This window comes from Kluyvera sp. CRP (genome assembly GCF_019930565.1).
GTDB classification, from domain to species: Bacteria; Pseudomonadota; Gammaproteobacteria; order Enterobacterales; family Enterobacteriaceae; genus Kluyvera; species Kluyvera georgiana_A.
The window spans coordinates 4,362,845-4,824,217 of the sequence record NZ_CP082841.1 but is presented as its reverse complement, the minus strand read 5'-3'; the positions used below and the strand labels follow the sequence as shown (position 1 = coordinate 4,824,217).

Genomic DNA, 461,373 nt, shown 5'->3' with positions numbered 1-461,373 from the left:
GCAATGATCTCAATGGTTCCGGTGTCTTTTTTATCATCAGAAACCAGAGATTTCAGTTTATCGAACAAACCCATGATCTTCTCCTAAGCAGTAATTTGGGCCGCGTCTCGTGGATTAGCAGATTGTTTTTTCTTCAATGAACTTGTTAACCAACGCCAGTAATTCGTCTGTTGTTGGTTGCGCAAGTGCTTGCTCTGCTAATACCTTCGCATCTTCGAAGTTCGTGTTACGGATAATCTTCTTAATGCGCGGGATAGAAATGGCGCTCATAGAGAATTCGTCCAGACCCATCCCCAGCAACAGAAGTGTAGCACGTTCGTCGCCTGCAAGCTCACCACACATGCCAGTCCATTTGCCTTCAGCATGAGAAGCATCAATAACTTGCTTGATCAAGTTGAGGACAGACGGCGACATTGGCTGGTAAAGATGTGAAATCATATCATTACCACGGTCAACTGCCAGAGTATACTGCGTTAAATCATTGGTGCCGATACTAAAGAAATCAACTTCTTTGGCTAAATGACGCGCAATTGTCGCCGCCGCCGGTGTTTCCACCATCACGCCGATTTCGATTGACTCGTCAAATGCTTTACCTTCGTCACGCAGTTCCTGTTTGTAGATCTCGATCTCTTTCTTCAGTGCACGCACTTCTTCAACGGAGATGATCATCGGGAACATGATGCGCAGCTTACCGAAAGCGGAAGCACGCAGGATGGCGCGTACCTGGTCACGCAGGATCTCTTTACGATCCATCGCGATACGCACGGCACGCCAGCCCAGGAACGGGTTCTCTTCTTTCGGGAAGTTCATGTACGGCAGCTCTTTATCGCCGCCGATATCCATGGTACGAACAATCACCGCCTGAGAGCCACAGGCTTCAGCAACGGCTTTGTACGCAGCAAACTGTTCTTCTTCAGTTGGCAGCGCGTCGCGGTCCATGAACAGGAATTCGGTGCGGTACAGACCAACACCTTCAGCGCCGTTACGCTCAGCACCGTCGATATCACGCACGGTACCGATGTTGGCACAAACTTCAACCTGGTGGCCATCAAGGGTGATTGCCGGCAGATCTTTCAGTTTTGCCAGTTCGGCTTTCTCAGAAGCAACCTGCTCCTGAACGGCACGAAGCTTGTCAATTTCTTCGTTGGTTGGGTTGACGTAAACCACGTTGTTTACGGCATCCAGAATCAGATAGTCGCCATTTTTCACCTGAGTGGTGACGCTACCGGTACCCACGATCGCTGGCAGTTCCAGGGAACGCGCCATGATGGAAGTGTGGGAAGTACGGCCACCGACGTCAGTGATGAAACCCAGCACCTTTTTCAGGTTCAGCTGTGCGGTTTCTGACGGCGTCAGGTCAGCGGCAACCAGGATAACTTCGTCCTGAATCGCGCTCAGGTCAATAATCGCCAGACCCAGGATGTTGCGCAGCAGGCGCTTACCGATGTCACGTACGTCAGCCGCACGTTCTTTCAGGTATTCATCATCCAGTTCTTCCAGGGCAGTCGCCTGACCTTCGATAACTTCATGCGCAGCCGCGTCAGCCGTCATGTTCTTATCTTTAATCAGGGCTATGATTTCCTGCTCCAGCTCCTCATCTTCGAGCAGCATGATATGCCCTTCGAAGATGGCTTCTTTTTCTTCACCGAAAGTTTCGCCAGCTTTAGTTTTGATAGCTTCGAGCTGCGCGGACGCCTTAGCGCGACCGTTCAGAAAACGCTCAACTTCCTGCTCAACCTTATCGGCAGAAATTTTCTTCCGGTCGATGACAATTTCATCTTCTTTCAGCAGCAATGCTTTACCGAAAGCGATACCCGGGGATGCTAAAATGCCTGAAATCATAACCCTACCTTACTTGTGACTGATATTTAAAAGAACTCGTTGAACTTACTCGAGTTCAGCCATCAGTTTAACCAGATGCTCAACTGCTTTCTGCTCGTCTTCACCTTCTGCGGACAGGGTGACAACAGTACCCTGAGTCAGGCCCAGAGTTTGCAGTTTGAACAGGCTTTTCGCGCTAGCGCTTTTGCCGTTGGAAGTCACAGTGATCTCAGAAGTGAAGCCTTTCGCTTCTTTAACAAACTGAGCAGCAGGGCGGGTATGCAGACCGTTCGGAGCGGTAATGGTAACTTCTTGCTGGAACATTATATTTCCCCAACTTATAGGTTTAGTGTTGTGGAACTAAAGTCTAGCCTGGTGGCTACACTTTAGCCTGTATTACTCAATTCAAGCGACGTCCACAAAATCAGCACTACCATCGGCGACAAACCTTCCGACGCAGACGCTTCTGGCCTTTGACGTTTCGCTTATCATTAAACATTATGCCGCGAAAGCAGGATTTGAACCAAATCATAAAATCGATTCAGCACAGGAAAAGCTGTAATGAATAATTTCGCGGCTCAAAATAAATATGATGGTTAAATACCAGACCTACGGAGGTGAAGCAATGCCAGGGGGGGTAAAAGTTTGACGTGCACCACAAAAAAGCACCCAAAAGGGTGCTTTTTTACACAATTTTAACGCGCTGGCATTACTGTTGCAGTTCTTTCTCAGTGAAGAGATCTGCGAACAACGCCGTGCTCAAATAGCGTTCACCCGAAGACGGTAGGATAACCACAATATTCTTATTGGTAAAGGTTTCATCTTCCTGGAGTTTCAGCGCTGCGGCAACCGCTGCACCGGAAGAGATCCCGGCCAGAATACCTTCTTCTTCCATCAGGCGACGCGCGGTGGAGATGGCTTCTTCATTCGTAATCGCGACGACTTTATCGATCAGCTTCAGATCGAGGTTGCCCGGGATGAAACCAGCGCCGATCCCCTGGATCTTATGCGGGCCTGGCTTCAGCTCTTCACCGGCCAGCGCCTGAGCGATAACCGGGGAGTCGGTAGGTTCAACGGCGACGGAAATCAGATCCGTTTTGCCTTTTGTGCCTTTAATATAGCGAGACACGCCGGTCAGCGTACCGCCGGTGCCCACGCCTGCAATGAAAACGTCAACCTGTCCGTCGGTATCTTCCCAGATTTCCGGGCCGGTGGTTTTTTCGTGAATTTCCGGGTTAGCCGGGTTGCTGAACTGTTGCAGCAGCAGATATTTTTCCGGGTTACTGGCGACGATTTCTTCCGCTTTCTGAATCGCGCCTTTCATCCCTTTCGCGCCTTCAGTCAGCACCAGGTTCGCGCCCAGCGCTTTCAGCAGCTTACGGCGTTCGATACTCATGGTTTCCGGCATGGTCAGCGTCAGTTTGTAACCGCGAGCGGCAGCGACATAGGCCAGAGCGATACCGGTGTTACCGCTGGTCGGTTCAACCAGCTCGATACCCGGTTTCAGTACACCGCGTTTTTCGGCATCCCAAATCATATTGGCACCGATACGGCATTTGACGCTGAAGCTCGGGTTACGTGATTCAACCTTCGCCAGGATGCGCCCGTTACCGATGCGGTTCAGTCGTACCAGCGGCGTATGACCGATAGTCAGGGAGTTATCTTCAAAAATCTTACTCATGGCCTGTCCTTAACTGTATGAAATTTGGGGTACTGGACCAGCATACCTGCTTAAAGATTCTGCGGAAGTAAGGATTTCGCATATCTATATACTGAAGGGAAATAATGGCAAGCGGGATGGAATAAGACAAGGTATAAGCCCCATCCATGTGGATGAGGCATGATATGCGTTAGCCCTGAGTCGCGGAGATCGGCGCTGGCGAGGTGCGGCCATAGCGTCCTTTACCCAGCACCTGAATGCCGATAAGCGTAATCACCCAGGCAATGACGCCCATCACCAGGTAGGTTTTGGCGAAGCCGTAGCGATCGTAGAGCATTCCGGCAATGGGGTTGATGAGCGCAATACCTAAGTAGTTAAAGCAGCCGAGCACCATATAAACGGTACCGGTTAAGCGCTTATCGAAGTAGAGGGAGAGGTATTTAAAGATGGATACCAGCAGCAGCGCCATTTCCAGACCGTAGAAGGGTTTAATAATGGCAATCATCCACGCGTGGGTCGCCAGTGCGGAAACAATCAGCCGCAGTCCAATCACAAAACCCGCTAACAAGAGACCGTTGCGCGCGCCGACTTTATTAATCAGCCAGGGAATAGAAAACATAAGAATGAATTCGACGGCGGATTGAACTGAACCCATATAACCGAGCATCGCGTTACCCAGTTTATGGTCGGCAAAGAAGCTGACAAAATAACGCGGGAACTGCTGTTCGGCGCTCTGCATCATCCAGATAATTCCGCCGTAAAAGAGCATCAGGATCCAGAATCCGCTTTGGGTAAAGAGCATTTTAACGTCAGTTTTATTGACCGGCGCTTTTTGCCCGGCGTTCACCGCCTGCCAGTCGATACCTTCGCCCTGCGTTTTTAGCATGCCGAGCAGCATAAGCAGCACCACGCAGGCCAGCGATGTGACGCAGAAGTTGTAGCTCGGCGACAGGTTGAACAGCTGCCCGGCAAACAGCGACGCCACTGCCCAGCCCATCGAACCCCACATCCGCACGCGGCCAAACTCAAAAGACCAGGCGCGGCTGTAGCGGTCGGCGTAGGATTCAAACACCAGCACCCCCGCCAGATACGCGAAGGAAAGATACAGCGCGCCAACCAGCATACCGGCAATCAGATTAAAACCGAGCAGCGGTTGATAGACCCAGATGAAAAAGGGAGCCGCCAGCACCGAAGCGAGGGTCACGATGACCAGCAGGTGTTTGCCGAGGCCGAGCTTATCCATGATATAGCCGCAAACGGGCTTCATCGCCAGCGCAAACAGGGCGTTGATTGACAGGACAAAGCCAATCTTTTCACTGTTCAGGCCGACGTTATCGGCCAGCCAGATTGCCAGAAAGGACCAACTGGTGGACCATGCAAAATAGAAAACAAACAGACAGAGGCTTATTCTGATATAAGCCTGCTTATTTATCGTGCTGACCATATAATTCCACTCCATCGCGAAATGATGGCGCTACGTTAGCCCGAATAAACGTCGCTGACTTTTATCTGATTGCCACCCTTCGGCCAGCCTGTCGTTTTTATCCTCAGAAGCTGTGTTGGCCCTCACAGAATGAAAATGACGCTTTTTCAATCGCTGCCTGAGGACAATAAAACTCAATTTTCAGCCGTGATTTTTAAATTATTTCCCTTTAAAAATAAGGTGTTTGACAAGCTAATCGCCGGCAGTTTAATTTCGCTACTCTGACGATAGCTCAGGAAATGGCCATGCAAACTTTGCATCAATCCCGCGTATTCAATCGCCCCGGCGATCGTGTTTGCGTGCAATATTGGTTGCCAGGCATCGCTTACCCCGAGCACGATCACGATTATCACGAAATACTCTTTTTGCTCTCCGGGACGATGACCCATATCGTCAACGGCTACCCCTGGTTTATGCGCGCGGGCTCTTTTATGGCGCTGCGCGCCGACGATCGTCACGCTTTTACTGAAATGCGGGAAACCTGCGTCATTAACCTGTTGCATGTTCCGCTGGGAGAGTTGAACTGGTTTAAAAGTCGTACTGCGCTGCTGTTTGAGGAACCAGAGCCACAGTTATGGTATATGGCGGTCCCCGAGTGGCTGAAGGTCGTGGGGGAGATTAACGCATTTGCCTGCACCGAGATGGGAGAGAGCAACGAGAGTGAGATGCTGCGTAGCGCGCAGCAGGAAACTTTCCTGCTGCGGCTGCTGAGCCAGTTGCCGGGTTATCGCCAGAAAACGAATGCGCAACTCAGCGTGGAGGAACGGTTATGCCTTGCGCTCTCATGGATAGAGTGTCACTGGCAGTCCAGAGTAGAGTGGGCGACGCTGGCGGAACGTTATTCATTGACGCTACGCACCTTTCAGCGCCGTTTTAAACAGCGAACCGGGATGACGCCGCAGCAGTATTTAATCGCCCTACGGCTGCGTCACGCCCGATTTTTAATGCAGCAAGATGTTCTCTCGCTGCGGGATATTGCCGAGTACTGTCACTTCTACGATGCCAGTCACCTGAGCAACTGCCTGAAACAGCAGGCGCTTACTTCCACATCGCGTGTTTATCGCGATAGCAGTCGACCCACATTGCCGTCGCGCCGCAGATAGCTACCGGGATGATCACCAGGTTAAGCACCGGAATTAAGGTGAACAGGCTGGTCAGCGCGCCAAACTGCATGTTGGTGACCTTACGCGTGCGCAGCGCTTCACGCATGGTTTTAAACGGCACCTTATGGTTATCGAACGGGTAGTCACAGTACTGAATCGCCAGCATCCACGCGCTGAACAGGAACCACAGCACCGGTGCGACCGTCTGACCAATGCCCGGAATGAAATAGAGCAATAGCAGCACAACGGCGCGCGGCAGATACCACGCCAGCTTCTGCCATTCACGTTTCATGATGCGCGGCAGGTCTTTCATAATACCGACAATACCGGTATCCGGCGGAGTTGCGCCGGTTAAGCGCGCTTCCAGCTGCTCGGCCAGCAGGCCATTAAACGGTGCGGCTATCCAGTTGGCGATAGTAGAAAAGAAGTAGCCGAAGACCAGCAAAATCGAAATCACGATAACCGGCCAAAGCAGATAGCTCAGCCACTGCAGCCAGTCGGGAATACGCCCCATCAGCGAGGGGATCCAGCTCTCCAGCTTGCTGAACAGCCACCAGAAGGCGCCGCCCATCAGCACAATATTGACCAACAGCGGTAAGATGACGAATCGGCGAATGCCAGGCAAGCCGATCAGTTTCCAGCCCTGAGAGAAATAGTAAACGCCGCTACGTGCGGCAGGGGTGGACGATGAAACCATGGTCAGATGAAGCTCCTTTGTCTGACTACATTAAAAGACGACACTATATTAGCGAGTTGTTGGACAATGACCAGTTAAGAAATGTTCGAAAAACAAGCAAAAAGTACGATTTAATTCATCTTTATGCGGTGAATGTCATGTGTACACTTGCACTTGACGTGATGGGCAAATACTCTTAGTGAGTAAATGTTTGCCGTGGTGGCAAGGTGTTAGAACAACAGAGAATATAATGATGCAGGATTTGCGTCTGATATTAATCATTGTTGGCGCGATCGCCATACTCGCTTTACTGGTTCATGGTTTCTGGACGAGCCGTAAAGAACGTTCCTCGATGTTCCGCGATCGCCCAATCAAGCGTATGAAGTCTCGTGATGCCGACGATGAGTCGGAAGATGACTTTGATGACAATGTTGAAGGCGTGGGTGAAGTTCGTGTCCACAAGGTTAATCACGCCCCTGGGGTTGCCGGGGAGCATGAAGCACCTCGTCACGCGCCCCAACACCAGTACCAGCCGCCTTACGAGCGTCAGGCGCCTCAGCCTGCGCGCGTGCAGGAGCCGGTACAGCAGCCGCCCGTGCAACCGCCGCATCAGCCTGCTCAGCACGCGCCGGTTCCACCGCCGCAGCCTGTGCAGCCGCAACAGCCTGTGCGCCCTCCGGTTGTTGAACAGCCGCAGCACGCGCCAGTACAGCAACCGCAGCCGGTTGCTCAGCAGCCCGTTGCGCCACAGCCCGCTCAGCCAGTAGAAGCGCCAGTGCCGCAGCCGGTACAGCAGCCTGAGCCGGTCGCTCAGCCCGCGCCGGAACCTGCTCAGCCGGTCAAGCCAGAGCGTAAAGAGACGGTGATCGTGATGAACGTATCCGCTCACCAGGGCTCGCACATTAACGGTGAGTTGTTGCTCAACAGCATTCAACAGGCCGGATTTAAGTTTGGCGACATGAACATCTTCCACCGCCATCTTAGCCCGGATGGAAGCGGCCCGGCATTGTTTAGCCTGGCAAATATGCTCAAACCCGGTACCTTTGATCCGGACAACATGAGCGATATGCAGACCCCTGGCGTGACGATTTTCATGCAGGTGCCGGGCTACGGTGACGAGCTGCAAAACTTCAAGTTGATGCTCCAGTCGGCGCAGTACATTGCCGATGAAGTGGGCGGCGTGGTGCTCGACGATCAGCGTCGTATGATGACCCCGCAAAAGCTGCGCGAGTATCAGGATCGTATTCGCGAAGTGAAAGACGCCAACGCCTGATAAGGTTCGTGCGTTTTCAATCCTTCCTGAACCCCCGCCTGTCGGGGGTTTTTTATCATTGATGGTGTGATATGCAACCAATAGAACAACGACTGAATGAACTGCGAGCGACGCTTCGCCATCATGAATACCTGTATCACGTGCTGGATGCGCCGGAACTGCCCGACGTCGAGTACGATCGCCTGATGCGCGAGCTGCGCGAGCTGGAGGCGCAGCACCCTGAGTTAGTTACCGCTGACTCACCGACTCAGCGTGTCGGTGCAGGGCCGCTGGCGGCCTTTAGTCAGATTCGCCACGAAGTGCCGATGCTGTCACTGGATAACGTTTTTGACGAAGAGAGCTTCCTGGCGTTTAACAAGCGCGTTCAGGATCGCCTGAACAGCAGCGATAAGCTGACCTGGTGCTGTGAACTGAAGCTTGATGGCCTGGCGGTGAGCATTCTCTATGAAAATGGCGTGCTGGTCAGCGCGGCGACGCGCGGCGACGGCACCACCGGGGAGGATATTACCTCTAACGTTCGTACTATCCGCGCTATTCCGCTGAAGCTGCACGGTGACAACATCCCGGCGCGTCTGGAAGTGCGCGGTGAAGTATTCCTGCCCCAGGCCGGGTTTGAAAAGATTAACGAAGAGGCGCGCCGTACCGGCAGCAAAGTGTTCGCTAACCCGCGCAACGCCGCCGCCGGTTCGCTGCGCCAGTTGGATCCGCGCATCACAGCGAAGCGACCGCTTACTTTCTTCTGCTACGGTGTGGGCGTACTGGAAGGCGGCGTGCTGCCGGATACCCATCTGGGGCGTTTGCTGCAGTTTAAAGCGTGGGGACTGCCGGTGAGCGACCGCGTGACGCTGTGCGACTCGCCGGAGGAAGTACTCGCTTACTATCATAAGGTTGAAGAAGATCGTCCGACGTTAGGTTTTGATATTGATGGCGTGGTGATTAAGGTCAACTCGCTGGCGCTGCAGGAACAGCTTGGCTTTGTCGCCCGTGCTCCGCGCTGGGCGGTGGCGTTCAAATTCCCGGCCCAGGAGCAGATGACCTTCGTGCGCGACGTCGAATTCCAGGTGGGGCGCACCGGGGCGATTACGCCAGTGGCGCGTCTGGAGCCGGTTCAGGTGGCGGGAGTGTTGGTCAGCAACGCAACGCTGCACAACGCCGATGAAATTGAGCGTCTGGGGCTGCGCATTGGCGATAAAGTGGTAATTCGTCGCGCCGGTGATGTGATCCCGCAGGTCGTCAACGTGGTGCTTTCTGAACGTCCTGACGTGACGCAGGAGATTGTTTTCCCGACCCATTGCCCGGTATGTAACTCCGACGTTGAACGCGTTGAAGGGGAAGCCGTGGCCCGCTGTACCGGCGGTTTGATCTGCGGCGCGCAGCGGAAAGAGGCGCTCAAGCATTTCGTCTCCCGACGCGCGCTCGACGTTGACGGCATGGGCGATAAAATCATCGACCAGCTGGTGGAGAAAGAGTACGTCCACACCCCAGCGGACCTGTTCACGTTGACGGCTGGTAAGCTTACCGGGCTGGATCGCATGGGGCCGAAATCGGCACAGAATGTGGTTAACGCGCTGGAAAAAGCCAAACAAACGACCTTCGCCCGTTTCCTCTATGGCTTAGGTATTCGCGAAGTGGGTGAGGCGACGGCCGCCGGGCTGGCTGGCTACTTTGGCACGCTGGAGGCGCTCGAAGCCGCATCCATTGAAGAGCTACAGAAGGTGCCGGATGTCGGTGTCGTGGTCGCTAACCACGTGTTTAACTTTTTTGCCGAAGCCAGCAACCGCGAAGTTATTCAGCAACTGTTAAAAGAAGGCGTCAACTGGCCTGCTCCGGTGGTGATCAATGCCGAAGAGATAGACAGCCCGTTCGCCGGTAAAACGGTGGTGCTGACCGGCAGCCTGAGCCAGATGTCCCGTGATGATGCCAAAGCGCGGTTGGTTGAACGCGGGGCTAAAGTCGCGGGCAGCGTATCGAAGAAAACCGACCTGGTGATTGCCGGTGAAGCGGCGGGCTCTAAGCTTGCCAAAGCGCAGGAACTGGGCATTGCGGTGATTGATGAGGCCGAAATGCTGCGGCTGCTGGGAGTCTAAGGTGGATAAAGCGCAGCTGGTTGAGATTGCTAATACCGAGATGCCATTCGGTAAGTATAAAGGCCGACGTTTAATCGACGTTCCGGAAGAGTATCTGCTGTGGTTTGCCCGCAAAGATCAGTTTCCGGCGGGCCATCTTGGTGAACTGATGCAGCTGACGCTGTTGATTAAAACCGAGGGGTTGAGCCAATTGGTGCAACCCCTCAAGCGCTAACTTTACACGCGGGCCTGTTCTTTGGCCTGCAGTTTTTCCATCTGCGCTTTATAGCGGCGCGCGAGCACCGCGCAGGTCATCAGCTGAATCTGGTGGAAGATCATCAGCGGCAGCACCATCATTCCCAGCACCGACGTCGGGAAGAGAATATTGGCCATCGGGATACCGTTGGCCAGACTCTTTTTCGAACCGCAGAAGACAATCGTGATTTCATCCGCTTTATTGAAGCCCATCCGCCGAGCGACCACGGTGTTAATCAGGATCACCAGCGCCAGCAGCACGATACTCACAATCACAATAAACAGCAGTGAACCCACGCCCACTTTATGCCAGATACCGTTGACGACCGCTTCGCTGAAAGCGGAGTAGACCACCAGCAAAATGGAGGTCTGGTCGGTTTTGGCGATCCATTTCTTATGCTTTGTCACGAAGGCGGCGGTCCACGGGCGGGACAGGTGGCCGAGAACAAACGGCAGCAGCAGTTGCAGCATAATTTTGCCGACCTGCTCAAGGCTGCCGCCCGCGCCATGGACGTTCATCACCAGGCCAACCAACAGCGGCGAGAGGAAGATCCCCAGCAGGCTGGAAGCCGAAGCCGAACATACCGCAGCGGCGACGTTACCGCCCGCCAGCGAGGTAAAGGCGATTGCCGACTGCACGGTGGCAGGCAGAATGCACAGGTACAGGAAGCCCGCGTAGAGCTGTGGGTCGACGTTAACAGGCGCCCACCAGGCAAACAGCACGCCCAGCACCGGAAAGACCACAAAGGTGCTGCACATCACCCACAGATGCAGACGCCAGTGGCTGCCGCCGGCGATAATCGACTCACGCGACAATTTGGCGCCGTGCATAAAGAACAGCAGCGCGATGGCGGCGGTGGTCAGATTTTCGAAAAACGGCACAAAATCGCCGCGCGCCGGGAAGAAGGTGGCGAGCAGGACAACGGCGATAAGGGTTAGCGTAAACGGGTCTAAAACGCGAAAAAGTTTCATAAAGACTCCTGAAGATCGATGCAGACATTTTGCTTTTTTATTTTTGAGAAATAAAATTGATTTATTGCATCCATTGATGAAAAAAACAGATGAATTACTCGCTGCGTCAGTTAAAGGTGTTTGTTACGGTTGCCCGGGCCAAAAGCTTCAGCCGAGCCGGGGAGATCATTGGCCTCAGCCAGTCGGCGGTGAGTCATAGCGTTAAGGAGCTGGAACATCAGACCGGCGTGCGTTTGCTCGACCGCACCACGCGTGAGGTGGTGCTGACCGAGGCCGGGCAGCAGCTGGCGCAGCGGCTTGAACGCCAGCTGGATGAGTTGCACAGTACGCTGCGTGAAGCCGGGCGGATTGGCCAACAGCTCAGTGGGACAGTGCGCGTAGCGGCAAGCCAGACCATATCCGCACACCTCATTCCGCAGTGTATTGCCGAGAGCAATCTGCGCTATCCCGAGATTCGCTTTGTGCTGCACGACCGCCCTCAGCAGTGGGTACTGGAAAGTATTCGTCAGGGGGACGTGGATTTTGGCATCGTTATCGATCCTGGCGTGGTCGGGGATTTGCAGTGCGAAACGGTACTGTCGGAGCCTTTTTTTCTACTTTGTCGACGCGATCATTCATTTGCGGATTTGCCGTACGTTAGCTGGCAGGCGCTGCAAGCGGCAAAGCTGGTGCTTCAGGACTACGCGTCAGGCAGCCGAATGTTGATTGATGCCGCGCTGCGCCTGCACGATATTGAGGCGGATATCGTGCAGGAGATTGGTCACCCGGCGACGTTGTTCCCGATGGTGACGGCGGGCATTGGGATTAGCATTATTCCCGCGCTGGCATTGCCGCTTCCGGAAGGCAGCCCGCTGGTGGTGAAAAGGCTGGCGCCGGGCGTTGAGCGCCAGTTAATGCTGGTACGGCGGAAAAACCGTTCGCTCTCCACCGCCGCGCAGGCGTTGTGGGATGTGGTGCGCGAACAAAGCCAGCGCCTGACGGATGAACGCCAGCAGGATCCGCTGTATCAGACGTAGATGTCGATCTGGTGCTCGTCGCTGGGCTTGTTGACATTGGCGATAGCAGTCACAGAGGCTTCTTGTTTTTCCTGCGCTTTTTCCGCTTGTTGGTTCTGCAACTGGGCCAACTGAGCTTCGAGCATGGTAATTTGCTCCTGAATCATTTCGGCCTGCTTCTGTTTTTCCTCCGCGCTGCCGCTGCCATCAGCAATTTCTTTCAGCTGTTGGGTGAGTTTGACGATCTGCTGGGTAATGCGCGCCATTTGTGAGGCTGCGTCGTTACCGCTCGGCGCGGCGGTGCTGGTGGTGGTTTTCAGGGCTGGAATAGAGGTAGAGCTGATAACGGTCATGGTATACGCCTTATACGGGTAAATATAAGGAGTATCGGCAGAATATGGCTGAACTTGAATGGCTGAGGGCGGAGGTGCGAATCGTCCAGATTGCAGATAGCAAAAAAGCGCCTTTAGGGCGCTTTTTTACATTGGTGGGTCGTGCAGGATGACTCGCTTCGCTCGCCCTTCGGGCCGTCGCCGTAAACGGCTCCGTTGTCTCACTGCGTTCGACACGAACCTGCTGCAGGTTCGAATCTTCCAGATTGCAGATAGTAAAAAAGCGCCTTTAGGGCGCTTTTTTACATTGGTGGGTCGTGCAGGATTCGAACCTGCGACCAATTGATTAAAAGTCAACTGCTCTACCAACTGAGCTAACGACCCGAAGTGGTGGGTGATGACGGGATCGAACCGCCGACCCCCTCCTTGTAAGGGAGGTGCTCTCCCAGCTGAGCTAATCACCCACTTCGGTACTTCATTTTGTTGTAAGAAATCCAGCTGTCGAGAAAGTGGTGGGTGATGACGGGATCGAACCGCCGACCCCCTCCTTGTAAGGGAGGTGCTCTCCCAGCTGAGCTAATCACCCACTTCTCAATTTCTTACTCTACACGGCGGAGACTACATAAAGTAGTTGGTGGGTGATGACGGGATCGAACCGCCGACCCCCTCCTTGTAAGGGAGGTGCTCTCCCAGCTGAGCTAATCACCCCCGCTGTGTGGAGTCGCATTATAGGGAGAGTTGAAAATGAGTCAACGCCTTTTCTAAAGAATTTGTTCGTTCGTCGTAAAAATAAACAAAGCGATCGCAAAACGCGCTATGTTGTATGAATTATATGCAAAATCAGCAAAGCATGCGCTTGCGGTGGGAACAACCGAGTGGGAGTGCTAGAATATTGCCCACTTGTATTTCCGGGATTTGCCGGTTGTCGGCATCTTTATAAACGTAAGGCCATTTCATGAAAATCAAAACTCGCTTCGCGCCTAGCCCGACAGGCTATCTGCACGTCGGCGGCGCTCGTACTGCTCTTTATTCCTGGCTTTTTGCACGTAACCACGACGGTGAGTTTGTGCTGCGTATTGAAGACACCGATCTTGAGCGCTCAACGCCAGAAGCCATTGAAGCCATCATGGATGGAATGAACTGGCTGAATCTGGAGTGGGATGAAGGTCCGTACTATCAGACCAAGCGTTTCGATCGCTACAACGCGGTGATTGATGAAATGCTGGAAGCGGGCACTGCGTATAAATGTTACTGCTCCAAAGAACGTCTGGATGCGCTGCGCGAAGAGCAGATGGCTAACGGTGAAAAACCGCGTTACGACGGCCGTTGCCGCCATGGTCACGAACATCATGCTGCCGATGAGCCATGCGTGGTGCGTTTTGCTAACCCGCAAGAAGGTTCCGTTATTTTTGACGACCAGATCCGCGGCCCGATCGAATTCAGCAACCAGGAGCTGGACGATCTGATCATCCGCCGTACCGACGGTTCCCCGACCTACAACTTCTGTGTGGTGGTCGATGACTGGGATATGGAAATCACCCACGTAATCCGCGGTGAAGATCATATCAACAACACGCCGCGCCAGATCAACATCCTGAAAGCACTGAATGCGCCGGTACCGGTTTATGCGCACGTGTCGATGATCAACGGTGACGATGGCAAAAAACTGTCCAAGCGTCACGGCGCGGTCAGCGTGATGCAGTATCGTGATGACGGCTACCTGCCGGAAGCGCTGCTGAACTACCTGGTGCGTCTGGGCTGGTCCCACGGCGATCAGGAGATCTTCACTCGTGAAGAGATGATCGAGTTCTTCTCTCTGAATGCGGTCAGCAAATCTGCCAGCGCGTTCAATACTGATAAACTGCTGTGGCTGAACCATCACTACATCAATACGCTGGCGCCGGAATACGTGGCGACGCACCTGCAGTGGCACATCGAGCAGGAAAATATCGATACCCGTGTTGGGCCGCAGCTGTGCGAGCTGGTGAAACTGCTGGGCGAGCGCTGCAAAACCCTGAAAGAGATGGCGCAAAGCTGCCGCTACTTCTACGAAGACTTTGCTGAGTTCGACGCCGATGCGGCGAAGAAACACCTGCGTCCGGTTGCGCGTCAGCCGCTGGAAGTGGTGCGCGATAAAATTGCCGCCATCACTGAGTGGACTGCGGAAAACGTTCACCACGCGATTCAGGCAACCGCCGATGAGCTGGAAGTGGGCATGGGTAAAGTGGGTATGCCGCTGCGCGTTGCGGTGACCGGGGCTGGGCAGTCGCCTGCGCTGGACGTCACCGTGCACGCAATTGGCAAATCTCGTAGTATCGAGCGCATCAACAAGGCGCTGGGTTTTATCGCTGAGCGTGAAAGCCAGCAGTAAAACGGCGTTGAGCAAGAAAAAAGCGGGGAAACCCGCTTTTTTTACGTCTCGTCCTGGCTTAGCCCTAGCCGGGAAAGAAATCCGCAAATGCCTTCACGCGCCAGCAAATGGTGCAGACGCTGCTGTTCTTGCGGCGTCATGTTCTGCAGGACGTCGGTAATTTGTCGCCACACCACCTCAGATTCATTTGTCGTGTAGCTGCGAGGCGGTTCTCCAAGCTGGCTTTGCGTGGTATGGCTACGCAGCGCTGGGGTATTGGCGAGGTAGTCCAGCACTTCAGGAGTGATAAAAATCAGGCGCGCGCGGCCGCCTTTAATGCCCGGCATGGGTTCGGTGTGCCAGCCTTGCTCGCGAATCCAACGGTTAACGGTTTGTCGGGTTATCCCTAAGCGCTCGGCGAGCTCTTCGGTCGACATTTTGGCAGGAAGTGTTTTCATCTCTTGCGTTTAACCACGGATTCCTAAACGTTGCAATAAACCGCTAATTCCTTCCCGGAGTAGCAACGAGGTCAACTGTTTCTGTTCAGTTTCGGTCATCTCATCAACCAGCGTCAGCAGCAGCGTATGGAAGGGGTTATCGGAAATGTAGGGAGCAGGGGGCTCTGAAGCGCGCTGCGCGCTGTGGATAAACTCCACGACTTCATCGTTGACGTGGACGACCCTGGCTTTACCGCCTTGAACGCCGGGACGAGGAGACGTTTTCCAGCCTTCCTTACGCACCCATTTGTTAATGGTCTGGCGGCTATAGCCTGTCAGGTGGGCGATCTCCTCCGGCGTCATTCGTTCCTTGAGCATACTATTTCCTGAGTTGCTGTGTGGGAATTACAGGTTCATGTTATAGCATCGTTTTAGTGGAAAACGTGACATGCATAACTCCTGTTTGCGAGCAGGCGCGTAAACCGGCGCGTTTGTCTGCTTTTTCAGCGATTAGATGCCGTTAGCGAATTTTGCCGTTGACACTGTGCGAGGGAATTCATATTATGCCGCCCGTCAACTCGACAGCTTTACGTTGGGGCTATAGCTCAGCTGGGAGAGCGCTTGCATGGCATGCAAGAGGTCAGCGGTTCGATCCCGCTTAGCTCCACCAAATCCTGCTCCCATCAGGTTTTGGAACGTAAAGGCACTGTGGGGCTATAGCTCAGCTGGGAGAGCGCTTGCATGGCATGCAAGAGGTCAGCGGTTCGATCCCGCTTAGCTCCACCAAAATTTGAAACCCTCGCCTGAAGGCGGGGGTTTTTTTCATCCTTGTTGTGTACAAAAATACAGCGATTTACGTTCAAAAGTCCGGTGTAGATCAGGATTTTATCGCTTAAACTTGCGCCAACAAATTCGCGACCATAATATTCAAAGAGTCAAATTACGTACGATAAAGGATATCGGCTGATACGCATGACGGTGATAAGGACTAACCCACTCAGGAAATTCTGCCTGGCTCTTATATTGAGCCTGGTGGCTATTCCATTATCCAGATATATCTCTCCTACTGCTTTTTATGATGGGCATTCTGTATATCTGGCCTGGCTACCGCTTGGCGTAATGATTGCATTGATTATGCTTTTTGGCCGTCATGCTATCGCCCCATTAGCGATTGGTTTTACCGTCACTAACTATTGGCAATTGCATTTATCGCCCTTTTATTCATTAACGTTGCTATTCTGTCAGTTGGCCGCAGTATGCATCTCCTGCGTTATTTTACGCTATATGCATGGGCGTCGATGGCGACACGGAATTCCTATAAAAAACATTGGCTTAAATGTTTTCTGGTTAGGCTTTGCTACCCCAGTTATGGGCAAGGTTTTGATGTATATTACCGGTGAGATTATTGACATTCCGGAGTTAATGTACAGTTATTTTAATATAACATCCGTTATTTATTCTATTGTTGATATTCAGGGCCTGGTTTGTGCATCACTGATATTTACTCGTCTTTTTTATTACCCCTTCAGGATGTGCTTGAACCCACGTTATGCCAGGGCATTCTGGTATCGTAATATCGCTTGTTATACCAATCTTAGAAATAAGATATTTATTACCTGTTGGTTTATTAGCCTGATAGGTATGATGATATTTTTGTGTGCGCCATTTGGCGATTATTATTTTGCGGGTTATCTGGTTCCGGCAATATTTATCTTTTTCTCTTTTGGCATCAGCCAGTTGGCGTACCCGCTTGTCGTCATGACCTGGACGGTTTCCGCCTTCCTGCTGGTGATGTACAACAAAAATTTCCTTCATGGCATACAAACCCAGTATTCGCTGGCTTTTATTCTGTCGTCGCTGATCTCCTTTACGGTGTGCCTGCTTTACTTGCTCCAGGTCTACCATCGCAGCCAGCGACTGCAGGCCAAGTGGCAGGCGCAGGCCATGCAGGACCCGATAACTGGCTTACCGAACCTGCGTGCGCTGGAGGAGTATATGATGACGCCGCGCGCTGGCGCGATCAGCCTGTGTTGTCTGCACATTGGTAACCTCGACTTCCTCAGCCGTCACTATGGCATGATGATGCGTATGCATTGCAAACGCAGCGTCACGCATATCCTACAGCCGATGCTGTTCAGTGAAGAAAAGTTGTTCCAGCTGCCGGGTAATGAACTGCTGCTGGTGCTGAACGGTCCGGATACCGAGGCCCGTCTGAAGCATCTGATTAATTTTCTGAGCAATAAAGAGATCCACTGGAACAATGCGGTTCTGAACCTGGAATACGCGATCTCCTGGGCGCCGGTGAGCCCGCGGGATAAAAATATGCACCATATGCTGGGGCAACTGAGCTGGTTAGTGGAGCAGGCCGATGAAGGAAATCAAATCCTCAAGCTGGATAACGGTCACGTTGACGCTTTCGACCAAAGCAGCGAACAGGTTGTGCTGTTGAATCGGGTTAAAAACGCGCTGGACTGGGGCGGTTTTGTGCTTTACGCCCAGTCGATCAGAAAGCCTTCCGGCGAAGGTTACTACGAGATACTGAGCCGCCTCGTTGACGCTGACGGTATGGTTACGCCGGATAAATTTATCCCGGTTCTTGCGCAGTTCAACCTTAGCAAGCGCTTTGACATGCAGGTACTGGAGTATCTGTTCAGCTCGCTGGATGAGCTTCCCGATAAGAATTTCTCGGTGAATCTGATGCCGTACACCTTGATGCAAAAGGGGAGCGCCGCCGAGATTATCGCGCTGTTCCGCCGTTATCACGTCGATGTTAAACGCATTATTATCGAGATTACCGAAGAGCAGGCTTTTTCCAACTCTGACGTCAGCGTTGCCAATATCCAGCAGTTGCGTCAGTTTGGCTGCCTGATTGCGATTGATGACTTCGGTACCGGCTACGCGAACTATGAGCGCCTGAAGCGTCTGGAAGCCGACATTATAAAGATAGATGGCTGCTTTGTACGTGATGTTTTAAACAACCCGATGGATGCGATGATTATTCGCTCTATCTGCGAGATGGCGAAGCTGCGGAATTTGTCCGTGGTGGCAGAATATGTCGAGACGGAAGAACAGCAACAGCTGCTGGAACGCCTTGGCGTGCACTATATGCAGGGCTACCTGATCGATAAACCGCGTCCGCTCTGGCAGCTTGAGAACAAAAAAAAGGACCTGTAACAACGTTACAGGTCCTGATGTTAGCGACGGTGAATTACAGAACCAGCGCGGCGATAGACGCAGACAGCACGCTCACCAGCGTAGAACCGTAAACCAGCTTCAGACCGAAGCGAGAAACCACGTTGCCCTGTTCTTCGTTCAGACCTTTAATCGCACCGGCGATGATGCCGATGGAAGAGAAGTTGGCGAAGGAGACCAGGAACACGGAGATGATGCCGACCGCGCGCGGAGAGAGCTCAGCGGCGATTTTCTGCAGATCCATCATGGCGACGAATTCATTGGAAACCAGTTTGGTTGCCATGATGCTGCCCACCTGCAGGGATTCACTTGCCGGTACACCCATGATCCATGCAACCGGATAGAAGATGTAGCCCAGAATGCCCTGGAAGGAGATGCTGTAGCCAAACCAGCCGGTTACGGTGGCGAACAGGGCGTTCAGCGCGGCGATCAGGGCGATAAAGCCGATCAGCATCGCAGCAACGATAATTGCCACTTTGAAACCTGCCAGAATGTATTCACCCAGCATTTCGAAGAAGCTTTGACCTTCGTGCAGGTTAGACATCTGAATGTTTTCTTCGCTGGCATCAACGCGGTACGGGTTGATCAGCGACAGGACGATAAAGGTGCTGAACATGTTCAGTACCAGCGCCGCGACAACGTACTTCGGCTCCAGCATGGTCATGTAGGCGCCAACGATAGACATAGACACGGTAGACATTGCCGTCGCCGCCATGGTGTACATGCGGTTACGGGACATTTTACCAAGGATGTCTTTATAGGCGATGAAGTTTTCAGACTGACCCAGAATCAGGGAGCTGACGGCGTTGAAAGACTCCAGTTTGCCCATGCCGTTGATTTTCGACAGCACGGTACCAATCGCACGAATGATGATAGGCAGTACGCGGATGTGCTGCAGGATACCGATCAGCGCAGAGATAAACACGATAGGGCACAGTACTTTCAGGAAGAAGAAGGCCAGACCTTTATCGTTCATGCTACCGAAGACAAAGTTGGTCCCTTCGTTGGCGAAACCGAGAAGTTTTTCGAACATCTCGGAGAAGCCTTTCACAAAGCCCAGACCAATATCGGAGTTCAGGAAGAACCAGGCCAACAGCACTTCAATGACCAGTAGCTGGATAACATAACGAATGCGGATCTGTTTGCGGTTAGAACTGACCAGCAAGGCCAGGATCGCCACCACAACGAGCGCGAGAATAAAATGCAAGACGCGGTCCATATTTGCTCCAAACATGAGACGGGTTAAATTTTCGTGCACATTCTATGTAACATGGTTAAATAAAACGAGATCTGTCTCTCACTATATTCAGAACCTGTGAGCAAACTCAAAATTAGTGATCAAGCATGCATTTTTGTTATGTTGAGTAAATGTATGAAAAGTTTCCACGTTGTACTACTCTCTTCTTAAGCGTATACCAAACCTTCCCAACCTCCAGTCTGGCTATTGGTTCCGGCTATCAGAATAATCATTATCACCTTGCTTAAATGAACTTGATAATCATTCTCATTCTGTTAGCCTAAAACATAGCAAAGGCTATGTTTTTGAGGCAGAGAATGACAAACAGTCGCATTGAAACTAACAGCTGTCGTACCGCACGCCGTATGCGGCTGGCGCTGATGGGGCCGGCATTTATTGCCGCGATCGGCTATATCGATCCGGGCAACTTTGCGACCAACATTCAGGCGGGCGCCAGCTTTGGCTACCAGTTGCTGTGGGTGGTAGTGTGGGCCAACCTGATGGCGATGCTGATTCAGGTGCTTTCAGCAAAGCTGGGTATCGCCACGGGGAAAAACCTCGCGGAGCAGATTCGCGACCATTACCCACGACCGGTGGTCTGGTTCTACTGGGTGCAGGCGGAAATTATCGCCATGGCGACCGATCTTGCCGAGTTTATCGGTGCGGCGATCGGCTTTAAGCTGATTCTGGGCATTTCGCTATTGCAGGGCGCGGTGCTGACCGGGATTGCCACCTTTTTGATTCTGATGCTTCAGCGCCGTGGGCAAAAACCGCTGGAAAAAGTTATCGGCGGCCTGCTGCTGTTTGTGGCTGCAGCCTATATCGTTGAGCTGGTGTTCTCTCAGCCCGCGCTGGCGCCGCTGACCAAAGGCATGCTCTTGCCATCGTTGCCAAACGGCGAGGCGGTCTACCTGGCGGCGGGCGTGCTGGGGGCAACCATTATGCCGCACGTTATTTATCTTCACTCATCGCTGACCCAGCATCTGCACGGCGGCAGCGCTAAAGAGCGCTATCAGGCCACCCGCTGGGACGTCGCTATCGCCATGACCATCGCCGGCTTCGTGAACCTGGCGATGATGGCGACCGCCGCAGCGGCTTTCCATTTCCACGGACATACCGGGATTACCGATCTCGATCAGGCCTACCTGACGCTTGAACCGCTGCTCAGCCATGCGGCGGCGACTATTTTTGGCCTCAGCCTGATCGCGGCCGGTCTCTCCTCTACGGTGGTGGGTACGCTTGCCGGCCAGGTGGTGATGCAGGGCTTTATTCGCTTTCACATTCCGCTCTGGTTCCGCCGCGCGGTCACCATGCTGCCGTCGTTTATTGTCATTCTGATGGGGCTGGATCCGACGCGTATTCTGGTGATGAGCCAGGTGCTGTTGAGCTTTGGGATTGCGCTGGCGCTGGTTCCGCTGCTGATTTTCACCAGCGACCGCAAGCTGATGGGCGAACTGGTCAACACGCGGTGGATTAAACGCCTCGGCTGGGCGATCGTTGCGGTGGTGGTGGCGCTGAACGGCTGGCTGCTGCTGGGAACCCTGCTGAATTAATTGCCCGATTGCCGTGACCCGCGACAGGTCACGGTTTTTCTGGCGTTTTTTCGTTACGCTGTGTTTTGCGTTTAACCTCAGCGAACGTTCATGAACTCTTTTGATCTCTCTTTTCTCAAATACCTTCAGGATAACAGCCCGCTCGCGGTCGATAGCGCGGTGCTGCGCTTTGGCAAAACGCTTTCCACCCTGAAGCGAACGATGAAAGAGCTTAACGAACTGCTGCCGGATGAAGCGCATCTCCATCAGGATAATGCGTTTATTACGACCGGCATCACCTACAGTGATTACATCCAGTTTTTACAGCGCGTGCGTTTTAACCGCTATCTCACGACCGGTGAAGAGCGCGTTCAGGATCTGTTTGTTGCGCTCTGTCTGCACGATGTGGTCAATAAAAATGAGTACTATAAAAAGTTCTATGTCAGCGCCGGGACGGTGAAAAACGATAATCCGCTCATGCTCAACCGGGTGCAGGAAAGTGGGTTAACGCTGCTGAGCATACCGAGAAAAGGTTCGCAACTGGTGGGCGATGAATTCAGCCTGCGTCTGGCAGCCTGTATGTCGATTCTGAAAACCGTCGAGATCGGTACCGGTCATCAGCTGATTGCGCATCAGGCCAACGAGCCTATCAATCGTTCCATTGCCGAGCAGTTTCTCCATGAGTGTGCGCAGGAGATTACCCAGGCGGCGGCCTATTATGAAAAGGTCATCAGCCCGGTGATTCACCTTGGCTACAACGGGCGGAAATATCTGCTGGTCTATCTCAGCCTGGCGCTACAGCGCATTCGTCGCGGACGGCGAATCAACGACAGCTCGGCGGCAGCATTCCTGACCACCTATCCCTATCGCGTGTTGGCGGAGAAAGATGAAAATGCCTGCCTGGATATGCTCATCGCCTCACTCACCTTTACCTGGCGTCCCTTTACGCTGTACGACGTGCGGCTGATCGGGCACGTTAAACAGGCCTGCGAGGAGATGTCCCGCGGTCTGAATGCGACGATTCACAACCACCACGCCTGGTTTGCCGAAATTTACCATTTTATCTACGCGGCGATTGTGCAGAACAAACTGCGCCTGTGGTTTGATGATAAAAAGCTACACGATGTACAGCGCCGCTACCCCGACCTTTGGCAGCACGTCCAGCGTGCCCTGCGCGAAATAGAATCGTGTTGGCAGATGTCGTTTTCCGCGATTCATCTGGCGACCCTGGTGCTGATTATCAAAAAGCACGAACTGAAAAATCGGGTAGTGGGGGATGTGAAAAAACGCGTCATCATTGTGACCAACTCCTCAGAGAGTAAAGTGGGCTACTTCAAAGAGGTGCTGCTCTCGCGTTTTCACATTGAGGTGCTGGCCTGCGTCAACATCAACGAACTGGACCGGCTCCAGCAGCAGGATTTCGACCTGCTGATTGCCTTTACCAACAAAATTGCCAGTCACCTGCGTCATGCTCAACTCAGCTATGTGAAGGTGAATTTCTATCTGACGCAGGACGATTTTCAGCTGCTGCGCGAGCACGGGCTAAGCCCGGCGCGCAAAAAAATACCCGTTGACGCGTTCGTGCAACAGGTACAGGGGATGAGTCCGCAGGCGCTAAAAGCCTTCCTTGAGCAGCAGTACGGCGACGTCTTTATTTAGCCAGCGGCTGGCACACGCCACGACACCACACCGCTTGCAGTTCTTGCTGGTCGTCGAGCACCAGAATATCGGCATCTTTGCCCGGCGTCAGGCTACCTTTGCGATCCGCCACGCCCGCGAGGATGGCGGGGTTGAGGCAGGCTATCTGCGCCGCTGACACCCAGCCGTGCTCCAGCCGGCCAACCACGTTTTTGACGGAGTCGAGAAAACTCATTTCCAGCTTGCGGACTTCGGGCCAGTCTTCGGCGCTGATGGTGCGTGTGCAGCCGTGGCAATCGGTAATTTCCAGCGACTGCTGGCGGATACGAAATGTCTCCTGGCGCAGATAATGATGAAATTCGAAGCCTTCGGGAAAATCGACGTAACCAAGGCAATCGCTCATCATTACCAGCCGACGATCCTTTTTCAGCCGGTAGAGGATGTCGAAAACTTCCGGGCGCAGGGTAATTCCGCTTTGTTTTGCCACTTCGGCGTAGGTGTCTTCATAGTACATCAGTGCACCCACCACGCCAGGCTCGCGGTGGTGCAAGCCGCGCATGGCGCTGAAGGCGTGGGTAAAATGGCTCAGACCCGCAGTAATCGCCTCGCTGATTTCGTCAAACGTGGCATCCGTATGGCCCGCCGAAACGGTGACGCCGGATTGATGCAAATGGCGTATCAATGCCAGTGCGCCGGGAAGCTCCGGGGCCAGCGTCATCAGGCGAACATGGCCGCGCGCGGCGCGTTGATAGCGTTCGAACCCGGCGATGCTGGGGGGCTGAACGCTGTCCAGACGCTGCATCCCGATAAATTTCGGGTTGATATATGGGCCTTCCATATGGATGCCTACCGCTTCAGCGCCGTCGGCGGGCGTGGCTTGCGCGATCCATTCGGCGGCGGTAGCCAGGCTTTGACACAAGAAATCCTCTGGCTGGGTGGCTGAGGTGGCAAGCCAGGCCGTCACGCCTGCATACACTAAATCTTCACTCATGGCGCGTAGCGAGCCCCGTTCACCTTTCCAGGCAAATGATCCTCGCCCCCAGCCGTGTACGTGAATATCGACAAACCCCGGCATCAGCATCGCATCGTGATAGTCGATGACGCGCCCGCGGGGTGTCTCATCGATGCCAGTAATTTTATCGCCGCAGATGTGAAGGTAGCCGGAGCGTATTCCGTCCGGCGTCACAATTCGCTGACTGGCGAGAGAGAGCAGGGCATCACTCACCATGGGCCTCCTGTACGCGTGCGGCGGTTTCCAGCGCTATCTCTGAGCACAGCCCGATGTAGTGCGAAGGGTCAATCAGCGCGTCAATTTCCGCCTCGCTGAAGTTCTGCTGAATCACCGGATCCTGGCGCAGCACCTCCCCGTAGGGAATACCTTCATGAGTGCTGCGCATGGCCAACTGGTAAACGCGCTCATGCGCAGCATCTTTGCCGAGCTTCGCCACCAGATGCATCATGATTTTTTCGCTATTGATGAGGCCGTGGGTCAATTGCACGTTTTGCTGCATCCGCTCGGGGTTGATGACCAGCGTGCGGGTCAGTTCCTCGGCGCGCATAACGATCTCGGCGATGCACTCCATGCTCTCCTGAATATTGCCATCAAAGATAAAGTAGGCCGAGCTATCTGCTTCGAAGGGGCGTGGGCTGACGTACAGGCACGAGGTATGTACGGAATAAAGCTTTTGTGCGTTAGCGATAATGCCTTTCGCCAGTTTCGGGTTGACCTTTTGCGGCATGGTGCTGCTGCCGACGGTCCCTTTGGTAAAGGCTTCGGACACTTCGCCAAACTCTTCGCTTGAGGTCTGGTAAACCTCTTCGGCAATTTTGTGCAGGGTGGTGGCAAGCAGGCACAGGTTGCTGATGTACTCGGTGCGATACACGCGCGAGTTGCGCGATGGAATGGCCATCGCGTGCATGCCTAAGGCTTTCGCTACGCTCTCCTGTACGCGTCGTCCGGTTTCTCCGGTCGCGTGAAACGCGCCGACGGCGCCCCCCATCATCACGGTGAAGACCCGTTTTTCCGCTTCTTGCATACGCTGCTGGGCGTTGAGTAACTCATCAATCCAGACGGCGGCTTTGTATCCCCAGGTGATCGGCAATGCATGTTTGCCGTGGGTGCGTCCGGCCATGAGCGTGGCGTGATGCTCGCGCGCCATGTGGGCCAGATTGCGCAGAATGTCATCCACGAACCCCTGCAGCAGGACGTTGAACTGTTTTGCCAGATACAGCTGGGCCGTTTGCTGAATATTCTGCGTGGTGACGCCATAGTGCACATACTTGCCGCTTTCGCTGTCGCAGGCTTTAACCAGCACTTTGATCATCGGTACAAAGCCATGGCCAATTTCGCGTAACAGGCGTTCCATTTCAGCCAGGTCGATATTCTCAACCCGGCAGTTGGCGGCGATATTCGCCGCCGCGCTGGCCGGAATCATTCCGTGCTCGGCCTGCGCCAGCGCCAGCGCGGCTTCAACATCCAGCCATGACTGCACTCGAGCCTGCTGACCGAGCAGTGCCTTCATGCCGCGGTCGTCAATGGTTTTACTTTTTGAATCATACAGTGCGCGCATTGCCGCCTCCTGGTTGTTTATTTCGCGCCGACAATACGGTCATCAACCGCGTTGCGAACAAATTCTACGTGTGGGCCAAAGACCACGTGCACATGGTTGCTGGAGGGAATAAAGGTTCCCAACGAGCCGGATTCTTTGAGGATATCCATGTTGATTTTCTTCTGATCCTGCAAATCGATGCGCAGACGAGAAACACAGTTTTCGACGCGTTTGATGTTATCCCGGCCGCCGAGACCTTCAATCACCATGGCGGCGACTTTGTCGTACTCTTTATTGTTCAGTAAGGTGCTATCGGCAATTTCACTTTCACGGCCCGGCGTTTTGATATCGAATTTACCGATTGCAAAACGGAACACGAAATAAAACACGACGAAGTTCACAATACCGAGAAGAATTAAATTTACCCAATGCGTATTTTCGTACATCAAGCCAAAAATGCCGAAGTCGAAAATGGTACCGCGAATATAACCGATGGAGACTTCCAGCATCTGTAGTGGGATAGTGAGTAACCCGCACAGCACCGCATAAACGATAAACAGTTTTGGCGCTATAAACAGGAAGGAGAATTCCAGCGGCTCGGTAATATTCCCCAGCATGGCCGTGAGAACGACGGTGAGAATCATCCCTTTGGCAAATTTCTTGTTTTTGAAATAAGCCATATGATACATCGCCAGGCCGATGGCGGGCACGCGGAACAGGGTCGTCAACATCTGCGAGGAGGCCAGGTAGCTGGTCAACGTAGGCATATATTCTTGCCACGCAGGATGTGAAGGGCCCAGTTCAAAGAGGATCTTATTCATGGCAGGCAAAATGCCGACGTAGGTTTGCCCATCAATAAGGTAGGTACCGCCCGCGGCGGTGAAGCGTACGGTGGAGCTCAGGACGTGATGCAAGCCGAACGGTATCAGCAGACGGTTAAGCGTCATGTAGATACCGGCACCAATGTCCGGCGCCATCATAATGGTTGAGACGGCGCGCATTCCTGCGGTGAAAAGATCCCAGATAAAGGGGATGATCAGCCCAACCGGAATCGCAAAGGCAATTGCCAGAATCGCCACTGATTTCTTGCCGCTGAAGAATGCAAAGGCCAGAGGCAACTGTAGTCGATAGAAGCGGTCGGTGATTTTGGCCGCCAGCAGGCCTGCGATAATACCGCCTAAGGCCTCGATTTTTAGCGTCTGGACGCCGAGCACCATGCCCTGGCCCACCAGTGAAAGATCCTCTTTCGCCAGGGTTCCCGCGAGCTTCAGATGAACGTGCATGGCAATCAGCAACGTTAAATAGGCGACGACCGAGGCAAATACCGCAATGCCTTTTTCTTTTTTCGACATGCCGTAGGCAACGCCCATCGCAAATAATAATGGAATATTATTAAAAACGACGCTGCTGATTAAACCCAGAGACGATAAAACAGCTTTGAAAATATCATTTCCCAGAAATGGGAGTTTATCGATCATATAGCTCTGGCCAAGCGCCGAGCTGATTCCCATTACCATCCCGACGGGAGCTAATACCGCGATAGGTAACAGTAGTGAACGACCGAATGTCTGAATTTCATTTTTAAAATTAGCATTCATGATGTTAATCCTGACGTGAAATATCTTGAGGATAAGATACTGGCAGGATTTTTTTGCTCAAGGGCAAATGCTGATAAATAAGAAGCGCAGGATTTGACCATAAAAAAAGAGCCCGTAGGCTCTTTGATTGGTTATTCAGGCATAGCGTGCTGTGCCTGAATAACCGAAATTAGTGGCGACCATGTCCGTGGCCGTGTCCATGACCGCGCCCGCGTCCACGATGGTCATCACGGTCGCCCCAACCGTCGCGATAGCCACGTTCGTAGGCTTTATTACGTTTATCCCAACCGCGGTGCCAGCCGTTGTCGTGGCGATACCAGTGTTTATGCCAGTAATCGCGGTCGCGCCAGCGGCCGCCATCCCAGTAGTTACCGTAATTATCGCGATCGCCAATTTGTAATTTTATGGATGGCAGCAGGGTGATTTCACCAGCATTAGCGAACATCGGGGCCGATGCTAACAACACTGCCGCCAGAATCAGTGACCTGAACATACTTCTCTCCTATACGATCGTGGCCAGAAAGGCCTGTTAACGCAATATTACAATTCGGTAAACACTCGAATTATTGGGTTAACTCTTAAACCGCCAGGAGAGAGCACTTTTTGCTAAAAATGCTGTTATTTTATGCTGCGCAAAATGGCATCAATTTCGGCACACTCTGAGGCGCTGAAATGACGGTTTGCCAGCATACCCACCGCATCGTCCAGCTGTGAAATTTTGCTGGCGCCAATCAGAACCGAGGTGACCGCCTGTTGACGCAGTACCCACGCCAGTGCCATCTGCGAGAGTTTTTGTCCACGCTGTTCCGCCAGTACGTTCAGTTGGCGAACGGCCTCAAGCTTGCTATCGGTGAGCTGTTCTGGCTTGAGGAAGATGCTACCGCTCGCGGCGCGAGAATCGGCGGGAATGCCGTTCAGGTAACGGTCGGTAAGCTGCCCACCGGCCAGCGGCGAGAAGGCGATACAGCCGACCCCTTCCTGCTGTAGCACATTCAACAGGCCGCTTTCCACCCCACGTTCCAGCATGGAGTACTTCGGCTGATGAATAAGGCAGGGGGTGCCCAGATCGTTGAGTATGTCAATTGCCTGCTGTGCGAGTTCCGCCGGGTAGTTGGAAAGCCCAACGTACAGCGCTTTGCCCTGACGGACGACGTGATCCAGCGCGCGCATGGTCTCCAGTAACGGCGTTTCAGGGTCCGGGCGATGGTGGTAGAAGATATCCACATACTCAAGCCCCATGCGCTTCAGACTCTGGTCAAGGCTGGAAATCAGATACTTACGTGAACCCCAGTCGCCGTAGGGACCGTCCCACATGGTGTATCCAGCCTTAGTGGAAATAATCAGTTCGTCGCGGTAAGGGCGAAAATCTTCACGCAGAATGCGGCCAAAGTTACTCTCAGCAGAGCCGGGAGGCGGTCCATAGTTATTGGCGAGATCGAAATGGGTAATACCCAGATCGAATGCGTGGCGCAGCAGCTGGCGGCTGTTCTCTACGTGGGTTTCATCGCCAAAGTTATGCCACAGCCCCAGTGAAACCACGGGAAGCTTGAGGCCGCTGTTGCCGCAGCGCTGAAACTTCATGGTCTCGTAACGCGCGCGACTTGCCTGATAAACCATTGTGTCCTCCAGAATATCCGCTTGTGTATACGCTTACACTAGCGAATGTCCATCGACTCGTACACAGCTGAAATCTGTAAAATTTGCTTTCCAGACGACTTTCTTATCAATACTGGACACGCTTAACACTTCTTCAATACTCAAAGAAATAACCGGCTGAAGGAGTGGCACCATGGCTTCGTCCTATACCGTGGCAGATTACCTGCTTGACCGTCTGGCTGACTGCGGCGTCGAGAGTCTGTTTGGCGTACCTGGAGACTACAATCTCCAGTTTCTTGACCACGTCATTGCTCACCGCACGCTTCGTTGGGTGGGCTGCGCCAACGAACTGAATGCCGCCTATGCCGCCGATGGCTACGCGCGAATGCAGGGCTGTGGTGCACTGCTCACCACCTACGGCGTGGGTGAACTGAGCGCGCTGAACGGCGTGGCCGGTAGCTTCGCCGAGCACGTTCCGGTGCTGCATATTGTCGGAGCGCCCTGTACCGGCGCACAGCAGCGTCGCGAATGTTTGCACCACACGTTAGGCGACGGCGACTTCGATCATTTCCGCCAGATGAGTGCGCCAATTTCCGTCGCCCAGGGCGTGCTGACGGCGCGCAACGCCTGCCAGGAGATCGACCGCGTGCTGCAGGCGGTGATGCACCATCGTCGACCGGGCTATCTGCTGCTCCCCGCCGATGTTGCCGCGTTGCCGACGGCGAAACCTGTAAGCGCTCTCACCGCAGCGCCCCAGGTATCGGATACGGCCCAACTTAAGGATTTTGTTAAACATGCGCGCGGCCTGCTGGAGGGATGTCTGCATGTGTCGTTGCTGGCGGACGTGCTGGCTCATCGATTTGGTCTCCAGGCGACGCTCAATCAGTGGATGCGTGCGCATCCCATTCCGCACGCCACGCTGTTGATGGGGAAAGGGCTGTTTGATGAACAACAGCCAGGGTTTGTCGGCACGTACAGCGGCGGGGCGAGCCTGCCGCAAACGCGTGAAGCGATTGAGGATGCCGAGGCGATCATCTGCGTCGGCACCTGTTTTACCGACACCATCACCGCAGGCTTTACTCACCGGATTGCGCCGGAAAAATCAATCGAGGTACAGCCGTTTTCCGCTCGCGTAGGCGCCCGTTGGTTTAGCGGTATTGACATGCAGGCGGCGGTGGATGCGCTAATAACGCTGAGTGAAGAGTTAGCCCCATGGCACACCGATGTCCGGCGGATATCCTCGCCGACGGTGCTCGACACCGGGCATCTGACCCAGCGTCACTTCTGGCAAACGCTGCAGAAATACCTGCAACCGCACGATATTGTGCTGGGCGATCAGGGGACGGCTGCCTTTGGTATCGCGGCATTAACGCTGCCCACCGGCGCCAATTTGCTGGTTCAGCCGCTGTGGGGATCGATTGGCTACACGCTACCCGCCGCATTCGGCGCACAAACGGCGTGCCCGGACCGGCGCGTGGTGCTGGTGGTGGGGGACGGTGCGGCGCAGTTAACCATTCAGGAGCTCGGCTCCATGCTGCGGGACGGGCAACGGCCGCTGATCCTGCTACTCAATAATGAGGGCTATACGGTTGAGCGTGCGATTCATGGGCCAGAGCAGCGCTATAACGAGATCAGCCTGTGGAACTGGACCCAACTGCCACAGGCACTGAACCTCGACAGCCAGGCCGAATGCTGGAAGGTGAGCAACGTCGTGCAGTTGAATGACGCGCTGGCGCGTGCTGCGCGCCGCGACAGGCTAATGCTGCTGGAGGTGATGCTCCCCAAAATGGACATCCCTCCGCTGCTTAAAGCCGTTACCGACGCGCTGGAGGCGCGAAATAGCGGCCGTTAATCCTTACGCTTACGCGGCACCATCATCGTGGGTTTCCCCGCCAGCAACAGCCAGGCGGGGAGCATCACGATACACAGTAGCGGCAACAGCGTGGTATCCGGTACGACCACCGCAGCCATAAACAGGCTGAGCCAGGCATCGCGGGTGACCACCAGCACTAATCCCATAATGGCGCAGGAAACGGTAATCGCGGCCGGCACCGCTTCAACGTGCGCATGCAGCATCAAACCCAGCGCCACGGCGACAAAAACCGCCGGGAATATGCGCCCGCCGCGGAAGCCGCAGGCGGCAGCGACGACCAGCGCCGCCAGTTTACTCAGTGCGAAAAGCATGTAGTCGCCTGCGCCGAAATTTTGCCCGGCAGTCAGCCGCTGCATTTCATCGAGCCCTTTAAACAGCGTTAACGGACCGCCAATCGTGCCGATAATCCCCAGCACAAATCCCCCAACGCCGAGAATCAGTACCGGATGTTTTAAACGGTGAACTAATCCATGCAGATGCGGCAGGCACCAGACGCCAATCATACCGATAGCGATGGCGATGATAGCCACTATCGCGCCGCTGAAAATATCGACGAGGCGCATCGTTTGATAATGCTCGATGGGCAGCGAGAACTGAGGGTGAAAGAACAGGCCGGTGGTCAACGCGCCGGCGGCGGCGGCCAACAGAGGGGCAAACAGGCGATCCCACAACGGCGCGTCGTTACTGCTGGTTAACGTCTGGGAAAAAATGAGCGCGGCGGCAACCGGTGTTCCGAACAGTGCGCCAATCGTCCCGGCGGCGGCGAGAATCGTCCAGTCAAGCGAGCTGACTCGTGGGAAGAAGCGCGCGCCCAGCGCCACGGCCAGCGCAATGTTGACCGACATAATCGGGTGTTCTGGCCCCAGGCTCACACCGCCCGCGAGCCCGAGGATCAAGGCGATCGCCAGCCCAGGCAGATGGGCGACGGGAACCGCGGCGCCGATCAGCGGCTCGCTGGCGGGATCCGGGCCGGCATGGCCTGGGCTATAGCGAATCACCAACCCGACGACAAGACCGGTCATCGTCAGCATCAGGATAATCCACAGCGACGAATTCATATCAATGCCGAGCGCATTCGGTAGGTTACTCCACAGAAGATGCTGGAGCACCGCAGCGATCTTCATCACCACGATCAAAATCAGGCTGGAGGCGACGCCAATCAATACCGCGGGGATGGAGAGCAACAACATCGTTCGGGCTCGCGGGTGGAGCATGGTGATATCCTTTTTGCTGAATACTGAGTTTACTTTGCATTTTCCTGAGCCAACGTTCAGCGCAAATGGTGCTGAAACGATACGGCTCTACAGGTTATCCCGTTCTGTACCAGTTAAAAAATACGCAAAAAATGTGACCTGGATCGATAATCCTGGGGCGCTCACGTCATCGCCATTGTTGTTGACGCGCCTTGAATTTACAGTGTGGCAAAGATTTATTCTGACTTTAGCGGAGCCGTAACGGAATGACAAAGTTTGCTTTAGTGGGTGATGTTGGGGGCACCAATGCGCGTCTGGCATTGTGCGATATTGCCAGCGGTGAGATTTCGCAGGCGAAGACCTATTCTGGCCTGGATTACCCAAGCCTGGAAGACGTGGTTCGCGTCTACCTCGACGAGCATAACGCGTCGGTGGAAGACGGCTGTATTGCCATTGCTTGCCCGATTACCGGCGACTGGGTGGCGATGACCAACCACACCTGGCAGTTCTCCATTGCGGAAATGAAAAAGAACCTTGGGTTCGCGCACCTGGAAATCATCAACGATTTCACCGCGGTCTCGATGGCGATCCCGATGCTGAAAAAAGAGCATCTGATTCAGTTTGGCGGCACCGAGCCGGTTGAAGGCAAGCCGATCGCCGTTTACGGCGCGGGAACCGGTCTTGGCGTGGCGCATCTGGTTCACGTCGACAAGCGCTGGGTTAGTCTGCCGGGCGAAGGCGGCCACGTTGACTTTGCGCCAAACAGCGAAGAAGAGGGGATTATCCTCGAAGTGCTGCGTGAAGAGATTGGCCACGTTTCCGCCGAGCGCGTGCTCTCCGGTCCTGGCCTGGTGAACTTGTACCGGGCTATCGTCAAGTCGGACAACCGGGTGCCGGAAAACTACAAGCCGAAAGACATAACCGAACGCGCGCTGGCAGACACCTGCACTGACTGTCGTCGCGCGCTGTCGCTGTTCTGCGTGATCATGGGCCGTTTCGGCGGCGATTTGGCGTTGACGCTGGGCACTTTCGGCGGCGTGTACATTGCGGGTGGCATTGTGCCGCGCTTCCTCGAGTTCTTTAAAGCCTCCGGCTTCCGCGGCGGTTTCGAAGACAAAGGTCGTTTCAAAGACTACGTACACCCGATCCCGGTGTATCTGATTATTCACGACAATCCGGGCCTGCTGGGTTCTGGCGCGCATCTGCGTCAGACGTTGGGTCAGGTGCTGTAATACACAAAGCCCGGGGCGTTCCCCGGGCTCTTTCTGCCGCCGATGTCCCGTCAGTGGCTACAAATGCATGATCTGCCGAAACTCTTTTACCTTACTGCGGCTCACCGGCACCTGAAACTCAAGGTCGCGCAGGCGCAGAATGTAGGTGTTATTAAACCACGGCTCTATCTCGCGAATTTTATTCAGGTTCACACAGAACGAACGATGGCAGCGAAAAAAGTGGCTACTCGGTAGCTTGCTGCAAAACTCGGTGATGTTCATCGGCATCACGTACGATTCGCGGCGGGTGTAGACGAAGGTCATCTTCTCGTGCGCTTCAGCGTAGTAGATATCGCTGATCGGCGTCACGATGATGCGCTCATCTTTTACCAGGTTGATGGTGTCGTTTTCCCGCGGCGCGCTGGGGCTGCTGCTGACGATGCTCGATTGCTGCTGTTGCCAGGCCGCCTCCAGTTTTTGCAGCATACTGACGATGCGTGATTCCTGGTACGGCTTCAGAATGTAGTCGAACGCTTCCAGCTCAAAGGCTTCCACCGCATGCTCTTTCCACGCGGTGATAAACACGATAAACGGCTTGTGAGCAAACTGACTGATGTTCTGCGCCAGCAGCACGCCATCCAGCGACGGAATGTTAATGTCGAGGAAGATTGCGTCCACTTTGTTGTGCTGCAAAAATTTCAGCACGTCCAGACCGTCGTCAAAGGTGCCGACAATCTCCATCTGACTGTGCTGCTGAATCAGCCAGGTTAGCTCCTGTTGCGCCAGGAATTCATCTTCGACAATGATGACTTTCATGGGGACTCCGGGTTAAGGCAATAATGTGGCAGTCGCCGGAACGGCCGTGCGCTGGTTTGGAATGTAGAACGCGATTTCGGTTCCTGGATCGAGGCGGCGGATATGCAAGCCCTCGCCGTAGAGCAGTTTAACCCGATGATGAACGTTCAGCAGGCCAATCTTATTGCCGGGCATTTCATTGGCTTCCACCCGCGCGATGACCTGAGGATCGATCCCCGGCCCGGTATCGCGCACGCCAATGCGCACGCGGTTGCCTGACTCGGCAATGCTGATGGTCACCACGCCTTTACCCTTACTGCGCTGAATACCGTGCACGATGGCATTCTCGACCAGCGGTTGGATCAGCAGGCTTGGAATCACGCAGTTCACCTCATCGTCAATATCGTAGATAACGGTCAGCTTGTCGCCAAAGCGCGCCTGCTCAATGGCGATATAGTCCTTAATCTGATACAGCTCCCGACGGATATCTATCTGCTCATCGTCTTTTAATTCAATGTTATAGCGCAGGTAGCGCGACAGATTAAAAATGAGCTGCCGCGCAGTGTCCGGATTGAGGCGAATGGATGATGAAATGGCGTTCAGCGCGTTGAACAAGAAATGGGGATTGATTTTACTCTGGAGCGCGCGCAGCTCTGCCTTATTTGCCATCTCGCGCAGCTGTTCGGCGCGGGAAACTTCCAGCTGCGTGGAGATAATCTGCGACAGCCCAATGGCCATCTCCTGCAACGACGAGGTGATCTGGTGCGCGTGGCAGTAGTAGATTTTCAGCGTACCGGTAATCACGCCTTTCTCCGACAGCGGGATCACCAGCATCGAGTGAATTTCCGGCGTGCGATAGGCTTCATCGTTGTTTTTTATGATGATTTCTCCGTTGTTAATCGCCTGACGGGTGACCGGGCTAATGGAGTCATCGTTATTGTGGTAGTTATCTTCCCCGACGCCGACATAGGCCAGCACGCGTTCGGTATTGGTGATAGCGACGGCGTCGGCGCGAATATCCTGACGAATGATGTCGCAAATCTGCCGCAGAGTGTCGCTGTTAATCTGACGAAACAGCGGCAGCGTTTTATTGGCAATATCCAGCGCCAGCTTAGCCTGACGCGCGGCGCTGGCCTCCTTCTCGCCCTCTACGCTTTGCACCAGCAGGACAATAAAACCGATGCACACGCTGCCGGCAATCATCGGAATGCCGATCTTCGACACGATATCGACGCCGAGCGCGATGGTAGGTGCCCAAACGACCACCAGAATCATGGTCAGGGTTTCGCACAGCATGCCGCCGAGGATACCAATTTTCCAGTGCAGCTCTTTCGGTACCCGACGGTTAATCAACCCCGACAGGATCCCGGCGATAATACTGGTGATAAAACACGGCACGGCGGTAACGCCGCCTGCGTCAATCAGGTAACGGTGGATCCCGGCAATGACCCCGACGATGCCGCCAACCCACGGGCCAAACAGGATCCCGCCTGACATCACCGCGATAATACGAACGTTAACCAGCGAGCCTTCCACCGGCACGCCGGACCAGGTACTGAAGATGGCGAACATCGAGAAAATGACAGTAACGGCCAGCAGCTCTTTCGCCGTATGGGCCGTTTTGTGCAACAGTTCGCGGAACAGGCGGATGCGGATCAGAAAAAAGAGGCAAATCAGCATTAATGCGGCCCGGTCGTAGACCGCGAGCAGCATATCGAATATTTCGTGCATGGGGGCGTCGAATGTTTTCAGTAAAGTCTTATGATAAGTAACCCGGGGGCAGATGACCAGCAGTACGCGGAATAGGGAAAAACCTTAATTTTAAAAGGGGATTGTAGGACAAACGTATTGAACAGGAAGAGATGGCCGCTTCAGGGAGGACTTGAACCACCTGCAATGAAAAGCAATAGATAATTTATTGTTACCATTGTGTTTTATATCCATTGAATCCTTTATTTTAATGAATGATTCTTGTTTTCATTAGTTCCTCTTTTTACCGATACAACATTTTTTCGCTTACCCTCTCGACAGCGCTATTTTTTTCAGGTTATTTTCTGTTCATGCCACATCGGTGGCAGCGTCGCTCGAACGGTTCGGGCGCTAACGTAATCCTGAGGAACCTATGGCTGATTCCAGCTCTGAACGCCGTTTTACGCGTATCGATCGCTTACCCCCGTACGTTTTTAATATTACCGCTGAACTTAAGATGGCTGCGCGTCGGCGCGGCGAGGATATTATTGATTTCAGCATGGGGAACCCAGATGGCGCCACGCCTGCGCACATTGTTGAAAAGCTCTGCACCGTGGCCCAACGCCCGGACACCCATGGATACTCTACCTCACGCGGTATTCCTCGCCTGCGCCGTGCTATTTCGCGCTGGTATCAGGACCGTTATGACGTTGAGATTGACCCGGAAAGCGAAGCGATTGTCACCATTGGTTCGAAAGAGGGGCTGGCGCACCTGATGCTGGCTACGCTCGATCACGGTGACACCGTGCTGGTGCCGAACCCAAGCTACCCCATCCATATTTACGGCGCGGTGATTGCTGGCGCGCAGGTGCGCTCCGTACCGCTGGTAGAAGGCGTCGATTTCTTTAACGAGCTGGAGCGTGCCATTCGCGAAAGCTACCCGAAACCGAAGATGATGATCCTTGGCTTCCCGTCGAACCCGACCGCCCAGTGCGTGGAGCTGGAGTTCTTCGAAAAGGTGGTCGCGCTGGCTAAACGCTATGACGTGCTGGTGGTACATGACCTGGCTTATGCGGATATCGTGTATGACGGCTGGAAAGCGCCGTCGATCATGCAGGTGCCCGGCGCGCGTGACGTCGCGGTAGAGTTCTTCACGCTCTCTAAGAGCTACAACATGGCGGGCTGGCGTATCGGCTTTATGGTCGGTAACAAGACGCTGGTTAACGCACTGGCGCGGATTAAGAGCTACCACGATTACGGTACCTTCACCCCGCTGCAGGTGGCGGCAATTGCCGCGCTGGAAGGGGATCAGCAGTGCGTACGAGATATCGCTGCGCAGTATAAGCGTCGCCGCGATGTGCTGGTGAAGGGGCTGCATGAAGCTGGCTGGATGGTTGAAATGCCGAAAGCGTCAATGTACGTGTGGGCCAAAATTCCGGAACACTACGCCGCGATGGGCTCCTTAGAGTTCGCGAAAAAGCTGCTGCAGGACGCCAAAGTGTGCGTTTCGCCGGGCATCGGTTTTGGTGACTACGGCGACACCCACGTACGTTTCGCGTTGATTGAGAACCGAGATCGCATTCGTCAGGCTGTGCGCGGGATTAAAGCCATGTTCCGCGCAGACGGCCTGCTGCCGTCAGAGCAAAAATCGGCGGGATAATTTTCCCGTCGCAGAAATGCAAACAGGAGCCAGATGGCTCCTGTTTTTTTTGCATTTTTATCGACTAGATCATCAGGGCAAACGTGCCGGCAAAAACGATGACCATAAAGGAAATGCCCATAAAGAAATATTTCACGACTCATCTCTCCGCGTATCTTTTTTCTACGCACTTATGAACGGTGGTGGTACTGCGAGCTGGTAACAACCAACGAAAAAAACGGACCTCTTTCGTGGCTGGCATCACCTCAGAATTCTGTGCTGTTGTGCTCCAGATGGCGCTAATGTACGCCTAAAAATTGGGGGATACAAGAGGGGTTTTTTTATTAATTTTTAGTTACTTACAACTGTCGTGATTCGGCGACACTTTAATTTCATACGGTAATAAATTTCATTTTGGCGACGCTTCGTTTAGCTCTGAACAGGGCTATAAACCCTATTGATTTTACGCCTATTTTTCTGGCGTTATTCCGAAAATGCTTTTCTCACTGACTGCCCGGCAGTGGTCGCAGGGGATTGAGAGGGCAAGCGCATTTTTGTTTTTTACTTTTTGTGCTGACTGTGAATACTTCAGCCACACGGATTCAATTTTCAGGAGTTTGAGATGATGAGACATCGCGTTAAGCGGATGATGCTAATGACAACGGCCTGTATTTCGCTGTTGCTGGGGAGTGCGCCGCTGTATGCGCAGGCGAACGACGTTCAGCAAAAGCTGGCGGCGCTGGAGAAAAGCAGCGGGGGGCGGTTGGGAGTGGCGCTGATTGACACCGCCGATAACGCACAGACGCTCTACCGCGCCGACGAGCGCTTTGCCATGTGCAGCACCAGTAAGGTGATGGCAGTCGCGGCGGTGCTCAAGCAAAGTGAAACGCAAAAGAACGTGTTGAGTCAAAAGGTTGAGATTAAATCCTCGGACCTGATTAACTACAATCCCATCGCTGAAAAACACGTCAACGGCACGATGACGCTGGCGGAATTGAGCGCCGCGGCGTTGCAGTACAGCGATAATACGGCCATGAACAAGCTGATTGCCCATCTTGGGGGGCCGGATAAAGTGACGGCGTTTGCCCGTGCGATTGGGGATGACACCTTCCGGCTCGATCGTACTGAGCCGACGCTCAACACCGCGATCCCCGGCGACCCGCGCGATACCACCACGCCATTAGCGATGGCGCAGACGCTTCGCCATCTGACGTTGGGCAGTGCCTTAGGTGAAACTCAGCGTGCGCAACTGGTAACGTGGCTGAAAGGCAACACCACCGGTGCTGCCAGCATTCAGGCTGGGCTACCCACATCGTGGGTTGTCGGGGATAAAACCGGCAGCGGTGATTATGGTACGACGAATGACATCGCCGTCATCTGGCCGGAAGGGCGTGCGCCGCTTATTCTGGTCACTTACTTCACCCAACCGGAGCAGAAGGCAGAAAGTCGTCGTGACGTGCTCGCGGCTGCCGCGAAAATCGTCACCGACGGTTATTAATTCTAAAAAATGTGGAGCGCTCTGTCGCTCCACTTCCAATTTATGCTCCGGTGTTGACTATTATCTTCGATGTTTTGGCTGCGACCTCTGTATGATAATTAATACTCATCTTTAATGCTGGGTGCTCGTCTTTTCAGGAAGAAAAACTTCCTGTCAAAATGATATATATTCTCGTCATGTCCATGAATTATTGATTTTAAAATAATACCACTAATAATTAATTGTACCGTCGAGTTTTTTTGTAGTAATTATCTGATTTACATTCGCAGAATTCCTGGTCCTTCCCCGGAAGTTTTTTTTCCGCTTTTCTTTTCCTTTAGTTCCAAATGGTTATTTTTTCATCCACCTTTAGAGGGATGAGAATATTCTTCACCTTCATATTTATAAAAATTTTCACTCAGAAAAGCATATTGACAATATTTAACCCCAATGAAATTATTCGATCACGGATAAGGAGGGGACAATGATGTCGCTCAATAATGATTGTGGAAGAATCAACTGTATGAGTTGCCCTTCTAACTGTGAAGTTAAGCCCAATACTTCGCTGCGGGTTTCATTTTGCCAGAACTATTGTTTTTGTACCTGGCCGGAAGCGAGTGGCTATTTTTCTCTCGGGATCATGGAAGGGATTCTTAAGCAAAGCTATAACTATCTGTACCTTGGGTGTATTTTTGTTGATTTTTCTATCAGCTATCTGCGTTGTTTTACCGATAAACGCTGGATTGATTATTTACGTGAAACAAAATTAAAAATTGTTATCGTTTGCGATAAATACCTCAAACCATTGGCAAATTATTGGTTTAAGCACTCCAAAGACATTTTTCTCATCATATATCAACAGGATAAATTAAGCATAGCCTGTGAGAAATTAAAGAAACGTTTTATCTATCAACGCGATGCTTTCTTTCGCGGAGAGGTGCTGTCGACGCTGGAGTTTTCTGTGCTGAGCGGGCTGATCGCCGGCGAAGGCTGCAATCAGTTGGCCAGCGAACTCAATGTCGACATCCGAACGGTGTACGCCGCAAAGCGTCGAGCGGAAAAAAAAATGGGCGCAGATATTAATACGCTATTTCGGTTTTCGCACACTGTGTAAATGTGACTAAATAATCTATCTCTATATTTATAGCAATCACCTTGCGGTGAGGGAGGCCTGCACCCTAAATATTAAAAATGAATAAAAAGTATCCCCAGAAAACTCTACGTTGACGCCATGGTTAACGCGTTTTTCTATTATTGAGAAAAATAACGTCTTGAAAAAATATTAAAACAGGCACTAACAGCGACATAAAAGGAAGAAGACAAGGAGTTTATTATGATGCCGATACCTTTAAAACCCAGGAAGTTAGCATTGTGTATCACTGTCGCATTGCTGGCGACGAATATCAGCATGAGTGCCGTGTATGCCAACACGCTAAATGCGAATAACACCCTCTATTACTACTCATCCGGTAATCCAAACGGCAACAACAGCGACTATACCAACTACGATGAAGTGGTTATCACGACCAATGCGATAGCGTCAACCAGCGGGCTGAAAGGCTGGGCTATTTACATGAACGGCGAAAATTACAAGTTTAACGATCTCACCGTTAACACTTCTGGGATGTTATCTGATGGTATCCATACCAAAAACGGCGGCGGTAATATCGTCATTGAAAATTACAATGCGATAACCAGTGCCTACAGTTCCGATGGTATCAACCTGGGACGAGAACTGTCGGCAAACTATTCTCGGGTGACGGTGAATAATGAAACCAATATTAAAGCGGCGGGAATGGGCGTTCGTGCTAACGCCTCGGTAAACAATGCGAATGCGGTGGCAACCATCACCCTTAATGGGCCAACAACCATTGAAACCACCTCCGCAGGCTCTACTGTTGCGGGCTATACCGTTTATGCAGGACAGGATACGGAAGCCAACTCTACGGCGGTGAAGGGGAAGGCGGAAATTTTCCTGAACGGAGATAGTACGCTTAAAACGGTGGGTAAGAACGCCCATGCGGTCTATGCTCGCGCAGCGGGTACCATTTCTCTGGGAAATGTGGATATTTCGGCGACGGGAGCAACGGCTAATGGACTGTTTGCTTCCTCGACGACGGCCGATCAGCAGGCCGCTATTTACCTGGCCAAAAATGCCACCATTAATGTTGCAACCGGTTCGGCAATCTATGCGACTGGCGCTGAAGCGCGGGTGAAATCTTACGATCTCAACACCGCGACTGATGTGGCGGGCACCTATGTCGTTAATGGGGATATTGTCGCGGATAAGGGCGGGCAGATCCAACTGCATATGGCAGAGGATAGCGCGTTTACCGGTGTGACCAACTCTAACCAACTTCCCACCTCGGCAGCCGATGCCGGGACCATCGCGCTGACAATGGATGGCTCGCGTAGCCTCTGGACGATGACCGGCGATTCAGTGTTGTCATCACTGACGTTAAACAATGGCACAGTGGCATGGTCAGGCCCGTCGGCGGGAAATATCCTGACCGTGGCCGGGAACTACCACGGTAATAATGGTCTGCTGAAGCTCAATACGGTGCTCGGTGATGACAGTTCGGTTAGCGATAAACTGGTCGTTCAGGGCGATACCTCCGGAACCACACGCGTTGCCGTGGCTAATGCGGGCGGGAGTGGCGATAAGACGATTAATGGTATTGAAGTCATTCACGTCGACGGCGCTTCTGATGGCGATTTTGTGCAGGCCGGGCGCATTGTCGCAGGCAGCTATGAATACGCATTACGTCGCGGTGAAGGGACTGAATACAGTAACTGGTTCTTGATGAACGCACCGGCAACGCCAGAGCCCCCCGATCCTGAACAACCGGATCCTGAAAAACCGATACCCGAACCTCCCGCGCCTGAACAGCCGACGCTGCGTCCGGAAAGTGGTTCGTATATTGCTAACCTGGCCGCCGCTAACACGATGTTTACGACCCGGCTGCACGATCGTCTGGGCGATACGCAGTATATAGACATGCTGACGGGAGAAGTGAAAACAACCAGCCTGTGGATGCGTAATGTTGGGGGTCACACGCGTTTTAAAGATTCCAGCGGCCAATTGAGCACGCAAAGCAATCGCTACGTTTTGCAGTTGGGCGGCGATCTGGCGCAATGGAGTACCGACGGTCTGGATCGTTGGCATCTGGGTCTGATGGCGGGCTACGGTAACAATCAGAGCAACACGCGCTCTGATGTCAGTCGCTATCACTCTCGCGGTCAGGTGACGGGGTACAGCGTCGGGTTGTATGGAACCTGGTACGCCAATGATGAGAACAAAACCGGTACTTATCTGGACAGCTGGATCTTGTATAACTGGTTCAATAACAAGGTGTACGGCCAGGGATTAGCCAGCGAGAAATACGATTCCGATGGTATCACCGCCTCCGTTGAAGGTGGCTATAGCTTCCTGATGGGAGAGCGTAGCGACGGGCGTTCTACCTACTGGCTCCAGCCGAAAGCGCAACTCACGTGGATGGGGGTGAAGGCCGATACCCACACGGAAGCCAACGGTACGCGAGTAGAAGACAAAGGCGACGGTAATCTGCAAACGCGGTTGGGGATGAAGGCATTTATCAAAGGCCATAGCGCCGTGGATGAGGGGAAAGAGCGTGAATTCCAGCCTTTTGTTGAGGCTAACTGGATCTATAACACCCGGTCCTACGGTGTCGCCATGAATGGCGTCACGAACTATCAGGCTGGAACGCGCAATATCGGCGAGCTGAAAGCCGGCGTTGAAGGCCAGATAGGCAAAAATCTGCATATCTGGGGAAATGTCGCTCAGCAGATTGGGGATAAAGGCTATAGCGATACACAGGGTATGCTGGGGATCAAATACGCATTCTGATGCATTTAACTACCGCTGATGTGCTGTGGTATCGAGAACGCTATGAATATTTACGCTGAAGAGTTGCGCATCATTATGGACGTCATCATGGATATCATCTTTTACGCACGAGAGGAGAATCGAGGTGATGCGGCATTCCGTCGGTTGTTACATGAACTGGAGGCGCGAGAGTTTCCGGAATCCGTGAAAACGCTGTGTCAGCAGGCGGCAAACACCTGGTTTTTATCCAGCAGCATCACGGAGACGGCGGACAAAACGACACTACAGCAGTCGGCTACCGTATACCTGTTAGCGGCTTTTGGTCGAATCAATGCGCTGGCGACCATGGAAGAATACCTGGAGCAAAGGAATAAAGAGTTGTTCGGCCTGCGCTAAGTGGATAACTGTTTTCCCTGAAAGATTTGCCCCGTGAGAGACCACGGGGCTTTTTTTATGGCGAGTTAGCGCCCTTTCTTGTGTCTTACAACAAGTGAAACCATAGTTAGTTAACCACTCGTTTATCTATCTTGCGGGGATGTGGGCTATGGAGATGTATCTGCAAAGAATGAAAAAGGAGTGGCTGACGCTGCTCGACCAAACGGAACCTCACATCAGACAACAGGCTGCCGATATTGCCGTTGCCCATGCACAGGCGTTGAGCGTGGAGTTTTATCGCGTGGTCCTTGCCGATCCCCATGCTGAAGAGTTTCTCAGCAATGAGCAGGTTGAGAAACAACTTAAGACCGCACTAGAGAAATGGCTTATTGATATCCTCTCCTGCAATGTAGAGGACGTTGAGGGACTGATGGCTGCTCAGCATACCGTGGCGGAAGTTCACGCTCGCATCGGTATCCCTGTCGAGTTGGTTGAAATGGGATTCCGGGTATTAAAAAAATTACTCTATCCCGTCATTATTTATGGCCCGCAACCGTCGGCAGATAAATTACAAATTTATCACTTTGCTATCAATAGTATTGATTTGGCGATGGAGGTTATGTCGCGTGCCTTTTCCTTTAGCGAAAGCAGTATGGCTAAAGAGGATGAAAATTATCGGATTTTCTCGTTGCTGGAAAACGCCGAAGAGGAAAAAGAACGACAAATCTCTTCGTTGTTGTCGTGGGAGCTGGAGATTATTTACAAGGTCGTACTGGATGCCGATATCGGTAATACCCTGCCGCTGAGCCAGTCTGATTTTGGTCTGTGGTTTAATCACAAAGGTCGGCACTATTTCAGCGGCATTGCCGAAGTCGGGCATATTTCGCGCCTGCTACAGGATTTCGACGGTATCCTTTCCGCTATTAACGACACCACTAAACCACTCAACGCGAAGACACATCGCAACAAGTTTTTGCTGCAACTCAGAAGTACCGTTTCGCAGATTACGACGCTGCTACGCGAGTTGTTTGAGGAGGTATCCCGCCACGAAGTGGGGATGGATGTGCTGACAAGACTGCTCAATCGTCGTTTTCTGCCGACTATCTTTAAGCGAGAAATCGCCCATGCCAACCGCGTGGGGACCCCGTTATCGATCCTGGTGATTGATGTCGACAGGTTCAAACACATTAACGATACGTGGGGGCACAATACCGGCGATGAAATTTTGCGTCGTGTCTCGCAGGTATTTTATGACAACGTACGCAGCAGCGATTACGTTTTTCGCTATGGTGGCGATGAATTTATTATCGTGTTGACGGAATCCACCGCCCACGATACGTTGCGTACCGCTGAACGTATCCGCAGTCGCGTAGAGAAAACCAAAATGAAGGCGCCTGACGGTGAGGAAATTTTGTTATCGCTATCCATTGGCGCGGCGATGTTTAGCGGCCATCCGGATTATGAACGATTAATTCAGCTGGCGGACGAGGCGTTGTATATCGCAAAAAAACAGGGGCGCAACCGCGTTCAGATGTGGAAGCCTGGTTGATTTTTGCACTGTTTATTTAATCAATCACGTGCCGCTGGCATTCTCTCTTCACCTGCTGCCGTTATTCTGCATTCCGGTCATTATTAAGAAAGTCTCGGCCGCCTCGCCGTTCACATCCGGTGGGTTTCTCCAAAGCACGACGATGGCGAGATTTCGTCAGTCGGCATTGCGACACGATAGCGCATCAATCATCCATCCTGTTTGCCAGAAATCACGTAGCGTTCGCGTTTTATGATTTGAACAGGGATTCACTATGCGTAAACGCGCTTGCCTCACGCTCATCCTGCTGACGGGCCTTCTTTCTGGCTGTACGACGGCTTACACCATGACCACGCGAACGGGAAAAACTATCGACACGCAGGGAAAACCGGTCGCAGATGCTACCACCGGCATGACCACATACGCGGATACCTTCGGTTATCAGCGTGTGATAGCGACCAGCGAAATTGTACAAACCACGAAGGGCAATACGACGCTGGGGTGGTGATAACACATGACGATGATGGGTTGAAGAGCTGTGTGGCGATAGAATGCATGAGGACGGGCGCTATCGCCGCTCAGTATTCATGCATTTTTATTGCGTTAACGCAGCGTATGACCAAAATAAATCAATCGGATACCATCAAGAATAATATGTTTAAGATGAACGTTTTGATTTTCAGTGGTCAACTATTATTCTTTCGCTTTAAAAACAACGACGCTTCAGGAGGCTTATCCTCACCTATTTCGATATGTGTAGACAAGGACAGTGTGTTGTGAGGACTGGCTCGGGCATAAATGCGCCTTTGTTCACCTCGTTGCTGATATCTGCCGATATTGAAAAAATTATCTCTGCGATCCTAATCTGGAGCCGAGTAACCTCCTGCCGATAGTTAGCTTAACATAATCATCAATCAGACTCGATCAGGAAATTGATTGCGTTATTCAAAAGAGCACTCTCTAACGTGAAAATTCTTATTTTGGAACTGTCCAAATTAGGAATTTTTCTTGCTTGAAATGTTAATTCACCTATTTATACTGCTCTCGGTGTTGTTTTATTTTTATATTGATTTAAATCAATTATCTTCTTTTATTGCCTAAATAAACCAGACCTTTTTTATTACCTGGGATATCTCACTGGTAACAAGGTAAATATTAATGAAAAACTCTGCTTTTTCTGAGGTGTGAACGAAGAATTCGGAGGAAAATTCCTAAAATTCAGCATTTGACAGATCTAAGATCTGTAAAGTTGATCTTGACTCGAATATTATCCTGCTGTTTCATGCAAAAGTATTACACGCGTTATGGCGATTGAGTATAACAACGAGGGTTGGTTAGATGAGCGATAGTTTCCAAAGTGAGGTGCCTAAGGCACGTATTAACTTAAAGCTGGATCTGCATACTGGTGGCGCAACGAAAAAGACGGAATTACCTCTAAAACTGCTGGTGGCGGGGGATTTCAGCAACGGTCAGGAGGATGCATCGTTGTCTGAACGGGTTAAGGTTAATATTAATAAAAACAACTTTGATGCAGTCCTTTCCGAATATTCCCCAAAAATAAATCTTACCGTTAAAAATACGCTGGCAGATGATGGCAGTGAAGAAAACATCAGCCTTGCATTCCAGAGCATGAAAGATTTCACGCCAGAACAGGTTTCCCGTCAAATACCGCAACTGAAGGCCATGCTCTCGATGCGTAATTTGCTGCGCGATTTAAAAGCCAACTTATTAGATAACCAGGCTTTCCGAAAAGAGCTGGAAAAAATCCTACTGGACCCGGCGTTAAGCGCAGAGCTTCGCGCCGAACTGTCTGCCCTGGCCCCTAAACAACCCTAACCGTCACCCGGTAATCACGGATTAACCAAGGAATGCTCATGTCTGTAAAAAATGAAAACGCCGCGGCTGGCGACAGCGTTGTGCTGGAACGTCCTGCTGCGGGCGGGGTGTACGCGTCGCTGTTTGAAAAAATCAATCTTAGCCCGGTGTCTGAACTGAGCGCGCTGGATATCTGGCAGGATGCCCAGGCGATGTCGGATGCCACCGCGGATGAACGCCTGACCGCCGGTATGCAGGTGTTCCTGGAATGCCTGACCAAATCGGGTTCACGAGTCGAAAAACTCGATAAAAACCTTATCGATCACCACATCGCTGAACTTGATTACCAGATTAGTCGTCAGTTGGATGCGGTAATGCATCATGAAGAGTTTCAAAAAACGGAAAGCGTCTGGCGCGGTCTGAAGTCACTGGTCGATAAAACGGATTTCCGCCAGAACGTCAAAATCGAACTGCTGGATATGTCGAAAGACGACCTGCGTCAGGACTTCGAAGACAGCCCGGAAATCATTCAGAGCGGCCTGTATAAGCACACCTATATTGACGAATATGACACCCCGGGCGGAGAACCCATCGCCGCGCTGATTTCGGCGTACGAGTTTGACGCTTCGGCGCAGGATGTCGCCCTGCTGCGCAATATCTCGAAAGTGTCCGCTGCCGCCCACATGCCGTTTATCGGGTCCGCCGGGCCGAAATTCTTCCTCAAAGAGTCCATGGAAGAGGTGGCCGCCATTAAAGATATCGGCAATTATTTCGACCGTGCCGAGTATATCAAGTGGAAATCTTTCCGCGAAACGGACGACTCCCGCTATATCGGCCTGGTGATGCCGCGCGTGCTGGGGCGCCTGCCGTATGGTCCGGATACCGTGCCGGTTCGCAGCTTTAACTATGTGGAAGAAGTGAAGGGGCCGGATCACAATAAATATCTGTGGACCAACGCGTCGTTCGCTTTTGCCGCCAACATGGTGCGCAGCTTCATCAACAACGGCTGGTGCGTGCAAATTCGCGGCCCGCAGGCTGGCGGCGCGGTGCAGGACCTGCCTATTCATCTGTATGATCTGGGGACCGGTAATCAGGTTAAAATTCCTTCTGAAGTGATGATCCCGGAAACCCGCGAATTTGAGTTCGCCAACCTCGGATTTATTCCACTTAGCTACTACAAAAACCGCGATTACGCCTGCTTCTTCTCAGCAAACTCGGCCCAAAAACCGGCGCTGTACGATACCGCTGACGCTACCGCGAACAGCCGCATCAATGCCCGTCTGCCGTATATCTTCCTGCTGTCGCGCATCGCGCACTACCTGAAGCTCATTCAGCGCGAAAATATCGGTACCACCAAAGACCGTCGTCTGCTGGAGCTGGAGCTCAATACCTGGGTTCGCAGTTTGGTCACCGAAATGACCGATCCGGGCGACGAACTGCAAGCTTCTCACCCGCTGCGTGACGCCAAAGTGGTGGTGGAAGATATCGAGGACAACCCAGGCTTCTTCCGCGTGAAGCTGTATGCGATCCCGCACTTCCAGGTAGAAGGGATGGACGTGAATTTGTCGCTGGTTTCCCAGATGCCGAAGGCTAAATCGTAACCGAAGGCAGGAAGCTGATGAAAACGGAACAACCGTTATGGGGCAGGGGCGTTATGGTCTCTCCCCAGCACTTCCAGCAACAGGCCGCGTATGCGGCCTGGTCTGCCGAAGGTATTGCCCGGATGGGCCTGTCTCAGCCCTGGGGCGTGATTCATGTTGCTTTCGAAACGGATACGCTAAAGCTGGGGCGCCTGCAGGCCAGCCATTTACACGTGCGTTTCCAGGACGGCACGCTGATCGACACGGACAATGCTGACGCCTTACCGCCGACGTTGACGCTCGACCACGAATCACATGAGGTGATTGTGGTTCTGGCCCTGCCGCTGTTGCGGGCGAACGGCGGTAATTGCCTGAAACCGGAAGAGGTGGCCGAGCGGCCAGTCCGTTTTCGTCAGCGCTGGCACGATGTCCGCAACACGTTTGGTGACGATACCCGCCAGATTGCGGTCATGCAGCCGGAGCTGACCCTGCGTTTTGCCCATCAAAACAACAGTGATTACCTGACATGCGCGGTTGCCCGTTTGCGGCAAGACTCGCAGGGCGGTTGGGTGATGGATGAGACGTTTCTTCCGCCTCTGCTGACGCTGCAGGGCAGCCGTTGGCTGGTATTACAGCTTGAACAACTGATGACGCAGCTGCGTGCCAGACTCAGTCGCCTGATGGCCATGCGCCGGGAAAGTAACGAACGCATGGCCGATTTCGCCGTGGCGGACGTTTCGCTGTTTTGGCTGCTTAACGCCCTGAACAGCGCGGAGCCCGTGCTCGGGCAGTTTCAGCGCAACCTGCAAAATCCCCCGGAGCGGCTATATCCGGAGCTTGCCCGCCTTGCCGGTAGTCTGCTGACTTTTTCACTGGAGCATCAGGTTAGCGCCATTCCCGCCTGGCACCATGAGCAGCTAAATCAGGTGTTCCCGCCGCTGTTTGATCTCCTGAGCGACCTGCTGGAAGCCAGCCTGCCGTCGCGTGTGGTGGCGATTGAGCTTGAATATGATGCGCGGCTTCACTTCTGGCAGGCTCGCCTGCACGACCCCCGCCTGCGCGAAGAGGCGGATTACTACCTCTCTGTGCGATCGCCGATGCCGGTGGCGCAGTTGCAGGAGCAGTTCCCGCGTCAATGCAAAGTCGGCAGCCCCGATCACGTCAGGAGCATAGTGAACTCATCGCGTGTTGGCGTGCCGCTTACGCCGCTACGTCATGTGCCTGCGGCTATTCCGCTGCGTCTGGAAAATCAGTATTTCAGTCTTGATGTGACCCATCCTTTGGCGGCCGAAATGCTGCAGAGCGGTTGCTGCATGTTTTACGTTCCGGGGATGCTCGGCGAGCCTGAACTTGAACTCTTTGCGGTATTAAGAACATGAATGAGCATAAACACGGAAAAGCCGCGCCTATTGATATCGACGGCCTTCTGCAGGACACCTGGCTGCAGGTCATTAGTTTGCGCTATGGCCCGATTTTTCAGGAAGGCGAAGGACGCTTGCTGTGGGAGCGCTGTGTCGCCGACGTGGAGCGCGTCCAGCGTGAGCTTAAAGCCAGCGGGCTGGATGAGGCAAGCTGCCAGCACATCCTGACCGCGCAGTGCGCCCTGCTTGATGAAACGGTCAAAGGCCGAGGCGTCGACGATGATGCCTGCGTGCAGTGGTATGACATTCCCCTGCAGGGGCGTTTCCTCGGCACCATGGATGCCGGTGATACGCTGTGCGAGCGGATGCGCGAGGTTCTGCATGAGCCGGCCCCCGAGACGGCGGTGGTGACCTGTTTCCAGCGGGTGATGATGCTGGGTTTTCTCGGTCATTACCGTTCGTTGAACGATCCGGAGCGGCAAAAACTGGTTGAGGCGCTCAGCGAACGCGTTGCGCCATTTAGCTATCCGCAGACGCATCCCGTGCTGGCGGAGTGCCAAAACGGGTGGAATCTGGGCGGCTGGCTGGCGTCGTGGCCTGTGCGTATTGCGTTAAGCGCTGTTGTTGTCGCCGCGCTCTGGTGGGGGCTGGATCATTGGCTTAATCAAACGCTGTTAACCCTGCTGCCGGGAGCGGTGCAATGAGTCCTGCACAACGGCGCGGGCTGGTTCTATTGGCAGCGGTGCTATGCGCCGCGGTGTGCCTGTTTTTTTTGCCGGTTAACCGGTGGATTTCCGTTCTGCTTCTGCTGGTGATTTTCGGCCTGACGGCGACGTTTTGGGTGATGACTCGCCGCCGTCATCAGGATGAACTCATGCTGCGTCTTGAGAACCTGCCGGAAGCTGCATACCGCCAGCCTGTCGTCCTGGTTTGTGGCGATCTGCCGCTCTCCTGGTCGCAGCCCTCGCAGGTGTTGACCGTAACGCAGGGCTGCTGGATTCGGGTTGAAGAGTATCAGGAGCTTGAGCAGGTCGCGCGTGAGCTGCTAAGACAGCGTCCCGACTGGGGACGCCAGCTGTCGGTCATGGTCAGCGTCTGCCCGCAAAAACATGCAGACAGCGAAGCACTGACCAGCCGCCTGTTATCGCTGCGTTGGCAAATTAGCCAGTTGCGTAAGACATTCGGCCACGATGTGCCGCTGGTGCTCAATGCTCAGGTGGGTAGCGCCATGGTGGACGATATGCTCTGGCAGGCCGCTATTCCGGATGAAGGGGTGAGGATTTGGCGTGCTGCTGCTGCCCCAAGCTCCATTGCCGCGTGGGTCAGTACCGGCGGGGCAATCGCCATGCAGCAGCAGGTCTTGATGAACAGCCTGGTGAGCTGGTTTCGTCAGTCGGTCAAATCGGTATTTATCGATGAGAATCCGGATGTTCCGGCTATCGTGCCGACGGCGGTGCTGTGGGGGATTGGCCCGATTGTTGCGGGAAGCCTGGCATCTTCTCTCTGGACTGCCTGGCTTTCTCGCCACACCGCGATGCAGCAGGTTGGAGGCTGGCAGCCCGTAGGCACCGACAGCACCGTACTCTCTCCTTTTCCTGATTTTGTTCTGCCGCTATTGCCGGAAGGCAGAGGCTTAACGCCGCGTGCCCGTACCCGGCGCTGCGCGTTGGGCATCTTCACGCTGGCTACCCTCGCGGCGCTACTCTGCAGCGGCTGGAACAACGATCGGCTATTGCACCGCGTGAGCTTTGATATCGCCCACTATGACGCGATCGCCATGGATAACTTCGGCCCGAAAGCCGATGCCCTTGCCATTCTGCAACAGGATGCCGCGCAGCTTGACGATTGGGCGCGCAATGGCGTGCCGGTCAGACTGAGCCTTGGCCTGTATCAGGGGGAGCGCCTGCGGTTGCCGGTACTGGAGGCGATTCGCACGTATGTGCCGCCGCCCCCGCCGCCCAAACCGCAGCCGAAGCGAAAGCCAATCCCGAAAATTATCCGCCTCGACAGCATGTCGCTGTTCGATTCAGGCAAGTACGACCTTAAATCGGGCTCCACCAAACTGCTGGTCAATTCGCTGGTTGGCATTAAAGCCAAACCGGGCTGGCTGATTGTGGTGGCGGGGCATACCGATAACACCGGTAATCCGCAACTGAACCAAACGCTGTCTCAGAGACGTGCCGAAGCGGTGCGCGACTGGATGCGTGATACCGGCGACGTACCGGAAAGCTGTTTTGCGGTGCAGGGCTACGGTGAAAGCCGTCCGATCGCAACGAATGATACGCCGGAGGGCCGTGCGCTCAACCGCCGTGTCGAAATCAGTCTGGTACCGCAGGCGAACGCCTGTCTGATACCAGGCCAACCCTCAGCGTCATCGCAGGATGATGACGCTTCACAACACAATGGAGAGTAATCCATGGCAATTCCTGTTTATCTTTGGCTGAAAGACGACGGCGGCGCGGACATTAAAGGTTCTGTAGACGTTCAGGATCGTGAAGGCAGTATCGAAGTGGTGGCGCAGGAGCATAACCTGTACATCCCAACCGATAACAATACCGGCAAGCTAACCGGTACGCGTATCCACACCCCGTTCCTGTTCACCAAAGAAATCGACTCTTCCAGCCCGTATTTGTACAAGGCGGTCACCACCGGTCAGACCCTCAAGTCTGCGGAATTCAAGTGGTACAAAATTAACGACGCGGGTCAGGAAGTGGAGTACTTCAACACCAAACTTGAGAACGTGAAAGTGGTGAAAGTGAATCCTGTGATGCACGACATCAAGAATCCTTCTTTCGAGAAGCACAATCACCTCGAGCAGATTGAACTGCGTTACGAAAAAATCACCTGGACCTACAAAGACGGCAACATCATTCATTCCGATTCCTGGAACGAACGCGCCACCGCGTAAGACCGATGCGGACAGTTTCGCTGTCCGCAATTTTTTGCTGAGCGCCTGTCCTGACAGGCATTGAGCAAAGAATCACACAATCTACCTGCCTGACCTGATGCGCTTTGGGTGCCTTATTAAAAGGGAAAGCGAAGGGCGGTAGCGTGCCCGGGAATCATCAAGAGAGAGAAAAATGGAAAACTCAGCCGTCCTGTTACGTCGCCTCAATCCTTACTGCGCCCGCGCGCTGGAAGGGGCCGCTTCCTTGTGTCAGACCCGCGCGCATGCTGAAATCCTGCCGGAGCACTGGCTGCTGAAACTGCTGGAGCAGGGCGAAGGTGACATCACTGTGCTGGCTCGCCGCTACGAGTGGGACATGGACGACATGTGGCAGGCGCTGCTGGGCTGGCTGGACGCGCTGCCGCGCTCGGTGCGCCAACGTCCGCAGCTCTCCGACGCACTTAACGCGCTCTTAAAACAGGCGTGGATGGCCGCTTCTTTGCAGGGCGAGGAACAAATCCGCAGTCTGCATCTGCTGATGGCGTTAATTGAAAGCCCGAAACTTGTTCACTGCGATGATTTATGGCCGCTGCTGACGCTGGGTCAGAGCCAGCTTGAGCGCCTGCGCCCGCTGCTGGACGCCCAGTCTGAAGAACGACCGCAAGCACAGCTCGAAGCCGAACTGGCGCACCCCGCGGGCGACGTAGAATTTGTTGGTCGCCCGGTTGGGGTAAACCCTCCGGAGGGCGAGCTGAACCCGGCGCTGCAAAACGCGTTGGATAAATTCACGCTCGACGTCACCGCCAAAGCCAAAGAGGGCAAAATCGACCCCGTATTTGGGCGCGATACGGAGATCCGCCAGATGGTGGATATTCTCTCCCGTCGCCGCAAGAACAATCCGATTCTGGTTGGCGAACCGGGCGTCGGCAAAACTGCGCTGGTGGAAGGACTCGCGCTACGTATTGCCGAAGGCAACGTGCCGGAGTCCCTCAAACCTGTGATTTTGCGTACGCTCGACCTCGGCCTGCTGCAGGCGGGCGCGGGGGTGAAGGGCGAATTCGAACAGCGCCTGAAAAACGTGATTGATGCGGTGCAGCAGTCTCCGGTACCCATCTTGCTGTTTATCGATGAAGCGCACACCATTATTGGCGCTGGCAACCAGGCCGGCGGCGCGGATGCCGCTAACCTGCTGAAACCTGCGCTGGCGCGCGGCGAACTGCGCACTATCGCCGCCACAACCTGGAGCGAGTACAAGCAGTACTTCGAGCGCGACGCCGCTCTGGAGCGCCGCTTCCAGATGGTGAAAGTGGACGAGCCGGATGATGATACCGCCTGCCTGATGCTCCGCGGTTTGAAATCACGCTATGCCGAACACCACAATGTGCATATTACCGACGACGCGGTTCGCGCCGCCGTCACGCTCTCCCGCCGCTACCTGACTGGCCGCCAGTTGCCGGATAAAGCCGTTGACCTGCTCGATACTGCCGCGGCCCGCGTACGCATGAGCCTGGACACGGTGCCGGAGCAGCTAACCCGCATCCGGGCGCAAATCACCGCCCTTGAAATCGAGAAACAGGCGCTGCTGGAAGATATTGCCGTTGGCAATCAATACCATGGAGAACGCCTGCCGGTGATTGAGCGCGAAGAAAACACGCTTGTTGCGGCGCTTGAAGCCCTGGAAAGTCAGTACGACCTTGAGCTTCAACTGACTGAGCAACTGCTTGAAAGCCGCCGGGATATCTCGCGCCAGAGCGAAACGCATCGCCTTCAGCAAGCGCTCAACGATATGCAGCACAGTGACCCGCTGCTGTCGGTGGATGTGGACATCCGCACCGTCGCCAATGTGATTGCCGACTGGACCGGCGTGCCGCTCTCCTCGCTGATGAAGGATGAACAGAGCGAACTGCTGAGCCTGGAAAAGGAAATCGGCAAGCGCGTGGTCGGGCAGGATGTCGCGCTGACCGCTATCGCCCAGCGGCTGCGCGCCGCTAAGACCGGCCTGACTTCGGAGAACGGTCCGCAGGGCGTATTCCTGCTGGTTGGCCCAAGCGGCGTCGGTAAAACGGAAACCGCGCTGGCGCTGGCCGATGTGATGTACGGCGGCGAGAAGTCGCTAATTACCATCAATCTGTCTGAATACCAGGAGCCGCACACCGTATCCCAACTGAAAGGATCGCCTCCCGGCTATGTGGGTTACGGTCAGGGCGGCATCCTCACCGAAGCCGTACGTAAGCGCCCCTACAGCGTGGTGCTGCTCGACGAAGTGGAAAAAGCGCATCGCGATGTGATGAACCTGTTTTATCAGGTGTTTGACCGCGGCTTTATGCGCGACGGTGAAGGGCGTGAAATCGACTTCCGTAACACGGTGATTCTGATGACCTCGAACCTCGGCAGCGACCCGCTGATGCAACTGCTGGCGGAAAGCCCGGAAGCCAGCGAAGGCGAACTGCACGAATTGCTGCGGCCAATTCTGCGTGACCACTTCCAGCCTGCGCTGCTGGCCCGCTTCCAGACGATAATTTATCGCCCGCTGGCGGAAACGGCGATGCGTACCATTGTCGAGATGAAACTGGGGCAGGTAAGCCAGCGTCTGCACCGTCATTATGGGCTGACGACGCATATCGACAGCACGCTGTTTGATGCCTTGACCGCCGCCTGCCTGCTGCCGGATACCGGCGCGCGTAACGTTGACAGCCTGCTTAACCAGCAGATCCTGCCGGTGCTGAGCCAGCAGTTGCTGGCGCATATGGCCGCCAAACAAAAACCGCAGTCGCTGACCCTGAGCTGGAGTGAAGAAGAGGGGATTGCGCTGGAATTTGCACAGCCTGAAGGAGGCCGCGTATGAGCATGAGCCTGCCGATATTGTTCAGCCACAACCACCACCTGCTGGTGGTTAAAGGCTGTGAGTCCGCCCTCGACGTGCTGGCGTTTGAAGGTGACGAAGCCCTAAGCGCGCCGTTTCGCTACCGTATCGAGTTCACCAGCCCCGACCATGCCATCAGCAAAGAGACGATGCTGATGAAAGCCGCGTCGCTGACGCTGCAGGCCCCGGTCGACCAGGGTTTTGGCATTAAAATTCAGCAGCCGGTGCGGGTGATTCAGGGAGTGGTTACCGGTTTCGAACGTCTTCGCACCTCGAAGGATGAAACCCACTACGCCCTGACGTTGCAGCCGCGTCTGGCGCTGCTCGACCGCTCGCACCAGAATGCGATTTACCAGGATATGTCGGTCCCGCAAATCGTCGAGAAAATTCTCCGCGAGCGTCACAACATGCGCGGACAGGATTTCCTGTTTTCGCTAACCAAAGAGTACCCGCGCCGTGAGCAGGTGATGCAGTACGGCGAGGACGATCTGCACTTTATCACCCGCCTGCTGGGCGAGGTGGGCGTCTGGTTTCGTTTCACCACCGACACGCGCCTGAACATTGACGTGGTGGCGTTTTATGACGGTCAGCAGGGCTATGAGAAGGGGCTGACGCTGCCGTCGATTCCACCGTCAGGGCAGCATTCGCAGGGTGTGGACGCGGTGTGGGGGATGGAGTGCCATCACCAGGTCGTACAAAAGCAGGTCAGCACCCGCGATTATAATTACCGTCAGGCCACGGAAAACATGAACACGCGAGTGGATGCCACCCGCGGCGACGATACCACTTACGGCGACGCCTATCACTACGCGGACAACTATCTGACGCCGGGCAGCGCCTATGACCGCAACCCAGCGCCGGAGTCCGGGGCGTTTTATGCCCGCATCCGCCATGAGCGCTATCTGAACGGCCAGACTCAGGCTCAGGCGCTCACCAGTTGCCCGACGCTCTCGCCGGGACAGGTGCTGAAAGTGACCGGCGGCTATGAAGTGGCGGAGGTGTTTACAGCTGGAGTGGTGGTGACGTCGATGCACTGCCATGCCCGTCGCGATACAGACTTTGGTGTGTTGTTTAATGGCATCCCGGACAGCGCCGATTTCAGCTTCCGCCCGCAGCCCGGCGCCCGCCCGGTGATGGCCGGCACGCTCCCGGCTCGCGTCACCAGCACCACGGAAAACGACACCTACGGGCATATCGATAAAGACGGCCGCTACCGCGTCAACATGCTGTTTGACCGGGACAACTGGGAAACCGGCTTTGAGAGCCTGTGGGTACGCCAGTCGCGCCCGTACGCCGGCGACACCTACGGCTTGCACCTGCCGCTGCTGGCGGGCACCGAAGTGGCGATTGGTTTTGAGGACGGCAACCCGGACAGACCGTATATCTCCGGAGTCCTGCACGACTCGGCGCACGGCGACCACGTCACCATCCGCAACTATAAACGTAACGTGCTGCGCACCCCGGCGAACAACAAAATCCGCCTCGATGACGAGCGCGGGAAAGAGCATATCAAGGTCAGCACGGAGTACGGTGGGAAGAGTCAGCTCAATCTCGGGCACCTGGTTAACAGTGAGAAGCAGAAGCGGGGCGAGGGGTTCGAGCTTCGCACGGATAGCTGGGGGGCGATACGGGCGCAGAAGGGGATTTTTATCAGTGCTGACGGGCAGAGCGCGGCGCAGGGGCAGGTGCTGGAGATGGCTTCGGCTATCAGCCTCCTGAAAGGTGCGGTGAATCAGGTCGCCGGATGGGGAAGCGTGACACAGACGCACCACAATGTCTCCCCGACAGTTGATCCTCTCAGCAAACTTGCGAGTGGAGCCAGCGAACTCAAAGACCCAACGCTGCTGATGTCGGCACCAAACGGCGTTGCCAGCGTCACCCCGGAAGCCGCGTTATTGCACAGTGGAAAAGGGCTTTATCTCCAGAGTCTGGGGGAAGTCAATATCAGTGCAGGACAGCGATACTCGGTCAATGCGGAGCAGGCGATATCCTTTTTGTCTCGTCAGGAAGGGATACGTTTGGTGTCAGGGAAAGGGCCTCTGGATGTGGAGTCGCACGGCGACGTACTTTCCGTGACGGCGCTAAAGGATGTTACCGTGCAGTCAACACAGGGGCATCTGCAGTTAACGGCAAAAAATGGCATCACGCTTGCCTGCGGAGGCGCATATATCCAGCTCACGCCAGCGGGTGAGGTGAAGGTGCACGGACCAGGTCTGCTCAGCCTGAAGGGGCAGCATAAATGGGAGGGGCCAGCGAGCCAGGATTATCCGCTGCCTGAATTACCTTCGTCAGTGTGTAAAGAGTGTTTGAAAAAAGCGCAGGAACTCGCGCAGGGTTTTGTGCCAAGGGAGGCATAATTGATGGAGAACAGCACAACCGACTGGCTAAACAAGCTTCAGCAGACATACGCCGAAATTGAAATGAACCACCTGGATTTTATTATCGATCAGTGTGGCATCGATTTTTCAGTTATTCCGGTGCTGCAGGAGTTTTCTTCTCATCTAAAATGGCAGTCTCTCTACAAGGGGCTACCGGAGGACGCTTTATCAGAAGACGCTCCTCTTCTGGTACGAATGACGCTCAACGATCCACAACAAAACCAGTGGCTTAGTGAGTTAGCTCAGAAAGTCCAGAAAACAGCGCCATTGATGGTGATCTGTTCACAGTGGCCCTTTTCGGCGTTAGCGGAATGGTTAACGGACTGCGTTGATGCTACCCACGAAGGACGTGCCGGTTTATTTCGATACTTTGATGCCCGCATTTTCCCTTTTCTGTTCTCCGACATTCTGACGCAAGAGCAGCAGGTTCAACTGCAACGACCTGCGTTGTTCTGGAGTTGGCTCGATCTTGACGGGAAGCCCGCTCTGTTGATGGGCAACGGTTCACTGCCAGGGAAAAGTGAAAAATGCCAAAAAGTCACATTCAGCGATAGCCAGTTTGAGCGGCTGATGTGCCTCTGCGATGTAAAGCTATTACTGCGCTATCAAAACATCCCGGAAGCCTGGTTCGAGTCCCTCGAAGAACGGTTTTCCGCCTGTTTCAGGGCCATGGTCGCTGCGACGGACAAAAGAATCCTACTGGATAAAGAGCGCGAAGCATGGGTTATCAAAACACTGGAATCGCGCCAGTAGAGCGGTTCCTGTTATCGGCAAATGTGGAAGGCCAACCAAAGGGATAATCAGGATGAAGATAATAACCTGCAGCGTATTACTGGGTATTTTTTTACTGGCCGGGTGTAGCCAGCCAAAGGCGGAAGCCCGGGCGCAAAGCGGTGGGGCAGGGACGATAGAAGCCATTAACCATACCAAATGGGCGATTAACCATTTCAGCGTTAACGGGCAGTCGGGTATTGATGCGATTGGACCCTTTGATGGCGGTGGTGGTGGGTGTTGTTATGGTGTACCTGCAGTCTGGAGACCGGGCATGACAGTCAGAGTTGACTGGGAAAGCGGTGAAGCGTCTACAGAGGGATTCCCGGGATTTGCTGATTATGAGAAATATAAAGCTTGGGAAAAGAAAATGAGTGCGAATAACAGACTGCATAGCAAAACCGTGCCGCTACCCGATTATACCGGACAGGAGACCTGCGGTATCACGGTGCATTTTCTGCCCTGCGATGATGTGAAAGTAACAACCAGCTGTTTTACCTACGGTAGCCCGTCTTATCCGATTAAGCTTCCTCTGGAAATGAAGGAGCCGAAAGTCTGTCCGAAGTAATCAGCGATTTGGTGTGGTATCCGCCTGAATTGTGTGAACCGGTTATTTGACGCGACAGGCAGTCATCGGGATCACGATTTATCACAATGACGAAGATGATTTAATTATGCCAGCCAGCGGCACCGTTAAATCATTTTATCGGTAAATGTGGAAGGTCAACCAAAAGGAAAATCAGGATGAAGATAATAACCTGCAGCGTATTACTGGGTATTTTTTTACTGGCTGGGTGTAGCCAGCCAAAGGCGGAAGCCCGGGCGCTAAGCGGTGGAGCAGGGACGATAGAAGCCATTAACCATACCAAATGGGCGATTAACCATTTCAGCGTTAACGGGCAGTCGGGTATTGATGCGATTGGACCTTTTGATGGCGGTGGTGGTGGGTGTTGTTATGGTGTACCTGCAGTCTGGAAACCCGGAATGACAGTTCGTGTAGATTGGCAGACTGGTGTTGGAACTTCAGAAGGTTTTCCTGGATTCGCTGATCGTGAAAAGTATAAAGCTTGGGAAAGGCAAATTACGGCGCAGAATCGTGAGCATAGTAAAACAGTACCACTACCCGATTATACCGGACAGGAGACCTGCGGTATCACGGTGCATTTTCTGCCCTGTGATGATGTGAAAGTAACAACCAGCTGTTTTACCTACGGTAGCCCGTCTTATCCGATTAAGCTTCCTCTGGAAATGAAGGAGCCGAAAGTCTGTCCGAAGTAATCAGCGATTGGGGCTGGTATCCGCCTGAATTGTGTGAACCGGTTATTTGACGCGACAGGCAGTCATCGGGATCACGATTTATCACAATGACGAAGATGATTTAATCATGCCAGCCAGAGGCATCGTGAAATCATTTTATCGGTAAATGTGGAAGGTCAACCAAAAGGATAATCAGGATGAAGATAATAACCTGCAGCGTATTACTGGGTATTTTTTTACTGGCCGGGTGTAGCCAGCCAAAGGCGGAAGCTCGGGCGCAAAGCGGTGGAGCAGGGACAATAGAAGCCATTAACCATACCAAATGGGCGATTAACCATTTCAGCGTTAACGGGCAGTCGGGTATTGATGCGATTGGACCTTTTGACGGCGGTGGTGGTGGGTGTTGTTATGGTGTACCTGCAGTCTGGAAACCCGGAATGACGGTACGTATTGATTGGGAAACAGGAAAGGCTGGCACAGATGGTTTTCCCGGGTATGAGCATTGGGAAGAATACTTAAAATGGCAAAAAAAGATGGATGCTTTTAAACGGCAGCACACCAAAACAGTGCTTTTACCCGATTATACCGGACAGGAGACCTGCGGTATCACGGTACATTTTCTGCCCTGCGATGATGTGAAAGTAACAACCAGCTGTTTTACCTACGGTAGCCCGTCTTACCCGATTAAGCTTCCTCTGGAAATGAAGGAGCCGAAAGTATGTCCGAAGTAATCAGCGATTGGGTGTGGTATCCGCCTGAATTGTGTGAACCGGTTATTTGACGCGACAGGCAGTCATCGGGATCACGATTTATCACAATGACGAAGATGATTTAATCATGCCAGCCAGCGGCACCGTTAAATCATTTTATCGGTAAATGTGGAAGGTCAACCAAAAGGATAATCAGGATGAAGATAATAACCTGCAGTGTATTACTGGGTATTTTTTTATTGACCGGGTGTAGCCAGCCAAAGGCGGAAGCCCGGGCGCAAAGCGGTGGGACTGGAACAATTAAGGCGATTAACCACACCAAATGGGCGATTAACCATTTCAGTGTTAACGGGCAGTCGGGTATCGATATTATCGGGCCTTTTGACGGCGGTGGTGGTGGGTGTTGCTATGGTGTGCCAGCAGTCTGGAAACCTGGAATGACGGTGCGTATTGATTGGGAGAGTGGTGTCGGAAACTCAGATGATTTTCCTGGATATGCGGATCAAAAGAAATTTTTGGAATGGGCAAAAAAAATAAAGGCTCAGAATCGTCAACACAGTAAAACAGTGCCACTACCAGATTATACTGGACAGGAAACCTGCGGTATTACGGTGCATTTTCTGCCCTGTGATGACGTGAGGGTAACAACCAGTTGCTGGTCCCCCGAACATGCTAATTATCCGATTAAGCTTCCTCTGGAAATGAAGGAGCCGAAAGTATGTCCGAAGTAATCAGCGATCTGGTGTGGTACCCGCCTGAATTTCCAGTCCAAGGGCGTTTGCCGTCGCAGGCGGCAATGGTGGGGAATAACTGCGGGCAGCAGGAGAGTCTTGAACGTAGTTATCGCAATACGCTGTGTCTGGTTGAAAACAAAAGGGTAGAAATGCCATGCTGTAAGACTGTACATATTAGTCTTTTTTTTGACGGTACCGGCAATAACTTGAATAACGATCTTTATCTTTCTGACCCCAAACATCCTACCAATATCGCTCGTCTGTTTCGTGCCACTATTGGTAGCGGTTATGCTGGTGGTATTGGCGATTCATCTGCTCTTTTTGACAGCAATGACGCTATTTCAGGACGATATTTCAAATATTATATTCCGGGTGTTGGCACCCCTTTTCCTGAAATTAACGACCTTGATTATACTAGCTGGGGGTTGGCTACGGCGGCGAAGGGAGAAGAGAGGATTAACTGGGGACTCCTGCGCATTCTTGAGGCACTAAAGTTTACCTTGAGTCAGAGGTGGATGAACAATGCGGAAAGTCGTGAGGCACTGGATCAGATGGCGACTTCGTGGGCCTCATTGGGTTTAACCGGTAGCCATAATCGATACGAAACATTTCAGAATCTGCTGAAAGATTTGTCGGCAGACCTGCAAAAAGCCCTGACGCCTACCGAACCAGGAAAGCCGAAGCTGCTGGGGATCAAGCTCTATATTTACGGCTTTTCGCGTGGGGCAGCGGCGGCGCGGGCCTTTGTTAACTGGCTCTGCGAGCTGCTGCCAAAACCTGAAGAGGGAAAGGAGAAGCCTGAGCAGTGTCTGGCAGTGGGGGCAGTAAAAGTGCCGATAAGCGTTGAGTTTTTGGGGCTGTTGGATACCGTGGCGTCCGTGGGGGTGGCGCATGTCGCGCCGGTGGCAGAAGGACATATGTCCTGGGCCGATGGTACTCAGGCGTTGCCTGATGAGAAAACTTACGGTGGATTAATTAAGCATTGTGTGCATCTGGTTTCTTCTCATGAGCAGCGGCTCTGTTTTCCGTTGGATTCTATTCGTCGCGCTAACGGGAAATATCCGGCAAACAGTAAGGAGGTGGTTTATCCTGGGATGCATTCGGATATTGGCGGTGGGTATCCACCAGGTGATCAGGGTAAAGCAAATGATAATTTAGATCGTTTTCTTTTATCTCAAATTTCTTTGCATGAGATTTTTGCTGCAGCGTTTCAAGCTGGAGCTCCACTCAAAGTCCCAAAATATTCATTACCTGAGGATTTAAAAAAAGATAGCTGGCGACAAATATCTCCAGACATACAGCTTGAATTTGCCATATCACCAGATCTTGTCAACCGCTTCAACGCCTGGCGAGAATTAACACTAAACCTCCCCCCTTCCACAGAAAAAATAACTGACGAACAGGCAGCAGAATATAACCCGCCCAGGGCAACCGTTAGTCTCGAAAAAGCTTTTGAAAATCAGATAGCCTGGATTACCGCGTGGCGAGTCGATCGCTATGCCAAAGGCACAATGCTGGTTACGCCATTTTACCAGCGAGCGACGGATAAAGATGGGCTGCCAGGGGCGCTGGAAATTTCACGCACAAAACGGGATCTGGAGCAAGGCGCAGTTCAGGCTCGGCGCAAGGAAAAAATTGCCAACCAGCCAGCGGAAAAGATGGATGAGCTCGTACTGGAGCCCGGCGTCAAGGATTTTGACCCGGATATTGCAAAGACGCAGCTGCAGCAGGCTGCGAAAGAGTTTGGCGAAGACTATCGGCAGCAGCTTCGTAGCCCAACCAGTTTTGGTCAACTGGTGCTAGCGGCAATCCCCCGCAATAGTATTTTCATGCTTAATATCGATGACGGGCCACGAGAGTATGCGCTGATAAAATCGTCCGCCGAGACGAAAGTCGCGACACTGTTTCCGCCTCTCGGCGAAGCCTCGAATGCGGATACGCCAGCTGGATTGGTCAGAGCGCTGTTTGACGATCAGGTACATGACTCCCGCGCGTGGTTTATGCATTACGCGCTGGGAACGCGCGAGCCTTGGGGCAGCTATTTCCTCTACCGGATGATCTACTTCGGCAAAAATTGCAATAAATCACTCTCTCCATTGACCATTGCCGGGGATGTTGTCGGCGCTGCCACGCTGGTGGGAGGCGTAATCTTCAGCTTCAAACAGAAAGGGACGGCTGCAAAACTGGCTGGTCTCGCGGGTACCGCGGGGCTGTTGTCGCTGGAATCTCAGGCGGTGGATTACCTGACTGGCATGACTATTCCGATGCTGGATAACGCTGATTCGCTAAAAGCATTCACAACCGAGCCCGGTACCGTGACGGCGCAACAGACTGAAAGCATCAATGAGAAACGGCTGACGTTGGCGAAATCGGTTATTCAGTCCGGGTGGCTTGAGCAAGCTCAATCGCTGGTAACAACCTGAGCAGGAGGCATTGAATGAAACAGGTGATTCGTGAGGGCGATAGTCTTCGGGAATATGGCGGTAAGGTGCTGGGTGGGCACTATCTTTGCTTTGGTAAGGGCATTGCCTGTAAAGGCGATGCGGTGAAATGCAACAAACACGGTATGACGGTCATCAGCGAAGGCAGTTCGCTTTCTGAAGTCGATGGACAACCGGTGGCGCTGCACGGGCATCGGTGTGCCTGTGGATGCACGCTGGTAAGTTCGTTCCCTGATTGCGGGATCGCGCAGTGAGGCCGGCTCCAGCCTATCCGCCATACCGAACCCCTCGTATCCCCGATAGTAAACGCTGGTTGTCAGCGTGCGCGTTGCTGGTACTGCTTTGTGGAGGAGGGATGGCGCTCTTGCCCTCTGCGGAGCAGGGGGCCAGTAGAATAATGGGAGGGATCCTTGGGGCCATGGCCCTGACGGGCGGTTTGTGGCTTATACGTCAGCTTTATTTTCGTTTATCTGTTCACAATGCCCAGCTTTATGAACAGTTGATTGAGCAGCAGCAACAAATCTGGTGGAAACAGCATCAGCACGCGTTTGCTCTCAGTGAATGGGCGTTACTGGGGCCAGCGGGTGCCGATATTTCACAGTGGGTGCGTTTACTTAAGCGAGAACATCGGCTTCCGGAGGTGAAAAACGAGGCGAACGGAAAGGCGCTGCGTATTTCCCGGACGCTGGTTGACCCGGCAGATAAACGCGAGGCTCAACTGGCAAAAATGTTGGTATTGCAATGGCAAGCGCAAAGAGCAGATAACGTATTGCCCCCGATTGTTCGCTGTTACTGGCAGGGCTCCTTTTCGGCCTGGCGGGTATTTCGCTCACAAATGGGGGTGACATTTCCCGATGCCGTACTGCCGGATGAAGCTAATGTCTGGCGAGGTGAAGAGACTCTTTCGGCCCTCGCCAGCGCCTCCCGTACATTATCGTCTGATGAGGCCATTTTGGTTGCAGGCTGTCATTCGGCGTTAGCCTCATTTAACGCTGTATTGCCCGCTGGGGAATCTGCCGCGCTATGGTTGGTAAGCCAGAAAGGACCAGTCAGCCTAACACGTGGGGAGTTTTACGACAGCGCCGGAGATGAAGCATTAACGGCGGTCTGTGAACGGGCACAGCAGCAAAGCGAGCTTGAAGACCCCCCCGATTATTGCCTGTTGTTCTCCCAGCCGGAATTGCCAGCACTGGCGCAATGTGGCTGGAATGTGACCCACCATATACAGGATCTCAACTGGGGCAATCCCGGTGATATGGAGATGCTGACGGTGCTTACACTGGCCGCTATTTGCGCAAGCCATCATCAAGAACCCTGCGGCTGGATAGCCAAAGACTTACAACACACTCTCGCACTTGGGATCGTTAAACCATATGGTCAAGGATAATAAACCCGCTGAATTTTCTGTATTCCCTACAGCGTTGTTGTTTATTGCCACCGTGACGCTGCTTGTTTTATCTGGCGGTCTATTTTGGTGGTACTGGAGAGAGGATCTTACCTCTGACTGGAATGTTATTCGTCAGATTCTCATGGTCAGTTTCATTCTTTGGACATTAATTCTCAGCCTGCTCGTGCTAGGGCTCATTGCTTTTCGCCTGGCGATTCGCGATAAGGTGATGCGAGAATCCGCTCCTGCTGACATAAAAAAGAAAAAAACAACGGACCTGTCATTTTGCAGTGAAATAAGCGGATATTTGCGTCGCCGTTATGGCTGGCGCTGGCCTCGCAAAATCCGCCTCCTGCTCATCACCGGCGATGAAACCGCCATCGAAGAACTGGTTCCTGGTCTGCAGTCCCTGCAGTGGCTTGAAGGAAACCGTACGGTACTTATCTATGGCGGCAGTCTGCACACCGAGCCTGATACAGCAATGTTTACCGCGCTACGCAAGCTTCGCCGGGGCCGCCCGTTGGATGGCATCGTTCGTGTGATCCCGGCTTCCGCGAGTCTGACTCCGCAGATTAGCGACAGCGATCTACGCGGGCTTGAGAAAATCAGTGAGCTTTTGCGTTATTCCGCTCCGGTTTGGCTGTGGCAACTTTGCGACAGCAACTGCTCGCAGGCGCAACGCATTGAGCAGGCGGTGGGGGCCTGTTTCCCTCCACGGGCGGGCGACGACGAGATAACTCGCCAGCTTGAAGCTTTGCTAAAGCCACTGCGAGAGCAGGGCGTGGGGCAGATGGTGGAAAATAACCGCCACGATTTTCTGCTGCGTTTGGGCCAGCATTTGCAGGCGGGGGGGATTGGTCGTTGGGTTCAGCAATTACACCCGTGGCTGCATTACGCACAACAGCGCGTTGTGCTGCGCGGGCTGATGTTCAGTTTGCCGTCATCGGCGGGGCAAACTGCGTCGGGTACTGAGTCGTTTATTCCGGAATCGCAGCGTCATTCCCTGACCTCGCCGGAGAGCTGGCAGGGTGTTGTCAGCGACAGCGCTCGCCTGCGCGGCCGTCGTGTGGGTATGCCGTGGGAGCAGACGCTCGCATGGTCATTGATGGCGGTTGTGGGGCTGTGGGGCGCGGGGCTGCTGCTCTCTTTCGCGCTGAACTATAGCCAGATCGTCTCGGTTGCGGATAAAGCTCGCACGTTGGTTGATCATCCTTCCGTATCGGATTATCAACTGACAGCATTGCACGAACTGCGTAACGACGCCGGGCGTTTACAGCATCATATTGCGCAGGGCGCGCCGTGGTATCAGCGCTTTGGGCTTGATCATAATCAGCCGCTGTTAAATGCCATGCTGCCGTGGTACGGCGTGGCAAACAACCGCCTGATTCGCGACCCGGCCAACGTCGCGCTCACGGAAAAGTTAACGGCGCTGGTCAACTCGGCGCCGGGCAGCGATCGCCGCGCACATCTGGCAAAACCCGGTTATGACCAGCTGAAAGCCTGGCTGATGATGGCGCGCCCGGATAAAGCCGACGGCGGCTTTTATGCGCAGACGATGAAAACTGTGCAGCCAAAGCGGATGGCAATCTCAACCGGCCTGTGGCAGAGCCTGTCACCGGATCTGTGGGCCTTCTACATCTCCGAACTGCCAAAGCAGCCGCAGTGGCAGATCACGCCTGATGCGGCTCTCGTCAGCGAAAGCCGTCAGGTGCTATTACAGCAAATAGGCCATCGCAACGCAGAAAGTACGCTGTATCAAAATATGCTGGCCTCCGTACGGCGTAATTTTGCCGATGTCTCGCTTGAGGATATGACCAGCGGTACCGATGCCAGCCGTCTGTTTACCACGCATGAAGTGGTACCGGGGATGTTCACCCGTCAGGCGTGGGAAGGGGGGATACAGCAAGCGATTGATAAAGCGGCCAGTTCGCGCCGTGACGAGATTGACTGGGTGCTCAGTGATAGCCGCGGGACCGTCTCTGCCGATCTGTCGCCGGAAGCGCTAAAAGCGCGTCTGACCCAGCGTTACTTCACCGATTTTGCCGGCAGCTGGCTTAATTTTCTCAATAGCCTGCGCTGGAATACGGCGAGCAGCATTGCGGACGTAACCGATCAGTTGACGCTGATGAGCGATGTGCGTCAGTCGCCGCTGATTGCACTGATGAATACCCTGGCCTGGCAGGGACAGACGGGGTTGCAGGGCGAGAAGCTTTCAGACTCGCTCATTCGCTCGGCAAAAGATCTGATCGGCAGCAAAGATAAACCCGTTATCGATCAAACTGCCGCCGGGCCTGAAGGGCCGCTGGAAGGCACATTCGGGCCTCTGTTAGCGCTGATGGGCAAAAATAACGCCAGCAATGTGATGTCCGCCGACAGTTCGCTTAGCCTGCAAACCTACCTGACCCGCATCACGCGCGTTCGGCTCCGCCTGCAACAAATCGCCAGTGCGTCCGACCCACAGGAGATGATGCAAACCCTCGCCCAAACGGTGTTTCAGGGGAAAAGCGTTGACCTGACCGACACCCAGCAATACGGCAGCCTGGTCGCCGCAAGCCTGGGCGAAGAGTGGAGCGGATTCGGCAACACGCTGTTTGTACAACCGCTGACTCAAGCGTGGGAAACGGTGCTGCAACCGTCAGCCGCCAGCCTTAACGATCGCTGGAGTCGCTCCGTGGTGGCTAACTGGCGCACGGCTTTCAATGGCCGCTTCCCGTTCGCGGCGAGCAAAAGCGATGCCTCATTGCCGATGCTGGCCGAGTTTATCCGTCAGGACAGTGGCCGCATCGATCGCTTCCTGACCACACAGCTTAACGGCGTACTGCACAAAGAAGGCAACCAATGGGTGCCTGATAACGCACATAGCCAGGGGCTGAACTTTAACCCTGATTTCCTGCGCGCGGTGAACCAGCTCAGCCAGCTTGCCGATATTTTGTTTACCGACGGCAGCCAGGGGATCAGTTTTGAGCTACAGGCTCGCCCCGCTCCACAGGTGGTGGAAACGCAGCTCACCATTGACGGGCAGCCGCTTCGCTATTTCAACCAGATGGCGGAATGGCACGCTTTTCGCTGGCCGGGGGATACGTATAAGCCCGGCGCGATGCTGACCTGGACTTCAACCAATGCAGGCACCCGTCTGTTTGGTGATTACAGCGGAACCTGGGGCTTTATTCGCTGGCTCGAGCAGAGTAAACGTCAGCAGTTGGACAGCAGCCAATGGATGATGAGTTTTACGGCGCCGGATGGCCGCACGCTGCAGTGGGTATTACGCTCGCAGTTGGGTAAAGGTCCGTTGGCGCTGTTGGATCTGCGAGGCTTCACGCTGCCAGACAGAATATTTAGCGTGGATGCCTCTGCCATCGCAGCGGCACAAACTGATGGAGCGGGAGTGGAATAATGGCGACATTACAAAGCGTGCTTCAGGCAAGCGGTGCGGATGAGAGCGCTTTACTGAGCAGCGCGCGCCTACGTAGCGCCGACTGGGAACGCTGGTTGATACCGATTAGCGACGCCCAGCCCACCGGCGAAGACCCGGGGTATGACGATGACTTCCAGCGTATTCGTGAAGAGGTGAACAAACTTTCCGGCATTGATACTGCCCTGATTTGCGAGCTGGCGGAAAAGTTACTGACTGACACCTGTAAAGATCTGCGTGTCATCACTTTCTATATCTGGGCGCGTCTGCATCAGGACGGTGAGTCAGGCCTGGCGCAGGGAATTGAGCTTTTAGCCGCCATGCTGGCGCGTTTTGGCACGGGTTTGCATCCGCATCGTGAGCGGAGCCGGACCATCGCGCTTGAATGGCTCGCCAGCAGCCGGATGACTGATAGCCTGTCGTTATACCCGGAAGTGGATACCGCCGTTATGCAGCGTATCGTCGGCGGTCTGCTGCTGGCGGAGCAGGCGCTTCGGTCGTTTGGCGATACGGCGCAACCCAATCTCGGCGGGCTGTATCAGGCGTTGGACAATCGCCTGGTGCAAAATGGTGGGGCGAACAGCCTGGTTCCGCAAACCAGCAGGGAGGAGGGGGCGTCGACGGTATCCGCGCCATCGGCCCCGGTCATGAGTGCCATCACCTCGGGGCGCGATCTGCTCGACCAGGCCAAAGTGCTGGCGAAATACCTTCGCGACCAGCCAGACGGCTGGCTTGCCGGGCACCATCTGATGAAAAGCGTTCGCTGGGATACGCTGACGTCGCTGCCGCCGCTGGATGCCAGTGGTCGCACCCGTCTGGCGCCGCCAAAGCCGGACAACAAAGCGCATCTCAAACGCTTATATCTGCAAAAGAGCTGGTCAGAGTTACTGGAACATACTGATGTTCTGTTTGCGCAGGGGGTGAATCACCTGTGGCTGGACGTGCAGTGGTACGCCTGGCAGGCGCTGATAAAACTGGATAACGACAACGTGCGGGCCGATATTCTTTGCCGCGATCTCAAAGGCCTGCTCTCCCGTTTGCCGGGGCTGGATGCGCTGGCGTTCAGCGACGGCACGCCGTTTGGTGATGAAGTGACGCTGAACTGGATCAACGACAGCGTGCACGATGATATCGCCGAGTGGAAAGAGGGGCCGGTGACTACCGCCACGTCAGGCAATGATGACGTGTTGATGCTGGAGCCGGAAGTGTTAGCTAAAGCCGATGCCGACGGCATTGAAGCGGCGCTCAACTGGCTACAAATCCAACCGGGGTATACCTCTTCTCGTGACCAATGGCTAATGCGCTTACTGATGGCAAGGGTGAGCGAACAGTACGGTAAGAGTGAATTAGCGCTGCATTTGCTCGGAGAACTGGATGATCGCGCTCGCACGCTGACCCTTGAAAAATGGACGCCGGAGCTGCTCTTCGAGGTTAAAGCCCGCCGCTTAAAGCTGCTGCGTAATAAGGCTGGCCGCAACGAGGCCGATAAAGCCCGCTTGCTGCCTGAAATGGACACGCTGCTTTCCGGCCTGATTGAGTTGGATCCCGCCCGCGCCGCCGTGCTGTGTAGTTGATAACCTGACGAAAAAATCATTATGGATGACTTAACCCTGCGTTACTACGACGCCGAAATGCGCTACCTGCTGGAAGCTGGCGAAGAGTTTGCCCGCGCTCACCCCGAGCAGGCGGCCATGCTCAATCTTGATAAAGCGGGCGCGCGCGACCCTTATGTTGAGCGCCTGTTTGAAGGTTTTGCCTTTTTGATGGGCCGTCTTCGAGAGAAGCTTGATGACGATCTGCCAGAGCTGACCGAAGGGCTGGTCAGCCTGTTATGGCCGCATTACCTGCGCACCATTCCTTCGATGTCGGTAGTGGAATTCACGCCCGACTGGCGCGAGATGAAAGAGCCGATGCACATCGTCAAAGGCTTCGAGGTGCTTTCCCGGCCAATCGGCGAGAAAGGCACACGCTGTCGCTATACCACCACCCAGGAGAGGCAGCTTCAGCCTCTTTCCCTTGAGCAGGCTCGGCTGACTACCGATGCCGAGGGCCGTTCGGTGGTCACGCTACGCTTTCATTGTAGCGACCTGGCGGACTGGAGCCGTATCGACCTTCGCCGCCTTCCGCTCTATTTTAATGCCGATGCGCCGCTGGCCTGCGCGATGCACGAAGCGTTCACCATGAACGTCGCGCGGATGTGGCTGCGAATGCCCGGCGAGGTCGACGCCAGGCCGCTGGACGCGCATTTTGCCGCGCTGGGATTCGGGGATGACGACATTCTCTGGCCGAAGGGCAACAGCAGCTTTAGTGGCTATCAGCTGCTGCTGGAATATTTCACCTTCCGCGAGAAATTTATGTTTGCCGGTCTGCGTGGGATGGAGAGCGTCACATTTCCCGCCGCGCTCCCCTGGTTTGAAATCGACGTGGTGCTGAGCGAACGCTGGGAGCATGACTTTAGCTTTACCGAAAAGCATCTGCGCCTGAACTGTGTTCCGGTGATTAACCTGTTTCCGCTGGAGTCCGACCCGCTGACGTTAAATGGTCTCCAGACCGAATATATGCTGCGCCCGATGCGCGTGCAGGATGGCCATACCGAGATCTACGGGGTGGATTCGGTGATGTCATCGAGCCAACACCGCTATGTGCCGTTTTCAAGTTTTCGCCATAAAGGGGGAATGATGCGTCATGAAGCCCCGGAATATTACTATCACACCCGCGTGCGCCGTGGCCCATCCGGGCTGCATAACACCTGGCTTATCCTTGGCGGAGAGGCGTTTGATAACCACACGGTACCGGAAGATGAAAGCCTGTCGCTGACGCTCACCGGCACCAACGGTCAGTTGCCTCGCCGGGCGCTGCAAAGCACCGTGCTTGATACGGTGATGAAAACCACTTCGGCCAGCATCGCCGTACGCAACCTGTGCGCCCCAACGCTACCTTGTTATCCCCCGGCCCAGGACCGTTTTCACTGGCGCGTGTTGAGCCATCTTGGCAGCGGTTTTTTGTCGATGATGGACAACGCGGACGTACTGCGCGGCACGCTGGCGTTGTATGAGTGGACCGACAGCGAAATGAATCGCCGTCGTCTGGAGGCCATCATCGATGTTAAGCACAGTGAAACCGAGCGTTTTGAGCAGGGCTATCTGGTGCGCGGCGTTCAGATAGAAGTCACTCTCGATAGCCATGGTTTTGCCGGGCGAGGAGACATCTGTCTGTTCGGCGAGATGCTCAGCCGCTTCTTTGCGCTCTATACCGACATCTACCTGTTTAACCGCCTGATTATTATTCTGCAACCGACCGGAGAGCGTCTGGAATGGGAAGAGAAGCACAACCGCCGCATTCCCGGCTAAACCCACGGCTGGAAGCCGACCTGTATCGCATCAACTTTTACCGTTTCTGTCAGCTACTGGAAAAACGTCAGCCGGGAAAACCCTTACTGGGTTCGACCAGCCATCCCGCCGACGACCCGGTGCGTTTTGCGCCGCATTCAGGCATGGGCTTTCCGGCCAGTGAACTGAAGGCGATTGAATATGACGAGAACGATGACAGCAGGCCGCCAGTGGTGCGCACCACTTTCATGGGGCTGTACGGTGTCGATTCGCCGCTTCCTACCGCCTACCTTGATGACATCACCCAGCGGCGGGAAGGGCACGAAGCGTTGCAGGGATTTCTCGATATTTTCAGCCACCGTATCCTGACGCAGTTTTACCGTATCTGGCGCAAATATTCCTACCCGGCCACGTTTGAACCAGGGGGGACCGACAGCATCTCGCAGTCGCTGCTGGGGCTGGTCGGGCTGGGGATCCCCGGAACGGCAAAGCAGATTGCCACGCCGGTATCACGCTTTCTGGCACTGCTGGGCGTGCTGCGCCAACCGGGTAAAACCCAGGAAGGGATACAGGCGCTGGTCAGCCTGTTGGCTCCGGATACTTGTGTCAAAGTCAGCCCATACTGCCTGCGTCCCGTGGCGGTCAGCCAGCCTTTAGGGTTTTACGATGATGAGGATTTTGTGCTGGATGGCAATACGCCGCTGGGTGATGAAGCGATGGATGCCAGCAGCCAGCTTCTGATCGCACTGGCAACCGACAATCAACAGGAAACCCAGGGCTGGAAACCCGACGGCCTGCTGTATCAGGATTTTCTCATCATGCTGAGGGTATATCTGGGCTGGCGCTTTAAAGCCAAAATCACGCTAACGACCCAGACTCGTCTGCTGACCGCGCCACCGTTGGGCGAGGGGCCTTTCTGGCTGGGGATGAATGGCGTACTGGGCGCTGATGAAGAACCTTTGTCAGACGATATTCCAAATGCGTTTACCACTGAACTGGGCTATTACACCGGCCTTCAGCCGGCAACACCACAACAAGGAAACCGACGTGTTACGTACAAGTTTGACTAAATCTACACGCTGGCTGTTACCCGTGCTGGCAATCATCCTCTCCGGCTGCGGCCTGACCCAGAGCGTCAGCGATGGCACCAAATCGGCCTTTAGCGCGGTGTTTTATAAAAAGATAAAAGTGCTGCATCTGGATTTCACCGCGCGTGAAGCCCTGAATATTGATGCGCGCGAGAATAATTCGTTGTCTGAATCGGTGGTGGTGCGAATTTATCAGCTTAAAGATATCAAGACCTTTGAGCGGAGTGTCTATCAGCAGCTGTTAAATGACGGCGAAACGACGCTGGGCGCGGATTTACTGGCCACTCGAGATGTGGTGGTGAAACCCGGCGGCGATGCGCTGCTGAATATGCCGATGGAAGAAGAAGCAAAATATGTGGCGGTGGTGGGGTTGTTCCGCCATCCGGATATGCACACAAACAGCTGGAAGCTGACAATTGACCGTGAAGCGCTCGACCCGGACAAGGCGCGGGTGATTGAAGCCGGCAATAACCAACTGATGTTATTGCCGCTTAAGGATAAATAATGCCTCAGCCCCATAAATCGCCCTCGCTGTATGAGATGCTCTCCGGTCATTTCGCCGGGGGGCTTGAGCTTCATCGGGTTAGCGAGGAAAACCAGGTCATTTTGTCCGTGCTCGATAACATGCAGCGTATTCTCAACTGTCGAGCCGGTACGCTGGCGCACCTGCCTGACTATGGCCTACCAGACATGACTAAAATCCTCCAGGGAATGCCCGGCACCGCGCATGAACTGATGGGCACGCTGTCTGCCGTCCTGCTCAAGTATGAGCCACGGCTAAAAAAAATCACCGTTGTCCTGTTGGAACAGAATGTCCCCGGAGAACTGCGTTATGCGATTGATGCTGAATTAAAAGGGGTGGGTCTGGTGCGCTATGGCACCGAATTTATGCCTGAAGGGCGGGTGCTGATCAGACATTTTAAACAGCAGCAGTATCTCGATGACACAAACAGAATCTGAGCCACCTTTAACCATCTCGCGCTGACGGCTGCAACGTCATCAAGACATGAAGCCGCAGCATTTCCTCTCTTCTCTTTTGCTAACGACGTCAAATGGACAACCGGTCATGAATGACACTCCCGCGCGTAAAATTAAAACCGGCGGCGATCCGCGGACGCTGCCGGACTATGCACTCCTTCGCGATGAACTTAACAAGCTGACCCATCCCGCCCGTCCGGACGTGAACTGGCGGTATGTCGAAAAACTCTGTCTCTCTCTGTTTGAGCAGAACGGCGTGGAGCTGCAAACGGCAGCCTGGTACACGCTTGCGCGTACCCATCTTGCCGGGCTGAGCGGTCTGAACGAAGGGCTGGGGATCCTTGAGGCGTTGATAAGCCATCAGTGGGGCGCGATTTGGCCTCAGCCGATTGCCGCCCGAGTGGATATTCTTAACAGTCTCAGCCAACGATTACAGCAGCTCATGCGGACGTGGTCGCTGAAGGGCGGCGATCTCAAGGCGCTCTATCTGGCAGAGCAGCGGCTCTCACATCTTGGTGCGGTGCTAGAGGAACGGGAGCTAAAGCATCTCAGCCAGTTGGATACTTTGCGTAACCTGATCCATAACGGTGCCGTGCGTCTGGAAAACGCCGATGGCTCGTCTCTGAAAGCGGAAGAAGTGGAGGAGAACGCGCTGCAAAGCACAGATAAGTGGGTGTATGTGGTTGAGTCACAACGCCAGCCGAATGTTGACGTCTCGGTCGCCGTGGCGGCGCCGAGGCAAAAGTGGGCATTCTTCGCCGCCGGAATGGGCACCATGCTGGTGGTTAGCCTGGCGACGGTGTATGGCTGGTACTCTCTGCACCGACCGGACCCGCAGTTGGCCCGGCTTGACGCTACCCTGGCCCCGCAGCCTCAGCCGCTGTCGGCGGCGCAGCTTCAGGCACTGAAACCGCCTGCGTCTGCGGCTCAGTCCTATATCAACGCCACTCAACGTCAGCTGGCGCATCTGGAACGGCTCTCTCCTGACTGGACGCTAACCTACAGCCGTCAGTTACTGGAACAGGCGCAGACGCTGTGGCCTGAGCAGGCAACCCCATTGCAAAGCCAGTGGCAGCGGCAGATCAAAGCCTCTGCGCTGCCGACAGAAAAATTAAACGGCTGGCATCAGGGCATGACAACGCTCCAAAAACTGAGCGATCGGCTGAATGGACTTGATGAGCAGAAGGGCAAATACATGACTGTTAGCGAGCTGAAATCAGTGGTTTTTTCCACCATGCAGTCCTTTAATCAATCCATACCGGTCGAAGAGCAACTGCGTGTTTTATCACAATATACGGCTGGCGAACCTTTACCTGAAGCAGCCCGGTCTCAACTGGAAATGCATCTGAAGCAACTGCTCGCTCGATATACGATATTGGTTCAGCCTGAAATGTATCGCATCAATGAAAATAACATTAATGAATAGTAGAGGGCGGAACGCTGTTTATCAGGGATTTTTAGTGAATTCGGCAGACGCCAGGAGAGGGGGATATGGTGTCCCCTGCAGGAATCGAACCTGCAACTAGCCCTTAGGAGGGGCTCGTTATATCCATTTAACTAAGGGGACGAAGCGGCACGAGTATAGCGTTTTTTGCTCATCCGAGTAAGAGCGGTGCCGCTTGACTGCTCAAACAGTCGCCATTCAGAGCTGTTTTTCCTCACGTTTCTGCTTTTTGGCCTCTTGTTCCGCTTTTAAACGAGCCTCTTCTTTGCGTTTATTGCTCATGTCGTTGCGAATTTGCGCGTGACTCATTAAGGCAAAGATAAACGTGCCGCCGAAAATATTGCCCGCCAGCGTGGGAAGCGCGAAGGGCCAGATAAAGTCACTCCAGTGCAGCGTGCCGTTGAAAACCAGATAGAGTATTTCTACGGAGCCCACCACAATATGGGTGGTGTCGCTAAGTGCGATCAGCCAGGTCATCAGGATGATAACCACGATTTTGGCCGCGCCGGCTGCGGGAAACATCCACACCATGGTCGCAATAAGCCAGCCAGAGATGATGGCATTGGCGAACATCTCTGTTGGGCTGTTTTTCATAACGTCGAGGCCTATCTTAATAAAGGCGTCCCGGGTCTCTTCTTTAAAGATAGGCATATACTCAAACGCCCAGGCGGCAAGACCGGTGCCGATCAGGTTGCCGAGCAGGACCACGCCCCACAGGCGCATCAGCAAACCGACGTTACCCAGCGTCAGATTTTGCATGACCGGCAGGACGGCGGTGACGGTATTTTCGGTAAACAGCTGCTGGCGCGCCATAATGACGATGATAAAACCGAAGGTGTAGCCGAGGTTTTCGAGTAAATAACCGCCCGGTACGCCGTCCAGTTCGACATGAAAAATCCCTTTGGCGACCAACGACGCGCCCATCGATAACCCTGCGGCGATTGCCGACCACAGCAGTGCCATCGCGTCGCGCTCCATCTCTTTTTCGCCTTCCTGACGAATATGTTCATGAATTGCCATGGCACGAGAGGGGAGCCGGTCCTCATCGATTTCGATTTTTTCCCCGCTAAGCTTCTCTTCGCTTTCCACCTTGATGTCATCCATCATAATGTTCCTGAATAAAGAGGCGTATTGCTAAAGCGTAGCGGCTGCTGGCTTAATGGGCGGTGGATATATTCTGAAAGTGCAAAAATGGTAATATTTGTTTTTTTCTCGCCGTTAGAATATAAGCGCCACGGCGTGCTCTTTACCAGGCTATGATCAGATCAATAAAATTGGCTATATAGACATCGTCGGCGTGCTGTTACAATCACTTACACCTAAACAGGCGGATACGATTAAGGTCCGTCATGGATGGCAATCAGTGATAGCCATAATCACCAGGGAGACATTTATGAAGCTTCGCCTGTCGGCGCTTGCGCTCGGAACAACACTGCTGGTGGGCTGTGCAAGTTCCGGAACAGAACAGCAGGGGCGTTCTGACCCGTTTGAAGGTTTTAACCGTACGATGTACAGCTTCAACTTTGACGTGCTGGATCCGTACATTGTTCGCCCGGTCGCCGTCGCGTGGCGTGACTACGTTCCGCAGCCCGCGCGTAATGGCCTTGGCAACTTTACCAGCAACCTGGAAGAGCCGGCCATTATGGTCAACTCTTTCCTGCAAGGCGACCCGTACACGGGGATGGTTCACTTCACCCGCTTCTTCCTGAACACCATTCTGGGGATGGGCGGCTTTATTGACGTCGCCGGTATGGCAAACCCGAAACTGCAGCGCGTGCAACCGCACCGTTTCGGCAGCACGCTGGGGCACTATGGCGTAGGCTATGGCCCGTATTTGCAGCTTCCGTTCTACGGCAGCTTCACGCTGCGTGACGAAGGCGGCGACATGGTCGACACCACTTATCCGGTGCTCTCCTGGCTGACATGGCCGATGTCTATCGGCAAGTGGATGGTTGAAGGCGTAGAGACGCGCGCTCAGCTTCTCGACTCCGACGGCCTGCTGCGCCAGTCTTCTGACCCGTACATTATGGTGCGTGAAGCCTACTTCCAGCAGCATGACTTTATCGCTAACGGCGGCAAGCTGAAGCCGGAAGAGAACCCGAATGCGCAGGCGATTGAGGGCGATCTGAAGGACATCGATTCAGAATAAAAAAAGGGTGAACCGCAAGGTTCACCCTTTTTGTCTTCACGTCTTAAGGATTAAAACGCGTAGTTCAGGTTCACGCCGTAGAGCCAGGCTTTACCTTCAGATTCGAAGCTGTACGGGCCTTCTTCGAACTTCACTTTCTGACCATGCATATAAGACACGCCGACGTCGACAGAGGCATCTTTATTAAACGCATAGGTTGTCCCGGCGCTCAGCCAGAAACGGTCCTGATCCGGAATTGAGATGGAGCGACGGTTTGCTGGAACCGGGCTGTCATCGAAAGCGATACCGGTACGGAAGGTCCAGTTATCGTCGTAATAATACGTGGTACCCAGCGCAATGCGGTAAGAGTCTTTAAAGCCTTCTTCTTTATAGAAGAGCGTCTCGCCGTTGCTGTTTTTCGCTTTCAGCTCCTGGAACTGGCTCCAGCTGGTGTACGCCATGCTGTAGTGAATTGCCCACTGCGGCGCAACGCGGTTGTAACCTGAAATTTCCCACATTTCCGGCAGGTTCAGATCCAGGGAGCCGTCGATGGTTCTGCCATCGGTGCCTGCTGGCAGCGGCAGGCTGGCGAACAGCGGACGGAACGCAGCTGGCAGGGATTGTGATGACGGCAGTGAGCTACGGTAGTCGCCGTCGAAATCAATTTTAACTTCAGAACGGTAAGTGAAGCCGTAGCGGTTGTCTTTGTCTACTTCATACAGCAGACCGGCGTTCCAGCCGAAGCCCCACTCATCGCCTTTCAGACGGGCAATTTGCGTATCCGGCTGGATATTATTGGCATACCCAGCCGCACCTTGCAGCGCCGGGCTCTGGGCAAAACCAGGCCTCTGACTGATCTGGCCGGCAATCAGCTGGCCCAAATCGCCCGCGTAGCGTTCGAGCTTCGCTTTGGCATATACGGCGTTAAAGCCTAAACCGAAGCTGAAGTGGTTATTCAAACGGTAGGCACCGCTTAAATTCAGGTTGATGGTTTCAAGGTCGGTTTTCCCGCCCATTGAACCTGCGGCGTAGCTGTTATTAAACTCCGTCGCCAGACCATAGTTAGAGGTAACAGAAGCCCCCCAGCCAAACTGATCGTTAATTGGAGCAACGTAGTGGAAGTTCGGTACCCAGGCGGTAGGCGCAATATTGTCCTGGCTGGCATCATTTAATGCCGATCTACCGGTAATGTTGACATCCGGGTCAACAAAAATTGCGCCCGCGGACAGTGTTGGGCGATCGAACATCATAATTAATGCCGGGTTACGGCTGGCGTTACCCGCGTCATCGGCGATAGCGCCTTCACCAGAATAGGCACGGCCCAGACCAGAGGACGAAAATTCATTAAGCTGGAAGCCCGCTGACCAGGCTTGGGTTGAAACAAGTGCCACTGCGACAGCAAGAGCGGACTTCGTGTAACGGGTTTTCTGGCTCATGACCATAACCTCATTGAGTTATTTTTATACAAACAATGTTACATGTAGTAACAGAAGCGCGAAGTGTAGGGGCTGGACTACGACAGAGAAATCAGACCAGTGACGAGAGTATAGGTCTGACCAGCTGGTATGTTGCAATATTGTTTATTAGATTTTTCTAAGATGTTGTTTGAAACGAGATCTGGTTGGCAAAAATGCGGGTTTGGTCATAGCGTCGGAATGCCGGAATTTGTTTTAGATCATTTTTAATTGTGATTTCGGTCACTTATCGCCTTGGATCACATTCTCGACTGGAGACGCACAAAGGGCGGGCGTAAAATAGGCGCATAGTTTATCTGGCACCCTGAGTGCACCAAACAGAGGAAATCTACGATGAGTAAATGTAGTGCTGATGAAACTCCGGTATGCTGCTGCATGGACGTTGGTACCATTATGGACAACTCCGACTGCACCGCATCTTACAGCCGCGTGTTCGCCAACCGCGCAGACGCGGAAGAGACGCTGGCGGCGCTGACTGAAAAGGCGCGCGGCGTAGAATCCGAACCGTGCAAAATCACCGCCGACTTTAAAGACGTTGAAGGCGGCGTGCAGCTGGATATCGACTTTGTCTTTGCCTGTGAAGCAGAAACTCTGATTTTCCAGTTGGGCCTGCGTTAATCGCCCCTGCAAACCACTTGTCTATTAACGCCCCCGTTGCTGATGCAATGGGGGCGTTTTCTTTTCTGCTCAGTGTGTTTTAGCTCGCATTTTTTCCTCTCCCTGATTGGCTAAGTGTAAAAAATTGGTTAAGAATGTTATCAGGTCAGACCACTTGGTCGATTTCCGATAACAGGGGAGAGTTATGAGTCAGGCGTTACCACTAATCACCCGCCAGGGCGATCGCATTGCCATTGTCAGTGGGTTACGAACCCCTTTTGCCCGACAGGCGACGGCTTTTCACGGTATACCTGCCGTTGATTTAGGCAAAATGGTGGTGGGTGAAATGCTGGCGCGCAGCGAAATTCCCCCCGACGTTATTGAACAGCTTGTTTTTGGCCAGGTTGTGCAGATGCCGGCTGCGCCCAATATTGCCCGAGAGATTGTTCTCGGCACTGGGATGAACGTGCATACCGACGCCTACAGCGTCAGCCGCGCCTGCGCCACCAGCTTTCAGGCGGTGGCAAACGTAGCGGAAAGTCTGATGGCGGGGACCATTCGCGCGGGTATCGCCGGTGGGGCCGATTCCTCTTCTGTCCTGCCGATTGGCGTCAGCAAAAAGTTGGCCCGTGCGCTGGTTGATGCCAACAAAGCCCGTACCCTTGGCCAGAAGCTGAAACTTTTTTCTCAGCTGCGTCTGCGCGATCTGCTGCCGGTACCGCCTGCGGTGGCAGAGTATTCCACCGGGCTGCGTATGGGGGACACCGCCGAGCAGATGGCTAAAACCTACGGCATTACCCGCGAACAGCAGGATGCGCTGGCAAACCGGTCGCACCAACTGGCCGCGCAGGCCTGGGCGGCGGGTAAACTGACTGATGAAGTGATGACCGCCTACGTGCCTCCCTACCGCAATCCGTTGGAACAGGACAACAATATTCGCGCCAACTCTACGCTGGCGGATTACGCCAAACTGCGTCCGGCGTTCGACCGCCAGCATGGCACCGTCACGGCGGCCAACAGTACGCCATTAACCGACGGCGCGGCGGCGGTGATTCTGATGACCGAATCGCGTGCGAAAGAGCTGGGGCTGACGCCGCTGGGTTATCTGCGTAGCTACGCCTTTACCGCTATTGATGTCTGGCAGGATATGCTGCTGGGGCCGGCATGGTCTACGCCGCTGGCGCTGGATCGCGCAGGGCTAACTTTCTCCGACCTGACGCTGATTGATATGCACGAAGCCTTTGCTGCGCAAACGCTGGCGAACATTCAGTGCCTGGCCAGCGAAAAATTTGCCCGCGAGGTGCTGGGGCGCAGCCAGGCAACTGGCGAAATTGAAGAGAGCAAATTTAACGTACTGGGCGGCTCCATCGCCTACGGACATCCGTTTGCGGCAACCGGCGCGCGTATGATCACCCAAACGCTCAATGAGCTGCGCCGTCGCGGTGGCGGCTTCGGGTTAGTCACTGCCTGTGCGGCTGGTGGATTAGGCGCGGCGATGGTTCTGGAGGCTGAATAATGGACGCGATGAAATCGGCATTTACCTTCACCGTGCGCCCGGACAATGTGGCGGTCGTCACGATCGACGTACCTGATGAAAAGATGAATACCCTGAAAGCGGAGTTTGGCGGTCAGGTGCGCGCCATCCTCAAACAAATTCGGGACAACAAAACGTTGCAGGGCGTGGTGTTTATCTCCGCCAAGCCTGACAACTTTATTGCCGGGGCCGACATTAATATGATTGGCCGCTGTCAAAGCGCCCAGCAAGCCGAGTCGCTGGCGCGTCAGGGGCAGCAGGTGATGGCGGAAATTCAAAGCCTGTCGATTCCGGTGGTGGCGGCGATTCACGGGGCTTGCCTTGGCGGCGGTCTCGAGCTGGCGCTGGCCTGCCATGCGCGCATCTGTTCCGACGATGGGCGGACGGTGTTGGGGCTACCGGAAGTGCAGTTGGGTCTGCTGCCGGGGTCCGGCGGCACTCAGCGGTTACCGCGTCTGATTGGCGTCAGTACCGCGCTGGATATGATTTTGACCGGCAAACAGCTTCGCGCACGTCAGGCGCTGAAAGTGGGGCTGGTGGATGAGGTTGTGCCGCGTTCGATTTTGCTCGACGCCGCTGCGGAATATGCGCGTAAAGCGCATCATGAACATCGCCGTCTGTCGGTGCGCGATCGTATTCTGGCGGGGCCGTTGGGGCGTCATCTGCTGTTCAGCATGGCGGCAAAGAAAACCGCGCAGAAAACGCAGGGCAACTATCCGGCAACGGATAAAATCCTCAAGGTGATTGAAACCGGGCTGGCGCACGGCGCCAGCAGCGGCTACGAGGCGGAAGCTCGCGCCTTTGGCGAGCTGGCGATGACGCCGCAGTCGCGTGCGCTGCGCAGTATTTTCTTTGCCAGTACGGATATCAAAAAAGATCCTGGCGCCAGCGTTGCGCCTGGCCCGCTGGGCTCGGTCGGTGTATTGGGCGGCGGCCTGATGGGCGGCGGTATTGCCTACGTTACCGCCATTAAGGGCAAGCTGCCGGTACGTATTAAGGATATCAACGCCAACGGGATCAACCATGCGTTGAAATACAGCTGGGATCAACTGGAGCAAAAAGTACGCCGTCGCCATCTGAAACCCGCCGAGCGCGACGCGCAGCTGGCGCTGATTTCCGGTAGCCTCGACTACCGTGGTTTTGCTCATCGTGACCTCGTGATTGAGGCGGTTTTTGAAGACCTCGCGCTCAAGCAGAAGATGGTGGGTGAGGTTGAACACTATTGCGCTCCTCACACTATTTTTGCTTCAAATACCTCTTCTTTGCCCATTGGTGATATTGCTGCCCAGGCACAGCGCCCTGAGCAGGTGATTGGATTACACTTTTTCAGCCCGGTAGAGAAAATGCCTCTTGTGGAGGTCATCCCGCATGCGGGGACGTCTGAACAGACGATCGCAACGACCGTTAAGCTCGCAAAGAAACAGGGTAAAACGCCGATTGTGGTCGCCGATAAAGCCGGATTCTACGTAAACCGTATTCTCGCCCCGTACATCGCCGAAGCCATGCGCATGCTTGTTGACGGTGAGCGTGTGGAAGACATTGATAATGCATTGGTTAAATTTGGTTTCCCGGTTGGGCCTATTCAGCTACTGGATGAAGTGGGTATCGATACGGGCACGAAAATTCTCCCTGTGCTGGAAGCGGCCTATGGCGAACGTTTTAGCGCCCCTGCAACGTTGATTCAGGCAATTTTGAATGACGATCGCAAAGGCAGAAAAAATGGCCGTGGTTTCTATCTTTATGGTGTAAAAGGGCGTAAAAGCAAGAAACAGGTGGATACCGCGGTCTACGCCCTCGCGGGCATGTCGGCGCGTAACGCCCGCTGCTCGGCAGAGCAGATTGCCGAACGTTGCGTGATGCTGATGCTTAATGAGGCGGCACGCTGTGTTGATGAAGGCATCATCCGTAGCGCGCGCGATGGCGACATCGGCGCGGTGTTTGGTATTGGTTTCCCACCGTTCCTCGGTGGCCCGCTCCGCTATATGGATTCGCTTGGCGCGGGTGAAGTGGTTGCCAGACTGCAACGACTGGCCGGTCTGTATGGCCCGCGTTTTGCGCCGTGCGATGCGCTTTTGCAGCGGGCGGAGCGGGGAGAGACCTTTTGGCCCAGGGATGAACAGATTCCATGAATGGCTGTCAAAGTAGGTGAACCCTGATGAATCGCAAGGTTTCTGGCTATTTTGTAAACAGATGTTGACTATACTTACGCCAGTAAGGTAAAAATCAGCGTTTCATTCAGTGAATGGATAAGGCACAATGCCCGGCTACCGCGTCACCCTCAGGGTGACGCTGGTGCTTCTGGTTAACAAAAGCGGTGCAATATGCAAGTGTTTATTATGCGTCACGGCGACGCTGCCCTCGATGCAGCCAGTGACTCGGTTCGTCCTCTGACCGGCTGTGGTTGTGATGAATCTCGTCAGATGGCAACCTGGTTGAAAAACCAAAAAGTGGATATCGGTCGCGTTCTGGTGAGCCCATATCTGCGTGCGGAACAGACGCTGGAAGTGGTAGGGGAATGTATGAACCTGCCAAAAGAGGTGGATGTTTTGCCCGAGTTGACGCCGTGCGGCGATATCGGTCTGGTCAGCGCCTATCTCGGGGCATTAGCGAATGAAGGCGTGTCATCGGTGCTGGTGATTTCTCACCTGCCGTTGGTGGGTTACCTGGTCGCTGAGCTCTGCCCTGGCGAAGTTCCGCCAATGTTCACCACCTCCGCCATTGCCAGCGTCACCCTCGACGCTAACGGTAAAGGCACCCTGAACTGGCAAATGAGTCCCTGCAATCTCAAAATGGCCAAAGCGATTTAACGCGATCGCCATCTGTGCCTTCTCTGTAGGCCGGATGGCGCTGCGCTTATCCGGCCTACGTTGACTTACGGCAGCTCCGGCGGCAGCCACTCTTCTACTTCAATCAGCACCAGCAGCGCGGCGTCGCCGCCATACTCTTTCGATGCCTGATGAAAGGCCATCACGTGCGGATGTTGGGCCAGCCACAGCGGCGTCTGCTGTTTGAGAATATGTTTACCGTGACCATGCATGACGCAGGCGCAGAACACATGTTCGCGGCGGCAGGCGGCGATCAGCGCGCCCAGTTCCTGCTTGGCCTGCATCTGCGTTAAGCCGTGTAGATCGAGGAACAGCTCGGGCGAGTAGTCGCCGCGACGCAGCTTCTTCAGCTCAAAATGGCTGACATCCTGGCGCACGTATTTTACCGGCCCGTTAGTATTGAGCAGCGGCTGGAATTCGTCGGAAAAATAGTGGCTGTTGTCCGCCTGCTCCTGCAATAAACGTTTAGGCGGCACTTCGCTGATTTTCTTACGCTGCGGGCGGTGGACAATGGTGTCCTGCTTTATTTTGCGCGTGCCCGACATCAACTGCTGGAAGAGCGCCTGATCCTCCTCGCTCAATGAGTTTTTGTTTTTCATCGATTCTTCTCAAATTCGCATTTTTATCTAGTTTACCTTTTCGCTGTCCTTCCTGCAGCGAAAACGCTTTTTTCCCCGCGCCCTACGCAAGAATGCTGATTTATCGCCGTCTTCATGGCAAACTAGCCGCCGAATTTACCCCGACGCATGCCCTGGAGGACAACGTGGATAAGATTTTTGTTGAAGAAGCAGTCAATGAGCTGCACACCATTCAGGACATGCTGCGCTGGGCGGTAAGCCGCTTTAGCGCGGCCGAAATCTGGTACGGTCACGGAACCGATAACCCGTGGGATGAAGCCGTCCAATTGGTACTGCCGACGCTGTACCTGCCGCTCGATATTCCGGAAGATATGCGCAACGCGCGCCTGACCACCAGTGAAAAACAGCTGATCGTCGAGCGCGTGATTCGTCGCGTCAACGAGCGTATCCCGGTAGCTTACCTGACCAATAAAGCCTGGTTCTGCGGCCATGAATTCTACGTTGACGATCGCGTGCTGGTGCCGCGCTCGCCGATTGGCGAGCTGATCAACAATCGCTTTGCCGGCCTGATTAACCATCGTCCTGAGCATATTCTTGATATGTGCACCGGCAGCGGCTGCATCGCGATTGCCTGCGCCTATGCCTTCCCGGAAGCGGAAGTTGACGCCATCGACGTCTCCACCGACGCGCTGGCCGTGACCGAATACAATATCGAAGAGCACGGCATGATCCACAACGTCACGCCGATCCGCTCCGATCTGTTCCGTGACGCGCCCCAGTTGCAGTACGACCTGATCGTCACTAACCCGCCGTACGTGGACGAAGAAGATATGTCCGATCTGCCGTCAGAATATCGCCACGAGCCCGAACTGGGCCTGGCCTCCGGTTCCGACGGCCTGCACCTGACCCGCCGCATCCTCGGCTGCGCGCCGGATTATCTGACCGACGACGGTATTCTGATTTGTGAAGTGGGTAACAGCATGGTACATCTGATGGACCAATATCCGGATGTTCCGTTCACCTGGCTTGAGTTTGATAACGGCGGTGACGGCGTCTTTATGCTGACCAAAGCGCAGTTGGTTGCCGCGCAGAACCACTTCGGGCAGTACAAAGACTGATTTATCCAGCACGCAACAACAGAACAACGATAACGGAGCCGTGATGGCAGGAAATACAATTGGACAACTCTTTCGCGTAACCACCTTTGGCGAGTCGCACGGCCTGGCGCTGGGCTGCATCGTTGACGGCGTGCCGCCCGGCATTCCGTTAACCGAAGCGGATCTCCAGCACGACCTGGACCGTCGTCGTCCGGGCACGTCGCGCTACACCACCCAACGTCGCGAACCGGATCAGGTGAAAATCCTCTCCGGCGTATTCGAAGGCGTGACCACCGGCACCAGTATCGGCCTGCTGATTGAAAACACCGATCAGCGCTCGCAGGACTACGGCGCCATTAAGGACGTCTTCCGTCCGGGGCACGCCGATTACACCTACGAGCAAAAATACGGCCTGCGTGACTATCGCGGCGGCGGACGTTCTTCCGCCCGTGAAACGGCGATGCGCGTGGCGGCAGGGGCGATTGCCAAGAAATTCCTCGCGGCGAAGTTTGGTATCGTCATTCGCGGCTGCCTGACCCAGATGGGCGATATTCCGCTGGCGATTAAAGACTGGGAGCAGGTTGAACAGAACCCGTTCTTCTGCCCGGATCCGGACAAAATCGACGCCCTGGATGAACTGATGCGCGGCCTCAAAAAAGAGGGCGACTCTATTGGCGCGAAGGTTACCGTCGTGGCCGACGGCGTACCGGCGGGCCTCGGAGAACCGGTATTCGATCGCCTGGATGCGGACATTGCCCATGCGCTGATGAGCATCAACGCGGTGAAAGGCGTGGAAATTGGCGACGGTTTTGAGGTGGTCAAACTGCGCGGCAGCGAAAACCGCGACGAAATTACCAAAGCCGGTTTCCAGAGCAACCATGCGGGCGGTATTCTGGGCGGTATCAGCAGCGGCCAGCAGATTGTGGCCAATATTGCGCTGAAGCCGACCTCGAGCATTACCGTTCCGGGCAAGACGATCGATCGCTTTGGCGAGGAAGTCGAGATGATCACCAAAGGTCGTCACGATCCTTGTGTGGGTATCCGCGCGGTGCCGATCGCTGAAGCGATGCTGGCAATCGTGCTGATGGATCACTTTATGCGCCAACGCGCGCAAAACGCCGATGTGACGACCTCAATTCCACGCTGGTAAACATGAGAAAAACCGTTATTGCGCTGCTGGCTCTGGTGGCCAGCAGCACCGCGCTGGCGGCAACGCCGTGGCAAAAAATCACGCAACCTATTAACGGTAGCGCCCAGTCTATCGGGGCGTTTGCTAACGGCTGTATCGTCGGTGCCGAAGCGCTGCCGTTGCAGTCGGAAACCTACCAGGTGATGCGTACCGATCAGCGCCGCTACTTTGGCCATCCCGATCTGGTGCAGTTTATCCAGCGTCTGGGCCGTAACGTGCAGCAGCACGGAATGGGGACGATGCTGATTGGCGACATGGGGATGCCAGCGGGCGGGCGCTTTAACGGCGGACACGCCAGCCACCAGAGTGGGCTGGATGTCGATATTTTCCTGCAATTACCGAAAACGCGCTGGAGCTCGTCGCAGTTGCTGAAGCCGCAGGCGCTGGATTTGGTCCGCGCCGACGGTAAAGGCGTGTCGCCTGCGCTATGGAAACCGGAGATTGGTCAACTGATCAAGCTGGCGGCGCAAGACAGCGAGGTGACGCGCATTTTCGTCAACCCGGCGATTAAACAACAGCTGTGCCTGGAAGCCGGCAGCGATCGCGACTGGCTGCGTAAAGTGCGCCCGTGGTTCCAGCACCGCGCCCACATGCACGTCCGGCTGAAATGCCCGGCCAACAGCTTCGAGTGTGAAGAGCAGGCGCCACCGCCTGCGGGCGACGGCTGCGGCGCTGAGCTGCAAAGCTGGTTCGAACCGCCAAAACCTGGCACCACCAAACCTGTGAAGAAGACGCCTCCACCGTTGCCGCCTTCCTGCCAGGCGCTACTGGATGAACACGTACTCTGATGGACAGTTTCTCCGCGTTATTTATGGTTGAGCCGCTGATGCTGGTGGCGCTTTTTTTCATCGCCATTCTGGCGGGCTTTATTGACTCTCTGGCGGGCGGCGGCGGTTTGCTGACCGTCCCGGCGCTGATGGCTGCGGGCATGCCGCCCGCGCAGGCGCTGGCGACCAATAAGCTCCAGGCCTGCGGCGGCTCGCTTTCCGCCTCGCTGTACTTCATTCGCCGCAAGGTGGTGAATCTGGCCGATCAGAAGCTCAATATTTTGATGACCTTCATTGGTTCAATGAGCGGCGCGCTGCTGGTACAGCACGTGCAGTCTGACGTTCTGCGCCAGATCCTGCCGATTCTGGTGATTGGCATTGGTCTCTATTTCCTGCTGATGCCAAAGCTTGGCGAAGCGGACCGTCAGCAGCGTCTGTACGGCCTGCCGTTTGCGCTGGTGGCCGGCGGCTGCGTGGGCTTTTACGACGGTTTCTTCGGACCCGGCGCGGGCTCATTTTACGCGCTGGCATTCGTCACGCTGATGGGCTTTAATCTTGCCAAATCTACCGCACACGCCAAAGTCCTGAACGCGACGTCAAATATCGGCGGGCTGCTGCTGTTTATTCTTGGCGGCAAGGTCATCTGGGCAACTGGCTTTGTGATGATGATTGGCCAATTTTTCGGCGCGCGCATGGGCTCGCGCTTAGTGTTAAGCAAAGGGCAGTCGCTCATTCGCCCAATGATCGTCATTGTTTCGGCGGTTATGAGCGCCAAGCTGCTCTACGACAGCCATGGACAGGAAATCCTTCAGTGGTTAGGGATGAGCTAATGACAAAGACGCATGACTACCAGCAGTTGATCGCCATCTTCGATGAATGCTTTGCCGACGAGTTTAATACTCGTCTGATTAAAGGCGACGACGAACCCATCTATCTTCCGGCAGATGACGAAGTGCCTTACAACCGTATTGTTTTCGCTCACGGTTTTTTTGCCAGCGCGCTGCACGAAATTTCTCACTGGTGTATTGCCGGCAAGGCGCGCCGCGAGCAGGTTGATTTTGGTTATTGGTACTGTCCGGACGGGCGCGATGCTAAAACCCAGGGGCAGTTTGAAGACGTTGAGGTAAAACCGCAGGCCTTTGACTGGCTGTTCTGCGTGGCGGCGGGCTTCCCGTTCAACGTTAGCTGCGACAACCTCGAAGGTGATTTTGAGCCGGATCGCATCGTCTTTCAGCGGCGCGTTCACGCGCAGGTGATGACCTATCTTGACGAGGGTATTCCGCCGCGCCCGGCCAAATTTATCCAGGCCCTACAGAATTATTACCAGACGCCGAGCCTAACGGCGGAACACTTCCCATGGCCGGAGGATCTCTAAGCCATGTTACAGAAAGAGGAAAGAAGATGATCGCGGAGTTTGAAGCACGCATTCTGGCGTTAATTGATGAAATGGTGGAACACGCCAGTGATGATGAGCTGTTTGCCAGCGGTTATCTGCGAGGTCACCTGACGCTGGCGGTTGCCGAGCTGGATGAAAGCGAAGCGCACTCGGCAGAAGCGCTGTATCGCAACGTGACCCAGAGTCTGGAAACGGCCATTGGCGCGGGCGAACTGTCGCCGCGCGACCAGGCGTTGGTCAAGGAGATGTGGGACAGCCTTTACCAGCAGGCTTCCCGCTAAGCCAATTTGCCCGGTATCGCTGCCGGGCAAATCTCCTCACTTACTTCACCGCCTTTCCCTTCAGCAGTTTTCGAACCCACAAACGATTTGGATTCAGGCCTGCCAGCGTTTGCGCGTCCAACGGCAGCGGTTCATTGCTCATCTGCGCCGCCAGCACTTCTGCAGTTAACGGCGCAGAGCATAGCCCTCGCGACCCAAGGCCGCCAAGCATAAACAGCTCGGGATAGATTGGCGCGGTACTTGCCGTCTCTGGACTTTCGTTCAGCGTGGCGTATTCGGCAAGCGTGGCGGCATAATCCGGCACGTTTCCGACCATCGGCAGATGATCGCGCGTGGCGCAGCGCACGCCGCAGCGGGCATCGTTAGCGCTGACATCAACCTCCTGCGGCCACGTCTGCTGTGGGAAACAGTCCAGCAGGCGCTGGCGGTTATGCTGCTGATCGTCCTCGTTGAAGGTCATCTCGCGCTGGCCGCGATGATAGCTGGCGCCGATACAGTGCTGCTGATTATTCGGATTCTGCGGCGTGAGATAGCCGTCGTAGCACAGCACCTGTTCAAGCTTTGAGAGGCTTTCGCTGGTCGGAATATGGCTCACCTGGCCACCAACGGCGTATACCGGTAATGCTTCGGTTTGCGCGAACTGATTGATGTTGTGGCCGTTTGCCAGCACGACGCACGGGGCGATGCTTGTCTCTCCGTCGCTGAATGCCAGCTGCCAGCCATCGTCCTGCCGGGTGAGGGTCGTCAGCGTTTTCCCCCAGTGCGCCTGTAACCCTTGCTGGCGCGCCAGTTCAAATGCGCCTGCGGTGAGCTGCGCCGGGCATAACCAACCGCCCAGCGGGTACTGAATACCCCCGCAGCCGGTCTCCAGGCCGATACTGGCTCGAGCCTCTTGCGCCGTGACCGCGCGGGCGATCTCTTCGGGCAGGCCCAGCGTCAGCATTTGGGCAATCTTCTGCGCGCTTTTTTCATCCCAGCCAAGCTGCGTTACGCCGCACCATTGATGGTCGAAGTCGATGGGCAGCGTATCGTACAGGCGACGGGCATAGAGATAGGCTGCGGGGAAGAACTGCGCCAGCGCCGCGTCGTGGGCGCTCAACAATGGATAGAGCGCCCCCTGGCGGTTGCCGGATGCGCCTAGCGCGGGTTCAGCATCGGCGCAGTAGAGCGTTACCGACCAGCCGCGGCGCAGCAGGGCGAGCGAGAGCAGGGCGCTGGCGATGCCGCCGCCGATAATCGCGGCTTCCCGTCCCTGGCTACCGCTACGCGCAAACCACGGCGTACGGGTGGCGTCGGGCTGGGGGGCCATCATTTCACCGACCAGCATTTCGCGCTTACGGCCAAAACCTTTGCTCTTGCGCATGGTGAATCCGGCTTCCTGTAGCCCACGACGCACAAAGCCCGCCGAGGTAAAGGTCGCCAGGGTGCCTCCCGGGCGGGCGGTACGAGCCATGGCGGCAAACAACGCGGGCGTCCACATATCCGGATTTTTGGCCGGGGCAAAGCCGTCGAGGAACCAGGCGTCTACCTGCTGATTGAAGGTATCGTCGAGCTTATCGGTCAGCTCATTGATATCGCCGAACCACAGGTCCAGCGTCACGCGCCCTTCATCGAGCAGCAGGCGATGACATCCCGCCAGCGGCAACGGCCACTGCGCCTGAAGCTGCTCGGCCCAGGGCGCCAGCTCCGGCCAGTGCTGGTGCGCCAGACGCAAATCGTCGGCCTTCAGCGGAAATTTTTCAAAACTGACGAAATGCAATCTTTGTAGCGTAGCGTCAGGATGCTGACGGCGGAATGCGTCAAAAGCTTGCCACAGCGTCAGGAAATTGAGACCGGTGCCAAAGCCGCTTTCTGCTACCACGAAAAGTGGATGTGGGTGCAGGGGGAAGCGTACCTCTATCTGGTTACCCCCGAGAAAAACGTAGCGGGTCTCCTCCAGACCGTTATCGTTGGAGAAATAGACGTCGTCAAAATCTCGGGAAACAGGTGTACCCTCACTGTTAAATTCGAGGTTGGCTGATTGTATGGCGTTTTGTTTCACGTAAGTTACTCGCGCGGCAAGGAGTCTGCCGATCTTAACGATGAGCGTCCGCAGGCGCAAATTTCTGCATAAATTTGCTGATCGGACTTGTTCGGCGTACAAGTGTACGCTATCTTGCGACTCGAAACTTTAAAATAGTGATGACTTACAGAGGTATTGAATGAAACGTGCAGTGATTACTGGCCTGGGCATCGTTTCCAGCATCGGTAGCAACCAGCAGGAAGTCCTGGCATCTCTGCGTGAAGGACGCTCGGGGATCACTTTCTCTCAAGAGTTCAAAGATTCTGGGATGCGTAGCCACGTCTGGGGTAACGTCAAACTGGACACCACGGGTCTGATCGACCGTAAAGTGGTCCGTTTCATGAACGATGCCTCTATCTATGCTTATCTCTCCATGCAGCAGGCGGTTGAAGACGCCGGCCTGAAAGCAGAAGACTACCAGAACAACCCGCGCGTGGGCCTGATTGCCGGTTCCGGCGGTTCCTCCCGTGCGCAGGTATTTGGCGCAGACGCGATGCGCAGCCCGCGCGGCCTGAAAGCGGTTGGCCCGTACGTGGTCACCAAAGCGATGGGTTCTGCGGTTTCCGCGTGCCTCGCAACCCCGTTCAAAATCCACGGTGTGAACTACTCTATCAGCTCAGCTTGCGCCACTTCCGCGCACTGCATCGGTAATGCGGTAGAACAGATTCAACTGGGCAAACAGGACATCGTGTTTGCTGGCGGCGGTGAAGAACTGGGCTGGGAAATGGCCTGTGAGTTCGACGCGATGGGCGCACTGTCCACCAAATACAACGAAACCCCAGAAAAAGCCTCCCGTACCTATGACGCGCATCGTGATGGTTTCATCATCGCAGGCGGCGGCGGTATGGTTGTGGTTGAAGAACTGGAACACGCGCTGGCACGTGGCGCGCATATCTATGCAGAAATCGTTGGCTACGGCGCAACCTCCGATGGCGCAGACATGGTTGCTCCATCCGGCGAAGGCGCGGTGCGCTGCATGAAGATGGCGATGCATGGCGTTGACACCCCGATCGACTACCTGAACTCTCACGGTACCTCCACCCCGGTAGGCGACGTGAAAGAACTGGGCGCTATCCGTGAAGTGTTCGGCGACAACAGCCCGGCTATCTCCGCAACGAAAGCGATGACCGGCCACTCTCTGGGCGCCGCTGGCGTACAGGAAGCCATCTACTCTCTGCTGATGCTGGAACACGGCTTTATCGCCCCGAGCATCAACATTGACGAGATGGACGAGCAGGCGGCTGGCCTGAACATCGTCACCGAACCGACCGATCGCAAACTGACCACCGTGATGTCCAACAGCTTCGGTTTTGGCGGCACCAACGCCACGCTGGTGATGCGTAAGCTGTAATTTTACGGCGGATGAGAAAAAGGAGCCTTCTGGCTCCTTTTTTTATGCGTTGACAACGGCCTGAAAGAACAGGCAAACTCGCGGCTCAACATTATCATCATGATAATGCGTAAGCGTTTAACGTCATCCGACGCACCTTAATCCTGATCGCCAGGTAGAGGGGGCGTGGCTACAGATCCTCGCCTTACTCAGCATTCGGAGTAAAGCATGACCGCAGTAACTCAAACTGAAAGTACTTCTTCATCCAACGTGTCGCTTTTTCGCATCGCGTTCGCGGTGTTTTTGACCTATTTAACCGTCGGTATTCCGCTGCCGGTCATTCCGCTATTTGTTCACCAGGAACTGGGCTACGGTAACACCATGGTGGGTATCGCCGTCGGCATCCAGTTTTTCGCCACGGTATTAACCCGTGGCTACGCCGGGCGTCTTGCCGATCAGTACGGCGGCAAGCGTTCTGCCCTACAGGGCATGTTTGCCTGTGCCTTTGCCGGGGCGGCGTGGCTTGGCGCGGCGCTGTTGCCGGTGGATACGATGGTCAAATTTGGCCTGTTGATTGTCGGGCGCTTAATTCTTGGCTTCGGTGAAAGCCAATTGCTGACCGGCACGCTCACCTGGGGGATGGGGCTGGTTGGCCCGAAGCGTTCCGGTAAAGTGATGTCGTGGAACGGGATGGCGATTTTTGGCGCGCTGGCGGCCGGTGCGCCGTTGGGGCTGTATATCAACAGCCGCTATGGCTTTGCCGTGCTGGCTGGCGTCACGATGGCGTTGCCTTTGCTGGCCTGGGCCTTTAACGGCTCGGTGCGTAAGGTGGCGGCGATGGCCGGGGAACGTCCGTCGCTGTTCAGCGTGATTGGCCTTATCTGGAAACCGGGCTTGGGGCTGGCGCTACAGGGCGTGGGCTTTGCGGTGATTGGCACTTTCGTCTCACTGTACTTTGTCAGCAAAGGCTGGTCGATGGCGGGCTTCACCCTGACGGCCTTCGGTGGCACCTTCGTGTTGGTGCGCATTTTGTTTGGCTGGATGCCTGACCGCTTTGGCGGCGTGAAGGTGGCGGTCGGCTCACTGCTGGTGGAAACCGTTGGTCTGTTGCTGCTGTGGCTGGCGCCCGACGCATGGTATGCGCTGGCCGGCGCGGCTTTGACCGGGGCCGGTTGCTCGCTGATCTTCCCGGCGCTGGGGGTGGAAGTGGTTAAGCGAGTGCCGCAGCAGGTACGTGGGACGGCGCTCGGTGGCTATGCCGCGTTCCAGGACATCGCGCTCGGCGTCTCCGGGCCGCTGGCGGGCATGCTGGCTACCTCGTTCGGCTATGCGTCCGTGTTTCTCGGCGGAGCCATTGCCGCCATACTGGGAATTGGCGTCACGCTGTGGTCGTTCCGCAAATAGCGTTTATCGGCTGGCTCTGCGCACCTGCGAGCCGGTCGTCGCTTTGCGCGGCAGAAAATATTTCACCTGGAACTCGAACATGTTGGTGTAGAGAATGGAGTAATCGATAGGGTTTTGCTGCTCATCGACGGCCTGAGTCTGCATCCTGACTATCGGATCCAGCGCACTAATGTGCAGGAGCTGCGCTACCTCTGGCGACGGTAAAATCGGCTGGATAGATTCATAACAACCCAGAATTTTCACCCCACACTCATTCTCGATATAGGCAAATTTGGAGTTCTTCATGTGGGCGATCGTCAGGTCGGGAAAACGGCTGGCGGAAAGCCAGGTTTCCTCCACCTGCATGGCGATATTGTCGATAAAGCGCAGCCGTTTGGCGTAATAAACCGGTTCGCCGTGGCTGACTCTCAGACTGGTGGCGATATCGTCCGATGCGGGCTGAAGCTCAAACTTCAGGATCTGACTCGTGGGTGTTTTACCTTCATTGCGGGCAATTTCAGTAAAGCTGTCGAGGTGCGTCAGCGACGCCTGAAAATGTTTGTTCCGCAGGTAGGTTCCCGAACCGTGCCGCCGTTCAATCATCCCTTCCTCTTCCAGCGTTTTTAACGCCTTGCGTAAGGTATTGCGCGAAACATCATAAAGCGCCGCCAGCTCTTTTTCCGAGGGGAGAAGATCGCCCACATTGTAGATTGAGCTGTTTAATCTGTTTTTCAGCAAATTTATGATGTTCTGATATACCACTTTTGAACCTCCTTAAATCCTTTTTAAACAACTGGTTATAAAATCACTTTGGCGACGACGGGCCAACACGTTCATCTATTTCCCGATTATTGAACAACTTAGGCATGGTTAACTGTGATCGAAATACGGGTTACGAAAATTAACAATAATTAAAGTGATCGTCAATTAATGACCTTTTTACCAATATTCTCGCCAGATATGAGAAATGGTGCAGTTATTAAATGAATTATGCCTAATCATTTTATTTTAAATTTAAGGGTTCACTATGGGTTTAATGAATTCATTTGAACGAGGGATGGAAAAAATCCTTGTTCCGGTTGCGATAAAATTGAATTCGCAGATACACGTTTCGGCTATTCGGGATGCTTTTATTTTGTCATTCCCGATAGTCATGGCCAGCTCGCTGATTATCCTTATCAACTTTGCCATTCTCTCGCCGGATGGTTTTATCGCCAGTATTTTACATTTAGGCACCTTATTCCCTAATCTGGCCGACGCGCAGCAAATTTTTACGCCGGTGATGAACGGTTCGGTCAATATTATGGCTGTGCTGATTACTTTCCTCGTGGCGCGCAATATGGCGATCAGCTATCAGCAGGATGACCTGCTGTGCGGCCTGACGGCGATTGGCGCGTTCTTCGTGGTGTATACTCCGTATGTGATTATCGACGGCCAGGCCTATCTCACCACCAAATATCTCGGGCCTCAGGGGCTGTTTGTGGCGGTGATTGTGGCGCTGATTTCCAGCGAAATATTCTGTCGCCTGGCCCGAAACCCGAAGGTGGCTATCACGATGCCCGACGCGGTACCGCCGGCGGTGGCGCGCTCTTTTAAGGTGCTATTACCTATCTTTTTCGTGATGATCTTCTTCTCGGTGTTGAACTACCTGCTATCAAAAATCTCGCCAAACGGGCTGAACGATCTTATCTACACCCTGATTCAGGCGCCGCTGAAGGATATGGGCACCAATATCTTTACCGTGTTGATTCTCGGGCTGGTGGCTAACTTCCTGTGGATCCTCGGTATTCATGGGCCGAATACGGTTGCCGCCATTCGCGAAACCATTTTCTCAGAAGCGAACCTGGAGAACCTGTCGTATGCCGCCTCCCACGGTTCAACCTGGGGTGCGCCGTATCCGATTACCTGGACCGGCATCAACGATGCCTTCGCCAACTGCGGCGGCTCCGGGATGACGCTGGGCTTGCTGCTGGCCATTTTTATCGCCTCTCGCCGGAAGGACTACCGCGACTTAGCGAAAATGGCCTTTGTGCCAGGCCTGTTCAACATTAACGAACCGGTGATGTTCGGCCTGCCGATCGTACTGAACCCGATTCTGGTGATCCCGTTTATTCTGGTGCCGTTCGTCAACTCACTGATTGGCTATTTCTTTATCACGCTGGAGATTATTCCGCCGATTGCCTATGCCGTACCGTGGACGACGCCGGGGCCGCTGATCGCCTTCTTCGGCACCGGCGGCAACTGGATGGCGCTATTTGTTGGCGTATTGTGTCTGGTGGTGGCGACGCTTATCTATCTGCCGTTCGTGATTGCCGCGAATAAAGTGAATATGTCAGCAGCAGAACAGAATACATAACGTCCTGGTGTAGAAATTCCTTCACTCTGCAATAGCCGCCGCGGAGTGGGGGGATCATGATTCTCTGGCTAACAATATTATTCCGATAACCCAGGGACGTGAGTCAATTCAGACGTCACGACCTGGGTTTTTAATTTTCGGAACAGGAATCTTCTTGCTGGCCACCATAAGGTGGAGAGGAGGGCGCTGAACTTACAGCACCAGCCACAGCAGCATCGCCACGACAACCAGCACCACCAGGGCCAGCCCCGGACGTGCGGATAGCGATTTCAGCGTGGTGATAACCGGCGCGAACGGCGCGTAGATTGGCTGAAGATCGCGCGCTTCCAGGGTATGGGCGTGGGCCACGCGCTCGCGCTCGATACGTTTAAGGAACAGCAGATTCAGCAACTCCTGTACCTGCACCTGGGTCAGTACCGTCTGCGGGGTGGCGTTCCAGTTTTGCTGGGCGAAATCGCGAAGCGCTTGTCCTTCCTGAGGCTCCAGCGGTTGTTTGAGCGCTGCCTGCAAAACGTTGAGCGTTGGGGCAGGATGCGTACTGAGGGTCAGGCGCGCCTGCAGTAGCGTGACCAGCGCGTTAAAGTGTTTCGCGGGTAACGGGTCGCCGGACTTCACGCCGGAAAGCTCAAGCAGCGACTGCCAGATCAGCTTGGTAGAGTCGCCAGTGGCGGCGGAAACCTTAGTCACCAGCTGATTCAGGGTATTGTGCTCGGCAGGCAGCAGGGGACGATCGGTCGCCGGGCGCTGCTGAGGCTGCGGAATAGAAAGCTGCCCTTGTTGAAGCAACTGCAGGACGTTTTTCAACTGCTGCGGCGTCAATTGGCTGAGGGCCGTTTGCCCGTACTGTTGACGGATATAGTCGCTGACGGCCTGGCGATTATTGCCCTGATTCAGCAGTTCAGTCAGTTGCGACAGCGTCTGGCGCGTGCTGAGCTTTTGTTCGGCAGTACCAATACGTTGATTCAGATTCTGCTCGGCGGCAGGAAAGTGGCGCGCCAGCAGCGGCGTGTCGTTTTTCAGCCCCAGATCGTGTTTTACGCCCGCCCAAACCTCAGCATTCTGCTGCGAGGTCATCGCTATTAAGCGCGTGATCAGTCGTTCCAGCACCGTGCGTTGCTGGGTACTAAGCGGCTGTTCTCCGGCAGGAGAGAGCGGAGTGGGGCCTGTCCCCGGAGGGCGCGCGGGCATACCTGAAATGGGTTGCGTCATGATTGATCCTTTCCAAACCGAATACTGATGCCCGGCGCAAGTATGCCTGGCGGCCAGATTATGGCACACTTCCCCGGTTTACTCTCGTTCTCAGACAGGTACTGAACCGTGAAAATCCTCGTTGATGAAAATATGCCCTACGCCCGCGAACTTTTTAGCCGTTTGGGTGAGGTTAAGGCTGTCCCCGGCCGCCCGATCCCGACCGAGGCGTTAACCGATGCCGATGCGCTGATGGTCCGCTCGGTGACAAAGGTGAATGAAGCGCTGCTGGGCGATAAGGCGATTAAGTTCGTTGGCACCGCGACGGCGGGCACCGATCACGTCGATCAGGCGTGGCTGGAACAGGCAGGGATTGGTTTCTCCGCCGCACCGGGGTGTAACGCGATTGCGGTCGTTGAGTACGTATTTTCTGCGCTGTTGATGCTGGCCGAGCGCGACGGTTTTGCGCTGGCTGACCGCACCGTGGGTATTGTTGGCGTGGGTAACGTAGGCGGACGCCTGCAAAAACGGCTGGAAGCCCTGGGCATCAAAACGCTGCTCTGCGATCCGCCACGCGCCGACAACGGCGAAGAGGGCGATTTCCGTTCGTTGGACGAGCTGGTGGCGCAGGCCGACGTGCTGACTTTCCACACGCCGCTGTATAAAGATGGCCCGTATAAGTCGCTGCATCTGGCCGACGAGGCGCTGATTGCCAGCCTGAAGCCGGGCGCTATTCTGATCAACGCTTGCCGTGGTCCGGTGGTGGATAACGCCGCGCTGCTGAAATGCCTGAACGCCGGGCAGCAGCTGAGCGTGGTGCTCGACGTCTGGGAGCCGGAGCCGGATCTCAACCTGGCGCTGCTGGATAAAGTCGACCTCGGCACTTCGCATATTGCGGGCTACACCCTGGAAGGGAAAGCGCGTGGCACCACCCAGGTGTTTGAAGCCTATAGCCAGTTTATCGGTCAGCCGCAGGAAGTGGCGCTTTCGTCGCTGCTGCCCGCGCCGGAATTCGGACGGATTAGCCTGCACGGCCCCCTCGATCAGCCTACGCTGAAAAGACTGGTGCATTTGGTGTATGATGTGCGCCGCGATGACGCGCCGCTGCGGAAAGTGGCGGGGATCCCGGGTGAATTCGACAAGCTGCGCAAAAATTACCTTGAGCGTCGCGAATGGTCATCGCTGACCGTCGAGTGCGATGACGCCGACGCGGCCGCGCTGCTGCAAAAACTCGGGTTTAACGCCGTACACGGTTAATGTCTTCTTAATGCCTCTGCCGGATACTCCGGCAGAGCCGCTTTTTTTCTGGAGTAAATCACCATGTCTGAAGGCTGGAATATTGCCATCCTGGGCGCAACCGGCGCCGTAGGCGAAGCCCTGCTTGAAACCCTTGCTGAACGTCAGTTCCCGGTGGGTGATATCTACGCGCTGGCGCGCACCGACAGCGCGGGCGAACATCTGCGTTTTAACGGTAAATCGGTAAGAGTGCAGGATGCGGCGGAGTTTGACTGGACGCAGGCGCAGCTGGCGTTCTTCGCGGCTGGCGTGGAAGCCAGCGCCACCTACGTTGAAGAGGCCACTAACGCCGGCTGTCTGGTTATCGATCTTAGCGGCCTGTTTGCGCTGGAGCCGGACGTACCGCTGGTGGTGCCGGAGGTGAACCCATTTGTGCTGGCCGATTATCGCAACCGTAATGTGATTGCGGTGGCGGACAGCCAGACCAGCCAACTGCTGGCCGCGCTGAAGCCGCTGATTGATGACGGCGGCCTGTCGCGCATCAACGTGACCAGCCTGATCTCCGCCTCGGCGCACGGTAAAAAAGCCGTCGACGCGCTGGCCGGGCAGAGCGCCAAGCTGTTGAACGGTATTCCAATCGATGAAGATGATTTCTTTGGCCGCCAGCTGGCGTTCAACATGTTGCCGATGCTGCCGGATCGTGAAGGCGCGGTGAGCGACGAGCGTCGCATTGTTGATCAGGTGCGTAAAATCATGCAGGACGACGCTCTGATGATCTCCGCCAGTTGCATTCAGTCGCCGGTGTTCTACGGTCATGCGCAGATGGTGACGTTTGAAGCCATGCGTCCGCTGTCGGCGGAAGAGGCGCGAGACGCCTTTGCGCGCGGCGAAGATATTGTGCTGTCAGAAGAGCGCGAATTCCCGACTCAGGTCGGTGATGCCACCGGTAGCGCTCATCTGTCCGTGGGCTGTGTGCGTAACGATTACGGCATGCCGGAGCAGGTTCAGTTCTGGTCGGTGGCGGATAACGTTCGCTTTGGCGGCGCGCTGATGGCGGTGAAAATCGCTGAGAAACTGGTGCAGGAGTATCTGTACTGATGTCTGAAATGGAGCAACTGCCGGTCTATCGAATTGCGCTGGGCATTGAGTACGACGGCAGCAAATACTACGGCTGGCAGCGGCAAAACGAAGTGCGCAGCGTGCAGGAGAAGCTGGAAAAGGCGCTTTCGCAGGTGGCTAACGAACCGATTAATGTCTTCTGCGCCGGTCGCACTGACGCAGGCGTACACGGGACCGGCCAGGTCGTGCACTTCGACACTCATGCCGTACGTAAAGATGCGGCGTGGACGCTCGGCGTAAATGCGAATTTACCTGGTGACATTGCGGTGCGTTGGGTGAAAGCTGTGCCCGACGATTTTCACGCGCGTTTTAGCGCGACGGCGCGCCGCTATCGCTACGTGATTTACAACCACCGGCTGCGTCCGGCGGTGCTGGGGCAGGGGGTAACGCACTATCACCAGCCGCTGGATGCCGAGCGGATGCATCGCGCGGCGCAAAGCCTGCTGGGCGAAAACGACTTTACTTCGTTTCGCGCGGTGCAGTGTCAGTCGCGCACGCCGTGGCGTAACGTTATGCACATTAATGTGACGCGTTACGGCGCTTATATTGTGGTGGACATTAAAGCAAACGCCTTTGTTCACCATATGGTAAGGAACATTGTTGGCAGCCTGATGGAAGTTGGCGCAGGAAACCAGCCGGAGAGCTGGATTGCAGAATTGCTGGCGGCAAAAGACAGGACGCTTGCCGCCGCAACGGCGAAAGCGGAAGGGTTGTATCTGGTGGCGGTGGACTACCCCGCGCACTTTGCGCTGCCTTCCGTGCCGATGGGCCCGCTATTCCTGGCGGACTAACGTAGTCATTTGGGGCTAAACAATATGGATCTTATCCGTTTTTTAATTGATTTCATTCTGCACATTGACGTGCACCTGGCGGAGCTGGTCGCGCAGTATGGCGTCTGGGTGTATGCCATTCTGTTCCTGATTCTGTTCTGTGAAACGGGGCTGGTGGTAACACCATTCCTGCCGGGCGACTCGCTGCTGTTTGTCGCCGGGGCACTCTCCGCGCTGCCGACGAACGACATCAACGTGCATGTGATGGTTGTGCTGATGGTGATTGCGGCGATTGTCGGCGATGCGGTGAACTACACCATTGGCAGGCTGTTCGGCGAGAAGCTGTTCAGCAATCCGGACTCGAAAATTTTCCGTCGCAGCTACCTGGATAAGACCCATGCCTTCTACGATAGACATGGTGGAAAAACCATTATTCTGGCGCGATTTGTCCCCATCGTCAGAACATTCGCGCCTTTTGTGGCGGGAATGGGTCACATGTCCTATCGTCATTTTGCGCTCTATAACGTCGCGGGCGCGCTGCTGTGGGTGCTGCTGTTCACCTACGCGGGCTATCTGTTCGGCGACCTGCCGGTGGTACAAGAGAACCTGAAGCTGCTGATTGTGGCGATCATCGTTCTGTCGGTGCTGCCGGGGGTAATCGAAGTGATCCGTCACCGTCGCAAGGCGGCAAAACAGGCAAAATAAACCCTGCACGCGGGGCACGATTCAGCCGTGCCCTGTTACGACATGTTTCGCGGTTCGACCACTTTTTTATGCCAAGTTTCGGGCTGTTATGTTTTAATGTGCAACATTCATGGTCTATGAAGGGGAAAAGTGGCATTATGCGCGGCCCCTTAATGGCAAAACTGGCATCGACCAGGTTCAGGCAGAAAGGTTATCAATGAGCTGGATTGAACGAATTAAAAGCAACATCACACCTACCCGCAAGGCGAGCATCCCGGAAGGGGTATGGACCAAGTGCGATAGCTGTGGTCAGGTTTTGTATCGCGCCGAGCTGGAGCGTAACCTCGAGGTTTGCCCGAAGTGCGATCACCACATGCGTATGTCAGCGCGTAATCGCCTGCATAGCCTGTTGGATGAAGGGTCCCTGGTAGAACTGGGTAGCGAACTTGAGCCGAAAGACGTGCTGAAGTTCCGTGACTCTAAAAAGTATAAAGATCGTCTGGCATCCGCTCAGAAAGAGACGGGTGAGAAAGACGCGCTGGTGGTCATGAAGGGCACCCTGCATGACATGCCGGTTGTCGCTGCGGCCTTCGAGTTCTCCTTTATGGGTGGCTCTATGGGTTCCGTGGTTGGCGCGCGCTTTGTGCGTGCCGTTGAGCAGGCGCTGGAAGACAACTGCCCGCTGATCTGCTTCTCCGCATCCGGCGGCGCGCGCATGCAGGAAGCGCTGATGTCCCTGATGCAGATGGCGAAAACCTCTGCTGCGCTGGCGAAAATGCAGGAACGCGGTTTACCGTATATTTCCGTGCTGACCGACCCAACCATGGGCGGCGTTTCCGCCAGCTTCGCGATGCTGGGCGACCTGAACGTCGCGGAACCAAAAGCGCTGATCGGCTTTGCCGGCCCGCGCGTTATCGAACAGACCGTGCGTGAGAAACTGCCGCCGGGCTTCCAGCGCAGTGAATTCCTCATCGAAAAAGGCGCGATCGACATGATCGTTCGCCGCCCGGAAATGCGTCTGAAGCTGGCCAGTATCCTGGCGAAGCTGATGAACCTCCCGGCACCGAACCCGGACGCGCCGCGCGAAAGCGTGGTGGTACCGCCGGTACCGGATCAGGAACCAGAGGCCTGATGATGTAAAGGGCAGGGCCGGTTGGCGCTGCCCTTTTTGCTATTATTCACCGTTGAAAGTTGCGGGCACCATGGACAAACATCTTATTCCTCAGGCCACGTCGCCCCTGGCTACGTGGCTTTCTTATCTGGAAAACCTCCATTCAAAAACCATCGATCTGGGGCTGGCTCGCGTCAGCCAGGTTGCGGGTTCGCTCGATGTGCTGCAGCCGGCACCGTTTGTTTTCACCGTCGCTGGCACCAATGGCAAAGGCACCACCTGCCGCACGCTGGAAACCATTCTGATGGCGGCGGGCTATAAAGTGGGCGTTTACAGTTCCCCGCATCTGGTGCGCTACACCGAACGTGTCCGCGTACAGGGAGAGGAGCTGGCGGAAAGCGCCCATACGGCTTCGTTTGCCGCGATTGAGGCGGCGCGTGGCGACACCTCGTTAACCTATTTTGAGTACGGCACGCTCTCGGCGCTGTGGTTGTTCAAACAGCAAAACGTTGACGTGGCGATTCTCGAAGTGGGCCTCGGCGGGCGGCTGGACGCCACCAACATTGTTGATGCCAACGTCGCGGTGGTGACCAGTATCGCGCTGGACCACACCGACTGGCTGGGCCCGGATCGTGAAAGCATTGGCCGCGAAAAAGCGGGCGTGTTCCGCGGCGGGCGACCGGCGGTGGTGGGGGAACCTGATATGCCGCTCACAATTGCCGACGTCGCGCAGGAGAAAGGCGCATTGCTGATGCAGCGTGACGTCGACTGGCGCTATACGGTGGGCGAGCACAGCTGGAGCTTTAGCGACGCGCAGGGTGAACTTCGCGAGCTGCCGTTGCCGAATGTCCCGCAACCGAATGCCGCCACCGCGCTGGCCGCGCTGCGCGCCAGTGGGCTTAAGGTGAGCGAAGAGGCTATTCGCGAGGGCATCGCCAGCGCGATTCTACCGGGCCGATTCCAGACCATCCAACTGCAGCCTCGCGTGATTCTCGACGTTGCGCATAACCCGCATGCCGCAGGCTACCTTGCCGGGCGTCTCAAATCATTGCCGAAAACCGGGCGAGTACTGGCGGTTATTGGTATGCTGCATGATAAAGACATTGCCGGTACGCTGGCATGTCTGGAAAGCGTCGTCGACAGCTGGTACTGTGCGCCTCTCGAAGGACCGCGCGGTGCGACAGCAGAGCAGCTGCGCGAACATCTGCGCGCGGGTGCCGTTTATGGCAGCGTGGCGCAGGCGTGGCATGCCGCAATGGCGGACGCCGCGCCGGAAGATACGGTGCTGGTGTGTGGGTCTTTCCACACCGTAGCGCATGTGATGGAAGAGTTAGACGCGGGGAGAGCCGGTGGCAAGTAAGTTTCAGAACCGTCTTGTCGGGACGATAGTGTTGGTTGCTCTGGGGGTCATTGTGCTGCCAGGGCTGCTTGACGGGCAAAAAAAGCATTATCAGGACGAGTTTGCGGCTATCCCGTTGGTCCCTAAACCAGGCGATCGCGATGAACCGGATATGTTGCCGACGGCGACTCAGGCGTTGCCTGCACAGCCGCCGGAAGGCGCAGCGGAAGAAGTTCGGGCAGGCGATGCCGCGGCGCCGTCGCTCGATTCCAGCCGCCTGGCGGTAAACGGTAATGGCGATCTGGAGCAGATCCCACCGACTGCCGAACCGATAAAGCCGAAACCCGTAGAAAAACCGAAGCCGCAGCCGAAGCCGGTGACGGAACAGGTTGCCGCCACGACGCCGCCGCCAAAAGCGGCGCCGGAAGAGAAACCCGCGCCGGTGGGCAAAGCCTACGTGGTGCAGCTTGGTGCGCTGAAGAACGCCGACAAGGTTAACGAAATCGTAGCCAGCCTGCGCGGTGCGGGCTACCACGCTTTCACGTCGCCTTCGACGCCGGTTCAGGGTAAAATCACCCGAATTCTGGTCGGCCCGGATGCTTCGAAAGATAAGCTGAAAGGTTCGCTTGGCGAGCTTAAACAGCTGTCGGGGCTGAGCGGTGTGGTGATGGGGTATACGCCGAACTAAGGCGTGGGGTCTTCCCCTCACCCCGGCCCTCTCCCCAGAGGGGCGAGGGAGAAAGTCGGCGCCAGGCTCATCGACGGCTCCCTACGGTCCCCTCTCCCCTCTGGGGAGAGGGTTAGGGTGAGGGGCCACAAACAACGCCAAAAGCGACCAGAAAAACGATGGCGTTGAATATTTTTTCAGCGCCATTTTTTATTTATGCCAGGGAAGGAAATCCCTACGCAAACGTTTTCTTTTTCTGTTAGAATGCGCCCGAACTGGATGACAGGGCGTAAAATCGTGGGACAAATATGGTCTGGATTGATTACGCCATTATCGCGGTGCTGGGCTTTTCTTGCTTAGTGAGCCTTATCCGTGGCTTCGTTCGTGAAGCGCTATCGTTGGTCACGTGGGGTTGTGCTTTTTACGTAGCCAGCCATTACTACACTGACCTGTCTGTCTGGTTTACGGGCTTTGAAGACGAACGGGTTCGAAATGGGATTGCTATTGCGGCGCTGTTTATCGCGACGCTCATCGTCGGCGCTATCGTCAACTACGTGATAGGTCAGCTGGTGGAGAAGACCGGTTTGTCGGGTACCGACAGGGTATTGGGCGTCTGCTTCGGCGCGCTGCGCGGGGTGCTGATTATCGCCGCTATCCTGTTCTTCCTCGACACTTTTACCGGCATGGCAAAAAGCGAAGACTGGCAGCAGTCGCAGTTTATCCCCTATTTTTCGCCGGTTATCAGATGGTTTTTTGAATACCTTCAAAGCTCGTCAAGTTTCTTGCCCAAAGTATAAGCTTTGGGTCGTTGCTTAACGAGGAAAAGACGTATGTGCGGTATTGTCGGTATCGCCGGTGTCATGCCGGTAAACCAGTCGATTTATGATGCGCTAACGGTGCTGCAGCACCGTGGACAGGATGCCGCTGGCATCATCACCATTGATGCCAACAACTGTTTCCGGTTGCGTAAGGCGAACGGTCTGGTGAGTGATGTCTTTGAAGCCCGCCACATGCAGCGTATGCAGGGCAATATGGGTATTGGCCACGTGCGGTACCCAACGGCGGGTAGCTCCAGCGCCTCTGAGGCTCAGCCTTTCTACGTGAACTCCCCATATGGCATTACGCTGGCGCATAACGGTAACCTGACCAATGCGCACGAGTTACGTCAGAAACTGTTCGAAGAAAAACGCCGCCACATCAACACCACCTCTGATTCAGAAATCCTGCTCAATATCTTCGCCAGCGAGCTGGATAACTTCCGTCATTACCCGCTGGAAGCCGATAACATTTTTGCCGCCATCGCGGCGACCAATCGCCAGATTCGCGGTGCGTACGCCTGTGTGGCAATGATTATCGGCCACGGCATGGTGGCTTTCCGCGACCCGAACGGCATTCGTCCGCTGGTGCTGGGCAAACGTGACGTGGGCGATGGCCGCACCGAGTATATGGTGGCCTCCGAAAGCGTGGCGCTGGATACCCTTGGCTTTGAATTCCTGCGTGATGTTGCGCCGGGCGAAGCGATTTACATCACTGAAAAAGGGCAGCTGTTTACCCGTCAGTGCGCCGATAACCCGGTCAGCAACCCGTGCCTGTTCGAGTACGTTTACTTTGCGCGTCCGGACTCCTTTATCGATAAAATCTCCGTCTACAGCGCCCGCGTGAACATGGGTACCAAGCTTGGCGAGAAGATTGCGCGCGAGTGGGAAGATTTGGATATCGACGTGGTCATTCCAATTCCGGAAACCTCCTGCGATATCGCGCTGGAAATCGCCCGTATTCTGGGTAAACCGTACCGCCAGGGGTTTGTGAAAAACCGCTATGTGGGCCGTACCTTTATCATGCCGGGCCAGCAGCTGCGTCGTAAATCCGTACGCCGCAAGCTGAACGCTAACCGCGCCGAGTTCCGTGATAAGAACGTGCTGCTGGTGGATGACTCCATCGTGCGCGGCACCACCTCTGAGCAGATTATCGAGATGGCGCGTGAAGCCGGGGCGAAGAAGGTTTACCTGGCCTCTGCGGCACCGGAAATTCGTTTCCCGAACGTTTACGGTATCGATATGCCGACCGCTAACGAGCTGATTGCTCACGGGCGTGAAGTGGATGAGATTCGCCAGATCATTGGCGCCGACGGTCTTATCTTCCAGGATCTTGACGATCTGATTGACGCGGTGCGCGCGGAGAACCCGGACATTCAACAGTTTGAATGCTCGGTATTTAACGGTGTGTACGTGACCAAAGACGTTGACCAGACCTATCTCGACTTCCTCGACTCACTGCGTAACGACGATGCGAAAGCCGTTCAGCTGCAGAATGAAGTCGAGAATTTAGAGATGCATAACGAAGGGTAAATCAGGACATGCCGGATGGCGACGCGTCGCGTCTTATCCGGCCTACGGTCCACCCTCGTTGTAGGCCGGATAAGGCGTAGCCGCCCTCCGGCTTTTTTATTGTTACGCCTCGTCCACCCAAATCCGCATTTCGCCCTCGACACGGTTGGCCCAGCTAAACCACGGAATAAAGGTTAAGGTCTGCTTTTCGACCACCGTCTGACGATTATCAAAGCTGTACAGCGGTTTCTCTTCCAGCGCCGTCGGGACACGTAGCCCCTCCGCCTGCAGTAGCACTTTACCTTTCAGTACGCCGACGCCCTGAATTTCGCGAAACGCACTTGTTTTCGGCAGCGACAGGTTGTGCAACTCTGCGCCGTTATCTGCTTCTTCCAGGCAGTAGACCAGCGGCCCGCGCTGAATCGCCACTTTACCGGCAGCGTGGCGCACCAGCGGGTTGGCGTAAACCCGGCGGATGGTCATCGGTAGTTGCAGCGTAATCACGTCGCCTTCCTGCCATTGGCGGTGCAGATGCAAATAGCCTTTGATGGTTTCGCCCTGCGCGGCTTCACCGTTCACTTTTACCTGAGGTGATTCACACCATTCCGGCAGGCGCAGCGCCAGCGTATGTTCAACCGTCTGCGGCTGGCTAAAGCGGATCGTGACCTGCTCATCCCACGGATAGTTGCCCTCAATTTTTAGCGCCAGCGTCCGATCGTTCATCGTGAACTGCGCCTCGCTACCGGCGTAGAAGTTGATAAACAGGGCGTCCTGCCGCGGAGTGAAGAGGTAGTGGCCAATGGCGACCAGCGTGCGGGCGATGTTCGGCGGGCAGCAGGCGCAACCGAACCAGCGCTGGCGAACGGGTTTGATATGGTCGTAAATGTGGTTATGCGGAATGCTTTTCGGGTGCGTTTCCAGTGGGTTAACGTAGAAGAAGTGCTTGCCGTCCAGCGCCATGCCGCCCAGCACCGTGTTGTAGAACGCGCGCTCCATGACGTCGGCGTAGTGGGCGTCGCCCTCCATCTCCAGCATGCGGCGGGCAAACATCATCAGGCCGATGGAGGCGCAGCTCTCGCCGTAGGCGGTGTCGTTCGGCAGGTCGTAATCGCTGGTGAAGGCTTCGCCGATACCCTGCGAGCCAATGCCGCCGGTGATGTACATGCGGCGCTGCACCATATTGTTCCAGATGCGCAGGCAGGTCTGGCGCTTCTCTTCATCCTTAGTCATGCGCGCGATATGCGCCAGGCCGGTCATCAGATATACCGAACGCACCGCGTGGCCGACGGCTTCGTTCTGCTCTGACAGCGGCTTATGCGCGTGGGTATAGCTTTTATCTTTAATCATTCCCGGCCATGCATCGCCCCAGCCGATCCAGTGCCGGGTACCGCCGCGTTTTTCAAACTCAATATCGTAGTAGTACGGCTGCTGGCCGCGCTCCTCGACGAAGAAACGGGCCAGCGCCTGGTATCGCGGTTCCCGGGTGACTTCGTACAGCCGCATCAGCGCCAGCTCGATTTCCGGGTGCCCCGGATAGCCGCGCAGCTGGCCGTCGTTCGGGCCAAAAACGGTGTCGATATGATCGGCAAACCGGCAGGCAATTTCCAGCAGACGGCGCTTACCGGTGGCGTTGAAGAACGCCACGGCGGCTTCGAACAGATGTCCGGCGCAGTACATTTCGTGGCACTCGGCGACGTTGGTCCAGCGCTGGCCCGGCTCTTTAACGGTGTACCAGGTGTTGAGGTAGCCATCTTCGCACTGTGCTTGCGCCAGCAGCTCAATCACTTCATCGGCGGTCTGTTCAAGCCGGGCATCCGGCTTCTGGCTCAGCGACCAGGCAACCGCTTCCAGCCATTTGGTGACGTCACTGTCCTGGAAGACCATGCCGTAAAACTCGCCCTGTTCAAGCCCGGCGGCGATGCGATAGTTCGCCAGCGCATGGCTCGGCTCGGCCTCCGGAAGATTGTCATTAAGCGCTTCCCACTGATAAGGGATCACCACATCGCGGATCAGCCGCTGATATTCGCCCAGAAATGGGTCGGTGACGGTAATACGGTTCAGATCGGCTTCAATCACATCAGACTGCATCATGTTTACCTCAAGAAATGTGTGAATGTCTTTGGTGAAGATCGGTAGAAATACGTTTCATCATCGGGCCGTTCAGACGGCACTTCAGCAGGCACAGGGCGAGGACAAAGTGGAACAGCGCTGGAACCAGGCTTTGCAGCAGGGTAATGCCATGAATAGACGCTGGCGTCTGGTTCCCCAGCCCTGGTTGGTAGGCCACCATGATCAGGATCAGGCTGATAATGCCGCCGGAAGAGGCCCAGGAGAGCTTGATGAAAAAGAGGTTAAAGGCGAAGTTCATGCCGGAGGAGCGCACGCCGGTTTTCCATTCGCCGTAGTCGTCGGCGAAGGCCATAATCGAGAAGTGCAGCGGCAGGGTGAAGCCCTGAATCACGCTGTTAACCGCAATGCAGATCAGCCAGAGTATCTGGAACTGCGGGCCGGTGGGCAGGAAGTACATACCGACGCCGAAAGCGACCAGCACCAGGTTGGTCCAGTAGTACAGACGTACCATATCCACGCGGCGGGAGAGCGGATTGACGATCACCGCGCCAGCGATCCCAGCAATCGTCAGAATGCCGAAGAACAGCGACATGTAGGCCGCACTGCCTTGCAGCACGTAGGAGATAAAATACATATAGCCGCCGCCGCGGATGCACAGAATGTTTACCAGCAGGAACGACATAATGAGCATCATCAGCAGTTGATCGTTTTTACGCAGCCCCTTCAGGTGTTCGCGGAGGGTGAAATTGCCCGCCAGCGATAAGGGGACGCGCTCTTTTACCCAGAAAAAGCACAACAGGAAGAGCACCATGCCGATGGTGCACAGCACGGTTACGCCATACTGATAACCCTTCGCCAGGTTGCCCTGACCAAAGAATTCCACCATCCACGGCAGACCCACGGAGACGAGGAAACCGGCAATGCCGCTTAACACGAAGCGCCAGGACTGACAGGACATCACCTGATCGTGGCGGTTGGTGATGGCGTTAATCAGCGCGCAGTAAGGCACGTTGTTGGCGGTATAGCCGATGGAGAGCAGGAAATAGGTGCCGAACGCCCACGCAATTTTCATGTTTGCGCTCATGTCCGGGACGGTAAACGTCAGGATACCAATCACGCCAAGCGGTACGGCTGTCCACAGCTGCCACGGACGAAAGCGCCCCCAGCGGCTGCGGGTGCGGTCGGCAATCACGCCCATTACCGGGTCGGAAATCGCGTCGAAAATTCGCAGCGTAAAGAACATCGCGCCGACGATAGCCGGGCTGAGCCCAAAGACGTCGGTATAGAAAAAAAGTAAAAAGCCGCTTATCAAATCTGAGATGCAATGCCCGCCAGCATCGCCTAATCCATAGCCTATCTTTTCGCGGGTAGAGAGCGTCTCTCCCGCATCAACGGTCTGGACATCGGTATCCAGGTTATCAGCAATGGTCATAACCAATCCTCGAACAGGGTGTGATGATTCAAAAAGTCATTACGGCGTATCTCTGACGAATTTTTAGTAAATAACTAGCGGCGTTGAGGATAGAACCTGGGCCAGATGTGGGTATATAACGTAGATTTCAAATGGTGAAATTGATCTTGTTTTTACTATAAATAAACTAAAAATAGTGATTATCATCACAATCCGTGTTGAATGGAGAGGGTTTTGCGCCGACAGGAACACATATTGGTACTGAATATTAAAATGTTTAGTAAAAATAAAACTTAAGATTGCAGGGGGGATGACCACGCGTGATACTCTTTGTCCCGTCAGGCCGTTAATGAGGTAAAGCGAAGGATGGTGAAGAAAACCCGAATCAAAGACATTGCCAGCGCGTGCGGCGTCTCGATTGCGGCAGTTTCTCGTGCGCTGAAAGGGCAGCCGGGGCTGAGCGATGAAACGCGACAGCGTATTCTGGCGATTGCCCAGGCGGAAGGGTACGACTTCAGCCGCCTGCGCAGCGGGCGCATCAAGCGGCTGCTGTTTTTGCTGCACCGCGAACACAATATCGCCAGCGCGCTGCCGTTCTACTCCACGGTGATGCTCGGCGTGGCGGACGCCTGCCGTGAAAACGACATCGCGATGAGCTTCCAGCCTATTGGCCCGGAAGACGCGGTGGCGGATCTGATTAATCTGCACCAGCCGGACGCGTTAATCTGCGCGGGATATCTTGAACCTGAGGTATTGGCAGCGTTACGCCAGTCGGCGCTGCCAGTGGCGCTGGTCGATCTGTGGGCGGCCGACTTTCCCTGCGTGAACCCGGATAACTACCACGGCGGCTTTGTGGCAACCCGCCATCTACTGGAGCAGGGGAGAACGCGCATTGCGTTTCTGGGCACGTCTCAGCGCCACTACAGTATTCGCCAGCGCGTCGAGGGCTACCAGCAAGCGTTATTCGATGCCGGTCTGGTTCTGCCCGCGGCCTACCGCATTGAGGTGCCGCCGGTGAAGGATATCGAGCAGGCGCTGGTGGAGGGGATGTCACAGCTGTTGGCGCTGGCGCAGCCGCCGGATGCGATTTTCGCCTACAACGACGTGGCGGCGCTGGTGGCAATGCGCGAATGCGCGCGCCGGGGGATTCGCGTCCCGGAAGACGTGGCGATTGTCGGTTTCGATGATATCGACGCCGCGGCCTGGGCGCATCCGCCGCTGTCGACGGTGGCCGTCGATAAACGTGAGTTGGGGCGTGATGCTTTCCAGTTGTTGCTTGGCGAGGAGAGCGAAAGAAATCTGCTGCTGCCGGTAAGGCTGGTGGCCCGCGAAAGTTCTGTGACCGACGCCAGCGCGTCACGGTTGCGTCTGGCGCCGTAATCCGGCAAAGTTGGCGCCATTACGGATACAAGGCGGTCAGCGTGAAACGACTCATCATTGGAATCTCCGGCGCCAGCGGCGCCATTTACGGCGTGCGTATGCTTGAAGTGCTGCAATCTGTACCGGATGTGGAAACGCATCTGGTGATGAGTCTGGCGGCACGACAGACGCTATCGCTGGAAACGGACCTGTCGCTGCGTGAGGTTCAGGCACTGGCCGACGTCGTACACGACGCGCGGGATATTGCCGCCAGTATCTCCTCCGGTTCGTTCAAAACGGCGGGCATGGCGATTTTACCCTGTTCCATCAAGACCCTTTCCGGCATTGTGAACAGCTACACTGACGGCCTGCTGACGCGCGCTGCCGACGTGGTGCTGAAGGAGCGTCGCCCGTTGGTGCTGTGCGTGCGTGAAACGCCGCTGCATCTGGGGCATTTGCGGCTGATGACTCAGGCGGCAGAGATAGGCGCCGTTATCATGCCGCCGGTGCCGGCGTTCTATCATCGACCACAAACGCTGGATGACGTCATCAACCAGACCGTTAACCGGGTGCTCGATCAGTTCGATATCGCGTTGCCGGACGATCTGTTTACCCGCTGGTCGGGAGCCTGACCGCGCACGAAAAAGCGCGCTTAATGTATCTTTTGCCCTGTTTCAGGGCAAATCTGCAACGCCGATCAAATCCTCGCTATTTAATCATCCCGATTGCATTTTTGTGCTCGATTTATACGCTGCGGCTGATATCTTCCCTCATGTTCACCTCTTGTTATCTTATTGTTAACATATTTAACGTTGTTTGCTGTTATGACGAAAAATATGGCACAGAAGATGCAATGTCAGGTTGGCAAGCACAACACAACATAACTATATCGCAGTTAACAACATCACGATTTAATAGGGGAACGTATGAAGAAGACGGTTCTTGCTCTCTCTTTGCTGCTGGGCCTCAGCAGCGCCGCCAGCGTTTTTGCCGCACTGCCGCAGAGCATTCGCATCGGTACCGATACCACCTACGCACCGTTCTCATCGAAAGATGCCAAAGGCGATTTCATCGGCTTTGATATCGATCTGGGCAACGAAATGTGTAAACGCGCCAGCATCAAGTGCACCTGGGTGGGGAGCGACTTTGACGCACTGATTCCTTCGCTGAAAGCGAAGAAAATCGATGCCATCATCTCTTCATTGTCCATCACGGAAAAACGTCAGCAGGAGATTGCCTTCTCCGACAAGCTGTATGCCGCTGACTCTCGACTGATAGCCGCGAAAGGCTCGGCCATTAAGCCGACGCTGGACGCCCTGAAAGGCAAGCATATTGGCGTGCTGCAGGGATCGACTCAGGAAGCCTATGCTAATGAAAACTGGCGGAGCAAAGGCGTTGACGTGGTTGCTTATCAAAATCAGGACCTGATCTACTCCGATATGGCCGCCGGGCGTCTTGACGCCGCGTTCCAGGACGAAGTGGCCGCCAGCGAAGGCTTCCTCAAACAACCCGCCGGGAAAGATTTTGACTTCGCCGGTCCGTCGGTAAAAGACAAGAAATACTTCGGCGACGGCACGGGCGTTGGGCTACGTAAAGACGACGTTGAGCTGAAAGCGGCGCTGGATAAAGCGCTGGCGGAGCTGCGTGCCGATGGTACCTACGACAAAATGGCGAAGAAATACTTCAACTTTAACGTCTACGGCGACTAAGCGGTCTGAAGTGTCATCATGGTGCATATTTTTATCGATGCACCATGATGGTGCGTTTTTTGCTCGAAAGTTGCGCATGGTTGCATAATTAAGCATTTTTAATGAGAAAAAAGCCAGCCGGAAGGGCAGAATACTTTGCCTTGATGGGCCGAAAGATGGCACGATAACTGCTCAGATAATTTCTAAAAACCCACAAGAATTTCGGTCTGTTGAGGATGATTATGAAAAAACTGGCGTTGTCTTTTTCTCTGGTCTTAGCGCTTGCTTCTGCTTCCAGCGCATTTGCAGCAATTCCGCAAAAAGTACGTATCGGCACTGACCCAACGTACGCACCGTTCGAGTCGAAAAATGCCCAGGGTGAATTAGTGGGTTTTGACATTGATCTGGCAAAAGAGCTCTGTAAGCGCATCCAGGCACAATGTACCTTCGTGGAGAACCCGCTGGACGCACTGATCCCCTCGCTGAAAGCGAAGAAAATCGATGCCATCATGTCATCGCTGTCGATCACGGAAAAACGTCAGCAGGAAATCGCCTTTACCGACAAACTTTATGCCGCCGACTCGCGTCTGGTGGTGAAAAAAGGTTCCCCGGTTACCCCGGACCTCGCCACGCTGAAAGGCAAGCGCGTGGGCGTGCTGCAGGGCACCACCCAGGAAACCTACGGTAACGAGCACTGGGCGCCGAAAGGGATTGAAATCGTCTCCTACCAGGGCCAGGACAATATCTACTCTGACCTGACTGCCGGCCGTATCGACGCGGCGTTCCAGGATGAAGTGGCGGCGAGCGAAGGTTTCCTGAAACAGCCGATCGGCAAAGACTACCAGTTCGGTGGCCCGTCCATTAAAGACGAAAAGCTGTTTGGCGTCGGTACCGGTATGGGCCTGCGTAAAGACGATACCGAACTGCTGAACGCGTTGAACAAGGCGTTTGCTGAAATGCGTGCTGACGGCACCTACGACAAGCTGGCGAAGAAGTACTTCGATTTTAACGTTTACGGCGAATAATCATCACGAGTAACCCATCGCTTCGCACGCACGGGGCGATGGGCGTAAAGACAGGACTGGCAGCATGCTGTACGGGTTTTCACAGGTAATTTTTCAGGGCGCCCTTGTCACCCTTGAGCTGGCTATCAGCTCAGTGGTTCTGGCCGTGCTTATTGGTCTGGTCGGCGCGGGAGCCAAGCTCTCCCGAAATCGCGTACTGGCGTTAATTTTTGAGGGCTACACCACGCTGATTCGTGGGGTGCCCGACCTGGTGCTGATGCTGCTGATCTTTTATGGTCTGCAGATGGTACTTAACCTTATCACCGACTCGCTCGGCATCGGGCAGTTTGATATTGACCCGATGATCGCCGGGATTATCACCCTGGGTTTCATCTACGGTGCCTATTTCACCGAAACCTTCCGCGGCGCCTTTATGGCCGTGCCGAAAGGGCATATTGAGGCCGCGACGGCCTTTGGTTTTACCGGCGGTCAAACCTTCCGTCGTATTCTTTTTCCGGCCATGATGCGTTATGCGCTGCCGGGGATTGGCAACAACTGGCAGGTGATCCTCAAAGCTACCGCGCTGGTGTCGCTGCTGGGGCTGGAAGATGTGGTCAAGGCCACCCAACTGGCCGGCAAGAGCACCTGGGAACCGTTCTATTTTGCCATCGTCTGTGGCTTGATTTATCTGCTATTTACTACCGTTTCCAATGGCGTGTTGCTGCTGCTCGAACGCCGCTACTCCGTGGGCGTGAAGAGGGCTGACCTGTGATTGAGATTATTCAGGAGTACTGGAAAGCGCTGCTGTGGACCGACGGTTACCGCTTTACCGGCGTGGCGATCACCCTGTGGCTGCTGGTGCTGTCAGTGGTGATGGGCGGCATTATGGCGCTGTTTCTCGCCATCGCCCGCGTCTCAAGCAACAAATACATTAAGTTTCCGGTGTGGCTGTTCACCTATATTTTTCGCGGCACGCCGCTGTATGTGCAACTGCTGGTGTTCTATTCCGGGATGTATACGCTGGAGATTGTCAAAGGCACCGAACTGCTGAACGCTTTTTTCCGCAGCGGCCTGAACTGTACGGTGCTGGCCTTAACGCTCAACACCTGCGCTTACACCACCGAGATTTTCGCCGGGGCGATTCGCTCGGTGCCGGCAGGGGAAATCGAAGCGGCGCGCGCCTACGGCTTCTCATCGTTTAAGCTCTACCGCTGCATTATTCTGCCGTCGGCGCTGCGCATCGCGCTGCCTGCCTACAGCAACGAGGTGATCCTGATGCTGCACTCGACGGCGTTGGCGTTCACCGCGACCGTCCCGGATCTGCTGAAAATTGCCCGCGATATCAACTCGGCGACCTATCAGCCGTTTACCGCGTTCGGGATTGCAGCGGTGCTCTATTTGATTATCTCCTATGTGCTGATTCGCCTGTTCCGCAAAGCGGAAAAGCGCTGGTTACAGCATATGAAACCGACTTCTACGCACTGAGAACATGATGGCTGATAAAAAACTAAACGTAATCGACCTGCACAAACGCTACGGTGAGCACGAGGTGCTGAAGGGCGTGTCGCTGAAAGCTAACGCTGGCGACGTGATCAGCATTATCGGTTCGTCGGGGTCGGGAAAAAGTACTTTTCTGCGCTGCATTAACTTCCTCGAAAAGCCGAGCGAAGGCACGATTATCGTCAATGGGCAGAATATTGGCCTGGTGCGCGATAATGACGGTCAACTCAAGGTGGCTGATAAAAACCAACTGCGCCTGCTACGCACGCGCCTGACAATGGTCTTCCAGCACTTCAATCTGTGGAGCCACATGACGGTGCTGGAGAATGTGATGGAAGCTCCCATTCAGGTGCTGGGCCTGAGCAAACAGGAAGCGCGCGAGCGGGCGGTGAAGTATCTGGCAAAGGTGGGCATCGACGAGCGGCAGCAGGGTAAATATCCGGTGCATCTGTCCGGTGGCCAGCAGCAGCGTGTGTCCATTGCCCGGGCGTTGGCGATGGAGCCGGAGGTCTTGCTGTTTGATGAACCGACTTCCGCGCTGGACCCTGAACTGGTGGGTGAGGTGCTGCGTATCATGCAGCAACTGGCGGAAGAGGGGAAAACCATGGTGGTGGTGACCCACGAAATGGGCTTTGCGCGCCATGTCTCTTCGCACGTCATTTTCCTCCATCAGGGGAAAATTGAGGAAGAAGGCAAACCGGAAGAGGTGTTCGGCAATCCGAAAAGCCCGCGCTTGCAGCAGTTCCTCAGCGGCGCGCTCAAATAAAATAAAGGCTGGATAATCCAGCCTTTATTATTTTCCGTTTTTCTACACATACAACATAAATTATCGTTGCTGGCTGTCATATTTCTGCATCAGGAAAATAAAATGGGAAATATATAATGGCTAGCTATGAAAATATGTTAATGAATAACGGCGCTGTGTTGGAAAGCGATTATCTTGCCTGCTCTGGAATGGACGAACCGCATGAAGCTTATTTTGGCGCAGTGGCGCCGCCAATTATACAGACCAGCCTGTTTGCGCAAAAAGATTATCAACAATATTGCGATGATATGCTGCAGGAGACGCGGCGTTATATATACAGCCGCGGTCTGAACCCAACGGTTCGCATGGCTGAAGAGAAGCTGGCGCGTCTGGAAGGCGGGGAAGAGGCGCGATGCTTTGCATCGGGAATGGGCGCGATTGGCGCGGTGATGATCGGTTACCTGAATCGCGGCGATCATATTCTTCTGGTCAATCAAGTCTATGGCCCAGCCGTTGAACTGGTTAAGTCGTTGGCGCAAAAATATGATGTGGAATACGATATTATTCCCGACGGTGATCTGCTGGATATTGCGTGTAAAATAAAACCTAATACGCGAATGATTTATACGGAATCCCCCGGTTCGATGACCATGAGAGTTGTCGATTTGCGGGCGATTGCCGAACTGGCTGCGCGGCATAATATTATTACCGCCATTGATAATACGTGGCCGACGCCGCTCTTCCAGAAACCACTCAGCCTCGGTTTTGATATTGTTATTCATTCTTGTACTAAATATCTTGCCGGGCATAGCGATATTCTGGCTGGTGTGGTGATTACCCGGTCTTCGCTGATGGGGCCGATTCGTGATTTTTCGCATCAGCTATTGGGGGCTGTGCTGGCACCGTTCAGCGCGTGGCTGTTATTGCGCGGCTTACGTACGCTGCCGGTACGAATGCAGGCACATCAGCATAATGCCATCAAGGTGATTGATTGGTTGCGGCGCCGCGACGATGTCGAAAATATTCGCCACCCCTATCTGGCGTCGACGGCGGAAAAAGAGATTATCCAACGCCAGATGAGCGGTTTCTCAGGGCTGTTCAGCTTTGAACTGAAAAATGCCGATTTTGAGAAGGTGAAAGGTTTTATTGATGCCTGCCGGGTGTTTAAAATTGGTCCTAGCTGGGGGGGCTATGAGAGTCTGATTATTTCGCCTAACCGCGGTTACAATCAGGCGGCGCTTGATGAATCGGGCGTCTCCCGGGGCCTGATTCGTCTTTCTGTCGGCCAGGAACCGGCGGAGGTGCTGATCAACGATCTTGAGGCTGCCTTCCAGGCGAGCGGTGCGGCATCGCGTTAAGCGGGTACAGGCCCGGTTAACGGGCCTGTTTTTCCAGTCGATACACCCAGTCATCATAGTACTGACCATTCAACAGATACGCCTTTTCCAGCACCTGCGTGCGGGTGAAACCCTGTTTTTCCAACAGATGCGCCGAATGCTGATTATCACCCAGCACCCAGGCATTAATCGCCCCCAACGAAAGCTGTTGAAAGCCGAAGTCGCAAATGGCCGCCAGCGCTTCGCTGGCATAGCCCTTACCCTGCGCAGTCGGCAACAGCGCGTAACCGACGTCCGCTTCATGCGGGTTTCTGCTGCTGATACGCAGACCGATATCGCCTAGTGGCGTGCCCTGCGCATCGCGGATAACGAAAATACCCGCTTCCCGGCAGCGTTGTTTAAATATCGTATGTATCGCCGCTTCATCCAGCACTTCGCCCATAAAACGCATCACCTCGCGGTTTTGTCGCAGTTGTAAAAAGAAGGGCCAGTCGTGCTCATTGAAGGGGGAAAGCTGTAGCCGTGGAGTGGTGATTGAGACCATAAAGATTGCCGTAACGAAGAGCCAAAACACATACCTTAGCATCAAAGCTGCGTTGCAAAGCAATATGTTAGTTTGGCCGGTGATAGCCGAGCGCTATCACCGGATAGACATAGGTGGCGCTAGCGCAGAATATTGGCCAGCGCTTCATCCAGATCGTACCAGCGGAAGGTAAACCCGGCCGCTTCCAGCCGTTTGGGTAGCGCGCGCTGGCCGCCGAGTACCAGCACGGACGATTCTCCCATCAGCAGGCGGATGGCGGTGGCGGGAACGCGCAGAAAAGCCGGACGGTTTAAGGCCTGACCCAACGCGTGGGAAAACTGTTCGTTACGGACCGGGTAGGGGGAGACCATATTAAACGGCCCGCGCAGATCGTTATCCAGCAGCCACAGGATGCCGTTGACCATATCGTCGATATGAATCCACGCCAGGTACTGCCTGCCGTTGCCGATGGGGCCACCGAGCCCCAGCTTAAATGGCGGCACCATTTTGCCGAGGATCCCTCCGCTGCGGGCCAGCACCACGCCGGTACGCAGCAGACAGACGCGGGTGCGGTCGCTCTGCGCGGAGCTGGCGATTTGCTCCCAGCGAGCGCACAGCTTGTGGGTAAATTCGTTATGCGGCGGCTCTTCTTCCGTGACCACGACTTCACCGAGGTCGCCATAGTAGCCGGTTGCCGAGCCGGAAATCAGCACGGCAGGCGGCGTCTCGCTCGCCTGAATGAGTTCGCTGATACGCTGGGTGATTGCCCAGCGGCTGTCACACAGTTTCTGCTTTTGCGCGTGGGTCCAGCGCTTGTCGGCAATGGGTTCACCGGCCAAGTTAACGACCGCGTCGACACCGTCAAGGGTGGACACATTCTGCAGGCCTGGCCAAATCTCGACGCGCGCGTCGAGCATCTGTCGGGCTTTTTCCGGAGAACGGGTCACGACGCACACCGTATGACCCAGCGTCAGCAAGCGCGAAACTAAATGGCGGCCTATCAGCCCAGTGCCGCCGGTAAGCAGAACTCTCATACGACCTCCCGCAGGGGGCGCTTAGCGTTGCCAGCTTAGGGTGATGGACACCGAGTCGGCATAACGCAGCGCGTGAAGTTTATCGACCTCCACTTCAGCATAAGTGACCCAGTGATGTTCGCGTGCGATATCGAGCACATCCTGAGTTAATTTTTCCAGCAAAGAGAAACGGTTACTTTCTACGTGGCGAATAATATTTTTGGTGATAGTGCGGTAGTTCAGCGCGTCGTTGATATCTTCGCTGCTGCGTGATTTCTCTGCCGGATAGCGAATTTGCAGATTGATGACGATGTCCTGACGATTCGCGATCTCCTCTTCTTTGATGCCGATAAAGGTGCGCAGGCGCAGGTTTTTGATGCGGATGACGGCGTCAGACTGAGACATTGCAGGTGTTCTCCTTATTTTTTGTTGTCCACTTCATCATACACGAAAGCGCCTGTCACGCGGCAAGCTCTGACGTAGGTCATCGCTGATTGCAAAATCCTCATGTTGAGGGCAAGTGACATCCGTATAAAGACAAGCTATGTTGGCAATCAGTTGTCATGGACGCCGGTTCGCGCCTGTATCGTTCGCATTTCGTCTGCCCACCGTTGAGGAAACTATGAGCCAGCCCACTCTTACCCTTTGGTCCGATTCTGATTTCTTTTCGCCTTATGTGATGTCCGTTTATGTTGCCCTACAGGAGAAAGGACTGCCGTTTACCCTGAAAACTGTCAATCTCGACCAGGGGGAACATCTGCAGGCTGGCTGGCGCGGCTATGCGGCGACCCGTCGCGTTCCCTTGCTCGAAGTCGATGATTTTGCACTCAGTGAATCCTCCGCGATCACGGAATACCTTGATGAGCGTTTTGCACCGCCAGAGTGGGAGCGGTTGTATCCGCACGACCAGCAAAAACGCGCGCTTACCCGACAGATTCAGGCGTGGTTGCGCAGCGACCTGATGCCTATCCGCGAAGAGCGGCCGACGTCGGTTATCTTTGCTGGTGAGAAAAAAGCGCCGCTGACGGAGGCAGGACGCAAAAGCGCGGCTAAACTGTTTGACACCGCCAGTGCGCTGCTGGCTCACGGTCGACCCAACCTGTTTGGCGAGTGGTGTCTGGCGGATACCGACCTGGCGCTGATGCTTAACCGGCTGGTATTCAACGGAGATGATGTGCCGGAACAGCTTGCAGACTATGCGGCCTTCCAATGGCAGCGCGCCTCGGTGCAACGTTATGTGGCGCTTTCGGCAAAACGCGCAGGCTGAAAAAGTCGATGTAATCCATTATGATATTGGGGTTTATCATTGTGGGGATTTGATTAATGAAGCTGATGTTTGCATCGGATATTCATGGCTCCTTACCGGCTGCCGAACGGGTGCTGGCGCTGTTTGTCGAGAGCGGCGCACGCTGGCTGGTGATTCTGGGGGATGTTCTTAACCATGGGCCGCGTAACGCACTGCCGGAAGGCTATGCCCCGGCCCAAGTGGCAGAACGCCTCAATAGCGTTGCCGAGCGTATTATCGCCGTGCGCGGCAACTGCGATAGCGAAGTTGACCAGATGCTATTGCACTTTCCCATTACCGCGCCGTGGCAGCAGGTGCTCACCGAACATCAGCGGCTGTTTTTGACCCACGGGCATCTTTATGGTCCGGCGAATCTTCCGCCATTGGCCGCGAATGATGTGTTGGTTTACGGACATACGCACCTTCCGGTGGCAGAAAAACGCGATGAGATATTCTTATTTAACCCCGGTTCAGTTAGCATTCCTAAGGGCGGTTTTGCTGCCAGCTATGGGCTGCTTGACGGGCATAAACTGCAAGTTTTAGCACTCAATGATCAACAGGTTATTGCAGAGGTTGCTATTAACCCGTAAGTTACCCATCAATCACAAAACGCGCCGTAAAGAGCGCTTTCAAGGTAAGGTTTTCGGATGGTCGAGCAGAATCATTTGGCAAGCACGGAATGGGTCGATATTGTCAGCGAAGACAATGAGGTCATCGCGCAAGCGAGCCGTGAACAGATGCGCGCGCAGTGCCTGCGTCACCGGGCAACCTATATCGTCGTGCACGACGGCATGGGCAAAATCCTGGTGCAACGCCGCACCGAAACGAAAGACTACCAGCCGGGTATGCTGGACGCCACCGCTGGGGGTGTCGTTCAGGCAGATGAGCCGCTGCTGGAGTCCGCTCGCCGCGAGGCGGAAGAGGAACTGGGCATTGCTGGCGTGCCATTCGCCGACCACGGGCAATTCTATTTTGAAGATAAGCACTGCCGTGTTTGGGGAAGCCTGTTCAGCTGCGTTTCACACGGGCCGTTTGCCTTGCAGGAAGAAGAGGTGAGCGAAGTGTGCTGGATGACGCCGGAAGAAATTACTGCCCGCTGTGATGAATTTACCGATGACTCGCTGAAGGCGCTGGCGCTGTGGATGACGCGAAACGCCAACAACGAAGTCCACGTTGAGGAAGAAGCCGAGTAATCGCTAGCAGCTATCCCTCATGCATAAACTGGAGACGATGGTTTTCCTGTCGCTCCAGTCTCCCTCGTTAAGGCGTTCCAGAAGCGCTCGTCCGGCCTCCAGACCAATTTTATGATGCGGTACAGCCATGGTTGTCAACGGTGGTTGACATACCCGGCTAACGTCGCTGTCGCCAAAGCCGACGACGGCTAAATCATCCGGCACTTTAATCCGCCGACGTTGGCATTCATAGAGCACCCCACAGGCAAGCTCATCGGAAACACAGACCAGCGCATCCAGCTCCGGCCATGCCAGAATAAACTCGGGAAGCTGAGAAGCGCCCGTGGAAAAGTTAGCGGGCAGGGCCGCGTTAATCACTCGGGTGGGCGACATATGGTGGCGCAACATCGCTTTATACCAACCATGTAAATGCTGCTGGAAAATCCACTGTTCCTGGTTGGCGCACAGTAAACCAATATTCTGATATCCGCGATGGATAAGCATTTCAGTCAGCTCGAACATGGCGGCTACGTTATCAATCCCAATATTCATATCGAGAGGATCGGCCCGCATTGCACCGATTTCCATGACCGGAATCGAGGCGTTCTTTAACCAGTGACGAACGGTGTCGCTATGTTCAACGCTAAGCAGTATGGCGGCAGCGATATTTGAGGCCAGCAGCGTTTCCAGCAACTTTTCTTCCTGCTCAAGACGGTGTTGCGATTCTGCGAGCATGATTTGATAGCCTGCAGGCTGCAATATCTGCTGAAGCCCGGCAAACATGGCGGAACAGCCCGCCTCGGCAAGATTGGGCACCACCATGGCGATGGTCTTTGAAGAGGCGGATGCCAGCGCGCTGGCGGCGAGATTGGGCATATACCCGAGTTCTGCAACCGCCGCTTCGATTTTTTCTCGTAGCTTATCGGAGACCTGTTCCGGCGTGCGAAGCGCACGGGACACGGTCATGGTGCCGACGCCAGCTAACTGAGCAACATCGGCGATCGTCACCTTGCCGGTACTCCGTCGTTTTCGGGTAAGAGACATACATATTCCTGCTAAACAGACGTTTTTTATTATCATCCATTACTTCATCTGTCAGGGAGTATACGCCCTAACCGGGAAATTTTTCTGCGTTTTCATGTGATGATTGCGAAATGATAGCGCTATCACAAATCTGTGCGTTCTTGAATGATAGCGCTATCTTTGTGAGCGCCCTCTCAGATAACTGTTGTCTGGTTGCATAAAGTTTGCCCATCTTTTGCGAAAAGACGAGGGACAAAATGCTCAATACCTGGATCTCCGATGCCACTATTACGCTGCAACAGCGTGTCGAAGACTGGTCGCAGGCGTTGGATATCTGCGCCCGGCCGCTGCTGGAAGCGGGCGTGATTGAAAAAAAATACGTGGCGGCCATCGTGGAACAGCATCGTAAGCTGGGGCCGTACTATGTGCTGGCGCCGGGTTTGGCTATGCCTCATGCGCGGCCTGAAGAAGGCGCCAACGGCTTAGGGCTGTCGCTGCTGAAATTGCAGCAGGGCGTATCATTTGGCTGTGAAGAATTCGATCCTGTGGACCTCGTTATTATGCTGGCGGCACCGGATAAGCATAGCCATATTGAAATGATCTCTGCGCTGGCGGAATTATTTTCCAGCGACGAAGATATGCATAAATTACATCAGGCAACCAGTATCGAGGAGATTAAAACTATCATCGCACGTTTCTAATTTATTTATACAATCCGACTTATAGCACATTACGCGCCTGCGTGATGGGAATGCACTCTACCCAAAAGGTGACAATAATGAAAATTATGGCAATTTGCGGTTCTGGCCTGGGCAGTAGTTTTATGGTTGAGATGAATATTAAAAAAGTGCTTAAAAAGCTCGAAATAGAGGCTGAGGTGGAGCACTCGGATCTGTCGTCGGCCACCCCAGGAGCGGCTGATTTATTCGTGATGGCCAAGGACATCGCCGCCAGCGCCAGCGTGCCGGAGAGTCAGCTGGTGGTCATTACTAACATCATCGATATTAACGAACTCGAAGCGCAGCTGCGCGCCTGGTTTGCCAAACAATAATTCTATATAGCGAGGCGGATATGTTTATCCTTGAAACGCTGAATTTTGTTGTTGATATACTCAAAGTGCCTTCGGTGTTGGTCGGGCTAATTGCGCTAATTGGCCTGGTGGCACAAAAGAAATCTTTTTCCGATGTTGTGAAGGGAACGATTAAAACTATCCTGGGGTTTATTGTCCTGGGCGGTGGGGCGACAGTATTAGTTGGCTCATTGAATCCACTGGGAGGGATGTTTGAACACGCCTTTAATATACAAGGCATTATTCCGAATAATGAGGCGATTGTTTCTATTGCGCTTGAGAAGTACGGTGCGTCAACGGCGTTAATTATGGCATTTGGTATGGTCGCGAATATTCTGGTCGCCCGTTTTACGCGCCTGAAATATATCTTCCTGACCGGCCATCATACCTTCTATATGGCCTGCATGATCGGCGTAATCCTGACCGTTGCGGGTTTCGACGGTATCGGACTGGTCTTTACCGGCTCGCTAATCCTCGGCCTGGTCATGGCATTCTTCCCGGCGCTGGCACAGCGTTATATGAAGCGTATTACCGGCACCGATGACATCGCCTTCGGCCACTTCGGTACGTTGGGCTATGTGCTTTCGGGCTGGATCGGCAGCGTCTGCGGTAAAGGGTCGCGTTCGACCGAAGAGATGAACCTGCCGAAGAACCTGAGTTTTCTGCGTGACAGCTCTATCTCCATTTCTCTGACCATGATGATTATCTACCTGATCATGGCGGTCAGCGCAGGGCGTGAATATGTTGAAAGCACCTTCAGCGGCGGTCAGAACTATCTCGTCTACGCCATCATTATGGCGATCACCTTTGCTGCCGGTGTATTCATCATCCTGCAAGGGGTGCGCCTGATTCTGGCTGAGATCGTACCGGCGTTTACCGGTTTCTCGGAAAAGCTGGTGCCGCACGCACGCCCGGCGCTGGACTGCCCGGTGGTGTATCCCTACGCCCCTAACGCGGTGTTAATTGGTTTCTTGTTCAGCTTCCTGGGTGGACTCGTTGGGCTGTTCCTGTGTGGGCAGTTTAAGTGGGTGCTGATTTTACCCGGCGTGGTGCCGCACTTCTTTACCGGCGCGACGGCCGGCGTGTTTGGCAATGCAACTGGTGGCCGACGCGGCGCGATGATTGGCGCGTTTGCTAACGGTCTGCTGATCACCTTCCTGCCTGTGCTGCTCTTGCCAGTACTAGGGGCGATTGGCTTTGCCAATACGACCTTCTCGGATGCTGATTTTGGCGTTGTCGGTATTGTGCTGGGGAACCTGGCCCGCTACCTGTCGCCGTTTGCTATTACGGGCCTGGTCGTCGCCTTGTTTGCAGCGCTGGTGGCGTACAACGTTTTTGCGAAAAAGAAATCTGTGGGCGGCAGCGCGCAGGAGAACAACGGGGCTAAATCATGAATGTGAAAGAAGTGAGCGCACTGGCGCGTGAGATTCGCGTGGAAACCCTGAAATCGCTGACCAATCTGGGGTTCGGCCATTACGGCGGCAGCATGTCGGTGGTGGAAACGCTGGCCGTGCTATACGGTGCGGTAATGAAAATTGACCCGGCAGACCCGGACTGGCCAGAACGGGACTATTTTGTGCTATCGAAAGGGCACGCCGGCCCGGCGCTTTACAGTACGCTGGCGATTAAGGGATATTTCCCGATTGAGGAGCTGAGTACGCTGAACCAAAACGGAACGCGGCTCCCGAGCCATCCGGACAGGCTCAAAACGCGCGGCGTGGATGCGACGACGGGGTCGTTGGGGCAGGGGATTTCCATCGCGGCGGGGATGGCGCTCTCGCATCAACTGGCGGGGCGCGCGAATCGTGTTTTCTGCATCGTGGGGGATGGCGAACTGAATGAGGGGCAGTGCTGGGAGGCGTTCCAGTTTATTGCCCATCATCGTCTGAATAACCTGACCGTCTTTGTCGACTGGAACAAGCTGCAGCTTGACGGCAAGCTGGATGACATTATCTGTCCTTTCAACCTTGACGAAAAATTCCGCGCCTTTGGTTTTGACGTGGTGACCGTAAAAGGCGATGACATCCCAGGGCTGCTGGCGGCGGTACAGCCGGTGCCGCCTGTTGATGCTCGCCCACGGGTGGTGATCCTCGATAGCGTCAAAGGCCAGGGGGTGCCCTATCTCGAGAATCTCGCCAATAACCACCATTTACGCCTGACGGATGAGATGAAAGAGACGATAAACGAGAGCATTCGCCAACTGGAGACTGAACATGATTAAGGTTGCCCCTGCAGGACAAAAAGACGCTCTGGAAATGCGTAAAGTATACGCCGGATTTGTTGCCCAGCAGATTGCCGAAGGCAGCCCGATCATCGCGCTGGAAGCTGACCTGATGAGCTCTATGGCGATGGATAGCGTTGCCCGCGAGTATCCGCAACATGTGATCAACTGCGGCATTATGGAAGCGAACGTGATTGGCACCGCCGCCGGGCTATCGCTCACCGGACGTAAGCCGTTTGTTCACACATTCACCGCATTTGCCAGCCGCCGCTGCTTTGACCAACTGTTTATGTCGCTGGATTATCAGCGCAATAACGTCAAGGTGATTGCCTCTGACGCGGGAGTGACCGCCTGTCATAACGGCGGTACGCATATGTCTTTTGAGGATATGGGGATTGTCCGCGGTCTGGCGCATTCGGTGGTGCTGGAAGTCACCGATGCGGTGATGTTTGAAGATATTCTGCGTCAGCTCATCAACCTCGACGGTTTTTACTGGCTGCGTACCATCCGCAAGCAGGCGCCGAGCGTGTATGCGCCAGGGTCAACCTTTACCATCGGCAAGGGCAACGTGCTGCGCGAAGGTAGTGATATTACGCTGATTGCCAACGGTATTATGGTGACAGAGGCGCTGGAAGCGGCACGCCAGCTTGAGCAGCTTGGGGTCAGCGCGGCGGTGATCGACATGTTCACCCTCAAGCCTATCGACAAAATGCTGGTAAAAAACTATGCGGAAAAAACCGGGCGTATCGTGACCTGTGAAAACCACAGCATCCATAACGGCCTGGGGTCAGCGGTGGCGGAAGTGCTTGTCGAAACGTGTCCCGTACCGATGCGGCGGGTGGGGGTGAAAGAACGCTACGGCCAGGTGGGAACACAGGACTTTTTACAGAAAGAATATGGCCTGACTGCGCATGATATTGTGTCGGCCGCGCGAGAGCTACTGTAAATAAAAAGGCGACCTGTTGGTCGCCTTTTTCATGCCATCATCAGCAAGAATTACTGCTGCTGTGAAGACTGGATCGCGGTCAGAGCGATGGTGTAGACGATATCGTCTACCAGCGCGCCACGAGACAGGTCGTTCACCGGCTTGCGCATACCCTGCAGCATCGGCCCGATGGAGATCAGGTCGGCAGAACGCTGTACCGCTTTATAGGTGGTGTTACCGGTGTTCAGATCCGGGAAGATGAACACGGTAGCGCGACCTGCAACCGGAGAGTTCGGTGCTTTGGATTTTGCTACGTCAGCCATAACAGCGGCGTCGTACTGCAGCGGGCCGTCGATCATCAGGTCAGGACGTTTTTCCTGTGCCAGACGAGTTGCTTCGCGAACTTTCTCTACGTCGCTACCTGCACCAGAGGTGCCGGTGGAGTAGGAGAGCATTGCAACGCGCGGTTCGATACCGAAAGCAATGGCGGATTCAGCGGACTGAATCGCGATTTCTGCCAGCTGTTCTGCAGTCGGATCCGGGTTGATCGCGCAGTCGCCGTAAACGTAAACCTGTTCAGGCAGCAGCATGAAGAACACGGAAGACACCAGAGAGCTACCCGGCGCAGTTTTGATCAGCTGCAGCGGCGGACGAATGGTGTTCGCAGTGGTGTGAACCGCACCGGAAACCAGGCCGTCTACGTCGTCCTGTTCCAGCATCAGGGTACCGAGAACCACGTTGTCTTCCAGCTGTTCGCGGGCAACGGTTTCGGTCATGCCTTTGTTCTTACGCAGTTCGACCAGGCGAGCCACGTAGCTTTCGCGAACCACATCCGGATCAACGATTTCAACGCCAGCGCCCAGTTCAACACCCTGAGAGGCCGCAACGCGGTTGATTTCGTCCGGGTTACCCAGCAGGACGCAGGTTGCGATGCCGCGTTCCGCACAGATAGCGGCCGCTTTAACGGTACGCGGTTCGTCGCCTTCCGGCAGAACAACGCGTTTGCCCGCTTTACGCGCCAGCTCGGTCAGCTGGTAGCGGAATGCCGGCGGAGACAGGCGACGGCTGTGTTCAGAGGTCGCAGTCAGGGAATCAATCCATTCCGGGTTGATAAAGTTGGCAACGTATTCCTGAACTTTCTCGATACGCTCGCGGTCATCAACCGGAACTTCCAGGTTGAAGCTCTGCAGGCTCAGAGAGGTCTGCCAGGTGTTGGTGTTCACCATGAATACCGGCAGGCCGGTAGCGAATGCACGCTCACACAGCTTGCTGATGCGCGGATCCATGTCGTAGCCGCCGGTCAGCAGCAGGGCACCGATTTCCACGCCGTTCATCGCGGCCAGGCAGGCTGCAACCAGCACGTCTGGACGGTCTGCGGAGGTTACCAGCAGGGAACCTGCACGGAAGTGCTCCAGCATGTGCGGGATGCTACGCGCACAGAAGGTCACGGACTTCACGCGGCGGGTGTTGATATCGCCTTCGTTGATCACGGTGGCGTTCAGGTGACGCGCCATATCGATCGCGCGAGTGGCGATCAGATCGAAGCTCCACGGTACCGCGCCCAGTACTGGCAGCGTGCTGTGGCCCTTCAGCTGTTCAGCGTCGATTTTCACGACCTGCGCTTTGGATGAGTCGTCGAAGATCTCAGACAGATCCGGGCGAGTACGGCCCTGTTCATCAACCGGTGCGTTCAGTTTGTTCACGATAACGCCGGTGATGTTGGTGTTTTTCGCGCCGCCGAAGCTGTTGCGAGTCAGTTCAATACGCTCGTTCAGCTGTTCCGGAGTGTCGGTACCCTGAGACATGACGAAGACGATTTCCGCATTCAGCGTTTTCGCGATTTCGTAGTTCAGAGACTGAGCGAACTGGTGTTTACGGGTTGGGACCAGGCCTTCAACCAGCACCACTTCTGCATCTTTGCTGTTCGCGTGGTAGTTAGCGATGATCTCTTCCATCAGCACATCTTTCTGATTGCTGGAGAGCAGCGTTTCTACATGGCTCATCTTCAGCGGTTCAGCCGCTGTCGTTGTTGATGAGTTTGCGCGAACGATAGTGGTAGTCTGGTCAGGCGCATCGCCACCGGAACGTGGTTGAGCGATAGGCTTAAAGACGCTCAGACGAACGCCTTTGCGTTCCATAGCACGGATCACGCCAAGGCTGACGCTGGTCAGGCCGACGCTGGTTCCGGTAGGGATCAGCATAATAGTACGGGACACGGTTTATCCTCTTTCGTTACCGCCAGTTTCGGGCGGGATACAAAACAGCACCGCCAGCTAGGCTGGCGGTGTGATATCAGGCAGTCAGACGGCTGGCGTCTTGTGCAATGACCAGTTCTTCGTTGGTCGGGATAACGATGGCAGGACGAGTGCCTTCTTTGTTGATGAAGCCAGACTTGCCGAAACGGGCAGCCAGGTTACGTTCGTGATCAACTTCGAAGCCCAGAACGCCCAGTTTGCCCAGGGACAGTTCACGCACCATTGCCGCGTTTTCACCAATACCGCCGGTGAAGATAACCGCGTCCAGACGACCGTCCATCAGTGCAGTGTAAGCGCCGATGTATTTCGCCAGACGGTGGCAGTAAACGTCCATTGCACGTTTAGCGTCTTCTTTATCTTTGTAGTTGTCTTCTACATAACGGCAGTCGCTGGTCACTTCGGTCAGACCCAGCAGGCCGGACTCTTTGGTCAGCAGCTTGTTGATCTGGTCGATGCTCATGCCCAGGGTGTCATGCAGATGGAAAATGATAGCCGGGTCGATATCGCCAGAGCGAGTACCCATCACCAGACCTTCCAGCGGGGTCAGACCCATGGAGGTGTCTACGCACACGCCGTTACGGATAGCGGAAACGGAACCGCCGTTGCCCAGGTGGCAGGTGATGATGTTAACTTCTTCAACCGGTTTGTTCAGAACTTTCGCGGCTTCCTGAGTCACATAGAAGTGGCTGGTGCCGTGCGCGCCGTAGCGACGGATGCCGTGTTCTTTGTACAGGCTGTACGGCAGAGCATACAGGTAAGATTCTTCCGGCATGGTCTGGTGGAACGCGGTATCGAATACAGCAACGTTCTTGTCTTTCAGCTGCGGGAAGGATTTCAGCGCTTCGGCGATACCGATCAGGTGAGCCGGGTTGTGCAGCGGAGCGAAAGAGGCAGAATCTTTGATGCCCTGGATAACGGATTCGTCGATCACAACGGAGCTGGTGTACTTCTCGCCGCCGTGTACGATACGGTGGCCGATCGCGGTCAGCTGAGCAGACAGTTCTGGTTTTTGTGCCAGAATTGTATTAACGATGAAGTTCAGCGCTTCACTGTGAGCGGCGCCTGCACCTAAAGCCGCTTCTTGTTTACCGCCGTCCATTTTCCACTTGATACGTGCTTCTGGAAGATGGAAACATTCGGCTAAACCAGAGAGGTATTCTTCACCATTAACTGCATCGATGATTGCAAATTTCAGTGAGGAGCTACCGCAGTTCAGAACCAGTACTAACTTACTCGACATGGAAGTACCTATTTATGATACGTGGCTAAAAAAACGTCAATGAGTCATTAAGCGTAGCGCAGGATGACACCGACATTTATGATTAACATCATGCCCGGAACACTTTTCAGGCATGATCTAAGAAATACATATTGATTCTAAGCCATTTTGCATAATTTTCAGCCAATGGCAGAATATGCGATAATTTGATGTGCCGGAGTGTATAGAATCAGGTTATCTCAGGCTGGCACAGGATACCCGATTGCCGGGCCTATGCCAAAATTTTTTGAACGATGTCATACCCAGTTGTTGTTTTGCAAAAATATTTTAATTTTTATACGAGAAGTTGAGGTTAGCCATGTCGACTCCCGAGCAACGCCCGGTCAGTTTTTTCAGTTTGTTTAGCCGGGGGCAGCACTATGCAAAGACGTGGCCGCTGGAAAAACGTCTTGCGCCGGTGTTTGTTGAGAATCGCGTGATTCGCGCGACGCGCCATGCGATACGCCTGATGCCGCCGCTGGCGATTTTTACGCTCTGCTGGCAAATCGCCCTGGGTGGTCAGCTTGGCCCCGCGGTGGCCACGGCGCTCTTTGCGCTGAGCCTGCCGATGCAAGGTCTGTGGTGGTTGGGTAAGCGTTCCGTCACGCCATTGCCGCCGTCAATCCTGCAGTGGTTCTATGAAGTGCGCGGCAAATTACAGGAAGCCGGGCAGGCGCTCGCGCCGGTCGAAGGAAAGCCGGATTACCAGGCGCTGGCTGACACGCTTAAGCGCGCCTTCAAACAACTGGATAAAACTTTCCTCGATGATTTGTAATTGATAGCGAAAAACGCATATAAAAGAAGACACAAACCTTGTGTCTTTTTTTTTATGCTGCAAAGCGCAACAGGAGTCGAAAAATGGAAATGACCCATGCTCAACGTCTGATTTTGTCCAATCAGTACAAAATGATGACTATGCTTGATCCCGACAACGCTGAGCGCTACCGCCGCCTGCAGACCATTATCGAACGTGGCTATGGTTTACAGATGCGCGAACTGGACCGTGAATTTGGCGAACTCAAAGAAGAGACCTGTCGTATCGTTATCGACATCATGGAGATGTACCACGCGCTGCACGTCTCCTGGACCAACCTGAAAGACGCCGACACCATTGATGAACGTCGTGTCACTTTCCTCGGCTTTGATGCGGCGACCGAAGCGCGTTTCCTGGGCTATGTCCGCTTTATGGTGAATGTGGAAGGCCGCTATACCCACTTTGATGCGGGGACTCACGGCTTCAACGCGCAGACCCCGATGTGGGACAAATACCAGCGCATGCTGAACGTCTGGCACGGGTGCCCGCGCCAGTATCATCTGAGCAGCAACGAAATTAATCAGATCATTAACGCCTGATGGAGGCCGCTGTGCAGTGCAAAGGTTTCCTGTTTGATTTAGACGGTACGCTGGTGGATTCGCTGCCGGTGGTTGAGCGTTCCTGGCAGTTTTGGGCGGAAAGCTACGGCGTTGATCCGCAAGCGGTTCTGGACTTTATTCACGGCAAACAGGCGATCACCACGCTGCGTCATTTCATGCCGGATAAATCGGAAGCGGAAATTCAGGCCGAGTTTCTGCGGCTGGAACAGATAGAAGCGAACGATCTCGACGGTATTCGTGCGCTGCCTGGCGCGGTGGCGCTGCTCCAGCATCTTGATGCGCAAAGCGTTCCATGGGCCATCGTTACCTCTGGCTCCATTCCGGTCGCCCATGCGCGTCATCGCGCGGCGGGCCTGCCGACGCCTGCGGTGTTCGTCACCGCCGAGCAAGTCAAACGCGGAAAGCCGCAACCGGACGCCTATTTACTGGGGGCCGAACTGCTGGGTCTGCCGCCGCAGGACTGTCTGGTCGTCGAAGATGCGCTGGCGGGCGTACAGTCGGGGTTAGCGGCGGGCTGCCATGTCGCCGCCGTGAACGTACCGCCGGAGACGCCCGAGCTGCTGGAGGTCGACTTTGTCCTCTCGACGCTGGCGTCGCTGCGGGTTGAAAAACAGGCTGATGGCTGGGTCAACGTCTCGCAGAATGCATGATCTTATGATTTAGCCCCACATCGTTGGGGCTTTTTTCTGTCACTATAGTCAACGGCTTTTTACTTGAACAACTTACCGCTTATTTGATGACAAGGATGTGCTGTGAACGGTGAACTGATTTGGGTGCTGTGTCTGCTTGCGATTGCGGTGGTGCTTTTCGCCACCGGCAAGGTGCGCATGGATGCGATCGCGCTGGGCATCATTGTGGCCTTTGTGCTCAGCGGCACGCTGACCCTAAGCGAAGCTTTTTCTGGCTTCAGCGACCCTAACGTGATTTTGATTGCCGCGCTGTTTATTATCGGCGACGGCCTCGTGCGCACCGGTGTGGCGACCAACATGGGTTCCTGGCTGGTACAGGTGGCGGGAAACAGCGAAACCAAAATGCTGGTATTCCTGATGTTAACCGTCGCCGGGTTGGGGGCATTTATGAGCTCGACCGGCGTCGTCGCTATCTTTATCCCGGTGGTACTTAGCGTCTCGGCGCGCATGAATATTTCCCCTTCGCGTTTAATGATGCCGCTGAGCTTTGCCGGGCTTATCAGCGGTATGATGACGCTGGTGGCTACGCCGCCTAACCTGGTTATCAACAGTGAGCTTATTCGCGAGGGGCTTGAGGGTTTCAGCTTCTTTAGCGTCACGCCAATTGGTCTGGTGGTGCTGGTCTTCGGCATCCTCTATATGCTGGTCATGCGCTTTTTACTGAAGGGCGATGATGGCAGCCAGCCGCGAGATAGCCGTAAACGCAGTACCTTCCGCGATCTGATTAAAGAATATCACCTGACCGGCCGTGCCCGTCGTCTGGCGATTCGTCCCGGCTCGCCGATGATTGGTCAGCGTCTCGACGACATGAAGCTGCGCGAGCGCTATGGCGCCAACATTATCGGGGTGGAACGCTGGCGTCGTTTTCGCCGGGTGATTGTGAACGTTAACGGGGTATCTGAGTTTCGCGCGCGCGACGTGCTGCTGATTGATATGTCCGCCGCTGAAATCGACCTGCGTCAGTTCTGTAGCGAGCAGATGCTCGAGCCGATGGTGCTGCGCGGCGAGTATTTCTCCGATCAGGCGCTGGACGTCGGGATGGCGGAGGTGTCGCTGATTCCAGAGTCCGAGCTGATTGGTAAAACCATTCGTGAAATGGGCTTCCGTACCCGTTACGGTCTGAACGTTGTAGGGATGAAACGCGATGGCGAGGCGCTGGATGGCTCGGTCGTGGATGAGTCACTGCAGTTGGGCGACATTGTGCTGGTGGTCGGCAACTGGAAGCAGATAAGCCAGCTGGCGCAGAATGGCCGCGATTTCGTGGTCCTCAATCTGCCGGTTGAAGTGAGCGATGCATCGCCGGCGCACAGCCAGGCGCCGCACGCCATCTTTTGCCTGGTGTTGATGGTCGCGCTGATGCTCACCGATGAAATTCCTAACCCCATTGCCGCGATTATCGCCTGCCTGCTGATGGGCAAATTCCGCTGTATCGATGCCCAGAGCGCCTATAAGTCTATTCACTGGCCGAGCATTATCCTGATCGTCGGGATGATGCCGTTCGCGTTAGCGCTGCAAAAAACCGGCGGTGTCGATCTGGTGGTAAAAGGGCTGATGGACGTCGGCGGCGGGCAGGGGCCTTATCTGATGCTGGGCTGTCTGTTCGTCATGTGCGCGGCGATTGGTTTGTTTATCTCTAATACGGCCACGGCGGTGCTGATGGCGCCGATTGCGCTGGCGACGGCAAAATCGATGGGAGTGTCGCCCTATCCGTTTGCGATGATCGTCGCGATGGCGGCCTCGGCGGCCTTTATGACACCGGTATCGTCACCGGTAAACACCCTGGTGCTGGGGCCCGGAAGATACAGCTTCAGCGACTTCGTCAAAATCGGCGTGCCGTTTACGGTGCTGGTGATGATCATCTGCGTGATACTGGTGCCGATTTTATTCCCGTTCTGATGAACGGGATAGGTAGGCCGGATGGCGACGTAAACGTCTTATCCGGCCTACAAACTCACTGTCGTCGGGGGGATTAAAGCGGCGAGTCCTGGCTTATTTCATCCAGTGAAAGATGGAAGCTGGGTACGAACACCGCCATAAAGTAATCCATCTCTTCGCTGCGCCGTGAGGCCAGCGTTTTCTCCAGACGACCTTTCGCCAGCAGGAATTCGTTGTTACCGGCTGATAGCTCTTCCAGGCACTTCAGGTAGGCGCACAGGGCGTCTGCCTGCTTCACAATCGCTTTCTCTTCTTCGCTGCTTTGATGTTCGTCGACAAGCGGCGCAAAAATATCGCGCAGTTCGTCCGGTACCATCTCAATGAGCTTCTGCTGGGCGATTTTTTCTATCGCCTTGTACTCCTGGGCAATCTGAGAGTTGAAATACTTGACCGGGGTCGGCAGATCGCCGGTCAGCACTTCGGAAGCGTCGTGATACATCGCCAGCAGTGCAATACGCTCGGCGTTGAGCTGGCCGTTAAACTTGCGGTTTTTAATGGCGGCGAGCGCGTGAGCGACCATCGCGACCTGAAGGCTGTGTTCAGAGACGTTCTCGGTGCGCACGTTGCGCATCAGCGGCCAGCGGTTAATTAACTTCAGGCGGGAGAGGTGGGCAAAAAAATGACTCTGATTCATAACAACCCTTACTCAGTAGCTTTAGTAAAGGCATTGTGCGCAGAGATGGCCGCCGGATGCAAATGCCGGCGGCCAATTCAGATGATGATTACAGCTGGTGATAGCCTGAGAGGAAGCGACCAAAACGGGTGATGGCCATTTCCAGATCGTCTTCACGCGGCAGGGTGACGATACGGACGTGATCCGGCCACGGCCAGTTAAAGGCAGTGCCCTGAACCAGCAGGACTTTTTCCTGTAACAGGAAGTCCAGCACCATGCGCTGATCGTCATGAATATTGAAGCGTTTCGCGTCGATTTTCGGGAACATATACAGCGCGCCCTGTGGCTTGACACAGGAAACCCCAGGGATCTCGTTAATCAGCTCCCACGCGCGGTTACGCTGTTCGTACAGACGTCCGCCCGGCGTAATAAATTCACTGATACTCTGATAGCCTCCCAGTGCGGTCTGAATCGCGTGCTGCGCCGGAACGTTGGCGCACAGGCGCATCGAGGCCAGCATTTCCAGCCCTTCAATGTAGCCTTTCGCGTGTTTCTTCGGCCCGTTGAGCACCATCCAGCCCTGACGGAAACCGGCCACACGATAGGTCTTGGATAAACCGTTGAAGGTCACGGTAAGCAGATCCGGCGCCAGGGCGGCAATCGAGTGATGCTGCGCCGCGTCATAGAGGATCTTGTCGTAGATTTCGTCGGCGAAGATGATCAGATTATGCTCGCGGGCGATCTCCACGATCTCCATCAGCAGCTCTTTTGAGTATACCGCGCCGGTAGGGTTGTTCGGGTTGATGATCACGATGCCACGCGTGCGTGGGGTAATTTTCGCGCGGATATCGTCGAGGTCCGGGAACCAGCCGGCGGACTCATCGCACAGATAGTGCACCGCATTACCGCTGGATAATGACACTGCCGCCGTCCACAGCGGATAGTCCGGAGCCGGTACCAGCATTTCGTCGCCGCTATTGAGCAGCGCCTGCATGGCCTGCACGATTAGCTCGGAAACGCCGTTGCCAATGTAAATGTCTTCTACCGTGACGTCACGCATACCGCGCGCCTGGTAGTGCTGCATAATGGCCTTACGCGCGGAATAGAGACCTTTGGAGTCGCAATAACCCTGCGCCGTCGGCAGGTTGCGGATCACGTCGACCAGAATTTCATCCGGCGCGTCAAACCCGAAAGGCGCCGGGTTGCCGATATTCAGTTTAAGAACTTTGTTGCCTTCTTCTTCAAGGCGTTTGGCCTCTTTGAGTACCGGGCCGCGAATGTCGTAACAAACGTTATCTAATTTTCTGGATTTTTCGATGGGGGACATGAACCTTTGACCTTTTTAGCTGTTATTGCCACTCCCTGCCGTGGAAGTCAGCACCGAACAATGTACTCCCCATCCCCGCTGTTTTGAAGGGTTAGCAGTAGAAGATTTTGTTCATTTTTTGTCGTTGGAACATTGTTTTTTACTGGGGAATGACGGCTGTCTTTGTTTGATGTTTTGTTAATTTATTGTTTTGCAGTTAGATATGCCATCATTAGTCGATAAAGTGGTTTTTATGTCTAAGGAAAAAGAAATGGTTTAGCTTAGGTATCGTTGGCCAGGATATACTTTAAGCCTGCTTCAACCATTTTAATTTAAAATAAAATCCCAACAAATAAGGATTAGTAATGATACCTACTTTTGTGAAGTTGATGTTAATGGCGGCATCCGATAAAGATTAATATTTTTTTATATTTTGAAAAGTAATGAATGTGATTTGTTAGATTTCTTAAATTGTTTTGATTCTGAACCTTTTTTCCCTTTGAGATACAGCTTATTTAGGCTTATAAATCTTATGGTTTTCGGTTAATATGTTATGGTTAGTAAGACCCTTAAGAGTTAGTTTCGTTGATGATTATCAATGATTGTTTTTATAACTCACTGTTATTCATCATGTTTACTGGCTTATTTTAAAACGTACAGCAATCTTCCTGGCGCATTATCGTGACGACGCTTCTTGCCACTTCCTACGCAAGGCTTCGCTCGGGGGGAGTCCGATAAATAGCTACAGGCTAAAGGATATATTGTTAAAAGGAACTGTTGCTGACTCTGGCAACAGACAATTTTAATACTGACACTCGTCAGGCAGTCATTCGTCAGCGATTGGTGAAAGATGATTAAAGGATTAGCCTGAAATTTTTGAGTGCAGCATCAATAAGGCAGGCCGGTCTCCGAACCTGTAAGTGGATTAATATGATAAATGCCAATCGTCCGATACTGAACCTCGATCTCGATCTGCTGAGAACGTTTGTTGCTGTTGCCGATCTGAGTACCTTTGCCGCCGCCGCCGCTGCGGTATGTCGAACCCAATCCGCCGTGAGCCAGCAGATGCAGCGTCTGGAGCAGCTGGTGGGAAAGGAGCTCTTCGCCCGTCATGGGCGAAATAAGCTGCTGACGGAGCATGGAATCCAGCTGTTGGGCTATGCGCGAAAAATTCTGCGATTTAATGATGAAGCATGCACGTCGCTAATGTTTAGCCCGCTTCAGGGGCAACTGACGCTGGGCTCATCTGATGAATCGGCGGACACCATTCTTCCTTTTTTACTAAACCGAATTAGCTCAGCGTATCCGAAGCTGGCTCTTGACGTGCGCGTGAAGCGTCATAGCGTTATGGGTGATATGTTGCGGAACAAAGAGGTCGACCTGGCGCTGACCACGCATCCGCTGGAAGGCTTTACCTCGACGGTGCTGCGTACCTCACCTACGCTTTGGTACTGTGCGTCCGAATTTATGCTGCGTCCTGAAGAGCCGCTGCCGCTGGTGCTGCTTGACGATCCGAGCCCGTTCCGCGATACGATTATTAAAACGCTGGATGCCGCAGGCATGCCATGGCGATTGGCCTACGTCGCCTCGACGCTCTCAGCCGTTCGCGCGGCGGTGAAGGCAGGGCTTGGCGTCACTGCGCGTCCGGTGGAAATGATGAGTCCGGATCTGCGTGCGTTGGGTAAAGGCGAGGGGATGCCGGAGCTGCCGGAAACCGAATATATGCTGAGCTATGATGCGCAGAGTGAAAACGAGCTGACGCAGATGATCTTCCAGTCTCAGGAACCGCGCCACAATCCCTGGCCCTCAGCGGGAATGTATACCCCGGAAGACGGAGAAAATACCCTCATGTTTGAAAGGGACATTGATTAACATTCCGGTTGAAAAGTGGTAACAAAATGTAAGTGCAAAAAAGAATCGTAGACGATAAAAAACGAGTTTGCGGTTCTTTTTTTGTGCTTTTGCGATACCGAAGAAAAAATGAATCTAATAATGTGATAATAATCATGTAATTAGAAATATTTCATCCATCAATTCCCCCTTCACCAAACGCGATGTCATATCACCTGCTAATGTTAAAAAAACGGATAGATTGTTGCCGTTTTACAGGGCGAATTAACAAAAGCGTGTCTTAGATCAAGAAAATACCTCTCTTTGGGGGGATGAATCATCAGAAAATCCTGTCAAAATAGAGGGGTAATTCCGGTTAATGCTACAATACGGACACGATTCAACAACAGGTAAACCGTAAGGTCTTCTGAAGCGAATCGAATCAAAGGGCACGTAATGTTAATGAAATACCTTTGATGTAAATTAATGTGAGGAAACTTTTGTTAAAGTTGACAAAAGGTTATAGAAAGGAGTAAAAAACCTCAACATTTTGCGGTCTACGTTTCCAATTGGGCTGTTTGTAGGTTTTTTAATCCTCCCCATGAATCGATGTAGCGTCCATCTGCCGGTAAGAGCAGAGCAGGTCGTGCTACTTATTTGGTAAAGCTTTGCGTATGTCAACATCCACTGAAATCATCGCTCATCACTGGGCATTCGCTATCTTTCTGATCATTGCCATTGGCCTGTGTTGCCTGATGTTAATCGGCGGCTGGTACCTTGGCGGTCGCGCGCGCGCGCGAAGCAAAAACACCCCGTTTGAATCGGGTATCGACTCCGTTGGCTCCGCACGTTTGCGCCTGTCGGCCAAGTTTTATCTGGTCGCGATGTTCTTCGTCATCTTCGACGTGGAAGCGCTCTACCTGTACGCCTGGTCAACGTCCATCCGTGAAAGCGGCTGGGTTGGCTTTATCGAAGCCGCCATTTTCATATTTGTGCTGCTCGCCGGCCTGGTTTACCTCGTTCGCATTGGCGCGCTGGATTGGACGCCAGCACGTTCTCGCCGCACGCTGGTTAACCCAGAAACCGACAGCGTCACTAACCGTAATACGCAGTAAAAGCGAGGCAATAAGATGGATTATACGCTCACCCGCATAGATCCTAACGGTGAGAACGACCGTTACCCTCTGCAAAAGCAGGAGATTGTCACCGATCCCCTGGAGCAAGAGGTGAACAAAAGCGTGTATATGGGGAAACTCGAACACGCGATGCACGATATGGTCAACTGGGGTCGTAAGAACTCAATCTGGCCATACAACTTCGGCCTTTCTTGCTGCTACGTTGAAATGGTGACGTCATTCACTGCGGTGCATGACGTTGCGCGTTTTGGTGCGGAAGTTCTGCGTGCCTCCCCGCGTCAGGCAGACCTGATGGTGGTGGCCGGAACCTGTTTCACCAAGATGGCCCCGGTAATTCAGCGCCTGTATGACCAGATGCTGGAGCCAAAATGGGTTATCTCGATGGGTGCCTGCGCCAACTCCGGCGGCATGTACGACATCTACTCCGTGGTGCAGGGCGTCGATAAGTTTATTCCTGTCGATGTGTATATCCCTGGCTGCCCACCCCGTCCGGAAGCCTACATGCAGGCGCTGATGCTGCTGCAGGAATCGATTGGTAAAGAGCGTCGCCCGCTGTCGTGGGTGGTTGGCGATCAGGGCGTTTACCGCGCCAATATGCAGTCGGAACGCGAGCGTAAACGCGGCGAACGCATTGCAGTGACCAATCTGCGCACGCCTGACGAGATTTAATTTGCGCCTGCGGGCGGTGGCATTTTGACTTCGCAAATCAACATACAACAGCGCGAAGGCCACTCCCGGCAGTCACCACGGACCTTTTGCAATGGTGAACAATATGACCGATTTAACCGCGCAAGAAGCGGCCGCATGGCAAACCCGCGATCACCTTGATGATCCGGTCATCGGCGAACTGCGCAACCGTTTTGGGCCGGATGCATTTACCGTTCAGGCCACCCGCACCGGGGTTCCTGTCGTTTGGGTTAAGCGTGAACAGCTGCTGGAAATTGTCGATTTCCTGAAGAAGTTGCCGAAACCTTACGTCATGCTGTTCGACCTGCACGGTATGGACGAACGCCTGCGTACTCACCGCGACGGTTTACCGGCCGCGGATTTTTCCGTTTTCTACCACCTGATCTCCATCGACCGCAACCGCGACATCATGCTCAAGGTGGCGCTGTCTGAAAACGATCTGAACATACCGACGCTGACCAAACTTTTCCCGAACGCCAACTGGTATGAGCGTGAAACCTGGGAAATGTTCGGCATCACCTTTAACGGCCACCCGAACCTGCGTCGCATCATGATGCCGCCGACCTGGGAAGGCCACCCGCTGCGTAAAGACTACCCGGCGCGCGCCACTGAATTCGATCCGTTTGAGCTGACTAAAGCCAAGCAGGATCTGGAAATGGAAGCGCTGACCTTCAAACCGGAAGAGTGGGGGATGAAGCGTGGGACCGAAAACGAGGACTTTATGTTCCTTAACCTCGGCCCTAACCACCCGTCTGCGCACGGTGCATTCCGTATTATTTTGCAGCTTGATGGCGAAGAGATTGTCGACTGTGTACCGGACATCGGCTACCACCACCGTGGCGCTGAGAAGATGGGCGAGCGTCAGTCCTGGCACAGCTACATTCCGTACACCGACCGTATCGAGTACCTCGGCGGCTGCGTGAACGAAATGCCGTACGTGCTGGCGGTGGAGAAACTGGCGGGGATTACCGTGCCGGATCGCGTCAACGTGATTCGTGTGATGCTCTCTGAACTGTTCCGCATCAACAGCCATCTGCTGTACATCTCAACGTTCATTCAGGACGTCGGCGCGATGACCCCGGTGTTCTTCGCCTTCACCGACCGCCAGAAAATCTATGACCTGGTGGAAGCGATTACCGGTTTCCGTATGCACCCGGCCTGGTTCCGTATTGGCGGCGTCGCGCACGACCTGCCGCGCGGCTGGGATCGCCTGCTGCGCGAATTCCTCGAGTGGATGCCGAAGCGTCTTGATTCCTACGAGAAAGCGGCGCTGCGTAACACCATTCTGAAAGGCCGCTCCGTCGGCGTTGCTGCTTATACCGCCAAAGAAGCGCTGGAGTGGGGCACTACCGGTGCCGGCCTGCGTGCAACCGGTATCGGCTTCGACGTGCGTAAATGGCGTCCGTACTCTGGTTACGAAAACTTCGACTTCGAAATCCCGACCGGCGGTGGCGTTTCTGACTGCTACACCCGCGTGATGCTGAAAGTGGAAGAGCTGCGCCAGAGCCTGCGTATTCTTCAGCAGTGCCTCGACAATATGCCGGAAGGGCCGTTTAAGGCGGATCATCCGCTGACCACGCCGCCGCCGAAAGAGCGCACGCTGCAACACATCGAAACCCTGATTACCCACTTCCTGCAGGTTTCCTGGGGCCCGGTGATGCCGGCGCAGGAATCTTTCCAGATGGTGGAAGCCACCAAGGGTATCAACAGTTACTACCTGACCAGCGACGGCAGCACCATGAGCTACCGTACCCGAATCCGTACCCCGAGCTATGCGCACCTGCAGCAGATCCCGGCGGCGATTCGCGGCAGCCTGGTATCCGACCTGATCGTCTATCTGGGTAGTATCGATTTTGTTATGTCAGACGTGGACCGCTAATTATGCACGAGAATCAACAACCACAAACCGAGGCTTTTGAGCTGAGTGCGGCAGAGCGTGAAGCTATTGAGCACGAGAAGCACCACTACGAAGACCCGCGTGCGGCGTCCATTGAAGCGCTGAAAATCGTTCAAAAGCAGCGCGGCTGGGTACCGGACGGCGCGATTTACGCTATCGCTGATGTGCTGGGTATTCCCGCAAGCGACGTAGAAGGCGTCGCGACCTTCTATAGCCAGATTTTCCGCCAGCCGGTAGGACGCCACGTTATTCGCTACTGCGACAGCGTGGTGTGCCACATTACGGGTTATCAGGGTATTCAGGCCGCCATTGAGAAGAAGCTGAACATCAAACCGGGTCAAACCACCTTTGATGGCCGTTTCACTCTGCTGCCGACCTGCTGCCTGGGCAACTGCGACAAGGGGCCGACCATGATGATTGATGAGGATACTCACAGCCATCTGACGCCGGAAGCCATTCCTGACCTACTGGAGCAGTATAAATAATGAAAAATATTATTCTGACTCCCGAAACCCATCCGCTGACCTGGCGTCTTCGTGACGACAAGCAGCCGGTGTGGCTGGAAGAGTATCAGGCGAAAAACGGTTATGCCGGCGCGCGTAAAGCGCTCGGCGGCATGGCGCCGGACGAAATCGTCAACCAGGTCAAAGACGCTGGCCTGAAAGGGCGCGGCGGCGCGGGCTTTTCTACCGGCCTGAAGTGGAGCCTGATGCCGAAAGACGAATCCATGAACATCCGTTACCTGCTGTGTAACGCCGATGAAATGGAGCCGGGCACCTATAAAGACCGCCTGCTGATGGAACAGCTGCCGCACCTGCTGGTGGAAGGCATGCTGATTTCCGCGTTCGCCCTGAAGGCGTACCGCGGCTACATCTTCCTGCGCGGCGAATATATTGAAGCGGCACAGCATCTGCGTCGCGCCATTGCCGAAGCGACCGAAGCGGGGCTGCTTGGGAAAAATATCCTTGGTACCGGTTTTGATTTTGAGCTGTTCGTGCACACCGGGGCAGGGCGCTACATCTGCGGCGAAGAAACGGCGCTGATTAACTCCCTCGAAGGCCGTCGTGCTAACCCGCGCTCCAAGCCGCCGTTCCCGGCGAGCTCCGGCGTGTGGGGTAAACCCACCTGCGTCAACAACGTGGAAACGCTGTGTAACGTCCCGGCTATCCTGGCGAACGGCGTCGAGTGGTACCAGAACATCTCGAAGAGCAAAGATGCGGGTACCAAGCTGATGGGCTTCTCTGGCCGCGTGAAAAACCCGGGCCTGTGGGAGCTGCCGTTTGGCACCACTGCGCGTGAAATCCTTGAAGACTACGCTGGCGGCATGCGTGATGGCCTGAAATTCAAGGCCTGGCAGCCGGGCGGCGCGGGCACTGACTTCCTGACCGAAGCGCACCTTGATCTGCCGATGGAATTCGAAAGCATCGGTAAAGCGGGCAGCCGTCTGGGTACGGCGCTGGCGATGGCCGTCGACCACGAGATTGGCATGGTATCGCTGGTGCGTAACCTGGAAGAGTTCTTCGCCCGCGAGTCGTGCGGCTGGTGTACGCCGTGCCGCGACGGTCTGCCGTGGAGCGTGAAAATTCTGCGCGCCCTTGAAAAAGGGGAAGGGCAGCCTGGCGATATCGAGACACTTGAGCAACTGTGTCGATTCTTAGGCCCGGGGAAAACCTTCTGCGCGCATGCGCCTGGCGCGGTTGAACCGCTGCAGAGCGCCATTAAATATTTCCGCGACGAATTCGAGGCAGGCATTAAGCAGCAGTTCAGCAACACTCATGCAATTCATGGGATTCAGCCGAACCTGCTTAAGACGCGCTGGTAATCTAAAGATTTATTTATTTTGGAAGCACGCTAATGGCTACGATTCATGTAGACGGCAAAGAATACGAGGTTAATGGAGCGGACAACCTGCTACAGGCATGTCTCTCTATGGGCCTTGATATTCCGTACTTTTGCTGGCACCCGGCGCTTGGGAGCGTCGGTGCTTGCCGCCAGTGTGCGGTGAAGCAATATCAGAACGCGGAAGACACGCGTGGTCGCCTGGTGATGTCCTGTATGACTCCGGCATCCGACGGCACCTTTATTTCTATCGACGACGCAGAAGCGAAGCAGTTCCGCGAGAGCGTGGTGGAGTGGCTCATGACCAACCACCCGCACGACTGCCCGGTCTGTGAAGAAGGCGGCAACTGCCACCTTCAGGATATGACCGTGATGACCGGCCATAGCTTCCGTCGCTATCGCTTTACTAAACGTACCCACCGTAATCAGGACCTGGGGCCGTTCATCTCTCACGAAATGAACCGCTGCATCGCCTGCTATCGCTGCGTGCGTTACTACAAAGATTACGCTGACGGCACCGACCTGGGTGTGTACGGCGCACACGATAACGTCTACTTCGGTCGTCCGGAAGACGGTACCCTGGAAAGCGAATTTTCCGGTAACCTGGTCGAAATTTGCCCGACCGGCGTGTTTACCGACAAAACGCATTCCGAGCGCTACAACCGTAAGTGGGATATGCAGTTTGCGCCAAGCATCTGCCAGCAATGTTCGCTGGGCTGTAACACCAGCCCGGGTGAACGTTACGGCGAACTGCGTCGTATCGAAAACCGTTACAACGGTACCGTAAACCACTACTTCCTCTGCGACCGTGGTCGTTTCGGCTATGGCTATGTGAACCTGAAAGACCGTCCGCGTCAGCCGGTTCAGCGCCGTGGCGATGACCTGATCGCGCTGAACGCCGAACAGGCGATGCAGGGCGCGGCAGATATTCTGCGCCAGTCTAAGAAAGTGATCGGTATCGGTTCCCCGCGCGCCAGCATCGAAAGCAACTTCGCGCTGCGCGAGCTGGTTGGGGCGGAAAACTTCTATACCGGTATCGCCGAGGGCGAGCAGGAACGTCTGCAACTGGTACTGAAAGTGCTGCGTGAAGGCGGTATTCATACCCCAGCGCTGCGCGAAATTGAATCCTATGATGCGGTGCTGGTTTTGGGTGAAGACCTGACGCAAACCGGCGCTCGCGCGGCTCTGGCGGTACGTCAGGCGGTGAAAGGCAAAGCGCGTGAAATGGCGGCGGCGCAGAAAGTGGCTGACTGGCAGATTGCGGCGATCCTCAACATCGGCCAGCGCGCGAAGCATCCGCTGTTTGTCACCAACGTCGACGATACCCGTCTTGACGACATCGCGGCGTGGACCTACCGCGCGCCGGTGGAAGATCAGGCACGCCTTGGTTTTGCTATCGCACATGCGCTGGACGATAGCGCGCCGGCCGTTGAAGGCCTGGATCGCGACCTGCAAAACAAGATCGATGTGATCGTCCAGGCGCTGGCCGGGGCGAAGAAACCGCTGATCGTTTCCGGCACCAACGCCGGTAGCGCGGAGATTATTCAGGCGGCTGCCAACGTGGCGAAAGCGCTGAAGGGCCGTGGCGCCGACGTTGGCGTAACCATGATCGCACGTGCGGTGAACAGCATTGGTCTGGGCATGATTGGCGGCGGTTCTCTGGAAGCGGCGTTAAGCGAGCTGGAATCCGGCGCGGCTGACGCGGTCGTGGTGCTGGAAAACGACCTGCATCGCCACGCTTCTGCGGCACGCGTTGACGCCGCGCTCGCCAAAGCGCCGCTGGTGATGGTGATTGACCATCAGCGCACCGCGATTATGGATAAAGCGCATCTGGTCCTCTCTGCGGCAAGCTTCGCCGAAAGCGACGGAACGGTTATCAACAACGAAGGCCGCGCACAGCGCTTCTTCCAGGTGTATGACCCGGCGTACTACGATAGCAACACCGTGATGCTCGAAAGCTGGCGCTGGCTGCACTCGCTGCACAGCACCGTGCAGAGCCGTGAAGTGGACTGGACGCAGCTTGATCACGTTATTGATGCGGCCATCGAGAAGCTGCCGCAGCTGGCGGGCATTAAAAATGCCGCGCCGGACGCCAGCTTCCGTATCCGCGGTCAGAAACTGTCGCGTGAACCGCACCGCTACAGCGGTCGTACGGCGATGCGCGCCAACATCAGCGTGCACGAGCCGCGTCAGCCGCAGGATAAAGACACCATGTTTGCCTTCTCGATGGAAGGGAACAACCAGCCGTCAGCGCCGCGTTCGCAAATCCCGTTCGCCTGGGCGCCGGGCTGGAACTCCCCGCAGGCATGGAACAAGTTCCAGGCCGAAGTGGGCGGCAAACTGCGCCACGGCGATCCGGGCGTGCGTTTGATTGAAGCATCGGAAAGCGGTCTGGAATTCTTTACCACCGTTCCGGCAAGCTTCCAGGCGCAGGAAGGCAACTGGCGTATTGCGCCGTACTACCATCTGTTCGGTAGCGACGAAATGTCCCAGCGCTCTCCGGTGTTCCAGAGCCGTATGCCGCAGCCGTACATCAAGCTGAACCCGGCAGATGCCGCGAAGCTTGGCGTCAACGCGGGCGCGAATATCGCCTTTAGCTACGACGGCCAGACCATCGTTCTCCCGCTGCTTATCTCTGAAGGGCTGGCGGCAGGGCAGGTGGGCTTACCGATGGGCTTGCCGGGCATTGCGCCGGTGCTGGCGGGTGCGCGCCTTGATAATCTGCAGGAGGCAAAAGCATGAGTTGGTTAACGCCGGATCTGATTGAGATCCTCCTCAGCATTGTTAAAGCCGTGGTTATCCTGCTGGTGGTGGTCACCTGCGGGGCGTTCATGAGCTTCGGCGAACGTCGCCTGCTGGGTCTGTTCCAGAACCGCTACGGGCCGAACCGCGTGGGCTGGGGCGGTTCGCTCCAGCTGGTTGCGGACATGATCAAGATGTTCTTTAAAGAAGACTGGGTACCGAAATTCTCGGACCGCGTCATCTTTACATTGGCACCGATGATCGCCTTCACCTCGCTGCTGCTGGCCTTCGCCATTGTGCCGGTCAGCCCAAGCTGGGTGGTCGCCGACCTCAATATTGGCGTCCTGTTCTTCCTGATGCTGGCAGGCCTCGCGGTGTACGCAGTGCTGTTCGCCGGCTGGTCGAGTAACAACAAATACTCCCTGCTGGGGGCGATGCGTGCGTCTGCGCAGACCCTGAGCTACGAGGTGTTCCTCGGTCTGTCCCTGATGGGCGTGGTGGCGCAAGCCGGTTCATTCAATATGACCGACATCGTCAATAACCAGGCTCACCTGTGGAACGTGATTCCGCAGTTCTTCGGCTTCATTACCTTTGCGATTGCGGGCGTAGCGGTGTGTCACCGTCACCCGTTTGACCAACCGGAAGCCGAGCAGGAACTGGCTGATGGTTACCACATTGAATATTCCGGCATGAAATTCGGTCTGTTCTTCGTGGGGGAATACATCGGCATCGTTACCGTATCGGCGATGATCGTGACGCTGTTCTTCGGTGGCTGGCAAGGCCCGTTCTTACCGCCGTTCATCTGGTTCGCGCTGAAAACCGCGTTCTTCATGATGATGTTCATTTTGATTCGCGCCTCATTACCGCGTCCGCGTTATGACCAGGTAATGTCCTTCGGCTGGAAAGTGTGCCTGCCGCTGACGCTGATCAACTTGCTGGTAACGGCGGCTGTCATTCTGTGGCAGGCGCAATAAGGGGCGAATAGACCATGACCTTAAAAGAATTACTCGTAGGCTTCGGCACCCAGGTACGCAGTATCTGGATGATTGGCCTGCATGCGTTCGCCAAACGCGAAACGCAAATGTACCCGGAAGAGCCGGTTTACCTGCCGCCGCGCTATCGTGGCCGTATCGTGCTGACGCGCGACCCGGACGGCGAAGAGCGCTGCGTGGCCTGTAACCTGTGCGCGGTAGCCTGCCCGGTGGGCTGTATCTCTCTGCAGAAAGCAGAGACCAAAGATGGCCGCTGGTATCCGGAGTTTTTCCGCATTAACTTCTCACGCTGCATTTTCTGCGGCCTGTGTGAAGAAGCGTGCCCGACCACGGCGATTCAGTTGACCCCGGACTTCGAACTGGGCGAATACAAACGTCAGGATCTGGTGTACGAAAAAGAGGATCTGCTGATTTCCGGTCCGGGTAAATACCCGGAATATAACTTCTACCGGATGGCGGGTATGGCAATCGACGGCAAAGATAAGGGCGAAGCAGAGAACGAAGCTAAGCCTATCGACGTCAAGAGCCTGTTACCGTAAGGAGAGGGGCAATGGAATTCGCTTTTTATATCTGTGGCCTGATTGCTGTCCTCGCGACGCTGCGAGTGATTACGCACACTAACCCGGTACATGCGCTGCTGTATCTGATTATCTCGCTGCTGGCAATTGCCGGGGTGTTCTTCTCGCTGGGCGCGTATTTCGCCGGTGCGCTGGAGATCATCGTTTACGCGGGCGCCATCATGGTGCTGTTCGTCTTCGTGGTGATGATGCTGAACCTGGGCGGCGCTGAAATCGCTCAGGAACGTGAGTGGTTGAAGCCGCAAATCTGGATTGGCCCGGCGATTTTGTCCGCCGTGCTGCTGGCGGTGATGGTTTACGCCATCATCGGCCTGAATGATCAGGGCATCGACGGAAACGCCATCAGCGCGAAAGAAGTCGGTATCGCACTGTTCGGGCCGTACGTTCTGGCGGTAGAACTGGCGTCGATGCTACTGCTGGCCGGGCTGGTGGTGGCCTTCCACATTGGCCGTGAAGACCGTCCGGGCGAAGTGCTGAGCAACCGTTCCGGCGATAGCGCGAAAAGGAAAACGGAGGAACACGCATGATTCCTTTACAACATGGGCTGATCCTCGCCGCGATTTTATTCGTGCTGGGTTTAACCGGCCTGGTTATCCGCCGTAACCTGCTGTTTATGCTGATTGGGCTGGAAATCATGATTAACGCCGCCGCGCTGGCCTTTGTGGTCGCCGGCAGCTACTGGGGCCAGACCGACGGTCAGGTGATGTATATCCTCGCCATTACCCTTGCGGCTGCGGAAGCGAGTATTGGCCTGGCGCTGCTGCTGCAGCTCCATCGTCGCCGCCAGAACCTGAACATCGATTCAGTAAGTGAGTTGCGCGGATGAACATGCTTGCCTTAACCATTATTTTCCCGTTAATTGGCTTTGTCCTGCTGGCTTTCTCCCGCGGGCGCTGGTCAGAAAACCTGTCCGCCACCGTGGGGATTGGCTCGATTGGTCTGTCCGCGCTGGTCACGGCGTACGTCGGCATCGACTTCTTCGCTAACGGCAAACAGGCGTTCAGCCAGCCGCTGTGGACGTGGATGTCCGTCGGTGATTTCAATATCGGTTTCAACCTGGTGCTGGACGGCCTGTCGCTGACCATGCTCTCGGTAGTAACCGGGGTCGGTTTCCTGATCCACATGTTCGCCTCCTGGTACATGCGCGGTGAAGAGGGTTACTCCCGCTTCTTCGCCTACACCAACCTGTTTATCGCCAGCATGGTGGTTCTGGTCCTGGCCGATAACCTGCTGCTGATGTATCTGGGCTGGGAAGGCGTGGGCCTGTGCTCCTATCTGCTGATCGGTTTCTACTACACCGATCCGAAGAACGGCGCGGCGGCGATGAAAGCCTTCGTGGTAACTCGTGTGGGTGACGTGTTCCTCGCGTTCGCGCTGTTCATTCTCTACAACGAGCTGGGCACGCTGAACTTCCGCGAAATGGTGGAACTGGCGCCGGCGCACTTTGCCGCAGGCAATAACATGCTGATGTGGGCAACGCTGATGCTGCTGGGTGGTGCCGTGGGTAAATCCGCGCAACTGCCGTTGCAAACCTGGCTTGCGGACGCGATGGCCGGCCCGACGCCGGTCTCCGCGCTGATCCACGCCGCGACGATGGTGACCGCCGGTGTCTACCTGATTGCCCGTACCCACGGCCTGTTCCTGATGACGCCGGAAGTGCTGCATCTGGTGGGTATCGTTGGAGCGATTACGCTGGTGCTGGCAGGCTTTGCCGCGCTGGTGCAGACCGATATCAAACGTGTACTCGCGTACTCCACCATGAGCCAGATTGGCTACATGTTCCTGGCGCTGGGCGTGCAGGCGTGGGATGCGGCCATTTTCCATCTGATGACCCACGCGTTCTTCAAAGCGCTGCTGTTCCTGGCGTCCGGCTCGGTGATTCTGGCCTGTCATCACGAACAGAACATCTTCAAGATGGGCGGCCTGCGTAAGTCGATTCCGCTGGTGTATGCCTGCTTCCTGGTCGGTGGCGCCGCGCTCTCTGCGCTGCCGCTGATTACCGCGGGCTTCTTCAGTAAAGACGAAATCCTTGCCGGGGCGATGGCTAACGGTCATATCAATCTGATGGTGGCGGGTCTGGTCGGTGCGTTCATGACCTCGCTGTACACCTTCCGTATGATCTTCATCGTCTTCCACGGTAAAGAGCAGATTCATGCGCACGCAGGGAAGGGGATTACCCATCACCTGCCGCTGATTGTGCTGATGGTGCTGTCGACCTTCGTGGGCGCGCTGATTGTGCCGCCGCTGCACGGCGTACTGCCGGCGACGACCGAACTGGAACATGGCCGCGTGCTGACGCTGGAAATCACCTCAGGCATCGTGGCGATTGCCGGTATCCTGATTGCCGCATGGCTGTGGCTGGGTCAACGTACGCTGGTGACCTCTATCGCCAACAGCGCGCCGGGCCGTCTGCTGGGTACCTGGTGGTACAACGCCTGGGGCTTTGACTGGCTGTACGACAAAGTGTTCGTTAAGCCATTCCTAGGCATCGCCTGGCTGCTGAAGAGCGACCCGCTCAACGCGCTGATGAACATTCCGGCGATCCTTTCCCGCTTTGCTGGCAAAGGCCTGGTGCTGAGCGCGAACGGTTATCTGCGCTGGTATGTTGCGTCAATGAGCATTGGTGCCGTGGTGGTGCTGGCGCTGTTGATGGTATTGCGTTAATTCGTTGGGGAGGGTTTTCCTCCCCATGAAAATGTCGTGCTGTTTTCCTGTTCCGGCGAGCGATGTCGCCACCGGATAGTTGAATAAGGAAATGAATTGCCATGTTATTACCCTGGCTAATACTGATTCCCTTTATTGGCGGTTTCCTCTGCTGGCAGACCGAACGCTTTGGCGTGAAGATGCCGCGCTGGATAGCGCTGATTACCATGGGACTGACGCTGGCGCTTGGCCTGCAGCTGTGGCTGCAGGGCGGCTACTCACTCACGCAATCTGCCGGTCTGCCGCAGTGGCAGTCTGAGTTCATCCTGCCGTGGATCCCGCGTTTTGGGATCACTATCCACCTTGCTATCGACGGCCTGTCGCTGCTGATGGTGGTGTTGACCGGTCTGCTGGGTGTGCTGGCGGTGCTCTGTTCCTGGAATGAAATCCAGAAATACCAGGGCTTCTTCCACCTCAACCTGATGTGGATCCTGGGCGGCGTTATCGGCGTGTTCCTCGCCATCGACATGTTCCTGTTCTTCTTCTTCTGGGAGATGATGCTGGTGCCGATGTACTTCCTGATCGCGCTCTGGGGCCATAAAGCCTCCGACGGTAAAACGCGTATCACGGCGGCCACCAAGTTCTTCATCTATACCCAGGCAAGCGGTCTGGTGATGCTGATTGCCATCCTGGCGCTGGTGTTCGTGCACCACGATGCGACCGGCGTATGGACCTTCAACTATCAGGATCTGCTGAAGACCCCGATGTCCCACAACGTGGAATATCTGCTGATGCTCGGCTTCTTCATCGCTTTCGCGGTGAAAATGCCGGTGGTTCCGCTGCACGGCTGGCTGCCAGACGCGCACTCTCAGGCACCTACCGCCGGTTCCGTTGACCTCGCCGGTATCTTGCTGAAAACCGCGGCCTACGGTCTGCTGCGCTTTGCGCTGCCGCTGTTCCCGAATGCTTCCGCCGAGTTCGCGCCTATCGCCATGTGGCTGGGTGTCATTGGTATCTTCTACGGCGCGTGGATGGCGTTTACCCAGTACGATATCAAACGTCTGATTGCTTACACCTCCGTTTCCCACATGGGCTTCGTGCTGATTGCCATCTATACCGGCAGCCAGCTGGCGTACCAGGGCGCGGTGATTCAGATGATTGCGCACGGTCTGTCCGCGGCCGGTCTGTTCATTCTGTGTGGCCAGCTGTACGAGCGCCTGCATACCCGTGACATGCGTCAGATGGGCGGTCTGTGGAGCAAAATTAAGTGGCTGCCGGCGCTGTCAATGTTCTTTGCCGTCGCGACGTTGGGGATGCCGGGTACCGGTAACTTCGTCGGCGAATTTATGATCCTGTTCGGCAGCTACCATATCGTGCCGGTGATTACGGTGATTTCTACTTTTGGTCTGGTCTTCGCCTCTGTGTATTCACTGGCGATGCTGCACCGGGCGTACTTCGGTAAAGCGAAGAGCGAAATCGCGGCAAAAGAGCTGCCAGGGATGTCGCTGCGCGAGCTGTTCATCGTGCTGTTGCTGGTCGTGCTTCTGGTTCTGCTGGGCTTCTACCCGCAGCCGATTCTGGACACGTCACATTCTGCGATGGGCAACATCCAGCAGTGGTTTGTTAATTCTGTTTCAACTACAAGGCCGTAATTCGCCATGACAATAACTCCACAACAACTGATCGCGCTGTTACCGCTGCTGATCGTCGGCTTGACGGTGGTGGTTGTGATGCTCTCCATTGCGTGGCGACGCAATCACTTCCTCAATGCCACGCTGTCGGTCATTGGGCTTAACGCTGCGCTGGTGTCGCTCTGGTTTGTTGGCCAGGCGGGCGCGATGGACGTCACCCCGCTGATGCGCGTTGACGGTTACGCGATGCTCTACACCGGGCTGGTGCTGCTGGCGAGCCTGGCGACCTGCACTTTCGCCTATCCGTGGCTTGAGGGCTACACCGATAACCGGGAAGAGTTCTATCTGCTGGTGCTGATTGCCGCGCTGGGCGGCATTCTGCTGGCTAACGCCAACCATCTGGCGGCGCTGTTCCTTGGGATTGAGCTTATCTCGCTGCCGCTGTTCGGCCTGATTGGCTATGCCTTCCGCCAGAAACGTTCGCTGGAAGCGAGCATCAAATACACCATTCTGTCCGCTGCCGCATCGTCGTTCCTGCTGTTCGGTATCGCGCTGCTGTACGCGCAGTCTGGCGACCTGTCGTTCCTGGCGCTCGGTAAGAGCCTCAGCGACAACATGTTGCACGAACCGCTGCTGCTGGCAGGCCTTGGGATGATGATTGTTGGTCTGGGCTTCAAGCTTTCGCTGGTGCCGTTCCACCTGTGGACGCCAGACGTTTACCAGGGCGCGCCTGCGCCGGTCTCCACCTTCCTGGCGACCGCCAGCAAGATTGCCATCTTCGGGGTGGTGATGCGTCTGTTCCTGTACGCGCCGGTAGGCGACAGCGAAGCGGTACGCGTGGTGCTGGGCATTATCGCCTTCGCCTCTATCATCTTCGGTAACCTGATGGCGCTGAGCCAGACCAACATCAAACGTCTGCTCGGTTACTCCTCTATCTCCCACCTCGGCTATCTGCTGGTGGCGCTGATTGCGCTGCATAGCGGTGAGATGTCGATGGAGACCGTTGGCGTTTACCTGGCCGGTTACCTGTTCAGCAGCCTCGGCGCGTTCGGCGTCGTCAGCCTGATGTCCAGCCCGTACCGTGGCCCGGATGCAGATTCCCTGTACTCCTACCGTGGTCTGTTCTGGAACCGTCCGATTCTGGCGGCGGTGATGACGGTGATGATGCTGTCGCTGGCCGGTATCCCGATGACCCTCGGCTTTATCGGTAAGTTCTACGTGCTGGCTGTCGGCGTCCAGGCGCACCTGTGGTGGCTGGTTGGCGCGGTGGTGGTTGGCTCCGCGATTGGCCTCTACTACTACCTACGCGTTGCCGTGAGCCTGTACCTCAGCGCACCTCAGCAGCCTGGCCGCGATGCGCCGTCTAACTGGCAGTACAGCGCGGGCGGTATCGTGGTGCTGATCTCCGCGCTGCTGGTGCTGGTGCTGGGTATCTACCCGCAGCCGCTGATTAACATCGTTCAGCTGGCGATGCCGCTGATGTAATCCAGCGTGATGATGTCAATAACCGCCGATTTATCGGCGGTTTTTTTATGCGTGAAAGCGTGTAGGGTAGTCGCGTATAAATCTGAATGGAGCCGCTAATGAGAACGCAAAAAAGATGTCTGGGACACGTGGCCATTGTGGTCGACGACTACGACCGCGCGATTGAGTACTACACGGACAAACTGGGGTTCACGCTTATTGAAGATACGCCACAGCCGGGCAAACGCTGGGTGGTGGTATCACCCAACCCGGAAAGCGACTGCAATCTTCTGCTGGCGCATGCGTCCAACGAACGGCAGGAAGGTTTTATCGGTAACCAATGCGGCGGAAGAGTCTTTCTGTTCCTACAGACCGATGATTTCTGGCGCGATTACCATGCCATGAAGGCGAAAGGCGTGCATTTCTGCGAAGCGCCGCGTGAGGAGGAGTACGGTACGGTGGTGGTGTTTGAAGATCTGTATGGCAACCGCTGGGATCTTTATCAGAACGCGTAGCCCGCGTGATGACAGGCGATCCTGGCGATCGCCTGTGTGTTGTGAGGTTACTTCGCCGCCAGCTCGCGACGAATGATTTCCGCCCCCGCGCTCAGCGCGTTGAGCTTGCCCTGGGCCACGTGGCGCGGCAGCGGTGCCATGCCGCAGTTGGTTGACGGATACAGTTTGTCGGCATCCACAAACTGCAGGGCTTTGCGCAGGGTATCGGCAACTTCTTCCGCCGTCTCGACGGTATGGTTGGCGACGTCAATGGCCCCGACCATCACCTTTTTACCGCGAATCAGTTCCAGCAGGTCCATCGGCACGCGGGAGTTATGGCACTCCAGCGAGATGATATCGATATTCGACGCCTGCAGCTTCGGAAACGCTTCTTCATATTGACGCCACTCGTTGCCCAGCGTCTTTTTCCAGTCGCTATTGGCTTTAATACCGTACCCATAACAGATATGTACGACCGTTTCGCATTTCAGCCCCTCAATCGCGCGCTCCAGCGTGGCGATGCCCCAGTCGTTAACTTCATCGAAGAAGACGTTAAAGGCCGGCTCGTCAAACTGGATAATGTCCACGCCCGCCGCTTCCAGCTCGCGCGCTTCCTGGTTGAGGATTTTGGCAAATTCCCAGGCCAGCTTTTCGCGGCTTTTATAGTGGGCATCGTACAGGGTATCGATCATGGTCATCGGCCCCGGCAGCGCCCATTTTATCGGCTGTTTGGTGAGCTGACGTAAATAACGCGCGTCATCGACAAATACCGGTTTTTTACGCTCGACGGCACCGACCACGGTTGGCACGCTGGCATCGTAGCGATTACGAATTTTCACCACTTCGCGTTTTTCAAAATCGACGCCGCTGAGGTGCTCAATAAAGGTGGTGACAAAATGCTGACGGGTTTGCTCACCGTCGCTGACAATATCAATTCCGGCCCGGAGCTGATCGTCCAGTGACAAACGCAGCGCATCCTGTTTGCCCAGAATTAACTCTTCATTCTGCAATTTCCACGGCGACCACAGCGTTTCCGGCTGCGCGAGCCAGGACGGTTTCGGTAAGCTGCCAGCCGTTGATGTTGGGAGCAATGTTTTCATAATAGATAACCTTTCAATGTGAATTCATTAAAGCGCGTAGTCGGCTGACCATTGCTCAAGAATATGTTTGTACGGTTTGATAAAGTGTTCTTCGGTGAATTTGCCTTGCTCAATGGCGAGCCGGCTGCGTTCTTCCCGGTCGTAAACAATTTTGGTTAATGAATGATCCTGCTGACTCAGATTCGGCTGATAGTGCAAACCTGCCGCGGAGTTAGCGTTATAAATTTCCGGACGATAAATTTTCTGGAAGGTCTCCATCGTGCTGATGGTGCCGATCAGTTCCAGGTCGCTGTAGTCGCTCAGCAAATCGCCGGTAAAGAAGAAGGCCAGCGGCGCGACGCTGTTTTTCGGCATGAAATAGCGCACCTTCAGGCCCATCTTGCTGAAATAATGTTCGGTTAACGAGGTGCCGTGCTGCTGGTATTCAATCCCCAGAACCGGATGCTGATTGCCCGTCTGCTGATAGGCGTTCTTATTGGATACGCTAAGACAGATGACCGGCGGTTTTTTAAACTGTGCATTGTATTCTGCTGAATTAACGAAATGCTTAAAGATGTTGCCATGCAAATCGCCAAAGTTTTCCGGGATCGTAAATTCAGTACCATGCTTATTATGCTCCAATAGCAGGACGCTAAAGTCATAATCGCGAACGTAAGATGAGAAGTTATTGCCAACAATCCCTTCAATTCTTTCGTTGGTTTTTTTATCAATAATATTGGTTTTCAGAATTTCAATGGCCGGAAAGGCGGTGCCCGCAATATTCATTTCAACGGAAATAATATCCAGCTCAACGGAATAACGATCGCCTTGCGGATTATCCCAGTACGCTAAGTTATTGAAGCGATTATCAATCATCTTGAGCGTATTACGTAAGTTCTGCTGACGGTTTTCACCGCGTGCAAGATTGGCAAAATTAGTCGTGATACGGGTATTCTCAGAAGGATTATAATTTTCGTCGAAAAGGCTGTGCTTAATAGTAAAAGTAAAATCGTTATTCATGGCAGTCTTGCCTCCTGAGTCGGGAAATGAAAACCGAGCCTGTTGATGATTCAGCGTGTTTTGCTTCACGCATCCGGCGGCTTCATGTTGCCAATAAGTTAATAATGTGTATTTTATGCCAGAGCCTCTGGAGGAGTGAAAGCGACTTAATTTCATTGCAACATGAGACATCTTCATGATGCGCTAGCGCTACGGCGGTTTTTCTCAACATCACCCGGCGCCACTCGACGAGGCGCATAACGCCCTGACCTGGTAAATCCCGCCAAACGCACCTATAGTCGTGACAGATTTCCCGCAACAGGACTCAGCAATGCGCTTTAACGGACTGACCAAAGGTTTCTTTATTTTCATTCTCGCCCTCGTCACCTGGGCATTTTTCGACGTTCTTTCTCCCTATTTTTCCGCCATTCTGTGGGCGGCTATTCTCACCGTGGTGTTCAACCCGGTGAAAAATAAGCTGCGTAGCGCGTTGGGCGAGCGCAACGAGCTGGCATCGCTCATCACGATTGTCATTATTTGCCTGATTGTGTTTATTCCGCTGATGGCGATCCTGTCATCGCTGGCGCTTGAGCTGAATGTGATTTACACCAAGCTGCAGGAGAACAACACGCGTTTTCCGCAGGTCATTGCCAGCATTTTTTCGCATCTGCCGCACTGGGCACGCGGTTTTCTGATAGAGCACGACCTGGATAACGTCGCGCAAATTCAGAAAAAACTCTCTGATGTCGCGCTGGCGGGGGGGCAGTACCTGGCCGGCAGCGCGTTCCTGATAGGTAAGGGCACTTTCGGTTTCGCCATTAGCTTCGGCATCATGCTGTATCTGCTGTTCTTCCTGCTAAAAGATGGCCCGTATCTGGTGAATCAGATTCTGGACTCGCTGCCGCTGACCGATTTTGTGAAACAGCATCTGTTTGCCAAATTTGTCGGCGTCACCCGGGCGACGGTCAAAGGCACGGCGGTGGTGGCGGTGGTTCAGGGGACGCTGGGCGGCATTGCGTTTGCCATTGTCGGTATCGACGGGAGCGTGCTGTGGGGGGCGCTGATGGCGTTTCTGTCGCTGGTACCCGCCGTGGGTTCGGCGATTATCTGGGTACCGGCGGCGATATTTCTCTTCGCCACCGACCAGTTGTGGCAAGGGCTCTTTATCGTCGGTTTCTTTATCGTGATTGTCGGGCTGGTGGACAACATTCTGCGCCCGCTGCTGGTGGGGAAAGACACCAAAATGCCTGACTACCTGATCCTGATTACCACCATTGGCGGTATGGAAATTTACGGCATCAACGGCTTTGTCATCGGTCCGCTGATTGCGGCGCTGTTCCTCGCCTGCTGGAACCTGTTCTCCGGGCGTGACCACGCGGGGAACGTGGAAGGGTTGGACGAAGAGTTTATGGCGGAAGGAAAAAATCCTCCAGATGCGTAATGCCATGACGATAACAAAAGGCGGCTACGGCCGCTTTTTTTATTGTCACGCGGAAATGGGCATTTCCTATAATTTCCATGATGCTTATTGAATATTCGTCGCAGAAGGAAGCCATCGGTGAGAATAGCGACCATAACAAACTGGGCCTACGGCGCGACGGTCTGTCTGACTATCGCCTCCGGTATCGTCATGTTGATGGCCTCCAGCGCGGACAATACTGAACGTCAGGCGGTGGCGCAGCGACAGGTGTTCGACCAGCTCACGGAGGAGATCGACAACGATGCCTGGGCGCTATCCGATCTGGCGCGCTTGTACGTCGTCGGCAAAGACCCGGATGTGCTGAAGGAATACCGGCAGAAAGAAACCGCGCTGAAATCGATTGAACACCGATTATCAAAACTGAACGACGCCGGGGCGACGGGCGAGGAGCTGGCGCTGTTGCACGAGGGCGTGCAGATTGTCGATGCGCTGCAGGACGAGCAGCAAGCGGCGCTGGCCAATATGGCGCGCGGTGAAACCGCACAGGCGATGGCGCTGCTTTACGGCAAAATTTATGAGCAGGAGTTGGACCGCGCGCAGGAACGACTCGATCACTTCCGCCAGCTTCTGGATAACCGCGCGCGCGATGCCATTGACGATGCGACGCGGGCGTCCCGCACGCTGCGCACGCTGTCGGAAGTGATGGTGGGGCTGACGGCGCTGCTGTTTTTATTCGTGCTGGGCTTTATTTTACAACACCGCGTACTGCGCCCGGTCGTGCGTTTGAGCGACGTGGTTCACCGGCTGGCATCGCAGGATTATGCCGTGGAGACGCCCGACTTCAAGCAGATTGATGAAATTGGCGATATGGCGCAGGCGGTGCGTATTTTCCGCGAAAACGGCCTGGCGCGGCAGCAGCTGGAGAAAGAGCGCGATGCCAACTGGGCGATACGCGAACTGCTGGCGCGGATGACTCAGCGCCTGCAAGGCTGTGAGAATTTTGACGACGTCATTAACGTCGCGGAGCTGTTCGCGCCGAACATTGCGCCCGGCGTGGCCGGACGGCTGTTTGTTCTCGACCGCGATCCCTGGCAGATGCGCTGTGTTGCCGAGTGGCTATCGCCGGAGGGGAAAGCGAGTCCTTTCCACCCGGATGAATGTTGGGCGGTACGTCGCGGCCAAAGCCATCCGCCGGTGCACGGCGAGCCGGATATCGGCTGCTACCATCTGCCGGAGACGTGCCACAGCCATTCCCTGTGCGTACCGCTGATTGCCCAGGGCGAGGCGATTGGGCTGCTCTCATTCCAGAATCTCAATGAGCAAACCGCCTCGACACGCGCCTATCTGGAGCTGATGGCGGAGGCGCTGGGTCTGGCCCTGGCCAACCAGCGGCTGCGCGACGCGCTGCTGGAAAAAGCGCTGTACGACCCGCTGACCGGGCTGCGTAATCGCCACCACCTCGAAGATATGCTGGGCACTCAGTTGAACCTGGCCATGCGCAGCAAAGAACCGCTCAGTTGCCTGATGATCGATATCGATCACTTTAAACACATTAACGACCGGTTTGGCCACGAGGCGGGGGATGGGGTGATTAAAAGCGTCGCCGCGATTATTCAGCGCGTGGTGCGCGATCAGGGCACGGCTTTCCGCTACGGCGGTGAAGAGTTCCTGGTGCTGCTTAACGGCATGGATGAAGAGGCCGCCAGCCGCGTTGCCACCGATATTTATAACGGCGTGCGCGAGATGGCGCTGCGTTTTGCCGGGACGGATATTGGCCACGTGGACGTCTCGATCGGCGTCGCCAGCTACCCGGAACATGTCCAAAGTGACAACCTGCTGCGCGCTGCCGACGTGGCGCTCTATCGCGCGAAAGAGCTGGGGCGGGCGCGAATTGTCAGCTTTGGCATGCTGGAGGCCGGATGACCGGCATTGCGCTGGACCGCCGCTTTCCAGTACTGTGATTAAATGTAAACAGAAAGTGAAGCGGGCCTATGCATCTCGATTTTCGCCAACTGCGCAACTTTGTCGCGCTGGTTGAATATGGCAGTTTTAATCGCGCGGCGGAGGCGGTCTGCCTGTCGCAATCGGCGTTCAGCCGCAGCATTCAGGCGCTGGAGCAGAGCGTCGGCCATCCGCTTTTTGACCGACAGAGCAAGCTCCCGACCCTGACGCTGCATGGGCAAACCTTGCTGCCCTACGCGCGTCGCTTTCAGGAGCTGAACGTCGAGTTAAGCAGCCATCTGCGCGAAGCGGACGATGCGCAAAACGGCGAAGTGGCGTTCGGTTGCGGCCCGGCGCCCGGCGCGCGGTTGATTCCGGCGGCGGTCGGTGAATTTCATCGTCGTCTGCCGCAGGCGAGGGTGCGTTTTCATATCGACAACTGGTATGCCTTGCACCATGCGCTGACCTCGCAGCAATACCCGTTTGTGGTGGCCGACAGCTGGCAGGCCGAGCTGGATCCACAGCTGCGGGTGCAGCCGCTCAGCCCGCAGCGCTGTTTCTTCGTCTGCCATGCCAGCCATCCGTTGGCAACGCAGGGGCCCGTTTCCATCCAGCAGATGTTGCGCTATCCGTTTGCCGCCCCCTATTTACCGCCGGGTGTGCGTAAAGTGTTGGCGACGCTGAGCCAGCGGCAGGACTTTACCCCGGCGATCCAGTGCGACCATATCTATGCGCTGTGGTCGACGCTGGCGCATACCGAGGCGATAAGCTTCGCCAGTGAAGATGGTTTTGCGCTGTGCCAGCACAGTCATCAGTTGGTTAAGCTGGAGTTGAGCGACCTGCCGGACGAGTGGCGGCTGATGCAGACCCGGTTTGCGATTATCTCCCCGGTTCATGCGGCTCAGCCGCCGCTTGCAGAAAAGCTGATGGAGATTATCCTGCATGCCGACCGTCAGCTTCAGCCGTTGACGCAGGGAGTGAGCGTTTAACCGGCGTTGAGCGGCTGGCCCTGAGGATTGTACTGCGGCCAGTGTTTCTCCAGCTTCTGGCTTTTCAACGCCTGTTCAACAAACTGGCCGTCTACCCATTGCTTCGCGTCAAATGCGCTGCGAATCAGTCGACCATTTTTGGCCTGTTCGACGCTGCTGCTGAAGCTCTCGGTCAGGAACGGGTCGATACGCGGCGAGGTGCTAAAGTTCAGCTCCTGCGGCTGGAGCTCTTCGAGGAATAGCGCTTGCGGAATCTGGCTCTGTCTGGCCATTTCCGCTGACCAGGCTTCGCGATTGGCCTCGTTGCTGATTTCCGCCGCATTTTTTACCAGCACGTCGATAATCTGCTGGGTGGCCTGCGGCCAGGCTTCGATAAAGCTCTGGGTGCCCAGGAAGCCCGCCTGGGTGGTGTTCTGACGGCCGGAATCACCGCTTTTCACCACCACGTCTATCTTATCGCCGCGCAGCGCCAGCAGCGAGACGCCGCCCCACACCGCATCGACGCGTCCGGCGGCCAGCGCCGCTTTGCCCGCGTTCCAGTCGAGATTGATCACCTGCAGTTGACGCTCGGTCAAACCTGCGCTTTGTAACGCGCGGTCAAAGGCCAACTGGTCAGCCGTGCCACGATAGACCGCCACGCGCTTACCCTTCAGGTCGGCCAGCGTTTTGATGCCCGAGGCTTTGGTGGCGGCCAGGTACGATTCTGAACCGCGGCTGCCTAACAGCAGGCGCGTCGGCAGACCGTTGGCCTTGCCAATAATGGCGGCCAGGTCGCCAAGGTAAACGAAATCAAGCTGTCGGTTGGCCAGCGCTTCATTCACCGCCGGGCCCGCGCCTTTAAAGAACTGCCATTGAACCTCGACGCCCTGCGGCTTGAACACGTCTTCAAGCTGATGGCGAATATACGCCATCCCCACCGGCCCCTCGATAAACGGCTGACTACCCGCGCTTTGGTCCGGTACGCCGATACGGATGGTACGCAGCTCTTCGGCGTGAAGGCTGGTCATCAGACCGACCGTTGCCGTTAGCGCCAGTAAGGTGCGGCGAAAAAGTGCTTTCATCATAACGTCTTGCTCCCCTGAGTTTTTTTCTCACCCTAAAGAGCCGCCCACCCCGCTGTTAAATACTTTTATTGGCAAAGCAAAGGCAAAAAAAAGCTAAAGCAAAGGCCGCGTACCCGGCAGGCTGAAATGCATTTGTTGCATTGGGATTATTCACGTAACGCAATGGCGGCGTGAGAAAAGTCACGTTTTTATAGCGGCATAACTTCACGAAAAGTGGACCGCTATGTCGCAGATACTCATCAGAACCCGCCTTCCCGGAAGGCCCATATTCCGGTTGAACGGCTGGCCGTGGCTGTTGCCCGCGCTGCTGTTTGTCCTGTGGTTCATCGCCGCTCGCGAAGGCTGGATGCCGGAGCAGATCCTGCCGCCACCGTCGGTGGTTGCCGATACCGCACTGTCGTTATTCGGCGGCGACCTGCTGGCGCAGTGGGGATTCAGCCTCCAGCATCTGGCGCTGGGTCTGCTGTTAGGCACCCTGGCCGGAACGCTGCTTGGCGCGCTGTTTGGTTTAGTCCCTACGGCGGCGCAGCGGGTGGAGCCGCTGTTTTACGCGCTGGCGCAGATTCCCACGCTGGGCTGGATCCCGCTGTTTATGGTGCTGTTCGGCATTGATAACGGTCTGAAGCTGGCGGTGATTGTGAAAACCACCGTCGTGCCGATGACGCTGAATACCCAGCAGGCGGTGACCAGCGTGCCGCTGACGCTGAGTGAAGCGGGCAGGGTGATGAATTTTTCCCGCTGGCAGCGCCTGCGCTGGCTGGTGATCCCGGCGAGCCTGCCGGGTTGGTTTACCGGCCTGCGGCTGGCGCTTTCACAGGCCTGGGTGTCGCTGATTGTTGTCGAACTGCTGGCTTCTTCGGAAGGCATTGGCTACCTGATGGTCTGGGGACGTCAGCTGTTTCAACTGGATATCGTCTTCGTCACCATCGCCGTGGTGGGGATTAGCGGCATGCTGATGGAGTGGGCGGCGAATCGCGCCTACTCGCGGCTGGTGTTCTGGCCGCAGCCCGCGACAGGTCGCCTGGTCTGGAAACCGCAGGCCAGCTGGCGCGCGTTGCAGCTGCCGGCGGTGCTGCTGGTGTTGTGGCAACTGGCGAGCCAGTGGGGCTGGATCGACGGCGCGTTGTTCTCCTCGCCGCTGGCGGTGGCCGATCGCTTTGTGTTGGGGATGGTGAACGGTGAGCTAACCGCGGCGATGCTGGCAAGCCTTGGGCGCGCACTGATCGGCGGCGCGCTGGGGATCGCGAGCGGCCTGCTTTGCGGGCTGCTGTTAGCGCTACGACCGCGCGCGGGGCACATCTTCACGCCAACGCTCAACGTTCTACGCCATATTGCGCTGTTTGCCTGGCTGCCGCTGCTGACCGCATGGGTAGGTAACGATAACGGCGGCAAAATTGTCTTTATCGCCCTGGCCTCCTTCTTCCCGATGTTCTTCAGTACCTTACAGGCTGTCACCCAGCGCAGCCCGCAGCTGGACGAGGTCGCTGACGTCCTGCGTTTAAGTGGCTTCGCACGTTTGCGCTCTCTGATTCTCCCCGGCGCGGCGCCGGGTATCTTCGCCGGTCTGCGATTGGCGCTGATTTATGCCTGGCTTGGCAATATCGGCGCGGAGTATTTCATGTCCTCCGGCGTGGGTATCGGCAGTCTGATGATCAACGCCCAGCAGTTGCTGGATATGCCGACCATTCTGTGCGGCATGGTGCTGGTCGGTGTTACCGGCGCGGCGCTGGATAAAGCCGGGCGTTTACTGGAAATTCGCGCCACCCGCTGGCGCCAACAGGAGCAACTATGACCTCTTCGACGCTGGTCTCTTTTCAGCATGTGCGTAAATCCTGGCAACAGGTGACGGCCCTACAGAACTTTAGCCTGGATATTGCCGCCGGCGAGCTGGTGGCGCTGGTGGGCAGCAGCGGCTGCGGGAAATCGACGCTGCTGCGAATGCTGGTGGGTCTGGAGCCGACCACACAGGGCGAGATTCGGATCAACGGCGAGCGGGTGACCGGCGTGGGTAAAGAGCGCGGCATCGTCTTTCAGGAACCCCGCCTGTTCCCGTGGCTAAGCGTGATCGACAACGTGATGCTTGGCCTCGCGGATGAAAAACTTAGCCGGGCCGAGAAGCGCCAGCGGGCGCAGGCGATGCTGGCGCGCGTGCAGTTGACTGAGTTCGCCAGCGCACTGCCCGCACAGCTTTCCGGCGGTATGGCGCAGCGTGTAGCGATTGCTCGCGGCCTGGTTGCCCGTCCACAGATTCTGATGTTGGATGAACCGTTCGGCGCGCTGGATGCCCTGACGCGCCACACGCTCCAGCAGGAACTGTTACAGATTCACCAAAGCACCGGCACCACCACGCTGCTGGTGACGCACGATGTGGAAGAGGCGGTGGCGCTTGCCGACCGGGTGGTGGTGCTTTCACCGCGCCCGGGACGGATTCGCGAAGTGGTGAGCCTCGCGCTGCCGCACCCGCGTCTACGCGACGACGCGTCGTTTACCGCCGCCTGCCGGCACATTCGCCAATTGATTACTTCAGCCTGATTCTTTTCTTTAAGGAGCAAATATATGGGACATCCTTCCGTCTACCCAACCGGCGCCACCCTCTACGATCCACTGCGGGCGTGGAGCGGTTACACCCTTTTCCAGGCCACCGAACACGGTGCGGTGCTGGTGGATATGAACGGCCAGGTGGTGCGTGAATGGCCTGAATTGCACGGGTTTCCCAATAAAATCCTGCCCGGCGGCGCGATTCTCGGTCACAGCGGCGAGCGCGACCCGCGCTACGGCATGCAGGATATGCTCGACCTGATTCAGGTAGACTGGGAAGGTAACGTTACCTGGAAATTCGACCGCTACGAACAGGTGAGCGATCCCGGTAATGAAACCCGCTGGATGGCGCGCGCGCACCATGATTATCAGCGAGCGGGTAACCCGGTAGGCTACTATGCGCCGGGGCTGGAGCCGCAGGTGGAAGGGGGCAACACGCTGATTCTGGCCCATACCAACCTGGTGAATGAGGCTATTTCCGACAAGCTGCTGCTGGACGACACCATTATTGAGGTCGACTGGCAGGGCAACGTGGTATGGGAATGGCGCTGCAGCGACCATTTTGAGGAGCTTGGGTTTGACGACGCGGCGCGTACGGCGCTGTATAACAATCCGAACATGCGCGCCAGCGGCGGCGGCATGGGCGACTGGATGCATATCAACTCTATGTCGGCGCTGGGGCCGAACAAATGGTATGACGCGGGCGATCAACGCTTCCATCCGGACAATATTATCTGGGATGCCCGCGAATCGAATATTATCGCCATTATCGATAAACAGAGCGGCAAGATTGTCTGGCAGCTTGGGCCTGATTACAGCAAGCCGGAGCTGAAGCATATCGGCTGGATTATCGGCCAGCACCACGCGCATATGATTCCGCAGGGGCTACCGGGAGCGGGCAATATCCTGATTTTCGATAACGGCGGCTGGGCCGGATATGGCGCACCGAACCCCGCGTCGGCGGACGGCGTGAAAAACGCCTGGCGCGATCATTCGCGGATCCTCGAGATTAACCCGATTACCCTTGATATCGAGTGGCGCTACTCGCCGTATGAGGCGGACCTGCCGCAGCCGACCGATTCTTACCGTTTCTACAGCCCGTATATCAGCAATATGCAGCGTCTGGAAAACGGCAACACCTTGATTAACGAAGGCTCAAACGGGCGTATTTTCGAGGTCACCCGTGACCATGAAATCGTCTGGGAATACATTTCGCCGTTCTGGGGTAAGACGCTGAATAACAATATGGTTTACCGCGCTTACCGTATACCGTATGGCTGGATCCCACAGCTGGCGCAGCCGCAGGAGACGCCGATTGCCGCCGTCGATGTTCGCACCTTGCGCCAGCCCGGCGCGGCAGCGGCAGGCCCCGCGCAGAGCGTGGTGCGGGTGGCGGGCGTGCAGCCCTACAGCAAAAGCGCCGACGCGCTGTGCGTGGCGACGGATAATGACACGCTGCGCCGCAGTCCGAAGCTGTTCCGCGTCGCGGAAAGCGCCTTCAGACCCATCGCGACGGCAAGCGAGCTGGAGAGTGAACGACCGATTCTGCTGTTCGTGGGCGCGGAGCGCTGCGTACATTGCCGCAAACTCTGGCAGCTGCTGGCGCATGAAAAACTCAGCCAGCGGGTTGCCGCGCTCGACAGCCGCTATCTTGATGCGGACCAGCATCAGCAACTCGCCGCGGCCCTCGGCGTACGCGGTTTGCCGACGTTACTGGTGCTGAAACAGGGCCAGCCCACGGCGCGTGGGCCTGCGCAGCTCTCTCTGGAAGGGCTGCTGGCATGGCTGGATGAGAACGCGGCGTGAGTTGAATAAGGGCAGGGAAGCCCGTTTTTCCGCTGAGTGGTTTTTATCTCAGCAGGGCGACGTAAATGACGTTCTGATAGCCATCAACAACAGGCGCGCACATCCTGAAAGCCTTACCCTAAATTTCGCACTTCCTTCAACCCGCCGTGATTCGTAGTATATTGAGTGTATTGTTGGTTATCAGGTGCGCTTTATGTCCTACTCCATTGGTGAATTTTCCCGGCTTTGCGGCATTAATGCCACGACGCTTCGCGCCTGGCAGCGTCGCTACGGCCTGCTCAAGCCAGAGCGCACCGATGGCGGGCACCGTCAGTACAGCGATGATGATATCCAGCAGGCGCTCAAAATTCTCGACTGGGTGAAAAAGGGCGTGCCGGTCAGCCAGGTGAAACCGTTGCTGTCCCGCCCGGGGGCACGGCAAACCAATAACTGGCTCACCTTGCAGGAGAGCATGCTGCAACGCCTGAAAGAAGGCAAAATTGAGTCCCTGCGCCAGCTGATTTACGACGCCGGTCGCGAATATCCCCGTCCTGAACTGGTGACGGAAGTGCTGCGCCCGCTGCGCAGTAAAGTCTCGGCCAACGTCGCGGCAATGATGACGCTGCGGGAAATTCTCGACGGCATCATCATCTCCTACACCTCGTTTTGTCTGGAAGGGGATAAACGCGCGCCGGGTGATAATTACCTGATTACCGGCTGGCACCTTAGCGACCCTTGCGAAATCTGGCTTGAAGCGCTGAAACGTACCGGGCAGGGGCATCGCATTGATGTACTTCCCGCGGCGCCCGCCGCGCTGGCCCCGGAGATTTTCCCGCAGCGCAAATGGCTGCTGGTCACTTCCGGCAAACTCACCGTCGCGCGAAAAAAACAGATAGACCTCTGGCAGCAGCAGGTCGATTCTCTTGATGTGATCCCGCTGTAACACCTCCCTCTCAGCCATCCCGACGTTTTTTCCTTGCCGCTGTTCAGGTGGCAGGGCTGATTTTTGTCATTTTAAACCCATCACAGAATGCTTTTTATCAAATTGAATTTAAAAGGATTAAAAATTTATTTCATCCAAAACTTGGACAAATTTTATTAATTGTGTAAGTTTTAAGTATGCCATCACACGATGTTGTTGCACGACAAGGTAGGATCTATGAGCGCATTGCCATCCGTCATCGACAGGTTTGTTGATTACTACTCCGGGCTGGACAGCCAGCCCGCTTCGGCGCTTGCCGCGATCTATGATGCGGATGCCACGCTTGTCGATCCTTTCGGCACCCATCGCGGGTTGCTGACGATCCAGCGTTATTTCACGCACCTGCTGGCTAACGTCAACGCCTGCCGCTTTGCCATTGAGACGCCGCTGTATGACGCGCCGCGTTGTGCCGTGGCGTGGACCATGCACTGGTCGCATCCCCGCATTGCCGCAGGCGCATCGCTGGCCCTGAAAGGGTGCTCGATGGTTAAGATTCAGGATGACCGGATCGTTCACCAGCGCGATTACTACGATGCCGGCGAGATGCTCTACGAACACCTGCCGGTGCTGGGCTGGGCGGTGCGTGGCGTCAAACGGAGGGTGCGCTCATGATGACTGTCCTCATCACCGGCGCAACCTCCGGTATTGGCGCAGGGCTGGCAAAATCGTGGGCCGATGACGGTTATCACGTCATTGCCTGCGGCCGCGATGCCCTGCGCCTGGAAACGCTGCGCCTGTACAGCCCCAACATCACCGCGCTGCAGTTCGACATGACCGACCTGGATGCCTGTCGCCAGGCGCTTCAGGGGTGCTACGCCGATCTGGTCATTCTGTGTGCCGGAACCTGCGAGTATCTCGAACGCGGCGTCATCGACGCTGAGCGGGTCGCGCGGGTGATGACCACCAACTTCATGGGGCCGGTCAATTGTCTGGAAGCCTTGCAGTCGCAGCTGATTAGCGGCAGCCGCGTGGTGCTGGTGAGTTCAATGGCGCACTGGCTGCACTTCCCTCGGGCGGAAGCCTATGGCGCGTCGAAAGCGGCGTTAAGCTGGTTTGCCGACTGTCTGCGTCTGGACTGGGAGCCGAAAGGCGTTGCCGTGACCGTGGTTTCTCCGGGGTTTGTCGATACGCCGCTAACCCGCAAAAATGATTTCCCCATGCCCGCTCAGGTGAGCGTGGAATATGCGGTGAAAGCCATTCGCCGCGGGATTGCGAAAGGGAAAAATCATATCGCCTTCCCGACCGCTTTTGGCATCGCGCTACGCGCGTTAGCCGGGCTTCCCGCATGTCTGCAACGCGTATTGTTACGCAGGATGGTGCGCTCATGAAGATCGCGATTATTGGCAGCGGCATCGCCGGGCTGACCTGCGCCTGGCGGCTCGCCGGCCATCATCAGGTCACCGTTTTTGAAGCGGAAGCGACGCCGGGCGGCCATACCGCGACGGTTGATGTCGCTACGCCGCAGGGACACTACGCCATTGATACCGGCTTTATCGTCTACAACGACCGCACCTATCCGCGTTTTATGGGGCTGCTGAGCGAACTGGGTATCCACGGCCAGAAAACGCAGATGAGTTTCTCGGTGCATAACCCGCAAAGCGGCCTTGAATATAACGGCCACACGCTCACCTCGCTGTTCGCCCAGCGACGTAACCTCGTGAACCCGGCATTCTGGGGGCTGCTGAAGGAGATTGTCCGTTTTAATCGTCTGGCCAAACAGGCGTTAAACGATGCCGACCCGTGCGCCACTTTGCAGATGTTCCTCGAAGAGCACCGTTTTGACGCCTTTTTTGCCCGTCATTACATCCTGCCGATGGGCGCGGCAATCTGGTCATCATCGCTACACGAAATGCGCCGTTTTCCGCTGCCGCTGTTTTTACGCTTCTTTGAGCATCACGGCCTGCTGGATATCCGCGACCGTCCACAGTGGTATGTGGTACCCGGCGGCTCGCGGGAGTATATCCGCGCGATGCTGGAACAGTCAGGCGCTCGCCTGACGCTGCGCCTCAACGCGCCGGTACAGCAGGTGATTCGCTACGAGGGCGGGGTGAAAATCCAGCTTGAAGACGCCGTCCACGGCTTCGATCAGGTGATTTTCGCCTGCCACTCCCGACAGGCGCTGGCGATGCTGGAGGAACCCACGCCTGCCGAGCGAGACGTTCTGGGCGCTATCGGCTGGCAGCGCAATGAAGTGGTGTTACACGGCGACCGCCGCTGGCTGCCGGTGCGTGAACGCGCCTGGGCAAGCTGGAACTATCGGCTGAGCGAACAGGAGCGGGACAGCGCCTGTGTCACCTACAACATGAATATTCTGCAGGGGTTGCCCGCAGGCAGCCCGCTGTTCTGCGTCACGCTCAATCCCGACGCCCCGATTGACGACCGCTACATCTGGCGACGCTTTGTTTACGAGCACCCGTTGTTTAACCCGGAAAGCTGGCGCGCGCAGGCGCGTCGCAGCGAGATCAACGGGTTACATCGCAGCTGGTTCTGCGGCGCTTACTGGTATAACGGTTTTCACGAGGACGGGGTTCGCAGCGCGCTGGATGTCGTGCACGGAATAGGGGCGCTCAAATGAACAGCTGCCTTTACCAGGGCGTGTTACGCCATCGCCGTTTTCAGCCCAAGGCGCACCAGTTTTGCTACCACGTGTTTATGGCCTGGCTCGATCTGGATGAACTGCCACAGCTTCCCGGCGTGGGGGTGAAGCGCAATCGCTTCGCGGCGGCGGCGTTCTATGATGCAGATTATCCGCTGGGAACGCCGTTAAAAGAGCGTGCGCTGGAGCAGCTTGCCCTGCTGACCGGCGAGCAGCCTGATGGCCGCGTTATGCTGCTGACGCAGTTGCGCTACCTCGGCTTCCATTTTAATCCGGTCAATTTTTACTACTGCTATGACCGTTCAGACAGCCTGCGGTGGGTGCTGGCCGAAGTCCGTAATACGCCGTGGAATGAGCGCCACTACTATGCCGTCGACGCCCAGGCGCTGCGGCCGGTGGAAAAAGCCTTCCATGTCTCGCCGTTTAACCCGATGGACATGATCTATCACTGGCGCTTTAACCCGCCAGGCAAAACGCTGCATATGCACATCGAAAATCATCAGACGGCGAAGATATTTGATGCCACCTTGACGCTGAAACGCGAGCCGCTGACGCGAACAAACCTGCGTTCACTGCTGCTGCGCATCCCGTTGATGACGCTGAAAACCGTACTCGCTATTTACTGGCAGGCGCTGAAGCTGTGGCTCAAGCGCGTGCCGCTATACACCCATCCGTGAGCAGGAGTAAACGATCATGACCGATCCCGTCTTTGCGCTTGAACCCGATATTCCGCGCAACGTCCGCATCGCGCGCTGGTTGCTTTTCCGGCTGCTGAGCGGCATTCGCCACGGCTCGCTGACGGTGCGGGAAGGGGCGCAAGCCTTTCAGTTTGGCGACGCGTCTGCCGCATTGCGCGCCGAAGTGCATATTCTCTCCCCCCGGGTGTACTGGCGGGCGCTGACCGGAGGAAGCCTGGCGGCGGCGGAAGCCTGGATTGACGGCGAGTGGCAAACGCATGACTTAACGTCATTGCTGGAGATCTTTGCGCTCAACGGCAGCACGCTAGGAAAGCTGGAGAACGGCTTTCGTCTGCTGGGCAGGCCCATCGAACGCCTGCGCCACTGGACGCGTCGCAACCATCGCCAGCAGGCGCGAGAAAATATCGCCGCGCATTACGACCTCGGTAATGAATTTTATGCGCACTTTCTCGATGAAGAGCTGCTCTATTCCAGCGCGCTGTTTACTGACGATGAGCAGGCGTTGACGCAGGCTCAGCAGGCCAAAATGGCGCGTCTTTGCGAGCAGCTGGCGCTGACCGCCAGCGATCATCTGCTGGAGATTGGTACGGGGTGGGGCGCGATGGCGGAATACGCCGCGCGACATTATGGCTGCCGCGTCACCACCACCACGCTTTCGCAGGAGCAGTTCCTGTGGGCGAAAGCGCGCATTGCCCGCGCCGGGCTTGAGGATCGGGTGCAGGTGTTGCTGTGTGACTATCGCGATCTCACCGGGGAGTTCGACAAACTGGTCTCGGTGGAGATGATTGAGGCCGTCGGCCAGCGCTATCTTCCCACCTTCTTCCGCACCTGCCAGGCGCGCCTGCGTCCGGGGGGAAAAATGGCGATTCAGGCGATCACCATTCAGGATCAGCGCTATCGCGACTACAGCAAAAGCGTTGATTTTATTCAGCGTTATATCTTCCCCGGCGGTTTTTTGCCCAGCATCACGGTGATGAGCGAACTGATGACGCGGCATACCGATTTCGTGGTGCGCAACCTGTTTGATATGGGGCCGGACTATGCCCGCACGCTGGCGCACTGGCGGCAGCGTTTTACCCACGCCTGGCAGGATATCGAGAAACTGGGCTTCGACGAACGCTTTCGCCGGATGTGGCTGTACTACTTCGGCTACTGCGAGGCCGGTTTCAACGCCCGCACGATAAGCGTGGTGCAACTGACGGCAGAGCGCGTATGAAACGCTATCTGCAGATTTTTCTGTTAGCCGTCGGCTTCGACCTTTACTGGTTTCTGGTGGTGTTCTTTCGGGAGCAAGGACTGGTGTTGTGGCTCGGGATAGCCATTCTGGCCCTGATGCTGCTGCCCACCGCGCGCCGTTTATACGCGTTACTGCTGGCGGTGGCGGGCAGCTGTCTGGATGCGCTCTGGGCGCTGACGGGGCTGATTGATTTTCATGGCGAAGGCGTACTGCCGCTCTGGATGATTGCGCTATGGCTGATGTTCGCGACGGTCTGGACGCAGCTCGCCAGTTCAACCACGCTGCCGGGATGGATACTGGCGCTGATGGCGGTTTGCGGCGGACCGATCGCCTACTGGCTGGGACAACGTCTGGGCGCCATCACCTTTTTGCAACCGACGATTGTCGTCGTCGGCGCGCTGACGACAGGCTGGCTGGTGTTAATGCTGTTATTTCACATTCTGTTGGGGAGGCGGCAATGAAATCTGCGCTACTGATGCTGTTGTGCCTGGCGGTCGCTGCGCCATCGGCCGTTGCTGCGGACTGGTTAAGCTGGCGGAAAGTCGGCGACGCGACGCTGACCTGGGGGCCGTTCACGGTCTATACCTCCCAGCTCCGCGCGCCGGACGGGCAATATCATGGTTTAACCCAGGATCAGGCGCTGATCATCACCTACGCGCGGCATATTGAGCGGGAGGATCTGGTTAACGCCACCCGCGAGCAGTGGCAGGCGCAGGGGATTCTGGCGCGTGAGGCGCAGAGTCAGGCCTGGCTGCGCATGCTGGCGGAATTATGGCCGGACGTCGAACCGGGTACGCAGCTGGCCTTTGTGCTGAACGATAAACAGGGGCAATTCTGGTACCGCGCCTCGGCGGCGCAAACGCGCTTTATGCCGCTGGGGCCCCGACAGTCGGCGGATTTCAGCCAAAACTTTCTCGCCATCTGGCTCGATCCGCGTACGCAATACCCGGAGCTGCGTCAACAGCTCACTGGAGGTCAAAAATGAAACGTTTACTGGCTTTAACTCTGCCCTTGATGATGCAACTGACCGGCTGTAGCGCCGACATCGCCGACTACCGCCAGCAGCAACCTCGGCTGGATATTTTCCAGTATTTCCAGGGGGAAACCCAGGCCTGGGGGATGGTTCAGGATCGCAGCGGCAAACAGCTGCGACGTTTCCACGTGGCTATCAATGGTGACGTGGTGGGCAATACCTTAACCCTGAATGAACGGTTTGTTTATGACGATGGCGAGAAGCAGCAGCGGGTGTGGCACATCAGACGGCTTGGCGACGATCGTTATGAGGGAACCGCCGGAGACATCGAAGGGGTCGCCAAAGGGCAGGCGGCGGGAAACGCGTTCAACTGGCATTACAGCATGAATGTGAAAGCCAACGGCAAAACCTGGCTACTGCATTTTGACGACTGGATGTATCTGCAGGATGGCAACCATCTGTTTAACAAAACCGAGATGAAGAAATTCGGTTTCACCGTCGGTACGGTGACGCTGTTCTTCTCCCGTAAAGCGCCATAACGAGGAGGACGCCATGAAAACGCAACCGGTGATTGGAATCAGCAGCTGTTTAACCGGCGCGCCCGTGCGCTTCGACGGCGGCCATAAACGCACGGACTTTGTGATGGACCGGCTGGCGCAGTGGGTATCATTCCGGCCAATTTGCCCGGAGATGGCGATTGGCCTGCCGACCCCCCGCCCGGCGCTGCGGCTGGTGCAAACCACCGCAGGCGATATCCGCATGCGGTTCAGCCATGCGCCTCACGAAGACGTCAGTGAAAAAATGGCCGACTTTAGCGCCGGGTATCTGGCCGGATTAGGCGAGCTCTCCGGTTTTATCGTCTGCGCCAAATCACCCAGCTGCGGGATGGAGCGGGTGCGGCTGTATGACGAGAAGGGCAATCGCGGACGTAAAGAGGGGACGGGTCTGTTTACCGCTGCGCTGATGGCGAAGTACCCGTGGCTGCCGGTTGAGGAAGACGGGCGGCTGCACGATCCGCTGCTGCGAGAAAACTTCGTTGAGCGGGTCTTTGCGCTGCATGAGCTACAGCAACTGCGTAAAAATGGCCTGACGCGGCGGGCGCTGCTTGATTTTCATAGTCGCTATAAACTGCAGCTGCTGGCGCATCACCAGGCCGGATATCGGGAGATTGGGCCGTTTGTCGCCTCACTGCATACGTGGGAGGATCTGGACGCATTCTTTGAGGCGTATCGCGATAAGCTGATGGCCATCCTCAAGAAACCGGCGTCGCGTAAAAACCATACCAACGTGTTGATGCATATTCAGGGCTACTTCCGTAATCAGTTGAACACGCGGCAGCGTACGGAGCTGCGGGATGTGATTCTTCATTATCGTGCGGGGGTGCTGCCCATTCTTGCGCCGATGACGCTACTGAAACACTATCTTGCGGAATACCCGGATGGCTATCTGTTAACGCAGAATTATTTCGACCCGTATCCGCAAGACCTGGCGCTGCGTCTGGCGGTGAATTAGCGTTGGGAGAGTCGGCGTCGGTATCTTCCCGCCGCCGACACTGCGTATAATGCGGCGTTAAAATCTTTTAAACAGGACTGCCGTTAATTCTATGAATCTCAACCGCTGGTGTTATTTGCTGCTGGCCATCGCGGCGATCGCGAGCCTGTTTACCGCGCATCCTGTGATGATGTGGCTGCTGTTGGCGAACCTGCTGACGCTGGTGATTTACGGGGTCGATAAGATGGCGGCTCGCAAGGACTGGCGAAGAGTGCCGGAAGCGACGCTGCTGTTCTTTGGCGTGGTAGGGGGATGGGTTGGCGCGATGGTCGGGCAGCAGGTTTTTCGCCATAAAACCCAAAAGCAGCCCTTTAAAACCTACTTTATGATCAGCGTCATCGTCAGTATCTCAGCCACCATCGCCATCTATTATTTCTCGCCGTTTCGCGCTTTCTAACCCTCAACGCATTCTGCCCGCGGTCATGCTAACCCGCGGGCGTTATCTCTCATTGACACCCTAAATGGGTCATTGTATAAAACTCCGCCTCAGTAATGAGTTTCATTTACATTAAAAAAGACCACCCGGTTTCCGATAACCCTTTTGATGAAGGATAGCGTTTAAATGAAAAAGACCCTCTGCGCGTTGGGCCTGGTGTTGGCGTCGGTCAGCTCTGCTATGGCAACGACCTATCCTCTGACCATTGAAAACTGCGGCTATCAAGAGACATTCAGCAAACCGCCGGAGCGCGTTGTGGCGCTGGGACAAAATACGGTTGAGATTTTGCTGCTGCTCGGCCTGCAAAATAACGTGGTCGCCAGCGCCTTTTGGCCAACGAAGGTGCTGCCACAGCTGGCGAAGCAGAATGAAAAAATCAAACTGCTGACGGTGGAGATTCCTACGCTTGAATCTATTCTGGCGCAAAACCCTGATTTTGTTCCGTCACAAAACCCCCTCTTATTAGGCCCGGAAAGTAAAGTGGCTAAACGAGAAGACTTCGCGACCCTCGGCGTAAACAGCTATGTTTCACCCGGCATGTGCGCCACCAAAAAAGGCACGGGCGATATGTACGGCAGCCGCCAGCAGCTCTGGGATATGACCTGGCTATATAAAGAGATTGAAGACTTCGCCACCATTTTTAATGTGCAGGACCGGGGCACCGCGCTGGTGGCGGATTTCAAAAAGCGTGAAAATGCGCTGCGCGCGGAGTTCAGCAAGAATAAAAAAGATCTCTCCTTCGTCTTCTGGTTCTCCAGCGCATCGCCTTCAGCCGATGCCTACGTTGGGGGGAAAAATAGCGCCTCTGGCTTTATCGCCAACGTGCTGGGCGGCCATAACGCCATTACGTCTGAAACCGAATGGCCGACGGTAAGCTGGGAAAGCATTATCGCGGCGAACCCGGATGTGATTGTGGTCTCCAGCCTCGACCGCAACCGCTGGGCGCTGGATAACGCAGAAGAAAAAATCAAATTCCTGAAAACCGATCCGGCGGTCAGCCAGCTGGATGCGGTGAAAAAAGGCCATATCGTGGTGATGGACGGGCAGGCGATGAACCCGACCATCCGCACCCTCTACGGCGCTGAACAGGTGGGCGAACAGCTCAGAAAACTGGGGCTCAACTGATGACGGCTGCCGCTATTGCGTCGCGACAGGGGCTGTTTCTGACCACCTCGTGCCTGCTATCTATCATCTTGTTATTGCTGGTGATTGCGGTTGGCGTCAGCGTGGGAGAGCTTGCCATCCCGCTGCAAAACGTCTTTTACGCCATCGGTAATAAGATGGGGCTGACCGACGTTCCGCTTAATCGTATCTATGAAAGCGTGATTTGGGACTTTCGCCTGAGCCGCGCGCTGGTAGCGGCTTGCTGTGGCGCGGGGCTGGCTATCTGCGGCGCGGTGTTACAGAGCCTGCTGAAGAATGCGCTGGCGGAACCCTATGTCCTCGGCGTTTCTGCCGGGGCGTCGACGGGGGCGGTTTCCGTGGTCGTGCTGGGTATCGGCACCGGCGCGGTATCGCTGTCCGCCGGGGCGTTTGCCGGGGCCTTTGCCGCCTTTGCCTTCGTGGCTTTTCTGACCAACGGCGCCCGTGGGGGGAACGAACGCACTATTCTGGCGGGCGTTGCCGCTTCTCAGCTGTTCAACGCCATTACCGCCTACACCATCAGCACCTCCGCCAGCGCGCAGCAGGCGCGTGACGTGATGTTCTGGCTGCTGGGCAGTTTTAGCGGCGTGCGCTGGCCGGAATTCCAGCTGGTGCTGGTGGTGGTGGTGATTGGCCTGGCCGTTTGTTTGTATTATTCCCGGGCGCTGGATGCATTCACCTTTGGCGACGATGCCGCCGCCTCGCTGGGGATCGCGGTCCCCTGGGTGCGCCTCATCCTCTTTACCACCACCGCGCTTATCACCGCGACCATCGTCAGCATGGCCGGCTCGATTGGTTTCGTTGGGCTGGTGGTGCCCCACGTGATGCGCTTCTTCTTTGGCCCGCTACACCGCACGTTGCTGATTGCCTGTGCGCTGGCCGGGGCGATTTTAATGGTGCTGGCGGATATCGCCTCTCGCCTGCTGATCGCGCCGCAAAGCCTGCCGGTAGGCGTGGTGACGGCGCTGGTCGGCGTGCCATTCTTTGCCATCATTATCTACCGTTCAAGGAATAAGTGATGAGTATCTGCGCTGAACATATTACCTGGAAGGTCGGTAAAAAGGTCATCGTCAACGACGTTTCGCTACAGGTTGCGCGCGGTGAAACCGTGGGGCTGCTTGGCCCTAACGGCTGCGGCAAATCGTCGCTGCTGCGCATTCTTGCAGGCCTGCGTCGCCCGGATGCGGGCTGCGTGACGCTCGATGATAAAGACATTGCGAAGATGGCGAAAAAGCAGCTTGCTCGCCGGGTGGCGTTTGTTGAGCAGCACGGTATGACCGAAGCCAATATGCGCGTTCGCGACGTGGTCAAACTGGGGCGGATTCCGCATCATACGCCGTTTTCTAACTGGAGCACGCACGATGACGAAACCGTCACCGCGGCGCTGCAACGCGTCGATATGCTGGATAAAAGCGAGCAGGGGTGGCTGAGTTTGTCCGGCGGGGAGCGTCAGCGGGTGCATATCGCCCGTGCTTTGGCGCAGACGCCGACGGAGATTTTGCTTGATGAACCGACCAACCATCTCGATATTCATCACCAGATGCAGTTAATGCAGCTGATTAGCGAACTGCCGGTGACCAGCATTGTGGCTATTCACGATCTGAACCATGCCGCCATGTTCTGCGATTCGCTGATTGTGATGCAAAAAGGGCAAATTATCGCCAGCGGAACGCCGCAGGATATTCTTAGTGAGGAACTGCTGTGGGATGTTTTTCGCGTGAAGACCAAAATTGAGATTTCCCGCTTCCATGGTAAAAAACATATCCACTTTATTGTTTAAGGCCGGATAATTGCATGCTGCGTTTTCCCCTGCGCCCCGCCACGACGCTCTGGCCGCCGGTATTACTGGGTAGCCAGTTTGTCTTTAATATCGGCTTCTATGCGGTAGTGCCGTTTCTGGCGATATTTCTGCGCGACGACATGCTGCTTTCCGGTGGGCTGATTGGCCTGATTCTGGGGCTGCGTACTTTCTCACAGCAGGGGATGTTTATTATCGGTGGAGCGCTCTCCGACCGGTTTGGCGCGCGTGCGATTATCCTGATTGGCTGTGTTATCCGGGTTGTGGGATATCTGCTGTTGGCGCTGGGCCAATCGCTGTGGCCGATTATTCTGGGAGCCTGCCTGACGGGGATCGGCGGGGCGCTGTTTTCACCCTCCATTGAAGCATTGCTGGCCAAAGCGGGAACACAAAGTGAGGCGAGCGGCAAACGCAGCCGCGCGGAGTGGTTCGCGCTGTTTGCGGTCTGCGGTGAGCTTGGTGCCGTGCTGGGGCCCGCGTTGGGCGCGCTGCTGACGGGCTTTGGTTTTCGTCAGGTTGCGCTGGCGGGGGCAGGGGTTTTTATCGTTGCGCTGATCCTGCTCTCCTTCGCTTTGCCCGCCGCGCCGCGACGCACGCAGAAGATCAACATCCTGCCGTGGTGGACGACATTTCGTCAGCCGCGTTTTGTGGCGTTTATTATCGCCTACAGTTCGTGGCTGCTAAGCTATAACCAACTCTATCTGGCGCTGCCCGTTGAGATCCAGCGCGCGGGCGGCAGTGAAAAAGATCTCGGGCCGCTGTTTATGCTCGCCTCGCTGCTGATTGTGGCGTTGCAGCTGCCGCTGGCGCGTGTTGCTCATCGCGTGGGGGCCGTCCGGATCCTGCCGGTGGGCTTTTTGCTGCTCTCCACCGCTTTCGCCAGCGTGGCGCTGTTCGCCTCGACGCCGCCGGCAGAAGGCTGGCAGCGATTGATTCCGTCGATATGTTTTGTGACGCTGCTGACCTTAGGGCAAATGCTGCTGGTGCCGTCGGCTAAGGATCTGATCCCCCGTTTTGCTGAGGAGTCGACGCTTGGCGCGCACTATGGCGCGCTCGCTACTGCCGGCGGCGTCGCGGTGCTGGCGGGGAATTTAGCGTTTGGCGGGCTGCTTGACGAGGCGCTGACCCCCTCAACGCAGGCCATCTATCCCTGGCTTTTGCTGGCGCTGTTTCCCCTGTGTAGCGCCGTGGCGATGGTGCTGATTTGCCGCCCGTTGCTCACCAAAACCCGATTTGGTTAAGGAAGCTGCCCAGGCCTTCGCAGGTGTATTGCTGTTAACCGGCTGCGTGGTGGGAAATCGGAATTGCTTCGATGACGACAATGTTTTGCCATAAGGATCCCGATATGAATCGTTTTTATCAACTCACCGCGACGAGTCTGGATGGTCAGCTTATCCCGATGGCCGACTACGCCGGTAAGCTGGTTCTGGTAGTCAATACTGCCAGCCATTGTGGCTTCACGCCGCAATACGCAGGTCTTGAAGCGCTCTACAAGAAGTATGCCGACCAGGGGCTGGTGGTGCTGGGTTTTCCCTGCAACCAGTTTGGTCAGCAGGAACCCGGAAATGCAGATGACATCGCGCAGACCTGCCACATCAACTATGGTGTGAGCTTCCCGATGTTCGAGAAAGTGGAAGTCAACGGTGCGGCGGCGCACCCGGTGTTTTGTTATCTGAAGGATGCGTTGCCCGGCGTGCTGGGTGGGCGAATCAAGTGGAACTTCACCAAGTTTCTGATTGGCCGCGACGGCAAACCGCTTAAACGTTTTGCGCCGTTGACGACCCCGGAGAAAATGGAAGCTGCAATTAAGGCCGCGCTTGATATCTGAGTTTCCTGTTATTTAATTTTATTTCAGGATGCTCGGGCGGAGCTTAAAAAAACAAACAGGACTGATGCTGTCGATATCGCGATCTTTAAAATTGATGCTCATCACATTGACGCGTTCTTAAATGAATTTAACTTAAATCTCTTTCTATACTCTTTATTTGTTCATCTTTTCCGAGGAATAAATAATGTTCGATCATGTGAAATTCGGCGTAAGTGATTACGAAAAAAGTAAAACGTTCTTCCTCAACGCGCTTCAGCCGCTTGGCGTGAAGCTTATCGATGAAGGCACACCGGATTACGGTGTTGAAATGAGTTCCGACAATGTTTCACTTTGCCTGTTCCACACGAATGACAAACCGGCTCCTCTGCATCTGGCGTTTGTCGCCAAAACCCGGCAGCAAGTTGATGAGTTTTACAATGCCGCTTTGCGTGCGGGCGCCCAGGATAACGGAGCGCCAGGCTTACGTTCCTACGGTGAAAACTACTATGCGGCATTTGTCATTGCCCCTGATGGTCATAATATTGAGGCGGTCTGCCATGCGCCGGGATGATTAAAGGCCAGCTATCCGAGGGATTGGGACGGGGAGGGGCATTTTTTGACTGTGATAAATGTTGGGTAAACGTCGTCTGGCTGTTTACCTCATACCGGCAGGTAAAGAAACTGTGCATCCGGGAAACGGCGGATGCTACGGGATACCATGCTTCGCAGTTTGCGCCAGGAGCGAACAATGCAAACCTTGCGAGGGCGTTAATTTACAACGGGAACGTCGTCGAGGTGTTTAACAAAACGCTTCCTCACTTCCTGATAACCATTATCTTCATAAAACTTGTGTGCTCTGACTCTTCTTTCACTGCTTGAAAGCTCAATTTGAGAACATCCTTTCTCCAGGGCGATTTGCTCAGCGGCGATGAGGAGCTTCCGCCCGATCCCTGCCCCTCGCAATGATTCATCTATGACCAGAGCTGAAATTAATGCCCATAAGCTATTTTCATGCAGAGGCGTGATAAAATTCATCACAATAACCCCGCAAAGTTCTTTTTCTGATTCGGCAACCAATATGCTAAGACCGGTATGCTCCTGCGCAATGTGCTTTTCTAAGCGTTCTCCCTCTGTTTGATATCCCAGTTGCAGAAACAACTTACTTAGAGAGGGTATATCTTTTAACTTTGGCGTCCTGATTAAGACCATGCCATAACCTCCTTCATAATCGTTTAGTGAAAAGTTGGTGGTTCTTTTGTAGGGATACTTACAGTAGTAGGTGAAATGGTCAGTTCCAGTATTCATATTTCGCCGTCATTACGGCGTTATGTTTGTCGACATATTGTTTACCTGTCCGATCGGTTGGGGTGATCGTAATATCCATATTGGCATGAGTGCACTCTCCATGTGTGTTCCACTCCTCGCAGGTGGTCAGATTTTTTTCGATGGTGAAATAGGTTTGGGTCTTGCTCAGGGTCAACTCGCGGCCCTGGTTATCATAGCCATACTCTTCTATGGTTGAGGGTGACTGGGTTTTGATCAGGCGATGATGGTCATCATAACTGTATACAATCGTATTATTATCTATCGCCATACTTCCTTTGCTTGTTGCGCTTGCCAGTAATCCTGACGAATTGAAGGCGTAGTCGATTGTGCTCACTGTGGTTTTGTCTTTATCTTCCGGTTTTGTGGCCGCGATAATTGATCGATTAATCGCGCGGCTGATAATTCCTTTATTGTTAAGCTGGTACATTCCCTCAAGAGTCTGCTGATATACCTGTGTGGTTTTCTGGCTTTTCTTATCGGTTATGACCCCGTTTGAGTCTCCCTGGATGCTCCAGCCAAATTCTGTTTTATTCAACTGAATTTCAGAGGTTGCCGTGAAAACGGTTTCCTGGCCTGTTGAGGTTTTGACCTCTTTCATATGGCCGCCAATTAGCTCACCGCATTGACTGAAGTTGCTTTGAACCGATGTGCGGAGATACCCATCAGGACTATCAATAGTCATTGATACAGATTTGGGAATTTCAGTTCTTGTCTGCTGGCTCAGAAGGATGAAGTTGTTCAGTTTGTTTTTAGCGAAGGTTTCCCCAGTGCATTGTGCTGCATAAGCCTGAAATGTGCAGAGGGATAAGAAAGTAATAAACAGGTTTTTATTATTAAATGACACTATTTGTTGTCCTCGTGAACCGATCAGTTATTCAGATTTGGTTACGTTAGCGCAGTTTTGTTTCCTTGGATGCTCGTCAGATTTGACTCACTTGTCAATCAGTGAATTCACCGTAATCTGGCTACATGCTTTGTACAATCAGGTCTGCTCCTCGCTCATAGGAACCTTCAGTTCTGTTAGCTTGTCTGCTCAGTGCCAAAAGCGAACCGTTTTGTTTTGGAGCATCATGTTTATTGACTGATTGCCGATAATGATGCGTACAGATGATTTTTGTGGGAAGAATTTATTGTTAATTTTATGTTAATGTTTTAGTCTGATTGCAATTTATATTAAAAAAAACAGCCAATGTAACCTGACTATTCAAGGAGATATGATGATTTTGCAGCAGGCTCCTCAGCTAGAGACTGAGCGCTTAATTCTAAAACATTTCGCGTTGGAAGATTTTTCTGCTCTTCAGGCATGCTGGGCTGATCCAGAAATGGTTAAGATAAATGGCGGGGAAGTTCCCACGTCAGAAGCAGTATGGGCCCGCTTGTTACGTTATATAGGCCACTGGCAAGCGTTAGGCTATGGTTACTGGGCCGTTTTTGAGAAAGCGACCCATCTTTATATTGGCGCATTTGGGTTTCAGGATGCGCATCGTAATATTGAGCCAGCATTAACCTATCCAGAAGCCGGATGGACAATTATCGCAGAAATGCGCGGAAAGGGTTACGCCAATGAGGCATTGGCAGCGATCTTAGGCTGGGCCGACCAGACATTTACCTCCCCGGTATGCTGTATTATTGCGGAAGAAAACCAGCGTTCAAATTATTTGGCTGAGCGATTTGGTTTTCAATACCAGAATCATGTTAAATACCATAATAGAAATGTACGCCTGTTAATCCGTCCACTGTCCTCTGTTTAGTTTCAATTAAGTGTCAACTTTGCCATTGTCAAAAAAATGAAAATCAGTAGTGTTCATATGATTCAAATGGATCACCGGTTATGGAGAAACAGCAATCCTGTGATTCCTGACAGAATGTCCACTCCTCGCTGACACCCCTATCACAACTTTCCTGACACGTAATTCAGACGGAAAAAGTTACCTGTTCAGTGGTGTAATGGGGGCTAGCTCGCTGCATGTCGGTACGCTTTCCCGCGGAGATGTCATTAATACGCCAGAGCTTGCCCGAAAAGATCTGCGCGTTTTGCAGAAACTAAGTAAAGAGCTGCCAGAATGGGTATTTATTTACCGGGCAGCAGAGCAAGAATACGGGTTACCAGCACTCATTATGAATAAGGGGGTAACATACTTTTACATCAGATAGTCAGTACAAAGGTTATCTGGTTAAAGCCGCCGACAACTGGCCGGGCAAAAATTCGAATGCTGAATCAGTTAGGACAGACGCTATAAATTATTCATAATAAGAATAATTCCCCGCGAGCCTGACATAAGGAACTGCATCACCATCATGCTAATAAAATGGACTAAACGCTTTGTTTTGCTGGTGGTTTTCGTACTGCTTGGCGTGCTGGGTACGCGTGTTTACGACATCCAGAGCCAGCCTGCATTGCAGCGCTGGCATACCTTTGTGCCGCACGAGATGCGCGCGAAAGAGATAGATAAAGCCAGCTGGCAGGATTACATCAATGCGGAAAATCGCCTTTTTGAGGACGTTCGCGTCAATGTCACCGACAAGTTAGCCCCTGATGAGCAGATCCCCTTCAATCGCTATTACGCCAAAAGCGCGAATTATCCTGGCCATTTTGCCGTCGACTGGAATCGCTCCTTTATCCTGAAACCGCAGGGCCAGCCGAAAGGGGCGGTGGTGTTACTGCATGGGCTCACCGACTCGCCCTACAGCATGCGGCACATCGCGATAAACTATCAGCAGCACGGCTACGTGGCGATTGGCATTCGTTTACCCGCGCACGGCACGGTACCCGGAGCTCTCACGGATGTGGACTGGCAAGACTGGGCTGCTGCCACCCGGCTGGCGGTACGAGAGGCAAAAGCGCTGACGGCAAAACAGCTGCCATTGCATCTGGTGGGATATTCAAACGGTGGGGCGCTGGCGTTGAAATACGCGTTGGATGCGCTGGATGACCCCATGCTGGCGAAACCGCAGCAGGTGATTCTGATCTCACCGATGATCGGTATTACCGCTTTTGCCCGTTTTGCCGGGGTTGCGGGCTGGCCGGCGGTGTTTCCGGCATTTGCTAAAGCCGCGTGGCTTGGCATTGTCCCCGAATATAATCCTTTTAAATACAACTCGTTCCCGGTCAATGCCGCGCGTCAGTCTTACGGGCTAACCCAGGCGCTGCAAACGCAGCTGCTTGCCGCTTCCCGACAACACACGCTGAATGCGCTGCCGCCGATACTGACCTTCCAGTCGGTAGTGGATTCGACGGTCAGCAGCGCCGCCGTTATCTCCGGCTTATACGAAAGGCTGCCGGCAAACGGCAGTGAAGTGGTGCTGTTTGACCTGAATCCGGCGGCGAGCGTGACGCCATTGCTGCGGGCCTCGTCGACGACGGCGCTCTCCCGGTTGCTGCCCTCGCCACCGCGAAAATACGGCGTCACCATCGTGTCGACCGCCTCGACAACCTCCACCGATAGCGAAGCGCGCATTCTTCCTGCGGGTGAGGTGAATGACATGGTTGAACCGTTGGGCATTGAGTATCCGCGCGATATTTATTCGCTGTCCCACATTGCGCTACCGTTCCCGATGAGTGATTCCCTCTATGGACGTTACCCCGAACCGCGAAATGAATTTGGGATTAGCCTGGGCACCTTCGCCGCACGCGGTGAGCGTTCGACGCTGGTCGTGGAACTGGATTTCTTGATGCGAATGTCCTCCAACCCATTCTTCCCCTATATGATTAATCGTGTTGACCACACCATGGCCCCTTAGAGCATCGCGTATGAATATTTTTCTTGTCAGTGAACAGGGCAAGCTGGTTTTGCAAAAGGGCAGCCAGCTGATTGTTGAATTTGCAAACGGCATGCGGCTTGAGCTCTCTGAAAGCCCCACACCTTTACCGCCGACCATTCCTCACGGTCTGTCTATTCGCAGTGATTGTCAGCCTCCGGTGCCATTGAACATCACGCCCGTGGCGGCAAACGGCATTGTCGTGGCCCTGGATCAGGAAAATAGCGTTGGCATAACGATGCATATTGCCGATGCGGCGCGCTGTCTGCAGACAGTCAAAGGCAACAAGGTATTGATCAGGCTGAATAATGGCAAAACCCTCGAAGTGATGGAGGATTACGCCCGCCGTGGCCTGCTTATCTGGGGAGGGCGTGAGCCCATTCCCGGTCTGCCTATGGACGAAGTGAAAGCCAGAACCGAGAGCCTGGGCCTGTACCCGCTGGCCAGTAACCTGATTCACCTCTTTCCCTGGCGGCTGGAATAGGGGGACGCGATGCGTTTGTTGCTGATATGATGCTTTTATGTGAACAACAGGGGCTGTGCATGAACGCCGACTCGACAGCAACACGCTTCAAATTCCCACGCTGGATTGACGTCGTCGAAAGATGTGTTAACCGTGTTTCTCCGCGATCATTATCAAAACAGAGGGCGCGCAGCGATGGCCGTCAATTTTGATCTTAACGATCTCTATGCGTTTCGCGCGCTGGTGGAATACAGCAACTTTCGTCTTGCCGCGGAATCAATTTGCCTTTCGCAGTCGGCATTAAGTCGCCGGATTGAAAAGCTGGAGTCGGCGCTGGGGGTTAAGCTGTTCGACAGAACCACCCGCCACGTGACGTTGACGCTCTACGGGCAGACTTTTGCAGAACGTTCCGGTCAGCTGCTGATGAACGTCGAGTCGGTGCTGGCCGACGTCAATAAAGCGAGCCAGGATCGCGTTGGGTTAGTGACGGTAGCGACGGTGCCCTCTGCGGCATATTACTTTATGCCGGATGTGATCCGCCGCTTCCAGCTGCGTTATCCTCGCGTTCGGGTTAAGATAATCGATAGCAGCGCGGGAAACGTCATTGCCGCGGTCGCCAGCGGACAGGCCGACTTCGGTATCTGCTTTGCGTGCAATTTACAGCCGGATATCGAGTTTTTGCCGTTGGTGGCGGACGTCTACGTGGCGGCCTGTCGACGCGATCACCCCATCGCCCGTCAAAAAAGCCTGACGTGGCAGGCATTTTATCAATACGACTATATCAGCCTCGATAAAACTTCCGGCAACCGTAATTTGCTCGATCAAATGCTGGGGGACGTGACGCCAGAGCGGCCCAGCATCTGTGAAACGCGGCATGTGACGACGATGCTGGGGATGGTTGAAGCGGGGATTGGCATCGCTGCGGTGCCCGCCATGTCGATGCCCGCCGCAGAACACTCGGTCTTAACCCACCGTCCGCTGACTCACCCGGAGGTGAAACGGACGGTGGGGCTTATCAGACGTAACGGGCGGATGCAGTCCTATGTCGCCGCCGAGTTAGAAAAGCTCATCACCGAACAGTATCATGTTGGACACCGCCACGGAGCTTAACGCGCTGGCGGCTTCAATGACTGGTTTGTAGCGAGAGCGCCCGGCGGCGATACAGATACAGCGTCGCTAACAATGCGCAGACGGCGGCAAAGCTCATCCAGTAGCCCGGTGACGCTTTATCGCCGGTATATTCAATTAATGCGGTTGATATCACCGGCGTGAATCCGCCAAACACCGCGGTCGCCAGGCTATACGCCAGTGAAAACCCCGCCACCCGTACTTCTACCGGCATAATCTCCGTTAACGCGGGGATCATTGCGCCGTTATACAAGCCGTAGATAAAAGAAAGCCACAGCAGCACTGTCAGCATCATGCTGAAGCTCGGGGCGTGAGCCAGCATGCTGAGTGCGGGGTAGGCGGTGATGAGCGCCAGCAGCGCCATCGTCACCAGCACCGTTTTGCGGCCAAAACGATCCGACAACGCGCCGCCAATCGGCAGCCAGATAAAGTTAGAGATGGCGACCAGCAAGGTGACCAGAAGACTGTCGGATGCACTGAGCATCAGCACTTTTTTACCGAAAGTCGGGGCATAGACGGTAATCAGATAGAAGGCGGTTGTCGTCATAGCGACCATCAGCATGCCCGCTACAACAACCTGCCAGTTGGCCAGCAGGGTTTTGAAAACATCCCGCATCGCCAGATGATGGCGACGGGTCTGGAACTCCTGCGTCTCTTCCAGCTTGCGGCGCAGCAAAAAGATGAACGGTACGATCAGGCAGCCGAACAGGAACGGAATTCGCCAGGCCCAGTCGTGGATCGTACTCTCTTCCAGCGCCATATTCAGCGCGAAGCCCATCGCCGCGGCCACCATAATCGCCACCTGCTGGCTACCTGACTGCCAACTGGTATAAAAGCCTTTATTGCCCGGCGTGGCAATCTCTGCCAGATACACCGATACACCGCCCAGTTCCGCGCCCGCGGAGAATCCTTGCAACAGACGGCCACAAAGTACCAGCAGCGGCGCCCACAGGCCGATGGCCTGATAAGAGGGGATTAGGACGATCAGAAACGTGCCGGCAGCCATGATAGAGAGCGTGACAATCAGCCCTTTACGGCGTCCCACTTTATCGATGTAAGCGCCCAGCACAATCGCGCCGATTGGCCGCATCAGAAAACCGGCGCCAAAGACGGCAAAAGTCATCATCAGCGAGGCGAATTCGCTGCTGGCGGGGAAAAAGGTATGCGCGATGTAGGTGGCGTAAAAACCGAACAGGAAAAAATCGAACTGCTCCAGAAAGTTACCTGAAGTGACGCGCAAAATTGCGCCAGCCCTTGCCTGAATGGTCATTGTTGTAGCAGGTAGATGCATTTTTATCTCCAGTCTGTTCGTGACGCTTATAGCGCGCCTGTTTCAGCAGACTGGATCAGGATAATGAAGGAGATAAGCGCATTAAAATCATCGACTGATGCGTATTACGCATTAATCAGCGTTAACAATCTTATGCAGTCAGTTGCAACATGGCTTTAACAAGTATCTGTTGTGCGAAGGGGATTGATCGCATGCCAAAAATGATGACTGCGTTTTGTGACCGGGATCATTTCGGCAGATAGCCCGGTGAGGGCTGGCTACGCGACAGAGCGCGTAGCCACAGGGAGGATCACCTTACTGAATGCAGCGCAGCGTCGCTCTTATTGCCATATTTATTGAGCACTTGCTCGATCACCGAGGCCAGCTCGTTAATCTCAAACTTGGCGACGTAGCCATCGGCGTTAACCTTGCGGATGTGATCTTCGTTAGCGTTGCCCGATAGCGAAGAGTGGATCACCACCGGGATATTTCGCAGACGCGGGTCAGTTTTGATCTTGCGGGTGAGGGTAAAACCGTCCATCTCCGGCATCTCGAGGTCGGTTAGCACCAGGGCGATTTTGTCGCTCACCGGTACCCCTTCCTGCGCCGCCTGCTGGGCAATCAGCTCAATTTTCTCCCACGCTTCTTTGCCGGTGACGTGCAGCTGCGCGGGAATATCCATGGCCTTGAGCCCTTTTTCCAGCATCGCGCGCGCCACTTTCGAGTCTTCAGCGACTATGGCCGTTGCCCCCGGCTTAATGTTGAACTTACGCGGATTGAGCGCTTTGGCGTGCAGATCGTGGTTTGACGGGGTGATGTCATACAGAATTTGCTCCACGTCGATAACCATGGACAGGTTGTTGCTCTCCTGATGGTCGTCGAGGCAGGCGATGCTGGTGATGTACTTACCATTGACCGCTTTCTCGGCGGTGTGGATTTGCGTCCAGTCGAGGCGGGTGATGTTCTCAACCGATTCCACGGCGAACGCCTGCACGCTGCGGGCGTATTCGGTAATCAGCAGAATATTCAGACCGTTGCTCGGGGTGCACCCCGTGACGGCGGCGAGATCGATAACCGGGATGATCTGATCGCGAATATTCACCATCCCCATCAGCGGCGGCTTAATACCCGCGGGGCGGGTGAAGCTAGGCATCGGGACAATTTCGCGCAGCTTAAAGACGTTGATGCCGTACAGCTCTGAAGCCTCGCTCTGCGAGGCTTTGCCCAGACGGAACAGCAGCAGCTCAAAACGGTTGGACAGGGTCAGGTTAGCCCTGTCGTCGATCTCTTTCTGGAAGTTATCCATGGTGCCCTCAGCATGATACAGCGTGAACTTATTAGCTGAGTTATCGGCACGCTGAGGCAAAACGTTATTCTGGGGTGAAGGTGGCGAAATCCTCCGCCAGCTCGCAGTTCGCAAAGTGGCTCTGGCACTCGGCCAGCAGACGGCGACAGCCTTCGGCATCGTAGCGCGAACTCACGTGAGTGATAATCAGCCGCCTGGCGTTGGCCGCCAGCGCCAGTTTAGCGGTCTGCTCGCTTGAGGAGTGACCGCGGCTATTGGCTTTCTCCGCCATCGCCGCTTCAAGCGTAGCCTCGTGGACCATCAGATCAACGTCATGGGCCAGCGCCAACGCCGCTTCGCAGGGGGCGGTATCGCCAAAAATGGCGATTTTTTTGCCGGGGGTCGCCGGAGCGAGATAGTCAGCGCCGTCGATGATACGCCCATCCGCCAGCGTAATGCGCTCGCCTGCTTTGAGCTTCTGGAACAGCGGGCCGAAGGGGACGCCGTCGGCAATCAGCCGTTTTGCGTCCAGCGCACCGGGTTTGTCGTGTTCTTCAACGCGAAAACCATAGCACTCTACCGGATGATTTAGCGAGTAGGCGGTCACTTTGCGCAGCCCGTCATCAAGGATCTCGCCGGCGCTGATCTCCACTATCGTCAGCGGGAAGTCGGTCCATGAACCACTCAGGCGCAGCGTCGTTTCAACAAACGCTTTCAGCCCCGTTGGGCCGTACAGCGTCAGCGGCTGAGCGCTACCGGCCATCGAGCGGCTGCAAATCAGCCCCGGCAGGCCAAACAGATGGTCGCCGTGCAGGTGGCTGATAAAAATACGCTCAATCTTGCCTGGGTTAAACGGCGTATGCAGCAACTGGTGCTGAGTGCCTTCACCGCAGTCAAAAAGCCACAGCCCGGGTTGGGTCGGATGTTGCAGGTTCAGCAGCATTGCTGTTACGTTGCGGGTACGGGTTGGCACGCCCGCGGATGTGCCTAAAAAAGTCAATTGCATAGTGCCGCGCCCCTGGCGGTAAAAATAAGGTCTAAGGAGCCTACCATGATTCGCTGGCAAGATTTGCACCATTCTGAACTCACCGTCCCGGCGCTGTACGCGCTGCTGAAATTGCGCTGCGAAGTGTTTGTGGTGGAGCAAACCTGTCCGTACCTCGATGTGGATGGTGACGATCTGCTGGGCGAGAACCGTCATCTGCTGGGCTGGAAGGATGACCGGTTGGTGGCCTATGCACGAATTCTGGTGAGCGAGGAAGAGATTGAGCCGGTGGTGATTGGCCGGGTCATCGTCAGCGCCGATGTGCGCGGCGAACGTTTAGGCCATCAGCTTATGACGCGGGCCGTCGACGCGTGCCAGCAGCGCTGGCCGCAGCGGGCGCTCTACCTCGGCGCACAGGCGCATCTGCGCGATTTTTACGCCCAGTATGGCTTTATTACCGTCACCGACGTTTATGACGAGGACGGCATTCCGCACGTGGGTATGGCGCGCGAAGCGGTGCGCGCATAACCGCGAATCCTGGCTATAGTAAAAGACAAAGTCCGTTGATTTTCAGTGCGATATTGCCTTCGCGCTTATTTACTCCCTAATCGTGGGTACTGCAATTTACGGGTAGTACCCCTTATACTATGTGGTTTTTATGATAGGGAGGTTGGCGTGCGTTCGATTTTAGCGGCGTTGCAGCGCCTGTCAGCGCTTCTGGCAGACGATTTTCCCGCGTTGCCCGGCATGCGAATCCTTGAAGCAGCTTTCCCTCTGAATGATGCCTTTGACCCGCTCGCCTGGCTGAACGGTCAGGCGGTCTGGCCACAATTTTACTGGCAGCAGCGCAGCGGCAAGGAAGAGATTGCCGCGCTGGACACCGTGTGCACGTTCTCCTCGTTGGCGCAGGCGAATGCCTTTCTTGCTACGCTGCCGCGTGATGACATCCGCGTGTGTGGCGTTAATGCCTTTGAACCGACACGCGGCACGCTGTTTTTGCCGCGTCTGGAATGGCGACGTGAAGCTGGCCGGGCCACCCTGCGGTTGAATCTGTGGAGCGAGACTTCGCTGGCACAGGACGCCGAGCGGGCGCGGGCCTGTCTGGCGGCGCTCAGCGCCCATCATTCCTCTGCTGAACTCTCGCTGCATCAGGAGAGCGAAACCCATCGTCCAGGCAAAGAGGGCTGGTGTCGGCTGATTCAGCAGGCGACCCAGGCGATCCGCGACGGTGAGTTCACGAAAGTGGTGCTGGCGCGCGCGACGGACCTCACTTTCAGCCATGCGCCGGACGCCGGTGCGCTGATGGCCGCCAGTCGCCGGGTCAATTTCTCTTGCTATCATTTCTACATGGCGTTTGACACTCGCCGGGCGTTTCTGGGGTCATCGCCGGAACGTTTATGGCGGCGACGTGGCGTGCAGCTGCTGACCGAGGCGCTAGCCGGTACGGTGGCAGCGCATGACGATCCGGTCATCGCGCAGCGGTTGGGCGACTGGCTGATGCACGACGATAAGAACCAGCGGGAAAACGGCCTGGTGGTTGACGATATCTGCCAGCGGTTGCAGGACGTCACGCACGCGCTGGATGTGCTGCCTGCGGAAATCGTCCGCCTGCGTAAGGTACAGCATCTGCGCCGTCGCATTCAGGCAGAGCTCACGCAACCGGACGACACGCTGTGCCTGCTCCAGCTTCAGCCGACGGCGGCGGTCGCCGGGTTACCCAGAGCGGCGGCGTTGGCGTTTATTGACCATTTTGAACCGTTCACTCGTGAAGAGTACGCGGGGTCCGCGGGTTATCTTTCGCGGCAGCAGAGTGAGTTTTGCGTCGCGCTGCGTTCAGCCAGGGTGGAGGACAAGACCGTGCGGCTGTATGCGGGGGCCGGGATTGTCGAAGGCTCCGACCCCGAGCAGGAGTGGCAGGAAATCGAAAATAAAGCGGCGGGGCTGCGCTCATTGCTATTCTCTGAATAGAACATTATCGACTCATATCAAAATCCTACGCTGTCGTAGTCTTTATACTGAGTCGCAATATTTGATACCGGACAAATTCATGTCAGTAAGCGCATTTAACCGACGCTGGGCGGCGGTGATTCTGGAAGCTTTAACCCGTCATGGCGTGCGCCACGTTTGCATTGCCCCCGGGTCGCGTTCAACGCCGCTCACTCTTGCGGCGGCGGAAAACCGCGCCTTTATTCATCATACCCATTTTGATGAACGCGGCCTTGGTCATCTGGCGCTGGGCCTGGCGAAAGTGAGCCGCCAGCCGGTGGCCGTTATCGTCACCTCCGGTACCGCGGTGGCGAATCTCTATCCTGCGCTGATTGAAGCCGGGCTGACCGGTGAAAAAATTATTCTCCTCACCGCCGACCGTCCGCCGGAGCTGATTGACTGCGGCGCGAATCAGGCGATTCGCCAGCCGGGAATGTTTGCTTCGCACCCTTCGCAGACCGTATCGCTACCGCGTCCGAGCCAGGATATTCCAGCTCGCTGGCTGGTATCGGTGGTGGATGATGCGCTGGGAGCGCTGCATTCTGGCGGCGTCCACATTAATTGCCCGTTCGCGGAACCGCTGTACGGCGATATGGATGACACCGGGCTGGCCTGGCAGCAGGCGCTGGGCGACTGGTGGCAGGGAGATAAACCCTGGCTGCGCGAAGCGCTGCATCAGGAGAGCGCGGTCCAGCGCGACTGGTTCTTCTGGCGGCAGAAACGCGGCGTAGTGGTGGCGGGGCGCATGAGCGCGGAAGAGGGCAAACGCGTCGCCGAATGGGCCAAAACGCTGGGCTGGCCGCTGATTGGCGACGTGCTGTCGCAAACCGGGCAACCGCTGCCCTGCGCCGATCTGTGGCTGGGTAATCCGGCGGCGGTCAGCGAGCTGCAACAGGCGCAGATTGTGGTGCAAATCGGCAGCAGCCTGACCGGCAAACGGGTGCTGCAATGGCAGCTTGCCTGCGAGCCGGACGAATACTGGCTGGTAGACTCGCTCCCCGGCCGTCTGGACCCGGCACACCATCGCGGGCGTCGACTGGTCAGCAATATCGAGCAGTGGCTGGAGAAGCATCCTGCTGAAAAACGCGCGCCGTGGGCCACGGTTATTCCGGCGCTCTCCGCGCAGGCCTGGCAGGCGGTGGCTGCCCAGAGCGAGCGTTTCGGCGAAGCGCAGCTGGCGCACCGTATTCGCCACTATCTGCCGGATCAAGGGCAGCTATTTGTCGGCAACAGTCTCGTGGTGCGCCTGATTGACGCTTTAGGCCAGCTGCCTGCGGGCTACCCGGTCTACAGCAATCGTGGCGCCAGCGGGATTGACGGGCTGATTTCGACGGCGGCAGGGGTGCAGCGCGGCAGCGCACGGCCAACGCTGGCAATCGTCGGCGATCTTTCGGCGCTCTACGACCTTAACGCGCTGGCGCTGCTGCGTCAGGTCTCCGCGCCGCTGGTGCTGATTGTGGTCAACAATAACGGCGGGCAGATATTTTCGCTGCTGCCGACGCCGGTAGAAGAGCGCGAGCGTTTCTACGCCATGCCGCAGAACGTGCACTTTGAACATGCGGCGAAAATGTTTGGCCTGAACTACCATCAGCCGCAGGACTGGGCGGCGCTGGAGTCCGCGCTCGGTGCCGCCTGGCGTGCGCCGGCAACCACGGTGATTGAACTGGTGGTTAACGACACCGACGGCGCGCAAACGCTGCAACAACTGCTGGCGCAGGTGAGTCATCTATGATTCTCCACGCCGTCGCCGAGCGGGGCGACCCAACGCAGCCGTGGCTGGTGTTCCTGCACGGTTTTTCCGGCGACCATCGGGAATGGCGGCCGGTGGGCGAACGCTTTACGCGCGCCAACCGGCTGTATATCGATCTCCCCGGCCATGGTAGCTCGGCGAACGTGCAGGTAGACGGCTTCGCCGACGTGGATGCGTTGCTCACGGCGACGTTGCTTAGTTACAACATACTTAATTACTGGCTGGTGGGGTACTCGCTGGGCGGCCGGGTGGCGATGCACTACGCCTGTGGCTCGCGGGCAGACGGCCTGGCAGGCGTTATCGTCGAAGGCGGTCATCCCGGCCTGATGAACGACGCCGAACGCGCGCAGCGCTGGCGCAACGACCGACAGTGGGCGCAGCGTTTTGCCCAGCAGCCGCTGGCTGAGGTCTTTGCCGACTGGTATCAGCAGCCGGTGTTCGCCAGCCTGACCGCCGAACAGCGCGATGCGCTGGTGGCGCTACGCCAGCAGAACCACGGCGTTGGGCTGGCGGCGATGCTGCTGGCCACCTCTCTCGCGGTGCAGGACGATCTGCGTCCGGCGCTGCAAGCCCGTACTTTCCCTTTCTGGTATCTCTGTGGCGAGCACGACCGCAAGTTTCAGGCGATTGCCGAAACGCTGGCGCTGCCTTGCCATATTATTCGTGATGCCGGACACAACGCGCACCGGGAAAATCCCGCAGGCGTCGTCGCGTGTCTGGCGCAGATTTTGCCTGCTAACTTATAGGAATCGCTATGATTTATCCTGATGAAGCTATGCTGTACGCCCCTGCCGAGTGGCACGACTGTTCCGAAGGCTTTACCGACATTCGTTATGAAAAATCGGCTGACGGCATCGCTAAAATCACCATCAATCGCCCGCAGGTACGCAACGCGTTTCGTCCGCTGACGGTCAAAGAAATGATCCAGGCGCTGGCGGACGCGCGCTATGACGACAATGTCGGCGTGATCATTTTAACCGGCGAAGGTGATAAAGCCTTCTGCGCCGGCGGCGACCAGAAAGTACGCGGTGACTACGGCGGCTACCAGGACGACAGCGGCGTACATCACCTGAACGTTCTCGACTTCCAGCGTCAGATTCGCACCTGCCCGAAACCGGTGGTGGCGATGGTGGCTGGCTACTCCATCGGCGGCGGCCACGTGCTGCACATGATGTGCGACCTGACCATTGCGGCGGAAAACGCCATCTTCGGCCAGACCGGCCCGAAAGTGGGCTCCTTCGACGGCGGCTGGGGCGCGTCTTACATGGCGCGCATCGTGGGTCAGAAAAAAGCGCGTGAAATCTGGTTCCTGTGCCGTCAGTACGATGCCAAAGCGGCGCTGGATATGGGCCTGGTGAACACCGTGGTTCCGCTGGCGGATCTGGAAAAAGAGACCGTGCGCTGGTGCCGCGAAATGCTGCAAAACAGCCCGATGGCGCTGCGCTGCCTGAAAGCGGCATTGAACGCTGACTGCGACGGCCAGGCCGGTCTGCAGGAGCTGGCGGGGAACGCCACCATGCTGTTCTACATGACGGAAGAAGGTCAGGAAGGCCGCAACGCCTTCAACCAGAAGCGTCAGCCAGACTTCAGCAAATTCAAACGGAACCCGTAATGCGTAGCGCGCAGGTTTATCGCTGGCAGATTCCAATGGACGCGGGTGTGGTGCTGCGCGATCGGCGGCTGAAAACCCGCGACGGGTTATTCATCTACCTGCGTGATGGCGAACGGGACGGCTGGGGAGAAATCTCCCCACTGCCGGGCTTTAGCCGCGAAACGTTGGACGAGGCGCAGTCTGCGCTGCTGGCCTGGGCCGACGCCTGGCGGCAGGGCAGTGACGCGCCGTTGCCCGACGTGCCTTCCGTGGCGTTTGGCATCAGCTGCGCGCTGGCGGAAGTCAACGATGCGCTACCGTTGGCGGCAGACTATCGCGCGGCGCCGCTGTGTACCGGCGATCCTGACGATCTGGTGCTGAAGCTTGCTGAGATGCCCGGTGAGAAAGTGGCGAAGGTGAAAGTGGGCCTGTACGAAGCGGTACGCGACGGCATGGTGGTCAACCTGCTGCTGGAAGCGGTGCCTGAGCTGACGCTGCGCCTTGACGCCAACCGCGCCTGGACGCCGTTGAAAGCCCAGCAGTTCGCCAAATACGTTAATCCGCATAACCGTTCCCGGATTGCCTTCCTCGAAGAACCCTGTAAAACCCGTGACGACTCGCGCGCCTTTGCCCGGGAAACCGGCATCGCGATTGCCTGGGACGAAAGCCTGCGGGAAGCGGATTTTCGCTTTGCGGCTGAACCGGGCGTGCGGGCGGTGGTCATTAAGCCGACGCTGACCGGCAGCCTGGCGCGGGTGAAAGAACAGGTCGACGCGGCGCATGCCCTTGGCCTGACGGCGGTCATCAGCTCTTCTCTCGAATCCAGCCTTGGGCTGACCCAACTGGCGCGCATTGCCGCCTGGCTGACGCCGCAGACCATGCCGGGCCTCGACACGCTGAATCTGATGCAGACGCAGCTGATTCGCTGTTGGCCGGAAAGCCCGCTGCCGTGCGGCGCGATTGAGGATATGGAGCCGTTACTGTGACTTTCACAACCTGGCCATGGCGACACTGGCGCGCGCGACGCGACGGGAAGATAGCGCTGCGTTTTGATAATGAAAGCCTGAACTGGCCAACGCTGTGCCAGCGTATTGATCGGCTCGCCGCGGGGTTTCAGACGCAGGGCGTCAAAGCTGAGGATGGCGTGGCGCTGTGCGCGCGTAACAGCGCGGACGCCGTGTTGGCCTGGCTGGCGCTGCTCCAGTGCGGCGCGCGGATTTTACCGCTCAACCCACGCCTGCCTGCATCGCTGGTTGGCGAGCTACTGCCGGCGCTCACCCTTAGCCACATCCTGAATTTTGATGCGCAAGCGCATTACGGTCTCCCGGCGCTCAGCCTGCAAGAGGCGGAGGAGTATCGCGAGGTGGAGTGGCAGGCGGATCGTCTGGCATCAATGACGTTGACCTCCGGTTCGACAGGGTTACCGAAGGCCGCCGTACACCGCTGTGCGGCGCACCTGGCGAGCGCGGAAGGGGTATTGAGCCTGATACCGTTCGGCGAAAATGACGGTTGGCTGCTGTCGCTGCCGCTGTTTCATGTTTCCGGGCAGGGCATCTTCTGGCGATGGCTGCTGGCGGGCGCGCAGATGGCGGTCAGCGAACGTCCATTAGCCGAGGCGCTGGCGCATTGCACCCATGCCTCGTTGGTGCCGACGCAGCTGTGGCGACTGCTGAATGACAATCAACCGCTGTCCCTGAAGGCGGTATTGTTGGGCGGTGCGGCCATTCCTGCCGAACTGACCGAACAGGCGGCAGCCCGAGGGATTCGCACCTTTTGCGGCTACGGTCTGACCGAATTTGCCTCTACCGTTTGCGCCCGCGAGGCCAACGGTGGGGACGATGTGGGCGCACCGCTGCCGGGCCGGGAGTTGCGCCTGGTGGACGGCGAAATTTGGTTGCGGGCCAGCAGCATGGCGGCAGGCTACTGGCGCGATGGGCGTTTAGCGCCGTTAGTCAACGCCGAAGGCTGGTTTGCCACCCGCGATCGCGGCGAGCTGCATGACGGTCGGCTGCGGGTGATTGGCCGCCTGGATAACCTGTTTTTCAGCGGCGGCGAAGGTATTCAGCCGGAAGAGGTCGAGCGGGTTATCGTCCAGCACCCTTTGGTGAATCAGGTGTTTGTTGTCCCGGTGGATGACGCTGAATTTGGTCAGCGCCCGGTGGCGGTGGTGGAGGGCGAACCTGCGCTGGATTTACCGCAGTTGGCCGCCTGGGCAAAAGATAAACTGGCCGGTTTCCAGCAGCCTTGCCGTTGGCTGCGCTTGCCCGAAGCGATGACAAGCGGCGGCATAAAAGTCTCACGACATCAGCTGACCCTCTGGGTTGCCACACAGTTATCCTGATCAATAATAAATTGCAGCTATTTTGTGAATAATAAACATCATTGTTGCGGATGGATGGGAAGTAATTCGTTACAATCCCGGCGATTATTGTCCGTTTCGTACATTGAATCCGCCGTGTATCGCAGTACAATTCAGCGGGTTATGGGGTTTATTTTCGCTTTGCGTGAAAGGAATAAGATGAAAAAGAGCGTGTTATTGAGTCTGGCGGGGCTGATGTTTGTCTCTGCGTCAGCGAGTGCGATCAGTTTTAACGGTCAGGCCGGTAAAGATTATACCAACCTGGGCTTTGGTCTGGGCACCGAAACGTCGGGCCTGGCATTAACCGGTAACTGGACGCACAACGACGACGACGGCGACGTCGCGGGTCTGGGCCTTGGGCTGAATATCCCGCTGGGTCCGTTCCTGGCGACCGTTGGTGGTAAAGGTATCTACACGAACCCGAACGATGGCGACGAAGGCTATGCGGCAGCGGTTGGCGGCGGCCTGCAGTGGAAAATTGGCGACAGCCTGCGTCTGTTCGGCGAGTACTACTACTCTCCGGATTCCCTGTCCAGCGGCATCGACAGCTACACTGAAGCCAATGCGGGCGCGCGTTTCACCCTTATGCGTCCAATCAGCATTGAAGCGGGCTATCGTTACCTGAACCTGGCGGGTAAAGACGGCAACCGCGACAACGCGGTGGCCGATGGCCCGTACGTTGGCGTCAGCGCATCATTCTGATTTTCTCCGGCGCAGCGTCCGCTGCGCCAGTTTTCTCTTCTTAAATCCTTCGCTTGCGTTATAGTTAATCGTCCTCTTTTTATTGGAGAAAGTGATGATAACGGTAGAGATGCTGTCCACCGGTGACGAAGTCTTATCGGGGCAGATCGTCGATACAAACGCAGCCTGGCTTGCCGATTTTTGTTTCCAGCAGGGTATTCCGTTGTCCCGCCGCAATACCGTGGGGGATAACCTGGACGATTTAGTGGCGATTCTGCGCGAGCGTAGCACGCAGGCTGACATCCTCATCGTCAATGGCGGCCTGGGGCCGACCAGCGATGACCTCAGCGCTCTGGCGGCCGCCACCGCGAAGGGTGAGTCGCTGATTCTGCACGAGGAGTGGCTGGCGTTTATGGAGCGCTTCTTCAGCGAGCGTGGCCGCGTCATGGCGCCGAGCAATCGCAAGCAGGCTGAGATTCCCGCCAGCGCCGAGTTGATTGATAATCCGGTTGGCACCGCCTGCGGTTTTGCCGTTAAGCTCAACCGTTGTCTGATGTTCTTCACACCGGGCGTGCCGTCTGAATTTAAGGTGATGGTGGAACATGAAATTTTGCCGCGCATTCGTCAGCGTTATCCGGTTGGCGAGCCGCCGGTTTGCCTGCGCTTAACCACGTTTGGCCGCTCGGAAAGCGATCTCGCCCAGAGCCTGCAGCATCTCGATCTGCCGCCGGGCGTGACCATGGGCTACCGTTCTTCCATGCCGATTATTGAACTGAAGCTGACCGGGCCGTCGGAACATCGCGAGGCGATGCTGGCGCTATGGCCAGAGGTGCAGAAAGTGGCCGGGGAAAGCCTGATTTTTGAAGGTACTGAGGGGCTGCCTGCACAGCTGGCCCGCGTGCTGAAAGAAAAACAGCTAAGCCTGACGCTAAGCGAGCAGTTTACCAGCGGGCTTATCGCGCTCCAGCTTTCTCGCGCCGGTGCGCCGCTGCTGGCGAGTGAAGTGGTGCCGCCGCAGGATGAGACGCTGGCGCAAACCGCACGTTGGGCCGCCGAGCGGCGGGTGAATCATTTTGCCGGGCTGGCCCTGGCGGTGAGCGGGCTGGAGAGCGAGCACATTAACTTTGCACTCTCGACGCCGGAAGGCACTCACGCGCTACAGGTGAAGTTCAGCAATACGCGTCATGGCCTGGCGATACGCCAGGAAGTGTGCGCCATGATGGCGCTGAACATGCTGCGTCGCTGGCTCCACGGCAAACCGGTGGCCAGCGAACATGGCTGGATTAACGTGGTTGATTCGCTGGTGCTGTAAGCGCCCGATGGCGCGTTGTTTTCCCCCTCTCCCTTTCAGGGAGAGGGCCGGGGTGAGGGTAATCATGCGTTAACCAATCCGCCCATTTCCCCTCACCCTAACCCTCTCCCCAAAGGGGCGAGGGGACCGTTGGGGCGCAGCTTATCGGGCCAACGCCCGGGCCAGCAGTGTAATCGGATGCTCGCATCGCTTGCTGGTGGACATCTCAATCTGCCATTTACAGGTCTCGCAATCGGTGATCACCAGATCCGCGCCGCTGGCCTCAATTTGGGCAAACAGCGGCGCGCCTATCGCCTGCGATGTCGGGTAGTTCTCGCTTTTGAAACCATAGGTTCCGGCAATACCGCAGCATTGCGATTCGAGCACCTGAAGCTCCAGCCCCGGAATTTGCCGCAGCAGTTCCAGCGTATACAGCGACCAGCCCATCTTCTCCATATGACACGGTGCGTGATACACCACCTTCAGCGGTAATGGTTTGAGCGGCAGCTTCGCGCCGTCGTCCAGCTTGCGCCACAGCCAGCGCGTGGCCAGCTCAATGCTGTCGCGCAGGCCGTGATTATCAACTTCCAGCAGATGCGGATACTCATCGCGTAGCGTAAACGTGCAGGTGGATGAGGTTGCCAGCACCGGCAGATGGTTTGTCTCGATGGCTTCTCGCAGCGAAGCGACGTTGGTTTGCGCCTGACGCCGCGCTTTATCAAAGAAGCCGTTAGCAATCAGCGGCACGCCGCAGCACTTCTCTTTGCTGAGCAACTGCACGCCGATGCCCATCGCGTTAAGCACGCCAATCAGATCGAACCCCAACTGCGGGTGGTTGTAGTTCACGTAACAGCCGTGAAAGAACGCCACCTGTTCAGCATATTGCGCTTGCTGCGCGGCGATCCGCTGATAGCGGCGACGGAAGCTGCCGAAGGAGTATTTTGGCAGGCTGCGGCGATGGTCGATTTTCAGCGCGATGTCCAGCAGCTGGCGTACCGGCTTCAGGCCGGTGGTGGCGTTGACGATGGGCGCAAACGGCGTGGAAAGCGTACCCATCAGGTCGGTATGGCTGAGAATCGCATCGCGCAGGCCGGGTTTTTGTTGGCTATAGTCGGCGCGCGCGCGCTGGATAATATCGCCGATTTTCACATCGGAAGGGCAGGCCACTTCGCAGCGCTTGCAGTTGATGCAGTACTTGAGCGCTTCATCGTACAGCGCGCTGTCTTTACGCCGCAGGCGTTCGCCATCTGGCCCCGCCTGTTTTGGCCCCGGATAGCGCGGGTTGACGCGGCTCACCGGGCAGACGGTGGTGCACACGGTACATTTGATGCAGTTTTCAAAACTTTGCTGGTTCATGCTTCACCTCCCGCCAGGCCGATGATCTGTTTGGCGGCATGCAGGGCGGTCGCGGCACAAACGCCGCCGCCGCAGCCTTGGGCAATCGGATCGTAGCCGCCTAATACTGAACCAATGGCGAACAGGTTCAACACGGTTTTCCCGTGCAATGCGGGGCGCAAGGCGTTATCGACGATGACACCAGACTGTTGCCATGGCTGCGGATCAAAGAAATCGTCGCGATACCAGGCCGCGCGCGGCGCGGGCTGCATAATATCCAGCCCCAGCACTGACTCGCGAATCCCATCGCGTTCGGCGGTTAAGCCGTTGCTGAAAAAGCTACCGCTGGCCAGTACGGCAAAGCGCGGGCGCAGCGGTATATCGCCGTGATTACGCGTCCAGATAGCCTGAATTTCCCCCTCGACCTGGCTGACGCGTACCACCTCGTCGCCTGCCATCCAGGTACCGCCGAGAGCGATAAACCGCCGCTGAAGCGCGGCGTGCAGACGCATACCAGGCACCGAGGGCGGCAGCGTAGGCAACAGAAATAATGCGCAGGGCAGGCTGGCGTTGAGCCAGTCAAACAGTGCGGTATCGCGCAAACCAAAGACGGCGGGCATGAGCAGCGCGTCTTGCCCAGCACACAGCGGCAGTAATGCTTCATACAGGGGATGCCAGAGCGCTTTTTCATCGAGCACGCGGGCAATACTGGCGGCGCGAAACTCGGTAGGGTTGTCGCGCAATACGTCCAGTTCCGGCAGATCGATTTCAGCGGTTTCGGCCGCCAGCCCCTGTTGTTGCAGGGATTCGGCCGCCAGATGCGGCTGGAAATCCAGAAAGCCGCTGATACCGACCACGCGAAGTGAACCTGTCGCCAGCGGCGCAACTGGCACTTCAGCCGGGCTGAGCCAGGCGGGGCGTAGCGTGCCGAGCGGCGTGACGCGCTGGTGTGGCTGCGCTGCGTGACCCTGCATTTTGATACCGCAATCGCTCAGCAGCGTCTGCGTTTGCTGCGCATAGTGCAGCACATTATCGCTGCCCAGTTTGGAATAAGGATGCTGTGGCGACTGGGCGGCCAGTAAGGCCAGCCCTGGCGTCGGCTCGTCGACCCGTTGGCCGTCGGGCAGCGCGCTGAGCAAGTCCAGCGATCCGGACGAAAAATGCAGCGCGCTCTGGCCGCGCGTGACGATTGCACAGCGAAGCCCTGCCTGCTGTAGACGTATTCCGCACAGCAGCCCGGCCAGCCCACCGCCGATAATCACGCTATCAAATTTCATGACTGGACTCCTTGTCTAAACCACACAGCCCCTGATACACCCAGCGGGTTAGCTCGCTTTCACGTAGCGCATCGCCCCAGGCGATAGGCTGCACGCCTTTCCAGCGTTCGTTGAGAAAATCGGACAGCTGCTCCAGCGACTGCGCAGCGGTGGTAACGTTATAGCGATGCAGCAAGCCGCTCGCCCGACATGCGCAGAGTTCCCCCTGGCAGGTCCCCATGCCGACCCGCGTACGACGGCGCAAATCCAGCAGATTATTGACCGCCAGATTTTCCACCGCGTACTGCACCTCACCCGCGGTCACCGCTTCGCATTCACACACCACGCTGCGGTACAGGCGGCTGTTGCCAAGCCACTCCGGGGTGCGATCGCCGTGGCGATAAACCGCCGAGCCGCGCAGCGGCGCGGGCAGCGAAATCATGCGCTGCAAGGTTTTTTCCGTAGACTCCTGCGAACCGGGCAGCGGCGTGTCGGCGGTGACGCAGGGGCGATGATGATTCAGCTTGCGGCAGACGGCATCGGTGGCCCATTCCGCCATCAGGCGATAGGTCATCAGTTTGCCGCCGGTAATAGTGATAAACCCTTCCAGACCATCGCGCTCGGCGTGGTCCAGCAGCACAATACCGCGGCTGACGTTGCGTCCGCTGGGATCGTCGTCGCTGGCAACCAGCGGGCGCACGCCGCAGTAGGCGCGCAAAATACGCGTACTGGCCATGCGCGGGGCCAGTTTTTCCCCTTCACGCAGCAGGATGTCCACCTCGTCAGGCGTGACGCGGCAGCGATCGATATCGGCATAATCAATGTGTGTCGACGTAGTGCCAATCAGCGAAATGGTATCGCCAGGCACCAGAATATCGGCGTCGGCCGGCGGGCGACAGCGGTTGATCACGTGCTGGTTCATCCGGCTTTCGAAGATCAGCAGCGATCCTTTGGCCGGGAACATGCGGATGCGTAAATCGGCATATTCCGCGATGCGCTGGCCCCAGATACCGGCGGCGTTAACCACCACCGGCGCATGCAGTTCGCACATTTCACCGCTATGGTGATTCAGCAGCGTCACGCCCTGTATGCGATCGCCGTGGCGGATAAGGCCCATCACTTCATGAGCGGTCAGAATAGTGGCGTCGTGTTCGCGCGCGTCGAGCATATTGGCGGCGGTCAGGCGGAAGGGGTCTACTGTACCGTCCGGCACGCGTACCGCGCCGACTAACGCGGGGTTGACCGACGGTTCCATTCTTCTGGCCTGAGCAGGGTCGATGGCTTCGGCCTCAATGCCTGCGGCGCGGCAGGCGTTGATAAAGGTGTGTTGGTACTGGAGGTCATCTTCCGGCAGGGTGATAAACAGGCCGCTGGTTGGCTCAATGCAGTGGCGAGCAATACGGCGCAGGATCTGGTTTTCACTGATACACTCGCGCGCCGATTCGCTGTCGGTGACCGCATAGCGCGCGCCGCTGTGCAGCAGGCCATGGTTACGCCCGGTTGCCCCCGTGGCGATATCAAAGCGTTCAACCAGCGCAGCCTTCAGGCCGCGCAGGGCGCAGTCGCGGGCGATACCGGCGCCAGTGGCGCCGCCACCGATAATAATGACGTCAAAATCACGTGCAGAGGCGCTGTCCATTATGTGTCCTCAATGTTCGTTTTAAGCACATTAAGTCACATCACCAATATAAATTGTTTGATATCGAACATATTCGAGCATTTATCGAAAGCATTACTGCGCGTTTTGCGGCATATATCGACTTTCTTAAAGGCTTCCGTCGTGGGCTAACTGGTGCAAGCATGCGAGCAGCCGTTGCAACGGACTCCCTTCGACCGGCGGTTCGCGGGCGATCAGTGAAATCTGGCGATAGAACGCGGGCTCCAGCGGCACGAAATGCAGCGGCTGCGCCAGCGTTTTGAGCGTCAGTTCCGGCAGAAGCGCGATGCCCAGCCCCTGGTGGATAAAGCTCATTGCGGTGCTGGGGTGGTTAAACTCGTATTTGATTTGCGGCGTCATATTCATGCCCGCAAACAGCGCCATGATGCTCATTTCGTAACGCCCTTTACTGACGATAAGCGGTTCGTCGCGCAGTGCGCTGAGCGAGACCTGCTTTTGCGCCGCAAAAGGGTGATTCTCGGGGACCACGACGGTAAAACGGTCTTTATATATCGGCGTGACAAACATACCTTCGACCGGAATATGCACAAAACCCGCGTCGATATCATTATTGCGAATTGCCTCAATAATTTCCGCGCTGTTGGCTTCATGAGGAACAATTTTAATATTCGGATGATGCTGTTCAAAATAGCGCACCACGGCGGGCAGCACGCTGGCGCAAATACTCGGGAAGCAGCCAATCCGTAGCAGGCGCTGCGGGGTCTTTTTTTCCTGTTCGGCAATTTCTTTCACCGCGTGAACTTCGCTCATTAAGCGGTGCAGGTGAGCGACGATACGCTCGCCCGCGGGCGTCAGGCAAATCGCTTTACGCCGCTCGCGTAGCATAATAGCGACACCTAACTCCTCTTCCAGCGCGGAGATGGCCTGGCTGACTGCCGATTGCGTCATAAACAGACGTTTACCGGCCTCGGTGAATCCGCCGCACTCCAGCACCGTCAGCAGCGCGTTGATTTGCGTGAGTGTCATTAGTTATCTCTAATTAAACTTATTAAAATGATTAATTTTACTAATTAAACAATGATGCCTATTATTTTTCAACGGACTTAATCACAAAATTACGCACGCGATTATTTTTATTTGTGATGCATTATTGAATTTATATATTCAAGGTGAATGTATTACTGCGCGCCGTAGGGACAAGGTTGCCAATCAATGAAAGAAAAATTATGGACTAAAGATTTTTGGGCCATCACGATTATTAGCTTTATTATTTTCTTCGTGTTTTATGTCCTCCTGACGTTACTCCCTATTTATATTGCCGATACCCTACACGCCACCGCCGATAAGGCCGGCCTGTTGGTCACGTGCTTCCTCGCCGCTGCGATTGTTGTGCGACCTTTTGCCGGGCAGTGGGTGGGGAAATATTCGAACAAAACGATTCTGATGCTTTCCTCTCTGGCGTTTTTGGTTGTCACCGCGCTGTATCCATTTTGCCATTCTATTGAAGCGCTGCTGTTTATTCGCGTGCTGCACGGAATAACCTTCGGGATTATTACGACGGTAAAAGGGACCATCTCCGCGCGGTTGATACCCGCCTCCCGACGTGGGGAGGGCATCAGCTTTTTCTCTTTAGCGATGGGGCTGGCGATGGTCGTGGGGCCGTGGATTGGCCTGAACATGGCGCGCCATAGCGCATTCAGCCAGGCGTTCTGGATGTGTACGGCGGTGGCGGCGATTGGTATTGTGTTGTCATTGATTGTCCGTGTACCGCCGGTGATTCGTCATGCGGACGGTTCGCAGCCGAAGCTCGGCTTCTCCGCCATGTTTGATAAAGCCGCGATGCCGTTTGCCATGGTCACCTTCTTTATGACCTTCTCCTACGCTGGCGTCTCGGCCTTCCTGGCGCTGTATGCCCGTGAGCTGGACCTGATGGCCGCCGCCAGCAACTTCCTGCTGTGTTACGCGGTGTTCCTGATGATCTGCCGCGCCTTTACCGGCAACGTTTGCGACCGCAAAGGGCCGAAGTATGTGGTCTATCCTTGCCTGTTGGCCTTCACCGTCGGCCTGGTGGTACTGGGCTATACCCACGGCAGCGTGTCGATGATTCTCGCTGGCGCGCTGATTGGCATCGGTTACGGCTCGGTAACGCCCATCTTCCAGACGCAGATTATCAGCTCGGTTGAACCGCATAAAATTGGCGTGGCGAACTCGCTGTTCTTTAACGCGATGGATGCCGGGCTGGCGATCGGCGCGTTCGTGATGGGGCTGATGGTGGAAGGGGTCGGCTACCGGGCGATTTACCTGGTCGGCGCGGTGCTGGTGGTACTGGCGGGCGCGCTGTATATCGCGCAGATGAAACGCCGTGGCGCGATGCCGTTAGTTAGCGCACACGAAGTGCACTAACCGTTACATCTCAATTTCGATATCACCTTTTGCCCTGCAGCAGCAGGGCAAAATTTCATCCGGCTGAATAAAGGCCAGCGGTTCGGTCAACCAGTCAACCTGACCGGAGACCAGCCGCGTGCGGCAGGAGCCGCAGTAGCCTTCGCGACACTGGTACTCCACCTCAACATTGTGAGACTCCAGCGCCGCCAGCAGGGACGGGTGTTCATCCTGGCACAGCAACCGTGTGCCAGTGATGCGCAGAAAAACGCGGCTCATATCAAAGCTGGAAGTTGCTGAGATCGTCAGTATCGACTTCCGAGTCAATCTGCCCAACCAGGTAAGAGCTGACTTCCACTTCCTGCGGCGCGACCTGCACGTTATCAGACACCAGCCAGGTGTTGATCCATGGAATCGGGTTGGAGCGCGTCTGGAACGGCAGATCCAGACCGACTGCCTGCATGCGGATATTGGTGATGTACTCAACGTACTGGCACAGGATGTCTTTGTTCAGGCCAATCATTGAGCCGTCGCGGAACAGATAATCCGCCCACTCTTTTTCCTGCTGGGCGGCCTGCACGAACAGGTCGTAGCACTCTTGCTTGCACTCTTCGGCAATCTCCGCCATTTCCGGGTCATCCGCGCCGCTGCGCAGCAGGTTCAGCATGTGCTGAGTGCCGGTCAGGTGCAGCGCTTCGTCGCGGGCGATCAGACGAATGATTTTGGCGTTGCCTTCCATCAGCTCGCGCTCGGCGAAGGCGAAGGAGCAGGCAAAGCTGACGTAGAAGCGAATGGCTTCCAGCGCGTTGACGCTCATCAGGCAGATATACAGCTTTTTCTTCAGCTCGCGCAGGTTCACGGTCACGGTTTTTCCGTTAACGGTGTGGGTGCCTTCGCCCAGCAGATGCCAGTAGCTGGTCATTTCGATCAGGTCGTCGTAATAGCTGGAGATGCCTTCGGCACGTTTCTGAATCTGTTCGTTGGTGACGATGTCATCAAACACAATCGCCGGATCGTTGACGATGTTGCGGATGATGTGGGTGTAGGAGCGCGAGTGGATCGTTTCGGAGAACGCCCACGTTTCCACCCAGGTTTCCAGCTCAGGAATCGAGATCAGCGGCAGCAGCGCTACGTTCGGGCTACGGCCCTGAATGGAGTCCAGCAGGGTCTGATACTTCAGGTTGCTGATGAAAATGTGCTTTTCGTGTTCCGGCAGCGCCTGATAGTCAATGCGGTCGCGGGACACGTCAACTTCTTCCGGACGCCAGAAGAAGGAGAGCTGTTTTTCAATCAGCTTTTCGAAGATGTCGTATTTCTGCTGGTCGTAGCGTGCCACGTTGACCGGCTGGCCAAAGAACATCGGCTCTTTGAGCTGATCGTTTTTCGTCTGTGAAAAAGTGGTGTATGCCATTGATGTCAATCCTGTCTGGAGAGTAATGCCGGATGGCGTTTACTTACCTGCTTACAATATCATCGCAAATAAATCCGTACACCGAAAAGGGTTTTGGTTGGTACGGAAAGCAAGGCCGGGTCAGCGTAGCGCTGCCCGGCAATCGTTATTAGATCTTACAGGCGCCGCTTTCGCAGCCATCGTCCTGAATGGACGGCACCAGATCGTCCTGCGCATCTTCCGCACCGTCGCGGGTGTTTTGATAGTACAGAGTCTTCACGCCAAATTTATAGGCGGTCAGCAGGTCTTTAAGCAGCTGCTGCATCGGTACTTTGCCTGACGGGAAGCGCGTCGGGTCGTAGTTGGTGTTGGCGGAAATCGCCTGGTCGATAAACTTCTGCATAATGCCGACCAGCTGCAGATAGCCATCGTTGTTCGGCATTTCCCACAGCAGCTCGTAGGCGTTGCCCAGGTGTTCGTAGTCCGGCACAACCTGACGCAGAATACCGTCTTTCGATGCTTTGATGCTCACGTAGCCGCGCGGCGGCTCAATGCCGTTGGTGGCGTTGGAGATCTGCGAAGAGGTCTCGGACGGCATCAGCGCGGAGAGCGTGGAGTTACGCAGGCCGTGGGTCTTGATGGACTCACGCAGCGCTTCCCAGTCCAGGTGCAGCGGCTCGTTGGTAATCGCATCCAGGTCTTTCTTGTAGGTGTCGATCGGCAGGATACCCTGGGCATAGGTGGTTTCGTTGAACCACGGGCACGCGCCTTGCTCTTTCGCCAGCTCGTTAGAGGCCTTCAGCAGGTAGTACTGAATGGCTTCGAAAGTCTGGTGGGTCAGGTTGTTGGCGCTGCCGTCGGAGTAGCGCTTACCGTTTTTGGCCAGCCAGTAGGCGAAGTTGATAACGCCGATACCCAGCGTACGACGACCCATCGCACCGCGCTGTGCGGCTTTAATCGGGTAGTCCTGGTAATCCAGCAGGGCATCGAGCGCACGCACGGCCAGCACGGCCAGCTCTTCCAGTTCAGCAAGGCTGCCGATGGCGCCCAGGTTGAACGCCGACAGCGTACACAGGGCGATTTCGCCGTTTTCGTCGTTAACGTCGTCCAGCGGTTTGGTCGGCAGGGCGATTTCCAGGCACAGGTTAGACTGGCGCACTGGCGCAACGGCCGGGTCAAACGGGCTATGGGTGTTGCAGTGGTCAACGTTCTGAATGTAGATACGGCCAGTAGAGGCACGTTCCTGCATCATCAGCGAGAACAGGTCGACCGCTTTCACGCGCTGTTTACGGATGCTGTCGTCGTTTTCGTATTTCACGTACAGACGCTCAAATTCGTCCTGGTCGGCGAAGAACGCATCGTACAGCCCCGGGACGTCGGACGGGCTGAACAGGGTGATGTCGCCGCCTTTCAGCAGACGGGTGTACATCAGCTTGTTGATCTGTACGCCGTAGTCCATGTGACGCACGCGGTTACCTTCAACGCCGCGGTTGTTTTTCAGCACCAGCAGGCTTTCCACTTCCAGATGCCACATTGGGTAGAAGAGGGTTGCCGCGCCGCCGCGCACGCCGCCCTGCGAACAGGATTTCACCGCGGTCTGGAAGTGCTTGTAGAACGGGATGCAGCCGGTGTGGAAGGCTTCACCGCCGCGAATCGGGCTACCCAGCGCACGAATGCGGCCAGCGTTGATACCGATACCGGCACGCTGGGAAACGTATTTCACAATCGCGCTGGAGGTGGCGTTGATGGAGTCCAGGCTGTCGCCGCACTCGATCAGTACGCAGGAGCTGAACTGACGGGTTGGGGTACGCACGCCGGACATAATCGGCGTCGGCAGCGAGATTTTGAACGTGGAAACCGCATCGTAGAAGCGCTTCACGTAGCTCAGACGGGTTTCACGCGGGTAGTTGGAGAACAGGCATGCCGCCACCAGAATATAGAGGAACTGCGCGCTCTCGTAGATTTCGCCGGTGACGCGGTTCTGGACCAGATATTTGCCTTCCAGCTGCTTAACGGCAGCGTAGGAGAAGGTCATGTCACGGTCGTGAACGATAAACGAGTCCATCTGCTTGAACTCTTCTTCCGTATAGTCTTCCAGCAGATGATTGTCGTATTTACCCAGGTCAACCATGTTTTTCACGTGGTCAAACAGCGCCGGCGGCTCGAACTGGCCGTAGGCTTTTTTACGCAGGTGGAACACCGCCAGACGCGCGGCCAGGTACTGGTAGTCCGGCGCTTCGCGAGAGATCAGGTCAGCAGCGGCCTTAATAATCGTTTCATGAATGTCAGACGTTTTAATTCCGTCGTAGAACTGGATGTGCGAACGCAGTTCGACCTGAGAGATCGACACGTTATGCAGCCCTTCCGCCGCCCAATCCAGCACGCGATGAATTTTGTCGAGGTTAATGCGCTCTGTGCGGCCGTCACGCTTCGTCACCAGCAGACTCTGATTCATGTGATTTTTACCTGTCCGTGAAAAGGAAAATATCCCCCGATTTATCCACAATTCCGGTAGTCGTAAAACCTGTGGATAAATACTACATGTAGGGGTTCGTTGATTAATTGAACGCTATATGGTGAGTATTCTAGTCTGGATTCTTTTGAGTACAAGGGTTGATTTTGGCGTTAAATTGAGGTTGATAAAGCGTAAAAAAGGCTAAGTCCACGGCGCATAAGGGCTGGCGGGGATGTCAATAATATGCAAAAAAAAATGAAAATTTGATCGAGTGCTGATTTCTTCGGCGAAGGGGGAAATTGCGCAAATGATGCAGCGCAATTTCGTCGTGGTGACAATACTCATGATTGGTAGGCCTGATAAGCGAAGCGCCATCAGGCATTGCTGTCGGAATCATTGCCGGATGGCGACGCTGACGCGTCTTATCCGGCCTACAGAGCGTGTTGGCTGCTTATTCGGCTTTTGCCGTGGTGTGCAGCATATAGTTAACGTCAACGCCCGGCGCCAGCTTGAAGCGGTTGGTTATCGGGTTATAGTGCAGGCCAATCATATGGCGCTCTTTCAGCACGGTCTGGTCAACCCAGCTCAGCAGTTCGGCGGGCTTGATGAATTTCTTCACATCGTGCGTCCCCTTCGGCACCATGCGCAGAATGTATTCCGCGCCGACGACCGCCATCAGCCAGGACTTGCCGTTACGGTTAAGAGTAGAGAAGAACACCTGGCCGCCGGGTTTTACCAGCTGCGCGCAGGCTTTCACCACCGACTGCGGGTCCGGCACGTGTTCGAGCATCTCCATGCAGGTCACCACATCATACTGACCGGCATGCTTTGCAGCGTGCTCTTCAACCGTCTCCTGGACGTACTCGACGGGAATGCCGGTTTCCAGTGAGTGCAGTTTCGCGACCTGCAGCGGCTCAAAGCCCATATCTAACCCGGTGACCGTCGCGCCTTCACGCGCCATGCTTTCGGCCAGAATGCCGCCGCCGCAGCCAACATCAAGCACCTTTTTACCGAACAGGCCGCCAGAACGTTCGGCGATATAGCCCAGACGCAGCGGGTTAATGCGGTGCAAAGGCTTAAATTCGCCTTCCAGATCCCACCAGCGTGACGCGACGGCCTCGAATTTGGCGATCTCTTCGTGGTCAACGTTATGCGCTACCGCAGCTTTTTCGGCATTCATGGGTGTTCCTGCTCCTTATTTCATTATTGTCTGCGAGTATATCAGCACCGACGCGCGAATAAAGCGTCTGGCAGGTGCTAATGGGTTTACCTGTCTTTACGCTAATGTGTTATAATTTGCGACCTTTGAATCCGGGAATACAGTAGAGGGATAGCGGTTAGATGAGCGACCTTGCGAGAGAAATTACACCGGTCAACATTGAGGAAGAGCTTAAGAACTCTTATCTGGATTATGCGATGTCGGTCATTGTTGGCCGTGCGCTGCCGGATGTCCGAGATGGCCTGAAGCCGGTACACCGTCGCGTACTTTACGCCATGAACGTATTGGGCAATGACTGGAACAAAGCCTACAAAAAATCAGCCCGTGTCGTTGGTGACGTGATCGGTAAATACCACCCGCACGGCGACTCCGCGGTATATGACACCATCGTTCGTATGGCCCAGCCGTTCTCGCTGCGCTACATGCTGGTGGATGGCCAGGGGAACTTCGGTTCAATCGACGGCGACTCCGCCGCGGCAATGCGTTATACGGAAATCCGTCTGGCGAAAATTGCTCACGAACTGATGGCCGATCTCGAAAAAGAGACGGTGGATTTCGTGGACAACTATGACGGCACGGAAAAAATTCCGGACGTCATGCCGACCAAAATTCCTAACCTGCTGGTTAACGGTTCGTCCGGTATCGCCGTAGGTATGGCGACCAACATTCCGCCGCACAACCTGACGGAAGTGATCAACGGCTGTCTGGCCTATGTCGATAATGAAGACATCACTATCGAAGGCCTGATGGAACACATCCCGGGTCCGGATTTCCCGACTGCCGCCATTATTAATGGCCGTCGCGGAATTGAAGAGGCCTATCGCACCGGTCGTGGCAAAGTTTACATCCGCGCGCGCGCGGAAGTGGAAGTTGACCCGAAAAACGGTCGTGAAACCATCATCGTGCACGAAATTCCGTATCAGGTGAACAAAGCGCGCCTGATCGAGAAAATCGCCGAGCTGGTAAAAGATAAACGCGTTGAAGGCATCAGCGCGCTGCGTGACGAGTCTGATAAAGACGGTATGCGCATCGTGATTGAAGTGAAGCGTGACGCGGTCGGGGAAGTGGTGCTGAACAACCTCTACTCCCAGACTCAGCTGCAGGTCTCCTTCGGTATCAACATGGTTGCGCTGCACCATGGTCAGCCGAAGATCATGAACCTGAAAGATATTATCGCCGCGTTCGTGCGTCACCGTCGTGAAGTGGTGACTCGCCGTACCATTTTCGAACTGCGTAAAGCACGCGACCGCGCGCACATCCTTGAAGCGCTGGCGGTTGCGCTGGCGAACATCGACCCGATCATTGAACTGATCCGTCGCGCGCCAACGCCGGCCGAAGCGAAAGCGGGCCTGGTGGCACAGGCGTGGGATCTGGGCAACGTTTCCGCGATGCTGGAACGTGCGGGCGACGACGCTGCGCGTCCGGAATGGCTGGAACCTGAGTTTGGCGTACGCGACGGTAAATACTACCTGACCGAACAGCAGGCACAGGCGATTCTGGATCTGCGTCTGCAGAAACTGACCGGCCTTGAGCATGAAAAACTGCTCGACGAATACAAAGAGCTGCTGGAACAGATCGCTGAACTGCTGCACATTCTGGGCAGCGCCGAGCGTCTGATGGAAGTGATCCGCGAAGAGCTGGAGCTGGTTCGCGAACAGTTCGGTGACGAACGTCGTACCGAAATCACCGCCAACAGCGCCGATATTAATATCGAAGATCTGATCAGCCAGGAAGATGTTGTCGTGACGCTGTCTCACCAGGGTTACGTCAAGTATCAGCCGCTTACCGATTACGAAGCTCAGCGTCGTGGCGGTAAAGGCAAGTCAGCAGCCCGTATTAAAGAAGAAGACTTTATCGACCGCCTGCTGGTGGCCAACACCCACGATACGATCCTCTGCTTCTCCAGCCGTGGACGTCTGTACTGGATGAAGGTCTATCAGCTGCCGGAAGCGAGCCGCGGCGCACGTGGCCGTCCGATCGTCAACCTGTTGCCGCTGGAAGCGAACGAACGTATCACCGCTATCCTGCCGGTTCGCGAGTACGAAGAGGGCGTGAACGTCTTTATGGCGACCGCCAGCGGTACCGTGAAGAAAACGGCGCTGACCGAGTTCAGCCGTCCGCGTTCTGCCGGTATTATCGCGGTGAACCTGAACGAAGGCGACGAGCTGATTGGCGTTGACCTGACTTCCGGAACCGATGAAGTCATGCTGTTCTCCGCCGCAGGTAAAGTGGTGCGCTTTAAAGAAGATGCCGTGCGTGCGATGGGTCGTACCGCGACCGGCGTACGCGGTATTAAGCTGGCGGAAAAAGACAGCGTTGTGTCGCTGATTATTCCGCGCGGCGAAGGCGCCATCCTGACCGTGACCCAGAACGGCTACGGTAAACGTACCGCTGCTGAAGAGTATCCGACCAAGTCGCGTGCGACGCAGGGCGTTATCTCTATCAAAGTGACCGAGCGTAACGGCTCCGTCGTGGGCGCGGTACAGGTTGACGACTGCGACCAGATCATGATGATTACCGATGCGGGCACCCTGGTGCGTACTCGCGTATCGGAAGTTAGCGTGGTAGGGCGTAACACCCAGGGCGTGATCCTCATCCGTACGGCGGAAGATGAAAACGTGGTGGGTCTGCAGCGCGTGGCCGAGCCGGTTGACGACGAAGAGCTGGACGCTATCGACGGTAGCGTGGCGGAAGGCGATGATGAAATCGCGCCGGAAACCGACAGCGATGACGACGTTGCGGACGACGCAGACGAGTAATCGTGATACGACGTTGCGAAAGGGCTGGTGAAAACCGGCCCTTTTTTCATTAACATTGCGGTAAAAGTCTTTTACCGCTACCTTAACCACATCCTGTTTGCCATTGACGGCGGAGTTTCGTCAACTTGAAATATCTTGTCTCCTTTCGCACAACGCTGAAAGTCTCACGCTACCTGTTCCGGGCTTTGGCGCTGCTGCTCTGGCTGCTTATCGCGCTGGTGTCGGTGTTCTATATTGTGAATGCTCTGCATCAGAAAGAGTCTGAAATTCGCCAGGAATTTAACCTCAATTCCGATCAGGCGCAGCGCTACTTCCAGCGAACCTCCGATGTGATAAAGGAGCTGAAGTACATTGCGGAAAACCGCTTAACCGCCGCCAACGGCGTGTTGCCCGCCATTTCCTCAAAAGACAGTTCTGACGTGCCGGATTTTGAGCCGCTATTCTCTGACTCCGACTGCGGCGCGCTCGATACCACCTGGCGTGGGCCGCTGGAGTCGCTGGCCTGGTTCCTGCGCTACTGGCGTGAAAATTTCTCGGCGGCTTATGACCTTAATCGTGTCTTTCTGATCGGCAGCGACAATCTCTGTATGGCCAACTTTGGCCTGCGCGAAATGCCGGTTGAGCGTACCGAAGCGCTGAAAGAGCTGCACCAGCGCATTATGGACTACCGTAATGCGCCGCAGGACGACCGCGGCGGCAATCTGTTCTGGGTCGGACAGGGGCCGCGCCATAGCGTTGGTTACTTCTACGCGTTGACGCCGGTTTATCTGGCTAACCGCCTGCAGGCACTGCTGGGCGTGGAGCAAACCATCCGCGCCGAAAACTTCTTTACTCCGGGCAGTATGCCCATGGGCGTGTCGATTCTTGATGATAATGGCAATACGCTGATCTCGCTGGCCGGGCCGGATACACGTCTGCGTATCAGCACGCGCGGGATGCAGGAACGGCTGTGGTTTGGCTACACCGCCGGATATCGTGAGCTGGTGCTGAAGAAAACGCTGGCGCCTTCGTCATTGAGCATTGTCTATTCAGTACCGCTGGACGCGGTCCTGGAGCGTATTCGTATTCTGGTGCTTAATGCACTGCTGTTGAACCTGCTCACCGGTATCGCGCTGTTTACCATGGCGCGGATGTACGAGCGGCGAATTTTCTTACCGGCTGAATCTGACGCATTACGTCTGGAAGAGCACGAGCAGTTCAACCGTAAAATCGTCGCTTCGGCGCCGGTAGGGATCTGTATTCTGCGTACCCAGGACGGAACCAATATCCTGAGTAACGAGCTGGCGCACAATTATCTCAACATGCTGACCCACGAAGACCGCCAGCGGCTGACGCAGATAATCTGCGGCCAGCAGGTTAACTTCGTCGATGTGCTGACCAGCAACAACACCAACCTGCAAATCAGCTTCGTGCATTCGCGCTATCGCAACGAAAACGTGGCGATTTGCGTGCTGGTGGACGTCAGTTCCCGCGTCAAAATGGAAGAGTCGCTACAGGAGATGGCGCAGGCGGCTGAACAGGCCAGCCAGTCGAAATCGATGTTCCTGGCCACCGTCAGCCATGAGCTGCGTACGCCGCTGTACGGGATTATCGGTAACCTGGACCTGTTACAGACCAAAGAGCTGCCGAAGGGCGTTGACCGCCTGGTGACGGCGATGAATAACTCTTCCGGGCTGCTGCTGAAAATCATCAGCGATATTCTCGACTTCTCGAAAATTGAGTCCGAGCAGCTAAAAATTGAGCCGCGCGAATTCTCACCGAAGGAGGTGATGAACCACATCACCGCCAACTATCTGCCGCTGGTGGTCAGAAAACAGCTGGGAATGTACTGCTTTATCGAGCCGGATGTGCCGACGAAGCTGATGGGCGACCCAATGCGCCTTCAGCAGGTGATTTCCAACCTGCTGAGCAACGCCATTAAGTTCACCGATATCGGCTGCATCGTGCTGCATCTCAAGCGGGAAGGGTACTATCTGAGCATCAGTATCCGCGATACCGGTGTTGGGATCCCGGCCAAAGAGGTGGTGCGGTTGTTTGACCCGTTCTTCCAGGTGGGAACGGGCGTGCAGCGTAATTTCCAGGGAACCGGGCTGGGGCTGGCAATTTGTGAAAAGCTGGTCAATATGATGGACGGCGATATTGCCGTCGATACCGAACCAGGTATGGGCAGCCAGTTTACGCTGCGTATTCCGCTGTACGGCGAGCAGGACGCCACGCCGCTGGAGATTGACGGTCTGGCGAAGATTCGCTGCTGGCTGGCGGTGCGTAACGCTTCGCTGGCTGATTTTATTCAGTCGCTGCTCGCTTTCCACGGCATGGACGTGCGGATTTATGACGGAGAAACGCCAGCGCCGGATGATGTGTTAATCACCGATGATGAGCTCTCACAGCCGTGGGCAGGCAGAGCGGCAGTAGTCTTCTGCCGTCGACATATCGGCATTCCCCAGGAGTTCGCGCCGGGACAATGGGTGCACAGCATCGTTTCGCCACATGAATTGATGAGCCTGCTGGGGCGCATTTATCGGGTTAAGGTGGCGACGGGCGGCGTGGAAGAACTGCAATCGACGCCGGAAGCTCCGGAGGACAGCAACGACGATATGATGATCCTGGTGGTCGACGATCATCCGATTAACCGTCGTCTGTTGGCCGATCAGCTGGGATCGTTAGGTTATCAGTGCAAGACCGCCAACGATGGCGTTGACGCGCTGAACGTGCTGAGTAAGAACCATATCGATATTGTGCTGAGCGACGTGAACATGCCGAATATGGACGGTTATCGTCTGACGCAGCGCATTCGCCAACTGGGGCTGACGCTACCGGTTGTCGGCGTGACGGCAAACGCGCTGGCAGAAGAGAAGCAGCGTTGCCTGGAGTCGGGTATGGATAGCTGCCTGTCGAAGCCAGTAACGTTGGACGTGTTGAAACAAACGCTGACGGTGTATGCCGCAAGAGTGCGTAAAGCGCGAGAGTAAGGGATTTTGTTGGTAGGCCGGATAAGGCAACGCCGCCATCCGGCAATTTGTGCGAGGTTGCCCGATGGCGCTGCGCTTATCGGGCCTACGGAAAGCAGGCCCGATAAGCAACAAGGTTTAGTCTTTGTCTGACGGCGACAGCGTCACGGAGGAGAGGTAGTTCAGCAGCGCGATGTCGTTTTCCACGCCCAGCTTCATCATTGCCGATTTTTTCTGGCTACTGATGGTTTTAATGCTGCGGTTCAGCTTCTTGGCAATTTCGGTCACCAGGAAACCTTCTGCGAACAGACGCAGAACTTCACTCTCTTTCGGCGACAGGCGTTTGTCGCCGTAGCCGCCAGCGCTGATTTTCTCCAGCAGACGAGAAACGCTTTCCGGGGTAAATTTCTTACCTTTCTGCAGGGCTGCCAGCGCTTTTGGCAGATCCGTCGGGGCGCCTTGCTTAAGCACAATCCCTTCGATATCCAGATCCAGCACGGCGCTCAGAATGGCCGGGTTGTTGTTCATGGTCAGTACGATAATCGCCAGTCCAGGGAAATGGCGCTTGATGTACTTAATCAGCGTAATGCCATCGCCGTACTTGTCTCCAGGCATGGAGAGGTCGGTGATCAGCACGTGGGCATCAAGTTTTGGTAAGTTGTTAATTAGCGCGGTGGAGTCTTCAAATTCGCCTACAACGTTTACCCATTCAATCTGTTCCAGGGATTTACGAATCCCGAACAGCACAATCGGATGGTCATCGGCAATAATTACGTTCATATTGTTCATGTAAAGGCTACCTTGCTACAGCAAGCTCTTGACGTAGGCGTCAATGTCGCTGATGTATTTTTCTATGCTGGATGCATCTTTCTCACGAATAAGATGTTCAAGCGTTTCACATAACTGCTTGCCAGGTACCAGATTTAGCATGGCAAACACACCCTTAAGGCGGTGAGCTGTCTGTGCCAGTGCGGCAAAGTCCTTTGCTGCGGATTCAGTATACAGCCTGCTAACATCTTCCGGAACCGTATCAACAAACAGCGCATAATAGCCGCTGGCCTGAAGCTCGGCGTTTTCATCACCACCCAATGGTGATTCCGAGACTTCTTCCTGCGCCAGCTGCTCTTCAATCAGCTGGAGCACGGCATCCTGCATAGCGTTACTCATGTTAAAGTTGACGCGCAGTTGACCAGGGCCAATTTGGCGTACTCCAGCCTCATCATCGCTTAAAAGCAAGCCGGAAGCAGTAAGATTAGACGGATTATCAGTTAAAAACAGATCAAATTCTTGACTTGTTGCGCGCTCATCCGGGCTGATGCAGGTTGCCCCCCAGCTTTCCAGCTGACGCGTGACAATATTGCGGATTTCGTTAGAGGTGATATCCACCATGGCGACCACGTCATCAAGCAGCAGTTCTTCCACCTCTGCGTCTTCTTCACGTACCGGCATTTTCACGTGCAGCGTATAGCGGGTCCCCAGCGATTCTCGCGCCTTAATATTCAAATGACCGCCAAGCTTACGCGCCAGCTGATCGCACAGCCAGAAGGTGAGGGCGTTGGCCTTACCGTAGCGATCCGACTGGGTATCGTTAAGATACGGGAAGTGCAGATTGTCGATTTCGCCATGCGATACGCCGCTACCGGTATCGAGAATGCGGAAGGTTAAGCGCTCTTCCGCCGACTCCTCAGCGCTGATCTCAAGGGTAATTTTGCCAATCTGGGTGGTGGTGACCGCATACTGAATCAGCAGCAGCAGGATCCGGCGTAGCGCGTCGCGGTCGCCGTGGCGCTGCTCTTTGGCCGGGACCTGGTTGTTGATTAACAGCTGCAGCCCTTTGCGTTTGATCGACGGCAATACCTCCGGCACCACTTCATCGATCAGCTCTTGCAGTGAGAATTGCGTGGAGGAGCCTTTCCAGCTGTCATTTTCCAGCATATTCGCCAGCTGAATTTCGTCCACCAGCCGTACCAGCAGATCGGCGTGATTAGCCAGCCGTTGGCTGTCCGGGGTATCGATGTGGCTGGCTTCGTTTGCTAATGCCTTGATCGGTTGTTTCAGCGTGTCGCTGATGTTCTGCATAAACGCGGCGCGGCCCTGCTGGTTTTTCTCGTACAGTCTTTGCGCCTGTTTGAGTTTCTTGTTCACCAGCACTTCACGGTCCTGATCGCGGATGATGAAAATCTGTGTACGCGGCGATACCTGACTGCGGAACTGGCGAATCTCATACAGTTCATTATTGATGGTGGCCTGAATCACCCCCTGATGCTGATCCGCCATGCTGGTGATGTTCTGCAGGTTGAGGTGCGGCAGCAGATGGTCGGCAATTTTATTGCTGATGACCGTGCGGTTCGATTCCTGGTCGTGTACCAGCAACCCCAGCGGTAATAAAGAGACAATTTCTTCATTAATTGCTCGGAGCACGCGCAGCTCATTATTGGTGCCGCTTGAAGACACGCTGCTGCTGGTGCTGCCGCGTGTGGGCAGATTACGGAAGGTGGAGTAGCCAAACAGCGCCAGCGCCAGCAGGCCAATGTTCAGCAGCAGCGGTAGCATGATGTTCTGGAAGGTATCCAGCAACAAGGTGCCAAACGGCACCTGCCACACCAGGCGCATACCGGTGGTGTTCAGCGCCGAGGTAATCTCAATGCGTGAGCTATTAAAGTTGATGGCAACGCTGTCGCCCGGATCTTTCTCCTGGCTGCGCTGGGCATTCTGCGCTGGATCGGGCTCGAGACGGAAGCTGTCCAGCGACATGGTCGGCGGAACCAGGTCGTTGATCGGCAAATCGAACGCCACGACGGTCGCCAGGTGCCCCGGCTGATTAAAGGTGGTACGCAGCGTAAAGTAGCGTCCGTTCTGCCAGGCCAGGCGGCGTAATGATGAGAAGGTTTCACGTTCATCCAGCGTGTTGGCTTGCTGGAGCATCTCGGCGCGACGCGAGTCAACAATGCTGCCCACCGTCGATTCTTTAAAGCCGGAAGAGAGATCTTTGAGCGGTAGCGTAGAGATAAGGATCAGGCTGTTGTCCTGACCGTTAAGGTAGTACATCGACCACGGCACATTTTCTGCGCCCCATAGGGTATCGAGATAAGTCGACATTCGCTGGGTAATGTCGAGCGTCGCGCTGTCGTGAGAACCGAAAATCAGCGCTTCGGTTTTACGCCGTGGTTTTTCCAGATAATAGACGTCCTGCTTCAGTCGTGTTTCCTGAAGGCCGTCGCCGGGAGCGGCGTTGGTACTGGAAGCGGCAATATTGTCGTAGATTTGCCAGGTGGTGTAGCGCCAGGTATCAATGCGCTTATGTACGGCATGTGTCATATCGACAATCTGGTAGCTCTTGTCTTTCAGCCATGCGTTAACCGCGCTCTGAATCATCACGCCCATCGTCACCAGCAGGACAATGATCATAAGAAGGAAGAAACGCGTGATGCTCCCAGGAAGCAGGGAGAATTTCGTCGGGCTCATCTTGTCGGACTGACTCATTGGCGTGTGTAACCCATCATAACGGCATCTGAATGAGGATATGCTCAAGCTTATAACGCGTTGAGGCATGCAAACCCTGTTTTTGTACTGCAGGCAGTATATACAAAAAATTCACCAGGATGTATCAACGAGGCAAAATCGTCGTGGGTAAGGATGCGGTGATCAGCTGGAACGAAAAGGTGTTTTATTATTTGATCGCGGGAAAATTCAGCGTTGGGGATAATCTGTACAATTCAGGCTGTATTGTACAATTATTTACCAAATCACAAGGGAAAATAGCACTAAATAACAAGACATTAATTGTTATCGGTGTGCAATGACATTTATTTGGCTGAAAAACGATTAGTTAATAGTCGTTATAATTTACGATGGGTAGCACACGTTGATTAAGTTTGCGTAAAGAAAGGTAAAAAAAACCGGATGCGAAGCATCCGGTGGAAATAGGGGTAAACAGACATTCAGAACTGAATGACGGTAATAAATAAAGTTAATGATGATAGCACTGACTATTTTAGTTATGGGTGAAGGTTTTGTTTTACCATTCAGTGCTATACCTTTTATGTTTTTTAACCTATTGATTTCGTGTATGTATTTTTTCTATTTTTGATTATTAGTGCTATTTTTATGGTCCTTTTGTGCTTATAAAAGTTCCCTCAAATTTACATTTAGAAACATCTATGTGGATAAATGAAACATTTGAATGGTTTTCGTATCATATTCCTGTTGGATTATTCCTGTTTTTACAGCACAATGGGTCTGCCGACTGATTAATGAGGGTTAATCAGTAAGCAGTGGCATATATAAAGGCATATATATATAACAGAGGGTTAATAACATGAAAGTTAAAGTACTGTCCCTCCTGGTACCGGCTCTGCTGGTAGCGGGCGCAGCAAATGCGGCTGAAATTTATAACAAAGACGGCAACAAATTAGATCTGTACGGTAAAGTCGATGGTCTGCACTACTTCTCCAGCGACAATAGCGCTGACGGCGACCAATCCTACGTTCGTCTGGGCTTCAAAGGCGAAACTCAGGTTAACGACCAGCTGACCGGTTACGGCCAGTGGGAATACAACGTTCAGGCGAACAACACTGAAGGTTCTTCTGACCAGGCATGGACTCGTGTAGGCTTCGCAGGTATCCGCGTTGCTGACGCAGGTTCTTTCGACTACGGTCGTAACTACGGCGTTGTTTACGACGTAACTTCCTGGACTGACGTTCTGCCGGAATTCGGCGGCGACACCTACGGTTCTGACAACTTCATGCAATCCCGTGCTAACGGCGTTGCGACCTACCGTAACACCGACTTCTTCGGTCTGGTTGACGGCCTGAACTTTGCTCTGCAGTACCAGGGTAAAAACGGCAGCGTATCCGGCGAAGGCGCGACTGCTAACGGTCGTCAGGCTCTGAAACAGAACGGTGACGGCTTCGGCGGCTCCCTGACCTACGATCTGGGCGCAGGCTTCAGCATCGGTGGTGCGATCTCTTCTTCTAAACGTACTACCGACCAGAACAACAGCGTTTACGTTGTTCGTGATGAAAACACCGGCGTTCCGACTGGCGCAACCAGCAAAATCTACGGTAGCGGCGACCGCGCTGAAACTTACTCTGCTGGCCTGAAATACGATGCTAACAACATCTATCTGGCAACTCAGTACACTCAGACCTACAACGCAACTCGTTTCGGTGGTTCCCCGAACGCTGGCGTTTACGGTTTTGCTGACAAAGCTCAGAACTTCGAAGTGGTTGCACAGTACCAGTTCGACTTCGGTCTGCGTCCGTCCATCGCTTACCTGCAGTCTAAAGGTAAGAACATCGACAACGGTATCGTGAACTACGGTGACCAGGACCTGCTGAAATACATCGACCTGGGCGCGACTTACTACTTCAACAAAAACATGTCTACCTACGTTGATTACAAAATCAACCTGCTGGACAAAAACGACTTCACTCAGGCCGCTGGTATCTCTACCGATAACATCGTTGCACTGGGTATGGTTTACCAGTTCTAATACTGTTAAGACCATTGCAAAAGGGGCCTTTGGCCCCTTTTTTTGTGCCGAATTTCAGTAAATTAGTGTACTCTTGCGCCGATTGCAGGAGGGTAATAACGGATGGAAATGACTTTTTTACGAATGGCGCTGTTGAGCGTCGTGATTCTGCTGACGGGCTGTGATAACGCCAGCGCGCCGGCGACTCCCAAAGCCGCGGTAACCGTGCTGGAAGGGAAGACCATGGGCACCTTCTGGCGCGTGAGCGTGGTGGGTGTGGATAAGTCCAGGGCGGAAGAGCTCCGTACCAAAGTACAAACCCAACTCGATGGCGACGATCGTCTGCTGTCGACCTGGAAGAATGACTCGGCGCTGATGCGCTTCAACCACTCGCGGAGCACCACGCCGTGGCCGGTCAATGAAGCGATGGCGGATATCGTCACCGAGTCGTTGCGCATTGGGCGTAAAACCCAGGGGGCTATGGACATAACCGTTGGCCCGCTGGTGAACCTCTGGGGCTTTGGCCCGGACAAACAGCCGGTCAGTACGCCAACTCAGGCGCAGATTGACGCTGCGAAAGCGCGTACCGGGCTGGACAAGTTAACCGTTATCAACCGCGCGGACAGGCAGTATCTGCAAAAATCGATCCCCGATCTTTACGTCGATCTTTCTACCGTTGGTGAGGGCTATGCTGCCGATCATCTGGCGCGTCTGATGACTGAAGAAGGTATCTCTCGCTATCTGGTCTCCGTAGGGGGCGCGCTGGTGAGCCGCGGAATGAACGCCGACGGCCAGCCGTGGCGGGTAGCGATTCAGAAACCGACCGACCGGGAAAACGCGGTGCAGGCGATCGTGGATATTAACGGTCATGGCATCAGCACCTCGGGCAGCTACCGCAACTACTATGAACTCGACGGTAAACGCATTTCGCACGTGATCGACCCGCAAACCGGACACCCGATAACGCACAAGCTGGTGTCGGTGACCGTCATTGCGCCGACCGCACTGGAAGCCGACGCCTGGGATACTGGCCTGATGGTTCTGGGGACCGAAAAAGCCCAGCAGGTGGTGCGCGAGCAGGGGCTGGCAGTGTATATGATAATGAAAGAAGGCGACGGTTTTACCACCTGGATGTCGCCGCAGTTTCGCGCCTTCCTGGTCAACGGGAAAAATTAAAAAGCAAGATTGCGGGTTTTTTATTTCCTCCTTTCAGGCACTGTGGCAGTTACACTAGAAGGAGGAGCCTGTTATGACGATTGATACTCTACACACCGACGAGGCGCGCTGGCAGGCGGTTCTCGATCGCGATGCGAAAGCCGACGGTCAGTTTGTCTTTGCCGTGCTGACCACCGGCATTTTTTGCCGTCCTTCGTGCCGCGCGCGTCATGCGCTGCGTCAAAACGTCCGTTTTTTCAGCGATGCCAGCGCGGCGCTGGCGGGCGGTTTTCGTCCCTGCAAACGCTGTCAGCCGGATGCGCTCTCGCCTGAGCAGCAGAAAATTGCCAAAGTGGCCCACGCCTGTCGGCTGCTGGAGCAGGATAGCCCGGTGACGCTTGACGCGTTGGCGCAGGCGGTCGCGGTCAGCCCGTATCACTTCCATCGCATGTTTAAATCAATAACTGGCGTAACGCCAAAAGCCTGGCAACAGGCCTGGCGCGCAAACCGCCTGCGGGACGCGTTGAGCGAGGGTGAACCGGTGACGCAGGCGGTGCTGGCGGCGGGCTTTCCGTCGAGCAGCAGCTACTATCGCCACGCCGACGCGCTGTTAGGGATGACCGCGCGTACCCGCCGTCGGGGCGGTGAAGCGACGGAGATTCACTATACCGTCGGTAAGTGCTCGCTAGGGCGCTGCCTGGTGGCGCTCAGTGAGCGCGGCGTGTGCGCCGTATTGCTGGGGGACGATGAGGCTAGCCTGCTTAGCGAGCTACAACAGAGTTTTCCGGCGGCCAGGCTGCTGGTTGCCGGGGCGGAAGTCCGCGAGACAACTTCCGCTGTGATGGCGAGCCTCGAGTCGCGCGCGGCGGCGATGAGCTTACCGTTAGATATCCGCGGCACCGCGTTTCAGCAGCAGGTCTGGCAGGCGCTACGCGCCATTCCATTCGGTGAAACCCGCAGCTACCAGCAGGTGGCAGAGGCTATTGGCAAGCCGAAAGCGGTGCGTGCGGTGGCCAGCGCCTGTGCGGCGAACCGGCTGGCGATACTGGTGCCCTGTCACCGGGTGGTGCGCGGCGATGGCAGCCTGTCGGGATACCGCTGGGGCGTGGCCCGTAAAGCCCGATTGCTTGCGCGTGAAAAAGAACAGGAGAGCGAATGTTAGATCTGTTTGCCGACGAGGCGCCGTGGTCGGAACCGTTGGCGCCTGGCGCGGTGATCCTACGCCGGTTCGCGCGGGCGCACAGCACCGCGCTACTGGCGGCTATCGAGCAGGTGGCGGCGGTCTCACCATTTCGTCATATGGTCACGCCGGGCGGCTATACCATGTCGGTGGCGATGACCAACTGCGGCCCGCTTGGCTGGAGTACGGACCGTCATGGCTACTGCTACGCCGCCGTTGATCCGCAGAGCGGAAAACCCTGGCCCGCGATGCCGGACTGTTTTCGCCAACTGGCGCAGGAGGCAGCAACTGGCGCGGGTTACCCCACGTTTAACCCCGATGCCTGCCTAATTAACCGTTACCAGCCGGGGGCGAAGCTGTCGCTGCATCAGGATAAAGACGAAGCCCGGTTGGACGCGCCAATCGTGTCGGTTTCGCTCGGCCTGCCTGCGGTGTTTCAGTTCGGTGGCCTGAATCGCAGCGATCCGCTGCAACGCGTGCTGCTTGAGCATGGCGATGTGGTGGTGTGGGGCGGTGAGTCGCGGCTGTTTTATCACGCGATTCTGCCGCTCAAAGAGGGGAGCCACCCGCAGGTCGGCCCGTGGCGCTATAACCTGACCTTCCGCCGTGCCGCGGAATGACAAATAAAAATAAGAATTATTCTTGATGTAGTCTGTCAGCAGTTTACACTGCTGGCTGTTTTTTCTTGCCCTGGTCATTGCTATGGAACTTCTGTTACTTGTCTGGCGTCAGTATCGCTGGCCTTTTATCGGCGTTATCGTCTTAAGCCTGTTGAGCGCCGCGCTCGGTATCGGGCTTATCGCATTTATTAACGTACGTCTGATTGAGACGGTTGATACCACGCTTGCCGTACTGCCGGAATTTCTTGGTTTGCTGCTGCTGCTGATGGCGGTCACGCTGGGTTCACAGCTGGCGCTGACCACGCTCGGCCACCATTTTGTCTATCGCCTGCGCCGGGAATTTATCAAACGGATCCTCGATACCCAGGTGGAGCGCGTCGAGAAGCTGGGCAGTGCTGCGTTGCTGGCGGGGCTGACCAGCGATATCCGTGCGATCACCATCGCTTTCGTGCGTTTGCCGGAGCTGGTGCAGGGGATCATCCTGACCGTGGGTTCCGCGGCCTATCTGGCGATGCTGTCGAGCAAAATGCTGCTGATTACCGCCCTGTGGATGGCGTTGACCATCTGGGGTGGCTTCGTGCTGGTGGCGCGAGTGTATAAACATATGGCGACACTCCGTGAAACCGAGGATCGGCTGTACGACGATTACCAGACGGTGCTGGAAGGGCGCAAAGAGCTGACCCTGAATCGCGAGCGCGCGGAGTACGTCTTCGAACAAAAATTCACGCCGAATGCGAAAGACTACCGTCATCATATCGTGCGGGCCGACACCTTCCATCTGAGCGCGGTCAACTGGTCGAATATCATGATGCTGGGGGCCATTGGGCTGGTGTTCTGGATGGCGAACAGCCTCGGCTGGGCTGACACCAACGTTGCCGCTACTTACTCGCTCACGCTGTTGTTCCTGCGCACGCCGCTGCTGTCGGCGGTGGGCGCGCTGCCCACGCTGCTGAGCGCGCAGGTGGCGTTCAATAAACTGAATAAATTCGCGCTGGCGCCGTATCAGGAAACTTTCCCGCAGCCGACGACGCACCCGAACTGGCAGACGCTGGAACTGCGCGATGTGACTTTCCACTATGAAGATAACACCTTCGCGGTAGGCCCGCTGAACCTGACGCTCAAGCGTGGCGAGTTGGTCTTTCTGATTGGCGGCAACGGCAGCGGTAAATCGACGTTGGCAATGCTGCTGACCGGGCTGTATCAACCGCTATCCGGGCAGATTCTGCTGGACGGTCAGCCGCTGGCGGCCGATAAGCCGGAAGACTACCGCAAGCTGTTCTCGGCGGTGTTTACCGATGTCTGGTTGTTTGACCAGCTATTAGGCCCGGAAGGCAAGAACGCGGACCCGGCGCTGATTGAGAAATGGCTGACTCAGCTACAGATGACGCACAAGATTAAGCTGGAAGACGGGCGCATTCTGGATCTGAAGCTGTCAAAAGGGCAGAAGAAGCGCGTGGCGCTGCTGCTGGCGCTGGCGGAAGAACGTGACATCATTATGCTTGACGAGTGGGCCGCCGATCAGGATCCGCACTTCCGCCGCGAGTTCTACCAGATATTGTTGCCGCTGATGCAACAGATGGGGAAAACCATTTTTGCTATCAGCCATGACGATCACTACTTTATTCATGCCGATCGTCTGCTGGAAATGCGCAATGGTCAGCTGAGTGAACTGGTGGGCGAGGAGCGTGAACGCGCTTCCCGCGACGCCGTCGCCCGTACCGCCTAACGTTTTTTTTGCCGCTCTGCCGATTTTTTCACCGTACGGGCGGCTTGTTTAAACTTTTTTACATCTCTCCGCGCTATGCTTAATTCGCCCGGCCATCCGGCTGGGCGACGTCTCACGAATAAGGATTATTCATGTCTCTGTTGAAAAAGAACAGCGCCCGCCTGCGCGATGAAGAGCGTCAGCGCCTGATCTGGCTGCTGACCACCGATAAAGCGGTAACTTCCGCGCTGCTGGGCAAACTCACGCTCGCCGAGCAGTATGATGAAGGAACGCTGGTTGACGACCTTGCCGAAGTCGGCAGCTTAGTGGCGCACCTGCCGCCGCCGGATCTTGCCGATACCCTGGAAGCGTTACCGTCCGAAGAGCGCCATGCGTTGTGGAACATGGTCGAAGACGATCGTCGTGGGAAGGTGTTGCTGGAAGCATCGGAGAACGTCTGGGACGACCTCATCGAAGATATGAGCGACCGGGCGTTGCTCGATGCATTGCAAACGCTGGATATCGACGAACAGATTTACCTGGTGCAGCACCTGCCGCGCGACCTGACCGGACGCCTGCTGGCGTCGATGTCGCCGGAAGAGCGCGCGCGCGTACGCCAGGTGATGAACTACGCCCACGAGCAGGTGGGGTCGATCATGGAGTTCGAGGTGATTACCATTCGCCCGGACGTCACGTTGGCCTCGGTGCAGCGCTTTTTGCGCCGTCTGGGCAAAATGCCGGAGAACACCGATAAACTGTTCGTTATCCAGCGCGATCAGACGTTGATTGGCGAGCTGGAGCTGAAAACCATTCTGCTCAATTCAGCGGACAAGTTTGTGCATGAGGTGATGGAATCCGATCCGGTCGCCTTCCATCCGGAAGAAAAATCAGAAATCGTGGCTCGTACCTTCGAACGTGACAACTTAATCAGCGCCGCGGTGATTGATTCACAGGGTAAGCTGATGGGGCGTCTGACCATCGATGAGATCGTTGACGTCGTCTATGAAGAGACCGACAGCGATCTGCGTCGTATGGGCGGTCTGAGCAGTGAAGAAGACGTGTTTGCGCCGGTGACGAAAGCGGTGAAAACCCGCTGGGCGTGGCTGGCCATCAACCTCTGTACTGCGTTTATCGCCTCGCGCGTGATTGATGGATTTGAACACACCATTTCGCAGCTGGTGGCGTTGGCCTCGTTGATGCCGATCGTCGCGGGCATTGGCGGTAATACCGGTAACCAGACGATTACTATGATCGTGCGCGCGCTGGCTTTACAGCATATTCAGCCGGGTAACTTCTCGTTCCTGATCCTGCGTGAGATGGGGGTGGCGCTGATTAACGGTATCGTCTGGGGCGGCATTATGGGCACTGTGACCTGGCTACTGTATGACGACCTGGCGCTCGGCGGTGTGATGACGCTGGCGATGATCCTGAACCTGCTGGTGGCGTCGATTATGGGCGTACTGATCCCGATGATCATGGCTAAGCTTGGGCGCGACCCAGCGGTCGGCTCGAGCGTGATGATCACCGCGATCACTGACACCGGCGGTTTCTTTATTTTTCTGGGGCTGGCGACGGTGTTTCTGCTTTAAGCTTCGCACGATGCTTCAGGCGTGCAGGCACGATCGCCATCATGATGATCCCCGCCAGTACGCCAATCGCCAGATTACCGGTACTGACTGTTGCGCCAACGGTGACCAGCATCACCAGCGTTTCCGGCCACGGCGCACGCTTGAGCGTCGCGGGCTGGAGGCTTGGCCAGCTAAAGGTCTTAACGGCCACAATCACCATAATCCCCGCCAGTACTGCCATCGGGATCTTCGCCATCACTTCGCTTAACGCGGTCACCAACAGCAGCAGTACCAACGCGGCGGCAATCGTTGAAATGCGGCTGCGGCCTTTTCCCATCTCCACGTTGACGACGGTCTGACCGATCATCGCGCAGCCGGCAATACCGCCGTAGCAACCGGCCAGCATATTGGCGATACCCAGACCTGCGCTTTCACGCGTTTTGTTGGACGGCGTGGCGGTGAGGTCGTCCACAAGTTTCGCCGTGAGCAGGGATTCCATCAGCCCGACGAAGGCGATACTCAGCGCGCAGGGCCAGATAATTTGCAGCGTTTGCAGGTTAAAAGGCACTAACCATGGAGTCAGGCCCGGCAGGCCGCCGCTCATTGAACCCGCGTCACCGACGGTGGGTAGAGTCTGCCCGCTGGTCACGGTAAACAGCGTCAGCAGCACGACGGCAACCAATGGGGAAGGGATGCTTTTCATTACGCGCGGTAGCCACAGTACGATAAGTATCGTGGCGGCAAACAGCGCGACAATAAGCGGGCTGCGGCTCCAGAAGTGCGGCACCTGGGCAAAGAAAATCAGAATACCGAGCGCGTTAACGAAACCCGTCATTACAGACTGGGGAATAAAGCGCATCAGTTTCGCCATGCCGCACAGAGCAAACAAAATTTGAATGATGCCGGCCAGCAAAACCGCAGGTAAAATGTAGGCCACGCCGTGTACGTGGACCATCGGGCCGATAACCAGCGCGACCGAACCCGCGGCTGCCGTGACCATCGCCGGGCGTCCGCCAAGGAACGACATGCTCAGGCACAGCACGACCGAGGCGATCAGGCTGACTTTAGGGTCAACGCCAGCAATCACCGAAAACGAGATCACTTCAGGGATCAGTGCCAGAGCGGTAATGACGCCAGCCAGGATTTCGCGGGTGAGCAGAGATGGCGAGCGCAGAATGCTCAATGAGGAGATGTTCGACATAGGTTATTCGCAGGTTATCGATGGCCGGTTTTCTATAAGCCACAGCTTCCGTGCGTACCATCACAAAGGGGGGAATAATACCGCTTCCCGTCACATTCTACTAGTACCAAATCTCATTTTCTGTACACATTTATTAAACATTTTAATAACAGATCTCAAAACTCAACTTAAATTTTAAACAATATTTAAATCTTCCCGTCCTGGTGGTAACGTAACCGTACGGATGTTTTTACCTGCGTGTAACAACTCGACAGTCAAGTAAGGCCCCCTACGATGAAAAAAAAGATAGCTGTACCCAACTCACAGAAATCGGGTACCGAGAAGACTTCTGTGGCGAATAAGGCGAAAGCTCGTGCAGTTCACGAGACGGATGTATTGCTGATCGGTGGCGGAATTATGAGCGCTACGCTGGGTACGTGGCTGCAGGAGCTTGAACCAGACTGGTCGATTACCATGGTTGAGCAAATGGAGAGCGTTGCGGAAGAGAGCTCAAACGGCTGGAACAATGCCGGTACCGGGCACTCGGCGCTAATGGAACTGAACTACACTCCGCAAAAAGCTGACGGCTCTGTCAGCATCGAAAAAGCCATTGATATTAACGAAGCGTTCCAGATTTCTCGTCAGTTCTGGGCGCATCAGGTCACACGCGGCGTGCTGACGCAGCCGAAAAGCTTTATCAATACCGTGCCGCACATGAGCTTTGTGTGGGGCGATGACAACGTCAACTTCCTGCGCGCCCGCTACCGTGCGTTGCAGAAGAGCCCGCTGTTTAACGGCATGCGCTATTCCGAAGACCACGAGCAGATCAAAGCGTGGGCTCCGCTGGTGATGGAAGGACGCGATCCGCAGCAGAAAATCGCCGCTACGCGTACCGAAGCCGGCACCGACGTGAACTACGGCGAGATCACTCGTCAGTTGATCAATGCGTTGAAAAAGCGTGATGGTTTTTCGCTCCAGTTGAACACCGTCGTCCGCCGTTTCCGTCGTAATGCAGATAACAGCTGGAGCGTGACGGTTTCCGACGCTAACAACAGCCATGAAAAACGCACGATTAAAGCGAAGTTTATCTTTATTGGCGCGGGCGGTGCGGCGCTGAAGTTGCTGCAACAAACCAAAATCCCACAGGCAAAAGAGTATGCGGGCTTCCCGGTTGGTGGTCAGTTCCTGGTGTGCGAGAACCCGGAAGTTGTGAATCACCACCTGGCGAAAGTCTATGGCCAGGCCTCCGTGGGCGCACCACCGATGTCGGTACCGCATATCGATACGCGTATTATCGACGGTAAACGCGTGGTGCTGTTTGGGCCGTTCGCCACTTTCTCCACGCGCTTCCTGAAAAATGGTTCGCTGTGGGACCTGCTGGCGTCTACCAATAAATCCAACATTTTGCCGATGCTTAACGTGGGCCTGGATAACTTCGATCTGGTCAAATATCTGGTTAGCCAGGTACTGCAGAAAGATAAAGATCGTCATGCTGCGCTGCGCGCCTACTACCCGATGGCGAAAAAGCAGGACTGGCGTCTGTGGCAGGCAGGCCAGCGTGTACAGATTATTAAGCGCGATGCCCGCATTGGCGGCGTGCTGCGTTTGGGTACCGAAGTGGTGAGCGACGATGAAGGTACCGTTGCCGCGCTGCTGGGTGCATCGCCAGGCGCGTCTACCGCGGCACCGATCATGCTGGAACTGATGGAGAAAGTGTTTAAGGATAAGATGCAAACCGCTGAATGGCAGAGCAAGATTCGCGCGGTGGTGCCAACTTATGGCTCAACGCTGACCGAAAACCCGCACCTGATTGAACAAACGCTGGCCTACACCAGTGAGGTACTGGGTCTGCGTCATGAAGCGCCGCGTGAAGCCGATCCGGTTCCGGCTGTTCAGACGACACCGAAAGCCGTGCCGGTGAAAGAGGTTGCTGATATCGCGCTGTAAGTGCGGGATGTCTTATCAACAAGCAGAAAAAAACCGGCATAATCGCCGGTTTTTTTGTTAACGCACTTCGGCGTTATGTACCGTTTCCTGGGCTTCCCAGATGCGGTATCTGACTTCCACATTTTCCGGGGCGTAAACCACGATCGGCAGCTTGCTGTTGTAGCGCAGCATGCCATCGTCACCCAACGAAGCGGTGATGAATTTCTTGGTTTTTTTCTGGTCAGGGCAGGCCATCATCGTTGACATCGGGCCGCTGACTTTCTCTACCACGTAGTAGTCATAACCCCAGCCTTCCAGCGTTTTGCTTTCCAGCTCGGCGCCCAGACGCTGATGGTTGCAGTCAACCTCCAGCGTTTTACCAATCAATAACTCTACCTTATAGGCCGACTCATCCTTCTGCGCCGGTAACTGAATGACCTGACGCTTCATACCTTTCTCAGCCTGCGGGTAAGGGGCAACTTTTTCCAGCGGCTGTTCTGCGGCCCAGGCGCTGCTGGATACGCAAGCGATGGCGAGTAATGAAGCGGCAAGCTTATGTGATTTTTTCACTGTTCATCCTTTTTTATCAGTTGTAACGAGGAAAGCATAGCATTCCTGAGGTGAATGGTAATCGTCTTTTACTGTATTTTGCATTAGGAATGGTTCTATATTTTGTGTTTTTGCTGTCTTATGAGTGTTTGATGCTGCTTTCTTGTGTTTTTGTCTGTTTTTATGCTTGTTTTTGAAGGAGTGTTTGTTCTTTATACTTTTCGACTAATCTTGCAAAGGCCGAGAAAAGATAAAAAAGAACAAAGGGATAAAGGAATAAGCAGAACCAGGTATCTTATTCTGAATGGCTTATCAACAGTATTAACGCATCATTTTTTAAACAAAAAATTATCTTAATTAGATACATAAATTTGTCACCATGTATATGTGACTTATAGCACTTTCGGATGAAATAAAAGGCGTATTTAAATTGATTTAAATCAATCATGGTTGAATATCATTCATTTTCATAATTAATTAATTCGCGTCGTAAAATAAAAATAGTGTATGTTTATTTCATTATGTGACTCTTTGTATTTTAATTATTGTTAATGGTGATGATTTATGTTTGTTAATAAATTATTTATAGTGGTTTCTTTATTGGGTACCACAGTGGCTTACGCTGCTGATGATATGGTTGCCGCGCAACAACAAGTTGCTCATGCTCAACGTATGCTGGATGCAGCACAAGGCGATGTTGATTCTGTAAATGCGAATTATGGTCATGGTACTGTTGTGGGCTGGGCGCAAGCGGCCAGTGAGGCGGGGGCGTTACGTTCACAGGCCCAGGCCGATTTGAAAGCGGCACAAGATAATCTTGCTAACGTGTCAGCTAACACCATGAATGTCGCGGCTTCAAGCCTTAATCCAGCAACTAAGGTCCAAACCAAAAATGGTGTTGTCGCCGCGGGATCTCTCCCCCCAACAACACAAGTTGCTATTGCCTACCACAGTGTATTTAGCAAACCAGTGCGCGGTGGAAACAGCCATTCTTCAGGCTTTGATCATGGCGAGCATGGAACCGGCAACGGTGCCAACAATGCCGCCAACTCTCACAGCGCTCATGGTTTAGGTGGTGGAGACCATATCGGTGGCGGTCGTACAGGTGGGGGTTTCCACTACTGAGGTTAAGGGTGGGTAGGATAGTTTCGATATCTCTTTAAATATTATCAGTTTGTTTTTTGCTACACCGGCTAATAAAGGGCTACAACGTAGCCCTTTATATTTATCGAGATAATAGCACTATTGGATTATTGTTGACATCTTTGTAAATTATTTTTGATATATTGTTTGGGTTGAATTTCGAGGTGAAACCAATGATGTTCATATCATATATTTCATTGATTTCATTTGATTTTATGTTCTCTTTCTTACCATTGTGATCAATGATGATTAAACGATAGTTACTTTCGCTTTTTACAAAATCAGAAGGGCTAATATCTAAAGCAATTGTTGAACCTGAATAAAGCTTATCTTTTCCAAGGTATAAGCTATTAATCCCAGAGTGGTGTATAGGATACCTGTTTCCTGTCAGAATAACAGAAAAGTCATATTTCATAATATGAGCATTAATTGGCTTTTTAGAACCGAAATATTTTGCTATGTTAGCAGGGTTATGGAATAAGTTAATAGAGTCACCGGCTCTTAAGGTTTTGGGGAAGTAATACTTAGGAACAGTGATATTTTTATCTTTTTCTAAAAGACCTTTATATACTTCATAGTTTCTTATTTTCACTTGATTGTTAACAGTGATATAAGAGTATAACATTTCTGGGAATGAGTAAATAAAGGTTATTAACGCTAATGATGATAATAGGCTAAATGTTTTTAATCCATTTTTAGGACGATTAACTAAAATATTCTTTATTGCGAAAGAGGCGGATAACATAAAGAATAGATGAGCGCCACTTAACGTTCTTGGTGGTACAGACGGTGCAACTACCATGGATAAAATACTTAAAAATCCTGCACATAAGAATGAAACAGAAAGATAGAAATCTAAGTTTTTGCGTTTACCAATATAGGGGGTTAAAAATATTACTGTGATTAATACTGGTAACCAGGTTTTACCTAGCGCGTGAGGAACACTTTCCCGGAAAAAGTGTAAAACACGCTCAAAGAATGTAGTGTTAATAAACTCTGGCGATGCAGCTGCACGAGCAAAATTACCAGGGCTGAATATTAATGTGGCAAAGCCAAGCAAAACCAGTATTGTCGAAATAAAGAGAAGCTTATTATTCTCTTTTTTATAAATATAAATGGAACTGGCAATAGAGATTAATAAAACTATCCAACAGGTATTTTCGTTACTACAACCAGCAAAGAAAGAAACTAAAAGCAGTAAGTATAAACTTTTCCTGTTAGCGAGATAGTTGAAAAGTGCATATAAAAATATAATGATAAAGAAATTGGTGACCAAATAGTTAGCTGAGCCAACTACCCAAAAAATAATTTCACCTTTAATCGGGTTAGTGATCCAAAATATAGCAAAGATAGAAATGAACTGAACGAATAAATTGGAGTTTTTTATCTTCTTATCTTTTATGTAGCTTATTTTTGTGATCAAAAAGATTATTGTTGTAAAGATAAAAGCTATGATTGTGCTTTTTAATAACGCTGATGAGGTAGATAGCAAAAGAGTGCTGAAGTAGTCAGATACAATTCTACCGCTCCAGGTTAAATAATGATGCAAATGGTTGCTTATAGAATTCCCCATTATGAAATAATTATAATCATCAGCGTGCACAGGGGTGTTGTATTCTATAATAAATATAGAGAAATATGGTATCAATAATAAAAGATACCAGACGTTTATTTTTTTAAAGTCTATCATTTTGGATCCTTGGAATAATTCTTTAATATATATTTTGGCCGTTTCTTGATTTCGGTGTAGATTCGGCCAATGTATTCACCTAATACACCAATCCCTATTAATTGTACACCACCTAAAAATAGTACGGAGACAAGTAAAGAGGGATAGCCAGGGACAGGGTTTCCCCAGATGATTTTATTTATTATCATCCAACCACCATAAATAAAAGAAACTAATGCGACAAAAAGACCAATATATGTCCAGACTCGTAATGGAAATGTGGAGAAACTGGTTATTCCTTCCAGGGCTAAATTCCACAATTTCCAACCATTAAATTTACTTTCACCGGCCGATCTTTCGGCGCGGTTATATTCAACAACCTTCGTTTCTCCTCCCACCCATGAGAGAATTCCCTTCATGAATAAATTGCGTTCTGGAAGAAGTTTAATGTTCTCGACTGTTGTACGAGACATCAATCTAAAATCCCCTACATTTTCTTCAATTGCGGGAGAGCTAATTTTATTGTGAAGTTTGTAAAACCATTCTGCCGTTTTTCTTTTCAACCAAGTATCATTGGAACGATTTTTTCTTTTGGCAAGTACGATATCAGCGCCTTCTTCCCACTTCTGAATGAGTAATGGGATTACTTGAATAGGGTCTTGCAGATCGACATCAATCGGTATAATTGCACTACCTGTTGCATGTTCAAGCCCTGCAAATAGAGCTGGTTCTTTGCCAAAGTTGCGGGTAAAACTCAACGGCTTAACTAAAGGATCTGCTAGTGCTAGCGCATTGATAATATTTTCAGTGCCGTCTTTACTTCCATCATTGACAAAAACTATTTCGACCTCAAATTTATTGAGGGCATCATACTCCCTTACGGCTTTATAAAAGATAGGGATAGCATCTTCTTCATTATAAACAGGTACGACTAATGATATTTTCACTGTTCAGCATCCTTGAATACGAAGAATCTGGAGTAAATAAATCCTAATATAAGACTAATGCCAGAAAATATAACCAGTGTTGCCAGTGGGGGCAGGGATATATAGTCAGCTATAAATCCAGTCAGATAGCTTAATAATCCCATGAAGATAACAAAAGATAGATATCTTGTGGTAGTAGCTTTTGCCTGGAAAGTAAATTTCGCATTAGCAAAAAAGGAAAAACTGACGGCGACCACGAATCCTATCAGGTTAGCTGTAGCTTGAGTGGTAAAAAAAATGATGGTTAAGATTCCAAATACAGCCCAATGTATGGCTGTATTAATAACGCCAATGGAAATATATTTTGATAGTAGTTTAATCATTTTAGGTTTTTGGCGGTAATAGTGGGCAGTTCAGTATAACAGAGTGTATTTGTCGATGCAGTAACCCATCTATGTAGAGATGTGAATTATCAAAATTTTAATGCACTAGTTATGAAAGTCATTAAAAATAAAAAAAAAACCAATCTGTTACGATTGGTTTTCTTGTAAAAGTTGGTCGGCACGAGAGGATTTGAACCTCCGACCCCCGACACCCCATGACGGTGCGCTACCAGGCTGCGCTACGTGCCGACGCATGGGGGAAATACTACCGCTTTTATCGCCGATTGCAAGCAGGTAACTCACTGATTGATTCATAATTAATCAATCAGTTAGCGATAAACCGTTTTTCCTCGGTCAGCACCTGTAGCAGCAAGCTGAGCTGGGCTTTCTGGTCACGTACGCGGTCGCCCTCGGCAGTCCAGGTTTTATAGTGGCCGTTATGATCGAGCACTACAGTGATGGCGGGCGTGGTGATCGCCAGCGTGTTGCTATCGGCCGCAGTAACCCAGTTATGGCGGCGGGTCGCGCTGAACAGATCCTGACCCTGCGAGTACTCGTTGGCAGGGGTGCTAACGTGCAGCAGGCGCTGCATCAGCGTGGTCATCACATCTTTATGGTCGGTCAGTAGGTCGATGCGCTGTGCCGGGGTACCAGGCCAGTGGATGACCAGCGGTACCTGTAGCTGGGCTCGCGACCAGTTGAAGCTATTTTTCTGCCCGCTGAGCGGCACGCCGTGACCGGCGGTAATAATCACTACCGTATTCTCAAGCTTGCCAGAATCGCGCAGAGCGTCCAGCACGCGGCCGATTTGCTCATCGACCTGCGCGGCTGCGCGGCTGTACTGACGATCGCTTGCCTGCGCGCTGCTGACGTTCGTGCCGTTAAACGACACCCATGAGAACCAGCGTGTTTCATCCTGCGCATTGTTGGTCAGCCAGTTTATCCACTGGCTTGCCGTCTGGGTATCATTCTGCGACTTGCCAGGGGGCAGGGAGAAGTCGGACAGCAGCGCCTGACGATAAATCGGGCTTTCAAAGCCGTCAGAAGAGAACAGCCCCAACTGGTATCCCTGCTGATTAAGGGCGCTGATGAGTGCCGCTGGCACACGCGCGGCAAGCACGCCGTCCATATAGCCAGGCGAGATGCCGTAGAACAGGCCGAAGATACCGCTATCGGCAGTGTTACCGGCGCTCATATGCTGGGTGAAATTAACGTTATCGTTGGCAAAGCGTGCCAGCGACGGCATCTGCTGCTCAAAGCGTGAATAGTTCAGCCCATCGACGGTAATCAGCAAGACGTTTTGACCCGCGCCCATATCGCGATAGCGTAGATCGCTCAGCGGATATTGTACGGTGACCGCTTCCGGGTCGCCTTGCTCCACCAGGCGTCGCTGGTAGTCCTGCGCGTCAAGCAGCCCGTGTTTCTCGAGGAAGCGGCGGGCCGTCATCGGGTAGGAGAGCGGCAGGTTGGCGCGCTGCATGGTGATTGGGCGATAGAAATTGGCATCCGCCCAGATATACATCACATGCGAAGCGATAAATGAGGCAAAGAAAAACCAGGCGACCGGGCGCGCGTAGTGTCGGCGGCGCGTCAGGCTGCGCAGTTTCTGCCAGCTCCAGGTGGCAAACAGCATTTCGACGAGCAGAATCACCGGCACGCTGATAAACATCAGCTGCCAGTCGCGAGCCGTCTCATTTTGATCGGGGTTGATAACCAGCTCCCACACCACCGGGTTAAGGTGCAGGTGGAAGCGGGTAAAGACCTCGCTGTCGATAATCAACAGCGTCATGCCCGCCGTCGCCAGAATGGCGGACAGGAAGCGCATCAGGCGCTGGGACATGACGATAAAGGTCAGGGGAAACAGAATCAGCAGATAGGTGGAGAACACCAGAAAGCTGAAATGCCCGACGAGGCTGATGTAGGAGAACACGCGTCCTGCCAGCGTCGTCGGCCAGTCGGCGACAAACAGATAGCGGCTACCGAGCACCATGGCCAACAGCATGTTGAACAAGGCGAACCAGTGTCCCCAGCTAACCATCTGGGAGACCTTTTCTCGGTAAGGCTGACGATGTGTCACCATAAACTGTTGCTTGTACCCTTAGTGCGCAGAATCGCTATTAATGGAAGATTGCAGCGCCTGGGCGAAAGAACGCGCGATAGCCTGGCGTTGAGCCGGAGCCACGCTGCTGTTAATCAGGTTGGTTACCATATTGCCCAACACCATCAGAGAAAGGTCGGTCGGGGCCTTATGTTGTTCCAGCACGTTAGCCAGCTCGCTCAGCAGCTGTTCTACGTGTTCATCACTATAGCGGGATTGTTGTGGCATAAATCGAAATCTGTCTGTTCATTAAAGGGCAGTATATTACCGTAGCAGCAGCATTTTTTCCGCTTTTTTTCGGCGTAACGCGTTATCCTTTGCGCATTATACTGCCGCGACCTCGGTAATATGCGAGTTGCACTGTTATATCGGGGGTGGTTGAATACACCCGATCTTAAAGGAGAGTTTAACATGAGTCTGGATATCGACCAGATTGCTTTGCATCAGCTCGTCAAACGCGATGAGCAAAATCTGGACGTGGTGCTGCGCGACACGCTGCTGGAGCCCACCGCGCCGGTTGAAGAGATGATGGCCGAGCTACATCGGGTGTATAGCGCCAAAAACAAAGCCTACGGCCTGTTTACCGAAGAGAGTGAACTGGCGCAAACGCTAAAATTACAGCGCCAGGGCGAGGAAGATTTCCTCGCGTTTAGCCGCGCGGCCACAGGGCGTCTGCGCGATGAGTTAGCGAAGTATCCGTTCGCCGACGGCGGCATTGTGCTGTTCTGCCACTACCGTTATCTGGCGGTGGAGTATCTGCTGGTGGCGGTGCTGAACAACCTCAGCAGCATGCGCGTCAACGAGCAGCTGGATATCAGCGCGACTCACTATCTGGATATCAACCATGCGGATATTGTGGCGCGAATTGATCTCACCGAGTGGGAAACTAACCCGGAATCGACCCGCTACCTGACCTTCCTCAAAGGCCGCGTTGGGCGCAAAGTCGCCGACTTCTTTATGGACTTCCTCGGTGCCAGCGAAGGGCTGAACGCCAAGGTGCAGAACCGTGGTTTGCTGCAGGCGCTGGATGATTTCGCTGCTGAAGCGGAGCTGGATAAAAACGAGCGTCAGAACGTGCGTCAGCAGGTATATACCTACTGCAACGAACAGCTGCAAGCGGGTGAAGAAATTGAACTGGAGTCGCTGTCAAAAGAGCTTTCCGGCGTGAGCGAGGTCAGCTTCAGCGAGTTTACTGCTGAAAAAGGTTACGAGCTGGCAGAGAGCTTCCCGGCGGATCGTAGCACCCTGCGTCAGTTGACCAAGTTTGCCGGCAGCGGCGGTGGGTTGACGATTAACTTCGACGCGATGTTGCTGGGTGAACGCATCTTCTGGGACCCGGCGACTGACACGCTGACGATTAAAGGCACCCCGCCGAATCTGCGCGATCAGCTACAGCGCCGGACCTCTGGCGGTAAGTAATCGCAATTTGCCTGCCCGACATCGGGCAGGCGTTATCTGCCCCTCAAACCAATGATGTTGAGTGACCCTCCTCGCACTATCTACATCTCATTCTCTCTTCCTGATTAATTATTGAGCCGAATCGCGGTTTTTTTCCTCAAATAACACTAAATAAAATGTCGTTTTGTTTTTAATGCAAAAACGTTTTGTTTTATGGATGAAATATGCCGGCTCGTTCAGGCGGCGATTAACACGGCCACCCGTCGCGGCTGGCCGTGGATAACAACGAGGAAAAATAGAATATGCTTAATACCTTCAGGCACTCACGCTGTTCGATCATAACCGCCATTGCCCTGGCGGGCATGCTGAGCGGCTGCGGTGATGAATCCAGCGACTCATCGTCAGCCACGCCGTCCGGCCTTGCCGCGCCACAAAATGTCCAGTCGCCGATCCTTTCCGCTGATGAGGATAGCGCTGTACTGGTGTGGGAAAAACCGCAAAGCGGCGCGCAGGATGTGGTGGATTACCGCATTTACCGTAACGGTGAGCTGCTGGGTAGTGCCCGGGAAAACCAGGACCGCTACTCTCCGGCGAAACCCTATATCGACAACTTCTACCAGACAATGAACAACGATGGCTGGCAGCGGAAAATCGATCTGCGCACCTTTACCGCGGCCGATCTCCAGCCGGATACCGAGTATCAATTTACCGTCCGGGCGGTGTATGCCAGCGGTGAAGAGTCGGCGGACAGCGCGCCAGTGACCCTGCGCACCGCGAAGCAGCCGCAGGTTGTAGACGTCAAAACCTTTGGTGCCGTCGATGATGGCAGCACACTCAATACCGCGGCTATCCAGCAGGCTATCGACAGTTGTACCATCGACCGCTATCCGCAAGGCTGTAAGGTCACAATTCGCGGCGGGGTGTTTAAAACCGGCGCGCTGTTTTTGCATAGCGACATGACGCTGGAAATCGCGGAAGGCGCGACGTTGCTGGGATCCGAAAATCCAGCAGACTATCCGTTGAGCAGGGGCTATTACCTCTATCCGTATACCGATAATCCGCTGCCGAAGCGCCCGCCGTCGCTGATAAACGCGCTAGAGGCGGACGATCGCGGCAGCTCGCATGCCGGTACCTTCAAAAATATCCGCATCGTGGGGAAAGGCACGCTGGACGGCAACGGCTGGACGCGGGGTGTGAAAGCGGGCGGGGCAGAGTCGATAACCGATGAGTTAGGCAACTCCCTGCCGCAGTACCGGGCGAGCAAAGCGAGTTTGGTCAGCGAAGATGGCATTCTGGCGAAATACCAGACCGAGCAGGCCATTGCCGAAGGGATGGATAGCGACAGCGCCTATAAGAATCGTCGCTCCAGCATGATGACGCTGCGCGGCGTCAGCAATCTCTATCTCGAAGGGTTAACCATCCTCAACCCGGCGTTTCACGGCGTGATGGCGCTGGAGTCGGAAAATATCACTCTTAACGCGCTGTCGCACAAAACCTTCGACGGCAATAACGCTGACGGCATTGAATTGGGCAATAGCCAGAACGGTCTGGTGTTCAACAACTTTTTTGACACCGGCGACGACTGCATGAACTTTGCGGCGGGATACGGCAAAGGCGTTGAAACCTTTGGTCAAAAAGCGCAGAGCGGGGCGTGGATTTTTAACAACTACTTCCGTAAAGGCCACGGCGCGGTGGTGACCGGCAGCCATACTGGCGCATGGATTGAGAAGATTAAAGCGGAAGACAATGTCATGTACCTCACCGACATTGGCCTGCGCATGAAGAGTCGTCCTTACTACGGCGGCGGTGCGCGTGACGTCGTATTCCGCAACAACGCGATGAAAGATTTAGCCAAAGAGCCGTTTATCTTCACCATCAAATACAGTGCCGACGTCAACGACACCACGCCAGCCGCGGAACCTGCGCAGTTCCGTGATATCACGGTCGAAAATGTGACTGTTGACGGCACGGCGGCGAAGAACAGCATTCTGGTTGATGGTATGACGGCGGATGAGATGGCGGCGGCCTATGGCATCACTTTTTCCCGCGATGCGTATCATCAGAATCTGTCGTTCAGTCACGTCAAGTTCCGTAATACAAAGGCGACAGATATTTCCTTCCTGCGTGACAGTCAGTTCAATAATGTGACGTTTGAGAATACGGCGCAGGCGTGGAATTTTGCCGAAGTCAGCGGCATTACGCTGACGGATAGCGTCAATAATGAAACTATTGCGGCGACAGGAACGGAAACGGTGATACGAGAAGCGGCAACTCAATAAACGGCAGGCATAAAAAAACGGCTCCCGATGGGAGCCGTTTTTTCGTCACGTAGACTCGCTGGCGATTAAGCGCGAACGAAGTCGATGTGAGCCAGTTTCGGCTTGAACGGGTGACGCTGCACCGCCTGAGCCTTAACTTTTTCTTCTTTACCATCAACAACGATGGTCAGAACTTCGCTGTAAAATTCAGCGTTGTTCTGCAGGTTCCACAGCTTGTCGTGATCCAGTTCAATAGCAACCGGAGCTGCTTCGCCACCATAAATGATAGCCGGGAACTTGTTAGCTGCGCGCAGGCGGCGGCTCGCACCCTTACCCTGCTCTTTACGTACTTGTGCTTCGATAGTAAACATTGAATAGCTCTCTTGATTAATCCTGCTACAGGCGACCCAGCAGCAGGCAAATGATCTGCTTCACGGATGTGAAAGCGGGCGGCATTATAGCCTCCAATCCCCGCGCGGGCAATGAAAACCTCGCTATCAAATAAGCCGTTAGCGTCAAGAACCTGCGTATCCGGTGAGATGTTCCTAATCTGTCCGTGCGGTTTCGTTTATCCTCTACACTGAAGTGATAATCACTTTCAACAGGAGAGAACATGAAGCTATGGCCCGTCGTGACAGGTGTTGCTATTTCATTGGCGCTGGTGGCCTGTAGTTCGCCGACGCCGCCAAAAGGGGTCACGCCGATAAGTGATTTTGACGCGAGCCGCTATTTGGGCAAGTGGTATGAAATCGCTCGCCTGGAAAACCGCTTTGAGCGAGGGCTTGAGCAGGTTAGCGCGACCTATGGCAAGCGTTCCGATGGCGGTATTTCAGTCGCCAACCGCGGCTTCGACCCGCAAAAGGGCGAGTGGAAGCTAAGTGAAGGCAAGGCCTACTTCACCGGTAAGCCCACGACAGCGGCGCTCAAGGTTTCCTTCTTTGGCCCCTTCTACGGCGGCTATAACGTGATTGCGCTGGATGATGATTACCGGTACGCGCTGGTGAGCGGTCCAAACCGTGACTACCTGTGGATCCTGTCGCGCACACCAACGCTACCGCCGCAGGTTCGGCAGAATTACCTCACCATCGCCCGTGGTCTGGGTTTCGCGGTTGATGACCTGGTGTGGGTAAAGCAGACGCGCGATTAACGTAGCTCGTTGGCTCGGCGGTATCGCCCTTCGTAGTCGAACACTTTTTCACGCACCTGCCAGTAAGCCCCTTTTTTGCGGGCGACAACAAAGTCGGGTGCACGCAGCAGCGGCTGTTGGGCGATAATATCAGCAGGCGTAATCCAGCGCAGCGGCACGCCGGGCGTGCGGGTATGCGGGCGGATAAATAGCTGCTCAAACGCTGTTTTTTGCGCCGGGGTGTGCAGGCGGAAACGCTCGCTAACGTCGGCGCCGTCTTCGTCGTAGTAGGTGATTTTCAGCCAGCCGCCTTTCTCGTCCATCCCGTCCTGCAACACCATGCCGCTACAGCGTAGCACCAGCGCGTCCTTGAGTTTTAGCGCCGCTTTCAGCATGTCGTCCGGGTCGACCAGCACCGTATCACACTCGCGACAACGGCGGGCGGCAATATCGTTTTCGGCGTTACACTGCGGGCAGTTTTTAAAGCGGAAGCGATAGTCGCACTGCTCGCGATGGCCGTCATCGTCCTCCAGCCAGCCCTGACAGCGGCGGCCAAAGTGTTCAATCAGCGTGCCGTCGGCGGTGGTTTTGCCCCAGAAGGTGTTGGCAAAGCCGCAGCCGGGGCAGAACACCTGAACCGGCACGTTGTCGCTTTTGCCTTTCGGTGCACCCACTTCCGGCGCGTACAGGTCGTGCGGGTTGCCGGCGTAATCAAGAATCAGACAGTCGGTTTTCCCCGGTGCCAGGCGCAGGCCGCGGCCAATAATCTGCTGATACAGACTGATCGATTCGGTCGGCCGCAGAATGGCAATCAGGTCGACGTGCGGGGCGTCAAATCCGGTAGTCAGCACCGCCACGTTGACCAGGTAGCGGAACTGCTGATTTTTAAAGGCATCAATCAACGTATCGCGCTGTGGCCCTGGGGTTTCACCGGTGATCAGCGCAGCGTCATCGGCGGGCAGCAGGCCGGTAATTTCCCTGGCGTGCTCAACGGTGGCGGCGAAAATCATCACCCCTTTGCGCGTTTGGGCGAACTCTTCAATCTGGCTGATGATGTGCGGCGTAATACGCTGCTGTTGTTTTAGCTCGCGGTTGAGATCCGCTTCGCTGAACAGGCCGTTGCTGTTGGCGTGCAGGCGGCTGAAATCATACTGCACCACCGGCATATCCAGCCGTTCCGGCGGGGTAAGGTAGCCGTGCTTAATCATATAGCGCAGCGGTAGCTCGTAGATGCAGTCGCGGAATAGCGCTTTTTCATCGCCGCGCACCATGCCGTGATAATGGAACTGATAAATCCAGCCTTTGCCGAGGCGGAAGGGGGTAGCCGTCAGCCCGAGCAGGCGAATCTGCGGGTTGACCTTTTGCAGGTGGCTGAGAATTTGCTGGTACTGGCTGTCGTCATCATCGCTGATACGATGACACTCATCGACGATCAGCAGCGAAAACTCCCCCTGAAAATGGTCAAGATTGCGGGCGACGGACTGCACGCTACCAAAAACCACCTTACCGTGGCTCTCTTTGCGCTGTAGCCCGGCGGCATAAATATCGGCCTCCAGCCCCAGCGCGCAATATTTCGCGTGGTTTTGCGCCACCAGCTCTTTGACATGGGCCAACACCAGCACGCGCCCACGCGCCAGCCGCGCCAGCTCGGCGATAACGAGGCTTTTGCCCGCGCCGGTTGGCAGAACAATAACCGCAGGCTGCGTGTGGCGGCGGAAGTAGGCCAGCGTGGCGTCAACCGCTTCCTGTTGGTAGGGGCGAAGTGTAAAAGTCATGAGCGTTGTGATTGTCCTTAACAGACAAATAGTATGCCATGAATCTTTTCACTTGAGTGGCAGGGTAAGCCCGTTATACTTACCGATTGTTATTACCCCTTTTTTCGGACGCTTCGTCCGGCGCCCGGCACTTTTTACAGGCTAAAAATACTTCATGCGACTTGATAAGTTTATCGCTCAGCAACTCGGCGTCAGCCGTGCTATTGCCGGGCGTTTGATCCGCGGCCACCATGTGACCGTTGATGATGAAGTGGTACGTGATACCGCTTTCAAACTGCAACCTGAACATAACGTGGCCTATGAAGGCAATTCGTTGACCCAGCAGAACGGTCCGCGCTATTTCATGTTGAACAAGCCTCAGGGCTACGTCTGCTCGACGGAAGACCCGGATCACCCGACGGTGCTCTATTTCCTCGATGAGCCGGTCGCACATAAGCTGCATGCCGCGGGGCGTTTAGATATCGACACCACCGGGCTGGTATTGATGACTGACGATGGTCAGTGGTCGCATCGCATCACCTCGCCGCGCCATCACTGCGAAAAAACCTATCTGGTGACGCTGGAAAACCCGGTGAGTGAGGATACCGCCGCGCAGTTCGCTAAAGGCGTACAGCTGCACAATGAAAAAGATCTGACTAAACCTGCCGTGCTGGAAGTGGTGACGCCGACCGAAGTGCGTTTAACCATCAGCGAAGGCCGTTATCACCAGGTGAAGCGCATGTTCGCCGCTGTGGGGAACCACGTGGTCGGGCTGCACCGTGAGCGTATCGGTGAAATTATCCTCGACCCTGAGCTGGAGCCTGGGGAATATCGTCCGTTAACCGCAGAAGAAATCGCCAGCGTTGGCGCGCCAATGCGCTAACCCACTGAACAGAGGTAGATTGTGACGTCCAGGCCGCGCTCGTCGTTAAAAATTGTTTTCATTCTTGGCCTTCTGGCCATGTTAATGCCGTTGTCGATCGACATGTATCTTCCGGCGCTGCCGGTGATTTCCGCACAGTTTGGCGTACCGGCCGGCAGCGCGCAGATGACCCTCAGCACCTATATTCTGGGATTTGCCCTCGGCCAGTTGCTGTATGGTCCGATGGCCGACAGTCTGGGACGTAAGCCGGTCATCCTGGGCGGCACGCTTATCTTTGCGGCGGCGGCGGTGGCCTGTGCGTTAGCGCCTTCCATCGATTATCTGATTACCACGCGTTTCTTCCACGGCCTGGCGGCCGCGGCGGCGAGCGTGGTGATCAACGCCCTGATGCGCGATATTTATCCGAAGGAAGAGTTTTCACGGATGATGTCGTTCGTCATGCTGGTTACCACCATTGCTCCGCTGGTGGCACCGATGGTCGGCGGCGCGGTGCTGGTGTGGTTTAGCTGGCACGCCATTTTCTGGATTCTGGCTATTGCGGCGTTGCTGGCTTCGGCGATGATCTACTTCTTTATTGACGAAACGTTGCCGGTCGACAAGCGCCAACCGTTCCGTCTGGGGACCACGCTCGGCAACTTCGCCTCATTATTTCGCCATAAGCGCGTGTTGTCGTACATGCTGGCGAGCGGCTTCAGCTTTGCCGCCATGTTCTCATTCCTCAGCGCCGGGCCGTTTGTCTATATCGAGCTGAACCATGTCTCGCCACAGCACTTTGGCTACTACTTCGCACTGAACATTGTCTTCCTGTTTATTACGACCACCATTAATAGCCGTTTCGTGCGTCGGGTCGGGGCGCTGCGTATGTTCCGCACCGGGCTACTGATTCAGTTCGTGATGGCTATCTGGATGGTGGTGACCGCGCTGCTGGACGTGGGGTTCTGGTCGCTGGTGCTGGGCATTGCGGCATTTATTGGCTGCGTATCAATGGTTTCGTCCAATGCGATGGCGGTGATCCTCGATGAATTCCCGCATATGGCCGGGACCGCCTCGTCGCTGGCGGGAACCTTCCGCTTTGGCATTGGCGCAATCGTCGGGGCGCTGCTGTCGATGGCGACCTTTACGACCGCCTGGCCGATGCTGATTTCCATTGCGCTTTGCGCCTCCTGCTCGATTCTTTTCTATCTCTACGCCAGCCGTCCCCGCAAAACCGCGCACTAATACACCTTTAGTAGGGGCGAAATACGCCCCTTTGTTGATACATATCAACAGAACTGCCATTGCCGCTGGGGTGTAATGTTTCTTTTATGTAACATCCATTAATGTAAAAAGTCACATTGTTGTAGATAAAAAGATTGCGTTAGATCACAGTTACGGGTACATATAGCGCGGAAATGCATCAGTACACCGAACAATGTCGTATGAAGAATGTTGAATGCAGGCGTTTTTTTGCTGGATGCAAGACGATTTGTCAACAATGTGTTAATATGGATGTGAAATAATTGTGAAGCCATGTAGCTTCCGGGGAAAAACGTAATGACATTCCAGCTTTCAATCGTACATCGACTGCCACAGGACTATCGCTGGTCTGCGGGTTTTGCAGGTTCCAAAGTTGAACCGATTCCGCAAAATGGCGTGGCGGGCGATAACGCGCTGGTCGCGCTAAAACTTCTGAGTCCGGACGGCGATAACGCCTGGCCGGTGATGCACTCGCTTAGCCAGGCGTTGACGGATATTTCCGTTGATTGTTCGGTGCTGGAGTGTGAAGGGGAGCCGTGCCTGTTCGTCAAACGTCAGGACGAGTTTGCCGCTACCTGCCGCCTGAAAAACTTCGGCGTGGCGATTGCCGAACCCTTTTCCGGCAACAACCCGTTTTGACCGTCAGCTCAGTGCAATGAGCTGACGCGTATACGCCTGCTTCGGTTCGGCAAACACGTGCCGACACTCACCCTGCTCGACAACCTCTCCCTGTCGTAACACGATAACCTGGTGGCACAGCGACCGCACAACCTGCAGATCGTGGCTGATAAAGATATAGGCCAGACGGTGCTTTTTCTGTAATGCCTTCAGCAGCGTCAGGATCTGCGCCTGAACCGTGCGATCGAGCGATGAGGTAGGTTCGTCGAGGACGATCAGCTGCGGTTTGAGGATCAGCGCCCGGGCGATAGCGATTCGCTGCCGTTGCCCGCCGGAAAACGCCGACGGATAGCGCTGGCGGGTTTCGGGATCCAGCCCGACTTCCTGCATCACGTGGATAACCTGCTGTTCACGTTCAGCGGCGCTCAGTAACGGATGGTGCACCCGCAACCCTTCTTCAATAATCTGCAGCGCCGTCAGTCGCGGGTTGAGCGATGAGTTCGGATCCTGAAACACCACCTGAATACGATGACGCAGCGGCAGCATCTGTCGCCTGTCGCGACCCTGAATGGCTTCGCCCGCAAAACGAATATCCCCCTGTGAGGCAATCAGCCTTAGCAGCGCCAGCCCGGTGGTGCTTTTCCCCGACCCGGACTCGCCAACCAGCCCCAGCGTTTCTCCGGCCCGCAGCGTAAAGCTAAGTGCCTTCACCACGCGGTTATGATCGACAACGCGGCGCAAAATACCTTTGCGAATGGGGAACGCGACGCTGAGCTGGTTCACTTCGAGCAGCGGTGCGGCATCCGGCGGCAGGGGAACAGGCTCGCCCGCCGGTTCGCTGTCGAGCAGTTTACGGGTGTAGGGATGCTGAGGTGCGGCAAACAGCGCCGTTGCCGCGTTTTGCTCCACGCAGCGGCCATGCTGCATCACCGCTACCCGGTCAGCCAGCTTGCGCACGATACTCAGGTCATGGGTGATAAACAGCAGCCCCATATTGAGCTCGACGCGCAGTTCGCGCAGTAGCTGAAGAATTTGTGCCTGCACGGAAACGTCCAGCGCGGTGGTGGGTTCATCGGCAATCAGCAACTCCGGGCGGGTCAGCAGCGCCATGGCGATCATCACCCGCTGGCGCTCGCCGCCGGAGAGTTGATGTGGATAGTCAGCCAGCCGCTTTGCCGCCTGACGGATACCCACGCGGTCAAGACAGTCGAGAATTTCACCGCGTGCCGCTTCTTTACGCATCCCGCGGTGCAACGACAGCACTTCGTAGAGCTGTTTCTCCAGGTTATGCAGCGGATTCAGCGACACCATCGGCTCCTGGAAAATCATCGCGATGCGGTTGCCGCGAACGCCGCGCAGCGTCTGTGGGCTGGCGTGAAGCAGCGACTCGCCGGCAAAACGGATATCACCCGTAGGGTAGGTCACAGGAGGTTCCGGCAGCAGACGCAAAATGGAGAGCGCCGAAACGCTTTTCCCCGAACCGGACTCGCCAACCAGCGCCAGGGTTTCTCCGGCGTTCAGCGACAGCGATAGCTGTTCGACCACCGTGGTGGTGGTGCCCTGCTGGCGGAAGGCGATGGAGAGGTTGTCGATTTCGAGAAGTGGCTGCTGCATTTTACACCGCCTTAGAAGGATCGAAGGCATCGCGTACCGCTTCGCCAATAAAAATCAGTAGCGACAACAGGATGGCGACGCAAAGAAAGCCGGCGATCCCAAGCCACGGGGCTTGCAGGTTGTTTTTACCCTGTAGGAGCAACTCGCCCAGCGACGGCGAACCAAGCGGCAAACCAAAGCCGAGAAAATCGAGCGAGGTCAGGGTGGTGATGGAGCTACAGAGAATAAACGGGATAAAGGTCAGCGTGGCCACCATCGCATTGGGCAGCATGTGGCGCAGAATAATGCTGCGATCGCCCACCCCCAGCGCCTGTGCGGCGCGAATATAGTCATAGTTGCGGGTACGCAAGAACTCAGCGCGCACCACGCCGACCAGCGACATCCAGCCAAACAGCACGGTAATAGCCAGCAGCCACCAGAAGTTGGGTTGTACCACGCTTGAGAGCAGAATAATCAGGAACAATGTTGGCATCCCCGACCACACTTCAATAAAGCGCTGGCCCCAGAGGTCGATACGCCCGCCGTAGTAGCCCTGTACGGCACCGACCACCACGCCCATCACGCTGGCGCAGAAGGTCAGAATCAGGCCGAACAGCAGCGAAATCCGCGTACCGTAGAGAATGCGGGCCATCACGTCACGGCCATTTGCGTCGGTGCCCAGCCAGTTCTGGCGGGAGGGTGGGGAAGGGAAGGGGACATTGCTCGCATAGTTGATGCTGCTGGCGCCAAAACGGATGGGCGCCCACACAACCCAGCCGTTATTCTCCAGCCGCTGCTGGAGCCACGGATCCTGATAATCGGCCGCGGTGGCAAATTCGCCACCAAAGGTTTTCTCGTCGTAGTTTTTCAGTACCGGCATGTACAGGCTGCCCTGATAGCTCACCAGCAGCGGTCGATCGTTGGCGAGAAGTTCAGCGCACAGGCTGCACACAAATATGGCCAGAAAGATCCACAGCGACCAGTAGCCACGGCGGTTATGGCGAAAGCGCGCCCAGCGCGCCTGATTCACGGAACTCAGGGTCATTATTAGCGGCCCTCAAAATCAATGCGGGGATCGACCAGCGTATAGCTAATATCGCTGACGATATTCATCAGCAGGCCAATCAGGGTGAAGATATAGAGCGTGCCGAACATCACCGGGTAGTCGCGCGAGACGGTGGCCTCATAACCCAGCAGACCCAGTCCGTTGAGGGAGAACATCACCTCAATCAACAGCGAGCCGGTAAAGAACATGCTGATGAACGTGGCGGGAAAACCGGCAATCACCAGCAGCATGGCGTTGCGAAAGACGTGTTTCCATAAGATCTGTTTTTCGCCGACGCCTTTTGCGCGGGCGGTGACGACATACTGTTTGCGGATTTCATCGAGAAACGAGTTCTTGGTCAGCATGGTCAGCGCCGCAAAGCCGCCAATCACCGTCGCCAGCACCGGCAGGGTGATATGCCAGAGATAGTCAGTGATTTTTTGATACCACGGCAGGGTGTCGAAATTGGCCGAGACCAGCCCGCGTAGCGGGAAAATGTCGTAGTAACTGCCGCCCGCGAATAACACGATCAGCACGATGGCGAACAGGAACGCCGGAATGGCGTAGCCAATGATAATGCCGGTACTGCTCCAGATATCGAAACGACTGCCGTTATAGACCGCCTTGCGGATGCCAAGCGGAATAGAGACCAGATAGATGATCAAGGTACTCCATAGCCCTAGCGTGACAGAGACGGGCAGGCTTTCTTTCATCAACTGCATCACTGAGGCGTTGCGGAACAGGCTGTTGCCAAAATCGAAGCGCAGGTAGTCGCTCAGCATCTTGAAATAGCGCTCGTGTAGCGGCTTGTCGAAGCCATAGCGTTGGGTGATTTCAGCGATCACCTCCGGGTCGAGCCCGCGCCCGCCGCGATACTGACTTTCGGCAATATTACTGACGCCCGCGCGTGCCTGGCCGCCGCCCATTCCACCGCCACCGCCGGGCAGGCTGCCCTGGTGGCCGAACTCCACCGCCGCGATGGCCTGATCGACCGGACCGCCCGGCGCAATCTGCACAATAAAGAAATTAAGCGTGATGATGGCCCATAGGGTTGGGATAATCAGCAACAGTCGACGAATCAGGTAGGTGCCCATGTTCTCTCCTTAGCGTCGTGATGCAGGCAGCGTGGCTGCCTTGTTGACGTCATACCACCAGGTGTCAAAACCGGGCGCGTCAATGCCGGATGATGAATAGAGCGGATGCACCTGTGGGTAAGAGAACTTATTCCAGTAGGCCGTACGGCTCCCGGACATGTACCACATCGGTAGCATGTAATTATTCCAGGTTAGCACCCGGTCGAGCGCACGGCCGAGTGGTACCAGCTTCTGCTTATTGCCCTGCCAGCGAATGATCTGATTGATCAGGCTATCAATCGCCGGGTTAGCGACGCCAGGCGCATTGTACGACGAGTTGATGTAGGCCGACGACCAGGAGATCTGTAAATCCGCGCTGGGCCACGGCGTCGCCCGCCATAGGCTTGGCATCATGTCATAATCGCGCTTACGCAGGCGGTTGGTGAGCTGGGAAATATCCACCTGGCGGATGTCCATTCTGACGCCAAGCCGCTGTAAATTATGCTGGAAGGGCATCACCCACTGATCGTTTCCACCGGAGGCCAGCAGCAGTTCGAAGCGCAGCGGCTGACCGGTTTTTTCATTGACCCGCTGTTGCCCCTTCAGAACCCAACCCGCTTCATCCAACAGCTGTCCTGCCTTGAGCAGATTTTCGCGGTCGAAGCCGTCGCCGTTCGACGTCGGCGGCTGATAAATCGAGGTAAACACTTCCGGCGGCAGCTGGTCTTTTAGCGGCCCCAGCAGAACCAGTTCGTCGGCGTCAGGATAGCCGCGGGCGGCGTACTCGGTGTTCTGAAAATAGCTGTTGGGGCGGCTGTAAGCGTTATAGAACAGCGCCTTGTTCATCCACTCAAAATCAAACGCCAGGCTGACCGCCTGACGCACCCGACGGTCGGCAAATACCGGTCGCTGGATGTTAAAGGCGAGCCAGCGGGTATCCTGCGCGGCATCGTTCTTTTGCTGATCTTTCACGATATAACCGCTGGTAAAGTTTTTGCCAATATAGCGGGTGGCCCAGTTTTTGGCGCTGCTCTCGGAGCGCACGTCATAGGCTCCCGCCTTAAAGGCCTCGAAGGCGACGTTATCATCCAGATAGTAGTCGTAGCGTAGCGTGTCGAAATTCCAGCGCCCACGGTTAACCGGTAAATCGGCGCCCCAGTAGTTTTTGACGCGGGAATAGACAATGTATTGCCCCATCTTCCAACTGCTGATGCGGTACGGCCCACTGGCCAGCGGCGGCGTGCTGAGCGGATCGCTGAGTTTATGATTTTTCCAGAATTTTTCCGGCAGAATTGGCAGCGTAAACAGCCCGAGCATATCTTCTTTACCGGGCTTTGCCAGCTCAATACGCACGGTAAGCGGGGCGATAGCTTTGACGGTCGATCCTTTGTAAATCAGGCGGAACTGCGGCACGCCCTCGGTCATAAATTTGTGGAAGGTAAAAGCGACATCTTCGGCGGTGATTGGGCTGCCGTCGTGAAAACGGGCGCGAGGGTTAATCGTCAGTTCCATCCACGAATAATCGTCAGCATAACGCGCGCGGTCGGCAACCAGCGGATAGTAGCTGCCTGGCTCATCGTCGGAGGTCGTGAACAGCGCGTCGTACAGCGATTCAGTGCGAACGGCGGCATTGCCGCGCAGCGCATAGCGGTTAAAGTTATCGAAGGTGCCGATAGCCGCAAGCGTGACGCTGCCGCCTTTGGGGGCCGCGGGGTTAACGTAGTCAAAGTGGTGGAAATCAACGTCGTATTTGGGCTCGCCGATCACCGCAAAAGCGAAACTCTCTTTGATCGTTTGTGCCTGCGTCGGTAAAACGCAAAGCAGCAGCAGGGCAAAACAGATACGCGCTATGATCACGACAGGGCTACCCCGCATTGAAACATCTTGATTGAACACATCTTTTATCACGAAATCTTAATCGAGCGTCATTCCGTTGTGAAATACTTTGCAGGCTTATGGTATTCCGCCGTCAGGTCTTTCAGCGTCAGTGGGCGGCTTATCAGGTAGCCCTGCAGAAAATCGACGCCATGGTCACGCAGCCAGGCCGCCTGTTCTTCTGTTTCCACGCCTTCGGCTACCGTGACAATATCCAGCCGCTGAGTCAGCGTCAGCACGGCATCCAGCACCGGAGAGGTAATCGTCTCCCGGCCAATGGCGCTGACAAAACCGCGATCGATCTTCAGATAATCGAGGGTAAAACGCTCAAGGTAAATCAATGCGCTGTGGCCGGTACCGAAGTCATCAATCGCCACCTCAATACCTTCGCCACGCAGCCAGCTGAACAGACTCATCGCCTTTTCCAGATGGAGCATGTCGCGTTCGGTGATTTCCAGCACCAGTTGGAAATAGTTGTCGGGCAGGCTTGCCGCGAGCTGACGGATATCTTTCTGGAAACTTTCCGCGTGCAGATGCCCCGGCGCGATGTTGATTCCCAGCTTCGCGCCGGGAGGCAGAATGTCTTTCAGGGTGGCGGCATCACTGGCGATCAGTTCGAACAGATGCTGGGTGAGGGGAACGATCAGATTCTGGGCTTCGGCAAAACTGATAAAGGCATCCGGCGGAATATTGCCTGCGGTCGGATGCGCCCAGCGCATGAGCGCTTCGACTCCGGCAATCTGCTGATTTTTGGCGTCTACCACCGGCTGATAAACCACATAGAACTGACGATGCTTGATGGCAGAGAGGATCTCTTTCCCCGGTCGTGAGCGAATGGTCAGGATATAGAAGCACAGCAGCCCGCCAATCAGACCGCAGGTCAGGCCTAATAGCAGCGCATAGAGCGAGTTATCGGTACCCGAGGCGTTACTATAAAGATACACCTCCAGTGGAACGCCTTTAATTTTCACATGGCGCACCGGGGTGTCGGTAATATCGCTCAGCGCGAGCGGTTTGCTGCTAAAGGTCGAGATTGCCGTTTTGCCGTTCACCACCAGCGCCACGCCGTTGTACGGCGTTTGTTTCGATGAGTAGAGGACCCACGGCATTAAATTGGCGTTAATCGACGCGAAGATACCGCGATTTTCCAGCAGCGGGCTCTTAACCCACAGTACAAAGGCGGGCGTGGTGGGCATCATCGGCGTACCGGCGACGATCCCCATGACGTGCGTTTTGTTGAGATCAAGATCCGGCACCAGATCTTTTAATGGCAGCGACATCTGTCCAGTGGCGGAAGAGCAGTAGGCAATATGATCTTTCACCAGCAGAAACGCGCGGACGTTCATGCTGAAGGCGGCGCGAGCGGTCAGCTCAGAAGACACATCGTCACACGGGTTCATGGTCAGCGGCTGGAGTGAATCCATTGTGACCAGAATCTGGCGAAAATAACCGTTGAGGTAGTTCTGCAGACTGGAAATGGTGGTATCGAACTGTACCGCGCGACGATGATGAAAGACAGAAAACTGGATCACCCCGGCAAGCAGAGCAATCATCAGGCCAGCGACAACGCTGGAAGAGATAATGTGGCGGTTAATCGACGAATAACGAGTGAACATGCAACTTCTCTATGCTACGGAACGCCAAAGAAAAGAATACTGATGAAGCATAAAAAAAGCACTGCCGAAGCAGTGCTTTTTTTATGCTTACCGTCAGCCAAGGGAAACCGACGGTAAACCTCATTACGAACGACTCAGGACACGGCGAGCTTCGTTGTAACGCTTGTTCCAGTATGGTTCATTCATGCTGGAAATAGTCACACCGCTGCTGGTGGATGCATGAACGAACTGATTGTTGCCGATATAGATACCAACATGGCGACCGGTAGAACCGGCACGGAACAGCACTAAATCACCGGTGCGCAGCTGACTGCGTTTAACGGATTTGCCCGTTTCCTGCTGCTCCCAGGTGGAGCGCGGCAGCTCTAAACCGAACTGTTCACGGAAGGTGCGTTGTACGAAGCTGGAACAATCGATACCACGTTTGGTGTCGCCGCCCAGACGGTAACGAACGCCTTTCCAGCCTGCGTATTGATCCATCAGACGAGATTTCACGTCGAGGTTACGCACCATATTTTCAAATTCATCCTGAGAGGCTTGCAGTGATGAGGCATCTTCGGTGCCCACAGCATGCGTCTCAGAATGCATGTTCTTTGCGGTATTACTGGTTGAACTACATGCAGAAAGCAGAACCGCAACTGCTACCGCTGGAATCGCTCGCAAGATATATCTCAAAATCGGCTGAGATTTGACCATTTTCGTTGTTTTCCCTTGAAGTCCTTAACGACCGTAGCCGTTATAAAAAATGCCAAACGCGTCTGAGACTAAATACACGCAATCAATGAGACAATTCTTTGAATTCAGATTTGTGGTGCAGCGCACAAACTTTAATTTATGACCACAATAATTGCTCTTTGAAACGACAAACGCGAATGAGATTACCTTAACGAAAGCGGCATTGCGAGCGCTTTTGGCCGATTTTTTATAAGAAATAGTGATACACAAAGTTAAAATTTGTGAATGGGTAAAAATTCAGCGTTAGCGGGTAAAAAATCAACAACTCATTCATTATTAGAGTGAATATTGTGACCGGAAGATGACATTGATGAGGGAAATATAAAAAATAAAAAGAGGGCGATAGCCCTCTCTTTGGAATGTCAGATGGAAAGGTTATTTAATGACCTGATTTGAGTTTAGTGAAATAGGGTAAATTTCGCTCAAATAACCCAATGACCCTATCGCTTAATGGCGTCATCAATACCCACGGCACGCCAATCAAAACGGCGGTGAGTGAGCCGATGGCGATATCGGTAAACCAATGGGCGCCAATCATGACCCTTGGGAAGGCAAAAACCACAAAAATAACCAGTGAAATAAGAAATGCGCGACGGCCAAAATAGCGCCACATAAATGCGGCAAATATCAGCAGCATCATTCCGTGATCCCCCGGGAAGCTATCCCGGGAGCCGTCTTTGGTGGAGAAGGCAATAAAATCACTGACGCGGTGCACGCCCGGCAGAGAAACCGACGGGCTGCTGCGAGTGACGGGCATCAGGTGCTGCGCTAGCTGGTTGATGATCACCGCCGCTAGCAGCATCACCAGGCCAATAATGACGATATGGCGGCGGCCACCGGCATCCTCTTTGAGCCAGAAGCTCAGCATCAGGCAGCCCATTGCCAGCAGCGAACAGCCGTCAAAGGCGCGGTTATTGATGATGGCTAAAAACCATGCGTAGCCGAGGTTATCGGCGCTCAGCCACTGATTGAAAAAATGAAATATCGCCAGATCAACGGTCGACCACAGCCCGTGGTTCGCTGGCAGGAACCACGACATAAAGAGCGCAACGCCAGCGGCGTTAAGCAATAAAATCAGGGGAAAACGTGTACGCATCGTCATATTCACCGCAGTTAGTCTCGGCGCAAACCTTAGCGGTATCACCCTAAACGAAGTTTCAACAGCGCCGATTGTAGTGCATTCCAGTCGCTTTCAGCATCGTTAATCAGTTCAATACGGCTATCGGGCGGCGCGACGTTTTGCGTTTCGATATGCAGGTCTGCCCCCTGACGGTTAATACGCACCAGGCCTTCAGGAATGCGCATCACCGCCTTTAGTCTGGCAACCGGGGCGAGTCGCGCCCACTCCAGCAGGCCGATGGTGTCAAAGGTCGTATCGGCATCAAAAATCCATCCGCAGGCATAATAACCCTGACCCTGGTTCACGCTACGACGCCAGCGCTGATGTTCCGGCAGACTTAACGCCGCCAGGCCCTTGTTCGAGGGATGTGAGTGAGAGTGGGCGGCGCTGGCTTTCAGTTCAACCCGATTGCGGCGAGGAATATCAAGCAGGGCGACGTCGATATTGCCCTGGGTCGCGTCAACGCGCAGGCGCTCGCCGCCGTTCTGCTGCCACCATTCTGCCATCGCCCGTTGGCTCTCAGCGGTGGCGCGGTCGGCTTTATTGCTGACGATAATATCGGCGGACGCCAGCTGATCGCGGAAATTTTCGTTATGCAGGACCTTTTCGTCCAGCAACTGGCGTGAGTCCATCACGCAGAGTGTGGCTCGCAGGTCGATCCATGGCTCATAGACCGGCGCGGTGAGCAAATCGAGAATTTGCTTCGGATGGCCCAGGCCGGTTGGCTCAATCAGCAGACGATCCGGTTTCCCCTGGCGCAGCAGCGTGTTTAAGCCGACCTGCATGGGCAGACCGTTGACGCAACACATGCAGCCACCGGGAATTTCCTTCAGCAGTGCGCCGCTGTCGGCCAGCAGTGCGCCATCAATGCCCACCTCGCCAAATTCGTTGACCAGGACGGCCCATTTTTCATCGGCGGGTTTATGGGCCAACAGGTGCAGAATGGAGGTAGTTTTACCGCTGCCGAGAAAGCCGGTGATCAGATTGGTTTTAGTCACGAAAACTCCGGGATGAAAGAGAACAGTGTTACCTGGATCACTTTATCCTGGCGAAAACGGGATCAAAAGAGAAGTCCTGAAGCGGGCCTGAGATTAAATGGCCCGCTTGATGGCAGGAAAAGTTAACGGTTGAGCGCCGTCAGCACCGCCTGGCGCGCGCCCTCACGGACAAGACTTTGCCAGGCTTGTTCCACGGCCTGCACAAACTGCGGGTTGGCGGGCAGGTCGCTGCCGAAGATTTCTTGCAGCGTCAGCAGGGCCGCCACGCGGTTTTCATCGTGGCTGGTTTCAACGATAGCGCGAATTTTCTCGGCCAGCGGATCGCGAATATCAATGGCATTGCCCATATCATCCACGCCGCTCACGTAGCGCATCCAGGCCGCCACGCCCAGCGCCAGCAGCGGCCAGCGGCTACCCTGTTTAAGATGAATACGAATACCGTCGAGCAGGCGCTGCGGCAGCTTCTGACTGCCGTCCATGGCGATTTGCCAGGTGCGATGCTGGAGCGCCGGGTTGCTGAAACGCTCGATCAGGCTGTCGGCATAGGCGCCCAGATCTACGCCGGAAATACGCAGGGTCGGCGCTTGTTCTGCCATCATCAGGTGACGTGCGGCGCGGCGGTAGGAAGCGTCCTGCATACAGTCGCTGATGTGCGCGTAGCCCGCCAGATAGCCGAGGTAGGCGAGGAAGGAATGGCTGCCGTTGAGCATCCGTAGCTTCATCTCTTCCCACGGCAGTACGTCGTCAACCAGTTGTGCACCCACGCTGCCCCAGTCCGGACGCCCAGCGACGAAGTTATCTTCAATGACCCACTGAATAAACGGCTCGCAGCTGATGGCGCAAGGGTCTTCCACGCCAAGCTCGTGGGTGATTTCCGCCAGCGACGCGTCGGTGGCTGCCGGAACGATACGGTCAACCATGGTGCCGGGGAAACTGACATGTTCGGCAATCCAGCTTGCCAGTTGCGGATCGCGTTTAGCGGCCATGTCCAGCACCGCGTTTTTCACCACGTGGCCGTTGTCGGGAATGTTATCGCAGGAGAGTACGGTGAATGCCGGCAGGCCGCGCTCGCGACGGCGGTGCAGCGCCTCGACAAGGATCCCCGGCGCGGAATGCGGCTCGTCAGGCGCTTGCAGATCGTGGACGATCCTCGGTTGGGTCAGATCCAGATGCCCGGTGGCCGGATCGATGCAATAGCCTTTTTCGGTAATGGTCAGAGAGACAATCGCCACCTGAGGTTCGCAGAACTTTTCGATGATCGCCGCCAATGAATCGAGCCTGGCGTTCAGGCACTCTTTTACCGCGCCAATAATAATCGGCTGGTTACCCGCCGCACTTTTCTCCATGACGGTAAACAGATGATCCTGCTGACGCAGCTGGCTCATCAGCTGGTCGCCGCTGAACAGGCTGATTTCGCAGATTCCCCAGTCGCCGCCGTGCTGATTGAGCACCCGGTTGGTCAACAGCGCCTGGTGCGCGCGGTGAAAGGCGCCAAAACCGAAATGCACAATTCGCGAACGCAGCTGTTGTCTATCATATTGAGGTAACTGCACGTTGGCGGGGAGGGTGCACGAGGCGATTGTCTTCATTGTTTATACATCCGATTAACGATTAATTAACGTCGGCAGTGTAAAGTTATATGACAGCAAATTGAATTGGTGTGCCGTATTTATCGCGTTAGTGTGAGCTGGATCAATCAATCCAGGCGGATTATTTGACGCTCCGGAATAAACATGTATGGTAGTCGTCATTAACAGCGATTTTATTGGTATAACAACTTTAGAGGTGAGGCAATGGAACAAACCTGGCGTTGGTACGGCCCGAACGATCCGGTATCTCTTGATGATGTGCGTCAGGCTGGCGCTACCGGCGTAGTCACGGCATTGCACCATATCCCGAACGGTCAGGTGTGGCCGGTAGAAGAAATCAAAGCGCGTCAGGCGCTGTTGGCGGAAAAAGGGCTGACCTGGTCCGTCGTCGAAAGTATTCCGGTGCACGAAGATATCAAAACCGGTTCTGGCCAGTACCAGACCTGGATTGCTAACTATCAGCAGAGCATCCGCAACCTGGCGGAATGCGGTATCGACACCGTATGCTACAACTTCATGCCGATCCTCGACTGGACGCGTACCGACCTTGAGTACACCCTGGAAGACGGCTCTAAAGCGCTGCGTTTTGACCAGATCGCGTTTGCGGCTTTCGAGCTGCATATCCTGAAACGCGAAGGTGCGGAAGCGGATTACTCTGCTGAAGAACAGCGTCAGGCGCTGGACTATTTCAACGCGATGAGCGAAGCGGAAGTCACTAAACTGACCCGTAACATCATTGCAGGCCTGCCGGGCGCGGAAGAGGGCTATACCCTGGACCAGTTCCGCGCGCGTCTGGCTGAGTACGATCACATCAGCAAAGATCAGCTGCGTGAAAACATGGCCGTGTTCCTGCGCGCGATTGTGCCGGTTGCAGAAGAAGTGGGCGTGCGCCTTGCCGTACACCCGGACGATCCGCCGCGCCCAATCCTCGGCCTGCCGCGTATCGTTTCCACCATTGAAGATATGCAGTGGCTGAAAGAAACTGTTAACAGCATCAACAACGGCTTCACCATGTGCACCGGTTCTTACGGCGTGCGCGCCGATAACGATCTGGTGAAAATGATTGAAACCTTCGGCGATCGTATCCACTTCACGCACCTGCGTTCTACCTGCCGTGAAGACAACCCGAAAACCTTCCACGAAGCCGCGCACCTGCAGGGCGACGTGAACATGGTTGCCGTGGTTGACGCAATCCTGACCGAAGAGCAGCGCCGTAAGAAAGCGGGCGACCTGCGTCCAATTCCGATGCGTCCTGACCACGGTCACCAGATGCTGGACGACCTGAAGAAGAAAACCAACCCGGGCTACTCCGCGATTGGTCGTCTGAAAGGTCTGGCGGAAGTGCGCGGCGTTGAGCTGGCGCTGAAAATGACCAAGTTCCGCGACCTGCTGTAAAGATGATTTCCCCGTCCTGATTCTCTCCTCAGGAGCGAGTCAACCGTCGCGGCGCCCTTGGGCCTCGAGGTGCGCATCGCGCGGTTTTTTCTCTCTGCTTTTGGGGGGAAGGGCAATACAGCAAGTAAAAAAAAGGACAGCCATTTGGCTGTCCTTTTCTTTTGCTATGTGAAAACCAGCGCTTAGTCCGCGCGGCCCATGTAGCGTTTTTCTTCGATATGGATGCGGATCTTCTCGCCGGTGGTCAGGTATTCCGGCACCTGCACAACCAAACCGGTGGTCAGGGTAGCTGGCTTGGTACGAGAGCTGGCGGATGCGCCTTTGATGCCCGGTGCGGTTTCAACGATTTCCAGATCGACCGTCTGCGGCAGTTCCAGCGCCAGCACCTGGCCGTCCCACAACAGCACCTGCATGTCCGGCATGCCGCCTTCCGGGATAAACTGCAGCTCTTCCGCAATCTGGTCGTGGGAGAAGACATACGGGGTATAGTCTTCTTTATCCATGAACACGTATTCGTTGCCGTCGATATAGGAGAAGTCAACGAAGCGGCGGTTCAGGGTCACGGTATCAACCATGTCGTCGCCTTTGAAGCGTTCTTCAACTTTCAGACCGGTGCTGACGTCAGAAAAACGCATTTTGTACAGCGTTGCTGCGCCACGGGCGCTTGGTGACTGAATATCAATGTTTTTTACAATCAGCAGTTTGCCGTTGTAATTCAGCACCATACCTTTTTTAATTTCGTTCGCTCTTGGCATTGCAATTATCCTGTGAAATAGGGGGCTAAAATATCGCGTAAAAGTACTCGCGCCGGGCGTTTCAGGCAAGCGGAATTAAAGGCTTTTGCTAACCCTCATTAAAAGGTGGTACTGTGCGCCACAACCACCTTGTCACCTTAACAGAGAACCCGCGATGGAATGTCGTCCGGACTGCGGGGCTTGCTGCACTGCACCTTCTATATCCAGCCCGATCCCCGGTATGCCCAACGGCAAGCCGGCTAACACGCCCTGTGTGCAGTTGGATGAGAATCAGCGCTGTAAAATTTTCACTTCGCCTCTGCGCCCGAAGGTGTGCGCCGGGCTTCAGCCCGCGCGCGACATGTGCGGTGCGAGCCGGGAAGAGGCGATGACCTGGCTTCTGGATCTTGAAGCGTTGACGGCGCCCTAAACGTCTTTAATGCGCATCAGACAGCCGATGGTGGCGACGCACAGCACCAGCGCAATCCAGAACACGGTGTGATAGTTCCAGATTTCCGCCACCACGCCCGCCAGTGAACCGGCGATAATCCAGCCCACGCGCGAGGTGTTGGCGTACAGTGTCGTGGCTGACCCGGCCTGGCCTGGCATGAGATCCTGGAAGTAGAGCATGCCAATCCCGCCGAGAATACCGATATAAATCGCGTTCAGCAGCTGCATCGCCAGCAGCAGCGCTGGGCTGTTGAAGGTCAGCATACCGATATAGAAGCATAGCCCCGCAACCGCCGCGACGCGCATCAGGAAGCGTTTACCCAGTCGTTTGGCAAAGTAGCCCGCAATCAGCATCGTCGGGATTTCCAGCCCGGCGGCGGTGCCCATCATCACCCCGGCCAGCTTTTCCGGCAGGTGCAGTTCGTTGATGATGTACAGCGGCATGTTGATAATGTAGAGGCTGTTGGTTCCCCACATCAGGGTACAGATGACAAACAGCAGCAACGCATCTTTGCGGTTGGTGCGCGGTGCCTGAATGGCGCCGCTAACGGCCACTTTCTCTTTGCGCATGGTCGGCAGAAACAGCCAGACCATCGCCCCGCACACCACAAATGCCACTGCCGCAGACAGATACATCACCGTGAAACCGAAACCCATCGCCAGCGCATAGGCCAGCGGCGGGCCGATCACCCATGCCAGCGACACCTGGGCGCGCATGATGGAACTGAACATCACCGCTTCACGGCCCGTTTTATCTGCATGCTCACGGGCGAGAGCAAACATCTGCGGGTTGGCGGTAGAGCCGAAGCTGCTGAGGAACACACCCACGAACAGCAGGATGAAGTAGTTGCGGTTCCAGGCAAACAATACGCAGGCCAGCACGCCAAGCAGGCAACAGAAGACGATCAGGTTTTTCCGGTCGCCGCGTTTATCCGAGTAGCCTGCCAGAAACTGGCTGACGAAAATGCCAATCACCGCGCTTCCCGTAAAGAAAAAACCGACCATTGCCGGGCGGACGTGGACCTCATTACTGAGAAACAGGCTCAGCGTCGGCGTTTGCAGCGCACCGGCGATACCGGTTAAAAACGCGACGATCAAAAAAGAGGTCGAGGTGAAATCAAGCGATCGCCGTGGGGCGGCGGCGGTACTGTTTTGCATGGTGTTGTATCGGTCACTGTAGGAGAGGCGGCGAGTTTACGCCGCGAGCCAGATTATGAACAGTCACCTAAATCAAATTTGGCACGGAAAATTAAAAACGCATTTCAAAAAACGAGCTTACATCATGCTGAAGTGGTGAAGGTGAGCGTCATCCCGCTTCAGCAAATGTGGCAATAATGCTAACGAAATGTGCTGTGGATCTAATTTATGCGATCAATTTGCCAGCAAAACTTGCAGGCTGATTAAGAAAGGCACAGAATTATTGAAACGTTTCAGCGTCGTCTTCCGCAGTAACTCAGGCAGGTACGGCGATTTTTTCTCACAAAAGCTGAATCGATTCAATTCAGCGAGCGAGGGGAACCATGTTCCAGTTAACTGTTCAGGATATCCATCCCGGCCAGCAGGCCGCAAATAAAGAAGAGGCTATTCGCCAGGTTGCCGCTGCGCTGGTTAGCGCGGGTAACGTTGCGGAAGGCTACGTCGCCGGCATGCTGGCGCGTGAGCAACAAACCTCCACATTCTTAGGTAACGGCATTGCGATTCCGCACGGTACTACCGATACCCGCGATCAGGTGCTGAAAACCGGCGTTCAGGTTTACCAGTTTCCGCAGGGCGTAACCTGGGGTGAAGGGCAGACCGCCTATGTCGCTATTGGTATTGCCGCCAGCTCCGATGAGCATCTTGGCCTGCTGCGTCAGCTGACGCACGTGCTGAGCGATGACGAGGTAGCTGAACAGCTGAAGACCGCCACCACCGCGGAAGAACTTCGCGCCTTGTTGATGGGCGAAAAACAGAGCGAAGCGCTGAAGCTGGACAACGATATGCTGTCTCTGGACGTTGCCGCCAGCGATCTGGTGACGCTGCAGGCGCTGAACGCCGCGCGGCTGAAAGAAGCCGGTGCTGCGGATGCGAACTTCGTGGCGAAAGTGATCAACGAGCAGCCGCTGAATCTGGGGCAGGGCATCTGGCTGAGCGACAGTGCGGAAGGCAACCTGCGCAGCGCTATCGCGGTAAGCCGCGCGGCCACTCCGTTTGCTGTAGGCGAGGAGACGGCTTCCGTGCTGCTCACCGTGGCGATGGCCGATACGCAGCCGACCGCGGTGCTGAACCGCCTGGTCAACCTGCTGCTCGACAACAAAGCTGAACGTCTGCTGAAAGCTGATGCCGCCACGCTGCTGGCATTGCTGACCAGCGATGATGCAGCGGCTGATGATGTGCTGAGCGAAGAGTTCGTGGTGCGTAACGAACACGGTCTGCACGCTCGACCGGGCACCATGCTGGTAAATACCATTAAACAGTTTAACAGTGACATCACCGTCACCAACCTCGACGGCAGCGGTAAACCGGCTAACGGTCGCAGCCTGATGAAGGTGGTCGCGTTGGGTGTCAAAAAAGGTCATCGTCTGCGCTTTACCGCCCAGGGTGATGATGCTCGCCAGGCGCTGGACGCCATTGGCGAAGCCATTGCTTCAGGCCTTGGGGAGGGCGCATAAATGAGCAGAAGAGTAGCCACAATTACCTTAAACCCGGCCTATGATTTGGTAGGGTTCACGCCAGAAATCGAACGCGGCGAAGTTAACCTGGTGCGTACCACCGGGCTGCACGCGGCGGGTAAAGGCATCAACGTGGCAAAAGTGCTGAAAGATCTCGGCATCGATGTGACCGTTGGCGGCTTCCTGGGGAAAGACAACCAGGACGGTTTTCAGCAGCTGTTCAGCGAGCTGGGTATTGCCAACCGTTTTCAGGTGGTGCAGGGCCGCACGCGCATTAACGTTAAGCTGACCGAAAAAGACGGCGAAGTTACTGATTTTAACTTCTCCGGTTTCGAAGTCACTCCGGCGGACTGGGAGCGTTTTGTCAACGATTCCCTGAGCTGGCTGGGCCAGTTCGACATGGTGTGCGTCAGCGGCAGCTTGCCTGCCGGCGTCAGCCCGGAAGCGTTCACCGACTGGATGACCCGTCTGCGCAGCCAGTGCCCTTGCATTATTTTCGACAGCAGCCGCGAAGCGCTGGTTGCGGGTTTGAAAGCCGCACCGTGGCTGGTGAAACCGAACCGCCGCGAGCTGGAAATCTGGGCAGGCCGTAAGCTGCCTGAAATGAAAGACGTGATCGATGCCGCCCACGCGCTGCGTGAGCAGGGTATCGCCCACGTGGTGATTTCGCTGGGCGCGGAAGGCGCGCTGTGGGTGAATGCCTCCGGCGAATGGATTGCCAAGCCGCCGTCAGTGGAAGTCGTGAGCACCGTAGGGGCAGGGGATTCGATGGTTGGCGGTCTGATTTATGGCCTGCTGATGCGCGAGTCCAGCGATCATACCCTGCGTCTTGCCACCGCCGTTGCGGCGTTAGCAGTAAGCCAGAGCAACGTCGGTATTACCGACCGTACCCAGTTGGCCGCGATGATGGCGCGTGTCGACCTGAAACCTTTTAACTAACAGCAGGGGAGAGGCGTATGAAAACGCTGCTGATTATCGATGCCAAACTCGGACAGGCTCGTGCTTATATGGCGAAGACCCTGCTGGGCGCGGCGGCGCAGAAAGCGCGCCTGGAGTTAATTGATAACCCAAACGATGCCGAACTGGCCATCGTGCTGGGTTCCACGCTGCCAGCCGATACTGCGCTGGTAGGCAAACAGGTTTATCTTGGCGATATCAATCGCGCGGTTTCTCATCCGGAACTGTTCCTGAGCGAAGCCAAATCGCACGCGCTGCCCTATGAAGCTCCGGCGCAGGCCGAGCCGACGGCAACCGGCGCGGTGAAGCGTATTGTCGCGGTGACCGCATGCCCAACCGGCGTTGCGCACACCTTTATGGCGGCGGAAGCGATTGAAACCGAGGCCAAAAAGCGCGGCCTGTGGGTGAAAGTAGAAACCCGCGGTTCCGTGGGCGCTGGCAATGCCATCACGCCGGAAGAAGTTGAACAGGCTGACCTGGTTATCGTCGCGGCGGATATCGAAGTGGATCTGGCGAAATTTGCCGGTAAGCCGATGTATCGCACCACGACCGGTCTGGCGCTGAAGAAAACCGCGCAGGAGCTGGACAAAGCGATGGTTGAGGCCAAGCCTTACCAGCCTGCTGGCCAGAGCAAATCGCCTGCCGATGCGGCGAAAAAAGAGAGTGGCGGCGGGGCGTATCGTCACCTGCTGACCGGCGTTTCCTACATGCTGCCGATGGTGGTGGCGGGCGGTCTGTGTATCGCGCTGTCCTTCGCGTTTGGTATTAAAGCCTTTGAAGTCAAAGGTACGCTGGCCGCGGCGCTGATGCAGATCGGCGGTGGTTCAGCCTTTGCCCTGATGGTACCGGTGCTGGCAGGCTTTATTGCCTTCTCCATCGCTGACCGTCCGGGTCTGACGCCGGGTCTTATCGGCGGTATGCTGGCGGTGAGCGGCGGTTCCGGCTTTATCGGCGGTATCATTGCCGGTTTCCTGGCCGGTTACGTGGCGAAACTTATCAGTACTAAGCTGAAGCTGCCGCCGAGCATGGAAGCGCTGAAGCCGATTCTGATCATCCCGCTGGTCTCCAGCCTGATTGTCGGTCTGGCCATGATCTACCTGATCGGTACGCCGGTTGCGGCGCTGCTGAACTGGCTGACCCACTGGTTGCAAACCATGGGCACCGCTAACGCAGTCCTGCTGGGCGCTATCCTTGGGGCGATGATGTGTACCGATATGGGTGGTCCGGTGAACAAAGCGGCATACGCGTTTGGCGTGGGTCTGCTGTCTACCCAAACCTATGCGCCGATGGCGGCGATTATGGCTGCCGGTATGGTGCCACCGCTGGCGATGGGTATCGCGACGCTGGTTGCGCGTAACAAGTTCGACAAAGGTCAACGTGAAGGCGGTAAAGCGGCGCTGGTGCTGGGGCTGTGCTTTATCTCTGAAGGGGCGATTCCGTTCGCTGCCCGTGACCCGATGCGCGTTCTGCCATGCTGTATCGTTGGCGGCGCGGTAACCGGCGCTATCTCGATGGCGGTAGGCGCGAAGCTGATGGCACCGCATGGTGGTCTGTTTGTTCTGCTGATTCCTGGCGCTATCACGCCGGTGCTGGGCTACCTGATTGCGATTGTCGCGGGTACGCTGGTGGCAGGCCTCTCTTACGCGGTGCTGAAGCGCCCGGAAGGTGAAGTTGCGGTAAAAGCGTAAGCGTTCAGTGAATGTGAAAAAGGGCCGATTTATTCGGCCCTTTTTTTACGCCTGATGGCGGCTACGCTTTATCATGCCTACCCGAATCAGTAGGCCCGGTAAGCGCCACCGGGCAATCAAGCCGCAGCAGACTCAGTCTGCTGCGCTTTCAGCCACGCAATTTCTTCCGCCCAGATATCCGGATTAATGGTTTCCAGCACCAGCGGGATACCGTCAAAACGCTCATCCTGCATGATAAAGCGGAACGCGTCGTGGCCGATGTTACCTTCGCCCAGACTATGGTGGCGGTCAACGCGGCTGCCGAACTCGCTTTTGGCGTCGTTCAGGTGCATACCGCGCAGGTACTGGAAGCCGACAATACGTTCAAATTCCGCGAAGGTGTCTGCACAGGCTTCTTTGGTGCGCAGGTCGTAGCCGGCGGCAAAAGCGTGGCAGGTATCAATGCATACGCCGACGCGCGACTTGTCTTCTACGCCGTCAATGATCGCTGCCAGATGCTCAAACTTAAAGCCAAGGTTGCTACCCTGACCGGCGGTATTCTCGATCACCGCCGTCACGCCTTCGGTTTGCGCCAGCGCGATGTTGATGGATTCGGCAATCCGCGCCAGACATTTGTCTTCATCAATCTGCAACAGGTGGCTGCCCGGATGGAAGTTCAGCAACGTCAGTCCCAGTTGCTGACAGCGCGTCAGCTCGTCGATAAAGGCTTCCCGGGATTTCTCCAGCGCTTCTTCAACCGGATGGCCGAGGTTAATCAGGTAGCTGTCGTGCGGCAGAATTTGCGCCGGGGTGTAGTGGTACTTTTCACAGGCGGCTTTGAAGTCGTCGATAATCTCGGTGGTCAACGGCGCGGCGCGCCACTGACGCTGATTTTTGGTGAACAGGGCGAAAGCGGTCGCTTCGATTTCTGCGGCCCGAATTGCGGCGTTGGCCAGACCGCCTGCGGCGCTGACGTGCGCTCCGATGTATTTCATAAAAAGTAAACCCGCCATACTCAAATTGGGAGAGTGAGTATAGCGGGTTCAGGGGGGTTAGTCGTTGTCGATTATGCCATCAGGTAATGAATCGCGTAGTTAATCGCACCGCCGCCAACAATCAGCCAGATGAACAGCACCAGCGCCATCATCAGCGGTTTCGCACCGGCTTTTTTCAGTGCGCTAACGTGAGTGGTCACACCCAGCGCTGCCATGGCCATCGCCAGCAGGATGGTGTCCAGCGTAATCAGCATTTGCACAACGCTGTTGGGCAGCAGATGGAACGAGTTAAAGATAGTGACCACGATGAACATGATGGCAAACCATGGGATCGTGATTTTACTTTTCTGCGACGCGCCTGCCGGAGCCAGCTGTTTTACACGCGCTGCCATAAACAGCAGGAACGGAGCCAGCATCATCACGCGCAGCATTTTGGCAATCACCGCCGCGTTTTCGGTTTCCGGCGTCACCGCATGACCGGCTGCCACTACCTGCGCGACTTCGTGCATGGTCGAACCGATGTAAATGCCGTAGGTTTCAGGGGTAAACCAGTGCGCCAGCAGCGGGTACATGGCCGGGTAGATAAAGATAGCCAGCGTCCCGAAAATCACCACCGTTGCGACCGCGACGGTCACTTTGCTGGCTTCGGCTTTAACAACAGGCTCGGTTGCCAGTACCGCCGCAGCACCACAGATGCTGCTACCGGCGCCAATCAGCCAACTGGTGTGTTTGTCCAGACCGAACACTTTCTGCCCGAGCCAGCAGCCCATCATAAAGGTACTGCACAACGTCAGGGCGTCGATAACAATTCCGCTCACGCCCACGTCAGCAATCTGGGCGAAGGTCAGACGAAAACCGTAAAGAATGATGCCCAGACGCAGTAAATGCTGTTTAGCGAACAGCACGCCGCCGTCGCACGACTGCCAGAGTTTCGGGTAAATCGTGTTACCAATCACCATCCCAAACAGGATGGCCAGCGTCAGTGCGCTCATGCCGACGCCTGCCACGGCCGGGATATTGCCGATCCAGACTGCCGCGCCGGTAATCACGGCGCTCAGTGCGAGCCCAGGGATAAAATGTTTGATACCGCGATGATGATGCGTTTCTAAGGTGACTTGTGTCATAACCTTCTCCTTTGTCTGGCTAAAAGGTTACGCTCGGCTGGCTTAAAGGTAAAATTGATTATATATTTATAATTAATCGTAATAACTGGTAAGGGCGGCTCTTGCGGGCTGAAAACATATGCATATCACGCTGCGGCAGTTAGAAGTTTTTGCGGAAGTGCTGAAAAGCGGTTCGACGACTCAGGCTTCGCAGATGTTGGCGCTGTCGCAGTCGGCGGTCAGCGCGGCGCTCACTGACCTTGAGGGGCAGCTCGGCGTTCAACTCTTCGACCGCGTCGGCAAGCGGCTGGTGGTCAATGAGCACGGACGGCTGCTGTACCCGCGCGCGCTGGCGTTGCTGGAGCAGGCGGGCGAAATTGAACAGCTGTTCCGTGAAGATAACGGCGCCATCCGCGTGTATGCGAGCAGTACTATCGGCAACTATATTTTGCCGGAGATTATCGCGCGCTATCGCAAAGATTTTCCTTCGTTGCCGCTGGAGCTGAGCGTGGGCAACAGCCAGGATGTGATTAACGCCGTGGCCGATTTCCGCGTCGATATTGGCCTGATTGAGGGGCCGTGCCATTCGGCGGATATCATTGCCGAACCGTGGCTGGAGGATGAGCTGGTGGTGTTCTCCGCGCCAGACAGCGCCTGGTTGCAGGGTGAGGTCACGCTGGAAAAGCTGGCGATGGTGCCGTGGATCCTGCGTGAGAAAGGCTCTGGAACGCGTGAAATCGTTGATTATTTACTGCTTTCACATCTGCCGCAGTTCCAGATGGGAATGGAGTTGGGTAACTCAGAGGCCATCAAACACGCCGTGCGCCATGATTTGGGCGTCAGTTGCCTGTCGCGGCGGGTGATTGCCGAGCAGCTCGAGGCCGGTACGCTGAAGGAGGTGACCATCCCGCTACCGAAGCTGAGCCGCACGCTGTGGCGCATCCATCATCGGCAAAAGCATCTTTCTAATGCTCTGAAGCGCTTTTTGCGCTACTGCGATATCTAAAACCGCCAGTGGATGCTTTACTTATAATAAGAGACCAATCATGAAGGTCTCTTATAACTGCGCATTTCTACCGTGATATAGCGGAATCGTCTGCTACAATCGCGCCTCATTTTTTGGATGGATAGCATTTTCACATGGGTTCCGAAACGAAAACCACACAAGCGCCCGCGTTACGTCGCGAACTCAAGGCGCGTCACCTGACGATGATCGCCATTGGCGGTTCTATCGGTACGGGTCTGTTTGTTGCGTCCGGCGCAACCATTTCTCAGGCGGGCCCGGGCGGCGCGCTGTTTTCCTATATTCTGATTGGCCTGATGGTCTACTTCCTGATGACCAGTCTGGGCGAGCTGGCGGCTTATATGCCGGTATCCGGCTCTTTCGCCACCTACGGTCAGAACTATGTGGAAGAGGGCTTCGGCTTCGCGCTGGGCTGGAACTACTGGTACAACTGGGCGGTGACCATCGCCGTTGACCTCGTGGCCGCACAGCTGGTGATGAGCTGGTGGTTCCCGGACACGCCGGGCTGGATCTGGAGCGCGCTGTTCTTGTGCGTTATCTTCCTGCTGAACTACATCTCTGTGAAGGGATTCGGCGAAGCGGAATACTGGTTCTCGCTGATCAAAGTGGCGACCGTGATTATCTTCATCGTCGTTGGCATTATGATGATCCTCGGTATCTTCAAGGGCGCGCAGCCGGTCGGCTGGAGCAACTGGACAACCGGTGACGCGCCGTTTGCTGGCGGCCTGTCGGCGATGATCGGCGTGGCAATGATTGTCGGTTTCTCTTTCCAGGGCACCGAGCTGATTGGTATCGCGGCGGGTGAATCTGAAGATCCGGAGAAGAATATCCCGCGCGCTGTGCGTCAGGTGTTCTGGCGTATCCTGCTGTTCTATGTGTTCGCGATCCTGATCATCAGCCTGATTATTCCGTACACCGATCCAAGCCTGCTGCGTAACGACGTGAAGGATATCTCCGTCAGCCCGTTCACTCTGGTGTTCGAGCACGCGGGTCTGCTCTCTGCGGCGGCGATTATGAACGCCGTTATCCTGACGGCGGTACTGTCGGCGGGTAACTCCGGCATGTACGCCTCTACCCGTATGCTGTACACCCTGGCCTGCGATGGCAAAGCGCCGCGCATCTTCTCGAAGCTCTCCCGTGGCGGCGTGCCGCGTAACGCGCTGTATGCTACTACCGTGATTGCCGGTCTGTGCTTCCTGACCTCAATGTTCGGCAACCAGACCGTGTACCTGTGGCTGCTGAACACCTCCGGGATGACCGGCTTTATCGCCTGGCTGGGGATTGCGATTAGCCATTATCGCTTCCGCCGTGGGTACGTTATGCAGGGTCACGATATTAACAACCTGCCGTACCGCTCCGGGTTCTTCCCGCTGGGGCCGATCTTCGCCTTCGTGCTGTGCCTGATTATCACGCTGGGCCAGAACTACGAAGCGTTCCTCGCCGATACCATCGACTGGGGCGGCGTCGCGGCGACCTATATCGGTATCCCGCTGTTCCTGGTTATCTGGTTCGGCTACAAGCTGACCCGTGGTACGCACTTCGTTCGCTATAGCGAAATGCACTTCCCGGAACGCTTTAAGAAATAACGCGTCGGGTTCCCGGTGATAACAAAAACCTCTCTTCGGAGAGGTTTTTTTATGCGCGGCATTTTTGTTACGTCTTGACATAACTTTAAATAATCTTAATTGATAATTATTATCATTACTTTTATCATCCATGCCCATACAAATGGATGAAGCCACTTCCTTATCCCGGTGAAGCTGATGCCGGAGGGACCAGCCACATCTGCATAAAAAACAGGCCGCCAGTGAGCGGTATCAAGCAGCATTTGTGAGTAAGATCCTTTTGTTTTAATTCAGTATTCACCTCATGGAGAAAGGAAATGTTTAGGTTAAACCCCATCGTTCGGGGCGGACTGTGCGCGTCCGTAATGTCCCTGGCGCTGCCCGCAGCGGCCGCAGATAATGATGAAGTGCTGGTCGTGACGGCGGCGGCTACCGAACAAAGCGTAAAGGATGCCCCCGCGAGCATCAGCGTCATTACCCAGGAAGACTTGCAGCGCAAGCCGGTGCAGAACCTGAAAGATGTGCTGAAAGAAGTGCCGGGCGTCCAGCTCACCAACGAGGGGGATAACCGTCAGGGCGTCAGCATTCGCGGTCTGGACAGCAGCTACACCCTGATTCTCATCGACGGTAAACGCGTTAACTCGCGAAACGCCGTTTTCCGCCACAACGACTTCGACCTGAACTGGATCCCGGTTGACGCCATCGAACGTATCGAAGTGGTGCGCGGCCCAATGTCTTCCCTCTACGGTTCTGATGCGCTGGGCGGCGTGGTGAATATCATCACCAAAAAAATCGGCGCGAAATGGACCGGTTCCGTCACTGCCGATACCACCATTCAGGAACATCGCGATCGCGGCGATACCTGGAACGGCCAGTTCTTCACCTCCGGCCCGCTGGTGGACGGCGTGCTGGGCATGAAGGCGTTTGGGAGCCTGTCGAAGCGCGAGAAGGATAGTCCGCAGAGTTCGACGACCAGTACCACCGGCGAATCACCGCGCATCGAGGGTTACACCAGCCGCGACGGTAACGTGGAGTTTGCCTGGACGCCGAATGAAAATAACGACATCACCGCCGGTTACGGTTTCGACCGACAGGACCGTGATTCCGATTCTCTCGACCGTAACCGTTTGGAGCGCCAGAACTACTCGCTGAGCCACAACGGACGCTGGGATTTAGGTAACAGCGAACTGAAGTATTACGGCGAAAAGGTGGTCAACAAGAATCCGGGCAATAGCAGTAATATCACTTCGCAAAGTAACACCATCGACGGCAAATACGTGCTGCCGCTGGGGGCGATTAATCAACTGGTGACCTTTGGCGGCGAATGGCGTCACGATAAGCTGAGCGATCCGGTCAACCTGACCGGCGGTTCCAGCAGCGAAACCTCCGCCAGCCAGTATGCGCTATTCCTCGAAGACGAGTGGCGCATCTTCGAACCGCTGGCGCTGACCACCGGGATCCGTATGGACGATCACCAGACCTATGGCGATCACTGGAGCCCGCGTGCGTATCTGGTGTATAGCGCCACCGATACGCTAACGGTGAAAGGGGGGTGGGCAACCGCGTTTAAAGCGCCATCGCTGCTTCAGCTTAGCCCGGACTGGAGTTCCAACTCGTGCCGCGGCGGCTGTCGTATTGTCGGTAGCCCGGACCTGAAACCGGAAACCAGCGAAAGCTTTGAAATCGGTCTTTATTACCAGGGGGAAGAGGGCTGGCTGGAAGGCGTGCAGGGCAGCGTAACCACCTTCCAGAACGATATTGACGATATGATTAACGTGAGTCGTACGCGCGATCGCAACGCCGCGCCGGGCTATCCGAACTTTGTCGGCTTTGACAATGGCGTGCCGGTATTCTCCTACTATAACGTCAATAAAGCGCGTATTCGCGGCGTGGAAACCGAGCTGAAGGTGCCGTTTGGCGATGAGTGGAAGGTGACGCTGAACTACACCTATAACGACGGTCGCGATCTGAGCAACGGCGAGGATAAACCGCTACAGGAACTGCCGTTCCATACCGCGAATGGGCGTCTGGACTGGACGCCGGTGCAGGACTGGTCGTTCTACCTGGCGGCACGCTATAACGGCAAGCAGCGCGCGGTGAGCGAAACCTCCAAAACGCCGGGCGGTTACACCACCTGGGATCTCGGCGGGGCGTGGCAGGCAACCAAGGACATCAAGCTGCGCGCGGGCGTGCTGAACCTCGGGGATAAAGATCTGTCGCGCGACGACTACAGCTATAACGAAGATGGCCGCCGCTACTTTATGGCAGTGGATTACCGCTTCTAACCAGTGATGATGGTCGTGCCGGGTTTTACCCTGCGCGACCATATTGCGCGCTCGCGTAGGCCCGATAAGCGTAGCGCCATCGGGCAACCTCTCTTACCAGTAGCTACGCCAGTTCTGTACCGCCCGCGTGATCGCTTCCATCAGGAAGTAATCCCCCCAGCTACAGCACTCGTTCACCCCAATTCCACCTTTGAAGTAGTACACCGAATGCTTCAGCAGCCCCTGGCCCGGCGTATGTTCACGATTCACATAACCGTCGATCATATTGCCGATCATGCGTAGCGCCAGCGTTTCGTAGCTCTCCTTATCCGGATGCGTGGCCGGGAGATGTTTTACTAATTCCAGCAGCGCGCAGGCGACAATGGCAGCTGCTGAACTGTCGCGTTCGCTGGTGGGGTCGGTGAGCGCCAGATCCCAATAGCAGATGAGATCGTCTGGCAGACGATTCAGGTAATAGTTCGCCAGCGTCTGGCTGAGTTCCAGCAGGCGTTCGTCGCCGGTATACAGGTAGTTCAGCAGGAAGCCATAAACGCCCCATGCCTGGCCGCGCGCCCAGCAGGAGTCGTCGGAGAAGCCCTGATGGGTGTTGCCAAAACGCGGCGCGCCGGTCTCAACGTCCATATACCAGGTGTGGAAGGTCGAACCATCTTCACGCACGATATAGCGACGCGCGCGCTCAATATGCTGCTTTGCCGCCTCGGCGTAGCGCGGGTCGCCGCTCGCGCGGCTGGCCTCGTACAGCAGCGGCAGATTCATATTACAGTCGATGATCATACGCCCTTGCTGTTCGGGGTTGTTCAGCTCGCCCCAGGCCTGGATGATCCCGGCTTTTTCGTTATAGCGTTCCATCAGCGCTTCGGCAGCGAGCAGGGCGATATAGCCTGCTTCGCGGTTGCCGGTCAGGCGCTGGCCCGCCACGCATGACAGGCTGTAGAGGAAGCCCAGATCGTGGTGGTTAGTATGATCGCGATTGATAATCCGCTGGCCGAACGAATGAATATGCTGCTCCGCCAGCGTGCGATAGCGCGCCTGCCCGGTCCATTCATAGGCCAGCCACAGCTGGCCGGTCCAGAAGCTGGTGGTCCACTCAATATTGTCGATGATGGGATAGATCCCTTTCTCGCAGGCCGCATCCGGAAAACGCTGACCAAAGTAGTCCGCGTTACTCTCAATTGCTTTCAGCAGGTCGGGCATTATCCCGCGAATTTTACGGCCAAGTGCTTCACGTTCGCCCGGCTGGAGCGGTTGGCAGGCGAGCGGTTCTTTGCTGATCGTTTCAGACGTCATGCTGTCATATTCCCGTTTTTAATTAATCGCTTCGTGTTTGATTTCCTGGCCTACAGCGTTCTTCTTGTGGCTGTAGCAGGCAGAGAGAGTGAGGGCGGATACGCCGGTAAAGACCAGGGCGATGATGCCCATAATCAGATAGGTATGTTCAAAACCAATGGTCTGATAGGCGTAACCCGCAGGCGGCGCGACCACGATAGAGCCGACGTAAATCATCGCCTGGTAGCCCAGCAGGTACATGGTGGCGTTAACGCGTTTGTCGAAATGCTCGGCGATATACTTAAACACCGACACCAGAATCAGCGCGATTTCAATGCCGTATAGCGGTTTCACCAGGCAGATAATCAGCGGGTCGCTGGTCAGGCCGGAGATAATCAAGCGCAGGCTGATCACCAACCCGGTGAGCAGCATCCCCTGCTTCGCACCGATACGATTGATAATGGCGGGCACCAGCATCATGCCGAAGAACTCGGCGGCGGACTGGGCGGTGCTCATATAACCGAACATGGCGTTACCTTCTTCTTTGGTGGCAAAGAAGGTGACGAAGTAACGGGAGAACTGCTGCTCGGCGATAAACATCATCCACGCCACGCCGGCAATATAGAGCGCAAACATCCAGAATTTGCGGTTCGCCAGCAGGTGCAGCACGTCGGTAATCACAATCTTATCTTTCGACAGGACGTTGTTTTCCTCCTGGCCGAAATGGTCGACCTTGAGCGTCAGCAGCACGGCGAACATACACAGCGCCGAGACGCTGCTGATGGCAAAGTTGATTTTAGGCGAGATGTTATAGAGGAAGCCGGAGAACGACGAGGCGGTGGCCCAGCCCAGCGCCGCCCACATGCGGATGCGGCCAAACTCCATGTTGTAGAGGCGGCTGAAGCGGTCAACATAGGATTCTTCCGCCGCGACGCCGGCATACCAGCCGAGGCTAAAGAACAGCGCGCCGACGATCATGCCGCTGATAAAGTGGCTTTGCAGCAGCGGCAGATAGATCCAAATATAGAAGGGAGCCATCAGCGCCGAGACAATACAGACAAAATAGAGCAGGTGCTTCTTCATGCCGATTTTGTCCATGATGTAGCCGTACACCGGCTTAATCACTACGGCGAATACGCCATTCACCGCAAACACGGTGCCAATATCGACAGCGTCCAGCCCGGCTTTGTCGCCAAGCCAGATGGCGTACAGGCCAAAGCTTGCCGCCCAGGTAAAGGTGAAGAGGAAAACAAAGAGACTTAACTTGATATACGCCGAACGAGTCGACTGAATTGTGGTTGTCATTACGGTCTCCGCCGTGATTCAGAGGTCAGGTTTATACCAGCGTGAGCGGGTTACCGTTCACGGTTAACTGTCGTGTAGCAGGGTCAAACTCCAGCCCCTCCGGCAGCGGTCGCGTGGTGCCCAGGTCGGCGCTAACGTAGCAGGCCAACCAGTGGGTACCGGCGCTCAGCGACGCGGACAGGCAGGGAATATCGGCTGGGGCGGCGTACAGCACATTGCTGTTTGGCGGCGTGGTGACGATGAGCGTTTGGCGGTCACCGCAAAGATTGACCACCTGGCTGTAATCATCTGCCGTTTGCACAGTGACGGCATCGGCAAGCTGTTCGAGCCGCATCTGGCGGTGGCGGTTGGCGGCAAATCCCCCTTCGACGCAGTTCAGCGCCCGCGGTGTGTTCACGCGGTGAATGCGGATGTGGCCGCTTTCCAGCGGGATGAGCCAACTGGTGACTTCGACGTCGTGCCACGGACGCCACTCGCTGCGTACCCAATGTGGGGTCACTTGCGAACGCTCGCACTCGCGGCGGCCGCGATAGTAGTCATCCCCCGTGCTGAACAGCAGCATGGAATCGACGGCGGCGTGATTCAGCCCATAACGCCCGCGCTCCAGGGTGAAGCCGAACTGGCTGGAATAGGCAAATTTGCAGTATTTTTGTTCAAAGTTGACAAAGTTGTTCTTGTCGAACTGACCGGACATCAGCATCCAGGCGTGGCGGTTTTCACTGCTGTGGACGATGATTTGCCCGGCTTCGGGAATCGGGTGGATCGTCTCCAGCGCGGGCAGCGGTTCACACTCGGCCTGCCAGAAGGCGCTCTCTTCCGGTAATGCCAGAATCAGCATTGCCTTCAGCGCCCAGTACGGTGAACCGGGGCTATTGTAGTCTTCGGCCATAATCAGGTTCGGGTAGGCATAGCCGATCGTAAATAGCCCATCTGCGTCGATAAACGGCTGCGTCTGCCAGTGCTCCAGATTGCGCAAAATCAACCCTTTGACCACGCCAGGCGTGAAGACGTCCAGCCCGGTAAAGGCCACGGCGCTCCAGAAGGCGACCTGCACAAAGCGATAGGTCAGGCTACGGCCAAACGGAATGCTCGCGCCGTCGGCGGTGAAGTAATAGCGATAATCCTGGGCAAACTGCTGGGCACGCTGGCGATAGCGCAGGCAGCGCTCCGGGTCGATATCCTGCATAAAATGGCTGTAGATCAGGCCATAGAAATGGAAGGCGCTGGAGATGTAGTAATCACGCGGTTTACCTTTACCGTCGCAGTACCAGCCGTTGCCCAGCCAGAAGGGTTCGATGGCGTCGAGATGCCGGTGGATCACCGCCATGTCATATTCACGGCCAACGCATTTCAGACCCAGTTGAATCAGCACCGGGAAAAAGTGCCAGTTATTGTCCGGCACGGCGACATCCGCGCTTTGGCTGAGCCAGCGCACGAGGTTATCCTGTTCCGCGGCGGACAGCGCCTGCCACAGTCCGTTGTTCGGTAGCGCCAGCCCGAGGCCAAATGCGGCCATCTCAACGCAGCGCTGATCGTTATCGCCGACATCCCCCCAGTAGCCGGGATGCTGCGGGTTACAGCCGTTGCGCACGCCGGTGATGAATTTATCGTGCCACTCCGGCGTTGTGCCGCCGCTAACCAGTGGAAACAGCCCCCACAGCAGACGAATAAAACCTTCCATCCCGGCCACCTCGTCCGGGTATTGTGCAGCGGTGTTTCCTGCGTGAAGGCGCGTGCAATCGGCCGACAGATGAGGAACGGCTGCCGTAATCCAACGTGTTAATTGTGCACTGTATTCTTGTTTCGTCCGCATGATGAAATCCCGTTTCATATCGTTGATGGCGGACGAATAATAGGAAGTTGCCCCGTGTGGCAAATGTGATTGCGCTCTTACTTTTACGTATCTCAGGTAATTAAAAATAATTTTATGGCGTATTTTGGCCTGAAAGTTTTACTTCGATGATGAAAGTTTAAGTTTATTAACATACGAGGCAAACGCGGTGGCCCACTCCCAGCGAACGGAAGACACGACTTATCTTGAGCAGATCCATCTCAACGATAAATCGATTTATTTCAATCGTATGCAAAATATGCCGGCCAATTACTATCACTGGCATCAGTGTGCGGAGATTCTCTCGGTGTCGCGTGGGGTCGGGATTGCGCTGATGGAACACCAGCAGTACACGGTCAAACCGGGTCGCCTGTTTATCTTCCCGCCCGGTAAGCTGCACAAGGTGTACGTCGAGCAGGATGAACGTAACCTTTATCATCGTACGACCCTGCACTTTAACCCGCTGCTGTTAGAACCGTGGTTACGGGATTTTCCCCGTCAGCAGATGCTGCTGCGCCAGCTGTGTGGCCGCGGTGAGAAGGCGCGGGTGTTTGATGTGGGCGACCTGCAGCCGGTGATTGAAACGCTGTTACAGCGCTTTGAAACGTTGACCCATGAGGAGAGCTGGAGTACCAGCGACAGCGCCTTCCTGATTATGCAACTGATTAGCCTGCTGCCGCAGCAGGAGCAGGCGACCGGGCATAATACCTTTTCATCGACCATCATTCGCTGGCTGGAAAATCACTACCACGAACGCTGTTCACTGGAGGAGATTGCGGCGGTAATGGGCTGTTCGCGCGGACACACCTCGCGGCGTTTTCATGATGAAACCGGCGGCACGATTCAGGAATATTTGATGATGCGGAGAATTCGTCAGGCTTGCGAATTATTGCTGCATTCACAGCTCTCGGTGCGGGAAATTGCTGAACGGGTCGGTTTTACCGAATACGCGTGGTTTATTACCTGTTTTCGCAAGAATATGGGCAAAACGCCGTTGCAGTATCGTAAGGCGTATCCCTACTCGCTGCCGGGCGCTGATTTGTAGGCCGGATAAGGCGTTTACGCCGCCATCCGGCAGGGTAGGGCAGATTACCGGATGGCGCTGCGCTTATCTACGCAAAGAGATGCTCCGCGTGGAACCGCAGATGGTCTTCAATAAAGGAGGCAATAAAGTAATAGCTATGGTCGTAACCCGGCTGAATACGCAGGGTGAGCGGCCAGTCTTTCTGCCGCGCGGCTTCGGCAAACACCGCAGGCTGTAGCTGGTCGGCCAGGAACTGATCGTTATCGCCCTGGTCAATGAGTAGCGGAACCGGCGCTTCAGCGCGGCTCGCCAGCAACAGCTCGGTGCTGTCCCATTCGGCCCAGCGTGCGATATCGTCACCGAGATAGGCGCTAAAGGCTTTCTTTCCCCAGGGCACACGGCTTGGGTTGACGATGGGCGCAAAGGCCGAAGCGCTGCAATATTGACCCGGATTTTTCAGCGCCAGCATTAACGCGCCGTGGCCGCCCATCGAGTGGCCGCTGATGGCACAGCGTTCACTCACGTTAAACTGTTCCTGAATCAGCGCCGGCAGTTCGTCACGCAGGTAATCGTACATGCGATAGTGGGCGGCCCACGGCGCCTGGGTGGCGTTTAAGTAGAAGCCAGCACCCTGGCCAAGATCGTAAGCGGCATCGTTAGCCACGCCTTCGCCACGTGGGCTGGTATCCGGCATGACCAGCACAATACCCAATTCTGCGGCAACACGCTGCGCGCCCGCTTTGGTGGTGAAGTTCTCGTCGTTGCAGGTCAGACCGGACAGCCAGTACAGCACTGGCGGCGGCGTTTTTTTGCCTTCCGGTGGCAAAAACAGGCTGAACGTCATCGGGCAGTTCAGCGTGGTGGAATGGTGCTGCCAGCGCTGCTGCCAGCCGCCATAACAGCGGTGCTCTTCAAGCATTTCCATGCGGGCTCCTCGCGGTTTTGGTCAGAATTAATAGTCCCATCATACAGATAATTCATCGCTGGTGAGTAACTTTCACTTCCGCATAACATTTACATGTTGCATCATAAAGATAACTTTACATTCACATTTGAGGCTTTCATGCCGGTACGAATTGCGCTCAGCGGCTTTCTGGTGCTAGTGGCAACGATGGGGATTGGGCGCTTTGCTTTTACGCCTCAGGTGCCGCTGATGATTGCGGAAGGTGAGCTGACGCTGACCAGCGCCGGGCTGGTGGCGGCGCTTAACTATCTGGGTTACCTGGTGGGTGCCTGGGATGCCATGCGGACCCATCGCGGCGTTGAGGCCCGACTGTATCTTGGCATCATCGGTGCGGTGGCGCTGACCTTTCTATCCGCGTTGGCGGATAACGCCTGGCTGCACGGTGCGCTACGTTTTGTTATCGGCTGCATGAGCGGCTGGTCGATGGTGCTGACGGCGGCATGGGTGAATGAACGGCTGGCGCACTATGCCAGGCCGGGGCTCAGTGCGGCGGTGTTTGCTGGGCCGGGGGCGGGGATCGCGATAAGCGGCCTGCTGGGCGTATTTATTCATGCGCAGGCGCTGAGCGCGGCGGCGGGCTGGCAGCTGTACGGCGTGCTGGCGCTGCTGCTGGTGGCGTTGATTGGCCGCTGGTTGCCGCGGCCCGGCGAACTGCACCGTAGCGGTGAAAAGCCGGAGCCATTAACCTTAACCCGCAACCTGAAGCGGCTGGTGTGGAGCTACAGCCTGGCGGGCTTTGGCTATATTCTGCCCGCCACCTTCTTATCGCAAATGGCCAGCCAGCGTTTCCCGGACAGCCTGTTTGCTCAGTTTATCTGGCCGGTCTTTGGCCTCGCGGGGGCAACAGGGATTGCGCTGAGTATTGCTACGCGTGGCTTGGGTCACACGCACCAGCGGTTGGCGATAGTATTGTGGCTGCAGGGCGTCGGCGTGCTGGCCGCCTGGCTGCTGCCGGGGATGAGTGGGCTGGTTGTCGGCGCGCTGCTGGTTGGCGGCGGATTCCTCGCGGCGGTACAACTCTCTCTGCTTTATGGCCGCGAGCTGGCGCCAAATCACGCCCGCTATATGGCCGGGCTGCTGACCACCGGCTATGCCGTCGGGCAACTGATAGGGCCAATGACTTCGGCGCTCTCGACCTGGCTGACCCAGCGACTGGAGCCCGCGCTGGGGATTGCTGCGGTTGCGCTGCTGATCGGTGGCGCGCTGGTCTGGCGTCCCCAGCCTGAAAGGTAAGAACGATTGCAATAATTATCGCGACGAATACTGGATTCTGTGCGTCGCCTCACGCACAATGAGTGCAAACTTTGCACCGACAAAAGCAAAGTGCACACCTGCAGGAGAAATAATAATGTCATCACTGAGTAAAGAAGCGGTCCTGGTACACGAAGCGTTGGTCGCCCGTGGTCTGGAAACCCCGCTGCGCCCACCGGTGCGCGAAATGGATAATGAAACCCGTAAGCGCCTGATTACCGGACATATGACTGAGATCATGCAGTTGCTGAATCTCGATTTAAGTGATGACAGTCTGATGGAAACGCCGCGCCGCATCGCCAAAATGTATGTGGACGAGATTTTCTCTGGTCTGGATTACGCTAATTTCCCGAAAATTACCGTCATTGAAAACAAAATGAAGGTCGACGAAATGGTGACCGTGCGCGATATCACGCTAACCAGCACCTGCGAACACCACTTTGTGACCATTGATGGTAAGGCGACCGTCGCCTATATCCCGAAAGATTCGGTGATTGGCCTGTCGAAAATTAACCGTATCGTGCAGTTTTTCGCTCAGCGCCCGCAGGTGCAGGAGCGTTTAACGCAGCAAATCCTGACTGCGCTGCAAACGCTGCTGGGGACCAACAACGTGGCGGTCTCCATTGACGCGGTGCACTACTGCGTGAAAGCGCGCGGTATTCGCGATGCCACCAGCGCGACCACGACCACGTCGCTCGGCGGTCTGTTCAAGTCCAGCCAGAACACCCGCCAGGAGTTCTTGCGCGCGGTGCGTCACCACAACTAATACGTCAGCGGAGCAGGGGACATGGAGAGAAACGTCACGCTGGATTTTATTCGTGGCGTTGCCATTCTGGGGATCCTGCTGCTGAACATCAGCGCCTTCGGCTTGCCGAAGGCCGCCTATCTGAACCCGGCCTGGTACGGCGAGGTCACCTCGCGCGATGCCTGGACGTGGGCCATTCTCGATCTCTTTGCTCAGGTCAAATTCCTGACGCTCTTCGCGCTCCTGTTTGGCGCTGGGCTCCAGCTACTGCTACCGCGCGGTTCACGTTGGATCCAAAGCCGCTTAACGCTGTTGGCGCTGCTGGGCTTTATCCATGCGTTGCTGTTTTGGGACGGTGACATTCTGCTGGCCTACGCGCTGGTAGGGCTTATCTGTTGGCGGCTGGTGCGTGACGCTGGGGAAGTCAAAGCGTTGTTTAATACCGGTGTGATGCTCTATGTCGTCGGCGTAGCCGTGCTGATCCTGCTGGGGTTGATTGCCGACAGCGGCCAGAGCCGTTCATGGGTGCCGGATGCTTCCAGTCTGCTGTATGAACACTACTGGAAGCTGAACGGCGGGCTGGAGGCGTTCAGCAATCGCACTGATATGTTATCCGCTAACCTGCTGGCGCTGGGCGCGCAGTACGGTTGGCAGCTGGCGGGCATGATGCTGATGGGGGCGGCGCTGATGCGCTGCGGCTGGTTGAAAGGGCAGTTCAGCCTCCGTCATTATCGCCGCTGTGCGGGCATTTGTATTCCGCTCGGCATGGTGATTAATCTGCCTGCGATTGCCGCGCAGTGGCATCTCGGCTGGGACTACCGCTGGTGCGCTTTCTTGTTACAGGTCCCGCGGGAAATCAGCGCACCCATTCAGACACTGGGCTATGCGGCGCTGGCCTATGGCTACTGGCCGCAAATCAGCCGTTCTAAACTTGCTGCAGCCGTTGTCTGCGTGGGCCGTATGGCGCTCACTAACTATCTGCTGCAAACGCTCATCTGCACCACGCTCTTCTATCATTTCGGTCTGTTTATGGAATTCGATCGCCTGACGTTGCTGGCTTTCGTGGTTCCTGTCTGGCTGGTCAACCTCGTCTTTTCCGTGTTGTGGCTGCATCGCTTCCGTCAGGGGCCGGTGGAATGGCTATGGCGGCAGTTGACGGCAATAGCCGCTGGTGTTTCATTCCGCAATACATTTAGATAACGATCGAGATCACAACCATTAACAAAATGGATGTAACCGTTTCCAGACGTGTGACCGCCCTCACGTAGTTGCCGCCAGCTCGCTGCCAGAATAGCGCATCTTGATGGACCCAGGAGGTGTCACGTGAACTGCAGCACTATTCAATCGGGCGGTGAGTATGGTCACCATTCGTGATGTCGCGCGCCAGGCTGGCGTTTCCGTTGCTACCGTCTCCCGGGTGCTGAACAACAGCGCACTGGTAAGCCAGGATACCCGCGAGGCAGTGATGAAAGCGGTTGCCGCGTTAGGCTATCGGCCAAACGCCAACGCGCAGGCGCTGGCCACCCAGGTCAGCGATACCATTGGTGTGGTGGTGATGGACGTCTCCGATGCGTTCTTCGGGGCGCTGGTGAAAGCGGTTGATACAGTGGCCCAGCAGTATCAAAAAAATGTACTGATTGGCAACAGCTATCATGAAGCGGACAAAGAACGTAACGCCATTGAAGTGTTGATACGTCAGCGCTGTAGCGCGCTGATCGTCCATTCAAAAGCGTTAAGCGATCGGGAGTTGAGCGAGTTTATGGCTCAGATGCCCGGCATGGTGCTGATCAATCGTATCGTCCCCGGCTATGCGCACCGCTGCGTTTGCCTCGACAACGTCAGTGGCGCGTTGATGGGCACCCGAATGCTGCTCAATCATGGCCATCAGCGTATCGGCTACCTGGCCTCCAGTCACAACATCGAAGATGACGACATGCGTCGGGAAGGGTGGGCGCGAGCCTTACTGGAACAGGGCATCGTGGCGCCAGACAGTTGGGTTGGCACCGGGACGCCAGATATGCAGGGCGGTGAGGCGGCAATGGTTGAACTGCTCGGGCGCAACGCCGGACTGACGGCGGTTTTTGCGTATAACGATAACATGGCCGCCGGGGCGCTAAGCGCGCTCAAAGATAACGGTATTGCGGTGCCGCAGCAGGTTTCGGTGATTGGTTTTGATGATATCCCGATTGCGCGCTATACCGATCCTCAACTCACCACCGTGCGCTATCCGATTGTTTCTATGGCAAAACAAGCCACTGAACTGGCGTTACTCGGTGCTGCAGGAAAGCTCGACGGTGACGCTACGCATTGTTTTATGCCGACCCTGGTTCGCCGCCACTCGGTGGCTCAGCGGCAATTTGTGCATCCCATCACGAACTAAGTTGTTAATCCGATGTAACCGTTTTCAATCTGTGAGTAAATTCACAGATTGTTAACATCGCGATGGCTATAGTGGCAGCGTTTATCAGGCTGAAACATGATGTAACGGTGATTAATCACTTTTTATAGCGTAGACCAGCTGCAAACACAGAATAAATCGTACTCTGGATCGTTACTCAACACGGAAGAACAAATTTTGATCAGTGAATTTCGTCGGGTGGTAACATTCCATTAACCATGCCCGCCGACTATTTTCACCCGTACTACCCTGCATAATAAAACCGGAGATACCATGAATAAGAAGGTGTTAACCCTGTCTGCTCTGATGGCCAGTATGTTTTTCGGTGCCGCAGCGCACGCTGCCGATACCCGTATCGGTGTGACTATCTATAAATACGACGACAACTTCATGTCCGTTGTGCGCAAGGCGATTGAGAAAGACGGCAAATCTGCCCCGGATGTTCAGCTGCTGATGAACGACTCCCAGAACGACCAGTCCAAGCAGAACGACCAGATTGACGTGCTGTTGGCAAAAGGCGTGAAAGCGCTGGCGATCAACCTGGTTGACCCGGCAGCGGCGGGCACGGTGATTGAAAAAGCGCGCGGCCAGAACGTGCCGATCGTTTTCTTCAACAAAGAACCTTCACGTAAAGCGCTGGATAGCTATGACAAAGCCTTCTATGTCGGTACCGATTCAAAAGAGTCCGGTATTATCCAGGGCGACCTGATTGCTAAGCATTGGGCGGCGAACCCGAACTGGGACCTGAACAAAGACGGTCAGATTCAGTTCGTACTGCTGAAAGGCGAACCGGGTCACCCGGATGCGGAAGCGCGTACCACCTACGTTATCAAAGAGCTGAACGACAAAGGCCTGAAAACCCAGCAGCTGCAGCTGGATACCGCAATGTGGGATACCGCCCAGGCGAAAGATAAAATGGACGCCTGGCTGTCTGGCCCGAACGCCAACAAAATTGAAGTCGTGATTGCCAACAACGACGCGATGGCGATGGGTGCGGTTGAAGCGCTGAAAGCACACAACAAATCTTCTATCCCGGTGTTTGGCGTCGATGCCCTGCCGGAAGCGCTGGCGCTGGTTAAATCGGGTGCGATGGCCGGTACCGTGCTGAACGATGCCAACAACCAGGCGAAAGCCACTTTCGACCTGGCGAAAAACCTGGCTGAAGGTAAAGGCGCCGCTGATGGCACCACCTGGAAAATTGAAAACAAAATCGTCCGCGTTCCATACGTTGGCGTAGATAAAGATAACCTTAGCCAATTCACCGGTAAGTAATCTTTAAATATATGGGGCGCACATCCGTGTGCCCCATAAATACTGACTCAGAATTATCGCGGCCAGGTATATATATGGACAACAATAATAGAGAGCCGTCAGGTGAATTCTTGTTGGAAATGAGCCAGATCAACAAGTCTTTTCCCGGCGTAAAAGCACTCGATAATGTTAACCTGAGAGTTCGTCCACACTCTATCCATGCATTAATGGGTGAGAACGGTGCGGGCAAATCAACGTTATTAAAATGCCTATTTGGGATCTATCAAAAAGATTCCGGCAGCATTCTCTTCCAGGGCAAGGAAATCGATTTTCATTCCGCTAAAGAGGCGCTGGAAAACGGTATTTCGATGGTCCACCAGGAACTGAACCTGGTATTACAACGTTCTGTGATGGATAACATGTGGCTGGGGCGTTATCCCACCAAAGGCATGTTTGTCGATCAGGACAAAATGTATCGCGATACCAAAGCCATCTTTGACGAGCTGGATATTGATATTGACCCGCGTGCGCGCGTGGGCACGTTATCTGTTTCGCAGATGCAGATGATTGAAATCGCTAAAGCCTTCTCCTATAACGCCAAAATCGTGATTATGGATGAACCGACCTCATCGCTGACGGAGAAAGAGGTGAACCATCTGTTCACCATTATCCGTAAGCTGAAAGATCGTGGCTGCGGCATCGTCTATATTTCGCACAAAATGGAAGAAATCTTCCAGCTGTGCGACGAAATCACCGTTCTGCGCGACGGGCAGTGGATTGCTACCCAGCCGCTGGAAGGGCTGGATATGGACAAGATCATCGCCATGATGGTAGGGCGCTCGCTAAACCAGCGCTTCCCGGACAGGCAGAACGTACCGGGGGAAGTGATCCTCGACGTGCAGCACCTGACATCCCTGCGCCAGCCGTCGATTCGCGACGTATCGTTCCAGTTGCGTAAAGGGGAAATCCTCGGTATCGCCGGGCTGGTGGGCGCCAAGCGTACCGATATCGTTGAAACGCTGTTTGGCGTACGTGAAAAGTCGAGCGGGACCATTACCCTGCACGGTAAGAAAATCAACAACCATAGCGCCAACGAAGCGATTAATAACGGTTTTGCGCTTGTTACCGAAGAACGCCGCTCAACCGGTATTTATGCTTACCTTGATATTGGCTTTAACTCTTTAATTTCGAATATCAAGAGTTATAAAAACAAAGTCGGCCTGCTGGATAATTCACGTATGAAGAGCGATACCCAATGGGTTATCGACTCGATGCGCGTAAAAACCCCAGGGCATCACACGCAAATTGGTTCGTTATCCGGCGGTAACCAGCAGAAGGTCATTATTGGACGCTGGCTGTTAACTCAGCCTGAAATTCTGATGCTGGATGAGCCGACTCGCGGTATCGACGTGGGTGCAAAATTTGAAATTTATCAATTAATCGCCGAGCTGGCAAAGAAAGATAAAGGGATCATTATTATTTCTTCAGAAATGCCAGAGCTGCTGGGTATTACTGACCGTATCCTTGTCATGAGTAATGGCCTGGTTGCCGGAATTGTAGAAACGAAAACCGCAACGCAAAACGAAATTCTCCGTCTTGCGTCATTGCACCTTTAATTTCAGGGGCTCGACATGAGTGCGTTAAATAAAAAAAGCTTTCTCACTTATCTGAAAGATGGCGGTATTTACGTTGTTCTTTTGGTTCTGCTGGCTATTATTATTATCCAGGACCCAACTTTCTTAAGTTTGTTGAACCTTAGTAACATCCTGACTCAGTCTTCTGTACGTATTATTATTGCCCTCGGCGTTGCCGGGCTGATTGTGACCCAGGGTACCGACCTGTCGGCGGGTCGTCAGGTCGGCCTCGCGGCGGTGATTGCCGCGACGCTGTTGCAGTCGATGGAAAACGCCAACAAGGTTTTCCCGGAAATGGCGACCATGCCAATCTTTGTAGTCATCCTGATTGTTTGCGCGATTGGCGCGGTGATCGGCCTGATTAACGGGATTATCATCGCTTACCTGAACGTGACGCCGTTCATCACCACGCTGGGTACGATGATCATCGTTTACGGCATTAACTCCCTGTACTACGACTTCGTGGGCGCGTCGCCGATTTCCGGCTTTGACAGCGGCTTCTCGACCTTCACGCAAGGGTTTGTCGCACTCGGTAGCTTCCGCCTTTCGTACATTACCTTCTACGCGTTGATTGCCGTTGGGTTTGTCTGGATCCTGTGGAACAAGACTCGCTTTGGTAAAAACATCTTCGCTATCGGCGGCAACCCGGAAGCGGCGAAAGTCTCCGGTGTGAACGTTGCGTTGAACCTGCTGGTGATTTATGCGCTGTCAGGCGTGTTCTACGCCTTCGGCGGGATGCTGGAAGCGGGTCGTATCGGCTCAGCAACCAACAACCTCGGCTTTATGTACGAACTGGATGCTATCGCGGCCTGCGTGGTGGGTGGGGTTTCATTCAGCGGTGGCGTGGGTACGGTGCTCGGCGTGGTGACCGGTGTTATCATCTTCACCGTTATCAACTACGGTCTGACCTATATCGGCGTCAACCCGTACTGGCAGTACATTATCAAAGGCGCGATTATTATCTTCGCGGTGGCGCTGGATTCACTGAAATACGCGCGTAAGAAATAACATATACATTAGGCAAAAAGCCCGGCGTTTGAACCGGGCTTTTTTACGTTTAAGCGTTGAGGTTATCAGGATTTTTTCTTCTGCAGTTCCAGCAGCTGCTCCGGCGTTACCGCCGGGTACCCCTGCGCATCATCCGGTACTTCCTGCTGGGCAGGAATCGGGATCAGCGGGCCTAAGAAGCGCGGCTCGCGCTTAAACAGGTAAAGATCGGCCAGCGCGCCAAAGCGGGCGCCAAATTCACGCAGACGAACGCTCCACATATCTTTCGGTGATGGCACCGCATAGCACTGCGCCTGAATGCCCATATGCAGGGCGATAAACAGCGCGCGTTCGCAATGGAAGCGCTGGGTAATGATGATGAAGTCGTTGGTGTCGAACACTTTACGGGTACGGACGATGGAATCGAGCGTACGGAAGCCGGCGTAATCCAGCACGATATCTTCCGGCGCCACGCCAGCTTTGATCAGATCGCGGCGCATGGTCATCGGTTCGTTATAGCTTTGCAGCGCGTTATCGCCGCTCAGCAGCAGATAGTTGACCTTGCCGCTGTTGTAGGCGTTAAGGGCACCCTGAATACGGTAACGGTAATACTGGTTGATCACGCCGGTGCGATAGTACTTCGCGGTGCCGAGCACCACACCCACCTGACGGTAGGGGAGATCTTGCAGCTCGTCATAGATGTAGGGCGCTGTTTTCCAGCTCATCCAGCGATCGAGACCCAGCACGGTCAACAGCAGCAGGCCGCACAGGACTAACAGGCTGTATAACACACGCTTTAACATGAACTTGGCTCAACCGTGGACGAGGGAGACATCAGGCTACTTTACCCGTCGGGCAAGCGCAAGAAACCATCGTTTAATTGCGGGGAAATTAGACAACGGAGGCGGATTACCGTTTGTAGGCCGGATAAGGCAAAGCCGCCATCCGGCAATCCGCGCCAGTCAGCCTGATGGCGCTGCGCTTATTGGGTTATGCCAACAGAACGCGATCGATATTGTGGCAGCCGAGCGCTTTCAGCGTTGCGGCGGTGGCATCCCACTGAATCAGCGGCGCGTCGGCGCGTTCTGCCAGAATGGCGCGCTGAATATCCGGGTAGTCGTAGCCGTTCAGGCTCAGCAGGTTCAGTGCGCCCTGCAACGGTGGCAGCGTCGGGTTAAACGCGGCGTTTTCAGCGTAGCTGCCGCTGAAAATGGTGCCATCGCGTAACTCCAGCGCGACGCCAGACGGCGATTGGCTGTACGGGGTATGGCTCTGATTCGCGGCTCGAATCGCAGCCTGTGCCAGTGCGTCGCCCTCGAGCGGATAACCGTGATCCTGTGCGTCCATCAGCAGGGTCTTGATCTCCAGATCTTTCGGGCCAAAGGCGTCCGGCAGGTAATCCTGCAACGTGTGTGGCTGACGGCCCGGCAGATTGATACGCAGCGCCAGTCCGCTGTTCAGCTCGTTCATAAACTGACGGCAGTGGCCGCACGGCGTGTAGTTGACGGTAATCGCTTGCAGCGCTTTTTCACCGCGCAGCCAGGCATGGCTGATGGCGCTTTGCTCGGCATGAACCGTTTGTTGCATGGTCGCGCCAAGGAATTCCATGTTGCCGCCGAAATACCAGGTGCCGCTGACACCGCGGGCAATCGCGCCAACGTTAAAGTGAGAGAGGTCTGCGCGGGCGCAAGCGGCCGCCAGTGGCAGGAGCGCGAAAGCGAGCGCGTCTTCGTCCAACCCCGTCGCCTGTTGCAGCGATGAGACCTGCCCGGCGCTTAACAGGGCAGGGAAGTGCGGATCGGCTAACAGCGGAGCGATAGCGGTCTGCAGGTCTGCCGCCAGTTGCGTAAAAGCAGATTGAAAACGTGGATGCATGGCGTTGTGCCTCATAACAATGTAATGGGATCGTAGTGTACGGGGCACGAACGCGACAATAAGTGATCAATATCTCATTGCTAGTGCAACGCATGCAATCTCAACCAAAAATGTGTGATTTGTCTCGTTTTATCCCACGACCGCCAGAATAATCGGGAACAGGAACGGTGCGATCAGCGAGGTAATAATCCCGCAAATGACCAAAGCCAGTGAACTAAACGCCCCTTCCTGGTAGTCCAGCTCCGCGCAGCGGGCGGTACCGAGGGCGTGCGACGCGGTGCCCATCGACAGGCCGCGTGAGGCTTTAGTGGTAATGCGCATCAGATTCAGCAGCGTATGGCCAAACACCGCGCCGAGGATCCCGACATAAATCACGCACACCGCGCTTATGGCTGGAATACCGCCGATGCTGCCGCTCACCGCCATCGCAATCGGGGTCGTGACCGATTTCGGCAGAATAGAGGCGGCAATTTGCGGCGATGCGCCCATCATCAGCGCCACGGTGGTGCCGGTAATCATCGCCACCGCGCTACCGATAAAGCAGATAGTGATGATGGATTTCCAGCGCGCGCGAATCTGGTGCAGCTGTTCGTACAGCGGGTAGGCGAGGGCGACCACCGCCGGTTGCAGAAGGTCGTTCAGTACTTCGCTGCCTTTGAAATAGTGGTCGTACGGGATGCCGGTCAGCATCAGGAACGGAATAATCACCACCATAGAAACCAGCAGCGGGTTGAGCAGCGGCATTTTGAAACGCGCGCCCAGCTTACGGGCGGCAAAAAAGACAACCAGGGTCAGCGGCAGCGACCACCATATATAATGGAGCATTATTTTTTCGCCTCTTCTTGCCCAACGACGTTACGTTCCCCGTGTACCAGATGTGAGCTCCAGCTCACCACGACCAGCACCACCAGGGTACTGATCGTGCAGGAGACTACCACCGGGCCAAACTGCGCGCTGAGCAGCGCGAAATACTGCATCACGCCAACGCCAATCGGCACAAACAGCAGCGCCATATAGCGAATAAGCACGTAGCAACCGGGGTTGACCCATTTGGCGGGCAGAATTTGCAACGCCAGCAGGACGAACAGGATAAGCATGCCGATAATGCTACCGGGGATGGTGATGGGCAGCAGCGAAGAAACAAAAATTCCGGCATAAAGGCAGGCGTAAATCAGCACGAATGCACGCAGGTATTGCCAGATAATATTCAGTGATTTGAGCATGGGATTCACCTTTGGTGGAATGCATTCATCATACAATTAAACCCTGAAATGTGCTACCGATCACAACATGAAATCTGAGCATAGCTGATATAGATAAGCGGAACATCAGCCATCTGTCCGCAGGTTAGCCCTCATGGTGTACCGGATGCGATAAAAAGTGGAGAAAACGGCTCAGCGCCAGCGACGGGAGATCCTTCTTGCGCCAGAATACGCCAACGCTGCCTTTCTGCTCAATGCGCGGCAGCGCCAGAATCGAGAGCTGTCCCTGACGTTGATAGCGTTCGGCCAGACGTAAGGAGAGAATCGAAATCATATCGCTGCTTTGCAGCAGGTTAACGCTGATGTTCATGGACGCCGATTCGATGGTATTTTCCGGCAACATCACGCCGTTTTCCACCAGCGCATTATCGATACTCTGGCGGATGGGCGTGCCGTTTGGCCAGACTATCCAGCGCCACGGGGCCAGATCGTTCCAGGTCAGGCTGGGGAGGCGCGCCAGTGGATGGTCGGTGCGCGCCACAAAGCACACCGGTTCGGTATACAGCACTTCATAGTTCAGCGGCAGTTCCAGCGCCCGGCCGCCGATACGCCCCACCACCACATCCACCACGCCGGACTGTAAATCATGCAGCAGCGGCGTCATTACCTTTTCTTCAATATTCAGATGTAGCGTCGGCATTTCGGCCAGCAGTGGGAAAATCGCCTGGGAAACGCAGTCGGTGGCCACCGGCGAGCAGCCAATTTTCAGGCTGCCAACCAGCCCGCCTTGCTTAAAGCGCTCCATCTCAAACTGTGAACGTTCGATATCGTTGATTAGCCGCTGGGCGTGCTGAAGCAGCAGCTTGCCGCCTTCCGACGGACGTAACCCTTTACTGTGTCGCTCGAACAGCGTCAGACCCAACTCTTCCTCAAACTGGGTCAGCCACTTCGACAGCGCGGGCTGCGTGATGTGCATTCTTTTCGCCACCTGGGTGAGATTTCCCTGCTCGCCGAGCGCCACCAGGATATGCAAATGATGTAGCTTCAGTTTCTGCGTCCAGTCCGCCATCAGGTATAACCTCCTGGTTATGGTTAAGCATGAAATGCCATTGTACAACTCATTTCTCTTATCACAAAATGGCAACATAAAAGCAAAAAAAGAAACATCTTACCCTGTGCCGTTCGGGCCAGACGCGCGAACGGCGAAATGGATAACCTGCATTTACCGAGGCCCTCCCTATGACGCAACGACGTGAACTTCAGGCGCTAATCGACGCCGCCCCTATCGGCGCGATGCAGTGGCGCGTCATTATTTGCTGTTTCCTGGTGGTGATGATGGACGGGTTTGATACCGCCGCCATCGGCTTTATCGCCCCGGCCATTCGTGAACACTGGCAACTGAGCGCCGCCGATCTTGCCCCGCTGTTTGGCGCCGGTTTGCTGGGCCTGACCGCAGGCGCGCTGCTGTGTGGCCCGCTCTCCGACAAGCTTGGGCGTAAACGGGTGATTGAATGGTGCGTCGCGCTGTTCGGCCTCTTCAGCCTGTTGTCAGCCTTCTCGCCCAATCTGGAAATGTTAATTGTACTGCGCTTCTTAACCGGCCTCGGCCTCGGCGGCGCGATGCCTAACACCATTACTATGACCTCGGAATATCTGCCGTCCCGCCGTCGCGGTGCGCTGGTCACCCTGATGTTCTGCGGCTTTACCCTCGGTTCGGCGCTCGGCGGTATCGTCAGCGCGCAGCTGGTGGCGGTGATTGGCTGGCACGGCATTCTGGTGCTGGGCGGCGTGCTGCCGCTGGCGCTGTTCTTCGGCCTGCTGGTCGCGCTGCCGGAGTCGCCGCGCTGGCTGGTCCGTCGTCAGCGTCCGCCAGCACAAATCAGCCGTACGCTCAGTGCCATGACCGGTGAGCGCTACGAAGACACCGAGTTCTGGCTGGATGAGCCCGCCGCCACGCAAAAGGGCAGCATCAGCCAACTGTTCGCCGGGCGTCAGCTCACCATCACGCTGATGCTGTGGGTGGTGTTCTTTATGAGTTTGCTGATCATCTACCTGCTTTCGAGCTGGATGCCGACGCTGTTGAACCATCGTGGTATCGATTTGCAACACGCCTCGTGGGTGACGGCGGCGTTCCAGGTCGGCGGTACGCTGGGCGCGCTGTTGTTGGGCGTACTGATGGATAAATTCAATCCTTTCTGGGTGCTGGCCGTCAGCTATGCGTTGGGGGCGGTATGCATTGTGATGATTGGCCTGAGCGAAAACGGTTTGTGGCTGATGGCGCTGGCGATTTTTGGCACCGGCATCGGTATCAGCGGGTCGCAGGTGGGGCTTAACGCGCTGACCGCGACGCTCTATCCCACGCAAAGCCGCGCCACCGGCGTGAGCTGGTCCAACGCCATTGGCCGCTGTGGCGCCATCGTCGGTTCGGTCTCCGGCGGCATGATGATGGCGATGAATTTCTCATTCGACACCCTGTTTTTTGTGATTGCCGTACCGGCCGCCGTTAGCGCCGTCATGCTGACATTGCTGACGCTGGTCGTACGCCAGTCATCCCGAGTACCCGAATCGCAGCCCGTTATGGGCGCGGTGAAAAGTTAAGGAGAATAATAATGACCGCGGATGTAAAACACGATCGCCAACAGTTCTACCAGCACATTTCCGGGCAAAACCTGACGCCGCTGTGGGAATCGTTGCATCACCTGGTGCCTAAAACGCCGAACGCCAACTGCGCTCCGGCCTACTGGAACTACCAGGAAATTCGCCCGCTGCTGCTGGAAAGCGGCACGCTGATTGGCGCGAAAGAGGCGGTGCGCCGCGTACTGGTGCTGGAAAACCCCGGCCTGCGCGGTCAGTCATCGATTACCTCGTCGCTGTATGCGGGCCTGCAGCTGATCATGCCGGGCGAGGTGGCGCCAAGCCATCGCCATAACCAGTCGGCGCTGCGTTTTGTGGTGGAAGGTCATGGCGCGTTTACCGCCGTGGACGGAGAGCGCACCCAGATGAGCCCCGGCGACTTTATCCTCACCCCGCAGTGGCGCTGGCACGACCACGGCAATCCGGGCGACGAACCGGTTATCTGGCTCGACGGTCTTGACCTGCCGCTGGTGAACTATCTCGGCTGCGGCTTTGCCGAAGATTACCCGGAGGAACAGCAGCCGGTGACGCGTAAAGAGGGCGATTACCTGCCGCGCTACGCCGCCAACATGCTGCCGCTGCGTCACCAGGTGGGCAACTCATCGCCGATTTTCAACTATCGCTATGACCGCAGCCGCGAGGCTCTGCATGACCTGATGCGTCTGGGCGAGGCCGACGAGTGGGATGGCTACAAGATGCGTTACGTCAACCCCGTCACCGGCGGCTACCCGATGCCGTCGATGGGCGCTTTCCTGCAACTGCTGCCGAAAGGCTTCCAGTCGCGTCAGGCGCGGACCACCGACAGCACCATCTACCACGTGGTGGAAGGCAGCGGCGAAGTGACCATCGGTGAGCAGACCTTCAGCTTTAAAGCGAAAGATATTTTTGTTGTGCCAACCTGGCACAGCGTGTCGTTCAACACGCCAGAAGAGACCGTGCTATTCAGCTTCTCGGATAGACCTGTCCAGGAAGCCCTGGGTCTGTTCCGCGAAGCACGCTATTAATCAGGAGAAGAAAAATGAGCAAATACGTATTTGAACCCCAGGCCCCGGTAGCGATTCCGGTTGTTGGCAGCGATGAGCAGTTCCCGGTACGCCGCGTTTACTGCGTAGGCCGTAACTATGCCGCTCACGCCCGTGAAATGGGCTTTGATCCAGATCGCGAACCGCCGTTCTTCTTCTGCAAACCGGCCGATGCGGTGGTCCCCGTTGCCGCGGGCGAAACCCTGAACCTGGCCTACCCGGCGCAGACCGACAACTATCACTATGAAATTGAGCTGGTGGTTGCCATTGGTAAAAAAGGCAGCGATATCCCGCTGGAAAAAGCCGAAGAGTACATCTGGGGCTACGCCACCGGTCTGGATATGACCCGCCGCGACCGTCAGATGGAGATGCGCCAGATGGGCCGTCCGTGGGAAATCGGCAAGGCGTTTGACCTCTCTGCGCCGATTGCCCCGCTGCATAAAGTCGCCGACGCGCCGTCGCTGGAAAAAGCGCCAATCTGGCTGCAGGTTGATGGCAAAGATCGCCAGCGCAGCGATATTGAACATCTGATTTGGGATGTGAAAGAGACCATCAGCTATCTGTCCGGCTTCTTCGAGCTGCAACCGGGCGACCTGATCTTCACCGGAACGCCGGAAGGCGTGGGCGCGGTGGTGAAGGGCGAAACCATCACCGGTAACGTCGAAGGGTTAACGCCCATCGCGGTGAAAATTGTTTGAGGTGACTGATGAAGCTGTACAGTTTTTTTAATAGTTCGGCCTCTTACCGCGTCCGTATTGCGATGGCGCTGAAGGGCATTGACCACCAGACGGTAGGCGTCAACATCCGCATCGGCCAGCAGAACGCGCTGGAGTACCGCCGCCTGAACCCGGTGGGGCTGGTGCCTGCGCTGATTACCGACGACGGTGAGTCGCTGGGGCAATCGCTGGCGATTATTGACTGGCTGGACAGACATTTCCCGCAGACGCCGCTGCTACCGGCGAACGATCCGCAGCGCATGCGCGTGCTGGAAGTGGTGTACGCCATCTGTTGCGACATCCACCCCATCAACAACATGCGCGTATTGCGCTACCTCAGCGATGAGCTGAAGGTCAGTGAAGAACAGAAAAAACGCTGGTATGCACACTGGATCCAGCAGGGGCTAAGCGCGGTTGAGCAACTGCTGCGTCGAAGCCAATCCGGGGCGTTTTGTTTTGGCGATGCGCCGACGCTTGCCGACTGCTGCCTGGTGCCGCAGTGGGCTAACGCCGAGCGCATGGGCTGCGATCTGAGCGGATTCCCGCGCTGTAAAGCGGTCTATGACGCCTGTACGGCGCTGCCGGCGTTTATCGCCGCCGCTCCGGAAAACCAGCAGGACAAGATCCCGGCGTAGTCAGAAAAGGAGAATTATCATGGCAAAAGTCACGCGTGCAATCATTGTCGGCGGCGGTATTGGCGGTGCGGCCACCGCGCTGTCGCTGGCGCGTCAGGGCATTCAGGTGATGCTGCTGGAGCAGGCGCATGAGATCGGCGAAATTGGCGCCGGGATCCAGCTGGGGCCGAACGCGTTTTCCGCGCTCGATAGCCTGGGTGTGGGCGACGTCGCCCGTCAGCGTGCGGTCTTTACCGATCACATCACGATGATGGATGCGGTTAACGGTGAAGAGGTGATCCATATTGAGACGGGACAGGCGTTCCGCGATCACTTCGGCGGCCCGTATGCGGTTATTCACCGTGTGGATATCCATGCCACGGTCTGGGAAGCGGCACTCCAGCATCCTGGCGTGAAATATCGCACTTCCACTCATGTAGTGGACATTCGTCAGACGGCGGATGATGTCACCGTATTTGATGATAAGGGCAATAGCTGGACGGCGGATATTCTGATCGGCTGCGACGGCGTGAAATCCGTGGTGCGTCAGAGCCTGCTCGGCGATACGCCGCGCGTCACCGGTCACGTGGTGTACCGCGCGGTGGTGGAACGCGACGATATGCCGGAAGACCTGCGCATCAACGCGCCGGTGCTGTGGGCAGGCCCACACTGTCACCTGGTGCACTATCCGCTGCGCGGCGGTAAACAGTACAACCTGGTCGTGACCTTCCACAGCCGCGAGACGGAAGAGTGGGGCGTGCGCGACGGCAGTAAAGAAGAAGTGATGTCGTACTTCAAAGGCATTCACCCGCGTCCGCGCCAGATGCTGGACAAACCGACCTCCTGGCGACGCTGGTCCACCGCCGACCGCGAGCCGGTGGAGAAGTGGGGTAACGATCGCATTACGCTGGTGGGCGATGCCGCACACCCGGTAGCCCAGTATATGGCGCAGGGTGCCTGCATGGCGCTGGAAGATGCGGTGACGCTGGGCAAAGCGCTGACGCAGTGTGACGGTGATGCCGCCCGCGCGTTTGCACTGTACGAGTCTGTGCGTATTCCGCGTACCGCACGTATCGTCTGGTCCACCCGCGAAATGGGTCGCCTGTACCATGCGGCGGGCGTTGAGCGTCAGGTGCGTAACCTGCTGTGGAAAGGGAAAACCCAGGACGAGTTTTATCGTGGGATTGAGTGGCTGTACGGCTGGAAAGAAGATAACTGTCTGGAACCGCGATAGCCGCGATGGGCTCTCTCTTTTAAGGATTGCCTCTTATACAAAAATTAGTGGGACAGGACCGAATATATATTAGTCAGGTGAAAGGTTCCGTTCACTTTACGTCAGGCAGAACATGACGTCTTTTCACCGGTGAACGGGCCAAGGGGGGCGGCCGCGCCCCCCTTGACAATCCCCGCGGCCCCGCGGGGAAATCGGTGCTTCGCACTACGCTCACCTACGAACTCCAGCCTGCGGCACGGCGAAACTCGACATCCTGTCTCGGTTCGCCTCAGTCCGCCATCCATGGCGTCCTGACCTTGTCTTCCATTCTCCGGTTCGCCGATTTCCAGCGGGGACTCATCGGTTTCAGTGGCTCTGGTTTTTGCTGTTAACTAAAAGACCGCACTGGTGTTGGCGGAGGCGACTGGCCGCCCCTTGCGCGCTCCCTGCGCCCGTGCAATTTATGTGGCGAGAACCGGATAAGGAGCGCAACGGAGTAATAAATCCGCATACATCTCCCTCATCCCTGATAACTGTCGTCGGGAATTGTGTATAAGAGACAGCTTCAGGGAGAGGAGGTCGAATGTGCCGCAAACTAACCCACCAGCGCCTTATCTTTGGCTAACATAAACGGCCGCAGATACCCCACGGCGTTAGAGAGCGGTATCACGTCATCGCTCAACGCAATATGCAATGTCTCGCGAATATACGCCCGGCGCGCTTCGATACGCGCCCACAGTTGCGGATAATCCCGCGCGATCTGCTGCTGCAACGCCGCGTCCGCCAGCGCCACGCTCTCTTCGGCGCTCACTCCGGTATACCCCGGCACCGACGGAATAATATCGATCTGCACGATCATGCCGCTTTTCAGCGTCTCGGCGGAGTCAGGATAAACCGGTGACGACATCCACTCCTCATCGGCGCTCAGGTGCCCCGGATTCAGATGCCAGCCGTACTGGGCTTTCGGCAGCACGCATTCAACTAAATCGTACAGCTCGTTGCCCGACATACCGATCTTAATATGTTCAAGCCACGTTGCTATCGCGCCGAAGTAAGGCTTTGCCACCCGGTCTAAATAATCGCGCTGGTTTTCCGGCAGCTCGCTTTCATCGGCAATGACAAACCCGGTTCGGCTGGACAGCCCGCCCTTAAACCCGGTGGTCATCGACAGCGGCTGGCCGCGCTCGACCTTTTTCCATGAAGGGTAGAGATTAGCCTTCTCAAAACGCTGCCCGGTTGCGGCGATGGTGACGACCGACGGTGCCTGCCCTTCGGCAGTAAGCAGCGCGCCCAGATCCACTTCACGAATGCCCGGTTCGACGGCGTCCAGCGCTGCCAGCATGCAGCGAGAAGCCAGGTTCGCGCCGTACTCATAATGGGCGATTTCGTTGGCGTTATTCACCACTCTCACCCCTTTGTTGCCGCCAATAAACAGATGCGCGGCGTTTATCAACTCGGCGTGAGTGCTCTGTTTTATTGCGTCGACGATAAACCACGGCAGGTCAAACAGCTTCGCGTTGTCACTCCCGGCAGCCGTAAACATCTTCCAGCCCACGAGGCCCACTTTCGACATCGCGCTCAGCCCTGTTTCGCTAAACAGTTGTGCCAGCGGTTTTTCGTTATCCATTGGCTGATTCGGCAGCGAGAACAGCGGGCAGTGCTTTAGCGTGACCGGAATACGCGAGTGAGCCGCCATCTTCAGGTTTTCATTACCGAGGATCGCGGTGGCGTGCCCGGATTTATGCAGCACCAGCAGACCTTCCTCAAAACGCGGGATAAATCCGGTCAGGTATTCAAAATTACTGCCGTGCTCTTTATCGGCGTAAATGATCAGCGCGTCAAAACGTTCTTCCTGCATCCGTTCGAGCAGCTTCGTTTTGCGCTCAAGCAGGGTGGCATCGGTCAGCGTGACCGGCGGTACGTCGCTGAAGCCGCACGGCGGCTGGATACGCTTTAGCTGGATATCCCTGGTATTCATTATTCACCTCCTGATGTGTCGACTGGCAGTGGAAAGCGGCATACTAAGACGTTACCATAGCGCCTCTTTTTTTTCCGGATAACAATATGCGTGTTTTACTGGCACCGATGGAAGGTGTGCTCGATTCCTTAGTGCGCGAGCTGCTGACCGAAGTGAATGATTACGATCTGTGCATCACCGAATTTCTGCGCGTGGTGGACCAACTGCTGCCGGTAAAATCGTTCTACAAGCTCTGTCCGGAACTGCATAACGAGAGCCGCACGCCTTCCGGCACCCGCGTGCGTATCCAACTGCTGGGGCAATATCCCGAGTGGCTGGCGGAGAACGCCGCCCGCGCGGTGGAGCTCGGTTCCTGGGGCGTGGATCTCAACTGCGGCTGCCCGTCGAAAACCGTTAACGGCAGCGGCGGCGGGGCCACGCTGCTAAAAGACCCGGAGCTTATCTACCAGGGGGCAAAAGCCATGCGCGAAGCGGTGCCGGCGCATCTGCCGGTAACGGTTAAAGTGCGTCTGGGCTGGGACAGCGGCGCGCGGCAGTTTGAAATTGCCGACGCGGTGCAGCAGGCAGGGGCCACTGAACTGGCGGTGCACGGGCGCACCAAAGAAGATGGCTATAAGGCCGAGCGCATCAACTGGCAGGCGATTGCCGATATCCGCCAGCGGCTTTCCATTCCGGTTATTGCTAACGGTGAGATCTGGGATTACGACAGCGCGCAGGCGTGCATGGCCGTGACCGGCTGCGACGCGGTGATGATTGGTCGCGGCGCGCTGAACGTGCCAAACCTCAGCCGGGTTATCAAATACAACGAGCCGCGGCTGCCGTGGCCGCAGGTGGTCGATATACTGAAAAAATATGCCTATCTGGAAAAGCAGGGCGATACCGGGTTGTACCATGTGGCGCGCATTAAGCAGTGGTTGGGCTATCTGCGCAAAGAGTACGCTGAAGCCACCGAGCTGTTTACTGCCGTACGCGCGTTGCAGGAATCGAAACTGATTGCCCGGGCGATTCACGACTGGCAGGCATAAAGTATCCGATCTGCATCACAATTTTCCCGTCGCTCCATTGAGCAAAGCGACCGTTAAATGAAATACTCGTAGCCGATTGTTACTGCTACGGCAGGCAAAACCTGATTATCTGACGTTTGTCAGGAGTCAGGTTTTTTTGTTTCTGGGGTTCATAAATGCAGATCGCCAAAGTTCTTAATAATAATGTGGTGGTGGTTCTGGATGAACACCGGCGTGAGCAGGTGGTGATGGGGCGAGGGCTAGCCTTTCAGAAACGCGTCGGGGACTTATTGGATGAGTCGAAAATCGAGAAAATTTTTGCCCTGCAAAGCGATGAGCTGGCGGGGCGTTTAGGTGAATTACTCAGTCAGATCCCGCTGGAGGTGATGACCACCTGCGACCGGATCATCGAACGGGCGCGCGAGCGGCTCGGAAAATTGCAGGAAAGCGTCTACATCACGCTGACCGATCACTGCCATTTTGCCATTGAGCGGCAGAAAAACGGCGTTGCGCTGCGCAACGTGCTGCTGTGGGAGACCAAACGGCTCTACCCGAAAGAGTTTGCCCTGGGCCAGGAGGCGCGGGCGCTGATTGCCCAGCGTCTCGGCGTTGAGCTAGCGGAAGATGAAGCCGGGTTTATCGCCCTGCATCTGGTGACCGCGCAGCTCAACAGTGAAATGCCGGAAGTGATGCACGTCACCCGGGTAATGCAGGAAATTTTGCAACTGGTGAAGTATCAGCTGCGGCTGGAGTACAACGAAGAGTCGTTAAGCTATCAACGCTTCGTGACTCACCTGAAGTTTTTCGCCCAGCGGATGCTCACGCGAACGGTGGTAGAAGACGACGACGCAGAGCTGCACAGCGCGGTGAAGGACAACTACGCCAAAGCGTGGAAGTGCGCGGAGACCGTCGCCCTGCATTTGCAAAACAGCTACCAGCGGTCGCTGACGACGGAAGAAATTATGTTTCTCGCCATTCACATTGAACGGGTGAGAAAAGAGGGGCGTTAGCCCTTCCACAACTGGATTGTTACTGCATCATGCAGGCAAAACCTGAGCGCGACGTCTTACCGGCGTCGTTCTCGGGTTTTTTTGTTTTTAATACTCGGTCAAGGAATATTGCATGGAATACAAAGCACTCGCGCAGGATATTCTCAGCCACGTTGGTGGCAAAGAGAATATTGTGAGTCTGGTTCACTGCGCCACGCGGCTGCGTTTTAAGCTTAAAGAGAGCGGTAAGGCGGATGCTGAAGCGCTGAAGGCCAACCCAGGCGTCATCATGGTGGTGGAGAGCGGCGGTCAGTTTCAGGTGGTGATTGGCAACCACGTCCACGACGTCTGGCAGGCGGTGCGCTATGAAGCGGGGATCACCGATGACAGCGAACCGGTAGCGGTGAAGGGGGAAAAAACCTCTCTCCTCGGCCAGGTGATTGACGTGGTTTCCGGTATTTTTGCCCCGTTTATCGGCGTGATGGCGGCGACGGGTCTGCTGAAGGGGCTGCTGGCGCTGGCGGTGGTGTGCGGCTGGCTTAATCCTGAGCAGGCGACTTACAAAATCTGGTTTGCCGCCAGCGACGCGCTGTTCTTCTTCTTCCCGCTTTTCCTGGGCTATACCGCCGGGAAGAAGTTCGGCGGCAATCCGTTTATCTCGATGGTGATCGGCGGCGCGTTAACGCATCCGTTGATGATTCAGGCCTTCGAAGCCGCGCAGGCACCGGGAGCGAGCGCAGAGTATTTTCTCGGGATCCCGGTGACGTTTATCAACTACAGCTCGTCGGTTATCCCGATTATTCTCGCCGCCTGGGTCAGCTGCTGGATTGAACGGCGCAGCAACGCGCTGCTGCCTTCGGCGATGAAAAACTTCTTCACCCCGGCGATTTGTCTGGCGATTGTGGTACCGCTCACCTTCCTGATTATTGGCCCGGTGGCGACCTGGCTCAGCCATATGCTGGCGAACGGCTACCAGGTGGTGTATGAAGTCGCTCCGTGGCTGGCCGGGGCCGCATTGGGCGGGTTGTGGCAGGTTTGTGTGATCTTTGGCCTGCACTGGGGGCTGGTGCCGCTGATGATCAATAACATGACCGTCCTTGGCCACGACTCCATGCTACCTATCATTCTCCCCGCGGTGCTGGCGCAGGTGGGGGCGGTGCTGGGTATTTTTCTTGCTACCCGCGATATGCGTCAGAAAGTGCTGGCGGGATCGGCGTTTTCCGCAGGACTTTTTGGTATCACCGAACCGGCGATTTATGGCCTGACGCTCCCGCTGCGTCGCCCGTTTATTTTTGGCTGCGTGGCCGGCGCGTTGGGCGGGGCGATTACCGCGTTCAGCAATAGCTACGCATTCTCGTTCGGTCTGCCGAACATCTTCTTCCCGGCGCAGATGATCCCGCCAGGCGGTATTGATGCCAGCGTGTGGGGTGGGCTTATTGGCACCGCGGTGGCCTTTATTCTCGCCTGTGCGCTGACCTTCTTTGCCGGATTACCGCGTAAAACGATTGAGCCGATGGCGGTCGTGAAAGCCGGTGAAAATGACGTGTTGTCGCCAATGACCGGCACCGTGCTGGCGCTGGATCAGGTGCCGGACAGCACGTTCGCCAGCGGGCTGCTCGGCAAGGGCGTGGCGATTATCCCGAGCGAGGGCAACGTGATCGCGCCGTTCAGCGGTGAGGTGGCGTCGATTTTTCAGACCAAGCACGCCATCGGTTTATTGAGCGACAGCGGGATTGAGCTGCTGATCCACGTGGGGATCGACACCGTTAAACTCGACGGTGCGCCGTTCACCGCCCACGTCAAAGAGGGCGACAAAATTCAGGCGGGCGATCTGCTCTTAACCTTCGACCGCCAGATGATTCTGGACGCCGGTTACGACCTGGCGACGCCGATTATTATCAGCAACAGCGATGACTATCCGGGGCTGGATATTGTTGCCGCCAGCGCGGTAAGCGCCGGTCAGCCGCTGTTAACCGTACAGCATTAATCACAGGAGAGAGAGATGAAAACATTCCCACAGACGTTCCTTTGGGGCGGCGCGACCGCGGCAAACCAGGTTGAGGGCGCATATCTGGAAGATGGCAAAGGATTGTCAACGTCCGATGTCCAGCCTCAGGGTATTTTTGGCGAGGTGGTTGAGCGCGTCACGGGCGACAGCGGTATTAAAGATATCGCCATCGATTTCTATCACCGTTATCCGCAAGATATCGCTCTGTTTGCGGAAATGGGCTTTAACTGCCTGCGCGTTTCGATTGCCTGGACGCGTATTTTCCCGAACGGCGATGACGCGCAGCCGAACGAAGCCGGGCTGGCCTTCTACGATAAGCTGTTCGACGAGATGGCCCGTCACAACATTACGCCGCTGGTGACGCTCTCGCACTACGAGATGCCGTGGGCGCTGGTGAAAAACTACGGCGGCTGGGGCAACCGCAAGGTGATTGATTTCTTTGAACGCTACGCGCGTACGGTATTTGAGCGCTATAAGGGCAAGGTCAAACTGTGGCTGACCTTCAACGAAATCAACATGTCGCTGCACGCGCCGTTGACCGGCGTAGTCCTGCCGGCGGGCAGCAGCAAGGGTGAAATCTATCAGGCGATTCATCATCAGCTGGTGGCCAGCGCGCTGGCGGTTAAAGCCTGCCACGAGATCGTGCCGGAAGGCAAAATCGGCAATATGCTGCTGGGCGGCCTGATGTACCCGCTGAGCTGCAAACCGGAAGATGTATTTAAAACGCTGCAGGAAAACCGCAGCTGGCAGTTCTTTGGCGACGTGCAGTGTCGCGGCGCTTATCCGGGCTATATGCTGCGTTATTTCTGCGATAACGGTATCGCGTTGGACATCACCGATGCCGACCGTGAGGCGCTGCGCACCACCGTCGATTTTGTCTCCTTCAGCTACTACATGACCGGCTGCGTGACCGCCGATGACGCGCTGAATAATCAGGCGCGCGGTAATATTCTCAATATGGTGCCGAACCCGCACCTGGCAAGTTCGGAATGGGGTTGGCAGATCGACCCGCTGGGCCTGCGCACGCTGTTGAACGTGCTGTGGGATCGCTATCAGAAGCCGCTATTTATTGTTGAAAACGGTTTAGGGGCGAAAGACAAAGTGGAAGCTGACGGCAGTATTAACGATGACTACCGCATTAGCTACCTGAACGATCACCTGGTGCAGGCGCGAGAGGCGATTGAAGACGGCGTTGAGCTGATGGGCTTTACCAGTTGGGGGCCGATTGACCTTGTCAGCGCGTCGAAAGCCGAGCTGTCCAAACGCTACGGTTTTATCTACGTCGATCGTCACGATGATGGCACCGGTACGCTTGCGCGCAGTAAGAAGAAAAGCTTTGACTGGTATAAAGAGGTGATTGCCACCAACGGTGCGAGTCTGAAAGCGTAAGCTTCGGTGAATTGCCGGATGGCGCCGGGCTTATCCGGCCTACAATGCTAACGATCTGTAGGCCGCATAAGGCGTAGCCGCCATCCGGCAATCCCAACTCACACCGGCTTACGCGCGCGCAGTAAAAAGATCATCGGCCGCTCTTTTTCTTCATCCAGCGCCGGATTCGCGGCAATCTGTTGCGCCGTTGGTCCCCACTCATCCAGATGTTCCACAACCAGCCCGGCGGCGACCAGCGCGTTAATCCAGCTGGCGAGCTTGCGGTGCTGTTTTTTCACGCCGTCGGCAAACCAGTTGCTGATGCGTTCACCCTCCTGCTGATAGTGACTCACCGGCCAGCTTTTTTGCCCGTTCTCGTCCAGCCGCCAGCCCTGCTGCAACGGCGCGGTGTAGATCGGATGCTCGGCGGAGAACACCAGCACGCCGCCTGGCGTCAGCGCCTGGTAAACGGTGGCCAACAGCGGGGCGATATCGGGCAGATAGTGCAACGCCAGCGAACTGTACACCAGGTCGCAACTGTTGGCGGCAAGCGTTAAGTTTTGTAGATCTTCACAGCGGTAGGTAATGCCTTCGCCATCGGTCATCTCCTGTGCGCGTGCCAGCATACGGCTGGAAAGATCGTAGCCGATAACGTCTGCGGCACCCTGATCGCGCGCCCAGCGGCAAAACCAGCCGTAGCCGCAGCCGAGGTCAACCGTGCGCAAACCGGCCAGCGGCGGCAGCATTTGCTGGATTGCTGGCCACTCTGGCGCGCCGTCCAGTCCTTTCACCGAACGGTCGAGCGTGGCGTAACCTGCGAAAAAGTTCGGGTCGTCGTAGATGTTCTGACTCATGTTCACTCCATGACGCTAAAGTGTTATTAGCTGTTTTTAAGTATGTCTATTTATGTTCCCACACGCTTTACTAAAAGGATTTGATTCATTTAAATTATTATCACTTTCCTTCTTTTGTAACCGACCTATCACATGAACTTGACTCTGAAAAAAAGCGTGCTGTCGGGCTTGCCCCTGCTCATCGCGCTAGCTGGCTGCGCGCCGTCGCACGATATTGGCAGCCCAATTAAGCAGCAGGCTCCGGCCTCCAGCGTGGCGACGGATTTACCCGCCGCAGTGAAAAATGGCTGGCCGCAGAGCAACTGGTGGCAAGACTATCACGACGCCCAGCTCAATAACTTGATTAGCCGCGCGCTGGCGAATGCGCCAGATATGCAAATTGCCGATCAACGCATTAAGCTGGCGGAAGCGCAGGTCCGGATGTCGAAGTCGTCGCTGGGCCCCGAAGTGGATTTCGGCGCGGACCTTGAGCGACAGAAAATGTCGGCAGAAGGGCTGATGGGCCCGTTTGCCACCGACTTAGACGGTAATACCGGGCCATGGTACACCAACGGGACTTTCGGCTTGACCGCCGGTTGGGATCTCGACCTGTGGGGGAAAAACCGTGCTGAAGTGAAAGCGCGCATTGGGGAAGTGAAAGCGCAGGTGGCCGAGCAGGCGCAAACTCGCGAGTTGCTCTCCAGCAGCGTGGCGCGTCTGTACTGGCAGTGGCAGACCGAAGCCGCCATCCACAGCGTTCTTGAGCAAGTGAAAAGCGAACAAAATAATATCGTTAGCGTCGACACCGCGTTGTTTGAGCACGGTATTACTAACTCCGCCGAAGGGGCCGAAAACGATATCAACGTCAGCAAAACGGATCAGCAGTTGGCCGACGTTGAAGGCAACATGAAAGAGATTGAGGCGCGGCTGATGGCGCTGACCAATAGCCAAAGCCAGTCGCTGAATCTGCGCAAGGTTGAGCTGCCCGCCGTGGCCAGCAAAATGCCGTCGCAGTTAGGCTATGATCTGCTGGCTCGCCGCCCGGATTTACAGGAAGCGCACTGGTATATCGAAGCCTCGCTCAGTGAAATTGACGCGGCGAAAGCGGCATTCTATCCGGACATCAACCTGATGGCCTTCCTGCAGCAGGACGCGCTGCACTTGAGCGATCTGTTCCGCCATTCTGCGAATCAGATGGGCGTGACCGCAGGGTTGACGCTGCCAATCTTCGACAGCGGTCGTCTGAATGCAAACCTCGATATTGCCAGCGCGCAGAATAATCTGTCGGTGGCGAAATACAACAAAGCGGTTGTTGATGCGGTGAATCAGGTGGCGAAAACCGCCAGCCAGGTCGAAACGCTGATGGCGAAAAACCAGCAGCAAGCGCAGGTTGAGAAAGACGCGCAGCGCGTGGTGAATCTGGCGCAGGCGCGGATGAATGCCGGGATTATTCCAGGGTCTAAGGTGAGTCTGGCGAAACTGCCAGCCTTACAGGAGCGAATCAGCGCTCTGCGTTTGCATGGCCAGTGGGTAGATGCCAGCATTCAGTTGACCTCCGCGCTGGGCGGCGGTTATCACATCACCGACAAGTCGTAAACGGCTGTGAATTTATTTCCCCCTGTGTTGAAATACAGGGGGAAATGAAAAACCAATATTCATATTAAATAATATTACTTGCTATTATATTTGCCAAAAATCTAATTTTTAATTTAATTAAAAATAAATTCCTTGCGTTAATTAAAATATGCTAGCGATCACGTATTTATATTTAAATAAATGACAGCGCGTTTCCCAACCACTAGTATCGCTCACCAGAAAAACAATATCTCTGGTCTTATTTTTATTATTGAAAAACATATTCATCTTTTAAATATTATAGCCAGTTCCTCCTGATTTTATTGTGACATTAATAAGCAGAGGACGATTGCGTGAAAAAATTAATAACTCTTGGGATGCTGGCGTTTGTCAGCGCATCGGCGAGCGCGGTAACGATTGACTTGCGTCATGAATATACCGACACCTCGCAGGGACAGAAAGACAGGGTGCTGATTTCGCACCGCTTCGCCAACGGTTTTGGTTTCTCCGTCGAAGCCAAAACGAAATCAGGCGGTGAACATTCGGATAAAGCGTTTAATGATGTCGTTGATAATGGTGATGAGTATGTTATTAGCTATCAGTTTAACGCGATGCCAAATATTGCTATTCAGCCGGGTTTTGCCTTAGAAACGTCATCATCGAAGGCGATATATAAACCGTATATTCGTGGGCAATATAATTTCGAAAATGGTTTTTATGTCGCCGGGCGTTACCGCTACGAATATACGCGTGATACGTCCAGCACGAAAGACGATGAACATGTGAACCGTGGTGATCTGTGGTTAGGTTATAAAACCGGGCCGTGGACGTTTGAAGGAAATTATCTGTATAAGAAAAGCGAAGATTATAATCGCTACGATAACGGTAAAGATGACTATGAGCTGGATTTCAAAGTGGCTTATAGCATCGATAAAAACTGGAAGCCTTACGCGCAGATCGGTAACGTCTCCGTCAGCAGCGACGAAGACGATCGCCAGACCCGTTATCGTGTGGGCGTGCAGTACACCTTCTGATCCTCATTACCTCTGGGCCTTACCGGGGCGCTTCGGCGCCCCGGTTATTCATCCGTCGAATGTTTTTCCCGCCGTTTGAACCACCAGCGCAGCGCGACCACTAGCGCCACCGCCAGCGCCAGCCAGATAATGTGCTTCAGATGTTTATCCAGATGATGCAGCCACGGGCCGATAGCTTCGCCGCCCAGGTAGCCGAGGGTGGTGAACAGCAACGCCCAGATCAACGCGCCGAGAATGTTCAGCGGCAGGAAAATCTTTGGCGGTAGGCCGCTGGCGCCAATTAACAGTGGGCCAATGACACGAAAGCCGTACATAAAACGCGTACCGATGACAAATAGCTTCGGACGGCTGTTAATCAGCCGCTGCGCCTTCCGAATACGCGCCTGATGGCGTGAAAACCGTTTTAGCAGACGCCCGCCGAACTTCCGGCCTAAAAGATACAGCACCTGATCGCCGATCATCCCGCCCAGCGCCACCGAAATCACAACCAGCGGAAATTTCAATAGCCCCTGATGCGCCGCCACGCCACCGAGTAGCGTAATAGTTTCGCCTTCCGCCATGCTGCCAATAATCAGTGCCGCGTAGCCATAGTGGGAAATCAGGTTATTGATATCCATACAAACACTCACTCCTTACCACATCATACTATTCATCATACACCCTCAGGGTGAGATTGCAGGGGCCGCTATTTTTTGCGTTGTACATAAAATAATCATTGGTGTGAATTATACTTACAGCAACGTGGTACGAAGCCGTGCAGAGGAGGCGTTATGAACCATGTATGGGGACTGTTCTCCCACCCTGACAAAGAAATGCATGTTATCCGCAGCGAGAACGAAACCGTTTCTCACCACTATGTGCATCATGTGCTGGTCATGGCGGCCATTCCGGTGGTCTGCGCCTTTATCGGCACCACCCAACTGGGCTGGAATTTTGGCGACGGCAACGTGGTCAGGCTGTCGCTGATGACGGGCCTGGGCATGGCGGTGCTTTTCTATGCCCTGATGCTGGCTGGTGTCGCGGTGATGGGACGGGTGATCTGGTGGATGGCGCGTAACTATCCGCAACGACCGTCGCTTAAACGCTGTATGGTGTTTGCCGGCTACGTCGCGACGCCGATTTTCCTGAGCGGTATTGTGGCGCTTTACCCGTTGGTGTGGCTGTGCGCACTGGTCGGGACGGTCGCGCTGTTTTATACCGGGTATCTGCTTTACATCGGCATCCCGACTTTCCTCAACATCGATCGGGAAGAGGGGCTGAGCTTCGCCAGTTCCACCCTGGCTATCGGCGTGTTGGTACTTGAAGTGCTGCTGGCGCTGACGGTGGTGCTGTGGGGCTATGGCTACCGATTATTCTGAGTTCTGATATGCATTGCTGATGTGAATTAAATTACGTCAGCAATGCAGCATTTATTCACCATTATTTTCTGGCAGATGCCGCGTTCTACGCGCTATGATGGGCCATTCCGCTTCGCAACCGTTTGGTGCGAAGCGGTTGTCCATCATAATGTGCATAAATAACCGCCAGAATACTCACCATGCAGAAATTTCGCGTTTCCCTGCTCAGCCTCGCTCTCGTGCTGGCTGTGCCTTTTGCGCCTCAGGCGAGTGCTAAAACCGCCGTCTCCGCCGTGGCCTCGCAGCCGGAAATTGCTTCCGGTAGCGCGATGATTGTCGACCTTGAAACGAATAAAGTGATTTATGCCAACCAGCCCGATCTGGTGCGTCCGATGGCCTCCATTACCAAGCTGATGACGGCGATGGTGGTGCTGGACGCCCATCTGCCGCTGGATGAGATGCTGACCGTGGATATCAGCCACACGCCGGAGATGAAGGGCATTTATTCCCGCGTGCGTTTGAACAGCCAGATTAGCCGTAAAAACATGCTGCTGCTGGCGCTGATGTCTTCCGAGAACCGCGCGGCTGCCAGCCTGGCGCACCATTATCCGGGCGGTTATGACGCATTTATTCGCGCCATGAATGCCAAAGCCAAATCGTTGGGGATGACTCGTACTCGCTATGTTGAGCCGACGGGGCTGTCCATTCATAACGTTTCGACTGCGCGCGATTTGACTAAACTGCTGATTGCCACCAAACAGTATCCGCTGATTGGCCAATTGAGCACGACCAAAGAAGACACGGCGACCTTCGCCCATCCGGCGTATACGCTGCCGTTCCGCAACACGAATCATCTGGTGTACCGCGATAACTGGAGCATTCAGCTGACCAAAACCGGCTTTACCAACGCGGCGGGACACTGCCTGGTGATGCGCACCGTGATGAACAAACGTCCGGTGGCGATGGTGGTCATGGATGCGTTCGGTAAATATACCCATTTCGCCGACGCCAGCCGTCTGCGTACCTGGGTTGAAACCGGAAAGGTGATGCCGGTTCCTGCCGCGGCGCTGAGCTATAAAAAGCAGAAAGAAGCCCAGGTGGAAGGCAATATTGCGAAAGCCCAGCTTAGCGGGCAAACCACCCAGGACGATTAAACGTTCTTTATTCCGGCAGCGCCCAGTCACCGTCGTTGAGTGGGCGCTGCATAATCACCGTATCCCGCCAGTCACCCATCTTGTAGCCGACGCTGCGCAACTGTCCCGCCACTTCGAAGCCGTGTTTTTTATGCAGTCGCAGCGAAGCGGTGTTGTTATTTCCGTCGCCAATTACCGCCAGCATCTGCCGCCATGGCCCTTGTTCGCATACGGCGATTAATGCCGTCAGCAGGCGGCTGCCGATACCGTGGGCGGTCATTGTGGTGTCGATATAGATAGATTCTTCCAGCGTATAGCGATAGGCCGGGCGAGGGCGATAGGGGCTGGCATAGCAGTAGCCGACGATAACCCCACGATACAGCGCCACCAGCCACGGCAATCCTTGTTGCTGAATGGTGTTCATGCGTTGCTGCATTTCATCAATGGAAGGCGGCACCTCTTCAAATGAGGCGCGGCCATTAAGTACGTGCCAGGCATACAGCGCGGCAATGGCTTGTACATCGTCAGCCTGCGCGTCACGAATTTCAATATCGGCGTCACGGGTGACATCAAGCGTAGACATGCTTGAATTCCTTATGGTTTCCATCGTTAATCTGGCTCGCAGTCGGCCGGATGGCGCTACGCTTATCCAGCCGACAACGAATTTCCCAACGTCATATCACGCGTCGGTTTTCTCGCCCCAGTATTTGAGCTTACTGGTTTTACCGATCCCCGGGTTCATGCTGTTGGTCGGGTCGTTTTCCCGGTAGTGGCGTTTGAGGTTTTCATCGGCTTCATACAGATGCCCGACATTATGTTCCGCCGGATACTGGGCTCCACGCTCGCGCAGCAGCGCTAGCATCTGCTCTTTCAACTCGTGAGCATCGACGCCTTTTTTCACGATGTAGTCCTGGTGGAAAACGTGGCACATAAAGTGGCCGTAGTAGAGCTTATGCACCAGTTTACTGTCGATTTCCGGCGGCAGATGCTCGAACCATTCGGTGTCGTTGCGGCGTAGCGCAATATCCAGCGCCAGAATATCCTCCACTTCATCCGCGTGCACCGCCTGGTAACGGATGGCTGCACCTGCCGCCGCGAAGCGGTGCAGGAACGCTTTGCTGCCTTCTTCCGGCGTACAGACAAAGAAGTCGCCTTCCGCCTGCTTGAAGTACTCCACCAGCCAGGCTTTAGCCTCGTCAATGCCGTCGCCGGACATTTTCAGCAGCAGGTGGTGCTCGTATTTATCGCGCCATGTTTTCATCCGTTCCGGCAGATGCGCCGGGAAAGCGTGGCCTAGCTTCTGCATAAAGCGGTCGGTGAAGTGCGGCTTGAACAGGGACACTTTTTCCAGCATGGCGTCGGCGCGGCCCTTCATGGTGAAGAAGAACGGCATTTTGTCAGTGCCGAGCTTGTCGATCATCAGGAAGGTGTCTTTACCGTACTGCTCGGCGATATCGTAAATATCGCGATGCATATATTCGCCTGCCACCGGCAGGTTGTTAAATTCAGCCAGAATATGGCGGCGAATTTCGGTCAGCACGTCCGGCTGATTCGTTCCGATGTAGAACACCTGTTGACGTTTTTCTGCCGGGAAGGTGTCGAGACGCGCGGCGAATACCGCCAGCTTGCCCGCGCAGCCGGAGGATTCAAACAGACGCTCCGGGTCGGCGTTGTAGCGCGCCGGGGTATCGGCGTTGACGTCGCGCACGCGGTTGACGTAGTCGTGATCGTGCGCGTGACGGCCATCGTGACGCACATCGCTGTCCTTCACCCGATCGTCATCAAGTTTGCTGAGGATCTGCTCCGGGGTTTCACCCAGATCGATGCCCAGATGGTTAACCAGCGTCAGCTTGCCGTTTTCATCAATGCGCGCAAACAGCGACATTTCGGTGTACGCCGGACCGCGCTGCACCAGCGAACCGCCGGAGTTATTGCAGATCCCGCCGATTACCGACGCACCGATGCAGGAGGAGCCAATCACCGAATGCGGTTCACGGCCCAGCGGCTTGAGCGCTTTTTCCAGTGAATAGAGCGTGGTACCTGGCCAGGCCAGCACCTGCTCGCCTTTATCCAGCAGATGCAGTTTATCGAGGCGTAGGGTGCTGATAATGACGATATCGCGGTCGTAGTCGTTGCCGCTGGGCGTTGAACCTTCGGTCAGACCGGTATTGGCGGCCTGCATCAGAATAATTTTGTCCGCATTGACGCAGGCGTTGAGCACGCGCCATAGCTCCAACAGCGAGCCTGGAAACACCACGGCCAGCGCATCGCCGTGCCCGGAACGGAAGCCTTTACGGTAGCGGGCGGTTTTGGCCGGGTCGGTGAGCAGGTGAGCGTGACCAACCAGGCGCGAGAGTTCGTTAATCAGCGCGTTATTATCATTTGTAGTTTGAGAAGCCATTCTCCACTCCTTGTGGTGGGACAAATTGTCGTTTCTAAGAATAGCGCTTTGTATGATCATTGGGGGAGTGAATGTTTCTAAAAATCAGAGAATAACCTTAGCTTTCTGTTCCGCGCTCCTTTACCTTTATGGCAAACTGCGGCTTTTCATCGACTCTCAGCCGCTCTCCCCGGCATGGATACAAGAGACTACAAAAATATGAAATGGCTATTTTCTGTTGGCGTCGCCGTGAGCCTGGCGCTGCAACCCGCTCTGGCGGAGGATTTGTTCGGTAACCATCCACTCACCCCGCAGGCGCGGGATGCGTTTGTGACCGAACTGCTGAAAAAAATGACGGTCGATGAAAAGATTGGCCAGCTGCGCCTGATTAGCGTTGGGCCGGACAACCCGAAAGAAGCCATTCGCGAGATGATCAAAGACGGTCAGGTCGGCGCGATTTTCAATACCGTGACCCGCCAGGATATCCGTGCGATGCAGGATCAGGTGATGTCCCTTAGCCGCCTGAAAATTCCGCTGTTCTTTGCCTACGACGTGGTACACGGCCAGCGTACCGTATTCCCGATTAGCCTTGGCCTTGCCTCTACCTTCAACCTCGACGCAGTGAAAACCGTGGGCCGCGTGTCAGCCTATGAAGCGGCGGATGACGGCCTGAATATGACTTGGGCGCCGATGGTTGATGTCTCGCGCGACCCGCGCTGGGGCCGCGCTTCCGAAGGGTTTGGCGAAGACACTTATTTAACCGCCGTGATGGGCGAAAACATGGTGGAAGCGATGCAGGGTAAAAGCCCGGCGGATCGCTACTCGGTGATGACCAGCGTTAAACACTTCGCCGCTTACGGCGCGGTGGAAGGCGGCAAAGAGTACAACACCGTCGATATGAGCCCGCAGCGTCTGTTCAACGACTATATGCCACCGTACAAAGCGGGGCTGGATGCGGGCAGCGGCGCGGTGATGATTGGCCTGAACTCGCTGAACGGCACGCCGGCGACGTCCGACACCTGGCTGCTGAAAGACGTGCTGCGCAACCAGTGGGGCTTCAAAGGGATCACCGTCTCCGATCATGGGGCGATTAAAGAGCTGATTAAACACGGCGTTGCCGCCGACCCGGAAGACGCCGTTCGCGTGGCGCTGAAGGCCGGTATCGATATGAGCATGAGCGATGAATACTACAGCAAGTACCTGCCGGGGCTGGTGAAATCCGGCAAGGTGACGATGGCCGAGCTGGACGACGCTACCCGCCACGTGCTGAACGTCAAGTACGATATGGGGCTGTTTAACGATCCGTACAGCCATCTGGGGCCGAAAGCGTCCGACCCGCAGGACACGAACGCCGAAAGTCGCCTGCATCGTGCCGAAGCGCGCGAGGTTGCGCGCCAGAGCCTGGTGCTGTTGAAAAACCGTCTCGAAACGCTGCCATTGAAGAAAAACGCTACCGTGGCGGTGGTGGGCCCGCTGGCGGACAGCCAGCGTGACGTGATGGGGAGCTGGTCTGCCGCTGGTGTGGCTGGACAGTCCGTAACCGTACTGACCGGGATTAAAAACGTGATGGGCGGCGAAGGCAAAGTGCTGTACGCCAAAGGCGCGAACGTGACCAGCGACAAAGGCATCATCGACTTCCTCAACCTCTATGAGGAAGCGGTGAAGGTCGACCCGCGCTCGCCGCAGGCGATGATTGACGAAGCGGTAGCCGCGGCGAAACAATCCGACGTGGTTGTGGCGGTGGTGGGCGAAGCGCAGGGCATGGCCCACGAAGCCTCCAGCCGTACCGAACTGTCAATTCCGAAAAGCCAGCAGGATCTGATTGCGGCATTGAAAGCCACCGGCAAACCGCTGGTTCTGGTGCTGATGAACGGTCGTCCGTTGACGCTGGTGAAAGAGGACCAGCAGGCCGACGCTATTCTGGAAACCTGGTTCGCCGGTACCGAAGGCGGTAACGCCATCGCCGATGTGCTGTTTGGCGACTACAACCCATCCGGGAAGCTACCGATGTCCTTCCCGCGCTCCGTGGGGCAGATTCCGCAGTACTACAGCCACCTGAACACCGGTCGTCCATACAACGCCGACAAGCCAAACAAGTACACCTCGCGCTACTTTGACGAAGCCAACGGCCCGCTGTATCCGTTCGGCTACGGTCTGAGCTACACCACTTTCTCGGTCTCCGACGTGAAAATGTCCGCACCGACCATGAAGGCTGACGGCAGCGTCACCGCCAGCGTGCAGGTGACCAACACCGGCAAACGTGAAGGGGCGACGGTAATTCAGATGTACCTGCAGGACGTGACCGCGTCGATGAGCCGCCCGGTGAAACAGCTGAAAGGCTTTGAGAAGGTGACGCTGAAACCTGGTGAAACTCAAACCGTGAGCTTCCCGATTGACGTTAACGCGCTGAAGTTCTGGAACCAGCAGATGAAATACGCCGCTGAGCCGGGCAAGTTTAACGTCTTTATCGGCGTGGATTCGGCGCGTGTGAAGCAGGGCGAATTCGAGCTGCTGTAAGGCGAGCCTTCAGTTCAGTACAAACTATCAGGCCGCACTCAACGGTCCCCTCTCCCCAGCGGGGAGAGGGTTAGGGTGAGGGGGCAACCCCTCAAACCCCACTCCCGCATCATTCTGTGATCCCCCTCGCTATTCTCCGCTTATCACCGTGCAATCTGCGCTAAACGGCCCGTTTAACGCGCTAACTAAGCTTCTTTTTGTGACGTTCCTCACTTATCACCTACCCCGACACATCGCGTTTTGTGCGCTTGCTCAAAACCCGTCTCAGGCCGCCATAACAGGCGTGACCCCATTCACTAATACGTAAAAAAGCCCGCTTCTGCCCCGCGAGAGGCGCGGCGAATCCGCGTTAAATGCAGCTATCTCAACATTCGCAGGTAGCCACATGAAGATTTCACTGCATAACACCTCTCTCGACCGCAGCGGTAAAACGCCGCTGACCGCGCAGCTGCAGCAGCTGATTGACGAAATTGACCGCGCCGGCGGCGGCACGCTGGTGGTGTCGGCGGGCGACTGGATGACCGGCACGCTGATTCTACCGTCCAACTTTACCCTGCATCTGGAGGCCGGCGCGCGTTTGCTGGCCAGCCCCAACGCGGAGGATTACCCGGCGGAGTTGACGCAAACCGTTGCTGAACTCTCCCGCATGGCGCTGATTTATGCCCGTAACGCTCATCACATTACGCTGAGCGGCGAAGGCTGTCTGGCGGGGGGCGCGAGCGCATGGTTCGCAGAGCGCGCCGATGAGCAGGGTTATCGCCAGCCGAAAACCATGCGCCCGCGCATGCTGGTGCTGGAAGGCTGCCAGCAGGTGCGCATTCGTGATATCACCATCAGCGACTCGCCGATGTGGACCGCGCATCTGGTGAGCTGTAATCAGGTATTCATTCAAAATCTGACCATTGATAACGATCTGGCGCTGTCCAACACCGATGCGCTGGATATCGACAGCTGCCAGCATGTGCATATTAGCGATAGCTACTTCAGCGCTGCCGATGATGGCATCTGTATCAAAACGACCCGCAAACCGCAGGAACTCCAACAGGCGACCCGCCACGTGGTGGTCAGCAATTGCCTGATTCGTTCGAAAAGTTGCGCTATCAAAATCGGCACCGAAACCTTCGCCGATATCAGCCATATCGCCGTGCACAACTGTTCAATCTTTGAGTCCAACCGCGGCATCGGCCTGGTCTCCCGCGATGGCGGCCGGTTCAGCCAGATGATTTTCAGCAACATTCTGTTCGACTGCCGCCACGGTCACCCGTGCCACTGGGGAAAAGCCGATCCGGTCTTTATCTCGGTGCGCCATCGCGACCCGCAGGTTCAGCCGGGCCAGGTTGAAGACATCACCTTTAGCCAGCTCTCCGGCGTGAGCGAAGGGGCCATCAACCTGCACGCGGAAACACCGGGCGATATTCATCATGTCACCTTCAACGGGCTGTCGCTGCAGCAGCTTTCCGGCCCCTCTGATGAGCAGGGCTGCTATGACGTTCGCCCACCGTGCAACCCGGAGAGCCCAACTGGCATGGGGCTCGATAACGCCTACCGCGTGAACCCGCAAACCGGCCGCGCCTGGGGTGTCGATGCCTATCCTGGCGGCCTACCGGCGTTCTACGCCAACGGTGTGCAAGAACTGACGCTCAACGATCTGCGCATTCGTCGCCCGACGCCGCTGCCGCAGGGATGGAACATCAACGCCATCGTGCAGGAAAACGCCGACGTCTGAAGCTATTTGATGACGGCGCGGCTTTCGCCTCGCCGTTCTGTACTGTTCAAGGGGATGGAAAATGATAAAAAAAGTGCGGGAGATAAAACTCCACAACTACATCTGCTATGGCCTTGCGGATGTGATCGGTTCAGGCGCGTTTACTCTGGTGAGCGCCTGGCTGCTGTTCTTCCTGACCACATTCTGCGGCCTGACGCCCATTGAGGCAGGCTCGCTGTTTGCGGTGGCGCGTATCGTCGACGTCATCATGTGCCCGTGCATGGGGTACATTTCCGATAACTTCCACAAAACGCGCCTCGGCCGCCGCTTTGGCCGCCGCCGCTTCTTTCTGCTGCTGAGCATTCCGCTGGTGGCGGTCTACAGCCTGCTGTGGGTTCAGGGTTTCAACTACTGGATCTACCTGCTGGTGTACATCCTGTTTGAAATCGTCTATTCGATGATTCTGATCCCGTACGACACCCTGTCGGCGGAGATGACCTCCGATTTTACCAAACGCTCTAAACTGACCAGCGCACGTATGTACATTGCCCAGTTCGCCGGCTTCACCGCTGCGTTCCTGCCGGGGCGTCTGCTGGCCTACTTTGGTTCCGACTCGGCTATCTCTTTCTTCTACGCCGGGGCTATCTTCACGGTCGCCTTTATGGTGGTGCTGTTCTTCGTCTACTTCGGCACCTGGGAACGTTCAATTGAAGAGATTGAGCTGAGTGAGCGCAGCGTTGAGAGCGAAGAGAAGCAGCCGCTGGGCAAACGTCTGTTCGATATCTACTACGATTTTGTGTCCACGCTGAAAATCAAAACCTTCCGCTCCCACCTCGGCATGTACCTTGGCGGCTCTGTCGCGCAGGATATCTTCAACTCCGTCTTTACCTACTTCGTGGTCTTCGCGCTGGCCACCTCGTCAGTGGTGGCCAGTAATCTGTTGAGCGTGATTAACGGTCTGCAGTTCTTCGGCGTCGGCGTGGCAACCTGGCTGACGCTGCGTTACTCCCCGTCCCGGGCGTTTGCTACCCAGGCATTGATGGCGCTGGTGGCCTTTGCGCTGTTCGCCCTGACCTATGTCTATGGCTCCACCAGCATGTCGCTGCTGTATCTGGCGGCGGGCGTGGCGGGTCTGGCGCGCGGCGGTATCTACTCCATTCCGTGGAACAACTACACCTTCGTGGCCGATGTGGATGAGATTCTGACCTGCAACCGTCGTGAAGGGATCTTCGCGGGCTTTATGAGCCTGCTGCGTAAAGCGTCTCAGGCATTCTCCATCTTCCTGGTGGGCGTCGCGCTGCAAATGTCCGGCTTTATTACCGGGCACAGCAGCCAGCCGCAGTCGGCGATCAATATGATCCTCGTCATCATGATTGTGCTGCCGGTGGTTCTCACCCTGTGGGGCATCTGGTCCGCCTTCCAGTTCAAGGTGAACAGCCGTACCCACGCGGTGCTGAATGACGAAGTGGCGCGCCTGAAGCAAGGCGGCAGCAAAGCTACGGTTACCGCCGACACCAAAGCGGTGATCGAAAGCCTGACCGGAATGCCGTATGACCAGTGCTGGGGCGATAACACCGTCGGGCACGTCAACCGCAGCCTGTTGAAAGCGAAACAGCAGCAGTTAGAACAGTTACATAACGTGTAAGTACTTTCCCGGGCGAGTATCGCGACCCCGGGAATTTTGTGGATAACAGAAATGACCGATCAAAGTTTATATATTCAACAGGGTATCTGGGCGCGTCTGGGTCTGCCGCGCGAGCTGGTGTGGGGATTTGTCGGCGTCTTCCTGTTTATTACCGGCGCCACCATTGAACAAAGCTGGCTGGCATCACTGCTACAGCAGCGCGGCCTTGATGCGGTGCATATCAGCCTGCTGTCTTCGGTCTTTGGCCTGTGCGTGGCGGCGATCTCCTGGTTCTCCGGAATTGGCGCGGGCGTGCTGGGCGTTCGTCGCCTGATGTGGCTGGCGACGATTCTCTATTTTGTCGGTTCGGTGCCGTTTATCTTTGTCGCGCTGCCTGATAGCAACTATCCGCTAATGATGGTGAGCTACGCGGTACGCGGCATGGCTTATCCGCTATTTGCCTATTCGTTCCTGGTGTGGATCAACCAGCGCTGTGAAAGCCGCATTCTGGGGCGCGCCGTTTCCTGGTTCTGGATTGCCTTCGGCGTCGGCATGACCATCGTCGGGCCATGGTTCTCGGGCTTTATGATCCCGCGCCTGGGGGAAACGACCACGCTGCTGTCCGGCTTTATTTTCGTGCTGGCGGGCTGCGGCTGCGCGCTGATCCTCAACCGCGATAAGCCTCAATGGCAGCAGGGGCAGGCGGTTGGCCAGGCGCTGGCGGAAGGCCTCATTGTGCTGGTACGTGAGCCGAAAATGCGTATCGCCGTGGTGGTGAAAAGCATCAATGATATCGGCAAATTCTCGCTGGTGATCCTGATGCCGGTGTATCTGCCGCGCTTTGGGTTCAGCATTGAAGAGTGGCTGACCATCTGGGGGCTGGTGAACGTGATTAATATCTTCGCCAACTACTTCTTCGGCTGGCTGGGCGACACCATTGGCTGGCGCAACACGGTAGTGTGGTTTGCCGGCACGCTGTGCGGGCTGGCGGCATTGGCGGTCTGCTACGCGCCGGTGTTGTTCGGCCACAGTAGCGCAGCGCTGATTGCCGCGCTGGCGATTTATGCCATCGGCCTTGGCGCGTTCGGCCCGTTAAGCGCGCTTATTCCTTCACTGCTGCCGGAAAACAAAGGCGCGGCGATCTCCTGCCTCAATCTCGGATCCGGCCTCAGCAACTTCGTCGGGCCGTTTATCGTGACGCTGTGCGTGAATCCGCTGGGCGTTGAAGGCACGCTGTGGGTAATTGCGCTGCTGTATTTTGCCGCCAGTTTGCTGACGATCCCGTTAAAAATGCCGGAACAGGGCTGAATTCTCCATTTTCGTCTACGCTTTTTGCTTAAGCGCCTGTTAATTGAGCGCAAAATAAGAGGAAAGCGTATGACGATTGCAAGGGGATGGACGCTGGCATTGCTGGCCGCGGTAAGCCTGCCGGCGCTGGCTGCCGAGCCGGTGAAAGTAGGATCAAAAATTGACACCGAAGGGGCGCTGCTCGGTAATCTGATTTTGCAGGTGCTGGAAAGCCACGGTGTCAGCACCGTCAATAAAGTTCAACTGGGCACCACGCCGGTGGTGCGCGGGGCCATCACTTCCGGCGCGCTGGATATCTACCCGGAATACACTGGTAACGGCGCTTTCTTCTTCAAAGATGAAAACGACCCGGCGTGGAAAAACGCCAAAGCGGGCTATGACAAGGTGAAAGCGCTGGACGCGCAGAAAAATCATCTGGTCTGGCTGACGCCGGCGCCTGCGAATAACACCTGGACGCTTGCCGTGCGCAAAGACGTGGCGGAAAAAAATAAGCTCACCTCGCTTGCCGATCTGAGCCGCTATCTTAAGGATGGCGGCACCTTCAAGCTGGCGGCCTCGGCGGAATTTATCGAACGCCCGGACGCGCTGCCTGCCTTCGAAAAAGCCTACGATTTTAAACTCTCCCAGGATCAACTGCTGTCGCTGGCCGGTGGCGACACGGCGGTGACCATCAAAGCCGCCGCCCAGCAAACTTCGGGGGTGAACGCGGCGATGGCCTATGGCACCGACGGCCCCGTGGCGGCGCTAGGATTGCAAACCCTCAGCGATCCGAAAGGCGTGCAGCCTATCTATGCGCCCACGCCGGTGGTACGCGAAGCGGTGCTGAAAGCCTATCCGGATATCGAAAAATGGTTACAGCCGGTGTTTGCCAGCCTGGATGAAAAAACGCTGCAAACCCTGAACGCCAAAATTGCGGTAGAAGGGCTGGATGCGAAAAGCGTGGCGGCGGGCTACCTGAAAGAAAAAGGGTGGGTGAAGTAACCGATTATCCCCATGACTCGTTGTTCTAACCGCGTGGTGGCGCTGCTGGCACTGATGCTGCTGGCCGCCAGCGCGCTACCGTTTGCCAATTTTGCCCCGAACCGGCTGGTTTCGGGCAATGGCCTGTGGCTATGGCAAATCTGGTCGTTCTCGCCGCTGGCGCTGCTGGCGGTACCGGCGGCGTTGTGGATTTTATGCTGGCTGCCCGGCCGCTTTCCCGGCCTGCTTATTCTGCTGCTGGCGCAGTCGGGCTTCACGCTATTGCTATGGGCTGCGGGGGAGGCCGCCAACCATCTTGCGGCAAGCGCCAGCCCGCTGGCGCGTACCTCGCCCGGCAGCGGGCTATGGCTGTGGTTACTGCTGATGCTGCTTATCGCCAACGATGCGATTCGTCGTCTCACGACTCGCGCGGCGTGGCGATGGCTGCTTAACGTTCAACTGTGGCTGCTGCCATGTTGGCTGCTTGCGAGCGGGGCGCTGGATGGGTTATCGCTACTCAAGGAATATGCCAACCGCCAGGATACCTTCAATGACGCGCTGTACCAGCATCTGACTCTGTTGTGGGGCACGCTGCTGCCCGCGCTGCTGATTGGCGTCCCGCTGGGGATGGCGTGCTGGCGTCATCCGCGACGGCAGTCGAGCGTCTTCACGGTGCTGAACATTATTCAAACCATTCCTTCTGTGGCGCTGTTTGGCGTGCTGATTGCGCCGCTGGCCGGGCTGGCGCAGCGTTTTCCGTGGTTGGCGACGTTTGGCGTGGCTGGCACCGGCCTGGCGCCCGCGCTGATTGCGCTGGTGCTCTACGCGCTGTTGCCGCTGGTACGTGGCGTGGTCGCCGGGATGCAGCAGGTGTCGCCGCAGGTGCTGGAAAGCGCGGCGGCGATGGGCATGGGCCGTGGTCAAATTTTTCTGCGTGTGCAACTGCCGCTGGCGCTGCCCGTGCTGCTGCGCAGCCTGCGGGTCGTGGTGGTACAGACCGTGGGGATGGCAGTGGTCGCCGCGCTGATTGGCGCAGGTGGCTTTGGCGCGCTGGTGTTTCAGGGGCTGCTCAGTAGCGCGCTGGATCTGGTGCTACTGGGGGTGATCCCGGTGATTGCGCTGGCGGTAACCCTGGATGCGCTGCTGAGTCTGGCCGCCACCTTACTTCAAGGAGAAGCCGGTGATTGAATTTTCGCAGGTCAATAAAACATTCGGCGGTCATCCGGCGGTGAAAAACCTGTCACTACGTCTTGAGGAAGGCGCGTTCTCGGTGCTGATTGGCACTTCCGGCTCGGGAAAATCGACCACCCTGAAGATGATTAATCGACTGGTGGAGCCGGACAGCGGGATGATTCGCTTCGCCGGGCAGGATATCCGCGAGCAGTCGCTGCTGGCGCTGCGCCGACGGATGGGGTACGCCATTCAATCGATTGGCCTGTTTCCGCACTGGACGGTCGCTCAGAACATCGCCACCGTACCGCAACTGCTGAAATGGCCGAAGGCCAGAATGAACGCGCGTATCGACGAACTGATGGCCCTGCTCGGGCTGGAACCCACGCTGCGCGGTCGTTACCCGCATCAGCTTTCCGGCGGCCAGCAGCAGCGCGTCGGCGTGGCGCGGGCGCTGGCGGGCGATCCCGACGTTTTGCTGATGGATGAACCTTTCGGCGCGCTGGACCCGGTTACCCGTAGCGCGTTGCAGCAGGAGATGCGCCGCATTCACCGGCTGCTGGGGCGTACCATCGTGCTGGTGACGCATGATATTGATGAAGCGCTGCGTCTGGCGGATAACCTGATTTTACTCGATGGCGGTGAAGTGGTGCAGCAGGGCTCGCCGCTGCATATGCTCAGCGCGCCGGGCAATGAGTTTGTCCGCACCTTTTTTGGTCGCAGCGAGCTGGGTGTACGCCTGCTGTCGTTACGCCAGGTGGCCGACTATGTGCGCCACGGTGAACGCGTTGCAGGAGAAGCGATAGCCGATTCGTTATCGCTGCGCGATGCGCTGTCGGGGTTTATGGCCCAGCGGCGTACGGTGTTGCCGGTGGTCAACGAGAAAGGCGTGGCATACGGGGCGCTGCATTTTGCCGACCTGCTGCGTGAGGAGCCTGCCGATGCGCGTCCTTTGTGATCCGCTGCTATGGCTGCTGGCACTGTTTATCGCGCTGCTGATTGGCCTGCCGTATAGCGAGCCGCTGTTTCACACGCTTTTTCCGGAACAACCGCGCCCGCTGTATCAGCAGGCGGGGTTTCTTGCGCTGACGCTGGCGCACGGCAAGCTGGTGGTCATCTCCAGCCTGGCGGCGATTGTGATTGGCGTTGGCGCGGGCGTGCTGGTGACGCGTCCTGCGGGGCGCGAGTTTCGTCCGCTGGTGGAAACGCTGGCGGCGATGGGGCAAACCTTTCCGCCCGTAGCGGTGCTGGCGCTGGCGGTGCCGGTGATGGGCTTTGGGGAACAGCCAGCGATTGTCGCGCTGATTCTCTACGGTATTCTGCCGGTACTGCAGGGAACGCTGGCCGGATTAGCGTCCGTACCCGTCGGGGCGCTGAGCGTGGCGGAAGGAATGGGCATGACGGGAGGACAGCGGCTGTGGAAAGTCGAGCTGCCGTTGGCGGCACCGGTGATCGTGGCGGGTATCCGCACGTCGGTTATCGTCAATATTGGCACGGCGACCATCGCCTCAACGGTGGGGGCCAATACGCTGGGCACGCCAATTATCATTGGCCTGAGTGGATTCAATACGGCCTATGTGGTGCAGGGGGCAATTCTGGTGGCGCTGGCGGCGATTATCGTCGACCGCGCCTTTGAGCGCTTAAGCCTGAGGCTCAGCCGACACCGCCGCGCACAATAAACGAGTAGCCGGCGAGCATCACGCCACCAATTCCGCTGATAGCCATCAGGGCAAAAAGGACGATCGCGGCGAATTTAGCTGACTTCATTGTGTACTCCTTTTGTTAACCAAAAGATTATACCGCGAAGCTCAGCTGTTAACGAACGATTAATTAGCAGGAAGTGCGAAGGCCACGCCGTCTTCCTGCCAGCGTGCAAGCTGCTGTAGCTGTTGGACGCCAGGGGCCGCACCGCACCAGATTAACAGCGTCTGGCCGGGGAACAGCTCTGGCTGAATCTGCGTGAGCGGGTGAGCCAGTACGTCGACGCGCCATCCCTGTTCACAGGCCACCCAACCCTCCAGCCACAGCCGGGTGATATCGGTGACGTTCCAGCCCACCACCAGCGCGTGCGGTCCGGATTTACGCCGGGCGGAAGCGAGGCTGAGCGCAATGTCGTTAATCAGTACGCCATCCAGCAGACCAAGCAGAGTCGGCAGCGCCACCTGCGCGTTTTGCAGACGCTGACGCAATGGGATGAAGAGATTATCCACCAGGGTTCGGGCGCTATGACTGCGACGCAGCTCTTTCACCCATTGTCGCAGATGGGTGAGGTTGCCGTTGCGCAGGTCGCGCAGCGCAGTCTCCTGCTGTTCCTGCCAGCCGTCATCCGGCTCACTCAGCAGGTTTTTGACTTTACTGACCTGGACACCGTTTTCTATCCAACGCTGGATTTCGCGGATGCGGTCAATATCGGCATCGTTAAACAGGCGGTGCCCGCCGTCGCTGCGCTGCGGTTTTAACAGCGCGTAGCGCCGCTGCCAGGCCCGCAGCGTTACCGGGTTGATATCACAGAGCTGAGCCACTTCGCCAATCGTGTAAAGCGCCATCTTATCCTCCGGGCATGCGATCCCCCATTTAACTTTAGACGGGGTTTGCCGTCGCGGCCTGTTGCGGTTGTTTTTTATTCGTTTCATTCCCGGACGGAATGGATAAAATGTGATCGGTAGCATTTTTTGCACTTTTTTTGCCAGGTTTCAAAGAAAGTTATGCCGACTAAGTGTATGTTACGCAGTTTTATTTCTGCTGTGGTGTTGGGGTATGTACGAGTTTAATCTGGTGTTGCTGCTGCTTCAGCAGATGTGCGTTTTTCTGGTCATCGCCTGGTTGATGAGCAAGACGCGGCTGTTTATTCCCCTGATGCAGGTCACTGTGCGTCTGCCGCACAAGCTGTTGTGTTATGTCACCTTCTCCATTTTTTGTATCCTCGGCACCTACTTTGGTCTGCATATTGAAGACTCTATCGCCAACACTCGCGCTATTGGCGCCGTGATGGGCGGCCTGCTGGGGGGCCCGGTAGTCGGCGGGCTGGTCGGCCTGACCGGCGGGCTGCACCGCTACTCAATGGGCGGGATGACCGCGCTCAGCTGTATGATCTCCACCATGGTGGAAGGGCTGCTGGGCGGGCTGGTGCACAGCATCCTGATTCGCCGTGGTCGCCCGGATAAGGTCTTCAGCCCGTGGACGGCGGGGGCGATTACCTTTGTCGCCGAGCTGGTACAGATGCTGATTATTCTGCTGATTGCGCGCCCGTTTGAAGACGCGCTGCATCTGGTGCAAAGCATCGCCGCGCCGATGATGGTGACCAACACGGTCGGCGCGGCGCTGTTTATGCGCATCCTGCTGGATAAGCGGGCGATGTTTGAGAAATATACCTCGGCGTTTTCGGCCACCGCCCTGAAGCTTGCCGCCTCGACAGAAGGGATTTTGCGCAAAGGCTTTAATGAAGAAAACAGCATGAAGGTGGCGCAGGTGCTAATTCAGGAGCTGGACATCGGCGCGGTGGCGATCACCGACCGGGAAAAATTGCTCGCCTTTACCGGCATCGGTGAAGACCACCATCTGCCGGGCAAGCCGATCTCTTCGCGTTATACGCAGAAAACCATTGAAACCGGTGAGGTGGTGTACGCCGATGGCAACGAAGTGCCGTACCGCTGCTCCATTCACCCCAACTGCAAACTGGGTTCAACGCTGGTGATCCCGCTTCGCGGCGAAAATCAGCGGGTCATCGGCACCATTAAGCTGTACGAAGCCAAAAATCGGCTGTTCAGTTCGATTAACCGCACCCTCGGCGAAGGCATCGCGCAGCTGCTGTCGGCGCAGATTCTGGCCGGGCAGTACGAGCGGCAAAAAGCGCTGCTGACGCAGTCGGAAATCAAGCTGCTGCACGCGCAGGTGAACCCCCATTTTTTGTTTAACGCGCTGAACACGCTGAAAGCGGTGATTCGCCGCGACAGCGAGCAGGCCAGCCAACTGGTGCAGTATCTGTCGACCTTTTTCCGTAAGAACCTCAAGCGCCCGTCGGAAATTGTCACCCTGGCCGATGAAATAGAACACGTGAACGCCTATCTGCAAATCGAGAAGGCGCGTTTTCAGTCGCGGCTGCAGGTGCATCTGGAGATACCCGATGCGCTGTCAAACCAGCAGCTTCCAGCATTTACCCTGCAACCTATCGTGGAGAACGCCATTAAACACGGCACCTCGCAGTTGTTGGACGTTGGCGAAATTACGCTACGCGCCAGCCGGCAGGGGCAGCATCTGCTGCTCGAGATTGAAGATAACGCCGGTCTGTATCAGCCCAACGCGCCGTCGAGTGGGCTGGGCATGAGCCTGGTGGATAAGCGTCTCAAGATGCGCTTTGGCGAAGACTGCGGCATCTCGGTTGCCTGCGAAGCGGACCGTTTCACCCGTGTTACCCTGCGGTTACCTCTGGAGGAGAGCGCATGATTAAAGTGCTGATTGTCGATGATGAACCGCTGGCGCGGGAGAACCTGCGCGTGCTGCTGCAAACCCAGGCGGACCTGGAGATTGTCGGCGAGTGTGCCAATGCGGTGGAGGCTATCGGTGCGGTGCACCGTCTGCGTCCGGACGTGCTGTTTCTGGACATTCAGATGCCGCGCATCAGCGGCCTGGAAATGGTCGGCATGCTGGATCCGGAACATCGCCCATACATCGTGTTTCTGACCGCTTTTGACGAATATGCGGTCAAAGCGTTTGAAGAGCATGCGTTTGATTATCTGCTCAAGCCCATTGAAGAGAAACGCCTGGAAAAAACGCTCGCCCGCCTGCGGCAAGAACGCGCGGCGCAGGACGTCTCGGTGCTCAGCGAGGGCCAGCAGGCGCTGAAGTTTATCCCCTGTACCGGGCACAGTCGTATTTATCTGCTGCAAATGGACGATGTCGCGTTTGTCAGCAGCCGGATGAGCGGCGTATACGTGACCAGCGGCGAGGGCAAAGAGGGGTTTACCGAACTGACGCTGCGCACGCTGGAGAGCCGCACGCCGCTGATTCGCTGTCATCGCCAGCATCTGGTGAACATGGCGCATTTGAAAGAAATTCGTCTCGAGGATAACGGCCAGGCTGAACTGCTGCTGCGTAACGGCCAGACCGTGCCGGTGAGCCGTCGCTATTTAAAGAGCCTGAAAGAGGCGCTGGGACTGTAATTCGTGTAGAATCGGTCATCGAATTTTTCATCACCACCGTCGAAGGCACTATGGTCAGTAACGATATTTTACGCAGCGTCCGCTACATCCTGAAAATGAACAACAACGATCTGGTGCGTATCTTCGCGCTGGGCGAAGCCGCCGTCACCGCTGAACAGCTGGTGCCGTGGCTGCGCAAAGAGGATGAGGAAGGCTTCGTACGTTGCCCGGACATTATGCTGTCGTGCTTCCTGAACGGCCTTATCTACGAAAAACGTGGTCGCGATGAATCCGCCCCGGCGCTGGCGGTAGAACGCCGTATTAACAACAACATCGTACTGAAAAAGCTGCGTATCGCCTTTGCGCTGAAAACCGATGATATTCTGGCGATCCTGACGCAGCAGCAGTTCCGCGTGTCGATGCCGGAAATCACCGCCATGATGCGCGCGCCGGACCACAAAAACTTCCGCGAATGCGGCGACCAGTTCCTGCGCTACTTCCTGCGCGGCCTGGCGATTCGCGAGCACGCGGCGAAATAAGCCATACCGTCGGGAATCTATTGAGCCAAACCCTACAAAAAACGCTGCCGAAGCAGCGTTTTTTTATGCAGTTTATTTCACCTGCTGGCCTGGTTTTGCCCCGTCATCCGGGCTTAACAGGAAGATATCTTTGCCGCCAGGACCTGCGGCCATCACCATCCCTTCCGAGATGCCGAAGCGCATCTTACGCGGCGCCAGGTTGGCCACCATGATGGTCAGGCGGCCGATCAGCGGCTGCGGGTCCGGGTATGCGGAACGGATGCCGGAGAAGACGTTACGTTTCTCGCCGCCCAGATCCAGCGTCAGACGCAGCAGCTTGTCGGAACCTTCCACGAACTCGGCGTTTTCAATCAGCGCCACGCGCAGGTCAACTTTGGCGAAATCGTCAAAGGTGATGGTTTCCTGAATTGGATCGTCCGCCAGCGGGCCGGTTACCGGGGCTGCGGCAGCTTTCACTTCTTCTTTTGACGCTTCCACCAGCGCTTCCACCTGTTTCATTTCAATACGGTTATACAGCGCCTTGAAGGTGTTGATCTTATGACCCACCAGCGGCGCGTTGATCGCATCCCAGCTCAGTTCAGTGTTGAGGAACGCTTCGGTACGCGCGGCCAGCTCTGGCAGAACCGGCTTCAGCCAGGTCATCAGCACGCGGAACATGTTCAGACCCATGGTGCAGATAGCCTGCAGGTCGGCGTCGCGGCCTTCCTGTTTCGCCACCACCCACGGAGCCTGTTCATCAACATAGCGGTTAGCCACATCGGCCAGCGCCATGATTTCACGGATCGCTTTACCGAATTCACGGCTGTCCCACGCTTCGCCGATGCTGGCTGCCGCGTCGGTGAAGGTTTTATACAGCTCTGGGTCAGCCAGTTCAGCAGACAGCACGCCGTCGAAACGCTTAGCAATAAAGCCAGCGTTACGGGAAGCCAGGTTGACCACTTTGTTGACGATGTCGGCGTTGACGCGCTGGATAAAGTCTTCCAGGTTCAGGTCGATATCGTCGATGCGGGATGAGAGCTTCGCCGTGTAGTAGTAGCGCAGGCTGTCGGCATCGAAATGGTTCAGCCAGGTGCTGGCTTTAATGAAGGTGCCGCGAGATTTGGACATCTTCGCGCCGTTCACCGTGACATAACCGTGGACAAACAGGTTGGTCGGTTTGCGGAAGTTGCTGCCTTCCAGCATCGCCGGCCAGAACAGGCTGTGGAAGTAGACAATGTCTTTACCGATAAAGTGATACAGCTCGGCGTCGGAGTCTTTGTTCCAGTACGCGTCGAAGCTGGTGGTGTCGCCGCGCTTATCGCACAGGTTCTTGAAGGAACCCATGTAGCCGATTGGCGCGTCCAGCCAGACGTAGAAATATTTGCCCGGCGCGTTCGGGATTTCAAAGCCGAAGTACGGCGCATCGCGGGAGATATCCCACTGCTGCAGGCCGGATTCAAACCATTCCTGCATTTTGTTGGCGACCTGCTCCTGCAGCGCGCCGCTGCGGGTCCACGCCTGCAGCATTTCGCTGAAGGACGGCAGATCAAAGAAGAAGTGCTCAGACTCACGCATCACCGGTGTGGCGCCAGACACCACGGATTTCGGCTCGATAAGCTCGGTTGGGCTATAGGTCGCGCCGCACACTTCGCAGTTATCGCCGTACTGGTCCGGTGATTTACATTTCGGGCAGGTGCCTTTAACGAAACGGTCCGGCAGGAACATGCCTTTTTCCGGATCGTACAGCTGAGAGATGGTGCGGTTTTTAATAAAACCGTTCTCTTTCAGGCGACCGTAAATCAGCTCGGACAGCTCGCGGTTCTCGTCGCTGTGCGTTGAGTGATAGTTGTCATAGCTGATGTTAAAGCCCGCAAAGTCCGTCTGATGCTCCTGACTCATCTCGGCAATCATCTGCTCTGGGGTAATGCCCAGTTGCTGTGCTTTCAGCATAATCGGCGTGCCGTGGGCATCGTCCGCGCAGATGAAGTTAACCTCGTGGCCGCGCATTCGCTGGTAACGGACCCAGACATCAGCCTGGATGTGCTCCAGCATATGGCCGAGGTGGATGGAACCGTTGGCGTACGGCAGGGCGCACGTTACCAGAATTTTCTTCGCGACTTGAGTCATAGTGAACGTTACTTCTTATGTAGTGAAAAGGGCTTTTGATGTTACCTGAAAGGCTTTCCTTTGGTAAGCCCAAAGCGTGCCTCATCACGTGCTAAATCAAGCTGGCGGGATATTCGCGCAGAAAAACGACGATTTTCCGGACTGTGTAAGAAGCAACAGCGACCTGGTAGCCATTTTTTTACCACGTCGCGGTGGGCATAAATATAAAGATCATTTTTATGAATGTTGTTTTATTTTTTATTTGTTTTAATGATCTGGATGGGTGTTTTTTGCGCTTAATTAATTTATTAAGAAATAATAATCATCATTAGATATTTGTTGTAATTATACTGCTATGTGTAATTTGTTTTTAATCAATAAAACAAAAGTATTACATTGCAGACACTTTTCGCATGTGAGAATTTTACTCCAAGGGAAACAACCCTTAACAACAATCAAATAAATACTAATAAGGATATCATTATGAAATATTCAATTCTGTCTGCTTCGGTATTAGTTGCAGTTATGATGAGCGCAGGCGCTATGGCCGCGGACGATGAAGCGGTATTACATATTAACGGTAAAGTGTTGGGCACGACTTGCCAGATTGAGGATGGCAAAAGCCAGGCTACAATTACAATGCCAGACGTCAGCGTTGATGCATTCAATACGCTGAATGCCGGCCAGGAACTGAAAGCATATTCCAGTAGCGCAGTGGGTAATATTAAGTTCAAATGCGATCCGAATGTTACGCCGCGTATTTCATTTGCTGTAGATGGTTTTAACGGAAATGGTAGTGACATTACCCGCAACACCGCGGGTGAAAATGGTGTCGGTTTTAAAGTACACATGAATAATTCAACAGAAGCCATTAGCCCGCAAAAATCAATCACGCTGGTGAAACAGGCTGACGGTATTTATACACTGGATTTCTCCGCATATTATGCCCGTACCAGCGGCACGGTAACCAGCGGAGAGGTTGATTCTAGTATTACCATGCAGGTTTTCTCTGATTAATTCTATTGTAAATAAACGGCGGCGAACGCCGCCGTTTATTCCTGGATGAATATGCAAAAAATAATAGCCTTAACCCTGGCGGTAATCAGTTTATCTGCTCAGGCTGGCGTGGTGCTGTATGGGACCCGGGTAATTTACCCAGCAGAAAAACGGGATATTGTGGTCCAGGTGATGAATCAAGGCGAGCATTCCTCGCTGGTGCAATCGTGGATTGATGATGGCGATACGTCGCGGTCGCCGGAAAACATTGACGTTCCGTTTCTGCTGACACCGCCGGTCGTCAAGGTGGCGGGAAACTCCGGCCAGCAGATAAAAATCAAAAAAATGCCCAATACGTTAGCCCAGGATAGAGAGAGCCTGTTCTTTTTAAACGTACTGAGTATTCCACCTAACGATGCGCAAAACAGCAGTAAAAATGTGATTAAGTTTGCGCTGCAAAATCGCATCAAACTTTTCTGGCGACCCACGGGAATCGCCCCGGTGAGTCGCGCGAGTTTTCGCCAGATCTCGTTAAGTTATACCGGACGGGAGATGGTTATTAAAAATGATAACGCTAACTGGATTACCCTTACCGATATAAAAGTGAATGATGTCAAAGTGAATGGTGAGACCGTCATGTTACCGCCACGAGCCTATCAGACGATAACGCTGAAAAATAATAATGCACCTCAATATTCTCTGACGATTATTGACGATCACGGCAACTATATCAGCGACAGGATTAACGTAAAATAACAGGAGCCGATTATGTTAAGGATGGCCCCTTTAGCTTCGACAGTATTATTATCATTATTCGCTGGCTGTGTTCAGGCTGAAGAGGAAACCTTCGATACCCATTTTATGATTGGTGGGATGCAGGGCGTTAAAACTGACCGTTTTCAATTATCCGGCGAACAGCCGATTGCCGGCGAATATGAACTGGATGTTTATGTTAATCAGCAATGGCGCGGGAAATATACGGTGAATATTACCGATAACACCTGCCTGACGCGTGCTCAGATCCAATTGATGGGGATTAACCTGAAAGCATTACCCGAATCATCCTGCATTTCATTAGAACAGGCAGTGCAGGGCGGAAGCTACACGTTTGATATTAGCGTTTTTCGTCTGGATCTCTCGGTGCCGCAAGCCTTTGTTGATGAAGTTGAGCAAGGATATATTGCGCCCGAAAACTGGCAGCGCGGAATAAATGCGTTTTACACTTCTTATTATGTCAGTCAATACCACAGCGATTATCATTCCGCAGGGAGCAGCAAAAATACCTACGCGCGGTTTAACAGCGGACTTAATTTGCTGGACTGGCAGCTGCACTCTGATGCCAGTTTTAACCAGGTCAATAGCGATGCTGGCGTGTGGAAAAGCAATACTCTGTATCTCGAACGAAGCCTTTCATCGATCATGGGCGTATTGCGCGCTGGGGAGATGTATACCTCTGCGGATCTCTTTGACGCAGTCCGTTTTCGCGGCGTGCGTCTGTATCGGGATCTGCAAATGCTGCCAAACTCAAAGCAGAATTTTACGCCGCTGGTGAAGGGGATTGCCCAGAGCAATGCGCTGGTGACGATAGAGCAGAACGGCTTCGTGGTGTATCAGAAGGAAGTCCCGCCCGGTCCGTTTGCGATTGCCGATCTCCAGTTGGCAGGCGGCGGGGCCGATCTTGACGTGACGGTGAAAGAGGCCGATGGCACGCTGACGCAATATCTGGTGCCCTATGGCTCAGTGCCAAATATGCTCCAGCCCGGCGTGGCAAAATATGACGCCGTGGTGGGACGCAGTCAGATTGAAGGGGCCAGCCGACAGAGCGATTTCACCCAGGTCAGTTACCAGTATGGTCTGAATAGCCTGGTGACGCTGTACGGCGGCGCGATGCTGGCGAGTAACTATAACGCTTTCACGATAGGCTCCGGCTGGAATACCCGCTGGGGCGCGTTTTCGCTGGATGCCGTACGTTCGCACAGTCGTCAGGACAACGGTACGTTCGATGGTCAAAGTTATCAGCTCGCGTACAACAAATATCTTAACCGAACTGCCACCCATTTTGGTCTTGCGGCCTATCGCTACTCGTCGCGAGATTACCGTACCTTTAACGATCATGTGTGGGCGAACAACAAAGACAGCTATACGCATGAACAGCACGATGTCTACGATATTGGCGACTATTACCAGAACGACTTCGGGCGTAAAAACAGTTTCTCCGCCAATATCAGCCAGCCGCTGGCCGCGGGATGGGGAGCCTTTTCCTTAAGTTTACTGTGGCGTGACTACTGGCAGCGCGGCGGCCACAGCGAAGATTATCAGCTTAGCTATTCAAACAGCTGGCGGCGCGTCTCCTGGACGCTCTCCGCCAGCCAGACCTACACCGACGATCGTCGTGATGACAAGCTCTTTAACATCTTCATTTCCATCCCGTTTATGTGGGGCGACGGCATGACTGGCGCGCGCCGCCAGATGGCGCTTTCCAACTCAACTACCTTTGATAACGAGGGCTTTACGGCGAACAATACCGGACTTTCCGGCACGCTCGGTGAACGAGATCAGTTTACCTACGGCGTTAACCTGAGCCATCAGCAGCAACATCAGGAGACCACGGCCGGGACCAATGTGAGCTGGAATACGCCAGTCGCGACGCTCGGCGGCAGCTATAGCCAATCTTCACAGTATCGGCAAATGAGCGGCAACATTTCTGGGGGAATGGTGCTGTGGTCGGGCGGGGTGAGCCAGGCTAATCGACTGGCGGAAACCGTCGCGATTCTTGATGCGCCCGGGCTGGAAGGGGCGTTTGTCAACGGACAGAAATACCGCACCACTAATGGTAACGGTACGGTGGTTTATGACAATTTGTCGCCATACCGCGAAAACCATCTCACGCTGGACGTCTCCGGCAGCGCCACCCAGACCGAGCTTATTGGCAATCGAAAAAGCGTGGCCCCGGTGCGGGGCGCGGTGGTGCTGGCGCACTTCGATACCGATACGCGCAAACCCTGGTTTATAAAAGCGCAGCGGCCAGACGGCACGCCGCTCACCTTTGGCAATGACGTTGAGGACAGCGGCGGCCATAACGTGGGGCTCGTCGGGCAGGGCAGCCGGTTGTTTATCCGTACTGATGTCCTGCCGCGCAGCGTATCGGTACGGCTTGATGGCCCGCAGGAGAGTCGCTGCGTGGTCACCTTCGATACGCAAATTGATGAACTGAAAACCTATATTTGTCATTGAGAAAGGAGGCGTCATGAAGGGAGCCATCATCGCCGCGTTAGTATTGTGCGGCTATGCCAGTAGCGGTTGGGCGGTGTGTAAATCGTCGGCCGTCTCATTTTCTCATGACTCGGAGGTCACCGTTGATGAACAGTTTGCGCTGACGCAGCAGTACACAACCATCGTCAGCGTGACCTTTTCCGGGATTAAGTGCGATTCGGCAAACGACACCATTAGCTATATTCCCGTGGTGAAAGACAGCGTGATCGGCCCGTTTAGCAACGGGCAGAAACTCAAGCTGACAGTCCAGACGGATAAAACCTCTGAAACGATTGGCACGACCAGCGCCACCGAGAAAACGCTGTCCTACACGGTAAAGCTTAGCCACGCTGCTTATGAGGCGACGACCAGTGGTGCAGACTCGGTATATGTTCCCGGCGTGCTGATCGCCAATACCGGCGGTAATTCGAACAGTTTGATCAATTTTATCCTCGGCGTCTGTAAAACCCTAAGCTGGACTGGCTGTGTGAACTATATAACCAACAGCCTGAAGGGCGACTCTTATGTTGAGAACCTGACCATTATTTATCGCCCGAAAAAGAGTACCTGCCTTCCTGATGACCTGGCCTTAACGTTGCCGGATGTTGCGCTGTCAGAGCTGCCGACGAGCGGCGTCGTTAGCGGGAAAAGCCGAACCAGCGCGATAAGGCTGCAATGTCGCGACCTGCAGGGGCCCAGCCTGCAAACCACGCGCGGTATGTCGGTTTACCTCTACAGCGCTGACCTGCTGAACGGCAGTCGTACGGTCTTACGGGGCAGCGAGTCTAACGGCGTGGGGTTTGTGCTGGAGAGCGGCGGCAAGACAGTGGCGCTGTCAACCGTGAAGGGCGCGAAGGACAGTGCCGATAATCTCTGGCGCGCCAGCGCAGGCCAGGCGCTTAATGCGACAACGTTGATGATTCCGCTGACGGCTAGCTACTACGTTTACGACCGCCAGAAGGTTAAGCCCGGCGCGCTGCAGGCGACGGCGCTGATTTTTGTGAACTATGAGTAGTCCGCTTTTTATCGCGAAATGCGCTTGTAGTGGGGGATCGTGTCCCTTTCAGGTAAACTACAAGAGACGCATTCATTCACAAGAACAAAGGAGTCGGGATGAACTCAGAATCCCAGGCCAAATCACCTGAACGTCTACGTGCGATGGTGGCCGGCACGCTGGCAAACTTCCAGCACCCCACGCTGAAGCACAACTTAACGACGCTGAAAGCGCTGCACCATGTCGCCTGGTTGGACGACACCGTTCACATCGAACTGCAGATGCCGTTTGTCTGGCACAGCGCCTTTGAAGAATTAAAAGAGCAAACCAGCGCTGAACTGCTGCGGGTGACCGGGGCGAAAGCCATCGACTGGAAGCTGTCGCATAGCATCGCCACGCTGAAGCGTGTGAAAAACCAGCCGGGCATCAACGGCGTGAAAAACATTATTGCCGTCAGCTCCGGCAAAGGTGGGGTCGGTAAGTCATCCACCGCCGTTAACCTGGCGCTGGCGCTGGCTGCTGAAGGGGCGAAAGTAGGCATTCTGGATGCCGACATCTACGGCCCATCGATCCCGAACATGCTGGGCGCGGAAAACCAGCGTCCGACGTCTCCGGACGGCACCCACATGGCGCCTATTATGGCGCACGGTCTGGCCACCAACTCCATTGGTTATCTGGTGACTGACGACAACGCGATGGTCTGGCGCGGCCCGATGGCCAGTAAAGCGCTGATGCAGATGCTGCAGGAGACCCTGTGGCCCGATCTCGACTATCTGGTTCTCGATATGCCGCCAGGCACCGGTGATATTCAGCTGACGCTGGCGCAGAACATTCCTGTGACCGGGGCCGTCGTGGTCACTACGCCGCAGGATATCGCGCTGATCGACGCCAAAAAAGGCATCGTGATGTTCGAGAAGGTCGAAGTGCCGGTGTTGGGCATTGTGGAAAACATGAGCATGCACATTTGCAGCAACTGTGGGCACCACGAGCCTATCTTCGGTACCGGCGGCGCGGAGAAGCTGGCGGAGAAATACCATACCCAGCTGCTGGGCCAGATGCCGCTGCACATTAATCTGCGTGAAGATCTTGATAAAGGCACTCCGACCGTGGTCGCGCGCCCGGACAGCGAGTTCACCGAGATTTATCGCCAGCTTGCGGGCCGTGTCGCCGCGCAACTCTACTGGCAGGGTGAGGTTATCCCAAGCGAGATTGCATTCCGCGCGGTGTAATTCCCCCTATGCTCGTGCGGTGCACCTTGTACCGCACGAGCTAAGATTTATTTTTCTGAATATATCCTTATTTATTATCTTATTCACATTATGCATTTATTTTTATAATAATATTGCATCCGGAAAAAGTAATTATTTGGTTGTTTTGATGTTAATCAATCATGCAATTTAATAACATTGTTTTCTCTCTCGGTGTATGAGATGTTCAATTTCATCACCCTTTTCAAAATTTGAGCGTTAATCATCTCCTGTTATTTGTGGTAATTATTATTAATGCGGCAATGGAGAGAAAAATGAATAATGAAACGTTGATGATGAAGTTGCGTGAACTGCTGGTATTGCTGATGCAGAGCCGCTCGCTGAGCGAGAAGTCCGCCGATGCGATGCGCTACTGCCGCGAACAGATGGTTGAGAAAACGTTGCCGGTCAATATTTATGGTGAATATCGGGAGATAATTGAACATCTGAGCGAACTGGCTGAAGAAAATAATCATATCGCCCCGGATGATCTGTTACGCAGCGGCGGCGATTTACTATTAAGCATCCTGTTATTATATGAGCGTCTGGCGGGTGAGGTAGCGGTTAATCAATATTTGAATCAGAACGGCGTACATTATTTCTAGCCAATAAAACGGGCCAGCGGTGAAGCGATCGCCGCTGGCGGGTGATTAACGGTGATAGAAAATTTCACCGTCGTAAATTTTGCTGATTTTGCCGTCGGTATCACCGATCTGTACATAGTTCCCGCCCATGTACGTCCAGTGGGTGCCGGCATCCGGCGCGGGCAGATTACGCTGCTGCCACTGCTTGATGTTGTACTCCGGCGTCAGGTACATCGCGGGAGCGTTATCGCCAATTTTGAATCGCGTGAAATCGGCGGTGAACTCTTTCAACTCATACTGCTTGATGCCGGTGGCCGGAGCCGCCCATGCCGCACCTGCCGTTGCCAACAGTACGCCCAGAAGCATCATTTTAGTTTTACGCATACTATCCCCACATTATCCTGGATATAAAATTGCAGCTCCGTATGATTCCTGATGCGCGGGCTGAATGGCAAGCGCTGCTTTCTTAAAAAGTGTAAGCAAACAGCGATGATGCGCGTTTTGAGGATTATTCTGTGAGGAGCCAACATGTTCAGGCTGGAAGATTTATCACTGTTCGTCCGCGCGGCGGCGCTCGGCAGTTTTAGCGAGGCCGCGCGAGAGGCTGGCATCCCGCCCGCGCAGGTTAGCTCGGCAATCAAGCGTCTGGAGACGGCGCTCAATATTCGCCTGTTTGCCCGCTCGACGCGCAGCTTACGGCTGACGGTGGAAGGAGAAACCTGGCTACCGTACGCTCTGCAAATGCTGGATGCGCTGCAAAACGGGCTACAGCAAATTAACACGCCCAATGATGAAGTCAGCGGCACGCTGCAAATTGCCGTACCGTCCGATCTCGGGCGTAATCTTCTGCTGAATGTTTTCCGTGAGTTCCGCACACGTCACCCGGCGCTGCGGCTACGGATTTTGTTTTCCGATCATCGCACCGATGTCTTTAAAGATCCGGTGGACGTGGCATTCCGCTACGGTGAAAACGACGATGCATCGTTCGTCTCGCTGCCCGTCGCGCCGGAGAATCGCCGGGTGCTGGTGGCGTCGCCAGACTGGATTGCCCGCCACGGCGAACCGCAGACGCTCGCCGACCTTGAACGCTGTAATGCACTAACCTACGTGCTGCGCGGACGTCCCTTTGACCGCTGGCCACTCAGCCTCGACGGCGTAGAACACAGCGTGCAGGTTTCTGGCAATATCACCAGCGATGACGCTGAGGTGATCCGTCGTCTGGCAGTAGCCGGTGAGGGGATTGCGTTTAAATCGGGGCTGGATGTCAGCGACGATCTGCGAGAAGGGCGGCTCAAGGTGCTGCTGCCGAACTACCTGGGCGACAGAGTGCCGCTGAATATGATCTGCCCGCACCGCAAACAACTCTCTGCCGCGGTGCGGTTACTGTATGAGGCGGTGAAGGCGGAATGTGCGGCGAAGCAGCCTTAGCCGCCGTTGCGTTGGACGACCGAATTATAGTTAAAGCGCTGATAATGATAGCGGCTGGTACAGAACTCGAACGGCTGCCCGTCGCTAAGATAGGTGACCGAGCGGGTGACGCTCACCGGCTCGTTTGGCTGTAGCTCAAGCCACTCTTGCGCTTCATCATCGCTCGGCAGTGAAGAGAACTGGGTATGGCTGCTGGCGGGGATTTTACGTAATGTGGTTTCCACATACTGATAAATCGACCCCAGCGCATTTTCACGCGTGAACTCCGGCAGAATATGTACGGGAAGCCACGTGTCTTCAATGGAGAGCGGAAGATCATCGACGTAGCGAACGCGGCGAAAATGCCAGCAGAAGCGATCGTCCTGGATCGCCAACATTTCAGCCACCTCAGCTGAAGGGTTGGCAATTTCAAACAGCAGCAGATGACTTCTGACATTATGCCCCTGCGTCTGATTAATGGTGCTCACGCCCAGGATCGGCGAAACCAGGTTGCTCTCGGCGTGGGTATAGCGCGGGGTAGCCGTTTTGACCACGGTGCCAAGACCACGCTGACGGGTAATAAACCCCTCGTTGACCAGAATCTCCAGCGCGTTATTTAGCGTTATCTTGCTACAGCTAAACTCTTCACAAAGCTGATGACCGTAAGGGATCTTCTCCCCGGTCGCATAGACATTATTGACGATCCTTTCCCTGATTATATTCGCGATTTCAATATACCTACGCAATGTCCACCTCCTGGTTTTAGCCCGTCAGGGAGTATATCGCATACCTTAAAATTTTATCCAGATCTCATTTATTTTAAAAGTAGACTACTTTTAAAATAAAGGGATTGACTTAGTTGTGGGCGAGTTTCATTCTGCAACGGCGGTGCGTAGGAGGGGATTCCGATCTCGGCGAAGCGAGCAGTCTTGTCAACGGGTGTGCTAACTCCGCGCAGGGGGTTGTTTTCATTGCAAGGGAAAAGTCATGAGTCAGACCACGATATTGACGAAAATTACTGATATATCGCAGAAAATGGCGTCGGAGGTTCATCTCCGAAGCCTACGCGATAGTTTCATTATCACCGTGCCCTTTTTGGTGTTAGCCGGGCTTTTTATTATGGTGAACTTTGTTTTTCTGGACGCAAAAGGGTTTATCGGACAGTGGGTTTCCGCCGAGACGATGGCGGCGCTGAGGAGCGTCGGCGATCGCATACTGAACGGCACCATGAATATTTTGTCGCTGATGCTGGTGGTATTAATTGCCTGGAGTATTGCCAGCAAGCGTAAGTTTGCCGCGCCGATGATCCCGGCGATGGTCTCATTAGCGGCATTTCTGGTCTTGATGCCAGGAACATTATCCGTTGTTCCTGTGAATGCTTCCGAAGCGGTGCAGGTCAGCGGCGTCATTTCTCAGGGGCTCACCAACGCCGGCGGCGTGTTTATGGCAATTATTACCGCCGTGATTGCCACCGATCTGTTTTTGTGGATAGCGAAAACCCGCTGGCTACAAATTCGCATGGGTGATGAAGTTCCGCCGATGGTGACACAGTCTTTCCAGTCAATGTTCTCGATTATGCTGGTGGTGCTGGCCTTTGCGCTGGTGGCGTCGGTGGTGAAGGCGAGTACGGGGAAAGAGGTGCATGAGATAATCCAGGCCATCATTCAGGCGCCGCTCGTGCATTTAACCACTAACCTGCCAGGCTTTCTGGTACTGACCACCTTAACCAATTTCTTGTTTTCGCTGGGTATTCATCCATCAGGCATTATTAACCCGATTCTGGAGCCGCCTCTGTTGGTGGCGATGCAGGAAAACATGGCCGCCTTTGCCAGAGGCGAAGTACCACCGCATATTATCGTGCTGCCGTTCCGCGACCTTTACGGCCATATGGGGGGAACCGGAAGTACGCTGGCGCTGCTGATTGCGGTCTTTCTGCGCAGCAAAATCTCCAGTCATCAAAAGCTCGGCAGAACCGTGCTGGCGCCGGGATTATTCAATATTAACGAGCCGGTTATTTTTGGTTTCCCGGTGCTTTACAACCCGTTAATTATGATCCCATTTATTATTTATCCGCAGATTAACTTTATTATTGCCTATTTTGCCACCGAGTTTGGCATGGTCTCACGTATTGTCGCCTACGTGCCGTGGTCGGTTCCGCCGCTGCTTTCAGGTTGGTTAGGGTCGGGAGGTGATTTCCGCAATGTGCTGCTACAGCTCCTGCTCTTAGCATTAGGGGTAATGATCTATTTGCCGTTCTTAATGGCCTATGAACGCACGATGCTGAAAAACAAAGTTGAAGCGCTGGTCAATACGCTGTCTGCAGATAATACCGCAACCACCATCGAAGATGCGCCTGAATTAAATGGCCTCGAGGTACTGAATAATAAAACCATCATCCTGACCTGTAATGAAGGTATGTCGACATCGATCATGGCCAAAAAGATGGGGCAGTATGCGAAGGAACAGGGTTACGAGTTAACGATTTACGCTGTCAATATTGGGCGTATCGAAGAGGAATATCACAAGGCTGACCTGATTTTATTAGGACCGCAGGTTGTCTATATGCAGGACAGTATTATTGAAAATATACATGCGGCCTGCCCGGTACTCCCGATTAATAAACAATATTTTAGCAAGCTGGACGGTAAATCTGCCATTGAAGAGGCGGCAAACCAACTGGCGGGCATCAACGGAATTTAACAGGAGGTTATACGATGATTCACAGTGCGTTTATTGGTTTTGGTAAAAGCGCGACGCGCTACCATTTACCTTATGTTCTGGCCCGTAAAGATAAATTTAACGTTAAGCGTATTTATGATCAGCGGCGAAATCCTGATCGGGAACAGGAAGCGGCCTACCGGGATATCGCTTTTACTTCGCAGGTTGAGGATATCCTGAATGATGCGGATATTACCCTGGTGACCGTCTGTACCCATCCGGATAGCCATTTCCATTACGCAAAACTTTGCCTTGAACACGGCAAAAACGTGCTGGTGGAAAAACCGTTCACCACCACGCCGGAAGAAGCCAGGACGCTGTTTGCGCTGGCACGAGAAAAAGGGCTTCTGGTGACGCCGTTCCAGAACCGTCGTTTTGATAGCTGTTTCTTAACCATGAAGCAGGCCATCGAAAGCGGCAAGCTGGGCGAGATTGTGGAGGTGGAGAGCCACTTTGACTACTTCCGCCCAGACGCCGAGCATCAGCCCGGCGGTAACTTCGACGGCGCATTTTATGGCCTGGGCGTGCACACGCTTGACCAGATGCTGTCGCTGTTTGGCCGCCCCCAGCAGGTCTTTTATCACCTGCGGCATCTTCGCCAGCCAGCTAACCCGGATGATACCTTCGAGGCGCAGCTATTTTACGGTGATATGAAAGCCATCATCAAAACCAGCCATCTGGTGAAGACGCCTTATCCGAAATTCCTGGTCCACGGTACGCGCGGTTCGTTTGTTCGTTATCAGATTGACCAACAGGAAACTTGCCTGAAAAACGGCGTGATGCCAAATGACAAGCACTTCGCGGAAGGTGAGGAGCTGGCATTGCTGGAGTACGTTGATCAACAGGGAGTCAGTCATATTGAACATATTGCGTCGGTAAAGGGGGATTACGGGCGCGTTTACGATGCCATTTTTGCCACGTTGACCGCTGGCGCGGCGAATTACGTCAGTGAAGAAGAGGCATTAACTAACCTGGAAATACTGCAGGGGGCATTCCGCCAGCCATCGCCTTCACTTCTGGTTTTAGACTAAGGGACGACTATGCAAAGAATACTCAACTGTCGCGCCAGCGACTTCGCCGAGCCGGTGACGGCGGCGGCGTTAAAGCAGGCCATTATGGCATCCGAGGGGCGAGTGATTATGGCGGAAGTCGCCGCAGGTGCGTCGCCGCTGTATGGCGAGGTGACTAACGGTGAACTGCTGTGCGCGTTTGGCGCCGATATGCTGCTGGTGAAAGGAATGGATTGCCAGAGTCAGCGTATTCAGGGCTGCGATGGGCTGCGTCATTTCAAACAGCTAACGGGACGTCTGGTGGGCGTGAGTCTGGAAGTGCTGGCGGAAAATACGCCGGATAACCCTCGCGGCTGGGATCCGCTTCATCTCGGACTGGTTACCGAGGCCGATTTTTATTGCCTGACGGCTTACGACAAACCGGGCGTGGATGCTGCGCGGGTAAGGGAAGCGGTAAGCCAATTGCGCGCGCTGACGGATAGACTCATTCTGGTGGCGAAGTTCTACGGCACAGGAGTGGCAGAGGCGGACGAGTACGCGGCTTATGTTGCAGCAGGTGCGGATGGGGTGATAGTTCCTGCTCCTTCCAGCTGCCGCGGCGCATCGGAAGCCCGCATTGAGCGAGTACTTTCGGCTATTCGCGCGGCGGGCGGCATGGCCATCACCACCGTTAGCAGCAGTCAGGAAGGGGCGGATGAAGCCACGGTGCGTGAGATTGCCCTCGCCAGCAAACGCTGCGGTGCCGATGTTTACAACTTTGGTGATGCCGGCGTGGCAGGGATGGCTGACCCGCAGGCCGTGTATACGCTGTCGATGGCGGTGCGCGGTAAGCGGCATACCTGGGTCAGGATGGCGGCGTCGTCATTACGTTAATCATCGTCAGATGAACCCGCACCGCCAGCCGCTTTCCGCGGCGGTGCGGGTAGCCCATATCAGACGATGTTCGTCATCATTGCGCCGTCGGTTTCAGCAAGCCACCCGTCGATTTATTATTCTCTAAATATTGATGCTGGAAAATACACATACGTATCGTGTTGCGGTATTCGCCGTTAACGAAAAACTCATGTATTAACTCGCCTTCCTGGATAAAACCAAGCTTACGATAAATATGGATGGCTTTGGCATTCTCTTTATCCACGATGAGATAGAGCTTATAGAGATTCAGGACGGTAAAACCGTAATCCATCGCCAGCTTAGCGGCGCGTGTCGCCAGGCCTTTGCCCTGATATTCCGGTGAGATGATAATCTGGAATTCCGCTCGCCGATGAATATGGTTTATTTCAACCAGCTCCACCAGACCTGCATTATTGCCATTATACGAAATGACAAAACGGCGTTCGCTCTGATCGTGGATGTGTTTATCGTAAAGATCGCTTAGTTCAACAAAGGCTTCATAAGGTTCTTCGAACCAATAGCGCATCACGCTCGCGTTATTATCGAGCTGGTGCACAAAGCGCAAATCTTCGCGTTCAAGGGGTCTTAGCTTAATGTCTGATTGTTCTGGCATAATATTTTCAGCCTCTTTGTAAACTGAAAATATATTATCTACTGATGGTGGGCGTCATCAAGATTTGAAAAAAATTACAATCAATTCAGCGTGATAATTCTGCTCCCCACCAGACGAGCGTGTTTGCCACGCTCATCTGATGGGGCCTGCAAGATTAGTGTCGTACCAGCGTCGCAAAGTAATACACCAGCGGTACTGCCAGAACCCACAGCCCGACAGGAATCTCGCGCCATTTACCGGCGATTGTCTTGATCACGATGTAAAACAGCAGGCCACCGGCAATCCCGGTACCGAAGCTGTTGGCAATCAGCGTGATCATCACCATCATCAGCACCGGCAGACCGTCGGTAAAGTTGGCCAGATCGACCTTGCGCAGGCCGCTGAACATATTCAGGCCAATCAGAATCAATGCTGGCGCGGTGGCTTCTTTCGGGATCATCAGCGCCACCGGAGTGAACAGCAGCATCAGTAGGAACATCACCGCTGCGGCCAGAGCCGTCAGGCCGGTTTTGCCTCCGGCTTCTGCCGCGGCTGAAGATTCAATCAGCGCGGTGGCCGCTGGGATCCCCAGCCATGGCCCTACCGCGGCGGCAATCGAGTCGACCATAAACGGACGATTAATATGCGGCATATTGCCTTCTTCATCCAGCAGCCCGGCTTCACCGCCGACCGCCAGGGTAGTGCCCATGGTGGAGAAGAACTCTGAAGCGAAGAAGACAAACAGGAACGGCAGGAAGGCAATATTGAGCGCTCCCAGCATATCAATCTGGCCTAACACGGGCGTCAGTGAATGCGGCACATCGATAAAGTGGTTTGGCAGACGGGTGACGCCCGCCGGAATACCGACCAGCGTGGCAAATAAAATGGCCCACAGAATGGCGCCAGGAATGCTTCGCGCCTGCAGAGCGATGGCCAGAAATAGCCCGAACAGCGCGACCAGTGCGCCAGGAGCCAGGAAATCGCCCAACATTAAGGCGTTCGTTTTGGCGTTCGCCAGCACCAGCCCGGCGTTGCGGAACCCCAGCACCGCGACAAACAGGCCAATAGAGGCGGTTAATCCGAGTTTTATCGACTGCGGTACCGAGCGGGTGACGACTTCGCGCAGGCCGAATTTGGTCAGCAGGAAAAAGAGGATCCCTGACCAGCAGGCAATACCTAAGCCAATCGGCCAGCCGATGTTTTCACTGCCCGCGAGCGTCACGCCTACCAGCACCGACCCGCCAATACCGGGGCCGACGATAAACGGCAGGTTGGCATAAAACGCCATCAGCAGCGTCCCGCCGACGAACACCAGAATGGTACCGGTGGTGGCCGCCCCTTTATCCATTCCGCCTACCGCCAGCAGGCCTGGAATGACCACTAAAAGATAGGCGGCGGCCAGAAAGCCGGTGATGCCCGCCAGACATTCGGTACGCAGCGAACTGCCGCGCGAGTAAAGCGCAAAGCGCCGTTCCAACCAGCTCCCGGAGGTGGTGGAGTTAAGGGTATTATCGGCCATGATGTGGCGCTCCCATGATTATTGTTGTGCTGTGTGTTGTGATGAAATGACCGGGTTGACAATCTGTCGCGTGGTGCCGTCGGTCAGCCCTAAATCGGTTAAATGTGGCCCGGCGTTACAAGCAAGACAGGTGCCTTCAATCGCCTTAAAGACCCGATACGGCGGCTCCCAGTCGGCAACCTTCGCGCTGAGATCGCGCAGATTGCGGAATTCCGCGGCCAGCTCGTCGGCGGGTTTGTCAGAAAGCATCCCGGCAATCGGCATCGCCACGTGGGCCAGAATGCCGCCGTTTTGCGCCAGCGCCATGCCGCCGCCCGAGGCGATCAGCTGATTGGCCGCCAGGGCCATATCTTCGGGGTGACGGCCCAGCACTACCAGGTTGTGTGAGTCGTGCGAGTAGCTGGTGGCGATAGCGCCGCGCAGTTCGCCCCAGCCTTCCAGCAGGGCAATCTGCGGCGTGGCGGCATGTCGGCCATGACGATGCTTAACCCAAATCAGGCTAAATCCGTCGGGAATCTGCACCTGGCCGTCACGGATCTCGACGTCCACTTCGCCCCATTGGGTAAAGCGCGCGCCGCGGATGTGGCGAAGCCGCGCGACGCCGTGTTGAATGCGGCCAACTCGCAACGCGAAGTCATCGGCGCTGAGTGGATCCAGGTGCAGCGTATTGCGCGGCGGCGTCACGCCAGGGGCCGGGGGAATCGCTGCCAGCAGCTTGCCGTCGCGGGCGATTTGTTTCCCGGCGACGTAGACCGCGCGGGCGGAGAGTTTATCCAGCGAATCAAAGACCACCAGATCCGCGCGGCGACCGGCGGCAATCAGCCCCAGATCGTTTCGCTGCAGACGAATGGCGGCGTTCAGCGTAGCGAAGCGCAGAACGTCGGTGGCCCTCAGTCCGTGTTCAATCAGTAAATTGAGCAGAGCGATGATGCCGCCTTTTTCCAGCAGCATATCCGGCGGCACGTCGTCGGTGCAGACCGTAATCTGCGAAGAGAGATGCGGCAGCGTTTGCAATGCTTTGACGATATCCGGCAGCAGGTAAGGGTGGGAACCCCGAATTTCGAGCGTCAGCCCGGCGCGCAGCTTTTCCAGCGCATCGTCAGCGGAGGTCAGTTCATGGTCTGAGGTGACGCCTGCGGCCAGATAGGCTTGCAAATCGGCGCCGCTCAGCCCACGAGCGTGGCCTTCGATCAGTTTGCCGCTATCCAGCCCCGCCTGCACAATCTCCTGCATGCGGCAACTGCCGTGCAGCACGCCGTGCATATCCATCACTTCCGCCACGCCGCGCACTTCCGGCCAGCCGAGCATGGTGCTCATTTCCGCGCCGGCGAATTCGGCACCCGACATTTCCAGACCCGGCGTCGACGGGACGCTGGACGGCGCGGCAACCATCACCTGCAACGGCAAATGGCGGCTCGCCTCTACGGCATAGCGCACGCCTGCCACGCCCAGCACGTTGGCCAGCTCATGGGGATCCCAGAAGACGGCGGTGGTTCCCTGCGCCAGCACAATTTCGGCATAGCGCTCCGGCGGCAGATGTGAGCTTTCCAGGTGGACGTGGGTGTCCATCAGGCCGGGAGAGAGGAATTCACCGGGCAGGGAGTGGCGTTCAAGGGCGTCGCTGCGGCTACCGCGCGGGTGGACGCTGGCAATCATGTCGCCGACGATACCTACGTCGGCTTCGCGAATTTCACCCGTCGCCATATCGACGATGTAAGCATCGGTGAGCAGCAGGTCGAACGGAACTTCACCACGAGCGGCCTGAACGGCGCGGCGGCGGTTTTCAGCATTGCTGGACATAACATCTCCGGCACAGGGATAATGTGCGCTACTTTAGGGGCAGAGCAAACGGTTGCCCAGATGAAAAAACTTATCACCTGATAACTTCGGCTTATTCTGCGTGATCGTCACGAGTGAAGCACAACATGACCGAACCCTGGCAGCGATTGCCCGCGCTCTCGCTTAAACAACTGCAGTATTTTGTCACGCTGGCCCAACTGCGTCACTTTACGGACACCGCGAATCGTCTGGCCATTAGCCAACCGGCGCTCAGCAGCGCCCTGCGGCAGACGGAAGCGGTGCTTGGCGGCAAGCTGGTGAATCGTACCGCTTCGGCGGTGACGTTAACCGAGCTGGGGGCGGCGATACTTCCCCATGCCCAGCGGGTGCTGAGCGTGGCGCAGACGGCGTTTCAGGATATGCAGCAAATCGTCGAGGCGGGCGGCGATGGAACGGTGCGCATTGGGCTGGTGCCGTCGGTCAGTTCGCTGTTATTTCCTTTGCTGCCGAAGATGCTGGCACAGGCGTTCCCGCGTCTGCGCGTTGAATTTCACGATCGCACCAACGATGCCATGGTTGGCGACCTGCAAAGCGGGCAAATTGATTTTGGCGTCGGCGCCATCGACAGTTCGCTGCCGGCTGATTTGCAGCTCTTCCCGCTGCGTGAAGATCCGCTGGTGGCGGTTTTGCACAGGGACGACCCGCTAGCCGGGCAGCCACATTTACCCTGGAAACTGCTGGCGGGGCGCGATATTGCGGTATTCTCAAAGGGGAACGTGCAGCGTCTGGTCGGGGCATTGGTTGAAAGCCAGCGGCTGACGTTGAATACGCGTTATCAGGTGGACTATATCGAAACGCTGTACGGGCTGGTGCGCTCGCAGCTGGCGGTGGCGATTTTGCCGCAGCTTTACACCACCCACCTTGAAGACCCAACGCTGCGGGTAGCGCAGCTTCAGCAACCAGCGCTGACGCGTACGGTGGCGCTAATGCGCGGGCCGCAGACGCTGCCGCCGCTAATTGAGTCCTGCTTTACGCTGCTGCTTAAAGCGCTGCGTGAGAACGCCGCCGAGTAGCGCCAACAGAATAAGGGAGGCGTCTACCTCCCTGTATCCATTTTTATTGTTTGACGGTCAGCATGCCGTTTTCACGGCCATGGGTCTTATTCCACGATGCGCTTTCAATGCCGTCTGCATTCATACTGACGGAAATAATATAGCCCGCTCCGCGAATTTCATAAAAATTGGCGTTAATACGCTTCACAACGGCTTTTTTGCCATTAATCGTCGCCGAGAAGAAACCGTTAGACAGCGTTGCTTTTAGCACATTAGAAGAGAGCGTCGCTTCACGCATGGGATCGGCGACGTGCGCCGCCTGCGCGTGTTGTTCCGCGTCGTGAGTGCGAGTCGCGTTGGCCGCGTTGGCATACGCCGCGGTCATGGCCGCGTTGTTGATCCCTTGCTGTCTGTTTTGTTCGGATAAATAGCAGGTATCTTTAGAAATACCTTGCGCCTCACATGCCGCCATTCGCTGTGCCGGGGTAGAGCAACCCGCAAGAATCGCCGAGCTTGCCACAACGGCTAACAGCATTATTTTTGCTTTCATCATTAACCTTATTTTTTATATAGACCAGAACGTCACCTGAATAAATGTTTAACGTTCTCCCCGTAATATTTTCGGGACCGTTAATTATAAATTATTTTCAGGTTTTAATTGTTATGAGTGATAACAGTCGTTCGTGATTATGGAGACTGCATTGCTATATACCACCGCCCCTAATGCCCCGGTTGCTACCAGCGCGAGGGAGACGATCACATACGCAAGAATAATTTTTATCATTGACTATCAATCACTAAGGCAAGCAGAAGTTTGCCGCTTTCTTTGTAACGCGAAGCAACTATCCAGTAAGTTGACTATATAAATATTGATTAGGATCATGATTTTTGTTGATAGATTCACGTGGTGAATGTAGTGAGGTTTAAATGTTATTTTTTAATTAATTCAAATGGTTGGATGAACTCATCCTACCATTTATCGATAAGGATTATTCCTATAGAAAACAGTTTTTATGATTGGTTCTAAAGCGAGTCTAATGATTTTCTTTGTTTTTTTATTTTTTCTTTCGTCGCGGGTTTAATTATGGCTATCTGGTTTTTCGTTTCGTATGAAAGAAAGTCATGGCTATCTTTTTTTTACCTGTCGTGAGCGTGTTAATTAAAGTTTAACGACTATTAGATATAACCTTGCTGTTTATAGCGTGATTTCTCGCGGGGGAAGAGGCTTGCTTAAGCGAGAAACTTCCCTTACGCTTGCAAAAAAGCGGCCACGCCGCTAAACGACTCGGGGTGCCCTTCCTGGTGAAGGCTGAGAAATACCCGTACCACCTGATCTGGATAATGCCAGCGTAGGGAAGTCAGAGACCGCCTGGTCATTGCTTCTTCGCGTTATGGCAGGAGCAAACCATGCACGTTAACCTGCTAAACCCCGCGCAATCCGCGCGTACTGCCCATATTCTTCACCAGCATGCCCCCCTTGTTCACTGTATGACCAACGATGTCGTGCAGACTTTCACCGCCAACGTATTGTTAGCCCTTGGCGCCTCGCCCGCGATGGTGATTGATGCCGGTGAAGCCGCGCAGTTTTCCGCCATAGCCAGTGCGGTATTGATAAACGTTGGCACTTTAACCCAGCCGCGTGCGCAGGCGATGCTTGCGGCGGTGGAAAGCGCGAATGCGGCGAAGACGCCCTGGACGCTCGATCCGGTTGCCGTTGGCGCACTGACGCTGCGCAGTGAATTCTGCCGCGGCTTACTGCCATTACAGCCTGCGGCGATTCGTGGAAATGCCTCTGAAATTTTGGCGCTGGCGGGCGAGAGCCACGGCGGGCGCGGCGTGGATACCACCGATACGGCCGCGACGGCGCTGCCAGCGGCACAGAAGCTGGCGCGAGAAAGCGGCGCGATTGTGGCGGTGACGGGAGAAGTGGATTACATCACCGATGGTCAGCAAACGCTGGCAGTGCAGGGCGGAGATCCGCTGATGACGCGGGTGGTTGGCACCGGCTGCGCGCTGTCGGCGGTGGTGGCGGCCAGCTGCGCGCTGTCGGGCAGCCGTCTGGAAAATGTGGCGGGCGCCTGCGCGCTGATGAAATTCGCCGGGCAGCAGGCCGCCGAGGGGCGCGGGCCGGGCAGCTTTATGCCTGCCTTCCTCGATGCGCTGTACGCGATGAATGCGGAGGTGGCGGCATGAAGCGCATTAACGCCTTAACCATCGCCGGTACCGACCCTAGCGGCGGCGCAGGCGTTCAGGCAGACCTGAAAACCTTCTCCGCGCTGGGTGCCTACGGTTGTTCGGTGATGACCGCGCTGGTGGCGCAAAACACCCGCGGGGTGCAATCGGTCTATCGCATTGAACCCGATTTTGTCGCCGCGCAGCTGGACTCGGTGTTCAGCGACGTGCGCATTGATACCACCAAAATCGGCATGCTGGCCGAGACCGATATTGTTGAAGCTGTGGCCGAGCGGCTGGCGCGTTATCGTATTCAGAACGTGGTGCTCGACACGGTGATGCTGGCGAAAAGCGGCGACCCGCTGCTGTGCGCATCGGCGGTGACGACGCTGCGTCAGCGTCTGCTGCCGCAGGTGTCGTTGATTACGCCAAACCTGCCGGAGGCGGCGGCGCTGCTTGACGCGCCGCATGCCCGCAGCGAACGCGAGATGCTGGAACAAGGGCGCGCGCTGCGCGCGCTGGGCTGTGAAGCGGTGCTGATGAAAGGCGGCCATCTGGACGACGCCGAAAGCCCGGACTGGCTGTTTACCGCCGACGGTGAAACGCGGTTTACCGCGCCACGGGTGGTGACGAAAAACACCCATGGCACCGGCTGTACGCTGTCGGCGGCGCTGGCGGCGTTGCGGCCACGTCACGCCAGCTGGCAGGAAACGGTGCCGGTGGCGAAAGCCTGGCTGTCGAAAGCGCTGGCGCAGGCCGATACGCTGGAAGTGGGCGAGGGGATTGGCCCAGTGCACCATTTCCACGAGTGGTGGTAACTGTCCCGTCTGCGTGCCAGCAGCTTGTGCGTTAAAACCGACAAAAGTTGGACATTCTACGCCCCCGGTACCAGGCTTATCCTGCTCAAAAAACTTGAGCAGGACATCCAGCCGACATGATGTCGGCGCTTACGGGAGCATAGCTATGACTGATATTGCGCAGTTGCTTGGCAAAGACGCCGACAGCCTTTTACAGCATCGTTGTATGACCATTCCAGCCGACCAGCTCTATCTGCCTGGCCACGACTACGTTGACCGGGTGATGGTGGATAACAACCGCCCACCTGCGGTGTTGAGAAACATGCAGACGCTCTACAATACCGGGCGTTTAGCCGGTACGGGCTACCTGTCGATTCTGCCGGTCGATCAGGGCGTTGAGCATTCGGCCGGGGCCTCGTTTGCCGCCAACCCGCTCTATTTTGATCCGAAAAACATCGTCGAACTGGCCATTGAGGCGGGCTGTAACTGCGTGGCCTCAACCTACGGCGTGCTGGCGTCGGTTTCGCGCCGCTACGCACACCGCATTCCGTTCCTCGTGAAGCTCAACCACAATGAAACGCTGAGCTATCCGAATACTTTCGATCAAACGCTGTATGCCAGCGTTGAGCAGGCTTTCAACCTTGGCGCGGTGGCTGTAGGGGCGACCATCTATTTTGGTTCAGAAGAGTCTCGCCGCCAGATTAAGGAGATCTCTGCCGCTTTCGAGCGCGCGCATGAGCTGGGGATGGTGACGGTGCTGTGGGCCTACCTGCGCAACCCTGCGTTTAAGAAAGACGGCGTTGACTATCACGTCTCCGCCGACTTGACCGGGCAGGCCAACCATCTGGCGGCGACCATCGGCGCGGATATCGTCAAACAAAAAATGGCCGAAAATAACGGCGGCTATAAAGCGGTGAACTTTGGTTATACCGACGATCGTGTATACAGCAAATTGACCACCGACAACCCGATTGACCTGGTGCGTTATCAGCTGGCGAACTGCTATATGGGCCGCGCGGGGCTTATTAACTCCGGCGGCGCGGCGGGCGGTGAGACCGACCTGTCCGACGCGGTACGGACGGCGGTTATCAACAAACGCGCTGGTGGCATGGGGCTGATTCTGGGCCGTAAAGCGTTCAAAAAATCCATGGCCGACGGCGTGCAGTTGATCAACGCCGTGCAGGACGTTTACCTCGATAGCAAGATTACCTTCGCCTAAAAGTTTGCCTCCTCGCCCGCCAGGGTGAGGAGGCCGATCCCCTTCACACTTCGTTATCCTTTTGTGAAAAACATCACGCCTCCTTGTGCGCATGCCCAAAAAACAGTCGATTGTTAGCGCTATTTGTCCGTGGAAGCGCTGTTATTTTGTGCTTAGATTAGTCATGAAACGCCTTTTCAATTCCCTAAAACCGTTTTATCGGATCAGTGTTGGACACAGGATTGTGGCGCGTTAAGCGCCATGTCGAATGTTGTACTAAGGACACATAATGAAAATTGAATCTGTAAATGTCACCGTTTTCCAGCATCCCACCCGCCGCGTCTCCGATAGCGCCGGGCACTCCCATCCGGGGCCAGAAAGCATGGCCAAAATGGCGATGCTGACGATTACCGCGGACGATGGCAGCAAGGGCTATTCGTTTGCGCCGCCGGAAATCGTGCGCCCGTTCGTGGTAAATACCTTTTTCCGTAAAGTGCTGGTTGGTCAGGATCCGTTCGACCGTGAACGCATCTGGCAGGACCTGGTGCACTGGCAGCGCGGCAGCGCGCATCAGCTGACCGAACGCGCGTTGTCTTTCGTGGAACAAGCATTGTGGGACCTGATTGGGCGTAAGCTCAATATGCCGGTCTACAAACTGCTCGGCGGCTATCGTGACAAAGTGCCGGCCTACGGCAGCACCATGTGTGGCGACGATTTAGCAGGTGGCCTGTCCACGCCGGAAGAGTACGCGGCCTTTGCCGAAACCCTGGTGGCGCGCGGCTATAAGGCTATCAAGCTGCACACCTGGATGCCGCCGGTCTCCTTCGCGCCAAACCCGAAAATGGATATCAAAGCCTGCGCCGCGGTACGCGAGGCGGTGGGGCCGGATATCGACCTGATGATCGACGGCTACCACTGGTACAGCCGTACCGAAGCGCTGTGGATAGGTAAGGAGCTGGAAAAACTCAACTTCGCGTGGTTTGAAGAACCGATGGAAGAGGACAGCATGTCGTCCTACGCGTGGCTGGCGGAAAACCTCTCTATCCCGATTATCGGGCCGGAAAGCTTTGGCGGTAAGCACCACAGCCGTGCGGATTGGGTGAAAGCGGGCGCGTGCGACATTCTGCGCGCGGGCGCTAACGGCGTGGGCGGCATTACGCCAACGATGAAGGTGGCGGCGCTGGCGGAATCCTTCGGCATGGACTGCGAAGTGCACGGCAACGGCGCGGCGAGCCTGGCGGTGGTCGGGGCGATCCGTAACTGTCGCTGGTATGAGCGCGGCCTGCTGCATCCGTTCCTCGACTACGACCAGCCGGCGGCCTACCTGAACAGCATCATCGACCCAATGGACGCGGATGGCTTTGTTCACCTGTCTCAGCGCCCTGGACTGGGCGAAGACATTAACTTTGCATATATCGAAGCCAATACCGTCAGCCACGACTGACACATAACAAAGACAAGACAGGCGCGTACGGATTCGTAGCCTGTCGTACCCTACAGGCGATAGATAGATGAAAAAATCCTCCTTACTGGGAGCGTGTTTGCTCGCGCTCACCATGACGATGGGGAGCGGGGCGGCGTTGGCGAAAACGCCGCCGGATCAGCTCATTATCGGCATGAACATGAACAACCTGCTGACCCTCGACCCGGCCGCGATGACCGGTAATGAAGTGGTGGGTATCGTGGTCAACCTCTATGATTCGCTGGTTGAACTGGACCCTGAACCGCTGACCAACGTCAAACCGGCACTGGCCAAATCCTGGGACATCAGCCCGGATGGCAAAACGCTGACCTTCCATCTGCAAAACAACGTTAAGTTTCACTCCGGTAACCCGCTGACCGCCGCCGACGTGGTGTGGTCGATGCGGCGCATTCTGCACCTTAACCTCGCGCAGGCATCGGTGTGGAAGTCTTACGGCTTCAGCAAAAAGAACGTCGACAAGCAGGTGACCGCACTGGACGACTATACGGTGCAGATTGTCCTGCCGAAACCGAACGATCCGCAGCTGGTGATTTACTCGCTAGGCGCGCTGGGTAACCTTGGCGTGCTCGACAGCAAAACCGTGCAGAGCCATGAGCAGGATAACGACTGGGGCAACAAGTGGCTGACCACGCACGAAGCCGGTTCCGGGCCGTTTATGCTGGAGACCTGGCAGGCCAAAGATGTGCTGCGCATGAAGCGTAACCCGGACTACTGGCGCGGCGAGCCGAAGATGAGCCGCGTGGTGCTGCGCCACTTTCAGGAGTCGCAGACCCTGCGCCTGATGATTGAAAAAGGCGACCTTGATATTGCCAACAACATGGCGGTATCGGACATCAACGCCCTGCGCAAAGACCCGCAGCTTACCGTCGACGCGGTGCAACGCGGCACCATGTACTACGTGGCGATGAGCATGAAAGAGGCGCATTTCGCCAATCCGAAGGTGCGTGAAGCGGTACGCTACCTGATTGATTATCAGGGGATTAATAAAGCGCTGATGCCGGGCTACGGCGTACTGCACCAGCGGCCAATCAAGGCGGGCATGCCGTCAACGCTGCCGGATCCTGGCTACAGCTTTGACTTAGCGAAGGCGAAAAAACTGCTGGCGGAAGCGGGCTATCCGGACGGTTTTGATACCACGCTGCGCGTGCTCTCGGACCAGCCGTTCCTCAATATCGCCATTGCCGTTCAGTCGACGCTGATGCAGGCGGGCATCAACGCCAAAATTATTACCGGCACCGGCAACCAGATTTACGGCGCGATGCGCGAGCGTAAGTTCGACATGCTGGTCGGCCGCGGCGGCAGCGGCATGGAGCCGCATCCGCACTCCAGCCTCCGTGCGCTGGTCTATAACCCGGACAACAGCGATGAAGCGCGACTCACCAACTTCCAGGGCTGGCGTACCGGCTTTTACGACAAGCAGCTCAACGAGATGATCGACGGTGCGCTGCTGGAACGTAACCCGCAGAAACAAATTGCCGATTACCAGGCTATTCAAACCCGCTTCGATGCGCTGATCCCGGCGATGATTCCCGTCTCGCAGATGGTTGACTCAGTGGTGGTGCGCAACGAAGTGAAAGACTACAAACCCCACCCGTCGGCGACCACCTTCTTGCGTGACGTCTACAAAGTAAGCGAAGGAGATAAAGGATGAGTACGGCAATTCTCGCGCCCGGCTCCCGGACCCGGCGCTTTTCAAAACGGTTGATGCAGGTGGCGATTACGCTGTTTGGCCTGCTGCTGCTGACCTTTTTCATTGGCCGCGTGATGCCCATCGACCCGGTGCTGGCGATTGTCGGTCCGGATGCCGACCAGAGCACCTACCAGCAGGTCTATCACCAGCTGGGCTTTGACCAGTCGCTGATGACCCAGTTTGGTATTTATTTCGTCAACCTGCTGCACGGCGACCTCGGTAACGCGCTGCTGACCGGTAAACCGGTGACCGACGATATTATTCGCGTCTTCCCGGCGACCATGGAACTGGCGACGATGGCGATTATTGTCGGCGCGGGCCTCGGCATTCCGCTGGGCGTGCTGGCGGCCGCGCGTCGTAACAGCATCTCCGATTACGTGGTGCGCATTATCAGCCTCGCCGGTTACTCCACGCCGATTTTCTGGGTGGGGATGATGGGTCTGCTGGTGTTTTACGCCTGGCTTGGCTGGGTCGGCGGCGCCGGACGCGTTGACCTGGGGCTGGACGGCATCGTGCCGCGCCGTACCGGGCTGATGACCGTGGATGCGCTGCTGGCAGGGAACAGCGAGGTGTTCTGGAATGCCATTAATCACCTGATTCTGCCTGCCGCGCTGCTGGGCTTCCACTCGCTGGCCTATATCAGCCGTATGACCCGCAGCTTTATGCTGGCGCAGCTGTCGCAGGAGTTCATCATCACTGCCCGCGTGAAAGGGTTAACCGAACGTCAGGTGATCTGGAATCACGCGTTTCGCAACATCCTCGTGCAGCTGCTGACGGTGGTGGCGCTGGCCTATGGTTCGCTGCTGGAGGGGGCGGTACTGATTGAAACCGTCTTCTCCTGGCCGGGCTTTGGCTCCTATCTCACCGGCAGCCTGCTGCTGGGCGATATGAATGCGGTGATGGGCTGCGTGCTGTTGGTTGGGGTGATCTTCGTGATGCTCAACCTGCTGTCCGACATGCTGTATCAATTCTTCGATCCGAGGACAAAATCATGACGGTTTCTCTGGATACGTCTTTGCGCGGCGGCGCTGGCGAAGGCCGCCAGCGTTTGCAACGTGCGCTGGTCCGCGCCGGTGGGTTTATCGGCAAGATGGCGCGTAACCCGTTAACGGCGATTGGCGGCGGGATTATTTTCCTGCTGCTGGTGGTGGCGATTTTCGCGCCGCTGATTGCCCCGTATAACCCGCTGGTGCAGGACTTAAGCAACGCGCTTACCGCGCCGAACGCCCAGCACTGGTTTGGCACCGACGAGTTTGGCCGCGATATCTTCAGCCGCCTGGTGTACGGCTCGCGCATCACGCTGTACATCGTGCTGCTGGTGTCGGTCACCGTCGGCCCGCTGGGGCTGCTGCTCGGCGTCTGCGCGGGCTACTTCGGCGGCAAGGTAGACATGGTGCTGATGCGCGTTACCGACATCTTTATCTCCTTCCCAAGCCTGGTGCTGGCGCTGGCGTTCGTCGCCGCCTTAGGCCCAGGGCTGGAGCACGTGGTAATCGCCATTACGCTTACCGCCTGGCCGCCGATTGCGCGTCTGGCGCGCGCCGAAACGCTGTCGCTGCGCCAGGCGGATTTTATCTCCGCCGTGCGCTTGCAGGGGGCCTCTCCGGCCCGCGTGCTGTGGCGCCATATTGTGCCACTGTGCCTGCCGTCGGTGATTATTCGTATCACCATGAACATGGCGGGGATCATTCTGACCGCCGCTGGTCTCGGCTTCCTCGGCCTCGGCGCACAGCCGCCGGAGCCAGAGTGGGGGGCGATGATCTCCAGTGGCCGTACCTACATGATGGAGTGCTGGTGGGTGGTGACGATTCCGGGGCTGGCGATTCTGATCAACAGCTTAGCGTTCAACTTCTTAGGAGATGGCCTACGTGACATCCTCGATCCTCGCAGCGAATAACGCTGCACCGCTGCTCGACGTGCGCGACCTGTGCGTCGACTTTGTCAACGGCAGCGCGGTCACCCATGCGGTGCGCGGTGTCTCCTTCCAGTTGGGGCGTGAAAAACTGGCGATTGTCGGTGAATCCGGTTCGGGAAAATCGACCGTCGGGCGCGCGCTGTTGCATCTGCACCCGAAAAAGGCGCGCATTGACGCCAGCCGGATGCATTTTGGCGATATCGATCTGCTTAACGCCAGCGAAGCGCAGATGCGCGCCATTCGCGGCAAACGGATTTCGATGATTATGCAGGACCCGAAATACTCGCTGAACCCGGTGGTGCGCGTGGGCGATCAGATTGCTGAAGCCTGGCTAACGCACCATCCGGGGCATAAGGCGGAGGCGAAAGCCAAAGCGTTGGAGATGCTCGACGTGGTGCGCATCCGCGACCCGCAGCGCGTTTATAACCTCTATCCGCATGAAATCTCCGGCGGCCAGGGGCAGCGCATCATGATTGCGATGATGCTGATTACCGACCCGGAGCTGGTGATTGCCGATGAGCCCACCTCGGCGCTGGACGTCTCCGTACGTTTGCAGGTGCTGGGGCTGCTCGACGACCTGGTGAAATCGCGCGGGCTGGGGCTGATTTTTATCAGCCACGACATCAACCTGGTGCGCAGCTTCTGCGATCGGGTGCTGGTGATGTACGCCGGGCGGGTGGTGGAGTCCATCGCCGCCTGCGATCTCGACAATGCTAAGCATCCGTACACGCAGGGCCTAATCAGCGCGCTGCCGGATATGCAGCATCGTCGCCCGGTACTGCCGGTGCTACAGCGTCAGGCCTGCTGGCTGACGGATTAAGGAGCGCATCATGATTGAAGTGAAAAATCTGAACCTGGTGTTTGGTGAAGGCGAGAAGCGCAACCAGGTGTTGTATGACGTCAATTTCCACGTCCAGCCGGGCGAGATTTACGGCCTGGTGGGGGAGTCCGGTTCCGGCAAAACCACGGTGCTGAAGTGCCTGGCCGGGCTGTTTAACCACTGGCAGGGCGAGCTGGCGATCAACGGCCAGCGGTTGGATCACAACATCAGCCGCGAACGCTGCCGTAAGGTGCAGATGGTGTTTCAGGATCCTTACGGCTCTCTGCATCCGCGCCATACCATTGGCGATATTCTGGAAGAGCCGCTGCAAATCCACGGTATCAGCGAGCGTGACCGGCGCATCAACACGCTGCTGGATCGCGTGGGGCTGAATCGCGCGTTTCGCGACCGCTATCCGCACCAGCTCTCCGGCGGCCAGCGTCAGCGCGTGGCGATTGCTCGCGCGCTGATCCTTGAGCCGCAGGTGCTGCTGCTCGATGAACCCACCTCGGCGCTGGACGTCTCGGTGCAGGCGGAGATCCTCAACCTGTTGGCGGAGCTGCAAAAAGAGTCGAACCTGACCTACCTGATGGTGACCCACGATCTGGGCGTGATTGCCCATCTCTGCCAGAAGGTGGCGGTGATGCAGTACGGCAAAATTCTCGAAACGCTTAGCGTTGACGCACTGGTGAACGGCGAGGCCAAAACGCCGTATACCCAGATGTTGGTGAACGCCAGCCGCCAGTACACGCGCGAAATGGCGCGGGAGGTGGCGGCTTACTAGCCGTTCGCCATGGGGCCGGATGGCGGCGTAAACGCCTTATCCGGCCTACCTCTACTTTTCCAATTTGCCTCCGGGAATAATCAAAAATGCCTAAAAAGTCATTCCGTATTGCTCTCCCGTTATTGCTGTCTGCCTGTACTGCCTCCGCGCTGGCCGCGGAAACCATCGACCTGCGCATGTCCTGGTGGGGTGGCAACAGTCGTCACCAGGTGACCTTGAAAGCGCTGGAAGCCTTCCATCAACAAAACCCGGATATCAACGTCAAAGCGGAATATACTGGCTGGGACGGCCATACCTCGCGCCTTACCACGCAGCTGGCGGGCGGCACAGAGCCGGATGTGATGCAAACCAACTGGAACTGGCTGACGCTGTTCTCGAAAGACGGCAACGGTTTTTACGATCTCAATAAAGTGAAAGACGAAATCGGCCTGGACCAGTTCACCGCCAAAGATCTTCAACCGGTGACGGTGAAGGGCAAGTTAAACGGTATCCCCGTTGCCATGACCGCGCGCATCTTCTACTACAACGATCAGACGTGGAAAAAAGCGGAATTAAGCTATCCGCAAAACTGGGATGAGTTGATGCAGGCCGGGAAAACCTTTGAGACTAAGCTCGGCAAACAATACTATCCGGTGGCCCCGGAAAGCCTCGGCGTGCTGGCGTTGCTCAACTCTTACATGGTGCAGAAATACAACATGCCAGCCATCGATGAGCAGAGCAAAAAGTTTACCTATAGCGATGCGCAATGGGTGGAGTTTTTCCAGCTCTATAAAACGTTGATCGATAATCACGTTATTCCCGACATGAAGTACTACGCTTCCTTCGGCAAGGGGAATATCTATGAGATGAAGCCGTGGATTGAAGGCGAGTGGGGCGGCGTGTACATGTGGAATACCGCCGTGACCAAATATTCCGATAACCTGAAACCACCGGCGAAGCTGGAGTTGGGTGGCTACCCGATGCTGCCGGGCGCCACCGACGCGGGGCTGTTTATGAAGCCGTCAATGATGCTGTCGATTGGTAAAACCACCCAACATCCGCAGGCGGCGGCAAAGCTGATTAACTTCCTGCTCAACAGCAAGGAGGGCGTGACGCTGCTCGGCCTGGAGCGCGGTGTGCCGCTCAGCAAAAGCGGCGTGGAGACGCTGACGGCATCCGGCGTGATCAATGACAAAGACCCATCGGTGGCCGGCATTAAGCTCGCGCTGTCGCTACCGGCGAAGGTCGGCGTGTCGCCGTATCTCGAAGATCCCCAGCTGGTGCAGGAGTTTGACAGTGCGTTGCAGTCCATCGACTACGGCAAGAAAACCGTCGCCGAAGCGGCGGCGGATTTCAAGCGTCAGTCGGAGCGCATCTTAAAACGCGCGATGCGTTAACGCAGCAGCGGGCAATCCGGCGGCAGGCGACAGCGCAGCGCCGCCGGTAAAATCTCCATGCGGAACGAGGTCCCGCAGAGCGGCTCGCCGTCGAGGTTAAAGGTCATCTCATGCGATGCGGTGACCTCAAACCACGGCGATACGCTGTCCACCAGGTTCTCTTTACCGTCGTCGCTGGCGAGCGTATTCAACAGCGCGGGCAGCAGCTCTTCGCCGGTGAAAATACGCAGGTGCAGCAGGCCGTCGTCAATCAACGCCTCCGGGCACAGCTGTTGCCCGCCGCCCGCCTGGCGACCGTTGCCGATGCCAATCACCAGCGCATCGCCCTGCCAACTAAAGTTCTCGCCACGAATCTCGCAGCGGTCGGGTTTCAGGGTATCCATGCGCATCAGGCCGTGAATCAAATACGAAACACCGCCCAGCGCGGACTTCAGCTTCTCCGGCGTTTCGGTGGTGATGCGCGTACCGAAGCCGCCGGTCGCCATATTGATAAAGCAGGTTTCGTTATTAACCTGGGCAATATCCACCGGCACGTCACGACCGGCAATCGCCAGCTTAAGGGCGTTAGCCATATCGGTGGGAATATTGACGCTGGTGGCGAAATCGTTCGCGGTGCCGAGCGGCACAATGCCGAGCGCCGGTACCCAGCTGCTGTCGCACTGAATCAGCGCTGTCGCCACTTCATTGATCGTGCCGTCACCGCCGCCGGCAATCACCGTCGCCACCTGCAGCGCAACGGCTTCTTCGACGTAGCGTTCGGCATCACCTTTCTCCCAGGTGACGCGCACGTGAATCACCACGCCTTCATCGCGCAGCTGCATGACCGCATCGCGCAGCTCGGGCGTACCGGCGCTTTTGCCGTTAAGTATCAGTAAACTCGCTGGAAAATCTGACATCCTTGGTACCTCTTGAGGGGGTATGCAAAGAGTGTAACAAAGGATGCGGCGATGCGCTTTAGGAGGGAAGGCCAAAAAAATAAGCCCGTGTAAGGGAGATTACACGGGCTAAGGAGGTGGTTCCTAGGTACAGCTAGCATTTATGGGTTATGTTTTTCAGCGAGGGAATAGTATCTGGAATCAATAATTCCGTCTGTGATCCATTTCTAAGAATCCTTGCTATTGAAAAACAATATAAATGTACTAGCCGTTATGCGGATTGCGAGTGGATTGTCCTGAGAAATTACGCATCAGCAGGCCATACTCCAGCGCCATATCTTCCGGTACGGGCAACCATACGGTGTGGCCGTCGCCCGGCGCGACGGGCATCACTTCGCCTTTGGCGTTTTCCATATGTTCCAGCGTGAAGTTGACGTTGCCCTGTGGGGTCATCAGCTCCAGGCTATCGCCAATCAGGAATTTGTTTTTCACTGCTACCGCGGCCAGGTTGCCTTTACGCTCGCCGGTAAATTCGCCGACAAACTGCTGACGCTCGGAAACCGAGTAGCCGTATTCGTAGTTCTGATAGTCGTCATGGGTGTGGCGACGCAGGAAGCCTTCGGTATAGCCGCGATGCGCCAGGCCTTCCAGGGTTTCCAGCAGGCTGGTGTCGAACGGTTTGCCGGCGGCGGCATCGTCGATGGCCTTGCGGTACACCTGTGCGGTACGCGCGCAGTAGTAGAAGGATTTAGTACGGCCTTCAATTTTCAGCGAGTGCACGCCCATCTGGGTCAGACGCTCAACGTGGGCAATCGCGCGCAGGTCTTTCGAGTTCATGATGTAGGTGCCGTGCTCGTCTTCAAAGGCGGTCATGTACTCGCCCGGACGTTTGGCTTCTTCAATCATAAACACCTGGTCGGTTGGCGCGCCGACGCCAAGGGTAGGCTCAACGTTTTGCACCGGAATCGGCTCATATTTGTGGACGATGTTGCCAACGTCGTCTTCTTTGCCTTCCTGCACGTTGTATTCCCAGCGGCAGGCGTTGGTGCAGGTGCCCTGGTTCGGGTCGCGCTTGTTAATGTAGCCGGAAAGCAGACAGCGGCCGGAGTAGGCCATGCACAGCGCGCCGTGAACGAAGATCTCAATCTCCATATCCGGCACCTGGCTGCGAATTTCTTCAATTTCTTCCAGCGACAGTTCGCGGGAAAGAATGACGCGGGTCAGCCCCATCTGTTTCCAGAACTTCACCGTGGCCCAGTTGACGGCGTTCGCCTGTACCGACAGGTGAATGTCCATCTCCGGGAAGTGCTCGCGCACCAGCATGATCAGGCCCGGATCGGACATAATCAGCGCGTCCGGCCCCATATCCACCACCGGCTTCAGGTCACGAATAAAGGTTTTCAGCTTGGCGTTATGCGGCGCGATGTTCACGACCACATAGAATTTTTTACCCAACGCGTGGGCTTCGTTGATGCCGAGCTGCAAGTTTTCGTGATTGAATTCGTTGTTACGTACGCGCAGGGAGTAGCGAGGTTGGCCCGCGTAAACCGCGTCAGCGCCGTAAGCGAAAGCGTAACGCATATTTTTCAGCGTTCCCGCCGGGGAAAGGAGTTCCGGTTTAAACATGATTTTCTCGTTCTGATGACAGGTCAGATTCGCCGCACCTGATGCGGCGAGTTGGGGAGTGCCCCCACATTAAGGGCGGGCATTGTAGCGCTGTGGGGAGGCGAGGTAAAGCGCCGGGTCGTCGCGGGAGACAACCCGGCGGAGGATCTGCCATCAGGTATTATCTTTGACGGTCTCGCTGGTGCCGTTGGTTTTCACCGAGGCGATGCCCTTATCACGCGACTGTTCGGTCGCGTACAGTTGACTGGTGCCAATGACCTGGTGGTTGCCCGCTTTCAGGTTAAAGTGAAATTTGCCGTTGGTGGCGGTTTTCTTTTCATAATGCGCGTCCTGCGGGCTGTTGACCCGCACCGAGGCGATGCCTTTTTCCGCGGCCGCCCGGGTGGTGTACAGCTCGCTGGTGAGAATAACCTCCCCGTTTCCCGCCTTCAGAACAAATCGAAACTGATCGTTGCTGCTTTTGCTTAATTCAAACCAACCAGCCATGGTGACTCCTTGATTAAATTAACATCGTTGAACGTATCGACTGACACTATGAGTATGGGAGAAATTGGCGAAGTTGCGAGCAGAGGAGAAGTGAGAGCGGCGAGCGCGCGCCGCTCGAAGGCATCAGGACAGGCGGCAGGCGTCGGCTTCCCAGCGATAGCCTACACCGTACACCGCGCGGATAAACGACTGATCGGCGTCAAGCGATTCCAGCTTGCGGCGCAGGTTTTTAATATGGCTGTCGATGGTACGGTCGGTCACCACGCGGTAGTCGTCGTACAGATGATTCAGCAATTGTTCGCGCGAGAACACTTTGCCAGGCTCCTGCGACAGCGTTTTCAGCAGGCGAAACTCGGCAGGGGTGAGGTCCAGCGGGCGATCGCGCCATGAGGCTTGAAAACGGCTTTCATCAACGATGAGCGGGCTTTGTTCGTCCAGCGTTTGTAGTTCGTGACGCGGCTTGCAGCGGCGTAAAATGGTTTTCACGCGCGCAACCACTTCGCGCGGGCTGTACGGCTTGCAGATGTAGTCATCGGCGCCGATCTCTAAGCCCAGCAGACGGTCGATCTCTTCAATTTTGGCGGTCACCATAACCACAGGAACGTCGGAGAAGCGACGAATTTCGCGGCAGAGGGTGAGACCGTCGGTGCCCGGCAGCATCAGATCCAGCAGGATGAGATCCGGCGGCGTCTGATGCACGTACGGCAGCACTTTGTCGCCGTGGCTAATCAGCGTCGGGGCGTAGTGCGCTGCCAGTAAATAGTCGATGAGCAACTGCCCCAGCTTGGGTTCATCTTCCACAATCAGGATGCGTGGGGCATTTTCATCAATCGGTAACTCGGTCATATTTCTCTCGGTAATACACGTTCCAGCGGTAACTCTACTTTAATGCTAACCCCACCAAAAGGCGAATGCCCAACGTTGAGGTGTCCGCCGTGGGCGGTGACGATGTTCGCGCAAATGGCCAATCCCAGCCCAGAGCCGCCGCTGGCGCGGTTGCGAGAACCTTCGGTACGGTAGAAACGCTCGCAAAGCCTCGCCAGCTGTTCATCGCTGACGCCGGGGCTGCTGTCGGCGAATTCCAGCACGATACTTTGTGGGAGCAGTTCGGTGCGAATCAGCACCTGGCCGCCGCTGTCGGTATAGCGCAGGCTGTTTTCCAGCAGGTTATTGAATAACTGCATCAAGCGGTCCGGATCGCCAAATACGGTGGCGTTTTCTGCCAGCGCCAGATTGAGCGTCAGCCCACGGCTGGCAAGACGTTCGCGGAAGGCATCGGCGGCGATTTCAATCAGGCTAATGATATCGACCGGCGCTTTCTGGTAGGCCAGCGCCCCTTCATCGGACATCGATAACTGATGCAGATCATCAACCAGCTTGGTCAGGGTGGCGACTTCGGCCTGCAAAGAGGTGACCGATTCCGGGGTGAATTTGCGTACGCCGTCCTGAATCGCCTCCAGCTCGCCGCGCAGTACCGCCAGCGGCGTGCGTAGCTCGTGGGAGATATCGGCCATCAGGTCGCGGCGCATCTGCTGGTTTTTTTCCAGCGTGCTGGCGAGCTGGTTGAAGTCCTGCGCCAGTCTGCCCAGTTCATCGCTGCTGCTCACCGGGACACGGGTGGAAAAGTCGCCCGCCGCCAGCTTGTGGGTGCCTTCCACCAGCCGCCGCACTGGGGCAATCAACCCGCGAGCCAGCGGGAAGGTCGCCAGCGCCGCCAGCAATGTCGCCAGCCCGACGATAAGCCAACTGGTGCGGCGCTGCTGTTGATCGAAGTTGATATCGGTGTTGCGGGTCAGCCGCTCGACCGGTGAAGCGATCACCGCGCCGACCTCCATACCGTTGACGATAATGCCGCGTCGGGAGCCGTCGTGCGGCACCGCTTCGCGCGGGCCGACCAGCACGCGAGCGTTTTGGTCGACTACCCAGAACTGCGTGCGCCAGCCGTGCGGCGGCATGCCGCCGCGATCCGGGCCGCGAGGCGGTTCGCCGTCCGGCCCCGGAGGGCCGGGCGGTTGGCGGTCATCACTGTTGTCATGTTCAAACGAACGGAGGATCTGGAAAATAAAACGATCGTTATTGCGTAAAAAGCGCCAGTTTCCGTGCTGGGCATACTGCTCAGCCAGCGCGTCGCTCAGCAGCTGCAACCGCTGCTCGTTGCCACGCTTGATATAGTCAATAAAGCCGCGCTCAAAGCTAATGCGCACGGCCCAATGCATGCTGATCAGCAGCACGATGCAGGTGGCTAAGATGGCGAGAAACAGTTTGCCGGAAATTCCCGGGCGCCATAATTTCACGGTCTACTCCTTCAGTTTGCGTCGGGCAATAACCACGTTTTTGCTGGTGTCGTCCGGCACGCGCGCGAAGACGAGAGCGGGAAGCGCAATAATGATGGCCATACAAATATAGGTGTACATAAAGACGTGATGCGTCGCCTCGCTACCGATGGCAATGTGCTGCTGACCGAACATGCCCAGCAGAATCCCGGCGATGGTAACGCCGATACTCATGGAGAGCTGCATGATCATCGACAGCAGGCTGTTGCCGCTGCTGGCGAATTCGTCCGGCAGGTCTTTCAGCGTCAGGGTATTCATCGAGGAGAAACGGCTGGAGTTGACCATTCCCTGAATAAACAGCACCACCGGTAGCGCGTAGTACCAGCCTGCCAGCGCGGTGAACATAAACAGCAGGCTGATTAACGATAGCCCGAGCGTGGCGAATACCAGTACGTGGCGGTAACCGAAGCGGTTGACCACCTGCACCACTATCCGCTTCATGCCCATGCTGCCCAGCACCATCGGAATCATCATCAGCCCTGCGTGGAAGGGGCTGAAGCCAAGGCCGATTTGCAGGAACACCGGCGTCATAAACGGCAACATGCCGCTGCCGATGCGCCCGGCAAAGCTGCCTGCCAGCCCCAGCGAGAAGGTGGAGGTGTTAAACAGCTTAAGGCTGAACAGCGCGCTGTCGTTGCCGCGCGCATGCCACAGATACAATCCAATCGACACCATACCGACGGCGACCAACATGCCCATCGTTAGTGATGAAATGCCAAGGCCTTTCTGGCCGTCGAGGGCTAAGGTTAACGTTGCCATGCCCAGCGCCAGCACCACGAAACCGGAAATATCAAATTTCCGCGTCTGGACGGTGTAGTTGGGCATCAACATCAAAGTGGCGATACCACCCACGATGCCAACCGGGATGTTAATCAGGAATATCCAGTGCCAGGAGGCGTATTCCACCAGAATCCCGCCCAGAGCCGGGCCAAGCAGCGGGCCAACCTGGCCGGGCAGGGTGACGAAGGTCATTGCCGCCATATACTGCTCGCGCGGAACGATTTTCATCACCGTCAGCCTGCCGACGGGCACCATCATCGCGCCACCAATCCCCTGTAGCACGCGCGCCATGACCAGCTCATTTAGCGTGCTGGAAAGTGAGCAGAACAGCGAGCCGAGAGTGAACAGGATAATGGCGGTGAAGAAAATATTACGCACGCCGACACGATCGGCGAGCCAGCCGCTGGCGGGCAGCATGACGGCGACGGTCAGCACATAGGAGACCACCACCATGTGCATATGCAGCGGGCTCTCCCCCAGGCTTAACGCCATGGAGGGGAGGGCGGTGTTGACGATGGTGGTGTCCAGCGATTGCATAAAAAAGCCGAACGCCACGATCCAGAGTTGCCAACGAACGTTAGCGGGTAGTTCAGTCATCGTTATTCAGTTACCGATTGTCGGGGTTGACGCGAAAAACGCAGACGCAGACGATCGAAGAACAGATAAACCACCGGGGTGGTATAGAGGGTTAACAGCTGGCTCATCACCAGACCCCCTACAATGGTAATCCCGAGAGGTTGACGCAGTTCGGAGCCATCGCCCCCCGAAATCACCAGCGGCAGCGCGCCAAACAGCGCCGCCAGCGTGGTCATCATTATCGGGCGAAAACGCAGCAGACAGGCCTGGAATATGGCCTGTTCCGGCGGCAGATTGCCGTTACGCTGGGCTTCAAGGGCGAAGTCGACCATCATGATGGCGTTTTTCTTCACAATGCCAATTAATAGCATGATCCCGATTAAGGCGATTAGGCTGAACGGGGCATTGAACAGCTCCAGCGCCAGCAACGCGCCAACGCCCGCCGACGGCAGCGTGGAGAGAATGGTCAGCGGGTGCACGTAGCTCTCGTACAGGATCCCCAACACGATATACACCGTGGCGATGGCGGCGATGATCAGGATAATCTGCGAATTCATTGTCTCCTGGAATACCTGCGCCGTCCCGGCGAACGAGCCGCGCACCGTGTTCGGCACGCCAAGCTGGGTCATGGCGCGGTTAATCGCGTCGCTGGCTTCCGACAGGGATTTACCGGTCGGCAGGTTGAAGGAGACGGTTGACGCCGCCGACAGCCCCTGGTGGTTGACCGACAGCGGCGCGTTGGAAGGCTGCCATTTGGCGAAATAAGAGAGCGGAATGGCTTTCCCGTCGCTGTTAATGACGAACATTTTATCCAGCGCGCTCACATCCTGGGTGTAGACCGGGTCTACCTCCATCACCACTTTGTACTGGTTCAGCGGTTGATAAATGGTGGAGATCTGCCGCTGGCCGAAGGCGTTGTTAAGCAGGCTGTTGGCCGCCTCGACGTTAATGCCCAGCCGTGACATGGTTTCACGATCGTAGACCAACGCCATTTCTGCGCCGTTGTCCTGCTGATCCGAGTTGACGTCCGCCAGCTCCGGCAGCGCCGCCAGCGCTTTGCGGATTTTGGGCTCCCACTCACGCAGCGCGCTGAGGTCATCCGACAACAGCGTGTACTGATAGCTGGCGTTCGACTGGCGGCCACCTACGCGGATGTCCTGCACCGCCATTAAGAACAGGTTGGCCCCCGGCTCTTTGGCCAGCTTTTTCCGCAATCGGTCGATAATCTGTTGCGCCGACTCCTGGCGCACGTCGCGCGACTTCAGGGTGATAAACATCATTCCGCTGTTCACCCTGGAACCGCCGGTGAAACCGGTGACGTTATCCACCGCCGGATCTTCACGAATAATCTTCATGAAATCCTGTAGCTTACCGCGCATCGCCTGGAAGGAGATGCTCTGGTCGGCCTGAATACCGCCCATCAGCACCCCGGTATCCTGCTCCGGGAAGAACGTTTTCGGGATGGAGATATACAGCCAGACGTTCAGCGCGATGGTTGCGAGGAACACCACCCCCACCAGCTTCGCATGGTTCAGCACCCAGCGCAGCGATTTACCGTAACCCTGCTGCATGGCGACCAGCAGACGCCCCAAACCTTTATTACGGGTTGGCGAATGCGGGCGGCTGGATTTCAGCATCCAGCCGCACATCATCGGCGTCAGGGTCAGCGAAACGGCCAGCGAAATACCGATCGCCACCGACAGCGTGACCGCAAATTCCCGCAGCAGCCTGCCGGGCAGACCGCCCATCAGCAGCAGCGGCAGGAACACCGCCACCAGCGAAACGCTCATCGACAGGACGGTAAAGCCCACTTCGCGGCTCCCCTGTAGCGCGGCTTGTAGCGGTTTCATGCCCGCTTCCAGGTGGCGGGAAATATTCTCCAGCACCACAATGGCGTCATCGACCACGAAACCGGTGGCGATGGTCAGCGCCATCAACGACAGGTTGTTGAGGCTGAAACCGCACAGGTACATCGCGGCGAAGGTGCCGATCAGCGAGACCGGCACCGCCACCGCCGGAATCAGCGTGGCGCGGCCGGAGCGCAGGAACAGGAACACCACCAGAATCACCAGCGCCACTGAAATCACCAGCGTTTGCTCAACTTCCTCAAGCGAAGCGCGGATCGTCGGCGAACGGTCCTGGGCAATTTGCAGGTCGATAGCCGCGGGAATGGTCTGTTGCAGCTCCGGAAGCTCGGCGCGAATACGATCGACCGTGTCGATAATATTGGCTTCTGGCAGCTTGCGGATCATCAGCAGGATGGCCGGTTTGGCGTTGGTCATCCCGGCGTTACGCACGTCCTGCACCGAGTCGCTGACCGTCGCCACGTCGCTCAAACGCACCGCCGCACCGTTGTTGTAGTGCACGATCAGCGGCTGGTACTCAGCGGCTTTTTTCAGCTCATCGTTAGTCTGCACCTGCCAGCGATGGGCGCTATCGTCGATCGCCCCCTGCGGTTTACGCACGTTGGCGTTGCTGATGGCCGTGCGCACCGCGTCCAGCGAGACGCCCTGGTTAAACAGCGCCTGCGGATTCAGGTCAACGCGCACCGCGGGCAGCGAGCTACCGCCGACGTCCACGTCGCCCACGCCGTCAATCTGCGCGATGCTTTGCGCCAGCTGGGTGGAGGCGAAATCGTACAGCTCGCCCTGCGAGTAGGTATCCGAGGTCAGCGTCAGGATCATGATCGGCGCATCGGACGGGTTGGCTTTGCGATAGGTCGGGCGGCTGGGCATCCCGCTTGGCAGCAGGTTTTGCGCGGCGTTAATCGCTGCCTGCACGTCGCGCGCCGCGCCGTTAATATCGCGATCGAAGTTAAATTCCAGAATGATACGCGTGCTGCCCAGCGAGCTGCTGGAGGTCATTTCATTGACGCCCGCAATGCGCCCTAGCGAGCGCTCCAGCGGGGTCGCCACCGACGAGGCCATGGTTTCCGGCGATGCGCCGGGCAGCGAGGCGCTGACCATAATCACCGGAAAGTCGACCTGCGGCAGCGGGGCCACCGGCAGCAGACGAAAGCCGAGCACGCCGCAGAGGGTGATGGCGACGGATATCAGGATCGTCGCCACCGGGCGGTAGATGAAGAGGGCAAAAAATTTCACTTACGCTTCCTCTTCACGGCGCGGGAAGCGGCTTTTCAGGTACAGCGACAGGCGGTCAAACAGCAGGTAAATCACCGGTGTCGTAAACAGGGTGAGTACCTGGCTGACCAGCAGGCCGCCCACCATGCCGATCCCCAGCGGGCGACGCAGCTCGGCGCCAACGCCGGTGCTCAGCATCAACGGCAGCGCGCCAAGCAGCGCAGCGAGCGTGGTCATCAGAATCGGACGGAAACGCAGCAGACAGGCCTGATAAATCGCTTCGCGCGGCGCCATTCCCTGCTCACGCTCGGCGGCCAGCGCAAAGTCGATCATCATGATCGCGTTTTTCTTAACGATACCGATCAACAGGATGATGCCGATAATGGCGATCACGTCCAGTTCGTTGCCCGCCAGCATTAATGCCAGCAGCGCGCCGACCCCCGCGGTCGGCAGGGTCGAGAGAATGGTGATCGGGTGGATAAAGCTCTCATACAGCACGCCGAGCACGATATACATCGCCACCACTGCCGCAACCACCAGCCAGATGGTGCTGCTCAGCGCCGACTGGAAGGCGAGGGTGCTGCCCTGGAACTCGGTACGGATATCCGCCGGGAAGTTCAGGGTTTTCTCACTGTCCAGAATGGCCTGTACCGCATCGCCCAGCGAGTAGTTATCCGGCACGTTGAACGAAATGGTGGTCACCGGGAACTGGTCAAGGTGGTTAATCGACAGCGGCGCAAAGCGCTGTTCAATTTTGGCGATCGCCGTCAGTGGCACGATGCCGCCATCGCTGCTGGTCAGGCGCACGTTATCCAACGCCGCCAGGCCCGGCGTGGCGCGGGTGTCGTGCTCCAGCACCACGCGGTACTGGTTGGCCTGGGTATAGATGGTTGAAATCAGACGTTGACCAAAGGCGTTGTACAGCGCGTTATCGACGTCGGCCATTGAAATACCGAGACGGCTGGCGCTATCGCGGTCGACGTTAACGTAGGCTACCAGCCCTTTGTCCTGCCAGTCGCTGCTGACATCGGAAAGCTGCGGCAGCGCCTGAAGCTGGGTCATCAGCTGCGGCACCCATTCGCTTAGCGCATCCAGCGAGTTGGCCTGCAGCGTAAACTGGTACTGCGTGCGGCTGACGGTGGTATCGATGGTCAGATCCTGCGTCGGCTGGAGATACAATTCGATGCCGGGAATGCGGTCAACCGCGTGTTGCAGCCGGCTAATGACCGTCTGTACCCGATCGTCACGCTCGTCGAGCGGTTTCAGATTGATCTGCAAACGTGCGCTGTTGAGCGCCGGGTTGGTGCCGTCGACGCCGACAAACGACGTGAGACTTTCTACCGCCGGATCTTTCAGGATGGCGTCGGCAACCGTCTGCTGGCGTTGCGCCATGCTGGCGAACGACACCGACTGTGGCGCCTGTAGCGTGCCCTGAATAATGCCGTTGTCCTGAATTGGGAAGAAGCCTTTCGGAATGGCGATCCACAGGATGACAGACAGCGCCAGCGTACCCAGCGCCACGCCGAGCGTCAGCCACGGATGGTTCAGCACGCGGGCCAGCAGATGGCCGTAGCCTGCAATCACCCGGTCGAAGAAGCGCTCGCTGGCGCGGGAGAAACGATTCTGTTTACGCAGCGATTCGTGGCTGAGCATGCGCGCGCACATCATCGGCGTCAGGGTTAACGACACGACTGCCGAGATGAGTATCGCCACCGCCAGGGTGACGGCGAATTCGCGGAACAGACGGCCCACGATATCGCCCATAAACAGCAGCGGGATCAGCACCGCGATCAGCGAGAAGGTCAACGAGATAATGGTGAAACCAATCTCACCCGCGCCTTTCAGCGCGGCGGCCATGGGTTTTTCGCCTTTTTCGATATAGCGCGAAATGTTCTCGATCACCACGATGGCGTCATCGACCACGAAGCCCGTGGCGATGGTCAGCGCCATCAGCGTCAGGTTGTTGATGGAAAAATCGAGGAACACCATCACCGCGAAGGTGCCGACCAGCGACAGCGGCACGGCGACGCCCGGAATAATGGTTGCCGGAACGTTACGCAGGAACAGATAGATGATCATCACCACCAGCGCAATCGCCAGCATCAGCTCAAACTGGGTGTCGGAAACCGAGGCGCGAATGTTGGTGGTACGGTCAGACAGGACCTCGACCTTAACGGATTTCGGCAGGCTTTCGGTTAGCTGCGGCAGCATCTGGCGGATGCTGTCCGCCGTCGAGATGATGTTTGCGCCAGGCTGGCGCTGGACGTTCATCACGATGGCCTGCTTTTTGTTCGCCCATGCGCCAAGCCAGGTGTTTTCTGCGCCTTGCTCGATGGTTGCCACGTCGCCTAAGCGAATAGCCGCACCGTTTTTATAGGCGATAATCAGCGCCCGATACTCCTGCGCCGACTGCATCTGGTCGTTGGCTGAGAGCGTTACCGCGCGTGCCGGGCCATCGAGGCTGCCCTTGGCCGAGTTGACGTTGGCGCTGGTAATGGCGGTGCGAATATCTTCGCTGGTCAGCCCCAGCGCGGCGATAGCCTGGGCGTTGAGCTTCACGCGCACGGCCGGGCGCTGGCCGCCGGCGAGCGTCACCAGACCGACGCCGGAGACCTGGGAAATTTTCTGCGCCACACGGGTTTCGACCATGTCTTCTACTTCCGTCATCGGCGTGGCGGAAGAGGTGACGGCGAGGGTCATGATCGGCGGATCCGCCGGGTTGACCTTGCTGTAGACCGGTGGGTTAGGCAGGTCGCTGGGCAGCAGGTTAGTGGCGGCGTTAATGGCAGCCTGGACTTCCTGCTCGGCGACATCCAGCGGCAGGGTAAGCTGGAACTGAAGGGTGACGACCGACGCGCCGCCGGAGCTTTGCGACGACATTTGCTTCAGGCCGGACATCTGGCCGAACTGGCGTTCGAGCGGCGCGGTTATCGCTGAGGTCACCACGTCGGGGCTGGCGCCCGGATAGAGCGTCACCACCTGAATGGTCGGATAGTCCACCTCCGGCAACGCGGAGACCGGCAGGAAGCGGTAGCCGATGATCCCGGCCAGCAAAATCGCCACCATCAACAGCGTGGTGGCGACAGGGCGCATAATAAACAGGCGGGATGGGCCGCCCGTATTGCTCGGCGGTAACACTTGCATCAGCCGCGCGCTCCTTTATGGCCTGCTGCGGCGGCCGGTTTTTCCGCGCCTGCGGTGGAGGCGTCATGAGCGGTAACCACTTCCACTTTCGCCCCTTCGGTTAAGCGGTCAATACCGTCGGTGACCACCCGGTCGCCCGCGGAGAGTCCGGCATCAATCACCACTTTCTGACTATCCTGGATACCTGGAATCACGGTGTGTTTGCTGACTTTGTTGTCGCTGTTCAGCACCCAGACGAAGTGACCGTCATTGCCCATTTGCAGCGCCGCGGTTGGGATGACCACCGCATTTTGCTGGGTATCAACCAGCATACGCGCGTTAACAAACTGGTTCGGGAACAGCGCGTCGTCCTGGTTGTTGAAACGGGCCTTCAGCTTGATGGTGCCGGTGGTGGCGTCAATTTGGTTGTCGAGGCTCAGCAGCGTGCCCTCGCTCAGCTTCTGTTTGTTGGTGCGATCCCAGGCTTCTACCGCCAGCGTTTTACCGGCCTTTTGCGCGGCCACCACGGTGGCGATGTCGTTTTCCGGCAGGGTGAAGACGAGATCGATCGGATGCGTTTGGGTCAGCACGACGATACCGGTGGTATCACCGCTGGAAATCTGGTTGCCGATATCCACCTGTTTTAATCCCACGCGACCGTCAATCGGCGCGGTGATGCGGCTCCAGTCGAGCTGCAGCTGGGCGCTGGCGACGGCGGCCTGGTCGGCTTTAATCGTGCCTTCGGTTTCGCTCACCAGCGATTGCTGGGTATCCAGCTCCTGGCGAGAGACAAGATTGGTTTTGACCAGTTGCTGATAGCGGGCTAAATCACGACGTGCATTAGCGAGCGTGGCTTTATCTTTAGCCAACTGCCCCTGCGCCTGAGCCAGCGCCACTTTAAACTGGCTGGGGTCAATTTCCGCCAGCAGATCGCCGGCTTTGACCTGCTGGCCTTCCTGGAAGTGAATGGCCATCAGTTGGCCGTCGACGCGGCTGCGCACGGTAACGGTATTGGCAGCGGTAATGGTGCCCAGCCCGCTGAGGTAGCTCGGTACCGCTTCACTGGTGGCGGTAGCGGCCTGGACCGGCGCCAGCGCGCCGCCAAAGCGTCCACCGTGTCGCCCGCCGCCAGCTGACGGCGCTCCCGCCGGTTTGGCTGCGGTAGAACCCGAGGTGTCAGAATTGCTGCTAAAGTGCCAGATGCCAGCCGCCCCCGCGACCACCACCAGCACGGCCAGCGCTACCCGCCAGCGAATTTTATGACTGCCTTTCATCGTTATAGGTGTCTCGTCCTGAATCATTTCACGAAATGATACTAGTTTAGTAACGGAACGCTCGGGAAAAATGGAGGAAATATGAAACACGGAAGGAATCGTCTGAATCGCGTCAGCTTTACGAGACTTCTCGCAATCCGCGGCGATGAAAAACCGCGCAATCGCCGCGTGTGCTACCGTCAGCGGCGTTTAACAGGGCGCTAAAACAGAAAAGCCCCTCCTGACGAAGGGGCCTTATATAAGGAAAGGGTTATGATGAGGCTAGTCATCATACTGGTAATACTTTTAGTCATTAGCTTACCGGCTTACTAAGATACCAGGGGGAGGAGCAATCCTCCCTTACCCTCATTCCTTTACGATAGGTCGAAAAAACAGCGAAGTCAACGACGATATATCAGGCAAAAACCACCTGCGCCCAGCGGGCCAGACCGGCGGTGACCGAGCCAAAATCGTCGCCACCGGCAACGGGAATGCCCGGCAGCTGTTCGGCCAGCGCTTTTTTAATCAGCGGCGAGCGCGCGCTGCCGCCGGTTAAATAAATGACGTCCGGCTTTTCGCTACTGTTTTCTAACGCCAGTTGTACCTGCTCAAGAATACGGGTCAGCGGCTGGTTCAGCGCCGCTACCAGCCCGTCCTGGCTGATGGCGGTGGCCAGCGTGTCGCTGATAAACGGCAGGTGGGTATCGATTTGTGCGCTTTCGGACAAGGCGATTTTGCTCTCTTCCGCGCTGCGCACCAGACGGTAGCTTAAACGCTGCTGCCATACCTTGTAGAGCAGAGCGACCTTTTCCGCATCGCGGGCATCGCGCGCCAGGTCACGCAGCAGGCGGCCATTGGCTGAGCTGTAGAAGTCGGTCTGCGCCGGAACATCGTTGATCGCCACCGCGTTCCACCAGGGCAGAATGGGCAGGGCGATGCCTTTTTCGGTTTCGCCGCCCATGCCGAGCAGCGGCATCAGGCTTTTAAACGCCAGCGCGATGTCCAGATCGTTACCGCCTACCCGACAGCCGCTGTGGCCGAGCAGGCTCTGTTCGCGGTCATGACGGGTCCGCCACTGCGGCCCCATCAGCAGCACCGAGCAGTCGGTGGTGCCGCCACCGATGTCGACCACCAGCACGCGTTTTTCTTCGCTGAGGCTGGCTTCGAAATCCAGACCGGCGGCAACCGGTTCGTACTGGAAAACCACGTCGCGGAAGCCGGCACGCTGCGCCGCGCGTTGCAGAATACCTACCGCCTGCGTGTTGGCTTCATCGCCACCCAGACCCTGGAAGTTAATCGGGCGACCAATTACCGCCTGCTCGATGGTTTCCTGAAGCTGTGACTGCGCCTGCTGGCGAATATGCAGCATCATCGAACAGACCAGATCTTCGAATACGGCGACCTGCTGCGGCTTGAGGCCGCTAGCACCGAGGAAGGATTTAGGCGACTTAACAAAGTACACCTCTTCCGGATCGTCGATGTACTGCTTGAGCGACGCGAGGCCGAACTGCACGCTATTGCCCAGTACCTCGATATCTTCGTCGCGGTTGTAGTTCATCGCCCGACGCAGCAGCGCCTGAGTTTCATCACCCGTTGCCGGTACCTGATGGTGGCGGTACAGCCACTCGCTGACCGCTTCGCGGGTCGGGGCCGACAGCATGGACGGCAGTAGGGAACTGCCGTTTTCCATCATCAGCATGCGCGGTGCGCCATCCTGCATCACGGCGACAGAGCAGTTCGCCGTCCCGTAGTCAAAACCAATAAACACGTCAATCATCCCCATGCCAGTGAAGAAAGGGGGGCGACTTTAGCGGAATGTGGTGATGGCGGCAACAGGAATATGAAAGCAAGGTTTTCCCATTGATTAACCGCTATGCTGTAACGCAATCTTTGCTGTCTAACGAGAAGGATAAAGGATGTTTGAACTGCCCTGGCTGCCGCCATATGACTGGCGCTGGATGTTCGGTTTTTTACAGGCGCGTGCTGTCGCAGGTATCGAATGTTTCCATGATCAAAGCTATACCCGCAGTTGGGGGCTCGGGCCACACCATGGGCTTATCACCATGACGCCTTATCCCGCCCGCCAGGTGCTGCGGGTCACGCTTTCCGCCGGGCTGCTGCCAGTCGCTGACGAAGCGCTGATGCGGGTGGCGAAATTGCTGGATCTGCACTGCGATCCACAACAAATATCGCGCGCGCTCGGAACGCTGGCGGCGGCAAAGCCGGGGTTACGACTGCCTGGCGCGCTGGACGCCTTTGAACAGGGCGTGCGGGCGATTCTCGGGCAACTGGTGAGCGTGACGATGGCCGCGAAGCTGACCGGTAAAGTGGTGGCGCTGTATGGCGAGCCGCTCGCACAGGACGCCTCTTTCTCGTTGTTCCCAACGCCAGAGCGGCTGGCGGCGGCGGACCCGGCGGCGTTGAAAGCACTGGGCATGCCGCTCAAACGGGCGGAAGCGTTAATACATTTTGCCCAGGTTGCGCTTAGCGGAGAACTGCCGCAAACGCAGCCAGACGACGTGGATCAGGCGCTAAAAGCGCTACAACAATATCCCGGCATTGGCCGTTGGACGGCAAACTACTTTGCCCTGCGCGCCTGGCAGGCGAAAGATATCTTTTTGCCGGACGACTACCTGATTAAGCAGCGCTTCCCGGGTATGACGCCCGCGCAGATTCGCCGTTATGCCGAACGTTGGCAGCCCTGGCGATCTTACGCGTTATTGCATATCTGGCACGCCGACGACTGGTCGCCAGAAGAATGTACCGGGGTATAAACCGTCACGATACCGCGACCGTTATTTTTTGAGGTGTAGCAGGCGGCATCGGCCTGAACCAGCACTTCCGCCAGTTGGGCGTTATGGTTGTGAATCAACGTCAGCCCCGCGCTGGCGCCAATACGGTGCAACCGTCCTGCCCAGAAAAATTCGTAATGTTTGATGGCATCGACAATGCGCTCGCTGGCGCTAAGCGCCTGCTCGGTAGAGCAGTGACGCAGAATAAAACCAAATTCATCACCGCCAAGTCGCGCCAGAATATCGCCCGGTCGCAGCAGCGAGCGCATTAGCCCGGCAATTTCACGCAGTAGCGCGTCACCGGCAGCGTGCCCGGCACTGTCGTTGACGGCTTTGAAGAAATCGAGGTCGAGCATCACCAGCGCATGCGACTGATGTCCTCCGGGCAATGATTTCAGCAGGCCTTTCAGCTGGCTTTCAAAGCTGGAACGATTGGGCAACCCGGTGAGCGCGTCGTGGCTGGCGCTGTAGCTGAGCTGGCGCAGCAGGCGGCGCGACTCCGTGACGTCCTGAATGACCAGCACGAAACCGATATGCTCGCCTTCCTGGGTACTGAGCGGGGTCATGCTGTGGTGAATATCAAAACTGCCGCCGTAGCGGCTATGCAGGACTTTGTTCAACTCAATATCGCTATCCAGGTTTTCATCGCTGTACAAATTCTCCAGCCGGGGGCCCTGGTCTCCCTGCGTAATATACAGCACCTCGTGCAATGATTTCCCTTGCGCCTCAGCCTGCTTCCAGCCGCTGATTTTCTCGGCAACCGGGTTCATAAAGATAATGTTTTGCTGGCTGTCGGCGCTGATCACCGCTTCACGAATGGAGTCGAGAGTGATGTGCAGGCGTTCTTTTTCCTGGAACAACGCTTCGTTGGTTTCGGTTATCTCCGCCATCAGCCGTTTGTTGGCTTCGCGGCTCTTTTTCAGATCGTTAATATCTTCAATCTGTTGGATGAAATAGAGCGGCGTTCCATCAGCGTTGCGTACCAGCGAGACGGCCAGCAGCGCCCAGACCGCCTCGCCCTGGCGGGTACGGTAGCGCTTTTCAAGCGAGTAGCTCTCAATTTCGCCACGCGCCAGACGGTCCAGCTGTTCAAGGTCTTGTGCTAAATCTTCCGGCCAGGTGACCTGCTGGAAGGTCATTTGATGCAGTTCGTCAGGGGGATAGCCAAGAAACTTGCTCAGCGCTTTATTGACCTGTAGCCACTGCCCATAGGCATCGACTATCGCCATGCCGACGGCCGAGTATTCCATGGCGTTACGAAAGCGGGTTTCACTTTCCGCAATGCGACGCCGTTCACTGTATACGGCATACATCGCGATGCTCATTACCCCTGTGGGCAATTGCACCATCAGGAACGGCAGCCCCAGCATATTGCTCAGCCGGTAGGTATGAAGGGTATTTTCGATGTTCTCCTGTACCAGCGGATGCTGCGCGGAGAGGGTCAGAACCATCATAATGATGAGTAAAAAGATCAGGAAGGCTTCAATACGCGGCAGACGTACCGCGCTCCACATCATGAGTACCATTATGAAGGTAAACGGCCAGGGCATGTACAACATGGCGATCACGCTGAGCGCGAGGGTAATGGCTGCGGTCAGAAGCGTCGAGATCAGCAGCGTGCGGTTACGATAACGCTGAAAATAGTCTGCCCGGATGAGCATTCCCAGCGGAACTAACGCCAGGGCGCCTGAGGCATCCGAAAGCATCCAGACCAGCAAGGTCTGGAAAGCATTGCCTCCGGGCGTCAAACTGGCCACCACAATACCGCTCAACAATGGCGGGATCAGCGCGGTGGCGATCGCCATTTGAGTCCAGTGGCGTAAGTTTCTTAGCGGGTTGTCGAGGTTCAGCCATCGGCGCAGCAGTAACGCGCCAACCAGCGCTTCCATAAGGTTGGTCAACGGATGCAACAGCCCATTCTGCTCGGGGGCGTAAAGCGCGGTGGCGAGGACGATCCCCAGTACGCCAGCAACGCTCATGCAGGGCCATAGCGAACGCTTAACACGGTAGAATGCGACGGTCATGATGGCCGTCGGAAACCAGACCGGCGATAGCACGTTGTGAGTGTGCATGAGTGATAATGAAAAGAGGGTGAACAAAAATGTCGCTGCCCACAAACCAAACAGTATTTGCAGTGAGTGCTGTTGTGACGCGGGTCGGAGAGGTTTAACGCTGATATTGTTCTTCATTACCACTGTTTTTCCGGAGGCGACGCTGCTCCGGCCATGCTGAAACAAGCCGTGATTATGCAACAACATTAGCGGAATTTATCAGATATGTGACGCTAATTGACAATAATCATCAGTTTGTGTCACCTGTAATATCATATTCGTTAATGTATGACGTCAGTAGAATCCGACGTATGGGCGTTTCTCCTTTTGTCATCGCCGATCGTTGTATTCGACTAGTATCGTTGCCCTGAAATCCCTATAATTGCCGCGTTTGGCGCTGATACACGTGACTATTCGGAACGTTTCCTCTTGAATAATATTGTCTATTCGTGCCGTCCTTCCTAACATCCAGGTTAATCGGGTCGCAAAATTTATGACTGATAAGTCTCATCAGTGCGTCATTGTAGGCATCGCCGGCGCATCGGCTTCAGGTAAAAGTCTTATTGCTAGTACGCTGTATCGCGAACTGCGCGAACAGGTGGGCGATGAGCACATCGGTGTCATTCCTGAAGATAGCTATTACAAAGACCAAAGTCATCTGTCGATGGAAGATCGGGTTAAAACTAACTATGACCACCCGAACGCGATGGACCACAGCCTGCTGTTCCAGCATCTGCAAACGCTGAAGCGCGGCAACCCAATTGAACTGCCGGTTTATAGCTATGTCGAACACACCCGCATGCAGGAAACGATTCATATTGAACCGAAGAAAGTGATCATCCTTGAAGGGATCCTGCTGCTGACCGACGCGCGTCTGCGCGAAGAGATGAACTTCTCTATCTTTGTCGATACGCCGCTGGACATCTGCCTGATGCGCCGCATCAAGCGTGACGTTAACGAGCGTGGTCGCTCCATGGACTCCGTGATGGCTCAATACCAGAAAACGGTGCGTCCGATGTTCCTGCAGTTTATCGAGCCGTCCAAGCAGTACGCCGACATCATCGTGCCGCGTGGGGGCAAAAACCGCATCGCTATCGATATTCTGAAAGCGAAAATTAGCCAGTTTTTTGAATAACTCACACGAATTGTGTAACGTGCAATAAACGCCCTCAACCGTGACGGAAGAGGGCCGTCGTACAAAAGGAGAGTGATATGCGTCTGTGTGACCGTGATATAGAAGCCTGGCTGGACGAAGGGCGACTGTCGATTAACCCGCGTCCGCCGATTGAGCGTATCAATGGTGCCACCGTTGACGTGCGTTTAGGCAACAAGTTTCGCACCTTCAGCGGCCACACTGCCGCCTACATTGATTTAAGCGGGCCGAAAGCGGAAGTCAGCGCGGCGCTGGATCGTGTGATGAGCGAAGAGATTGTGCTCGCGGAAGGCGACGCCTTCTATCTGCATCCGGGCGAACTGGCGCTGGCGGTGACGCTGGAATCGGTCACGCTGCCCGCGGATCTGGTCGGCTGGTTGGACGGTCGTTCCTCGCTGGCGCGTCTGGGGCTGATGGTGCACGTCACCGCGCACCGTATCGATCCGGGTTGGTCGGGTTGCATCGTGTTGGAATTCTACAACTCCGGTAAGCTGCCGCTGGCGCTGCGTCCGGGGATGCTGATCGGTGCACTGAGCTTCGAACCTCTGTCGGGCCCGGCGGCGCGTCCATACAACCGTCGTGAAGATGCCAAATACCGCGATCAGCAGGGCGCGGTTGCCAGTCGTATTGATAAAGACTGACCCATCGCAAAGCGGATGAGGGTGCCATGAGAAGAATATTGACGACACTGATGATTCTGCTGGTGGTACTGGTTGCCGGCCTGTCATCGTTGGTGCTGCTGGTCAATCCTAACGATTTCCGCAGCTATATGATCAAGCAGGTGGCTGAGCGCAGCGGATACCAGCTGGAGCTGGACGGTTCCCTGCGCTGGCACGTCTGGCCGCGGCTAAGCATTTTGTCCGGACGCATGACCTTAACCGCGCCCGGCGCCAGCGCGCCGCTGGTGCGGGCGGACAATATGCGTCTCGACGTGGCGCTGCTGCCGTTGCTGTCACATCAGCTGCAGGTTGAGCAGGTGATGCTCAAAGGCGCGGTGGTACAATTGACGCCGGAAACCGAGGCGATTCGTGACCAGCGAGCACCGGTGGCGCCAAAAGGAACCTCGCTGCCTCAGGAGTCTGGCGATCGCGGCTGGTCATTCGATATTGCCGGGCTGCAGGTCATTGACAGCGTGCTGGTATTCCAGCATGAAAGCGATGAGCAGATGACGGTCCGCGATATTCATCTGCAGATGCAGCAGGATGCCGGGCATCAGGCCACCGTCGATTTCTCAGGCCGCATGAACCGCGATCAGCGCGACTTATCCCTTCGTTTCTCCGCCGCCGTTCAGGCGGGCAACTACCCGCAGAGTCTGGATGCGCAGCTGTCGCAAATCAGCTGGCAGCTTCAGGGCGCCGATCTTCCGGCCCAGGGCATTAACGGTAACGGTAGCGTGAACGTTAGCTGGCAGGAGGACGCGAAGACGCTCAGCTTTAACGCGCTCAATCTGATGGCCAACGACAGTACGCTGACCGGTAAAGGCAGCGTGGTGCTGGGCGATAAGCCGGTGTGGTCGCTGAACCTCCAGTCCGACAAGCTCAACCTCGATAACTTGCTGGTGCGCTCGGATATCCTCCTCAGCGGTGGCGCGCAGCAGGCGCAGTCGGCGCCGAACAAACCGCGTCCGGTGATAGCCAACGGTGTTAATTTACCGCCTTATAGCGGCCTGAAAAGCTTCGATGGTTCGCTTGCGATGACCGCGAACCAGATCGTCTGGCGCGGGCTGCCGTTTACCCATGTGACCCTGCAGGCCGATAACCAGCGTGGGCTGCTGCATATCTCTCAGCTGGAAGGTTCATTGGCCGGTGGTCAACTGTCGCTGCCGGGCACGCTGGATGCACGCAGTGGGACTCCGCAGGCCGAATTTCAGCCTAAGCTCGACAACATCGAGATTGGCAGCCTGTTGAAGGCCTTCAACTATCCCATCAACATGACGGGCAAACTGTCGCTGGCCGGTGATTTTTCGGGTTCGGTGATTGATGCCAACCACTTCCGCCGCGACTGGCAGGGGCAGGCAAATCTTGAACTAAGAGACACCCGTACCGAAGGGCTGAACTTCCAGCAGTTGGTTCAGCAGGCGGTTGAGCGTAGTACCGACGTGCAGGCGCAGGAGAACTATGACAGCGCCACACGGCTGGATGAACTGACGACCGATGTTGACCTCGATCGCGGCATTCTGGCGCTCAGTAACATGAAAGGGAAATCCTCGCTGATGCAGATGACCGGCAAAGGCACTCTCGATCTGATGAAAGAGGAAGGCGATCTGCAGTTCGGTATTCAGGTTACTGATGGTTGGCAGGGGCAGGGCAAGCTGGTGGATATTCTGAAGTCTACGGCTATTCCGCTTCGCGTTTACGGTAAATGGGAAGCGCTGAACTACAGTTTGCAGGTAGACCAGATACTGCGCCGTCAGCTACAGAACGAGGCGAAGCGTCGGTTAAATGACTGGGCGGAACGCAATAAGAACACCCAGTCCGGTAAAGACGTGAAGCAGCTCCTCGATAAGCAGTAACATCCCTAAGCCCGGCGGCATGGCGCCGCCGGGAAAATACTACACTTCGTAATCCCACTCTTCCTGCTGCGGCGGGATAATCTGCACTTTCTGTACCCTGTGGCTCTCGACCTGTAAGGTTTTCAGCGTCCACGGGCCAATCTGCACCTCTTCACCGGCTGTGGGAATACGCTGCAGGTGTTCCATGAGCAACCCGGCAATGGTGTGGTACTCGCGCTTTTCATCCAGCGGCAGCGGAACGTACTGCACCAGGTCTTCCAGCGGCATGTGACCATTTGCCGTCCAGCTGCCGTCGGCATTTTTCTGGATGTCGTGGCGCGCATCAATCTCTTCAGCCTCGTTTGGCAGGTTACCGGCAATGGTCTCGGTCACGTCGCTTAACGTCACAATCCCCTCGACCGAACCAAACTCATCCACCACGAAGGCAAAGTGGGTTCGCGCGTTACGGAACTGTTCCAGCGCTGACAGCAGCGGCAGAGCCTCCGGGAAGACCAGCGGCTGGCGGATCAGTACGCGCAGATCCAGCGGCTCACCGCGCAGCGACTGCTGCAACAGATCGATGACGTGCACCACGCCGAGCAGATCTTCTTCGTCATCGCCGCCGGTTACCACCAGCCGGGTATGCTGGTTTTTCTCCAGCAGCGCGCGAATTTCGCTTTCCGGCGCGCTGAGGTCGATGTGCTCGATATCGTGACGTGAAGTCATGATACTGCTGACCGTCCGCTGGTTAAGGTTGAGCACACGCTCAATCATCCGCCGTTCCTGCGGGTCGAAGATTTGCTGATCGTCCTGGTCCACCAGCAGCGAGGCAGTACCGACATCCAGCTCGGCATCCTCTTTCTTGCCGCTCAGCAGGCGCATAACCGCCTCCGTCGTGCGGCTACGCAGCGACTGGTTAGCGGTGAGGAAGCGACGACGGTTGAAGATGGCCAGCTGGTTTAAGAACTCGATCATTACCGAGAAACCGATAGCCGCGTACAGATAACCTTTAGGAATGACGAGGCCAAAGCCTTCCGCTACCAGGCTAAAGCCAATCATCAACAGGAAGCTCAGACACAGGATAACAATGGTCGGGTGGCTGTTCACAAAGCGGGTGAGCGCTTTACTGGCCAGCAGCATCAGGCTGATGGCAATAATCACCGCCGCCATCATCACCGCCAGATGGTCGACCATGCCGACGGCAGTAATCACCGAGTCGAGCGAGAAAACGGCATCCAGCACCACAATCTGTGCCACTACGCCCCAGAAGCGCGCGCCGCGCCGCTGGGTAGGGTTATCGCTGTCTTTCCCTTCCAGCCGCTCGTTGAGCTCTACCGTGGCTTTAAAGAGCAGGAAGAAGCCGCCGACCAGCATAATGAGGTCGCGGGCGCTGAAGGTGAAATCACGGATGCTGAATAAAGGCTGGGTGAGCGTGACCAGCCACGAAATAGAGGCCAGCAGCAGAAGGCGCATCAGCATGGCCAGAATAAGCCCGGTGACGCGCGCGCGGTCGCGCTGGGTTGGCGGCAGCTTTTCCGCCAGGATGGCGATAAACACCAGATTATCAATTCCGAGAACCAGCTCAATGACGACCAGCGTCACGAGTCCCGCCCAAATAGAGGGATCGGCAATCCATTCCATACGTTGGTTAAAACCTTATGTTACAAGACAAATTGATCATGGATAAAGCCGCGGCAAAATGCAACGTCTGCCTGTGATTTATCATGACAAAATCTAAGGATATTGTGAAAATAGGGGATAATATTCCCGTGAAATATTTGATGGTGAGAAACTCACTCTGTAATCTGTCAATATAAAGAAATTCCTAAAAATACTCGATTAATTAATCTTAATATTATTCTTAAAAATATTTTTTAAGCGGCAGTTACCTTGCCTGCTATTCGCTTAACTGCAACAATTCTCCCGGTACTGAATGGAATAGCCATTTATGTGCGTCATAAAATAGTCATGCAGGGGATGTTATCCCTGCAATTATATATCCAGGAATATTCTCTATTCTTTTTATGAATGGGTGGGTTTCCTATAACAACATGATTTTTAGGTGAATTGGTAGCTGAAAGCCAAGGGCGGTAGCATGCCTGAAGGCGTGACGTAAAGCCTGAATTATTCTGTCAATAGCCTGCGGATGAATCCCAACTTTTTTAGGATATATGCCAGTTATATTCATCGGCAAATAAATGCATGGTGAGTTTACAGGTAATCAAATCGTACGGATTAATATAATTCGCACAGGATAATTTTCTGCCAAAGTGATAAATAATCAATGATGAAATCCAAACTAAAATTGATGCCATTATTGGTGTCGGTAAGCTTGATGAGTGGTTGCACCATACTTCCAGGCAGCAATATGTCTACCTATGGAAAAGATGTGATTAAGCAGCAGGATGCTGATTATGACATTGGCCGGATGGTGAATGTTTATCCGCTGACCCCGCGACTGATTGAACAATTACGCCCACGTCCCAACGTCGCGCAACCGAACATGTCGCTGGATCAGGAGTTAAGCAATTACCAGTATCGCGTCGGTTCAGGCGACGTGCTGAACGTCACGGTGTGGGATCACCCGGAGTTAACCACCCCGGCGGGGCAGTACCGTAGCTCCAGCGATACCGGTAACTGGGTCCAGCCGGACGGCACCATTTTCTATCCCTATATTGGCAAAGTGCAGGTGAAAGGGCGCACGCTGGCGGAAATTCGCCAGACCATTACCCAGCGTCTTGCCGCCTACATCACCGACCCGCAGGTCGACGTGAACGTTGCCGCCTTCCGTTCGCAAAAAGTGTATGTCTCCGGGCAGGTGAACAAATCCGGCCAGCAGGCTATCACCAACGTGCCGCTGACGGTACTGGACGCGATCAACGCGGCGGGTGGCCTGAGCGAACTGGCCGACTGGCGCAACGTGGTGCTGACTCACGATGGCAAAGAACAGCGCATTTCAGTGCAGGCGTTGATGCAAAACGGCGATCTGAGCCAGAACCGTTTGCTCTATCCGGGCGATATCCTCTTCGTACCGCGTAACGATGATCTCAAGGTCTTCGTGATGGGCGAAGTGAAAAAACAGAGCACGCTCAAAATGGACTTCAGCGGCATGACGCTGACCGAAGCGCTCGGCCAGGCGGAAGGCATCGACCTGACGACCTCCAATGCCAGCGGTATCTTCGTGATTCGTCCAACCAAAGCGGGCAACAACGGCAAGATGGCCAACATCTATCAGTTGGATATGTCCGATGCGACCTCACTGGTCATGGCAACCAACTTTATTCTCCAGCCGTATGACGTGGTTTACGTCACCACCGCACCGGTTGCTCGCTGGAACCGTCTGATCAACCAACTGTTGCCGACCATCAGTGGCGTTCGCTACATGACCGATTCGGCGAAAGACATTCATACCTGGTAACCGTCATGTTTAACAAAATTCTTGTGGTTTGCGTGGGGAACATCTGTCGTTCCCCCACGGCGGAACGGCTGCTACGCAGCCATCTGCCGTCATTGACCGTCGAATCGGCGGGGCTGGGAGCATTAGTGGGTAAAGCGGCGGATGAACGCGCCGCGAGCGTTGCCGCCGAGCACGCGATTTCGCTGGAAGGGCACTGCGCGCGACAGATCTCTGGCCGTATGTGTCGTGAGTACGATCTGATTCTGGCGATGGAAAAACGTCATGTCGCCACCCTGCATGAAATGGCGCCGGAGATGCGCGGCAAGGTCATGCTGTTTGGTCATTGGGATAACGAACGCGAGATTCCCGATCCGTATCGCAAAAGCCGGGAAGCATTTGAAGCGGTGTACCAGTTACTCGACAGGTCTGCCAGCCAGTGGGCGCAGGCACTGAAAGCACAGCAGGGATAACCATGACAGATAAAGTAAAACAGATAAGCCCATCGGTCTCGGGCAACGATGAGATCGACATTGGTCGCCTGGTGGGCACCGTGGTGGAAGCCAAATGGTGGGTCATCGGCATTACCGCCCTGTTTGCCGCGCTGGCGATTGTCTACGCGCTGTTCGCCACGCCGATTTACAGCGCCGACGCACTGGTGCGCATTGAGCAAAATCAGGGCAGCGCGCTGGTGCAGGATATCAGCAACGCGCTCACCAGCAAGCCGCCGGCCTCCGAGGCGGAAATACAGATGATCACCTCGCGAATGGTGCTCGGGAAAACCGTTGAGGATCTGGGGCTGGATATTGCCGTGAGCAAAAACACCTTTCCGATTCTGGGGGCGGGCTGGGAACGGCTGATGGGCCGCCAGAATGAGACGGTGAAGGTCAGCGCCTTTAATCGCCCGGCCTCGATGGCCGACAGCACCTTTACGCTGGAGGTTATCAACCCAACGCGTTATCGCCTGAGCAACGACGACGGCTTTAGCGCAGAAGGGAAGGTAGGGGAGACGCTGAATAAAGGCGGCGTTTCGCTGCTGGTTACCGGGATCGCCGCCCACGATGGCGCGAGTTTTACCGTCACCAAATATTCAACATTGGGGATGATCAATAACCTGCAAAATAGCCTGAGCGTCACCGAGGATGGTAAAGAGTCCGGCGTGCTGACGCTCACGATGGTGGGTGAAGACAAAGATCAGATCCGCGACATCCTCAACAGTATCGCCAACAACTACGTGGCGCAGAACGTGGCGCGCAAATCGGAAGAAGCCGCGAAAAGCCTCGAGTTCCTTGAAGTGCAGCTGCCACAGGTGCGCAGCCAGTTGGACGTGGCTGAAAACAAACTGAATACCTACCGTCAGCAGCAAGACTCCGTAGACCTGCCGCTGGAAGCGAAATCGGTGCTCGATTCGATGGTGAACATCGACGCGCAGCTGAACGAGCTGACGTTCCGCGAAGCGGAAATCTCCAAGCTGTATACCCGCATCCACCCGGCCTATCGCACGTTGCTGGAAAAACGCCGGGCGCTGGAAGAAGAGAAGGCCAAGCTGAGCAAACGCGTGACGGCGATGCCGAAAACCCAGCAGGAGATTGTACGCCTGACCCGCGACGTGGAGTCTGGTCAACAGGTTTATATGCAACTGCTGAATAAACAGCAGGAGCTGAAAATCACCCGGGCGAGCACCGTCGGCGACGTGCGGATTGTCGACCCGGCAATTACTCAGCCAGGGGTGGTGAAGCCGAAGAAAGCGTTGATCGTGCTGGGCAGCATTATTCTTGGCCTGATGTTGTCGATCGTCGGCGTGCTGCTGCGCTCGCTGTTTAACCGCGGTATCGAAAGCCCGCAGGTGCTCGAAGAGCATGGCATCAATGTTTATGCCAGCATTCCGCTCTCCGAGTGGCAAAAATCGCGCGATAGCGTGAAGAGCGTCAACGGTGTGAAGCGCTATAAGCAAAGCCAGCTGCTGGCGGTGGGTAACCCGACCGACCTGGCGATCGAAGCCATTCGCAGCCTGCGCACCAGCCTGCACTTCGCCATGATGCAGGCGCCGAACAACGTGCTGATGATGACCGGGGTTAGCCCGTCTATCGGTAAAACCTTCGTCTGCGCCAACCTGGCGGCGGTGATCAGCCAGACCCATAAGCGCGTACTGATGATCGACTGCGATATGCGTAAAGGCTACTCCCACGAACTGCTCGGCACCACCAATGATAACGGCCTGTCCGAGGTGCTGGTGGGGAAAGCGACGTTTGAAAGCAGCGCGAAACGGACGTCGGTCGCGAACTTTGACCTGATCCCGCGAGGGCAGATCCCGCCAAATCCGTCGGAGCTGTTGATGGCCGAGCGCTTTAGCGAGCTGCTGAAGTGGGGTTCAGCGAACTATGACCTGGTGCTGATCGATACGCCGCCGATCCTCGCGGTTACCGATGCCGCTATCGTCGGTCGCCATGCGGGCACCACCTTGATGGTCACGCGCTATGCGGTTAACACCCTGAAGGAAGTAGAAACCAGCCTGAGCCGCTTTGAGCAGAATGGCATTGCGGTGAAAGGGGTGATCCTCAACTCGATCTTCCGCCGCGCGACGGGATATCAGGATTACGGGTACTACGAGTACGAGTATCAGTCGGATTCGAAATAATAACATCCCCCTCACCCCGGCCCTCTCCCCAAAGGGGCGAGGGAGAAAACCGAACGGTCCCCTCTCCCCTCTGGGGAGAGGGTTAGGGTGAGGGGAACAACCGCTCAAACGCTTATTCGGGGATATACCATGACAACAGACAACCCGTTGATCTCCATTTATATGCCGACCTGGAACCGACAGCAGCTGGCCATTCGCGCCATCAAATCGGTACTGCGTCAGGACTATCCTCACTGGGAAATGATTATCGTCGATGACTGCTCCAGCAGCTACGAGCAGCTTCAGCAGTTTGTCATCGAACTCAACGATCGCCGCGTACAGTACACGCGCAACGATTTTAACTCCGGAGCATGCGCGGTACGCAATCAGGCCATTCTGCAGGCCAAAGGGCAGTTTATCACCGGTATTGATGATGACGATGAGTGGACATCCAACCGCCTTTCGCTGTTTCTCGAACATAAACAGCAATTGATGGACCACGCCTTTTTGTACGCCGATGACTACGTTTGCGAAGGGGAGGTGTACTCGCAGCCTGCCAGCCTGCCGTTGTACCCGAAATCGCCGTTCTCCCGTCAGCTGTTCTATAAGCGCAACATCATTGGCAATCAGGTGTTTAGCTGGGCGTGGCGTTTTAAAGAAAGCCTGTTTGATACCGAACTGAAGGCGGCGCAGGACTACGATATCTTCCTGCGCATGGTGGTGGCCTACGGCGAGCCGTGGAAGATTGAAGCCGCTACGCAGATTCTGCACATCAACCACGGTGAAATGCAGATCACCTCGTCACCCAAAAAATTTTCCGGCTACTTCAGTTTCTACCGCAAGCACAAAGAGAAGTTTGATCGGGCGAGTAAGAAGTATCAGCTGTTCACGCTCTATCAAATTCGTAATAAGCGCATGACCTGGAAGACGTTTCTGACGCTGCTGTCGGTGCGCAACGGCAAACGCTGGGTCGATGGACTGCGGAGTAAATGATGCTACTGGAAGATTTACGTGCCAACAGCTGGAGCCTGCGCCCTTGCTGCATGGTGATCGCCTACCGTGTGGCTCATTTTTGCTCGGTGTGGCGCAAGAAAAATGTGCTGAACAACCTGTGGGCGGCGCCGGTGCTGGTGCTGTACCGCATCATCACCGAATGTTTCTTCGGCTATGAAATCCAGGCGGCGGCGACCATTGGCCGACGCTTCACCATCCACCACGGCTATGCCGTGGTGATCAATAAAAACGTGGTGGCGGGAGACGATTTCACGATTCGTCACGGCATCACTATCGGCAATCGCGGCCCGGAGAGTCTGGCGTGCCCAAGGATTGGGGATGGCGTTGAGCTGGGGGCCAACGTGGTGATTATCGGCGGCATTACCATCGGTAACCACGTGACCATTGGCGCGGGCAGCGTGGTGCTGGACGACGTTCCGGACCATGCGCTGGTGGTGGGCGAAAAAGCGCGAGTGAAGGTAATCAAATGAATATTCTGCAATTTAACGTCCGTCTGGCCGAAGGCGGCGCGGCGGGCGTGGCGCTGGATCTGCATCAGCGCGCACTCCGTCAGGGTCTGTCGTCAAAATTTGTCTACGGCTATGGCAAAGGCGGTAAGAAGAGCGTCAGCCATGACCGTTATCCGCAGGTGCTGAAGCAGACCGGACGGTTAACCTCGATGGCGAACCTGGCGCTGTTCCGCCTGTTTAACCGCGATGTGTTTGGCAACCTCAATAACCTGTATCGCCAGGTCACCCGTACTGACGGCCCGGTGGTACTGCATTTTCACGTTATGCACAGCTACTGGCTGAATCTGGCGGATGTGGTGAGCTTCTGCGAGCGGGTGAAGGCGCATAAAAGCGATGCGACGTTTATCTGGACGCTGCACGATCACTGGAGCGTGACCGGGCGCTGCGCCTTTCTTGACGGCTGCGAAGGCTGGAAAAGCGGCTGTCAGAAGTGCCCAACGTTGAGTAACTACCCGCCGGTGAAGGTCGATCGCGCACATGCGCTGGTCGATGAAAAACGTCAACTTTTCCGCCAGATGCTGGCGCTCGGCTGCCGTTTTATTTCACCCAGTCAGCATGTTGCCGAGGCCTTTAACAGCCTCTACGGCGCAGGGCGCTGCCAGATTATCAATAACGGAATCGACGTCGCCACTGAAGCGATTCTTGCCGAGCTGACGCCGGTAAAACGCTTCTCCTCGCGGCCTAAAATCGCGGTGGTGGCACACGACCTGCGCTATGACGGGAAAACCAACCAGCAGCTGGTGCGCGATATTATCGCGCTGGGCGATAAGGTCGAGGTCCATACCTTCGGTAAGTTCTCGCCGTTTGAGGGCAGCAACGTGGTGAACCACGGTTTTCTGACCGATAAACGCCAACTGATGAGCGAACTGAACCCGCTTGACGCGCTGCTGTTTAGCTCGCGGGTAGATAATTACCCGCTGATTCTGTGCGAAGCGTTATCGATTGGCGTGCCGGTCATTGCTACCCATAGCGAGGCGGCAAAAGAGGTGCTGGCAAAATCCGGCGGCCATACTGTGGATGAGGCCGAGGTTCTCACCCTGGTACAGCAACCGAAAGCGGAGATCGCCGAGCAGATTTTTGGCACCACGCTGGAGAACTTTAGCGCGCGTAGCCGCAAAGCTTACAGCGGACAACAGATGCTGGAGGAATATGTCTCGTTCTATCAGAGTCTGTAGCTATCTGCTGCTGCCGTTAATCTACCTGTTGGTTAACGTGAAGCTGGCGCAGCTGGGGGAGAGCTTCCCCATTACCATTGTGACGTTCCTTCCGCTGTTGCTGCTGTTGTTTGTTGAACGCATTAATCTGAAAAAACTGATGATTGCCCTCGGGCTGGGCGTGGGATTGACGCTGTTCAACTATCTGTTTGGACAATCGCTGGACCCCAGCAAATACGTCACCTCGACGATGCTGTTTGTCTATATCGTGATCATTATCGGCATGGTCTGGAGCATTCGCTTCAAAACCATTTCGCCGCATAACCACCGTAAGATCCTGCGTTTTTTCTATGTGGTGATTACCCTGGTGGTGGCGCTGGCGGCGCTGGAGATGGCGCAGATTATTCTCACCGGCGGCAGCAGTTTGATAGCGACGATTTCGAAATATCTTATTTACAGTAATAGCTATGTGCTGAATTTTATCAAATTCGGTGGAAAGCGAACCACTGCGTTATATTTCGAACCGGCATTTTTTGCTCTGGCATTAATCTCAATTTGGCTTTGCATCAAACAGTTTGGTATCAAAACCCCGAAGTCTGATGCTATGATTCTGGCAGGGATAATTCTTTCTGGATCGTTTTCTGGGGTTATGACATTTATCCTGTTCTATCTGCTGGAGTGGGCTTTCCAGTACCTGAACAAAGAAGCGATCAAGAAAAAGTTACCGTTGGCGATTATCTCATTAGGCGCATTTTTTATCGGTCTGGTGTTTGCATTTCCCTATATTGCCGAGCGTATTGGTGATTTAGGAACGGAAGGATCGTCATCGTATTACCGTATAATTGGTCCGTTGGTGATGGTCGGTTATTCATTAACCAGCATTGATGGGGTCGTACGTTTTGGTTCTCTTTACGAATATGTTGCATCATTCGGAATATTTAACGGTGCGGATGTCGGTAAAACCATAGACAATGGTCTGTATCTGTTAATGATTTATTTTTCGTGGTTCGCTGTGATATTAACGGCTGGGTATCTGTACTACGTATTTAAAATGTTCATTAACGCTTTTGGGAATAATCGTAATTTCGCCGTGCAGCTGTATCTTTTCACGCCGATATCATTATTTTTTACCGGTTCGATATTTAGTCCGGAATATGCATTTTTAATTGTTTGTCCTTTTATTCTGCGTAAAGCGCTGAATATTGCTGACAGCAGATGAGGTGAAGCATGTTGTTAAGCGTGGTTACCGTCGCGTTTCGTAACGTTGATGGCGTGGTGAAAACCTGGCGTTCTCTGGCCCATCTGGCAAACGACCCCAGCCTCACTTTCGAGTGGATTGTGGTGGATGGCGGTTCTAACGATGGCACCGCAGAGTTTCTCGAAAAACGCAACGGCCAGTACCACTTACGCTACGTCAGCGAACCGGATAAAGGGCTTTACGATGCGATGAACAAAGGCATCCGCATGGCGCAGGGCAAGTTTGTGCTGTTTCTGAATTCCGGCGACAGCTTTCATCCGGATGTGTCGCAGTTCGTCCGCCAGCTGCGCGGTAAAAGCGACGATGCCATGTACCTTGGCGATGCGATGCTGGACTTTGGCGACGGCACCCAGATTCGCCGTAGCGCTAAGCAGGGTTGGTATATTTATCACAGTCTACCGGCTAGCCATCAGGCTATTTTCTTCCCGCTGCGTGGGCTGAAAAATCATCCTTATGATGTGCAGTATCGTGTCTCTTCTGATTATGCGCTGGCGGCGCGGATGTATAAGTCGGGATATGCCTTTAAACGTATTAAAGGCTTGGTGTCGGAATTTTCGATGGGCGGTGTGTCCACCACCAATAATCTGCAGTTGTGCCAGGATGCAAAAAAAGTGCAGCGTGAAATATTACGTATGCCGGGCCTGCTTGCAGAATTATCTTATTTATTACGTCTGCGCACAACGGGGAAAGCAAAAGCCTTATATCACAATGCATAAGGATACCAAATGCAGGAATTATCGGGCTTTTCGGTACCAAAAGGTTTTCGTGGTGCCGGGGGCATAAAAGTACAAATATGGTGGGCGGTTCAGGCCACATTATTTGCCTGGTCTCCGCAGATATTGTATCGCTGGCGCGCATTTTTATTACGTCTGTTTGGCGCAAAAATAGGAAAAAACGTAGTCATTCGCCCGTCGGTAAAAATCACTTACCCATGGAAATTAACCATTGGAGATTATGCCTGGGTGGGCGATGACGCAGTGTTATATACCTTGGGTGAAATAACCCTTGGGGCAAATTCGGTGGTTTCGCAGAAATGCTATTTGTGCACCGGCAGCCACGATTATCAGAGCGCGCATTTCGATATTAACGCTGCGCCGATTGTGGTTGGTGAGAAATGCTGGCTGGCGACAGATGTTTTTGTTGCCCCCGGCGTCACGATTGGCGAGGGCACCATAGTGGGTGCCCGCAGCAGCGTTTTTAAATCGCTACCGGCAAATATGATTTGCCGTGGCAATCCCGCAGTGGTTACGCGTGAGCGCGTAGAGAAAGTGACTCCCTAAACGGGACAATTTGAGGAAAATAGAATGTCAAAAGTCGCACTTATTACCGGCGTAACGGGGCAGGACGGTTCTTATCTGGCAGAACTGCTGCTGGAAAAAGGCTATGAAGTTCACGGGATTAAACGCCGTGCTTCTTCCTTTAACACCGAACGTGTCGATCACATCTATCAGGATCCGCACAGCAGCAACCCGAAGTTTCACCTGCACTACGGTGATTTGACCGACAGCTCCAACCTGACGCGCATTCTGCAGGAAGTGCAGCCGGATGAAGTGTATAACCTGGGCGCGATGAGCCACGTTGCCGTGTCGTTTGAGTCGCCGGAATATACCGCCGACGTGGATGCGATGGGCACGCTGCGTCTGCTGGAAGCCATCCGCTTCCTGGGGCTGGAGAAGAAAACGCGTTTCTATCAGGCTTCCACTTCGGAACTGTACGGCCTGGTGCAGGAAATTCCACAAAAAGAGACCACGCCGTTCTATCCGCGCTCGCCGTATGCGGTCGCCAAACTGTATGCCTACTGGATCACCGTTAACTACCGTGAATCTTACGGCATGTACGCCTGTAACGGCATCCTGTTCAACCACGAGTCTCCGCGCCGCGGCGAAACCTTTGTGACGCGTAAAATCACCCGCGCCATCGCTAATATCGCTCAGGGTCTGGAGAAGTGCCTGTACCTCGGCAACATGGATTCCCTGCGCGACTGGGGCCACGCCAAAGACTACGTGAAAATGCAGTGGATGATGCTGCAACAGGACCATCCGGAAGATTTCGTTATCGCCACCGGCGTGCAGTATTCGGTTCGCCAGTTCGTCGAAATGGCGGCGGCACAGCTGGGTATCAAACTGCGCTTTGAAGGTAAAGGCGTGGAAGAAAAGGGGATTGTCGTTTCCGTCACCGGTCACGATGCGCCGGGCGTGAAACCGGGCGATGTGATGGTGGCCGTGGATCCGCGCTACTTCCGTCCGGCAGAAGTTGAAACCCTGCTCGGCGACCCGACCAAAGCGCATGAGAAACTGGGCTGGAAACCGGAAACCACCCTGCAGGAGATGGTCTCTGAAATGGTCGCCAAAGACCTGGAAGCAGCGAAGAAACATTCCCTGCTGAAATCCCACGGTTATGAAGTGGCGATCGCGCTGGAGTCTTAAGTATGACCAGACAACGTATTTTTGTGGCGGGCCACCGGGGAATGGTGGGCTCGGCCATCGTCCGCCAGCTTGCACAACGCGGCGACGTGGATCTGGTGGTTCGCAGCCGCGATGAGCTCAACCTGCTGGATAGCCGCGAAGTGAACGACTTCTTCGCCGCTGAAAATATTGATCAGGTGTATCTGGCGGCGGCAAAGGTGGGCGGCATTGTGGCCAACAACACCTTCCCGGCGGATTTCATCTACGAGAACATGATGATTGAAAGCAACATTATTCACGCGGCGCATACGCACAACGTGAATAAGCTGCTGTTTCTCGGTTCATCGTGCATCTATCCGAAAATGGCTAACCAGCCAATGCACGAAAGCGAGCTGCTGCAGGGCACGCTGGAAGCGACTAACGAACCGTACGCGATTGCGAAAATTGCCGGTATCAAGCTGTGCGAGTCCTACAACCGCCAGCATAATCGCGACTATCGCTCGGTGATGCCGACCAACCTGTACGGGCCGAACGATAACTTCCACCCGAGCAATTCGCACGTTATTCCGGCGCTGATGCGCCGCTTCCATGAAGCGGTACAGCAAAACGCCGCGGACGTGGTGGTGTGGGGGAGCGGCACGCCGATGCGCGAGTTCCTGCATGTGGACGATATGGCGGCAGCCAGTATCCATGTGATGGAGCTGGATCGCGGCGTCTGGCTCGAAAGCACGCAGCCCATGCTGTCGCATATTAACGTTGGCACCGGCGTTGACTGCACCATTCGTGAGCTGGCGCAGACGATGGCGAAAGTGGTGGGCTTTAAAGGGCGGGTGGTGTTTGATGCCACCAAACCCGACGGCACGCCGCGCAAGCTGCTCGACGTTTCTCGCCTGCATCAACTGGGCTGGTACCACGAAATCTCGCTGGAGGCTGGTCTTGCCAGCACTTACCAGTGGTTTCTGGAAAACCAGCGCCACTTCCGGGGGTAACGCATGTTTCTGAGCCAGGAAGCGTTTGCCACCGTGGTGCAGTCTACGCCGCTGATCTCCATCGATTTGATCGTCGAGAACGCGCAGGGCGAGTTTTTGCTGGGCAAGCGCAACAATCGTCCGGCGCAGGGGTACTGGTTTGTGCCGGGTGGTCGGGTACAGAAAGATGAAACGCTGGAACAGGCGTTTGCCCGCCTGACCGAGGCCGAACTGGGGCTGAGCCTGCCGATGACGGCAGGCCGCTTTTACGGCGTCTGGCAGCATTTCTATGACGACAACTTCTCCGGCACGGATTTTTCGACCCATTACATTGTGCTTGGTTTCCGTCTGCAGGTGGACGCCGGAACCTTAACGCTGCCGGACGATCAGCATAATGAGTACCGTTGGCTGACACCGCCTGCGTTACTGGCGTCGGACAACGTTCATGAAAACAGCCGCGCCTATTTCCGGGTCGACAAATTGGCCGAGGTGCCGGGCCTATGAAGATTCTGGTGTATGGCATCAACTATTCGCCCGAACTCACCGGCATCGGCAAATACACCGGCGAAATGGTCGAGTGGATGGTGCAGCAGGGTCACGAGGTGCGGGTGATTACCGCGCCGCCGTACTACCCGGAATGGCAGGTTGGCGCGAAATACTCAAGCTGGCGCTACCGCCGGGAAAACGGCGATGCCACCGTCTGGCGCTGCCCGCTGTACGTGCCAAAGCAGCCGTCGACGCTGAAGCGTTTGATCCATCTCGGTAGCTTTGCGTTCAGCAGTTTCTTCCCGCTGATGGCCCAACGCCGCTGGAAGCCGGATCGCATTATCGGCGTGGTGCCGACGCTGTTCTGCACCCCCGGTATGCGCCTGCTGGCGAAGCTCTCCGGCGCGCGGACGCTGCTGCATATTCAGGATTATGAAGTCGACGCCATGCTCGGGCTGGGCATGGCCGGTAACGGTCGCGCCGGCAAGGTGGCAAAACTTGCCAGCGCCTTTGAGCGTAGCGGGCTGCACAACGTCGACAACGTATCGACCATCTCGCGCTCGATGATGAACAAAGCCTGTGAGAAGGGCGTTGCGCCGGATAAGGTGATTTTCTTCCCCAACTGGTCGGAAGTTTCCCGTTTTCGCGAGGTACCGGAAACGCTGGTGATGGCGCTGCGTCAGCGTCTTGGCCTGCCGGATGAACGCAAAATTATTCTCTACTCCGGCAATATCGGTGAGAAACAGGGGCTGGAGAGCGTGATTACTGCCGCCGAACAGCTCCGTGAACAGCCGTGGCTGTTTGCCATTGTCGGTCAGGGCGGCGGTAAAGCGCGGCTGGAAAAAATGGTCGCCGAACGTGGGCTGGATAACGTCAAGTTCCTGCCGCTGCAGTCGTACGAAGATTTACCCGCGCTGCTGGCGATTGGCGACTGCCATCTGGTGATTCAGAAGCGCGGCGCCGCGGATGCGGTGTTGCCTTCCAAGCTGACCAATATTCTGGCGGTGGGCGGCAACGCGGTGATTACCGCTGAACCGCAGACCGAGCTGGGCCAGCTATGTCTGGACAATCCGGGCATTGCGGTGTGCGTGACGCCTGAATCGGTTCCGTCGCTGGTCGACGGGATTGAGCAGGCGCTGAAGATGCCGAAGCGAAATGCGGTCGCCCGCGCCTGGGCCGAACGTTCGCTCGATAAAGAACACGTTCTCAACCAATTTATTGCTGATATTCGGGGTTAAACGATGAGTCAAACTACGCTTTTCCCGGTCGTGATGGCCGGTGGCTCGGGTAGCCGACTGTGGCCGCTGTCCCGAGTGCTGTACCCCAAACAGTTCCTGTGCCTGAAAGGGGACATGACCATGCTGCAGGCCACGGTGAACCGGCTGGACGGCGTGAAGTGCGCCAGCCCGGTGGTGATCTGCAATGAGCAACACCGCTTTATCGTGGCGGAACAGCTGCGTCAGCTCAACAAGCTGACCGAAAACATTATTCTGGAACCAGCAGGGCGCAACACGGCGCCAGCCATCGCCCTGGCGGCGCTGGCGGCTAAGCGTCGCGAACCGGACTGCGACCCGCTGATGCTGGTGCTGGCGGCGGACCATGTGATTCAGGACGAAGAGGCCTTCCGCGCGGCGGTTCGTCATGCCACGCCGTATGCTGAAAATGGCAAGCTGGTGACCTTCGGTATCGTGCCGAACGTGCCGGAAACCGGCTACGGCTATATTCGCCGTGGTGATGTCACGCCGGGTACAGACGACACGCTGGCCTTCGACGTCGCCCAGTTTGTCGAAAAACCCAATCTCGATACCGCACAGGCCTATGTCGCCAGCGGTGAATATTACTGGAACAGCGGCATGTTCCTGTTCCGCGCCGGGCGCTATCTGGAAGAGCTGGGCAAGTATCGCCCGGATATTCTTCGCGCCTGCGAAAAAGCGATGGACGTCACCGACCCGGATCTCGATTTTATCCGCGTCGATGAAGCGGCGTTCCTGAGCTGCCCGGACGAATCTATCGATTATGCGGTGATGGAGCAGACCGCGGATGCGGTAGTGGTGCCGATGGACGCGGGCTGGAGCGACGTTGGCTCCTGGTCATCGCTGTGGGAGATAAGCAACCACACGCCGGAAGGCAATGTGCACCATGGCGATGTTATCAGCCATAAAACCGAAAACAGCTATGTCTATGCAGAGTCTGGCCTGGTGACGACCGTCGGGGTAAAGGACCTGGTGGTGGTGCAAACCAAAGACGCGGTGCTTATCGCCGATCGCAACGCGGTGCAGGACGTGAAAAAGGTGGTCGAGAAGATTAAGGCCGACGGCCGCCACGAACACCACATCCACCGGGAAGTCTACCGCCCGTGGGGCAAGTATGACTCGATTGATTCCGGCGATCGCTATCAGGTTAAGCGCATCACCGTGAAGCCGGGGGAAGGGCTGTCGCTGCAGATGCATCACCACCGAGCGGAACACTGGATTGTGGTGGCGGGCACCGCCAAAGTCACTCTCAATGACCAGATTACGCTGCTGGGTGAGAACGAATCTATCTATATCCCCCTTGGCGTCACCCACTGCCTGGAAAACCCGGGGAAAATCCCGCTCGACCTGATTGAGGTGCGATCTGGCGCCTATCTGGAAGAGGACGACGTGGTGCGTTTCCAGGATCGTTACGGGCGCGTGTAGCGCCCGGCTGGCCGGATAAGCGCGGCGCATCCGGCAAATCACGACACCAAAATTGATGGCCATAACGGTCAGGGCGAACTGTTGCCTGAAGAAAGGTAAAAACATGACGAAATTAACCTGTTTTAAAGCCTACGACATCCGCGGCAAGCTCGGCGAAGAGCTGAATGAAGACATCGCGTGGCGCATTGGCCGCGCTTACGGTGAATATCTGAAGCCGAAAACTATCGTGCTGGGCGGCGATGTGCGCTTGACCAGCGAGGCGCTGAAACTGGCGTTAGCCAATGGCCTGCGCGACGCGGGCGTTGACGTGCTCGATATCGGGCTTTCCGGCACCGAAGAAATTTACTTCGCCACCTTCCATCTCGGCGTTGATGGCGGCATTGAAGTGACCGCCAGCCATAACCCGATGGATTACAACGGCATGAAGCTGGTGCGGGAAGGCGCGCGCCCCATCAGCGGCGATACCGGCCTGCGCGACGTACAGCGCCTGGCGGAAGCCAACGACTTCCCACCGGTCAATGAGGCCGCGCGCGGTAGCTACCAGAAAATCAACCTGCGTGACGCCTATATCGACCATCTGCTGGGCTACATCAACGTGCAAAACCTGACGCCGCTGAAGCTGGTGGTGAACTCCGGTAACGGCGCGGCAGGCCCGGTGATTGACGCGCTGGAAGCCCGCTTCAAGGCGCTGAATGTGCCGGTGAGTCTGATCAAAGTGCACAACACCCCGGACGGTACCTTCCCGCACGGTATTCCTAACCCGCTGCTGCCGGAGTGCCGCGCGGATACCCGCGATGCGGTCATCAAATACGGTGCCGATATGGGTATCGCTTTTGATGGCGACTTCGACCGCTGCTTCCTGTTCGACGAGAAAGGACAATTTATCGAGGGCTACTACATCGTCGGCCTGCTGGCGGAAGCCTTCCTCGAAAAGAACCCCGGCGCGCGCATCATTCACGACCCGCGTCTGTCGTGGAACACCGTGGACGTGGTCACAGCTGCGGGCGGCACGCCGGTGATGTCGAAAACCGGTCATGCCTTTATTAAAGAGCGCATGCGTCAGGACGACGCGGTTTACGGCGGTGAAATGAGCGCCCATCACTACTTCCGTGATTTCGCCTACTGCGACAGCGGCATGATCCCCTGGCTGCTGGTCAGCGAACTGCTGTGCCTGAAGGGCAAAACGTTGGGTGAACTGGTACGCGACCGCATGGCGGCGTTCCCGGCGAGCGGTGAAATCAACAGTCATCTGGCGGCACCGTCAGAAGCGATTGCCCGCGTGGAAGCACATTTTGCCGGCAGCGCGCTGGAGATCGACCGTACTGACGGCATCAGCCTGGCGTTTGCCGACTGGCGCTTCAACCTGCGTTCTTCCAATACCGAACCGGTGGTGCGCTTGAACGTGGAGTCTCGCGGAAATACGCCGCTGATGCAGGCGCGAACGCAGGACATTCTGGCGTTGCTTAATCAGTAATTATTGCCCCTCACCCTAACCCTCTCCCCAGAGGGGAGAGGGAACCGAACGTGCAGGCTGCGGATTGGTTTTTCTCCCTCGCCCTTTGGGGAGAGGGCCGGGGTGAGGGGAAACGACGAATAGGACCAACGATGACGACTCTAAAAAAGCGCGAACGAGCTAAAACGAATGCATCGTTAATCTCCATGGTGCAGCGTTTTTCCGACATCACCATCATGTTGGGGGGATTGTGGCTGGTGTGTCAGGCGGTTGCGTTGCCGTTTTTATATCTCCATCTGTTGATGGCGCTGGTGACGCTGGTCGTTTTCCAGATGATTGGCGGGATTACCGATTTCTACCGCTCCTGGCGCGGCGTGCGTATCACCACCGAATTGCTGCTGCTGTTGCAGAACTGGACGCTGAGCCTGGTGTTTGCCGCCGGACTGCTGGCGTTTAACGATGATTTTAATACCAACTTTACCATGTGGCTGGCGTGGTACCTGATTAGCACCATCGGCATGCTGGCGAGCCGCGCGTTCATTCGCTACGGCGCTGGCATGCTGCGCCATCGCGGCTATAACACCCGCTATGTGGCCGTCGCCGGGGATATGCCGGAAGGGCAGGCGCTGCTCGAAAGCTTCCGCAACCAGCCGTGGCTGGGCTATGAAGTGGTCGGCAGCTATTACGATGCTAAACCAGGCGGCGTTAACGCCGACTGGATGGGCAATCTTGAACAACTGCTCGACGATGCCCGCAGCGGCAAAATCCACAACGTCTACATCTCGATGGCGATGCAGGAAGAGAGCCAGATTAAAGAGGTGGTCCGTTCTCTCGCCGACACCACCTGCTCGGTGCTGCTGATCCCGGATGTTTTCACCTTCAACATCCTGCATTCACGCGTAGAGGTGGTGAACGGTATTCCGCTGGTGCCGCTGTACGACACGCCGCTCTCCGGGGTGAATCGTATTATCAAACGGCTGGAGGATATCGTGTTGGCGCTGGGCATTCTGCTGCTGATTTCGCCTGCGCTGTGCTGCATCGCGCTGGCGGTGAAGCTGAGTTCGCCGGGCCCCATCATCTTCCGCCAGACCCGCTACGGTATGGATGGTAAGCCGATCAAAGTGTGGAAATTCCGCTCGATGAAGGTCATGGAGAACGACAAGGTGGTGAAACAGGCGACGCAAAACGACCCGCGTGTGACCCGTGTCGGCAACTTCCTGCGCCGCACCTCGCTGGATGAACTGCCGCAGTTTATCAACGTGCTCACCGGCGGCATGTCTATCGTCGGCCCGCGTCCGCACGCGGTGGCGCACAACGAACAGTACCGTCAACTGATTGAAGGCTACATGCTGCGCCACAAAGTGAAGCCTGGCATTACCGGCTGGGCGCAGATCAACGGCTGGCGCGGTGAAACCGATACCCTCGAGAAGATGGAAAAACGGGTGGAGTTCGATCTCGAATACATCCGCGAGTGGAGCCTGTGGCTCGATATCAAGATCGTCTTCCTGACGGTGTTCAAAGGCTTTGTCAACAAAGCAGCCTACTGAGGAAGTGACATGGGCCTGAGAGAAAAAACCATCAATGGCGCGAAATGGTCGGCGATGGCGACGGTGGTGATTATTGGCCTGGGGCTGGCGCAGATGACCGTGTTGGCGCGGCTGTTTGACGGCCATCAGTTTGGTCTGCTCACCGTGTCGCTGGTGATTATCGCGCTGGCGGACACGCTGTCGGATTTTGGTATCGCCAACTCGATTATTCAGCGTAAAGCCATCAGCCAGATTGAGCTGACCACGCTCTATTGGCTGAACGTCGGGCTGGGGATTGCGGTGTTTGCCGCGGTGTATCTGCTGAGCGATACCATTGCGCGGTTGCTGCACAACCCGGATCTCGCGCCGTTGATCAAAACGCTGTCGCTGGCCTTCGTGGTGATCCCCCACGGTCAGCAATTTCGTGCGCTGATGCAAAAAGAGCTGGAGTTTAACAAAATCGGCTCCATTGAGACCGCAGCGGTGCTGTCGGGCTTTACCTTTACGGTGATCAGCGCCTGCTTCTGGCCGCTGGCGATGACCGCAATTTTGGGTTATCTGGTCAACAGCGCCGTACGTACGCTGCTGTTCGGCTATTTTGGCCGCAAGATTTATCGTCCAGGTCTGCATTTTTCGCTGACCACGGTCATGCCTAACCTGCGCTTTGGCGCATGGCTGACGGCGGACAGTATTGTTAACTACATCAACACTAACCTGTCGACGCTGACGCTCGCGCGCATCCTCGGCGCCAGCGTGGCCGGGGGCTATAACCTCGCCTACAACGTGGCGGTGGTGCCGCCGATGAAGCTTAACCCAATCATCACCCGCGTGCTGTTCCCGGCGTTCGCCAAGATTCAGGACGACACCGACAAGCTGCGAGTGAACTTCTACAAGCTGCTGTCGGTGGTGGGGATCATCAATTTCCCGGCGCTGCTGGGGCTGATGGTGGTGAGCAATAACTTTGTGCCGCTGGTGTTTGGCGACAAATGGCTGCACATCGTGCCAATCCTCCAGTTGCTGTGCGTGGTGGGGCTGCTGCGCTCGGTGGGCAACCCGATCGGTTCGCTGTTGATGGCCAAAGCGCGAGTGGATATCAGCTTTAAATTCAACGTCTTTAAGACCTTCCTGTTTATTCCTGCGGTGATTATCGGCGGGCAGCTCGGCGGCGCGATTGGCGTCACGCTGGGCTTCCTGCTGGTGCAAATCATCAACACCATCCTCAGCTACTTCGTGATGATTAAACCGGTGCTGGGGCCGGGCTACCGCGATTACCTGCAGAGCCTGTGGCTGCCGTTTCGTCTCTCCCTGCCGACGCTGATTTCAAGCTACGCGGTGGGGCGACTGCTGGAAGGCAGCGTTTCTCTCTCCGCGCTGCTGGCGATGCAGGTGCTGGCTGGGGTAGTCAGCTTTGCGCTGGTGATCATGCTGTCGCGCCACAGCCTGTTGCTTGAACTAAAAAAACCGCTCTGTCGGAGCGGAAAACTGAAAACGTTATTACGCGTTCCTGATTGATTTGCTTGAACCCCTTTTTGATGAGGCCATGATGAAATTACTAATTTTGGGAAACCACACCTGCGGCAACCGCGGCGACAGCGCGATTATGCGCGGCCTGCTCGATGCGATTCTTCGCCAGCAGCCGGACGTTGAAATGGACGTAATGAGCCGTTTCCCGATCAGTTCCTCCTGGTTGCAGGGGCGTGAGATTATTGCCGATCCGCTGTATCAGCTGAGCCAGAAACAGCAGGCGGCGGCAGGGGTGAGCGGGCGCGTGAAGAAAGTGCTGCGTCGCCGCTTCCAGCACAAGATCCTGCTGGCCAAGGTGACCGGCGAAGGCAAACTGCGCAACTTTGAAATTGCGCCAGAGTTTCATGAGTTTGTGCGTTTCCTTGGCAACTATGACGCGATTATTCAGGTAGGTGGGTCGAACTACGTCGATCTCTACGGCTTGACTCACTTTGAGTACCCGCTGTGCGCTTTTATGGCCAACAAGCCTATCTACATGATTGGCCACAGCGTTGGCCCGTTCCAGAACCCGGACTTCAACGAGCTGGCAAACTACGTCTTTGGCCGCACTAACGCCTTGATTCTGCGTGAAACCGTGAGCCGTGAACTGATGGCGAAAGCGCAAATTGATACCAGCAAAGTAGAGCAGGGCGTGGATACCGCCTGGCTGGTTGAGCACCGTAACGACAGTTTCGAACCCAGTTACGCGGTACAACACTGGCTGAACCTGACCGCACAGCGTAAAACCGTGGCGATCACCCTGCGCGAGCTGGAGCCGTTTGATAAACGTCTGGGCACCACCCAGCAGGCTTATGAGAAAGCGTTTGCCGAGGTGGTGAACCGTATGATTGACGACGGTTATCAGGTGCTGGCGCTTTCTACCTGTACCAGTATCGACCGCTACAACCGCGATGACCGCATGGTCGCGCTGCGCATGGCGCAGTACGTCAAAAACCGCGAGCATTTCCATATCGCCATGGACGAACTTAATGACGTGGAGATTGGCAAAATTCTTGCCTCCTGCGAACTGACTATCGGTACCCGCCTGCACTCGGCGATTATCTCGATGAACTTCGGCACGCCGGCGATTGCCATTAACTACGAGCACAAATCAGCGGGCATTATGCAGCAGCTGGGTATGCCTGAGATGGCCATCGACATTCGTCACCTGCTCGACGGCTCGATGCAAGGCGTGGTGGGCGATATTCTCAACCAGCTTCCGGCGCTGGGCGAGAAAGTCGCCGCGGCGGTGGAGGGGGAACGCCAGAAGGGCTTCACCATGATTGAATCGGTGCTGAACCGCATCCGGGAGGGCCGATGAAAGTCAGCTTCTTCCTGCTGAAATTCCCTTTATCGTCTGAGACGTTTGTCTTAAACCAGATCGTGGCGTTTATCGAGATGGGTTATGAGGTGGAGATTGTCGCCCTACAAAAGGGCGACCTGACCAACACTCATGCGGCTTATACCCAATATCAACTGGCGGACAAAGTTCGCTGGTTACAGGATGAGCCGTCAACGGCGCTGGAGAAGCTACGCTATCGCGCGTTCAGCACGTTGCGCAGTTTACACCGTCCCGCCGTCTGGCGGGCGTTAAACGCGCGGCGCTACGGGCAGGAGGCGCGCAACCTGATCCTCTCTTCTATCTGTAGCCGCACGCCCGCGCCGATTGTCGCCGATGTTTACATCGCCCACTTTGGCCCGGCAGGAGTGACCGCCGCCAAGCTGCGCGAACTGGGGGTGATCGACGGGAAGATAGCCACCGTCTTTCACGGTATTGATATCTCAAGCCGCGGAGTGTTGAACCACTACACCAGCGAATATCAGCAGCTGTTCCGCCGCGGCGACATGATGTTGCCCATCAGCCAACTGTGGGCCGACCGGCTGCAGGCGATGGGCTGCCCGACGGATAAAATTACCGTATCAAGAATGGGCGTAAACATGGACCGCTTCTCGCTGCGCCCGCTAAAAGCGCCCGATGGCTGCTTGCAGATACTCTCCGTTGCGCGTCTGACTGAGAAAAAGGGGCTACATGTAGCGATTGAGGCCTGCCGTCAGCTGAAAGAGCGTGGCGTCAACTTTCGCTATCGCATCCTCGGCATCGGGCCGTGGGAGCGCCGTCTGCGCACCCTGATTGAACAGTATCAGCTGGAAGATCACGTAGAAATGCCGGGTTTTAAGCCCAGTCATGAAGTGAAAATGCTGCTTGATGAAGCTGACGTCTTCCTGCTGCCCTCGGTAACGGGGGCCGATGGCGATATGGAAGGTATTCCGGTGGCGCTCATGGAGGCGATGGCGGTGGGGATCCCGGTGCTGTCGACGGTCCACAGCGGCATCCCGGAACTGATTGACTCCGGTCATTCTGGCTGGCTGGTGGAGGAGTACGACGCCACGGCGCTGGCGGACAAACTGCAATCACTTGGCCGGATGGATGCGCACAGCCTCCAGCCGGTGCTGGCGCGCGCACGTGAGAAAGTCGAAACCGATTTTAATCAGCAGGTGATTAACCGGCAGCTTGCCAGCCTGCTGCAGACGCTTTGCTAAGGAGGCGCTATGCACACCTTAACCCGACGTTACTTCCTTACCGCCGGGGCAACGCTTGCCGCGGCCTTACCGGTACTTTCAGCAACCGGCGCGCGTGCCGCCGAGAAGCGCTCGGCAGTGGACATACGTGACTACGTACACAATGGCGACTGGATCCGCGCGTTCAATGAGGCCTTCGCGCAGGCCGACACGGTCAACGTGCCGGCGGGGGTGGTTGTCGACAATATCAATACGGCGATTACGCTGCCGCCGGGAAAAACGCTGGCGGTTGCTGGTGCCCTGAAAGGTAACGGGCGCGGGCGCTTTATCCTGCAAAAGGGCTGCCAGGTGATCGGCAGTGGTGAAGCCAGCCTTTACAACATTACGCTGGACGTCCGTGGCAGTGATTGTACGATTGCTGGATTGACGATGAGCGGCTACGGCCCGGTGGCGCAGATTTTCATCGGCGGGAAAGACAAGCGTACGCTGCGTAACCTGACCATTACCCGCCTGACCATCACCAAAGCCAATTACGGTATTCTGCGTCAGGGCTACCATAATCAGTGGCTTGATGTGAACATCACCCACTGCCACTTCAGCTATCTGCAGGGCGACGCCATTGAGTGGAACGTGGCGATTAACGACCGCAATATCCTTATCTCCGACCACGTCATCGACCATATCGACTGCACCAACGGTAAGGTCAACTGGGGCATCGGGATCGGCCTGGCCGGCAGCACCTACGATAATGGCTACCCGGAAGAGCAGGCGGTGAAAAACTTTGTCGTCGCCAACATCACCGGCAGCAACTGCCGCCAGCTGGTGCACGTGGAAAACGGCAAACACTTTATTATACGTAATGTGAAAGCCAGCAATATCACGCCGGAATTCAGCAAGCAGGCGGGAATAGATAACGCCACGGTGGCGATCTACGGCTGTGATAATTTCGTTATTGATGGTGTCGATATGGTTAATAGCGCGGGAATGCTGATTGGCTACGGTGTTATCAAAGGCAATTATTTGTCGATACCGCAAAACTTCCGCCTGAATAATATACAGATGGACAACAGTGCTTTGGCCTATACGGTCCGCGGTATTCAAATTTCCTCAGGTAACAACCCCTCGTTTGTCTCTATCACCAACCTGTCCATGAAGCACGCTTCGCTGGAGATTCATAACAAACCGCAACACATTTTTTTGAGGAACATCAACGTGATGCAACTCTCCTCTCGTGGGCCTGCGCTGAAGCTGAACTTCGATTTACGCAAGGATGTGCGTGGGAAGTTTATGGCGAAGCAGGATACGCTGCTGTCGCTGGCGAACGTGAGGGCGGTGAATGAGAAAGGGCAGGCGGCGGTGGATATTGATCGGGTCGATCAGCATGTTGTCAACACAGAACGCCTCAACTTTGCGCTGCCGCGCCGCTGAGCACGGCAATCCACTGAATTATCGGATTACATCCAGGGATCATCCTGACTCAAATCAGTACTATGACAAAACAGAGTGGATTAAACATGTTTAATCGCTATAATTCATCAACCGATATATAGGTGGACAAGATAATGGTTAATTTGAAAGCAGTCATTCCGGTAGCGGGATTGGGTATGAACATGCTACCTGCCACGAAGGCCATCCCTAAAGAGATGCTGCCGATCGTTGACAAGCCGATGATTCAGTACATCGTCGACGAAGTGGTTGCTGCAGGGATCAAAGAAATCGTTCTGGTCACACACGCATCGAAAAACTCGGTGGAAAACCACTTCGATACCTCGTATGAACTGGAAGCACTGCTTGAGCAGCGCGTGAAGCGTCAGCTGCTGGCTGAAGTTCAATCTATCTGTCCTCCTGGCGTGACCATAATGAACGTTCGCCAGGCGCAGCCGCTGGGCCTGGGGCACTCTATCCTGTGCGCACATCCGATTGTCGGCGATAACCCGTTTGTGGTTGTGTTGCCGGACATCGTGCTGGACAACGCAAGCGCCGACCCGCTGCGCTACAACCTTGCCGCCATGGTGGCGCGTTTCAACGAAACCGGGCGTAGCCAGGTGCTGGCGAAACGTATGCCGGGCGACCTGTCTGAATACTCCGTCATCAAAACGAAAGAGCCGCTGGATGTCGAAGGTAAAGTTAGCCGTATCGTTGATTTTATCGAAAAACCTGACCAGCCGCAGACGCTGGAATCCGATCTGATGGCCGTAGGCCGCTATGTACTTTCCGCCGATATCTGGCCTGAACTGGCGAAGACCGTGCCGGGGGCATGGGGCCGAATTCAACTGACGGATGCGATCGCCGAACTGGCGAATAAGCAGTCTGTTGATGCGATGCTGATGACGGGTGAGAGCTACGACTGCGGGAAGAAGATGGGGTATATGCAGGCGTTTGTGCAGTATGGGTTGCGGAATTTGAAGGATGGTGTCGCTTTTCGTAAAAGTCTCGAGAAAATGTTGAGCTAAATAATTTTTTTGGATCTTTGAAGTAGTAAAAGCCGTCATTGATGCAAGATTTCCATGGCGGCGGTATTTTTTCTAATATTTATCGTAATAAATCATTATAAATATTTTCTATTGAACCATCTGTCTATTAGTCATTAATATTTATTTTGGGTATTTTATCGTTTTATATGACACGCATTTGCTACTAAGTGTGAAATGCTAGTCCAAAATTCAAACGAAAGTTAGTATGTTTTGTCGGGTTAACTCATACATTTATTGAGATTGGAATGAAATATATACAGCAAATCTTGAAGAATAACATAACACAAGCATTATTTATAACTGCAACAGTTATGTTTGTTTTCTTAATTGGATTTCCATCATTTTTCCATATAGATGATGCAAATAATAGCTATTTGCCGAATTTAATGCAACAGGGACGGTCATGGCTGAATGGTGAAGTTCCGATTATCATTAACAAAACACTAATCGGCGATAATATGCTTGTGGATATTGATAGGGCAATATTTTTACCAACAAATATTGTTGCTTCCATCTTCACTGCATTAGTAAAAAATATGAATTTAACATCATATTTTTTAGTTTTTGTTAATTTATTTATTATTTCTTTTGCGTCATTGTGGGCAGCAAAACAATTGAGTAATAATAACTCACTTAGTTTTATAGCTGCTGCATCTATAACTATCAATCCGATTGTTGTATATATATACGCGGCGTCTTGGTATAACGGGCTTAGTGGCCATGCTTGGTTTTTAATGAGCGTCGCGTCGACTATTTATTTTATTAGAACAAATACAGTAAGATCCGTTTTAATAAATTGTTTATCAGTAGTGTTTCTTTTCCTTTCAGGATGGCCTCATGCAATTATAGCGTATGCTGTATTCTTGATTATTTATGTCGGTTTTATGCCTGGTCTCGCGTTGAAGCAAAAAATATTATATGCAATGATTTTGTTAGGATGTGTATTTATAGTTACGCCTGCATTTTCGGAATATGTGGCTAATGGAGGCTATTTGGATAGACCAGGTGGGGTAAATAACTTTGGTAATTTTTTAAGTCCCAGTTGGGATCAGATTTTAATGGGATTTAATCCATTTTATAATGGTTATATTAATACATTTGGAGGGTATAGATATTGGCCAATAGCTATCGGCTTTATCGGTATCATTCCAGGAATTATAATATGGAATGCATTTGTAAACAAAAAAATCCCATCCACAGCGTATCCATTTTTAATTCTTGCTGGTATCTTTTTCATATTAACCCAGTTACCTCAGCAATTAGGCCCTACAAGATGGCAATTTAGATATCTCCCATTTTTCTCATATTTTTTAATATTTGCTGCATCAATTATTGGGAGTACAGGATGGAGCGTATCAAAAAAATTCATTAATATAATTACCACTGTAATTCTATTGACAGCAATTTTATCTTGGTTAAAAGGTGATCTGCCTGATAGGCGTGTTTATTTTTTACTGGTTATTTCTACAACATTGATTATGTATGTGCTGACATATAAAAAACTATGGCAGAACCCAATATGCATCGTATTGATATCGTTGATTTTACCGCTTTTAATTTTTAAAAATAACTGTACTACGTTGGCTAACGGATATTTAGCATCAAACACTATAAAAAATAGAATAGATGTACCTAACTTATCCGGAAGGATATTAGTCGCAACTGGCGTTCATGGGTACGCAGATAGCTATGAAAAAACAAGCAGTGCGAATCTACAATGGTATAACATTTCATCTGTAAATGGATATTCCCCAGTTGGAAATAAAGCTATTATTGATATTTTCCATTATTATACAGCTCATGCCATATTTGATATGGAGATGTTAGTAAACAATCTTTCAAATGATTTTGATGGTCGTTATCAGTGTATTTTGAATAAGCTCGATGTTTCATTGTTTATAATTAATAAAGGGAATGATAATCTTCGGTTACAAAATAAATTAGCTAGTTGTGGATATGTTCGTACAGAAAACAAAGGGTTTATCCATTATGAAAACGATGCTTTGACTGGTGCTGGTGTTAATTCTGAAAGGGGTTCTCGGGTTTCAGTTATTGATCGAGGAAATAATTTAGATAAATATAAAATATATGAAGGCGGGCGATATTATTTTTCTAGAGTAGGTTGGAAAGGATATAGTGTTTATATGAATGGGAAACAAATTCCATTCCAGATATATGCTGGTTTTATTCCATACGTTGATGTTAATAAAGGTGGGATCCTTGAGATTAGATATAAACCATCTTCGTGGAAATATGCTGTTCCTATATTCTTATTAGGTGTGTTATTAATTGTAGCTACAACTGTTCTCTCTAGGAAAGTAAGTTATATTCCCAAAAATAATTTATAAACCATGGGGGGAGAGTAAACGCTTATGCCATTGACAATGTTGATGGCATATTTTTTATCAATCTTAAACCACCGCCTATCGAGGGTGATCGTTCATGTGAAGCTTTGCCTGTAGAATGCCCATACTAAATACTGCTCCGTTTTGTTACCAGCAAATCAAGGAGTAAATAGCATGAGCAGATATGAATCCGCTTCCCACGTATTCTATCGTTCTATCGCTGTCAGTATCATCTCGTATGGGCCCCGAAGTACAAATACAAAATCCTCAAGGGCAACTTTGGTAAAGAGCTTTATCGTAGTATCTACATCTACTGCAGCATGAAGAAATGCACGGTGGTAGAACTAAATGTGCAAATAGATCATATACATCTGGTTGTCAGAACCCCAAGAAGTTTAAGTGTTTTCGAGTTAATGGGATTTGTGAAGGGCCGAATGGCCATCAGGCTGTTCGCGAAGTTTCTTAATCTCAGGAAGTACAAGCTTTGGGGTAGTCACTTTTTGTCAAAGAGGATATTTTGTGGATTCAGTAGGGGCAAACGAAGAAATCATCCGACGATATGTACGGTCCCAGGACAAGGTAGCCAAAGAGGAAGAAGAAAGACAAATACATCTGGGACTGGAAGGGTAGTGTTTAAGCCCTCTTTTAGGGAGAGCTTTTTCAAAGACAACTGCTATGCAGGTGGTTTTTTACAATATGAAGTTAAGGGTAAAGTATCTCTAAGCTATCCTCTATAGTGAAAATTGATGATTGATTTTTTATTGGTTGCGATATTTGTAAATAAATGACCATTAGCGCAGTCAGGATAATTTAATTATATATAAAATTAAATGTCATAATAGATACAGATAGAGTTATCGAAAAAATTAGAAGTAAGAGTTATGACTTTTGAAATAACAGCTCAGTGTCCACTATAAATATTTTTACTTAAACTTGCACAACGCAATTGCGAAGTGGTAGGCACAGCTACTAATCATGACAGCTGGAGAGTATTAGCTAGAGGAGTATATTGCTGAAATGCCAAATCTTTCACTAGCTACTCGGCATCGACATGACTGAGTTTCTAATATGGATAAAGCTTATGGAACTAAAACAAGTATTTGTTCCTTAAAGCAGCAGGTAAATCTCTTCTGGGAAAGATTATATATGTGTGCTTTATAGGTGAAAATAAACAAATCCGACAGTATGTCTGGTACCAAGATGACTAGGTATAGAGAAATTAAAATGACAGAGCCATTTTGGTCTGGAGGGAAAGCCCCTTTTCAGGGGCTATATTGAAACTAGCGCTACTACGCAGGTGGCTTATTTAGTCCTAAAAAAGAATCATATGCTTCACACATGGCAACAATGTCCGATTTAGATGTTGTCCATCCGAGAGTTTCATATGTTAATGATGTATCAAGAAGTATGTTTTTATCTGCTATTCCAAATTGTTCAGGATAAAGCAAGGTTAATCCTAATTTATCCATGGACGATAGCAAGGTTTTTAATAGCCCTGCAGGTAAAGGAAGTAAAGTAGATTTAGAATTGGCATGTTTAATTATACCTGCAAGCAATTCCTTAGTTGTAGGAGGAGCAGTTGAGCCTAAGTTAAGATTGATGTTTGGACATGCGTTTTTAACCGCAAGTTCGGCTGCTAATGCACAATCTTCAACGCTCACCATTTGATATCGATTATTACCGCTACCAATCATTGGAACAGGTAAGTTATGTTTGATTAATTTAAATAACTTACCTAAAATCCCTAGTCGACCAGGGCCTGTGATCAAACGTGGCCTGAATATTGTTGCATTAATGCAATTTTCTGCACGAATAACTTGTTCTGCCAGAATTTTACTATTCCCGTATGGCCCGAGAGGATTTTGCGCATGACTTGGAGGTACAGGACAAACGGACGGAACCCCATACGTCATATCCGTCGAAAAGAAAACCAATTTATGGCATCCTGTCTGTTTCATTATTTTAACAACAGACTCTGTACCACGAACATTTACGTCATTAAACCAACCTTCACGATCTGTTCTTGGTACAGCATCAGCAAACTGCCTGGCAGCCAAGTGATAAATGACATCGTCTTCTTTTAAATTAAGTTTCTTAAGAGTTTCATTATCGGTTACGTCACCATGAACAAAACATACATTCCTCCGCAAAGCAATAATAGGTTGTTCACGAATATCTAAATTGATGACCTCTTTACCTCTTTCAAGTAAGCGGCGTGTTAATACGCTACCTGTAAATCCACTACCACCTGTTATAATATGACGCATCATGCACTCCTTGAAATAAATACTATTCCCACGCAGATGAGTGATAATCCAATGATTCGCATTGTGTTTACATCTTCTTTGAGGAAAAAATAACCGATCGCAGCAGCGATAATGTATCCAAAGGATAATAGCGGATAAGCTAAACTCACTTCCACTTTACCTAAAACAGCCATCCATAAACCTATACTGAAAACGTAACAACTCATCCCCACAATAAACCATGGATTCATCAATAACTGTATGCCAAATCCAAAATAACCTGTTATAGTTTCTGGTAGCGCTGGAATTGTCAGCATTGTTTTTCTTAATGCAACTTGTGCAAAAGCATTGAGAGAAACGCTTGTTAGCGCCAATACTAGGACTAATAAACTCATTATTCACCATTTCTTAGCAATAGCTTGCGACTATAAAACTTAGTATAACAATCATACCTAAAAATATGCTTGTTTTGTCTTTGATAGCAAAAATTACTGGATCATCAGATAATATTTTTCGATGACTCAAGAACCATATTCTTATTACCCAGAGGAAAACACAGATTGGTTCTATGAGTAACCATTTAGGGGATGAGTAATTCAACTGTATCATCGCCTCTTGCGTCAAGAAGAGTAACATTATCAAAATAGAACATACAGCGCTACTAATACCAAAAACTAAAGTTAAAGGCCAATCGGAATAATGGTAACCGCGTCCACCAATTTTATCCGTGACACTTTGGTCTGATTTAAGTATCTCAACATGTCTTTTAGCTAATGCTAATGAGAAAAATAGCAGGGCTGAGAATGAATTTAGCCATGGCGACAAGGGTAATTCATTCAATATAGAACCCATTATAATTCGCAAAGTGAAAAGAAAACCAATCACTGCAACATCTAGCATCGGTATTCTCTTCAGTTTGAAGGAATAACCTAAAGTTAGAACAACATATAGAGCAATACAGAGCGTTAGCCCAGTGGAAATATATATTGATAGCGTGCTGCCTATTAATATTAAGAACACAGTCCCAATTAGCCCATGAAGAAGGGATATATTCCCGCTAGCAATAGGCCTATTTCTTTTTGTTTTATGTTGACGGTCCGCATCAAGATCTGCTATGTCATTGATAATATAGGTTGCGGAAGCAATGAAGCCAAATGCAATGAAAGCCAGTATAGTGCGGGTTAGTGCATGAGTATTGGTTACTTCATGAGCTAAAAATAATGGCACGAAAATGAGAATATTTTTTGCCCATTGATGAATTCTGAGTTGTTTTAACCAAACTTTTAAAATATTGACCTTTGGGTCTTCAAATAGAAGAGAAGGGATTTCCTGTTTAATTTTGGATTTAAAACGTGTACCTTCTCCAACGAGAATAGCACCAACAGAATCATTCCAAATAGGAAGGTCTACTTTATGGTCACCGCAATAAATAAAACCATGAGGAAAATGTTTTTTGAGCCAACTAAGTTTGTTAACACCTTTAAGATTAAATTCAGTATCGGAACCTTTTACACTATCAAAGAAATTGAGGTGTTTCTGTACTGAGTCAGCTATTTTTTGATTTGATGCAGTAACGAGATGGATTTTTCGTCCATGACGCTTTTCTCTTTTCAAATAATCAATAAAATTATACCTATAACAAAAAGTTTCGGCATTTTGAGTTATGGTTTTTGTTACATATTCTTTAAACGCAGTTTTCCCTTTAAAGAGAGAGAATATTAACCCGATGATTTTCTGCGGTTTTCTTAAAAAAACCGATACGATGCCTTCATGCAAAGTATCTGTTTTTGACAGTGTACCGTCTAAATCGACCACAATAGGGACATTTATGTCGATAGCATCGAAAGAATTAGAGGACATTCACATTCCTTGACTTAAGAAGAAGCTGTATAGATACCCAATAGTAAGTAACAGTAAGATTAAAAAAAGTCATTTTATACAGGGTTCTTTATGATTTAAAGAAAAATATGTCAAGTGAGTAACGATATACACTTGCATCAGTGATGGCTTACATGACGTGTTTTGCGTTAGTATACTCAAGAATTTTCAGAGTAGCGTATGTGCTAGGCAGATCACTTGACAGGAGTATAAAATGTCCAAGCAACAAATCGGCGTAGTCGGTATGGCTGTGATGGGGCGCAACCTGGCGCTCAACATCGAAAGCCGTGGTTATACCGTCTCTATCTTCAACCGCTCCCGTGAAAAAACCGAAGAAGTTGTCGCTGAGAATCCAGGCAAAAAGCTGGTTCCTCACTACACGGTCAAGGAGTTCGTCGAGTCTCTTGAGACCCCACGTCGTATCCTGTTAATGGTGAAAGCAGGCGCGGGCACCGATGCTGCCATCGATTCCCTGAAACCTTACCTTGATAAAGGTGACATCATCATTGATGGTGGTAACACCTTCTTCCAGGACACCATTCGTCGTAACCGTGAGCTGTCAGCTGAAGGCTTCAACTTCATTGGTACCGGCGTGTCCGGTGGTGAAGAGGGCGCGCTGAAAGGCCCATCCATCATGCCTGGCGGCCAGAAAGAAGCGTATGAGCTGGTTGCGCCTATCCTGACTAAAATTGCCGCTGTGGCGGAAGACGGCGAGCCTTGCGTAACCTACATCGGTGCTGACGGTGCGGGTCATTACGTGAAAATGGTCCACAATGGTATCGAATACGGCGACATGCAGTTGATTGCTGAAGCCTATTCTCTGCTGAAAGGTGGCCTGAACCTGTCTAACGAAGAGCTGGCAACCACCTTCACCGAGTGGAATGAAGGCGAGCTGAGCAGCTACCTGATCGACATCACCAAAGACATCTTCACCAAAAAAGATGAAGACGGTAAATACCTGGTTGATGTGATCCTCGACGAAGCGGCGAACAAAGGCACCGGTAAATGGACTAGCCAGAGCTCTCTGGACCTGGGCGAACCGCTGTCGCTGATCACTGAATCCGTTTTCGCGCGCTACATCTCCTCCCTGAAAGACCAGCGCGTGGCGGCATCTAAAGTGCTGACTGGCCCGCAGGCTAAACTGGCTGGCGATAAAGCAGAGTTCGTTGAGAAAGTGCGTCGCGCACTGTACCTGGGTAAAATCGTCTCCTACGCGCAGGGCTTCTCTCAGCTGCGTGCCGCGTCTGACGAGTACAACTGGGATCTGAACTACGGCGAAATCGCGAAGATCTTCCGTGCAGGCTGCATCATTCGTGCACAGTTCCTGCAGAAAATCACCGACGCCTACGCTGAAAACGCGAGCATCGCCAACCTGCTGCTGGCGCCGTACTTCAAAAATATCGCTGATGAATACCAGCAGGCGCTGCGTGACGTCGTGGCCTATGCTGTGCAGAACGGTATTCCGGTACCGACCTTCTCTGCCGCGGTGGCGTACTACGACAGTTACCGCGCTGCGGTACTGCCAGCGAACCTGATTCAGGCTCAGCGTGACTACTTCGGTGCGCATACCTATAAACGCACTGACAAAGAAGGTGTGTTCCACACCGAATGGCTGGATTAATCTGAATTAGTTCATCCGTAAAGCCAGGCCCGGAGCGCATCTCCGGGCTTTTTTATTGTCTGAAAACAGCATTCAGTCAGGTCTGATAGGCGGCGACACGGTAATTCGCGATATACTGGCCGCAAGCCGATCCGACAACGTTGGGTCCCACGGTGGTGATGCATTCACCCTCAAATGTTTAACCGGAAGAAGTTACAGAGCGAATGAAGATAACTATTTCAGGAACAGGTTACGTCGGCCTGTCGAACGGCATTCTGATCGCCCAGCACCACGAAGTGGTGGCCCTGGATATCGTTCAGGCCAAGGTCGACATGCTGAATCAGAAACAGTCGCCGATCGTAGATAAAGAGATCGAAGAGTATCTGGCGACCAAACCGCTGAATTTCCGTGCGACCACTGATAAGCGCGATGCTTATCGCGATGCAGACTATGTGATCATCGCCACCCCGACCGATTACGATCCCAAAACGAACTATTTCAATACGTCCAGCGTTGAGTCTGTTATCCGTGACGTCGTTGAAATCAACCCCAACGCGGTGATGGTTATCAAATCTACCATTCCGGTAGGCTTTACCAATTCGATTAAAGAAAAACTGGGTATCGACAATATTTTCTTCTCACCGGAATTCCTGCGCGAAGGCCGTGCGCTGTACGACAACCTGCATCCGTCGCGTATCGTTATCGGCGAACGTTCTGAGCGCGCCGAGCGTTTTGCCTCGCTGCTGCAGGAAGGGGCAGTGAAGAAGGATATCCCGACGCTGTTCACCGACTCGACCGAAGCCGAAGCTATCAAGCTATTCGCGAACACCTACCTCGCGATGCGCGTGGCTTATTTCAACGAGCTGGATAGCTATGCGGAAAGCCTGGGCCTAAACTCCCGCCAGATTATTGAAGGTGTGTGCCTGGACCCGCGCATCGGTAATCACTATAACAATCCATCTTTTGGTTATGGTGGATATTGCCTCCCGAAAGATACTAAACAACTGCTGGCAAATTATGCGTCTGTGCCAAATAACATCGTCGGTGCGATTGTTGACGCTAACCGTACCCGCAAGGATTTTATTGCCGATTCCATCCTGGCCCGCAAGCCTAAAGTGGTTGGGGTATATCGCCTCGTCATGAAGTCAGGATCCGACAATTTCCGCGCATCTTCGATTCAAGGGATTATGAAACGAATCAAAGCGAAAGGCATTCCAGTGATTGTGTATGAACCTGCGATGAAAGAAGATGAATTCTTTAATTCCCGCGTTGTACGCGATTTGGATGCATTTAAGCAAGAAGCGGATGTCATCATTTCTAACCGGATGGCGGAAGAATTGGCTGATGTGAAAGAGAAGGTGTATACCCGCGATCTGTTTGGTAATGATTGAACGTTAGTTTCTGTGACGTTTTTCGCGCCGCTTTGCTTGGGCGGTGATATGTGATAAAGCCCTCATCAAGAGGGCTTCTTTTATAATGGTTGCCAACGCTGATGAGGTCATTCCCACTATAAATTTGTGGGGCTTAAACCGAACATATCCAAATTGGAAACGGGGTATGTACGATGAAGGAGTACTGGTCGAGGCTTAAGTGGTAAAAGAGTACGGCCTATGTCATGGGCTGCTGGGGCGGCATGTACTGGAGGGGCTACGAGCCTTGATTCACCATAGCTGTAAAGGGGATTCTGCTCTGGGGTAAGCCAGAACACGAAATCGTTTTTTCATGTGCATACAATATGCTTAACACGGTTCGTTTAATACGAGCAATTTTTAAACGCAGCGCTTTTGATTCTGTTTGCTTAAGTTAGAAGTGTCCAAGGTGAACATTGTTGTAATCATTCACATTTTCATTGACGACTATGTGATAGCCGGATGGAGCAATGCGGGTGGCTATAAACTTAAAGTAAATACCTTGATTTTTCATTCTTATTTTGTTTGAGATTCTGCACTTTGACAGGCTGCTGCTCACGTTCAGACTGAAACCAGTTACTTTTAGTTCTTAAAAGCAAAAGAGTGGGATGAATGCGATGATTCTTAACGATTGAAATCAGTGAACAGTTTATGGTGCTCAAGCGTGCTGAATCCGAACTGGTATCTTGGATAACGAACATTGAGCAAAAGATGTTTGTAGGTAGTCTTTGTGAGTTTCATGCGAAACAACTTTGTTCCAGCCATTGCAGTTACGAGCAAAGAGATATTCATTGTCTGTATGTTTATTGTTCAAAAAGCTACGTTAAGCTGGATTGTGAGTAAGAAAAGTCTATAATGAACTGTCAAATTCATTGATTACTTGAGCATTTTATCATCAAACGAATGAGTGTTGTAACCAATTGATAATTTGTGATAATCGAGACTTTACAATTATTAGAAAATTTCTTGACAACATGACTTTGGTGGGGATTTTATGCTAAGTCATGTGTAAAAGTAGCTATTTACGTCATATTGACAACAATGCGAGTGCATAGAGCTATGCTATGCCAGCAACGGGACTAGTGGTGAGGTATTTGGTTTCTCTGAGCCAAGGGCGGTAGCGTACCCTTTTTTTACTAATTGAACTGGATTCATGCATTATAGCAGGCATGTCTAATGAGCATTGATGATGAAGTATAATTTAGGATATCTGTACGATTTACTTGTTGTTATAACAAACAAAGATCTTAAGGTCCGTTACAAAAGCAGTGTGTTCGGTTACTTATGGTCGATTGCAAATCCATTGCTATTTGCAATGATATATTATTTTATTTTTAAATTAGTAATGAGAGTGCAGATACCTAACTACACGGTATTTCTTATAACGGGCTTATTTCCTTGGCAATGGTTTGCAAGTTCTGCGACCAACTCACTGTTTTCATTTCTTGCAAATGCTCAAATAATTAAGAAAACAGTCTTTCCACGCTCTGTTATTCCATTAAGTAATGTAATGATGGAAGGATTGCATTTTTTATGCACGATCCCTGTGATTGCGATGTTTCTATTTATTTATGGCATGTCTCCATCTATCGTTTGGTTGTGGGGTATTCCAATTATCGCAATTGGTCAGATAATCATAACCTTCGGTTTTTCTTTGATTTTTTCAACATTGAATCTTTTCTTTAGGGATCTTGAACGTTTTGTAACATTAGGGATAATGCTACTCTTCTATTGTACTCCTATTTTGTATGGAGCTGATATGATACCGGAACAATACAAATGGATTATAGATTATAATCCTTTAGCAAATATGATCCTTGCTTGGCGTGACCTTTTCATGAATGGTCAGCTTGATTATATGAATATGGCATATTTATATGCGTCTGGTATTGTTGTGTTAGCCATTGGTATGTGGGTGTTTAATAAACTCAAATTCCGTTTTGCAGAGATATTATGATGTCAGTTGTCATCGAATTTTCCAACGTTACAAAAGAATACCCACTTTATCACCATATCGGCTCTGGTATTAAAGATCTTTTATTTCACCCTAAGAGAGCAATGAGTCTCTTAAAAGGACGTAAATACTTAGCTATTGAAGATATTTCTTTTACCGTTAACAAAGGTGAGTCGGTTGCACTGATTGGCCGTAATGGCGCAGGTAAGAGTACATCCTTAGGCTTGGTAGCTGGAGTGTTAAAACCTAGTAAAGGGGAAGTAAAGGTCAAAGGTCGTGTTGCATCCATGCTTGAACTGGGAGGCGGATTTCATCCTGAGTTAACTGGACGCGAAAATATAATATTAAATGCGACACTCTTAGGATTAAGGCGCTCTGAAGTCTATAAAAAGCTCGATAAAATTATTGAGTTTTCTGAGTTAGGTAGTTTTATCGATGAGCCTATTCGTGTCTATTCTAGCGGTATGTTAGCAAAATTAGGTTTTTCCGTAATCAGCCAAGTAGATCCAGATGTTTTAATCATTGATGAGGTCTTGGCTGTTGGTGACATTTCGTTTCAAAGAAAATGCATTAATACGATTAAAGCATTTAAAGAAAGAGGTGTGACAATTTTATTTGTCAGTCATAGCATGACTGATGTTAAAAAAGTGTGTGATAAAGTAATTTGGGTAGAGAACCACCGGCTGAAAGCCATTGGTGATGCGGACTCTATTATCGATGAATACGTCGCCTCTATGGCGTGATAGGCAAATGATGCAAAAGAATATTTTAATTGTTGGTGCGGGTTTCTCTGGGGCAGTTATTGGCCGTATTCTGGCAGAAGCTGGTCATAAAATTAGTATTATTGATGGTCGTTCCCATATCGCAGGAAACTGTTATAGTGAACGCGATAATGAAACTGGTGTCATGGTACATACTTATGGCCCACATATATTCCATACCGATAATGCTGAAGTTTGGGAATATATTTCACAATTTACAGAAATGATGCCTTATACTAATCGGGTAAAAACGACAGTAAATGGCCAAGTGTTTTCTCTGCCAATCAATTTGCACACAATTAATCAGTTTTTCAAAACAACTTGCAATCCTGAAGAAGCTCGCAAGTTGATCGAAGAGAAAAGTGATAAGAGTATTGTTGAGCCAACAACTTTCGAAGAGCAAGCATTACGCTTTGTAGGTCGTGAATTGTATGAGGCTTTCTTTAAAGGTTACACCATTAAGCAATGGGGAATGTCACCTTCAGAGCTTCCAGCATCCATTCTGAAACGCTTACCCGTCCGCTTTAATTATGATGATAACTATTTCAATCATAAATACCAAGGGATGCCAAAGGATGGATATACTGAGATCGTTGAGAAAATTCTCGACCACAGTAATATCACAACTACGTTGAATACTAACTTTGATCATGCGTCGCGTGACGAATACGATCATGTATTCTTTAGCGGCGCACTGGATGGTTTCTATAATTATGAGTTAGGTCGCTTAGGTTATCGTACGTTAGATTTTGATATGTTCCGCGCTGAAGGCGATGTGCAAGGATGTGCCGTAATGAATTACGGCGAACAAGCCGTTCCTTACACTCGAATCACTGAACATAAATATTTCGCGCCTTGGGAGCAACATGATAAATCAATTTGCTACCGTGAATTTAGTCGTAAGTGTGAACCAAATGATATCCCTTACTATCCGATTCGCCAGGTAGGCGAGATGGCACTGCTGGACAGTTACCTGGATAAAGCTGAAAAGGAAGATAACATCACCTTTATTGGTCGCTTAGGTACCTATCGCTATCTGGATATGGATGTCACTATTGCAGAGGCATTGAAAACAGCGAGAGTTTATCTGAATTCACTCGAGACCAGTACTGTGATGCCTGTGTTTACGGTACAAGTTAGATGAATATATCTTCTCTAATTGTCACCTATAATAGGTTAGATAAATTAAAGAAAACAGTTGAGGCAACCTTAGCGTTGCCTTTTAAATTTGTAGTTATTGTTGACAATGGTTCTACGGATGGAACTGCTGAATGGCTTAATAATATCATTAATGAACGATTAATAGTTTTATCCAGTACTGTCAATACAGGGGGAGCTGGCGGCTTTAAGTTAGGGGCTGAATGGATTGTCAAAAATTTGGTTACGGATTGGGTACTTTTCTACGATGATGATGCCTATCCGAATGATGATTTTTTTTCCCGAATTGAAACTGAAAAATTAAAAAATAACACAGTATATGCTTGCAATGTTATTGATACTTCAGGTGTACGCTGTAAAATGAATATTCCATGGAGGAAGCATCCTTATGGATTTAGAGAGAATATTGAATATCAACTCAACCCATATCTCTATATTCCTGATGCATCTAAGAATGAAAATGTAGTCAGCGTATCTTTTGTCGGTATGTTAATAAACTTACATACATTAACAGACTTTATTGAATGTATTCATGATGAGCTTTTCATTTATTTTGATGATGTTTATTTCGGGCATCATTTGCGATTAAAAAACGTGCCGATGGTGTTTCTTTCTAATGTAATAGTTGTTCATGATGTCAATAGTAGAGGTAGTTATATCCCACCATGGAAAGTGTATTACCTTGTGAGGAATATACTCTATTCTAAGCATCTCTTTGGTGCTCATTCGCCATTTGATTGGACGTATATAATACTAAGATTGGTAAAATATATCCTATCTGCAGTCGGACATCCAGACAGCATAAAGTATCTTGTGAAAATTATTGGTGGAGTTCGTGACGGAATATCTAAGCATAAATCGGGTAGGTGAAACATCTACTATGAAAAAAGAAGTTATGTTACTTTATCAATTCTGCATGGTATTTTGAATTACATTGGCTTGATAGAGCAAAGGCTGCGCTACGCGCAGGTTATGATATAACCCTTATTTCAAAATTTGATGATAAAGGCACATATGAACGGCTAAAATCAATGGGGTTTGAATGTTATGATAGTCAAATGAGTGAAAAGAAAACTAATCCTTTCGTTTTTATTACGGATTTCATTCGTATAGTCAAAATATTAAATGCCATAAATCCGGATGTATTACATAGCATAACAATTAAGCCGGGCGTAATTGGTTGTATTTGGTGTAAGCTTTGGAATAAGAAGCTCGTTTATAGTTTTGTTGGTTTAGGTAGGGTTTTTGAGAGTAACTCTTTCCTTTTTAAATTATTACGATTTTCTATTGTTAATTTGTATAGGAATATTTTTAAACATATTGAATGTAAGTTTGTTTTTGAGCATGATTCTGATAGAAATAAGATATTAAACTTGCTCCATTTAAATAGAAGTAAAACAGTTGTTATTGATGGTGCAGGGATTGATATTGATTTTTTTTCTTTTAGTGAGGAACCAAGTCGAGAGAAGGTAAAAGTTTTATTTGCTAGTCGTTTGCTTTGGAGTAAGGGGCTGTCTGATCTTATTGCTGTGAAACAGAAATTACATGATTCTGGAACTAGCTTCGAATTATTAGTCGCAGGTATTATTGTAGATGATGATAAAGATGCGATAAGTCTTAAACAAATAAATATCTGGAACGATAAAGGGGATATCACTTGGCTAGGAACAAGAGATGATATTAATGAGTTGATTAAGTTATCAAACGTTATTGTCCTTCCATCTATTTATGCTGAGGGAATCCCTCGTATACTCTTGGAAGCTGGTGCCGTTGGTCGTGCCGTTATTACGTACAATATAGGTGGTTGCAATAGTTTAATTAAAAATGGAATTAATGGCTTTGTAGTTGAAAAAAAGAACATAGAGCAATTGTCTGTTAAACTTGAAGAGCTAATTGCTGATAAGAATTTAAGAGCCCGTCTTGGTCGTAATGCTAGAAGGATAATTGAAGCTAAATATTCTTCTGAAATAATTATAAAAAAAACACTACGGGTGTATGGAGAGTTTAGTTAGATGTATTTTTGCTATTAATGACCTTTGGCTGAGAAATAAATTAACCAGGTTTCCCTGTATTACTGTAATTGTATATGGTTCAGTGTTTTACTAGAAACCATCAATCTTGGAAAAATCGATATGTCCCTCTTGCTTCAAAAAATAATTTTCCCAAAAATAAATGTTTGTACTGAAGAGGCCCTCTATTTTCGTGGGCAGGGTAGCAGGTATGATTATGGTGCTCAGAGTTTGAGTGTCCCTAAAAATGAGGTCGTTAGTTTTAACTCTTTTTTTAATATATTCTCAATTTTTAAATGGAAAAAATATACAACTTTATCATCTCTTTTTTTAAATGTTCAGGCTCAGGGGACTGGTAATATTACGATAAAACATGTCGAAAGAGGTGTTGTAAAAGTCCTAAGTCAGCATGAGTATATATCAACAGAACATTGTGTGAATGATATTGAAATTGATATTTCTAATATACATTTTGGATACGTTTATGTAGAGTGGCAATCAATTGAGGATTCAGTTCTAACGTCATTCCAGTTTTATACACAGGATGTTGTCGATGTGTCCTCTATGGCATTAGTTATCACCACTTTTAATCGAGAAGCTGCTGTTACAAAAACCATTAATAGAATTAATAATGAATTGTTAAATAATGACGAATTTAAAGGTCAATTCAAATTAATTGTTGTAAATAATGGTTCCGATTTCGATTCTGTCTCAGGGGATGATATTGCTATAATTAAAAATGAGAATCTTGGTGGTTCTGGTGGTTTTATGCGTGGGCTGATAGAAGCACAGGGCATGACATCAGTTAAGCATGTCATTTTCATGGATGATGATGGCTCATGCGAGATCGACTCTATTGTTAGAACACATGCTTTTTTATTATTGGCAAAAGATATTAATACAGTAATTACTGCTTGTATGATGTTTGAAGATGAACCCGCCATTATTCATGAGTCTGGAGCAGTATGGCAAAAAGATTTCTTACATTATCCAGCTAAACATAGACTGGATGTCCGTAAAGTGTCAACTTTGGAAAGTTTTGACGATGAAATTAAGATAGGTTATGGCGGATGGTGGTTCCTTGCATTTCATGTTAATTCGATAGAGCATTACTCATTCCCATTCTTTGTTCGTGGTGATGACTTGTTATTCGGCTATATGCACAAGAAGCATAACATAGTTACGCTTAATGGTGTGGCTTCCTGGCAAATGGATTTTGAGCGGAAAATATCTGTACTAAATAATTACTTGAATTTTAGAACTGTTGCGGTTCCAGCTTTAGTTAGTGACCGTAAATATTCTTCTTTATTTTTGACTTTGTTTTTTATTCGTGAATTGGCACTTGTTACTTTCGCTTGTCGCTATGAACTAGCGAAAGCAATTATTATGTCTTATAATGATTGCATGAAAGGTCAAGATTTTTGGGTGAACAATGCAGATTGTATTCAAATCAGGCAAAGAATTAATTCTATAACAAAAAATGAAAAATATTCCTCAAGTGATGTTAATATTGTTAATGGCTGCATAGATTATCCTTCCGTTACTAAGGAAAGTCGTCTTCACAAAATCTTTAGATTATTTACGTTGAATGGCCACTTGATACCATCATTCTTTTTCTACAGTAAGCCAATTGCAGTTGATTATCGTCATAGGCATCCAACGAAATATTCTTTTTTAAGAAAAACCATATATAATATTAATATTGAAAATGGCAATCTTATTGAATTAACTCATTCGAAAATTGACTTCTTCAAAATCATCTCGTTGGGTTTTTTAACTGCTATTAAAAATTTAATCAAATTTTCTTCAGTAAGAAAGGAAATGAAAAAAAGCCTGCCGTATTTAACTTCAAAAGAATTTTGGACTATGAAATTTAACAAAAAAATTAATTGGTTTTGAAGAGTCAGAATACCGTCCATTAAGGTTATAGAGCAAAATCGTGATGTAAATCACGATTTTTGTCTTGGTTATAGCCTTCTGGAATCATTGAAATTTAACCTTCTGTATTGCTAATAAGATAGAAAAGGACATCAGATAAGCATTTAAAGTTTGCTTGATTATATTTCTGTTATTCTTGATATTTGGCAGTAAGGGAAAATTAAACACAAATTATCCGAGGTTTTATTTCTTACGATTTTCGCCATAATTGTCTGTGCTGATGAGTGATAGTTGTTCGCAGAACTTGGTCATGAGCGTCTCGGATGGTTAAAGACATATGGTTATTTCGATAATAGTTTTTCGGCCGACAATACTATTGCGCATGTTGTGAGTAATATTGATTGTGTAGCGTTTGAAAAAATGTTTATTGAAAGGATGCAGGGGTGCCATGAAATAACAGATGGTTAAATTATTGCTGTAGACGGAAAGACTATAAGAGGCTCCTACAATAAAGGAACAAGAAAAGGATCCATGTGAGTTCTCGACTGAAAACGGTGTTGTGCTTGGGGGGCGGACTGAGTCCATGAGTAATGAGATTACAGCCATTCCTGATTTGCTTAACTTGTCGGATTTAAATAAATGTTTGATAACCATTGATGCTATGGGATTCAGAAGGATAATGTATCTAAAATAAAAGATAAAAAGGCAGATTATCTTCTTGCAGTCAAAAGTAATCAGGGGCATTGGTATCAGGCATTCGAAGAAAAATTTCCGATAGTGCTATCTTCACATTATAAAGGTGATTCATTTAGCACGCAGGAGATCAGTCATGGATTAAAGGAAACACGATTACACATTGTCATTGATGTCGCCACTGAGTTTTGTAATTTCTATTTTTAATAGAAAGGTTTAAAGAAACGTTGTGTGGCGCTTTCATTCAGAAAGAATAAAGATGAGACATCAGCGGTAGATGCAAGTATGTGATATTGTATTTCTTCAAAGGATCTGGATGCTAAAGAATTTTCATATGCTATCAGAACGCACTGGCTGATCGAGTATGGTCTCCATTAGGTGCTCGATTTAAAAATGAATGAAGATGCCAGCCTGATAAGAAGAGGTAATGCAGTATAATAATATCTGAAATCGTGAAGATGGCACTGAATCTATTAAGGGATAATAAGTGCTCAAAGCAGGGAGAAAGAGCAAAGAAAGAAGGCTGCGGTAGGAGGAAGTTCTCGCAGCCTGCGCAGAACGTGGATTTTGGGCTATGAAATGAATAATTTAACAGAAATTTAATTCATGCATTTGGCCTGTTTTATGCTGTTAAGAGTTAAATATCTTATGAACTAAGTTTGTTGCATCAATGTTGAATAATTATTTTATCCATTGCTAATGGAATGGATGGGGGTATTTATAAATGAAATCACCCACATAGTATAACTCATTCATTAGGTTGAGTATGTTAAGTTAATAACTGAGTAGGTATTTAAAAGAAATACCCACGATTTAAAGTATTAGTGGTTTATTTGTCCATTATTCTTTGGGATGTTTTATAAAAATCTTAAGTGAACTGGTATATAACATGAGATATATTAAGCCTTTGTTTAGGGTTATATTTAAGCCCGTCTTTATTCGATATCAAAAAATTATTGATATATTAAATCAGCTGAACTATGCTATGGAAAAAAACAAGGAAGAAATTTTAGCTATAAATAATAATTTATCTCGCCAAGAAAATATAATGGACTCTTTTTTGAGTGAAATAAGAAAATTAGACGTCATCGAAAGAAATACTACTATAATTAGCAAGAAATTGGTTAGTAAAAAAAACACTATTTTATTTCTCATTCACAATGCAAACTCATGGTATTCCATATGTGAAATTTATCATGAGTTAAAGAAGCATTCCTCTGTAGAAGTTATAACTGTTACTATCAATAAAAGATTCCCTGGGAGTGATGAGTTTTATGGCGCAAGGGAAACAGGACAACAATTAGAGCGGTTAGGCATTTCTAACATTATTATCGATTCTAATGATTCAGATGTTGTTAAAACTCTCTTAATAACACTTTCTCCTGACGTTATCATAAGACAGTCCCCATGGGATCAAGATATACCAAGTTATTTTTCTGCTAAAAACTTATCCTTTGCCAAATTATGTTATATACCATACTTCGCCACAAATGTTGTAAAAAACTTTGTACCTAATGATGAATTTGATTTTCAATCTAACCAAGAATTTCATAATCTGTGTTGGCGTATTTATACGGACAGCCTGCTTTCTTTGCATGATGCTAGGTTGAGATCATTACTTGGCGGATTTAATGTCAGGTACTTTGGTAATGCGAAATTAGAATATATTGTAAAGGCAGCAAATGCTTTTGAAGAAAAAGTGATTCAAGATAGGCTGACTATAATATGGGCTCCACATCATAGCATTGATGAAAATTGGTTAGGTTTTGCAACTTTTTCTGAAAATTATAAAGATTTTCTTTCATTCGCCAAAATCAATCATCAACATAAGTTTATTTTAAGGCCGCATCCTGCTCTTTTTTCTATAATGGAGGCAAGATATCCAAATGAAATGGCTGCTTTTGTCGCTGAATGGACAGCACTTCAAAATACGGTGATTGATAACGATTTCGACTATTTGAAAACTTTCGAAGAGTCAGACTTGATGATTACGGATGGAATATCTTTTTTAGTTGAATACCCATTAACTAATAAACCTATTATTTACATGGATAGCGGGCATCATGCTGAATTCAACGAAATTGGATTGATCGCGGTAAATTGCGCATATCATACGAAATGTTTCTCTGAAATAGAAGTTGCTATTTCAAAAGCTGCTATTGGTGAATTGAATCCTAAGATAGAAATGGTAGGTAAATTGAAGGAATCATTAATGCTTGAAATGGAACAGAGTGCGGCCAGAAAAATAGTCAATGACATGCTTGATTCCTTGTAGCATGTATTTATTGGAAGGTCGAGGAACTATCCTCTACCTTCCCTTAGAACTTCTTATATCTGTATTCAATGATTTCGGTGATACTTATAGATTAAAGACTATGCCGTTCCCGCAAATTCTCAATCACCGCCGTCAAATCCAGCTCCTGATCCTGCAATAGCACCAGCAGGTGATACATCAAATCCGACGCCTCATTCTTCAGCTCAAACTTATCGTGCACCGTGGCGGCCAGCGCGGTTTCCACGCCTTCTTCGCCTACTTTCTGCGCGATACGCTTGGTACCGCTGGCGTACAGCTTAGCGGTGTACGAGCTTGCCGGGTCGGCGCTTTTACGCTCGGCCAGCAGCTGCTCAAGCTGATACAGGAACAGCCACTGGTGGCTGGTGTCGCCGAAGCAGCTTGAGGTGCCTTTATGGCAGGTCGGGCCAATCGGGTTAACCAGCACCAGCAGAGTGTCGTTGTCGCAGTCGGGCGCGATGCTTACCACATTGAGGAAGTGGCCGGAGGTTTCTCCCTTGGTCCACAGGCGCTGTTTGGTGCGTGAGAAAAAGGTCACTTTGCCCGTTTCCTGCGTTTTGGCCAGCGCTTCCTCGTTCATATAGCCCAGCATCAGCACTTCACCGGATACCGCGTGTTGGATAATGGCGGGCATCAGTCCGTCGGTTTTTTGCCAGTCCAGTTGTTCAGTTAACATACCCGAATCTCCACGCCCTGCGTTGCCAGGTACGCTTTTAGTTCACCAATATTAATAATCTGTTTGTGGAATACCGAGGCTGCCAGCGCGCCGTCAACATCGGCATCACGGAACGCTTCGAGGAAGTGTTCCATGGTCCCCGCGCCGCCAGAGGCGATCAGCGGTACGCGGCAAACGTCGCGCACTTTTTTCAACTGCTCCAGGTCGTAGCCGTTACGCACGCCGTCCTGGTTCATCATATTGAGGACGATCTCGCCCGCGCCACGTTTCTGCACTTCCTGCACCCAGTCCAGCGTTTCCCATTGGGTCACGCGTGTGCGGCTTTCATCGCCGGTGTATTGATTGACGTGATATTTGCCGGTGTCAGCGTCATACCAGGTATCAATACCCACCACGATGCACTGCACGCCGAAGCGGTCCGCCAGACGAGTAATCAATTCCGGGTCGGCCAGCGCCGGGGAGTTGATGGAAATTTTATCGGCACCGAAGGAGAGAATGCGGGCCGCATCGTCAATGGACTTAATGCCGCCCGCTACGCAGAACGGAATATCAATCACTTCGGCAACACGGGAAACCCAGCTTTTATCAACCACCCGGCCATCGCTGGAGGCGGTGATATCGTAGAACACCAGTTCATCCGCGCCTTCGTCAGCGTAGCGTTTGGCCAGCGGGACGATATCGCCGATGATCTCGTGATTGCGGAACTGCACGCCCTTAACAACCTGACCATCACGCACATCAAGACAAGGAATTATCCGTTTTGCCAGCATTGGATGGCCTCCGTTACGTTGAATTTACCTTCCAGCAGCGCGCGGCCGACAATCACGCCGCGTACGCCGGTGCCGCGTAGGGCGGCGATATCGTTAAGATCGCCAATGCCGCCGGAGGACTGGAACGCCACCTGCTGATAGCGGGCGCAGACCTCTTCATACAGCGAAACGTTGGAGCCTGCCAGCGTGCCGTCGCGGGAAATATCGGTGCACAGCACGTGCTGAAGCCCCACGGGCAGATAGGTCTCAACCAGCTCTTCCAGCGTGACGCCGGAATTCTCCTGCCAGCCGCTCACCGCCACCTGTTTGGCGCCGTTATCATCGATGCGCACGTCCAGCGCCAGCACCAGGTGCTCAGCGCCAAAGCGCTGGAACCAGCCTTTCACCACTTCCGGCGATTTCACCGCCGTTGAGCCGACCACCACGCGCGCCACACCCGCGTCCAGCAGTGCCGCGACGTCATCTTCGGTGCGCACCCCACCGCCAACCTGTACCGGCACGTTCACGCCGGCGACCAGGGTTTTCAGTAGCGGAATCTGGCGCTGTGCCGGGTCTTTCGCGCCGGTTAAATCTACCAGGTGCAGCACTTCGGCACCCTGAGCCGCGTAGTCCTGTAAACGGGGAAGCGGATCGGTGCCGTAGTCGCGCTGCTGTCCGTAATCACCCTGATGCAGGCGGACCACGGTGCCGTTAATCAAATCTAAAGCCGGAATGATCATTACATCTCCAGGAAGTTTTTCAGCAGCTGTGCGCCCGCCGCGCCGGAGCGTTCGGGGTGAAACTGCACGCCGTAAAAGTTATCTTTCTGTACTGCGGCGGTAAACGCTTCACCGTAGTGGCATTGCGCGATGGTGTATTCATTGACCGGCATCGCGTAGCTGTGAACGAAGTAAAAATACGCGCCGTCCTCAATACCGCGGAACAGACGGTCGCCCGCCTTCGGATAGACGCGGTTCCAGCCCATGTGTGGCAGCGGCAAGCCGTGGTCGGTCATTTTCGGCACGTCCTGGTCAATAATTCCCAGCAGGTCGACGCCGTTTGTTTCTTCACTGCGGCGTCCCAGCAGCTGCATGCCGAGGCAAATGCCCAGCACCGGCTGGGTGCAGGCTTTAATCAGCTCGACCAGGTCGCGTTCGTGAATCTGATCCATCGCCGCCTGCGCGGTGCCCACGCCGGGCAGGAACAGTTTGTCAGCGCGCAGCACCACATCCGGGTCACGGCTGACCACCGGCTCGTAGCCGTGACGGGCAATCGCCGCTTTCACCGAATTGAGGTTGGCGCAGCCGGTATCAAGGACAACCACATTCATCACAGCACTCCTTTTGAGGAGGGAAGGGCATTGCCGTCCACGCGGATCGCCTGGCGCAGCGTGCGGCCAAAGACTTTAAACAGGCTCTCCACACGGTGGTGATCGTTTTTGCCTTTGGTTTTCAGGTGCAGGGTGATGCCCATGGCGTAGGAGAGCGAGCGGAAGAAGTGCTCGATCATCTCGGTGCTCAGGTCGCCTACGCGCTGATAGGTAAACTCGGCTTTGTATTCGAGGTGCGGGCGGCCGGAAATATCCAGCGCACAGCGGGCCAGGCATTCGTCCATCGGCAGCACGAAGCCGAAACGGTTAATGCCGCGCTTATCGCCCAGCGCGACTTTCAGCGCTTCGCCCAGCGCCAGGCCGGTATCTTCCACCGTGTGGTGATCGTCAATATAGAGGTCGCCTTTCACGGTAATGTTCATGCGGAAACCGCCGTGGGTGGCGATCTGGTCCAGCATGTGGTCGAAGAAACCAACGCCGGTGTTAATTTTGCTGCCGCCTTCGCGATCCAGCCACACTTCGACATCAATCTGCGTTTCGCGGGTGTTGCGCTCAATGTGGGCGTAGCGGTCGCGGCGGGTCAACTGCTCGCCAATCGCCGCCCAGTTAAGCGTTTCGCGGTTGTAGCGCAGGCCGGTGATGCCCATATTGTTGGCCAGTTCGACGTCGGTGGCGCGGTCGCCAATCACGTAGCTGTTGGCAACGTCCATCACGCCGTCCGCCAGCCAGGCGGTAACCATCTGCGTTTTCGGCTTGCGGCATTCGCAGTTGTCGGCCGGCAGGTGCGGGCAAATGAGCACATCGTCAAACACCACGCCCTGCGAGGTAAAGACCTGCATCATCAGGTTGTGCGGGCCGTCGAAATCCGCCTGCGGGAAGCTGTCGGTGCCCAGCCCGTCCTGGTTGGTGATCATCACCAGCTTAAAACCCGCTTTTTGCAGTTTCAGCAGTTCGGGAATGGCGTCCGGCTCGAAGGCCAGTTTATCGAAACGGTCTACCTGATAGTCGCTCGGCGGTTCGGAAATCAGGGTGCCATCGCGATCGATAAAGAGAAACTTCTGGGTCATACGGTCTCCGCTTTCAAAGCGTCAATCACGCGCTGACTCTCTGCACGAGTGCCGATAGTGATGCGCAAACAGCCGCTTAAAGAAGGTTGTTTATTCTGGTCACGTAAGATAATGCCTTGATCCCATAAAGATTTAAATACGCTGCTTGAGGCTTTAATACGAGCCAGTACGTAGTTGGTCTCGGAATCAAATACCTGCTCGACGCAGTCGATGGTGCGCAGCGCATCCACCAGGTACTGACGTTCATTGAGGATTTGCGCGACGCGTTCGCGCATGGCTGCGATTCCTTGCGCGCTAAGCGCCTGGGCCGCAATATCGGCAACCGGGGTCGAGAGCGGGTACGGCGCAATCACCTTCATTAATAGCGCGATCACCTCTTCATTCGCCAGCGTAAAGCCGCAGCGCAGCCCCGCTAGCGCAAAGGCTTTGGACAGCGTGCGCAGAATTACCAGATGCGGGTACTCGGCCAGCCAGCCGGCCAGCGTGGCCTGCGGGCAGAACTCAATGTAGGCTTCATCGGCGACAACCAGCGCTTTGTCACGGGTCATCTCCAGCAGCGAACGGAAATCCTGCGGGTTGATAATCTGCCCGGTTGGGTTGTTCGGGCTGCATACGTAAACCACTTTCACGTTGGCCAGACTGTCGGCAATCGCCGGCAGATCCAGCTGCCAGTCGGCTTTGGTCGGCACGGTGCGGCATTCGACGCCGATGGTCTCAGCGCTGACGCTGTACATGCCGTAGGTCGGCGGGCAGAACAGCACCGCATCGCGGCCCGGTTCGCAAAACGCGCGTACCAGCAGTTCAATGCCTTCATCCGCGCCGCGGCTAACCAGTACCTGTTCCGGTTTCACGCCCGCATAGGCAGCGTAGTTTTCAATCACCGCTTTTGGCTGGCATTCCGGGTAGCGGTTCAGCGTTTGCTGGCTGAGTTCGAACGGCACCGCCGTCGGATATTCGTTGGCGTTCAGCCAGACGTCGCCTTTACCGCCAAGGCGGCGCGCCGACTGATACGGGGTCAGGGCGCGAACGTTGTCGCGGGCTAACTGTTCAATGCTCATGCTTGCTCCTTCAGGGCGTTCACGCGCAGGGTAACGGCATTTTTGTGGGCGGTCAGCCGCTCGGCGGCGGCCAGCGTTTCAATGGTGGCGGCAATGGCCGAGAACCCGTCACGGGATAATTCCTGAACGGTCATCCGTTTCTGGAAATCCGCCAGTCCCAGGCTGGAACAGGTGGATGTGTAACCGTAGGTCGGCAGCACGTGGTTGGTGCCGGAGGCGTAGTCGCCAGCCGATTCCGGCGACCAGTCGCCAAGGAATACCGAACCGGCACTGGTGATCTCATCAACCAGTTCACGCGCGTTGCGGGTCTGAATAATCAGGTGTTCCGGGCCGTAGGCGTTGGAGATCGCCACGCACTGCGCCAGATCGTTGGCCACAATCAGGCGGCTGGCAGAGAGGGCCTGACGCGCGGTATCGGCGCGGGACAGCTCGGCAAGCTGGCGTTCAACGGCCTCGGCCACGCCTTCGGCAAGTTTCGCGTCCGGTGTCAGCAGAATCACCTGTGAGTCCGGGCCGTGCTCGGCCTGAGAGAGCAGGTCGGAGGCGACAAAGTCCGGCGTGGCGCCGCTATCGGCGATGACCAGCACTTCAGACGGGCCTGCTGGCATGTCGATGGCCGCGCCGTCGAGACGCTGGCTGACCTGGCGTTTCGCTTCTGTGACGTACGCATTGCCTGGCCCGAAGATTTTATCCACCTTCGGAATAGACTCGGTGCCCAGCGCCAGCGCGGCAATGGCCTGCGCGCCGCCGACGTTAAATACCTCTTTGACACCGCACAGTTGCGCCGCATACAGAATCTCATCGGCAATCGGCGGCGGCGAGCACAGCACCACTTTTTTACAGCCGGCGATGCGCGCCGGAGTGGCCAGCATTAATACGGTGGAGAACAGCGGCGCTGAACCACCCGGAATATAAAGCCCCACGGAGGCGATAGGGCGGGTGACCTGCTGGCAGCGTACGCCCGGTTGGGTTTCGATATCCACCGGCGGCAGAATCTGCGCGGTGTGGAAGGTATCGATGTTGCGCACCGCAGCCTGCATCGCCTGCTTCAGTTCGTCGCTCAGACGGCCTGCGGCCTGCTGAATTTCTTCCTCAGTCACGCGCAGCGCGCCAACCTCGGTTTTATCAAACTTCGCGCTGTATTCACGCAGCGCTTTATCGCCGTTGTTTTTAACGTTTTCCAGAATTTCGGCCACCGTACGGGTGATGCTGTCGGAAGCGGAAATGGCCGGGCGCATTAACAGCGCCTGCTGTTCTTCGGGGCTACAGCGGTTCCAGTCAATCAGGGTATTGAAGCTCATGGCGCTTACTCCATCATCTTCTCAATCGGCAGTACCAGAATCGAGCTGGCACCCAGGGACTTCAGTTTTTCCATGGTTTCCCAGAACAGGGTTTCGCTGCTGACCATGTGCATCGCCACACGCTGCTGGTCGCCGGCTAACGGCAGAATGGTTGGGCGCTCGGCACCTGGCAGCAGGGCGATCACTTCTTCCAGACGTTCGGTCGGCGCGTGCATCATGATGTATTTCGATTCACGAGCCTGAATCACGCCCTGAATACGGGTTAACAGGCGGTCGATCAACTGCTGTTTCGCTTCACTCATTTCGCCGTCGCGCTGAATCAGGCAGGCTTTAGAGCGGAACATCACTTCTACTTCACGCAGGCCGTTGGCTTCCAGCGTCGCGCCGGTTGATACCAGGTCACAGATGGCGTCGGCCAGACCGGCACGCGGGGCCACTTCAACAGAGCCGTTCAGCAGGCAGGATTTAAAGCTGATGCCTTTCTGGTCGAGATAACGTTTGAGCAGGTGCGGGTAAGAGGTGGCAATACGTTTGCCGTCGAGCGCAGCCGGGCCGTTCCAGGCTTCATCCGCCGGGGTCGCCAGCGACAGACGGCAGCCGCCGAAGTCCAGACGACGCAGGGTAAAGTAGCGCGGGTCTTCGCCTTGTGCGCGGCGGCTCAGCAGCTCTTCTTCCAGAACGTTTTCACCGATAATGCCGAGATCGACCACGCCATCCATAATCAGCCCCGGAATATCGTCATCGCGAACGCGCAGGATATCGATCGGCATGTTCTCCGCCATCGCGATCAGGCGCTGGGTGTGGAGATTGATTTTGATACCACAACGGGCCAGTAATTCGCGTGAATCATCGCTCAGGCGGCCTGATTTCTGAATAGCTATGCGTAAACGGCTGTTATCTAACATTCTGTATTCCTCATTACCCTGCTGAATTTGGTTCAAAAAAAAGCCCCCGGAAGATGATCTTCCGGGGGCTCTCTTGCGTTCATGCACCACTGGAAGATCTGAATGTCTCCCAGCACACATCGCCTGAAAGACTAGTCAGGATGATGGTGATGATGGTGGTGTTTAAATTGAACGCGGCTCATAAATTTCTCGTTGAATGACTATTCACTTGATGTCTTTTAACCTAAACCACTTTTGTCGTTGAGCGCAAGCGCTTTTTTCATTCATTAAATCAATTCATGTTACCACTATAAATTGTCAGTTTTCTCGCTGTGGCGTAGCCTTATGAGAGGAGTGCAGGATGAACCAGGAGATAGCGCAATGAAGAAGGTGGCAATTGTCGGTTTAGGGTGGCTGGGTATGCCGCTGGCGCTGTCGTTGATGGCGCGCGGCTGGCAGGTAACGGGTAGTAAAACGACTGAGGATGGCGTGGAAGCCGCGCGGATGTGCGGGATTGACAGCTATCCGTTGCGGCTCGATCCGCAACTGGTCTGTGAGGCTGACGACCTTGATGCTTTAATGAATGTTGACGCGCTGGTCATTACGCTCCCCGCGCACCGCAGCGGCCCGGGCGAAGATTTCTATCATCAGGCGGTGCAGGAGATTGTGGACTCCGCGCTGGCGCACCAGATTCCGCGCATTATCTTTACCAGCTCCACTTCGGTCTACGGTAAAGAAGAAGGGCTGGTAAAAGAGAGCACGCCGCGTGAACCGGTTACCGCTAGCGGCAGAGTATTAAAAGAGCTGGAAGACTGGCTTCATCAATTGCCGGGGACGTCGGTGGATATTCTGCGTCTGGCGGGGCTGGTGGGGCCGGATCGGCATCCGGGACGTTTCTTCGCAGGTAAATCCGCGCCGGATGGTCAGCACGGCGTGAATCTCGTCCATCTGGAAGATGTTGTTTCTGCTATTACGCTTTTATTACAGGCGCCGAAGGGTGGACACATTTATAACATTTGTGCGCCGTTGCATCCCGCTCGCGGTATTTTCTATCCGCAAATGGCGCGCGAGCTGGGGTTAGCGGTTCCGAGCTTTAGCGACAGCGGTAATGGAAAAGGCAAAATCATCGACGGTAATCTCATTTGCCGCGAGCTCGGCTTTGAGTATCAGTATCCTGACCCGTTACGTATGCCGATGGAATAATCGCCTTTGTTTTAGCAAATAGTGCTATTGATGAGATTTATGATTCGGGAGTTGCTGAATTATCAGTCGTTTAGACGAGAAGGCGTGCTGATTATGCTCTCAGTAGCTTGTCTTTTTGCTACCGTTTGGGGCAAAATATGTCGAATGTAAAAAATTGAGATTAACCGACGTGCTTGCCGCGTCGGTTATTTTTTTTACATCAAAACAACCATCAAATTAAAGAGGCCGGGCTTCGTACCGGATAGATACTTACTTAAAAAACGACAGTCGTTGTCGCTGAGGAAACAGAAAAAAATGGGGCAATTTTTCAATTTTGCGCCGGCCATCGCCGTAATGGAGACTGACCGTGTCGCATAACGTTACTCCAAACACCTCTCGCGTGGAATTACGTAAAACGCTTACGCTTATTCCGGTTGTTATGATGGGCCTGGCCTATATGCAGCCGATGACGCTGTTTGATACGTTCGGTATCGTATCTGGCATGACCGATGGTCACGTGCCAACAGCTTATGCCTTCGCTCTGGTGGCGATTCTGTTCACCGCGCTGAGCTACGGTAAGCTGGTGCGCCGTTATCCTTCGGCGGGCTCTGCCTACACTTATGCACAGAAATCCATCAGCCCGACCGTTGGCTTTATGGTGGGTTGGTCTTCGCTGCTCGATTATCTGTTCGCGCCGATGATCAACATTCTGCTGGCAAAAATCTATTTCGAAGCGCTGGTGCCGTCGATACCGTCATGGGTATTCGTGATTGCACTGGTTGCCTTTATGACCGCCTTTAACCTGCGCAGCATCAAATCTGTCGCCAACTTTAACACCGTGATCGTGGTGTTCCAGGTGGTACTGATTGCCGTGATCCTGGGTATGGTGATTTATGGCGTGGCGCACGGCGAAGGTGCCGGTACGCTGGCAAGCAACCGTCCGTTCTGGTCGGGTGATGCGCACGTGATCCCTATGATTACCGGGGCCACGATTCTGTGCTTCTCCTTTACTGGCTTTGACGGTATCAGCAACCTGTCCGAAGAAACCAAAGACGCTGAGCGTGTGATTCCGCGTGCTATCTTCCTGACGGCGCTGATTGGTGGCCTGATCTTTATCTTCTCCACCTATTTCCTGCAGCTCTACTTCCCGGATATCTCTCGCTTCAAAGATCCGGACGCCTCACAGCCTGAAATCATGCTGTACGTGGCGGGTAAAGCCTTCCAGGTTGGCGCGCTGATCTTCTCCACCATTACCGTGCTGGCTTCCGGTATGGCGGCGCATGCGGGTGTGGCGCGTCTGATGTACGTGATGGGCCGTGATGGCGTGTTCCCGAAAAGCTTCTTCGGCTATGTGCATCCAACCTGGCGTACCCCGGCGATGAACATCATCCTGGTTGGCGCGATTGCGCTGCTGGCGATTAACTTCGACCTGGTGATGGCAACGGCGCTGATTAACTTTGGTGCACTGGTGGCGTTCACCTTCGTGAACCTGTCCGTTATCTCTCAGTTCTGGATCCGTGAGAAGCGTAATAAGACGCTGAAAGATCACTTCCAGTACCTGTTCCTGCCAATCTGCGGCGCGCTGACCGTTGGCGCACTGTGGGTGAACCTGGAAGAGAGCTCTATGGTTCTGGGCCTGATCTGGGCCGGTATCGGTCTGATCTACCTGGCCTGTGTGACCAAAAGCTTCCGCAACCCGGTTCCGCAGTACGAAGATGTTGCATAACTGAATTTAAAAACGATGGTTGCAAAACCGGAGGTCTGGGCCTCCGGTTTTTTTTGTCTTAAGTTTGTGGGGTGATTAAAAAATCAATATTAATAACCGTCGGGAATAATATAGAGCTTTTGGTTATTGGAGCCGTCCGGCGGGGTCAGGAATAATTTTAAGACTGATAATATTGAGTTAATTGATTCTTATGTTGCACATGATAATAAGTGGCATGATTTGCGGGGCCTTACTGGGATTCGTTATGCAGCGCGGTCGTTTCTGCCTGACGGGCGGCTTTCGCGATATGTATATCACCAAAAATAACCGCATGTTTTACGCACTGCTGATTGCTATCTGTATCCAGAGTATCGGCGTGTTCGCGCTGATCCAGCTTGGCCTGGTGCAGTACGATGCAGGCGCGTTCCCGTGGCTCGGCACCGTGGTGGGTGGATTTGTTTTTGGTATCGGTATCGTTTATGCGGGAGGCTGCGCCACCGGCACCTGGTATCGTGCCGGGGAAGGGCTGATTGGCAGTTGGATTGCACTGGTCACCTATATGGTGATGAGCGCGATCATGCGTTCACCGCACGCGGCTGGGCTCAACCAATTCCTCGGTCAACACACGACAGCCCACAACGGCATTGCCGAAACCCTGAATATCTCCGTCTGGCCGATTATTGCGCTGCTGGTAGTGGTGACGCTGTGGTTTGTGCGCAAAGAGCTGCGCAAACCAAAGCTGAAGGTTGCCTCTCTGCCGCCGCGCCGCACTGGCCTGGCGCATCTGCTGTTTGAAAAGCGTTGGCACCCGTTTGTGACCGCCGTGCTGATTGGCCTTATCGCCCTGCTGGCCTGGCCGCTGAGTGAGGCCACCGGACGTATGTTTGGCCTTGGCATTACCTCGCCGACCGCTAATATCCTGCAGTTCCTGGTGGGGGGGGACAGCAAGTACCTCAACTGGGGCGTCTTCCTGGTGCTGGGGATCTTTATCGGTTCGTTTATCGCCGCGAAAGCCAGCCGTGAATTCCGCGTCCGCGCTGCCGATGCCAGCACCACGCTGCGTAGCGCGGGTGGCGGCGTGCTGATGGGCTTCGGTGCCAGCATTGCCGGCGGCTGCTCTATCGGCAACGGCCTGGTGATGACGGCGATGATGACCTGGCAGGGCTGGATTGGCCTGGTATTTATGATTCTCGGCGTGTGGTGCGCGTCGTGGATGTTGTATGTTCGCCCGCAGCGGAAAGCAAAACTGAAAACCGCAACGGCTTAAGGAGTAGAAAAAATGGTTGTGAAGAAACTGGACGTAGTCACGCAGGTTTGCCCGTTCCCGTTAATTGAAGCGAAGGCGGCGATGGCGGAACTGGCCAGCGGCGACCAGCTGGTGATTGAGTTCGACTGTACTCAGGCGACGGAAGCCATCCCGCAGTGGGCGGCGGAAGAGGGCTTTACGGTCACGGACTATCAGCAGTCTGGCGATGCGGCGTGGACCATCACCGTACAGAAATAATGCCCCAGGCATCAAGCGAAGCCGGGAAGATTTTCCGGCGTCGCTGCGTTGAGTTAAACAATCTCCTGCACGTACTGATACAGCGCCTTCAGCAACGACAGCTTCTCGTTATTCCCCTCATACTGACCGTACAACATCTCCAGTTGCTGGGCGTAGGCCTGTAAAAATTCCGGGGTGAAGATCTGCCGACGATGCTCCAGCCAGCGCTGTTGCTCGTTTTCATCCAGCGTGCCGGGGAAATTGCGCGCGCGGAAGTTAAACAGCAGCTTCTCAATACGCGGGTCGGCGAAGGTAATGTCCAGCGCCGGCAGATTGCGCGGTTCAGTCTCCAGCACGATTTTCATCGCCGCGCGGTCGGCGTCGCTAAAGAAACCGTTATAAAGCTGGGCGTCGACGTTGTCCGATGCGACAAACGGCTCGGCTTCAGCAAATATCGCCACCACCTTCTCGCGCACCTGCGGGTTATCGCGCAGCTGTTTCAGGTTATCCAGGCAGTGCTGACGGTTGATGCCCAGACGGTCGGCGTCTTCTGGGCGCAGGGTATTGGCCTGCGCCAGTACCGGGCATTTATTCAGATGCACCAGCTTAATCGGCACCGGCGAGGTGTCGCCGAGCTCGGCCTTCGGCGTATACAGACGCTCGCGCAGCGTATCGGCGTCCAGCTCGAGCAGCGGGGCAATGTCGCCCGCCAGGTCGACCATGATCACCGCATTGCGGTTATCCGGATGCCAGGCTAGCGGCGCAATCCAGCTGGTGTTTCCGCGCCAGGCGCCAAACATTCCCGAGACATGCACCAGTGGTTTCATCTGCGGGACGTCAATCAGCGTCATCAGCTTGTTTTTGCCCCGGTAGGCATACAGATAATCAAAAAGCTTCGGCTGCTGGGCCTTCACCAGCTTCGCCATGGCGATGGTGGCATAAACGTCGGCCATCGCATCATGGGCGTTACTGTGTTCAATACCGTTGGCCTTGGTGAGATGTTCCAGGCGGAAGCTCGGCAGGCCGTCGTCGTTTTCCGGCCAGTTGATGCCGTCCGGGCGCAGGGCATAGCAGGCGCGCATCACGTCAAGCAGGTCCCAGCGCGAATTGCGGTTTTGCCAGCTCCAGGCGTAAGGATCATAAAAGTTACGGTAGAAAATATTGCGCGTCACTTCATCATCGAAGCGGACGTTGTTGTAGCCCACCACGCAGGTTTCCGGCACCGTGAAAATATCGTGAATACGTTTGGCAAATGCGGCTTCGTTTTCGCCCTTAGCGCGCGCTTCCTGCGGGGTGATGCCGGTAATTAACACCGCTTCCGGTTGCGGCAGGTAGTCGTCCGCCGGTTTGCAGTAAAAGACCTCTGGCTCGCCGATAATATTGAAGTCTTTATCGGTGCGAATTGCGGCGAACTGCGCGGGTCTGTCGAGGGAAGGGCTGGTTCCGAACGTTTCATAGTCGTGAAACAGGAATCCCGGCGCGCTGGAGGTCTCTTGCATGGCGTTAACTGTGTCCGTGTATGGCATTGAATGTCCATGGTAAACGATTTAGCCTGGCATCAGAAGCGCCAGAACCGTTTCTGGAATCCGTCACGCAGGGGATTTTTTTGTGTGAAAATAGAGATATGTCATATTTTCTTGCAATTTAGCCCTGTCATGAGGCACAAACTTCCGTAAAAAGGACGGCGAATTTGTAAAAGTTGAGGATGTTCCGTTGAAAGCCCGTTTTCTTGTTGCCGTTTCTTTGCTCGCTTCGAGCGTTTCGTGTGCATTTGCCGACAATATCGCAATGCCTGCTGTCACCCCGCCCGCGATTAAAGCAGGTTCGTGGGTACTTATGGATTATACAACCGGGCAGATTTTAACCGCAGGTAATGAACATCAGCAGCGTAATCCAGCCAGTCTGACTAAGCTCATGACCGGCTACGTGGTGGATCGGGCTATTGATAGCCATCGCATCACGCCGGACGACATCGTCACCGTCGGGCGCGATGCCTGGGCGGCGGCTAACCCGGTGTTTAATGGTTCGTCGCTCATGTTCCTGAAAGCGGGCGACCGCGTTTCGGTTCGCGATCTGAGCCGTGGCCTGATAGTGGATTCCGGCAATGACGCCTGTGTGGCGCTGGCGGACTACGTGGCCGGCGGCCAACCGCAGTTTGTCAAAATGATGAATGACTACGTGCAGAAGCTGAATCTACGCGACACGCATTTTGAAACCGTCCATGGCCTTGATGCACCGGGCCAGCACAGCTCGGCTTACGATCTGGCAGTGCTTTCGCGCGCGATTATTCACGGTGAGCCAGAGTTCTATCATATGTACAGCGAGAAGAGCCTGACGTGGAACGGTATCACCCAACAGAACCGTAACGGCCTGCTGTGGGAAAAAACCATGCACATCGACGGTCTGAAAACCGGGCATACTTCCGGTGCCGGGTTTAACCTGATCGCGTCATCGGTGGATGGTCAGCGTCGTCTGATTGCCGTCGTGATGGGCGCCGACAGCCCGAAAGGTCGTGAGGACCAGGCGCGCACGCTGCTGCGCTGGGGCCAGCAAAACTTTGATACCGTGCAGGTTCTGCAAAACGGTAAAAAGGTCGGGACCGAGCGTATCTGGTATGGCGATAAAGAAAAGATTGCTCTCGGTACCGATCAGGATTTCTGGTTAGCGCTGCCGAAAGCCGAAGTGCCGAATATTAAAGCCAAATACGTGCTGGATAAAAAAGAGCTGGAAGCGCCGCTGGCTGCTCATCAGCGGGTGGGGGAAATCCAACTGCTCGACCGCGATAAAGTGGTGGCGCAGTGGCCGCTGGTGACGCTGGAGAGCGTTGTCAAAGGTGGGCTGTTCTCGCGCTTAAGCGATTACCTGCATCACAAAGCCTGATGTAAACTCTATTTAATCGATTAGCGCCCCTTTTCAGGGGCGTTTTTGCGCTCCCGGTGGTCGTTGCCTGACGGAGCAGGTACAATTTGCCCTTTCGTTTTTTGTGGAGAGTGGGTGTGCGTCCGGATAAGTCACTCAGCCCGTTTGAAATACGCTTATATCGACACTATCGTACCGTGCACGGCGCACGCATTGCGCTGGCTTTTGTCCTGACGTTTCTTATCGTCCGCCTGCTTGGCATTCCTGACGGCTCCTGGCCGTTGATCACGCTGGTGGTGGTCATGGGGCCGATTTCGTTCTGGGGCAACGTGGTTCCACGCGCCTTCCAGCGGATTGGCGGTACGGTGCTTGGCTCCGCGCTGGGCCTGGTCGCCCTCAAGCTGGAGCTTATCTCACTGCCGCTGATGATCATCTGGTGCGCGGCGGCGATGTTCCTCTGCGGCTGGCTGGCGTTGGGTAAGAAACCGTATCAGGCGCTGTTGATTGGCATCACGTTGGGGGTGGTGGTCGGCGCGCCGCCGGGGGATATGACCACCGCGCTCTGGCGAAGCGGCGACGTCATTTTCGGCTGTCTGCTGGCGATGCTGTTTACCGGTATCTGGCCGCAGCGGGCGTTTATCCACTGGCGTATCCAGATGGCGACTTTCGTCACCCAGTTTAACCGTATCTACCAGGCTGGTCTGTCGCCGAACCTGATTGAGCGGCCGAGGCTGGAAAAACACCTGCAAACGGTGCTTAACGACGTGGTGAAAATGCGCGGTCTGATCACCCCGGCCAGCAAAGAGACGCATATTCACAAAGGCATCTTTGAGGCCATTCAGACCGTGAGCCGCAATCTGGTGTGTATGCTGGAGCTGCAAATTAACGCCCACTGGGCGACCCGCCCAAGCCATCTGCTGATGCTCAACGCCCAGACGCTGCGCGAAACTCAGACCATGACGCAGCAAACGCTGCTCTCCATCGCCCATGCGCTGTACGAAGGTAATCCGCGGCCTATTAAGGCCAACAGCGAGAAGCTCAACGACATTGTCGCCGAACTACGCCAACTGGTGAATGACTACAAGGGCGATAACCTTTCGGAAACGCCGATTCATGGTTACGTCTGGCTGAGTATGGAACTGGCGCGGCAACTGGAGCTTCTCTCCAGTCTGATGTGCCGCGCATTGCGTAAATAAAAGGCAGATGCGCAGGGTTTTTCGTCTGGTTGTTTCGATTCAGCTGGATTTAGGGTTATGATGAACTCAAAGCAAAAATGATTGTTTGCCGCAACGGTGATACGCGAAGTCATACTGGTTGAAGGGGATATCAGTAATGTGTACCTTATCGTGTAGCCGTTGTTTTAACGAATCCGACTCTCAACTATCAGGGGTATAAAAATGGAAACCACGAAACCTTCGTTTCAGGACGTACTGGAGTTTGTACGTTTGTTCCGTCGTAAGAACAAACTGCAGCGCGAAATCCAGGACGTTGAGAAAAAGATCCGTGACAACCAGAAGCGTGTCCTGCTGCTGGACAACCTCAGCGACTACATCAAACCGGGCATGAGCGTTGAAGCTATTCAGGGCATCATTGCCAGCATGAAGGGCGACTACGAAGATCGCGTTGATGACTACATCATCAAAAATGCTGAACTGTCTAAAGAACGCCGCGACATCTCTAAGAAACTGAAAGTGATGGGCGAGCAGAAAGGCGAGTAACCGTCCTTCTCGGGTGGCGGCGCTGCCGTCACCTGGCCATTGTTTTTCCTTCCCCCTAATCCCACCGCCACAACCTCAGTGACATCGCGAGCAATGCGGAGTATAAAGCTCTGTGTTTGATATATTAGCCACAGTTATGTGGGAACATATTGATATCAAAGGAACTCGCTAACAATGCAGCAACATCAGGAAGCGCAATCATGATGCTGGTGACCGGCGGCGCGCGCAGCGGCAAGAGCCGCCACGCTGAATCGTTACTCAGCCAGTACTCCCGGGTTTGCTATATCGCGACCTCGCAAGTTTTCGACGCCGAGATGGCCGAGCGCATTCAACATCATCGGGACAGTCGCCCCGCGCACTGGCGCACCGAAGAACGCTGGCAACATCTTGCCGACATCATTACCCCCCACAACGATCCCAGCGAAGCCATCTTACTGGAATGCATCACGACGCTGGTGACCAACATTCTCTTTGCCTCGGGCAACCCAGACGAGATTGAGCGATGGGACTTCGTCGCGCTGGAACGCGAAGTCAACGCAGAAATCGACGCGCTGATCGCCGCCTGTCGAGCATGCCCGTCACCGGTGGTGCTGGTGACCAATGAAGTGGGGATGGGCATCGTGCCCGAGAATCGTCTGGCCCGGCATTTTCGCGATATTGCCGGGCGTGTGAACCAAAAGCTGGCGCAGGCGGCGGATGACGTCTGGCTGGTGGTATCAGGGATTGGAGTCAAAATAAAATGAGCCGACTGTTTTTCGCCACACTTTCGTTTATGAGCCGTCTGCCGGTGCCGCAGCGCTGGTCGCAGGGGCTGGATTTAGACCGCTACGTCAGCGGCGTGATCACCTTTCCGTTTATTGGCTTGCTGCTCGGGGCGCTGAGCGGCCTGGTATTTATCATCGTTCAGGCCTGGTGCGGGATCCCGCTGGCGGCGTTCTTTGCGGTACTGGCGCTGGCGTTGCTGACCGGGGGCTTCCATCTGGATGGGCTGGCGGATACCTGCGACGGTATTTTCTCTGCTCGCCGCCGTGAAAAGATGCTGGAAATTATGCGCGACAGCCGCCTGGGCACTCACGGCGGCCTGGCGCTGATCTTCGTCCTGCTGGCGAAAGTGCTGGCCGTCAGTGAACTGGCGCTACGCGATACGCCGATGCTCGCCGCCATTGCCGGCGCCTGTATTGCCGGGCGCGCGGGGTCGGTGCTGATGATGTACCGCCACCGCTATGCGCGGGAAGAGGGGTTGGGCAATCTGTTTATCGGCAAAATCAGCTTCCGCCAGACCTGGGTTACGCTGGTTATCGGCGGCGCGCTGGTTATCGCCATGCTGGGTATGCATGGCCTGCGTGCGTTGCTGGTGGCGTTTATTGGCGTCTTTATTTTAGGCCTGTTGCTGAAACGCACGCTCGGTGGACAAACCGGCGATACGCTGGGCGCGGCCATTGAGCTAGGCGAAGTGATTTTCTTGCTGGCGCTACTGTAAGCCAGCGTTTAACGGGGTAAATAATAAAATATGCAAACACTGGCTTCATTATTAGCGGCGATTCCTGACGTCGATAACGTCGCGATGGCACAAGCACAGCAACATATTGATGGGCTGCTGAAACCCACCGGTAGCCTGGGGCGTCTGGAATCTTTGGCGGTGCAGCTGGCCGGTATGCCGGGGCTGCACGGTACGCCGCAGGTGGCGAAGAAAGCCATCCTCGTAATGTGCGCCGACCACGGGGTCTGGCATGAAGGGGTCGCGGTTTCGCCGCAGATTGTCACGGCAATTCAGGCGGCAAATATGACTCGCCATAACACCGGCGTCTGTGTGATGGCCGCCCAGGCCGGTGCCGACGTGCACGTGATAGATGTCGGTATTGATGCCGATCCGATTCCCGGCCTGATTGATATGAAGGTCGCGCGCAGCAGCGGCAATATTGCGCAGGGGCCGGCGATGAGCGCAGAGCAAGCGCAGTCGGTTCTGATGGCAGCTATTCGCTATACGCGTCAACTGGCGGAGCAGGGCGTGACGCTGTTTGGCGTGGGCGAGTTGGGCATGGCAAATACTACCCCAGCGGCGGCGATGGTGAGCGTGCTCACCGACAGCGAGCCGGAAGCGGTGGTTGGCGTAGGGGCAAACCTGCCGCAGACGCAGCTGGGGCATAAAGTTGAGGTTGTTCGCCGCGCTATCGCTGTGAACCAGCCTAACGCCGAAGATGGTCTTGATGTGCTGACGAAAGTGGGCGGTTATGATCTGCTCGGGATGACTGGCGTGATGCTCGGCGCCGCGTCCTGTGGCCTGCCGGTGGTGCTGGATGGTTTCTTGTCCTATGCGTCGGCGCTGGCCGCCTGCCGGATAGCGCCGGGGGTGAAGCCGTATCTGATTCCTTCCCATTTCTCCGCAGAGAAGGGGGCGCGTATCGCGCTCGCGCATCTCGAGCTTGAGCCGTATCTGCACATGGAGATGCGCCTGGGCGAGGGCAGCGGCGCGGCGATGGCGATGCATATCGTCGAGTCGGCCTGCGCCATGTATAACCGTATGGGGACGCTGGCGGGTAGCAACATCGTCCTGCCGGTATAACGGGTTATTTGGTTATCATCTGTCGCAGCAGCCATTCCCGCAGCGCCAAAATATCCTGGCGCTGCGCGGTTTCTTCGGTTGCGACCAGATAGTAGTTCGCGCCGGGCAACGTCATGTTGAACGGTGCGGTGAGCACTCCGCGTTCCAGCAGATCCCGCGCCAGCAGTTCGCTGGCAATCACCACGCCCTGGCCCGCGACCGCGGCCTGTAACGCATGCGTTTCATCGCTAAAGGTTAATCCAGCCTGAATGTTTAATCCTTCAGGTCCATAGCGCTTTTGCCAATTTTCCCAACTCGGTTCCGCGGCTGGAACGCGGCGATTCTCTACATGGAATAAGGTCACCGCCTGCAAATCCTCGGGTTTGCATATCTTCAGCGTCGGGCTGGCGACGACGATAAAGCGATCGGTATACAGCAGCGTGCAGTGCAGCGCCGCTTCCGGCGTCTCGCGGTAGCGAATTGCCACGTCTACGGTTCGCTGGCTGAGATCGACGCGCTCGACGCTGGTGTGCAGACGCAGGTCTATGGCCGGGAATTCCGCTTTAAAGTCCGCCAACCTCGGCACCAGCCAGTGGGTTAAAAAATTGGACGTGGTGGTGACCGTCAGCGAGGGCGGCTGCTGAGCGCGAAGTACCTGTGTTGTGGCCTCTTCGAGTGCGGCAAAGGCGCGCTGAGTGCCTGCATAAAGCACTCGGCCACTTTCCGTCAGACTCATGCCCTGCGCGCTGCGCTCGCAGACCCGGCACCCAAGCACTGACTCCAGAAGTTTGATTTGATGGCTGACTGCCGTAGCGCTCACACCCAGCGTGTCGGCAGCCCGTTTAAAACTCTGGCTTTCGGCGACTGCGTGAAACGCCCGCAGCGCGCCCAGCGGCGGGAGGCGTATTTTTTTCATACCTGAGTTTTTCTCATCTATAGCTGAAAACTATGCGTTTGTTTAAGCCATTATACAGGGCGTAGGCTACCCGGCATGTAAAGCGAGAAATGAATTATTCTCATGATGATGTCGGGAGTCGAAAATGAGTACAGAGATACATAATGCTACGTTGCCGGGCGAAGCGGGTGCGTTACGCGCCATTGCGCTAGGTTCCGGGACCGCTGCGGGTGGCTTGTTGCTGAAAATGGCGACGATTGTTGGTGTGGGCATCAGCGTGATCCTGTTGACCGCTTTGGTGGCAAGTGCTGCTCTGGGCGTTGTGCAGGCGCGTCAGCGGGGGATCGCGCGTCACGGCTTTCTACTGGCCGCGATGGGCTGGCTGTTGGTATTGCTGACCACGTTGAATGCGCATCCAGGGATGGCACTGTTGCCCGGCATTCTCATCGCTGGCGTAGGGCTGGGGCTGGCCCACGGTCAGCACGCTGTCGAGAAACGGATGGGCACGATGATGAGTTGCGCCGTGGCGCTGGCGGCAGCCTTACTGATTCAGGCTTGCGCAGCACCAGGCTTGATGGGGTACGTCTTTGCGCTTGCGTTGCCTGTCGATCTCGCCTTGCTTGGCGCATTGCTGGTTCGAATTGCGGAACAGGAAAGGCGTTAAAAGCAAAAATCCCGCTTAAGTTTCCTTAAGCGGGATTTTAAAATGTGGCTCCTCTGACTGGACTCGAACCAGTGACATACGGATTAACAGTCCGCCGTTCTACCGACTGAACTACAGAGGAATCGTTGTGGAGTCGTATCTTAGCGGCGAAAAAACTTTTGTCAAACGCCAATTATCGCTTTGTGGTGCAGTTGCCTATTCCATCAACAATTTGTCGTCATTCCAGACAAAAATTAAGGAAAAATGTTTTGCAGGATCGGTGATTCTCCCTCATCATTTGAAATGGAGTTTCAACTTTCAGAACTAAGGTCCATTTTGAACGTCACCGCCGTGCTTCGCCAGGCCGTCTCGCGCACGCCCTGGTATAAAAAACGCAAAAGTTATCGAGTTCTCTTCTGGCGTGAAATCACCCCCCTTGCTGTACCCATTTTTCTGGAAAATACCTGCGTTCTGCTGATGGGCGTGCTGAGTACCTTCCTCGTCAGTTGGCTGGGAAAAGAGGCTATGGCAGGTGTCGGTCTCGCCGATAGCTTCAATATGGTGATTATGGCGTTCTTCGCCGCCATTGACCTTGGGACAACGGTGGTGGTGGCGTTTAGTCTCGGCAAGCGGGATCGCCGCAAGGCACGTGCGGCGGCGCGACAGTCGCTGGTGATCATGACCCTGTTTGCGGCGATTCTGGCGGCGGTCATTCACTATTTTGGCGCCGGGATTATTAATATCGTTGCCGGCGACGCGACGCCAGAAGTGAAGGCGCTGGCGTTGACCTATCTCGAGTTGACCGTTCTGAGCTATCCCGCCGCCGCGATTGCGCTGATTGGCAGCGGTGCGCTGCGTGGCGCCGGGAATACGAAGATTCCGCTGATGATTAACGGCGGGATGAATATCCTCAATATTATGATTAGTAGCGTGCTGATTTACGGCGCATTTGGCTGGGACGGCCTTGGCTTTGCCGGGGCGGGGCTCGGGTTGACCATTTCGCGCTACATCGGCGCGGTGATGATCATCATTGTGCTGATGGTGGGTTTCAATCCGGCCCTGCGCATTCCGCTTAAAAGCTACTTTAAACCACTGAATTTCGCGATTATCTGGGAAGTGATGGGGATTGGGATCCCGGCCAGCGTCGAATCGGTGCTGTTTAACGGCGGCAAACTGTTGACCCAGATGTTTGTCGCCGGGATGGGGACTGATGTCATTGCCGGTAATTTTATTGCCTTCTCGGTGGCGGCGCTGATAAACCTGCCTGGTAACGCGCTGGGATCGGCATCGACCATTATTACCGGTAAACGGCTTGGCACCGGTCAGCTCGCGCAGGCCGAACGGCAACTGCGTCACGTCTTCTGGATGTCGACCATTGTACTTACCGTGATTGCGTGGGGGACGGCGCCGTTTGCCGGGCTGTTTGCGTCGTTTTATACCCATGAAGAGGATGTCAAAGAGGTGGTGAAAATCCTGCTGTGGATGAACGCTGCCTTTATGCCGATTTGGGCGGCTTCCTGGGTGCTGCCTGCGGGCTTTAAAGGCGCGCGCGATGTGCGCTTCGCCATGTGGGTTTCCATGCTGAGCATGTGGGGCTGCCGTGTGGTGGTTGGTTACGTGCTGGGTATCCTGCTTGGCTGGGGAGTGGTTGGCGTCTGGATGGGGATGTTCCTCGACTGGGCAGCGCGTGCCGCGCTTTTCTATCGCCGTCTGGTGACCGGGCGTTGGGCGTGGAAATATGCACCAGCGAAAAAAGAAGACGCTGCCTGAGGGCAGGTTGCGGGTAAAATCGGCAATAAACGTCAGTTTTCAGCCTGATTGCAGATTTAATCAGCAAACGATTTATTTTCTGCAAATCAGGCTTTGACAACCACGGGGTACCCCGATAATATGCGCCTCGTTCACACGATTCCTCTGTAGTTCAGTCGGTAGAACGGCGGACTGTTAATCCGTATGTCACTGGTTCGAGTCCAGTCAGAGGAGCCAAATTTAGAAAAGCCTGCTTTCGAGCAGGCTTTTTGCTTTTCTGCGTTCAGCCACTTCCTCGACATCGCCGTGGCGAGCCGAGGAAAGGGGTTAACGGAACGGCGGTTCGTTGAAGGTGCGTAACTTACGTGAGTGCAGGCGGTCGCCTTCAGCACGCAGCAGGTCGATGGCCCGAATGCCAATTTGCAGGTGCTCGGAAATCGCTCCTTCATAGAAGCGGTTAGCCTGACCAGGCAGTTTTATCTCTCCGTGCAGCGGCTTGTCCGACACGCACAGCAGCGTGCCGTAGGGAACGCGGAAGCGATAGCCCTGCGCGGCAATGGTCGCACTTTCCATATCAATGGCTACCGCGCGGCTCAGGTTAAAGCGCAGCGCGGAAGCCGAATAACGCAGCTCCCAGTTACGGTCGTCGGTGGTGACTACCGTGCCGGTACGCAACCGCTGTTTGACTTCTTCTCCCGGCATACCGCTAACCTGCTTGGTGGCGTCGTACAGTGCACGCTGCACCTCGGCGATGCTCGGAATTGGAATATCCGGCGGCAGCACCGCGTTGAGCACGTGGTCATCGCGCAGATAGGCGTGCGCCAGCACATAGTCGCCAATCGACTGACTTTCACGCAGGCCGCCGCAGTGACCAATCATCAGCCACACATCCGGGCGTAATACCGCCAGGTGATCGCAGATATTTTTGGCATTGGATGGGCCGACGCCGATATTAATCAACGTAATTCCCTGACCATCTTTAGTGAGCAAATGCCAGGCGGGCATTTGGTGCTTCTTCCATGCCAGATCGGAAATCGCTTCTTCCGGGGCTTCAGTATCGGCGGTGATCCAGATCCCGCCCGCGCAGGAAAGCGATACGTACGGGCTGTCAGGATCGAGGATCTGGCTGCAACCCCAGCGCACGAACTCATCGACGTAGCGGGTGTAGTTGGTGAACAGCACAAACGGCTGGAAGTGCTCGACCGGTGTGCCGGTGTAGTGACGCAGGCGCGCCAGCGAGAAGTCGACGCGGCGGGCATCGAAATGCGACAGCGGATAGAACTCAGTGGCATGGGTTAAGCCATCCGCCGTTTCATCGCCAATCTGCGACAGTTCGGTCGTCGGGAAGAAACGCGTGAGATCGGCGCTCATGGAGCGATCGAGATTGAGGCCGTCTATCACATACGGATAGGGGATCTCGTGCTGTGACAGGCTAACTTCAATATGCGCATCGTAATCCTCATGCAACAGCGACAGTTGTTCCAGCAGATAGCTGCGAAATAGCGTTGGGTGGGTGATGGTGGTGGTGTAGCAGCCGGAGTGGGTAAAGCGGCCAAACGCGCGGGTTTTCTGCGCCTTGTGCGCGCAGCCGCTCCAGGAGACCGAGAGCTGTGGGTAGACAAATAATCCGTTGGCCCGCGCTTCGGCGCTGGGCAGTGAGCGATCGTCAATAAACAGACGGATGGCGTCACGTAATGCATTTACCGATTGATCGTACAGCGCCTGGAGTTGATCCAGTGCCTGTTCAGGGGTCAGACTCACGCCCGTATTACTCATCGTTCGCTCCTTGTGTCAGGTCTGCAGCTTTTCCCGATAGTATGTCAGCGGATGATGAAACAAAAGCGCTAGCCGGTTCCCATATAACAACTGATTAACCTTTAACCATATTCTTCGTACGCAACGGGAATAGCAGCGCGGTGAGTGAAAAAAGCTATAATTAACCGATATCTGCCGTGAATGAGGAAAGGGAAATGGGACCTCGTGTAAAACTCTGGTGCGCGTTAATTCTGGCGACGGCTAGCCATAGCGCCCTTGCCGTAACTTATCCGCTTCCCCCGGAGGGAAGCCGTTTAGTGGGCAGCACGCTGAATATCACGGTGCCGCAGGATAACCGGCTGCCGCTGGAGGCATTTGCGGCCCAGTATGGGCAAGGGCTGAGCAATATGCTGGAAGCGAATCCGGGCGTTGACGTGTTTCTGCCGAAATCGGGATCCTCGCTGGTGATCCCGCAGCAGCTAATTTTACCCAACACCGTGCGTCAGGGGATTGTGGTGAATGTGGCAGAAATGCGTCTTTATTATTATCCGCCGGACAGCAATACCGTTGAAGTGCTGCCGATAGGCATAGGTCAGGCCGGACGCGAAACGCCGCGTAACTGGGTGACGGCGGTGGAGCGCAAGCAGGAGGGGCCAACCTGGACGCCGACGGCGAACACCCGTCGCGAGTATGCAAAGCGCGGAGAAAGTCTGCCCGCTTTTGTGCCTGCCGGGCCGGATAACCCGATGGGGCTGTATGCCATCTATATTGGGCGGCTTTATGCCATTCATGGCACCAATGCGAATTTCGGCATTGGCCTGCGCGTCAGCCAGGGCTGTATCCGTTTGCGAAACGACGATATCAAGTACCTGTTTGATAACGTGCCTGTAGGCACGCGGGTACAGATTATCGACCAGCCGGTGAAGTACACCACCGAGCCGGACGGTAGTCGTTGGGTAGAGGTGCATGAGCCGCTGTCGCGCAACCGCACAGAATATGAATCAGATAACAAAGTTCCGTTGCCAATGACGCCCGCCCTGCGTAGTTTTACTGAAGGGCAGGGAGTTGATGTGAATTGCGTAAAATCGGTACTCGAGCGGCGCTCGGGTATGCCAGTGAATATTAGCGTCTCACATAACACCCTTTAAGCGATCAATACATATCGTCAGGCCCGCTTCGTGCGGGCTTTTTGCTGGGTATTTCCAGGGAGAATGAGATGAGCACCGTCGTGAATTGGGGCATACTGGGCTATGCCCGAATCGCCAAAAATTCGATTATTCCGGCCATTGCCCGCGCGGATAATGCGCGGCTTTACGGCGTAGCATCACGCAACCAGGCCGACCTGCCAACCGGTGAATGGGAACAGAGCTACGGCGATTATGCCGCGCTGCTTGCCGATCCTGCCATTCAGGCCGTTTATATCCCGTTGCCAAACTCGTTGCATAAGGAGTGGGTACTTCGCGCGCTCGAAGCGGGTAAGCACGTGCTGTGTGAAAAACCGATTGGCCTGACGGCCGCCGAAGCGCAGGAGATGCAGCAGGCCGCGGTACAGCATAACCGCCTGCTGATGGAGGCGTTTATGTATCAGTACACCGACCGCGTACGGGTGATCAAACAGGTACTGGAAAGCGGCGCGCTGGGTGAACTTCGACATATTAACGTCTCGTTCCGTTTCTTGCTGGATCGTCCAAATACCATCAAAATGCAGCCTGCGCTGGGCGGCGGGGCGCTGTACGACGTGGGCTGTTATCCGGTGAACTTTATCGGCATGGTGACCGGACGCTTGCCGGTACGCTGCAAAGCGCTGTGCGAAACGGACCAGGGCGTTGATACCAATCTCTCGGCATTGCTTCAGTATGAAGATGGGCTGATTGCGAATATTCACTGCGGTTTTAACGCTTATGGCCGCAATTACGCGGAAATTATCGGCACGAAAGGCATGCTGATTGTTGATAAACCGTTCCTCGACGATGCCGGCGCGCTGCACCTGCATACCGCTGAAGGCGTGCGTGAACTGCCGGTTAGCGAGTCTGACCGCTATCAGGCCGAAATTCGCCATTTCTCCAGCGCGGTGCTCAACCAGCCTTCGCGGCTGATTCCGCTGGATGAGACCGTCCGCAATATGCAAGTGCTGGATATGATTCACGCCGCGCTGTAATCCCGTTCTCGCGGCGCTGGGCGTTCCCGGCGTCGCGTTATCGCGCGAACCGCCGCGACCCGATCACACACAAAATCACGCCGAGCGTCACCATCATCATCTGCGGGCTTATCGCCTCGTGAAGCAGGATGGCCGAGAGCAGCAAACCTAAAAATGGCTGTAATAGCTGTAGCTGCCCCACGGCGGCGATCCCGCCCGCCGCCAGCCCCTTGTACCAGAAAATAAAACCAATCAGCATGCTGAATAACGAGACGTAGCCCACCGCCGCCCAGGTCGAAAGGGAAAATGCATCCAGCACGGGTGGTCGGGTGATAAAGGCGGCGAGCAACATGGCTGGCAATGATATCACCAGCGCCCAGCCGATGACCTGCCAGCCGCCCAGTTCACGCGTTAGCGTTGCGCCTTCCGCATAACCCAGGCCGCAGGCCAGAACGGCGGCAAGCATCAGCACATCACCGGTCAGAGATAGCGTTGCGCTTTGCCAGAGCGCAAACCCGGCCACCAGCAGGCTGCCGAGCAGTGAGAAGATCCAGAAGGCGATACGTGGCCGTTCGCCGCCACGCAGGACGCCGAAAATCGCTGTCGCCAGCGGAAGTAGCCCGATAAATACAATGGAATGGGCGGCGGTGACGTAGCGCAGTGCAAGCGCGGTCAGCAGCGGAAAGCCAATAATCACCCCCAGAGACACAATGAGCAACGGCAGGATTTGCCCTCGATGTGGCCTGGGCTGACGAAATACCTTCAGCAGCGTGACGGCGACCAACCCTGCGATAGAGGCGCGTAAAAAAGTCAGAAAGAACGGATCCATTTCCAGCACCGCTATTCGTGTCGCCGGTAGCGAACCGCTGAAAATAATGACCCCCAGCAACCCGTTGAGCCACCCGGAATGCGCCTGCTGTTTTGCGTCTACGATATTCATCCCTTGCTCCTAGTCGTTGAGTCATTGTCGCGGCGATGGTAGTTTCTTCTATTCGATACAATCAAATTATTGTCATGGATACATTGCATGAAGGCGCGATACAAAACGCTGGTTGACGCCTATGCTCAGGCTATTCGCAGCGGGAAACTGATGGCGGGTAGCCGTTTACCCACGCATCGGCAGCTGGCCGCCGAGCATCATATTTCGCTGGCGACGGCGACCCGGGTGTATGCCGAGCTGGAGGCGATGGGGTTAGTGAGTGGGGAGACCGGGCGCGGCACCTTTGTGCGAGAAATCGCGCTCGCCGTGGGGCACGGTATCGATCAACAGGCGATCGCCGCAGATGTGCTCGATCTTAACTTCAACTATCCTTCGTTGCCGGGGCAGGGCGATCGGTTACGTGAAGGGTTGCGGCAACTGGCTAACGTTGGCGATATTGAATCGCATCTCCGTTATCAGCCCCACGCCGGGAGGCTGGGAGACAGGGACATTATTGCCCATCACCTCAGCGCTCAGGGGCTGGCCACGCGGGCAGAGAACGTGTTGATTGTTAACGGTGCTCAGCATGGGCTGGCCGTTTCGGTCATGGGGTTGCTGCGTCCCGGTGATGTGGTGGCCGTCGATGCCTTAACTTATCCGGGCTTCAAAGCGCTAGCCGCACTGTATCAACTGGAACTGCTCGCCATTCCGGTTGGCGATGAAGGCCCCGATCTCGACGTACTTGCCCGTCTATGTCAGATACGTCACGTGCGCGCTGTCTATACCATGCCAACGTTACACAACCCTCTCGGCTGGGTGCTGAGTAGCCGTCAGCGCCGGCGGTTGGCTTCTATCGCCCGCCAGTACGACCTGCTGGTGATTGAAGACGCAGCCTACGCTTATCTGGCTGCACGTGCGCCGTCACCGGTAGCCAGTTATGCGCCGGAAAGAACGGTTTATGTGAGCGGTTTTTCAAAAGATGTCGCCACCGGAATCCGCGTGGGGATGGTGGTCTGCCCCGATGCCTGGCGTCCTGCGCTTGAACGTGCCATACGGGCCACCACGTGGAATACCCCTTCGGTGATGAGCGCGCTGGTTTGCCAGTGGATTGTGGACGGAACCGTCTCAAAGCTGGCGACGCAAAAAAGGCGTGATGCTCGTCTGCGCCAGCGTCTCGCCCGCGATATGCTGGGGCCGCTACCCTGCATCAGCCACCCGGACTCGTGGTTTCTCTGGCTGCCTCTGGCTGAGGAGAGCCGAGCCGATCGGGTGGCGAAATTACTGATGGATCGACAGATTTCTGTCTCAACCGCCGAACCCTTTTGCGTGACACCTAATGTTCCGCAGGCCATTCGTGTGGCGCTGGGTTCGGTTTCGATGGAGCAGCTTAGCGTTGCGCTGGCGGCAGTACGCGCAGCGATTGAATATGAGCAGAGCCGGTAGCGGAAAGTAGAAAAGCAAAAAGCCTGCTCGAAAGCAGGCTTTTCTAAATTTGGCTCCTCTGACTGGACTCGAACCAGTGACATACGGATTAACAGTCCGCCGTTCTACCGACTGAACTACAGAGGAATCGTGTGAACGGGGCGCATATTATCGATGTCCCTACGGCTTGTCAAAGGGTGAAAAGCGCGAATAAGTTCGTTTGCTGACAATTTCAGCAATTTGGGTTTTATTGCTCATTTTCTCCGCAGATTGCACCGTGAAAGTGCATATTTACCCCTTATGGGGCATAGGGCAATCTTCTGACCGGGGCAAAAAAGGGCGCCAGCGATAGGATTACCCGGTTTCAGCACGATTTTTAAAACTGGCAAGCATCTTGCAACTCCTCCGATTACTTAACGCCAGCGTGGCAGTGGATCTCGTACCGGAGGCAAAAATGAACTTAAGACGGCTGAAATACTTCGTGAAAATCGTCGATATCGGCAGCCTGACTCAGGCGGCTGAAGTGTTGCATATCGCGCAGCCTGCACTGAGCCAGCAGGTCGCAACGCTGGAAGGTGAACTTGACCAACAGCTGCTTATTCGCACCAAGCGCGGCGTGACGCCAACCGAGGCTGGAAAGGTTCTGTATACGCATGCCCGCACGATTCTGCGTCAGTGTGAACAGGCGCAACTGGCGGTGAACAATGTCGGTCAAACGCTCAGTGGCACCGTTTCAATCGGGCTTGCGCCGGGAACGGCGGCCTCGTCAATTACCATGCCGCTGCTGCAGGCGGTGCGTAACGAACTGCCGGACGTGCTGGTGTATCTGCATGAAAACAGCGGCACCGTGCTGAATGACAAGCTACTCAACGGCCAACTGGATATGGCGGTGCTGTACGATCGCGCGCCGCTGGCGGGGATTATGAGCCAGCCGTTGCTGAAGGAAGATCTTTATCTGGTGGGCACCCGCGATTGCCCGGGGCAGAGCGTGGATCTGACCGCCGTTGCTGAAATGAACCTGTTTTTACCCCGCGACTATAGCGCCGTCCGCGCCCGCGTTGACGAAGCTTTTTCGCTGCGCCGCTTAACGGCAAAGATTATCGGTGAAATTGAGTCAATCTCAACGCTGACCGCCGCCATCGCCAGCGGTATGGGGGTGACTGTTCTGCCGGAGTCGGCGGCTCGATCGCTATGCGCCGCGGCGAACGGTTGGATGGCGCGCATTACGACGCCATCGATGAGCCTGCCTTTATCCCTTAACGTTTCGGCGCGAGGCCAGTTATCGCCGCAGGCGCAGGCGGTGAAAGAGATTTTGATGTCGCTGGTGAGTCGGCCAATGCTGGATAACCGTGAATTGCTGCTTGTGAGCTAAGCTTATATTCCATTCAGGAATATGTTGCTGGTTTTTATTATTTGTTTGTCAGGTCGACAAACTTTAACAATAGCGTCATATCTGACTGAATCGGGGTGACGCGTGAACTTCCAGCAACTTAAAATTATTCGCGAAGCGGCACGGCAGGATTACAACCTGACCGAAGTCGCCAATATGCTCTACACATCGCAGTCTGGCGTAAGTCGGCATATTCGCGAGCTTGAGGAAGAGTTAGGGATTGAGATCTTCATTCGTCGCGGGAAGCGCTTATTAGGTATGACCGAGCCGGGCAAAGCCCTGTTGGTGATTGCCGAACGTATTCTGAATGAGGCCAGCAACGTTCGCCGTCTGGCCGACCTCTTTACCAACGATGCCTCCGGCGTACTGACCATCGCCACCACCCACACTCAGGCGCGCTATAGCCTGCCGCCGGTGATCAAAGCCTTTCGTGAGATCTTCAAAGATGTGCGCCTGGAGTTGATTCAGGGCACGCCGCAGGAAATCGACGCGTTGTTGCACAGCGGCGGCGCCGATATCGGTATCGCGAGCGAACGGCTGAGCAACGATGCCACGCTGGTGGCTTTCCCATGGTTCCGCTGGCATCACAGCCTGCTTGTCCCCACCGATCACCCGCTCACTCAGACCACGCCGCTGACGCTGGAAGCGATTGCCCGCTGGCCGCTGATTACCTATCGTCAGGGAATTACCGGGCGTTCGCGCATTGATGAAGCGTTTAACCGCAAGGGGCTGACGCCGGATATCGTGCTCAGCGCGCAGGATTCGGATGTCATCAAAACTTACGTCGAGCTGGGGCTGGGAATTGGGCTGGTGGCCGAGCAGTCGGGCGATGCGCAGGAGTCCGGTAGCCTGGTGCGGTTGGATACCCATCATTTGTTTGATGCCAATACCGTCTGGCTGGGGCTTAAACGTGGTCAGCTACAGCGGAACTACGTGTGGCGCTTTATCGAACTGTGCAATGCCGGATTGTCGCTGGAAGAGATCAAACGCCAGGCGATGGACCTGGAAGAGACGGTGCTGGATTACCAGATTTGATGGTGTGTCGTTTGTCGATATTGCGATGATGGAGTGTCGCAGAAAGCCTGCTTTTAAGCAGGCTTTCTGCCTGATGTGGCTCAGCCATTAGCTGTTTGACAGGCAATCGCAATTAAGAACTCCAGGGTATCATCGCCGCCAGATTAACCACGACAATCAGCAGTCATACTGTGAAAGATCGCTGATTCACGTTATTACCAGGAGCACCATTTGCAGGGGTTCGTATGCATCCAGTCAGAACTTAGCGGGGAGTTTATTCAAACTGATGAGGAATCCGCGATGGATTTCAATATAGCCTCCCGCTTTGAGATAGGTGAGAATGCGCATGATGCCACTCCGTGAGAGGTGTGTTTTTCCCTGAATATAATTTACCACTGTGATGGATTTCCTGTAGGTCTCATTTTCAGACATCAGCTGCAACAGGATGAACTTAATTAATTCATACGAGGTGGGAGCGCTCATTTGCTCATTGATAATATACAATTTACTGGACAACACCATCATATGCTGCGCTACAGCTTTCCATAGGTGATGTTCTTCAATGATTTCAATGGCTTTGTCCAGGGACATGATGCCAATGGTGGCAGGGGTTAACGTTTTGATATAGGTGATAATATTTTCGCTGGCGATATAGTTTAGACCAAAAAGGGTAGGCGCGGTGGCTGTCAAAACCGCAATGTCATTTTTATCACGGTGGTATGTCACATATCCTTTCAACAGAAGATAACAGTAATATTTACCCCCTGACTTTGGATAAAGACGCTTACGGGGGGATATGTTTTTTATTTCACAGTATGGTTCTAATTTTTCGATAATACACTCAGTAAAAGGAGACGGTGTCATTAATTTTGTGGCCCAAAAACTATCGCTCATGTTCCTGTCCAGAATTGTGTTGATTTGTCCTTATATTATAGCGTATGAATAAATAGTCTAACCTACAATGGGTTATTGCCAATAAATTGTTATGAATCAATATCTTGGTGGTAATTGCTTAAGTTCAATCAGTACACCTTTTTCCATAGAAAGTAATCCTGCACTTTTAAGGTCACTGATGATACGCATGATACTGCTTCTGGAAAGATAAGTTCGCTCTTTTATATAAGTAGCCGCAGTAATGTTGGTACGAAAGCTGGGTGATTCATTCATTAATTGGTTTAGCTGAAATTTCACGATGTCATAAGAAGACATTTTCGCAATCATTGTGCAATGTTCAAAAATGCGTGATGATGTGTAAATAAGTAAAGCACAGGTACTTTCCCAAAGAGCATATTTTTGCACTAACAGATTAAATCTTTCCAGCGGTAAGCGGGTTAATTCTGATTTCTCCAGGGCCCGAACGTAAAGTCGATCGCCGTAAGCAGACTGGTTGCTGACGCCCATGATAAAAGGGGACTTTTCACTGTTCAAAACCATACCGTCCCCCCTTCTGTTTAAGCTAATGCTGCCGCTCTCCAATAGATAACAGTAGCGCTTTCCATTGACCTGGTAGCGTAAAACCTCGCCTTTTACTGGCGTGATTTTTTCACCATATGGAGCAATTGAATCCATTAGGGTTTTAATGTGTTCCAGTGGTTTTTTAGCCAGCGTAGAATTTAAATAGTCCAAAGGC

At 54.9% G+C, this 461,373-nt stretch carries 393 protein-coding genes, 11 tRNA genes, 1 other RNA gene, 4 pseudogenes, 1 riboswitch and 1 other annotated feature (2 of these 411 only partly in view); of the genes and pseudogenes, 271 read left to right on the top strand and 138 right to left on the bottom strand.

Going from position 1 to position 461,373, the window contains the following annotated elements:
- The 5 genes from crr to K7B04_RS22825 all read right to left on the bottom strand — a co-directional run.
- Positions 1 to 74 carry the 5' end (the start) of a PTS glucose transporter subunit IIA gene (crr, locus tag K7B04_RS22845; protein WP_065355860.1) on the bottom strand. Its footprint begins 436 nt before the window's first position, so the window shows 74 of its 510 coding nt (coding positions 1-74); its start codon is at positions 72 to 74; its stop codon lies off the left edge, out of view.
- Positions 75 to 114: 40 nt separating this feature from the next.
- Positions 115 to 1,842 carry a phosphoenolpyruvate-protein phosphotransferase PtsI gene (gene ptsI / locus K7B04_RS22840; protein ID WP_167575281.1) on the bottom strand — a complete coding sequence of 576 codons (1,728 nt, stop codon included), beginning with the start codon at positions 1,840 to 1,842 and terminating at the stop codon, positions 115 to 117.
- 45 nt (positions 1,843 to 1,887) lie between these two features.
- Positions 1,888 to 2,145 (bottom strand): phosphocarrier protein Hpr, encoded by a 258-nt coding sequence (gene ptsH / locus K7B04_RS22835; RefSeq protein WP_002913505.1) that lies wholly within the window; start codon positions 2,143 to 2,145, stop codon positions 1,888 to 1,890.
- A 385-nt stretch (positions 2,146 to 2,530) separates the two neighbouring features.
- Entirely contained in the window at positions 2,531 to 3,502 is a 972-nt protein-coding gene (gene cysK / locus K7B04_RS22830) for a cysteine synthase A (RefSeq protein WP_163446109.1), read from the bottom strand.
- Between the two features lie 169 nt (positions 3,503 to 3,671).
- Complete coding sequence (locus tag K7B04_RS22825; protein WP_163446108.1) at positions 3,672 to 4,925, bottom strand: oligosaccharide MFS transporter; 1,254 nt, start codon at positions 4,923 to 4,925, stop codon at positions 3,672 to 3,674.
- A gap of 284 nt (positions 4,926 to 5,209) precedes the next feature.
- Between K7B04_RS22825 and K7B04_RS22820 the strand changes: the two genes are divergently transcribed.
- The gene (locus K7B04_RS22820) at positions 5,210 to 6,067 is read left to right on the top strand and encodes a helix-turn-helix domain-containing protein (protein ID WP_163446107.1); all 858 of its coding nucleotides are present in this window, start codon (positions 5,210 to 5,212) and stop codon (positions 6,065 to 6,067) included.
- On the opposite strand, the gene cysZ is transcribed toward K7B04_RS22820, so the two are convergent.
- Positions 6,003 to 6,764 (bottom strand): sulfate transporter CysZ, encoded by a 762-nt coding sequence (cysZ, locus tag K7B04_RS22815; RefSeq protein ID WP_065355855.1) that lies wholly within the window; start codon positions 6,762 to 6,764, stop codon positions 6,003 to 6,005. The genes K7B04_RS22820 and cysZ overlap by 65 nt on opposite strands.
- A gap of 229 nt (positions 6,765 to 6,993) precedes the next feature.
- On the opposite strand from cysZ, the gene zipA reads away from it, so the two are divergent.
- From zipA to K7B04_RS22800, 3 genes are all read left to right on the top strand, one after another.
- On the top strand, positions 6,994 to 8,016 hold the full coding sequence (gene zipA, locus K7B04_RS22810) for a cell division protein ZipA (protein ID WP_223803091.1): 1,023 nt from the start codon (positions 6,994 to 6,996) through the stop codon (positions 8,014 to 8,016).
- Positions 8,017 to 8,087: 71 nt separating this feature from the next.
- Complete coding sequence (gene ligA, locus K7B04_RS22805; protein WP_223803090.1) at positions 8,088 to 10,103, top strand: NAD-dependent DNA ligase LigA; 2,016 nt, start codon at positions 8,088 to 8,090, stop codon at positions 10,101 to 10,103.
- A 1-nt stretch (position 10,104) separates the two neighbouring features.
- Complete coding sequence (locus K7B04_RS22800; protein WP_163446104.1) at positions 10,105 to 10,317, top strand: DUF3820 family protein; 213 nt, start codon at positions 10,105 to 10,107, stop codon at positions 10,315 to 10,317.
- Between the two features lie 2 nt (positions 10,318 to 10,319).
- Here the strand turns inward: K7B04_RS22800 and K7B04_RS22795 are convergent, their stop codons facing one another.
- Positions 10,320 to 11,309, bottom strand: coding sequence for a bile acid:sodium symporter family protein (locus K7B04_RS22795; RefSeq protein ID WP_223803089.1), 990 nt, complete (start codon positions 11,307 to 11,309; stop codon positions 10,320 to 10,322).
- Positions 11,310 to 11,398: 89 nt separating this feature from the next.
- Here K7B04_RS22795 and K7B04_RS22790 point away from each other — a divergent pair, with 89 nt between their 5' ends.
- Positions 11,399 to 12,325 carry a LysR family transcriptional regulator gene (locus tag K7B04_RS22790; protein ID WP_167575285.1) on the top strand — a complete coding sequence of 309 codons (927 nt, stop codon included), beginning with the start codon at positions 11,399 to 11,401 and terminating at the stop codon, positions 12,323 to 12,325.
- On the opposite strand, the gene K7B04_RS22785 is transcribed toward K7B04_RS22790, so the two are convergent.
- The 6 genes from K7B04_RS22785 to K7B04_RS22760 form a co-directional block, all read right to left on the bottom strand.
- Entirely contained in the window at positions 12,316 to 12,657 is a 342-nt protein-coding gene (locus K7B04_RS22785) for a FlxA-like family protein (RefSeq protein ID WP_223803088.1), read from the bottom strand. The two genes, K7B04_RS22790 and K7B04_RS22785, sit on opposite strands and share 10 nt — an antisense overlap.
- 132 nt (positions 12,658 to 12,789) lie before the next feature.
- Positions 12,790 to 12,915, bottom strand: a non-coding RNA gene (locus tag K7B04_RS22780) — RtT sRNA.
- 29 nt (positions 12,916 to 12,944) lie between these two features.
- Positions 12,945 to 13,020: transfer RNA gene (locus tag K7B04_RS22775), tRNA-Lys, on the bottom strand.
- Between the two features lie 4 nt (positions 13,021 to 13,024).
- Positions 13,025 to 13,100, bottom strand: a tRNA-Val gene (locus tag K7B04_RS22770).
- Positions 13,101 to 13,146: 46 nt separating this feature from the next.
- Positions 13,147 to 13,222 (bottom strand) — tRNA-Val (locus tag K7B04_RS22765).
- Between the two features lie 46 nt (positions 13,223 to 13,268).
- A tRNA-Val gene (locus tag K7B04_RS22760) sits at positions 13,269 to 13,344 on the bottom strand.
- Between the two features lie 247 nt (positions 13,345 to 13,591).
- Between K7B04_RS22760 and gltX the strand changes: the two genes are divergently transcribed.
- The gene (gene gltX / locus K7B04_RS22755) at positions 13,592 to 15,007 is read left to right on the top strand and encodes a glutamate--tRNA ligase (protein ID WP_163446100.1); all 1,416 of its coding nucleotides are present in this window, start codon (positions 13,592 to 13,594) and stop codon (positions 15,005 to 15,007) included.
- Positions 15,008 to 15,048: 41 nt separating this feature from the next.
- Here gltX and K7B04_RS22750 read toward each other — a convergent pair whose 3' ends face one another.
- The gene (locus tag K7B04_RS22750) at positions 15,049 to 15,444 is read right to left on the bottom strand and encodes a YfeC-like transcriptional regulator (protein WP_163446099.1); all 396 of its coding nucleotides are present in this window, start codon (positions 15,442 to 15,444) and stop codon (positions 15,049 to 15,051) included.
- 9 nt (positions 15,445 to 15,453) lie between these two features.
- Positions 15,454 to 15,801: a YfeC-like transcriptional regulator gene (locus K7B04_RS22745; RefSeq protein ID WP_064543724.1), complete on the bottom strand. Its 348-nt coding sequence runs from the start codon at positions 15,799 to 15,801 to the stop codon at positions 15,454 to 15,456.
- Between the two features lie 216 nt (positions 15,802 to 16,017).
- Between K7B04_RS22745 and K7B04_RS22740 the strand changes: the two genes are divergently transcribed.
- The 3 genes from K7B04_RS22740 (at position 16,018) to K7B04_RS22730 (ending at position 18,597) form a co-directional block, all read left to right on the top strand.
- Positions 16,018 to 16,093: transfer RNA gene (locus K7B04_RS22740), tRNA-Ala, on the top strand.
- Positions 16,094 to 16,133: 40 nt separating this feature from the next.
- Positions 16,134 to 16,209: transfer RNA gene (locus K7B04_RS22735), tRNA-Ala, on the top strand.
- Between the two features lie 186 nt (positions 16,210 to 16,395).
- Positions 16,396 to 18,597: an EAL domain-containing protein gene (locus tag K7B04_RS22730; RefSeq protein ID WP_223803087.1), complete on the top strand. Its 2,202-nt coding sequence runs from the start codon at positions 16,396 to 16,398 to the stop codon at positions 18,595 to 18,597.
- 34 nt (positions 18,598 to 18,631) lie between these two features.
- Here K7B04_RS22730 and nupC read toward each other — a convergent pair whose 3' ends face one another.
- Positions 18,632 to 19,834 (bottom strand): nucleoside permease NupC, encoded by a 1,203-nt coding sequence (gene nupC, locus K7B04_RS22725; RefSeq protein WP_223803086.1) that lies wholly within the window; start codon positions 19,832 to 19,834, stop codon positions 18,632 to 18,634.
- Between the two features lie 335 nt (positions 19,835 to 20,169).
- Here nupC and K7B04_RS22720 point away from each other — a divergent pair, with 335 nt between their 5' ends.
- Together K7B04_RS22720 and K7B04_RS22715 are read left to right on the top strand one after the other, a co-directional pair.
- Complete coding sequence (locus K7B04_RS22720) at positions 20,170 to 21,405, top strand: Nramp family divalent metal transporter (RefSeq protein WP_065355849.1); 1,236 nt, start codon at positions 20,170 to 20,172, stop codon at positions 21,403 to 21,405.
- Between the two features lie 90 nt (positions 21,406 to 21,495).
- The gene (locus K7B04_RS22715) at positions 21,496 to 23,043 is read left to right on the top strand and encodes a hypothetical protein (RefSeq protein ID WP_223803085.1); all 1,548 of its coding nucleotides are present in this window, start codon (positions 21,496 to 21,498) and stop codon (positions 23,041 to 23,043) included.
- On the opposite strand, the gene K7B04_RS22710 is transcribed toward K7B04_RS22715, so the two are convergent.
- The 5 genes from K7B04_RS22710 to mgrA all read right to left on the bottom strand — a co-directional run bounded on the left by K7B04_RS22710 (position 23,036) and on the right by mgrA (position 28,786).
- Complete coding sequence (locus K7B04_RS22710; RefSeq protein WP_223803084.1) at positions 23,036 to 24,250, bottom strand: amidohydrolase family protein; 1,215 nt, start codon at positions 24,248 to 24,250, stop codon at positions 23,036 to 23,038. The two genes, K7B04_RS22715 and K7B04_RS22710, sit on opposite strands and share 8 nt — an antisense overlap.
- A complete protein-coding gene (locus K7B04_RS22705; RefSeq protein ID WP_163446094.1) occupies positions 24,240 to 25,592 on the bottom strand; it encodes an adenylosuccinate lyase family protein in 1,353 nt (450 codons plus the stop codon). Before K7B04_RS22705 ends, K7B04_RS22710 begins: the two co-directional genes overlap by 11 nt.
- A gap of 17 nt (positions 25,593 to 25,609) precedes the next feature.
- A complete protein-coding gene (locus tag K7B04_RS22700) occupies positions 25,610 to 27,169 on the bottom strand; it encodes a PTS transporter subunit EIIC (RefSeq protein WP_064543735.1) in 1,560 nt (519 codons plus the stop codon).
- A gap of 169 nt (positions 27,170 to 27,338) precedes the next feature.
- Entirely contained in the window at positions 27,339 to 27,662 is a 324-nt protein-coding gene (locus tag K7B04_RS22695) for a DUF2502 domain-containing protein (protein ID WP_163449396.1), read from the bottom strand.
- 125 nt (positions 27,663 to 27,787) lie between these two features.
- On the bottom strand, positions 27,788 to 28,786 hold the full coding sequence (gene mgrA / locus K7B04_RS22690; protein ID WP_223803083.1) for an L-glyceraldehyde 3-phosphate reductase: 999 nt from the start codon (positions 28,784 to 28,786) through the stop codon (positions 27,788 to 27,790).
- A 172-nt stretch (positions 28,787 to 28,958) separates the two neighbouring features.
- Between mgrA and K7B04_RS22685 the strand changes: the two genes are divergently transcribed.
- Positions 28,959 to 30,617, top strand: coding sequence for a thiamine pyrophosphate-binding protein (locus K7B04_RS22685; protein ID WP_223803082.1), 1,659 nt, complete (start codon positions 28,959 to 28,961; stop codon positions 30,615 to 30,617).
- On the opposite strand, the gene K7B04_RS22680 is transcribed toward K7B04_RS22685, so the two are convergent.
- Positions 30,614 to 31,852, bottom strand: a complete 1,239-nt coding sequence (locus K7B04_RS22680; protein ID WP_167575293.1) for an ion channel protein — start codon at positions 31,850 to 31,852, stop codon at positions 30,614 to 30,616. The genes K7B04_RS22685 and K7B04_RS22680 overlap by 4 nt on opposite strands.
- Positions 31,853 to 32,097: 245 nt before the next feature.
- On the opposite strand from K7B04_RS22680, the gene glk reads away from it, so the two are divergent.
- Positions 32,098 to 33,063 carry a glucokinase gene (glk, locus tag K7B04_RS22675; RefSeq protein WP_163449400.1) on the top strand — a complete coding sequence of 322 codons (966 nt, stop codon included), beginning with the start codon at positions 32,098 to 32,100 and terminating at the stop codon, positions 33,061 to 33,063.
- 57 nt (positions 33,064 to 33,120) lie between these two features.
- Here glk and K7B04_RS22670 read toward each other — a convergent pair whose 3' ends face one another.
- Together K7B04_RS22670 and K7B04_RS22665 are read right to left on the bottom strand one after the other, a co-directional pair.
- Complete coding sequence (locus tag K7B04_RS22670; protein WP_064543751.1) at positions 33,121 to 33,858, bottom strand: LytTR family DNA-binding domain-containing protein; 738 nt, start codon at positions 33,856 to 33,858, stop codon at positions 33,121 to 33,123.
- A gap of 12 nt (positions 33,859 to 33,870) precedes the next feature.
- The gene (locus K7B04_RS22665) at positions 33,871 to 35,568 is read right to left on the bottom strand and encodes a sensor histidine kinase (RefSeq protein ID WP_163449401.1); all 1,698 of its coding nucleotides are present in this window, start codon (positions 35,566 to 35,568) and stop codon (positions 33,871 to 33,873) included.
- A gap of 391 nt (positions 35,569 to 35,959) precedes the next feature.
- Here K7B04_RS22665 and alaC point away from each other — a divergent pair, with 391 nt between their 5' ends.
- Positions 35,960 to 37,186 (top strand): alanine transaminase, encoded by a 1,227-nt coding sequence (gene alaC, locus K7B04_RS22660; protein WP_163449402.1) that lies wholly within the window; start codon positions 35,960 to 35,962, stop codon positions 37,184 to 37,186.
- A gap of 64 nt (positions 37,187 to 37,250) precedes the next feature.
- Here the strand turns inward: alaC and ypdK are convergent, their stop codons facing one another.
- A complete protein-coding gene (gene ypdK / locus K7B04_RS22655) occupies positions 37,251 to 37,322 on the bottom strand; it encodes a membrane protein YpdK (RefSeq protein ID WP_100249902.1) in 72 nt (23 codons plus the stop codon).
- A 465-nt stretch (positions 37,323 to 37,787) separates the two neighbouring features.
- Between ypdK and blaCTX-M the strand changes: the two genes are divergently transcribed.
- The 29 genes from blaCTX-M (at position 37,788) to K7B04_RS22510 (ending at position 74,809) form a co-directional block, all read left to right on the top strand.
- The gene (gene blaCTX-M / locus K7B04_RS22650; RefSeq protein WP_223803081.1) at positions 37,788 to 38,663 is read left to right on the top strand and encodes a CTX-M family extended-spectrum class A beta-lactamase; all 876 of its coding nucleotides are present in this window, start codon (positions 37,788 to 37,790) and stop codon (positions 38,661 to 38,663) included.
- Positions 38,664 to 39,126: 463 nt separating this feature from the next.
- Entirely contained in the window at positions 39,127 to 39,756 is a 630-nt protein-coding gene (locus K7B04_RS22645; protein ID WP_114267054.1) for a LuxR C-terminal-related transcriptional regulator, read from the top strand.
- 255 nt (positions 39,757 to 40,011) lie between these two features.
- The gene (locus K7B04_RS24535; RefSeq protein WP_275957280.1) at positions 40,012 to 42,510 is read left to right on the top strand and encodes an autotransporter outer membrane beta-barrel domain-containing protein; all 2,499 of its coding nucleotides are present in this window, start codon (positions 40,012 to 40,014) and stop codon (positions 42,508 to 42,510) included.
- Between the two features lie 42 nt (positions 42,511 to 42,552).
- Positions 42,553 to 42,885 carry a hypothetical protein gene (locus K7B04_RS22635; protein WP_223803080.1) on the top strand — a complete coding sequence of 111 codons (333 nt, stop codon included), beginning with the start codon at positions 42,553 to 42,555 and terminating at the stop codon, positions 42,883 to 42,885.
- 148 nt (positions 42,886 to 43,033) lie between these two features.
- Complete coding sequence (locus tag K7B04_RS22630) at positions 43,034 to 44,413, top strand: diguanylate cyclase (RefSeq protein ID WP_223803079.1); 1,380 nt, start codon at positions 43,034 to 43,036, stop codon at positions 44,411 to 44,413.
- Positions 44,414 to 44,666: 253 nt separating this feature from the next.
- Positions 44,667 to 44,900: a YgdI/YgdR family lipoprotein gene (locus tag K7B04_RS22625; protein ID WP_167575302.1), complete on the top strand. Its 234-nt coding sequence runs from the start codon at positions 44,667 to 44,669 to the stop codon at positions 44,898 to 44,900.
- An 830-nt stretch (positions 44,901 to 45,730) separates the two neighbouring features.
- The gene (tssB, locus tag K7B04_RS22620) at positions 45,731 to 46,228 is read left to right on the top strand and encodes a type VI secretion system contractile sheath small subunit (RefSeq protein WP_163449220.1); all 498 of its coding nucleotides are present in this window, start codon (positions 45,731 to 45,733) and stop codon (positions 46,226 to 46,228) included.
- Between the two features lie 32 nt (positions 46,229 to 46,260).
- Positions 46,261 to 47,808 carry a type VI secretion system contractile sheath large subunit gene (gene tssC / locus K7B04_RS22615; RefSeq protein WP_167575303.1) on the top strand — a complete coding sequence of 516 codons (1,548 nt, stop codon included), beginning with the start codon at positions 46,261 to 46,263 and terminating at the stop codon, positions 47,806 to 47,808.
- A gap of 14 nt (positions 47,809 to 47,822) precedes the next feature.
- Positions 47,823 to 49,166: a type VI secretion system baseplate subunit TssK gene (gene tssK / locus K7B04_RS22610; protein ID WP_223804215.1), complete on the top strand. Its 1,344-nt coding sequence runs from the start codon at positions 47,823 to 47,825 to the stop codon at positions 49,164 to 49,166.
- Complete coding sequence (gene tssL, locus K7B04_RS22605; protein WP_167575304.1) at positions 49,163 to 49,852, top strand: type VI secretion system protein TssL, short form; 690 nt, start codon at positions 49,163 to 49,165, stop codon at positions 49,850 to 49,852. The genes tssK and tssL overlap by 4 nt, the downstream gene beginning before the upstream one ends.
- The gene (locus tag K7B04_RS22600; RefSeq protein WP_223803078.1) at positions 49,849 to 51,561 is read left to right on the top strand and encodes an OmpA family protein; all 1,713 of its coding nucleotides are present in this window, start codon (positions 49,849 to 49,851) and stop codon (positions 51,559 to 51,561) included. Before tssL ends, K7B04_RS22600 begins: the two co-directional genes overlap by 4 nt.
- Positions 51,562 to 51,564: 3 nt before the next feature.
- On the top strand, positions 51,565 to 52,056 hold the full coding sequence (gene hcp, locus K7B04_RS22595) for a type VI secretion system effector Hcp (protein WP_159378585.1): 492 nt from the start codon (positions 51,565 to 51,567) through the stop codon (positions 52,054 to 52,056).
- A gap of 172 nt (positions 52,057 to 52,228) precedes the next feature.
- Positions 52,229 to 54,880, top strand: coding sequence for a type VI secretion system ATPase TssH (tssH, locus tag K7B04_RS22590; protein WP_223803077.1), 2,652 nt, complete (start codon positions 52,229 to 52,231; stop codon positions 54,878 to 54,880).
- Positions 54,877 to 57,255, top strand: coding sequence for a type VI secretion system Vgr family protein (gene vgrG, locus K7B04_RS22585; RefSeq protein ID WP_223803076.1), 2,379 nt, complete (start codon positions 54,877 to 54,879; stop codon positions 57,253 to 57,255). Before tssH ends, vgrG begins: the two co-directional genes overlap by 4 nt.
- A 3-nt stretch (positions 57,256 to 57,258) precedes the next feature.
- Positions 57,259 to 58,029, top strand: coding sequence for a DUF4123 domain-containing protein (locus K7B04_RS22580; protein ID WP_223803075.1), 771 nt, complete (start codon positions 57,259 to 57,261; stop codon positions 58,027 to 58,029).
- Positions 58,030 to 58,081: 52 nt separating this feature from the next.
- A complete protein-coding gene (locus tag K7B04_RS22575; RefSeq protein WP_223803074.1) occupies positions 58,082 to 58,615 on the top strand; it encodes a DUF3304 domain-containing protein in 534 nt (177 codons plus the stop codon).
- Between the two features lie 176 nt (positions 58,616 to 58,791).
- Positions 58,792 to 59,325, top strand: coding sequence for a DUF3304 domain-containing protein (locus tag K7B04_RS22570; RefSeq protein ID WP_223803073.1), 534 nt, complete (start codon positions 58,792 to 58,794; stop codon positions 59,323 to 59,325).
- Positions 59,326 to 59,501: 176 nt separating this feature from the next.
- Positions 59,502 to 60,035 (top strand): DUF3304 domain-containing protein, encoded by a 534-nt coding sequence (locus K7B04_RS22565; RefSeq protein ID WP_223803072.1) that lies wholly within the window; start codon positions 59,502 to 59,504, stop codon positions 60,033 to 60,035.
- Between the two features lie 176 nt (positions 60,036 to 60,211).
- The gene (locus K7B04_RS22560; protein ID WP_223803071.1) at positions 60,212 to 60,745 is read left to right on the top strand and encodes a DUF3304 domain-containing protein; all 534 of its coding nucleotides are present in this window, start codon (positions 60,212 to 60,214) and stop codon (positions 60,743 to 60,745) included.
- Complete coding sequence (locus K7B04_RS22555; RefSeq protein ID WP_223803070.1) at positions 60,733 to 63,171, top strand: DUF2235 domain-containing protein; 2,439 nt, start codon at positions 60,733 to 60,735, stop codon at positions 63,169 to 63,171. The genes K7B04_RS22560 and K7B04_RS22555 overlap by 13 nt, the downstream gene beginning before the upstream one ends.
- Positions 63,172 to 63,185: 14 nt before the next feature.
- Positions 63,186 to 63,443 carry a PAAR domain-containing protein gene (locus K7B04_RS22550; protein ID WP_167575313.1) on the top strand — a complete coding sequence of 86 codons (258 nt, stop codon included), beginning with the start codon at positions 63,186 to 63,188 and terminating at the stop codon, positions 63,441 to 63,443.
- Entirely contained in the window at positions 63,440 to 64,576 is a 1,137-nt protein-coding gene (locus K7B04_RS22545; protein WP_223803069.1) for a hypothetical protein, read from the top strand. Before K7B04_RS22550 ends, K7B04_RS22545 begins: the two co-directional genes overlap by 4 nt.
- Positions 64,563 to 67,970, top strand: coding sequence for an ImcF-related family protein (locus K7B04_RS22540; protein WP_223803068.1), 3,408 nt, complete (start codon positions 64,563 to 64,565; stop codon positions 67,968 to 67,970). Before K7B04_RS22545 ends, K7B04_RS22540 begins: the two co-directional genes overlap by 14 nt.
- Complete coding sequence (gene tssA / locus K7B04_RS22535; protein WP_223803067.1) at positions 67,970 to 69,562, top strand: type VI secretion system protein TssA; 1,593 nt, start codon at positions 67,970 to 67,972, stop codon at positions 69,560 to 69,562. The genes K7B04_RS22540 and tssA overlap by 1 nt, the downstream gene beginning before the upstream one ends.
- Positions 69,563 to 69,583: 21 nt before the next feature.
- Entirely contained in the window at positions 69,584 to 71,338 is a 1,755-nt protein-coding gene (gene tssF / locus K7B04_RS22530) for a type VI secretion system baseplate subunit TssF (protein WP_223803066.1), read from the top strand.
- On the top strand, positions 71,302 to 72,387 hold the full coding sequence (gene tssG, locus K7B04_RS22525; protein WP_223803065.1) for a type VI secretion system baseplate subunit TssG: 1,086 nt from the start codon (positions 71,302 to 71,304) through the stop codon (positions 72,385 to 72,387). The genes tssF and tssG overlap by 37 nt, the downstream gene beginning before the upstream one ends.
- Positions 72,365 to 72,910 (top strand): type VI secretion system lipoprotein TssJ, encoded by a 546-nt coding sequence (gene tssJ / locus K7B04_RS22520; RefSeq protein WP_167575319.1) that lies wholly within the window; start codon positions 72,365 to 72,367, stop codon positions 72,908 to 72,910. The genes tssG and tssJ overlap by 23 nt, the downstream gene beginning before the upstream one ends.
- Positions 72,910 to 73,365 (top strand): type VI secretion system baseplate subunit TssE, encoded by a 456-nt coding sequence (gene tssE / locus K7B04_RS22515; protein ID WP_223803064.1) that lies wholly within the window; start codon positions 72,910 to 72,912, stop codon positions 73,363 to 73,365. The genes tssJ and tssE overlap by 1 nt, the downstream gene beginning before the upstream one ends.
- Positions 73,366 to 73,471: 106 nt before the next feature.
- Complete coding sequence (locus K7B04_RS22510; protein WP_223803063.1) at positions 73,472 to 74,809, top strand: VasL domain-containing protein; 1,338 nt, start codon at positions 73,472 to 73,474, stop codon at positions 74,807 to 74,809.
- Between the two features lie 66 nt (positions 74,810 to 74,875).
- Here the strand turns inward: K7B04_RS22510 and K7B04_RS22505 are convergent.
- Positions 74,876 to 74,950 (bottom strand) — tRNA-Arg (locus tag K7B04_RS22505).
- Between the two features lie 75 nt (positions 74,951 to 75,025).
- A complete protein-coding gene (locus K7B04_RS22500) occupies positions 75,026 to 75,934 on the bottom strand; it encodes a formate/nitrite transporter family protein (protein WP_167575322.1) in 909 nt (302 codons plus the stop codon).
- A gap of 286 nt (positions 75,935 to 76,220) precedes the next feature.
- Here K7B04_RS22500 and mlaA point away from each other — a divergent pair, with 286 nt between their 5' ends.
- Entirely contained in the window at positions 76,221 to 76,976 is a 756-nt protein-coding gene (mlaA, locus tag K7B04_RS22495) for a phospholipid-binding lipoprotein MlaA (RefSeq protein WP_065355832.1), read from the top strand.
- Between the two features lie 50 nt (positions 76,977 to 77,026).
- Here the strand turns inward: mlaA and fadL are convergent, their stop codons facing one another.
- The gene (fadL, locus tag K7B04_RS22490; protein WP_223803062.1) at positions 77,027 to 78,391 is read right to left on the bottom strand and encodes a long-chain fatty acid transporter FadL; all 1,365 of its coding nucleotides are present in this window, start codon (positions 78,389 to 78,391) and stop codon (positions 77,027 to 77,029) included.
- A gap of 372 nt (positions 78,392 to 78,763) precedes the next feature.
- Here fadL and K7B04_RS22485 point away from each other — a divergent pair, with 372 nt between their 5' ends.
- The 4 genes from K7B04_RS22485 (at position 78,764) to sixA (ending at position 83,368) form a co-directional block, all read left to right on the top strand.
- Positions 78,764 to 79,048 (top strand): YfcZ/YiiS family protein, encoded by a 285-nt coding sequence (locus K7B04_RS22485; protein WP_163448765.1) that lies wholly within the window; start codon positions 78,764 to 78,766, stop codon positions 79,046 to 79,048.
- 184 nt (positions 79,049 to 79,232) lie between these two features.
- Positions 79,233 to 80,543, top strand: a complete 1,311-nt coding sequence (gene fadI / locus K7B04_RS22480) for an acetyl-CoA C-acyltransferase FadI (RefSeq protein WP_163448764.1) — start codon at positions 79,233 to 79,235, stop codon at positions 80,541 to 80,543.
- Between the two features lie 8 nt (positions 80,544 to 80,551).
- Positions 80,552 to 82,690, top strand: a complete 2,139-nt coding sequence (gene fadJ, locus K7B04_RS22475; protein ID WP_163448769.1) for a fatty acid oxidation complex subunit alpha FadJ — start codon at positions 80,552 to 80,554, stop codon at positions 82,688 to 82,690.
- 192 nt (positions 82,691 to 82,882) lie between these two features.
- Complete coding sequence (gene sixA / locus K7B04_RS22470) at positions 82,883 to 83,368, top strand: phosphohistidine phosphatase SixA (RefSeq protein WP_163448763.1); 486 nt, start codon at positions 82,883 to 82,885, stop codon at positions 83,366 to 83,368.
- A gap of 65 nt (positions 83,369 to 83,433) precedes the next feature.
- Here the strand turns inward: sixA and smrB are convergent, their stop codons facing one another.
- Positions 83,434 to 83,985: an endonuclease SmrB gene (gene smrB / locus K7B04_RS22465; protein WP_163448762.1), complete on the bottom strand. Its 552-nt coding sequence runs from the start codon at positions 83,983 to 83,985 to the stop codon at positions 83,434 to 83,436.
- A 164-nt stretch (positions 83,986 to 84,149) separates the two neighbouring features.
- Here smrB and prmB point away from each other — a divergent pair, with 164 nt between their 5' ends.
- The 6 genes from prmB to K7B04_RS22435 are packed head-to-tail and all read left to right on the top strand — an operon-like array spanning position 84,150 to position 88,694.
- Positions 84,150 to 85,082 carry a 50S ribosomal protein L3 N(5)-glutamine methyltransferase gene (gene prmB / locus K7B04_RS22460; RefSeq protein WP_064543790.1) on the top strand — a complete coding sequence of 311 codons (933 nt, stop codon included), beginning with the start codon at positions 84,150 to 84,152 and terminating at the stop codon, positions 85,080 to 85,082.
- A 43-nt stretch (positions 85,083 to 85,125) separates the two neighbouring features.
- Positions 85,126 to 86,211, top strand: a complete 1,086-nt coding sequence (gene aroC / locus K7B04_RS22455; RefSeq protein WP_163448761.1) for a chorismate synthase — start codon at positions 85,126 to 85,128, stop codon at positions 86,209 to 86,211.
- A 2-nt stretch (positions 86,212 to 86,213) separates the two neighbouring features.
- The gene (gene mepA, locus K7B04_RS22450; RefSeq protein WP_163448760.1) at positions 86,214 to 87,038 is read left to right on the top strand and encodes a penicillin-insensitive murein endopeptidase; all 825 of its coding nucleotides are present in this window, start codon (positions 86,214 to 86,216) and stop codon (positions 87,036 to 87,038) included.
- Positions 87,038 to 87,847 (top strand): sulfite exporter TauE/SafE family protein, encoded by an 810-nt coding sequence (locus K7B04_RS22445; RefSeq protein ID WP_223803061.1) that lies wholly within the window; start codon positions 87,038 to 87,040, stop codon positions 87,845 to 87,847. Before mepA ends, K7B04_RS22445 begins: the two co-directional genes overlap by 1 nt.
- Positions 87,847 to 88,392 carry an elongation factor P hydroxylase gene (locus K7B04_RS22440; protein WP_223803060.1) on the top strand — a complete coding sequence of 182 codons (546 nt, stop codon included), beginning with the start codon at positions 87,847 to 87,849 and terminating at the stop codon, positions 88,390 to 88,392. The genes K7B04_RS22445 and K7B04_RS22440 overlap by 1 nt, the downstream gene beginning before the upstream one ends.
- Positions 88,393 to 88,418: 26 nt before the next feature.
- Positions 88,419 to 88,694, top strand: coding sequence for a YfcL family protein (locus K7B04_RS22435; protein ID WP_064543784.1), 276 nt, complete (start codon positions 88,419 to 88,421; stop codon positions 88,692 to 88,694).
- Positions 88,695 to 88,734: 40 nt separating this feature from the next.
- Here the strand turns inward: K7B04_RS22435 and mnmC are convergent, their stop codons facing one another.
- Complete coding sequence (mnmC, locus tag K7B04_RS22430) at positions 88,735 to 90,735, bottom strand: bifunctional tRNA (5-methylaminomethyl-2-thiouridine)(34)-methyltransferase MnmD/FAD-dependent 5-carboxymethylaminomethyl-2-thiouridine(34) oxidoreductase MnmC (protein ID WP_223803059.1); 2,001 nt, start codon at positions 90,733 to 90,735, stop codon at positions 88,735 to 88,737.
- Between the two features lie 160 nt (positions 90,736 to 90,895).
- Between mnmC and fabB the strand changes: the two genes are divergently transcribed.
- The gene (fabB, locus tag K7B04_RS22425) at positions 90,896 to 92,107 is read left to right on the top strand and encodes a beta-ketoacyl-ACP synthase I (RefSeq protein WP_065355822.1); all 1,212 of its coding nucleotides are present in this window, start codon (positions 90,896 to 90,898) and stop codon (positions 92,105 to 92,107) included.
- 207 nt (positions 92,108 to 92,314) lie between these two features.
- On the top strand, positions 92,315 to 93,490 hold the full coding sequence (locus K7B04_RS22420) for an MFS transporter (RefSeq protein ID WP_163448755.1): 1,176 nt from the start codon (positions 92,315 to 92,317) through the stop codon (positions 93,488 to 93,490).
- A gap of 3 nt (positions 93,491 to 93,493) precedes the next feature.
- Here K7B04_RS22420 and K7B04_RS22415 read toward each other — a convergent pair whose 3' ends face one another.
- Positions 93,494 to 94,231 (bottom strand): GntR family transcriptional regulator, encoded by a 738-nt coding sequence (locus K7B04_RS22415; protein ID WP_223803058.1) that lies wholly within the window; start codon positions 94,229 to 94,231, stop codon positions 93,494 to 93,496.
- Between the two features lie 265 nt (positions 94,232 to 94,496).
- Between K7B04_RS22415 and K7B04_RS22410 the strand changes: the two genes are divergently transcribed.
- Positions 94,497 to 95,825 (top strand): PTS sugar transporter subunit IIC, encoded by a 1,329-nt coding sequence (locus K7B04_RS22410; RefSeq protein WP_163448753.1) that lies wholly within the window; start codon positions 94,497 to 94,499, stop codon positions 95,823 to 95,825.
- A gap of 192 nt (positions 95,826 to 96,017) precedes the next feature.
- Here the strand turns inward: K7B04_RS22410 and flk are convergent, their stop codons facing one another.
- Positions 96,018 to 97,034, bottom strand: coding sequence for a flagella biosynthesis regulator Flk (flk, locus tag K7B04_RS22405; RefSeq protein WP_163448752.1), 1,017 nt, complete (start codon positions 97,032 to 97,034; stop codon positions 96,018 to 96,020).
- A 108-nt stretch (positions 97,035 to 97,142) separates the two neighbouring features.
- On the opposite strand from flk, the gene pdxB reads away from it, so the two are divergent.
- From pdxB to purF, 9 genes are all read left to right on the top strand, one after another.
- Positions 97,143 to 98,270: a 4-phosphoerythronate dehydrogenase PdxB gene (pdxB, locus tag K7B04_RS22400; protein ID WP_163448751.1), complete on the top strand. Its 1,128-nt coding sequence runs from the start codon at positions 97,143 to 97,145 to the stop codon at positions 98,268 to 98,270.
- 63 nt (positions 98,271 to 98,333) lie between these two features.
- Positions 98,334 to 99,347, top strand: a complete 1,014-nt coding sequence (locus K7B04_RS22395) for an aspartate-semialdehyde dehydrogenase (protein ID WP_163448750.1) — start codon at positions 98,334 to 98,336, stop codon at positions 99,345 to 99,347.
- Complete coding sequence (gene truA / locus K7B04_RS22390) at positions 99,347 to 100,159, top strand: tRNA pseudouridine(38-40) synthase TruA (protein ID WP_163448749.1); 813 nt, start codon at positions 99,347 to 99,349, stop codon at positions 100,157 to 100,159. The genes K7B04_RS22395 and truA overlap by 1 nt, the downstream gene beginning before the upstream one ends.
- Positions 100,160 to 100,183: 24 nt before the next feature.
- Entirely contained in the window at positions 100,184 to 100,843 is a 660-nt protein-coding gene (locus K7B04_RS22385) for a DedA family protein (RefSeq protein ID WP_064543809.1), read from the top strand.
- Positions 100,844 to 101,039: 196 nt separating this feature from the next.
- The gene (gene accD, locus K7B04_RS22380) at positions 101,040 to 101,954 is read left to right on the top strand and encodes an acetyl-CoA carboxylase, carboxyltransferase subunit beta (protein WP_163448748.1); all 915 of its coding nucleotides are present in this window, start codon (positions 101,040 to 101,042) and stop codon (positions 101,952 to 101,954) included.
- 70 nt (positions 101,955 to 102,024) lie between these two features.
- Entirely contained in the window at positions 102,025 to 103,293 is a 1,269-nt protein-coding gene (gene folC, locus K7B04_RS22375; protein ID WP_163448747.1) for a bifunctional tetrahydrofolate synthase/dihydrofolate synthase, read from the top strand.
- Positions 103,283 to 103,960, top strand: a complete 678-nt coding sequence (dedD, locus tag K7B04_RS22370) for a cell division protein DedD (RefSeq protein WP_223803057.1) — start codon at positions 103,283 to 103,285, stop codon at positions 103,958 to 103,960. The genes folC and dedD overlap by 11 nt, the downstream gene beginning before the upstream one ends.
- A 287-nt stretch (positions 103,961 to 104,247) precedes the next feature.
- Positions 104,248 to 104,736, top strand: coding sequence for a colicin V production protein (cvpA, locus tag K7B04_RS22365; RefSeq protein ID WP_064543815.1), 489 nt, complete (start codon positions 104,248 to 104,250; stop codon positions 104,734 to 104,736).
- A 33-nt stretch (positions 104,737 to 104,769) separates the two neighbouring features.
- A complete protein-coding gene (purF, locus tag K7B04_RS22360; RefSeq protein WP_064543817.1) occupies positions 104,770 to 106,287 on the top strand; it encodes an amidophosphoribosyltransferase in 1,518 nt (505 codons plus the stop codon).
- A gap of 102 nt (positions 106,288 to 106,389) precedes the next feature.
- On the opposite strand, the gene K7B04_RS22355 is transcribed toward purF, so the two are convergent.
- Together K7B04_RS22355 and K7B04_RS22350 are read right to left on the bottom strand one after the other, a co-directional pair.
- Positions 106,390 to 108,357, bottom strand: a complete 1,968-nt coding sequence (locus tag K7B04_RS22355) for a beta-L-arabinofuranosidase domain-containing protein (protein WP_223803056.1) — start codon at positions 108,355 to 108,357, stop codon at positions 106,390 to 106,392.
- A 7-nt stretch (positions 108,358 to 108,364) separates the two neighbouring features.
- The gene (locus K7B04_RS22350; protein WP_167575335.1) at positions 108,365 to 109,768 is read right to left on the bottom strand and encodes an MFS transporter; all 1,404 of its coding nucleotides are present in this window, start codon (positions 109,766 to 109,768) and stop codon (positions 108,365 to 108,367) included.
- 345 nt (positions 109,769 to 110,113) lie between these two features.
- Between K7B04_RS22350 and K7B04_RS22345 the strand changes: the two genes are divergently transcribed.
- The 8 genes from K7B04_RS22345 (at position 110,114) to K7B04_RS22310 (ending at position 117,401) form a co-directional block, all read left to right on the top strand.
- Complete coding sequence (locus tag K7B04_RS22345) at positions 110,114 to 111,127, top strand: LacI family DNA-binding transcriptional regulator (RefSeq protein ID WP_163448743.1); 1,014 nt, start codon at positions 110,114 to 110,116, stop codon at positions 111,125 to 111,127.
- A 41-nt stretch (positions 111,128 to 111,168) separates the two neighbouring features.
- The gene (locus K7B04_RS22340; protein WP_163448742.1) at positions 111,169 to 111,738 is read left to right on the top strand and encodes a UbiX family flavin prenyltransferase; all 570 of its coding nucleotides are present in this window, start codon (positions 111,169 to 111,171) and stop codon (positions 111,736 to 111,738) included.
- Between the two features lie 294 nt (positions 111,739 to 112,032).
- A complete protein-coding gene (gene argT, locus K7B04_RS22335; RefSeq protein WP_163448741.1) occupies positions 112,033 to 112,815 on the top strand; it encodes a lysine/arginine/ornithine ABC transporter substrate-binding protein ArgT in 783 nt (260 codons plus the stop codon).
- A gap of 221 nt (positions 112,816 to 113,036) precedes the next feature.
- A complete protein-coding gene (gene hisJ / locus K7B04_RS22330) occupies positions 113,037 to 113,819 on the top strand; it encodes a histidine ABC transporter substrate-binding protein HisJ (protein WP_163448740.1) in 783 nt (260 codons plus the stop codon).
- Positions 113,820 to 113,883: 64 nt separating this feature from the next.
- Positions 113,884 to 114,570 (top strand): histidine ABC transporter permease HisQ, encoded by a 687-nt coding sequence (locus K7B04_RS22325; RefSeq protein WP_064543826.1) that lies wholly within the window; start codon positions 113,884 to 113,886, stop codon positions 114,568 to 114,570.
- Positions 114,567 to 115,283: an ABC transporter permease gene (locus K7B04_RS22320; protein ID WP_064543828.1), complete on the top strand. Its 717-nt coding sequence runs from the start codon at positions 114,567 to 114,569 to the stop codon at positions 115,281 to 115,283. The genes K7B04_RS22325 and K7B04_RS22320 overlap by 4 nt, the downstream gene beginning before the upstream one ends.
- A 7-nt stretch (positions 115,284 to 115,290) precedes the next feature.
- A complete protein-coding gene (gene hisP / locus K7B04_RS22315) occupies positions 115,291 to 116,064 on the top strand; it encodes a histidine ABC transporter ATP-binding protein HisP (protein WP_064543830.1) in 774 nt (257 codons plus the stop codon).
- A 116-nt stretch (positions 116,065 to 116,180) separates the two neighbouring features.
- Complete coding sequence (locus K7B04_RS22310) at positions 116,181 to 117,401, top strand: PLP-dependent aspartate aminotransferase family protein (protein ID WP_223803055.1); 1,221 nt, start codon at positions 116,181 to 116,183, stop codon at positions 117,399 to 117,401.
- A gap of 16 nt (positions 117,402 to 117,417) precedes the next feature.
- On the opposite strand, the gene K7B04_RS22305 is transcribed toward K7B04_RS22310, so the two are convergent.
- From K7B04_RS22305 to folX, 3 genes are all read right to left on the bottom strand, one after another.
- Complete coding sequence (locus K7B04_RS22305) at positions 117,418 to 117,924, bottom strand: GNAT family N-acetyltransferase (RefSeq protein ID WP_163448738.1); 507 nt, start codon at positions 117,922 to 117,924, stop codon at positions 117,418 to 117,420.
- 119 nt (positions 117,925 to 118,043) lie between these two features.
- The gene (locus K7B04_RS22300; protein ID WP_223803054.1) at positions 118,044 to 118,937 is read right to left on the bottom strand and encodes a TIGR01777 family oxidoreductase; all 894 of its coding nucleotides are present in this window, start codon (positions 118,935 to 118,937) and stop codon (positions 118,044 to 118,046) included.
- 21 nt (positions 118,938 to 118,958) lie between these two features.
- On the bottom strand, positions 118,959 to 119,321 hold the full coding sequence (gene folX / locus K7B04_RS22295) for a dihydroneopterin triphosphate 2'-epimerase (protein ID WP_163448736.1): 363 nt from the start codon (positions 119,319 to 119,321) through the stop codon (positions 118,959 to 118,961).
- Between the two features lie 217 nt (positions 119,322 to 119,538).
- Between folX and yfcF the strand changes: the two genes are divergently transcribed.
- From yfcF to yfcD, 3 genes are read left to right on the top strand one after another with little or no spacing between them, the layout of a single operon-like run.
- Positions 119,539 to 120,183, top strand: a complete 645-nt coding sequence (gene yfcF / locus K7B04_RS22290) for a glutathione transferase (protein WP_167575340.1) — start codon at positions 119,539 to 119,541, stop codon at positions 120,181 to 120,183.
- A gap of 56 nt (positions 120,184 to 120,239) precedes the next feature.
- Positions 120,240 to 120,791 carry a phosphodiesterase gene (gene yfcE / locus K7B04_RS22285; protein ID WP_223803053.1) on the top strand — a complete coding sequence of 184 codons (552 nt, stop codon included), beginning with the start codon at positions 120,240 to 120,242 and terminating at the stop codon, positions 120,789 to 120,791.
- 57 nt (positions 120,792 to 120,848) lie between these two features.
- On the top strand, positions 120,849 to 121,394 hold the full coding sequence (yfcD, locus tag K7B04_RS22280) for an NUDIX hydrolase YfcD (protein WP_163448733.1): 546 nt from the start codon (positions 120,849 to 120,851) through the stop codon (positions 121,392 to 121,394).
- A 3-nt stretch (positions 121,395 to 121,397) separates the two neighbouring features.
- On the opposite strand, the gene K7B04_RS22275 is transcribed toward yfcD, so the two are convergent.
- Entirely contained in the window at positions 121,398 to 122,417 is a 1,020-nt protein-coding gene (locus K7B04_RS22275; RefSeq protein WP_163448732.1) for a LacI family DNA-binding transcriptional regulator, read from the bottom strand.
- A gap of 236 nt (positions 122,418 to 122,653) precedes the next feature.
- Between K7B04_RS22275 and K7B04_RS22270 the strand changes: the two genes are divergently transcribed.
- The 5 genes from K7B04_RS22270 (at position 122,654) to K7B04_RS22250 (ending at position 126,632) form a co-directional block, all read left to right on the top strand.
- Complete coding sequence (locus K7B04_RS22270) at positions 122,654 to 123,097, top strand: PTS sugar transporter subunit IIA (RefSeq protein ID WP_163448731.1); 444 nt, start codon at positions 122,654 to 122,656, stop codon at positions 123,095 to 123,097.
- A gap of 77 nt (positions 123,098 to 123,174) precedes the next feature.
- The gene (locus K7B04_RS22265; protein WP_041146575.1) at positions 123,175 to 123,447 is read left to right on the top strand and encodes a PTS sugar transporter subunit IIB; all 273 of its coding nucleotides are present in this window, start codon (positions 123,175 to 123,177) and stop codon (positions 123,445 to 123,447) included.
- A gap of 20 nt (positions 123,448 to 123,467) precedes the next feature.
- Positions 123,468 to 124,859 carry a PTS ascorbate transporter subunit IIC gene (locus K7B04_RS22260; RefSeq protein ID WP_163448730.1) on the top strand — a complete coding sequence of 464 codons (1,392 nt, stop codon included), beginning with the start codon at positions 123,468 to 123,470 and terminating at the stop codon, positions 124,857 to 124,859.
- Positions 124,856 to 125,686, top strand: coding sequence for a transketolase (locus K7B04_RS22255; RefSeq protein ID WP_167575343.1), 831 nt, complete (start codon positions 124,856 to 124,858; stop codon positions 125,684 to 125,686). The genes K7B04_RS22260 and K7B04_RS22255 overlap by 4 nt, the downstream gene beginning before the upstream one ends.
- Positions 125,679 to 126,632: a transketolase family protein gene (locus K7B04_RS22250; protein WP_064543855.1), complete on the top strand. Its 954-nt coding sequence runs from the start codon at positions 125,679 to 125,681 to the stop codon at positions 126,630 to 126,632. The genes K7B04_RS22255 and K7B04_RS22250 overlap by 8 nt, the downstream gene beginning before the upstream one ends.
- A 50-nt stretch (positions 126,633 to 126,682) precedes the next feature.
- Here K7B04_RS22250 and pta read toward each other — a convergent pair whose 3' ends face one another.
- Positions 126,683 to 128,827 (bottom strand): phosphate acetyltransferase, encoded by a 2,145-nt coding sequence (gene pta, locus K7B04_RS22245; protein WP_064543867.1) that lies wholly within the window; start codon positions 128,825 to 128,827, stop codon positions 126,683 to 126,685.
- A gap of 76 nt (positions 128,828 to 128,903) precedes the next feature.
- On the bottom strand, positions 128,904 to 130,106 hold the full coding sequence (ackA, locus tag K7B04_RS22240) for an acetate kinase (protein WP_163448726.1): 1,203 nt from the start codon (positions 130,104 to 130,106) through the stop codon (positions 128,904 to 128,906).
- A 337-nt stretch (positions 130,107 to 130,443) separates the two neighbouring features.
- Between ackA and yfbV the strand changes: the two genes are divergently transcribed.
- The 4 genes from yfbV to K7B04_RS22220 all read left to right on the top strand — a co-directional run bounded on the left by yfbV (position 130,444) and on the right by K7B04_RS22220 (position 134,083).
- The gene (gene yfbV, locus K7B04_RS22235) at positions 130,444 to 130,899 is read left to right on the top strand and encodes a terminus macrodomain insulation protein YfbV (protein WP_064543871.1); all 456 of its coding nucleotides are present in this window, start codon (positions 130,444 to 130,446) and stop codon (positions 130,897 to 130,899) included.
- Positions 130,900 to 130,982: 83 nt separating this feature from the next.
- Entirely contained in the window at positions 130,983 to 131,477 is a 495-nt protein-coding gene (locus K7B04_RS22230; protein ID WP_035892491.1) for a YfbU family protein, read from the top strand.
- 11 nt (positions 131,478 to 131,488) lie between these two features.
- Complete coding sequence (locus tag K7B04_RS22225) at positions 131,489 to 132,148, top strand: sugar phosphatase (RefSeq protein ID WP_223803052.1); 660 nt, start codon at positions 131,489 to 131,491, stop codon at positions 132,146 to 132,148.
- 102 nt (positions 132,149 to 132,250) lie between these two features.
- A complete protein-coding gene (locus tag K7B04_RS22220; RefSeq protein WP_223803051.1) occupies positions 132,251 to 134,083 on the top strand; it encodes an SLC13 family permease in 1,833 nt (610 codons plus the stop codon).
- Positions 134,084 to 134,156: 73 nt separating this feature from the next.
- Here K7B04_RS22220 and yfbR read toward each other — a convergent pair whose 3' ends face one another.
- Entirely contained in the window at positions 134,157 to 134,756 is a 600-nt protein-coding gene (gene yfbR, locus K7B04_RS22215; protein ID WP_163448722.1) for a 5'-deoxynucleotidase, read from the bottom strand.
- Positions 134,757 to 134,844: 88 nt separating this feature from the next.
- Positions 134,845 to 136,062, bottom strand: coding sequence for an alanine transaminase AlaA (gene alaA, locus K7B04_RS22210; RefSeq protein ID WP_064543877.1), 1,218 nt, complete (start codon positions 136,060 to 136,062; stop codon positions 134,845 to 134,847).
- Positions 136,063 to 136,971: 909 nt separating this feature from the next.
- Between alaA and lrhA the strand changes: the two genes are divergently transcribed.
- From lrhA to K7B04_RS22135, 15 genes are all read left to right on the top strand, one after another.
- Positions 136,972 to 137,913: a transcriptional regulator LrhA gene (gene lrhA, locus K7B04_RS22205; RefSeq protein WP_163449086.1), complete on the top strand. Its 942-nt coding sequence runs from the start codon at positions 136,972 to 136,974 to the stop codon at positions 137,911 to 137,913.
- Positions 137,914 to 138,539: 626 nt separating this feature from the next.
- A complete protein-coding gene (nuoA, locus tag K7B04_RS22200; protein ID WP_064543881.1) occupies positions 138,540 to 138,986 on the top strand; it encodes an NADH-quinone oxidoreductase subunit NuoA in 447 nt (148 codons plus the stop codon).
- Positions 138,987 to 139,001: 15 nt separating this feature from the next.
- Complete coding sequence (gene nuoB / locus K7B04_RS22195) at positions 139,002 to 139,676, top strand: NADH-quinone oxidoreductase subunit NuoB (protein WP_003861482.1); 675 nt, start codon at positions 139,002 to 139,004, stop codon at positions 139,674 to 139,676.
- Positions 139,677 to 139,767: 91 nt separating this feature from the next.
- A complete protein-coding gene (nuoC, locus tag K7B04_RS22190; RefSeq protein ID WP_163449085.1) occupies positions 139,768 to 141,573 on the top strand; it encodes an NADH-quinone oxidoreductase subunit C/D in 1,806 nt (601 codons plus the stop codon).
- Positions 141,574 to 141,575: 2 nt separating this feature from the next.
- Positions 141,576 to 142,076, top strand: a complete 501-nt coding sequence (gene nuoE, locus K7B04_RS22185; RefSeq protein WP_002913160.1) for an NADH-quinone oxidoreductase subunit NuoE — start codon at positions 141,576 to 141,578, stop codon at positions 142,074 to 142,076.
- Positions 142,076 to 143,413: an NADH-quinone oxidoreductase subunit NuoF gene (gene nuoF, locus K7B04_RS22180; protein ID WP_065355793.1), complete on the top strand. Its 1,338-nt coding sequence runs from the start codon at positions 142,076 to 142,078 to the stop codon at positions 143,411 to 143,413. Before nuoE ends, nuoF begins: the two co-directional genes overlap by 1 nt.
- Positions 143,414 to 143,445: 32 nt before the next feature.
- The gene (nuoG, locus tag K7B04_RS22175) at positions 143,446 to 146,172 is read left to right on the top strand and encodes an NADH-quinone oxidoreductase subunit NuoG (RefSeq protein ID WP_223803050.1); all 2,727 of its coding nucleotides are present in this window, start codon (positions 143,446 to 143,448) and stop codon (positions 146,170 to 146,172) included.
- Positions 146,169 to 147,146 (top strand): NADH-quinone oxidoreductase subunit NuoH, encoded by a 978-nt coding sequence (gene nuoH, locus K7B04_RS22170; RefSeq protein ID WP_064543888.1) that lies wholly within the window; start codon positions 146,169 to 146,171, stop codon positions 147,144 to 147,146. The genes nuoG and nuoH overlap by 4 nt, the downstream gene beginning before the upstream one ends.
- 14 nt (positions 147,147 to 147,160) lie before the next feature.
- The gene (gene nuoI / locus K7B04_RS22165) at positions 147,161 to 147,703 is read left to right on the top strand and encodes an NADH-quinone oxidoreductase subunit NuoI (RefSeq protein ID WP_000172742.1); all 543 of its coding nucleotides are present in this window, start codon (positions 147,161 to 147,163) and stop codon (positions 147,701 to 147,703) included.
- An 11-nt stretch (positions 147,704 to 147,714) separates the two neighbouring features.
- Complete coding sequence (gene nuoJ / locus K7B04_RS22160; RefSeq protein WP_163449082.1) at positions 147,715 to 148,269, top strand: NADH-quinone oxidoreductase subunit J; 555 nt, start codon at positions 147,715 to 147,717, stop codon at positions 148,267 to 148,269.
- Positions 148,266 to 148,568: an NADH-quinone oxidoreductase subunit NuoK gene (gene nuoK, locus K7B04_RS22155; protein WP_035892477.1), complete on the top strand. Its 303-nt coding sequence runs from the start codon at positions 148,266 to 148,268 to the stop codon at positions 148,566 to 148,568. Before nuoJ ends, nuoK begins: the two co-directional genes overlap by 4 nt.
- A complete protein-coding gene (gene nuoL / locus K7B04_RS22150; RefSeq protein WP_065355791.1) occupies positions 148,565 to 150,406 on the top strand; it encodes an NADH-quinone oxidoreductase subunit L in 1,842 nt (613 codons plus the stop codon). The genes nuoK and nuoL overlap by 4 nt, the downstream gene beginning before the upstream one ends.
- Positions 150,407 to 150,507: 101 nt before the next feature.
- Positions 150,508 to 152,037, top strand: a complete 1,530-nt coding sequence (gene nuoM / locus K7B04_RS22145) for an NADH-quinone oxidoreductase subunit M (protein WP_163449081.1) — start codon at positions 150,508 to 150,510, stop codon at positions 152,035 to 152,037.
- A gap of 6 nt (positions 152,038 to 152,043) precedes the next feature.
- Complete coding sequence (gene nuoN, locus K7B04_RS22140; RefSeq protein WP_163449080.1) at positions 152,044 to 153,501, top strand: NADH-quinone oxidoreductase subunit NuoN; 1,458 nt, start codon at positions 152,044 to 152,046, stop codon at positions 153,499 to 153,501.
- A 98-nt stretch (positions 153,502 to 153,599) separates the two neighbouring features.
- Positions 153,600 to 153,995: a VOC family protein gene (locus tag K7B04_RS22135; RefSeq protein WP_223803049.1), complete on the top strand. Its 396-nt coding sequence runs from the start codon at positions 153,600 to 153,602 to the stop codon at positions 153,993 to 153,995.
- 47 nt (positions 153,996 to 154,042) lie between these two features.
- Here K7B04_RS22135 and K7B04_RS22130 read toward each other — a convergent pair whose 3' ends face one another.
- Both K7B04_RS22130 and K7B04_RS22125 read right to left on the bottom strand, forming a co-directional pair.
- Positions 154,043 to 155,074, bottom strand: coding sequence for a methionine synthase (locus K7B04_RS22130; protein ID WP_223803048.1), 1,032 nt, complete (start codon positions 155,072 to 155,074; stop codon positions 154,043 to 154,045).
- 27 nt (positions 155,075 to 155,101) lie between these two features.
- Positions 155,102 to 156,073, bottom strand: coding sequence for a DUF1852 domain-containing protein (locus tag K7B04_RS22125; protein ID WP_163449077.1), 972 nt, complete (start codon positions 156,071 to 156,073; stop codon positions 155,102 to 155,104).
- Between the two features lie 310 nt (positions 156,074 to 156,383).
- Between K7B04_RS22125 and K7B04_RS22120 the strand changes: the two genes are divergently transcribed.
- The 3 genes from K7B04_RS22120 to K7B04_RS22110 all read left to right on the top strand — a co-directional run bounded on the left by K7B04_RS22120 (position 156,384) and on the right by K7B04_RS22110 (position 160,402).
- The gene (locus tag K7B04_RS22120) at positions 156,384 to 157,493 is read left to right on the top strand and encodes an AI-2E family transporter (protein WP_064543904.1); all 1,110 of its coding nucleotides are present in this window, start codon (positions 156,384 to 156,386) and stop codon (positions 157,491 to 157,493) included.
- Positions 157,494 to 157,610: 117 nt separating this feature from the next.
- Positions 157,611 to 159,395 (top strand): diguanylate cyclase, encoded by a 1,785-nt coding sequence (locus K7B04_RS22115; protein ID WP_163449076.1) that lies wholly within the window; start codon positions 157,611 to 157,613, stop codon positions 159,393 to 159,395.
- A 68-nt stretch (positions 159,396 to 159,463) separates the two neighbouring features.
- Positions 159,464 to 160,402, top strand: a complete 939-nt coding sequence (locus tag K7B04_RS22110) for a LysR family transcriptional regulator (protein ID WP_223803047.1) — start codon at positions 159,464 to 159,466, stop codon at positions 160,400 to 160,402.
- On the opposite strand, the gene K7B04_RS22105 is transcribed toward K7B04_RS22110, so the two are convergent.
- Positions 160,399 to 161,466, bottom strand: coding sequence for an ABC transporter substrate-binding protein (locus tag K7B04_RS22105; RefSeq protein WP_223803046.1), 1,068 nt, complete (start codon positions 161,464 to 161,466; stop codon positions 160,399 to 160,401). The genes K7B04_RS22110 and K7B04_RS22105 overlap by 4 nt on opposite strands.
- Before the next feature lie 223 nt (positions 161,467 to 161,689).
- Between K7B04_RS22105 and K7B04_RS22100 the strand changes: the two genes are divergently transcribed.
- From K7B04_RS22100 to K7B04_RS22005, 20 genes are all read left to right on the top strand, one after another.
- The gene (locus K7B04_RS22100) at positions 161,690 to 163,258 is read left to right on the top strand and encodes an ABC transporter permease (protein WP_223803045.1); all 1,569 of its coding nucleotides are present in this window, start codon (positions 161,690 to 161,692) and stop codon (positions 163,256 to 163,258) included.
- Positions 163,255 to 163,998, top strand: a complete 744-nt coding sequence (locus tag K7B04_RS22095) for an ABC transporter ATP-binding protein (RefSeq protein ID WP_167575355.1) — start codon at positions 163,255 to 163,257, stop codon at positions 163,996 to 163,998. Before K7B04_RS22100 ends, K7B04_RS22095 begins: the two co-directional genes overlap by 4 nt.
- Before the next feature lie 24 nt (positions 163,999 to 164,022).
- Positions 164,023 to 165,810: an aryl-sulfate sulfotransferase gene (locus K7B04_RS22090; protein WP_223803044.1), complete on the top strand. Its 1,788-nt coding sequence runs from the start codon at positions 164,023 to 164,025 to the stop codon at positions 165,808 to 165,810.
- Between the two features lie 193 nt (positions 165,811 to 166,003).
- Complete coding sequence (locus K7B04_RS22085; RefSeq protein ID WP_163449070.1) at positions 166,004 to 166,732, top strand: MerR family transcriptional regulator; 729 nt, start codon at positions 166,004 to 166,006, stop codon at positions 166,730 to 166,732.
- 216 nt (positions 166,733 to 166,948) lie between these two features.
- Positions 166,949 to 167,383 carry a nuclear transport factor 2 family protein gene (locus K7B04_RS22080; RefSeq protein WP_163449069.1) on the top strand — a complete coding sequence of 145 codons (435 nt, stop codon included), beginning with the start codon at positions 166,949 to 166,951 and terminating at the stop codon, positions 167,381 to 167,383.
- Positions 167,380 to 168,099 (top strand): SDR family NAD(P)-dependent oxidoreductase, encoded by a 720-nt coding sequence (locus K7B04_RS22075; RefSeq protein WP_163449068.1) that lies wholly within the window; start codon positions 167,380 to 167,382, stop codon positions 168,097 to 168,099. The genes K7B04_RS22080 and K7B04_RS22075 overlap by 4 nt, the downstream gene beginning before the upstream one ends.
- Complete coding sequence (locus K7B04_RS22070) at positions 168,096 to 169,346, top strand: FAD-dependent oxidoreductase (protein WP_223803043.1); 1,251 nt, start codon at positions 168,096 to 168,098, stop codon at positions 169,344 to 169,346. The genes K7B04_RS22075 and K7B04_RS22070 overlap by 4 nt, the downstream gene beginning before the upstream one ends.
- Positions 169,343 to 170,044 (top strand): DUF1365 domain-containing protein, encoded by a 702-nt coding sequence (locus tag K7B04_RS22065; protein WP_223803042.1) that lies wholly within the window; start codon positions 169,343 to 169,345, stop codon positions 170,042 to 170,044. The genes K7B04_RS22070 and K7B04_RS22065 overlap by 4 nt, the downstream gene beginning before the upstream one ends.
- A gap of 16 nt (positions 170,045 to 170,060) precedes the next feature.
- Complete coding sequence (locus tag K7B04_RS22060; RefSeq protein WP_223803041.1) at positions 170,061 to 171,281, top strand: cyclopropane-fatty-acyl-phospholipid synthase family protein; 1,221 nt, start codon at positions 170,061 to 170,063, stop codon at positions 171,279 to 171,281.
- Positions 171,278 to 171,763 carry a DUF2878 domain-containing protein gene (locus K7B04_RS22055; protein ID WP_163449064.1) on the top strand — a complete coding sequence of 162 codons (486 nt, stop codon included), beginning with the start codon at positions 171,278 to 171,280 and terminating at the stop codon, positions 171,761 to 171,763. The genes K7B04_RS22060 and K7B04_RS22055 overlap by 4 nt, the downstream gene beginning before the upstream one ends.
- The gene (locus K7B04_RS22050; protein WP_223803040.1) at positions 171,760 to 172,287 is read left to right on the top strand and encodes a hypothetical protein; all 528 of its coding nucleotides are present in this window, start codon (positions 171,760 to 171,762) and stop codon (positions 172,285 to 172,287) included. The genes K7B04_RS22055 and K7B04_RS22050 overlap by 4 nt, the downstream gene beginning before the upstream one ends.
- Positions 172,284 to 172,814 (top strand): DUF3833 domain-containing protein, encoded by a 531-nt coding sequence (locus tag K7B04_RS22045; protein WP_223803039.1) that lies wholly within the window; start codon positions 172,284 to 172,286, stop codon positions 172,812 to 172,814. Before K7B04_RS22050 ends, K7B04_RS22045 begins: the two co-directional genes overlap by 4 nt.
- Positions 172,815 to 172,827: 13 nt before the next feature.
- Positions 172,828 to 173,787 (top strand): DUF523 and DUF1722 domain-containing protein, encoded by a 960-nt coding sequence (locus K7B04_RS22040; protein ID WP_223803038.1) that lies wholly within the window; start codon positions 172,828 to 172,830, stop codon positions 173,785 to 173,787.
- Positions 173,788 to 173,878: 91 nt separating this feature from the next.
- Positions 173,879 to 174,223, top strand: a complete 345-nt coding sequence (locus K7B04_RS22035) for a DUF1294 domain-containing protein (RefSeq protein WP_223803037.1) — start codon at positions 173,879 to 173,881, stop codon at positions 174,221 to 174,223.
- 165 nt (positions 174,224 to 174,388) lie between these two features.
- Positions 174,389 to 175,387, top strand: coding sequence for an ABC transporter substrate-binding protein (locus K7B04_RS22030; protein ID WP_163449060.1), 999 nt, complete (start codon positions 174,389 to 174,391; stop codon positions 175,385 to 175,387).
- Positions 175,387 to 176,424 carry an iron chelate uptake ABC transporter family permease subunit gene (locus tag K7B04_RS22025; RefSeq protein WP_163449059.1) on the top strand — a complete coding sequence of 346 codons (1,038 nt, stop codon included), beginning with the start codon at positions 175,387 to 175,389 and terminating at the stop codon, positions 176,422 to 176,424. Before K7B04_RS22030 ends, K7B04_RS22025 begins: the two co-directional genes overlap by 1 nt.
- Complete coding sequence (locus K7B04_RS22020) at positions 176,424 to 177,185, top strand: ABC transporter ATP-binding protein (protein ID WP_223803036.1); 762 nt, start codon at positions 176,424 to 176,426, stop codon at positions 177,183 to 177,185. The genes K7B04_RS22025 and K7B04_RS22020 overlap by 1 nt, the downstream gene beginning before the upstream one ends.
- A 14-nt stretch (positions 177,186 to 177,199) precedes the next feature.
- On the top strand, positions 177,200 to 178,444 hold the full coding sequence (locus K7B04_RS22015) for an MFS transporter (RefSeq protein WP_223803035.1): 1,245 nt from the start codon (positions 177,200 to 177,202) through the stop codon (positions 178,442 to 178,444).
- 104 nt (positions 178,445 to 178,548) lie between these two features.
- Positions 178,549 to 179,031, top strand: a complete 483-nt coding sequence (locus K7B04_RS22010) for a glutathione peroxidase (RefSeq protein ID WP_163449056.1) — start codon at positions 178,549 to 178,551, stop codon at positions 179,029 to 179,031.
- 184 nt (positions 179,032 to 179,215) lie between these two features.
- A complete protein-coding gene (locus K7B04_RS22005; protein WP_163449055.1) occupies positions 179,216 to 179,581 on the top strand; it encodes a VOC family protein in 366 nt (121 codons plus the stop codon).
- 197 nt (positions 179,582 to 179,778) lie between these two features.
- Here K7B04_RS22005 and K7B04_RS22000 read toward each other — a convergent pair whose 3' ends face one another.
- Both K7B04_RS22000 and K7B04_RS21995 read right to left on the bottom strand, forming a co-directional pair.
- A complete protein-coding gene (locus K7B04_RS22000; protein WP_167577254.1) occupies positions 179,779 to 180,219 on the bottom strand; it encodes a GNAT family N-acetyltransferase in 441 nt (146 codons plus the stop codon).
- Between the two features lie 79 nt (positions 180,220 to 180,298).
- A complete protein-coding gene (locus K7B04_RS21995) occupies positions 180,299 to 181,180 on the bottom strand; it encodes a hypothetical protein (RefSeq protein ID WP_163449054.1) in 882 nt (293 codons plus the stop codon).
- 373 nt (positions 181,181 to 181,553) lie between these two features.
- Between K7B04_RS21995 and K7B04_RS21990 the strand changes: the two genes are divergently transcribed.
- From K7B04_RS21990 to K7B04_RS21975, 4 genes are all read left to right on the top strand, one after another.
- On the top strand, positions 181,554 to 182,087 hold the full coding sequence (locus K7B04_RS21990; RefSeq protein WP_223804214.1) for a GNAT family N-acetyltransferase: 534 nt from the start codon (positions 181,554 to 181,556) through the stop codon (positions 182,085 to 182,087).
- A 547-nt stretch (positions 182,088 to 182,634) separates the two neighbouring features.
- On the top strand, positions 182,635 to 184,077 hold the full coding sequence (locus K7B04_RS21985) for an alpha/beta hydrolase (protein WP_223803034.1): 1,443 nt from the start codon (positions 182,635 to 182,637) through the stop codon (positions 184,075 to 184,077).
- Between the two features lie 10 nt (positions 184,078 to 184,087).
- Positions 184,088 to 184,579 (top strand): hypothetical protein, encoded by a 492-nt coding sequence (locus tag K7B04_RS21980; RefSeq protein ID WP_223803033.1) that lies wholly within the window; start codon positions 184,088 to 184,090, stop codon positions 184,577 to 184,579.
- A gap of 174 nt (positions 184,580 to 184,753) precedes the next feature.
- A complete protein-coding gene (locus K7B04_RS21975; protein ID WP_163449052.1) occupies positions 184,754 to 185,668 on the top strand; it encodes a LysR family transcriptional regulator in 915 nt (304 codons plus the stop codon).
- A 13-nt stretch (positions 185,669 to 185,681) separates the two neighbouring features.
- Here K7B04_RS21975 and K7B04_RS21970 read toward each other — a convergent pair whose 3' ends face one another.
- From K7B04_RS21970 to rnz, 3 genes are all read right to left on the bottom strand, one after another.
- Complete coding sequence (locus tag K7B04_RS21970) at positions 185,682 to 186,977, bottom strand: MFS transporter (RefSeq protein ID WP_191091020.1); 1,296 nt, start codon at positions 186,975 to 186,977, stop codon at positions 185,682 to 185,684.
- A gap of 289 nt (positions 186,978 to 187,266) precedes the next feature.
- A complete protein-coding gene (locus K7B04_RS21965) occupies positions 187,267 to 188,262 on the bottom strand; it encodes a chemotaxis protein (protein WP_223803032.1) in 996 nt (331 codons plus the stop codon).
- A gap of 64 nt (positions 188,263 to 188,326) precedes the next feature.
- On the bottom strand, positions 188,327 to 189,247 hold the full coding sequence (gene rnz / locus K7B04_RS21960; protein WP_223803031.1) for a ribonuclease Z: 921 nt from the start codon (positions 189,245 to 189,247) through the stop codon (positions 188,327 to 188,329).
- Between the two features lie 45 nt (positions 189,248 to 189,292).
- On the opposite strand from rnz, the gene K7B04_RS21955 reads away from it, so the two are divergent.
- The 9 genes from K7B04_RS21955 (at position 189,293) to K7B04_RS21915 (ending at position 198,905) form a co-directional block, all read left to right on the top strand.
- Positions 189,293 to 189,754, top strand: a complete 462-nt coding sequence (locus K7B04_RS21955; protein WP_223803030.1) for a GNAT family N-acetyltransferase — start codon at positions 189,293 to 189,295, stop codon at positions 189,752 to 189,754.
- A gap of 147 nt (positions 189,755 to 189,901) precedes the next feature.
- Positions 189,902 to 191,194 (top strand): isochorismate synthase MenF, encoded by a 1,293-nt coding sequence (gene menF / locus K7B04_RS21950; RefSeq protein ID WP_223803029.1) that lies wholly within the window; start codon positions 189,902 to 189,904, stop codon positions 191,192 to 191,194.
- Between the two features lie 79 nt (positions 191,195 to 191,273).
- On the top strand, positions 191,274 to 192,944 hold the full coding sequence (gene menD / locus K7B04_RS21945; RefSeq protein ID WP_223803028.1) for a 2-succinyl-5-enolpyruvyl-6-hydroxy-3-cyclohexene-1-carboxylic-acid synthase: 1,671 nt from the start codon (positions 191,274 to 191,276) through the stop codon (positions 192,942 to 192,944).
- Entirely contained in the window at positions 192,941 to 193,708 is a 768-nt protein-coding gene (menH, locus tag K7B04_RS21940; RefSeq protein ID WP_223803027.1) for a 2-succinyl-6-hydroxy-2,4-cyclohexadiene-1-carboxylate synthase, read from the top strand. The genes menD and menH overlap by 4 nt, the downstream gene beginning before the upstream one ends.
- 8 nt (positions 193,709 to 193,716) lie before the next feature.
- Positions 193,717 to 194,574 (top strand): 1,4-dihydroxy-2-naphthoyl-CoA synthase, encoded by an 858-nt coding sequence (menB, locus tag K7B04_RS21935; RefSeq protein ID WP_163449046.1) that lies wholly within the window; start codon positions 193,717 to 193,719, stop codon positions 194,572 to 194,574.
- Positions 194,574 to 195,539, top strand: coding sequence for an o-succinylbenzoate synthase (menC, locus tag K7B04_RS21930; protein ID WP_223803026.1), 966 nt, complete (start codon positions 194,574 to 194,576; stop codon positions 195,537 to 195,539). The genes menB and menC overlap by 1 nt, the downstream gene beginning before the upstream one ends.
- Complete coding sequence (gene menE, locus K7B04_RS21925; protein WP_223803025.1) at positions 195,536 to 196,894, top strand: o-succinylbenzoate--CoA ligase; 1,359 nt, start codon at positions 195,536 to 195,538, stop codon at positions 196,892 to 196,894. The genes menC and menE overlap by 4 nt, the downstream gene beginning before the upstream one ends.
- A 177-nt stretch (positions 196,895 to 197,071) precedes the next feature.
- A complete protein-coding gene (locus K7B04_RS21920; protein ID WP_163449043.1) occupies positions 197,072 to 197,614 on the top strand; it encodes a YfaZ family protein in 543 nt (180 codons plus the stop codon).
- Between the two features lie 94 nt (positions 197,615 to 197,708).
- Positions 197,709 to 198,905, top strand: coding sequence for a nicotinamide mononucleotide deamidase-related protein YfaY (locus K7B04_RS21915; RefSeq protein ID WP_223803024.1), 1,197 nt, complete (start codon positions 197,709 to 197,711; stop codon positions 198,903 to 198,905).
- A gap of 141 nt (positions 198,906 to 199,046) precedes the next feature.
- On the opposite strand, the gene glpC is transcribed toward K7B04_RS21915, so the two are convergent.
- The 4 genes from glpC to K7B04_RS21895 form a co-directional block, all read right to left on the bottom strand.
- Positions 199,047 to 200,240 carry an anaerobic glycerol-3-phosphate dehydrogenase subunit GlpC gene (gene glpC, locus K7B04_RS21910; RefSeq protein ID WP_223803023.1) on the bottom strand — a complete coding sequence of 398 codons (1,194 nt, stop codon included), beginning with the start codon at positions 200,238 to 200,240 and terminating at the stop codon, positions 199,047 to 199,049.
- Positions 200,237 to 201,496, bottom strand: coding sequence for a glycerol-3-phosphate dehydrogenase subunit GlpB (gene glpB, locus K7B04_RS21905; protein ID WP_223803022.1), 1,260 nt, complete (start codon positions 201,494 to 201,496; stop codon positions 200,237 to 200,239). Before glpB ends, glpC begins: the two co-directional genes overlap by 4 nt.
- Entirely contained in the window at positions 201,486 to 203,114 is a 1,629-nt protein-coding gene (glpA, locus tag K7B04_RS21900; protein ID WP_163449039.1) for an anaerobic glycerol-3-phosphate dehydrogenase subunit A, read from the bottom strand. Before glpA ends, glpB begins: the two co-directional genes overlap by 11 nt.
- Positions 203,115 to 203,240: 126 nt before the next feature.
- A complete protein-coding gene (locus tag K7B04_RS21895; RefSeq protein ID WP_223803021.1) occupies positions 203,241 to 204,119 on the bottom strand; it encodes a LysR family transcriptional regulator in 879 nt (292 codons plus the stop codon).
- Positions 204,120 to 204,305: 186 nt separating this feature from the next.
- On the opposite strand from K7B04_RS21895, the gene K7B04_RS21890 reads away from it, so the two are divergent.
- On the top strand, positions 204,306 to 205,496 hold the full coding sequence (locus K7B04_RS21890) for an MFS transporter (RefSeq protein ID WP_167575377.1): 1,191 nt from the start codon (positions 204,306 to 204,308) through the stop codon (positions 205,494 to 205,496).
- 3 nt (positions 205,497 to 205,499) lie between these two features.
- Here K7B04_RS21890 and yfaE read toward each other — a convergent pair whose 3' ends face one another.
- From yfaE to ubiG, 4 genes are all read right to left on the bottom strand, one after another.
- Positions 205,500 to 205,754: a class I ribonucleotide reductase maintenance protein YfaE gene (gene yfaE, locus K7B04_RS21885; protein ID WP_106924348.1), complete on the bottom strand. Its 255-nt coding sequence runs from the start codon at positions 205,752 to 205,754 to the stop codon at positions 205,500 to 205,502.
- Position 205,755: 1 nt separating this feature from the next.
- Positions 205,756 to 206,886: a class Ia ribonucleoside-diphosphate reductase subunit beta gene (gene nrdB, locus K7B04_RS21880; RefSeq protein ID WP_163449036.1), complete on the bottom strand. Its 1,131-nt coding sequence runs from the start codon at positions 206,884 to 206,886 to the stop codon at positions 205,756 to 205,758.
- 148 nt (positions 206,887 to 207,034) lie between these two features.
- A complete protein-coding gene (nrdA, locus tag K7B04_RS21875) occupies positions 207,035 to 209,320 on the bottom strand; it encodes a class 1a ribonucleoside-diphosphate reductase subunit alpha (RefSeq protein ID WP_064543997.1) in 2,286 nt (761 codons plus the stop codon).
- A gap of 451 nt (positions 209,321 to 209,771) precedes the next feature.
- Positions 209,772 to 210,500 (bottom strand): bifunctional 2-polyprenyl-6-hydroxyphenol methylase/3-demethylubiquinol 3-O-methyltransferase UbiG, encoded by a 729-nt coding sequence (gene ubiG / locus K7B04_RS21870; protein ID WP_167575378.1) that lies wholly within the window; start codon positions 210,498 to 210,500, stop codon positions 209,772 to 209,774.
- A 161-nt stretch (positions 210,501 to 210,661) separates the two neighbouring features.
- Between ubiG and gyrA the strand changes: the two genes are divergently transcribed.
- Both gyrA and rcsC read left to right on the top strand, forming a co-directional pair.
- Positions 210,662 to 213,298 carry a DNA topoisomerase (ATP-hydrolyzing) subunit A gene (gyrA, locus tag K7B04_RS21865; RefSeq protein ID WP_163449035.1) on the top strand — a complete coding sequence of 879 codons (2,637 nt, stop codon included), beginning with the start codon at positions 210,662 to 210,664 and terminating at the stop codon, positions 213,296 to 213,298.
- Between the two features lie 125 nt (positions 213,299 to 213,423).
- On the top strand, positions 213,424 to 216,270 hold the full coding sequence (rcsC, locus tag K7B04_RS21860; protein WP_223803020.1) for a two-component system sensor histidine kinase RcsC: 2,847 nt from the start codon (positions 213,424 to 213,426) through the stop codon (positions 216,268 to 216,270).
- A gap of 117 nt (positions 216,271 to 216,387) precedes the next feature.
- On the opposite strand, the gene rcsB is transcribed toward rcsC, so the two are convergent.
- On the bottom strand, positions 216,388 to 217,038 hold the full coding sequence (gene rcsB / locus K7B04_RS21855; protein ID WP_064544005.1) for a response regulator transcription factor RcsB: 651 nt from the start codon (positions 217,036 to 217,038) through the stop codon (positions 216,388 to 216,390).
- Positions 217,039 to 217,053: 15 nt separating this feature from the next.
- Complete coding sequence (rcsD, locus tag K7B04_RS21850) at positions 217,054 to 219,732, bottom strand: phosphotransferase RcsD (RefSeq protein WP_163449033.1); 2,679 nt, start codon at positions 219,730 to 219,732, stop codon at positions 217,054 to 217,056.
- Between the two features lie 835 nt (positions 219,733 to 220,567).
- Between rcsD and K7B04_RS21845 the strand changes: the two genes are divergently transcribed.
- The 6 genes from K7B04_RS21845 to mgtE all read left to right on the top strand — a co-directional run bounded on the left by K7B04_RS21845 (position 220,568) and on the right by mgtE (position 227,971).
- Positions 220,568 to 221,743: a porin OmpC gene (locus K7B04_RS21845; RefSeq protein WP_163449032.1), complete on the top strand. Its 1,176-nt coding sequence runs from the start codon at positions 220,568 to 220,570 to the stop codon at positions 221,741 to 221,743.
- Between the two features lie 102 nt (positions 221,744 to 221,845).
- The gene (apbE, locus tag K7B04_RS21840) at positions 221,846 to 222,898 is read left to right on the top strand and encodes an FAD:protein FMN transferase ApbE (RefSeq protein WP_223803019.1); all 1,053 of its coding nucleotides are present in this window, start codon (positions 221,846 to 221,848) and stop codon (positions 222,896 to 222,898) included.
- Between the two features lie 73 nt (positions 222,899 to 222,971).
- A complete protein-coding gene (gene ada, locus K7B04_RS21835) occupies positions 222,972 to 224,039 on the top strand; it encodes a bifunctional DNA-binding transcriptional regulator/O6-methylguanine-DNA methyltransferase Ada (protein WP_223803018.1) in 1,068 nt (355 codons plus the stop codon).
- Positions 224,033 to 224,677 (top strand): DNA oxidative demethylase AlkB, encoded by a 645-nt coding sequence (gene alkB, locus K7B04_RS21830; RefSeq protein WP_223803017.1) that lies wholly within the window; start codon positions 224,033 to 224,035, stop codon positions 224,675 to 224,677. Before ada ends, alkB begins: the two co-directional genes overlap by 7 nt.
- Before the next feature lie 82 nt (positions 224,678 to 224,759).
- A complete protein-coding gene (locus K7B04_RS21825) occupies positions 224,760 to 226,403 on the top strand; it encodes a multidrug ABC transporter permease/ATP-binding protein (protein ID WP_223803016.1) in 1,644 nt (547 codons plus the stop codon).
- Between the two features lie 131 nt (positions 226,404 to 226,534).
- On the top strand, positions 226,535 to 227,971 hold the full coding sequence (mgtE, locus tag K7B04_RS21820) for a magnesium transporter (RefSeq protein WP_163449027.1): 1,437 nt from the start codon (positions 226,535 to 226,537) through the stop codon (positions 227,969 to 227,971).
- On the opposite strand, the gene K7B04_RS21815 is transcribed toward mgtE, so the two are convergent.
- A complete protein-coding gene (locus tag K7B04_RS21815; RefSeq protein WP_223803015.1) occupies positions 227,934 to 229,151 on the bottom strand; it encodes a SulP family inorganic anion transporter in 1,218 nt (405 codons plus the stop codon). The genes mgtE and K7B04_RS21815 overlap by 38 nt on opposite strands.
- A 273-nt stretch (positions 229,152 to 229,424) precedes the next feature.
- On the opposite strand from K7B04_RS21815, the gene mqo reads away from it, so the two are divergent.
- Positions 229,425 to 231,077, top strand: a complete 1,653-nt coding sequence (gene mqo, locus K7B04_RS21810; RefSeq protein ID WP_167575385.1) for a malate dehydrogenase (quinone) — start codon at positions 229,425 to 229,427, stop codon at positions 231,075 to 231,077.
- 57 nt (positions 231,078 to 231,134) lie between these two features.
- Here mqo and eco read toward each other — a convergent pair whose 3' ends face one another.
- Positions 231,135 to 231,626: a serine protease inhibitor ecotin gene (gene eco, locus K7B04_RS21805; protein WP_163449024.1), complete on the bottom strand. Its 492-nt coding sequence runs from the start codon at positions 231,624 to 231,626 to the stop codon at positions 231,135 to 231,137.
- A gap of 543 nt (positions 231,627 to 232,169) precedes the next feature.
- On the opposite strand from eco, the gene K7B04_RS21800 reads away from it, so the two are divergent.
- Entirely contained in the window at positions 232,170 to 232,730 is a 561-nt protein-coding gene (locus K7B04_RS21800) for a hypothetical protein (protein ID WP_223803014.1), read from the top strand.
- 100 nt (positions 232,731 to 232,830) lie between these two features.
- Here the strand turns inward: K7B04_RS21800 and K7B04_RS21795 are convergent, their stop codons facing one another.
- The 6 genes from K7B04_RS21795 to K7B04_RS21770 form a co-directional block, all read right to left on the bottom strand.
- The gene (locus K7B04_RS21795) at positions 232,831 to 234,438 is read right to left on the bottom strand and encodes a DUF6056 family protein (protein WP_223803013.1); all 1,608 of its coding nucleotides are present in this window, start codon (positions 234,436 to 234,438) and stop codon (positions 232,831 to 232,833) included.
- Positions 234,435 to 235,364, bottom strand: a complete 930-nt coding sequence (locus K7B04_RS21790; protein WP_163447576.1) for a glycosyltransferase family 2 protein — start codon at positions 235,362 to 235,364, stop codon at positions 234,435 to 234,437. Before K7B04_RS21790 ends, K7B04_RS21795 begins: the two co-directional genes overlap by 4 nt.
- A complete protein-coding gene (locus tag K7B04_RS21785; protein ID WP_163447577.1) occupies positions 235,361 to 235,726 on the bottom strand; it encodes a GtrA family protein in 366 nt (121 codons plus the stop codon). The genes K7B04_RS21790 and K7B04_RS21785 overlap by 4 nt, the downstream gene beginning before the upstream one ends.
- A 172-nt stretch (positions 235,727 to 235,898) precedes the next feature.
- A tRNA-Pro gene (locus K7B04_RS21780) sits at positions 235,899 to 235,975 on the bottom strand.
- Positions 235,976 to 236,051: 76 nt separating this feature from the next.
- Positions 236,052 to 237,806, bottom strand: coding sequence for an LPS biosynthesis-modulating metalloenzyme YejM (gene yejM, locus K7B04_RS21775; RefSeq protein WP_167575408.1), 1,755 nt, complete (start codon positions 237,804 to 237,806; stop codon positions 236,052 to 236,054).
- Positions 237,807 to 237,824: 18 nt separating this feature from the next.
- The gene (locus K7B04_RS21770; RefSeq protein WP_163447579.1) at positions 237,825 to 238,052 is read right to left on the bottom strand and encodes a YejL family protein; all 228 of its coding nucleotides are present in this window, start codon (positions 238,050 to 238,052) and stop codon (positions 237,825 to 237,827) included.
- 183 nt (positions 238,053 to 238,235) lie between these two features.
- Between K7B04_RS21770 and yejK the strand changes: the two genes are divergently transcribed.
- Together yejK and K7B04_RS21760 are read left to right on the top strand one after the other, a co-directional pair.
- Positions 238,236 to 239,243 (top strand): nucleoid-associated protein YejK, encoded by a 1,008-nt coding sequence (gene yejK, locus K7B04_RS21765; RefSeq protein WP_163447580.1) that lies wholly within the window; start codon positions 238,236 to 238,238, stop codon positions 239,241 to 239,243.
- 281 nt (positions 239,244 to 239,524) lie between these two features.
- A complete protein-coding gene (locus K7B04_RS21760; RefSeq protein ID WP_223803012.1) occupies positions 239,525 to 241,501 on the top strand; it encodes a glycoside hydrolase family 28 protein in 1,977 nt (658 codons plus the stop codon).
- Between the two features lie 65 nt (positions 241,502 to 241,566).
- On the opposite strand, the gene rplY is transcribed toward K7B04_RS21760, so the two are convergent.
- The gene (gene rplY, locus K7B04_RS21755) at positions 241,567 to 241,851 is read right to left on the bottom strand and encodes a 50S ribosomal protein L25 (RefSeq protein WP_064544038.1); all 285 of its coding nucleotides are present in this window, start codon (positions 241,849 to 241,851) and stop codon (positions 241,567 to 241,569) included.
- Between the two features lie 242 nt (positions 241,852 to 242,093).
- Here rplY and K7B04_RS21750 point away from each other — a divergent pair, with 242 nt between their 5' ends.
- A complete protein-coding gene (locus tag K7B04_RS21750; RefSeq protein ID WP_223803011.1) occupies positions 242,094 to 242,627 on the top strand; it encodes a lipocalin family protein in 534 nt (177 codons plus the stop codon).
- Here the strand turns inward: K7B04_RS21750 and K7B04_RS21745 are convergent.
- The gene (locus K7B04_RS21745) at positions 242,624 to 244,381 is read right to left on the bottom strand and encodes a DEAD/DEAH box helicase (protein WP_163447582.1); all 1,758 of its coding nucleotides are present in this window, start codon (positions 244,379 to 244,381) and stop codon (positions 242,624 to 242,626) included. The genes K7B04_RS21750 and K7B04_RS21745 overlap by 4 nt on opposite strands.
- Positions 244,382 to 244,535: 154 nt before the next feature.
- On the opposite strand from K7B04_RS21745, the gene rsuA reads away from it, so the two are divergent.
- From rsuA to K7B04_RS21730, 3 genes are all read left to right on the top strand, one after another.
- Positions 244,536 to 245,243 carry a 16S rRNA pseudouridine(516) synthase RsuA gene (gene rsuA / locus K7B04_RS21740; RefSeq protein ID WP_223803010.1) on the top strand — a complete coding sequence of 236 codons (708 nt, stop codon included), beginning with the start codon at positions 244,536 to 244,538 and terminating at the stop codon, positions 245,241 to 245,243.
- 21 nt (positions 245,244 to 245,264) lie between these two features.
- Positions 245,265 to 246,461 (top strand): Bcr/CflA family multidrug efflux MFS transporter, encoded by a 1,197-nt coding sequence (locus K7B04_RS21735; protein ID WP_163447584.1) that lies wholly within the window; start codon positions 245,265 to 245,267, stop codon positions 246,459 to 246,461.
- A 315-nt stretch (positions 246,462 to 246,776) separates the two neighbouring features.
- A complete protein-coding gene (locus K7B04_RS21730; protein ID WP_064544049.1) occupies positions 246,777 to 247,118 on the top strand; it encodes a YejG family protein in 342 nt (113 codons plus the stop codon).
- Positions 247,119 to 247,121: 3 nt separating this feature from the next.
- Here K7B04_RS21730 and yejF read toward each other — a convergent pair whose 3' ends face one another.
- The 9 genes from yejF to K7B04_RS21685 form a co-directional block, all read right to left on the bottom strand.
- The gene (gene yejF, locus K7B04_RS21725) at positions 247,122 to 248,711 is read right to left on the bottom strand and encodes a microcin C ABC transporter ATP-binding protein YejF (protein ID WP_223803009.1); all 1,590 of its coding nucleotides are present in this window, start codon (positions 248,709 to 248,711) and stop codon (positions 247,122 to 247,124) included.
- 1 nt (position 248,712) lies between these two features.
- Entirely contained in the window at positions 248,713 to 249,738 is a 1,026-nt protein-coding gene (locus tag K7B04_RS21720) for a microcin C ABC transporter permease (protein ID WP_167577256.1), read from the bottom strand.
- Positions 249,738 to 250,829: a microcin C ABC transporter permease YejB gene (locus K7B04_RS21715; RefSeq protein WP_223803008.1), complete on the bottom strand. Its 1,092-nt coding sequence runs from the start codon at positions 250,827 to 250,829 to the stop codon at positions 249,738 to 249,740. The genes K7B04_RS21720 and K7B04_RS21715 overlap by 1 nt, the downstream gene beginning before the upstream one ends.
- A 9-nt stretch (positions 250,830 to 250,838) precedes the next feature.
- Complete coding sequence (locus K7B04_RS21710) at positions 250,839 to 252,662, bottom strand: extracellular solute-binding protein (RefSeq protein WP_223804213.1); 1,824 nt, start codon at positions 252,660 to 252,662, stop codon at positions 250,839 to 250,841.
- 71 nt (positions 252,663 to 252,733) lie between these two features.
- Positions 252,734 to 254,299 carry a cyclic di-GMP phosphodiesterase gene (locus tag K7B04_RS21705; protein ID WP_163447589.1) on the bottom strand — a complete coding sequence of 522 codons (1,566 nt, stop codon included), beginning with the start codon at positions 254,297 to 254,299 and terminating at the stop codon, positions 252,734 to 252,736.
- A gap of 123 nt (positions 254,300 to 254,422) precedes the next feature.
- The gene (gene mepS / locus K7B04_RS21700) at positions 254,423 to 254,995 is read right to left on the bottom strand and encodes a bifunctional murein DD-endopeptidase/murein LD-carboxypeptidase (RefSeq protein WP_064544062.1); all 573 of its coding nucleotides are present in this window, start codon (positions 254,993 to 254,995) and stop codon (positions 254,423 to 254,425) included.
- A 418-nt stretch (positions 254,996 to 255,413) separates the two neighbouring features.
- Positions 255,414 to 256,130, bottom strand: coding sequence for a phosphatase PAP2 family protein (locus K7B04_RS21695; protein ID WP_167575416.1), 717 nt, complete (start codon positions 256,128 to 256,130; stop codon positions 255,414 to 255,416).
- A gap of 44 nt (positions 256,131 to 256,174) precedes the next feature.
- Entirely contained in the window at positions 256,175 to 257,152 is a 978-nt protein-coding gene (locus K7B04_RS21690; RefSeq protein WP_163447591.1) for a GTP-binding protein, read from the bottom strand.
- A 122-nt stretch (positions 257,153 to 257,274) separates the two neighbouring features.
- Positions 257,275 to 258,741: a fructuronate reductase gene (locus tag K7B04_RS21685; protein ID WP_223803007.1), complete on the bottom strand. Its 1,467-nt coding sequence runs from the start codon at positions 258,739 to 258,741 to the stop codon at positions 257,275 to 257,277.
- 204 nt (positions 258,742 to 258,945) lie between these two features.
- On the opposite strand from K7B04_RS21685, the gene uxuA reads away from it, so the two are divergent.
- The gene (uxuA, locus tag K7B04_RS21680) at positions 258,946 to 260,136 is read left to right on the top strand and encodes a mannonate dehydratase (RefSeq protein ID WP_163447593.1); all 1,191 of its coding nucleotides are present in this window, start codon (positions 258,946 to 258,948) and stop codon (positions 260,134 to 260,136) included.
- 182 nt (positions 260,137 to 260,318) lie between these two features.
- On the opposite strand, the gene yeiP is transcribed toward uxuA, so the two are convergent.
- Positions 260,319 to 260,891: an elongation factor P-like protein YeiP gene (yeiP, locus tag K7B04_RS21675; RefSeq protein ID WP_163447594.1), complete on the bottom strand. Its 573-nt coding sequence runs from the start codon at positions 260,889 to 260,891 to the stop codon at positions 260,319 to 260,321.
- A gap of 154 nt (positions 260,892 to 261,045) precedes the next feature.
- Between yeiP and K7B04_RS21670 the strand changes: the two genes are divergently transcribed.
- Positions 261,046 to 261,300: a YkgJ family cysteine cluster protein gene (locus K7B04_RS21670; RefSeq protein WP_163447595.1), complete on the top strand. Its 255-nt coding sequence runs from the start codon at positions 261,046 to 261,048 to the stop codon at positions 261,298 to 261,300.
- On the opposite strand, the gene setB is transcribed toward K7B04_RS21670, so the two are convergent.
- On the bottom strand, positions 261,297 to 262,478 hold the full coding sequence (gene setB, locus K7B04_RS21665) for a sugar efflux transporter SetB (protein WP_223803006.1): 1,182 nt from the start codon (positions 262,476 to 262,478) through the stop codon (positions 261,297 to 261,299). The two genes, K7B04_RS21670 and setB, sit on opposite strands and share 4 nt — an antisense overlap.
- Before the next feature lie 362 nt (positions 262,479 to 262,840).
- Between setB and fruB the strand changes: the two genes are divergently transcribed.
- The 3 genes from fruB to fruA are packed head-to-tail and all read left to right on the top strand — an operon-like array spanning position 262,841 to position 266,616.
- Positions 262,841 to 263,971, top strand: coding sequence for a fused PTS fructose transporter subunit IIA/HPr protein (fruB, locus tag K7B04_RS21660; protein ID WP_163447597.1), 1,131 nt, complete (start codon positions 262,841 to 262,843; stop codon positions 263,969 to 263,971).
- Positions 263,972 to 264,910 (top strand): 1-phosphofructokinase, encoded by a 939-nt coding sequence (fruK, locus tag K7B04_RS21655; protein WP_223803005.1) that lies wholly within the window; start codon positions 263,972 to 263,974, stop codon positions 264,908 to 264,910. It abuts the gene before it with no gap.
- A 17-nt stretch (positions 264,911 to 264,927) separates the two neighbouring features.
- Positions 264,928 to 266,616 (top strand): PTS fructose transporter subunit IIBC, encoded by a 1,689-nt coding sequence (fruA, locus tag K7B04_RS21650; RefSeq protein ID WP_167575420.1) that lies wholly within the window; start codon positions 264,928 to 264,930, stop codon positions 266,614 to 266,616.
- A 116-nt stretch (positions 266,617 to 266,732) separates the two neighbouring features.
- Here fruA and nfo read toward each other — a convergent pair whose 3' ends face one another.
- Positions 266,733 to 267,590: a deoxyribonuclease IV gene (gene nfo, locus K7B04_RS21645; protein WP_223803004.1), complete on the bottom strand. Its 858-nt coding sequence runs from the start codon at positions 267,588 to 267,590 to the stop codon at positions 266,733 to 266,735.
- A gap of 71 nt (positions 267,591 to 267,661) precedes the next feature.
- Entirely contained in the window at positions 267,662 to 268,714 is a 1,053-nt protein-coding gene (locus K7B04_RS21640; RefSeq protein ID WP_223803003.1) for a YeiH family protein, read from the bottom strand.
- Positions 268,715 to 268,832: 118 nt separating this feature from the next.
- On the opposite strand from K7B04_RS21640, the gene yieE reads away from it, so the two are divergent.
- From yieE to cirA, 3 genes are all read left to right on the top strand, one after another.
- A complete protein-coding gene (gene yieE / locus K7B04_RS21635; protein ID WP_223803002.1) occupies positions 268,833 to 269,699 on the top strand; it encodes a DNA-binding transcriptional regulator YeiE in 867 nt (288 codons plus the stop codon).
- A 134-nt stretch (positions 269,700 to 269,833) separates the two neighbouring features.
- Positions 269,834 to 271,303 carry an amino acid permease gene (locus K7B04_RS21630; protein WP_163447602.1) on the top strand — a complete coding sequence of 490 codons (1,470 nt, stop codon included), beginning with the start codon at positions 269,834 to 269,836 and terminating at the stop codon, positions 271,301 to 271,303.
- Between the two features lie 296 nt (positions 271,304 to 271,599).
- Positions 271,600 to 273,567: a catecholate siderophore receptor CirA gene (gene cirA / locus K7B04_RS21625; RefSeq protein ID WP_223803001.1), complete on the top strand. Its 1,968-nt coding sequence runs from the start codon at positions 271,600 to 271,602 to the stop codon at positions 273,565 to 273,567.
- 93 nt (positions 273,568 to 273,660) lie between these two features.
- On the opposite strand, the gene K7B04_RS21620 is transcribed toward cirA, so the two are convergent.
- Genes K7B04_RS21620 through K7B04_RS21610 form a run of 3 tightly spaced genes read right to left on the bottom strand, consistent with a single transcriptional unit; the run spans position 273,661 to position 277,951 of the window.
- Positions 273,661 to 274,854, bottom strand: a complete 1,194-nt coding sequence (locus tag K7B04_RS21620) for a glycoside hydrolase family 88 protein (protein WP_223803000.1) — start codon at positions 274,852 to 274,854, stop codon at positions 273,661 to 273,663.
- A gap of 18 nt (positions 274,855 to 274,872) precedes the next feature.
- Complete coding sequence (locus K7B04_RS21615; protein WP_064544102.1) at positions 274,873 to 276,138, bottom strand: oligosaccharide MFS transporter; 1,266 nt, start codon at positions 276,136 to 276,138, stop codon at positions 274,873 to 274,875.
- A gap of 31 nt (positions 276,139 to 276,169) precedes the next feature.
- Positions 276,170 to 277,951: a DUF2264 domain-containing protein gene (locus tag K7B04_RS21610; protein WP_223802999.1), complete on the bottom strand. Its 1,782-nt coding sequence runs from the start codon at positions 277,949 to 277,951 to the stop codon at positions 276,170 to 276,172.
- Between the two features lie 187 nt (positions 277,952 to 278,138).
- On the opposite strand from K7B04_RS21610, the gene K7B04_RS21605 reads away from it, so the two are divergent.
- Positions 278,139 to 279,014: an AraC family transcriptional regulator gene (locus K7B04_RS21605; RefSeq protein WP_223802998.1), complete on the top strand. Its 876-nt coding sequence runs from the start codon at positions 278,139 to 278,141 to the stop codon at positions 279,012 to 279,014.
- Positions 279,015 to 279,081: 67 nt separating this feature from the next.
- Here the strand turns inward: K7B04_RS21605 and fghA are convergent, their stop codons facing one another.
- Positions 279,082 to 279,918, bottom strand: a complete 837-nt coding sequence (fghA, locus tag K7B04_RS21600; RefSeq protein WP_163447606.1) for an S-formylglutathione hydrolase — start codon at positions 279,916 to 279,918, stop codon at positions 279,082 to 279,084.
- Positions 279,919 to 280,056: 138 nt separating this feature from the next.
- Here fghA and K7B04_RS21595 point away from each other — a divergent pair, with 138 nt between their 5' ends.
- From K7B04_RS21595 to mglC, 7 genes are all read left to right on the top strand, one after another.
- On the top strand, positions 280,057 to 281,190 hold the full coding sequence (locus tag K7B04_RS21595) for a YbfB/YjiJ family MFS transporter (RefSeq protein WP_064544224.1): 1,134 nt from the start codon (positions 280,057 to 280,059) through the stop codon (positions 281,188 to 281,190).
- A 115-nt stretch (positions 281,191 to 281,305) separates the two neighbouring features.
- Entirely contained in the window at positions 281,306 to 281,974 is a 669-nt protein-coding gene (gene folE, locus K7B04_RS21590) for a GTP cyclohydrolase I FolE (protein ID WP_064544110.1), read from the top strand.
- A gap of 21 nt (positions 281,975 to 281,995) precedes the next feature.
- Positions 281,996 to 283,153, top strand: coding sequence for a DUF418 domain-containing protein YeiB (gene yeiB, locus K7B04_RS21585; RefSeq protein ID WP_223802997.1), 1,158 nt, complete (start codon positions 281,996 to 281,998; stop codon positions 283,151 to 283,153).
- 157 nt (positions 283,154 to 283,310) lie between these two features.
- Positions 283,311 to 284,333 (top strand): HTH-type transcriptional regulator GalS, encoded by a 1,023-nt coding sequence (galS, locus tag K7B04_RS21580; RefSeq protein ID WP_163447608.1) that lies wholly within the window; start codon positions 283,311 to 283,313, stop codon positions 284,331 to 284,333.
- Between the two features lie 291 nt (positions 284,334 to 284,624).
- A complete protein-coding gene (mglB, locus tag K7B04_RS21575) occupies positions 284,625 to 285,623 on the top strand; it encodes a galactose/glucose ABC transporter substrate-binding protein MglB (RefSeq protein WP_064544116.1) in 999 nt (332 codons plus the stop codon).
- Positions 285,624 to 285,697: 74 nt separating this feature from the next.
- Entirely contained in the window at positions 285,698 to 287,218 is a 1,521-nt protein-coding gene (gene mglA, locus K7B04_RS21570) for a galactose/methyl galactoside ABC transporter ATP-binding protein MglA (RefSeq protein ID WP_223802996.1), read from the top strand.
- Between the two features lie 15 nt (positions 287,219 to 287,233).
- Positions 287,234 to 288,244 carry a galactose/methyl galactoside ABC transporter permease MglC gene (mglC, locus tag K7B04_RS21565; RefSeq protein WP_163447610.1) on the top strand — a complete coding sequence of 337 codons (1,011 nt, stop codon included), beginning with the start codon at positions 287,234 to 287,236 and terminating at the stop codon, positions 288,242 to 288,244.
- Positions 288,245 to 288,309: 65 nt separating this feature from the next.
- On the opposite strand, the gene sanA is transcribed toward mglC, so the two are convergent.
- The 5 genes from sanA to K7B04_RS21540 all read right to left on the bottom strand — a co-directional run bounded on the left by sanA (position 288,310) and on the right by K7B04_RS21540 (position 292,369).
- The gene (gene sanA, locus K7B04_RS21560) at positions 288,310 to 289,026 is read right to left on the bottom strand and encodes an outer membrane permeability protein SanA (protein ID WP_163447611.1); all 717 of its coding nucleotides are present in this window, start codon (positions 289,024 to 289,026) and stop codon (positions 288,310 to 288,312) included.
- Positions 289,027 to 289,213: 187 nt separating this feature from the next.
- Positions 289,214 to 290,098 (bottom strand): cytidine deaminase, encoded by an 885-nt coding sequence (gene cdd / locus K7B04_RS21555; protein ID WP_163447612.1) that lies wholly within the window; start codon positions 290,096 to 290,098, stop codon positions 289,214 to 289,216.
- 129 nt (positions 290,099 to 290,227) lie between these two features.
- Positions 290,228 to 290,923, bottom strand: a complete 696-nt coding sequence (locus K7B04_RS21550) for a CidB/LrgB family autolysis modulator (RefSeq protein ID WP_163447613.1) — start codon at positions 290,921 to 290,923, stop codon at positions 290,228 to 290,230.
- Positions 290,923 to 291,321 carry a CidA/LrgA family protein gene (locus tag K7B04_RS21545; protein WP_163447614.1) on the bottom strand — a complete coding sequence of 133 codons (399 nt, stop codon included), beginning with the start codon at positions 291,319 to 291,321 and terminating at the stop codon, positions 290,923 to 290,925. Before K7B04_RS21545 ends, K7B04_RS21550 begins: the two co-directional genes overlap by 1 nt.
- A gap of 124 nt (positions 291,322 to 291,445) precedes the next feature.
- Entirely contained in the window at positions 291,446 to 292,369 is a 924-nt protein-coding gene (locus tag K7B04_RS21540) for a LysR substrate-binding domain-containing protein (protein WP_163447615.1), read from the bottom strand.
- Between the two features lie 170 nt (positions 292,370 to 292,539).
- Here K7B04_RS21540 and K7B04_RS21535 point away from each other — a divergent pair, with 170 nt between their 5' ends.
- Genes K7B04_RS21535 through K7B04_RS21515 form a run of 5 tightly spaced genes read left to right on the top strand, consistent with a single transcriptional unit; the run spans position 292,540 to position 297,520 of the window.
- Positions 292,540 to 293,898 (top strand): aromatic acid/H+ symport family MFS transporter, encoded by a 1,359-nt coding sequence (locus K7B04_RS21535; RefSeq protein ID WP_167575425.1) that lies wholly within the window; start codon positions 292,540 to 292,542, stop codon positions 293,896 to 293,898.
- An 11-nt stretch (positions 293,899 to 293,909) separates the two neighbouring features.
- Positions 293,910 to 294,938, top strand: coding sequence for a gentisate 1,2-dioxygenase (gene gtdA / locus K7B04_RS21530; RefSeq protein WP_167575426.1), 1,029 nt, complete (start codon positions 293,910 to 293,912; stop codon positions 294,936 to 294,938).
- A gap of 14 nt (positions 294,939 to 294,952) precedes the next feature.
- On the top strand, positions 294,953 to 295,654 hold the full coding sequence (locus K7B04_RS21525) for a fumarylacetoacetate hydrolase family protein (RefSeq protein ID WP_064544141.1): 702 nt from the start codon (positions 294,953 to 294,955) through the stop codon (positions 295,652 to 295,654).
- An 8-nt stretch (positions 295,655 to 295,662) separates the two neighbouring features.
- Positions 295,663 to 296,307 carry a maleylacetoacetate isomerase gene (maiA, locus tag K7B04_RS21520; protein WP_167575428.1) on the top strand — a complete coding sequence of 215 codons (645 nt, stop codon included), beginning with the start codon at positions 295,663 to 295,665 and terminating at the stop codon, positions 296,305 to 296,307.
- Positions 296,308 to 296,326: 19 nt separating this feature from the next.
- Positions 296,327 to 297,520, top strand: coding sequence for a 3-hydroxybenzoate 6-monooxygenase (locus K7B04_RS21515; protein WP_163447619.1), 1,194 nt, complete (start codon positions 296,327 to 296,329; stop codon positions 297,518 to 297,520).
- A gap of 574 nt (positions 297,521 to 298,094) precedes the next feature.
- Here the strand turns inward: K7B04_RS21515 and K7B04_RS21510 are convergent.
- Positions 298,095 to 299,477, bottom strand: a complete 1,383-nt coding sequence (locus tag K7B04_RS21510; protein ID WP_223802995.1) for an aminopeptidase P family protein — start codon at positions 299,475 to 299,477, stop codon at positions 298,095 to 298,097.
- An 86-nt stretch (positions 299,478 to 299,563) separates the two neighbouring features.
- Here K7B04_RS21510 and dusC point away from each other — a divergent pair, with 86 nt between their 5' ends.
- The 4 genes and pseudogenes from dusC to ascB all read left to right on the top strand — a co-directional run bounded on the left by dusC (position 299,564) and on the right by ascB (position 304,867).
- The gene (gene dusC, locus K7B04_RS21505) at positions 299,564 to 300,502 is read left to right on the top strand and encodes a tRNA dihydrouridine(16) synthase DusC (protein WP_223802994.1); all 939 of its coding nucleotides are present in this window, start codon (positions 299,564 to 299,566) and stop codon (positions 300,500 to 300,502) included.
- Positions 300,503 to 300,657: 155 nt separating this feature from the next.
- A complete protein-coding gene (bglG, locus tag K7B04_RS21500; protein WP_163447621.1) occupies positions 300,658 to 301,491 on the top strand; it encodes a transcriptional antiterminator BglG in 834 nt (277 codons plus the stop codon).
- A gap of 26 nt (positions 301,492 to 301,517) precedes the next feature.
- Positions 301,518 to 303,457, top strand: a pseudogene (gene bglF / locus K7B04_RS21495) (PTS beta-glucoside transporter subunit IIABC).
- Positions 303,458 to 303,472: 15 nt separating this feature from the next.
- Positions 303,473 to 304,867, top strand: a complete 1,395-nt coding sequence (ascB, locus tag K7B04_RS21490) for a 6-phospho-beta-glucosidase (protein ID WP_223802993.1) — start codon at positions 303,473 to 303,475, stop codon at positions 304,865 to 304,867.
- Positions 304,868 to 304,965: 98 nt separating this feature from the next.
- On the opposite strand, the gene K7B04_RS21485 is transcribed toward ascB, so the two are convergent.
- Positions 304,966 to 305,700 (bottom strand): class I SAM-dependent methyltransferase, encoded by a 735-nt coding sequence (locus K7B04_RS21485; protein ID WP_223802992.1) that lies wholly within the window; start codon positions 305,698 to 305,700, stop codon positions 304,966 to 304,968.
- Positions 305,701 to 305,832: 132 nt separating this feature from the next.
- On the opposite strand from K7B04_RS21485, the gene mdtQ reads away from it, so the two are divergent.
- Together mdtQ and K7B04_RS21475 are read left to right on the top strand one after the other, a co-directional pair.
- Positions 305,833 to 307,275: a multidrug resistance outer membrane protein MdtQ gene (gene mdtQ / locus K7B04_RS21480; protein WP_223802991.1), complete on the top strand. Its 1,443-nt coding sequence runs from the start codon at positions 305,833 to 305,835 to the stop codon at positions 307,273 to 307,275.
- 356 nt (positions 307,276 to 307,631) lie between these two features.
- Positions 307,632 to 308,288: an oligogalacturonate-specific porin KdgM family protein gene (locus tag K7B04_RS21475; RefSeq protein WP_163447495.1), complete on the top strand. Its 657-nt coding sequence runs from the start codon at positions 307,632 to 307,634 to the stop codon at positions 308,286 to 308,288.
- 44 nt (positions 308,289 to 308,332) lie between these two features.
- On the opposite strand, the gene K7B04_RS21470 is transcribed toward K7B04_RS21475, so the two are convergent.
- A complete protein-coding gene (locus K7B04_RS21470) occupies positions 308,333 to 308,905 on the bottom strand; it encodes a DedA family protein (protein ID WP_223802990.1) in 573 nt (190 codons plus the stop codon).
- Positions 308,906 to 309,058: 153 nt separating this feature from the next.
- Between K7B04_RS21470 and K7B04_RS21465 the strand changes: the two genes are divergently transcribed.
- Positions 309,059 to 309,646, top strand: a complete 588-nt coding sequence (locus K7B04_RS21465) for a Yip1 family protein (RefSeq protein ID WP_163447493.1) — start codon at positions 309,059 to 309,061, stop codon at positions 309,644 to 309,646.
- A gap of 179 nt (positions 309,647 to 309,825) precedes the next feature.
- Positions 309,826 to 310,779, top strand: a complete 954-nt coding sequence (gene pbpG / locus K7B04_RS21460; RefSeq protein ID WP_065357401.1) for a D-alanyl-D-alanine endopeptidase — start codon at positions 309,826 to 309,828, stop codon at positions 310,777 to 310,779.
- 7 nt (positions 310,780 to 310,786) lie between these two features.
- On the opposite strand, the gene K7B04_RS21455 is transcribed toward pbpG, so the two are convergent.
- Both K7B04_RS21455 and dld read right to left on the bottom strand, forming a co-directional pair.
- Entirely contained in the window at positions 310,787 to 311,341 is a 555-nt protein-coding gene (locus K7B04_RS21455; RefSeq protein WP_223802989.1) for a GNAT family N-acetyltransferase, read from the bottom strand.
- Positions 311,342 to 311,437: 96 nt separating this feature from the next.
- On the bottom strand, positions 311,438 to 313,159 hold the full coding sequence (gene dld, locus K7B04_RS21450) for a D-lactate dehydrogenase (protein WP_064544169.1): 1,722 nt from the start codon (positions 313,157 to 313,159) through the stop codon (positions 311,438 to 311,440).
- Positions 313,160 to 313,357: 198 nt separating this feature from the next.
- Here dld and bglX point away from each other — a divergent pair, with 198 nt between their 5' ends.
- From bglX to K7B04_RS21410, 8 genes are all read left to right on the top strand, one after another.
- Entirely contained in the window at positions 313,358 to 315,655 is a 2,298-nt protein-coding gene (gene bglX, locus K7B04_RS21445) for a beta-glucosidase BglX (protein WP_163447491.1), read from the top strand.
- 385 nt (positions 315,656 to 316,040) lie between these two features.
- Positions 316,041 to 317,381 carry a glycoside hydrolase family 28 protein gene (locus tag K7B04_RS21440; protein ID WP_223802988.1) on the top strand — a complete coding sequence of 447 codons (1,341 nt, stop codon included), beginning with the start codon at positions 316,041 to 316,043 and terminating at the stop codon, positions 317,379 to 317,381.
- Positions 317,382 to 317,442: 61 nt separating this feature from the next.
- Entirely contained in the window at positions 317,443 to 319,005 is a 1,563-nt protein-coding gene (locus K7B04_RS21435; protein WP_223802987.1) for an MFS transporter, read from the top strand.
- A 51-nt stretch (positions 319,006 to 319,056) separates the two neighbouring features.
- Complete coding sequence (locus K7B04_RS21430; protein WP_064544176.1) at positions 319,057 to 320,292, top strand: MFS transporter; 1,236 nt, start codon at positions 319,057 to 319,059, stop codon at positions 320,290 to 320,292.
- Positions 320,293 to 320,361: 69 nt separating this feature from the next.
- Positions 320,362 to 321,273 carry an ABC transporter substrate-binding protein gene (locus K7B04_RS21425; protein ID WP_223802986.1) on the top strand — a complete coding sequence of 304 codons (912 nt, stop codon included), beginning with the start codon at positions 320,362 to 320,364 and terminating at the stop codon, positions 321,271 to 321,273.
- A 12-nt stretch (positions 321,274 to 321,285) separates the two neighbouring features.
- A complete protein-coding gene (locus K7B04_RS21420; protein WP_223802985.1) occupies positions 321,286 to 322,440 on the top strand; it encodes an ABC transporter permease in 1,155 nt (384 codons plus the stop codon).
- On the top strand, positions 322,433 to 323,380 hold the full coding sequence (locus K7B04_RS21415) for an ABC transporter ATP-binding protein (RefSeq protein ID WP_223802984.1): 948 nt from the start codon (positions 322,433 to 322,435) through the stop codon (positions 323,378 to 323,380). The genes K7B04_RS21420 and K7B04_RS21415 overlap by 8 nt, the downstream gene beginning before the upstream one ends.
- Positions 323,364 to 324,101, top strand: a complete 738-nt coding sequence (locus K7B04_RS21410) for an ABC transporter permease (RefSeq protein ID WP_223802983.1) — start codon at positions 323,364 to 323,366, stop codon at positions 324,099 to 324,101. The genes K7B04_RS21415 and K7B04_RS21410 overlap by 17 nt, the downstream gene beginning before the upstream one ends.
- Here K7B04_RS21410 and K7B04_RS21405 read toward each other — a convergent pair.
- Both K7B04_RS21405 and K7B04_RS21400 read right to left on the bottom strand, forming a co-directional pair.
- Complete coding sequence (locus K7B04_RS21405; protein WP_074398756.1) at positions 324,076 to 324,189, bottom strand: protein YohO; 114 nt, start codon at positions 324,187 to 324,189, stop codon at positions 324,076 to 324,078. The two genes, K7B04_RS21410 and K7B04_RS21405, sit on opposite strands and share 26 nt — an antisense overlap.
- 59 nt (positions 324,190 to 324,248) lie before the next feature.
- Positions 324,249 to 324,968 carry a MerR family transcriptional regulator gene (locus K7B04_RS21400; RefSeq protein WP_223802982.1) on the bottom strand — a complete coding sequence of 240 codons (720 nt, stop codon included), beginning with the start codon at positions 324,966 to 324,968 and terminating at the stop codon, positions 324,249 to 324,251.
- Positions 324,969 to 325,179: 211 nt separating this feature from the next.
- Between K7B04_RS21400 and K7B04_RS21395 the strand changes: the two genes are divergently transcribed.
- The 3 genes from K7B04_RS21395 to K7B04_RS21385 are packed head-to-tail and all read left to right on the top strand — an operon-like array spanning position 325,180 to position 328,099.
- Entirely contained in the window at positions 325,180 to 326,865 is a 1,686-nt protein-coding gene (locus K7B04_RS21395; RefSeq protein ID WP_167575442.1) for a sensor histidine kinase, read from the top strand.
- A complete protein-coding gene (gene btsR, locus K7B04_RS21390) occupies positions 326,862 to 327,581 on the top strand; it encodes a two-component system response regulator BtsR (protein ID WP_163447481.1) in 720 nt (239 codons plus the stop codon). Before K7B04_RS21395 ends, btsR begins: the two co-directional genes overlap by 4 nt.
- Before the next feature lie 50 nt (positions 327,582 to 327,631).
- On the top strand, positions 327,632 to 328,099 hold the full coding sequence (locus tag K7B04_RS21385) for a DUF1456 family protein (protein ID WP_064544193.1): 468 nt from the start codon (positions 327,632 to 327,634) through the stop codon (positions 328,097 to 328,099).
- 72 nt (positions 328,100 to 328,171) lie between these two features.
- On the opposite strand, the gene metG is transcribed toward K7B04_RS21385, so the two are convergent.
- Complete coding sequence (gene metG, locus K7B04_RS21380; protein WP_163447480.1) at positions 328,172 to 330,205, bottom strand: methionine--tRNA ligase; 2,034 nt, start codon at positions 330,203 to 330,205, stop codon at positions 328,172 to 328,174.
- Between the two features lie 462 nt (positions 330,206 to 330,667).
- Here metG and yehD point away from each other — a divergent pair, with 462 nt between their 5' ends.
- The 6 genes from yehD (at position 330,668) to K7B04_RS21350 (ending at position 337,278) form a co-directional block, all read left to right on the top strand.
- The gene (gene yehD, locus K7B04_RS21375; protein WP_223802981.1) at positions 330,668 to 331,201 is read left to right on the top strand and encodes a fimbrial protein YehD; all 534 of its coding nucleotides are present in this window, start codon (positions 330,668 to 330,670) and stop codon (positions 331,199 to 331,201) included.
- A gap of 51 nt (positions 331,202 to 331,252) precedes the next feature.
- A complete protein-coding gene (locus K7B04_RS21370) occupies positions 331,253 to 331,936 on the top strand; it encodes a fimbria/pilus periplasmic chaperone (RefSeq protein ID WP_223804212.1) in 684 nt (227 codons plus the stop codon).
- A gap of 12 nt (positions 331,937 to 331,948) precedes the next feature.
- Complete coding sequence (locus K7B04_RS21365) at positions 331,949 to 334,414, top strand: fimbrial biogenesis outer membrane usher protein (RefSeq protein WP_223802980.1); 2,466 nt, start codon at positions 331,949 to 331,951, stop codon at positions 334,412 to 334,414.
- 13 nt (positions 334,415 to 334,427) lie between these two features.
- Positions 334,428 to 335,447, top strand: coding sequence for a fimbrial protein (locus tag K7B04_RS21360; protein WP_223802979.1), 1,020 nt, complete (start codon positions 334,428 to 334,430; stop codon positions 335,445 to 335,447).
- A 98-nt stretch (positions 335,448 to 335,545) separates the two neighbouring features.
- Positions 335,546 to 336,655 (top strand): iron-sulfur cluster carrier protein ApbC, encoded by a 1,110-nt coding sequence (apbC, locus tag K7B04_RS21355; protein WP_163447475.1) that lies wholly within the window; start codon positions 335,546 to 335,548, stop codon positions 336,653 to 336,655.
- Positions 336,656 to 336,948: 293 nt separating this feature from the next.
- Positions 336,949 to 337,278, top strand: a complete 330-nt coding sequence (locus tag K7B04_RS21350) for a hypothetical protein (RefSeq protein WP_163449361.1) — start codon at positions 336,949 to 336,951, stop codon at positions 337,276 to 337,278.
- Positions 337,279 to 337,323: 45 nt separating this feature from the next.
- On the opposite strand, the gene K7B04_RS21345 is transcribed toward K7B04_RS21350, so the two are convergent.
- Positions 337,324 to 337,641: an RcnB family protein gene (locus K7B04_RS21345; protein ID WP_163449362.1), complete on the bottom strand. Its 318-nt coding sequence runs from the start codon at positions 337,639 to 337,641 to the stop codon at positions 337,324 to 337,326.
- Between the two features lie 144 nt (positions 337,642 to 337,785).
- Between K7B04_RS21345 and K7B04_RS21340 the strand changes: the two genes are divergently transcribed.
- Positions 337,786 to 338,685 carry a LysR family transcriptional regulator gene (locus K7B04_RS21340; RefSeq protein WP_163449363.1) on the top strand — a complete coding sequence of 300 codons (900 nt, stop codon included), beginning with the start codon at positions 337,786 to 337,788 and terminating at the stop codon, positions 338,683 to 338,685.
- Here the strand turns inward: K7B04_RS21340 and K7B04_RS21335 are convergent.
- On the bottom strand, positions 338,682 to 339,410 hold the full coding sequence (locus K7B04_RS21335) for a GntR family transcriptional regulator (RefSeq protein WP_163449364.1): 729 nt from the start codon (positions 339,408 to 339,410) through the stop codon (positions 338,682 to 338,684). The two genes, K7B04_RS21340 and K7B04_RS21335, sit on opposite strands and share 4 nt — an antisense overlap.
- A 241-nt stretch (positions 339,411 to 339,651) precedes the next feature.
- On the opposite strand from K7B04_RS21335, the gene K7B04_RS21330 reads away from it, so the two are divergent.
- Genes K7B04_RS21330 through K7B04_RS21320 form a run of 3 tightly spaced genes read left to right on the top strand, consistent with a single transcriptional unit; the run spans position 339,652 to position 343,265 of the window.
- Positions 339,652 to 341,364, top strand: a complete 1,713-nt coding sequence (locus tag K7B04_RS21330) for a PTS transporter subunit EIIC (RefSeq protein ID WP_223802978.1) — start codon at positions 339,652 to 339,654, stop codon at positions 341,362 to 341,364.
- Positions 341,365 to 341,378: 14 nt separating this feature from the next.
- Positions 341,379 to 342,413 carry an oxidoreductase gene (locus K7B04_RS21325; protein WP_223802977.1) on the top strand — a complete coding sequence of 345 codons (1,035 nt, stop codon included), beginning with the start codon at positions 341,379 to 341,381 and terminating at the stop codon, positions 342,411 to 342,413.
- A 9-nt stretch (positions 342,414 to 342,422) separates the two neighbouring features.
- Positions 342,423 to 343,265 carry a hypothetical protein gene (locus K7B04_RS21320; RefSeq protein ID WP_167575450.1) on the top strand — a complete coding sequence of 281 codons (843 nt, stop codon included), beginning with the start codon at positions 342,423 to 342,425 and terminating at the stop codon, positions 343,263 to 343,265.
- Between the two features lie 76 nt (positions 343,266 to 343,341).
- On the opposite strand, the gene speG is transcribed toward K7B04_RS21320, so the two are convergent.
- The 3 genes from speG to K7B04_RS21305 all read right to left on the bottom strand — a co-directional run bounded on the left by speG (position 343,342) and on the right by K7B04_RS21305 (position 347,197).
- Positions 343,342 to 343,899 carry a spermidine N1-acetyltransferase gene (gene speG / locus K7B04_RS21315; protein ID WP_163449368.1) on the bottom strand — a complete coding sequence of 186 codons (558 nt, stop codon included), beginning with the start codon at positions 343,897 to 343,899 and terminating at the stop codon, positions 343,342 to 343,344.
- A gap of 154 nt (positions 343,900 to 344,053) precedes the next feature.
- Positions 344,054 to 345,397: an NCS2 family permease gene (locus K7B04_RS21310; protein ID WP_223802976.1), complete on the bottom strand. Its 1,344-nt coding sequence runs from the start codon at positions 345,395 to 345,397 to the stop codon at positions 344,054 to 344,056.
- An 18-nt stretch (positions 345,398 to 345,415) separates the two neighbouring features.
- On the bottom strand, positions 345,416 to 347,197 hold the full coding sequence (locus K7B04_RS21305; protein ID WP_223802975.1) for an adenine deaminase C-terminal domain-containing protein: 1,782 nt from the start codon (positions 347,195 to 347,197) through the stop codon (positions 345,416 to 345,418).
- Between the two features lie 125 nt (positions 347,198 to 347,322).
- Here K7B04_RS21305 and K7B04_RS21300 point away from each other — a divergent pair, with 125 nt between their 5' ends.
- A complete protein-coding gene (locus K7B04_RS21300) occupies positions 347,323 to 348,249 on the top strand; it encodes a LysR family transcriptional regulator (RefSeq protein WP_223802974.1) in 927 nt (308 codons plus the stop codon).
- A gap of 43 nt (positions 348,250 to 348,292) precedes the next feature.
- Here the strand turns inward: K7B04_RS21300 and K7B04_RS21295 are convergent, their stop codons facing one another.
- On the bottom strand, positions 348,293 to 348,778 hold the full coding sequence (locus K7B04_RS21295) for a hypothetical protein (RefSeq protein WP_223802973.1): 486 nt from the start codon (positions 348,776 to 348,778) through the stop codon (positions 348,293 to 348,295).
- Positions 348,779 to 349,504: 726 nt separating this feature from the next.
- Positions 349,505 to 349,601: riboswitch (TPP riboswitch) on the top strand.
- A gap of 34 nt (positions 349,602 to 349,635) precedes the next feature.
- Here K7B04_RS21295 and thiM point away from each other — a divergent pair.
- The 10 genes from thiM (at position 349,636) to K7B04_RS21245 (ending at position 360,463) form a co-directional block, all read left to right on the top strand.
- Positions 349,636 to 350,421, top strand: a complete 786-nt coding sequence (gene thiM, locus K7B04_RS21290; protein WP_223802972.1) for a hydroxyethylthiazole kinase — start codon at positions 349,636 to 349,638, stop codon at positions 350,419 to 350,421.
- Entirely contained in the window at positions 350,418 to 351,218 is an 801-nt protein-coding gene (thiD, locus tag K7B04_RS21285; RefSeq protein WP_223802971.1) for a bifunctional hydroxymethylpyrimidine kinase/phosphomethylpyrimidine kinase, read from the top strand. Before thiM ends, thiD begins: the two co-directional genes overlap by 4 nt.
- 145 nt (positions 351,219 to 351,363) lie before the next feature.
- Positions 351,364 to 352,416, top strand: coding sequence for a class I fructose-bisphosphate aldolase (fbaB, locus tag K7B04_RS21280; protein ID WP_223802970.1), 1,053 nt, complete (start codon positions 351,364 to 351,366; stop codon positions 352,414 to 352,416).
- Positions 352,417 to 352,684: 268 nt separating this feature from the next.
- Positions 352,685 to 353,839: a mandelate racemase family protein gene (locus tag K7B04_RS21275; protein WP_065357420.1), complete on the top strand. Its 1,155-nt coding sequence runs from the start codon at positions 352,685 to 352,687 to the stop codon at positions 353,837 to 353,839.
- 67 nt (positions 353,840 to 353,906) lie between these two features.
- A complete protein-coding gene (locus tag K7B04_RS21270) occupies positions 353,907 to 355,529 on the top strand; it encodes an ABC transporter substrate-binding protein (protein WP_223802969.1) in 1,623 nt (540 codons plus the stop codon).
- On the top strand, positions 355,526 to 356,563 hold the full coding sequence (locus K7B04_RS21265) for an ABC transporter permease (protein WP_062778702.1): 1,038 nt from the start codon (positions 355,526 to 355,528) through the stop codon (positions 356,561 to 356,563). The genes K7B04_RS21270 and K7B04_RS21265 overlap by 4 nt, the downstream gene beginning before the upstream one ends.
- Positions 356,560 to 357,465 carry an ABC transporter permease gene (locus tag K7B04_RS21260; protein WP_167575459.1) on the top strand — a complete coding sequence of 302 codons (906 nt, stop codon included), beginning with the start codon at positions 356,560 to 356,562 and terminating at the stop codon, positions 357,463 to 357,465. The genes K7B04_RS21265 and K7B04_RS21260 overlap by 4 nt, the downstream gene beginning before the upstream one ends.
- On the top strand, positions 357,437 to 358,303 hold the full coding sequence (locus K7B04_RS21255) for an ABC transporter ATP-binding protein (RefSeq protein ID WP_223802968.1): 867 nt from the start codon (positions 357,437 to 357,439) through the stop codon (positions 358,301 to 358,303). The genes K7B04_RS21260 and K7B04_RS21255 overlap by 29 nt, the downstream gene beginning before the upstream one ends.
- A gap of 10 nt (positions 358,304 to 358,313) precedes the next feature.
- Positions 358,314 to 359,087 carry an ABC transporter ATP-binding protein gene (locus K7B04_RS21250; RefSeq protein ID WP_223802967.1) on the top strand — a complete coding sequence of 258 codons (774 nt, stop codon included), beginning with the start codon at positions 358,314 to 358,316 and terminating at the stop codon, positions 359,085 to 359,087.
- Between the two features lie 86 nt (positions 359,088 to 359,173).
- Complete coding sequence (locus K7B04_RS21245) at positions 359,174 to 360,463, top strand: ABC transporter substrate-binding protein (protein WP_223802966.1); 1,290 nt, start codon at positions 359,174 to 359,176, stop codon at positions 360,461 to 360,463.
- Here K7B04_RS21245 and yegS read toward each other — a convergent pair.
- The 10 genes from yegS to yegD form a co-directional block, all read right to left on the bottom strand.
- Positions 360,460 to 361,359, bottom strand: a complete 900-nt coding sequence (yegS, locus tag K7B04_RS21240; RefSeq protein WP_223802965.1) for a lipid kinase YegS — start codon at positions 361,357 to 361,359, stop codon at positions 360,460 to 360,462. The two genes, K7B04_RS21245 and yegS, sit on opposite strands and share 4 nt — an antisense overlap.
- A gap of 243 nt (positions 361,360 to 361,602) precedes the next feature.
- On the bottom strand, positions 361,603 to 362,964 hold the full coding sequence (gene yegQ, locus K7B04_RS21235) for a tRNA 5-hydroxyuridine modification protein YegQ (RefSeq protein WP_065357425.1): 1,362 nt from the start codon (positions 362,962 to 362,964) through the stop codon (positions 361,603 to 361,605).
- 153 nt (positions 362,965 to 363,117) lie between these two features.
- Complete coding sequence (locus K7B04_RS21230; RefSeq protein WP_167575462.1) at positions 363,118 to 363,450, bottom strand: YegP family protein; 333 nt, start codon at positions 363,448 to 363,450, stop codon at positions 363,118 to 363,120.
- Positions 363,451 to 363,573: 123 nt separating this feature from the next.
- Positions 363,574 to 364,296, bottom strand: a complete 723-nt coding sequence (gene baeR / locus K7B04_RS21225; RefSeq protein ID WP_167575463.1) for a two-component system response regulator BaeR — start codon at positions 364,294 to 364,296, stop codon at positions 363,574 to 363,576.
- On the bottom strand, positions 364,293 to 365,744 hold the full coding sequence (gene baeS / locus K7B04_RS21220; protein WP_167575464.1) for a two-component system sensor histidine kinase BaeS: 1,452 nt from the start codon (positions 365,742 to 365,744) through the stop codon (positions 364,293 to 364,295). The genes baeR and baeS overlap by 4 nt, the downstream gene beginning before the upstream one ends.
- Positions 365,745 to 365,747: 3 nt before the next feature.
- A complete protein-coding gene (locus tag K7B04_RS21215) occupies positions 365,748 to 367,160 on the bottom strand; it encodes an MFS transporter (RefSeq protein ID WP_167575465.1) in 1,413 nt (470 codons plus the stop codon).
- Between the two features lie 2 nt (positions 367,161 to 367,162).
- Positions 367,163 to 370,240 carry a multidrug efflux RND transporter permease subunit MdtC gene (mdtC, locus tag K7B04_RS21210; RefSeq protein ID WP_223802964.1) on the bottom strand — a complete coding sequence of 1,026 codons (3,078 nt, stop codon included), beginning with the start codon at positions 370,238 to 370,240 and terminating at the stop codon, positions 367,163 to 367,165.
- Positions 370,241 to 373,363 carry an MdtB/MuxB family multidrug efflux RND transporter permease subunit gene (locus K7B04_RS21205; protein ID WP_167575467.1) on the bottom strand — a complete coding sequence of 1,041 codons (3,123 nt, stop codon included), beginning with the start codon at positions 373,361 to 373,363 and terminating at the stop codon, positions 370,241 to 370,243. It abuts the gene before it with no gap.
- Positions 373,363 to 374,616, bottom strand: a complete 1,254-nt coding sequence (locus tag K7B04_RS21200) for an MdtA/MuxA family multidrug efflux RND transporter periplasmic adaptor subunit (protein WP_223802963.1) — start codon at positions 374,614 to 374,616, stop codon at positions 373,363 to 373,365. Before K7B04_RS21200 ends, K7B04_RS21205 begins: the two co-directional genes overlap by 1 nt.
- Before the next feature lie 394 nt (positions 374,617 to 375,010).
- A complete protein-coding gene (yegD, locus tag K7B04_RS21190; RefSeq protein ID WP_223804211.1) occupies positions 375,011 to 376,363 on the bottom strand; it encodes a molecular chaperone in 1,353 nt (450 codons plus the stop codon).
- Between the two features lie 148 nt (positions 376,364 to 376,511).
- Here yegD and alkA point away from each other — a divergent pair, with 148 nt between their 5' ends.
- Entirely contained in the window at positions 376,512 to 377,369 is an 858-nt protein-coding gene (gene alkA, locus K7B04_RS21185; protein WP_163449139.1) for a DNA-3-methyladenine glycosylase 2, read from the top strand.
- On the opposite strand, the gene K7B04_RS21180 is transcribed toward alkA, so the two are convergent.
- The gene (locus tag K7B04_RS21180; RefSeq protein ID WP_223802962.1) at positions 377,306 to 379,576 is read right to left on the bottom strand and encodes a PAS domain S-box protein; all 2,271 of its coding nucleotides are present in this window, start codon (positions 379,574 to 379,576) and stop codon (positions 377,306 to 377,308) included. The genes alkA and K7B04_RS21180 overlap by 64 nt on opposite strands.
- A 355-nt stretch (positions 379,577 to 379,931) precedes the next feature.
- Between K7B04_RS21180 and udk the strand changes: the two genes are divergently transcribed.
- The 3 genes from udk to asmA all read left to right on the top strand — a co-directional run bounded on the left by udk (position 379,932) and on the right by asmA (position 383,103).
- On the top strand, positions 379,932 to 380,573 hold the full coding sequence (gene udk / locus K7B04_RS21175) for a uridine kinase (protein WP_001575945.1): 642 nt from the start codon (positions 379,932 to 379,934) through the stop codon (positions 380,571 to 380,573).
- Positions 380,574 to 380,650: 77 nt separating this feature from the next.
- Entirely contained in the window at positions 380,651 to 381,232 is a 582-nt protein-coding gene (gene dcd, locus K7B04_RS21170) for a dCTP deaminase (protein ID WP_032281180.1), read from the top strand.
- 26 nt (positions 381,233 to 381,258) lie between these two features.
- Entirely contained in the window at positions 381,259 to 383,103 is a 1,845-nt protein-coding gene (gene asmA / locus K7B04_RS21165) for an outer membrane assembly protein AsmA (RefSeq protein WP_223802961.1), read from the top strand.
- A gap of 39 nt (positions 383,104 to 383,142) precedes the next feature.
- On the opposite strand, the gene K7B04_RS21160 is transcribed toward asmA, so the two are convergent.
- Positions 383,143 to 384,723, bottom strand: a complete 1,581-nt coding sequence (locus tag K7B04_RS21160) for a TerC family protein (RefSeq protein ID WP_163449143.1) — start codon at positions 384,721 to 384,723, stop codon at positions 383,143 to 383,145.
- 643 nt (positions 384,724 to 385,366) lie between these two features.
- Here K7B04_RS21160 and K7B04_RS21155 point away from each other — a divergent pair.
- The 23 genes and pseudogenes from K7B04_RS21155 (at position 385,367) to tnpA (ending at position 412,016) form a co-directional block, all read left to right on the top strand.
- Positions 385,367 to 386,500, top strand: a complete 1,134-nt coding sequence (locus K7B04_RS21155; protein WP_024193904.1) for a polysaccharide export protein — start codon at positions 385,367 to 385,369, stop codon at positions 386,498 to 386,500.
- A gap of 5 nt (positions 386,501 to 386,505) precedes the next feature.
- On the top strand, positions 386,506 to 386,949 hold the full coding sequence (gene wzb / locus K7B04_RS21150; protein WP_032281177.1) for a low molecular weight protein-tyrosine-phosphatase Wzb: 444 nt from the start codon (positions 386,506 to 386,508) through the stop codon (positions 386,947 to 386,949).
- 2 nt (positions 386,950 to 386,951) lie between these two features.
- Positions 386,952 to 389,114 carry a tyrosine-protein kinase Wzc gene (gene wzc, locus K7B04_RS21145; RefSeq protein WP_223802960.1) on the top strand — a complete coding sequence of 721 codons (2,163 nt, stop codon included), beginning with the start codon at positions 386,952 to 386,954 and terminating at the stop codon, positions 389,112 to 389,114.
- A 129-nt stretch (positions 389,115 to 389,243) separates the two neighbouring features.
- A complete protein-coding gene (wcaA, locus tag K7B04_RS21140) occupies positions 389,244 to 390,086 on the top strand; it encodes a colanic acid biosynthesis glycosyltransferase WcaA (RefSeq protein ID WP_001575937.1) in 843 nt (280 codons plus the stop codon).
- Positions 390,086 to 390,577, top strand: coding sequence for a colanic acid biosynthesis acetyltransferase WcaB (gene wcaB / locus K7B04_RS21135; protein ID WP_167577260.1), 492 nt, complete (start codon positions 390,086 to 390,088; stop codon positions 390,575 to 390,577). Before wcaA ends, wcaB begins: the two co-directional genes overlap by 1 nt.
- Entirely contained in the window at positions 390,574 to 391,791 is a 1,218-nt protein-coding gene (gene wcaC, locus K7B04_RS21130; RefSeq protein WP_223802959.1) for a colanic acid biosynthesis glycosyltransferase WcaC, read from the top strand. The genes wcaB and wcaC overlap by 4 nt, the downstream gene beginning before the upstream one ends.
- Positions 391,766 to 392,989, top strand: coding sequence for a colanic acid polymerase WcaD (gene wcaD / locus K7B04_RS21125; RefSeq protein WP_065357439.1), 1,224 nt, complete (start codon positions 391,766 to 391,768; stop codon positions 392,987 to 392,989). The genes wcaC and wcaD overlap by 26 nt, the downstream gene beginning before the upstream one ends.
- Positions 392,990 to 392,997: 8 nt before the next feature.
- Positions 392,998 to 393,744: a colanic acid biosynthesis glycosyltransferase WcaE gene (gene wcaE / locus K7B04_RS21120; protein WP_223802958.1), complete on the top strand. Its 747-nt coding sequence runs from the start codon at positions 392,998 to 393,000 to the stop codon at positions 393,742 to 393,744.
- 9 nt (positions 393,745 to 393,753) lie between these two features.
- A complete protein-coding gene (gene wcaF / locus K7B04_RS21115) occupies positions 393,754 to 394,308 on the top strand; it encodes a colanic acid biosynthesis acetyltransferase WcaF (RefSeq protein ID WP_032281170.1) in 555 nt (184 codons plus the stop codon).
- Between the two features lie 24 nt (positions 394,309 to 394,332).
- On the top strand, positions 394,333 to 395,454 hold the full coding sequence (gene gmd, locus K7B04_RS21110) for a GDP-mannose 4,6-dehydratase (protein WP_032281169.1): 1,122 nt from the start codon (positions 394,333 to 394,335) through the stop codon (positions 395,452 to 395,454).
- Between the two features lie 2 nt (positions 395,455 to 395,456).
- Positions 395,457 to 396,422, top strand: coding sequence for a GDP-L-fucose synthase (locus K7B04_RS21105; RefSeq protein WP_223802957.1), 966 nt, complete (start codon positions 395,457 to 395,459; stop codon positions 396,420 to 396,422).
- 3 nt (positions 396,423 to 396,425) lie between these two features.
- Positions 396,426 to 396,905: a GDP-mannose mannosyl hydrolase gene (locus tag K7B04_RS21100; protein ID WP_115205314.1), complete on the top strand. Its 480-nt coding sequence runs from the start codon at positions 396,426 to 396,428 to the stop codon at positions 396,903 to 396,905.
- Entirely contained in the window at positions 396,902 to 398,125 is a 1,224-nt protein-coding gene (gene wcaI, locus K7B04_RS21095; protein WP_223802956.1) for a colanic acid biosynthesis fucosyltransferase WcaI, read from the top strand. The genes K7B04_RS21100 and wcaI overlap by 4 nt, the downstream gene beginning before the upstream one ends.
- Positions 398,126 to 398,128: 3 nt before the next feature.
- Entirely contained in the window at positions 398,129 to 399,565 is a 1,437-nt protein-coding gene (gene cpsB, locus K7B04_RS21090; protein WP_001575923.1) for a mannose-1-phosphate guanyltransferase, read from the top strand.
- Positions 399,566 to 399,668: 103 nt separating this feature from the next.
- Positions 399,669 to 401,039: a colanic acid biosynthesis phosphomannomutase CpsG gene (cpsG, locus tag K7B04_RS21085; RefSeq protein ID WP_115735702.1), complete on the top strand. Its 1,371-nt coding sequence runs from the start codon at positions 399,669 to 399,671 to the stop codon at positions 401,037 to 401,039.
- 131 nt (positions 401,040 to 401,170) lie between these two features.
- Positions 401,171 to 402,565 carry an undecaprenyl-phosphate glucose phosphotransferase gene (gene wcaJ / locus K7B04_RS21080; protein ID WP_001575921.1) on the top strand — a complete coding sequence of 465 codons (1,395 nt, stop codon included), beginning with the start codon at positions 401,171 to 401,173 and terminating at the stop codon, positions 402,563 to 402,565.
- 9 nt (positions 402,566 to 402,574) lie between these two features.
- Complete coding sequence (locus K7B04_RS21075) at positions 402,575 to 404,056, top strand: MOP flippase family protein (RefSeq protein ID WP_223802955.1); 1,482 nt, start codon at positions 402,575 to 402,577, stop codon at positions 404,054 to 404,056.
- Between the two features lie 31 nt (positions 404,057 to 404,087).
- A complete protein-coding gene (wcaK, locus tag K7B04_RS21070) occupies positions 404,088 to 405,368 on the top strand; it encodes a colanic acid biosynthesis pyruvyl transferase WcaK (RefSeq protein ID WP_223804210.1) in 1,281 nt (426 codons plus the stop codon).
- Entirely contained in the window at positions 405,365 to 406,588 is a 1,224-nt protein-coding gene (gene wcaL / locus K7B04_RS21065) for a colanic acid biosynthesis glycosyltransferase WcaL (protein WP_223802954.1), read from the top strand. Before wcaK ends, wcaL begins: the two co-directional genes overlap by 4 nt.
- Before the next feature lie 9 nt (positions 406,589 to 406,597).
- Complete coding sequence (gene wcaM / locus K7B04_RS21060) at positions 406,598 to 407,995, top strand: colanic acid biosynthesis protein WcaM (protein ID WP_223802953.1); 1,398 nt, start codon at positions 406,598 to 406,600, stop codon at positions 407,993 to 407,995.
- Between the two features lie 134 nt (positions 407,996 to 408,129).
- Positions 408,130 to 409,020: a UTP--glucose-1-phosphate uridylyltransferase GalF gene (galF, locus tag K7B04_RS21055; RefSeq protein ID WP_223802952.1), complete on the top strand. Its 891-nt coding sequence runs from the start codon at positions 408,130 to 408,132 to the stop codon at positions 409,018 to 409,020.
- A 266-nt stretch (positions 409,021 to 409,286) separates the two neighbouring features.
- Positions 409,287 to 411,389, top strand: coding sequence for a hypothetical protein (locus tag K7B04_RS21050; protein WP_223802951.1), 2,103 nt, complete (start codon positions 409,287 to 409,289; stop codon positions 411,387 to 411,389).
- 171 nt (positions 411,390 to 411,560) lie between these two features.
- A pseudogene (tnpA, locus tag K7B04_RS21045) lies at positions 411,561 to 412,016 on the top strand (IS200/IS605 family transposase).
- A 659-nt stretch (positions 412,017 to 412,675) separates the two neighbouring features.
- On the opposite strand, the gene K7B04_RS21040 reads toward tnpA, so the two are convergent.
- From K7B04_RS21040 to K7B04_RS21030, 3 genes are read right to left on the bottom strand one after another with little or no spacing between them, the layout of a single operon-like run.
- The gene (locus tag K7B04_RS21040; RefSeq protein ID WP_223802950.1) at positions 412,676 to 413,656 is read right to left on the bottom strand and encodes an NAD(P)-dependent oxidoreductase; all 981 of its coding nucleotides are present in this window, start codon (positions 413,654 to 413,656) and stop codon (positions 412,676 to 412,678) included.
- The gene (locus K7B04_RS21035) at positions 413,653 to 414,027 is read right to left on the bottom strand and encodes an SMR family transporter (protein WP_223802949.1); all 375 of its coding nucleotides are present in this window, start codon (positions 414,025 to 414,027) and stop codon (positions 413,653 to 413,655) included. The genes K7B04_RS21040 and K7B04_RS21035 overlap by 4 nt, the downstream gene beginning before the upstream one ends.
- A gap of 13 nt (positions 414,028 to 414,040) precedes the next feature.
- A complete protein-coding gene (locus K7B04_RS21030; RefSeq protein WP_223802948.1) occupies positions 414,041 to 415,492 on the bottom strand; it encodes a UbiA family prenyltransferase in 1,452 nt (483 codons plus the stop codon).
- Between the two features lie 232 nt (positions 415,493 to 415,724).
- Between K7B04_RS21030 and gndA the strand changes: the two genes are divergently transcribed.
- The 11 genes and pseudogenes from gndA (at position 415,725) to K7B04_RS20980 (ending at position 429,247) form a co-directional block, all read left to right on the top strand.
- Positions 415,725 to 417,131: an NADP-dependent phosphogluconate dehydrogenase gene (gene gndA / locus K7B04_RS21025; protein ID WP_001575891.1), complete on the top strand. Its 1,407-nt coding sequence runs from the start codon at positions 415,725 to 415,727 to the stop codon at positions 417,129 to 417,131.
- A 203-nt stretch (positions 417,132 to 417,334) separates the two neighbouring features.
- The gene (gene ugd / locus K7B04_RS21020; RefSeq protein ID WP_223802947.1) at positions 417,335 to 418,501 is read left to right on the top strand and encodes a UDP-glucose 6-dehydrogenase; all 1,167 of its coding nucleotides are present in this window, start codon (positions 417,335 to 417,337) and stop codon (positions 418,499 to 418,501) included.
- Positions 418,502 to 419,708: 1,207 nt separating this feature from the next.
- Positions 419,709 to 420,476 carry an ABC transporter permease gene (locus K7B04_RS21015; protein ID WP_167577261.1) on the top strand — a complete coding sequence of 256 codons (768 nt, stop codon included), beginning with the start codon at positions 419,709 to 419,711 and terminating at the stop codon, positions 420,474 to 420,476.
- Positions 420,476 to 421,216 (top strand): ABC transporter ATP-binding protein, encoded by a 741-nt coding sequence (locus K7B04_RS21010; protein WP_167577262.1) that lies wholly within the window; start codon positions 420,476 to 420,478, stop codon positions 421,214 to 421,216. The genes K7B04_RS21015 and K7B04_RS21010 overlap by 1 nt, the downstream gene beginning before the upstream one ends.
- A gap of 10 nt (positions 421,217 to 421,226) precedes the next feature.
- Positions 421,227 to 422,378: a UDP-galactopyranose mutase gene (gene glf / locus K7B04_RS21005; RefSeq protein WP_275957291.1), complete on the top strand. Its 1,152-nt coding sequence runs from the start codon at positions 421,227 to 421,229 to the stop codon at positions 422,376 to 422,378.
- Positions 422,375 to 423,262, top strand: coding sequence for a glycosyltransferase (locus K7B04_RS21000; RefSeq protein WP_223802945.1), 888 nt, complete (start codon positions 422,375 to 422,377; stop codon positions 423,260 to 423,262). The genes glf and K7B04_RS21000 overlap by 4 nt, the downstream gene beginning before the upstream one ends.
- Positions 423,263 to 423,294: 32 nt before the next feature.
- Positions 423,295 to 423,639, top strand: a pseudogene (locus K7B04_RS24510) (glycosyltransferase); the annotation flags it as partial.
- A gap of 48 nt (positions 423,640 to 423,687) precedes the next feature.
- On the top strand, positions 423,688 to 424,404 hold the full coding sequence (locus tag K7B04_RS24505; protein ID WP_256450016.1) for a glycosyltransferase: 717 nt from the start codon (positions 423,688 to 423,690) through the stop codon (positions 424,402 to 424,404).
- 120 nt (positions 424,405 to 424,524) lie between these two features.
- Positions 424,525 to 426,300, top strand: a complete 1,776-nt coding sequence (locus K7B04_RS20990; RefSeq protein ID WP_223802944.1) for a glycosyltransferase — start codon at positions 424,525 to 424,527, stop codon at positions 426,298 to 426,300.
- Between the two features lie 150 nt (positions 426,301 to 426,450).
- Positions 426,451 to 427,493: pseudogene (locus K7B04_RS20985) on the top strand (ISAs1 family transposase); the annotation flags it as partial.
- 368 nt (positions 427,494 to 427,861) lie between these two features.
- Positions 427,862 to 429,247 (top strand): hypothetical protein, encoded by a 1,386-nt coding sequence (locus tag K7B04_RS20980; RefSeq protein ID WP_223802943.1) that lies wholly within the window; start codon positions 427,862 to 427,864, stop codon positions 429,245 to 429,247.
- A 91-nt stretch (positions 429,248 to 429,338) separates the two neighbouring features.
- Here K7B04_RS20980 and hisIE read toward each other — a convergent pair whose 3' ends face one another.
- From hisIE to hisL, 9 genes are all read right to left on the bottom strand, one after another.
- The gene (hisIE, locus tag K7B04_RS20975; protein ID WP_223802942.1) at positions 429,339 to 429,941 is read right to left on the bottom strand and encodes a bifunctional phosphoribosyl-AMP cyclohydrolase/phosphoribosyl-ATP diphosphatase HisIE; all 603 of its coding nucleotides are present in this window, start codon (positions 429,939 to 429,941) and stop codon (positions 429,339 to 429,341) included.
- Positions 429,935 to 430,711 carry an imidazole glycerol phosphate synthase subunit HisF gene (gene hisF, locus K7B04_RS20970; protein ID WP_001575887.1) on the bottom strand — a complete coding sequence of 259 codons (777 nt, stop codon included), beginning with the start codon at positions 430,709 to 430,711 and terminating at the stop codon, positions 429,935 to 429,937. The genes hisIE and hisF overlap by 7 nt, the downstream gene beginning before the upstream one ends.
- Entirely contained in the window at positions 430,693 to 431,430 is a 738-nt protein-coding gene (hisA, locus tag K7B04_RS20965) for a 1-(5-phosphoribosyl)-5-[(5-phosphoribosylamino)methylideneamino]imidazole-4-carboxamide isomerase (protein WP_223802941.1), read from the bottom strand. Before hisA ends, hisF begins: the two co-directional genes overlap by 19 nt.
- Positions 431,430 to 432,020, bottom strand: coding sequence for an imidazole glycerol phosphate synthase subunit HisH (hisH, locus tag K7B04_RS20960; protein ID WP_001575883.1), 591 nt, complete (start codon positions 432,018 to 432,020; stop codon positions 431,430 to 431,432). The genes hisA and hisH overlap by 1 nt, the downstream gene beginning before the upstream one ends.
- Positions 432,020 to 433,087 carry a bifunctional histidinol-phosphatase/imidazoleglycerol-phosphate dehydratase HisB gene (hisB, locus tag K7B04_RS20955; protein WP_223802940.1) on the bottom strand — a complete coding sequence of 356 codons (1,068 nt, stop codon included), beginning with the start codon at positions 433,085 to 433,087 and terminating at the stop codon, positions 432,020 to 432,022. The genes hisH and hisB overlap by 1 nt, the downstream gene beginning before the upstream one ends.
- A complete protein-coding gene (hisC, locus tag K7B04_RS20950) occupies positions 433,084 to 434,145 on the bottom strand; it encodes a histidinol-phosphate transaminase (protein ID WP_223802939.1) in 1,062 nt (353 codons plus the stop codon). The genes hisB and hisC overlap by 4 nt, the downstream gene beginning before the upstream one ends.
- Positions 434,142 to 435,446 carry a histidinol dehydrogenase gene (gene hisD / locus K7B04_RS20945; RefSeq protein ID WP_163448880.1) on the bottom strand — a complete coding sequence of 435 codons (1,305 nt, stop codon included), beginning with the start codon at positions 435,444 to 435,446 and terminating at the stop codon, positions 434,142 to 434,144. Before hisD ends, hisC begins: the two co-directional genes overlap by 4 nt.
- A 5-nt stretch (positions 435,447 to 435,451) precedes the next feature.
- Positions 435,452 to 436,351, bottom strand: coding sequence for an ATP phosphoribosyltransferase (gene hisG, locus K7B04_RS20940; protein ID WP_065357671.1), 900 nt, complete (start codon positions 436,349 to 436,351; stop codon positions 435,452 to 435,454).
- 34 nt (positions 436,352 to 436,385) lie between these two features.
- Positions 436,386 to 436,507 (bottom strand) — a sequence feature (His leader region).
- Positions 436,483 to 436,533 carry a his operon leader peptide gene (gene hisL, locus K7B04_RS20935; RefSeq protein WP_071594744.1) on the bottom strand — a complete coding sequence of 17 codons (51 nt, stop codon included), beginning with the start codon at positions 436,531 to 436,533 and terminating at the stop codon, positions 436,483 to 436,485. (Overlaps the previous feature by 25 nt.)
- 178 nt (positions 436,534 to 436,711) lie before the next feature.
- On the opposite strand from hisL, the gene K7B04_RS20930 reads away from it, so the two are divergent.
- The 4 genes from K7B04_RS20930 to tsuB all read left to right on the top strand — a co-directional run bounded on the left by K7B04_RS20930 (position 436,712) and on the right by tsuB (position 440,721).
- Positions 436,712 to 437,533 (top strand): SDR family oxidoreductase, encoded by an 822-nt coding sequence (locus K7B04_RS20930; protein ID WP_223802938.1) that lies wholly within the window; start codon positions 436,712 to 436,714, stop codon positions 437,531 to 437,533.
- A 346-nt stretch (positions 437,534 to 437,879) separates the two neighbouring features.
- Positions 437,880 to 439,238 (top strand): putrescine/proton symporter PlaP, encoded by a 1,359-nt coding sequence (plaP, locus tag K7B04_RS20925; protein WP_001575875.1) that lies wholly within the window; start codon positions 437,880 to 437,882, stop codon positions 439,236 to 439,238.
- A gap of 190 nt (positions 439,239 to 439,428) precedes the next feature.
- Entirely contained in the window at positions 439,429 to 440,484 is a 1,056-nt protein-coding gene (gene tsuA, locus K7B04_RS20920) for a thiosulfate utilization transporter TsuA/YeeE (RefSeq protein WP_223802937.1), read from the top strand.
- Between the two features lie 12 nt (positions 440,485 to 440,496).
- Positions 440,497 to 440,721, top strand: a complete 225-nt coding sequence (gene tsuB / locus K7B04_RS20915; RefSeq protein ID WP_001575873.1) for a thiosulfate utilization sulfurtransferase TsuB/YeeD — start codon at positions 440,497 to 440,499, stop codon at positions 440,719 to 440,721.
- A 53-nt stretch (positions 440,722 to 440,774) separates the two neighbouring features.
- Here tsuB and sbcB read toward each other — a convergent pair whose 3' ends face one another.
- A complete protein-coding gene (gene sbcB / locus K7B04_RS20910; RefSeq protein WP_223804208.1) occupies positions 440,775 to 442,199 on the bottom strand; it encodes an exodeoxyribonuclease I in 1,425 nt (474 codons plus the stop codon).
- 214 nt (positions 442,200 to 442,413) lie between these two features.
- On the opposite strand from sbcB, the gene dacD reads away from it, so the two are divergent.
- From dacD to cobT, 6 genes are all read left to right on the top strand, one after another.
- On the top strand, positions 442,414 to 443,580 hold the full coding sequence (dacD, locus tag K7B04_RS20905) for a serine-type D-Ala-D-Ala carboxypeptidase DacD (RefSeq protein WP_223802936.1): 1,167 nt from the start codon (positions 442,414 to 442,416) through the stop codon (positions 443,578 to 443,580).
- Between the two features lie 116 nt (positions 443,581 to 443,696).
- A complete protein-coding gene (locus K7B04_RS20900) occupies positions 443,697 to 444,755 on the top strand; it encodes an FUSC family protein (RefSeq protein WP_064544396.1) in 1,059 nt (352 codons plus the stop codon).
- A 201-nt stretch (positions 444,756 to 444,956) separates the two neighbouring features.
- Positions 444,957 to 445,277: a DUF496 family protein gene (locus tag K7B04_RS20895; protein ID WP_035894853.1), complete on the top strand. Its 321-nt coding sequence runs from the start codon at positions 444,957 to 444,959 to the stop codon at positions 445,275 to 445,277.
- 197 nt (positions 445,278 to 445,474) lie between these two features.
- Positions 445,475 to 446,020 carry a bifunctional adenosylcobinamide kinase/adenosylcobinamide-phosphate guanylyltransferase gene (cobU, locus tag K7B04_RS20890; RefSeq protein WP_223804207.1) on the top strand — a complete coding sequence of 182 codons (546 nt, stop codon included), beginning with the start codon at positions 445,475 to 445,477 and terminating at the stop codon, positions 446,018 to 446,020.
- Positions 446,017 to 446,757 carry an adenosylcobinamide-GDP ribazoletransferase gene (gene cobS, locus K7B04_RS20885; protein WP_223802935.1) on the top strand — a complete coding sequence of 247 codons (741 nt, stop codon included), beginning with the start codon at positions 446,017 to 446,019 and terminating at the stop codon, positions 446,755 to 446,757. Before cobU ends, cobS begins: the two co-directional genes overlap by 4 nt.
- A 30-nt stretch (positions 446,758 to 446,787) precedes the next feature.
- Positions 446,788 to 447,840 carry a nicotinate-nucleotide--dimethylbenzimidazole phosphoribosyltransferase gene (gene cobT / locus K7B04_RS20880; RefSeq protein WP_223802934.1) on the top strand — a complete coding sequence of 351 codons (1,053 nt, stop codon included), beginning with the start codon at positions 446,788 to 446,790 and terminating at the stop codon, positions 447,838 to 447,840.
- A gap of 4 nt (positions 447,841 to 447,844) precedes the next feature.
- On the opposite strand, the gene K7B04_RS20875 is transcribed toward cobT, so the two are convergent.
- A complete protein-coding gene (locus tag K7B04_RS20875) occupies positions 447,845 to 448,735 on the bottom strand; it encodes a LysR substrate-binding domain-containing protein (RefSeq protein WP_223802933.1) in 891 nt (296 codons plus the stop codon).
- Between the two features lie 124 nt (positions 448,736 to 448,859).
- Here K7B04_RS20875 and K7B04_RS20870 point away from each other — a divergent pair, with 124 nt between their 5' ends.
- Complete coding sequence (locus K7B04_RS20870; protein ID WP_223802932.1) at positions 448,860 to 449,378, top strand: hypothetical protein; 519 nt, start codon at positions 448,860 to 448,862, stop codon at positions 449,376 to 449,378.
- A gap of 45 nt (positions 449,379 to 449,423) precedes the next feature.
- Here the strand turns inward: K7B04_RS20870 and K7B04_RS20865 are convergent.
- Positions 449,424 to 449,499 (bottom strand) — tRNA-Asn (locus K7B04_RS20865).
- Between the two features lie 161 nt (positions 449,500 to 449,660).
- Here K7B04_RS20865 and K7B04_RS20855 point away from each other — a divergent pair.
- Together K7B04_RS20855 and K7B04_RS20850 are read left to right on the top strand one after the other, a co-directional pair.
- Positions 449,661 to 451,127 carry an EmmdR/YeeO family multidrug/toxin efflux MATE transporter gene (locus K7B04_RS20855; RefSeq protein ID WP_167575498.1) on the top strand — a complete coding sequence of 489 codons (1,467 nt, stop codon included), beginning with the start codon at positions 449,661 to 449,663 and terminating at the stop codon, positions 451,125 to 451,127.
- A 140-nt stretch (positions 451,128 to 451,267) separates the two neighbouring features.
- A tRNA-Asn gene (locus K7B04_RS20850) sits at positions 451,268 to 451,343 on the top strand.
- Positions 451,344 to 451,433: 90 nt separating this feature from the next.
- Here the strand turns inward: K7B04_RS20850 and K7B04_RS20845 are convergent.
- Entirely contained in the window at positions 451,434 to 452,882 is a 1,449-nt protein-coding gene (locus K7B04_RS20845; RefSeq protein WP_167575499.1) for an AMP nucleosidase, read from the bottom strand.
- Between the two features lie 194 nt (positions 452,883 to 453,076).
- Between K7B04_RS20845 and ldtA the strand changes: the two genes are divergently transcribed.
- Together ldtA and K7B04_RS20835 are read left to right on the top strand one after the other, a co-directional pair.
- The gene (ldtA, locus tag K7B04_RS20840) at positions 453,077 to 454,009 is read left to right on the top strand and encodes a L,D-transpeptidase (protein ID WP_223802930.1); all 933 of its coding nucleotides are present in this window, start codon (positions 453,077 to 453,079) and stop codon (positions 454,007 to 454,009) included.
- Positions 454,010 to 454,077: 68 nt separating this feature from the next.
- Complete coding sequence (locus K7B04_RS20835) at positions 454,078 to 455,019, top strand: Gfo/Idh/MocA family oxidoreductase (RefSeq protein ID WP_223802929.1); 942 nt, start codon at positions 454,078 to 454,080, stop codon at positions 455,017 to 455,019.
- Between the two features lie 37 nt (positions 455,020 to 455,056).
- Here K7B04_RS20835 and K7B04_RS20830 read toward each other — a convergent pair whose 3' ends face one another.
- A complete protein-coding gene (locus K7B04_RS20830; protein WP_223802928.1) occupies positions 455,057 to 455,938 on the bottom strand; it encodes a DMT family transporter in 882 nt (293 codons plus the stop codon).
- 87 nt (positions 455,939 to 456,025) lie between these two features.
- Between K7B04_RS20830 and K7B04_RS20825 the strand changes: the two genes are divergently transcribed.
- Positions 456,026 to 457,360, top strand: coding sequence for a PLP-dependent aminotransferase family protein (locus K7B04_RS20825; protein ID WP_223802927.1), 1,335 nt, complete (start codon positions 456,026 to 456,028; stop codon positions 457,358 to 457,360).
- A 50-nt stretch (positions 457,361 to 457,410) separates the two neighbouring features.
- Here the strand turns inward: K7B04_RS20825 and K7B04_RS20820 are convergent.
- Positions 457,411 to 457,486: transfer RNA gene (locus tag K7B04_RS20820), tRNA-Asn, on the bottom strand.
- A 307-nt stretch (positions 457,487 to 457,793) separates the two neighbouring features.
- On the opposite strand from K7B04_RS20820, the gene nac reads away from it, so the two are divergent.
- Both nac and cbl read left to right on the top strand, forming a co-directional pair.
- Positions 457,794 to 458,711, top strand: a complete 918-nt coding sequence (gene nac / locus K7B04_RS20815) for a nitrogen assimilation transcriptional regulator NAC (protein ID WP_223802926.1) — start codon at positions 457,794 to 457,796, stop codon at positions 458,709 to 458,711.
- Between the two features lie 102 nt (positions 458,712 to 458,813).
- Entirely contained in the window at positions 458,814 to 459,764 is a 951-nt protein-coding gene (gene cbl, locus K7B04_RS20810) for an HTH-type transcriptional regulator Cbl (protein ID WP_065357644.1), read from the top strand.
- Between the two features lie 234 nt (positions 459,765 to 459,998).
- Here the strand turns inward: cbl and K7B04_RS20805 are convergent, their stop codons facing one another.
- Positions 459,999 to 460,637, bottom strand: coding sequence for a winged helix-turn-helix transcriptional regulator (locus K7B04_RS20805; protein WP_167575504.1), 639 nt, complete (start codon positions 460,635 to 460,637; stop codon positions 459,999 to 460,001).
- A gap of 96 nt (positions 460,638 to 460,733) precedes the next feature.
- A protein-coding gene (locus K7B04_RS20800) for a helix-turn-helix domain-containing protein (RefSeq protein ID WP_223802925.1) crosses the window boundary here: on the bottom strand, positions 460,734 to 461,373 show its 3' portion. 26 nt of this gene lie beyond the right edge of the window; only the last 640 of its 666 coding nucleotides appear in the window; its start codon lies off the right edge, out of view — the gene reads right to left on this strand; the stop codon is at positions 460,734 to 460,736.

Excerpts from the sequence above, each read along its gene's own strand:
- ptsI (WP_167575281.1), bottom strand. The coding sequence starts at position 1,842 with ATGATTTCAGGCATTTTAGCATCCCCGGGTATCGCTTTCGGTAAAGCA.
- ptsH (WP_002913505.1), bottom strand. The coding sequence starts at position 2,145 with ATGTTCCAGCAAGAAGTTACCATTACCGCTCCGAACGGTCTGCATACC.
- cysK (WP_163446109.1), bottom strand. The coding sequence starts at position 3,502 with ATGAGTAAGATTTTTGAAGATAACTCCCTGACTATCGGTCATACGCCG.
- K7B04_RS22825 (WP_163446108.1), bottom strand. The coding sequence starts at position 4,925 with ATGGTCAGCACGATAAATAAGCAGGCTTATATCAGAATAAGCCTCTGT.
- K7B04_RS22820 (WP_163446107.1), top strand. The coding sequence starts at position 5,210 with ATGCAAACTTTGCATCAATCCCGCGTATTCAATCGCCCCGGCGATCGT.
- cysZ (WP_065355855.1), bottom strand. The coding sequence starts at position 6,764 with ATGGTTTCATCGTCCACCCCTGCCGCACGTAGCGGCGTTTACTATTTC.
- zipA (WP_223803091.1), top strand. The coding sequence starts at position 6,994 with ATGATGCAGGATTTGCGTCTGATATTAATCATTGTTGGCGCGATCGCC.
- ligA (WP_223803090.1), top strand. The coding sequence starts at position 8,088 with ATGCAACCAATAGAACAACGACTGAATGAACTGCGAGCGACGCTTCGC.
- K7B04_RS22795 (WP_223803089.1), bottom strand. The coding sequence starts at position 11,309 with ATGAAACTTTTTCGCGTTTTAGACCCGTTTACGCTAACCCTTATCGCC.
- K7B04_RS22790 (WP_167575285.1), top strand. The coding sequence starts at position 11,399 with ATGAATTACTCGCTGCGTCAGTTAAAGGTGTTTGTTACGGTTGCCCGG.
- K7B04_RS22785 (WP_223803088.1), bottom strand. The coding sequence starts at position 12,657 with ATGACCGTTATCAGCTCTACCTCTATTCCAGCCCTGAAAACCACCACC.
- gltX (WP_163446100.1), top strand. The coding sequence starts at position 13,592 with ATGAAAATCAAAACTCGCTTCGCGCCTAGCCCGACAGGCTATCTGCAC.
- K7B04_RS22750 (WP_163446099.1), bottom strand. The coding sequence starts at position 15,444 with ATGAAAACACTTCCTGCCAAAATGTCGACCGAAGAGCTCGCCGAGCGC.
- K7B04_RS22745 (WP_064543724.1), bottom strand. The coding sequence starts at position 15,801 with ATGCTCAAGGAACGAATGACGCCGGAGGAGATCGCCCACCTGACAGGC.
- K7B04_RS22730 (WP_223803087.1), top strand. The coding sequence starts at position 16,396 with ATGACGGTGATAAGGACTAACCCACTCAGGAAATTCTGCCTGGCTCTT.
- nupC (WP_223803086.1), bottom strand. The coding sequence starts at position 19,834 with ATGGACCGCGTCTTGCATTTTATTCTCGCGCTCGTTGTGGTGGCGATC.
- K7B04_RS22720 (WP_065355849.1), top strand. The coding sequence starts at position 20,170 with ATGACAAACAGTCGCATTGAAACTAACAGCTGTCGTACCGCACGCCGT.
- K7B04_RS22715 (WP_223803085.1), top strand. The coding sequence starts at position 21,496 with ATGAACTCTTTTGATCTCTCTTTTCTCAAATACCTTCAGGATAACAGC.
- K7B04_RS22710 (WP_223803084.1), bottom strand. The coding sequence starts at position 24,250 with ATGGTGAGTGATGCCCTGCTCTCTCTCGCCAGTCAGCGAATTGTGACG.
- K7B04_RS22705 (WP_163446094.1), bottom strand. The coding sequence starts at position 25,592 with ATGCGCGCACTGTATGATTCAAAAAGTAAAACCATTGACGACCGCGGC.
- K7B04_RS22700 (WP_064543735.1), bottom strand. The coding sequence starts at position 27,169 with ATGAATGCTAATTTTAAAAATGAAATTCAGACATTCGGTCGTTCACTA.
- K7B04_RS22695 (WP_163449396.1), bottom strand. The coding sequence starts at position 27,662 with ATGTTCAGGTCACTGATTCTGGCGGCAGTGTTGTTAGCATCGGCCCCG.
- mgrA (WP_223803083.1), bottom strand. The coding sequence starts at position 28,786 with ATGGTTTATCAGGCAAGTCGCGCGCGTTACGAGACCATGAAGTTTCAG.
- K7B04_RS22685 (WP_223803082.1), top strand. The coding sequence starts at position 28,959 with ATGGCTTCGTCCTATACCGTGGCAGATTACCTGCTTGACCGTCTGGCT.
- K7B04_RS22680 (WP_167575293.1), bottom strand. The coding sequence starts at position 31,852 with ATGCTCCACCCGCGAGCCCGAACGATGTTGTTGCTCTCCATCCCCGCG.
- glk (WP_163449400.1), top strand. The coding sequence starts at position 32,098 with ATGACAAAGTTTGCTTTAGTGGGTGATGTTGGGGGCACCAATGCGCGT.
- K7B04_RS22670 (WP_064543751.1), bottom strand. The coding sequence starts at position 33,858 with ATGAAAGTCATCATTGTCGAAGATGAATTCCTGGCGCAACAGGAGCTA.
- K7B04_RS22665 (WP_163449401.1), bottom strand. The coding sequence starts at position 35,568 with ATGCACGAAATATTCGATATGCTGCTCGCGGTCTACGACCGGGCCGCA.
- alaC (WP_163449402.1), top strand. The coding sequence starts at position 35,960 with ATGGCTGATTCCAGCTCTGAACGCCGTTTTACGCGTATCGATCGCTTA.
- blaCTX-M (WP_223803081.1), top strand. The coding sequence starts at position 37,788 with ATGATGAGACATCGCGTTAAGCGGATGATGCTAATGACAACGGCCTGT.
- K7B04_RS22645 (WP_114267054.1), top strand. The coding sequence starts at position 39,127 with ATGATGTCGCTCAATAATGATTGTGGAAGAATCAACTGTATGAGTTGC.
- K7B04_RS22635 (WP_223803080.1), top strand. The coding sequence starts at position 42,553 with ATGAATATTTACGCTGAAGAGTTGCGCATCATTATGGACGTCATCATG.
- K7B04_RS22630 (WP_223803079.1), top strand. The coding sequence starts at position 43,034 with ATGGAGATGTATCTGCAAAGAATGAAAAAGGAGTGGCTGACGCTGCTC.
- K7B04_RS22625 (WP_167575302.1), top strand. The coding sequence starts at position 44,667 with ATGCGTAAACGCGCTTGCCTCACGCTCATCCTGCTGACGGGCCTTCTT.
- tssB (WP_163449220.1), top strand. The coding sequence starts at position 45,731 with ATGAGCGATAGTTTCCAAAGTGAGGTGCCTAAGGCACGTATTAACTTA.
- tssC (WP_167575303.1), top strand. The coding sequence starts at position 46,261 with ATGCTCATGTCTGTAAAAAATGAAAACGCCGCGGCTGGCGACAGCGTT.
- tssL (WP_167575304.1), top strand. The coding sequence starts at position 49,163 with ATGAATGAGCATAAACACGGAAAAGCCGCGCCTATTGATATCGACGGC.
- K7B04_RS22600 (WP_223803078.1), top strand. The coding sequence starts at position 49,849 with ATGAGTCCTGCACAACGGCGCGGGCTGGTTCTATTGGCAGCGGTGCTA.
- hcp (WP_159378585.1), top strand. The coding sequence starts at position 51,565 with ATGGCAATTCCTGTTTATCTTTGGCTGAAAGACGACGGCGGCGCGGAC.
- tssH (WP_223803077.1), top strand. The coding sequence starts at position 52,229 with ATGGAAAACTCAGCCGTCCTGTTACGTCGCCTCAATCCTTACTGCGCC.
- vgrG (WP_223803076.1), top strand. The coding sequence starts at position 54,877 with ATGAGCATGAGCCTGCCGATATTGTTCAGCCACAACCACCACCTGCTG.
- K7B04_RS22580 (WP_223803075.1), top strand. The coding sequence starts at position 57,259 with ATGGAGAACAGCACAACCGACTGGCTAAACAAGCTTCAGCAGACATAC.
- K7B04_RS22575 (WP_223803074.1), top strand. The coding sequence starts at position 58,082 with ATGAAGATAATAACCTGCAGCGTATTACTGGGTATTTTTTTACTGGCC.
- K7B04_RS22570 (WP_223803073.1), top strand. The coding sequence starts at position 58,792 with ATGAAGATAATAACCTGCAGCGTATTACTGGGTATTTTTTTACTGGCT.
- K7B04_RS22565 (WP_223803072.1), top strand. The coding sequence starts at position 59,502 with ATGAAGATAATAACCTGCAGCGTATTACTGGGTATTTTTTTACTGGCC.
- K7B04_RS22560 (WP_223803071.1), top strand. The coding sequence starts at position 60,212 with ATGAAGATAATAACCTGCAGTGTATTACTGGGTATTTTTTTATTGACC.
- K7B04_RS22555 (WP_223803070.1), top strand. The coding sequence starts at position 60,733 with ATGTCCGAAGTAATCAGCGATCTGGTGTGGTACCCGCCTGAATTTCCA.
- K7B04_RS22550 (WP_167575313.1), top strand. The coding sequence starts at position 63,186 with ATGAAACAGGTGATTCGTGAGGGCGATAGTCTTCGGGAATATGGCGGT.
- K7B04_RS22540 (WP_223803068.1), top strand. The coding sequence starts at position 64,563 with ATGGTCAAGGATAATAAACCCGCTGAATTTTCTGTATTCCCTACAGCG.
- tssA (WP_223803067.1), top strand. The coding sequence starts at position 67,970 with ATGGCGACATTACAAAGCGTGCTTCAGGCAAGCGGTGCGGATGAGAGC.
- tssF (WP_223803066.1), top strand. The coding sequence starts at position 69,584 with ATGGATGACTTAACCCTGCGTTACTACGACGCCGAAATGCGCTACCTG.
- tssG (WP_223803065.1), top strand. The coding sequence starts at position 71,302 with ATGGGAAGAGAAGCACAACCGCCGCATTCCCGGCTAAACCCACGGCTG.
- tssE (WP_223803064.1), top strand. The coding sequence starts at position 72,910 with ATGCCTCAGCCCCATAAATCGCCCTCGCTGTATGAGATGCTCTCCGGT.
- K7B04_RS22510 (WP_223803063.1), top strand. The coding sequence starts at position 73,472 with ATGAATGACACTCCCGCGCGTAAAATTAAAACCGGCGGCGATCCGCGG.
- K7B04_RS22500 (WP_167575322.1), bottom strand. The coding sequence starts at position 75,934 with ATGATGGATGACATCAAGGTGGAAAGCGAAGAGAAGCTTAGCGGGGAA.
- mlaA (WP_065355832.1), top strand. The coding sequence starts at position 76,221 with ATGAAGCTTCGCCTGTCGGCGCTTGCGCTCGGAACAACACTGCTGGTG.
- fadL (WP_223803062.1), bottom strand. The coding sequence starts at position 78,391 with ATGAGCCAGAAAACCCGTTACACGAAGTCCGCTCTTGCTGTCGCAGTG.
- K7B04_RS22485 (WP_163448765.1), top strand. The coding sequence starts at position 78,764 with ATGAGTAAATGTAGTGCTGATGAAACTCCGGTATGCTGCTGCATGGAC.
- fadI (WP_163448764.1), top strand. The coding sequence starts at position 79,233 with ATGAGTCAGGCGTTACCACTAATCACCCGCCAGGGCGATCGCATTGCC.
- fadJ (WP_163448769.1), top strand. The coding sequence starts at position 80,552 with ATGAAATCGGCATTTACCTTCACCGTGCGCCCGGACAATGTGGCGGTC.
- sixA (WP_163448763.1), top strand. The coding sequence starts at position 82,883 with ATGCAAGTGTTTATTATGCGTCACGGCGACGCTGCCCTCGATGCAGCC.
- smrB (WP_163448762.1), bottom strand. The coding sequence starts at position 83,985 with ATGAAAAACAAAAACTCATTGAGCGAGGAGGATCAGGCGCTCTTCCAG.
- aroC (WP_163448761.1), top strand. The coding sequence starts at position 85,126 with ATGGCAGGAAATACAATTGGACAACTCTTTCGCGTAACCACCTTTGGC.
- mepA (WP_163448760.1), top strand. The coding sequence starts at position 86,214 with ATGAGAAAAACCGTTATTGCGCTGCTGGCTCTGGTGGCCAGCAGCACC.
- K7B04_RS22445 (WP_223803061.1), top strand. The coding sequence starts at position 87,038 with ATGGACAGTTTCTCCGCGTTATTTATGGTTGAGCCGCTGATGCTGGTG.
- K7B04_RS22440 (WP_223803060.1), top strand. The coding sequence starts at position 87,847 with ATGACAAAGACGCATGACTACCAGCAGTTGATCGCCATCTTCGATGAA.
- K7B04_RS22435 (WP_064543784.1), top strand. The coding sequence starts at position 88,419 with ATGATCGCGGAGTTTGAAGCACGCATTCTGGCGTTAATTGATGAAATG.
- fabB (WP_065355822.1), top strand. The coding sequence starts at position 90,896 with ATGAAACGTGCAGTGATTACTGGCCTGGGCATCGTTTCCAGCATCGGT.
- K7B04_RS22420 (WP_163448755.1), top strand. The coding sequence starts at position 92,315 with ATGACCGCAGTAACTCAAACTGAAAGTACTTCTTCATCCAACGTGTCG.
- K7B04_RS22410 (WP_163448753.1), top strand. The coding sequence starts at position 94,497 with ATGGGTTTAATGAATTCATTTGAACGAGGGATGGAAAAAATCCTTGTT.
- flk (WP_163448752.1), bottom strand. The coding sequence starts at position 97,034 with ATGACGCAACCCATTTCAGGTATGCCCGCGCGCCCTCCGGGGACAGGC.
- K7B04_RS22395 (WP_163448750.1), top strand. The coding sequence starts at position 98,334 with ATGTCTGAAGGCTGGAATATTGCCATCCTGGGCGCAACCGGCGCCGTA.
- truA (WP_163448749.1), top strand. The coding sequence starts at position 99,347 with ATGTCTGAAATGGAGCAACTGCCGGTCTATCGAATTGCGCTGGGCATT.
- K7B04_RS22385 (WP_064543809.1), top strand. The coding sequence starts at position 100,184 with ATGGATCTTATCCGTTTTTTAATTGATTTCATTCTGCACATTGACGTG.
- accD (WP_163448748.1), top strand. The coding sequence starts at position 101,040 with ATGAGCTGGATTGAACGAATTAAAAGCAACATCACACCTACCCGCAAG.
- folC (WP_163448747.1), top strand. The coding sequence starts at position 102,025 with ATGGACAAACATCTTATTCCTCAGGCCACGTCGCCCCTGGCTACGTGG.
- cvpA (WP_064543815.1), top strand. The coding sequence starts at position 104,248 with ATGGTCTGGATTGATTACGCCATTATCGCGGTGCTGGGCTTTTCTTGC.
- purF (WP_064543817.1), top strand. The coding sequence starts at position 104,770 with ATGTGCGGTATTGTCGGTATCGCCGGTGTCATGCCGGTAAACCAGTCG.
- K7B04_RS22355 (WP_223803056.1), bottom strand. The coding sequence starts at position 108,357 with ATGATGCAGTCTGATGTGATTGAAGCCGATCTGAACCGTATTACCGTC.
- K7B04_RS22350 (WP_167575335.1), bottom strand. The coding sequence starts at position 109,768 with ATGACCATTGCTGATAACCTGGATACCGATGTCCAGACCGTTGATGCG.
- K7B04_RS22345 (WP_163448743.1), top strand. The coding sequence starts at position 110,114 with ATGGTGAAGAAAACCCGAATCAAAGACATTGCCAGCGCGTGCGGCGTC.
- argT (WP_163448741.1), top strand. The coding sequence starts at position 112,033 with ATGAAGAAGACGGTTCTTGCTCTCTCTTTGCTGCTGGGCCTCAGCAGC.
- hisJ (WP_163448740.1), top strand. The coding sequence starts at position 113,037 with ATGAAAAAACTGGCGTTGTCTTTTTCTCTGGTCTTAGCGCTTGCTTCT.
- K7B04_RS22325 (WP_064543826.1), top strand. The coding sequence starts at position 113,884 with ATGCTGTACGGGTTTTCACAGGTAATTTTTCAGGGCGCCCTTGTCACC.
- hisP (WP_064543830.1), top strand. The coding sequence starts at position 115,291 with ATGGCTGATAAAAAACTAAACGTAATCGACCTGCACAAACGCTACGGT.
- K7B04_RS22310 (WP_223803055.1), top strand. The coding sequence starts at position 116,181 with ATGGCTAGCTATGAAAATATGTTAATGAATAACGGCGCTGTGTTGGAA.
- K7B04_RS22305 (WP_163448738.1), bottom strand. The coding sequence starts at position 117,924 with ATGGTCTCAATCACCACTCCACGGCTACAGCTTTCCCCCTTCAATGAG.
- K7B04_RS22300 (WP_223803054.1), bottom strand. The coding sequence starts at position 118,937 with ATGAGAGTTCTGCTTACCGGCGGCACTGGGCTGATAGGCCGCCATTTA.
- folX (WP_163448736.1), bottom strand. The coding sequence starts at position 119,321 with ATGTCTCAGTCTGACGCCGTCATCCGCATCAAAAACCTGCGCCTGCGC.
- yfcF (WP_167575340.1), top strand. The coding sequence starts at position 119,539 with ATGAGCCAGCCCACTCTTACCCTTTGGTCCGATTCTGATTTCTTTTCG.
- yfcE (WP_223803053.1), top strand. The coding sequence starts at position 120,240 with ATGAAGCTGATGTTTGCATCGGATATTCATGGCTCCTTACCGGCTGCC.
- yfcD (WP_163448733.1), top strand. The coding sequence starts at position 120,849 with ATGGTCGAGCAGAATCATTTGGCAAGCACGGAATGGGTCGATATTGTC.
- K7B04_RS22275 (WP_163448732.1), bottom strand. The coding sequence starts at position 122,417 with ATGTCTCTTACCCGAAAACGACGGAGTACCGGCAAGGTGACGATCGCC.
- K7B04_RS22270 (WP_163448731.1), top strand. The coding sequence starts at position 122,654 with ATGCTCAATACCTGGATCTCCGATGCCACTATTACGCTGCAACAGCGT.
- K7B04_RS22265 (WP_041146575.1), top strand. The coding sequence starts at position 123,175 with ATGAAAATTATGGCAATTTGCGGTTCTGGCCTGGGCAGTAGTTTTATG.
- K7B04_RS22260 (WP_163448730.1), top strand. The coding sequence starts at position 123,468 with ATGTTTATCCTTGAAACGCTGAATTTTGTTGTTGATATACTCAAAGTG.
- K7B04_RS22255 (WP_167575343.1), top strand. The coding sequence starts at position 124,856 with ATGAATGTGAAAGAAGTGAGCGCACTGGCGCGTGAGATTCGCGTGGAA.
- K7B04_RS22250 (WP_064543855.1), top strand. The coding sequence starts at position 125,679 with ATGATTAAGGTTGCCCCTGCAGGACAAAAAGACGCTCTGGAAATGCGT.
- ackA (WP_163448726.1), bottom strand. The coding sequence starts at position 130,106 with ATGTCGAGTAAGTTAGTACTGGTTCTGAACTGCGGTAGCTCCTCACTG.
- yfbV (WP_064543871.1), top strand. The coding sequence starts at position 130,444 with ATGTCGACTCCCGAGCAACGCCCGGTCAGTTTTTTCAGTTTGTTTAGC.
- K7B04_RS22230 (WP_035892491.1), top strand. The coding sequence starts at position 130,983 with ATGGAAATGACCCATGCTCAACGTCTGATTTTGTCCAATCAGTACAAA.
- yfbR (WP_163448722.1), bottom strand. The coding sequence starts at position 134,756 with ATGAATCAGAGTCATTTTTTTGCCCACCTCTCCCGCCTGAAGTTAATT.
- alaA (WP_064543877.1), bottom strand. The coding sequence starts at position 136,062 with ATGTCCCCCATCGAAAAATCCAGAAAATTAGATAACGTTTGTTACGAC.
- lrhA (WP_163449086.1), top strand. The coding sequence starts at position 136,972 with ATGATAAATGCCAATCGTCCGATACTGAACCTCGATCTCGATCTGCTG.
- nuoB (WP_003861482.1), top strand. The coding sequence starts at position 139,002 with ATGGATTATACGCTCACCCGCATAGATCCTAACGGTGAGAACGACCGT.
- nuoC (WP_163449085.1), top strand. The coding sequence starts at position 139,768 with ATGGTGAACAATATGACCGATTTAACCGCGCAAGAAGCGGCCGCATGG.
- nuoE (WP_002913160.1), top strand. The coding sequence starts at position 141,576 with ATGCACGAGAATCAACAACCACAAACCGAGGCTTTTGAGCTGAGTGCG.
- nuoF (WP_065355793.1), top strand. The coding sequence starts at position 142,076 with ATGAAAAATATTATTCTGACTCCCGAAACCCATCCGCTGACCTGGCGT.
- nuoG (WP_223803050.1), top strand. The coding sequence starts at position 143,446 with ATGGCTACGATTCATGTAGACGGCAAAGAATACGAGGTTAATGGAGCG.
- nuoH (WP_064543888.1), top strand. The coding sequence starts at position 146,169 with ATGAGTTGGTTAACGCCGGATCTGATTGAGATCCTCCTCAGCATTGTT.
- nuoI (WP_000172742.1), top strand. The coding sequence starts at position 147,161 with ATGACCTTAAAAGAATTACTCGTAGGCTTCGGCACCCAGGTACGCAGT.
- nuoJ (WP_163449082.1), top strand. The coding sequence starts at position 147,715 with ATGGAATTCGCTTTTTATATCTGTGGCCTGATTGCTGTCCTCGCGACG.
- nuoK (WP_035892477.1), top strand. The coding sequence starts at position 148,266 with ATGATTCCTTTACAACATGGGCTGATCCTCGCCGCGATTTTATTCGTG.
- nuoL (WP_065355791.1), top strand. The coding sequence starts at position 148,565 with ATGAACATGCTTGCCTTAACCATTATTTTCCCGTTAATTGGCTTTGTC.
- nuoM (WP_163449081.1), top strand. The coding sequence starts at position 150,508 with ATGTTATTACCCTGGCTAATACTGATTCCCTTTATTGGCGGTTTCCTC.
- nuoN (WP_163449080.1), top strand. The coding sequence starts at position 152,044 with ATGACAATAACTCCACAACAACTGATCGCGCTGTTACCGCTGCTGATC.
- K7B04_RS22135 (WP_223803049.1), top strand. The coding sequence starts at position 153,600 with ATGAGAACGCAAAAAAGATGTCTGGGACACGTGGCCATTGTGGTCGAC.
- K7B04_RS22130 (WP_223803048.1), bottom strand. The coding sequence starts at position 155,074 with ATGAAAACATTGCTCCCAACATCAACGGCTGGCAGCTTACCGAAACCG.
- K7B04_RS22125 (WP_163449077.1), bottom strand. The coding sequence starts at position 156,073 with ATGAATAACGATTTTACTTTTACTATTAAGCACAGCCTTTTCGACGAA.
- K7B04_RS22120 (WP_064543904.1), top strand. The coding sequence starts at position 156,384 with ATGCGCTTTAACGGACTGACCAAAGGTTTCTTTATTTTCATTCTCGCC.
- K7B04_RS22110 (WP_223803047.1), top strand. The coding sequence starts at position 159,464 with ATGCATCTCGATTTTCGCCAACTGCGCAACTTTGTCGCGCTGGTTGAA.
- K7B04_RS22105 (WP_223803046.1), bottom strand. The coding sequence starts at position 161,466 with ATGATGAAAGCACTTTTTCGCCGCACCTTACTGGCGCTAACGGCAACG.
- K7B04_RS22100 (WP_223803045.1), top strand. The coding sequence starts at position 161,690 with ATGTCGCAGATACTCATCAGAACCCGCCTTCCCGGAAGGCCCATATTC.
- K7B04_RS22095 (WP_167575355.1), top strand. The coding sequence starts at position 163,255 with ATGACCTCTTCGACGCTGGTCTCTTTTCAGCATGTGCGTAAATCCTGG.
- K7B04_RS22090 (WP_223803044.1), top strand. The coding sequence starts at position 164,023 with ATGGGACATCCTTCCGTCTACCCAACCGGCGCCACCCTCTACGATCCA.
- K7B04_RS22085 (WP_163449070.1), top strand. The coding sequence starts at position 166,004 with ATGTCCTACTCCATTGGTGAATTTTCCCGGCTTTGCGGCATTAATGCC.
- K7B04_RS22080 (WP_163449069.1), top strand. The coding sequence starts at position 166,949 with ATGAGCGCATTGCCATCCGTCATCGACAGGTTTGTTGATTACTACTCC.
- K7B04_RS22075 (WP_163449068.1), top strand. The coding sequence starts at position 167,380 with ATGATGACTGTCCTCATCACCGGCGCAACCTCCGGTATTGGCGCAGGG.
- K7B04_RS22070 (WP_223803043.1), top strand. The coding sequence starts at position 168,096 with ATGAAGATCGCGATTATTGGCAGCGGCATCGCCGGGCTGACCTGCGCC.
- K7B04_RS22065 (WP_223803042.1), top strand. The coding sequence starts at position 169,343 with ATGAACAGCTGCCTTTACCAGGGCGTGTTACGCCATCGCCGTTTTCAG.
- K7B04_RS22060 (WP_223803041.1), top strand. The coding sequence starts at position 170,061 with ATGACCGATCCCGTCTTTGCGCTTGAACCCGATATTCCGCGCAACGTC.
- K7B04_RS22055 (WP_163449064.1), top strand. The coding sequence starts at position 171,278 with ATGAAACGCTATCTGCAGATTTTTCTGTTAGCCGTCGGCTTCGACCTT.
- K7B04_RS22050 (WP_223803040.1), top strand. The coding sequence starts at position 171,760 with ATGAAATCTGCGCTACTGATGCTGTTGTGCCTGGCGGTCGCTGCGCCA.
- K7B04_RS22045 (WP_223803039.1), top strand. The coding sequence starts at position 172,284 with ATGAAACGTTTACTGGCTTTAACTCTGCCCTTGATGATGCAACTGACC.
- K7B04_RS22040 (WP_223803038.1), top strand. The coding sequence starts at position 172,828 with ATGAAAACGCAACCGGTGATTGGAATCAGCAGCTGTTTAACCGGCGCG.
- K7B04_RS22035 (WP_223803037.1), top strand. The coding sequence starts at position 173,879 with ATGAATCTCAACCGCTGGTGTTATTTGCTGCTGGCCATCGCGGCGATC.
- K7B04_RS22030 (WP_163449060.1), top strand. The coding sequence starts at position 174,389 with ATGAAAAAGACCCTCTGCGCGTTGGGCCTGGTGTTGGCGTCGGTCAGC.
- K7B04_RS22025 (WP_163449059.1), top strand. The coding sequence starts at position 175,387 with ATGACGGCTGCCGCTATTGCGTCGCGACAGGGGCTGTTTCTGACCACC.
- K7B04_RS22020 (WP_223803036.1), top strand. The coding sequence starts at position 176,424 with ATGAGTATCTGCGCTGAACATATTACCTGGAAGGTCGGTAAAAAGGTC.
- K7B04_RS22015 (WP_223803035.1), top strand. The coding sequence starts at position 177,200 with ATGCTGCGTTTTCCCCTGCGCCCCGCCACGACGCTCTGGCCGCCGGTA.
- K7B04_RS22010 (WP_163449056.1), top strand. The coding sequence starts at position 178,549 with ATGAATCGTTTTTATCAACTCACCGCGACGAGTCTGGATGGTCAGCTT.
- K7B04_RS22005 (WP_163449055.1), top strand. The coding sequence starts at position 179,216 with ATGTTCGATCATGTGAAATTCGGCGTAAGTGATTACGAAAAAAGTAAA.
- K7B04_RS22000 (WP_167577254.1), bottom strand. The coding sequence starts at position 180,219 with ATGGTCTTAATCAGGACGCCAAAGTTAAAAGATATACCCTCTCTAAGT.
- K7B04_RS21990 (WP_223804214.1), top strand. The coding sequence starts at position 181,554 with ATGATTTTGCAGCAGGCTCCTCAGCTAGAGACTGAGCGCTTAATTCTA.
- K7B04_RS21985 (WP_223803034.1), top strand. The coding sequence starts at position 182,635 with ATGCTAATAAAATGGACTAAACGCTTTGTTTTGCTGGTGGTTTTCGTA.
- K7B04_RS21980 (WP_223803033.1), top strand. The coding sequence starts at position 184,088 with ATGAATATTTTTCTTGTCAGTGAACAGGGCAAGCTGGTTTTGCAAAAG.
- K7B04_RS21975 (WP_163449052.1), top strand. The coding sequence starts at position 184,754 with ATGGCCGTCAATTTTGATCTTAACGATCTCTATGCGTTTCGCGCGCTG.
- K7B04_RS21970 (WP_191091020.1), bottom strand. The coding sequence starts at position 186,977 with ATGCATCTACCTGCTACAACAATGACCATTCAGGCAAGGGCTGGCGCA.
- K7B04_RS21965 (WP_223803032.1), bottom strand. The coding sequence starts at position 188,262 with ATGGATAACTTCCAGAAAGAGATCGACGACAGGGCTAACCTGACCCTG.
- rnz (WP_223803031.1), bottom strand. The coding sequence starts at position 189,247 with ATGCAATTGACTTTTTTAGGCACATCCGCGGGCGTGCCAACCCGTACC.
- K7B04_RS21955 (WP_223803030.1), top strand. The coding sequence starts at position 189,293 with ATGATTCGCTGGCAAGATTTGCACCATTCTGAACTCACCGTCCCGGCG.
- menD (WP_223803028.1), top strand. The coding sequence starts at position 191,274 with ATGTCAGTAAGCGCATTTAACCGACGCTGGGCGGCGGTGATTCTGGAA.
- menH (WP_223803027.1), top strand. The coding sequence starts at position 192,941 with ATGATTCTCCACGCCGTCGCCGAGCGGGGCGACCCAACGCAGCCGTGG.
- menB (WP_163449046.1), top strand. The coding sequence starts at position 193,717 with ATGATTTATCCTGATGAAGCTATGCTGTACGCCCCTGCCGAGTGGCAC.
- menC (WP_223803026.1), top strand. The coding sequence starts at position 194,574 with ATGCGTAGCGCGCAGGTTTATCGCTGGCAGATTCCAATGGACGCGGGT.
- K7B04_RS21920 (WP_163449043.1), top strand. The coding sequence starts at position 197,072 with ATGAAAAAGAGCGTGTTATTGAGTCTGGCGGGGCTGATGTTTGTCTCT.
- K7B04_RS21915 (WP_223803024.1), top strand. The coding sequence starts at position 197,709 with ATGATAACGGTAGAGATGCTGTCCACCGGTGACGAAGTCTTATCGGGG.
- glpC (WP_223803023.1), bottom strand. The coding sequence starts at position 200,240 with ATGAACCAGCAAAGTTTTGAAAACTGCATCAAATGTACCGTGTGCACC.
- glpB (WP_223803022.1), bottom strand. The coding sequence starts at position 201,496 with ATGAAATTTGATAGCGTGATTATCGGCGGTGGGCTGGCCGGGCTGCTG.
- glpA (WP_163449039.1), bottom strand. The coding sequence starts at position 203,114 with ATGGACAGCGCCTCTGCACGTGATTTTGACGTCATTATTATCGGTGGC.
- K7B04_RS21895 (WP_223803021.1), bottom strand. The coding sequence starts at position 204,119 with ATGACACTCACGCAAATCAACGCGCTGCTGACGGTGCTGGAGTGCGGC.
- K7B04_RS21890 (WP_167575377.1), top strand. The coding sequence starts at position 204,306 with ATGAAAGAAAAATTATGGACTAAAGATTTTTGGGCCATCACGATTATT.
- yfaE (WP_106924348.1), bottom strand. The coding sequence starts at position 205,754 with ATGAGCCGCGTTTTTCTGCGCATCACTGGCACACGGTTGCTGTGCCAG.
- nrdB (WP_163449036.1), bottom strand. The coding sequence starts at position 206,886 with ATGGCATACACCACTTTTTCACAGACGAAAAACGATCAGCTCAAAGAG.
- nrdA (WP_064543997.1), bottom strand. The coding sequence starts at position 209,320 with ATGAATCAGAGTCTGCTGGTGACGAAGCGTGACGGCCGCACAGAGCGC.
- ubiG (WP_167575378.1), bottom strand. The coding sequence starts at position 210,500 with ATGAATGCCGAAAAAGCTGCGGTAGCGCATAACGTTGACCACGAAGAG.
- gyrA (WP_163449035.1), top strand. The coding sequence starts at position 210,662 with ATGAGCGACCTTGCGAGAGAAATTACACCGGTCAACATTGAGGAAGAG.
- rcsB (WP_064544005.1), bottom strand. The coding sequence starts at position 217,038 with ATGAACAATATGAACGTAATTATTGCCGATGACCATCCGATTGTGCTG.
- rcsD (WP_163449033.1), bottom strand. The coding sequence starts at position 219,732 with ATGAGTCAGTCCGACAAGATGAGCCCGACGAAATTCTCCCTGCTTCCT.
- K7B04_RS21845 (WP_163449032.1), top strand. The coding sequence starts at position 220,568 with ATGAAAGTTAAAGTACTGTCCCTCCTGGTACCGGCTCTGCTGGTAGCG.
- apbE (WP_223803019.1), top strand. The coding sequence starts at position 221,846 with ATGGAAATGACTTTTTTACGAATGGCGCTGTTGAGCGTCGTGATTCTG.
- ada (WP_223803018.1), top strand. The coding sequence starts at position 222,972 with ATGACGATTGATACTCTACACACCGACGAGGCGCGCTGGCAGGCGGTT.
- alkB (WP_223803017.1), top strand. The coding sequence starts at position 224,033 with ATGTTAGATCTGTTTGCCGACGAGGCGCCGTGGTCGGAACCGTTGGCG.
- K7B04_RS21825 (WP_223803016.1), top strand. The coding sequence starts at position 224,760 with ATGGAACTTCTGTTACTTGTCTGGCGTCAGTATCGCTGGCCTTTTATC.
- mgtE (WP_163449027.1), top strand. The coding sequence starts at position 226,535 with ATGTCTCTGTTGAAAAAGAACAGCGCCCGCCTGCGCGATGAAGAGCGT.
- K7B04_RS21815 (WP_223803015.1), bottom strand. The coding sequence starts at position 229,151 with ATGTCGAACATCTCCTCATTGAGCATTCTGCGCTCGCCATCTCTGCTC.
- mqo (WP_167575385.1), top strand. The coding sequence starts at position 229,425 with ATGAAAAAAAAGATAGCTGTACCCAACTCACAGAAATCGGGTACCGAG.
- K7B04_RS21800 (WP_223803014.1), top strand. The coding sequence starts at position 232,170 with ATGTTTGTTAATAAATTATTTATAGTGGTTTCTTTATTGGGTACCACA.
- K7B04_RS21795 (WP_223803013.1), bottom strand. The coding sequence starts at position 234,438 with ATGATAGACTTTAAAAAAATAAACGTCTGGTATCTTTTATTATTGATA.
- K7B04_RS21785 (WP_163447577.1), bottom strand. The coding sequence starts at position 235,726 with ATGATTAAACTACTATCAAAATATATTTCCATTGGCGTTATTAATACA.
- yejM (WP_167575408.1), bottom strand. The coding sequence starts at position 237,806 with ATGGTGACACATCGTCAGCCTTACCGAGAAAAGGTCTCCCAGATGGTT.
- K7B04_RS21770 (WP_163447579.1), bottom strand. The coding sequence starts at position 238,052 with ATGCCACAACAATCCCGCTATAGTGATGAACACGTAGAACAGCTGCTG.
- yejK (WP_163447580.1), top strand. The coding sequence starts at position 238,236 with ATGAGTCTGGATATCGACCAGATTGCTTTGCATCAGCTCGTCAAACGC.
- K7B04_RS21760 (WP_223803012.1), top strand. The coding sequence starts at position 239,525 with ATGCTTAATACCTTCAGGCACTCACGCTGTTCGATCATAACCGCCATT.
- rplY (WP_064544038.1), bottom strand. The coding sequence starts at position 241,851 with ATGTTTACTATCGAAGCACAAGTACGTAAAGAGCAGGGTAAGGGTGCG.
- K7B04_RS21750 (WP_223803011.1), top strand. The coding sequence starts at position 242,094 with ATGAAGCTATGGCCCGTCGTGACAGGTGTTGCTATTTCATTGGCGCTG.
- K7B04_RS21745 (WP_163447582.1), bottom strand. The coding sequence starts at position 244,381 with ATGACTTTTACACTTCGCCCCTACCAACAGGAAGCGGTTGACGCCACG.
- rsuA (WP_223803010.1), top strand. The coding sequence starts at position 244,536 with ATGCGACTTGATAAGTTTATCGCTCAGCAACTCGGCGTCAGCCGTGCT.
- K7B04_RS21730 (WP_064544049.1), top strand. The coding sequence starts at position 246,777 with ATGACATTCCAGCTTTCAATCGTACATCGACTGCCACAGGACTATCGC.
- yejF (WP_223803009.1), bottom strand. The coding sequence starts at position 248,711 with ATGCAGCAGCCACTTCTCGAAATCGACAACCTCTCCATCGCCTTCCGC.
- K7B04_RS21715 (WP_223803008.1), bottom strand. The coding sequence starts at position 250,829 with ATGGGCACCTACCTGATTCGTCGACTGTTGCTGATTATCCCAACCCTA.
- K7B04_RS21705 (WP_163447589.1), bottom strand. The coding sequence starts at position 254,299 with ATGTTCACTCGTTATTCGTCGATTAACCGCCACATTATCTCTTCCAGC.
- mepS (WP_064544062.1), bottom strand. The coding sequence starts at position 254,995 with ATGGTCAAATCTCAGCCGATTTTGAGATATATCTTGCGAGCGATTCCA.
- K7B04_RS21695 (WP_167575416.1), bottom strand. The coding sequence starts at position 256,130 with ATGCGTACACGTTTTCCCCTGATTTTATTGCTTAACGCCGCTGGCGTT.
- K7B04_RS21685 (WP_223803007.1), bottom strand. The coding sequence starts at position 258,741 with ATGAAGACAATCGCCTCGTGCACCCTCCCCGCCAACGTGCAGTTACCT.
- uxuA (WP_163447593.1), top strand. The coding sequence starts at position 258,946 with ATGGAACAAACCTGGCGTTGGTACGGCCCGAACGATCCGGTATCTCTT.
- yeiP (WP_163447594.1), bottom strand. The coding sequence starts at position 260,891 with ATGCCAAGAGCGAACGAAATTAAAAAAGGTATGGTGCTGAATTACAAC.
- K7B04_RS21670 (WP_163447595.1), top strand. The coding sequence starts at position 261,046 with ATGGAATGTCGTCCGGACTGCGGGGCTTGCTGCACTGCACCTTCTATA.
- setB (WP_223803006.1), bottom strand. The coding sequence starts at position 262,478 with ATGCAAAACAGTACCGCCGCCGCCCCACGGCGATCGCTTGATTTCACC.
- fruB (WP_163447597.1), top strand. The coding sequence starts at position 262,841 with ATGTTCCAGTTAACTGTTCAGGATATCCATCCCGGCCAGCAGGCCGCA.
- fruK (WP_223803005.1), top strand. The coding sequence starts at position 263,972 with ATGAGCAGAAGAGTAGCCACAATTACCTTAAACCCGGCCTATGATTTG.
- fruA (WP_167575420.1), top strand. The coding sequence starts at position 264,928 with ATGAAAACGCTGCTGATTATCGATGCCAAACTCGGACAGGCTCGTGCT.
- nfo (WP_223803004.1), bottom strand. The coding sequence starts at position 267,590 with ATGAAATACATCGGAGCGCACGTCAGCGCCGCAGGCGGTCTGGCCAAC.
- K7B04_RS21640 (WP_223803003.1), bottom strand. The coding sequence starts at position 268,714 with ATGACACAAGTCACCTTAGAAACGCATCATCATCGCGGTATCAAACAT.
- yieE (WP_223803002.1), top strand. The coding sequence starts at position 268,833 with ATGCATATCACGCTGCGGCAGTTAGAAGTTTTTGCGGAAGTGCTGAAA.
- K7B04_RS21630 (WP_163447602.1), top strand. The coding sequence starts at position 269,834 with ATGGGTTCCGAAACGAAAACCACACAAGCGCCCGCGTTACGTCGCGAA.
- cirA (WP_223803001.1), top strand. The coding sequence starts at position 271,600 with ATGTTTAGGTTAAACCCCATCGTTCGGGGCGGACTGTGCGCGTCCGTA.
- K7B04_RS21620 (WP_223803000.1), bottom strand. The coding sequence starts at position 274,854 with ATGACGTCTGAAACGATCAGCAAAGAACCGCTCGCCTGCCAACCGCTC.
- K7B04_RS21615 (WP_064544102.1), bottom strand. The coding sequence starts at position 276,138 with ATGACAACCACAATTCAGTCGACTCGTTCGGCGTATATCAAGTTAAGT.
- K7B04_RS21610 (WP_223802999.1), bottom strand. The coding sequence starts at position 277,951 with ATGCGGACGAAACAAGAATACAGTGCACAATTAACACGTTGGATTACG.
- fghA (WP_163447606.1), bottom strand. The coding sequence starts at position 279,918 with ATGGAAATGCTTGAAGAGCACCGCTGTTATGGCGGCTGGCAGCAGCGC.
- K7B04_RS21595 (WP_064544224.1), top strand. The coding sequence starts at position 280,057 with ATGCCGGTACGAATTGCGCTCAGCGGCTTTCTGGTGCTAGTGGCAACG.
- folE (WP_064544110.1), top strand. The coding sequence starts at position 281,306 with ATGTCATCACTGAGTAAAGAAGCGGTCCTGGTACACGAAGCGTTGGTC.
- yeiB (WP_223802997.1), top strand. The coding sequence starts at position 281,996 with ATGGAGAGAAACGTCACGCTGGATTTTATTCGTGGCGTTGCCATTCTG.
- galS (WP_163447608.1), top strand. The coding sequence starts at position 283,311 with ATGGTCACCATTCGTGATGTCGCGCGCCAGGCTGGCGTTTCCGTTGCT.
- mglB (WP_064544116.1), top strand. The coding sequence starts at position 284,625 with ATGAATAAGAAGGTGTTAACCCTGTCTGCTCTGATGGCCAGTATGTTT.
- mglA (WP_223802996.1), top strand. The coding sequence starts at position 285,698 with ATGGACAACAATAATAGAGAGCCGTCAGGTGAATTCTTGTTGGAAATG.
- mglC (WP_163447610.1), top strand. The coding sequence starts at position 287,234 with ATGAGTGCGTTAAATAAAAAAAGCTTTCTCACTTATCTGAAAGATGGC.
- sanA (WP_163447611.1), bottom strand. The coding sequence starts at position 289,026 with ATGTTAAAGCGTGTGTTATACAGCCTGTTAGTCCTGTGCGGCCTGCTG.
- cdd (WP_163447612.1), bottom strand. The coding sequence starts at position 290,098 with ATGCATCCACGTTTTCAATCTGCTTTTACGCAACTGGCGGCAGACCTG.
- K7B04_RS21550 (WP_163447613.1), bottom strand. The coding sequence starts at position 290,923 with ATGCTCCATTATATATGGTGGTCGCTGCCGCTGACCCTGGTTGTCTTT.
- K7B04_RS21545 (WP_163447614.1), bottom strand. The coding sequence starts at position 291,321 with ATGCTCAAATCACTGAATATTATCTGGCAATACCTGCGTGCATTCGTG.
- K7B04_RS21540 (WP_163447615.1), bottom strand. The coding sequence starts at position 292,369 with ATGGCGGACTGGACGCAGAAACTGAAGCTACATCATTTGCATATCCTG.
- K7B04_RS21535 (WP_167575425.1), top strand. The coding sequence starts at position 292,540 with ATGACGCAACGACGTGAACTTCAGGCGCTAATCGACGCCGCCCCTATC.
- gtdA (WP_167575426.1), top strand. The coding sequence starts at position 293,910 with ATGACCGCGGATGTAAAACACGATCGCCAACAGTTCTACCAGCACATT.
- K7B04_RS21525 (WP_064544141.1), top strand. The coding sequence starts at position 294,953 with ATGAGCAAATACGTATTTGAACCCCAGGCCCCGGTAGCGATTCCGGTT.
- maiA (WP_167575428.1), top strand. The coding sequence starts at position 295,663 with ATGAAGCTGTACAGTTTTTTTAATAGTTCGGCCTCTTACCGCGTCCGT.
- K7B04_RS21515 (WP_163447619.1), top strand. The coding sequence starts at position 296,327 with ATGGCAAAAGTCACGCGTGCAATCATTGTCGGCGGCGGTATTGGCGGT.
- K7B04_RS21510 (WP_223802995.1), bottom strand. The coding sequence starts at position 299,477 with ATGAATACCAGGGATATCCAGCTAAAGCGTATCCAGCCGCCGTGCGGC.
- dusC (WP_223802994.1), top strand. The coding sequence starts at position 299,564 with ATGCGTGTTTTACTGGCACCGATGGAAGGTGTGCTCGATTCCTTAGTG.
- bglG (WP_163447621.1), top strand. The coding sequence starts at position 300,658 with ATGCAGATCGCCAAAGTTCTTAATAATAATGTGGTGGTGGTTCTGGAT.
- ascB (WP_223802993.1), top strand. The coding sequence starts at position 303,473 with ATGAAAACATTCCCACAGACGTTCCTTTGGGGCGGCGCGACCGCGGCA.
- K7B04_RS21485 (WP_223802992.1), bottom strand. The coding sequence starts at position 305,700 with ATGAGTCAGAACATCTACGACGACCCGAACTTTTTCGCAGGTTACGCC.
- mdtQ (WP_223802991.1), top strand. The coding sequence starts at position 305,833 with ATGAACTTGACTCTGAAAAAAAGCGTGCTGTCGGGCTTGCCCCTGCTC.
- K7B04_RS21475 (WP_163447495.1), top strand. The coding sequence starts at position 307,632 with ATGCTGGCGTTTGTCAGCGCATCGGCGAGCGCGGTAACGATTGACTTG.
- K7B04_RS21470 (WP_223802990.1), bottom strand. The coding sequence starts at position 308,905 with ATGGATATCAATAACCTGATTTCCCACTATGGCTACGCGGCACTGATT.
- K7B04_RS21465 (WP_163447493.1), top strand. The coding sequence starts at position 309,059 with ATGAACCATGTATGGGGACTGTTCTCCCACCCTGACAAAGAAATGCAT.
- pbpG (WP_065357401.1), top strand. The coding sequence starts at position 309,826 with ATGCAGAAATTTCGCGTTTCCCTGCTCAGCCTCGCTCTCGTGCTGGCT.
- K7B04_RS21455 (WP_223802989.1), bottom strand. The coding sequence starts at position 311,341 with ATGTCTACGCTTGATGTCACCCGTGACGCCGATATTGAAATTCGTGAC.
- dld (WP_064544169.1), bottom strand. The coding sequence starts at position 313,159 with ATGGCTTCTCAAACTACAAATGATAATAACGCGCTGATTAACGAACTC.
- bglX (WP_163447491.1), top strand. The coding sequence starts at position 313,358 with ATGAAATGGCTATTTTCTGTTGGCGTCGCCGTGAGCCTGGCGCTGCAA.
- K7B04_RS21440 (WP_223802988.1), top strand. The coding sequence starts at position 316,041 with ATGAAGATTTCACTGCATAACACCTCTCTCGACCGCAGCGGTAAAACG.
- K7B04_RS21435 (WP_223802987.1), top strand. The coding sequence starts at position 317,443 with ATGATAAAAAAAGTGCGGGAGATAAAACTCCACAACTACATCTGCTAT.
- K7B04_RS21430 (WP_064544176.1), top strand. The coding sequence starts at position 319,057 with ATGACCGATCAAAGTTTATATATTCAACAGGGTATCTGGGCGCGTCTG.
- K7B04_RS21425 (WP_223802986.1), top strand. The coding sequence starts at position 320,362 with ATGACGATTGCAAGGGGATGGACGCTGGCATTGCTGGCCGCGGTAAGC.
- K7B04_RS21420 (WP_223802985.1), top strand. The coding sequence starts at position 321,286 with ATGACTCGTTGTTCTAACCGCGTGGTGGCGCTGCTGGCACTGATGCTG.
- K7B04_RS21410 (WP_223802983.1), top strand. The coding sequence starts at position 323,364 with ATGCGCGTCCTTTGTGATCCGCTGCTATGGCTGCTGGCACTGTTTATC.
- K7B04_RS21405 (WP_074398756.1), bottom strand. The coding sequence starts at position 324,189 with ATGAAGTCAGCTAAATTCGCCGCGATCGTCCTTTTTGCCCTGATGGCT.
- K7B04_RS21400 (WP_223802982.1), bottom strand. The coding sequence starts at position 324,968 with ATGGCGCTTTACACGATTGGCGAAGTGGCTCAGCTCTGTGATATCAAC.
- K7B04_RS21395 (WP_167575442.1), top strand. The coding sequence starts at position 325,180 with ATGTACGAGTTTAATCTGGTGTTGCTGCTGCTTCAGCAGATGTGCGTT.
- btsR (WP_163447481.1), top strand. The coding sequence starts at position 326,862 with ATGATTAAAGTGCTGATTGTCGATGATGAACCGCTGGCGCGGGAGAAC.
- K7B04_RS21385 (WP_064544193.1), top strand. The coding sequence starts at position 327,632 with ATGGTCAGTAACGATATTTTACGCAGCGTCCGCTACATCCTGAAAATG.
- metG (WP_163447480.1), bottom strand. The coding sequence starts at position 330,205 with ATGACTCAAGTCGCGAAGAAAATTCTGGTAACGTGCGCCCTGCCGTAC.
- yehD (WP_223802981.1), top strand. The coding sequence starts at position 330,668 with ATGAAATATTCAATTCTGTCTGCTTCGGTATTAGTTGCAGTTATGATG.
- K7B04_RS21370 (WP_223804212.1), top strand. The coding sequence starts at position 331,253 with ATGCAAAAAATAATAGCCTTAACCCTGGCGGTAATCAGTTTATCTGCT.
- K7B04_RS21365 (WP_223802980.1), top strand. The coding sequence starts at position 331,949 with ATGTTAAGGATGGCCCCTTTAGCTTCGACAGTATTATTATCATTATTC.
- K7B04_RS21360 (WP_223802979.1), top strand. The coding sequence starts at position 334,428 with ATGAAGGGAGCCATCATCGCCGCGTTAGTATTGTGCGGCTATGCCAGT.
- apbC (WP_163447475.1), top strand. The coding sequence starts at position 335,546 with ATGAACTCAGAATCCCAGGCCAAATCACCTGAACGTCTACGTGCGATG.
- K7B04_RS21350 (WP_163449361.1), top strand. The coding sequence starts at position 336,949 with ATGAATAATGAAACGTTGATGATGAAGTTGCGTGAACTGCTGGTATTG.
- K7B04_RS21345 (WP_163449362.1), bottom strand. The coding sequence starts at position 337,641 with ATGCGTAAAACTAAAATGATGCTTCTGGGCGTACTGTTGGCAACGGCA.
- K7B04_RS21340 (WP_163449363.1), top strand. The coding sequence starts at position 337,786 with ATGTTCAGGCTGGAAGATTTATCACTGTTCGTCCGCGCGGCGGCGCTC.
- K7B04_RS21330 (WP_223802978.1), top strand. The coding sequence starts at position 339,652 with ATGAGTCAGACCACGATATTGACGAAAATTACTGATATATCGCAGAAA.
- K7B04_RS21325 (WP_223802977.1), top strand. The coding sequence starts at position 341,379 with ATGATTCACAGTGCGTTTATTGGTTTTGGTAAAAGCGCGACGCGCTAC.
- K7B04_RS21320 (WP_167575450.1), top strand. The coding sequence starts at position 342,423 with ATGCAAAGAATACTCAACTGTCGCGCCAGCGACTTCGCCGAGCCGGTG.
- speG (WP_163449368.1), bottom strand. The coding sequence starts at position 343,899 with ATGCCAGAACAATCAGACATTAAGCTAAGACCCCTTGAACGCGAAGAT.
- K7B04_RS21310 (WP_223802976.1), bottom strand. The coding sequence starts at position 345,397 with ATGGCCGATAATACCCTTAACTCCACCACCTCCGGGAGCTGGTTGGAA.
- K7B04_RS21305 (WP_223802975.1), bottom strand. The coding sequence starts at position 347,197 with ATGTCCAGCAATGCTGAAAACCGCCGCCGCGCCGTTCAGGCCGCTCGT.
- K7B04_RS21300 (WP_223802974.1), top strand. The coding sequence starts at position 347,323 with ATGACCGAACCCTGGCAGCGATTGCCCGCGCTCTCGCTTAAACAACTG.
- K7B04_RS21295 (WP_223802973.1), bottom strand. The coding sequence starts at position 348,778 with ATGAAAGCAAAAATAATGCTGTTAGCCGTTGTGGCAAGCTCGGCGATT.
- thiM (WP_223802972.1), top strand. The coding sequence starts at position 349,636 with ATGCACGTTAACCTGCTAAACCCCGCGCAATCCGCGCGTACTGCCCAT.
- thiD (WP_223802971.1), top strand. The coding sequence starts at position 350,418 with ATGAAGCGCATTAACGCCTTAACCATCGCCGGTACCGACCCTAGCGGC.
- fbaB (WP_223802970.1), top strand. The coding sequence starts at position 351,364 with ATGACTGATATTGCGCAGTTGCTTGGCAAAGACGCCGACAGCCTTTTA.
- K7B04_RS21275 (WP_065357420.1), top strand. The coding sequence starts at position 352,685 with ATGAAAATTGAATCTGTAAATGTCACCGTTTTCCAGCATCCCACCCGC.
- K7B04_RS21270 (WP_223802969.1), top strand. The coding sequence starts at position 353,907 with ATGAAAAAATCCTCCTTACTGGGAGCGTGTTTGCTCGCGCTCACCATG.
- K7B04_RS21265 (WP_062778702.1), top strand. The coding sequence starts at position 355,526 with ATGAGTACGGCAATTCTCGCGCCCGGCTCCCGGACCCGGCGCTTTTCA.
- K7B04_RS21260 (WP_167575459.1), top strand. The coding sequence starts at position 356,560 with ATGACGGTTTCTCTGGATACGTCTTTGCGCGGCGGCGCTGGCGAAGGC.
- K7B04_RS21250 (WP_223802967.1), top strand. The coding sequence starts at position 358,314 with ATGATTGAAGTGAAAAATCTGAACCTGGTGTTTGGTGAAGGCGAGAAG.
- K7B04_RS21245 (WP_223802966.1), top strand. The coding sequence starts at position 359,174 with ATGCCTAAAAAGTCATTCCGTATTGCTCTCCCGTTATTGCTGTCTGCC.
- yegS (WP_223802965.1), bottom strand. The coding sequence starts at position 361,359 with ATGTCAGATTTTCCAGCGAGTTTACTGATACTTAACGGCAAAAGCGCC.
- yegQ (WP_065357425.1), bottom strand. The coding sequence starts at position 362,964 with ATGTTTAAACCGGAACTCCTTTCCCCGGCGGGAACGCTGAAAAATATG.
- K7B04_RS21230 (WP_167575462.1), bottom strand. The coding sequence starts at position 363,450 with ATGGCTGGTTGGTTTGAATTAAGCAAAAGCAGCAACGATCAGTTTCGA.
- baeR (WP_167575463.1), bottom strand. The coding sequence starts at position 364,296 with ATGACCGAGTTACCGATTGATGAAAATGCCCCACGCATCCTGATTGTG.
- K7B04_RS21215 (WP_167575465.1), bottom strand. The coding sequence starts at position 367,160 with ATGACTGAACTACCCGCTAACGTTCGTTGGCAACTCTGGATCGTGGCG.
- K7B04_RS21205 (WP_167575467.1), bottom strand. The coding sequence starts at position 373,363 with ATGCAAGTGTTACCGCCGAGCAATACGGGCGGCCCATCCCGCCTGTTT.
- K7B04_RS21200 (WP_223802963.1), bottom strand. The coding sequence starts at position 374,616 with ATGAAAGGCAGTCATAAAATTCGCTGGCGGGTAGCGCTGGCCGTGCTG.
- alkA (WP_163449139.1), top strand. The coding sequence starts at position 376,512 with ATGTTTGAACTGCCCTGGCTGCCGCCATATGACTGGCGCTGGATGTTC.
- K7B04_RS21180 (WP_223802962.1), bottom strand. The coding sequence starts at position 379,576 with ATGAAGAACAATATCAGCGTTAAACCTCTCCGACCCGCGTCACAACAG.
- udk (WP_001575945.1), top strand. The coding sequence starts at position 379,932 with ATGACTGATAAGTCTCATCAGTGCGTCATTGTAGGCATCGCCGGCGCA.
- dcd (WP_032281180.1), top strand. The coding sequence starts at position 380,651 with ATGCGTCTGTGTGACCGTGATATAGAAGCCTGGCTGGACGAAGGGCGA.
- asmA (WP_223802961.1), top strand. The coding sequence starts at position 381,259 with ATGAGAAGAATATTGACGACACTGATGATTCTGCTGGTGGTACTGGTT.
- K7B04_RS21160 (WP_163449143.1), bottom strand. The coding sequence starts at position 384,723 with ATGGAATGGATTGCCGATCCCTCTATTTGGGCGGGACTCGTGACGCTG.
- K7B04_RS21155 (WP_024193904.1), top strand. The coding sequence starts at position 385,367 with ATGATGAAATCCAAACTAAAATTGATGCCATTATTGGTGTCGGTAAGC.
- wzb (WP_032281177.1), top strand. The coding sequence starts at position 386,506 with ATGTTTAACAAAATTCTTGTGGTTTGCGTGGGGAACATCTGTCGTTCC.
- wzc (WP_223802960.1), top strand. The coding sequence starts at position 386,952 with ATGACAGATAAAGTAAAACAGATAAGCCCATCGGTCTCGGGCAACGAT.
- wcaA (WP_001575937.1), top strand. The coding sequence starts at position 389,244 with ATGACAACAGACAACCCGTTGATCTCCATTTATATGCCGACCTGGAAC.
- wcaB (WP_167577260.1), top strand. The coding sequence starts at position 390,086 with ATGCTACTGGAAGATTTACGTGCCAACAGCTGGAGCCTGCGCCCTTGC.
- wcaC (WP_223802959.1), top strand. The coding sequence starts at position 390,574 with ATGAATATTCTGCAATTTAACGTCCGTCTGGCCGAAGGCGGCGCGGCG.
- wcaD (WP_065357439.1), top strand. The coding sequence starts at position 391,766 with ATGTCTCGTTCTATCAGAGTCTGTAGCTATCTGCTGCTGCCGTTAATC.
- wcaE (WP_223802958.1), top strand. The coding sequence starts at position 392,998 with ATGTTGTTAAGCGTGGTTACCGTCGCGTTTCGTAACGTTGATGGCGTG.
- wcaF (WP_032281170.1), top strand. The coding sequence starts at position 393,754 with ATGCAGGAATTATCGGGCTTTTCGGTACCAAAAGGTTTTCGTGGTGCC.
- gmd (WP_032281169.1), top strand. The coding sequence starts at position 394,333 with ATGTCAAAAGTCGCACTTATTACCGGCGTAACGGGGCAGGACGGTTCT.
- K7B04_RS21105 (WP_223802957.1), top strand. The coding sequence starts at position 395,457 with ATGACCAGACAACGTATTTTTGTGGCGGGCCACCGGGGAATGGTGGGC.
- K7B04_RS21100 (WP_115205314.1), top strand. The coding sequence starts at position 396,426 with ATGTTTCTGAGCCAGGAAGCGTTTGCCACCGTGGTGCAGTCTACGCCG.
- wcaI (WP_223802956.1), top strand. The coding sequence starts at position 396,902 with ATGAAGATTCTGGTGTATGGCATCAACTATTCGCCCGAACTCACCGGC.
- cpsB (WP_001575923.1), top strand. The coding sequence starts at position 398,129 with ATGAGTCAAACTACGCTTTTCCCGGTCGTGATGGCCGGTGGCTCGGGT.
- cpsG (WP_115735702.1), top strand. The coding sequence starts at position 399,669 with ATGACGAAATTAACCTGTTTTAAAGCCTACGACATCCGCGGCAAGCTC.
- wcaJ (WP_001575921.1), top strand. The coding sequence starts at position 401,171 with ATGACGACTCTAAAAAAGCGCGAACGAGCTAAAACGAATGCATCGTTA.
- K7B04_RS21075 (WP_223802955.1), top strand. The coding sequence starts at position 402,575 with ATGGGCCTGAGAGAAAAAACCATCAATGGCGCGAAATGGTCGGCGATG.
- wcaK (WP_223804210.1), top strand. The coding sequence starts at position 404,088 with ATGAAATTACTAATTTTGGGAAACCACACCTGCGGCAACCGCGGCGAC.
- wcaL (WP_223802954.1), top strand. The coding sequence starts at position 405,365 with ATGAAAGTCAGCTTCTTCCTGCTGAAATTCCCTTTATCGTCTGAGACG.
- wcaM (WP_223802953.1), top strand. The coding sequence starts at position 406,598 with ATGCACACCTTAACCCGACGTTACTTCCTTACCGCCGGGGCAACGCTT.
- galF (WP_223802952.1), top strand. The coding sequence starts at position 408,130 with ATGGTTAATTTGAAAGCAGTCATTCCGGTAGCGGGATTGGGTATGAAC.
- K7B04_RS21050 (WP_223802951.1), top strand. The coding sequence starts at position 409,287 with ATGAAATATATACAGCAAATCTTGAAGAATAACATAACACAAGCATTA.
- K7B04_RS21040 (WP_223802950.1), bottom strand. The coding sequence starts at position 413,656 with ATGATGCGTCATATTATAACAGGTGGTAGTGGATTTACAGGTAGCGTA.
- K7B04_RS21035 (WP_223802949.1), bottom strand. The coding sequence starts at position 414,027 with ATGAGTTTATTAGTCCTAGTATTGGCGCTAACAAGCGTTTCTCTCAAT.
- K7B04_RS21030 (WP_223802948.1), bottom strand. The coding sequence starts at position 415,492 with ATGTCCTCTAATTCTTTCGATGCTATCGACATAAATGTCCCTATTGTG.
- gndA (WP_001575891.1), top strand. The coding sequence starts at position 415,725 with ATGTCCAAGCAACAAATCGGCGTAGTCGGTATGGCTGTGATGGGGCGC.
- ugd (WP_223802947.1), top strand. The coding sequence starts at position 417,335 with ATGAAGATAACTATTTCAGGAACAGGTTACGTCGGCCTGTCGAACGGC.
- K7B04_RS21015 (WP_167577261.1), top strand. The coding sequence starts at position 419,709 with ATGAAGTATAATTTAGGATATCTGTACGATTTACTTGTTGTTATAACA.
- K7B04_RS21010 (WP_167577262.1), top strand. The coding sequence starts at position 420,476 with ATGTCAGTTGTCATCGAATTTTCCAACGTTACAAAAGAATACCCACTT.
- glf (WP_275957291.1), top strand. The coding sequence starts at position 421,227 with ATGCAAAAGAATATTTTAATTGTTGGTGCGGGTTTCTCTGGGGCAGTT.
- K7B04_RS21000 (WP_223802945.1), top strand. The coding sequence starts at position 422,375 with ATGAATATATCTTCTCTAATTGTCACCTATAATAGGTTAGATAAATTA.
- K7B04_RS20990 (WP_223802944.1), top strand. The coding sequence starts at position 424,525 with ATGTCCCTCTTGCTTCAAAAAATAATTTTCCCAAAAATAAATGTTTGT.
- K7B04_RS20980 (WP_223802943.1), top strand. The coding sequence starts at position 427,862 with ATGAGATATATTAAGCCTTTGTTTAGGGTTATATTTAAGCCCGTCTTT.
- hisIE (WP_223802942.1), bottom strand. The coding sequence starts at position 429,941 with ATGTTAACTGAACAACTGGACTGGCAAAAAACCGACGGACTGATGCCC.
- hisF (WP_001575887.1), bottom strand. The coding sequence starts at position 430,711 with ATGCTGGCAAAACGGATAATTCCTTGTCTTGATGTGCGTGATGGTCAG.
- hisA (WP_223802941.1), bottom strand. The coding sequence starts at position 431,430 with ATGATCATTCCGGCTTTAGATTTGATTAACGGCACCGTGGTCCGCCTG.
- hisH (WP_001575883.1), bottom strand. The coding sequence starts at position 432,020 with ATGAATGTGGTTGTCCTTGATACCGGCTGCGCCAACCTCAATTCGGTG.
- hisB (WP_223802940.1), bottom strand. The coding sequence starts at position 433,087 with ATGACCCAGAAGTTTCTCTTTATCGATCGCGATGGCACCCTGATTTCC.
- hisC (WP_223802939.1), bottom strand. The coding sequence starts at position 434,145 with ATGAGCATTGAACAGTTAGCCCGCGACAACGTTCGCGCCCTGACCCCG.
- hisD (WP_163448880.1), bottom strand. The coding sequence starts at position 435,446 with ATGAGCTTCAATACCCTGATTGACTGGAACCGCTGTAGCCCCGAAGAA.
- hisG (WP_065357671.1), bottom strand. The coding sequence starts at position 436,351 with ATGTTAGATAACAGCCGTTTACGCATAGCTATTCAGAAATCAGGCCGC.
- K7B04_RS20930 (WP_223802938.1), top strand. The coding sequence starts at position 436,712 with ATGAAGAAGGTGGCAATTGTCGGTTTAGGGTGGCTGGGTATGCCGCTG.
- tsuA (WP_223802937.1), top strand. The coding sequence starts at position 439,429 with ATGTTGCACATGATAATAAGTGGCATGATTTGCGGGGCCTTACTGGGA.
- tsuB (WP_001575873.1), top strand. The coding sequence starts at position 440,497 with ATGGTTGTGAAGAAACTGGACGTAGTCACGCAGGTTTGCCCGTTCCCG.
- sbcB (WP_223804208.1), bottom strand. The coding sequence starts at position 442,199 with ATGCAAGAGACCTCCAGCGCGCCGGGATTCCTGTTTCACGACTATGAA.
- K7B04_RS20895 (WP_035894853.1), top strand. The coding sequence starts at position 444,957 with ATGGAAACCACGAAACCTTCGTTTCAGGACGTACTGGAGTTTGTACGT.
- cobS (WP_223802935.1), top strand. The coding sequence starts at position 446,017 with ATGAGCCGACTGTTTTTCGCCACACTTTCGTTTATGAGCCGTCTGCCG.
- cobT (WP_223802934.1), top strand. The coding sequence starts at position 446,788 with ATGCAAACACTGGCTTCATTATTAGCGGCGATTCCTGACGTCGATAAC.
- K7B04_RS20875 (WP_223802933.1), bottom strand. The coding sequence starts at position 448,735 with ATGAAAAAAATACGCCTCCCGCCGCTGGGCGCGCTGCGGGCGTTTCAC.
- K7B04_RS20870 (WP_223802932.1), top strand. The coding sequence starts at position 448,860 with ATGAGTACAGAGATACATAATGCTACGTTGCCGGGCGAAGCGGGTGCG.
- K7B04_RS20855 (WP_167575498.1), top strand. The coding sequence starts at position 449,661 with ATGGAGTTTCAACTTTCAGAACTAAGGTCCATTTTGAACGTCACCGCC.
- K7B04_RS20845 (WP_167575499.1), bottom strand. The coding sequence starts at position 452,882 with ATGAGTAATACGGGCGTGAGTCTGACCCCTGAACAGGCACTGGATCAA.
- ldtA (WP_223802930.1), top strand. The coding sequence starts at position 453,077 with ATGGGACCTCGTGTAAAACTCTGGTGCGCGTTAATTCTGGCGACGGCT.
- K7B04_RS20835 (WP_223802929.1), top strand. The coding sequence starts at position 454,078 with ATGAGCACCGTCGTGAATTGGGGCATACTGGGCTATGCCCGAATCGCC.
- K7B04_RS20830 (WP_223802928.1), bottom strand. The coding sequence starts at position 455,938 with ATGAATATCGTAGACGCAAAACAGCAGGCGCATTCCGGGTGGCTCAAC.
- K7B04_RS20825 (WP_223802927.1), top strand. The coding sequence starts at position 456,026 with ATGAAGGCGCGATACAAAACGCTGGTTGACGCCTATGCTCAGGCTATT.
- nac (WP_223802926.1), top strand. The coding sequence starts at position 457,794 with ATGAACTTAAGACGGCTGAAATACTTCGTGAAAATCGTCGATATCGGC.
- K7B04_RS20805 (WP_167575504.1), bottom strand. The coding sequence starts at position 460,637 with ATGAGCGATAGTTTTTGGGCCACAAAATTAATGACACCGTCTCCTTTT.